The organism is Nonomuraea sp. CA-141351, assembly GCF_050944675.1.
Taxonomy (GTDB): domain Bacteria; phylum Actinomycetota; class Actinomycetes; order Streptosporangiales; family Streptosporangiaceae; genus Nonomuraea.
The window spans coordinates 11019686-11469656 of sequence record NZ_CP191982.1 but is presented as its reverse complement, the minus strand read 5'-3'; the positions used below and the strand labels follow the sequence as shown (position 1 = coordinate 11469656).

The following is a 449971-nucleotide window of genomic DNA, read 5'->3' as shown; positions in this document are numbered from 1 at the left end:
CAGCACGACCCGGTCCAGCTTGGAGTAGTCGTAGCTGAAGTTCGGCGCCGTGCCTGAAACGACGTTGTAAAAGTTCTCGTTCAGCAGGTGAGTGATCGTGACCATTCTCAGCCCGGCATCGCGGAAGTTGTCATACGACTCCGGCAACCAGTTGAGACTGTTGTGCGTCAGATAACCTCCTTCATTGGCGTTGAGGTATTTCGCCGGATCGAAACTGCCGGCGTCGGACCCGTAGTCCGCACGGATGGTGACGGTGGCCGCTTCGGCGGGCGATGAGAGGGCGATGGCGGCGGAGCCGGCCAAGACGACCGAGGCCGCAGCCGCCAAGGTCTTGCGAAGACGGCGTCTCCCGGACGGTGTCCTCTCACGGCGACGGGCTAATGGGGCGAGGGGATTGGTCGTGATCTCATTCATGTGCGCGTGGTATCCGGTTCTTTAGACGCGATGTCCAGGGGTATTAACTGAGCAGGCACCCACGGTCGCCACTCACGAGCTCGGGTATTGCTGCGACGAGCTGGTGCGCGGCCACAGGTGTGAAAACGCTGCTTTGGGCTTACTCACGTTTACTGTAGTGATTCGCGCGGCAGCATCACCCGACAAGCCGCGCGGGACAATGCGAGCAGTGTCGCACCTGTCGAGTTTGGATGCGTCGCTATAGGAGTGTCAACGGTCATATGCCGGACATCATTATGGTGGGAATGACCCACGCCAGGCACTCTTTCGATTCGCCTGGTCAGATGCCCAGTACGCCCATCGAGATTGCCATGAGCCAAACCTTCACCGACGCGGCAACATCAGCAATGTCCGCCAAATGTCCGGTGATTGCCCTTGCCTAAAGTCCGCCAATCGAACAGTATTCGGTGGCGCTTATTCGCGTGCGTTGGAGGGGAACGATCATGCGGGGCGAAACGAGGAATCGGGCAGCCCGTCAGCCGGGCGCTGACCGGCGTCCGATCTCACTTTGTTCCCGGAGGAGCCCGCGATGACCGTTCACGAGGCACGCACGGGCGGCACGATCCGCACGGTCGGCCGGGCGATGGTCGCGCCTTTCCTCATCCTGCTCGTCCCGTACTGGCTCGGCGTTCTCGAGGGTCACCTGGTCATGATGATCGGGCACGTGGCGATGTACGTCCTCATGGCGGCGGCCATGCTGAGGCGGCACGACGAGTACGTCCACCACCACCGCTTCGTCATCCGGTGGAAATGGGTCAGGACGACGGCCGTCGTGCTGGTCGCGCTGCTGATCCCGGGCGGGGTCTCCGCGGTCAGCACGATCGGCAGGTTCGGCGACCAGTACCGGGCGCGCCCGGACGCCGTCACGGTACGGCCCGCGGCGAAGACCCATGACCCGGCCAAGCCCACCGTGGCCTTCCTGACCGGCAGCATGGGCACCAACGCGGCCGACATGCTCGGCCCGTACGAGGTGCTGGCGAGCACCGGCCGATTCAACACCTACGTCGTCTCCCCCGGCTCTCGGCTGATCCCACTGACCGGCGGCCTGGACATCGTGCCCGACCTGACCTTTGACGAGTTGGGGCGGCTGCTGGGCGAGCGGCGCGACACCCTCGACGCCGTGATCATCCCGGCCCTGCAACCCCCCGCCCCCGCCGAGTCCGACTCCATCAGCGCCTGGCTGCGGCAGCAGTCGGCCGCAGGCGCGCTGACCGTCAGCGTCTGCAACGGCGCCCGTACGCTCGCCGGCAGCGGACTGCTGGACGGCCGGACCGCCACCTCCCACTGGATACGGATGTCCGGGCTGCGCACGGACTTCACCAAGGTCAACTGGGAGAGCGGCCTGCGCTACGTCGACGACGGTAACGTGATCACGACGGCGGCCGTGTTGTCCGGCATCGACGGCGCCCTGCGCATCGTCGAACGCCTGACCGACACCGACACCGCCCGCGCGGCAGCCCGCAGCGTGCACTGGCGCCACTACTCCCCCGGCGCCCCCGCGCGGATCCCCACCTCCGGCCCGGAACCGGCGGACGTGGTGGCCGCGCTCAACTCCTCCTACCAGACCCGCCCCTCGACCATCGGTGTACGGCTCACCGACGGCATCGGCGAACTGGAGCTCGCCTCCGTGTTCAACTCGTACACCGAGCAGTCGATGATCGGGCGAACCGTAGCGGTCGGCGATGGCCCGATCCACTCCAAGCACGGCCTGACCTTCGTCCCCCGCTCGACCCTCGCGGCCGCCGCCGACGGCCTCGACCGGCTCCTCGTGCCCGGCCTGGACGCCGCCCGGCGCCAGGTGGCGGGTGCCGGGGGCCTGCGGCCCGAGTACGTCCACACCACCGAGGAGTTCGCGTTCGACCCGGCGATGCGTGACATCGCCCGTACGTACGACGTGCAGACCGCGAGGTTCGCCGCCAAGACGTTGGAGTACCCGGTGATGGACGTCAAGCTCACCGGCAGCGCGTGGCCCTGGACGGAGACCATCGTTCCCGTGCTGCTCGCGCTGCTGGGCGTGGCCGTCGCCATGGCCACCGGCGCGGTGGTCCGCAGGGTGCGGGCCGCCGGCCGGCGCCCGGAGCCCGCGGCGGCCGTGGCGGAGTCCGCCGAGCCGCTGGGAAGTGCCGCTGGGTAGGGCGGCCGGGCGCCTGGGCCGGGTCAGCCTGCCGGCGCCCGCAAGCGAGCCATCCGCCTCATGACGCGCGTACGACGCCACGACGAAGGGAGGTCGCCATGATGAGTATCCGCATGTGTCCGGTGAATGTCCGCCTCGCGACCTGGTCAGATCCGCGCTTGATGGTGGAGCTTAGGCGGGGTGCGCGCTGGAGTGTCGACGCCGAACGCAAACATCGGCGGAGTCCCTGTCAACAACCGCTCCGACTCTTCCAGTACGGTGCGCACCGCTTTCGAAAGGACAATCACGAATGACGACCCTCTTCGCCGGGCCGCGCCGTAAGGCCGTCCTTTGGCTGGCTGTGGCGATGGCAGCCGCACTCTCGGCCGGTGTGTCCGCCGCGCCGACGTACGCCTCCACGGCGGGCACGGAAACCGCGTCGACCGCTGTCCATCGTGTCAAGGTGTACGAGCTCGTCACCAAGGACGGCGGCTTCTTCTACACGGCAAACGAAGCCGAGAAGCAGACCGCGCTCAGTTACGGCTGGCGCATCACGCAAACGCCGATGTACTACATCGCCAACGCGCCTTTTCCCGGTGGCAAGCCGCTGTATCGGCTGCGATGGCTGAAGAAGGCCTCGTACATCGTCTCGACCACCGAAGCCGAGCGCGACCGGCTGGTGGCTTCCGGCCAGTTCCGCTACGACGGCAATCTCGGCTACGCGCCCGCCAACAGGGAAGCCGGAGGTGACGTGCATGTCTGGCGCCTGTCTCAGATGAACAAGTGGCGGCTGGCCATCGAGGCGCACAAGGACAAGATCCTTGCCAACGAGCCCGGCTGGCGATTCGACGGCCCGGCCTTTTACCAGTTCACCAGCCCCAGTTGAGCACGACAGTTCGTGACTAACTGATCTTGACTGTGTAGGAGTCGGTGACTGCGGAAGATCCTGCAGCCCGGCTGGCGGCCTTGATGAACTGTTCGCCCAGGCGAGCACGGGGCTATCTGCTGGGGATGCAACTCTTCCGCAGTGACTGGCTGATGGTTTCAAGGACGAGTTCTGGCTCCATCTTCTGGTCGCGCGCATGACCAAGGCCCTGTAACCGCGATCCGCAGGGAATCGCGATCCGCTGGAGGTGCCGATCCTGCAGACGCACCGGTGGGGGCGGAGGCCGAGGTCGCTCAGTTCCGCCGTAATCTGCCGGGAAACGATCATCGCTAGGCTGGGAAGCGATCTTCAGGTCATTCTCTTCATGCCTGGTCAGATCCACTCGTGAACACCCCACAAGGGGCCGTTCATGAGACGGTCGAACTGAAGTTGACGGGATCCCGTCTGATCATCGCGATCAGGCGGGATCTTGTCGTTCGAGCCCAGCAGTGAGCCGCGTTCTCGCCCCGGTGCCGGCTGTCCGGAGCCGGTCAGGATGACGGCGGCCCGGCCTGCCGATACGTCGGGCTCCTCGCCGCACCTCTACGCCGTCAACCAGTGCACGGGGGACACCTGGCGCAGGTGGACGAGCACGTCGAACGCGGCGGGCAGGGAGGCGACGGCGAGGTGTTCGGCCGCGTCCCTGGAAGGGTCGTAAACGCCGCTGATGACGCGGGCTTTCATCGGCCCGTCCCATCCGCCGTCACGCAGGTCGAGCCAGTGGGCGGGCTGGTCGGTGGCGCCGAGGCGGGCGTCGAGCCAGTCGGAGGCCGGTTCCGGGACGGTGACGGCACCGAGGTCGCCGTGGTGGAAGCCGATCGCCACAGAGACGTAGCGGGTGCCGTAGTGGTCGCGCAGCACACTGCCGAGCGTGGGCTGAGGGCCGCGTTGAGGCGCCAGGCCCAGGGTCGCGGGAGCCGCCGAGGTGTGCGCGATGCCGTCCCAGTAGGCCACACGGCGGCCGCTCCGGTGCTGGTGGTTGACGATCGTGTCGGCCCAGGTCTGGGCTTCGCCGGCATAGTTGCCGCGTCCGGCGACGCTGCGCTGGTGGAAGTCCACGATGAGGCGCATCCGCTCCAGGACGAAGTCGCCGGGCAGTTGCTCGACTATCGCGAGCGCGTTGCGGGCGTGTTCGGCGAAGGGACGGCCCGGGTGCAGGCCTCTGGCCCGCTGCACGTGCTCGTCGATCTCATGGGCGGTGCGGATCGGCTCCAGGTGGACGGCCAGCTCGGCCAGCCGGTGCGGGGCGGCACGGCGAACGTGCTCCATGATGGCGTCGTAGTCGGCGGGCTGTGCTTGGGCGGGCTTGACTCCGAAGATCCGGACCGGGTCGTCCGGGCGGTCCTGGTTGAAGGCACGGATCCACTCCAGCGCCGCGGCCATTTCGGCGGTGCGCCAGGGGCGCCAGGCACCGGCCAGGGCGGATCGCGCCGTGCCCGCGCCCCCGGTGACGTACGCGTCGAGGGTCGTCCCGACGGAGGCGTTGTCTTGTACGGCCAGTGCACGGAAGCCGTGCCTGCGGACGAGGCGGCGGAAGAGCTGGTCTCGCACCTCGAAGGTCTCGTGAGCGAATCTGGTGGACTCGCCGAGTCCGGCGACGATCGCGCCGGTGGCGATCGCGTCGGCCAGGTCGTCGAGCGTGGTCTCTGTCATCAAGGAGGTCATGCCGAAACTCCTTCACGGATCGGTTCGAGCGCCCGCGACCAGGCGACGACGTCGTTCAGCAAGGCGATGAGGGCGGAGTGCTGGTGCGGGCCGGGAGTGAGGTCGCCAGGCTCGGTGGGGGCGGAGAAGGTGAAGTCGTGGTGCAGGGACAGCGCCACCTGGCTGCGAACGGTGGCGACCTTCAGCTCGGCCAGGATCAACCGGAGGTGCTCGACCGCGCGGGTCGCGCCGTGCAGGCCGTAGCCGACGAAGCCGGCCGCCTTGTTGTTCCACTCGGCGTACACGAAGTCCAGGGCGTTCTTCAGCGCACCGGGGATGGAGCGGTTGTACTCCGGGGTGACGAACACGAACCCGTCGTAGCCGGCGATCGCCTCCGCCCAGCGGATGGTGTGCGCCTTGCCGTACAGGCCGGACGCCGGCGGCTGCGGCTCATCCAGCAGCGGCAGGCCGAAGTCGGCGAGGTCGATGATCTCGAAGTCGACCGCCGGCTGCTCCCGCGCGGCGACTTCGGCCACCCACTCGGCGACGGCGCGGCCGCGGCGGCCGGGGCGCGTGCTGCCGACAATGATGCCGATCTTGGTCATTGACGTCTCCTCAACGGAAAGGTGTTGCACCGATCGGTGTAGAGATTACGCAGAACGGCGTAATCAATGCAAGGTTCGGTGTAATCGGCTAGGCTCGGGAAGCGTGACCGAGAGAAAGAAGCCGGTCGGCCAGCCGGACAAGCGCCGGGCGATCATGGCCGGGGCGCTGACCCTGTTCGCCCGCGACGGCTACACGCGCGCCGGGCTGGACGCGATCGCCGTGGAGGCGGGGGTGTCCAACCGCACCATCTACAACCACTTCACCGACAAGGCCGAGTTGTTCCAGGCGGTGATGCAGGAGAGCACGCAGCGGGTCGCAGACACCATGGTCGACATCATCGACCGCCATCTGACCAAGGTGATCGATCTCGAGAGCGATCTGATCGACTTCGGACTGGCCTGGCTCGGCGTGCTGACCTCCGACCTGGCCCCGCACTTCGCGCTCATCCGCCAGATCAACGCCGAGGTTGAGCACATCCCGCCGGACGCGCTCAAGCTCTGGCAGGAGACCGGCCCCGGCCGTACCCGGCGCGAACTGGCCGAACGCCTGCGCCGGATCGCCGAGCGCGGTGACCTCGCGATCGACAACCCCGCTCGCGCGGCCGGGCACCTGATGCTGCTCATCTCCGCGGACAACCTCACCGACCGGGCGGACCTGCACAACGAGAACGCGCTCCGGAAGATGGTCACCGCAGGCGTTTTTACCTTCCTGTACGGCTATGCGGAACGGACCGCGGTTGGCGGGCGCGATGCCGCTGACGGCTCGTGATGCGGTTGCCTATACGGGAAACGATCAGTTCGAATGCGGGAAGGGATCTTTTGGGCCTCAGTTTCGCGAGGTCACACCTTCTCGTGAACACCCCACCAGGGGCCGTTCTTGAAACGGCTGGACTGAAGTTGACGGGATCCCGTCTGATCATCGCGATCAGGCGGGATCTTGTCGTTTCAGGGGTTTCCGAATCTGGTTCGCCCTGGTTTGGGAGCCGCCGAGCAGGTGTCTGGGAAGGCCCGGGTGGTGTCAGGACGCTGGTGGAGGTCGGAGTTCGCGTCGCTGGGCATGGCGATGCCTGCTCCGGGGTGGGTGCTGCGACAAGGTGATCTGACTTGCGCAGTATGGGGCGGGTGGTGGCCTGCTCCGGTCCGCGAGCGGCGTACGGTCGATGTTGCTCTGCTGGGATCTCGAGAATGTCGGCGGATGTGTCGGGCTCGTCTGGGGGCTGGTGGGCGTGGCGCCAGTGGTCGAGGAAGTGGTCGTTGGCGACGGTGACGAGCAGTGCGACCAGGATGGTCTGGGCGACGCGGCCGTGGGCGAGCCGGTCCTTGGAATCGCCGAGGCCGAGGTCGTGGCATTTGAGACGGCCGTTCAGCCCTTCTGCCATGGCCCTGGCTGTGGAGTACGTTCATCGCCACGAGGGGCTGAGGTGGGGCAGGTCCTGGCGGAACTTGTCGGGGTCGTCGCGGTGCAGGGTGATGGTGTGCTGGTGGCAGATCTTCGGCAGTTCGCCGGTCTTGTGGTCGGGTGTCGGGGGCCTAACGCGGGGTTTGGCCGCTGGGTGGGCGGCTCGCTGCCGGGCGTAGGTCAGGTCGACGGCAGTGGGCCGGCCGCCCGCGCTGGTGGAGGCGGTCGAAGCGGGGCCTGTTCGCCGCGTTCCAGCCAGGCCACGGTGGCGCACATGTGCCGTAGCCAGGCCCGGTAGGTCTGTGCCGAGCGCGGCCTGAGATCGGTGCAGCCGGTCAGCACGAACTCGTCGATCGTCTCGTGCCGCAGCCACACCTCCGGATCGTCCGGCAGGCCTCGGCGGTGGCACCAGGCGGCCAACCGGGTGGTGGCGTGCAGCAGCCGCTCAATGTTGTATGGGGAGTGGTCGGCGCTGGTGGCCACCAGCATCCGCACCGTGTCGGCGACCTACACCCACTCGAGCCAAATGACGGCCGCTTCTGCCCGGATGTCAGGGTTTCGAGGGCGGCAGAAGGACGGCTCGGCCATGTCGTCGATGTCATCGCGACGTCCTGCACGAGGTTCGGCCCCTTGCCGGGGTGGGTCGTCCGGCCACAGGCGAGCCGCAAGAGCGGTCTCCGAGAGGGCGACGATGGCCACGTCTGGCCAGGAGCGTCCGGCTAGCAGCTCGGCGATGGGCTGGCGGTTGACGCCGGAGACGGCGGCCGGGCCGCGCAGGCTCAGGCGGCGTTCAGCCAGGGTGGCGGGATGGCCTGGACGACGACAGCGGCGGTTGGCGTGGTGCCAGGCCTGCGGGTCCTCGATCAGGTCTCTGGGAGCGGGCGAGCGCTGGGCGCACATGCTCGGTTATCGCAGCCACTTCTCGACCGAGTCACGGCGGTACTCGACCACGCTCGGCGCGCTACGCGAGGTGCTCCTTTCGTCGCCAGGAAGCGCTCAAGCATGGCGGCGACCGCTGGCAACCTGTGGAACCCTTCCACTCAGGTGATCACCACGTGGCAGCTCGCCGGACAAGGTTACGTCGACGCAGCTGATCGGGGAGGGCGGGGCTGTCCGGCACCATGAAGGTGCGCCTCACTCGTTCAGTGTTCGCCGGTGAGTAGGCGGTGGACCTCGTCGGCCGCGGCGTCGTCGGTAGTCGGTTCTTCGGTGAGCAGGCGGTACCAGACGACCCCGAGGATGACGTCGGCCATGACGCCAGGGTCCAGCCCGGCCGAAAGCGTGCCGTGCTCCTGGGCTCGGGAGAGCAGGTCCAGGCAGGCGTCGCGTCGGTGACTGGTGAAGAAACGCAAGGATGCGGCGGCGACGGGACTGGTCTGGGCGTCGGCCATGAGCAGCCGGAGGGCAGCGGCCACCTCGGGGGCGTTGGCCTGCAGGTAGACGGATCTGATGTATGACCTGAGGTCGGCGGCCGCATTGCTGGTCGCCGGCACCTCGACGACGATGCGGGCGCGTTCGACCAGAGCCTCGGCCAGGACCTCGGACCGGCAGGACCACCAGCGGTAGAGGGTGCGCTTGCTCACCGCGGCTCGGGCGGCCAACTCCTCCATGGTGAATCCACGCGAAGCTGTTTCCTCGGCCAGTTCCAGGGCGCTGCTGAGCACGTCTTGTCGTGCTTCTTCGTTGCGTCGGCGCCCCGCGTGCTGACGTGCGCCTTTGCCCGCCCCAGTCGTCCCGGCCATCGCCGTCTCCGCCTTTCCGATCACTGTTTGCCTCGACTTTGTCGACACGATAAGTTTACATATTGTGGGTCGCGACCAGATCCACCCACGCGCGCAGCGGCCTGGCCAGGTCAGGCAGCGTCGAGGTGACGACAGTCCCCCTGATCGCGCCGCGCGGCCAGACCTGCGACGAAGGGAACAACCCGATGCCGGCAAATAGCCACAACAGAGCGCAGACCGGCCTGGTCATGGTCGATCCGTACAACGACATGCTCAGCGAGGACGGCAAGGTCTGGCCCGCAGTCAAGGACGTGGCCCAGTCGATCGGACTCCACCAGCACCTGCGTGAACTGCTCGTCGGCGCACGGGCGGCCGACGTGCCGGTCTTCATCGCACCGCACCGCCGCTGGCGCCCGGGTGATGCCGACAACTGGCAGCAACTGGCACCACCCTTTCGCAAGCTGTCCGAAGCGCGGCTATTCGCCCTCGACAACTGGGGCGGCCAATGGCATCCGGAGTTCGGGCCTCAGCCCGGCGACATCGTGGCCTATGAGCACTGGGGGATGAGCGGGTTCGCCAACACCAACCTGGATCTACAACTACGGCAGCATGGAGTCGAGCACATCATCCTCGTCGGCATGACCGCCATCGGCTGCGTGGAAGGCACCGGACGGCACGCCGTGGAACTCGGCTACTCGGTGACCCTCGTCAAGGACGCGACCGCCACCTGGAATGAGGAGGCCATGCGCGCCGCGCACGAGATCAACGGCCCGCTTTACGCGACCGCAGTGCTCACCACCGACCAGGCGCTGGACACCTTGAAATGACGGTCCTCGCGACGGGGGCATCGTGAACCCGTCAACCGGACGGCATCACCCTGACCGACCGGTCGCGCACGCCCGACGGCCAGCGCCAGCAATGCGATTGGCACAGTTTTCCTTTCGATGAGGGCGACCGGCAGGACAGGGGAGGTCAAGGCTGCACGGAGCCGGTGTCGGCACCGGTGCGGCGAAGGACGTCGGTGATGTGGGCCAGGTCGCCGGGGATCAGCGAGAGTGAACCGGCCCGGTCCAGCCGTCCACCTGCTCGGGAGTGCGGGCGCCGAGCGATGCGCGCCGGTGATGCCCGGCCAGGCCAGCGCCAGGCAATGGCTACCGGGCTCTTCTGCGATCACAGCGGAGCGCGGGGACACCTCAAGTTGGGCGTGCACCTCCGCCGCCTGCCCGCTGCCGCTCCGCGGTGGGTCGATGGCAGACGGCATGGACGGGCAGGGTGCGGTGTGTACGCCTAAGAGCCGGCGGCGGACGAGGACATCACGCGCCAGGCCTTGTCGTTGTTCATGGTTGTGCTCATGACACGGATCTTCCAGCGCTGGCTGTCACACCCGTCTGCGATGCTCTGGGGATGCTGAGCGTAGAGACACTGCGGCCGCTGGTGCGGGCCGCCTGGGGGGCCGATACCTGCTATCCGAATGCCAGTCAGGAGTGGGGGCCGGGCAACCCCGCCCGAGCCCAGTGCGGGATGACCGCGCTGGTGGTCCAGGACCTACTCGGGGGCGACCTGATCCTCGGAGAGGTCCACGTCGACGGGGTTAAGAACGGCAACCATTACTGGAACCGGCTGCCCGACGGTACCGAGGTCGACCTGACGGCCGATCAGTTCCTTCCTGGCGAGGTCGTCGTCAACGGACAGGTGGTGCACCGGCCGCCCGACGCCCCCCGGCGGTTCCGTGAGCAGTACGAACTGCTGCGCGATCGGGTGCTCGCCGCGCTGGAGACAGCACCATCTCGTAGAACCTAGAGGTACCGTGGTCGGCCGTTGACCGAGCACAGCGGGTCCCAGCCGTGCCATCCGTACCAGTGCCCCGTGATATGCCGGTAAGTGTCATCGGCAGTTTCCTCTGGATCGCCTACGGGAAGTAGGACGAAATTCGTATTGCTGTAGCTGGCCCATTCCTCGGCGATGAGGCAAGCGCTGCCGGGGACGTCTTCAGCGTTCTCCTCCAATGGCGAGTACGGGAATGCATCGCATATTCGGTACAAGCCGAGCCACCGGCAGTGGGCGTCTCGATCTGTCTGGGCGGTCACGGTTCGGGCGTAGGCTTCCATGCTCGGTTTCGAAATCGTGAACCGCGAGCTCTACTCGCACATGTGGTCGTCGGCCTGGCAGGGTGCGCAAACAGGAGCCTATTCAGAGATGTTGATGAGCTCGTCCTGGGTCGCTACCTGATCGGCTGCAGGCGGTTTGATGTCGGTCGCGCTGCCCCACCGCGACAGGCGGACGTCGTCGATGAGTTGTATGGGGTCGAATTCGTCCATCCCCAGGGTGCCGGGTTGCCAGGAGGAGCTGTGGCATCGGCGGACGAGTTGGTCCTGCCCTATCCAGAGCTTCCAGTTGATGCGGGCTTGAGCGTACGCGCCTGTGGCTCTGCGATCTGCGCCGATACGGAGGTCGGGATCCACCTTGGCGACCTCGCCTAGCGTGATGATCCCCTCGTGCAGGGTGGTACGGGTGCCGTCATACACGCCGACCGGGCGCTTGGTCTTGGTGCTGGCGAGCAGGGCTTTGAGCGTTGCGGGGTCGCTCAGCCGCATGTCGCCACAGGTCAGGGCAAGGGACTGCTTGTCCTTGATGACCCCCCAGCTCTTGCCTTCCGGCAGACGCTCGCGCCAGAAGGAGGACTGCTCGTAGTACCGGTCCGGGAAGACAATGAAGCGCTCGGGGTCCTTGCCATCCTTAAGATCGAGGATCTCGCTCGCGATGACCTCACCGCGGGCTAGTTCATGGACCCCCGACCTCCGTAAAGTCAGCGGCTCTCCATCCCAGGACGTGGAGATCGTGACGTTCGAGAACGTCACACCGTTGCCGCTCGCGAGCTGGCGGCGCAGCGCGGCGACGGGGTCGAGGCGAATCTCGGCTGGAGCCGACGGCGGGACGACCACGGCAACGGACGTGATCGTCAGGGCAAGCGCCCAGAGCCTCATGAGGTCGTCTCCTCGGAACGGGGCCAGACGGGTGATCATCGCAGGGGGAGATCTCGTCCCGGTATCGACGTGATTGGCTGAGAGCTCATCGGGGCCCGGTCGGGAGCCACACAGGGTGAACGAGTGTGATCGGGTCTGGACTCAAGGGGTCGGCCTGACCTCACACCTGAACCAACGTGGGGCAGGCGAGGGGTGCCGTCGATGAGCAGGGCGCCGTGGACGCTGCCTTGGACTCCGCGTTGATCACGCTTGTAGTCCAGGGCCAGCTTGAAGCCCAGTTGGCGTGCCGGGTGGGCGAAGCGTTCGGGGATCTGGTCGGTGTAGGCGCGGTCGACGGTCGCGAACCTGGTGGGTAGGCCGACGTTGGTCAGCGAGGTCAGGGTCGTGATGGCGTTGGGGTCGATGCGTTTGTGCGGGGGTCGACCACGCGGCCAAGAGCGAGCTGGGGGAAGGGACCGGTGCGGGTGCGGTTCGGGCGGCGACGGTGAGTGTGGCGCCGTAGCCGAATTCGGGTGGGTCGTCCCCGGCAGAGTAGTGCCAGCCGGCGGTGACCTCGGTGGAGGCAGGCCTTTGCCGGGCCTGGGCGGGCGGGCGAAGGTGGGGATCGCGGTGGTGTCGACGTCGCCCTGGAAGCCGGCGAGGTAGCCGCAGCCTTTGGCCCAGCGGACCAGGGTAGAGGACGAGGGCGGTGACGATCTGCTGGAGCGGTTCGCGTTTGTGCTGGTGCTCGGGGTCATCGTCGTCCCAGGAGTGGGCGAGTTGGTCGGCCTCGGCTTGGGGCAAGCGGGACCGGCGGTCGTGGCGGGCCGGGTCACGAACCGTGGTGAGCCGGTCGAAGGCGCGGTATAAGCGCCGGTTGTCGAACAGGCAGGTATGCACGTCGTGGGCGTGAGGCCGTTCGGGCGTGAGTCCGATGTGCTTGAGGGCGACTGGCGACCGGGGGAGAAGGCCGACAGCCGCCAGGCCTCGGCCAGGGTGGCTTTGCCGGTGTGGTGGATCGAAATCAGCAGGCAGGCCAGAACCGCCCGGATCGGCAGTCCGGACGGCCCTGGCCTGTGACCGAGTTCGGCGTCGATCAACGTCATGATGCCGGAGGCATCCAGCAGCCGGGTGTAGTGGCCTGCGGCGGCATCGGGAACCTGCATGGCCTGCTTGCCGGGAGGTCGAGGTCGGCCACCTGCGTGCGGGTGGTGCGGGGACGCCAGGCGCGTGGCTGCGCCGTACTCACCTGTTCTGGCCGCGCAGTAGGGCGGCAGCGGTCTCCTCGTCCAAGGCGGGGGCGAAATGCTGGTATCGGGCCAACGCCGACACGCTCATCCCAGCCACGGCGGCCACCACGCCGACATCGATCCGTGCTGTCAGCAGTTCCACCAGCCAAGAGACGCACAAGGGATAGTAGATAAGAAGATAGTCTTTTACGAAACCATCTGCTAGTGTCCTAATGCGTCACGGCCTTCACCGCCAGGAGATGTCAATGTCCACGCGCGCCCTCATCGTCGACCCGTCCGCCCCTACCAGCATCGGCTTCGGGGAGATCGCCACCCCCGTCGCCGGGCCTGGACAATTGCTCGTTGAAGTGCGGCATGCCTCGCTCAACTACGCGGACCTCAACAATGCACTCTCCGGACGCGTTCCGGCCGGGGCGCCGCTGGGCCTCGACGCGGCGGGGGTCGTCCTGCAGGGAGCGGCGGACGGCTCCGGCCCCGCTGCCGGAACCCGCGTCGTCCTCTTCGCCTACGGTGCGTTCGCGGAGCGGGTGGCCGTAGATGTGTCGGCGGTAGCCGAAGTTCCGGCCGGTGTAGGACTGGCCGAGGCGGCCGCACTGCCGACGGCGGGCCTGGCCGCGCTCCGCTCGCTGCGGAGCGCCGGGATCGCCCCCGGCAAGCGCGTGCTGGTGACCGGCGCCTCGGGCGGCGTGGGACGATACGCCGTGCGACTCGCCGCCCACGCCGGAGCGCACGTCATCGCCTCTGTCGGCTCCCCCACGCGTGGCGACGGCCTCGTCGGCGTGGGCGCCGATGAAGTGGTCGTCGGCCTGGACGACATCAAAGAGCCCGTCGACATCGTCGTGGAGACGGTCGGCGGACCCCATCTGGTCACCGCCTGGGAGCTCCTTGCTCCCGGCGGCAGCCTCCAGTCCGTCGGGTGGACCTCGGGAGAGCCGGCTGTCTTCCCGCCCTATGCGACCGTCGGCCCGCCCAAGACGCTCACGTCGTATGTCAACGAGTTCGCAGCCGCCAACGACCTGGCCGAACTGGTACGACTCGTCGCTGAAGGCACCCTGGTTCCCGAGATCAGTTGGCGCGGCTCCTGGGAACGCTTCGCCGAGGCAGCCGACGCGCTGCGCGGCCGGCGCGTGGCAGGAAAGGCGGTCTTCGACGTCAAGCCCCACGCGTGAGCACACGTCGACCGCATGGCCCTGCTCGGCAACCGGGGATGATCGGCATTGTCCGCCTCAGCGAACACCGCCAAGCGTTCTCGGACGCGGTCGCTTCCACGCTCGAGAGCCCGCTCGCTCCGCGGTGTCGCGCTCAGCGAGCGGGAAACGATCAGCCGGTACGCGGGAAGCGATCTCCTAGAAGGGGCCTTTCCCGCTGGTCAACGCAGCTCGTGAACACCCCACCAGAAGCCGTTCTTGAGACGGCTGGACTGAAGTTGACGGGATCCCATCTGATAATCGTGATCGGGCGGGATCTTGTCGTTTCATGTTCTGTCGCAGCGAAGACTGAGCATTGTCATCGAAGGTTGATCACGACTACGGTGTCTCACCGAAGGTTGAGTGACTGCTGGGGCTTGATGTCCGTTCTCACTGGTCCTTTCAGCGTCTCACTGTGTTGCGCGCAGGTCTGGCGAATTCTCAGGCGGCGGCCTAGCTGACGGCCTGGTTAGCCTGGTTTGCACCCGTCTGGGCTGATGTGAGCGTCATCGGAGTTGGCGCTTCTCATCAATGTCTGCCGAGGCCGAGGCGATCATGACCGTGCCCGTCGCACGCACATGCCGAGTTCAGGGTGTTTGCGGGAGCGTGGACGCGATTTCGGTCGTGCCGATGAGTTTTGTGCGCATCCGTGGTCGATACGGCTGGACTCACCGACAGCGGTGGCCTGTGCTGGGAACGTCCCAGCGCGGGAGGAAGCATATGGAGGCAGTGATGAGCGTCGACGACTCCAAGCAGGAGCACACCATCCGGACCGGCGAGCAGGGGACGCGGGTGAGCGGTCCCAGGGTGTTGGTGGCGGGGGCGAGCATCGCGGGACCCGCGCTGGCCCACTGGCTGCGCCGGCGGGGGGCCGAGGTGACCGTGGTGGAGCGGGCTCCTGAGCTGCGTCCCGGCGGGCAGGCGGTGGACGCGCGCGGGGTCGCCAAGGAGGTCATCGGGCGCATGGGGCTGGACGCGGCGGTGCGCGCGGCGTGCACCGACACCGCCGGCGCGCACACCGTGGACGCGGACGGGCAAGTGCTGGAGACCTTCCGTGCCGACGACGACGGTGGCGACGGGTTCATCGCGGACATCGAGATCCTGCGCGGGGACCTGTCCCAGGTGCTCTACGACGACACCCGCGACAGCGTCGAGTACGTCTTCGGCGACCGAATCGCGGGGCTCGCCCAGGACGCGGACGGGGTCGACGTGGTCTTCGCGGGCGGCAACCGGCGGCGCTTCGACCTGGTGGTCGGAGCCGACGGGTTGCACTCGGCGCTGCGAGCGATGGTCTTCGGGCCGCATGAGCGGTTCCTCCGCCACCTCGGGCACGTGCTGGCCTTCTACAGTGTGCCCAACGAGTTCGGGCTGGACCGCTGGCTGCTCGAGTACCAGGATCAGGAGTCCGGGCGCTCTGCCCTCCTGCGGCCCATCCAGGACGCCACCCGGGCGATGGCCATGTTCTACTTCGCCGCGGCCGACTTCGACGTCGACTACCGTGACGTCGCGGCCCAGAAGGTCCTGCTGCGTGAGCGGATGGCGGGCCTGGGCTGGTTGACCCCGGAAATCCTCGCGCACCTGGACGACACCCCGGACTTCTACCTCGACCAGGTCGCCCAGGTGGTGATGGACCGCTGGTCGAGTGGACGGGTGGGGCTGCTCGGGGACGCGGCGTTCAGCTCCTCGCCGATGTCGGGGCAGGGCACCGGGCTGGCGCTGGTCGGCGCTTACCTGCTGGCCGGAGAGCTGGCCGCCGCCGGATGGGACCCCGACGCCGGGTTCGCCCGCTACGAGGCGCGGATGCGCTCGTTCGTCGAGGCCAACCAGGAGATCGGCCGGTTGAACGCCGGCAGCCGCGATGTCCCCGGGCCAGACGCCGAGCCGCGCCCCGATTTCGCCAGCGAATGGTTCACCGAACTGGTCGGGCGCGCGATCAACGGCATCGAGCTGCCCGACTACGCGGGGGTGCCGGACTCCGCAGCCCCGGCCGGATCGCCGATCACCTCGTCGGCCAAGCCGTAGGTGTCACATAACGTGTCGAGAGGGACCACGCTTCGGTAGGACACCGCCGGACGACCTCCGCTCATGCCGCGTAGTGCGCGTTGGAGCGCCCGTTCGGCGGCCACGCCACGTTCCGATGAGGCGCTGTTGACTCGGAAAACTGACAAGATCGATGAGATTCCACCGCGCGGGGTCTCAGTGCTTCTGTCACTTGCCTGGTCGGCGCTCACCGGAACTGACAAGACCGCTGGGACATCGACCTGTGACGTCCAAGCCCATTGATCTCCAGCTGGATTGCTCGCCCGTCTTGTCTCAAGGCAGTTTGTCGGTGCGCACCTCGCCGACATGGCTTCCTGACACGATGGATGAGAACGGACGCTTGAGTTCCAGGAGAGATGATGAGGTAACCGGCGGGTGCGTACGGCAACCCTGTGCTCAGCGCCTTCGACCTGGACTTCTTCGATGGCGAGCGGCGGCTGCGGACCCGATTGGGCGACGGTTGGAACGTTCAGTTCCAGCGCGTGCCGCCGGCGCGGGGTTCCGTTGGGCCAAGGGAGGCCGGGGCTTCGCCGGCTGGTACTGGTCAGCAACTACCGGCGACCATGTCGGCTATGAATCATGGCTAGAGCGGGATCGGCTGATCCTGCTGGACCAAGAGTATGGACCTTCCGGGGTGCACGTGGCGAGCGTCACCGTGGACGGCACGGTCGCCCCCGGCACCGACTTCGACCCGGACGACATCGCCGAGCACTACTGGCGGCTCCACACGCAGCCGCGACACCAGTGGGAGCGGGAAGCTCTGCACGCCGGGGCCTCGCGATGACCGGCACCCGGGCCACGGAGGTTCTCACCGGGCTGCTCCACGACTGGCAGCGGGCCTTTGACAGACATCGCCCGGCCGAGATCGCCTCCCTGTTCAGTCAGGATGCGCTCTTCCAGGGCATCAGTCCACGGCTGAGACGCGGTCCGCAGGAGATCTTCGAGTATTACGACAGGGTCACCCGCGGTACGACGGCACAGGTCAAGGTGGTGTCCGCCGCCCAGCTGAGTCAGGCGATCGTGCACGGATTCGCGGAGGTGACCTTCACCGCGCCCACCGGTGACATCCACCTGGTATGCCTGTCCATCGTGACCCAACAGGCAGAGAGCGCCTGGCTCATCCACCAATACCACGCCGCCACACGTCAATGACTGGAGTCATCACCTCCAGTCCATGCTGTCGAAGACGCACGTGAAGGCCTGCAGTCATCGCATGTTTCGCAGACCTACTCGTGAACACCCCGCCAGGTCAAAGGCCGCTTCCTGGTGATGGGAGGCGGCCTTCTGATTATGTTCGCGACAACGGACCGCGTTTGCTCGCCAGTTTCGACCGCGATCTTGGGCCTGGAGTCGGGTCCGTTGATCGTGAGAGCTGACCGCACTCACCGGCCCGAGGTCATTCGCACCGAGGAGGGGCGGGGCGGCGGCGCAGTGTCGGCGGCCATCCGGATCTGGCCGCTGGCGGCAAGGAAGAAGGCGCTATGACCATCACAGAGTGTGACCAGATTCGCTAGCCGACGCGCCGCCACACTGCCCCGATCGCCGAATCCGGCGTCGGTTGAGGCGTAGACCCCTGATGTTGGTCCCGAGCGCGGATCGGCAGTTATGGGCGGCGGGCGGCGCTGACGACCAGCTTTGGGTAGTGCGGGTATACCGCCGGACGGGGATCTCAGTCGATCGGCTCGCGATGCACCCACTCGACGAGATCGTCGGACGCGAGCGCCCGCACGCGCGCGGCGTACCGGGCGAGGTCGGCGTCGTCGAGGAGGTCGCGCCACTGGCCGCTCGTGCCGCGCCTGAAGAACGCGGCGGGATCGATCCAGTGCTCCGGACCGCCGGCGGGGACGGTCGTGTCGGCCCTGCTGCGCATCGACTCGAACGTCGCCGCCTGGACCAGGCGGGGCCATCGGTGCTCGTCGACGTCGATGCCGAGGCGCGCGGCCATCTGCCGCATCTGCCCCTCCAGGTCGGCCTTCAGGTCGTCGTAGTGCAAGTACACGACGTCGAGATCGTCGGCGGCGTCCCGGAACGTCTGCAGGTGCTCAACAGTGCGCCGCAGCGACGACCCGACCTGCGTCGATGGCGTCTCGTCGTCGACCCACTGCCAGAAGCGGTCCCGCTCGCCGTCGGGGCGCGGCCGCGGCGGCCGCAATGGTCCGAGCTCGATCCCGTCGATCGCGGCCGCCCGTTTGCGTTGCCTGAGGAACGCGCCGATGTCGGTGTTGTCGATATGGTGGTCGATCGACAGCCCCACGTCGCGCGGGTCCCGCCCGACGCAGATGTACGTGACCGTCGGATCGTTGGGTATCCCGTCGAGCGGCGTGTGGGTCTTGATGAACCGGCGGTGCGTCTGGGCTTCCAGGTCCGCGAACACGTCTGTGCGGGCGCGAGTCACCATGTCGATCCACGGCGAGAGCGTGTCCAACGGGAGCGGGAGCTCCGGTTCCTGCAGTATGAGCAGGGCGCAGATCATCTGCGTCCACGTCGTCCCGCACTTTGGCGGGGTGCTGATGATGATGTCGCCGGGGCGGAGCTCGAAGCCGTCCCAGCGGTTGCTGTCGTACATACTCGTCTCGTAGCGGCGCACGGCCGTCATCCTTGCAGCGGATCCGATCCCGTGAGGCCCAGATGATTCACCGCACGACATCCTGCCGAGGGCTCAAGACTGAGGTTCCGAAGGGCGTCGCGCACCAGTACGTAGCGCAGCATCCGCCCATAATGTCCGATCTCGAACACTCCGCGAGGCATCATGAAGGCCAGAGGATGAGCGCCGAACGGCGGCTACGCGCGCGTCTACCTTGGATGCCAATCACGCTGGGTAATCGCGTTGCCGCCACCGGGCAGCTCGGTATGGCCGCTCCCGGACAGATCCGGCTGGCCGTCGTGAGCCCAGGTCAGCGGTCCATTGCGGCTGCCGTCGGGGTGCGGTCAGAACTGGCAAACATCAACTTCGCTGAAGCTCGGGGTGCGGTCGCCACTCACGAACAAGTGCGGTCGGTAGCTGCAAGCAAAACCAGCCTTCTGCGTTGCTGGGTGACTACGCCGGATGGGAGCAAGCGATGCGGACCCGACGAGGTGCCCGGATTGTGCTGCTGGATCAGGACGATCGGATTCTGATGATCCAGCACAGGTACGACGGCGCCATCGTCGTCCCTGGGTCTCCGGTCCGGGAGTTGTTCTGGGTGCCCCCAGGCGGAGGATTGAAGGAGGACGAAGACTTCCTTCAGGCCGCTCGTAGGGAGCTGCTGGAGGAGACCGGACTGACGGAGGTCGAGTGGGGGCCGTGCCTGTGGACTCTCGATGCGGACGTCCGGTGGGGCGGCGAACCCGTGCACATGCACGAGCGGTACTTCCTTGCGCGGGCGCGCGGCACACAGACCATCACCCGCGTCTACCTGGAGCCGGGCGAACAGCAGGGAATCATTGACCACCGCTGGTGGTCCTTGGCTGAGCTTGTCGCAGCCGAGACCACTGAGACTCTGCGGCCTGCGGGACTTCCGGAGCTGTTGGCCGATGTGCTGGCCGTAGGGGGACGTCCGTCAGGCGAGCCGCGTGCCCTGCGCATATAGGAGTCCTGTCCTCTGAAGTCACCCAGGATGAAGGCCGCTCCGGATCGTGGAAGCGGCCTTTCTGGTTGCTGCATAACCAACCGAGCGGACTATACGTACCCGAAGACCTGGTCCATCGCTTTGACCGCCCTTCAGGAGTATGGGGCGGTAGACAATCTCCGTCACCGAGGTGTTGCGGTGGCCGACCAGGCGGGAGATGTTCTCCACGGCGAGTACGGCAGGCCGACGTTCTTGGGGGCTTTCATCGTTTCAGCCAGGCCAGCATGGCGCGCATGTGCTGAGACCAGCCTGACCGGCATCGACTGAGGCCCATGTCTATGGATTCGCGATGCACAAGCGCATCACCGAGGTCCGGAACTGCCTTGCTGCGGACTGCGTATCCAGGTGACCTCTGCGGATCTGATGGTCGGCGGCATGACCGAGCGCGATCGTCGCGGTGACCAGCCAACTCGTCTCCAGCTCGGTCGTGAATTCGCCGCTGGCGCGTCCGCGGCGGATCAATGCCTCCAAGCGCTGCCCGATGGGTAGGTGGCGTGCGGCGTCTGCCTCCGAGTCGCTGTCTGAATGCTCGAATGCCGCCTGCTCGGCCAACAGTGTTGTGACTGCGGCGAGGAATCGCTCAAGGGCTTCGGTCGCGCGGCCGGCCTCGAGGTCCGCGGCATCCAGCGTGGCGAACGCCCGGTTGCTGAGCTCGTCGCGGACTGCCACGAGCAGTGCTTCGCGGGTGCCGAAGTGCACGTAAGCGGTCTGCCGCGTCACGCCGGCCGCCGACGCGATGTCGGACATGCTCGCCTCGGGGTGCTCGGCAAGCACCTGAATCGCCGCCGACACCAGAGCGGCACGGTTGCGTGCGACTTCCACCCGCTGACGGCGGCGCCTTATCTCTGACATGGTTGACAAGCTTAATGGACTACTTAAGTATGACAGGAATGTCAGAGATAACAGAACTGGCGGCACGCCGCCTCCTGAAGGACTACACCCACGACATGTCCCTGTCCGACGAGGATCCCGCCCGGATCGTGGGTCGCACCTTCACCGAGGACGCGATCTGGGTGACCGACGGGACAGAACTCTCCCGCGACCAGCTGATCGGACACGCGGCACCGGCCCGCAAGAACGTCATCGCCGTCGAGATGCAGATCGATGACCTCCTCGTCGACGGCCACCGGTTCGCTGCACACTGCCGCCTGATCGCAGACCATCGCAAGCTCGGCCATACGGTGATCGAGTGGATCCTTGTCGGCGAGGTTGCCGACGACGGACGGGTGCGGCGCATTCACCAACTCGGGCGTACAACATGAGGAGCCGATCCGCGCTTCGGGTAGACCGTTTCCCGTCTGTAATCGCGCGTCACAGCCCATAAACCAATCCCTACGGTCTTGACCTGTGGAAACCGCGCAGCGCGGCACTCGCGCCGAGCCCGGCAAGGGCGATGATCGCGATGCTTAGCCACTTCCATCGCAGCCCGGTGGCGGCCCACGCCATGAGGAGGCAGGCCGGCACACCGAGTGCGAACGGATGGTTCAGATGTTCTCTCAAGAGCACCAGGTCGGAGTCGTTGAAGTAGTACACGAGTGCTGCGAGGCCGCCCGCACAGAGCGAGGCGGCCAGCAGCACGAGTGAGCGAGTAGACATCGCGGATCCCATCGGTGAGCGCCGCGGTGCCGTAACCGCGCAGTGCACGAATCTCGACGAATCGCCTCCGGGGTGACGCCGTGCCACTGGAGGCCGCGATCCGCGCCGCTGTTCAGCGGTCATGGGGTTGGTTCGTCTCGGCGCAAGGATGTCTGGTCTCCGCGGGTGACCAGAATTGCACCTTGAACAGGACCAGGCTGACGATGTCCGTGGTGAAATCCTCGTGGCCGAGGAACTTGCGGTGGATCCTGAACCGCCACTCTTGATCTCGGCGGCCGAGTTCGAACTCCTTGCTGTACGTAGTGCTTCCGGACCAGGAACTGATTGCGTAGACCTTCCCGGAGGTCAGCTGGACGGTTCCCGATCGGCTCTCATCCCAGTCGGAGGTGGTCGGCTCGCCGTCCCAGAGCTCGTACTTGATGAGAGCGTGGTCGCAGTGAGTGGGGTCGAGCGCGATGACGTTCGAGTCGCTGTCGGACCAGATCTCGCTGGTGGTGAAGAGCTCGTAGATACGCCACTCCGCAGAGACGTCTTCGACGTCTACGATCCCGTCAAAGTGCCGCCATATCTTTTTCGGGTCGAGAAACGTCTTGATGATCTTTGCCATGGCGCTCCTTGAGAGCAGGGGGTGGACATGCGTGCAGTGATCATGGCTCGCGTGGCTGACAATTCGGGTGGCTGAGAGGAAGCATCGAAGCAGGCGGCTTCCGCCGTAGAGGGTTCCGTTGGGCCGGCCGTGCGAGAGTCTGCGAACCTGCTGGCACGGGAGCGCAGTCGAGATCAACGGACGTCATCCTCACGGCACCGGATGGCATTCGGCGAGCAGGTGCGATACTGCGCTGTCGTCTTCTTCTGCCGAGAAGAGGATGCGGTGAGTGGCACGAGTTGCGGTCGTCCGGGCGCGCGGGAAACCGTCGAATCCTGTGCATGCCGAGACCGACCGCATCGGCTTTATCTGAACGGTGCTGTCCGGACATCGGGCGTCGCGGCCAGCAGGAGCGCCGACAAAGCCGCGAACGTGGCCGCACCGACGAAGACCAAACCCGGTGATGCGTACGCCAGCGACCACCCGAACGCCGTGCCGGCCGCGACCGGCACCACGGTCTCCGCAACGGCGCCGATCCCAGTCAGCGCGCCCTGCACGGTCCCTTGCTCGTCGGCCCGGACGTTGCTGGAGATCCATGACTGCGTGGCCGCACCGCCGACCGAGCCGAGAACGCCGACCGCCTGCAGGACGTAAAGCATCCACGGTACGGACACGAACGCCGTACCTGTCAGCGCCGCGACGCCGAGTAGGCTGCCGGCCACCGCGGCGCGCTTGTCGCCGAGCCGCCGGACGACCGGGCCGACGGCCCGCGCCTGGAAGAGCGCGCCGGCGAGTGCGCCCGCCGCCATCACGACGCCGACGTGCGCAGTGCTCCAGGAGAACCGGTACGTGAGGAAGAACGTCCAGATCGACTGGTGGGTCATGCGGGCGACGTCGGCGCAGAAGCGGGCGTACGCGAGCCGCCCGAGCACCGGCCGGCGCAGGACGACGCCGATGGCGGCGACCGGGTTCGCCATCCGCAGGGTCAGCGGGGTCGTCCGGTCGCCGGGACGCGACTCGGGCAGGACGAACCAGCCGTACGCGACGTTGGCGAAGGACAGCGCGGCCGCGGCGAAGAACGGCAGGCGTACGTCGACGGCGCCGAGCAGGCCGCCGATGGTCGGACCGGCGACGAAGCCGAGACCGAACGCGGAGCCGATCAGCCCGTAGGCGCGAGCCCGCGACTCGGGTTCCGTGACGTCCGCGATGTACGCGTTCACCACGGTGTTCGTCCCCGCGCACGCGCCGGCGAGGGCGTGGAACACCAAGAGGGTCCAAGGGCTGGGCGAAACCGCATGAGCCAGCCAGTCGACACCGAGGCAGGTCAGCGACGCGAGCAGGACGGGCCGTCGGCCGTACCGGTCGGAGAGCCGCCCGAGCAGCGGCGAGACGACGAACTGCAGCAGGCCGTAGATCGAGCCGAGCAGGCCGGACCAGAAGACAGCGGCGGTGGCGTCTTCGGTGACGGCCGTCATCAGGGCCGGCACGATCGGCACGATCAGGCCGAGCCCGAGCATGTCGAGGAAGACAGTGACGAGGAGGAAGGAGAGGGCGGGCGCCCGGCGCATTGCGGCTCCTGAGTCTTGAGAGGGCAGGGCCCCCTCGCGACTCACGGTCCGCCGAAAGCACGGAGGATCAGAATATCTCTGCTGTCAAATCGTTTTTTCACCATCGCACCGCGGGCATGGCCGCCCGGCAACGCATCGATAGTTGTCATGATGCGGCGATCGACGCTCCTGCGCGATCATGCCGATGGCAGCGCTGTCTCAGCAAACCAGTAGCCCGGCGGGGGACTTGATCGTCAGGATCGAGTCCATGCTTTCTGATCTGTGGCCCCTATACGGCCTCACCATCTTCACACCCCGGCTCGAGCTTCGCCTGCCCCGTGAAGAGGAACTGGCGGAGCTTGCTCACCTCGCCGGCAGGGGCGTGCACCGCGCGGACGAGCGTCCGTTCCTGACGCCTTGGACCGACGGCAGCCCCGAGGAGCGGGCCCGGTTCGTGCTGCAGGCGCACTGGGGCCAGCTTGGAGGCTGGAGCGTGGCAGCGTGGCGGCTCGGGCTTGGGGTCTTTCGTCATGGAGACCCGCTTGGCGTGGTCACGCTTCGAGCGCGCGACTTCCCGGTTGTCCGGGAGGTCACGACATCCGCGTGGCTGGGAATCGAACACCAGGGCAAGGGCTACGGAACGGAGGCTCGAGTCGGCTTGCTGACGCTGGCCTTCGATCACCTCGACGCACGTGCCGCACTCACCGAGGTGTTCCAGGACAACCATGCCTCTCAGGGCGTGTCCCGCAAGCTCGGCTATGAGTACGACGGCATCTCAGTTGACGCCCGCGGCGACGAGGCCGTCGTATCCGACCGCCTACGGCTTACCCGGGAGAGGTGGATGCAGGAGAATCGGCCCGCAGTGAGGGTGGACGGGACAGCGGCTTGTCGGCCGCTGTTCGGCCTGCGCCCCACGGATACCGCCGGCCGGTAGTGGGGAGGGCAAGCCTTCCCACTACGCGAGCTGACGAGGTCCATCGCAGGTGCGATCAGGCGACCTTGAGGACGAGCTTGCCCGTGGTCGTGCCGGATTCGATGCGCCGGTGTGCCTCGGCGGCCTGCTCCAGCGTCAGCTCCTCCACGCGCAGCCGCAGGTCGCCTGCCGCCACGGCGGCGACGGCTCGGCGCAGCGCTCGGCCTGCCTCCTCGGGGAAGGCGGCGGAGAAAGCCGCCAGGTTGAACCCCGACACGGTCTTGTTGGAGAGCCACAGGTCGTTGGCCGAGATGCCGGCATCGTCGGCGCCGCTGGCGTTGCCCATGACGATCAGGCGGCCCATCGGGTTGAGGGCATCGAGCCCGGTACGGCGTGCCGTACCGCCCACCATGTCCACCACGATGTCGAAGCCGGAGGGATGCTGATCGCGGAGCACCACCTCCTGGTAGCCGAAGCTCTTGGCGACCTCGATCTTGGCGGTGCTGCCGACCACGCCGACAACGCGGCCCGCGCCGAGCAGCCTGGCGGCCTGGCCGAGTTGGCTGCCCACTCCGCCGGCTGCGGCGTGCGCCAGAACGCTTTCGCCTGGCGCGATGCGGGCCACCCTGTCCAGCACGAGGAAGGCGGTAGTGCTGTTGGACGGGATCGCCGCGGCGACGTTCAGGCCGAGGTCGAAACCGTCGAGCGGGGCGACCAGCTCCGCCGAGGTGGTGACCACCTCGGCGTAGCCGCCGCTGTCGACGATGGTCAGCGCCGCCACGGGCTGGCCGACGCGCAGGCCGGTCACGCCGGGGCCGAGGGCGCGGATGTGGCCGGAGACCTCGATGCCGGGGACGAAGGGGAGCGGCACCGCCGCAAGGCCCTGCCGGTAGAGGATCTCGGCGAAGTTGGCGCCCGCGTAGGCGACGTCGATGGCAACCTGGCCGGGACCGGGCTCGGGAATCTTCACCTCAGCGGCCAGAAGGACGTCCGCACCGCCGAACTCGGGGATCGTGATAGCTCTCATGCCCACGATCGTGCCGCCTGCCAGGGAAGATACCCAGACTCCGGTTATCGTGGGTCTGGCACCACCAGCTTGGCGAGCCTGGTCTCGGTTCCGGTGCCGGGCCGCGGATTGTGCAGCACGAGGTGCAGACCGGGGTGGTCGTTCAGCGGCATCTTCAGGGCTTCGAAGCAGAGGTCGCCGGCGTCCGGGTGGCGGATCGACTTGACCGCGGAGTTGCCGGCGGTGACGTCATGCCGGGCCCAGATCTCGGTGAACTCGGGACTGGCCGCGACGAGTTCGCAAGCGATGCGTTCGAACTCCGGGTCGTCGGGGTACTGCGCGGCGTCCGCGCGGAACCTGCCCGCCACGTCGGCGGCGTGCTGCGCCCAGTCCAGGCTCATGGCTCGGAAGCGTTCGTTGGTGAAGTAGGCGACCAGGCAGTTGTGGTCGGTCCGGCCGTACCCGAAGACCACGCGGGCGGCATCGTTGACGGCCACGAAGTTCCAGTGCCTGTCCATGATGTAGGCCGGCCGGGGCGACCAGGCGTCGATCACACGGCGCAGTTCTTCCGTCACCGATTCGGCCGCCGCCGCGGTGCCTGGCGGGGGGTTCAGGCCGGCCAGCAGGTACAGATGCCGTCGTTCGGCCTCGTCCAGCCGCAGCGCCCTGCTGATCGCGTCGAGCACCTCGGCGGAGACGGTGATGTCGCGGCCCTGCTCAAGCCAGGTGTACCAGGACACTCCGACCCCCGCCAGCACCGCGACCTCCTCACGGCGCAGGCCGGGAGTGCGGCGTCGGCCCGCCTCCGGCATCCCCACGTCGGCTGGAGCCAGCCGGGCGCGTCGCGAGCGCAGGAAGTCACGTAGCTCCGTACGGCGGTGGTCATTTGCCATGAATGTCATGATATGAGCGGATGAAATGGCTCATGCTTGGCAAGTGTGCTCGGGAACGTGTTCGCTCGGGTGACGTTCCGTAGGCCGCCCCGCCCGTGGTCAGCGGACCTTACGGAAGAACGCCCGGACGTCGTCGACCAGCAGGTCGGGGGCCTCCATTGCGGCGAAGTGACCGCCCCGGTCGAACTCCGACCAATGGATCACGTTGTGCTCGCGTTCGGCGACACGCCGGATCCCGCCGTCGCCGGGGAAGACCGCGACCCCATGCGGGACCTCCGAGCGCTCGACCGGCATCCCCCACTGTGCCGAGCCCTCCTTGTAGAGCCGGGCGGACGAGGCGGCGGTGCGGGTCAGCCAGTAGATCGTCACGTCGGTGAGCATCTGGTCAAGGTCGACCGCGTCCTCGGGCAGGTCGTGCGCGGGGTCGGTCCACTCCTTGAACTTCTCCACGATCCAGGCCAGCTGGGCGGCGGGGGAGTCGTGCAGGCCGAAGGCGATGGTCTGCGGTCGGGTGACCTGGATGATCGCGTAGCCGGAGCGGTCCTGGTCGGCATAGATCTGCATGCGCGCCTGCTCGGTCTCGGTGAGGCCCTCCATCTCGGCCGGGTCGAAGGTCGGGAAGCCGAGCGCGCCGTTGACGTGCACGCCGGCCACCCGGTCGGGGGCGACGCGGCCGAGCTCGGGGGAGACGACCGAGCCGCTGTCGCCGCCCTGGGCGCCGTAGCGCTCGTAGCCGAGGCGGCTCATCAGCTCGGCCCATGCGCGGGCGACCCGGCGCAGGTCCCAGCCGGTCTCGCGGGTGGGGCCGGAGAAACCGAAGCCGGGGATGGACGGAGCGACGACGTGGAAGGCGTCGGCGGGGTCGCCGCCGTGGGCGCGAGGGTCGGTGAGCGGGCCGATGACCTTCATGAACTCGACGATCGAGCCGGGCCAGCCGTGGGTGAGGACCAGCGGCAGCGCGTCCGGCTCGGGGGAGCGCACGTGCAGGAAGTGGATGTTCTGGCCGTCGATCTCGGTGGTGAACTGCGGGTACTCGTTGAGCGCCGCCTCGTGCTTTCGCCAGTCGTATCCGCTGCGCCAGTACTCGGCCAGCCGCTGCACGTACGAGACCGGGATGCCGTACGACCAGCCGACGCCGGGCAGCTCGTCGGGCCAGAGGGTGCGCGCCAGCCGGTCGTGCAGGTCGTCGAGCGCGGGCTGCGGGATGTCGATGCGGAACGGGCTGATCTCCGTGGTGAACGTCATGGGAAACACGCTAGGAACCTGCTAGGACAGGATCAGTCCTAGGAATGGGGCAATCTGGAGAACATGTTGGAGACATCGGCCCGGTTGCTCAGACTGCTCTCGCTCCTGCAGACCCACCGGGAGTGGTCGGGCGTGGAACTGGCGGAGCGGCTCGGCGTGACCGCGCGGACCGTCCGCCGTGACGTCGGGCGGCTGCGCGAGCTCGGCTATCCCGTGCACGCCACCGCCGGTGCGCCCGGCTACCGGCTCGGCGCAGGCACGGATCTGCCGCCGCTCCTGTTGGACGACGACGAGGCGGTGGCGGTCGCGGTGGGGCTGCGGACGGCGGCCGGGGGCTCGGTGTCGGGGATCGAGGAGACCTCCGTACGGGCGCTGGCCAAGCTGGAGCGGGTGCTGCCGTCCCGGCTCAGGCATCGTGTGCACGCGCTGCAGTCGATGACCGTGCCGATGGGACGGGCGGGTTCGGCGGTGGACCCGGCGTCCCTGACCGTGATCGCCGCCGCCTGCCGCGACCACGAGACCCTGCGGTTCGGTTACCGGACGCACGACGGGCAGGAGAGCGTCCGCGCCGCCGAGCCGTACCGGCTCATCCATTCGGGGCGGCACTGGTACCTGCTTGGCTGGGACACCGGCCGGGCCGACTGGCGCAGCTACCGGGTCGACCGCCTGAGCCTGCGGACGCCGAACGGACCGCGGTTCGTCCCTCGCGACCCTCCCGACTCCGACCTGGCGGCCTACATGTCCCGGTCGATCTCCATCGCGCCCTATCGATACCAGGGCCGTTTCACGATGCACGCTCCGGCCGAGGTCGTCGCCGAGCACATGCCGCCCACGATGGGGACGATCGAGCCGATCGACGAGCGGTCCTGCACGTTGTCCAGCGGCGCGAACGACCTTGACGAACTCGCCGTCTGGGTCGCGCTGATGGACATCGACTTCGAAGTGCACGAGCCGCCCGAGCTCGTCGACCGCATCCGCGCCCTCTCCACCCGCCTCGCCACCGCTGCCAGATCATCCTGAAGCAGCGTGAAGTGCTCTACGAGCTCGTCCAGGGCCAGCGGGACTGACGTCCCTCTCCAAATCCTTTTGCCGGCGCCACCTGTCCAGCGGGGTGTAGCAACCGTCCGTCGAACCAAGATTAGTTGACACGACATATATGTCGTGTAATCTAATCATCATGACGAACGCGCGGAACGCCGCAAACCCCATCAAGCGTGTCTCAGTGGTCAGCACCGGCTCGGTGTCGATCCACCCCGAACACGTGGCCGCCACTCGCAAGCCGCTGTACTGGTGGCTGTTCACCTCGCGGCGCTGGACGCAGCCGCTACCGATCAACGTGTACGTGATCGAGCACCGCGACGGCCTGGTGCTGTTCGATACCGGGCAGGACCGCGCCTCGGTGACCGACCCCGACTACTTCCCCGGCGGCATCACCGGAGTGATGTATGACCGGCTGTCCCGCTTCGACATCGCCCCGGAGCAGACCCTCACCTCCCAGCTGGCGGCCATCGGCTACGACATCGGCGACGTCCACACCGCGGTCGTCTCCCACCTCCACCAAGATCACATCGGCGGGCTGCGCGAGCTGACCGGCGCGCAGATCGTGGTCAGCCGCCGCGAGTGGCAGAGCCTGGGTCAGGCAGCACCGGAACTACGCGGACTCCTGCGCTCCCACATCGACCTGCCCGGCCTGCGCTGGCGCCACCTCGTCCCCGAGCCCTTGGCCGACCGCACCCTGGCCCCCTTCACCACCGGGCACGACCTGTTCGACGACGGCAGCATGGTGCTGCTGCCCACCCCCGGCCACACCCCCGGGTCGCTGTCGATGCTGGTCCGCGGTTCCGGACGTGCACCGCTGCTCATGGTCGGAGACCTGACCTACGACGTGGGCCTGCTGGAGCGGGGCCACGTGCCCGGCGTCGGCGAAAAGCGTCAACTGTCGGCCACCACCGAGATGATCAACCAGTTCCGCCTGGCCAACCCCGGCCTGACGGTCTTGGCCGCCCATGACCCGAGCGCGGCCCCCGCCCTGGCCGGCGCCACCAGCGGTGACCTGGCCGCCGCTCACGCCCAGCTCTGACCTGGGAGAATGACGTCCATGCGCCCCGCAGAGGAGTTCCGCTACCTCGTCCTGGCCGCCCAGCGCGAAGGCAACCGCCTGCTGGGACAAGCGCTGAAGCCGCTGGGCCTCACCACCTCCCAGGCCGAAGTCATCCGCATCCTGCACGACCGCCAGCCCTTGACTCTGACCGGGCTGGGCGAGCTCCTGGTCTGCGAGAGCGGCACCAGCCCCAGCCGCCTGGTCGACCGCTTGGTCGCCGCAGAGCTGATCCAGCGCACCGCCGCCGAACACGACCGCCGGCACATCGAACTCCGCCTCACCGACAGGGGCGACGACCTGGCCCGGCAGGTCATCCAGATCGAGGAACAGCTCTACCAGTCGATCGACGCTCTGGCCGAAGACACCGGCCTCGACCAGATCAACACCTTCCTGCGCTCCTTCGTCCGCGGCCTTCCCGCAGGTCAAGCACTCGCCCGTCGCATCGCCACCACCCGATAGCCCAGAAGGTCCCCCGCCATGACCCACCAGCGAGCCACCCGCTTCCTCAACGCGCCCCTCGACCGGGTCCGGCACGCGCTGCTCGACCCGCAGGCCCTCCCGGAGTGGAACCCGGCCTTCCGCTCCCTGAACGGACCCGCCCGCGCCGCCACCGGCACCCGCTACCTCATCACCGTCAAGGGAGAGTTGAGCGGAACCTGGGAATACACCCGAATCGACGACCACGACATCGACACGACCTGGCAAGTGCCCGGCTTCCGCGAAACCGGCACCTGGCACCTGCGCCCCCACGACTACGGCACCATCGTCACCCACGAGTTCCGCCACGAAGGCCCGCTGGCCCGCCTGCTGAGCAAGGCCTACCGCGGCGTCGCCGAACTACGCCTGGACCGCCTCACCCAGCGAACGGCAGCCGCCGCCAGCCTCGCCAACGCCGACTCCTGATCCGCTGTCCAAGGAGAGGACAAGAACGTAACCCGGGAATCAGGGCCGCACCAGAACGTCAGGGTTCGACCCCCCGGTGAGCGGGGCGGCCATCCGGTCGATGTCCAGCCCCTTCAACGACATCCGATCATGTAAGCACCTGGCCGGCCCGGCCTTGCCGGCTGAGTTCACGACGCTGTTCCAGGGTGACTCGAAGCGCCTTGATCTCTTCGCGGCCTCGCCGCTGCCTCGCAGTCGACGGGTCCGTTGATCGGCTACGGTGCGACGTACTGGTCGTGCCTGGCGTACACCTCGGTCCATTCCTCGTCGCTGAGCCGGCGGCCGGAAGCGACGATTTCGGCGAGCTCCTGGAAATACGCCTCCCGGGGCGCCCCCGGCGTGAACAGCACCAGCATGGAAGCAGGTGCGTCGGAATTGTTGCTGAAGGCGTGGACCCCGCCTGGCGGCACGTACAGGAAGTCGCCCGGTGTCGCGTCCAGCCATCGCTCGCCGTTGTACAGCGAGACGGTGCCCTCCAGGACGAAGAACGACTCGGAAATGGTCCTGTGAAAGTGGGCGCCGGGGCCGTTCGGGATCGCGGCCATGTCCCAGCGGTAGAGACCGAATTGGCCATCGGTGCTCGCACCGGTCGCCAGATAGCCGACCCGGGATTTGACTCCGATCGTGAGATCCGGCGGTGCGTCGGCCGGCCGGTAGGTCGCGCTGGCGATTCCGTGGTCCTTGAAGTATCGCGGCGGCGGATAGGACATCGTTACTCGCTCCTGGCGGTGGATCGTTCTGAGCGGCATGACCCTACGCGATGAAGCGGCACCGTCGGGAGATCCAATTCCCGCCTGTTTGATTGAGCCAACATCCGGCCCGCCTGACGCTACGGCGAGGGGTACGGCGGCGGTTCCCTGGCGTGTCGGCCCAGGCCAGATCCGTCGCGGTCGGTTCGGCGCCACCAGGCGGCCGTGGCGAGGGTGCCGGCTGCGTCCTGGGCCCGGAGGGTGAGGTCGGCGCGGCGCCTCACATTGCGCAGGGCTGTGTCGTCGTACCGATGAACCGAACGCGAAGGAAGTAAACCGATCATGGAACCCGTGAACGTCGCAGTCATCTACTACAGCGCCACCGGCAACGTGCACGCTCTGGCGCAAGCCGCCGCCGAGGGTGCGGAGAAGGCCGGCGCACACGTACGACTGCGTAAGGTCGCCGAAACGGCCCCACCGGAGGCGATCAGCGCCAATCCGGCCTGGGCCCAACACCTAAAGGACACAGCCGACGTCCCCGAGGCCGGCCACGACGATCTGGCCTGGGCCGACGCGGTGCTGTTCGGCACCCCCACCCGCTTCGGCAGCCCGGCGAACCAGCTCAGGCAGTTCATCGACACCACAGGTCCCCTGTGGTACACAGGCAAGCTCGCGGACAAGGTGTACTCGGCTTTCACCGCCTCCAACACCGCCCACGGCGGACAGGAGTCCACCCTCCTGGCACTGGGGAACACCTTCTACCACTGGGGCGGCATCATCGTGCCCCCCGGCTACACCGACCCCATCCAGTTCGAGTCAGGCAATCCCTATGGCACCTCCCACGTGGCCGGCGATGGCTCTCCCAGCGAGGTGACCTTGCAGGCGGCCCGTCACCAGGCCCGCCGCGTCGTCGACACCGCGGCCTCACTCAAGGCCGGCCGCGCGGCCTGATCCAGCAAGGGACACCGACGGGGCTGGTACGGATATTCCACAGAAAGCACAGGGGCCGTCGCCAGGTGGGCTGGTTGCGGTCGGAATTCTTGAACGGAGGATGCGATGACTTCGAACGATTCCGAGGTTAGGGCGCTCTTGGACAGTCGAGTCGAGGCCTGCCAGGAAAAGGACATTGATCGACTCATGTCGCATTATTCTTCCGACATCGTTTATTACGATGTCGTTCCCCCGCTCCAGTTCGTGGGGGCCGAGGAAGTCCGCGGCAACTTTGTGCGGTGGTTCGATGAATACGATGGCGCCATCGGCCTGGAAACGCACGACCTCACCATTGCGACGCATGCAGATGTCGCGTTCGCGAACATGCTTCATCTGGACAGCGGAACGCGCAAGAACGGGCTCCAGAGTTCGATATGGGTACGATCGACCGTCTGTTGCCGACGGTCAAATGACAAGTGGTTGATCACGCACGAACATATCTCAGTGCCGATCAACCCTCAGAACCTTCAGGCCTGGTTCCCGCCGGAGGTGTGAGCCGGCCTGATCTGATGGGCGATCCTGCCGGCTGGGCCGCTGCCCTGGTGGTGTCCGGCGATGGCAAGAACGCCGGTGACCCTCCGATGATGCGGGTGGCAGGCCGGAACGGGGCGCCGCGATGATCGCGGCGCCCCAGGACACGACCGGCGTCACCGCGACGGACGTACCATCCGGGCGGGCTGGATGGCGGGCTTGACCGAAGCCACCTCCATCGCAGCAGAACGGCCCCATCGTTGATCGGCCTCAACTACTCAGCTTCGGCCATGCCGGGTGAGCAGCGCGCGTCAGCCCGTCGTCCACGGCCGGAGCTTCTCGGGGTTCCGCACTCCCCAGATGCGCTTGATTCGGTCACCTGTGACCTCGAACGCCATCACTCCCACGGTGACGTCGTCCAGCTGAAGCACCAGACCGGGTTGACCGTTGACCGTACGCTCCAGGATCGTCAGATCGGGTGCCATGGCGGCGACATCGACGCAGTAGCGGGCGACCTGCTCGCTGCCTTCGACCGGGAGGAGCGCGGCGCTGACCAGGCCGCCGCCGTCGGCGATCGCCGTGGCGTCGGGGTCGAGGAGGCCGATGAGGGCGTTGATGTCCTTGGCCTCCCATGCCTGCTTGAAGTCCTTGACGATGCCGGCCTGCCGGGCTGCCGGAGTCGCGGGAGCCTGCGACGCGCGGATGCGACGGCGGGCCGAGACGGCCAGCTGGCGGCATGCCGCCGGCGTACGGCCGACGATCTCGGCCACTTCGGCGAAGGGGTAGCGGAAGACGTCGTGCAGGATGAACGCGACGCGCTCGGCCGGGGTCATCGATTCGAGCACGACGAGGAAGGCCATGTTGATCGACTCGTCGAGGGTGACCCGGTCGGCCGGATCGACCACGCCGCCGCCCGGCCGCCCGTTGATCCACTCCGTACGCTCGGGCAGCGGCTCGGGGATCCATTCGCCCACATAGCGTTCCCGCCTCGCGCGTGCCGAGCCGAGCAGATCGAGGCAGACGCGACTGGCGACCTTCGTCAGCCAGCCGCCGGGGGACTCGATGGCCTCCTGCTCACGCCGGGACATGGCATACCAGCGGACGTACGTCTCTTGTACGACATCTTCGGCATCGGCCAGGGAGCCGAGGAGCCGGTACGCCAGATTGATCAGCTGACTGCGCTCGCTCATGATCGCGCTCAGGCCCGGATCGAGCCGGTCGGCTCCTGGCTCGGATGGGGTGGTCATGGCGTCGACTTTCCTTTGTCCCATGTGCTCTCACCAGTACGACGAGACAACACCTCGGAATGTGAGGTTGGCGCCTCACCTCACATTCCAGGGTGCTGTGTCGTCGGACTGCTGAAGTCGAACGCTCCAGCCGCGACCGTCCCGCAGGAAGCGCGTGGAACCGAAGGACTGACCACCTCTTCCCTCTCCAGGAGTGACCAAGCATGTCAACCACGACCAAGCTCAGCGAGCTGACCGGCGATTACGTCCTCGACACCGCCCACACGCGAATCGGCTTCGTCGCCCGGCACACGATGGCCACTAGAGTGCGCGGGCAGTTCGACGAGTTCGAGGGCGGCGCGTACCTGGACGGCGACGACCCGTCGAAGTCCAGCGTCCGGCTCACCATCCAGGCCAAGAGCATCCAGACCCGCAATCCGCAGCGCGACGCCCAGCTGCGCAGCACGTTCTTGAACGTGGACGACCACCCGGACCTCACCTTCACCTCAACCAAGGTGAAACAGACCGGAGAAACCAGCTTCAAGGTCACCGGTGACCTGGCCGTCCGCGGTGTGATCAACTCGGTGACCGTGAACTTCGAGCTGAGCGGCGTCGAGAACGACCCGCAGGGCGAGCTCCGGGTCGGCTTCAAGGGCAGCCTCACGATCAACCGTAACCACTGGGGCGTGAACTGGAACGCCGCGACCACGGCCATGGTCAGCGCGAAGGTGCTGCTGGAGTTCGACGTCGCCGCGATCCGCCAATCCTGACGATCCCGGCCACCGTCCCCCAGGAACTGCGGCAGGCGCTGGGCGAAGGGCAGTGGTGGCACGCGCCGACCGGGTGAGACCCACCGTTCGGGTCAGGAGATCGTTTTGCCTGGACTCGAGGGTCGACGATTCGAGAGGGTAGGAGGCCGACAGTGGAGCTGACCGGCACGTTGGCGGAGGCCGACTGGGAGTCGCATCGCCCCGCGGTCTTCGGGGCGGCCTACCGGATCCTCGGCACCGTGGCCGAGGCCGAGGACGTGACGCAGGAGGTATGGTTGCGTGCCGCCGCCGCCGACCTGTCCGAGGTGCGGGATCTGCGGGCCTGGCTGGTGACCCTGGCCGCCCGTACGTCGTACAACGTGCTGAAGTCGGCGCGCGTCCGGCGCGAGTCCTATGTCGGGCCCTGGCTGCCCGAACCGCTGCTGACCGGGCCCGACGCCGCCGCCCAGGTGCTCATGGACGAGTCGGTGAGCACCGCGATGCTGGTGGTCATGGAGAGCCTCACCCCCGCCGAACGCGTCGCGCTGGTGCTGCACGACGTCTTCGACTTCCCGTTCGGCCGGATCGCCGAGGTGCTCGGCGGCACGCCCGCCGCCAGCCGCAAACTCGCCTCCCGCGCGCGGGCGCGGGTCGCCGCGGTCAAGGAGCGGCCCCGGGCGTCCAGGGCCGAGACCGAACGTGTGCTCAAGGCGTTCAAGGCGGCCGCCGACGCGGGGGACATGGCCGGGCTCGTCGAGTTGCTGGACCCCGAGGCCGTCTACATCGCCGACGGCGGCGGCAAGGTGACCGCCGCGCGCAGGCCGGTCCTGGGTGCGGAGTCGATCGCCCTGCTGACAGTCAGGCAGATCGAGATCAGGCGGCCCGACGCGTTCCAGATCATGGAGGTGAACGGGCACCCGGCCCTGGCGACCTACCGCGGCGGCGAGCTGGTCTGGCTCGACACCGTGGAGATCGCCGACGGGCGGATCACCGCGTTCAGGAGACTGGCCAATCCCGAGAAGTTCGCGCACATCGGTCACATCTGAACCCGCCATGTTGTCTCCCTGCCGAACCTCCGATCCCCCGGGGGTGAGGCTGAGGGAGGGACAAGATGACGGCACACGTTGTGATCATCGGAGGCGGCTTCGCGGGCGTGTGGAGCGCGGCCGGAGCGGCGCTGGCACGCGGAGAGGCGGACCTGCGCATCACGCTCATCGCGCCGGACGAGCACCTGGTGCTGCGGCCGCGCCTGTACGAGCCGGAGCCGGACCTGGCCAAGGTGGAGCTGAGCAGGATCCTCGAGCCGATCGGCGTCGAGCACCTGCGGGCCTCGGTGAGCACGATCGACACCGGCCGCCGCGTGGTGGTGGCCGACGGCCAGGAGATCGGCTATGACCGTCTGGTGCTGGCGGCGGGCAGCAGGCTCGTTCGGCCCCAGGGCCTGCCCGGCGCTGAACGGCTCTTCGACATCGACACCCTGGACGGCGCCCGGCGGCTCACCGGCCATCTGCGCGACCGGGAGGACTACCGCGCCGTGGTCGTCGGCGCCGGGTTCGTCGGCCTGGAGGCCGCGACCGAACTGGCCGCCCGGGGCCGGGTGCTGCTGGTGGACCGGTCGCAGGTGGTCGGAGACCAGCTCGGCCCGGGCCCGCGCGAGGAGATCGAGGCGGCGCTGGACAAGCTGGGCATCGAACGCCGCCTCGGGACGACTGTGAGGGAGGTCGGCGACGGATACGCCGTCCTCTCCGACGGCACCAGGGTCGAGGCGGACGCGGTGGTCTGGTCGGTGGGGATGAGGGCAAGTGAGCTCACCCGGCAGATCTCCGACGGGCTCGACCACCTCGGCCGGGTGCCGGTGGACCAGCGGCTGCGCGCCCTTCCCGAGGTGTTCGTCGCCGGGGACACGGCCGCGGCGGCGTTCGACGCCGAGCACACGGTCATGCAGGCCTGCCAGCACGCCACCCCGCTCGGCAAGGTCGCCGGGTACAACGCGGCGGCCGACCTGCTCGACCTGCCGCTGCGCGACTTCACCCCCGGCCCGTACGTCACCTGCCTGGACCTGGGCGGCGCCGGTGGGGTCTTCACGAGGGGCTGGGACCGCAGGGTGATGGCCTCGGGCGCCGACGGCGCGGACATCAAGAAGCGGATCAACCAGCACATCCACCCGCCGGTCGACGACGCCACGAAGATCCTCGCCGCCGCCGACCGCGTCTACCTCGAGCTCCCCTTCTTCCCTCTCGACGAGGAGAAGGCCGCCGCCGCCACATGAACCCCGCACCCCACCAGAACGCCCGTCACGTGTGGAGATCGACACGGCGACGCTGTACGAGGCGCCTGTCCTCGATGCTGCGGCGGAAGGTGACGAGCGGGCTGCGGCCCGGTTCGTGTGGCAGACCGATAGGGTCAGAGCGCACAAATCGATCATAAGGGTTCAAACGGAACAGTGCTCCATCCCTGATCGGCCGGCTCGCACGACAGGAGAGACGATGATGTACCCCCCGTCCGGCTCCGGGCCGGGGCTCCATCCCCCTCAGCCGCCCTCCGGGCCTTCCCACCCGTATGACGCACCCGGGCAGCCGCAGGCCGGTCCGTACCAGCACCCACAGCCACCGGCAGGGCCGGCGCGGCCTGGACGCAGCGCCTGGCGGGTCGTCTTGGGGCTCGTCATCGCGGGCTTCGGCCTGCTGGCCGTGCTCGGCGGTGGCGCGCTCATCGCGCACGCCTACTCCAACAGCCGGCAGACCATCCACAACTCGGAGTACGCCAAGGAACTGTGGCGCAACGTGCCCGTCGAGAAGCTGTTCCCGCCGCAGCTCGGCCGGGAGCACCCCGACAAGGGATACTCCTCCCCGAACGACGAGCGCGGCTGGACCAGAGCCGCGATCTCTTCCGACACCTCCTGCCGGGCGGCGCTCTCCGGCGAGCTGGCCAGGATCGCCGCCGAGCGGGGCTGCGTCGCGGCCATACGCGCCACGTACGTGGACGACACCGGAGGGACGGCCGCGACCGTGGCCCTGGTTGCCTTCCGCGACCCCAACGCCGGCACCGATCTGGCGGACATCGTGCGTGAGGCGCAGGAGAAGCCGGACCACGCGGTACGTGCTCTCGCCGCGCCGGGCACCCAGTGGAAGGACTCCGCGCGCACCGGGAGCGGCGGCCGGACCGTTGGGGACGCGCCCATGTTCGTGGCGGTCACCACGGGGCCGGCGGACGGCCGCAGGTCCGGACGGCTGCCCGAACCGTGGGGCAGGAGGGCCTTCCAGCAGCAGGAGGACCGTGAGGCGTGGGCGTACACCGCCCAAGGGCTCGCGGAGAGCCTCGCCACCCGGCTGTACGCCGAGAGCCGGAAGGTGGGAGCATGATCCGCAGGCTGACCTGCGCGGCCGTGCTGGTCGCCGGCCTGGTCGCGGCCACTGCCGCGCCGGCGGTGGCCGAGGCGCCGCAGGGCTGGGAACTGCAGGCCATGAAGGTGCCCGCCGCGCAGCGGCTCGGACAGGGCAAGGGGGTCACCGTCGCGGTCCTGGACACAGGGGTCATGAAGAACCATCCGGAATTCCGAGGACGGGTGACCAACGGCCCCGACTTCATCGGCGGGGGCGCCCGGCCGGGGCAGTCGTACTGGGGCGCGCACGGCACCGCCATGGCCTCCAGCGTGCTGCGCGTCGCCCCCCAGGCTCGGGTGCTCTCGGTACGGGTGATCTGGGATCACGAGGACCCGGCACGCAAGCGCGCGGAGGCCGCCGCCAAGTCCGGCCGCGTCGCCGCCGACAAGGAGAGCATCAAAGCAGGCACCGCGCTGGCCAAGGGCATCCGATACGCCGTCGACAAGGGCGCCCGGGTGATCTCCATGTCTCTCGGCACCGACGAGTGGGGTTTCGGCAGCGGCTACGAGGACCTCACGGCCGCGGCCGTCGACTACGCCCTCGGCAAGGGGGCCATCCTGCTGGCCAGCGCAGGCAACGGCGGATCCACCGACCCGCTGGAGGTCGACGCGAACAACGTCGTTTCCTACCCGGCCGCGTACCCGGGAGTGGTCGCCGTGGCGGCGATGGCGCCCAACGGCGTGCGGGCGGAGTTCTCCCAGGTGCACACGTACAACACGATCAGCGCACCCGGCGTGGACATCTACGCCGCCGACAACCGCGGCGGCTACCGGTCGGGGGACGGCACCTCTCCCGCCTGCGCGCTCTCGGCGGGCACGGCGGCACTGATGCTGTCCCGCAACCCCGACCTGACGCCCCGGCAGGTGCGCGACATCCTGGTGCGGACCGCCAGGAAGCCGCCGGCCGGCTACAACGTGTTTCTCGGCTTCGGGCTGATCGACGCGGCGGCGGCGGTGCGGGCGGCGGGCGCGACCAAGGAAGCCGAGATCGCGGCCGCCCCGTACAAGGGGAAGAAGTACCTCGGTGGCGGACCGGTCGCCGCACCGACCACCCACCCGCCGATCGACATGTCCTACGTGGCCGTGGGCGGCACGGCCGCCGGAGTGGGGCTGCTGTTCCTGCTGGGCGCGGTGCTGCTGCTGCGCCGGCCCCGCGCCCGCCCCGCGCCCGGCCGTCCGATGCGCTGACGCCCGCCCCGCCGGGGCGTGTTCGAGCCGCTGGCTTGGATCGGTCTGATCCCGCACGTGCTGGTTGTGCCGGCAGCGGTTCTATGTCCACCGGCTGACCGCCATGCAGGCGGCCAAGCGCCGTGGACCTCAGCCCGCTGGAAGGTGACGAGGTCGTCCCCGAACGGCTGAGGAAGCAGCGCGACGGCTACTCCGTAGCCACTCAGCGCTGGTGGGACACATGGGTCGAATCCGGGCTCGGGGGCGCATAACGAGAGGCGGGCCCCTCGGAAGGGGCCCGCCCAGGAATGCTCAGGTCAGCAGGTCTTCGCCGTCACTGGGCTGCCTTCTTGCGGATCTGCTCTCCGTCGTGCGTGCCGCCACTGCATACGCGACCTTGGGCAGGAGCCTGAGCCTTCGTAACGGTCCCACCGCCCGCCTTGCATTTGTGGCGGGTGACAGCCGGAGCGGCTGAGGTTGTTGCCGACGCGGCGGGAGCGACGGCAATGAAGGCGGCTGCTGCGGCCAGGAGGCCGCCGGTCAGTGCTGCGGTGATGCGCATCGAGATCTCCTGTCGGATTGCAGGGAACTCCCCCCTGACTACGCTCTGTAGCGCTCGACAACGTACCGCAACGTTGCGAGTGCCAAACCTGATTTGACCCGACCGACACGAACGAGGCCGGCGGGGCGGCTACCCGCGGGTGATCATTGGCTCAGGCGCACCTGGATGAGCATGGCCCGCCAGGCGGCCTCGTTCAGGCCGAGGTCTTCACGGGTAGAGGGGGTTGAAGGGTTCGGTTCGTTCCCAGCCTTCGACGATGTCACCGAGCTGTAGCTCTGCGGCGAGAATTCGAAGTTCTGGCACGTTGGCCAGGCTAGAAACGTGGTCACGCGGGTACAACCGCCTTCCCCCGAGGCGAGGAGATTGGTGATGACACCGGGCTGTGGGAACTGTCAGTGCGAGGACGTCCTCTCAACCGCCAAACTGCCGTGGTGGCAGCAGTACGTGACAGGTAAAACGTCCTGAAACGCAAAAAATGCCCCGCCCGGAATTCCAGGCGGGGCTTTCTTGTGGCCGTAGAGGCTCATGTAGGTGGGAACGCGTGGCTGGGGTGCTCGTGCGAGAGGATCAGATTGTGCGAGCGTTGGTTCTGACGGGACCGCCGGCGGTGGGCAAGAGCACGATCGGTCGCCTCGTTGCCCAAGGACGACCATGTGCTGCCCTCATCGACATCGACGATGTTCGGCATCTGGTCGTCAGCGGCCATACCGCGCCATGGAACGGTCTGGAAGGGCTTCGCCAGCAACGACTGGGGGTGCTTAACGGGTGTGCGTTGGCCCGGAACTTCTTGGACGACGACATCGACGTGGTGATCGTGGATGTGCTGACGGACAGCACCGCCGAGCTTTATCGAGCCTCACTGCCTGACATGCTGATTCTGAAGCTCGAGGTGGACTTCCGCGAGGCGGAGAGATGAGCGGGGACCCGGCCTGTGTACCTGACACCAGAGGAGTTCCGCGCGCTGCACGACCAGCAGGACGATTTCACGGGTAGCGACATCCAAGTGGACGTCACACGACTATCTGCTCAGGATGCTGCTGCACAGGTGAAGGACATCTGGTTTTCCTGCTGAGTACGGCGGCCAGGCGACAACCCAACTGGCGGCTTTCGCGCTCGCAAATGCGGTACTCGCCCCGGTCACGGCCGCGGTGTCTGGCGGGCTGCGTGGCATGGCCCCGTTCATCGCCGCCTGCCGCGACCGTCCCGCTGAGGCGCTGCCCATCCTGAAAGACGCGCGCTGGCTGACCATGGGGCTCGGTACGGCCGGCGCGGTCGTCATGCTGGGTGTCCCCCTGATCGCGCGGGTCAGCGGGGTGCCCGATGAGGTGGCGGCCGAGTTCGGGATGTTGCCCTTGCTCCTGGCTCTCCAAGTGCTGCTGTTTTCAGCGGGCAGCGGCGCCAACGGGATGCTGATCGCGCTGGGACGCAGCCGGCTGGTGCTCTGGTCGAGCCTGTCAGGCACAGCCGTGGGGGTCATCTTGCACCTCACGCTGGTGCCCAGGATGGGCATCCAGGGCACCGGTATCGCGCTCCTGGCATCCACCGCCCTGGCTGTCACCGTGTCCAACGTCCTCTTGCTGCGCATACCCGAGTTGACCGGGCAGTCTCTGTGGCCTGGACGTCCTCGGCCGCGTGAGATCGTACGCATGGCCAAGGTAGGCATCCCAATGTCCGCCACGCTGGTCATCAAGTTCGCAGTCCTGGGCGGCGTGACCTACGCCGCCGCGCGGACAGGAGCCCAGGGGGCTGCGGCCCATGCGATCCTCACATCGCTGGAGGGGTTCCTCGGGTTGGTCGCGTTCGCTGTCGCACAGGCCGTGACGCCGGAGATCGCCAGAGCCGCGTCACCTGGCGACGTCCGCCGACTCAACCGAGCGGCCCTGACGATCGCGGCCGGCGGAGTGCTCGCCGGCGGGTTTGTGCTGCTCTTCCTCGGCGAGGTGGTGCTTGGGCTGTTCACCTCGGATTCCACGGTGCTCGCCCTGGCTCTCGTCCTGCTGCCGCTGCTGGTGGCCTGCGCTCTCGCCAACGACTGCGGGATCGTGATGTCCTACAGCCTGACGGGACTCAAGCGCTCGACCTGGACCCTGGGCTCGGCCATCGCGGGAAATGGCATGCTCGTTCTGGTGATGACTCCTGCGGCGGCGGCCTGGGGGCTGGTCGGCCTGTGGATGGCGTTGGTCGCCAGCCGCGTGCTCATCCTTGGAGCGCAGACGGTCGGCTTCATGCGGCACAGCGCACGGGTGGGCTCGGCTCTCGAAGCCCCTCGGGGGTGATGCCCCGCTATGCGTACGCTGACGTATTACATCGCCACGACCCTCGACGGTTTCATCGCCGGGCCCGACGGAGGCGACCCAATGGGCCGGATCTTCACTGTCACGCAGGACTATCTCGATCACGTCATCGCGGACTATCCCGAAACGCTGCCGGAGGGCGCCCGCCCAGGCGGTCGGCGTCACCGCGCAGGGCACGCGCTTCGACACCGTCCTGGAAGGGCGCCGTTCCTATCAGGTAGGCCTGGACCAGGGCGCGAACGCCTACCCGCGCCTGCGGCACCTGGTCTTCTCCCGCACCCTGGGCCAGAGCCCCGGCCCGGCCGTGGAGCTGGTCGCCGGCGACCCGTTGGAGACGGTCAGACAACTCAAGGCCGCAGATGGCAGGGGCATCCCGCTCGTCGGCGGCGCCGAACTGGCAGGCGCCCTCTATCCAGAGACCGGCGAACTGGTGTCGCCGCTGCGGGCCGCGAGCGCCATGCCCGTACCAGAAGTGCCTCAGCCACCCTTGACCAGGAGCCGGAGCGGGCGATAGATCAGCCCGTCGTCGGTCCATCGCAGCGTGGACAGGTCCTCCTGCGCACGCAGGCCGGGCAGCCGCGTCACCAAGGCGCGGAAGGCTTCCTGCAGCTCCATCCTGGCCAGGTTCGCCCCCAGGCAGTAGTGGGGACCGTGGCCGAACGACATGTGCGGTTCGACCTCCGTCCCGGCGAACCTGCGGATGTCGAACCGCCGTGGATCGCCGAACGCCGACGGATCGTGGTTGGCGCCCGTGGGGTTGGGCAGCACGACGGTGCCCGCCGGGATCACGCCGCCGGACAGCTCGATGTCCTCGGTGACCAGCCGGAGCAGGCCGTTCCCCCCGGGACCCTCGCAGCGCAGGATCTCCTCCACCGCCGGTTCCAGCAGCTCGGGTCGCGCCGCCAGCTGCGCGTACTGCTCGGGGTGGCACAGAAGGCGGAACGTGCCACGGATGATGATCGAAGCAGTGGTCTCGTGCCCGGCCATGATCAGCGTGAAGACCATGTGGGTCAGCTCAGCCTCACTCAGCCTGTCTCCCCCGTCCCGCGCCTCGATGAGCAGGTCGATGAGGTCATCGCCCGGCCTGACCCGGTGCTCCGCGATCAGCTCGCCGGCGTACGCCATGAATGCGGCGAATCCCTTGCCCCTGGCCTCGCTGCTCGCCTCGGAAGTGGACAGGAACATCTCCGTCCAGCCGCGAAACTGCTCGAACCGGTCCATCGGGACGCCGAGCATCTCGCAGATCACCCGCGCGGGCAGCGGCAGGGCGAAATCGGCGACCACGTCGAACTCCTCGCCGGCCGCGTCGATCAACTCGTCGGCGATCGCCGCCGCGCGAGGCCGCCAGCGCTCAATGTGCCTGGGGGTGAAGGCGCCCTGCATGATGCGGCGGTAGCGCGTGTGCTCCGGCGGGTCCTGGTTGATCAGCGCCGCGGGGTCATCCTCCAGGGCGGTGCCGCTGACCATCCTGGGCAGGCCGGGTGCCCGCAGGTTGCGGCTGCTGTCCGGCGAGGCGAGAACAGCACGGACGTCTTTGTACCTGACGATCATGGGTACGCGGTCTCCGCTCGGCATCGTGATGGGCTCCATGGGAGCCTCGGCGAGCCTGCGGGCCAGCTCGGGTGAGGAAGTCCCGAACGGACCAGGTGGAAGATCCGGCCAAGGCGGTGTGGTGCTGGACTGTGCTGTCATGGTCGCCTCCTGGCGATGCCGTCCAACAAGCCCTCTGAACCTACGAAACAGCCCGTACTCGGTCAATGTCTCCCCGTGGCCACATCTCAGAGGATTTACCGGGCGGCCCTTCAACGAGCCGTAGCGGGCTTGGCGGACGCGGCGGATTCGGCTGACGATCAGGTTCACCGTTCGGGTGGCCGGAACCGGCGAAGAGCCCGATTATGAATGCTTGTCGGCAAAAATGCGGAGGTACGGTCGTGTCCACGCCGTTGTGGCCGGAAGAACTGGTCAGCACCGGGACTGAACGTGAAGTCCTGGAAGCGTTTCTGGACTGCCAGCGCAGACAGATCAAAGCGAAGGTCGTGGGCGTCCCGGAGGAAGCCGCGCGCCGGCGGATCGTGCCCTCGATGACCACGCTGGCGGGATTGATCAAGCATTTGACCGCGGTCGAAAGGAACTGGTTCCAGCGCCACCTGGCACAGCGCGATCCCGCCGACATCCCCGGCAACTCAAGAGGTGACGACCAAAGCTGGGAGCTGAGGGCTGACGACACCCTCGATCACCTCATCGCCGAGTACGACAAGGTGTGCCAGGAGAGCCGTGACATCGCGGCGGGATTCGCCCTCGACGACACGGTGCCCTCCAAGAGACTCGGCCGGATGTCGCTGAGGTGGATCTACACGCACATGATCGAAGAGACCGCTCAGCATGCCGGGCACGCGGACATTCTCCGCGAACTCATCGACGGCTCCACCGGGCTGTGACTTCTGACGTCCCCAAGTCGGACAGGCCGGTCAGCGACGGCGGGGTGTGTAGGGGGCCAGTGCGGTGATGTCCACGTCTGCGTCGGGCCAGCGGCGGCGTATGGCTTCGGCAAGATGGCGGCACAAGCCGGCCAGCTGAGGCAAGGCCCGATGGGTCTGAGCAGTGTGGGCGGCGGCCTCCAGGATCGCGACGAGCTGGGTTCGGCTGTCGTCGCCGGACGGCCGGGCATCCAGTACGGGCAGGCGCCGCAGGCGGGCCAGCGCGAATGCCACGCACGCCGCCGCCAGGGCCACGCCATAACGTCGCTCGTCCTCGGCCTGCGGCACCCCGGCAGCCAGAGCACGCCGGTAGACCTCGGCCGGCTCCGGGCCTGCCGCCGACCCGCGCCCCCGCGCAGGGGTGCCCACCGACATCCAGGCCGGGCCGGGAACGTTCAGGCAGACGGCATCGTGCAGGGCGTGGGTGAACCCGGCGAACTCGAAGTCGATCAGGCGCGCGTCAGGAGGGCCGCCGGCGTGCACCAGGACGTTGTTGGCCTCCGGATCACCGTTGCTGAGCACCAAGAACGGCCCCGGATCGGCCAGCTCCGCCAGCGCCACGTCCAGCTCACGTTCGGCCGCCCCGCTGACCGGCACCCCCAGCATCGCGGCTTCCCGCAGCCCTTCCTTGCGCAGCCGGGCAGCGTACCGAAGCCGGTCGGCGTCCGGGTCAATAGCCCCGAGACTGCTCCGACGCCGGTAGTACAGCTCCGCCCCGCCGGCGGTGGAGGCGCCGAGCTCGCCCCGTGCGCGAGCGAAAGCGGCCAGCCGTACCATGTGCGCGTCGGCACCGTCACGGCGCAGCAGCCCGTCCAGCGCGGTCCGTGGCGCGAGATCCTCCAGCACGACGCGCCCGGCAGGCAGGTCCTCCGCCAGTACCCGCGGAGCAAGGCTCAGCTCGAGGTCCTCCGACAGGAACCTGAGCGCAGCCACCTCCGTACGCAGCCGCCATGCCTCGGTATGCGTGCCTCGTCCGGAGTGGGGACCCATCCACTTGACGATCACCGTCTCACCGCGGTCAGTCCGGGCACGAGCGACCCTCCACGGTTCCAGCCTCGTCCACTCCACCACGTTGATCACGGCCGCAGCCTATGGGACCCCGCCCATCTCTTGGCCAGGCTCCTGGGGCCGGCCGGTGGCGATGGTCATGTACGACGTGGCCGCGGAAGGCACACCCGGTGATGCCCCGGCTTTATGGCTTCCCTCCCGGGGCGAAAGCCGGTTGTCGCACCATGAAGATGTCGATCGGGTCCTGAGTCTCCACGGTGAACCCGTGGCGTTCGTACAGCCGCCGTGCGGCGCTGCCCTGCAGGACGTTCAGGCGGACAGTCGCGTTTTCGGCGTCGGTTCGCTCCAGCAGAGTTCGCAGCACGGCCGAGCCGAGGCCTTGGCCCTGGAGTTCCGGGGCGAGATAGAAGTGCTCCAACCACCATCCGTCCTCGCCCGGCCGCAACGTCACGCAACCCGCGAAATCGCCGTCGGCCACGATGATCGACGTGTGGTCCGAGGAGAAGGAGTCCCGGAAGCGCTGCCGGACCCGGTGCTCGTCGAATCGACCCAGCCGCTGCAGGTCGGCGCGTAGCACCGTTGCCCGCAACTCCGCGATCGCCTCGACGTCTCCCGGCTCAGCGGAGCGCAGCGCCCACTGCGTCGGGCGGTCGGGGCTGATCGGACGGGGCTGCATGCTCGTGCTCATGCGCTGGAGTATCGCAGGGGTACTTCGCCAGCGAGGTGACTGCCCCCGTAGGAATAGCGCCGCCACATCCGAGGCTGTCATGGGGAGTGAACAGGATTCTTGTGACTGGTGCGACGGGAAACGTCGGCCAGGAGATAGTGGCCCAGCTTGTGTCCGTCGGTCGCCCGGTGCGCGCGCTTGTAAGGGAAGCACGCCGGCTTGCAGCGGGGGTGGAGGTGGCGGAAGGGGACCTGTCCAAGCCGGACACATTGGAGCCAGCGTTGGTGGGCGTCGAGACGGTGTTCCTGGTCTGGCCCTTTCTCACCACTGAAGGCGCCTCCGCCGTACTGGACACGATCCAGGGCCATGCCCGCCGGGTCGTCTACCTCTCGTCGTCGGGAGTGAACGCCGAAGCCGAGCAGCAGAGCGACCCGATCAACCAGCTCCACGCCGACATGGAGAGCCTGATCGAAAAGTCCGGCCTGCAGTGGACCTTCCTGCGGGCGAACACCATCGCCTCCAACACGCGCGGGTGGGCGGCGCAGATCCGCGGCACCGGGGTCGTACGGGGTCCGGACATCGCGGCCACCGCCGTGGTCGACCCGCGCGATGTGGCGGCCGTGGCGGTGCGCGTGCTGGTCGATGACGGACACGCGGGTGCGACGTACGTGCTGACCGGGCCGGAGGTGGTGAGCAGGGCCCAGCAGGTACGGGCGATCGGGGAGGCCGTCGGACGCCCGCTGCGTTTCGAGGAGGTGCCCGTGGAGATCGCACGCGAGCAGATGCTCGCGGACGGAAGGCCGCCGGCGCTGGTGGAAGCCCTGCTGGCCAGCGCAGAGACGCGACCTCACTCCGGATTGATCACCTCCGCGGTGGAGGAGATAACCGGGACGCCGGCGCGTACGTTCCGTCAGTGGGCCGCCGACCACGCCGGCGACTTCCGCTAAGAGGCGCGGGCCAGCAGGTCGTGAAGGAGGGCGACCACCTCGTCCGGTGTGAACTCCATCGCGTTCTCCCCGACCGTCACCTCGAAGCTGCACCGGTCCGGATCGGGGCCGGAGCGGACCCGGCCCCAGAGCTGAACGCCGTGCTCGGCCAGGAGCGCCTCCCCGGCCTGTTCGACGGCGCGCCGCGGGGCGGGCAGGTGGATGTGGAACATCGGGGTCTGCGGTGGGTTCGGGTGGGCGCGGGCGAGGCCGTCGGCGTTGACGGCAGCCGCGATGGCGATCGCGTGGTCCCGGTAGGCGGGCATGCGGGGGAGCAGGGTGTCCAGGCCGGCCAGGGCGGCGAGGGCGAGGGGCCAGGCGTCGGGGATGCCGCCGCCGAGCCGTTGCCGCCACACCCTGGCGGCGGCCACCGTGCCGGCGTCCGCGGCGAGCACGGCGCCCCGCACACCCTGCAGGCTCTTGTAGAGCGACACGTAGACCGAGTCGAACAGGGCGGCGATCTCGGCGAACGGCCGCCGGTAGTAGGTCTGCGCCTCCCAGAGGCGGGCGCCGTCCAGGTGGGTGGCGGCGCCGGTGGCCCGTACGAGTGCGACCTGCTCGCAAAGATCGTCCCACTGCGGGAGCAGGCCGCCGAGGTCGCGCTGCGGCAGCTCCCAGACGGCCGCCGCCAGCGGCTCGCCGACCGAGGCCAGGTCCTGTGCCGTCATCAGCTCGTACGGGTCGCCGACGCGGCGGAACCACAGGCCGTGGACCGCGTTGTAGCCCTGCTCCTCCCACACGTCCAGATGGGAGTGCGGGTGGGCGGCGAACGCGCGGCGTCCGCGGCGGTCGGCGTGGACGCGCAGGGCGACCTGCTGGGCCATCGTCCCCGTCGGGAAGAACAGCGCGCTCTCCTTGCCGAGCAGATCGGCGAGCCGCCGCTCCAGCGTTTCGACCGGGCCCTGCGGTGGAGTGTCGTCGTCCACGAGCGCCAGCATCTGTTCGAGCATCGCGCGCGGCCGGCGCCGGATCGGCGCGTGGAGGAACAGCGACCGCCGTACGGGATGCGACGACATATACGACTCCTTCTCTCCGGACCTCGACGAGCACCTCCGCCTACTCGACTACGTGCTTGTCTGAACCGCCCGCACATACGTGAGCTCGAAGTCGAGGTTCCAGGTCTGGCCGTCCTCCGACATCTCCCACCGCGCGTCCACGGTGTCGCCGTCGGCGCTGAACGTGCCGTGGAAGCGCTGGTTGAAGCCGGGCGCGTGCCGCCAGATCCGCCACTCGCCGCCCTCCAGCGTCATCCGGTAGACCCGGTGCACACCGCGCGCGTCGGCGTACAACATGGTGAGCTCCTCCGTGGCGTCGTCGAGCCCGATCAGGGAGACGGTCGGGAACGGCGCGTTGTCCCGCCACACCTGCGGAGCGGTGGGCGGAGGCGGCTCGGCGTCGGTGAACTGGCGGAGGAACATGCCGTCGTCCTGCCAGGCGAACTCGGCCCACGCGCTGCCGAGGCCGTCCACCTTCGGCTGAACCGTCCACCGGCCGACCAGGAGATCGAGCCGGGCGAGTGCGGGATGCCTGCCGTCCATGTCGAAGTCCCTACTTCTCCGCCGGATCTAGCCCTCATCAGCGCGAGGTCCTATTCTCACGCCTCGTGAAACTTCTCATGACAGCCGCGCTGGCGGCTGCCCTCATGGCGCCTTTAGCCGGTACGGCCACCGCCGAGGCCGCCGCATATCCCGTCAAGCACCCCAAGCTCATCGCCAACTCACTTTATGACGCGGGCCCGCTGCCCACGACGACCTGCACGGAGCCGAAGGTCAAGCGGGGCGACCGCAAGCTGGCCCGCGCCTACGTCGACGCGGTCGTCGCCTGCCTGGAAACCACCTGGGAACAGCACCTCACCGGCGCCGGCCTGACTTACTCCGAGATCAAGGTACGGCACGTCGCCAAGATCCCCAAGACCTGCGGCTTCAAGCCGATGAAAGACGACTCGCAGATGTGGTACTGCGAAAAGAACCGCACGCTGTTCGTCCAGATCGGTAAGAACTGGCTCAACGATCCCGAGGACCTCTGGTTGTTCGAGACGACCGCCTACATGTACGGGTACCACGTTCAGAATCTGACGGGGATCGAGGACGCTTATAACGCCGTGCGGTACAGCGGCAAGGCCGAGTATTGGGAGCAGATGCGCCGCTACCAGCTCCAGAAGGATTGCCTCGCCGCCGCCTTCCTGAAGAGCGTCTGGCCCATGGAGGGGCGGACCACCAAGGACTGGGATTACTACCTGAGCATGATCGTCGGCGACGCCCGCGGTGAGGACCGCGCGTACGGCAAGACGTCCACCAGGCGTGACTGGTCCAAGCGCGGTTTCGCCACCGGCGACCCCGGATCGTGCAACACCTGGACGGCTCCCTCTTCCAAGGTCGCCTAAGACCCACGTCCGCGGCGGTCCGCCTGGCCGCCGCGGACGCCTCGATAAGATCGTTCCATGTATCCCCCCATTGAGCCGTACGACCACGGCATGCTCGACACCGGCGACGGCAATCTCGTCTACTGGGAAGTCTGCGGAAACCCGGAGGGAAAGCCGGCGCTCGTGATCCACGGCGGCCCCGGATCGGGATGCTCGATTTCGATCCGCAAAACGTTCGACCCGGAGCGCTACCGGATCGTCCTGTTCGACCAGCGAAACTGCGGCCGCAGCCTGCCGCACGCGAGCGACCCCGCCACCGACCTGAGCACCAACACCACCCACCACCTGATCGCCGACATGGAGCGGCTGCGCGAGCACCTCGGCATCGACAAGTGGCTGCTGTACGGCGGCTCGTGGGGTTCGACGCTGATGCTGGCCTACGCGGAGGCCCATCCGGAGCGGGTGTCGGAGATGGTCATCGTGGCGGTCACGAGCACGCGCCGCTCCGAGATCGACTGGCTCTACCGCGGCGTCGGCCGGTTCTTCCCGGAGGAGTGGGAGCGGTTCAGGCGGGGCGTGCCCGAGGCCGACCGCGACGGCAACACTTTCGCCCTGCTGGCGGCGTACTCGCGGCTCATGGCCGACCCCGACCCGGAGGTACGCGCGAAGGCCGCCCACGACTGGACAGCTTGGGAAGACGCGGTGATCTCCGCGGAGCCCAACGGAAAGAAGAACGCCTACAGCGACCGCCCGCCCGAGGCTCTGCACGCGCTGGTCCGTATCTGCGCCCACTACTTCTCCAACGCCGCCTGGCTGGAGGAGGGCGTGCTGCTGCGCGAGGCCGGGAGGCTGGCCGGGATCCCCGGCGTGTTGATCCACGGCCGCCTCGACCTGAGCAGCCCGCTTGAGACGGCCTGGGAGCTGGCCAAGGCCTGGCCGGACGCCAAGCTGGTCGTCGTCGACGACTCCGGGCACACCGGGAGCGAGACGCTCAAGAACGAGATCTTCGCGGCTCTCGACGGCTTCGCCGGTCGCTGAGAGGCCAGGACCCGCGGCTCGCGATCGTCTGGGGCGTCAGGACGGCGCCAGTGGTGACCATCGCCTCGCCGTCGGTCGATTCCGTACGGGTGAGCCGCGGGTCCGCAGGGACAGCGCGCCGACAACGGCATGTCCACTTGCTGACCTGCGACAACCGTAGCTCTGGCGCATATCAGCACACCACCGATTTATCGCCCGTGTCAGACAATCTTCACCTCCTGGTACCCCCAAGCTCCGTCTCAAAAGTGTCGCGAAAAGCGTCTCAATATTAGTGCGGCGGCAGGTGCCGGTAGAGCGTGGCGCGTGAGACGCCGAGGAGGCGGGCGATCTCGGCGGCGGTGTGCTCGCCCGAGGCGTGCATGCGCCTGGCCCGCTCGACCGCCTCCGGCATCATCGCCCCCGGCCTGCCGCGGCGGCGGGCCTTCTGGGGCTCCGGACGCTCCTCCAGCAGGCGTTCCACCCCCGCCAGTACGGCGGGCCGCAACATCTCCGCCGGCAGGTCGGCGAACATCACGACGGGGTCGCTGAGCATGCCGAACGCCTGCGCCGCGCGGATGCGGTCCACGTGGTCGGCGAGCGGGCCGGCGATGAGGTGCTGGGCCAGGTAGGCGGCGTCTCGAAAACGCTCGAAGACCGACCCCTCCGAGGCCAGCGCGAGGTCGCGCATCTGCAGCCTCAGCAGGTCGCGGTGCGCCAGCCAGACGTCGAGCAGGCCCTCGATCACCGCCCACCGCTTCTGGCGCTCGTCGCTTCCCGGCGCGCGGTTGGCCGCGTCGATCGCGGACTCCATGTCGGTCAGCAGAGGCTCGGCCAGGGCCGCGACGATCTCGTCCTTGCTGGGGAAGTGGTAGAGGACCGCGGTCTTGGTGAGCCCGAGCCGCTCCGCGATCTCGCGTATCGAGGTGGCGTGATAGCCCTGCGCGGCGAACAGGTCGAGCGCCACCTGGAGGATCCGCGAGCGAGTGTCGTCCGTCACGCCGCCGATTCTAGACCTTGTCTGACCGAGGGTCGGGAGTCTATAGTCTCGTACTGACCGATGGTCAGGAAGGAGAACTGATGGCCGAGATTCTGGTGGTCGGAGCGAGCATCGCCGGGCAGACGCTGGCGTACTGGCTGGCCAGGCATGGGATGCGGCCCACGGTGGTCGAGCGGGCGCCGCGGCTGCGCGTGGGCGGCAACGGGGTGGACCTGCGGGACCAGGCGACCGAGGTGGCCGAGCGGATGGGGATCATGCCGCGGGTCAGGGCCGCGGCGGCGGACGTGCGGGGGATCAAGTTCGTCGACGCGTCGGACCGGGCCGTGGCGCGGATGAACATGAGCCGGAGCGGCGAGATCGAGATCATGCGGGGAGACCTCGTGGCGCTGCTGCACGAGGTGGCCGCGCCGGAGGCGGAGTACGTCTTCGGCGACTCCGTGCGGTCGATGGAGGAGGACGGCGGCGGCGTGACGGTGTCCTTCGAGGGAGGTGCCACCCGGCGGTTCGATCTGGTCATCGGGGCTGACGGGCTGCACTCTTCGGTGCGGCGGCTGGCCTTTGGGCCCGAGGCGGGGTTCCTGCGGCACATGGGGCACTATTTCGCGTTCGCGAACGCGGACGCCGCGCTGGGGGAGGACCGGTGGGTGACGATGTACAACCAGCCGGGCAAGATGGCGGGGCTCTACCGGTCGGGGAAGCACGACCAGGCGAAGGCGTACTTCATCTTCAGGTCGGAGCCGCTGGAGTGCGACCATCGCGACGTCGAGCAGCACAGGGCGCTGTTGAAGGAGGCGTTCGGTCACGAGACGTCGTGGCGGGTGGGCGAGCTGCTCGAAGGGGCGCTCGCCGATCCCGAGCTCTACTTCGACGCGCTGAGCCAGGTGCGGTTGCCGTCCTGGTCGTCCGGGCGGGTGGCGCTCGTGGGGGACGCCGCCTACTGCGCGTCCCCGGCATCGGGGGCCGGGGCGGAGCTGGCCGTCGTGGGGGCGTACCGGCTCGCGGAGGAGCTCGCGAGCGCCTCCGACCACCAGGTCGCCTTCCGCAGGTACGAGGAGGGGCACAGGGAGCTGGTCAGACGCAAGCAGCAGATCGGGCCGAACGTTCGCATGATGGTGCCGAAGAACCGCCTGGGCATGTGGGCGCGAAACACGTTCGCCTCGTCGATGGGGCTCCTCTCCCGGAGCTCATAGGAGGCGGGCGGCGAGGAGGGCTGCGAAAACGAGCAGCGCCAGCCCGCACCCCGCCTCCAGGATCCGTACGGCGAGCGGCGGCAGGGCCCTGCGCAGCAGGGCGATGAGCCCCGCGGAGACGAAGCACCAGGCCAGCGAGGAGGTCATGAAGCCGGTGAAGAAGGTGGCGAGACTCGCCAGGCCGGCGTCCTGGCCCAGCACGGAGCTGACCGCGCCGGCCGCGCCCGACCAGTAGACGACGTTCCACGGGTTGCCGAGCGACATGGCGGCCCCGACGGTCACCCCGCCCCGCCCCGAAACGCCGCCGGGAGCGCCGGGACGCGGGAAGGCGGCGTCGCGCAGCCCCGTCAGCCCGAGCCAGGCGAGCAGGAGGCAGCCGACGACCGTCAGCGGCACGCGCAGGGCCGGAACGGTGAACAGCGCCCCGACCCCGGCCAGCCCGAGCAGCGCCCATACGGCGTCGCCCGCCAGCGAGCCGACCTGCACCGCGAACGCGGGGCCGAACCCGCCCCGCACACCCCGCCGCAACGACTCGCTGAACACCGCACCCGGCGCCGCGTTGAACAGCAACCCCACCCACAGGGCCAGCATGAAGACCTCGGACATGGCGCTCACTCTGGTAGCCGAAGGCCTGCATATCGGCCAAGTTAGGTCATACGTGATGCAACCCAGACAAAATACCGATTGCCCAGGTAGAGCACCAGGGCGGCGGCCACCAGCAGCGCGCTCACCCACAGCGGCGACCGCAACCCGAGCCCCGCTCCGATGGCCACCCCGCCGACCCATGGACCGACCGCCGCCCCCACGTTGAGCGCGGCCGTGGCGAACCCGCCGGCCAGCGTGGGCGCGCCGGTGGCCGCGTAGAGCACCTGCGAGACCAGCGTGGACCCCACGGCGAACGACAGCGTCCCCTGGACGAACACGAGCACGATCGCGGGCACCAGAGCCCCGGCCGTCACCGCGAACACGGCCCAGCCGGCGGCCAGCGCCACCCCGCCGACCGCCAGGAGCCGGACCGGCCGCACGTCGGCGACCCGCCCGCTGATGGTCACGCCCGCGAACGAGCCCAGCCCGAAGAGGGCCAGCATCAACGGCATCCAGGAGGACCCGATCCCCGTCTCGCCGGTGAGCAGCGGCGCGAGGTACGTGAACGTGCAGAACGTGGCGCCGTTCACCAGGCCGCCCAGCACGAGGAGCACCAGCAACCGGGGCCGCCGCAGCGCCCGCAACTCCCCGCGCGCGCTCGTACCCGCGGAATCAGGAGCGCCGGACGGCACGGACCGGAGCACGGCGACGATGGCCGGGACCAGCGCGGCGGCCACCGCCCAGAACGCCGACCGCCACCCCCAAACCTCGCCCAGCAGCGCGCCGCCCGGCACGCCCGCGACGCAGGCGATCGTGACGCCGCCGAGCAGGACGGAGGTGGCGCGCGCCTTGGCGTTCGGCGGCGCGAGCGACATGGCGGTCGCCATGGCCACCGCCAGGAACCCGGCGTTGGCCAGCGCCGCGACGACCCGCGTGCCGAACAGCACGCCGTAGCTGGTGGTGACCGCGCCCACCACGTGCGCGATCAGGAACGTGATCAGGAAGCCCATCAGGGCGAACCGCCGGGACCAGCGCAGGCTCAGCACCGCCATGAGCGGCGCCCCCACCACCATCCCGACGGCGAACGCCGAGGTCAGCAGCCCTGCGGCGGGGATGGACACGTGCAGGTCCCGCGCGATGCCCGGCACGAGCCCGGACAGCATGAACTCGGACGTCCCTTGGGCGAAGACCGCCAGTCCGAGCAGGTAAACAGCGAATGGCATGAAAGAACTCCGCGACCGCATCGAGGATCGACAAGGAAGCGGGCAGGCCGGAAAGAGGTCCTGCCCCGTAGAGGAACCGGCCGCATCACGATGATCCGCGCGGCTCGCGGAGAGCCGGGCGTCAGCGCGAAACAGCCACCGGATGACCGGTGGCTAGCGTCTTGATGCCTCGGGGCTGGACATAGCCGCGAACGTAGCAAGCTCCCGGAAGCGCGGGCAACCGAATTGTCCGCGGCGCGGTGCCGGATCGTGTCGTGTTCCCGTTTGGGGGCCTGTTTGACTATCTTGGACCGATTGTTCCAAGATGGAGTCGTGCCAGATGTGAAACATTTCGATCCCGACGCGGTGCTGGAGCAGGTGGAGCGCCTGTTCTGGCAGCGTGGCGCCGCCACCACGGGCATCGCGGAGGTGATCGCGGCGACCGGCCTCAGCCGCTCCAGCCTGTACGCGACCTACGGTGGTAAGCAGGACCTGTACGTGAAGGCGCTACGCCGCTACGTCGAGCGGCGCTCGCAACCGATGTTCCAGACCCTGGCCGACGACGGGCGCGGGCTGCCCGCCATCGAGGCCTTCTTCGACCGTCTGATCCAGACCAGGTGCGCGGGCGAGCACGCGCGCTGGGGCTGCATGGCGACCAACGCCAACGCCGAAGACGCGGATCCGGACGTACGCCGCCTGCTGGACCAGCACCACGACCGGCTCCGCACGACGATGAGCACGGCACTGGAGGCGGCCGGGGCCCAGGGACAGCTCCGCGACGGCCTCGACCTGGACGCGACCGCGGAGTCCCTCACCCTGCTGGCCTACGGGGTGAACCTCCGCTCGCGCGCCGGCGCGGACCCGGCCGCCCTGCGCAAGGGCGCGTCCGCCGCACTCGACTCTCTCAGAAGGGGAAAACCATGAAGCCGCAGGTAGTGATCTTCGATGTGAACGAGACGCTCACCGACATGGAGCCGATGCGGAGCAGGTTCGAGGAGGTGGGGCTGACAGGCGAGCAGATGGGGACGTGGTTCGCGAGCGTGCTGCGTGACGGGTTCGCGATCACGGCGGCCGGCGGCTTCGCCGAGTTCGCCAAGATCGCCGCCGACGTGCTCAGGGAGATGGGCTCGGGGGACGAGGCGGTGAGCCACGTGCTCAAGGGGTTCACCGAGTTGCGCGTGCATCCCGACGTCCCCGAAGGGATGCGGCTGCTGCGCGAGAGCGGCATCCGGCTGTTCACCATGACCAACGGCGCGGCGGCCATGACCGAGGGGATCCTGCGGCGCGAGGGGCTGCTCGACCTGGTGGAGGCCACGCTGGACGTGAGCGGCCCCCGGGCGTGGAAGCCGGCCAGGGCGGCCTACGATTACGCCGTCGGCCGCGCCGGTGTGCGGCCCGACCAGGCGGTCCTGGTCGCGGTGCACCCGTGGGACATCGACGGCGCCCAGCGCGCCGGCCTGTCGGGGGCGTGGCTGTCGCGGCGTGGCGTGTCGTACCCGAGCGTGATGAGCGCCCCGCACCTGTCCGCCCCTGACCTCGTGTCGCTGGCGAGGCAGTGGGCTTGAGGGCCGGGGTCACGCTGCACGCCCGGCCCACGGAGGCGATCAGGGCGCTGGGCGAGGTCACCCCGGCCGACGGGGAGCGCTCCCGGCTGCACATGCGCGGCGACACCCTGGACTGGCTCGCCTTCAATCTGCTGGCGCTGGGGTGCGAGTTCGAGGTGCACGAGCCGCCCGAGCTCGCCGCGCACCTGCACGCGCTGGCCGCCCGCCTCACCCGCGCAGCAGGAACTCCAGCACCAGAGGGCTCGCGATCTCCCTGAACTCCTCGAAATAGGCGTGCCGCGCCCCCTCGATCATCCGCAGCTCCGCCCCAGGGATGCGCCCGGCAAGGAGCGGCGCGTTGGCCGCCGGGTTGAACACGTCGTCGGTGCCGTGCACGACCAGTGTGGGCGCGGCGATCGAGGGCAGCGCGTCCCAGCTGTCGTGGCCCGCGCTGGCCGCCAGGTGGCGGCGGCGGGCGTGCGCGGGCATGGCCGGGTCGCCGACCGTGTGGTACGGGCCCGGGTGGGTGGCCAGCCAGGCAGGTGTGTACATGAGCTCCAGCAGCGCACGCTCGGCAGCCGCCCGGTCCGGCTGGGCCAGCGACCTGCGTACGTCGTTGTCCCGCTCGATCCCGTGGGTGCCCCCCGGCGAGCTGCAGCCGAGCACCAGCGACCCGACCCGCTCGGCGTGGTCGGCCGCCAGCCACTGGGCCACCCGGCCGCCCATCGACGTCCCGTACACGTGCGCCCGCTCCACGCCCAGCTCGTCGAGCACGGCCAGCACGTCGGTGGCGAAGCCGCGCGTGGTGTACGGCTCGTCGGGCTTGTCGCTGTCGCCCGTGCCGCGGTAGTCGAACGTGATGGTGCGGAAGGTCTCCTCGAAGCCGGCGCGTACGGGATCCCACCAGTGGTGGTTGTTGGCCTGTCCTTGCAGGAGCACGAGGGGCTGCCCGCCGCCGCGGACCTGGTAGGACAGCTTGACGCCGTCCACGGCTGTCGCAAAAGGCATGCTTAGCATCGTAGAGGTGTCCGGTGAACGGGCGTGGCCCCGACGTACCTGGTGAGAGGCACACGAGAGAGGACACGATCACCATGAAGTACATGATCCTTTCGTACGGGTCCCAGCAGGACTACGACGCCATGGCCGGCAAGGACACCGGCCGGTCCGGCTGGTCCGGGGAGGCTGTGGCGGCCATGCACCAGTTCATGGAGGCGTTCAACAAGGAGCTGGAGGAGTCGGGCGAGCTGGTGGAGACTCGCGCGCTCGCCGCTCCCGTGCACACCCGCAGGCTCGGCTCACGCGGCGGCGAGGCGTTCGTGACCGACGGGCCGTACGCCGAGACCCAGGAGGTGCTGGCCGGCTACTGGATCGTGGAATGCGAGAGCTTCGACCGGGCCACCGAGATCGCCGCCCGCCTGGGCCAGTGCCCGAACCCCGGCGATCCCGCCGACACCCTCTATGCCGACGTCCGGCCCGTCATCGAATCCAGTGCGGACCTGGGGTTCTGATCGACGGTGTGGAGAACGAGGACCTGCTGCGCGAGCTGGCGCCGCAGGTCCTCGGCGCGGTTGTACGGCGTTACGGGCATTTCGCCACCGCCGAGGACGCCACCCAGGAAGCGCTGCTGGCGGCCGCGCTGCAGTGGCCGGAGGAGGGCGTACCGGACAATCCGCGGGCCTGGCTGATCACCGTGGCCTCGCGCCGGCTGACCGACCTGCTCCGCAGTGAGCAGGCGCGCCGGCGCCGCGAGGACACCGTGGCGGCCTGGAGGCTGTCGGACGAATGGCTGGCCCCGGCCGCCGACCAGCCGGTCTCCGGTGCGGACGACACGCTCGTCCTGCTGTTCATGTGCTGCCACCCGTCACTGTCGCCGTCCTCGCAGATCGCGCTCACCCTGCGCGCGGTCGGCGGCCTGACCACCGCGGAGATCGCCCGCGCGTTCCTCGTGCCCGAGGGCACCATGACGCGCCGCATCACCCGGGCCAAGCAGCGCGTCAAGGACAGTGGCCTGCCCTTCAGCCTGCCCAGGGCCGAGGAGCGCGCGGAACGTCTGGGCGCGGTGCTGCACGTGCTGTACCTGATCTTCAACGAGGGGTACGCCAGCACGTCGGGGCCCGACCTGCAGCGCGCGGAGCTTGCGGCGGAGGCGATCAGACTGGCCCGCATGGTGCAACGGCTGCTCCCCGGCGATCCCGAGGTGGCGGGGCTGCTCGCGCTCATGCTGCTCACCGACGCGCGGCGACCGGCGCGCACGGGCCCCGACGGCGCGCTGATCCCGATGGCCGAGCAGGACCGCGGCCTGTGGAACGCCCACTCCATCCAGGAGGGCGTCGAACTCGTCACCGACGCGCTCAAGCGGGGCTCACCCGGCCCCTACCAGCTCCAGGCGGCCATCGCGGCGGTGCACGACGAGGCGCCGAGCGCGGAGGAGACCGACTGGCCCCAGATCGTGGCGCTGTACGAGCTGCTGATGCGCATCTCCGGCAACCCCATGGTGGCGCTCAACCACGCCGTCGCCGTGGCCATGGCACGCGGCCCCCTCGCGGGGCTCCACCTGCTCGAACGGCTCCAAGAGCCCCTCATGGGCGACCACCGGCTGCACGCGGTGCGCGGGCACCTGCTGGAGATGGCCGGCGACCACGCGGCCGCCCGCGTCTCCTACGAGGAGGCCGCCAGGCGTACGACCAGCTTCCCGCAGCAGCGCTACCTGCACGGCAAGATCGCGCGGCTCTCAGCCGAACCTGACGTGCCGCAGGCTGATCCCGATCCGCCGCAGCCGATGGCGTAGCGGGCCGTCGGTGTTGGGGGCCAGGGCGAGACCCGCGGCGGCCGCGACCCGGTCGGCCACCTGCGGCACCGTCAGCCGCTCGGTGTCGACGTGCTCGGCGAACTCCGGCCCGCGCAACCTCTCCAGGCATTCGTCCAGCCTGGAGACCGCGAACGCCTCGCGTTTGAGTCCTGGGCTCATCCCGCGCTCCCGCAGCCTGTTGAGCACGGTCTCCCGGCCGGCGAGCAGCGCGAAGTGGCGCACGTCGTGGCCCGCCTCGCGCAGACGGCCCAGGATCTCGTCGTGGTACGCGGGCTCGACCAGCGTCATCGGCGCGAGGACCACGCCGTCGTGCCTGGACAGGACCAGGTCGAGCACCTCGAAGACGCCCTGGCGCCAGGCCGGCATGTGCTGGAAGTCGGAGCGCAGGGCGGGCGGGGTCATCCTGTGCAGGCCGAAGCCGACGTGCTCGGGGTCGCACACGACGCTTCCGCGGAGCCGCCGGTGCAGCTCGTACGCGGTCTGCGTCTTGCCGCCGCCGAAGGGCCCGTTGATCCACACCAGCATGCCCGTCACCCTACTTCCGACTCGACGTACCATTCCTGCCGCCGGTCAGGAACACCTCGTCATCCGGATGCGCGTGGAATGCCAGGACCGTCGCCATGGGCGATCACCCTAGCCCGGAACACCGTCAGGCTCTTCAGTTCTTTCCGTTCGACCTCGTCGAACGTCTCCTCCAACGCGCGCCGGATCCGGGCCAACTCGTCCTCGGACAGGAGCAGGTGGCGGGCGATCAGGGAAGGAGACGCGCCGCCGTGCCAGGCAATGACCACCCGGCCTCCGGGGCGGGTCACGCGGCGCAGCTCCCGCAGGCCGGCGTCCAGGTCGGGCCAGAGCGCCACGTTGTTCACCGCGACCACGCAGTCGAAGCTCTCGCCGGGGAATCCGGTGTCCTCCGCGGTCCCCACCCGCACGTCGGCCTCCTTCGCCCGGCGGGTGGCCTGCGAACGCATCTCGGGTGACGGGTCCACGCCGCACACCCGCGCGGCAGGTGTCCTGCCGAGCAGCCTGAGGAGGCCACCCGGCCCGTACCCGACCTCAAGAACGTGTTCGCCGGGCCTTATGCCGAGGCAGGGCAGGAGCTCGGCCTGGCGGTTGGTCACCAGCATGAAGAGCCCCGCCAGGTGGCCGAGCAGGCCGGTGGGCAGGGCGAAGGGCGAATCGACTGGCCCGCCCCTGGCCCGGGACGTGTTCCCCATGTCTTCCAGATAACCGCCTGGGTGAAGTCAAACGGGGATTGACGGAGTGAGTACTCACTCCGTACTCTCGAAGGCATGACGAACCCGACGAGCCGGCGGCGTGCGCCGGCGATGAGCCCGGAACAGCGCCGCGAGATGATCGTCAGAGCGGCCTTACCGCTGGTGGTGGAGTACGGCACCTCGGTGACCACCGCCCAGGTCGCCCGCGCGGCGGGCATCGGCGAGGGCACGATCTTCCGTGCCTTCGGCGACAAGGACGCACTGCTGGCCGCGTGCATGGCGGAGGCGCTGCGCCCCGACGACACGCTCGCGCATGTGGCGTCGATCTCGCTGGACCAGCCGCTGGAGGAGCGGCTGGTCGAGGCGTCGGAGGCGCTGCGCGGCTACCTGGCCCGGATGGGCGCCGTCGCCGGCGCGCTCGCCGCCTCGGGCGGCCTCCGCCGCGACCCCCGCCTGCTGGGCGGCGCCGGGGAGTCCTCAGAGGAGCGCGGTGCGTCCGGGGGAGAGGGCCGGAGGTTCTCCGGGCGGGAGCAGTCCATGGCGGCGACCCGGGAGGTGCTGGTCGGGCTGTTCGAGCCCGAGCGCGACAGCCTCAGGCTCGACCCCGAGCGCCTGGCCGAGGCGTTCCAGTTCCTGGTCATGGCGGCCGGCCGGGGACCCTCCCCACTGGCCTCGGCCGAGCTGGTGGACCTCTTCCTGCACGGCGCCCTGAGAGCCGGTGAGACCGGGTGACGGACCTCTACGAGGACCCCACGCCCCGCAGTCGCACGGCGCGTCTTCCTCGTGCGTGACGTCGCCGTCGTCGGCCCGGCCGGCATCCCTGCCCGATCTGGGCGGACTGGCTAAATTCGCGTCGCGTCGGGGAATGTTCGGCGGGCCGGTGTGGTTACATAGACCGTGGCCGGTGTGTCCAGTGTCCCCGGGCCTCACCTATTGCCTTCGCGGACTACCGTTCGGCTGGAGCCGCGTTGAGCGTTTCGCCGAGAGGCGACCTGCACACCGGTACTCACGCGTTGAGCGCCCGTCCTCCTCGGAGGGCGGGCGCTCAGTGTTTCGCGTAGTAGGGGTCCGTAATGCCGCCGGGAGAGGCCACCGCCTCCGTGTCCAGTCCGGTCAGCTTGGCGCCCGCCTGATAGGCACTCTCCAGGAACTCCAGCACGCCCGCGACCGGATTCCCCATCGCGCGGACGTCGTCGTACCGCAGGATCGCCAGGTGGCCGCCGTGTGCCGGCAACCACTCGGCCTCGCCGGGCCGCAGCGGCTCGCGCTCCAGGCCCGCGGGCTCCGGCGCGGTGTAGGAGTAGAACGCGGGCCACGGCCGCTCCTTGTCACCGAACCAGAAGCCCGCGCTGATGACCTCCCGGCTGTAGGCCTCCCGGGTCACGGGGTCGGCGTCCGGCGAGACCCGGCCGACACGCCCGGTGAACCGCGTGACCGCGATGTCGAACGTGTGCCAGTAGTGGTTCACCGGCGAGATCTTCCCGGCGAAGCCCGCGGCGAACCGGTCGAGGACCTGCGCCACCTGGGACAGGATCCGCCAGTAGCGGTTGATCAGCACCGGGTCGTACTGGGCGTGCCGGGTGTCCTGGGCGAACGGCGTGTCGTCACTGAGGTCGAACGGCACCGCCCAGATCTCCGGCCGGATCCCCAGCCCCGCCAGCGTCTCGAAGAGCCGCTCGTAGAACGACGCCACCGACCGCCCGATCAGGCTGAACTCGGCGCTGCGCCCATCGAGCACGTCCACCACCAGCCGATGGCGTACGAGGTCGAAGTCGATGCTGAACAGCGGCTGCTCGCTCAGCCCGCCCATCGGCCGCGTGGTGAGCCCGCGCCCGGTCGGATGGAAGGGCACCTGCCACCAGTGGTTGCGCCGGTTGCTCGACGACAGCCGGATCTTCCCCACGATCTGCGCGAACCTGTGGAAGGTCTCCTTGGTCTCGGCCCATTCGGCCAGCGGCATGGCCGGGAACAGTTCCATGCCGCCAATGGTAACTACCGTATGTAATCGAACAGTTCCCAGGGGTCGTGGGCGGAGAAGACCGCGACCCTGTGCTCGTGTGCGAGCGAGCGCAGGCGTTCCTGGCTCGACACCCTGCGCTCCGGATCGACCTGGGCGCTGACCTGCACGACGTCCATCAGCGGGTGCGGCTGGGGCTGCCGTTCCAACTCGCCGTGGTAGAAGTACGCGTCCCCGGCGTGCAGCAGCCAGCGGCCGCCGTCGTTGACCGCCACCCCCGCGTGCCCGCGCGTGTGCCCGTCGAGCGGCACGAGCAGGATGTCCTCGGGCAGCCCCGTCAGCGGTCGTACGCCGTCCACGCCCAGCCACCGTGTGCCCGTGCCCGGATAGGTCACCCATTTCGGCGAGTGCGCCCAGTGGCCGGGGCGGTAGCGGCGGTTCGGGGCCTGGTCGATGGCGTCCTCCAGCTCGGCCTCCATGACGTGCACCTGGGCATCGGGGAAGTCGGGCAGGCCGCCGCTGTGGTCGACGTCCAGGTGGGTCAGCACGATGTGCCGTACGTCGCGCGGGTCGTGCCCGAGCGCGGCGATCTGCCGTACGGCCGTCTCGCCGGGGGAGAGCAGCGGCTGGACGAGCTCCGTCCACTCGTGCTCCAGCATTTCGCGGGGCTTGGCCACGTCGTCGAGGCCCAGCCCGGTCTCGACCAGGACGAGTCCGGAGGAGGGCGTCTCGATCAGCAGCGCGTGGCACACCGCGCGCGCCGCCGGCCGGCCGTCGAGGGACTCGATCTCGCGCATGGACGCGAGGTTCAGATGGTGAATTCGCATGCGACTAGACTGCGACTTGAAGCGCGGTTCAAGTCAAGGAGCCAGGTCGTGGACGACACGTTGATCGACATAGGCGAGGTGGCCAGGGAGAGCGGGCTGGCCGCGTCGGCGCTGCGGTTCTACGAGCGCAAGGGGCTCATCCAGGCAGAGGGGCGCAACGGCCTGCGCCGCGCGTACCGCCCGGAGACGTTGGAGCGCCTGGCGCTGATCGCCTGCGCCCGCGACGCGGGGTTCACGCTGTCGGAGATCGCCGAGTTCCTGCGAGCCAGGCCGTCCGACGCGACACTGCGCGAGCGCATGGCCGCCAAGGAGCGCGAGGTCTCCGAGCGGGTCGCACAGCTCACCCGGCTGCGTGACAGCCTGCGCCACGCGGTGACCTGCGACCACGACCCGCTCATCGAGTGTCCCGAGTTCAAGCAGGCGGTGCGCCAGGTGTCATCCTGAGCTGACGTACTTCCTAGGTCGCAGGGCGTGGGCGCGAAGAGCCGCCAGGGCCGCGAGCTGGCCGGAGCGGTCCATCCGTACGGCCAGATCGTCGCTGAACGCCAGCCCCAGAGCGGTGAGCTGCGAGATCAGGTCAGCCACCGGCGCGGCCACGTCCTCCACGTTCGTGGTCGGATGCCAGCCCTCGCCGCCGACCACCTTCGCCACCTGTGCGCGCAGCTTGGCGGGCGACATCAGCGCGCCGTCGGCGAGCAGCATCAGCGCGGCCTCGCGCGCCGACACCTCGAACTCGTGCTCGCCCCGCGCCAGCAGCAGCCTGGTCACCGCCGACCACATGGCCGAGCGTGACTTGAGCAGCCGCCTGCCGTAGTCGGTGATGGCCAGCCGTGCGCCGTCGCGGCTGATCGCGCCCAGCTCGCGCTCGGCCAGCTCGCGCAGCCTGAGCGCCTCTGGCGAGGGCGCCAGCCGCAGCGGCAGGCTCTCCTCCGAGGCGGCCAGGGAGAGCAGCCGGTGCAGAGCGGGGATGGGCTGCGGGGCCACGGGCGCGTGCAGCCGGACCTCGAACGGCTGGGCCAGCTCCCGCCTGGCCGGGCCGCGCCCCAGCACCCAGCGGTTGAGCCGCTCGCCGTGCACCCGGTTGAGCCAGCTGTCGCCGCCCAGCTCGGCGCGGGGCTCGGTAAGCCAGCGGCGGGTGAGTGCCGTGCGCTCGACGTTCTCGCCGGCGACGATGGCCAGCTCCAGGGCGGCGGAGCAGGCGATGTGCGCGCCCAGCTCCTCGGGGCCCATGATCATGCTCCACTGCAGCTCGGGCACGTCGGGCGGGAGCACGCCCGTGGCGTCCAGCGCCTGCTGGTAGGCGCTGGTGCCCGCGTCCTCGCCCTCGCGGGCGTACCAGAGGAACTCACAGACGTCGAGCTGGGTCACCGTCTCCAGCGGTTCCCCGCCCGTCAGCCACTCGACGGCGGTCCTGGCCTCCTCGGCCAGCTCCGGTTGCGAGCGCTCCAACTCGGCGAGGAGGGCGGTGACATCCGGTGCACTCATGCCCCGAAGTTTGCCGTATCGACCCCTAGCCTGACGATGACCGAATCCGGTGCGTATTGGGTCTTGCAAGGCGACTACCCTAAGAAACCACTAATGTTCGGACGGTAAGCCGGTTATATCCACCGTTTTTCGAACAACATACGCGCCTTCCATTCGGTGTACGGGATCAGGTCTGCGGTCAGGATCGGGTGCAGCCACCAGAAGTTGATCAACGCGAGCAGTGCGAAGGCGCCGACGGCGGCGGCCCCGACGATACGCCGCGTCGGCGTCTCGCCCGTGGCCGTCGGTTTCGACGTCCCTATCAGCAGCCCGGCGCACAACGTGATGGCCAGCACCATGAACGGCACCATCGGAATGGCGTAGAACAGGAACATCGTGCGGTTGTCGGCGATCGCGAAGTAGATCCAGGGGACCAGGCCCATGGCGTACGACAGCAGCACGGCCCCCGCCCGCCAGTCGCGCGAGGAGACGTACCAGCCGATCAGGGTCACCAGCGCGGCCACGGCCCCGAACCAGATCACCGGCGTGCCCACGCCCAGCACCGCCTCGGAGCAGTCCTTGACGCCGCAGGTGCCCTGCCTGCCCTCGTAGTAGAAGGCGACGGGGCGCAGCAGCAGCGGCCACTGCCAGGGCTCGGACATGTACGGGTGGGAGGACTCCAGTCCGCTGTGGAACGTGTAGACCTGCCACTGGTACTTGATCCACGACCGCATCGAGTCGAAGACGAAGAACGCCGGCCCCGACGAGGTCGCCTGGGCCCAGTTGCGCCCGTAGCCCGTCGCGTTGACGAACCAGCCCGTCCAGGTGGCCATGTACGTCACGAACGGCACCACCGCGAACGCCAGGACACCCTGCGGCAGGTCCTTGTTGAACGCGCCCACGTACGGATGCCGCAGTCCCACGGCCCGGCGCGCGCCGAAGTCCCACAGGACGGACATGATCGCGAACGCCACCGCGAACGCCAGCCCCGACCACTTGACCGACATCGAGAAGGCCAGGCAGACCCCGGCCGCGATGCGCCACCACCTGATCCCCAGCGACGGCCCGTGCTGGGATATGGGCGAGGTCTCGTACCAGGTCACGAGCCGCTCCCGGGCCTGGTCGCGATCGACCACCAGGCAGGCGAACGCGGCCAGCACCCAGAACATCAGGAAGATGTCCAGCAGCGCCGTGCGCGACAGCACGTAGTGCAGGCCGTCGAGGGCCAGCAGCAGGCCCGCGAAGCAGCCGAGCAGTGTCGAACGCGTCATCCTGCGGGCCACCCTGGCCAGGATGAGGATCGACAGCGACCCGATCACCGCCGCGGCGAAGCGCCAGCCGAACGGGTTGAGCCCGAACAGCCACTCGCCGATGCTGATCATCCACTTGCCCAGCGGCGGGTGCACGACGTAGGAGGCGCATTTGTCGAGGGTCGCGGAGGTGCACGACTGCCAGATGTCGGTGTTGCCGGCGATGATCGCCTTGTCGGCTTCCTTGATCGTGGTCCGCTCGACGCCCCAGGTGAGCAGCGAGAACGCGTCCTTCATGTAGTACGTCTCGTCGAACACCACGGCCTTGGGATGGCCCAGGTTCATGAAGCGCAGGACGGCGCCGAAGAGGGTGACCAGCAGCGGGCCCACCCAGCCCCAAAGGACGCTGCCGCGCATGGGCGGCACGAGCCGATCGCGCACGGACCGCGCCTGAGGGAGGCTCTCGCCGGCCTCCGAGTTCTCGTAGGCCTGGTACGGGGAATCGGTCACCGCCATTCGGACATCGTACGGGCCCCAACGGGATAGCAAACGCAGAAACACGGTTAATTGGGATGCCCTGCAAGAATGGTCAGGTGACTGTAAACGGCAAGTTGGTGCTGGCAGGAGCCCCTATAGGCCAGGCGGGCGACGTCTCGCCACGGCTGCGGGAGGTGCTCCAGAGCGCCGACGTGGTGGCCGCCGAGGACACCAGGCGTCTGCGCAGGCTCGCGACCGAGCTGGGCGTGGAGATCACCGGCCGGGTGGTGTCCTACTACGACCAGAACGAAGCCGGCAGGGCCCGCGAACTCCTCGAGACGCTCAAAGAGGGCCGCACGGTCGTGGTCATCACGGACGCCGGCATGCCGGGCGTCTCAGACCCCGGCTACCGGCTGACGCGCCTCGCGGTCGACGAGGGCATCACGGTCACCGCGCTGCCGGGGCCCAGCGCGGTCACCACCGCGCTGGCCGTTTCAGGGCTGGCCAGCGACCGGTTCTGCTTCGAGGGCTTCCCGCCGCGCAAGCCGGGCGACCGGGCCCGCCGCCTGTCCGCCCTGGCGGGCGAGGAGCGCACGATGGTCTTCTTCGAGGCGCCCCACCGGCTGGCGACCTCCCTGGAGGCCATGGCCGAGGCGTTCGGCCCCGACCGGCAGGCCGCCGTGTGCCGCGAGCTGAGCAAGACGTACGAGGAAGTTCGGCGGGGCGGGCTCGGAGAGCTGGCCGAGTGGGCCGCCAAGGGCGTCAAGGGCGAGATCACCGTCGTGGTCGCGGGGCACGTGCCGGGCGAGGAGGAGCCGGACCTCGACGAGCTGGTCGCCGAGGTGGACCGCAGGGTCGCCGAGGGTGCGCAGCGCAAGCTCGCCGTCGCCGAGGTGGCCAAGGAGGCGGGGATCCCCAAACGAGAGCTGTACGACCTGGTTCACAGGAGATCTTCTACGCCATAGGGTGCGCATGGTGAGGAGCTGGGGGGTTTCCGCGCAGCGACTGGTCCCGCCGATGCAGGGGACCGCCCTGGTGGGCTGGGCCGGGCCGCTCCTGGTCGCGCTCTTCGGCGGCCTCCTGCGCTTCATCAGGCTCGGCGAGCCCAACGCCGTCGTCTTCGACGAGACGTTCTACGCCAAGGACGCGTACTCGCTGCTCCGGTACGGCGTCGAGCGGACCATGCTCGGCGACGCCAAGGACCCGATCGCCGACCGGCGCCTCATGGCCGGCAACCTCGACATCTTCAAGCACTGCCCGCAGCCGGCCGACTGCGCCTCGTTCGTGGCGCATCCGCCGCTGGGCAAGTGGATGATCGGCGTGGGGGAGTGGCTGTTCGGGATGAACCCGTTCGGCTGGCGCTTCGTCGCGGCCCTGGTCGGCACGCTGTCCATCCTGATCATGGCCAGGGTGGCGCGGAGGATGACGCGCTCGACGCTGCTGGGATGCCTGGGCGGGCTGCTGCTCTCGCTCGACGGGCTTCACCTGGTGCTGTCGCGCACGGCGCTGCTGGACATCTTCCTGATGTTCTGGGTGCTGGCCGGGTTCGCCTGTCTGGTGACCGACCGCGACTGGGCGCGACAGCGGCTGGCCGACTGGTACGAGCGCAGCCCGGTCTCCGAGCTGGGGCCGAGGCTGGGGTTCAGGCCGTGGCGGCTCGCCGCCGGGTTCTGCCTGGGGGCCGCGTGCGCGGTGAAGTGGTCGGGGATCTTCTTCTTGATCGCGTTCGCGATCATGAGCCTCCTGTGGGACATGGGGGCCAGGCGGGCGCTGGGCCTGCGCGGGCCGTACCGGGGGAGCTTCTCGTACGACCTGCCGGGCGCGTTCGCGGCGATGGCGATCGTGCCCGCGGTGACGTTCGTGACGTCGTGGACCGGATGGTTCGCCACCTCGGGCGGCTGGGGGCGCAACTGGGACCAGGCCACCTCGTCCGGGCCGGTGTTCTTCGTGATCGACTCGGTGCGATCGTGGCTGAAGTACCAGATGGACGTGCTCGGCTACCACAGCAACCTGCACGAATACCACCCGTACATGTCCGAGCCGTGGTCGTGGCCGCTGCTGATCCGGCCGGTCTCCTTCTACTACCCGGCGAACGTGCCGCCGTCGGCGTGCGGGGCGAGCGAGTGCTCACAGGCCGTGCACGGCGTCGGCACCCCGGCCCTGTGGTACGCCGCGCTACTGGCGCTGATCGGCCTCGTCGCCTGGTACGTGGCCACGCGCGACTGGCGGGCGGGGGCGACGCTGCTGGGGTTCGCGGCCGGATGGCTGCCGTGGTTCTACTACGCCATCGCCGACAACCGGACGATGTACCTGTTCTACATGATCCCCGTCGTGCCGTTCATGGTGCTGGCGCTCGTGCTGGTGGCGGGGCTGGTGCTGGGCAGGCAGAACGCCCCCGCGGCCCGGCGGGCGGTCGGGGCCGCGGCGGTGGGCGCGTTCGCGCTCATCGTGCTGATCAACTTCTGGTGGCTCTATCCGGTGCTGACCGCCGAGACGATCACACACGGAGAGTGGTGGGCTCGGATGCTGATGAGCTCCTGGGTGACCAGCGCGCCCAAGTGATGCCCCGGCGCAGCGTGATCGCCGCCGCGACGCAGGCCAGGGGGACCGCCGGAAGCACGTACCGGTAGTCGAACTCCGCCGTCGCCGCCGGGGCGAGCAGCAGCCCGACCGAGCCCAGCCACGGCAGCACCACCGGGCCGCCGAACTTGCGCCACCTGACCGCGACGCCGTACAGGCCGATGAGCAGGATCCCGCCGAGCATGATGCCGCGCAGGTAGAACACCTTCTGGTAGCCGCTCATGATGTCGGCCCACGGGTGCACGATCCGCGTCTCCGGCGGGCCCTGCTCGTAGCTGAACGCGTCGGTGTCGGTCCTGCCGCCCTGGTACGACGGCCACTTCGGCAGCCGCTTGGGCTGGCCGTTCTCGTCGATGTCGTAGTACGGCTTGAACTGGTACATGTTGTACGTCGACTCGTCAGGGAACCGCGGCCGCGACCAGTGGAACGAGCGGAAGAAGTCGCGGGTGACCACCTTCAGGTAGTCGCCGGGCTGCGACAGGATCGCCCGCGTGGCGAACGCGCTGGCGGCGTCGTTGGTGATCTCGCTGAACTTCTTGTTGCCGCCCCACCGGTGCAGCACCTCGCCGGTGCCCGTGCCGTCGCCGTTGCCCTGACCCCACAGGTACCACTGGGCGTAGTCCTTGCGCTGGCTGACCGGGTCGTTGATGCACAGCAGCAGGAGTTGGACCTCCTTGTACTTGTCGATGTGCATCTTGTTGCAGTCGGCGAAGATGGCCGTGCGCATGTAAAGGATGAGGCCGTCGCTGTTGGTCATCGCGAACTTCCCGTACGCGGAGGCGAACCAGCCCATGTAGGCGATCACCGGGATCATGGATGCGGTGACGACGGCGGTGATCGGGCGCCAGCCGGTCCGCTTGACCAGCAGGTAGAGCACCACCAGCGCCAGGATCGGCAGGCCGATCGAGCGCGTCAGCCACGTCAGCGCCAGCAGCAGGCCGACCACCACGCCCGCCCGCCACGACAGCCGCCGCTTCCACAGCACCAGCGTGATCACGCCCACCACGAGCAGCGTGAACATGGTGTCGGACATCACCATCTGCTCGAGCTGGATCTGGTACGCGTCGAACAGCACCGGGGCCGCCGCCAGCGTGGCCCCCCACTTCGGCAGCCTGAACTTGATCCGCAGCAGGGCGTAGATCAGGCAGGCCGTGGCCAGGCCCATCAGGTGCTGGGTGAAGATGGCCAGCGCGAAGCTGTGGAACGGCTTGAGCAGCAGCAGCCAGAAGCTGTAGCCGTCGGGCCTGATCGGGTGCGGCCTCGGGTGCAGCGCCACCGAGACGTACTCGTACGAGTCGTTGAACCACATGGCTGGGCCGTAGCCGAGCATGGTGATGAGCCGCAGCACGGCGCCGACGCCGAACGCTGCGGCGAACACTCGATGCCGGCGCAACATGGACAGCGCGCGAGCTGCCCGGCCAGGGGCGGAGTGGTCCACAGGGGTAATCTCCGCGACGCTCACCATGCTGTAAAGAATGCCAGTCGTTTTTGGGTCTTGACCCGAGCAGGTGTGGGCACAGGGCATGATGGTTGACTGGAACAGCCTTAACTGAAGGGTAGACACGTGGAACTGACGGTGGTCATGCCCTGCCTCAACGAGGCGGAGACCGTGGAAGTCTGTGTACGCAAAGCACTGGCGTGCATGGAGGAGCACGGCATCGAGGGCGAGGTCCTGATCGCCGACAACGGCAGCACGGACGGCTCTCAACAGCTTGCCCGCGACGCCGGAGCCCGCGTGGTCCACGTCGACGAGAAGGGCTATGGCAACGCCCTCATGGGCGGGATCAGGGCGGCGCGCGGCCAATACGTCATCATGGGCGACGCCGACGACTCCTATGACTTCACCTCGCTGCTGCCGTTCGTCGAGCAGCTGCGCGACGGTGCCGACCTGGTGATGGGAAACCGCTTCAAGGGCGGCATCGCCCCGGGCGCCATGCCACCGCTCCACCGCTACCTGGGCAACCCGGTGTTGTCGTTCATTGGCCGGCTGTTCTTCCCGTCGGCGATCGGTGACTTCCACTGCGGCCTGCGCGGCTTCCGGCGCGACTCGATCCTGCGGCTGCAGCTGCAGACGGGCGGCATGGAGTTCGCCTCCGAGATGGTGGTGCGCTCCACGCTGTCGGGGCTCGATGTGCGCGAGGTCCCCACGACGCTCTCGCCCGACGGCCGCTCCCGCCCGCCGCACCTGCGCTCGTGGCGCGACGGCTGGCGCCACCTGCGTTTCCTGCTCCTCTACAGCCCGAAGTGGCTGTTCTTCTACCCCGGCGTCCTCATGATGATCCTGGGCCTGGTCGTGGGGACGACGCTGACGTTCGGGCCGTTGGAGATCGGCGAGCTGGCCTTCGACGTCGACACCCTGGTCGGGTCGTCCGCGCTGGTGGTGATCGGCTTCCAGGCGGCGCTGTTCGCGGTGTTCACGAAGGTGTACGCGGCCGAGGAGGGCTTCCTGCCGGAGTCGCCGCGCATCCGCAAGCTGATCGACGTGGTGAGCCTGGAGAAGGGGCTCGTCGTCGGTGGGCTGCTGGCGCTGGCCGGTCTGGTCGGCCTGGTGATGTCGCTGGTGCACTGGCAGGTGCGCAGCTTCGGCGAGCTGGACCCGCGGGAGTCGCTGCGTATCGTGGTGCCCTCCGCCACCGCGCTGATCATGAGCTTCCAGACGATCTTCGCCTCGCTGTTCGTCAGCATCCTGGGCATCCGGCGCACCCGGGAGAGCTCCATCGACGTCGCCGCCAAGGCCGCCGAGGAGGCCGCGGAAGCGGTCTCCCTCGAGAACTCCAAGCGCTGACCTCCCTGCCCCCTACCGTCATCGCGGCGCCCACTGAGTGGGCGCCGTTCGCGTTGCGCCGGTGGCCCGCGAGAGAGGGACGTGTCGTGTGGGGGAAGTGGGTTCGAGGCGGGATGGGAGACCCGTAGGCTTAGGACTATGTCGCAGCACATCTTGACAGCCGTCGCGTGGCCCTACGCTAACGGCCCCCGCCACATCGGCCACGTCTCCGGATTCGGCGTGCCGTCCGACGTCTTCAGCCGCTACCAGCGGATGGCGGGCAACAAGGTGCTGATGGTGTCAGGCACCGACGAGCACGGCACGCCCATCCAGGTGCAGGCCGACAAGGAGGGCGTGAGCGCCAGAGAGCTGGCCGACCGCTACAACCGCGTCATCGCCGAGGACCTGACGGGGCTCGGGCTCTCCTACGACCTGTTCACCAGGACCACGACGAAAAACCACTACGCCATCACCCAGGAGATCTTCAAGGGTCTCTACGACAACGGCTATATCTTCCCCAGGACCACGATGGGGGCGATCTCGCCGTCGACCGGCCGCACGCTGCCCGACCGCTACATCGAGGGCACCTGCCCCATCTGCGGTTACGACGGCGCGCGCGGCGACCAGTGCGACAACTGCGGCAACCAGCTCGACCCGATCCAGCTGATCAACCCCAAGAGCCGCATCAACGGCGAGACCCCCGCGTTCGTCGAGACCGAGCACTTCATGCTCGACCTGCCGGCCTTCGCCGAGGTGCTCGGCTCCTACCTGCAGTCCAAGCAGGGCGAGTGGCGGCCCAACGTGCTGAAGTTCGCGCTCAACCTGCTCGGCGACCTGCAGCCGCGCGCGATCAGCCGCGACCTCGACTGGGGCGTGCCCATCCCGCTCGACGGCTGGCGCGACCAGCCCAACAAGCGGCTGTACGTCTGGTTCGACGCGGTGATCGGATACCTGTCGGCCTCCATCGAGTGGGCCAGGCGTTCGGGCGACCCCGACGCGTGGCGCGAGTGGTGGCAGAACCCTGACGCCCGCGGCTACTACTTCATGGGCAAGGACAACATCGTCTTCCACGCCGAGATCTGGCCGGCGATGCTGTTCGGCTACAGCGGGCAGGGCGCCCGCGACGGCTCGCCCGGTTCGCTCGGGGCGCTGAACGTGCCGTCCGAGGTGGTGTCGAGCGAGTTCCTGACCATGGAGGGCAAGAAGTTCTCCTCGTCGCGGCAAGTAGTTATTTACGTACGGGATTTCCTGGCACGTTACGACGCGGACGCGCTGCGCTACTACATCGCGGTGGCAGGCCCGGAAAACCAGGACACCGACTTCACCTGGCAGGAGTTCGTCAACCGCAATAACGGCGAGTTGGTGGCAGCCTGGGGCAATCTGGTCAATCGCTCGATCTCGATGGCCGCGAAGAACTTCGGGGCCGTGCCCGAGGCGGGCGATCTGACCGACGCCGACCGGGCGCTGCTGGAGCGCTCGCGTAAGGCGTTCGCGCCGGTGGGCGCGGAGCTGAACAGGTCGCGCTTCAAGAACGCGATCACCGAGGCGTTCGACGTGGTCCGCGAGGCCAACAAATACCTGGCCGAGCAGGAGCCGTGGAAGCTCAAGGAGGACCCGGAGCGGCAGAAGTCCATCCTGCACGTCGCGCTCCAGGTCGTCGACGACGCCAAGACGATGCTCACGCCGTTCCTGCCCAGCTCGTCCAACAAGGTCTTCGCCATGCTCGGCGGCGAGGGCGTGTGGTCCGGCATGCCGGAGATGCGCGAGGTCGACGAGGACGGCGGCACCCCCTACCCGGTGATCACCGGCGACTACGACGGGGCGGCCCGCTGGGAGCACCGGCCGATCAAGCCGGGCACGCCGCTCGCGCCGCCCGTGCCGCTGTTCAAGAAGCTCGACCCGAAGGTCGTGGACGAGGAGCTGGCCCGGCTGGGTCAGTGACCGGGTGCGGCGGCTACTTTAGAAGCCGTGACCAAGCTTCCCGCCGCGCCCGAGCCGCTTTCCGCCCCTGTGTTCGACAGCCACTGCCATCTCGACATCATGGTCGGCAACAGGCAGGCGTCGTCCGGTGACCCGGTGGCGCAGGCCGCGCAGGCGGCGGAGGCCAGCGTGCGCGGCATTCTCGAGGACGCCAGGGCGGTCGGCGTGACGCGGCTGGTCACGATCGGCTACGACCTGAAGTCGTCCAGGTGGAACGCGGAAGTGGCGGCCGAGCAGGAAGGCGTGTACGCCGGGGTGGCCATCCACCCCAACGAGGCCCACGAGGCCACCCCGGAGGTCCTGGCCGAGATCGAGAGGCTGGCTCGGCGGCCCGAAGTGCGCGCGGTGGGGGAGACCGGGCTCGACTACTACCGCGACTGGGCGAGCAAGGAAGACCAGCACGCGAGCTTCCGCGCGCACATCGAGATCGCCAAGCGCACCGGCAAGGCCCTGGTCATCCATGACCGCGACGCGCACGACGACGTGCTCAAGGTGCTGAGCGAGGAGGGCGCGCCGGACAGGGTCGTCTTCCACAGCTTCTCGGGCGACGCCGAAATGGCGAAAAAGTGCGTCGAAGCCGGATATTTCATGTCCTTCTCCGGGCCTGTCACGTACAAGAACGCCGCCTACCTCCGAGAGGCCGCCCACACCGCGCCCCAGGAGCTCATGCTGGTCGAGACCGACGCTCCCTATCTGCCGCCGGTCCCGTACCGGGGCAAGCCCAACGCCCCTTACCTCATCCCGCTCACCCTGCGCTGCCTGGCGGAGGTCAAGGGGGTCCAGCCGGACCAGTTGTGTGAGGTGATCAGCGCCAACGGAGTCACAGTCTTCGGCGAGTGGTGACCATCTTTTGGTGAACCCGCGGCTGCGGAGAGTAACGCGCCGCTAACGTTCGGGCGGTCCTGACCGTACCGGAGGTGGTTCGTGCGAGGAAAGAGGCGTGCGCCGCGTCCGCCGATCCCCTGGCGCTCACCGTGGGCGCCTGTCGTGTGCCTGGCGGGCGCCGCGGCGCTGGGGGCAATCGTGGCGGTGTCGTTCGTGGCGAAAGACGTCGTCGTGATCATCGACGGCCATAGCACGAAGGTCCGCGCGTTCGCGGGGACCGTGCAGGAGGTCCTCGCCGAGGCCGGCGTGTCGGTGGGCTACGGCGACGTCGTACACCCGGCCGTGGAGGAGGACATCACCGACGGATCCACCATCGAGGTACGCCACGCGCGCCCGATCACCCTGACCCTGGACGGCCACACCAGCAGGCACATGGTCACCGCCACGAACGTCGGCGACGCCCTGACCGAGCTCGCCCTCACCCCGGCGGCCGGCCGGGCGTCCGCGCCACCGGACGACGCGGTGCCGCTGTCGGGGATGAGGCTCACCTTCTACACCAGGCGCAAGGTGTACGTGGTCGCGGGCACCACCCGGCTCACCTCGCGCACCACTGCCAGGACGGTACGCGAGGTGCTCAGGCAGAATCGCGTCCCGCTGCGCCGCGGCTTGGTGGTGACTCCGCCGCTCGACAGCTTCCCCAAGGACGGGACCGTCATCACGGTCGCGCCGCCGCACACCATCCCGATCCGGCCGGACGTCATGGCGCTCGACTGGCAGGCACTGGCCCAGTGCATGGCCAACGGCGACCCCCAGGCGTACAACCCGGACGGGCCCTACTACGGGATGTACCAGTTCAGCTTGCCTGTGTGGGAGGCGACGGGCGGGATGGGGTTGCCCAGTAGCTGGCCGGTGGAGGAGCAGACGTACCGGGCGCAGGTCCTCTACCAGCAGGTGGGCGACCGGTGGCGGAGCCAGTGGCCGACCTGCGGCGACCGCCTGTCCGGCTGACCCGGCGGGCTCTGGAACCTGGTCCTGGGCCCGCCCGCCCTTTTCTCCCCCGGCCCTGGTTCTGGGTCGCCCGCCTGACCCTTCCCCGCCAGCTCGGTCCTGGGCCGCCCGCTTCCTCTCACCATCCCGGCCCGAACCCTCTCTCTGGGACCTTGCCCCACGTCGGCGGCGGAGCCCACCGCAGTGGGACGACTCCGCCGACCGTGGCCCTCCCTCAGACGGAGGTGCTAGCCGGACACCGACGCGCCGAAGTCGGCGCCCTTGGCGGGCTGGATCGGCTGGAGAGTCTCGGCGTTGCGTCCGGCCACCGAGACCCGCCCGTACGGCTGCGCATCCGGCTGCCCCACGAAGAGCTTGTTGCCGCTGAAGGCCACCGACCAGCCGAACAGCCCATCGCCGGCGGGCAGCCGCCTGTCCTCGGCGGCGTTCTTCCAGGAGATCACCCGGACGCCGCCCCCGTAGGGCGCCCCGATCGCCAGCCTGCCGTCGGCCGAGGCGGCCATCGAGAACCCGAAGGCCTGCTTGCCCTCCTGCGTCACCCTCCTCGTGGGCCTCCGCCCGGGGTCGAGCAGCTGCACGTACCCGGCGCCCGGCGAGCTCAACGCGTACCCGGAGCCCTCGGCGTACGCCACCGCGTAGCCGTACCGGTCGCCGGAGACGTCGGTCGGCGAGTCCAGCTTCAACGTCGTGAGCTTGGGCGCCAGCACGTCCTCGATGAAGACGACCGAGCCCGAGTCGATCTTGCCGGTCTCCACCTGGCGGCCCGCGCCGTCGTCGTTCTCGTACGGGACCCCGACGACCAGCTCGTTCTTCTGCCCGAACGTCATGGACCAGCCGAACTGGTCACCGACCTCGCTGTTGCCCCGCACGTCGTCGGACTCCTGGCTGATCCTGCGTAGCCGGCCCGCGCCCTTGCGTACGTAGACGGCACCCGCGTCCAGGAGCTGGGCCTCGTCCTCGTACGGCGCGCTGACGGCCACCAGGTCGCCGCGCGCGGCCAGCGACCAGCCGAAGTGGGCGAACCGCTGGGGCTGGGACGCGGTCAGGCGCTCCGGCGGTGCGGCGCCGCCGCCGTAGACGACGTACGCGGCGCCGGCGTCCTCGGTGCCGTCCACGTCCGTGTACGGCGCGCCGATCACCAGATCGGCGCAGGCGTCGGCGTTGACCTTGGCCAACCGTACGGACCAGCCGAAGGCGTCGCCTCTGGCCAGGTTCGGGACGGTGACGGGGACGACCTTGTCGCCGGAGAGAACGTTCACCGAGCCCTTCTGGTCGTCGGCGAACGGGTCGCCCACGGCCACGTCGTCCACGCCGTCGCCGTCGAAGTCGGCCGCTCCCGTACAGGCCGCCGCCGTCGTCGTGGACGTCAGGGGCACTCCGGTGGCCAGCACGAGCGCGATGAGCGCTGATCGGATCATCACAGCGCGACCTCGATCTGCTTGCCGTTCTCGAGCATGGTCGCCGTCATCTTCACGGGTTTGCGGTACATGGCCAGGTCGAACACGAACGCGCTGTCCACGCGGCCGCCCGGCAGGATGGCGGGGGGCAGCGTGACAGCGGCCGGGTCGTGCTCGGCGCCCCGGTCGTCGATCATGGTGACGACGGGCTGGATCAGCTGCCTGCGCTCGCCGCCCGGGTTGATCATCGTCCAGCGGATCACGCAGAGCTGGCCCTGGGTCGTGGTCTTGCCCTCGTACTCCTTCAGCCCGCACTCCGGCGCCGACGCGACGATCGCGATGGGGTCGTCGAAGTTGGCGCCCAGCGCGAAGCGGCGGCCCACGTCGTTGGGGCCCGCGGTGGCGGCGGCCTGGGAGGGGGTGCCGGGGGTCGTGGTGGTGGCCGTGTTGCGGCTGGAGGTGACGATCAGGATGGCTGCTGTCACGACGATGGCCAGTACGGCCGCCGCTGCGGCGATGAGCCACCGGGTGCCCTTTGTCCGCGAACCGCTGAGGGTGTCGGGCTCGTCGCCCGGCAGGGCCTCTGTGCGGCCGTCGTCTGGCAGGGCCGCCGTGCGGCCGTCACCTGGCAGGGCCGCTGTACGGCCGTCGCCCGGCTGGGTCGCGGTGCCGGGGAGGCTGCCCTGCCGCAGCTGCGCCTCCTGGCCGCGCGCCCGGGCCTGCTCCTGGCTGGCCAGTTCCTTCTGCCTGGCCAGAGCTTCAGCCTGGGCCTGTTCCCGCTGCCGAGCCTGAGCCTCCCAGCGCGCGAACTCCTCCTTGGCCGCCTCCTCCTCCCTCCGCGCCAACTCCTCGACCGACGCCTGACTCTGCTGAGGGGACGGCTGAGGAGGCGGGGTGCCGGCCGTACCGGCTTGGCTGCCGAACGCGCCCGGCGGACCAGGCACGCCGGGAGCGGCCGGAACGCCGGGACCCGGAACGCTTGGAGCGCTGGAGGCGCCCGGAACAACGGGAGCGCGGCCCGTGGCGTCGCTCGGCGGGGGCGTCGTGAACGTGGCCGTGATGTCCGGCTCCTCCACGACGTTCTGCGGAGGCTGCCAGTCGTTGAGCATCTCCGTTGCGACCAGCGTGGGCGGATCGGCGGCCCGCACCGGGGCACTGCCTCCCACCAGGGCGATCAGCAGATCCTGCGCCGTCGGGCGCAGGGCGGGGTCCATCGAGGTGGCCCGCCGTACCAGCTCGTTGAGGGGCGCGGGCAGCGCGCCCAGTTCGGGCGGGGCGTTCAGCACGCGCGTGGCCAGCGTGATGGGGTCGCCGCGGCCGAACGGGTGCCGTCCGTTGCCCGCGTACGCCACTAAGCAGCCCCAGGCGAAGATGTCGGCCGCCGGAGTGACGACTTCGCCACGTACCTGCTCCGGAGCCCACCACCCGGGGCTGCCTAATAATTCACCGGAAAGCGTGAATCCGGTCTCCCTGTCGAGCGCCCTGGCGATGCCGAAGTCGATCACCCTAGGTCCCGACAACGAGAGGATCACGTTCGCCGGTTTCAGGTCCCTGTGCACCAGCCCGGCCACGTGGATCGCCGCCAGCGCCGCCGCGACCCCCAGCGCGACGCCGTGCAGCGGCCCCGGCTCGAGAGCCCCATATTTCGCGATCTGATCGGAGAGCGGGGTGCCCGCGATGTACTCGGTCACCATGTAGGGGCGCCCGTCCCCGGTGTTGCCGTTGTCCAGCACCTGAGCCGTGCAGAACGACGCCACCCGGCGCGCGTTCTCGACCTCGGCGTGGAATCTGGCCGCGAACCCCTCCTGGTTGGCGAACTCCACCTTGACGACCTTGAGCGCGACGAACCGCCCCGTCGGTGCGCGCGCGAGGAACACCGTCCCCATGCCGCCCTCGCCGAGCCGGCCCAGCAGCCGGTACGGCCCGATTTCCCGCAAGTCCGTCGGGCGAAGCGGCGCGGCGCCCGTTGGCTCCATGAGGGACGTTCCTTTCTGTTCCACGCCATCCTCTCCTTTGGTCTCCCCAAGCGCCATCGATGGTTCTTCGATGCGAGAGACTGATTGGATGATGAGGCTGTTGGGCCCTGCAGAAATACGTATTTTGGCGGACAAGCTAGATCTTCGTCCGACAAAAAAGCTAGGCCAGAACTTCGTGATCGACGCGGGGACCGTCCGGCGCATCGTCCGCGTGGCCGATCTTTCGGAGAACGACGTGGTCATCGAGGTCGGGCCGGGTCTCGGATCGCTCACGCTCGCGCTCCTGCCGGCGGCCGCGCACGTGGTGGCCGTCGAGATCGACCCGGTGCTCGCCCGCCAGCTCCCCATCACCGTCGCCGAGCGCGGGGCGCCCGACAAGCTCACGGTCGTGAACGCGGACGCCATGAAGATCACCCCCGATGACCTGTCCGGCCTCACCCCCACGGCCCTGGTCGCCAACCTCCCTTACAACGTGGCGGTCCCGGTGGTGCTCCACCTCCTGGAGTTCCTGCCGTCCCTGCGCAAGGGCCTGGTCATGGTCCAGTTGGAGGTGGCCGACCGCCTCGCCGCCGGCCCCGGCTCGAAGGTGTACGGGGTGCCGTCGGTCAAGGCCGCCTGGTATGCAGACGTCCGCCGCGCGGGTCCGGTTGGCCGTACCGTCTTCTGGCCCGTCCCCAACGTCGATTCAGGGCTCGTCTCATTGGTACGACGGGAGCCGCCCGCCACGACCGCAACGCGCGAGGAGGTGTTCGCGGTGGTGGACGCCGCCTTCGCCCAGCGAAGGAAGACCCTGCGGGCGGCCCTTTCCTCGTGGGCGGGCAGCGCGCCCCAGGCGGAGGAGGCGCTCCGCGCGGCCGGGGTGGACCCGTCTGCGCGCGGCGAGCAACTGGACATCCACGCCTTCGCCCGCATCGCCGAGTCCCGCCCATAACCGCCCAGGCGGAAGGACCGGCTCGCCCCTGAGCTGAGCCCCTTCGTTGCAGGCTCAGAAGATTTCCACAACCTCGCCCGCCTCTTCTCCTTCCATCCCCAGAACCGCGCTCGGTCTCCAGCCACCCCACCCCGCCGCGTGATCCTGGCCTCCCATCCCCAAAGGAGGCCAACATGATCAAGCTACGGCTGGCCGTCACCGGAGCGCTCTTCACAGCCCTCGCCCTGTCCGCGGACCCGGCTCGAGCCGCATCCCACCCGCCGCGTCCGTGCTCACGAGTGGACCTCTGCATCCGACAACCATGGAGGCCGCTGACGCCCCCGAGGCAGAGCAGGCCCACTCGAGGTGAGATCGCCGCCGCCGCGGCCCTCGCCCAGCAGGGCGTGCCCTTCTCCTGGGGCGGAGGCTCGGCGGGCGGCCCCACTGTCGGCATAGGCAGGGGAGCAAGAACGCGAGGCTTCGACTGCAGCGGCCTGACCCTCTACGCCTGGGCCCGGGCAGGCGTGGCCCTCGGCCACTACACGGGCACCCAGTTCCGCCAGGGCCGCCGCGTTCCGCTCAGCGCCCGCCGCATGGGCGACCTGCTCTTCTTCGGTGGCGGCACAGGCGACCCCACCCATGTGGCCCTGTATCTAGGCGGTGGCCTGATGATCCACGCCCCCAAGACAGGAGACGTGGTGAAGAAGACGGACTTCCTCGGCTCGCCCTACTACCGTGCCATCTTCCGCGGCATGACGCGCCCCGGCTAGACCGCTCACCGCAGGGCGCAAACCTCCACCAACTCCTTGACGAGCCCGGAAAGCGTCGCCCGATCTTCCTCCCTGGAGGGCTCATACTCCATGAGACCGAGCCCCGCGACCTCGAACCGCTCAGCGACGGCGGAAACCAGGGCGAGCAGCTCATCGGGCCCCAGCCCGCCAGGCGTGGGGCACCCCACACTCGCGAAGACCTCCGGATCGAGCACATCGAAGTCGATATGCACATAGACGGCAGCGTCACCACGGACCTCCGCGATCGCCTCGGCAAGCGCCGCACCGGAATCCGCCACGGTCAGCCACCGAACCCCGCGATCCTCGACGAACGCCAGCTCGGCAGGATCGAGATCGCGCACCCCCGCCAGCACGATCCGCCCCGGATCCACATGCTCCCCCGGCACCAGCCCCGCGGGCCCTTCCCCGGTGAGCGCCCGCAGCACCATCCCATGAAAGGCCCCAGAAGGTGAGGAATCAGGCGTGTTCAAGTCCCCGTGCGCATCGAACCACACGACGACCAGCCGATCGCCGTACCTCTTCCTGGCCGCCGCCACCGGCTCCAGCTCGACCCCGCAATCCCCACCGGCGGTCACCACGAGCCCATCGGCAGCCTGGGCGATCGCCTCACGCACCCTGGAGGCAGTGATGACCAGATCATCATCAACGTCCACCCGCACGCGATGGCCGGCGTCCACCATGTCGGCCAGCAACCGAGCCCCTTCGCGCAACCGCTCCGCCGTACGCGCCCCCGACCCCCGCCACTGCGGCACCTCGACAACCGTCACCTCGGACAACGCACCCTCCTTAACGCGACCTATCACTCCAGGATGACGAGCGCGCGGCCACCCCGTCCAACGAGTTCCACCGTGATCACCGCCACGCCGACGCCCATGGGACTGACACCTGCCGGGACGGGGGCCCAGCGGGACGAGCGCCCACCAGGATGGATACCTGCCGGGACGGGCGCCCAGTAGGACGGGGCCCGTCGGAATGGACGCCCACTGGGATGGACGCCTGCTGGGACTGCCATCCTCCGAGACGAGCACCTGCCGGGACGGGCGCCTGCCGTGGCGGAGTCGGACGCGGAGAGCAGCCATACGGCACACGGAGGGCGCCCCGGGACGGACCCGAGCGTCCGTGCCACCTCCGCCCAAAGCGTGAGGGGATATTTGCATCACTACCTGAATCACTCTTGGTTACCTGCGACGTTCGGGGCAAACGCCTCTTAACCTGACTCTGCGTGTTGCCGAGTGGGCCGTTCCGAAGGTCATATTTTCGAGAACCGCATGTCAGGGCCGCGTGCCCCGATAGCATCTAGTGTTCTTGACCCCGGCAAGTGATGAGAATGGCAGAAGATCCATGAGTTCGGTGACCGTACGTGTGCCCGCGAAGGTCAACGTACAGCTTTCTGTCGGCCCGCTCAGGGAAGACGGCTACCACGACCTGGTGAACGTCTTCCATGCAGTATCGATCTTCGATGAGGTGGTGGCGAAGGAGTCCGAGTCGATCACCGTTGTGGTGAACGGCAAGTGGTCCGACCAGGTGCCGACCGACGACAGCAACCTGGCGATCCGGGCCGCCCGGGCGCTCGCCAAACACGCGGGCCGCACCTATGGCGCCGACCTGATCATCCAGAAGGACATCCCCGTGGCGGGCGGCATGGCGGGCGGCAGTGCCGACGCCGCCGGGGCGCTGGTGGCCTGCAACGAGCTGTGGGGGTTGGGGCTGCCGTTCGAGGACCTCATGGAGATCGCGGGCGATCTCGGCAGCGATGTGCCGTTCTCCCTGCTTGGGGGCACGGCGGTGGGCACCGGCCGGGGTGAGCAGCTGAGCGAGTTGCCCACTGGGGGCACGTTCCACTGGGTGTTCGCGCTGGCGGACGGCGGCCTCTCCACGGCCAGCGTGTACGCCGAATGCGACCGCCTCAGAGCGGCCTCAGGCGCTGAGGTTCCCTGGCCCCAGCTGGACGACTCTCTGATGGAGGCGCTGGGCACCGGTGACGCCTACTCCCTTGGCGCCCACCTGAGCAACGACCTCCAGCCCGCCGCGCTCAACCTCAGGCCGGAGCTCGGCCCCACCTTGGAAGCGGGCCGTCAGCACGGGGCCCTGGGAGCGATCGTCTCGGGGTCGGGCCCGACGTGCGCCTTCCTGGCCATCGACGCACTCCACGCCCGCGACCTGGCCCTCAGCCTGACCAGCACGGGAGCCGCCCACACCGCCGTAGCCGCCCACGGCCCGGTCCAGGGCGCCACCCTGGCCTGACCACGCATCCGGGCGCGTGAGCGGCGCCAGGGTTCCCGCCTGCAACCCGGGTACGATCTCCGCCCCTCGCCGGGGCAGCGCCTACCTGACGCCAATGCCGAGCGGTCCCACCTCGTGCGTATGCGAGGTGGCGGTCGGCCTTTGCATATGCCCAGCGGCGTCGCTTAACGCCTGCGCCGGATGGCGTCACTTGTCGTCTGCGTCCGGTGGTGCCGTCCAGCAGCTGCGCCGGGTGGCATCACCTGAGGTCTGCGTCCGGTGGTGCCGTCCAGCACCTGCGCCCGGTGGCATCACCTGACGTCTGTGCGCGGTGGTGCCGTCTAACCGCTGCGCCCGGTGGTGCCCGGCTGACGCTCATGCGGGTGCTGCGCGCCTCCGCGCTGTGGCGTGACGCGCATCGCACATGTCAGGTGGGAGCATCGCACGCCGAGGCCATTCGTTGGCTTCGGGACCATCGGCTCGCCACCACCGGACGGTACACACACGTCCCACCCACAGCCGGGCGTCAAGCTGGGCGGGCGGGAGATGGATGGGGAGCCGATACCCTTGGGAGGTCATGAATCTGGTCAACCTTGAGTCGGTCTCCCACGCCTATGGGCCCAAGCCGCTCCTCGACGACGTTTCCCTCGGCGTCGAGGCAGGCGAGCGCATCGGCGTCGTCGGGCGTAACGGAGGCGGCAAGACGACCCTGCTGTCCGTCATCGCGGGATCGGTGCGGCCGGACAAGGGACGGGTAACGCATACTCGGAGCCTGCGGGTCGGATTCCTGTCGCAGCACGACGCGATGGACCCGAACGCGACCGTGCGGCAGATCGTCCTCGGCGGGCTGGCCGAGCACGAATGGGCGGGGGACCAGCGGGTCCGCGAGATCCTCGTCAACCTGGTCGGCGACCTCGACCTCGACGCCAGGGCCGCCGATCTGTCGGGTGGGGAGCGCAGGCGTACGGCGCTGGCGCAGCTGCTCATCGACGACCACGACCTGATCATGCTCGACGAGCCTACGAACCACCTCGACATCGAGGCCATCGCCTGGCTCGCCGGCCATCTGGCGGGCAGGAAGAGCGCGCTGGTGGTCGTGACGCACGACCGGTGGTTCCTCGACGCAGTGTCCACCCGCACGTGGGAGGTCGTGGACGGACGGGTCGAGCGCTACGAGGGCGGATACGCCGCTTATGTGCTCGCCAAGGCCGAGCGGGCGCGGATCGCGCAGGCCGCAGAAGAGCGCCGCCAGAACCTCATGCGCAAGGAGATCGCCTGGCTGCGGCGCGGCCCGCCGGCCCGTACGTCCAAGCCGAAGTTCCGCATCGAGGCCGCACAGGCCCTGATCGCGAACGAGCCCCCGGCGCGCGAGACTGTCGAGCTGATGCGGTTCGCCGCGGCCCGCCTCGGCAGGACCGTCTACGACCTCGAGGACGTCACCCTGCACGCCGGCGGGCCGGGCAACGGGCCGCTGGTGCTCGGCGACCTCACGTGGCAGTTCGGCCCGGGGGACCGGATCGGGCTGATCGGGGTGAACGGCTCCGGCAAGTCGTCCCTGCTGCGCCTGCTCGCCGGCACGGTGACGCCCGACTCCGGGCGCGTGATCAGGGGCAAGACGGTACGCCTCGCGCACCTGTCCCAGGAGCTCGCCGAGCTCGACCCAACGCGGCGGGTGCTGGAGTCGGTCGAGGAAGTACGCAAGTACCTCCAGCTCGGCAAGAGGGAGTGGACGGCCTCCCAGCTGCTCGAACGCCTCGGGTTCAAGGGCGAGGCGCAGTGGAAGGTCGTCGGCGACCTGTCGGGTGGCGAGCGGCGGCGGCTGCAGCTGCTCAGGCTGCTCATGGACGACCCGAACGTCCTGCTGCTCGACGAGCCCACCAACGACCTCGACATCGAGACGCTCAACGAGCTCGAAGACCTGCTGGACGGCTGGCCGGGCACGCTGATCCTGGTGAGCCACGACCGCTACTTCCTGGAGCGGGTGACCGATCGGTGCGTGGCGCTGCTGGGTGACGGCAAGCTCTCGCTGCTGCCGGGCGGGGTGGACGAATACCTCGAACGACGCGCCGCCGGCACGGCCGTGACCGCCCGCTTGGGCACCCCTGTCGGGGCGACTCCGGCACCGGATCCCGGCAGCACGGTGTCCGGTGGCGGGGACGGCTCCGTGGCCGCGTCCGTCGCGGTCACGTCCGAGCCCGGCCAGCCAGGCGCCGGGTTGTCGGCCAAGGAGGAGCGCGAGCTTCGAAAGGAGCTCAACCGCCTGGAACGCCAGCTCGACAAGCTGAGCGACCAGGAGTCCCGCCTCCACGCGGCCATGGCTGAAGCGGCCAGCGACTACTCCAAGCTCGGCTCCCTCGACGCCCAGCTACGCGAGATCACCGCCCAGAAGGACACGATTGAAGCCGAGTGGCTCGACCTCGCCGACCGCCTGGGCGACTGACCCCCGCCCCACTGGAGATACGGCCGGCGGCTCTACGACGTGGCCCTCACGCGAGGCTCGCGGCCCCGGGAGTGCCCCCACGCGGGGCTGGCGGTCGCTCGGGGATCACGGGCCCGGCGCAGGGCTGGCGAGTCCAGTGTGGGTGTCGCGAGTCCGGGCGCGAGACCGATGTGCGGTGCGGAGATCGGCAAGTCGGGCGCGGGAGCGGCTCACACGCAGGGTTGGGCTGCCGGTGCGGATCGCAGATCGGACGCTGGCTGGTGGTGATGGTGTGGCCCGCGGATCTGGTGCTGGCCGGTGGCGGTGGGTGCGGTCGGCGGATTCGGCGGCGATTGGTGGTGGTGCGGCCCATGGGGCTGGAGCAAGTTGGCGCGCGACGGGGCCCACGTTCAGCGAAGAACGCGGCCCACATTGCGCTCGTAACGGCGAGCAGCCCGTGAGCCTTCACGACCGGCCATGACAGACGGAACGGGCGGCGGCGCGTGCGGTCAGCTTGGCCTGCCGTAACAAATGAAGACTCACGCGCCATGACAGACGGAACGGACGGCGGCGCGTGAAAAGAAGGTGAAAGCTCACGACGCGTCGAAGGGTGCGAGGAGCGTGCGGAGGAGGGAGGAGAGGAGGCGCTGATCGTCGGAGCCCAGGCCGGACAGCAGGTCGCGCTCGCGTCGCAGCAGGTCCGCGAAGGCGGCGTCGACCCGGGCCAGGCCGATGTCCGTCAGGGACACCAGCACGCCGCGGCGGTCCTCCGGGTCCGGGCGGCGCCGCACCAGGCCGGCCTGCGCGAGCCTGTCGATGCGGTTGGTCATGGTCCCGGACGTGACGAGCGTCGCCCGCAGCAGGGCCCCTGGGCTGAGCTCGTACGGCTTGCCGGCCCGCCGCAGCGCCGTCAGCACGTCGAACTCCCACGGCTCCAGGTCGTGTTCGGCGAACGCCGCCCGCCTGGCCCGGTCGAGATGCTTGGCCAATCGTGACACCCTAGAGAGCACGTGGAGCGGCTCGACGTCGAGGTCGGGACGCTCCGTGCGCCAAGCCGCGACGAGGCGGTCGACCTCATCCCTAGCATCCTCCGTCATGACACAAGAGTGTACTGTCTTGACATCGAGATATCTCTCTCGATATCAATTATCTTCATGTCAAGAGATATCTGGGACCCGGTGACCTACGCTGTCTACGCGGACGAGCGGTCGCGGCCGTTCATCGAGCTGCTCTCCAGGGTGGGGGCGGTCGATCCCGATTATGTCGTGGACGCGGGCTGCGGCAGCGGTGAACTCACCGTTGAGCTGGGCCGTCGGTGGCCCCGCGCGACCGTCGAAGGCTTCGACTCCTCCCCTGCGATGATCACCAAGGCCCGGCAGCTGCAATCGAATGTCAGGTTCGCGGTGGCGGACGTGGAAACATGGCGCCCTGACCGGCCGATGGACGTGCTCGTCTCGAACGCCGTCCTGCAGTGGGTGCCGGAGCATCGGGCCGTGCTGGAGCACTGGATCGAGGACCTGGCCCCGGGAGGCTGGCTGGCGTTCCAGGTGCCCGGCAACTTCGACGCACCCAGCCACGTCGCGATCCGCGAACTGTGCGCCTCCCGCGCCTGGTCCGACAAGCTCAGCGACGTCGTCAGGGCCAATCCCGTCGACGATCCCATCGAGTACCTGGACCTGCTCAATCACGGTGGAGCCCAGGTGGACGCGTGGGAGACGACCTACATGCACGTGCTCCAAGGCGAGAACCCGGTGCTCGACTGGGTCTCCGGCACTGCCCTGCGCCCCATGTTCGACCGGCTCGACCCCGACGAGCAGCGCCGGTTCAAGAATGACCTCGCCAAGGCGCTCGCCGAGGCGTATCCGGCCCAGAGCTATGGCACCCCGTTCCCATTTCGGAGGATCTTCGTGGTGGTACAGAAATGAGTGGGGTGCAGATATGAGGGCGGTGCAGAAATGATCAGGCAGATTCATCATGTTCAGCTCGCCGCGCCCAGCGGCAGTGAGCCCGAGTTAAGGCTTTTCTACGAGGGTGTGCTGGGGCTCCGGGAGGTGCCCAAGCCGCCGGAGCTGGCCAAGCGCGGGGGCGTGTGGTTCAGGGGCGAGGGGGTAGAGGTGCACCTCGGCATCGAGGACGACTTCAGGCCCGCGCGCAAGGCCCACCCCGCGTTCCTGGTGGACGACCTCGACGCCTATGCCACCGGCGTGGAAATCGACGACCTGTTCCCCGGGTATCGGCGGATCTATCTGTCGGACCCCGTGGGCAACAGAATTGAGCTCCTGCAAGTCGTGTGATGTTCACCTCATAGTGGCATGATGTTCCGAAATCGGACTCTTGTGAGGTGTAGTGGGCATCGAGATTGAGGACAAGTTCGACGTTCCTCCCGATTACGCTATCCCGGACCTGAGCGGTCTGGCCGACGTCGTAGGCCCGAAGAGCCACCAGCTCGTGGCCCTCTACTACGACACCCCGGACCTCCGGCTGGCCGCTCGAGGCGTCACGCTCAGGCGACGACGGGGCGGCCACGATCCCGGCTGGCACCTCAAGCTGCCCAAGGCCAAGGGTGTGCGCCAGGAGATCACGCACCCGCTCACCCGTAGCACCAGGATCGTGCCTCTCGAGCTGGTCGAACTCGTCCGCGCCTACACCCGGGGCGCCGAGCTCCAGCCCGTCGCCGAGCTGGACACCCGCAGGAGCATCACCGTCCTGCTCGACGGCGACACCAAGCTGGTCGAGATCGCCGACGACCGCGTCAAGGGCACGGTGTTCCAGGATGAGCCCAAGATCGTACGGTGGCGCGAGGTCGAGGCGGAGCTGCTCGCCGAGGATCGCCAGGCATTCCTCGCCAAGGTCGGCAAGCGTCTCAGGAAGGCCGGCGCGACGCCCTCCGAGGCCGCCAGCAAGCTCGCCAAACTGCTCGAACCCGCCCCCCTCCCCAAGGCGCCCACCGAACCGGGCACGGCGGGTGAGGTCGTCGTCGCCTACCTGGCCGGCCAGGTGGCCGCCCTGCTCTCGCAGGATCCACGGGTACGCAGGGCGGAGGAGGACGCCGTGCACCAGATGCGCGTGGCGGCCCGCAGGCTGCGCAGTGCGCTCAAGGCGTTCAAGAGCGTCGTGACCGACACCGGCCCGCTCCAGGACGAGCTGCGCTGGCTCGGCACGGTGCTCGGTGAGGCCCGTGACCTGGAGGTGATCAGGGCCAGGTTCGCCAAGGAGCTGGCGGGCCTGCAGCCCGAGCTGGTCACGGGCCCCATCCAGACCCGGCTCGGCGCGGATCTGCACAAACGCGAGCAAGAGGCGTACACCCGGATCAAGGACACGCTCAGCAGCGACCGCTACTACACCCTGCTCAACGCGCTCGACCAGCTCGTATCGGCCCCGCACCTGGGGAAGGCGGCGGACAAATCGGCCCAGGACAAGCTCGCCGCCATCGCCGCGGCCAACTGGGCCAGGGTGACGAAGGCCTACGACACCGCTCAGGCCATCGAAGACCCGGAACGTCATGAAATAGCCATGCATGACGTGCGCAAAGCCGCTAAACGCGCTCGTTACACTGCGGAAGCGCTCCAGCCCACCCTCGGCGCGAGCATGGCCAAGCTGGCCAAGCGGGCCGAGGACATCCAGGAAATCCTGGGCGCGCACCAGGACGGCGTCGTCGCCCAGGAGACGCTGGCGAAGGAGGCCGAGAGCGCCCGGCAGGCAGGCGAGGACACGTTCACGTACGGACTGCTCATCGGGATCGAGCGGAGCACCGCCGAACGGGCACACGCCGAGTTCCCCAGAGTCTGGGCAGAGACCCTCAAGGCGGTTAAGAAGGTTCTATGAGGAACCTTCCCACCATCCCCTTCGAGCGCGGCAGCCTGCTCGACGTCCCCGAGGCGTACCGGGACCTGCGGGCCGAAGAGGGCATCGCGAAGGTACGTACCCGGATGGGCGACGAGGTCTGGCTGGTCACCGGCTACGAGGACGCGCGCAGCCTGTTCAACGACCCCAGGCTCGGCCGCTCACATCCGGAGCCGGACAAGGCCGCACGGCTGTCGAGTTCGGCGCTGCTCGGCGGCCCCCAGGGCGAAGTGGCCACGGAGAAGGCCGAGCACGACCGCATGCGCAAGCTGTTCATGCCGTCCTTCTCGGCCCGCAGGATGAAGGCGCTCAGGGACCACGTCGGTTCGCTCGTCGATGAGCGGCTCGACCACCTGGCCAAGCTGACGCCTCCGGCGGACCTGCACGCCGAGCTGTCGTTCCCGCTGCCCGTGCTGGTCATCTGCCAGCTCCTCGGCGTGCCGTACGAGGACAGGGAGTACTTCGGCGGCGTGTCGTCCCGCATGGGGGACATGCTGGACATGGAGAAGAGCCAGGGTGCCCGCGAGGAGCTGAGCGCCTACATGGCCGGCCTGATCGAGCGCAAGCGGCGCGAGCCGGGGGAGGACGTGCTGTCGGACCTGGCGAACGAGCTGGACGACGACGGGCGGATCGCCGCGCTGGCCGGCGGGCTGCTGTTCGCCGGGCACGAGACCACGGTCAACCGCATCGACTTCGGCGTGCTGCTCCTCCTTGCCAACCCCGGCCAGCGCGACCTGCTCACAGCCGACCCGGCTCTCGCCCCGGGCGCGGTCGAGGAGATCCTGCGCATGGTGGTGACGAGCCTGCACGGCCTGCCCAGGTACGCCCACGAGGACATCGAGATCGGCGGCCGCACGATCCGTACGGGCGAGGCCGTCGTGATACTCACGGGAGTGGCCAACCGGGACGAGCGGATCTATCCGGATCCGGATGTGTTCGACATCCGCCGTCCGCAAACCAACCCGCATCTGAGCTTCGGGTATGGCCCGCGCTTCTGCATCGGCGCCAGCCTGGCCAGGGTCGAGCTGGAGGCCGTGTTCAGCCGGCTGTTCCAGCGCTTCCCCACCTTGGGGCTGGCTGTGCCCATGGAGGAGCTGCCCCGCAGCGAGGGGAGGATCGCGGACGGCTTCGCCCGGCTTCCGGTCACGTGGTGATCAGGACGCGTAGCGCTCGACGCTGACGACGTGCCCGCCCGCCTTGTGCAGCACGGCGAAGGCGCCCTTACGCAGGTGCACGTCCTTGCCGCTCAACGCCTTGACCAGGTTGGGCAGCACCTTGCGGTGGCTGCACACGGCCGCGGGCACCGCGATGTCCCTGACCAGGGCGGTCGTCTTCTCCGGGTCGTGGCTCTCCTCGCTGAGCAGCGGCTCGAGCTTGGTCTCCGCCCCGGCCCCGGCGCCGTACGGCTCCAGGGTCTGGACGCACCGGGCGCTGGGGGAGCTGATCAGCAGCTCGGGCCGGTAGGCGGGGAGCGCGGCGGCCAGATTAGCCGCCTGGGCCCGGCCGCCGGCGTCGAGCGGGCGCAGCGCGTCGTCGTCCTGCCACTCGCTCCTGGAGCCGGCTGAGGCGTGCCGTACGAGCACGAGGGGCACGGTCTCGAGCGGCGCCGCCGGCAGCGCACGCAGCAGCCCCACGTCCCATTCGTATGTCAGCAGTTGCCTGGCCTCCTCCAGCGGCAGCCAGCGCAGCTCGTCCACCTCGTCGCCGGGGGAGAACCCGTCATCCCCGGCCACCCGCGCCACCCAGTAGTCGACCCGCTTGAGCCGGCCGGTGCTGAGGTAGTGGACCGGCGGCAACGCGCGGCCGAGCAGCACGGTCAGGCCGGTCTCCTCGCGCACCTCGCGCAGGGCGGCGGCGATCTCGTGCTCCCCGGACTTCAGCTTGCCCTTGGGGAAGGTCCAGTCGTCGTACCCCGGCCGGTGAATGACGGCGACTTCCGGGCGACTCTCCTCGCCCCTCCAGACCACGGCTCCGGCGGCGCGGAGCAGGTCAGTCATCAACGGTCCTCCAGCGGCGCGTACCGATGAGGTGGCTCTGAGGATCCTCGCCTGGATGGCGGGCCCATGTGCCATCGGAGTTCAGCCACCACGCGTTCGTGGTCTCGGCCATGGTCAGGTCCATCAGCTCGATGAGATAGGCCTTGTGCTGCGGCGACGTCACCTTGACCAGGGCTTCGACGCGGCGATCGAGGTTCCGGCGCATCAGGTCCGCGCTGCCGATCCACACCTCGGGCCGGCGGCCCAGGCCGAACTCGTACACCCGGGAGTGCTCAAGGAAGCGCCCCAAGACCGACCTTACGCGGATATTTTCGGACAAATCTGGAATTCCTGGGCGGAGGCTGCAGATGCCCCGCACCCACAGGTCCACCGGGACACCAGCCCTGGACGCCCGGTAGAGCGCGTCGATTATCGGCTCGTCCACCAGCGAGTTCGTCTTGATCCTGATCCGCGCGGGCCGCCCCGCCTGCGCGTGGGCGATCTCGCGCTCGATCCTGGCCAGCAGCCCGCTGCGCATGGAGTGGGGCGCGACCAGCAGCCGGCGGTAGGCGGAGTGGTTGGAGTAGCCGGTCAGGTGGATGAACAGGTCCGTCACATCCTCCCCGACCAGCGGGTCCGCCGTGAGCAGGCCGAAGTCCTCGTACTGCCTGGCCGTCTTGGGGTTGTAGTTGCCGGTGCCGATGTGGCAGTAGCGGCGCAGCTCGCCCGAGGCCTCCTGGCGCACCACGAGCGCGAGCTTGCAGTGGGTCTTCAGCCCGACCACGCCGTAGACGACGTGGCAACCGGCCTTCTCCAGCTTGCGGGCCCAGGAGATGTTCGCATGCTCGTCGAAGCGGGCCTTGATCTCCACGACCACCACGACCTGCTTGCCCGCCTCGGCCGCGTCGATCAGCGCGTCCACGATGGGGGACTCGCCGCTGGTGCGGTAGAGGGTCTGCTTGATCGCCAGCACCCTGGGGTCGGCCGCGGCCACCTCGATGAAGCGCTGCACGCTGGTGGCGAACGAGTCGTACGGGTGGTGCAGCAGCACGTCGCGCTCGCGCAGGATCGAGAAGATGTCGTCCTCGGCGTTGATCACCTCGGCGGGCACGAACGGCCGGTAGCTCAGCTCGCCCCGCTCCAGGTCGGCGATCGCGTGCAGGCCCGACAGATCGAGCGGCCCCTGCACGCGGTAGATCTCGTGCGGCGCCAGCTCCAGCTCCTCCACCAGCGGCGCCAGCACCTCCGCAGTGATCGTGTCCTCGACCTCCAGCCGCACGGGCGGACCGAAGCGCCGCTTGAGCAGCTCCTTCTCCAGGGCCTGCATGAGGTTCTCGGTGACGTCCTCGTCCACGTCGAGATCCTCGTTCCTGGTGACGCGGAAGACGTGGTGCTGGAGGATCTCCATGCCCTTGAAGAGCTGTCCCAGATGCGCCGCAATGACATCCTCAAGCGGGACAAATCGGTCTTTGGAGGCAGGTACGAATCGGGGCAGCTGCGACGGGACCTTGACCCTCGCGAAAACCGTGTGATCGGTCGCCGGATTACGCACCAGAACCGCGAGATTCAGGCTGAGTCCCGAAATATAGGGAAAAGGATGTGCGGGGTCCACGGCCAGCGGCGTCAGCACCGGCCTGATCCGCTCCCTGAACAGCTTGCGCAGCTCGGTGCGCTCCTCGCGCCCCAGGTCGTCCCACCTGACGATCTCGATGCCCTCGGCCGCGAGCTGCGGGCAGATGTGCTGGTGGAAGGCCGCGGCGTGCCGCCTGGCCAGATCGTCCGCGATCATGCCGATCCTGGCCAGCTCCTCGCGCGGCTTCAACCCGCTCTTGGTGCGCAGCAGCAGGCCCGTGGCCATGCGCCGTTTCAGGCCGGCCACGCGTACGCGGAAGAACTCGTCGAGATTGCTCGCGAAGATCGCCAGGAAGCGCACCCGCTCCAGAAGCGGGATCGACGGATCCTCGGCCAGCTCGAGCACGCGTTCGTTGAACTGGAGCCAGCTCTCCTCGCGATTGAGAAACCGCTCCTGAGGGAGGGGCAGGTCGTTAGGGGCTTGGAACGGTTCCGCGGACATATGGCCTATATTGCCCTGTTTGATTGAACAGAACGTTAACGCGGCCGCAACGGCTCAACCCGAAAAGTCAGCCACGCTCTACCCAATCGTCACCCAAGCCATCCCCGCTGTTCAAGCCCACCCTCGCGCCGACGTGCGCTGACGTCGCTTGGGAAGGGGGGATCAGAGCGCCGAGCCGGCGTTCGGGCACCGCTCATCCGGGCCGCTGGTACCCGCAGAGCCTTTGCCGGGGACCGTTACTCGGGGTGGTCCACCTGTTCGAGGCGGGCGGCGCGTTCGGCCAGGCGAGCCTCGCGTTGGCGGATCTTCTCCTCGCGCTCGCGAGCCTTCTCCGCCTCCTTCAGCAGCCGCTCCCGCTCCTTGAGCTCACGCACCCGAGCCTTCTCGGCCTCCTTGAGCTCCTTCTGACGCGCCTTCTCGGCCTCCCTGAGCTCCTTCTCGCGCACCCTCTCCAGCTCGCGCAGCTCCTTCTCGCTGGTGCTGCGCGCCTTGGACGCGGCGGCGGACTGCTCGCGGGTCACGGCGGTGATGGACGGGTTGGGGTTGAGCCCGGTCAGGCCGTTCCACGCCAGGTTGACCAGGTGGGCGGCGACCTCCTCGCGCCCGGGCTTGCGTACGTCGAGCCACCACTGCCCCGTCAGCGCCACCATGCCGACCAGCATCTGGGCGTACATCGGCGCGAGCTTGGGGTCGTAGCCGCGCGCCGCGAACTCGTCGGCCAGGACATCCTCGACCTGGCTGGCGATCTCGCTGATCAGGCTCGCGAACGTGCCGGTGCCGGAGGCGGCGTGGGAGTCGCGTACGAGGATGCGGAAGCCCTCGCTGCTCTCCTCGATGTACTGGAGCAGCGCCAGCGCGGCCCGCTCCAGCTTGACCAGAGAATGGGTGGCGGACAGAGCCTCGGTGATCATGCCGAGCAGCTTCTGCATCTCGCGGTCGACCACGACCGCGTAGACGCCTTCCTTGCCGCCGAAATGCTCATATACCACGGGTTTCGACACCTGTGCGGTAGCTGCGATTTCCTCGATAGAGGTCCCGTCGAACCCCTTTTCCGCGAAGAGGGTGCGGCTGATGCGGATCAGCTGCTCTCTGCGCTCGCTACCGGACATACGCCTGCGAGATCGGGGTTCGGTCACGGTCTCCATAATGACTGCCACGGATACGTGGCCGTTCATCGGCTGATCGGCTTCAGGCAATGCGCTTCGCCGCCAGCCGCTCAGGCGTCGGCCAGCGGACGTCGGACACCCAGCCGAGCCTCTCGAAGATCCGGATCAGCCCGGCGCTCAGGTCGATCTGGCCCTTGAGCGCGCCGTGCCGGGCGCAGGTCGGGTCGGAGTGGTGCAGGTTGTGCCACGACTCGCCGAAGGACGGGATGGCCAGCCACCAGACGTTGCGCGACTTGTCGCGTACCTGGAAGTCCTCCTCGCCGAAGACGTGGCAGATCGAGTTGATCGACCAGGTCACGTGGTGGAGCAGCCCGATGCGTACGATCGAGCCCCAGAACAGCGCGGTCACCGCGCCCTGCCAGGACCAGGTGACGAGGCCGCCGATCACGCCGGGAAGCGCGATCGAGGCGATGGCGATCGTGCCGAACCACTTGTGCAGCTTGAGCACGTCCGGGTCCTTGCACAGGTCAGGGGCGTACTTCTCCCTGTTGGTCCGCTCGCTCTCGAACAGCCAGCCCATGTGGGCGTAGAGCAGGCCCTTGGACATGGACTTGAAGCCGGGCCCGAAGCGCCACGGCGAGTGCGGGTCGCCCTCCTTGTCGGAGAACTTGTGGTGCTTGCGGTGCGTGGCCACCCAGTCGAGCACCGACATCTCCAGCGACAGGCTGCCCGCGATGCCCATCGCGATCTTCAGCGGCCGCTTGGCCTTGAACGAGCCGTGGGTGAAGTAGCGGTGCAGCCCGACGGTCACGCCGAGCCCGGAGACCACGTAGAAGACGAAGGAGATGGCGATGTCCGTCCAGCCGAGTCCCCATCCCCACGCGAACGGCACCGCGCCCGCGATCGCGATCAGCGGCAGTCCGACGACGAGGCCGAAGGTGAACAGTTCTGCCCTGGATTTCGGCTCGGGTTCGAATTCAGGCTTAGGGGCTGGGGCTGCGCGCTCGGTGAGAACGGTCATGAACGGCCTCCAACGGCATGAATGAGGATGTATGTCCGGGCTACGCCACCGTAACCTACGCCAGCGTAAGTAAGGAAGCCCTAAGCCGTGAATGGGGGGAAGGTGACTGTCTGGCATGCAAGGTGGGTGGGGTTCGTGTCTTGCGTCGTTTAGGACGGTCTGTTATACGGGTTGACGCGCCGTGCGTCGCCGCTACCAGGAGACTTCGCCCTCGCGCCGGTGTGGGACGCAATTACGGGCGCGCGCCGGGGCGCGGGCTCGGTATCGTAGGGATGTGTCGGACGCCATGTGTCCGATCTATCCCGGATCGTCTAATCGGCAGGACAAGTGGTTTTGGTCCACTTTGTAGGGGTTCGAGTCCTCTTCCGGGAGCTGTGACCTGCTCCCGGCGAGAAAGTTCGGGTGCGGCCAGGTATCCTCACGGTGTCGGGAGGGTAGCGGTGCGGTAGCCGTACCAAATGCCCTGATCCGTCCAGTCACAGGGAGCCTCAGTCCGTGAGTGTGCCGCGCCCGGCAGCCGTCATCGTCCTCGCCGCCGGCGAGGGCACCCGGATGAAGAGCCAGACCCCGAAGGTCCTGCACGAGCTATGCGGCCGTGCGTTGGTCGACCACATGCTCGCAGCCGCCCGCGACCTCGGTCCGGAGCAGCTGATCGTCGTCATCGGCCACGCGCTCGAGCGGGTCGGCGGCCACCTGGCCGCCACCAGCCCCGACGCGCGCGCCGTCGTCCAGCGGGAGCAGCGCGGCACCGGCCACGCGGTCCGCACCGTTCTCGAGGAGGTCGGCACGATCTCCGGCACGGTGCTGGTCACGTACGGGGACGTGCCGCTCCTCCGCACCCAGACCCTCGCCGAGCTGCTCGAACGGCACGAGACCGACGGCAACGCGGTCACCGTGCTGACGGCCCACGTGCCCGATCCGACCGGCTACGGGCGGATCATCCGGGACGAGAGCGGCGCCGTGCTGGAGATCGTCGAGGAGAAGGACGCCAGTCCTGACCAGCGCGCCATCAAGGAGATGAACTCCGGCATCTACGCCTTCGACGGCGACCTGCTCGCCGACGCCGTCAAGCGCGTGTCCACCGACAACGCCCAGGGCGAGGAGTACCTCACCGATGTCCTGGCCATCCTGCGTGGCGACGGCCACCGGGTCGGCGCCTGCGTGGCCGGCGACCACGTCGAGGTCGAGGGCGTCAACGACCGGGTGCAGCTCGCCTTCGCCCGCAAGGTGCTCAATCAGCGCCTGCTCGAAGACCACATGCGCGCCGGGGTGACGATCGTCGACCCCGGCAGCACCTGGATCGACGTCGGCGTGCGGATCGCGCCCGACACCGTGATCCACCCCGGCACCCAGCTCCACGGCGAAACCGTGATCGAGGCCGGTGCCGAGGTCGGCCCCGCCACCACGCTGACCGACACCCGCGTCGGCGAGGGGGCGACAGTGCGCAACGCCGTCTGCGACAACGCCGAGATCGGCCCGGAGGCCAACGTCGGCCCCTACGCGTACCTGCGCCCCGGCACGGTGCTCGGCAGCAAGTCCAAGGCCGGCACGTTCGTCGAGATGAAGAACACCAAGGTCGGCGAGCGCTCCAAAGTGCCGCACCTGTCCTACGCGGGCGACGCCACGATCGGCGACGACGTCAACATCGGCGCGGCCGTGGTGTTCGTCAACTACGACGGGGTCAACAAGCATCGCTCCACGGTGCGTGACGGCGCGTTCGTGGGATGCGACACGATGCTCGTCGCTCCCGTGACCGTCGGAGACGGCGCCTACACGGCCGCCGGGTCCGTCATCGACAGCGATGTGCCCCCTGGCGCCATCGGGGTGGCCCGAGCACGGCAGCGCAACATCGAGAAATGGGTCTTGCGCAGGCGCGCGGGCACGAAGTCGGCCGCGGCCGCCCAGCGGGCGCTGGCCGAGCAAGAGCAGCAGGAGAGTGGGACGTGAGCAGTATCAAGCAACCGGGGGAGAAGAACCTCATGCTCTTCTCCGGCCGGGCCTTTCCTGAGCTGGCCGACGAGGTCGCCCAGCACGTCGGCGTCTCCCTGACCCCCACCAAGCTGATCGACTTCGCCAACGGCGAGATCTACGCCCGTTATCTGGAGTCCGTACGCGGCTGTGACGCCTTCGTCATCCAGAGCCACACCGCCCCCATCAACCAGTGGATCATGGAACAGCTCATCATGGTCGACGCGCTGAAGCGGGCCTCCGCCAAGCGCATCACCGTGGTCATGCCGTTCTTCGGCTACGCCCGTCAGGACAAGAAGGGCCGCGGCCGCGAGCCGATCACCGCCAGGCTGATGGCCGACCTGTTCAAGACCGCCGGCGCCGACCGGCTCATGTCGATCGACCTGCACACCTCGCAGATCCAGGGCTTCTTCGACGGCCCGGTCGACCACCTGTTCGCCATGCCGGTGCTGGAGAGCTACCTCAAGAACAAGCTCGACCTGGAGAACACGACGGTCGTCTCGCCCGACACCGGGCGCGTGCGCCTGTCGGAGCGCTGGGCCGACACGCTGGGCACGCCGCTGGCGTTCATCCACAAGCGCCGCGACCTCGACGTGGCCAACCAGGTGAAGGTCAGCGAGGTCGTCGGAAAGGTCCGCGGCCGCACCTGCGTGCTGATCGACGACATGATCGACACCGCGGGGACCATCTGCAAGGCCGCCGACGCCCTCTACGAGCAGGGCGCCACCAACGTGATCACCGCCGCCACCCACGCGGTCTTCTCCGACCCCGCCGTGGACCGGCTGAAGAACTCCCGGATCTCCGAGGTCATCGTCACCAACACGCTGCCGCTGCCGGAGTCCAGCAGGTTCGACAAGCTGACGGTCCTGTCGATCGCGCCGCTCATCGCCCGCGCGATCACCGAGATCTTCCAGGACGGCTCGGTCACGAGCTTGTTCGAGGGAGACACCTGAAACAAGTAGACTGGCACGGTTGCGCTCGTAACGCCTTCCGCTAGGGCGGGTGAGGGGGAGCGCCGACACACCGATCCTCAAGCATCCCTAGGAGATGTCATGTCTGAAGTACGTATCGCCGCCGAGACGCGCACCGTGTTCGGCAAGGGCGCCGCTCGCAAGATCCGCCGCGCCGACAAGGTGCCCGCCGTTCTCTACGGTCACGGCATCGACCCCAAGCACCTGACCCTGCCCGGCCACGAGGTGCTGCTCGCGCTCCGCACGCCCAACGTGCTGATCCACCTCAAGGGTGACGGCGTCGACGAGCTGGCCCTGCCCAAGGGCGTGCAGCGCGACCCGATCAAGGGCTTCGTCGAGCACGTCGACCTGCTCCTGGTCAAGCGCGGCGAGAAGGTCACGGTCGAGATCCCGGTCACCACGGTCGGCGACGTCCACTCCGACGGCCTGCTCGACCAGCAGCTCATGTCGGTCGCGATCGAGGCCGAGGCCACCCACATCCCGACCGGCGTCGAGGTCGACGTCGAGGGCCTGGAGGTCGGCACCGCCATCACCGCCGGCGACCTCCGGCTCCCGCAGGGCGCCACGCTGGTCGCCGACCTGGACACCGTCATCCTCCAGGTCATCGCCAAGCCGGTCGAGGCGCCGGAGGAGGGCGAGGAGGCTGCCGAGGGCGAGGTCGCCGTGGCCGCCGAGGGCGAGACCGCAGAGGCCCCCGCGGCCGAGTAACGGGTCCGATTCGTGAACGGGGTGGCCGGACTCGAGCCGCCCCGTTCCGCTGTAAGAGGTGCACATGGATCGCTGGCTGATCGCCGGACTGGGCAATCCCGGCCCCGAATACGCGGGCAACAGGCACAACGCGGGCTTCATGGTGCTCGACGAGCTCGCCGCCAGGGCCGGAGGGCGGTTCAAGGCGCACAAGAGCAGGGCCGAGGTGTGCGAGACCAGCGCCGCCATCCTGGCCAAACCCCTCACCTACATGAACCTCTCCGGCGGGCCCGTCAAGGCGCTCTCCGACTTCTACAAGATCGGCCCTGACCGGCTGATCGTCGTCCACGACGAGCTCGACGTCCCGTACGGCGCCCTCAGGGCCAAGCTCGGCGGCGGCGACAACGGCCACAACGGCCTCAAATCGATCACCAAGGTCCTCGGCACCCGCGACTACCTGCGCGTCCGCTTCGGCATCGGGCGGCCCCCCGGGCGCATGGACCCGGCCTCCTTCGTGCTCAGGGACTTCGCCACCATGGAGCGCAAGGACCTGCCCTTCCTCGTGGACCGGGCGGCCGACGTCGTGGAGTCGCTGATGTCCCGCGGCCTGGACGTCACCCAGAACGACTTTCACCGGGCTGATCTGAACATTTCTGGCCCTCCACGCTGATCCCCACATAAGTCCGTTTCCCCGGTTGCCGGCCCGCTCCGCGGCTACGATCCCTGACGTCTGCGGCCGAGAGGAATCACATACCTCTTCGTGGTTGGTATGTTACGCTCGGTGACACGGTTACGGGATTGAGCGCACCCGGCCTGACCGGGGTACGGCTGTGTGGTCTGTTATCGGAACCGCATCAGGCGTGCTTCGCCATGCCGGGGCTGCCGCCAACCAGCCCAGAGCGGGCCGTCGTCGTCCCGCAGTGCGGCCTGTGCCTGTCCGCCAGGCAGGAGCGAGAGCTGCGAGCTTCGGGCCGTCAGGCCCGAGTCGTTGACGAATGGTCACCTGGAGGCACGTGTGCGCGATGAGGGACTCATGACCGTCGTCAGTGCTGGCCACGTGGCCTCCTGGCGGGTCGGCCCGCGCACGCCGTTCTGGGTTCGCAGCTACCGGTTGCGTGCCGTGCTGGCCGACCTCTGCGGTGCGGGGATGGGGGCCGGGATCGCCTTCTACGTGCGGTTCGGCGGGTTCACGCCGTACGTTCTGCCGTATCTCCTGGTCAGCCTGGCCCTGCCGGTGGTGTGGGGGTGCGCGGTGGCGCTCAACCGGGCCTACGAGCCACGCATGCTCGGCGTCGGGTCCGAGGAGTTCCGCAGGGTCGTGCAGGCGGGCGTGGCGCTGACCGCGGGCACCGCCATCGGCTCGTACGTGACCAAGACCGACGTCGCACGCGGCTACGTCGTGCTCGCGCTGCCACTGGTCACGCTGCTCACGCTGGTCCTCAGATATGCCCTGCGCCGCTCCCTGCACCGTCGCAGGGCGGCGGGGGAATGCATGCGCAAGGTCGTCGCGGTCGGCCACGCGGCCTCGATCGAGGAGCTGGTGCGGTTCTTCCGGAGGGAGCGCCACCACGGCATGGACGTCGTGGCCGCCTGCCTGCCCGGCGGCACGCCGGGCGACCGCGTGGGCGAGGTGCCCGTCGCGGGCGACCTCAGCGACGTGCCGATCGTGGTCGAGCAGCTCGCCGCCGACACCGTGGCCGTGCTGGCCTGTCCCGAGATGGACGGCCAGGCGCTGCGGCGGCTGGCCTGGCGGCTGGAGCGCACGCACACCGAGCTGGTGGTCGCGCCCGCGCTGATGGACGTGGCCGGGCCGCGCACCATGATCAGGCCGGTCGCCGGGCTCCCGCTGCTCCACGTGGAGCATCCCGAGCTGGCCGGGGCGAGGCAGCTGGTCAAGAACGTCTTCGACCGGCTGGGCGCGGCCGCGCTCCTGGTGCTGCTCGCGCCCTTGCTGGCGGGGCTGATGGTGGCCGTTCGCGCGACGAGCCCCGGGCCCGCGCTGTTCAGGCAGACCAGGGTGGGCAGGGACGGCAGGCTGTTCACGATCCTGAAGTTCCGCACCATGCGGCGCGGGTCCGAGCGGCAGAAGATCACCCTGGTCAGCGACCGCGAAGGCGTGCTGTTCAAAATCAGGAACGATCCACGGGTCACGCCGCTGGGCACGCTCATGCGGCGCCATTCGCTCGACGAGCTGCCCCAGCTCATCAACGTCGTGCTCGGTCACATGTCGCTCGTCGGCCCCCGCCCCCCGCTGCCCGACGAGGTGGCGCGTTACGGTGATGACGTGCGGAGACGGCTCCTCGTACGGCCCGGGCTTACCGGGCTGTGGCAGGTCAGTGGTAGATCTGACCTATCTTGGGAGGAATCCGTACGTCTCGACCTGCGTTACGTGGAGAACTGGTCCCTCACGCTCGACCTCCAGATCCTGTGGAAAACTTGGTCGGCCGTCGCCCGCGGGCAAGGAGCATATTGATGACGATTCGCGACGACCACGCACTCGCCGCTGATCTGGCGACCGAGGCGGGTGAGCGGTTGCTGCAGGTTCGCGAGCGCATGGGTTTCGCCGACGCGTCCGCGCTACGGGCCGAGGGTGACCGGTCCTCCCACGTCTTCCTCATGGAGTCGCTGGCCAGGCTCCGGCCGAGCGACAGCGTGCTGTCGGAGGAGGCCACGCGCGAGGAGCGGCTCGACCCGCGCAGGCTCAGCGCGTCCCGGGTGTGGATCGTCGATCCCCTCGACGGCACTCGCGAGTTTTCGGAGCGGCGAGCCGGCCCCGGAAGCGGCAGCTTGCGTAACCAAGACGGGGCCGAAGGGAGCGCGACCATAAGCGCAGAGGAGGGCAGGACCGACTGGGCCGTCCACGTGGCGCTGTGGGAGAGCGGCAGGCTGACCGCGGGCGCCGTGGCCCTACCCGCCCAGGGCCGCACGCTGACCACGGCCGACCCGCCCAAGCCGCCCTCCTATGACGGGGGGCGGTTCCGCATCGCGGTGAGCCGTACGCGGCCGCCCGAGTTCGTGCGGAGGCTGGCCTACCTCGTCGGGGCCGACCTGGTTCCCATCGGTTCCGCGGGGGCGAAGATCTCGGCGGTGCTCACCGGCGAGGTCGAGGCGTACGTACACGCCGGGGGTCAGTACGAGTGGGATTCCGCCGCTCCGGTCGCCGTCGCCCTGGCCGCAGGGGTCCACGCGAGCCGAATCGACGGCTCCGAGCTGACCTATAACCAAGCCGACCCGTCACTACCCGATATCCTGGTTTCCCTACCGGAGCTGGCGACATCCCTGCTCGCCGGGATTCGGGACCTGCACCGCTAAACCGCCGGAGGAAGCTCCCATGCTCCAGCGCGACTACACGACGTCGCAGCTCGACGTGCTCGAGGCCGAAGCCATTCACATCATGCGCGAAGTGGCGGCCGAGTTCGAGCGTCCCTGTCTGCTCTTCTCCGGGGGCAAAGACTCGATCGTCATGCTCCGCATCGCGGAGAAGGCGTTCTGGCCCGCGGCCATCCCGTTCCCGCTCATGCACGTCGACACCGGTCACAACTTCGACGAGGTCATCGAGTTCCGCGACCGCCGCTCCGCCGAGCTGGGCGCGCGGCTGATCGTGGCCAGCGTGCAGGACTCCATCGACGCCGGACGCGTGGTCGAGGAGACCGGGCGGCGCGCCTCGCGCAACCGCCTGCAGACCACCACGCTGCTCGACGCGATCGAGGAGCACGAGTTCGACAGCGTGTTCGGCGGCGCACGCCGCGACGAGGAGAAGGCCCGCGCCAAGGAGCGGGTCTTCTCCTTCCGCGACGACTTCGGCCAGTGGGACCCGAAGAACCAGCGCCCCGAGCTGTGGAACCTCTACAACTCGCGCATCCGCAAGGGCGAGCACATCCGCGTCTTCCCGCTTTCCAACTGGACCGAGCTCGACGTCTGGGACTACATCAGGCGCGAGGGCATCGAGATCCCCTCCATCTACTTCGCCCACACCCGCAAGGTGTTCGAGCGCGACGGCATGCTGCTGCCCGACTCCGACGTCGTGAAGCGTGGCGACGACGAGCCGCTGTTCGAGGCCGTGGTGCGCTACCGCACCGTGGGCGACATGACCTGCACGGGCGCCGTGCAGTCCACGGCCGCCACGGTCGAGGAGATCATCGAGGAGATCGCGGCCACCCGGATCACCGAGCGCGGGGCCACCAGGGCCGACGACCGCTCGTCCGAGGCCGCTATGGAGGACAGGAAGCGAGAGGGCTACTTCTAATGGACATTCTTCGCTTTGCCACTGCGGGAAGCGTCGACGACGGCAAGTCCACCCTCATCGGACGGTTGCTCTTCGACTCCAAGGCGATCTTCGAGGACCAGTTGGAGGCGGTCGAACGGACCTCGCGCGACCGGGGCACCGAATACACCGACCTGTCGTTGCTCACCGACGGACTGCGGGCCGAACGGGAGCAGGGCATCACGATCGACGTGGCGTACCGCTACTTCGCCACGCCCAAGCGGAAGTTCATCATCGCCGACACGCCCGGCCACATCCAGTACACCAGGAACATGGTCACCGGCGCCTCCACGGCCGACCTGGCGATCATTCTCATCGACGCGCGCAAGGGCGTGCTGGAGCAGTCGCGGCGGCACGCGTTCCTGACCACGCTGCTGCGGGTGCCGCACCTGGTGCTGGCCGTCAACAAGATGGACCTGGTGGACTACTCGCAGGAGCGGTTCGAGGAGATCAGGGAGGAGTTCACGGCGTTCGCGTCCAAGCTGAACGTCACCGACCTCACCTTCATCCCGATCTCCGCGCTCAACGGCGACAACGTGGTCTCGCGCTCCGAGAACATGCCCTGGTACCTCGGCACGTCGCTCCTGCACCACCTGGAGAACGTCCACATCGCCTCCGACCGCAACCTGGTCGACGTGCGTTTCCCCGTCCAGTACGTGATCCGCCCGCAGCGGGCCACCGAGCAGGCCTTCCACGACTACCGCGGCTACGCCGGCCAGGTGGCCGGTGGCGTGCTGAAGCCCGGCGACGAGGTGGTGCACCTGCCGTCCGGGCTCACGACGCGCATCGCCTCGATCGACACCTTCGACGGGCCGGTCGAGGAGGCGTTCCCACCCATGTCGGTGACGCTGCGCTTCGAGGACGACCTCGACATCTCGCGCGGCGACATGATCGCCCGGCCCAACAACCAACCGCAGGCGGCGCAGGAACTGGAGGCGATGGTCTGCTGGATGGCCGACGGTCTCAAGCTGACGCCGCGTTCCAAGCTGACGATCAAGCACACCACCCGTACGGCTCGCGCCCTGGTGCGTGACCTGCACTACCGGCTCGACGTCAACACCCTGCACAGGGACGAGGAGGCGACGTCGCTCGGCCTCAACGAGATCGGGCGGGTGTCGCTGCGGGTCACGCAGCCGCTGTTCGTGGACGACTACGCACGTAACCGGCTCACCGGCGGCTTCATCCTCGTGGACGAGGCCACGAACGGCACCGTCGGCGCCGGCATGGTCATCGACGCCACGTAGGTAGATCTTTCCGGGGTTCGCCAACCCTTTGATTACGCTCCGCGCTAGGGTCATCGCGTTCTGTGTTCACGACGTGAAGGCTCTCCTCCGTGACCGACCGCGCGACCACCACCCGGGTCATCTACCTCGGAGGCCTCGGACGCAGTGGTACAACACTGCTCGAGAGGCTCCTGGGTGAGCTGCCCGGCGTGGTCGCGCTCGGGGAGGTAGTGCACCTCTGGGAGAGAGGGGTGCTCGCGGAGGAGCTCTGTGGGTGCGGCACCCCGTTTCCCGCCTGCCCCTTCTGGCGGCAGGTGGGGGAGCGCGCTTTCGGCGGATGGACCCCGGCGTTGGTGGGGAGGGTTCTGACGCTGCGGCACCGCGTCGACCGCACCCGCAGGATCGCGCGCATCGAGCACCCCGACCTGGCCGAGTACGTGCAGGCGTACCGGCTCCTGTACGAGGCCACCGGCGCCCGGGTCGTGATCGACTCCAGCAAGCACGCGTCGCTGGCCTGCTGTCTGGTCGCGGGCGGGGTGGACGTACGGATCGTCCACGTGGTCAGGGACCCGCGAGCCGTCGCCCACTCGTGGGCCAGGACCGTGCGTCGCCCCGAGGACGGGCGGCCCATGACCCGATGGGGACCCGCCCGCACGGCGATCCACTGGACGGCCCAGAACGCCGCTCTCGAGCTTCTGCCGAGGCGCGGGGCCCGCGTCACCAGGGTCCGCTACGAGGACCTGCTGGCCGCCCCCGGACCCACGCTCGCCTCCCTGGCACTCGGCCTCGGCCTGACGGAGCCGGACCGGCCGTTCCTCGACGATCGCACGGCCTGGCTCGGCCCCTCCCACACCGCCTCCGGCAACCCGATGCGCTTCCTCGTGGGGCGGGTCGAGCTGCGCAGAGACGACTCGTGGGTGGCGGGGTTGCTCGACGGTGACCGGCGGGTGGTCAACGCGCTCACCTTGCCGCTCAGGGCCCGGTACGGCTACCGGGAGGCACCGTGACCCCTTCAGTGTGCGTCGTGGTCCCGACCAGAGGCGACCGGCCGGCGCAACTGCGCGAGGCGGTGGAGTCGGCGCTCTCCCAGGACTACCCGGGAAGCCTCTCCGTGCTGGTGGTCGCCGACGGCGTCGCCCCGGCGCACGTCGACGTGCCGGCCTCCGTCCATGTCCTGCCGAACACGCGCACGCCCGGCCTCCCCGGTGCCAGGAACACCGGCATCGCGGCCTGCGACACCGACCTCGTCGCCTTCTGCGACGACGACGACCTGTGGCTGCCCGGCAAGCTCGCCGCCCAGGTGCGGGCGCTGCACGACCGGGGCGGCGCGTTCGCGAGCTGCGGCATCGAGGTGGAGTACGTCGGAGAGCAGGGTCGCCGCGTGCCCCGCCTGGCCGGTCGGGACTGGGTGACCGTGGACGACCTGGTCCGCTCGCGCATGGTGATGGTGCACTCGTCGACGTTCCTGTTCGAGCGTGGCGCCCTGTGGGCCGACGAGACCGCCCCCCACGGCCAGAACGAGGACTGGGATCTGGCCCTGCGCGCCGCCAAGCGGCGACCGATCACGTACGTGGACCGTCCGCTCGTCCGGGTGCGCTGGGGCGCGTCCCACTACGTCGCCCGCTGGGCGGACCGCATTGCCGGGCTCGACTGGATGCTCGCCCGGCACCCCGAACTGGCCGTGGATCCGCGCGGCGCGGCGCGGGTCTACGGCCAGCTGGCCTTCGGCCACGCGGCGCTCGGCCACCGCCGCGAGGCGACCCGCTGGGCCTTCCGCGCGCTGGCGACCCGCCCGGGTGAGCCACGCGCCCCGATCGCCCTGGCGGTGGCGGCCGGCCTCATCTCCGCGCCAACGGTCCTTTCCGCCCTTCACCGTAGGGGGCATGGCATTTGACTCCGCCCAGAACCACCACCTCACCTGTTCCACCCCAACGCCTCCCCGAGGACACCGTCCCGCCCATAACGCTTGGGGACGCGCCGCTTGGGGACGCGCCCCGGGCCGAGGCGCCCCGGGGGGAGGCGTCGCCCCCGAGGCCGCGCACGGGCGCACCGCCTTCGGACAGGGCGCACCAGGACTCGGCGCGCGGCGCGCACCACGGCTCGGCATCACACGATCCGGCAGGGCGGTCACCGTCACATGGGGACGCACCAGCCCAGGGCGCGCCGCTCCGGGACGTGCCGCTCAGGGGCGCGCGGCTCCGAGACGGCGCGCCGCAGGGCTCGGCACCACACGATCCGGTAGGACGGTCACCGTCACGTGGGGACGGGCCGCTGTGCGCCTTGCCCAAGGGACATGGCCCGCGCGTCCAGGCGCCCACCGAGGCACAGCCGACCACCCCGGAATCGCACCCGGCCGCAGCCACCACGGAGGTACAGCTGGCTGCGCCCACCACGGAGGCGCGCCCGGACGTGTCCACCGCCGAGGCGCAGGCGGCCAGGTCCGCTACACCGCCCTATGACGATGAGGCGGCACCGTCCGCCGCGCCGCTGCCCCCCGCCGCGCCGCTGCCCCCCGCCGCGCCGCTGCCCCCCGCCGCGCCGCTGCCCCCCGCCGCGCCGCTGCCAGCCGGACGGGCGGCTGCGCCTAGGACGTCGTCGGCTGCTGGTCGGGCGGCTGCGTCTGGGATGTCGTCGGCTGTCGGGCGGGTGGCTGTGCCTACGACGCCGTCCGCCGAGTGGATGGCCGGAGGGACGGCGGCGGGGCGCGGTGGGACGCGCTCGCCGTACCCCACGGCCGCTGCCACCGGTCATCGACGCGGTCCGAGCGCCCACACGCCGCGCACGGACAAGCACCCGAGCCCCCAGGCGCCCACCGCCGGCCAGGGACGCGCGTGGGCGGCGGTCGCCGGTGGGCGGCGGGTGCAGGTGGGTGGGATCGGGGTGGATGCGCTCACCGAGGACGAGGTGGTCCGGCGGGTGGGGGACGAGCTGGAAGCGGGGAGAGGCGGGCGGATCGTCACCCCGAACATCGACATATGCCGGGCAGCCGCCAAAGACCCCGAGCTCAAAGAGCTGGTGTGCAGTGCGGAGCTGGTGGTGACCGACGGGATGCCCCTGGTGTGGGCGGCCAGGTTGCTCGGCACCCCGGTGCCGGAGCGGGTCACGGGCGCGGACCTCATCTGGTCGCTCAGCAAGCTCGCCGCCCGCCGTGGCTGGCCCGTCTACCTGCTCGGCGGCCCTCCAGGCGTGGCACGGAGGGCCGCGGACGAGCTCACGAGCTGCCACCCGCGGCTGAAGGTGTGCGGGGTCCACGCGCCGCCCTACCACTTCGACGTCACTCCCGAGGGCAGTGCGAGGGTCCGGAGGAGGGTGGTCGCCGCGCGGCCGCGGCTGGTGTTCGTCGGGCTGGGCTTCCCCCGCCAGGACCGGCTCATCGCCGACCTGAGGGAGGAACTGCCGGAGGCGTGGTTCCTGGGATGCGGGGCGGCGATCGCGTTCGCCGCCGGCTCGGTCTCCAGGGCGCCGGGATGGATGCGACGGACAGGGCTGGAGTGGGCGTACCGGCTGGGCTGCGAGCCGGGGCGGCTGGCGCGCCGTTACCTGGTGGACGACCTGCCGTTCGCGGCACGGATGATGGCCACCTGTCTGGCCAGTCGTGTCAGGCCGTGAGGGCGCGCACGCGGGCCACGTCGTCGGAGCTGAGGCCCCGGCCGGCGTGGTCCAGCGCCCGGCGGGAGTCCATGGGCCGGAAGGCCGTGCGTGACAGGCCCGACCAGGCGAACCCCGTCCCGGCCCCGGACGCCCCCGTGCAGGCCCGCGTGATTCGGCGCTGCGCGGCAGGCGTCCAGGCCAGGCCCGCGTAGTCGTACAGCCGCTGGAAAACGGTCAGCGGGTCGGCGGCCAGCGACTCGTACGAGGCGATGAGGATGCCGGGGGTGCGGGTCAGGATCGTACGGGTCGCCCGCCACAGCGCGGCCGCCTTCAAGACACGGTCCTGGGAGCCGACGAGGGCGCGCAGCTCGAGCAGCTCCGGGTGGTCCCGGACCAGTAGGGGCTGCTCGAGCAGCTCATGGAAGTAGACCGTCCAGCCGAGCCGCTGCCAGCTCGCCACGAACGACACCGGGTCCCGCACCAGCGCGATCACCCGGCACCCCAGCGAAGAGGCGAACCAGCCGGCGCTCAGCACCGCGAACGGGTCGTCCAGCAGCGCCCGCCGGCCCGTCAGACGGCCGAAGGAGAAGGCGGTGCCGTAGCGGAGCAGCCTCGCCAGGTCGTACGGGGAGCGGTTCGCGCGCAGCTCGGAGAGCCAGCGGTAGCGCAGCGCCACGGTGTCGCGGAAGGCGGGCAGCCAGTCGGCGGCGTTGTCGTCGCAGATGTACTGGAACCTGTGGGTCACGGAGGCCCTGAGCACCCCGGGGCAGCGACCTGGCGGGTGCTGCGGGTTGAGCGGCTCGTTGACGTAGACCAGGTCGCCTCCGGCGGCGAGCATCTTGCCCGTCCAGCTCGTGCCGCTCCTCGGCAGGCCCGTCACCAGCACGGGAGCACGACTACTCACACAGTGTCCCGGGTAAGCGCGCTCATGGCTTCTACTCCGTAGAGGCGGCTCGGTCGCTGGGGAGCCGCCGCCTTCCCTCGTCACTCCGGTCGCTACGCTCCCTGCGTTCCTCAGTCCAGGCGGCGGCGCTCCCTCGCGTGTTCATGGCCTCTACTCCGTAGAGGCGGCTCGGTCGCCGGGGAGCCGCCGCCTTCCCTCGTCACTCCGGTCGCTACGCTCCCTACGTTCCTCAGTCCAGGCGGCGGCGCTCCCTCGCAGGGCCTGGAGGGTGTGGCGGCCGAAGGGGTGGAGGCCGTAGTGGTGGTGGAGCTGCCACAGCGGGAGCAGGTTCTTGACCAGCATCCCGCCCGACCAGCCGAGCACCGCCCCGAACGCCCCGTGGACGGGTATCAGGGCCACGTCAAGCGCCACCGTGCACGTGATCGCCGCCACCAGGTTGAGCAGGCTCGTGCCCGTGTGTCCCGCGGCCGTCAGCACCACGTCCACCATCCCGCAGGCTGTGGCCACCATCATCGTGCCGGCCAGCACCAGCGCCACCGGCTCAGCGGACCCGTACGAGGGCCCGAACAGCCCCAGCAGCCACGGCGCCAGCGCCGCGTACGCCAGCCACACCGGCCACGTCAGCAGCACCAGCCAGGCAGTGGCGGTCTGGTACAGCTGCGCGGCCCGTGCCCGCTCCCCGTTCGCGAGCGCCGTGACCAGGCGAGCCTGTACGGCCTGCGCCAGCCCCTGGTTCGCGAGCTGCCCGACCACCTTGAACCGAGTGGCGGCCGTGTAGACGGCTGCCTGCGCCGGACCTCCGAGCAGCGCGACGATCACGATGTCCAGCCGCTGGAACACCGCCTGGATGGCCCCGGCCACGGACCGGGGAGCCGTGTACCGCCACAGGTCGCGCCCCGTGCCGGGCAGGTACGGCGTCCGCGGCGCGCGCCCACGCAGCCCGGCCCAGGCCAGGACCACGGCCGGCACGTACGGCGCCCCCCAGGCCAGCGGCAACCACGAGGCCGCGTCCGCCGCGCAGACCATGGCCACCAGCACGAGCTGGGAGCAAGGCACCAGCACCCCGTCCACGACGACCGTGGGCCGCATGGCCCCGAACCCCCGGGTGGCGGCCAGCAGCACATCACCCACCACCATGACCGGCAGCAGCGCGGCCACCGGGCCCAGCCGCGGGTACAGGATCATCCCCGCCAGGCAGGAGGCCACCACGCAGGGCACGAGGGCTGCCCGGATATATCCGGAAATGCCGAGGTAGTCGTAGGTCTTCGCCCGCGCGATGAAGTACACGAGCCCGTTCCCCGCATCCAGCTTCGCGATCCCCGCCGCCATGAGCGCCAGTGCGGTCACCGCGAAGAACGCGCCGGCGTCAGTGGGAGCGAACGTCCTGGTCACGAGCATGACGAGCACGAACTGCGCGAAAGCGCCGAAGGCCGCCCCGGAGACCCCCGCGATCCCGCCCCGCCGAAGGCTCGAGGTCATCGCCGCCACGAAGGCTCACCTCCCAGCCACCGCACCAGCCGCGCGTCGTACGGCTCGAAGTGGTCCCGCAGCGCCCGCCCCAGCTCGCGCGGCATCGGCTGCGGCGAGGGACGCCCGTTGTGCCGCTCGAACAGCGGGTAGCCGAGATGCGGCACGCCCAGGAACTCCAGCACCCGGTCGTACACGGTCTCCGGCTCGGCGAAGAAGCGGTGACTGTCGAGCACCAGGATCCGCTCGCGCCCGACCAGCGTCTCCAGCCGCTCGAGCTGGTCGGCGTAGCGCCCGCGGGCCAGGTACGCGTGATGGCGATGGGAGTGGTGCAGGGAGAAGGGCGAGTTACGCAGCAGCTCCTCGGCCCCGGCCAGCCGTGAGGGCTCGAGTTCGACCGCGGACTCGAAGTGCGACTCCGTCTCGAACCCCCTGGCCAGCTCGTGCGCATGGGCCGAGTACGCCCGCTCCACCGGATCCCGTACCAGGACGATCAGCCGCACGCCGGGCAGATCGGTCGTGATCCGCTCCCCGGCCAGCGGGTGGAACAGGTAGTAGGGGGACGACTCGAACGCCAGCGCCCGCGAGCCGTACCGGTGCTCGACCAGCCCCGCGCTCATCCGCAGCGGAAAGTGGCCCTGATACCAGGACATTCCCCGCCAGTAGCCGACGTCGAAATAGTGCACGCCCTTGTGCAGCACCGGCTTGAGCAGCAGCGGATGCTGCGCCAGCGCCCGGTACAGCGAGGTGGTACCGCACCGCTGCGCCCCCGCGATCAGGAACGACGGCAGCACCCGCGCCCCCGACGTGAGCCGTCCGGTGGCGCGCGACAACGACAGCACAGACGCCTTCATGGCCCTCATGTGAGCAGCTCCTCGTGGTCGACGGCCGGGTTGAGCCAGGTCTCCGGCGGTCCGAGCGGCATGTGGCCGTCGGCGGTATGCCTGTCGGCCAGCGCGATGAGGTAACGAACGGCGGTCTGCCTGGCCACCGCCGCCGACAACCCCAGGGGCGCGAGCTCGCGTACGGCCCGTGCCACGCATGCCCGCGCCGCGACCGGCGGAGCCATCGAGCGCAGCGCCCGCTGGAAGAAGTGGTGTACGAGGTCGAAGCCGTAGGGGACGCCGATCTCGTACCGCTCCCAGTCCCACACCAGTAGCCGCCCGTCGGGGGACGGGCACATGTTCCAGGGCGCGAGGTCCCCGTGCCAGGCCGCGCACGGACCCCCGGTGCCCGCGATCTCCTTGACCGCCTCGAGCAGCAGCGGCCGGGGCACCCGGCCGCGCCGCACCCGCAGCGGCGACAGCGCCAGCACCGCCAGCCCGCGCCAGACGCCGTGGTGGAGCACGGCCGGCACGGCGACGGTGGCCAGCGGGAGCCCGGCCAGCCTGCGCAGTGCCGCCGCCTCCGTGGTGATCAGCGAGCTCGCCCGCGCGCTGTCGCCGATCTTCACGAACGCCAGCCGCCGCCCGCCCGAGCAGGCCTCCAGGATGGGCTTCCGGTTGGCCCGCCGCGCCGGACGCACGTGCAGGACGGTCTCGACGGGCCCTCCGAAGACCTCGCTCAGGTACGCGGCGATGGACCCCTCGCCCGGCACCATGACCGAGGACCACGGATGCCACCAGCGGCGCGGCACCAGCCGCCGGGGCACGGCCGCGTGTGGCAGCACGGTGTACGCCCGGGGCGACCCCGGCCCCGGATACAGCAGCCGCACGGTCTCCGCGAGATAGCCGAGCCGGATGGCGGCGTCGTTCACGAGACGTCTCCCAGATGGTTGCGCCACAGCAGGGCGAACGAGATGAGATACAGGCTGAGCGGCGTGACCAGCCCGTCGTAGATGAACATGTAGAGCAGCACCAGCCCCATCACCAGCACCCCGGCCAGCCCGATGGGGCTGCGGTCTCCCCAGTGGCGTCGGATCGCACCCAGGAAGAACGCCACGTAGAGCGCCGCCCCGGTGAACCCCTGCGTGATGATCAGCAGCCAGAGCTGCCCGTCGCTGCCCAGCGGCGGGTGCCCGCAGCCCTCGCACCACTGGGTCCTGCCCGTGGTGATCGTGCGATGGTTGCCCATGGCGTTGCGCGTGTTGCCGTAGCCGATGATCGGCGAGTGCGCGGCGGCCGCGACCGTGGCCGACACGGTGAAGGCCCTGATGTCGTTCGAGTGCGGTTTGTCCAGCCGCTGCGCGAACAGGGACGCGAGCGGGCTCAGCGCGAACACCAGCGCCGCCACCACCGCAGCCCCGCAGAGCAGCACCCTTGCGCGGCCTCCGAGCCTGAGGACCAGGTACGTCAGGGCCAGGCCCAGGCCGATCCAGAGGCCCCGGTTGAGCGAGTACACGATGGGGATCGCGGCCAGGGCGAGCAAGACGACCACGAAGGCCTTCTGCCGCCGCCCGCCGTGCACCCACCAGCCGACCACGAACCACACCAGCAGCACCGACACGTTGCTGCCCCATGCGTTCGCCCACTCGAACGGCGCCTCAGGCCGCGGCGAGGCGAAGCCCAGCACTTTCTGTGTCTGGGCGGCGGTGGGGTGGATGAGGTTCTGTACGAACGAGTTGCCGGCCGCCCAGTCGGGCAGCAGCAGCTCGACCGGCGAGGTGAACGCGAACGAGGGGAAGAACACGCCGAGCAGCCCGCCCGCGACCGTCGTGACGAACAGCACGCCGAGCAGGCGCACCAGGCGCAACTGCGGCAGCTCGCTCTCGGTCAGGTTGCCGAGGTAGAGCACCATGATCAGGATGGCCACGTAGAGCGCCAGCCGCATGACGTAGCCGATCAAGCGCCCCGGCCCGAGGTCGCCGTACGTGTCCGGCGGCATCTCCGTCAGCATCAGCCCGCTCACCAGGTAGCCGGCGAGCAGCAGCAACCACAGCCCGAACCCGCGCGGCACCCTGATCGGCCGGCGCCGCCACAGCACCATCGCCATCGGCACCGCCAGCACGATCACCGACAGCCCGCCGAACCCCAGGGCCCACCACACCGGATAGCCGACGAGCAGTGCCGTGATCGGCCACGAGGGCCCTCTCACGTCGGCTGGCCGGGGCGCCGGGGGTGCATCGCCTGCATGGGCGTGGTCTCGGCCACCTCCAGCTCGCCGGTCGCCACGAGCTTGCCGAGCGGGGTGTGCGTGCGCGGCTCGAGCAGGGGCACGAACGACGGCAGCGCGTCGGTCGCCGTCACCACGCCGATGACCGGCACGTCGTGCCTCGCCAGCTGCCGTACGGCGGCCCCGACCTGGTCGGAGGTGACCCGGCCCAGCCCCACCAGCAGCAGGGCCGCGTCCGCCCTGGCCAGATCGCGTACGTCGGAGCCGTCGAGCACGGTCAGTGGCACGCTGACGGCCACCTGGTCGGCCTGCGTCGATTCGCGCAGGTCGGCGGGGAGCGCCTTGACCAGCAGCCGCTTGCCGGGGCACACGGCGACCACGGCGCAGGCCAGCTCGTGGGCCACACCGGGTTCGCGCGGACTCGACAGGTCGCTCAGCACGGGCAGGCCGGTCAGCCGCTCGACGTCGGCGGCCGTGCGCAGCCGCTTGTCGAGCCGGTCGCGGGCGTAGGCGGCGGCCGAGCCGGCCAGCAGCCCGGCCATGAGCCCGGTGCCCAGGTAGAGCGGCAGGCTGGGGGAGCCGGGCGCGGACGGCGGTGTGGCCTGGCTGATGACCGTGCCGGGAGTCACCGCGACCGTCCTGAGCGCGTCGTACTTCAGCGCGAGCCCGGCGGCCTGCCGGTTGAGCACGCTCTGCCGCTGGGACGCGATCGTGTGCTCGGCACTGCCCTTGGCCAGCCCGCCGAGCTGCTTGATCACCGCGTCGATGGCCGCGTTGACCTGCTTGATCTTGACCAGCACGGCCCGCTGCTGCTCGCTCAGGGCGGCCAGCGCGCTCTCGCGGCGGTTGGTGAGGTACGCCTGGGCGTACGCGCGGGACTGGTCGGCCGCGACCGTGGCGTCGGAGGCGGTCACCGAGATCCACAGCACCGCCGAGTTGGGCGGCACCGAGACCTCGACTGGCTCGGGTGTCTCGACTCCCAGCGTCGTGGCGGCGCGCTCTGCCACGACGGCGGACTGCGCGACCTGCGCCTCGGTGTCGAGGTTGAGCGGCTCGCGCTGGCGGCTGGTCACCTGGTTGGCCGGCTCCTGCGAGCCGACCGGCATGACCAGCACCTGCGTGGTCGCGGTGTAGGAGGGCGGCGTGAGCCGCATGAGCGCGAGGCCGGCCGTGCCGCCGAACACGACGCAGCCCACCAGGAGCAGCCATCGCCTGCGCAGCAGCGAAAGGTGCTCGTCCAGGTCCGTGCCTGAGCTCATTGGGGAGGGTCTCCTGGAATTGCGTCGAGATGTGCGCCCACTATAGGGCGGACGATTATCAGCCAAGCCGAATACCCAAGATTTTCTCGAGTCGGGTACAAGGTAAAGCCGTCTATAAATTGAAATGTCCGGAAAGTGCCTTCGGGCTTTCGCCTGCCGTCAGCTGGAGAGACTCGGCACACTGGCTGAAGTTCCAGGAACGACATGGCAAGGTTCAGGTTTGATAGGCGGGGGTCATTCGCCGAGGGGGTTGAAGGGCTTTGCAGCTACGGGGAATTTCTCATACCACCACGAACACCGCGGTCATTCTGGTCGTTATCGCGGTGCTGGCCGCCTGCTCCACGGCTGAGGGCTCCAACGCACGGGCGCCCGTGGCCGTCAAGGAGGCCTCTGGCACGCCGTCCTCCTGTACGGCGACCTCCAGGCTCATACCCTCATGCGGCGCCTGGTGGGGCGTCGCGCCGGAGGTCTTCACCGGTGAGCAGCTCGAGCACGCCCTGCACGGCGCAGAGGCGCGCATGGGGGCCTCCGCCGACGTGGTGCACGTCTACCACCGGGGCAGCGAGCTGTTCCCCACCAACGCGGAGATCAGGATGGCCCGCGACCCGGCCAGGCCCCGGCTGCTCATGATCAACTGGAAGCCGTCGTTCGACCGTACCTGGGCCGAGATCGCCGACGGGGCGCTCGACGCCAGGATCGACCGGCTGGCCGGATACCTCAGGCGCACCTTTCCCGAGCGGTTCTTCCTCACCCTCCACCACGAGCCGGAGAACGACGTGGACGCCTCGTCGGGCTCGGGCATGCAGGCCACCGACTACGCGGCCATGTTCCGGCACGTGGTGCTCAGGCTGCGGTCCGACGGCGTGAAGAACGCGGTCATGGTCATGACGTACATGGGGGCGCCCAACTGGGCGGCCGAGCCCTGGTTCGAGGACCTCTACCCGGGAGACGACGTGGTCGACTGGGTGGCCATGGACCCGTACGCCGACGGCAAGGTGGACGACTTCGAGGGCCTGGTGAACAAGACCCGCAAGGAATATCCGGACTGGCCGGGGTTCTACCGGTGGATGCAGGCACGCTTCCCCGGCAAGCCGGTCATGGTGGCCGAGTGGGGCGTGTTCGAGCGGGCGGACGACCGGTCGTTCAAGCGTGCGTTCTTCGAGTCGGTGCGGCGGCAGATCAAGCGGTATCCGCAGATCAAGGCGCTGCTGTACTTCGACTCGCCGCACGCGCCGCGCGGCGACACCAGCTTCGACGCCGGCACGGGCGCCGGCCGGGCGTTCAGCGAGCTGGCTCGAGATCCGTACTTCCGCGCGACGCCCGTCCCCCGGCCGTGACTATGGCCTCCACTCCGCGGAGGCGGCTCGGTCGCCGGGGAGCCGCCGCCTTCCCTCGTCACTCCGGTCGCTACGCTCCCTGCGCTCCTCAGTCCGGGCGGTGGCGCTCCCCCGCACGCGCCAGCCTGCGATGGTGACTGCTGTGGCCGCGACGAGGGCCCACACGGTGAACGTGGTGCTCGCGTCGAGCAGCTTGAGGGCGGAGGCGAGCAGCACGATCGCCAGCAGTGCCCTGATCAGGCCGCCGGGGGCGCGAGAGGAGATCCTGGCGCCGAGGTAGACGCCCGGGATCGAGCCGATGAGCAGCGAGAGCGTGAGGTCCAGCTGGAAGTCGCCGAACAGCACGTGCCCGAGCGCGGCGGAGGCGACCAGCGGCACGGCCTGTACGAGGTCGGTGCCGACGAGCTGGTTGGCCTTGAGCGCCGGGTAGAGGGCGAGCAGGGCCACGATGATCAGAGATCCGGATCCGACGGACGAGACGCCCACGACCAATCCGCCCACCGTACCGACCAGTAGGGTCGGAATTGGTCGCACGACGATCTCGTGCGCGTTCGACGCCCCTCCCCGCCCGCCGAGCCAGCTCTTCAGAGCCATGCCCGCCACGGCCAGCAGAAGCGCCACGCCGAGCGCGTACTTCACGGCGTCGGTGACCGCGAACGCGCGGGCCAGGAACACCCCGCAGAAGGCGGCCGGCACCGAGCCCGCGCACAGCCAGCCGACCAGGCGCAGGTTGACCGTGCCCCGGCGCAGGTGCACGAGGCTGCCGACCGGCTTCATCACGGCGGAGGCGACCAGGTCGCTGGAGACGGCGGCCAGCGGCGGGACGTTGAAGAACAGCATCATCATCGGCGTCATGAGCGCGCCGCCGCCCATCCCGGTCAGCCCGACCACGATCGCGACGAGGAAGGACCCGCCGATCAGCGCCCAATCGATCAACGAACCCAGCCTCCAGACCGCAGCGTCCCCAGGACCTGGGAGACGGCCGCGTCGATCGAGATGTGCGTGGTGTCGATCACCAGGTCGGCGTCGTCCGGCTCCTCGTAGGGATCGGAGATGCCGGTGAACTCGGGGATGAGCCCGGCGCGCGCCTTGGCGTACAGGCCCTTGCGGTCGCGCCGCTCGCACTCCTCCAGCGGCGTCGCGACGTGCACGAGCAGGAAGTCCGCCCCGACCGACTCGACCATTTCGCGCACCTCCTCACGCGTGGCCGCGTAGGGGGCGATGGGCGCGCAGATGGCCAGGCCGCCGTGGCGGGCGGCCTCGGCGGCGACGAAGCCGATGCGGCGGATGTTCAGGTCGCGGTCGGCCTTGGAGAACGTCAGGCCCTTGGACAGCAGGTGGCGCACGACGTCGCCGTCGAGGTAGGTCACGGTACGGGTGCCGAGCTCCAGCAGCGTGTCACGCAGGCCGCGGGCGATCGTGGACTTGCCGGAGCCGGACAGGCCGGTGAAGAAGACCACGAGGCCCCGGCGGTGCGGCGGGCCGGGAATGTGCACGGGGTCGGGGCCCGCCAGGTGCTCGGTGGCGCCGTAGGCGGTGGCGACGTGCTCGCGCAGCTCCAGGTCGATCTCGGGCTCCTCACGGGGCGCCAGGGGCACGGAGACGACGATCGTGTCCTCGGGCAGCTTCTCCTTGGCGCGGAGCGCGGCGCGTACGACCGCGGGGCCCGCCTCACCGTACGAGAGGGGGAGCAGCATGATCACCGCGTCGAGCTCCTTCGCGGTGGCGACGATCTCGGAGAGATCGTCGAGGGGACCGCGCATGGTGACGGCGAGCGCGGGACGCCCGCCGAGCTCGGCCTTGACCTCGGCCGGGGTGAGCCGCAGGCGCGCGAACGGGCCGTGCTCGGGCGCGCCGAGGCCCTTGACGGGGCCGGAAGTCAGCCCGTCCGGCTCGTGGGCGGTCACCGTGAGCGTGGCCAGCGGCAGGCCCTCCGGGTCGAGGAGCGTGACCTCGTCACCGGGCGAGACGTCGGCGGGCAGGTGGAGCGTGACGGGCGCGGGCCACGGGGTGCCGTCGGCGAGCGTGCCGCGCTCGTGCACCGCGTGGAGGTCATCGTGGCCGAGGAACCCGGTCAGCGGCTCGAACGCGCCGGACAGCAGCAGCTCGAGGTCGGCCAGCTCGCGCGGGTCGGGGGTCCACTCCACGTCTGCAACATCCCAACTATTCCGATTGAATTGGTAGGAAAGGAGTCTACCGATTGATATGGGTGTGTCGCTAGACCCGTCTTCCGTACGTCGCCGCACTTCGGTGGAGATCCCTTCGGGAGGAGATCAAGGGCCCGCGGTGGCCGAGCTGCGACGAAGCGGTTGCCGCGGGGAACAGGGCTAGAGGAGCCGGGCGAAGTGGTGCTGAGGCTTCCTGATCACCATGGTGATCTCGTCGTGGGTGGCGAGGTAGCGGCCGTTGGTCAGCTTGGCGGCCGCGGCGACCGCGGCGACGGCGATCCCGCGCCTGCGCGCGGGGCCGCTGGTGTTCCGCCCGTCGTCGGTGATCATGAGTCCACGGCTGAGGCAGAACGCGTGCATGCCGTCGCTCGAGGCCAGCGGCTCGTACACGGTCGGGAACGGGCCCGGCGTGCCGGGGGCGACGAGCGCGCGCCACAGCGGGCGGCGCAGCCACGACGGCGTGATCCGGTCGAGCAGGCCGTAGGCGGACCTGCGGTCGCGCATGCGCAGCAGCACCAGGCCCCCCGGGCGCAGCGACTGCAGCAGCCGGTCGAACACGAGCTCCGCGTGCCTGATCCGCTCGAGCAGGAACGACACCTGGATCACGTCGTACGACCTGGGCGCCAGCGGCACGCAGCGCAGGTCGCCCAGCGTCCACGACACCAGGTCGGCACGCTCCGCCAGCACGGCCCTGATCGAAGGGTGGTCCTCGTCGACCCCGGTGGCTCTCGTCTCGATCCGCTCCAGTTCCAGCGGCTCGTCGTGCGCGCACCCGGCGACGAGCACGTCGAGCCGCCTGCCGAGCAGGCCGGCCCAGTGCTCGCGGACCCGCTGACCGAAGAGATCGCCTCTTTGGGCGACCGATCGCACCTCAGACATGTCACCTACAGTAATCAACCAATTCGATTCAGTAGGGCATTTCCCTGCTAGCGTCCTGGGCCGTGAGCGATGTGGTCTATGTGGGGAAAGCCGGTGTCGACGCGGCCGCGGACCGGGGCTGGCTGCTGGGTCATTTCAAACCCCTCGGCGATCCAAGACACAGCGACGATGTGGAGATCAAGTGGGGCGTGCACCCGCCCGGCGACGAGCGGGGGGAGTGGGTCGAGGGGGAGGAGCGCACCGCCCTGCTGGTGCTGATCAGCGGCCGGTTCCGGGTGGAGCTGCCGGGCCGGAGCGTGCTGCTGTCCGAGCCGGGTGACTATGTGGTCTGGGGCAAGGGCGTCGGCCATTCGTGGTACGCGGAGGAGGCCTCGACCGTGCTCACCGTGCGCTGGCCCTCCGTGCCTGGCTATCGGATCGGTTGAGGACGACGGCGAGTACCCTTGGAGAGAACCCCCGCGACCTGACTCGGCCGGGGGTAGTCGTGTTGCCGTCGTGGGGCTGTGGGCGTATCTGATGAGTCTTTCCGGGCTACTTGACCTTGTTCGCGCCGACCCGAAGTTGACCGCCGCTCTCGAAGAGGGCGGCGATGTCGCGCTGATCGCGCCAAGCGCGCTGCGGCCGTTCGGCGTGGCCGCGCTGGCCACGCACGACCAGCGGACCGTGCTCGCGGTCACCGCCACGGGGCGTGAGGCCGAAGATCTCGCCGCGGCCTTGACCAGCCTCGTCGAGCCGAGTTCCGTGGCGGTGTTCCCGGCGTGGGAGACGTTGCCGCACGAGCGGCTCTCGCCGCGCAGCGACACGGTGGGGCAGCGGCTGGCGGTCCTGAGGCGGCTGGCGCACCCGGTCAAGGGCGACACGGCGGCCGGGCCGCTCAGTGTGATCGTGGCGCCGGTCAGGGCGCTGCTGCAGCCGATCGTGAAGGGGCTCGGCGATCTCGAGCCGACCAGGCTGCGGGCGGGCGACGACGCCGACCTCGAGGAGGTCGTCGACCGCCTGGTGACCAACGGCTACCACCGGGTCGACATGGTGGAGAAGCGCGGAGAGGTGGCCGTGCGCGGCGGGCTGCTCGACGTGTTCCCGCCGACCGAGGAGCACCCGCTGCGCCTGGAGTTCTGGGGCGACACGGTCGAGGAGATCCGCTGGTTCAAGGTGGCCGACCAGCGCTCGCTCGAGGCGGCGGAAGGCGGGTTGTTCGCGCCGCCGTGCCGGGAGCTGCTGCTGACCGACGAGGTCAGGATCCGGGCGCGGGAGCTGGCCGAGCAGTACCCGCCGCTGGCCGAGGTGCTCGACCAACTCGCCGAGGGCACGCCGGTCGAGGGCATGGAGGCGTTCGCGCCCGTGCTGGCCGGGGAGATGGACCTGCTGCTCGACCACCTGCCGGTGCGGTCCGCGGTGTTCGTGTGCGATCCCGAGCGGATCAGGGGGCGGGCCGAGGAGCTCGTACGCACCTCGCAGGAGTTCCTGGAGGCCTCCTGGATCAACGCGGCGGCCGGCGGCGAGGCGCCCATCGACCTGGGCGCGGCGGCGTTCCGCACGCTGGAGGAGATCCGCGACCACGCCGACGTGCTGGGCCAGCCGTGGTGGACGATGGCGCCGTTCGGGGGCGGGGTCGAGCTCGACGCTCAGGACTCCGAGGCCTACCGCGGCGACACCGCCAAGGCGCTGGCCGACATCAAGGGCTGGCTGGCCGACGACAAGGCCGTCGTGCTGCTCAGCGAGGGCCACGGGCCCGCGGAGCGCATGGTGGAGCTGCTCAAGGGCGTCGACGTGCCCGCCAGGCTCCAGCAGTACCTGGACAAGGCGCCTGAGCCCAAGGTCGTCCACGTCACGACGGGCCTCATCGAGCACGGCTTCATCACCCCGAGCCTGGCCGTGCTCACCCATCTCGACCTGGTCGGGCAGAAGGCGTCCACCAAGGACATGCGGCGGCTGCCGTCGCGCCGCCGCAACATGGTCGACCCGCTCCAGCTCAAGGTCGGCGACCACGTGGTGCACGAACAGCACGGCGTGGGCCGCTACGTCGAGATGGTCCAGCGCACGGTCCAGGGCGCCACCCGCGAATACCTGGTCATCGAATACGCCAAGGGCGACCGGCTCTACGTGCCGACCGACCAGCTCGACGAGGTCACCCGCTACGTCGGAGGCGAGGCGCCCACGCTCAACCGCATGGGCGGCGCGGACTGGGCCAAGGCCAAGTCCCGGGCGAAGAAGGCGGTCAAGGAGATCGCGGGGGAGCTGATCAGGCTCTACTCCGCCCGCATGGCCTCGCCGGGCCACGCGTTCGGGGACGACACGCCGTGGCAGCGGGAGATGGAGGACGCCTTCCCGTACGCGGAGACCGGCGACCAGCTCGAGGCCATCGACGAGGTCAAGCGCGACATGGAGCGCGGCATCCCGATGGACCGGCTTATCTGCGGCGACGTCGGCTACGGCAAGACCGAGATCGCGGTGCGGGCGGCGTTCAAGGCGGTGCAGGACGGCAAGCAGGTGGCCGTGCTGGTGCCGACGACGCTGCTGGTGCAGCAGCACATGTCGACGTTCACCGAGCGCTTCTCCAGCTTCCCGGTCACGCTCAAGCCCATCTCCCGCTTCCAGACCGACGGCGAGGTCAAGGGCACGCTCGAAGGGCTCAGGTCGGGCGCGGTCGACGTGGTGATCGGCACGCACCGGCTGCTCAGCCCCGAGGTCAGGTTCAAGGACCTCGGGTTGATCATCATCGACGAGGAGCAGCGGTTCGGCGTCGAGCACAAAGAGGCGATGAAGCACCTGCGTACGCAGGTCGACGTCCTGGCCATGTCGGCCACGCCGATCCCGCGCACGCTGGAGATGGGCCTGACCGGCATCCGCGAGATGTCCACGATCCTCACGCCGCCCGAGGAGCGGCATCCGATCCTCACGTTCGTGGGGCCGTACGAGGAGAAGCAGATCGGGGCCGCGATCAGGCGCGAGCTGATGCGCGACGGGCAGATCTTCTTCGTGCACAACCGGGTGGCCTCGATCAACCGCGTGGCCGCGCGGCTGCGCGAGCTGGTGCCCGAGGCGCGCATCGCGGTGGCGCACGGGCAGATGAACGAGCACCAGCTCGAGAAGATCATGGTGGGGTTCTGGGAGCGGGAGTACGACCTGCTGGTCTCCACCACGATCGTCGAGTCCGGGCTCGACGTGCCCAACGCCAACACGCTGATCGTGGACCGGGCCGACAACTACGGACTGTCCCAGCTCCACCAGCTCCGAGGGCGCGTCGGGCGAGGCAGGGAGCGCGGTTACGCGTACTTCCTCTACCCGCCCGAGAAGCCGCTGACCGAGACCGCCCACGAGCGGCTGGCCACGATCTCGCAGCACACCGAGATGGGCGCGGGCATGTACGTCGCGATGAAGGACCTCGAGATCCGCGGCGCGGGGAACGTGCTGGGCGCCGAGCAGTCCGGGTTCATCGCGGGCGTCGGCTTCGACCTGTACGTGCGGCTGATGGCCGAGGCCGTGCAGGAGCAGAAGGCCAAGCTCGACGGCGCCGAGGTGCGCGAGGAGCAGCAGGACGTCAAGGTCGAGCTGCCGATCAACGCCCACATCCCGCACGACTACGTCACGTCCGAGCGGCTGCGGCTGGAGGCGTACAAGCGGATCGCGGCCATCGCCACCCACGCCGACATCGACGAGGTGCGCGAGGAGCTGACCGACCGTTACGGCAAGCCGCCCGCGGAGGTGGACAACCTCCTGGAGGTGGCCAGGTTCCGGATCAAGGCGCGCCAGGCCGGGCTCACGGACGTCACGCTGCAGGCCCAGAACATCAAGTTCGGCCCGGCGAGGCTGAGGGAGTCGCAGCAGGTCCGGCTCGACCGGCTCTACAAGAAGGCGATATACAAGCAGGCGGCCGAGACGCTCCTGGTGCCGGTCCCCAAGACCAAGCCGCTCGGGGGGCAGCCACTACGCGATCTCGACCTGCTCAAATGGTGCGGTGACCTGGTCGAGGCACTGTTCCTCGAGCCAGCGCGGGTAAGCTAGCGGCGGTTTTCGGTCGGAAAGGGACGCACGTGAAGTCGATACGAGTGGCTGTGGCCGCCGCGGCGGTGGGCATCGCCCTGACCGCCTGCTCCTCCCCTGTGCAGGCCGGGGCCGCGGCCGTGGTGGGGAACGAGCGCATCTCGACGAGTCAGCTCACCACGGACGCGGAGGCCTACAAGGCCGCGCTGAAGAGGAACAATCTGGACGAGACGGCGCTCGGCGTGCCGATCACCCAGTACGTGTTGCAGCGGCTCGCCGACATCAGCGCGGCCAAGCAGTTCATGGCCAGCCGCAACGTTCAGGTGACCGACAAGGAGATCGACGCCAAGCTCCAGGATCCCGGCCAGTACCAGAACGCCGAGATCAACCTGCTGGCGCTGGGCGTCGCGCCGACCTACGCCCGCGAGTACGCGCGCACGGCCGTCGGGATGGCCAAGCTGCAGCAGGCGGCCGGTCAGGCCGGCACGGAGCAGCTGCGCAAGGAGTTCTCCGCGATCAAGACGACCTTCAACCCCCGTTTCGGCGTGGTGAACCCGTCGCCGTCGCAGGAGAACCCGTCGCTGTTCATTGACGCGGGCCGGTTCGGCAAGGCCGCCACCCAGCAGGCGCAGCAGCAGCAACAGCAGGGTTGAGTCGTGCCGCTGATCGTCGTCACCACCTCGCCCAGGGTCGCACCGGGCCTGCTGAGCCACCAGGCCTGGCAGGCTCTGCGCTCCGGGCCGGTGCTGACCGGCTCCGCCGCGCACCCGCAGCTCCCCTACCTGGAGGAGGCGGGGGTCTCCGTCGAGGTCGTGGAGCCCGACCCGCAGGGGCTGGCGGTGCGGGCGGTCGGCGAGACCGTCGTCTGGCTCGCGTCGATGTCCGAGAAGGACGCCGAGGACTTCATGCGCGCGGTGGGGCACGCCGCGATCGCGCTCGAGGAGCCGCCGCTGATCGAGGTGGTACCCGGCTCGTACGACCTTCCCGGGGCGCGGGTGCTCGACCTGGTGGCGGTGATGGACCGGCTGCGCACCGAGTGCCCGTGGGACCGTAAGCAGACGCATGAGTCGTTGGTGCCGTACCTGCTCGAAGAGGCCTACGAGGTGCTGGAGACCATCGAGCAGGGCGACTACCCGGCGCTTCGGGAGGAGCTGGGCGATCTGCTGCTGCAGGTGGTCTTCCACGCGCGGGTGGCCGAGGATTTCGACATGGACGACGTGGCGGCCGGGATCGTGGAGAAGCTCATACGCCGCCACCCTCATGTGTTCGGCTCCGTGCGGGCGGAGAGCGCCGACGAGGTCAACGACAACTGGGATGCGATCAAGGCGGCCGAGCGGGCGTCCAAGGGGCGCGAGTCCGTGCTCGACGGCGTGCCCATGGGGCAGCCCGCGCTCTCGCTGGTCGCCCAGCTCCTGCGCCGCGCCTCCCGCGCCGGTGCGCCCGACTCGCTGGCGGCCGCCGTGGGGCAGGGGGTGGCGCGCGAGCTCTTCGACCTGGTCCGCCGCGCCGGCGACGCCGGCCTCGACGCCGAGGCCGAACTCCGGGCCGCCGCCCGCGCATACCGCGACCGCGTCCACGCCTGGGAATCCGCCTGACACGGTTGTCGAGGGCGGTTCTCGAGTGTGGTCGAAAGGTTCACCGGGGCACGTGCCTGACCGTGCGGTGCGGCGTACGGACGTACCGATAGGCTCTGATGGCATATTGCCTTTCCGATTTAGGAGCGCATCCCGTGGCTACCATCGAGGTCGTATACGCCCGCGAGATCCTCGACTCGCGAGGCAACCCCACGGTCGAGGTCGAGGTGGTGCTCGACGACGGCAGCAGCGGCCGCGCGGCCGTGCCGAGCGGGGCGTCCACCGGCCAGTTCGAGGCGGTCGAGCTGCGTGACGGCGGCAAGCGTTACGGCGGCAAGGGCGTGGAGAAGGCCGTCCTCGCCGTGACCGACGAGATCTTCGAGGAGATCAACGGGGTCGAGGCCGAGGACCAGCGCATCATTGACCAGATCATGATCGACCTGGACCGCACGCCCAACAAGGCCAAGCTCGGCGCCAACGCCATCCTGGGCGTCTCGCTGGCCGTCGCGAAGGCCGCCGCCGACAGCGCCGACCTGCCGCTCTTCCGCTACGTCGGCGGCCCCAACGCCCATGTGCTGCCCGTACCGATGATGAACATCCTCAACGGCGGCGCCCACGCCGACACCAATGTCGACATCCAGGAGTTCATGATCGCGCCGATCGGGGCGGAGACGTTCCGCGAGGCCGTGCGCATGGGCACCGAGGTCTACCACGCGCTCAAGAGCGTGCTCAAGGAGAAGGGCTACGCCACCGGCCTGGGCGACGAGGGCGGCTTCGCGCCCAACCTGCCGTCCAACCGCGACGCGCTCGACCTCATCCTGGTCGCCATCGAGCGGGCCGGCTACGTGCCGGGCGACGACATCGCGCTGGCGCTCGACGTGGCCGCCTCCGAGTTCCACCAGGACGGCGTCTACACGATCGACGGCAAGGGCCTGTCGGCGCAGGAGCTGATCGCGTTCTACGAGGACCTGGTCGCCAACTACCCGCTGGTCTCCATCGAGGACCCGCTCGACGAGGAGGACTGGGCGGGCTGGAAGGCCATCACCGAGGCGCTCGGCGACAAGGTCCAGCTCGTCGGCGACGACCTGTTCGTCACCAACCCCGAGCGGCTCGAGCGCGGCATCAAGGAGGGCACCGCCAACGCCCTGCTGGTCAAGGTCAACCAGATCGGCACGCTGTCGGAGACGCTCGACGCCGTGGACCTGGCCCACCGCAACGGCTACAAGTGCATGATGAGCCACCGCTCCGGCGAGACCGAGGACACGACGATCGCCGACCTGGCCGTGGCGGTCAACTGCGGCCAGATCAAGACCGGGGCCCCGGCCCGCTCCGACCGCGTGGCGAAGTACAACCAGCTGCTGCGCATCGAGGAGCTGCTCGACGACGCAGCCCGCTACGCGGGTCGCGCCGCTTTCCCGCGTTTCGGGCGCTAGTTTCGAGTACCGGGCTCGCGGAGTCCTGATCCACCCGCGAGCCCCCGTACTTGAAGGGGGTGTGGAGCAATTGGCGAAGAGGCCGCAGCTGACCGGGCGGGCCGCCATCCTGGCCATTGTGGTGTGCGCGATCGCGATGAGCCTGGCCTACCCCGTGCGCGAGTACATCAGCCTGCGCCGCAGCATCGCCGAGCTCCGGGCGGAGAAGGCCAGGGTCGAGGCGGAGAAGCAGACGCTGCTCGAGCGAGACCGGCAGATCTACGATCCCAACTGGCAGAAGAAGACGGCCAAGGAGCGGCTGTTCTACTGCGGGCCGGGAGAAAAGTGCTTCGTGGTGATGGAGCGCCAGCAGACCAAGGAGCAGGCGGCCGTGCAGCAGCAGCCGGCGGCGCCGCCGTGGTACGAGACGCTCTGGGAGTCGGTGGAGGCCGCCGACAAGGGCACAGGGCGCCGGGCCGTGACGGGGAAGGAAAGTGTTGGACAGTAAGGACGTCGAGACAGTGCGACGGCAGCTCGGGCGGCCGCCCAGGGGGCTGCGCGCGGTGGCGCATCGCTGCCCGTGCGGCAACCCCGACGTGGTGGAGACCGCGCCGCGGCTGCCCGACGGCTCGCCCTTCCCGACTCTCTACTACCTGACCTGTCCCAAGGCGGCCTCGGCCATCGGCACGCTGGAAGGCTCGGGACTGATGCGGGAGATGCAGGCCAGGCTGGCCACCGATCCCGAGCTGGCCGCCGCCTACCGGGCGGCGCACGACGACTACGTCGCCAGGCGCGACGAGGCCGCGCAGGAGCAGGGCCTCGAGCCGCTGCCGCGTGACATGCAGAGCACCGGCGGCATGCCGGAGCGGGTCAAGTGCCTGCACGCGCTCGTCGCGCACGAGCTGGCGGCGCCCGGAGTCAACCCGTTCGGCAGGGAGGCGCTCGACGCGCTCCCCCAGTGGTGGAGTGACGGACCATGCGTGTAGCCGCTGTCGACTGCGGCACCAACTCCGTACGCCTGCTCGTCGCCGACGTGGGCGACGACCTCATCGACGACGTCGAGCGGCGGATGGAGATCGTACGCCTCGGCCAGGGCGTCGACAGGACCGGCAGGCTGGCCCCCGACGCCCTGGAGCGCACGTTCAAGGCCATGCGGGCCTACCGCGAGCTGATCGACCGGCACGGCGCCACCCGGACCCGCGTGGTGGCCACGAGCGCGACCAGGGACGCGGCCAACCGGCAGGAGTTCGTGGACGGGGTCCGCGAGATCTTCGGGGTCGAGCCGGAGGTCGTGTCGGGAGCCGAGGAGGCCGAGCTCTCGTTCGTCGGCGCGACCAAGGGCCTGCTACGGCTGTCGCCGGAGACCGAGATGCCGCAGGGGCCGCTGCCCCCGTACCTGGTGGTGGACATCGGGGGAGGCTCCACCGAGTTCGTGGTCGGCTCCGAGCACGCCGAGGCCGCGCTGTCGGTGGACATCGGCTGCGTACGCCTGACCGAGCGGCACCTGAAGGACGCCGGAGACCCGCCTTCGGCGCCGGCCCTGGAGGCCGTGGTGGCCGACATCGAGGCGGCGCTCGACCGGGTCGAGGCGGAGGTGCCCGTCCACCGGGCCCGCACACTCGTGGGACTGGCCGGCTCAGTGACGACGGTCGCGGGCATCTCGCTCGGCCTGCCCGCCTACGACTCGACCAGAATTCACCACTCAAGGATTTCGGCGGAGCAGGTTCACGAGGTGACGCGGCGGCTGCTCGCGATGACCCATGGTGAGCGCGCCGAGGTGCCGGTGATGCATCCGGGAAGGGTCGATGTGATTGGCGCAGGTGCGCTAATACTTGACCGGATCGTACGACGTTTTGCGTTTTCCCAGGTCGTGGTGAGCGAGCACGACATCCTCGATGGCATTGCGTGGTCAATCGCCCGATAGCTGAAGAAATCCGGACATTTCCGGTACTTAGACTGAGTTGAGCGTGCAATCAGTATTGTGGTTAGGTAAAGAGGCATTACGGGGGCTTTGCCATATTGCTGTGCACGAAAGGTGCCGGCGTGGCGACCGTTCCCGAGCGCGTACCTTCCCTCACGGAATGGAGCACTCTCACATGAAGTCTGTTGGGTTAGCACGTAAGGCGGCGGCATTCGGCGCGTCCGCCGCGGTGCTGGCCGCCCTGGCCGCGGGCCTGGTCGCCAGCCCCGCCCAGGCGGCGACGAAGGCCGCGCCCAAGGTCGCGGTGTCGGCGCCCCGGGCGTCGGACAATGACTACGAGGGATCTTGCCCGGTCAAGGTCGACTTCTCGGCCAAGATCAAGGTTGCGGTCAAGGGCAAGACGGAGCTGGCCTACCGCTGGCTCCACGGTGACGGGTCCAAGAGCAAGGTCAAGGTGATCAAGCTCACGGGCAAGGGCACCAAGTCGGTGACGGTCAGGCAGTCCCTGACCTTCAAGGAGGACGTCAAGGGCTGGGAGGCCGTCCAGGTCCTCGGTCCGAAGAAGGCCACCTCCAAGAAGGGCTACTTCTCCGTCACCTGCCAGGAGCCGAAGGAGGTGCGCTCGCACCTCGACCCGACGGTGACGGCCCGCGCTTGGGCCAGCCCCGACTCGTACGTCGGCTCCTGCACCCCCGGCGACAAGATCGACTTCGTCGGCCTGATCGAGGCCAACACCCCGACGTGGGTCCGTTACCGCTGGGTTCTCAACGGTGACGTGGTCGACTACGGCAAGGTCAAGGTTCGTGACACGCGCAAGGTCGGCTTCGGCATCTCCCCGCGTCACAGCCAGCGCGGCTGGGCGCAGCTGGAGGTCCTGAGCCCCGACGCCACCTCCTCCAACCGGGCCTACTACCGGGTCTGGTGCAAGGACGAGGCTCCGGCCGCCAAGGTCTCCGCCTCCACCACGGTGTCGACGACCGCGGGCAGCTGCACGCTCAACGCTCTGGGCAGCATCACCTCGACCGGTAGCGGCCGGGTCTCCTGGACCTGGTCCGTGAACGGCACGGCGGTCTCCAGCGGCGCCGAGTACTTCGGCTCGGACGGCGGCACGAGGAGCGTTGACTCGCTCTCCAAGGCGCTGACCGGCGACGACGCCAAGGGCGGCACCGTGACGCTGTCGGTCACGGGTCCGGACAACAGTGACACGGTCACCAAGTCCTACGCCCCGTGCGCGGCTCCGGCCGCGGCTCCGGCGACCTCGGCTCCGGCTTCCAGCTGAGCGTGAGTGACTGACTGAGAGCCGGACGGCACCCTCGGGCGCCGTCCGGTTTTCTTGTTGCCGCTATTGTGTTTTGCGCAGTAGTGTTCTTTACGTGGATCACAGCCAGCTTCTCAAGGGCGTGCTCGACCTGGCCGTGCTCGCGGTGCTTCACGAACGCGACGGCTACGGATACGACGTCGTGCGCAGGCTCAGGGAGGCGGGCCTGGAAGAGGTGGGTGACGCCTCGGTCTACGGCACGCTGCGGCGCCTGTTCAAAGCCGGCGCACTCACGTCATACGTGGTGGCCTCCGACGAGGGGCCACACCGCAAGTACTACGGGCTCAACGAGGTCGGCAGGGGCATGTACGCCGAGTCGGCCAAGACCTGGGCCTCTTTCTCGGCCACCATGGCATCCCTGCTCAAGGAGGGACCAGCATGACCCCCGAACAGTACGCGCAGGCCGTACGGGATGCCCTTGCCGACCATCCCGAGCGGGAGGAGCTGCTCGAAGATCTCGACGACCACCTGGCCGAGATCGCGGCGGACTCGGAGCTGCCGCTGGAGGACCGGCTCGGGCCGCCGGAGGTCTACGCGGAGGAGCTGGCGGCCGCGTACGGAGACCGGCCTGAGAGCCGCAGGAGGCGCCGTCCGGACCCTTGGGCGTGGGTGCTGGGCGCGCACACCAGACTGATGGGCCAGGGGCCGTACCGGAGCCTCGCAGGCTTCCTGCCGGAGCTGCGGCCCGGATGGTGGGTGCTGCGCGGCTACCTGCTGGCCATGCTGCTGCTGGCGGCGACCGGCGACGGCGGGCTCGTCCCGCCGAACATCGCGGGCTGGGCCCTGGCCGCGGCGGGCGTGTGGGCCTCGGTCTGGCTCGGCAGGCGGCGCAGGGGACGGTTGGGCACGGGGCTCATGGCGGCGCTCAACCTGGTGGCGGCGTTGACGTTATTCGCTGGGATGGTCTCGGCCGCCTCGTACGGTGAGGACCGGGAGCCCGTCCTCATGGCGGCGCCACCGCAGGGGGTGTGGGTGGCCCCGGCCGCGTCCAGCGACGGTGTCTACAACATCAAGCCGTATGCCAAGGACGGCACCCCGCTGACCGACGTCTACCTCTACGACCAGGACGGCAAGCCGCTGACCACCAACCCCGAGGACTACGGCTACACGGTCGACCGGTCGTGCGGGGAGCCCATACTCAACCGTTACCCGCTGCCGCTGATCCAGCAGTCGGAGGCGGTCGAGCAGGGTCAGGCGACGAAGCGGACCTGCCCGACCCCCACGCCCAGTCCGAGGCAGGGCAAGTGATCGGGCACCATCGGTGTCATGAGCTTCGTACCTCCAGGCACCGGCTGGCCCGACGACCCGGCGACCGCTGACACCCCGGTCGCGCTCGACCCCGCGGACGTGCGCCGCCTCGCCGCCACCAGCGGCACCCTCGCGGAGCTCACGGCCAGGCAGTCCGTCTGCCGTGCCTGCCCCCGCCTGGTGGAATGGCGCGAGCAGGTCGCCGACGTGAAGCGGCGCGCGTTCGCGGACCAGACGTACTGGGGCCGTCCGGTCCCCGGCTGGGGTGACGAGCAGCCGCGGATCCTGATCGTCGGGCTGGCGCCGGCCGCGCACGGGGGCAACAGGACCGGGCGGATCTTCACGGGTGACCGCAGCGGCGACTGGCTGTTCGCCTCGCTGCACCGCAGCGGCCTGGCCGTACAGGAGACCAGTACGCACGCCGGCGACGGGCAGAAGCTCGTCGGCGCGCGGGTCCTGGCGTCGGTGCGCTGCGCGCCGCCCGCGAACAAGCCCACGCCCTCGGAGAAGGCCGCGTGCTTCCCGTGGATGGCCCGCGAGGTGCAGCTCGTCGCGCCGTACGTGCGGGTGGTGGTGGCGCTCGGCGGGTACGCCTGGCAGGCCATGTGGCCCGCGCTCAAGGACGCCGGTTACGAGCTGCCGCGCAGCAGGCCGCCGTTCGGGCACGGCGTCGAGGTCGAGGTCCGGTACGCCGGCGCGCCCGTCACGCTGATGGGCTGCTACCACCCCAGCCAGCAGAACACGTTCACCGGCCGCGTCACCGCTCAGATGCTGGACGACGTCTTCACCAAGGCCAGGTCACTGGCTGTGTGACGCGTTGCACCACCCCTGGATTGGATTGATCGAGTGCGCTTGACGTAAGCTTGTGAATGCTTTCACAAGCACTCCACGAGGGATGGGGCCTCAGGATGAACAAGCACATCTTGGTCGTCGGCGGTGGATACGTCGGCCTGTACACAGCGCTCCGGCTGCAGCGCAAACTCCATCGGGAGCTGCGCAGCGGCGAGGCACGCATCACGATCATCGACCCCCAGTCCTACATGACCTACCAGCCCTTCTTGCCTGAGGCGGCCGCGGGTAACCTCTCGCCCAGGCACGTGGTGGCGCCGCTGCGGCGGATCCTGCCCAGGGCGCAGATTCTCAACGGCACGGTCACCAAGATCAACCACTCCGACCGCACGGTCACTTTCCAGCCGGCACAGGGCGAGCCGCGCCAGCTGGCCTACGACGTGATCGTGATGGCCGCCGGATCGATCTCGCGTACGCTGCCCATTCCCGGCCTCACCGACATCGGGATCGGCTTCAAGAGCGTGGGAGAGGCCATCGCGCTCCGCAACCGTGTGCTGCACCTGCTCGACGTGGCCGAGTCGACCGGCGACCCGGAGGTGCGGCGCAGGGCGCTCACGTTCGTGGTGGTCGGGGCCGGGTTCGCGGGCGTCGAGGCGCTCGCCGAGCTGGAGGACATGGCCAAGGACTCGACGCGCTACTACCGCAACATCAGGCCGTCGGACCTCCGCTGGGTGCTCGTGGAGGCCACCAACCGGGTGCTCCCCGAGGTCGGCCCCGAGATGGGCAAGTGGACGCTGGAGCAGCTGCGCGAGCGCGGCATCGAGGTCAAGCTCGAGACCCGGCTGGAGTCCTGCGTCGGCGGCCACGTGATCCTCTCGGACGGCTCGGCCTTCGACGCGGAGACCCTCGTATGGACCGCGGGCGTCAAGCCCAGCCCCGTCGTGAACGACAGCGACCTGCCGCTAGACGAGCGCGGCCGGATCAAGACCACCGCCATGCTCACGATCGCCGGCACACCGGGCGCCTTCGCGGCCGGAGACGCCGCCGGGGTGCCCGACGTGACGAACCCCGGCCAGTTCTGCGCCCCGAACGCCCAGCACGCCGTCCGGCAGGCCAAGGTGCTGGCCGACAACATCGTCCGCTACCTGCGCGGAGAGCAACTGGTCGAATACCGCCACAAGTATGTCGGATCGGTTGCCGGATTGGGCCTTCATCAAGGCGTCGCCAATGTCTATGGCGTCAAGCTTCGCGGATTCCCTGCATGGTTCATGCACCGCACCTACCATCTGTCGCGGGTGCCGACGCTGAACCGCAAGGTCCGCGTCGTCGTCGATTGGACCCTGGCCCTGTTCTTCAAGCGGGAGACGATCTCGCTGGGTGAGATGGAGCACCCGCGTGAGGACTTCAGGGCCGCGGTCGCGACGACCCGCCGCTAGCCCAGGCAAGGCAGCGCCCCGGCGAGCCTCGCCGGGGCGTTTCGGCACCCCTGGTCGCAAGCGGAAGGGGTACCACGGGTGGGGCTCTCAGCGGTGACCGTGCTCGGCGTCGACCGGCCCGGCGTGATCGCCGCAGTCACCGGTTCGCTCGCCGACTGCGGAGCTAACATCCAGGACTCGACGATGACGTTGCTCGGTGGCCACGTGGCGATGATGCTGCTGGTGTCGGGCGACCTGGACTCCGCCGAGCTGCTGAAATGTCTGTGCGCGCCCGACCTCGTGGTGACCGCTTCCGCCATCGAGGCCCAGCGCCACTTCTGCGAGGAGGGAGGCGGCCTCGGTTACGTGCTGACCGTGCACGGGCCCGACCGGCCCGGCATCATCTCGGCCATCAGCGCGGTGCTGGCCGCGGACGGGGGGAACATCACCGGGATGAGCACCCGGCTCACCGGCCGCCTGTACGTGCTGATCGCCGACGTCGAGGTGCCGAAGGAGGTGGACGTGGCGGCGCTCATGCGCAGACTGGCGGCCGTCGGCACCAGCCTGGACTCGGCGATAACCTTCCGCCCCGTCGAACCGGACCTGCTGTGAGCGAGCACAGCGAGCGAACCACTGGACACAGAGGTTCGCTCACAGGACCGGCGAAGGAGGGCCTGTGAGTGGCCGGGGCGGCGGGCTTCGGGGGGTGGCCCGCGGCCGTCCGGGGACTCCGCGCGAGGTGCTCGGCGCCCCCCACCCCCTCCTGTCCGCCATGGCCGAACCGGTCGATCCGACCGCTCCCGAGATCGTGGCCGCCGCCGCCGACCTCCTCGCCACTCTGCGCCGGGAGACCTCCACGACCGGCCTGGCGGCTCCTCAGATCGGCCTGAGCTGGCGGCTGATCGCCTTTGACGCGCGGCTCCACCCCAGAAGCCGTTCGTGGGCCGGAGAGCTCGTCCTGGCCAATCCACGGCTCGCCAGGGCCTCCCACTGGGACCCCGGGCGCGAGGGGTGCGCGTCCATCACAGGGCTCACGGCAGACGTCCCCCGTGCCACCCGTATCACCGTACGTGGGCATTTGCCAGGCACGGGCGAGCCCGTCACCATCGAAGCGGATGCCCTCGAAGCCCGCTGCATTCAGCACCAACTGGACCATCTGGACGGTCTACTCTTCTTGGACAGAGTGTCTGGAGCGCTATCACTTCACCGCAGACTTCACAGTTGTGACTCTTGATGCGAAGTTGTGCTCCTCGGAAGTATGGTCTGTTTCGTATGATTGCGGCGCCCCCGTAGCCCAATGGCAGAGGCAAACCCCTTAAAAGGGTTGACGTGCGGGTTCGAATCCCGCCGGGGGCACTTGCCGTCTTCATCGCCTTTGGGTCCCTGACCTGGAGGTTTACCGCGATCGCCGGACGACCTTGCTGCGGCCGATATGGAGTTGTTATGGAGCCGCGCTCTCAGCGGCCGCAACGCCCCTGGTAGCAGGGGCTGCCGGCGTCGGCGCGATGCCGGTCGGGCCGCTCGCCGAGGGGGTGAGTAAGCTCATGTGGGCGTCGTTTGCTTTTCACCTCTGACCATATTGACAAGGCGCGGTTTCTCTGCATCTTCCGGCTTCTCCGGGGCGTTTCTTTCCGTGAATGCTCGACTACGTCATTACTGCCGGTCTTTTCGCGCGGACGGACAGTAAAAGGCGCTTGTGGCGGACCCGCCCGCCCTGGGCACGGATGATCTTGGAACGGGCCCGATGACCTTGGGAACTCGGCGACGGGCACGTTCGTTGTCATCGCTGCCGAAGTCCCGTAAGAACATGCCAGTTGACCAAGGTGCCGCTGCGCCCCGTAGGCTCGGCGTCACAGGAGGCAGCGATGGAGAGCAAGAACCCCGTATTCAGCAGGTCGCGGCAGCAGGCCGCGGGCTGGGCTGGCCCGGACCCGTCCCCCAGTCAGTTGCAGAACATGTACGACGCCCCGTCGTACGCCGTCCCCACCCGGCCCGCGTACCGCACCATGACACTCGACGACGTCGTCGTGCGCGGGTTCCTCACCCTCGGGGTGCTCGTCGTGGCCGCGGCCGCCGCGTGGATCCTCAACGTCCCGCCCGGGGTCGCCATCGGCGCCGCCGTGGTCGCGCTGATCCTGGGGCTGATCGCCTCGTTCACGCAGAGCACCAACCCGGCGCTCATCCTGGGGTACGCCGCCTTCGAGGGCGTGTTCCTCGGCAAGATCAGCTCCGTCTTCGAGGGCCTCATCAGCGGCATCGTGCTGCAGGCCGTGCTCGGCACGGCGTTCGCGTTCGGCGCGGTGCTGACGGTCTACTCGTTGCGGGTCATCCGCGTCACGCCCAAGCTCGTGAAGTTCGGCCTGGCCGCGGGCATCGCGGCGCTCGGGCTGCTGCTGGTCAACATGCTCGTCGGCCTGTTCGCCGACGGCGGCCTCGGCCTGCGCACCGACAGCCCGATCGGCTGGGCGTTCAGCATCGTCATGATCCTGATCGGCTGCTTCTTCCTGCTGCTCGACTTCGACTCGATCGAGCAGGGCGTCAGGCAGGGGGCGCCGGAGAAGTTCGCCTGGCAGTGCGCGTTCGGCCTGACGCTGAGCCTGGTCTGGATCTACCTCGAGGTGCTCCGCTTCGTCAGCTATTTCACGAGTAGCGACTGATCGTTAACCTCCGCTTCACCATCGAGGGCCTCGCCATCACGGCGGGGCCCTCGCCGTATGCGACCGAAAATCTACGTGCCGTCACGAAATGATGCCTGGTTAGGGGGTTGCCATTCGGACGTAGGTGTTGCAGTGTCGAGCCAAAGGACTCGTTATCCGCCGGAGGTGCCCATGTCCTTGAACCACTCACCGGAGACGCAGACAAAGCTGATCGCAAGGGTCCCATCCATCACGGGACGCGAACTCCCAGAGTGGTTCCAAGCCATCGACAACGGCCCGGCTTTCTTGAGGTGCGATGAGCGGGCCAACTGGCTTGCCGACGAGCACGGGCTGTCCCACGGCTACGCCGCCGCGATCGTTCACGAACACGAGCGGTACCGCCGTAACCGCATGGGCTTCATCTAAGCCCATCCATCCCCGCGCCCGTGCTCGAAGCGCGGGCGCGCCATCATGGCTGGATGGATCTCGACAAGGCACTCGCCTTCCTCCGCACCAACCACCACGCCATCCTCCTCACCAGGCATCGCGATGGGCGCCCGCAGATGTCTCCGGTGACCGCGGGAGTGGCGGGTGACCAGATCGTCATCAGCACCCGGGAGACGGCCGTCAAGGTGCGCAACGTCCGCCGCGACCCGCACGTCTCGCTCTGCGTCTTCACGAGCGCCTTCTACGGCGACTGGATCCAGGTGGACGGCACGGCCGACGTCCTCTCCCTCCCGGAGGCCATGGAGGGGCTGGTCTCGTACTACCGCGACATTTCGGGCGAGCACCCGGACTGGGACGACTACCGCGCCGCCATGATCCGCGAACGCCGCCTCCTCCTCCGCATCACCCCAACCCACGCCGGCCCCGACTTCCGCGGCTGACCGAACCCACACCGCCGCACGAGCGGCCGTCTTGGCCTCGGCGCGAACGGCGCGTCCGCAGGTCGGTGCCGCACGTCGGCGGGGAAACGCATCCGCGCCACCGCCGGTCCTCGGTACGGGGTCGGCGGGTGCGGCGCGGGTTCATGTGACGGCGCGCCGGGCTTGCGCACGCGCCGACGACGGACGTAGGACGGGCCGCACGTCGGCGGGGAGGCGCGTCCGTCCCGCCGTCCGTCTTCGGCGCCGGGTCCGCGGCCCGGTACGGCGGCTCTGCGGGGCGGGTGCGGGCACACGACGGTGGGCCGGCGCCGGACGCATTGCGACGCCGCACTGCCCAGGGCGCCGGGTCGGTGGGATGTGGTGCGGTGGTGCTCGGCGCAACGCGTACGGCGCCCGGGGTGGGCCACGGTAACCGGGCAATCATGGGCTCGCGTAACGGCGCCCAGCCGGTGAAGGGTCAGAGGGCGTTTCCTGGAGGGCCGCCAGCCGAAGTAAGGCGGGTGGCCCGCCCGGGCGCAGCCGTAACGTATGGAGGTCTTGAAATCAGCTCAGGCGCTCGAGGATCATCGCCATTCCCTGGCCGCCGCCGACGCACATGGTTTCGAGGCCGATGGACTTGTCGTGGTGCTGGAGGCTGTTGATCAGTGTGGAAGTGATGCGCGCCCCCGTCATCCCGAACGGGTGCCCCACCGCGATGGCCCCGCCGTTCACGTTGAGCCGGTCCAGCGGGATCCCCAGATCCCGATAAGACGGGATCACCTGTGCCGCGAAGGCCTCGTTGATCTCCACGAGGTCGATGTCCTCGATCGCCATCCCCGCCCGCGAGAGCGCCTGCTTCGAGGCCTCCACCGGCCCCAGGCCCATGATCTCCGGGGACAGTCCCGTGACGCCGGTCGAGACGATCCGGGCCAGCGGCGTGATCCCCAGCTCGGCGGCCTTCACATCGCTCATCACGATGACGGCCGCCGCCCCGTCGTTCAGCGGACAGCAGTTGCCGGCGGTCACTGTCCCGTCGGGCCGGAAGACCGGCTGGAGGGTGGCGACCTTCTCGTACGTCGTCCCCGCCCGCGGCCCGTCGTCCTTCTCCACCACCGTCCCGTCGGGCAGCGTCACCGGCGTGATGTCCTTCGCCCAGAACCCGTCGGCCAGCGCCTTCTCCGCGAGGTTCTGCGAGCGCACCCCGAACTCGTCCTGGTCCCGCCGCGTGACCCCCTTCAGCTGGGCGAGGTTCTCGGCGGTCTGTCCCATCGCGATGTAGATGTCGGGAACATCGCCATCCTCGCGCGGGTCATGCCAGACCTTCCCGCCCTCGCCGAAGGCCTTGGTACGCGCCACGGCGTCCGTGAAGATCGGGTTCTGCGTGTCGGGCAGCGAGTCGGAGTTCCCCTTGACGAACCGGGACACCGTCTCCACCCCGGCCGACACGAAAACGTCCCCCTCGCCGGCCTTGATCGCGTGGAAGGCCATCCGCGTGGTCTGCAGCGACGAGGAGCAGTAGCGCGTCACGGTCGTGCCGGGCACGTTGTCCAGCCCGAGCATCACCGACACCACCCGGGCCATGTTGAACCCCTGCTCGCCTCCAGGCAGCCCGCACCCCAGCATGATGTCGTCGATGGACGAGGGATCGAGCTGGGGCACCTTGGCCAGCGCCGCCTGGATCATCTGCACGGTCAGGTCGTCGGGACGGATCTCCTTGAGCGAGCCCTTGAAGGCCCGTCCGATCGGGGAACGCGCGGTAGCGACGATGACTGCCTCGGGCATGGCCCCTCCTTTGTCGGTGCTACAGATAGAACTATATTCCGGTCCTATCCGTACATACCCGGAGCGGTCGCGGTTTGGTCGTTGACGGCGTGGATGGCCCCCTTCTCGTCGCGCCACAGCCGCCACCCGTCCTGGCTGCCCGTGAACCAGGGGGGCGGCACGACGGCGCCCTGGACCCGCTTGCCGGTGCCCAGGTCGTACTCGCAGATGGCCGCCGTCGAGTAGAAGCCCGGCGCCTGCCCGCGCAGCGGCAGCGGCTTGGGGTCGGTGACGCAGAAGGACCAGCCGCGCTCCTCCTCGACCGGCACGGACTTGCCGGTGGCCAGGTCGAACGCCGAGCCCTTGGCGTCGTGCTTGAGGAAGCCCAGCTTGTCCATCCGGTCGGGGAAGGCCAGCCACCAGCCGGAGCCGGGGACGTCGGCCGCGGTGATCTGTCCGAGCACCCGGCCGCTCTCCGATTCCAGCCGGGCGAAGCCGCCGTAGGCACCCTGGCGGTCGACGGGGCGCACAACGGGCGCGTAGCCGGGGTTGCCGCTGGGATAGACGCGTACGACCGAGGGACGCATCCAGTTGATCGTCCCGTTGTCGATCTTGACGGAGAAGAGGCCGAAGGTGGAGACCTTCTTGGTCTGCGGGTCCGTGTAGGGGGCGACGTAGCCGACCAGGTTGTCATCCGTCGCGCCGAACGCCCACCCGCCCGACATGTCGATGCCAGGGCCGAGCGCCTGCTCGATCGGCTGCTGCCACTGCAGCTTGCCGGTCTTGAGCTCGTACGACTCGATCACGGGGTTGGCGGCCAGCCTGAGCAGCAGGACCCGGGCCGGATCCGACCACTCCACCTCGGAGATGCCCGGCAGCTTCCACAGGAGCTTCCCCGTGACCGGGTCGAGCACCACCGTGCGGGCCTTGGCCAGGGCGGTGTGCTCGGACAGGCAGATGTACGGACCGCAGCGCTGCGGCCCGAACGTCGAATGCATCGGCCTGGTCCACTTCTGCGCCCCCGAACGGGCGTCGCGGGCGATGAGCGTGGCGTTCCAGCGGCCGCTCTTGGCAGGGTCGAGCGCGACGACCACTCCCTGGCCCTGGGACGTCTCCACGATCGCCGGGGTCGAGACGCCCATGCCGGGCAGGCGGCCGGCCATGGTGGCCGGGTAGGCCCACAGCCGCTTGCCGTCGCGGAGGCCGACGGCGACGGTCTCGAGCGTGCCGTCGGGCTTCATGGAGGTGGTGGCCACCACCCCGCCCGCCACCGCCATCCGGCTGACGACGTTGACCTGGGTGTTCTGCCAGGTCGGGAAGTTCGTGGTGGTGGCCGCGTCGCTGCCGGAGCAGCCGGCCGCGGCGAGGGCTCCTACGAGGGTTCCTGCGAGGGCGATGGACGGTTTCCAGGGGGGACGCTGCACGGGCAATCCACTCCAAAAAGGACGAGGAGTGGCGACTCCAGCGCGCAGAGTGACCGGCACCAGGCGCACCTCGCCCGGCCTGAGCGTCGGGCGTCAGGCCTAAGCCGAGCCTGAGCGTCGGACGTCAGGCGTCGTCGACGGTCTCGCCGAGCCTGGACGTCACACGCCGGGCGTCGTTGAGCGTCACGCCGAATCGCCGGCGGAGCAACGTCGCCCACTTCCCGTGCAGGCCCGTCGCCCTCCCGTCGACCCGGGTCGCGGTGACCTCGGTGCCGGGCTCCTCCGCGGCCGTAGCCGCCGCGAGGTAGATCGGTTGCAGTGCTTCGCCACGTGCGGGCCGCGGCTCAGGCCACAGCCCCAACGCAGCGCACACCGACGGTAGCACTGCGTTAGCGGCCTGCGCGTAACCTCGGGCAGATGGATGGAAACGATCCGGTCCGAACATTTCTGTCGGATTTGTATCGAACTCTGGCCCCAGAACGTCGGCGAACGCCACCGTACGGCCGCCCGCGTCGACCACCGCCACCGTCTGCGCCGCCGCGAGCTGGCGGCTCCAGCGCCGCGTCACCCAGCGCAGCGGCTGCGCGATCGGCCGCACCGTGCCGAGGTCGGGACAGGTGCCCACGACCACCTCGACCCCCGCGTCACGAAGCCGCCGGACGGCCTTGGTCAGATGTCGTACGGCGATCGCGGGCGGCGTCTGCGTGATGATGTCGTTGGCCCCCACGAAGATCACCGCCACGTCGGGCTCCATGGCCAGGGCCTTGTCCACCTGCTCTCCCAGCTCGGATGACGGGGCGCCGGACTTGCCGACGACGAGCAGGTGCACCGGACGCTCGGCGACCGAGGCCAGTCCGTTCGCGAGCAGCACGCCGGGGGTCTCGCTGTGGTCCGCCAGGCCGAGTCCGACGGAGGTGGAGTCGCCGAGCATGGCCATCTTGAGCGGCTCGCCGGGGTAGTCGCCGTACGTGCCGTCGGACGGCGGCCCGTCCAGCCCGTGCGGGCGCCCGATGGCCTTGCGCGCGAGCAACCCTTCGGCGATCAGCAGACCGTATGCCGTGGCACCGAGGGCAGTCAGCCCGCCCCCACCGAGCGCCGCGGCCGCGGCGATTTTGCGTGCCGCGCGCGCCATACCAGCTGGCCAGACCACGTATTGCCCTCCCTGGTCGAACTCGGCGGTAGCGTTTGCTTGAAAACTAGTCGAGGGCCTGCCACCCCCAATGGATCTCGGCCACAGACAAGCTGACCAAGCTTCGGCAAAGAAGGTGAACACCTCGGTGCGCGTTTACGATTCCCTGGTCGATCTGATCGGGAACACTCCGCTCGTCCGGCTGCACAAAGTCAACGCGGGGCTGCCCGCACAGGTGCTGGCCAAGGTCGAGTATCTCAACCCGGGTGGCTCGGTCAAGGACCGCATCGCGGTACGCATGATCGAGGCCGCGGAGGCGTCGGGCCAGTTGCGTCCCGGCGGCGTGATCGTCGAGCCGACCTCCGGCAACACCGGCGTGGGTCTGGCGATCGTGGCCCAGCAGAGGGGGTACCGGTGCCTGTTCGTGGTGCCGGACAAGGTGGCCCAGGACAAGATCGCGGTGCTGAGGGCGTACGGGGCGGAGGTCGTGGTCTGCCCGACCGCCGTCTCGCCCGACCACCCCGACTCGTACTACTCGGTGTCCGACAGGCTGGCCCGCGAGGTGCCGAACGCCTGGAAGCCCGACCAGTACTCCAACGTCAACAACCCCGACTCCCACTACCACTCGACGGGGCCGGAGATCTGGGAGCAGACCGAGGGCCGGATCACCCACTTCGTCGCGGGCATCGGCACCGGCGGCACGATCAGCGGCACCGGCCGCTACCTCAAGGAGATCTCCGGCGGGCGGGTGAAGATCATCGGGGCCGACCCCGAGGGCTCGGTCTACTCGGGCGGCTCCGGCCGGCCGTACCTCGTGGAAGGGGTCGGCGAGGACATCTGGCCGGCCACGTACGACACCAAGATCTGCGACGAGATCATCGCGGTGTCCGACAAGGAGTCGTTCAACATGACCCGCAGGCTGGCCCGCGAGGAGGGGCTGCTGGTCGGCGGGTCGTGCGGGATGGCGGTCGTGGCGGCGCTGCGCGTGGCGGCCACGGCCGCACCCGACGACATGATCGTCGTGCTGCTGCCCGACGGCGGCCGCGGCTACCTGTCGAAGATCTTCAACGACGACTGGATGGCCGACTACGGCTTCCTGACCACGCCCTCCGAGGAAGGGCTGGTCAGCGACGTGCTGGCCCGGAAGGGGCCGGGGCTGCCGGAGTTCGTGCACGCGCATCCGCACGAGTCGGTCGGCACGGCCATCTCCATCATGCGCGAATACTCGGTCTCCCAGCTTCCGGTGATGAAGGAGGAGCCGCCGGTCATGGCGGCCGAGGTGGTCGGCTCCATCGTCGAGCGCGACCTCCTCGAAGCCCTCTATCACGGCAGGCTCTCCTCCGATGACCCGATCGCCGATCACATGTCAGCGCCGCTACCCATGATCGGCAGTGGTGAACCTGTGTCGCGTGCGGTTGAAGCACTGGAGAAGGCCGATGCGGCGGTTGTGCTGGAAGACGGCAAGCCCGCGGGCATGATCACCCGGCAGGACCTGCTCGCCTTCCTGGCGAATCACTAGGGCTTTCTGATCGACTCGATCACGGTGCCGAGGCCCTCGTGGCCGCGGCCCTCGGCGTCGGCGCGCTCGAACAACGCCTTGAGCGCGCCCGGCACCGTGGTCTCCATCGCGGCCTCGGCCAGCGCCTCGACGGCGTGGCCGATGCCGACGGCCTGCATGTGCAGGGAGTTCTGACCGCCCGGGTACTCGCCGGCCTCGAAGCAGTCGGCCAGGATCTTGGCGTACCCCATGGGGCCGTCACCGCCCACCTGGGTGAACAGGTTCTGGGCGAACGGCAGGAACTCCCGCGGCGGCACCTCCGCCGTGCGCAGCAGCGCCATGGCGTGCATGAAGCTGGTCAGGCTCGACCAGAAGATCAGCAGCTGGGCCTGGTAGTACATCATCGCCAGGCCCTGGTCCGGCCCGACGTAGGTGACCTCGCTCAGCGCCTCCAGCGTCCCGGCGTGCCGGTCGAGGGCCTCCTTGGGGCCGCTGTAGAAGGTGTACGCGCCCGGCAGGCCGATCGCCGGCGGCGGGACCATGATGCCCGCCGTGATCAGCGTGCCACCGCGCTCCTCCACCCACCGGGCGGCCCTCCTCAGCGCCTCCGGGGTGTCGGAGCTGAGGTTGACCACCGTCTTCCCCTCCAGCCTGGCGTCGCCGAGGCTGTCGTACATCGCCTGGTAGCTGATCTGGCTGACCACCAGCAGCTCGCCGTCCGCCGCGCTCGCCGCCTGCCTGGCGCCCTTGGCCACCAGCGGCGCTGCCTTGCTCGCCGTACGGTTCCACACCGTCACCTCGTGCCCGGCGGCCAGGAAGGTCTCTGCCATCTTCGACCCCATCGGGCCGAGTCCCACGACTGTCACTTGACTCATGCCCCTCACCCTCGGGCACGCCGCTACGGAAATCCTTCGGCCCCGCTACGGGTTGGTCATGACGTGGTGCGTTTCGGGGTGCTGGGGCCGCTGGAGGTCTGGGCGGAGGACGGGTCGCCGGTCCGGGTGGCCGAGCCCAAGGTGCGCGCGCTCCTGGCCGGCCTGCTGGCGCACGGGGGCGGGCCGGTCTCCGCCGACCGGCTGATCGAGCATCTCTGGGGCGACCGGCCCGGCCGCAACCCGGCCGGCACCCTCCAGGCCCGCGTCTCCCAGCTCCGCCGCTCGCTCGGCGACCCCCGTTCGGTCGTGCACGGTCCCGCCGGGTACCGCCTGGCCTTTGCCGACTCCGACGCCCTGCGCTTCCGGTCCCTCGTGGAGCGGCGATCCCCCGATCTCCGTCTGCGCGCTGCCGAGCTGGACCAGGCTCTCGGGCTGTGGCGCGGGCCCGCGTACGCCGACTTCGCCGACGCCGGCTTCGTGCGCGCCGAGGCGGCGAGCCTGGAGGAGACGCGCCTGGCGGCGCTGGAGGAGCAGGCGGAAGTACGGCTGGAGCTGGGCGAGCCCGTGGACCTGGGCGATCTGGTGGCTCGTCACCCGCTGCGCGAACGGCTGGTCGCCTCGCACATGAAGGCGCTCTATCGGGGCGGGCGGCAGAGCGAGGCCCTGGCCGCCTATGGCGAGTTGCGGCGGCGGCTGGGGGAGGAGCTCGGGCTGGACCCGTCGCCCGCGCTGGCCGAGCTCCACCAGGCCGTCCTCCGTCAGGACCGGAGGCTGCTCACGCCTCTTGGGGACGTTTCCGGGCTTCGTACGAACCTGCCCGCGCCGTTGACCGACCTGATCGGGCGCGACGGTGAACTGGCCGAGGTGCGTGGGCTGCTGTCCACCTCCCGCCTGGTGACGCTCACCGGGCCGGGCGGCGTAGGCAAGACCCGGCTCGCCCTGGCGGCCGCTCCGGGCGCACCGGGCTTCCCCGACGGGGTGTGGCTGGTCGAACTGTCGGGGGCGATCGATGTGGCGGAGGCGGTCGCCGCCGTGCTGGGCGTCCGGGACGACGACGCCGTCGCGCTCGAGCCCAGGCTGGCCGGGGCGCTGGCGGGCAAGCGGATGCTGCTCGTCCTCGACAACTGCGAACACCTGGTGGTTCAGGCGGCCGGGCTGGTCTCCGCCCTGCTCCGGACGGCCCCCGGGCTCCGCGTGCTCGCCACCAGCCAGGAGCCGCTGGGCGTGACGGGCGAGCACGTACGCGTGGTGCCGCCCCTGCCCGAACCCGAGGCCGTACGGCTCTTCACGGCCAGGGCCGACATCCGGCCGAGCGAGACCGTGGCCACCATCTGCAGGCGGCTGGACGGCATCCCGCTGGCGCTGGAGCTGGCAGCCACCCGTGTACGCGCCCTCGGGGTGAAGGAGCTGGCGGACCGGCTGGATGACCGGTTCAGGCTGCTCAGTGCAGGAATGCGGGACGCGCCCGCGAGGCAGCGCACACTCCGGGCGATGATCGACTGGAGCTGGGAGCTGCTCTCCGGTCCCGAGCGCGTCGTGCTGCGGCGGCTGGCCGTACACGCTGACGGGTGCACGCTGGACGCGGCCGAGGAGGTGTGCGCCGAGCCCGGCGTGGACGTTCTCGACACGCTGGCCAGGCTGGTGGACCGGTCGCTGGTCGTGCGTGTGCCCGGGCCGCGTTTCCGGCTGCTGGAGTCCGTGACGGCGTACTGCGTGGAGCGGCTTCGGGAGGCGGGCGAGCACGACGCGATCAGGGAGCGCCACGCCCGCTACTACACCGCGCTGGCGGAACGGGCCGACCTCAGGGGGCCGGGGCAGCGCGAGTGGCTCGCCCGGCTCGACGCCGAGAGCGCCAACCTCCGGCTCGCCCTCGCAGGCCCGGAGCCGCTCCGCCTGGTCGACGCTCTCGCCTGGTACTGGTTCCTGCGCGGACGCCTCCGCGAGGCCCGCCGGTCCCTGGCAGCGGCACTGTCCACCCGCGCCACGCCTGCCGCGGCGGCATCTGCGACGGCACCTTCCGCGACGGCGGCTGAGGCGGCGCGGGTGTCGGTGTGGCTGACTGGTATCGAGATGCGGATCGGTGAGCCGGCCTCGCCGGTGCGTCATGCCGAGCTCGATCCGGCGGGTGCCGCGCTGGCCGACTGGTTCCTGAGCCACGTCCGGTGGGCTTACGGCGACAGGCAGGCGCACGAGGCGGCGGCCGAGCGGGCGCTGGCGGCGTACCAGGAGCTGGGCGATCGGTGGGGTGTGGCGGCGGCGCTCTGCCTGCGCGGCAAGCTCGCCGTCGGCCGCGGCGACCTGGCGGCGATGGAGCGGGACGGGGAGCGAGCCCTGGAGGTCTTCAGGGAGCTGGGCGACGAGTGGGGGCAGATCGAGGCCATGGACGTGCTCGACCGGGCGGCCGAGATCCGCGGGGACTACCCGAAGGCCGCCCGGCTGCGTGAGGAGGCGCTGCGGCTGGCCGAGGAGCTGGGGTTCGAGGTGTCGTTCAAGCTGGCCGCCCTGGGCAGGATAGCGATGTTGTCGGGCGACTACGAGCGGGCCGACGACTACCACGAGCGCGCCAGGAGGGTGGCGGTCGAGCAGTCGTACAAGTCGGCCGAGGAGAACGCCGTACTCGGCCTGGCCATGAGCGCCAGGCGGCAGGGCAGGTACGAGCAGGCGGAGTCGTACCTGCTGTCCCTGCTGGACTGGTTGCGGCGGGTGCGGGGGACGCCGGGGATCGCGTTCATCATGGCGGAGCTGGGCTTCGCCGCCGAGCAGCGCGGTGCCGCGGCGACCGCGCTGGCCAGGCATCGCGAAGGGTACGAGGCCGCGCGGGCGACCGCTGACCCCCGCGCGATCGCGCTGGCACTCGAGGGCCTGGCCGGGGCACTGTCGCTGGAGACGCCCGTCAACGGTGACCCCGGCCCGCGCTCACAAGGTGACGGCGCGGTGGTGGCGGCCAGGCTGATCGGGGCGGCCGCGGCCATCCGGGACGCGGTCGGGGCGCCCCTGCCGCCGGGCGAGCGGCTGGATGTGGAGCGGATCGGCCGGAGATCGCGCGCCGTCCTGGGCGGCGAGGCGTTCGAGCGGGCTCTGGGGGAGGGCTTCGAGCATGCTCTAAGGGAGGGGGAACTCGGCGACCACTTCCCAGGCGCCTTGGGCGGAGGGGCCCGCGTAGAGCCTGCCGCCCAGAGCCTCCACCCGCTCGGCCATCCCGACCAGCCCGAACCCGCCACCGAGGCGCGAGACCCGCGGGTCTGACGCGGCCCCGAAGTTCCGCACCCGCAGCACCACCGTCTGCTCGTGGCGCCGCAGGTCCGATTCGACCCAGGCGGTGTGGGAGGCGTGCTTGCGCACGTTCGTCAGCGCCTCCTGGAGCACCCGGTGCAGGGTGGTCATGACCTCCGGCGGCAGCGTGTGATCGTCCAGCCCCTGCCCGATCTCGAACGCCACCTTCGGCCCGTCGGCGGAGAACCGGTCGGTCAGGATCCGCAGGTCGGCCAGCGTGATGCCGGGCCTGCGGGCCGCGTCGTCCTCGGTACGCAGCACCGTGACCATGCGCCGCATCGAGGTCAGCGCCTCCGAACCGGCCGTGGCGATGGCGTCGAGCGCGGGCGCGACCGCCTCCGGGCTGGTCTCGGCGACCGTTCGCGCGGCCTGTGCCTGGACCACGATGCCCGTGATGTAGTGGGCGACCAGGTCGTGCAGCTCCCTGGCCAGCTCGAGCCGTTCGGCCCGCCGTACCGAATGGACGGCCTCGGTGCGGCGCTCCTGCTGGAAGCGGAGGTAGCCGCCGATCCCCGCAGCCGTCGACCACCCCGCGAACAGCAGGAACGAGAACGCCAGCCCAGCGTTGTGGTATTCGCGGCCGACGGCCTCGGCCATCAGCACGATCAGCCCCACGCATGCGAGCACCGCCGCCCGCCGGACCGGCTCCACGTGCCGCAGCACGCCGATGAGCAGGATGAGCAGCGACCCCGTCTCCGCCATGCCGGGCGCGCCCGCGAGCCCGGTGCTCCCGATCACGATCGACGTGCCGAAAGACAGGGCCAGCATGGCGCTGAACCCTTCGATCCGGTACCTGCGCCGCAGCACCACGGCCGCGATCCCGCACGCGCCGCAGAAGGGCACCAGCCACTGGAAGCTCCCGATGCCGACGGCCAGCACGAGGTCGAGCAGCAGCATCATGGCCAGCCAGCCGATCATCGCGATCTCGCTCAGCCGGCGGATCCAGTACACGATGCGCTTGGTGTCCCCCACGGCCCTGAGCCTAGGCCGGAAGTCGGACATCTCGTATCGACCGTTCGGCCGAGCCGGGTCGCCAGAGACCAATCCTTCAGCGGAGGCGGCGGCCAGGGGGCGTCGCCGATGCTGGATGTGTCGGAAGGGGACAGGAAATGGTTGCCATCGGGTTCGTGCTGCTGGGTGTCGGGCTGCTGGTCGGAGTGCTGCTCGCACTGGCCGACCCAGTGCTGCTCTCCCGCATCAACGGGGAGGCCGTGGAGGGCGGCAGCGGCCGGTTCGTCGAGGCGGATGTCGTACGGCTCGAGCGCCGCCCGGACCGCGACGAGCCGCAGGCGGCCTGACGACCTGGCTCGCGCGGGCATGGTGCGCGAGCCATCGCGGGGCCGTTGGGGGACGGCACCCCGCGCGCGGCCCGCGATCCGGAGGGGACGGATCGCGGGCCGACGTCCGTTAACGTGGCCTGTATGAGCAACGGTTTTGAGACGCTGGCCATCCACGCAGGTCAGGAGCCCGACCCGGTAACGGGTGCGGTCGTGCCGCCGATCTACGCGACGTCCACCTACAAGCAGGACGGTGTCGGGGGCCTGCGTTCCGGATATGAGTACAGCCGCTCGGCCAACCCCACCAGGACGGCGCTCGAAGAGGCGCTGGCGGCGGTGGAGGGCGGCGTGCGCGGGCTGGCGTTCGCCTCGGGGCTGGCCGCCGAGGACACCCTGCTGCGCGCGGTGTGCAAGCCGCAGGACCACGTCATCATCCCGAACGACGCGTACGGCGGGACGTTCCGGCTGTTCGCCAAGGTCCAGGAGCGCTGGGACCTGCACTACGACCCGGTCCCGCTGCACGACCTCGACGCCGTGGCGGCGGCGATGACGCAGAAGACGAAGATCGTGTGGGTCGAGACGCCCACCAACCCGCTGCTCGGCATCGCCGACATCGCCGCGCTGGCACAGCTGGCCCACGACAACGGGGCGCTGCTGGTCGTCGACAACACGTTCGCGTCGCCGTACCTGCAGCAGCCGCTGTCTCTGGGGGCCGACGTCGTCGTCCACTCGACCACCAAGTACGTGGGCGGGCACTCCGACGTGGTCGGCGGGGCGCTGATCACGAACGATCGCGGGCTGGGGGAGGAGCTGGCCTACCACCAGAACGCGATGGGGGCGGTGGCGGGGCCGTTCGACGCGTGGCTGACGCTGCGCGGGCTCAAGACACTCGGCGTACGCATGGACCGCCACTGCGACAACGCCGAGCGCGTCGTCGACCTGCTGCTGGCGCACCCTCGGGTGACCGAGGTGCTCTACCCGGGGCTGGCCGAGCACGCGGGGCACGAGGTGGCGGCCAAGCAGATGAGGCGGTTCGGGGGCATGGTGTCGTTCCGCGTCGCCGGGGGCGAGGCGGAGGCCGTGGAGGTGTGCAACCGGGCGAAGCTCTTCACGCTTGGCGAGTCGCTGGGCGGTGTGGAGTCGCTGATCGAGCATCCGGGCAGGATGACGCACGCCTCGGCGGCCGGGTCGCCGCTGGAGGTGCCCAGCGATCTGGTGCGGCTGTCGGTGGGGATCGAGACCATCGACGACCTGCTCGCGGACCTCACCCAGGCGCTCGCGTAAGCGTTCGAAGGCCCTCAGCCGGTCGGGACCACCATCAGGAACAGGATCACCAGCCAGATCACGGACAAGAGCCCACTGATCGCGGCGATCCGCCCGTTCTGCACCTTCGCGTCGTCCTCGGCGCTCTCGCTCGAGAGCGCCCGGACGGCGGTACGCAGGTCGCGGTCGATGATGACGAGCAGCACCGCGGCCACGATGAACAGCGTCATCGAAGCCGTCATGTACCACCTGCCGAGGAGCCCGTCGCCGATCACCGCGCCGAGCGCCAGCCCGAACACGAACACGCCCAGGGTGCCGAGGCTGTAGATCCTCGTCATGCGCTGGATGTACTGCAGCGTGGGCACGTTCTTGTTGCGGATGACGCGCGGCGCGGCCATCGTCGCGGCGGTGACCGGGCCGATCGTGAAGATCGCGAATCCGATGTGCAGCCAGAGAAGCAGGGACGACATGCCGCTGAGACTAGTCGCCGGTGATCTCGGTGGGGGACTCGACACTCTCTTTGCTCTTCTCGGAGCACCGCATGATCAGCTCTGTGGTCGCGACGGCGACGACCATCAGGACGATCAGCAGAACCGTGGCTATCATGGGCACCCCTCCTTCCCCGTGTCAGACGTAAATATCGTCCGTAATGACTAGACGTCCGTGCAACGGAATAAGTTCGGCGCGGGTAAGGTTGCTCACTGTCTTTTTCTTCTCGCCGTCAGGGCACAAGGGGGTGCCATCCGTGGCCATCAGGCACGTCGCGCCGTACACCGAGGAGTGGCTGCAGCAGCCGGCCAGTTATGTACGGCAGGTCATCGACGTACTCGGACCTGAGGTGGCGGACTGGTGGGAGGGCCCCAGCGACCCGCGCGACGCCACGCTCCGGCTCGCCGACGGGACCGCCCTGGTGTGGGACGAGGAGAGTGGCTGGCGCCTGGGCGCGTTCGTCTCGGGCGGCCGCGGCACCCACACCGAGCTGAACGGCATCCGCTACCTGGGCCACGGCCTCCTCCCCAAACCGGAACGCGTACCCTCGGCCCTCAACGACGCGAGGGCCGGAATCGGCGCCAGCTCGGCCTGGCGCCCCTGCTACCGCTCCCACCGCAACTGCCGCGACGGCTTCGACGTGGCCCTCGACTTCTACACCCGCTTCATCGACGCCTGACCCTCAACCGCACGGGCCTCCACATGGGGGCGCTACGCGCAGAGCCGGCTCCGGGCTCCTCTTACGGGGAGTCAAGCTTCCCCGAGCCCCCTTGCCGGAGGTTTCCCCACCCCGAGCCCCCGGTGGTGGGCCGGCTTCCCCATGGTCGAGGCGATTGACCGGTTGGAGGGTGGGCCGCTGGCAGGAGCAATGATCGAAACCTGTGGATCTGACGGGAAGGGGGGTACCTTCCCGAATCATCTGATCATGGTTTCGAGATAAGGGCGACGAGCCAACGTCGGTCGGGAAGGCACACCCGTGCTCACGTAGTGCCCGAACTGCCTGCCGGCGACAGTACCCTGACGGACTCCTCCTCGTTGATCGACCAGATCCTGCGTGAGGGCGCCGCCTTCTACGACTATCCCGCTATCCCGCGGAGCAGTGGGTGCATCTGCGCACCACCAACCCGGTCGAGTCCACCCGCCCAGGCCCGCTGGCGAACGGTCAACGCGCCACATCTGGTCGCCCTCGTCCGCGCCGGCGCGAGGTTCGAGCGAGGCCAGCTCGTCGAGCGACCCGACGAATCAGGAGGTGATCAGCAAGTCGCCTGACACGCTGATCCGCTGGTCTTGACTATTTCTCCGCTGGGCAGATCGCCCAGGTCGTAGCCAACGCCCGCACCGCGATCGGCGCCGACCTTCACCATCGCCGGCGCCCTCCCTGAAGGCGGAGCACCCCGATCGCCAGTCAGGCGCGAACTGAGCACCTCAGGGGACGCTCCTGGGCCCACGATCGGCAGCCGGCGCCGCAGTGAACCACACCAGCCCCCTTTGTCGTAAGATCAGGCGACTTCGTGAGAGTGGTAGCGCTGTGGACATCCGTGTGCTGGGCCCGCTGGAGGTCGTCGGCGACGACGGGCGGTCGTGTCAGATCGGCTCGCTGAAGATGCGGGCGCTGGTGAGCGCGCTGGTGCTGGCGGAGGGCCGGCCGGTGGCCCCGAGTGCGTTGATCGACCGGTTGTGGGGCGAGGAGCCGCCGGCCGAGGCGATGGCGTCGCTGCACTCGTACGTGTCCAACCTGCGTCGCCTGCTGGAGCCCGGTCGCCGGGCCAGGGCGCAGAGCCGGTTGCTGACGTTCGGGCCGGTGGGTTACACGCTGGCGATCGATCCGGAGCAGGTGGACTCGACGCGGTTCCTGCGCCTGGTCGGGCAGGCCGAGCAGGCGGCCGAGCCCGCCGAGGCGGAGCGGCTGGCGGGCGAGGCGCTGGCGCTGTGGCGCGGCGAGCCGTACCAGGAACTGGACGATCAGGCGTATGTGACCGCCGTCCGGGCGCGGCTCACCGAGGCCCGGGAGCGGGCCCGGGAGCTGCGGGTGAGCGCGGTCATCCGGCAGGACCGCCACGGCGAGTTGCTGGGTGAGCTGGAGGCCCTGACCTGCGAGCACCCCCTGCGCGAACGGCTGTGGGCGCTGCGGGCGCTGGCGCTCTACCGGAGCGGACGCCAGGGTGAGGCCCTGGAGACGCTGCGTACGGCCCGCCGGATCCTGGCCGAGGAGCTCGGCATCGACCCGGGCGAGGAGTTACGCGCGCTGGAACGCGACATCCTCGACCAATCGCCCGCGCTGTTCCCCCACCGGCCGCCACCGCCGCCCGAGCCGCGGGTGGCCGAGCGGGGGATCACCGGCCGGCAGGAGGAGCTGGCCGCGCTGGACGGGCTGCTGGAAGAGGCGGCGGCGGGGCGGACGGGGTTCTCGCTGATCACCGGGGAGCCGGGGATCGGCAAGACGCGGCTGGCCGAGGAGCTGGTGAGCCGGGCCCGTGCCAGAGGTTTCACGGTCGCGGTGGGGCGGTGCGCGGCGACGGAGGGCGCGCCGGCGTTCTGGCCGTGGGTGACGGTGCTGGAGCGGCTGGCCGACACGCTGCCGCCACTGCCCGCCGACGTGCGCGCGAATCTGCCCGGGGTCGGCTCCGCGACCGGGGCCGACCCCGAGGGCGCGAGGTTCCGCACCTACGGGGCGGCGGCACGGGCGCTGACCGCCGGCCAGCGGCCGGTGCTGGTGGTGCTGGACGACCTGCACTGGGCGGACCGGTCCTCGCTGCGGCTGCTGAGCTACCTGGCCGAGTACGTGCTGGACGGCAGGCTGGCCGTGGTGGGCACGGCACGCGACTGGCCGCCGCCGGAGGGCGCGCTGGCCGAGGCGTTCGAGGCGCTGTCGCGCCGGCAGGCGGTGCGGCTGCCGTTGTCCGGCCTTTCGGCGTCCGACCTGGCCGAGCTGACCCCGGTGGGTACGGACGTGTGGGCGCTCAGGGATCGCACGAACGGCAATCCGTTCTTCGTCACGGAGCTGATGCGTTACCTCGAAGCCGGATCGCCGGGCCGCGGCACGCTGCCGCTGGGCGTGCGGGACGTCGTGCTCGGCCGGGTGAACCGGCTGCCCGAGCCGTCCACCGAGTTGTTGCGGGTGGCGGCGGTGGCCGGGCGGGAGTTCGACGTGACGATCGTGGCCGAGGCCGCCGGGCTCGACCTGGACGCGGCGCTGGACCGGCTGGAGCCGGCCATGGCCGGCGCCCTGGTCGCGGAGGGGCGGCCCGGCCGGTTCCGGTTCGTGCACGCGCTGGTGCAGGAGGCGCTCACCGAGGTGGTGCCGGTGCTGCGGCGGGCCCGGCTGCACGCCGCCGTGGCCGCCGCGACCGAGTCACGTGTCGGCGGCTCGGCCTCCGATCGGCTGGCCACCGCCGCCCACCACTGGTTGCAGGCGATTCCGGCGGGCCACACCGCGCGGGCCTGGCGGGCGGCGTGGCGGGCGGCCGAGGAGGCCAAACGGCTGCGCGCGTACGACGTGGCCGTCGAGCTGCTGGAGCGGGCCGACCGGGTGGCCGAGGACGATCCAGGGCTGGGCCCGGCCGAGCGGATGGACCTGCTGTTCGCGCTGGCCGAGGCCAGGTTCGGGACGGGCGACTCGGTGGGCCAGGAGGCCGAGCTGACGCGGATCCGCCGCCTGGCCAAGCAGGAGGGCGACCGGCGGCGCTGGATCGAGGCCGCGACCGGGTACGGCGGCCGCATCCTGCAACCCTGGAAGGTCTACGGCGACTACGACGCCGACCTGCTGGCGGACCTGATGGAGCTGGCCGCCGACGAAGGGCTGGAGCCGTCGGCCCGGGCCCGGGTGCTGGCCTGCCTGGCGCTCCAGGCGTACTACCAGCCAGGGTGCGAGCCCGTGGAGCGGGACCGGTGGAGCGCCGAGGCGGCGCGGCTGGCCCGCCGGGAGAACGACGCGACGCTGCTGGGCCGGGTGCTGTTCGCCCGCTACTACGCGATGCTCGACCCCGACTCGGTGCGTCAGCGGCTGGAGGCAGGGGAGGAGATGGCCCGCGCCGGGCTGGAGGCGGGCGACGACGAGCTGCGCACGATCGGGGTCACCTGCCAGGGCGGCACGCTGCTGGAGCTGTGCCGGGTGCCGGAGGCCCTGGACGCGCTGGCCGAGGCGGAGCGGCTGATCGGACGTACGCACATGCCGTACCTGCGCATCATCCTGGCCTGGCTGCGGCTGGGCCTCCTCGTCAACCGTGGCGACCTGGAGGCGGCCGAGTCGCTGCTCGCGGCCACCGCCGCCGAGCAGCGCGCCACCTCGATGTGGGGTGCGGAGACCACCACGGCCGGCGCCACGTACCAGGTCGCGCTCATGCGCCTGCGCCGCGGGGCGGCGGACGCGGTGCCGCCGCCGCAGGACATCTCGCACGAGCAACTCGACCACTTCAACCGGGACGGGCTCGCCCACTACCTGATGGTCAGCGGCCGGCTGGAGGAGGCGCGGCAGGTGCTCGGGCCGTGGGAGCGGCAACCGCCGATCCCGCGCACGTTCGTCTACCTGTTCTGGCTGGTCGTCCGCTGCGAGATCTGGGCGGGGCTGGGCGACCGGCAGGCCTGCGCCGACCTGTACGAGGAGGCGTCCGCGTACGGCGACCGCATGGGGATCGCCGGGCTGAGCATGCTGATGTGGCCGGTCAGCCGTTCGCTGGCGCAGCTGGCCGGGGCACTGGGCGACGCCGAGGCGGCGCGGCGGCACGCCGAGCACGCCGAAGGCGTGGAGCGGGAGCTGGCTCACCCCCACAGGTAGGCCGCGCGCCGCCGGTAGCGGCCGCCGGCCAGGGTGTTGAGCAGCATCAGCGGCCTGGGCGAGGTCCTGCGCAGGTGGGCCTCGACCTCGGCGGGCAGCTCGGACGTGATCCAGCCGAGCAGCGTGATCAGCTTGCGGAGACCGTACTGCTTCATGATCGCCTTGTGCCCCTCCGCGTCCTCCTCCGGCGTGATGTAGGCCATCATCAGCGGGATCCCGTCGGTCTCCTCGTGCGCCAGGTGCGCGCCGAGGGTGTCGGCCAGCGCGCGCAGGGCGGCCATGAGCCGCTCGCGCCGCTGCTCGGACGGGCCGGCGTCGAACGCCTGGAAGGCCTCCGTGCTCTCGCGGATCCAGTGGTCGCAGGCCTCGTGCTCGGCCTCCAGCGCGTCGATCGTCCCGATCGCCTGCGGTGCCCGCTCCCGCAGCCGCGGCCAGACGGTCTCGTCCTCGGCGGTGTGGTGGTGGTGCAGCACGAACAGCACCCACGCGTGGTGCTCGCGCAGGGCGGTGATGCGCCGGCGGTCGCCGAGGCGGACCCGGCCGATCGCGGTGATCAGGTGGCCGAGGTCGCGGCGGAAGCCGTAGTGCGCCAGGTACATGTTGGTCATGTCGAGCGGCCCCGGCGCGGCGGCGGCCTGGCCGGGCAGCGTGATCTGCGGCAGGTTCGGGTGGGAGGCGGTGCGCATGGTCGGGCTCCTTCCGGTTTGTCACGGTGCCGTCATCGTGGCCTCCCGGTCTTGGGCGGTTCTGGAAGATCGGCTCCAAGAACGGCCCAAGACACCGTCATTAGCGTGCGCGGTCATGACCCTCACGCTCCCCACCACGACGTTCCGGAGCTCCGTGGTGTGCGCCTACACCTCGCTCACCCGCGACGGGCGGCCCATCACCTGGCCCGTCACCCCGTACACCGGGCCCCGCGGCACCATCGACGTCAGCACCGGCCTGACCTATCCCGACAAAGCCGAGCGGGCGCGCCGTGATCCGCGCGTCGCGCTGCTGTTCGAGGGCGATCCGGTGGTGCTGGTGCAGGGCCGCGCCACCGTCCGCGACGCCGACCTGCAGGCCAACACCGACCGGTACGTCCGCGAGTCCCGGGCCAAGATCCCGGACGCCTTCGCTGGACTGCCGTGGTTCCTGGTCAAGCGCTTGACCTGGTACTTCGCCCGGATCTACATCGAGGTGACCCCTGAGCGGATCACCTGGTGGCCGGGCGGCGACCTGACCGGCGACCCGCTGACCTGGACCTGCCCGCCCGGCACCACGGCCCCCGCTTCAGACCCGGCCCCGTCGGGTCCCCGCCTGCCCGGCCGCTCCGCGCCGCCCGCCGACTGGCGCCCGTACGCCCGCCGGGCCCGCGACCTGGGCCGGCCGATCGTGTCGACGGTGGCGGACGGCCGGCCCGTGACCGTGCCCGCGCGTACCTTCTCCCGCACCACGACCGGGTACGAGCTGGATCTGCCCGCCGGTGTGGCCGCCGTGCCCGGGCCGGTCTGCCTGACCTTCCACCGGCACGATCCCGGCATGCGCTGGCAGGAGAACGTCGTGCTGCTCGGCACCGCCACCGCCCACGGCCACGGCCGGCTCGCCGTCGCGATCGACCGCGCGCTGCCCGACTGGAGCCTGCCCGAGGACCGCCGCCTGCGGACCCGTTCCTTTCTCGGCCACGGCAGGCAGCTGAGGCGCCGGCTCCAGGCCGAGGCCGCCCGCCGCGCCCAGCAGGTGCCGAAAGTTCGCCTGCGGGCGGATCATTCATAGCGTGCCCGGCGGACCCATTCCTCCCGCGAGCAGCCGGGGAAGCCGGGACGGTCGGCTAAAACCGGCGTTGCGCCCCCAAAGGACGGAGCCCCTCGCCTGGAGCCCGCCGTCGTGCGCCACGCACCGGCGGGCGAGCTCGGCTGAGGTGTGCTTCACGCATACTGCACGACATGACGACCTGCGGGCGATCACGCGCCGCTGGGAGAGATCGCCGGTGCCCCTCAGGCCGTGGGAGTGGATGGGGCCGAAGCGTGGAGGACCAGCATGATGTGCTGGTCCTCGCCGTGCCGCACCGTGCCGGAGCGCTGGAAGCCGACCTTCTCCAGGAGCCGGACCGAGCCGGTGTTGCCTTCGTACGGGTCGGCGTAGAGGGGACGGGCCTTCTCCTGCTGGAGGAAGAGCGTCAGGCCCTGGGTGCCGATGCCGCGGCCCCAGAACTCGCGGCCGAACACGTAGCCGATGAAGCGTCTGTCCGCTTCCCACCAGGCCACGATGTTTCCGGCCAGATCGCCGCCCACCGTGACCGCCTGCACGAACACGGTGGGGTCGCCGAAGATCTGGGTGGCCCAGTGGTAGAGGAACGCCTCCCGCGGCCGGGGACGGAACTTCGACCTCCGGACCGTCTCCGGGTCGTGCTCCTGCCTCAGGAACACCTCCAGGTCGGCCTCCACCACGTCACGGAGCCGTACGTCGTCGCTCATGCCAAGCAAGCCTGCCAAACGCCGCCGACAATTCAGCGGGCGCGGCGGAGGCGGAGGAAGTCGCTGACCACGTACTCGCCCAGGCGCTCGGCGCTCGGCGAGAAGACGCGGCCCCCGTTCCTGCGGGCCACCTCGTCCACGAACTCCTTCAACCGGTCGTCCGCGGCCAGCATGAAGATGTTGATCGTGGCCCGGCGGCGGGTCATCTTGTCGACCTCGGACAGCGTGAGCTCCAGGGTCTCGTGCGAGGGCGGCCACTCGAACGCCGACCTGCCGTTGCGCATGAGGTGGGCCGTGGGCTCGCCGTCCGTGACCACCAGCACCACCGGCTCGAAGTCGGGGTGGCGGTCGAGGTGGCGGCCGGCGATCAGGAGGGCGTGGTGCAGGTTGGTGCCCTGGACCATGTCCCAGTCGAGGCCGGCCAGCTCGTCCGGCTGCAGAACCCTGGCGTAGTTGGAGAAGCCGATGATCTGGACGGCGTCCTGCGGGAACTTGGACGCCACCAGGGCCTGGAGCGCGAGGGCCGTCTGCTTGGCCGCGGCCCATGTGCCGCGCAGGGCCATCGAGTACGACAGGTCCACCAGGAGGCAGACGGCCGCGGCGGTGCGGCGCTCGGTCTCGGCCACCTCGAAGTCGTCCACGGACAACCGTACGGCCGTCGCCCCCGCGCCGTCCTGTGGAGTGATGCCGCCGCTGCGGACGCCGTTCACCAGCGTGCGGACCACGTCGATGGGCTGCTCGTCGCCGAAGCGCCACGGCCGGGACGAGCCCGTGAGCTCTCCCGCCGAGCCCGCGTCGTGCTGGTCGTGGTCGCCGCGGCGGCCCGCGTCGAGCGAGGAGAACACGCGGCGCAGCGCCGTCTCGCCCAGGCGGCGGACCGCCTTGGGGGTGAGCTCCAGCTTGCCGCGGCGGCGCAGGAGGTAGCCCTGCTCCTCCAGCTCCCGCTCGATGCGCTTGAGCGCCTCCAGATCGTCCACGGCCGAGCGGCCGAGCGCGCGGCGTACGGCGGCCTCGTCGATGTCGTCCAGCCGCGCGCCCGGGTAGTCCTGGCGCAGGGCGGTCTCCAGCTGGGTGAGGTCGGCCAGCTCCTCCAGGGCCGTGACGGCGTCGCCCATGGCCAGGGGCTCTTCGCCGGTGAGGCGCTCCGGGGCGTTCCAGGCCAGGTCGGGGCGGCGGGCGTAGAGGGCCTCGCCGAGGCGGCGCATCTCGTCGGAGAGACCGGCCTGGTCGAGGGTCTGGTTGATCAGGTTGGCGAGCTCCTCGCGCTGGCGCGGGGTCATCGAGGCCAGCATGCGCTGCGTGGCGGCGGCGCGGCGAGCCAGGATGTCGACGAGCTCCTCCAGGTTGCGAGGCTTTTCAGGGAACAAATCGCCATATTTCCCCATAAAGGCGTCAAAATCCGCCTGGGTGTGCTGGCCGCGGGCGTCCTTGTCCAGCATGTCGTTCAGGTCCGACATCATCTGCCGGACGCGTTCCATCGCCTCGGGATCGGGGTTGGCGAGGGCGTCCCGCAGGCCCCTGAACTGGCTGTCCAGGACCTCCCTCCGCAGCAGGTCCCGCAGCTCCTCGAACGTCTGGCGCGCCGCTGACGAGCGCCATTCGTACGTGCTCAGCTCCTGGATCGCGCTGGCCGTGTCATCGGGCAGCGCGTCGAGCCCGGCCTCCCGCAGCCGCGCGTCGTCGGACGGGTCGGGGAACAGCTCGGCCCGCTCCTGCCCGATGGCCTTGTCGAGCAGCGCCCGCGCCTTTTCGAGGGTGCCGTCGAGCCGCCCGCGCTCGCGCAGGTCGCGCCGGCGCCTGCGTACCTCCCTGAGCATGTCGTCGAGGCCGCGGCGGTCCTGCGTGCCGGGGAGCCCGCGCTTGAGCAGGTCGCGCAGGGCGTGGACCGGCGTCGAGCCGGAGAGGATCGCGTCGCCCATCTCGTCGAGGGCCGCCCGCACGTCGTAGGGCGGGGCGAGGGGATCGGGGCCGTCGTGGTACTCGCCATAGCGAAAGGCCATCACGCACCCACGCTAACCCGATCCGCCCGGTTATGCGTCCCCCGCAAGCCTTCTGCACGGGTCCGGCTACGCGTCCCCGAAGACCTCCCACACCTCGTTCACGCCGCCGACTCCGGGCGTGTAGTCGATCGTCACGAGTACGGGGTGCTTCGCCGCCCTGAGCGCTTTGGTCAGGTCAGCCGAGGTGCACGACTTCTTGCCGAGCCCGTGCTCGTCGGCGTTGACCGGCTCGCCCGCCAGCCACCCGTCCCGGCACCGCGCCGTGGTGCGGTGGAAGGACGTGGCGTACGTGTACCCGAGCTTGACCTGTTTTCCGCCGGACGCGAACAGGACGGTGGTGTCGTTGACGCGTTTGATGGTGCCACGGGTGGTACGCGAGCCGGGCCACTCCGTGACCAGGAACTCGTTGATCTTGACAGCGCCGGAGCCCTGGTACTCGACGCGTAGCGGGACGGGACCGCGCCCCAGCGCGGCGTCCAGATCACCGGGTTTACAAGCCGTGCGGCCCAGCCCCTTGGCGTCGAGGGCCACCTGACCCTCGGTCTCCTTCAGGTCGCAGGCCACCGTGACGCGGCCGTAGGACGCGTGGGTGTAGTCCAGCCGCGCTTCCTTGGCTCCCGTCACCGTCTTGAGCCGGTAGCCCAGAAAGCCGTCCTTCCGCACGAAGGTGGCCGACTTGGGCACGATTCGCAGGTGGCCGTTGCCGTCGGACCACGCGTACCCGTACACGACCTTGCCGGCCTGCGCGGAGGCAGGCACGGCGAAGACTCCCATGGCGAGAGCGGCGGCACAGGCAAGCAAACGCATGGGCGGTCTCCTCGTCGGCGAGATCAGCTATCCACTATGACGCGGAAGACCGCCACGATGTTCACGTGCGATAGACGGAGACTCCGTCAAGGTCCTCCTTGGAGAGGCGCCGCATGAGGTAAAGCCCCTCCAACGCGAACTCCAGGGCCGCCGCCGCGTGCCCGGGCGACTCCTCGCCCGCTCCCATGCCGAGACGGGACATGACCTTGGCCAGACCGGGGACGGGACCCATCCGGTGCAGGAGCTCGCCCGCGGGGACCAGCTCGCCCGACTCCACCTGGGTGCCCTCGGAGAACTTGTCGATGATCGTGGACAGGTCCATGCCGCCCAGGCGGGTCCTGAACGTCTCGGCCGTGGCCCTGCGCAACAGGTGGGCGAGGATCTCGGTCTCCCTGCCCTCCTCGCTGACCTCGAACTCCACCTTGCCCCGAAGGCTGTGGACCACGGAGGCCAGGTCGATCACGCGCGTGACGGCCCGCTCCTCGCGCGTGATCGCGGCCCTGCGCACGGCCGAGGCCGCGGCGGTCTCGGCGGCCGCGATCGAGAAGCGCGCCGACACGCCGGAACGGGCGTCGACGGCCGTGGACTCGCGTACCAGCCGGGTGAACCTGGCGATCACCTCGATGAGGTGCTCGGGGACGTCGGCGCCGATGTCCGGCATGGACTCCTGGCGGATGAGCGTGAGCTCGTCCTCCACCGTCAGGGGGTAGTGGGTGCGGATCTCCGCGCCGAAGCGGTCCTTCAGCGGGGTGATGATCCGGCCCCTGTTGGTGTAGTCCTCGGGGTTGGCGCTGGCGATGAGCAGGATGTCGAGCGGGAGGCGCAGGTTGTAGCCGCGCACCTGGATGTCGCGCTCCTCCAGCACGTTGAGCAGCGACACCTGGATCCGCTCGGCCAGGTCGGGCAGCTCGTTGACGGAGAAGACGCCGCGGTTGGTGCGCGGGACCAGGCCGTAGTGGACGGTCTCGGGGTCGCCGAGCGTGCGCCCTTCCGCGATCTTGATCGGGTCGACGTCCCCGATCAGGTCGCCCACGGAGGTGTCGGGCGTGGCGAGCTTCTCACCGTAACGCTCGTCGCGGTGCTTCCACGCGACCGGCAGCTCGTCACCCAGCTCCCGCGCCAGGGCCTGGCAGCGCGTGCAGGCCGGCGCGTACGGATGGTCGTTGATCTCGCAACCTTCGACGACCGGGGTCCATTCGTCCAGCAGGCCCGTGATGGTGCGGATGAGCCGGGTCTTGCCCTGGCCGCGCTCGCCGAGGAGCACCAGGTCGTGCCCGGCGAGCAGCGCGCGCTCCAGATGCGGTAGTACGGAGTCGTCGAAGCCCACGATGCCGGGGAAGCGGGGTTCGCCCGCCCGCAGCTTGGCCAGCAGGTTTTCCCGGACTTCGGCTTTGACGGTGCGATGAACGTGGCCGCTCTCTCGCAACTCGCGGAGAATACGTGGCTGATGCACGGGATCGAGACTACGTCCCCCGCGAGCAATGCGGCAGAGAGTTTCGCATCTGGCGGAGATTTCGGATCTCGCCCATTGAGTGACGGTTCGTGTGCGTGCTTGTCCCTTTAGTGGGGAGAATGCGGCCTAGGGAACTTTGACATGTCGAGGGAGGCGAGACCCATGGCCTTGATGACTAGCCGCTTCGCCGACGGCCTCGCCGTGGGTTCCGACCTGGTGGAGGCCGCGGAGACCGCCGTCGGCCGGGCACTGTCGAGGCTCAGCGGCCGAGCCGACTTGGTCTGCTTCTTCATTTGCGGCGACGATCCGGAGACCGTCGCGCGGGCCGGTGAGGCCGCGATGAAGCTCGCACCTGACGCGCACGTGATCGGATGCAGCGCTACGGGAGTGATCGGCGACGGACAAGGAGTCGAGCTGACGCCTGCCGTGAGCGCGTGGGCGGCGACCTTGGACGGCGCGAGACTGACGACGTTCGCGCTGGAGACGCTGACGGCCGAGGACAGGTTCGTGGTGGTCGGGCTGCCTGAGCGGGGTGGGGACGATCATGTGGCGATCCTGCTGGCCGACCCGTACACCTTCCCGACCGACGCCTTCGTGGAGCGCTCGGTGGATGTGCTCGGCGACCTGCCGCTGATCGGCGGGCTGGCCAACGGGCTGCAGGGCCGGGGCTCCGTACGGCTGTTCGCCGACGGCGAGATCTACACCGAGGGCGCGATCGGCGTCCTGATCAGCGGCCCGGTCAAGATCAGCACCGTGGTGAGCCAGGGCTGCCGCCCGATCGGCCCCAGCATGGTCGTCACCGCGTCGGAGGACAATCTGCTGCTCGAGCTGGCCGGTCAGCCGGCGCTGGCCCGGCTGGAGGACATCGTCAGCGAGCTGGACGAGGACGACCGCGAGCTGGTCGCCTCCGGCCTGCAGATCGGCTTGGCCATGAACGAGTACGCCGAGCGCCACGAGCGCGGCGACTTCCTCATCAGGGGAGTCATCGGCATCGACCCGGAGCGCGAGGCCGTGGCCATCGGCGACATCGTGGAGATCGGCAGGACCGTGCGCTTCCAGGTGCGCGACGCGGCCACCGCCGACGAGGACCTGTACGACCTGCTCGACGCCCATCGGGAGCAGCTCGGCAAGGTGGACGGGGCGCTGCTGTTCTCGTGCAACGGCCGAGGCTCGGCCATGTTCGGCACGGCGGACCACGACCCGATCGCCCTGCGCGACACGCTGGGGCCCATCGGCATGGCCGGCTTCTTCGCCGCCGGCGAGGTCGGCCCGGTCTCGGGCCACAACCATGTGCACGGGTTCACGGCGTCCGTCCTGGTGTTCTCCAGCGCCGGTCCATGAGCTCTTCCGGTACGGCAGGCCGCCCGTGATCCTCGCGATCGACGTCGGCGGTACCAAGATGGCCGCCGGCCTGGTCGCCCGCGACGGCACGGTGACCAGGTCCGTCCGGGTCGCCACGCCGCAGGGCGCGGACGCTTCGACCCTGTGGAAGACGCTCGTGGACCTCGTGGAGCCGCTCTCGGAGGTCGTCGAAGGGGGCGTCGAGGGCGTGGGTGTGGGCTGCGGCGGGCCCATGACCTGGCCTGACGGTGAGGTCTCGCCGCTGAACATCCCCGGCTGGCGCGGCTTCCCGCTGCGCGCCCGGCTGTCCGCCCGCTTCCCCGGCGTGCCGGTACGGCTCCACAACGACGCCGTCTGCCTGGCCGTGGCCGAGCACTGGAAGGGCGCCGGGCGGGGCGCGGCGGACATGCTGGGCATGGTGGTGTCCACCGGTGTGGGCGGCGGCCTGATCCTGAACGGCCGGCTGGTCAACGGCAGGACGGGCAACGCCGGGCACATCGGTCACGTGATCGTCGAACCCGACGGCGGTCCGCTGTGCGGCTGCGGCGGCCACGGCTGCCTGGAGGCCGTCGCCCGCGGCCCCGCCCTGACCGCCTGGGCCCTGGACCAGGGCTGGATCCCCGGCGCCGCCCAGCCCGGGGCCGCCGCGCCGACGACCGTACGGGCTGGGGATGGTAGGCCTGGACTCGTGCGGGCCTGTACCCCAGGCACCGCGTCGGGCGTCCCCGCCGCCGCGTCCGGCGCGGCCGACGGTGCGTCCAGTGGGCCCGACGGCGCGCCTGGTGCGCCCGGCGCCGTGTCCGGTGCGTTTGGCGCCGCGCTCAGTGGGCCCGGCACCGGGTCCAGCGCGGCCGATGGCGCGTCCGGTGCGCCGGGCGCCGCGTCCAGTGGGCCCGGCACCGCGCTCAGTGCGCCCGACGGCGCGTCCAGTGGGCCTGACGGCGCGGTGGTGCGGGTCGGGGGCGCTGGGGAGGCGTACCGGGAGGATCGGGCGGTCACCGCGCGGGCGCTGGCGGCGGACGCGCTGGCCGGGGACCTGGTGGCGCGGCTGGCGATGCGCCGGGCCGGGCGTGCGCTCGGCATCGCCATCGCCTCGGCCACCCACCTGTGCGACCTTGACCTGGTCACCATCGGTGGCGGGTTGTCGCAGGCAGGCGCGCCGCTGTTCGACCCGCTGGAGGAGGCGCTGCGGGAGCACGCCAGGATGCGCTTCGCCCGCCGGGTGGACGTCGTGCCCGCCGCCCTGGGCCAGGAGGCCGGGCTGGTCGGCGCCGCAGCCCTGATCCTGGCGGGCGAGCGCTACTGGAGCTGAAGGCCCGGCGACCCCGTCTGCTCGGGAGGGCCGCCGGGCCTTGCGCGGCCGAGCAACCCCGTAAGGGCCGCTGGACCTTATGCGGCCGGGCGGCCACCGGGAGGGCCGCCGGGCCTATGCGGCCGGGCGGTCACCGTAAGGGGCCGCCGGGCCTGGGCGGGTCGGGTGAGGAGGGCTCCGACCCGGGAGGTGGGTTACTCGGTTCCGGTGTGGAGGCTGGGGCCCTGGTCCGTGCCTTCGGTCTTGGTGTCCAGCCTGGGCCCGCCGTCGTCCGTGAAGCCGGAGCCGGCCTTGCCGTCGCCGGAGCCGGGAGCGGGCATCGAGGTGGCCTCGCAGGGCGCGACCGCCCCCTTGACGATCTGGAGCGAGGTCGCGAACGGCGGCTTGTCGTCGCCGTCCTTGCTCTTCGAGACGGCCAGGACCAGCGTCTCATCCGCCGGCACCTGCCCCTCCTCGATCTTGAAGGTGATCCCGTTGGTCGACTTGCCGACGCTCGCCGAGAACTTCCCCGTGCCGGTCCCGCGCTCGCCACGCGGCTCCTTGCACGTCTGCCCCTCGGGCAGGTAGTCCACGACCGCCTTGACCCCGGCCTTGGCCAGCTCCGCGGCCAGCCCGTCCGGGTCGCTGAACTCGTTGATCTGAACGCTGACCGCCCCGTCGGCGCCCTTGGTGACCGCGTACGCCGGGCTGCTGGTGAGCCCGGTCAGCAGCAGCACCGCGGTGCCGGCGGCCGCGACCCCCGCCACCGCGGCCGACAGCCCCACGAAGCGCCGCCTCGAGCCGCGCTCAACCGGTGTCACAGTCGTCGTCATCCCGTCCTCCGCCTTCCGCGTCGTGATCTCTTCCTTGAGTGCACTGAGAAGGCGCTCTTCGAAGTTGCTCATGCCTGTCCTTCCACGTACACAGCCGATGGCGAAGCGACGTGTTCAAGGGCCCGTCTTGCCCGGTGCAATCTGACTCGTGCGGTCACCTGCCTGATGCCCAGGGCCGTGGCGGCCTCGGTTACGGTGAGCTGGTCGATCGCCACGAGCTCCAGCACCGCGCGCTCGCCTTCCGGCAGGCCGTGCATGGCCCCCAGGGCGGTGCGCATCTGGCGCTCGGCGTCGATCCGCTCCTCCATCCTGACGAGATCGTCATCGTCCATCAGCCGGCGACCGGCGACGCGGTCGGTCGCCCGCGCCTCCCTGGCCGCCTTGCGGTACTGGGCGGACACGACGTTGCGCGCGACGCCGTACAGCCAGGCGATCTCGCTGCCCCGGCCGGGCACGTAGGTATGTGCCGAGTCCAGGACCGCCAGGAAGATGTCCGACGTCAGGTCGGCGGCGAGGTGAGGGTCGCTCACCCGCCGGACGACGAATCTCATGACGGCATCGACGTGGCGGCGATAGAAGGCCTCAAAGGCCGCAGGGTCTTCGTTGAGGCGCACTGGCCTCGCTCCCTTCGTCGTTCGCCTTACATCCGTACTTGGACCGAGCGACGAGAAGCGTTTCCGTGCGGCTCAGGCAGGGCGGGTCGGTTGGAAGAGCCAGGCGTCGAAGAGCGGGTGGAGGTCTTTGCCGGACAGCTGCTCGGCGAGGCGGATGAACTCGTCCGTCGTGACGAGACCGTAGCGGTGGTCGGCGGTCCACGTCTTGAGCAGCTTGAAGAACGTGGCGTCGCCGATGGCCTTGCGCAGGGCCTGCAGCGTCATGGCGCCGCGAACGTAGACCGACGTACCGAACAGGTCGTCGGGCCTGGCGCGCCCCGGCGGGTAGGCCCAGATCGGGTCGCTGGCCGGGCGGGCGTGGAGCTCGTTGAAGATGGCGTCGGCGGTCTTCCCGCCCTTGTGCTCCGACCAGAGCCACTCCGCGTACGTGGCGAAGCCCTCGTTGAGCCAGAGCTCCCTCCAGCGCTTGATGGTCAGGCTGTCGCCGAACCACTGGTGGGCCAGCTCGTGGGCGATGATGTCCTGACCGGGGGAGAAGCCCCCGTAAAGCGGCTTGGTCTGGTTTTCCAGCGCGTAACCGGCGGCGTAGTCGTCGATGATGCCCCCGGTCGAGGAGAACGGGTAGGGCCCGAAGACGGTGGACCAGTAGTCGGTGATCTCGCCGGAGAGCCTGAAGAGCTTGTCGAGCGAGGTCTTGAACTTGGGGTCCACGGCGGCGGTCTCGGGGATGCCGGCGGGCGTGCGGCCCTCGCGCAGGTCGAACTTGCCCATCGTGGCCGTCGCCAGATAGCTCGCCATCGGATGCCGCTCGCGCCACCGGAAGGTGGTCTTGCCCTGGGCGGTCGTGGGCTGCCCGACCTGCTCGCCGTTGGCCAGGGCGGTCACCCCGGCGGGGACGGTGATCGTGAAGTCGTACGTGGCCTTGTCGGACGGGTGGTCGTTGTTGGGGAACCAGGTCTTGGAGCCGTCGGGCTCGGAGGCGACGAACGCGCCGTCGGGGGTCGCGACGAACCCGAACGTGCCCAGGTTGGCGCTGTCCTTGATCGGCTGGGGCTGCCCCGAGTAGACGACCTTGACGGTGAAGCGGGACTTGTTGTCGATCGGCTCAGCAGGCGTCACGGTCAGCTCGTCGCCCTGGCGCCGGAACGCCGCTGCGGAGTTGTCGACGGTGACCTTGCTCACGGTCAGCCCGTGGAGGTCGAGGTCGAAGCTCGACAGATCCTGGGTGGCGGCGGCCTGGATCTTGGTCGTCCCCTGGAGCTGCTTGGTCAGCGGCACGTAGTCGATGGCCAGGTCGTAGTGGGAGACGTCGTAGCCGCCGTTGCCGTCAGTGGGGAAGTCGGGGTCGCCGATGCCGACCGCGCCCGGCCGGGGTCCGGTGAGCGGCGGGTCGTCGAGCCGGTGGTCGGCGAGCGACGGTGGCTTGTCCACGGGCGCGCAGCCCAGCACGCTGATCAGCGCGGCCAGCAGCAGTGCCACCCAGCGCATGTTGGAACCCATCGGCTTACGATCCCCCTTCAAACTGTGACCTGCAGCTTACGCTGGGTTAGGCATTGACGACGACCGTCCTGGCTGCCTTGTCGTGCAGGGCCTGTTTACGGGGGTCGAAGAGGATCCAGCCGAGGTCCAGCAGCAGGCCGACGCAGCAGACCCAGGCGAGCGCGGACTCCACGGCCTGCCTCACCGCGGCCTGCATCACAGTGATCCCGGCGCCGTTGTCCTGCACGACTCGCATGCCGAACAGCCTCTTGCCCAGGGTCTGGCCGTTCCAGAAGGCGTGCAGCAGCCAGAAGTACAGGAAGGCCACGAGCCCGGCCAGGAAGGTGTGCTGCACCGGATAACGGTCCCACGCGCCTCTGCCGGGGTCCCAGACGTACGTCCAGCTCTGCCAGTCGAAGGGGACGGAGATGACGTTGACGATGAACCAGTCGAGGACGCCGGCGAACAGGCGTCGCCAGCGTCCCGCCAGCCCCGGTGGTGATCCCATGATGTCCTGATGACCACCACTAAGTCGGGGCAAACTAAAGGTTGCCCCTCCGTTCCTGCTCGCGCTCGATCGCCTCGAACAGCGCCTTGAAGTTGCCCTTGCCGAACCCGAGCGACCCGTGCCGCTCGATCAGCTCGAAGAACACGGTGGGCCTGTCCTGCACCGGCTTGGTGAAGATCTGCAGCAGGTAGCCGTCCTCGTCGCGGTCCACGAGGATCTTCCGCTTCTTCAGCTCCTCGATCGGCGCCCGCACATTCCCGATGCGCGCCCGCAGCTCGGGGTCGTCGTAGTACGAGTCAGGCGTCTCCAGGAACTGGACGCCGGCCGCCCGCATGCGGTCGACCGTGGTGAGGATGTCGTTGGTGGCCAGCGCGATGTGCTGGACTCCCGGCCCGCCGTAGAACTCCAGGAACTCGTCGATCTGCGACTTCCTGCGGCTGACGGCCGGCTCGTTCAGCGGGAACTTGACCTTGCGGGAGCCGTCCGCCACGACCTTGGACATGAGCGCCGAGTACTCGGTGGCGATGTCGTCGCCGACGAACTCCGCCATGTTCGTGAAGCCCATCACCTTCCGGTAGAACTCCACCCACTCGTTCATCTTGCCCAGCTCGACGTTGCCGACGCAGTGGTCGATCGCCTGGAAGAGCCGCCCGTTCTTCGTCTCGGGGGGCGCGACCAGCGGCTCGGCGGCCACGTATCCGGGCAGGTAGCGCCCGCCGTAGTTGGACCTGTCGACCAGCGTGTGCCGGGTCTCGCCGTAAGTGGCGATGGCTGCGAGCTGCACCTTTCCGTGCTCGTCCTCCATCGTGTACGGCTCCACCAGCCCTCTGGCCCCGTGGGCGACCGCGTACGCGTACCCCGCCTCGACGTCGGGCACCGCGATGGCCAGGTCGATCACCCCGTCACCGTGCTCGGCGACGTGCCTGGCCAGGTCCGTGCCCGGGCGGAGCGGAGCACGGAACTCGAAGGTGGCGCCGCCCGAGACCAGCACGTACGCGACCTCGTCCCGGCTGCCGTTCTCGGGCCCGCGGTAGGCCACCAGCCTCATACCGAACGCGGTTGAGTAGTAGTGGGCCGCCTGCTTGGCGTTGCCCACGGCGAACACGACGGCGTCCATCCCATTGACCGGAAATGCATCATTCATAAGTCCAACTGTCGATTTGCCTGGGCGAGCTGCGCAACAGTTACTTGAATCGGTGGACAACCTGCCTAGCTTCTCCAGGAAATATCGGGTAAATCTGTACAGTATGACGATCGATGACCTTGACGCCCGGCTGATCGCCCTCCTGACGGAGGAGCCCCGCCTGGGCGTGCTCGAATGCTCGCGCCGGCTCGGCGTGGCCCGTGGCACCGTGCAGGCCAGGCTCGACCGGCTGATCGCCAGGGACGTGATCACCGGGTTCGGGCCCGATGTGTCGCCTGAGGCCCTCGGCTACGGCGTCACCGCGTTCGTCAGCATGGAGATCAGACAGGTCGCCGGGCACGATCCGGTGGCCGACCGGCTGGCCGCGATCCCCGAGGTGCTGGAGGTGCACACGATCACCGGCGACAGCGACCTGCTCTGCCGCGTGGTCGCGCGGACGAATGCCGATCTGCAGCGGGTTATTGACCGGATCGTGGATGTTCAGGGCGTGCTCAGGACTAATTCGATCATCGCTCTCGACACACCCGTTCCATACCGAGTTCTGCCGTTGGTCGCCGATGTCCCGCACAGGGGCTAGCGCCGGCCGTACTATCGCTTTGGGACGGGGCACCGATATCGATCGTTTACCCTTGGCATTCGCCCAGCTTGCGGGGTTGTTCTGCGGTTGAGTTGGGCGATGCTTGGCAGGGGGGTCGAGGTGCGGAGTGGTGGTGGTAACGGGATGCGAAAGCGGCGAGTTCTCCGACTTCTACTGATTTCATTCGGCGCAGGAATCCTCGTACTGGTCGGGCTTTTCGCGGTCGCGTGGGCGATGACCCCGATTCCCGATTCCACGCAGAAGCAGGCCACCGCGCAGGGTTCGGTGATCTATTACCGCGACGGCAAGACCGTGCTCGCCCGGCAGGGCATCGACCGCAAGAACGTCGAGCTGGCCAAGGTGCCCCAGCACGTGCGCGACGCGGTCATCGCGGCGGAGAACCGCTCCTTCTACGAGGACGGCGGCGTCTCGGTCAAGGGCACCGCGCGGGCCGTCTGGTCCACCGTCAGCGGGCAGCAGCTCCAGGGCGGCTCGACGATCACCCAGCAGCTCGTGCGCAACTACTACAGCGGCCTCAGCCAGGAACGTTCCGTCACCCGGAAGTTCAAAGAGATCCTCATCGCGATAAAGGTCGACCAGTCCAAGTCGAAGGACTGGGTGCTCGGGCAGTACCTCAACACGATCTACTTCGGCCGCGGCGCCAACGGCGTCCAGTCGGCCGCCCGCGCTTACTTCGGCAAGGACGTCGGCCAGCTCAGCGTGGCCGAGGGCGCGTACCTCGCGGCGGTGATCCAGCAGCCCAGCCGGTTCGCCGACCCCAAGGGCGCCGACCTCCAGGCGGCCGAGCAGCGCTGGCAGTCGGTGATCGACGCGATGGGCCAGACCGGCGCGCTGACGCCCGAGCAGGTCGCCGCCCAGCGCTTCCCCCGGCTCACGGCACCGAAGAAGCCGTTCGAGCTCAAGGGCCAGGCCCAGTACATGCTGGAGCAGGTGACGGCGGAGCTCAACCGGCGCGGCTACACCGACGAGGACATCAACGGCGGCGGCCTGAAGATCGTCACCACGTTCGACAAGAAGCTCATGCAGGCGGCCCAGCGGGCCGTCAAGGACGTGCTGCCGGACGCCACGCCCAAGAAGGTCTTCACGGGGCTCGCGGCCGTCGATCCCGCCACCGGCGAGATCGTCGCGTTCTACGGGGGCCGTCCCACGCAGTCGCAGTACGACAGCGCGTTCTCGGCCAAGGTCCAGGCCGGGTCGACCTTCAAGCCGTACACGCTGGCGGCGGCGCTCGAGAACGGCTTCGACCTGTCCACCAGGGTCAACGGCAACTCGCCGATGCGCGTGGCGTCGGACCCGAAGCCGATCCCCAACGACAGCGACCGCTCGTACGGCGAGATCAACCTGGTGCAGGCCACCCAGAACTCGGTCAACACCGCGTTCGTGGATCTCGGCCAGAAGGTCGGCCTGGACAAGGTCTCCGCCGTCGCCGAGAAGGCGGGCATCCCCAAGGCGCAGATCGAGAAGCAGCAGAACTACGCGTCCTTCCCGCTCGGCGTCTCCTCGGTCAGCGCCGTCCAGAACGCCTCGGGCTTCTCCTCCTTCGCCAACAAGGGCGTGCACATGGAGGCCCACGTGGTGAAGTCGGTCACCGACGCGGACGGCAAGAAGCAGGACATCGAGCCGGTCGCGACGCGGGTGGTCAGCGAACAGGCCGCCGCGGACACGACGTACGCGATGCAGCAGGTCGTCAAGTACGGCACCGGCACCGCCGCCCGCCTCTACGACCGCCCGGTGGCCGGCAAGACGGGCACCACGGACGAGTCGAAGTCGGTCTGGTTCAACGGGTTCACGCCGCAGCTCGCCGTCGCGGTCGACATGTTCAGGGACGACAACGCCACCGTCACGATCCCGGGGTACGGCACGCAGTTCGGCGGTCAGCTGCCGGCGCAGATCTGGCGGGCGTTCATGACCGAGGCCATGGCGGGCAAGCCGGTGGAGGAGTTCCCGGAGCCGTCGGACTACGGCTGGGGGCCCGACTACTCGACGCCCGATCGGTACCAGAACGACCCCCAGCAGGACTACACGCCTCCGTCGAACCCCAACGACTGGAACAGCACCCCTGACCCCAGCTCCACCGAGCCCACGATCACGGACCCGCCGGTGACCGAGCAGCCGAGCAACAACGACGGGCAGAACGGGCAGCAGGACCGGCAGCCCACGATCATGGACCCGCCGGCCACGCAGGCTCCCAGCCAGCCCACGACGGGGCCCGACACAGGTGGCAATCCCAACACGGGCCGCCTGCGAAACGGCTAGCGCGCGGCCGGGCGCTCACTGAGTGAGCCGGCGCTCACCTGCCCAGCTCGGAGCGGAGCTCCTCGACCGTGGTCACGGGCATGCGACAGGTGAATCCCCTGCACACGTAGGCGGCGGGCGCCCCGCCGACGAGCCCGCGTCCCTCCAGCAGCTCAGGGAAGTCGCCGGGGCCGAGGGCGACCACCAGCCCTGGCGCGTCGGCCAGCAGCGCCTGCCTGTGCAGCGCCACCGTACGCGGGTCGTCGGCCGGACCGACCACGGCGACCTCCACGGGTCCGTCCAGCGCCGCCCGCGCCACGGACAGCCCCCACCCGGCGAACCTGGCGTGCCCCGTGGCCAGCACGGACACGGTGCCGAGCGCGGCGTGGGCGACCTCCCTGTGCCGCGTGGAGCCGGTCAGGGCGCCGTAGGAGAGCAGCGCGCCCGCGGCCGCGTACTGGCCCGACGGGGTGGCGTTGTCCGTGGGGTCCTGCGGTCGCTGGAAGAGCCGCTCGGCGTCGTCCGCCGTGTCGTAGAAGCCGCCCGCGCCGTTGGCGAACCTGTCGAGCACGGTGTCCAGCAGGGATCCCGCGAGCCGCAGCCACCTGGTCTCACCGGTCACGCCGTACAAGGAGATCAGGCCCTCGGCCACGTTGGCGTAGTCGTCGAGCACCCCGGCGTTCGTCCCGGCCCTGCCGTCCTTGGACGTACGCAGCAGCCTGCCGTCCACCACATGCGTGCTCGCGAGCAGCTCGGCCGCGGCCGTGGCGGCCTCCACGAGGTCGGGCCGCTCGAACACCGCGCCGGTCTCCGCCAGCGCCGCGATGGCCAGGCCGTTCCACGAGGCCACGACCTTGTCGTCGCGCCCGGGGCGTACCCGCTGGTCCCTGGTGGCGAGCAGCCGCCCCCGGACGCCCGCGTAGCGTACGGCGTCGTCGGGGTCGCGCGGGAGCTGCAGCACGGACGTGCCGTGCTCGAACGTGCCGGTCACCTCGAAGAGCTCCTGCGCCCAGCGCCCGTCGTCCTCGCCGAGCACCTCGCGCAGCTCCTCGGGCGTCCAGACGTAGAACTTGCCCTCCACGCCCTCGCTGTCGGCGTCGAGCGCCGAGGCGAACCCGCCTTCCTTCGTGCGCATCTCGCGCAGCATCCAGTCGGCCGTCTCCAGCGCCACGCGCCGCGCCAGCTCGCCGCCGCCTGCCTTCCACCAGTGCGTGTAGACGCGCAGCAGGAGCGCGTTGTCGTAGAGCATCTTCTCGAAGTGCGGCACGACCCATTCCGCGTCCACGCTGTAGCGCGCGAATCCGCCGCCGAGCTGGTCGTACATGCCGCCGCGGGCCATCGCATCGAGCGTCTTGCCGCTCATCTCGCGCTCACCCGAGCGCAGCAGGAACTCCAGCACCATGGACGGCGGGAACTTCGGCGCCCCGCCGAACCCGCCGTGCGCCGGATCGAACTCCTCACGCAGATTCTGTACGGCCCGCGCCAGCGTCTCCTCGTTGGGGACGGCGCCGCTGGGCAGCGTCGTGCCCGCGTTGAGCGCCTCCACCACCTTGGCGCCCTGCTTCAGCACGATCTCCCGGTCGCCCACCCACACGTTGTGCACCTCGGTGAGCAGGCGCTGGAAGTGGGGGCGCGGGAAGTAGGTGCCGCAGTAGAACGGGTGGCCCTCGGGCGTCGCGAACACTGTCATGGGCCAGCCGCCCTGGCGCGTCATGGCCTGCGTGGCGCCCATGTAGACGGCGTCCACGTCCGGCCGCTCCTCGCGGTCGACCTTGATGTTGACGAAGTGCTCGTTCATGAGACGTGCGGTTGCGGCGTCCTCGAAGCTCTCATGTGCCATGACGTGACACCAGGTGATGTCAAGAAGCGTGTAACCAATGGCATGACGAGTAACCCACTGAGATCAACAGGGGCACGTCACGCCTGGCCGCTTCTTGCATCGCCTCCTCTCCCCATGGCCACCAATCAACCGGGTTGTTGGCGTGCTGGAGGAGGTAGGGAGACGTCTCCTTACCTAGCCTGTTCATACCTCCAGGCTCTCACGTTGCCTTCCCTCAGGACACCCCAGGGGGCCGCGCAAGCGATCTTGTCCGTGACCGTCTGGGAGACGTTGCAGCTTCCTGCAAGTGCATCGAACATATGATCGAAAATCTCCCTCTCGCTGACTCGCTGATCAGGAATAACGTGTAACCTTGGGCCGGTTAATCTCGCCGTGATACTTTGAATGTGCAAGACGGTTATGCAAGACGGTGGACAGGGGCGATCATCCGCAGCTAATTTGATCCTCATGAGCCGCGAAGCGTTACCCTTCCCCATGCTAGGAGTTTGATCATGCCTCCCAGAGGTCCCGCCATTGACCGTGATCGGCTGCTGGAGCTGTTGCAGGCTGGCCTGTCCTACAGCGAGATAGCCGAGCAGCTAGGGGCGTCCTATAGCGGGGTTGCTCACGCCGTGAAGCGCATGGGGCTGAGCCGCAAGCAACTCACCCACAGTGACGCCATCCCTTGGACGGTCAAGGAAGAACACAAGCGGACCGCCCCCCTTCAGTACATGCGAGAGCTGTCGCAGATGGCCAAGGGGAAGATGATCAGTGCGCATCGCCAGGCAACCGCCATCCGTTGGGCTCAAGGGCTAGTTGAGCAAGGCTTGGACGTCTCCTATGACCCTGATGCGCCTCCAAGCGACTTCTGCCCTCAAGGCGGCTTCCATCTCATCCCCGCGGACGAAGGGACGAGCCACGTCGCTGGGCTGCTGGAGGCAGCATCGCAGAAGGTGGCGCAATAGGTCGCGCGCCTAGTTCTCTATAGCTGCGCACGGACAGGCATAGCCAGGGATATCCCTGGCTATCGTCGTTTTAGCGGCATGTAGACCGAATGTAGACGGCGATAACGTTTTGACCAACTAACACCGTTTAGGTTATCCATGTCCCTTCCTGCATGTCTCGGGAGGGGGCACCTACGGCATGGACCTTGAGCGCCACCGTGGAATCCTGGAAACGATCCTTAGCCGCGCCAAAGACGAAGAAGACGTCGTAAAACGCCTAAGCAACTACATGGCGCTACTGCACTACTGCTATGAGGAAGCCGATGAGGTTAGGGGATACTTCACGCTCGTATTGGAGGAGAAGGGGCTAGACACGCTCCAAATCGCGTCGCTCATCAACAAGTCGGGCAAGCGGTACGCCAGCACGCGCCTGACCGCGAAGGCGGAGAAGCGCCTAGCTGAAGTGCAAGCCCGCATCGCGCGCGGAGACCCGCCAGACTCCTACGCTTACGAACTGTTCACTGAGCTTGAGGCGCGCAAGAGCCGGGAAGCCATCAACCCCCTTCTGTCGCCAATCCAAGTCAACCAAGCCAAGCGCACCAGTCGCATGATGAGCGGCGTCCGCTCCCTCTTCAAGGCGGCTAAGGTCATCGGCCTGTCCCTGATCCCGGCCGTCTTCATCCAAAAGCTTTCAGCAGCCGGTTCGGTCGGGGCAACGGGCGGTGCGACGGTCAGCGCTACAGCCGGAGCCGTGACGACAGGGGGAGCCGTAGCCGCCCCTGCCGGAGCGGGCCTAGCAACTGTGATCCCCATCGCGGCAGGGACGGCGCACGCGGCAGCACCTATCGTTGCCCCAATCGCCACGAAGGTGGTTGCAGGATGGGTCAGCGCTGGACTCGTCTTCGGCGCTACAGGTGTCGTCGCCTATGAAGCCACAGCCGGTAAGCCAGTCGTGCCAGTCGCCCAAACGGTTGCCACGACACCAGACCAACCCCACAGTGGCGAACCATCGGGGCATGACCCTGCACGGTCTTGGCTAGATAAGCCGACCGATAGCCCGACGCCCACGGCTGAAGTGACCCCGCAGAGCGCCGAAGGCATCACGCCCTCTCCGCAGCCCAAGATGTCGCAGTCACACCGCCCTTCTGTGACGACAGCGAGCCCCACGCATACGCCACAGAAGCCGTCGCCTATGGCGACGACCACCAGCAGCACGCCCACGCCTGCGGTCACCACAACGGCCCCAGCGCCGCCGCCCGACATTGCTTCTACCCCTACGCCTGAGAGCCCGCTACCATCGCCCACGGCCACGCCACAGCCCACAATCGAGCCGTCAGGGAGCCCGACCCCCGACGCTTCAGAGCATCCGCCGGCAAGTCCCATCAGTAGCCCAGAGCCTTCACCGTCCGTGACGGGCTCGACGCCGACAGCGTCAGTGTCGGAGTCGCCCGCCACTCTGCCGGAAGGCGACGAGAGCGCCGAACAATCGGGCCTGTTGAGCTGGATTGCCGATGTCATCGGCTAATCCGATCAAGATCAATTGCAGGGGTGCAACAGAAAGTGCCACTTACAGCCTTCCCTGACGCTGTGTGACTCCGCTTAGATCGTTCGGGCAAGTTTCTTAAGAAAGCCCTTCAAGGGGGAGCGTTGAAGCTGTACGGACCGGCGAACCCGCTCGCGATCCTCGACATCGCGCGCAGCCAGCACGCCGGGGGCGTGAGCCGGGCCGACATCACCTATCCGGACGGGGTCATGGTCGAGATTCGCTACAGGCTGCCGGTAGAGCCGAGCTACCTCCTGGCGAACGCCAACCTGATGCCCCTGGACGGCCGCCTAATCAACGCCGCCACGGAGGAGGAGGAAGACGGGACGTACGCCTACTTCGCCTTCTGGCGTCCGGCTGGAGGCCGGGACGAGTCTCTGACCTGCCCTGATACTCCCGCCGGGGCCGGTCTGGAATCCGATTTGTGCAAGACGGTAGTTCTCGGATAGTCTGTGCTCTGCACGGCCGGGGAACGCCCCCTCAAGCCGCTAATGCGAGGGTAGGGGGATTAGTACCCGGCCCGTGCTCGGTACGACTTGAGAACTCAACAGTGGAAACGCGCGAAGACCCTCTTACGAAGGGTGGAACGAATGCCCAAGCATCGTTCCGTGTCACAGCTAACCAGCTACGCGACGTGCGGGGAGTCCTACCGGCTGTCAAAGGTCGCGGGGGCACCACAAACCCCCGCAGCCTGGTTCGCGCAAGGTATAGCCGTACACGAAGCGATCGAACGATGGGAACGCACGCACCGCGAGCACAGCCCCGAAACCGCAATAGCATGGTTCGAGGAAGCTTTTGACCGCGAAGCGGCCAAGATGTTCGAGGCAGAGCCGGACATTAACAACTGGCTATGCCCCGGCCGGATCAAACCAGAAACGGACCTCGCCAACCGAATAGACCGGGGGAGAGTCCAAGTGTCCGGCTACATCGAGCAGGCCCTAGCCTCCAAGCTGCAAGTGCTCGAACTGATGCCGGGCGAACCGGCATCAGAGGTTCCCTTCACACTCGACTTGGACGGGTTAACCGTGATCGGGTACATAGACCTGATCATGATCGACCCATGGGGCCGGTTGCTGGTGCGAGACATCAAGACCGGCTCCAAACGACCTCTCAGCCCCATACAGCTAGCCGTCTACCGGCATGCCGTGTTCGACCTCACGGGCGATGTGGTCGAGTGGGGTGACTACTACATGGCGAAGGACAACAAGGCGCTAGACCCCGTTAACCTTCGCCCCTTCACGCGCGGCATGGTGACCAGATGGTTTAAACAGATGGACGCCAGCGAGCGCGCGGGCATATACCTGCCCAACCCTGGGGAGCACTGCAACACCTGCCCAGTACGCCGGTTCTGCTCTGTCATGGGCACGGACCGGCTTTCTTTTCGCCCATAATATGCAAGACGGTAGTGATCAACTAGTAAGGAGAGCCACTTGGCAGAGGACTACCCGCACGCCCTGGACGTCGAAATCTGGGACGGTCAGGGCCGCAAGGTCGGTCTCTACCACCTCCGCGCCCCCAGCGCGGCCGACTTCATCGCCGAAGCGAACGAGGTTGACGGCCAGTTCGCCGACGCCGTCGCCAGCGTGACCCACACCGTCCGTTCCGCGTTCCTACTCAAGGCGGAGCTGGGCGCGACGTACGTCTCTCAGAGCAACGGCACTCCTGCACGTGGAGCTGCCCCCCGGCAGACTCCCCAGCGCCCGCAGAACCGGCCCCAGAGCCGTCAGGCGAGCCCGGCCTATGAGGACGCTCCGGACTGGCCGGACAACCCTCCCGGCGACGACGAGGGCGTGTTCTGCGACCACGGTGAGATGAAGTACGTGCCCGCTGGCGTCGGGCGCAACAACAAGCCGTACAAGGCGTTCTACGCCTGCCCGCTGGACCGCAACGACCCCAACCGGTGCCGGACCCGTCCGGCCTAACTGAAAGGGCGCCCCGCTGTATACGCTCGCCCGAGCGCGGGTTAAGGCGGGGGAGACGGGCTTGCCGATCCCTAGCCCGTTTAAACGGCTAGAAGCCGAAGGCGTCCAGTTCAGGCGCGGCCAACTCGCGTTGGTCGCGGCTGGGCCGGGCGTCGGCAAGTCGGTGTTCGCCCTCACCCTGGCAGCCGCATCACGAGTCCCGACGCTGTACCTGTCAGCAGACAGCGACGCAGCTATCCAGTACGAGCGGGCCGCCGCCATGATGACCGGCCGGACCCGCGACGAGATCGCCGAACTGGTCGAGAGCGGAGACACCCGCTACCTCGACAGCAAGCTAGCCGCCCTACGCAAGCTCAGATGGTGTTTCGAGTCGTCCCCCACGCTGGACGACATCGAAGCTCACGTGAAGTGCTGGGCGGCCGTCTACGGGGCTTACCCGGAGCTGATCGTGGTGGACAACGTCTCCGACGTCACCCCCGACAGCGAAGAGGGCGGAACGCTCGCCCTCGAATCCATCATGGCCTACCTGGCAGACCTGGCCCGCGCTACCGGCGCGGCTGTCATCGCCCTGCATCACCTCACCGCGGAATACGACGACGGCACCGAGCCGCCGCCCCTCAGCGCACTCAAGGGCAAGATCAGCAAAAAACCGGCCCTGGTCCTGAACCTTTTCAGACCCACCGAGGGGCGGCTAGGCGTCGTCATCGCCAAGAACCGCACCGGCCGACCCGACGTCGGCCAGCAGTACCGCGTGACCTTGAACGCGGACCTCTCTCGCATGTCCATCACTGACTAACGGAGATATCCCATGCTTTCCCCCTCCCTCCCCGTTAAGGCTGTCCTGATCGAGCACATCGGCCGGGTCGCGGTTCAGCCGGGGACGTTCGTTCCCATTGACGACATCGTGGTCACCTTCACCCACGCCAAGACCGGCGAGGAGTTCGTTCTCCTCGCCACCCGCATCGTGGGCCTGGTGGTTGAGCCCGACACGGATCAGGCCGCCGAGGACAGGAAGGCCGCCTAATGACCGGCTGCCACGTCCCGATAGGAAGGCTGCCAGAGATCACGTTCATCGCCACCGTGGACGGTGACGGACTCCACTTCGTGGAGGGCAGTCTCGTCTATGACGACCGCCGCCAGGCGTACCACGGCATGGCAGAGGGCACCTGGATCGCCAGTTGCGGATACCGGGAGCTGGAGCCACGCGAGACGTGGGTACCGGCTCACGCCGTCACCCGGTTGATGCGGAAGCTCTAACCAGTGTCGAGCCCCAGCAAGGCCAAAGGCACTCGCTGGGAACGGGAAGTCGCCGACTACCTAGCCCAGGCCATTCCGGGCGTGGACAGGATCGGCTCACGTGACTTCGGGGCCGGGGACCTTTCGGTCCCCTGGCCCATCCCTCACGAGTGCAAGGCCGAACGCAAGATCACGCTCAGCGAGTACGCCAAGCAGCTCAAAGCCATCAAGGCTCGTTTAAACGCTCCGGCCGGCGTCGTGGTCGTGAAGGCTCCCCGCAAGCCGGTCAGCGAAGCGTACGTCGTGATGACCCTGGAAGAGTGGCGGCGCATCCTGCCTATCGTGGGCGACCACCTTCTTAACGAGCTGTTGAACGATGAGCGCCAATGACCCGGTAGAGGCAATCGGCGCGACGATCGGCTTCGTGCTCCTCATCTTCGCCCTGGCCTGGCTCGGCGAATGGCAAGAGCGCCGCGCACGCCGAAAGGTGAAGCGATGCGGGAAACACCGCCGCAAGGCATAGCCGAAGTCCTCGCGCACTACGGAGCCGAATACGTACCCGAAGGGTACAAGTGGGCTCCGATGCGATGCCCTTTTCATGACGACCGCTCCGCCTCCGCGAGCGTATCCACAGAACGCGGAGCGTTTAAATGCCATGCCTGCGAAGCGAAGGGCGACCCGATCGCCCTCATTCGCTGGAAGGAGTCATGCGATTACCCTAGTGCCCTCGAAATCCTCACTGGAATTCTTGGAGACAGCCACCCGGCGGTATCAGCGCGCAATGCGCGGAAGCGCCGCAGAAGAGTATTTGATGAGCCGGGGCCTAGCCCCGGACAGCATTCGATCTTTTCAACTCGGGTACGTCGCAGATTCGATGCCGGGCCATGAGCCCTACGCGGGCCGCCTAGCAATCCCATACCTGTCTCCCGATCGGATAACGCTCCAAATCCGCTTTCGCCGAATAGGCGATGGCGATGGGGCTAAATACCTGTCCGTGCCGGGGGATGCACCCCGGCCTTTCAACACCAGAGCGCTAGAGCTGGACAGCCCCATCATGTGCGTGTGCGAAGGCGAGATCGACGCCATCACCGCCATGCAGGCCGGTCTACCAGCCATAGCGATCCCCGGCGTGTCCGCCTGGCGCAAAGAGTGGGCGCTAGCCCTACACCAGTACGACCACGTTTTCGTACTCGCGGACAACGACGACAAGGGCCAAGGAAAGAAGCTCGGCGAAACCATCGCCAAGCACTCAGACAACGTCCGAATAGTGCCCATGCCCGAAGGGCATGACGTCAACTCATTCGTTCAAGAGCACGGCCCAGACGCCCTACTAGCAAAGGTTGGAATCAATGACGAGTGAAGAACTCGCGAAGGCCGTAGAGACCACCGTTAAGGCGGTACAGAACCGCATCCTCACCGTGGGGAAAGAACAGTACGACCAGGGCGACGAACAACTCTTTGAGCAGATGACCATCAATGAACTGCTCAGCTACGCGATCGAAGAATGTGACGACCAGATCGCATACGCGGTCATGACCCGCATCCGGCTCATCAGGCTTCAGCGCAAGCTCAAGAAGGCGTTCACCGCATGATCCTGCACGAATTCCTGCCGCGCGGTCAAAAGACGCTAATCCAGCTCGTCAGATCCGCCATGGTGGCCCACGCCATGGAACTGGTGCCGCTGGAAGACATGCCCGACGATTACACGGCGATCACGGAAGCCGCGAAGCGCGCCTACCAGAACGGCGACAACATCGTGTTCAACGCGCTGGTGATGGCTGTGCTATTCCAGATCGGGATCGACGTGGAGGCTGGCGATTAAGCGAGTCCTGATTTACCCCGATGCTCAAATCCCGTACCACAACCCCCGCCAGGCCAAAGCGCTGCACGGCTACATCCACGCAACCAAGCCGGACAGCGTTCTGATCATCGGGGATTGGATGGACTTCCCGACGCCGTCACGCTGGAGCAAGGGCACAGCCGAGGAGTTCCGGGGAGACGTCTTCCGAGACGTCGAGATCGGCAAGCGGATGCTCGGGGATCTCCGGCGCGGCTATGACGGGCCGATCGAGTTCGTCCCCGGGAACCACGACACCCGACCGGCCGACTACCTAGCCAAGTACAGCCCAGCCCTGGCCGCGAGCAAGGCGTTCGACATTGACGTCTTGCTGGACTTCAACAGTCACGGCGTCGAGCTGGTGGACGCATTCCACCCCGTCGCCCCCGGCTGGATTGCCACGCACGGGCACAAGGGGTTCAGCTTGTCGGCCATCCCTGGCCGGACGGCGCTCAACGCGGCAAAGACGATCGGCAAGAGCGTCGTCATGGGCCACGTCCACAAGCTGGCGATGTGCCCAGACACGACGGGCTATCAGGGCCGCATATCGACGCTCTGGGGCGTGGAAGTCGGTCACATCATGGACACCCGGCCAGGCAAGGCCCCGGCCTACCTCCCGCGCGGAGCTGCCAACTGGCAAGCGGGCTTTGCGGTCCTGCACATCGACGGCCGCCGGGTCAGGCCCGAGCTGTACCCCATGCAGCCAGACGGAACGTTCATCGCTGACGGAAAGGTTTGGAACTAAGCGGTGCTGACCGCTGAAGTGATCGACACGGCATCGCGGGTCGGGAAGTTCGTCGCCCGCGACTGGCCGATGATCGACGCAGACGACATCGCACAGGAAGTGTTGACCGGCGCGTGCAAGCGGCCGGACCGGTACAACGCCATGGACGAAGCCGCGTTGTTCGCAGTGTTCCGCGCCGACGCTCACGCCTACTGCATGAGGGAACGGGCCGACTACACCACTAGGACCGCCCGCTACCTCTACACACCGGCCGAAGTCCGGTCGCTGCTGGCCGTGCTGTACGAGACCAGCGAAGAAGACTGGTCCAAGCCCCCGGCAAAGGACTCGTACGCCGTGGTGCTCGAAACCGGCTCCATCGTCGTATCGGTCTGGGACCTCAAGGAATGCCTCGCGCAGCTCCCCGCCAACTACCGGGCGATCATCGCCCGCAAGCACGAAGCCGCCGGGCTGACCAAGGAGCAGCGCGAAGCGCTCAAGGCGGCCGGATGGGAGCCGCTGACGGCCGCAGAGCGCAAGACCTACCAGCGGGCCGTAGACCGGCTCACAGAGCGGCTGAACAAGCGGATCAACCGGCCGCGAGGCGTCCACGAGAACGGGCCTGGAGCCCGCCGGGCCATGTCGAACGCGCATGCCTACGCGGCCACGCACGACGACAGAGAGGGAGGACGTTGACGTACAAGCTGCCTGACGAGACGTACCGGGTTTACCCGGAGTCGTGGAACTTCCGGAACGTGTACGACTCGCGTGACTCGGCGCGTAGGGCAGTGTCCTACCGCAAGGGCACATGGGAGCGCGACCGCATCAGGGTCTTCCGGGCCGTCACGGTCTGGGAAGACGTCACCCACGAGTTCGTGACGGGGGGCTGATGGACGAGCCTCCGAAGCCGAAGGAAATCATGCTCGGCTGCCTGGCGCTGGCGCTCGCAAGCGGCATCTTCTGGCTGCTGGTCATCGGCGGCGTCCGGGCACTGTACGAGCTGGCCATCATCATCATCTCGGCGGCTTGACCTGTGACAACCACCCCGGCCGGAAGTGCCGGCCGGGCTGTTTAAACGAAGCCGCGGAAACTTCACGGCTGGGATCTCGCATTCACCAGCCGAACCTTTTCGGATGACCGTTGCGCTACCGTCTTGCATGTCTGTAATGTGCAAGTCGGTAGTAAGCAGGTGGCGGGATGTCTCGCCACCTGCTTCGTCTCTCTACCAGAAGGGCGTTTAAACGCAGCATGAGGGGTTTCATCGGCGTCGTCGCCGACGAGGTGGACGTCCAGCTAGAGCGCACCGACGACGGGTCGCACGTGCTGGTGTTCCGGTTCACCCGCCACAACGGGCCTAGCTACTCGTCCACGAGCGTCAACGCCGCAAGGCTGCCGCAGCTCCCCGAGCTGATGCACAAGCTGGAAGTCATCGAGGCGGGCATTTGAGGAAGGGCAGCCGAAGGATCGCGCTCGGGGCAGTGGGAGCGGTGTCCGCGCTCGTACTCACCGGTTGTGCCGACGATGTCACGGCCGACTGTGTCATAGCCGGGCCGGACGGGACCGGCGCGTACCAGATCGTTGACGATCACTACTGCGACGGCGGATCGCACGCCTCCTACTTCTGGTATTACGGCGGCACGGCCAGTAATGGCCACGTGCGCGGGGGAACCACCGTCAGGCCCCAAAACGTCAACATCACGAGCCGTTCCGGCAAGTACATCACTCGGGGCGGCTTTGGGTTCTCCAAGGGCGGAGGCGGAGGGGGGTGAGGGTGATCGTCACGGGCTCCCGCGACTGGGACAAGCCTGGAACCGTGTGGCTGGCGCTGCAAGCCGCCTACTGGGAAGCGTGGCGACACGGAGAGCGATTAGACGTCGCTCGCGGAGACTGCCCCACGGGGGCCGACGTCCACGCCGGACTGTGGGTTGCGGCAGCCCGGCGGGCCGGGCTGGACGTTGCCGAACACGTCTACCGCGCCGACTGGTCGATCGGGCCAGCAGGCGGCCCGCGACGGAACAAGGCCATGGTCGCGGACGGTGGGGACAAGGTGTTGGCCTTTCACAAGGACAACAGCAAGGGCACTGCGAGCACGATCCGGTTCGCCCACCAGGCGGGCATCCACGTTGACATCTATGCGTAGATCACCACCACCGAGCTTCGCGTAAAGGCGCTGGTCAGAGCCGCAAAACGTCGGAGCAAGACACTAGCTTGATCCTTCTGTATCTACTTGGCCCGACAACGACGATCACCGCGCAAAGGACACGCCCTTGAACCCCGTCAACGTTGACGAGCTTGCAGCCGAGAAGTCCGAAGCGATCTACGAGTCCGCCACGGCCGGACTCTTCAAGGTCCATTACGGATGCGGCTGCACTGGGTACCGGGTTCACCTTGACGGACACCCCAAGCCGAGTGAACTGGCCAAGGTGTACGGCATGATTCCCGACACGCACCACCTGGACGACACCGACCTTGACACGGGCAGTGTGATGCAGCATTTCGAGCACGACGGGCAGAACTGCCCCAACTAGGGCCGAACGGCCTGACGCAAGCACCTGGCGAGGGACGCGGACAGCCGCGAGCCCTTGCTAGGCTGAGACTTCCATCGCGTTCCCTTTCTGGGTTGGCTCACTATTGAGCCCGGTTTTTGCTGACACCAAAACCATCACGCGATGGGGGAAGCCCTCGGCTCCGGCCGGGGGCTTTCTGTTTTCTGGGGTAGGTCGGTGGCGCGTTTCCACTGGTTGAGGCAGGGTGGCCCTGTGGCCGGCGGGCCTGTTTAAACAGGCGCCCGCGGCCCCTGTGGACGTGGAGGCGCGAGTGGAGACCAGGAAGCCCCTAGAGCTGCGTACGGGCGACGTGATCCGGCTCAGCCCTCTACGTCTGGGCGAGCCCGCCGACGCCCTCACAGGGGAAGTGAGCCACGTACAGGAGGCGTCCGTGGCAGGCCCGGCAGTGCTCGTGTGGGTCCAAGAGCTGATGTGGCCGCTCATGATGCCCCCAGAGACAGACGTCGTCCTCTGGCCCGCGGAACCCGCTTAACAGCCCTTAGCATCTATCTCAGCTAAGCCCCTAGGCCGTGTTTGTGCAAGACGGTAATACTTGATAGTCTTAGTCCTGTCAGCAAACCGGGCCAGCGGTAAGCCTGGTCGCAACTCGGCAGGGAGCAACGATGTTCAAATGGAACGACGTCAAAGTGGGCGACTTCGTTAGCTGGGGCGACGAGCAGGAAGACCCTGCCACCGTTAAGGTGGTCGGCGTTGACCGCTACGCAGATAGCGGCGAAGTTCGCCGCATCTCCTATGAGTCCTGGGATCATGGGCGAGACGCAGTGGAAGTGTCCATCTATCTCGGCATGAAGTATCTTACGCGCGGGTGGAGGTATGCCCGACCGGCCGACATCGCCAACTGGGAAGCCCGTAGGGCTGCCTTTGGTCCCGCCTACACCAACAGTTGGGACTAGCTAACCCTTAGGCCCTCGGCTCTGGCCGGGGGCTTTTCTGTGCCCGCCATCCAGGGCAAAGCTGGATCTCCGCTAGAAACCTTCTGGCTAGAAGTTGTGCAAGACGGTAGTGATCCGCTAGGGTTAATCCCGTCAGCAAAAACCAGCCCCTTCTAGCCGAAAGGGAACAGCAATGAACGACCTCTCTAAGACCCGCGAAGCATGGCTTCACAAGGCCGCCGCTATCTTCCGCCCTCGCTTCGAGGGGATCGGTATGCCGCTCCCCGAAAAGCTTCACCTGTCAGTCGGCTTCGGCCCTGATGGGCACGGCGGAGAGAACGCCATGATCCGGGGCGTGTGTATCTCCAAGGCTGGAAGCGAGGACGGCGTTAACCACGTCTACATCTCGCCGGAGCTGGGAGACACGGCCGTGGTCCTGGCGGTTCTCCTGCACGAGCTGATCCACGCGGCCGACGACTGCCAGAGCGGCCACCGTGGAGCCTTCGCCGAAGGCGCTACGCGGCTCGGGCTCATGTCTCCGATGACCACGGCAACGCCCAGTATCGAGCTGGCGGCCGAGCTGATGACCATCGCGGAAACGCTGGGCGACTACCCGCACGGCAAGGTCCTTATCAGCCGGGACCGTCGCCGGAAGCTCGTTGACCCTTCCGGCCAGCCAATGCCGCCCCAGTCAGAGGGGCCGCTTTCCAGCGGGCCTAAGAAGCAGTCCGCTCGACTCCTCAAGGCCGCCTGCAACCAAGCTGATTGCGTGGCGAAGGGCTACACGGTCCGAGTCACCGCTAAGTGGCTGGCGATCGGCGCTCCGATGTGCCCGATGGGTCACCCAATGGAGGCTGAACCGGCCGCCTAGCCGAGAAGCGCCCCCGTTAAGGGGGCGCTCTTCCCTAAGTACCTGTACCATCCCGTCAAGCCCCAGGAAGGACTTCCCCGCATGCCTCGCGAACTCGTTGAAAAGCTCTGGTGTGACTTCTGCTACCAGGACGGCGAAAAGAAGACGGAAGCGACAGAAACGATCAAGATCAATGGAAAGCAAGCCTATGCTTGCGAGCGCGACGCTAAGCCGATCCTGAAGGCCCTAGAGGCGTTCGAGGCGGTTGCCGAGCGCATCCCTACCGAGACGGCTCGTCCGTCCCGTGGTGGTCGCTCTAGGGCCGCGCGTGGCGGTTCCAGCGCCGCCGCCGGAACCGATGCCCCGACGACCACAGAGGTTCGCGCATGGGCGCAAGCTAACAACATCCCTGTGTCGGCTAAGGCGCGCGTCGCTTCCGATGTCTGGGAGAAGTTCTACGACGCTTTCCCGGACCGCCGACCAGCGTCCTAGCACCTAAGCCCCCGGAATGTTCGGGGGCTTTTTGCTATCCAACTTGTGCAAGACGGTAGTGATCGTGTAGCGTTTAACCGTCAGCAAGAACGCACCGGTCAAGCCGGTTGAAAACTCAAAAGGGGAAAGCATGGAAGCGTGCGTCGAGTGCTGCAAGCCGCACACGGAACTTGTGAACTGGCCCAGCCTCCGGGGCAAGGTCTGCCCCGTCTGCGAACCGAAGCTCTACACAGCCCACCTTAAGCCGGAGCCAGAATGCATCCGGTCCTACGACGGCGGAGCCACCTGCGATGGCCCGGTCACCTACCGGCAGAGCTACGCCGGGACCGGCCTCCAGATCGCCGAGTGCGCCAAGCACCAGGTGGAGGCGTGTGAGCGGGAACAAGGGCTGAGGCGGCGCTATCCGGAGCTTGCTCCGGCGGACTTTGATCCGCTGTACGCGGGCGAATCGTGGGATGGCGACTACTAGCTTGAGATGAAGCCCCCGGCTCCGGCCGGGGGCTTTCCTGTTGGGGCCGGTCCAACGCAAAGCGGGAAATTTTGGGGGCGAATATGAGAAGCTGGTCGGGGTGTGGGTCACCCGCGACGATGGGCGGATTGCAGGTCCCCAGTAACTGCCGTTTGCCCTAGTGGGTGTGGGGCAGCGCGTAAGGGGAGCGCGGAGGCTACGACAGCTTCCAAACCCGAAGCTAACGACGCAGTTAGGGAGCCAAATGGCGACTTGCGCGACATATGCCCTGGCCTGAGGTAACTACCCATGGGGGCGGATCTGGGAGCTTGGCTCTTGGATCTGGGCCCCAAAGGTGTGTTGCTTGCCTGTTTGGGCACGGTGCTCGCCGTACTGGGAGCATGTGCAATTTTGCATGTTGCGCGGCGAGGCAACCATCCCGAAGGCGAAGTGCGCATCCTGTGGTTAGGAATCTCAGTCCGATGGAGTCAGGGGACGCGAGACGACACGTCGCAGCCAGAGCTTGAAGCGGCTGACGACACCACGGAGGATCAATCTCCGGCCATAGACCCGGCCGCCCCCGAAGGGGGTGATGCCGGAGCGTAGGAAGGCCCCCTCACGCGAGGGGGCCTCTGCATGTCCGGCCTTGGCCCGCCGGCCAACCCGTTTAAACAGTCAGCGGTACCGCGTGACGGTTGTCCGCTTGCGACGCCGGAGCCAGATGAACGGTAAGGCGAGCCCGCACGTGAAGATGAGCCAGAGGAAGTCACCTAAGGTCCACGCGGGCTTCGTCACTGCCCGGCCAGTCATGGCGACCTGTAACGGCTGCTGCTGCGGCACCATCGGCTGCCCATAGCCCGGAGGCGGGTATGGCTGGCCGTACTGCTGAGCCGGGTACGGCTGCGGCTGGCCGTACTGCTGTGGGTGCTGCTGGTAAGGCCCTTGGGGCTGCTGCGGATGCATGGGGCGGACACTAAGCCCGCGCTGATCTTTTGTGCAAGACGGGAAAAGTGATACGGATGTCGCCCAGGGTGACAGCGTTTAAACGCGGCCATGAGAGCGGTACGGAAATCTTCCCTTGACGCTTCTGTCCCACGGGGCGCAGGCTCACCGAGGCAGGGCAACATCGGGCAACTCCATCAGTAGGGAGAAGCACATGCGGCTAGATTTCGTGGGCGTAGACCCGAACAACGCCACCGACGACTGTCCGTCCGTGTTCGTTGACCAGGAGACAGGCGACTTCTACTTCCAGGGCGACACCGTCACTGACCCTGACGTCCTGGCCTGGATCAACAGCGACAGCCGGATCAAGGACACGGAGTCGGTAGTGCGGCTTCCGGCCGCAATGGCGCAGATCATCATGGAGGCGGCCAGTGGCAGCTACGAGCGCGGCAAGCGGCGATTCGCCGAAGGTCAGCATCCCCGCCCCGATGAAGATATTCGGACCCGACTCGAAAAAGCCGACGTTCGCTGAACTGCTCGCAGACTGCACCAGGTCAGCCGTTCACCTGGAGATCCACGACGAACACATGACCTCCGACCCGGGATATGCCGCGTTCAAAGCCGGGCGCGACTTCATCAACCAGGACCAAGCTCAGGCATGGGTTGATGTCGTGGCGCCTGCCGTTGCGAGGGGCGTAGTCGTCAGACGAGCCCGTATCGTCTCGGAGCCCGTGAGTGACTACACGAGGTACATGCACGCGGTTGCGCCCGCGTACCAGCTCGCGGCTGGCGAGCAACTTCGCTGGCTGCCCCGCCCCCTGGCGTCGACGCTGGCCATCCCGGGCAACCCGTTCTGGGTGTTCGATGATCGCGTAGTGAGGTTCTCTGTGTACGACGGTCGCGGCGAGGTGATCGGCCACCAGTTCAGCGAGGAGCCTGGGGTGGTCGAACTGTGCGCCCGAGCATTCGAGGCGGTATGGAACCTCGCCACACCCCACGACGAGTACCGGGTGTGAGCAGCCAAATGTCGAGCAGCCGCGCTGACTCTGCACACTTGTGTCGTGCCGTCGTCATCCTCGTCTAGCGCCCTAGCAGCCAGACAGGCGCTTGCCGGTCAGCTTCGCGAGATCCGTGAGGAAGCGAAGCTGACCGGTGACGAACTGGCCAAGGCCGCCGGATGGCACGGGAGATCCAAGGTTTCCAAGATTGAGAGCGGAGCGCGCCCAATCTCGGCAGACGACCTGATCGCCTGGTGTCGAGCATGCGGAGTGCCGCCCGAGCGCACGAACGAGCTGCTTGCCAGCCGCCGCGAGGCCGCCGGAATGTGGACCGACTCCCGCAGAATTAACCGCGCCGGTCTGCGCGCCGCCCAAAAAGACGTGCGCCCGATCTATGACCGGAGCGCGGCAACACGGACCTACCAGCCGAGAATGATCCCCGGCCTACTCCAGACAGAGGCATACGCGACTGCGGTTCTCACCGCAGTGCAGCAGCGTCACAACGTTCAAGCTGACGACGTGTCGTCAGCCGTTGCCGAGCGCATGGCGAGGCAAGCGATCCTCCGGCAACCCGGGCGAACGTTCGCGTTCCTTATCGAGGAGGCGGCTCTCCGCTATCAGCTGTACGACTGGGAAATACTCGAGTCTCAGCTTGCGCACCTGGACCAGATCACAAGCCTTCCATCCGTGTCCCTTGGGATCATCCCCTTGGGTGTGCCGAGAGCCCATTCGCCCCATGCCGCGCCCGTCGAGGGTTTCACCATGTTTGATGACGAGCTGGTCAGCGTCGAGCTGGTTAGTGGGCATCTGAAGCTCACCCAAAAGTGGGAGATCGCCCTTTATGCGGAGCGCTTCGCGGCCCTTGCCAACATCGCGGTCTACGGCCATTCCGCGCGCCGACTGATCGCAGCCGCCAGGGCAGCGCGGTAGAAGGGGGCAACAAGTGGCAACATCGTTGCCCCTGGAAAACGGCCACTTCTACCTTCGAAATCATGGAGGTCCCACACACCGCATCCCCCGCTGACCTACTGGGCGAGCCGATACCGGAGGCGCAGGCGGCGGCGCAGAACGCCGCCCTAGATCAGGTCCTTGAGCATCTGAAAGCTGCAGGTGTCCACGCTCAGTTGATCAAGCGGCTTGCGGTTAAGTGCGCGATCGAGCCGGAGCCGTTCGCCGCGACGCTTTGGTATCCGCCACAGCTCAAGATTTACGCGGACGGTGGCGGGCAGGTCGCCACGATCAGCATCGGCCGCCTGTCTGGTAGCTACATGGTCGAACTGTGGGGCACTTGGTCCAGCAGCTTGGAAGTCGTGCCAGCGAGCAAGCCGCGCCGCGTCGGCCTGCTAGTAGCGAGGAACGCGGGAGCCCCCGGCATGCGGGGGAACGCGTCATGAGCCTGGTCACGAAGGTGAGCGAGACCGGTTTCCGCTACCCGTACGTGATCGGCTGGACCGGAGAAGCCCAGCAGCACCGTTTGCAGTGGAAGCAGCGGCAGGATGGCGAGACGCTCGCCTACGTCGATCGCCGCCCGTCCGACTACGCGCTGGGAGTCCTGCGACTGCGGCAAGGCCAGAAGATGACGGGGCGGCCCGACTTCAAGACGGTCAACACCCGTCGCCAATGGCGATGCATGGACAAGCGGCTGTGCCAGGTGTGCGCCAGTTCGGCAGTGGACCGCGAGACGGGCCGTATCTGGTGGCTCCTTTCCTCAAGCGGAGAAGAGGCGGGCGACGGCTTCACCAACGCCCCGCCAACTTGCCGGGACTGCATTCCCGAGGCGATCTCGCAGTGCTCGCATCTGCGGCTCAACGCGGCCGTCTTCACGGTCGGGGCGTACTATCCGTACGCAGTGCGCGGGGATGTGTTCTTGCCCTACCTACCGCCTGTGGTGCCATTCAAGCGCAACGCGCTAGTGCGACTCACCGACTATGAGATCACGCATTGCGTCGCGCGGGAGCTGGTGGTGCGGCTACAAGACGTGCAGCCGGCACACCAGGAGGACGGAATGGCGTGGGCGGCCTGACCTGGAGGTTCCGCGATGATCTATCCAGGCAATGCTATCCAGCGGTTACGCGAAGGCCAGACATGCGAGGCCCCTTCGGCCTATGGTCTCGCTGTGCCGAGGGTGGCACAGAAGACACTCCGGAGGAGCCGTTGTGAAGAAGCTCATCGCTCGCGCGTGGAAGTCGCTAGGGGGCCGCGTGCAGTGGCGGCTGCTGTGGCTGAAGCACGCCACGTTCATGGTCGGCGTCACCGGCGTCATCCGGGACGATGCCGGGCGCGTGCTCCTCCTCAAGCACCGACTGTGGCCAGACGGACGTCAGTGGGGGTTCCCCACCGGCTACGCGAACCGGTCGGAGACCTTCGAGGACACCATCGTGCGTGAGGTCCACGAGGAAACCGGCCTAACCGTCCAGGTTGGCCGACTCGTACGTCTGACGAGCGGCTATCGGCTGCGGGTGGAAGTGGCCTACGAGGCTGTGTTCATCGGCGGCAACCTCAAAATTGATCCTGTAGAGGTCCTGGAGGCGAGATGGTTTTCGCCGGATCAGCTACCAGAGGGAATGCAGGAGTCACACAGAGATCTCCTGGCCTTCTCCTCCCGCGGTTAACGTATCTAGCCCCGAACGAGCGGCTGTGCGGCAGCCAAGAGGAGCGGTCGATCCTGGCCGAACGCCTCACGTATCAGCGGGCAGCAGCCAACCTCACCCAGGAGCACCCGCACCTGTCGGTGTCCCTGCTGTCGTGGGTGCTGGATACACCTGACGACTCCGTGGCTCTGGTCTTCTTCAAGGGCGCTCAGCGATTGAGCGCCCGATACGAGGATCTCGGCCTCTCACACCTGCTGCCGACAGATCGGGTGTGGGTGGGGGTGCGTTCGTCTGAGCCGGGCACGTTGGGCGGTTTCCATCACCCGCGCCAGGGATATCGGCATCAGCAGATGGGAGCCATCGTCACACGCTACGGCTCCTTGGCCGTATCTCCCTCTTCAGCGTCCGAGTTGTCCGCGCTGGATCTCTTCCGGTCATACGCCCATGACTGCCTGCACTACGGCTCCTTCCGGCAGTATTCGCTACGGGACGGCGAGGTCGTCCGCACTCGTTACGGATTCAACCTGCGCGACGCTGACGGACACACCTACTCGGCCCCCGACCCCTCAGGTAGCAAGTCCACCCGCAATCTAGGGATCGTGATGGAGGGCGCGACTGATCGCGAGGCCACAGCCCTAACACGCTGGGTCGCCGATAGCCTTGGGTACGTCGAACCAGCCAGCGGCATCGACCGATTCGCCTTCCTGGACGTCACCGGACGTCTCCACGGCGGCCACCTGGACGAGCTGTCCACCCACGGCAATGCCTACCTGTCGGCTATGGCTTCCTACGCGCGTTCAGTGAATCTCCGCTACGACACGTTCCTCGCCGAGATCGGCCGGGATGAAGCAGCCGATCTCCACAAGACGATCGTTCAGGCCATGATCAGCGGGCACGTCCACCACCTGACGGCCTGGCTGGATGAGCGACATGGACCCGGCACCTTCAGGTCTCTCTTCAGGGCTGCCTCGTATAAGGGTCCTGAGCCCGGCGGCTGAGTTCACTAGTGAAACGCGAAAAGGCCCCCATGGTCCGAAGACCATGGGGGCTTCCTCATGCCCGCAGAAACGATCACAGCCGCTTGCAGGCTACTTCTTCGGCGCTACCACGTTGTGGAGCCACGACAGCACAGCCGCCAGCGCGGCCGTGCCGCCCGCGACGCCGAGCTGCTTCAGGTCGGTCGAACCCGAGTCCACTACAGCCTGACCGGCCGCCACGATGGCGACGGCCGCGACCGACTGAAGGAACGTACGCCAGCCGCGCGTCAGCGCGTCGCGAGTCTTGTCCTGGTTGGCCGACTGGTCGACGTGTACCACGTTTAAACACTCTCTCTTTCTGAGCTGATGGGTTGAGCTGGGGGAATGTCAGGCCTGACGCGGCTGGGGCGCAGCTGGCCGGCGGCACCGTTTAAACGGGGCTGGCGCCTACGTCAGGGGCGCAACGGAGCGAGGCAAGCAACTCCTGCCGCTGGGGCACGGAGCTTGAGCCGGGGTGGCCGGGGCGTCATTATGCGGCGTTGTCAAGGAACGTGATTATTGCCGCGCCTTGAAATAATCCCGCCAGATTTCTCCGCCCTTTCTCCGAGAAATCGTGAGCCTTGACGCCGTGGCTGTACTTGTCTGTGGATGGCAACCCGCTCATCCACAGAATGAGGTTCGGCCGCGACGTTAACCCCGTCCGGCCGGAATCCTGTCGTGGAACTCTTCCGTGGCTTGGGAGCAACCCAAGCCCGCCCCTAGGAGAATGATCATGAGAGACGGCGTTCTGGTTGCCCTGGCCCTGTGCATCGGCGTCATCGGGGGCTTCGTCGCGGGGATAGCCGCCTACGCCATCGGCGCGGGTCTGGTGGCCGCGTTCGCGTGGTTCGGAGGAACCTTCCTCGGCGTCTCCGGTCTCGGAGTGACGATCTTGGCAGTGACCGGTCTCGTTGGCCGTAAGCCATGACCAACAGTCGAGACGTAGGGCCGGGTAGTCATCCGCCGGCCAACCCGTTTAAACGGCTCCGCGGCCTACTTGAAGGTGGCGGCCCACGTGCTCGGCCCCACCTGGCCGTCAACGGCCAGGCCCTCCTGCCGCTGGAAAGCGCGGCATACCGCCTGAGACTGCGGCCCGTAGATGCCGTCAGCCGATAGTCCCCAGTGCTCGGCTCGCATGCGGGCCTGCCACGCCTTCACGTCCGCTCCCCGCATGTACGGGTTGGTGAGCTTCAGCACGCGGCCAGGCCAGCGAGGGCCGTCGCCTGGCTCCGGCTTGCCGGAGACGTCGTAGGCCGGACGGCCGAAGGCGTAGACGTTGCTCGCGTTCTTGGACACCCACTTAACCGCCACGGCGTCCCCCTCGGCGTAGCCGTCGCCCAGGTCTCCGCGCGTGTTGCCGCCTACCGTCTTGAACCGGCTGGCTTCTACCTCGGTGACGATCTCCACGTGAGTGCCGCCGTTGCGGCCGTAGTAGACGATGTCACCGACCTTCGGCGAGTCGTGAAGCCGGTTGCGGCGGTCGAACCACGCCACACCGTAGAGGCACGAAGCCGTCTTCGGAATGATGTCGTCGGCGTCGGCCATCATGGCGCACCACGACACGAAGGTGTGGCACCACGGGTCATCCTGCGCCCACTCAAGGCCAGGCACGGCCGGGGCGTACTTCTGGTGGTTGTTGCCGGTCTCGCGGTAGCCGACTTCCGCGAGAGCGACCTTGATAACACTCTTGGCCGTGGCCAAACAGCAGCCTTTCTCTTAGGCGGGCCAAAACGTCTTGACGGCCGCACCGAGCGCGACCACGAGCGAAGCCGGTAGCGCATAGCGCCACTGCTCCAAGGCGCGAATACGCCGCTCATGGTCGTCGTCCGTCTTCCGGCTTTCCTTAAGCTCTTGCGTTAGGGTGCGCACCTCTGAAACCAGGTCACGCAATTCGTCGTACATGTCCTTCATGGACACCACGACGCCGTTAGGCTCATCGGCCAATTGACTCCTAGGTGACGGTGACGCTTCCGGGGGCGATCAGATAGGAGCCGGAAACGATAATGTTTTCTCCCGATCCCCAGAAGGTGTTGTACGTGTAAAACTCGCCGTTCGGGTTGAGAGCCACGCATCCGGCCTTAGTCAAGGTCGAAGCGTTGTCGCTAAATACGTAGGCGATGAATAGCGGGTACCCGGCATACGGCAGCGCATTGATGGAGGCGAATACAGTTCCAGAGGGGAGCGTGCCGCTGGCGGTGCGGTCCAAGCTGAAGCTGAAGTGCGCAACGCCCGCCCTGGCGTACGCCTGCGCGGTATCTACACGCAAGCCTGACTGCCAGGTGAAGCTAAGCGGGCTAGCGTAGAAGGTGTGGGAATGGACGCGCGGGGCGTAGGACAGGTTCGCATCGGTCTTCTTGACGTATGGCGATAGGTCCTGTGGCGGCCCGAGCTCGAATTCCCGCGCGTTGTCGCGGGCGTAGAACTTCGCGGCAGTCGGGTTGTAGCCGATCTGCCCTTCGGTGAGCTGGCGAGCGCCGGGGCCGCTAACCGCGGGGAGCATCTGCACACCCGATGAAACGAACTCGCGTACATCAGTCAGATCGGCGGGCACAACCGTGTCCGAGTTTGCTCGGACGGTGAAAGTGGCCAGCGGGATTTCGAGAGCGTCCCAAGAGCGATCGATGGGCGGAGCCGTGGCTCCGCCCTGCTTGACCGTCAGGGCGACAGTGTTCGTTTCCCTGTCCAGCTTGAGGACGACCCGGTCAGTGCGCGATGCAGTGGTCTTGTTCTCCTGGAACAGGACCACTGTGTTCGCGTCCAGCTCGTAGTGGAAGCCCGCCACCTTGGCGTTACCCGAGGTCACCAGGAGTTGGAACGGCTGGCCAGTCGTCAGCACCTTGAGCGCCTGATCCCAGGGGCCGCGAGCATCGACGCCGTTGTCTTGCCAGCTTCCCGCCATGCGGGACCACTGCGCTTCGTTCAGGGCCGAAGTGTCGAATGGGTAGGAGTGTTCAGCCAAGCCATTTCCTCATACCTGGCGAACGGTCAAATAGCTGCCGTTCACGATGGTTAGCGTGCTACCGGGGTTTAGATAAGTGATCCCAAGGTTGCCGAGACTCGCTGCACCCAAGTTGGTGAAAGAGCCGTAGACGCGGCAGCTATAGGCCGTGGACGCGGCTGGCGCCCCGAACGGACCAAGTGACGTACCGGATGTGATCGACGCCATGCGTAGGCTATTGGTGTTGGACCCGTTGTTGTACTCGAACCCGATCGTGAGACGCCCCGACGTGCCTAGAGACGGAGTCGTTAGCTGCAACGTGGCCGTTGTGCCCGCTGTCGCCATCCGATAAAAGATGACGCCCTCAAACTGGAAACTGCCCGTACGGTCGATGGGGATAGTGAGAATGGTCTCCGCAGTGCTGGCAGTGCCCGAAGTGATCTGAAGGTCGCCACCGCGCCGCTTGATCGCCTCCAGCTTGGAGCCGCCTACGGGAATCCAAGTCGGTGTGGTCCAAGAGGATTGAACAACAATCTGTCCGAGCTCTTCATCCCACACCAACGTGCCTACAGGGGCACTAGCGGGATATTCGCTGCTGTCCGCAGCGTCGTACGCAACGACTTCGCGGAACTTCGGCATAGGGGCGACTTCAGATGAGGTTGCCCCACGCTGCTTGATCTTCGCGTAGAAACGCCCTTGATCGGCGTTATAAAAGATTGTGCCGTCCGGAAACGTCTCGTTTCCCTTAGCGCTGATCCGGATACGCCTGCTGACGAACTGGCGAAGGTCAACGACCTGGTTGGCGGGAACAGCCGCCGAGTTCGGCGGAACGTTGATGTACGCGAGCGCCATCTCTGGCGTCGGGCCGCTCGTGTCAGGGTCCGGCCGGCTGCCGCCTACCACGCCTTCCTTGAGGGCGATGGCTAGCTTGTTCGTGCCCCGGTCGAGCCGGAGCACGATCGTGTCCGAACGCCACCGCGAAGCGTCGGCGTTCAGGCTGTAGTTCAGCTCTGTCTCGACATCAAGCACGTAATGGAAGCCCCGGAAACTGGCCCTTCCGGGCTTCACCTTGAGCTTGCCGGGCACCTCTTCAGACACGACGCTAAGCGCCGTGCCGGGTGGGGTGTCCGCGACCCCGTCGTCTTGCCACAGGGACGCCATAGCCTCCCAGTCGGGCTCAGTGAGAACCGCTCCCGGTCCACCGTCAAAAGGGAAAGCCCGCTCTGCCAAGTTGGTTACCTTCTCGCTTCAAGCTTCCTGATCGAATTCCAGATGCGGCGAACCTCCCGATACAGGCCAGGGGTGCCAGATGCGCCATCGGTGCCGATGACCGGCTGCACGCGCGGGCCGCCAGTGCCATCGGTAAGGCGAACCTCTCGCAAGACGTCGGTGACGATCTGGCCGTGAACATCCACGGTGACCACGTCGCCCACCTCGTAATGAACGCCGTAGCGAAGGGTGTCCGTGTCGATCGGCGTGACGGACAGCTCCCCGAGCGCCCGAGATTCGGCGAACGCTTCAGCCGCCGCCTGGTCGAGCTGCGCGAGCGCGTCAGGGTCGGCGGGCTGTGTCGTGTCGTCAGGGTTCACCGGCGAGCCATTCGCCCCACGGGCGACCGGCACGTCTCGGCGGTCTACGAACCGCTCCAGCGGTGTCCTGAACCACTCGGAAGGCGCGCTAGACGTGTCGTCGTACTGCTTGAGCCACCTGTTGCGGCCTTCGCCTTGGGCGGCCACTACAAGACGGCTCGCGGCTGGTGCCGTCAGCTTGTAGCTGTAGGCGGCCAGCGTGCCCGCATCTGGGCTGAACACCACTTCGCCGTCATAGTGGACGCGAGGCGTGTACGGCTCGAAGACAAGCCTGTCCGTTGTGCCCTGGCGTAGCCGCCAGCCGATCCCGGCTGACGCGGCGATCTCCTGTAGCGCCACCCCGAGCACATCGAACCGCGTGCCGATGGTCATCGTGCGGCCGAAAGAGTAGGCCGGGGCGTCAAGGTTTGGGATGATCCTGTCCGCGCGGGCCGCTGGCCCCGCGTTGACGTTCACGAGCTGGCGGAGCACACCGGCCGCAGGCCCGGTGTAGGTGTAGCGGTCCGCGGTTTGGTTCTCCACCGTGTTGGCTGGCACCGGGAGCGTGATCCGGGACCACAGCAACGTCTCGTCACTGACTCCCGCGAAGGTCACAAGGCCCCGGCCGGGCTGCTCGGCCGACCAGGTGCGAGTAACGTCTGTGATCGGCCCCGACATGACGGGCCGTGATAGCCCTTCAATCCACACGATGGTCCCGCCGCCGGGTTGCAGAATGGTTGCCTCCGCCGAGTCGGCCGGGACCGTCAACGTCCACGCGCCGATTCCGTTGAATCGGCTGATGACATCCAAGCTGGTGTATTGCTCAATCACGCCCACGCGCGAATAGAAGGCGTCGCGCGCTTCAACGAGAAAGCTAGGCACTGATGAACCTCGGCGCGTAAGTGAGAGACACGGAGGTTTCCGCGCCCACGTTGCTCACGTCAATGAGCACTTCGTTTAAACCGGGTGAGATAGGCCACAGGTGCGGGCTGGGCCCGAGACGCTTCCACAGGTTTTCTCCAGTGACCGGATCGAATACCGCCTTGCGGCGTGGCCGCGTGTCGATCACGAGAGTTTGTGTCTCGGACAGGCCAGCGTTCACGGTGAAGGACTGTTCGGGGCCGGTCGGCACCTTGCGCGTGAATGTCATTCCCGATGCTGGGCCGTGAATTGTCCACAGTGGCCACGTATCCACGTCGCCGGTAATGGTGATCGTGGAGGAGCCGTTCAGGGAGTGCGCCTTGTTCACGAAGGGCCGCCCAAGGAAAGGACTGCCGAAGAAGGGGACGATTTCTAGAGCGCCGGTGGTGAACTTGATGACGTGCGACGTACCCGAATAGAAAAACGGATCGAGTGCGCGAAAGACCAGCCCGAGCTTGAGCCACAGGAGACCGGAGATATCCTGCCCTTCGTCGCCTTCGGCGCCGCTTACATAGTAGGCGTCGATGTAGCGCTGTGAACCGTCGCCTTCCGTCAGAGTGATTCGGCATGGGCCAAGTGTCGGGTTGATCGCAGCGATAAGACCACGCTTGAGGGCTAGCAGCCCCGCCCGGTCCGGGGCTGCTAGGAAAAGCGGGATGAACAGCTCGCGCGAGCTAGCACGGGAATGGCGGGGGTACCCGCCATCCAGCGCGGGCAGCTCGTCATAGAACAGGTTGTAGGGCGGGGCATCGAAACCCTTCATGCCGGGCATGGTGATGATGCCGTTTGCCCCGCTGGTCAGGTTGTAGCTGGACGTGTATGCGCCGCCGCTACCGTCCGCGACGTCTCCAGGGGTGGCCAGCTCAATTGTTGTCTTTGGCCAATCGGCCATTGTCTGTCACCCCTTTCAGGCGTACAGGGCGTCTGCGTACGACAGCGCATTCACGATCTGGCGTTCGCTGGGGATGTTCGGGGCGGCGTTGAGCGTGACGTTGTAGACCCGCTCAGCTGAGGCACCGGCCGTGACGAGGGTGCTACCGGCCGGCTGAGTCCTTGCAGGCAAGAGCCCTGCCGGGCTGCGGCCCCAAGCCGCGGAATCGTTTAAACGATCTGCGTCCAGCGCAAGCGGCAGCTCGGCGACGGGCCAGGCGGACGTCACCTGGTCTGCCAGACCAGAAACCGCATTTCCAACCAGGCGCTTAGTCCCGGTGATGCCATTCGCTAGACCCTGGCCGATGTACCGTCCGATCTCCATGAAAACGCGAGATGGGGAGGCGATGCCGAGGATGTTCTTAACGGTGCGGATCAGGCCGTCTACCATGTTGTTCCACTGAGAAACGACCCAGTTCCAGAGCGAAACGATGCCGTTCCAGAGCCCGTTAACGATCTCGCGACCCGCGTTATATAGCCAGCTTCCCGCATTCGCGAAAATGCGCGTGATCGAATTCGGAATTCCGCTGATCCAGGAAATCGCTTCGTTGAACCGCGCAACGATGGCATCCTTGACGCGGCCGAACCAGTCTCCGAACTTGCCTGGCAGAGATGCGAACCAGTCGAGAATGCGGCCGACGTCGTCAACTCGCCGCTTGATCCAATCAACTACGGCATTCCAGATCCGCTCTGCTGTTTGCTTCACCTGGACCCAACTGGATTCCCAGTCGATACCTAGGAGGTCGAGGGCCGTCTTAAACTGGACCTTGAAGTTTTCCCAGATGGTTGCAAAAATGCTGACTACGGCATCCCAGATTCCACCAAAGAATTCCTTGACGCCATTCCAGGCCCGTTCCCAGTCACCAGTGATCACGCCGAGAACGAATTCGATCAGGCCCGACAGGGCGCGCAGAACGCCATCGACTACCGACAGAATTCCGGTAAAGACATTGCCGACAATGTCGAGCAATGGGCCACCGAAAGTATCCCAGGCAATCGAGATGAACTCAAAAACGCCACCGATGATATCGCCTACACGAGAAACGATCGACTGGAGCTTTGAGCCCCATTCCTCCACCGTGGCCTGATTTTCGGTAAACCACGCTACCAGATCCGTGAAGATCCGCGAGATGATCTCGTAAGCCTGCTGGAAAAGCGGCGCTACCGTATCGTAGATGAAGCGGATGACGCGGCTCAACCAAGTGTCCTCAGAAAGGCTCGCACCCGTCAGCCAATTGACCGCCTGCGAAATCCAGCCGATCAGGGTTGACAGCGCCGGGGCCACGAAATTCGTGATCACGAACGCCAAGCCCTGAGCTAGTAGCGCGATGAGCTGAGCCAAGGGCGGCAGGATCGGAGCAACTGCGACCAGAAGCGCGGCCAGCGCTCCAGCGATGGCCTGAAGGGCTCCGCTGTCGGCAAGGATCTGGACCGCCACGCCGAGCTGCTGAAAGACGGCCACCAGCGCGCCGCCGACCGTGGCCAGGGCTGGCCCGAGCGCAATCAGCGCGGTCGTCAAGATCGGGCCTACGATCTCGGCCAGTCGGCCGATGATCGGCGCGAGTAGGCCGATCCCGCTGGCTAGGGCACTGACTACGGGCAGCAAGGCCGCTCCGATGCGGCCTAGCGCCTGAAAGGTCGAGATCAAGATCTCTTGGCCGCGAGCCGACTCAAGGAAAGCCCGCAGGCCACCCACAAGGTTGCCGATCACGCCCAGGGCGTCATTCCCGGTCTCTCGGATCGCCTTGAAAACAGCGTTAGCGATGCCGCCGATGTCCTTGAGGAGCTGCCAGAGCTGGCCCAGCACGCCGAACCCGTTCTGCAGGGCCTCAAGAGCGCGGCCAGACTCAACGAACCGAGTCGTCAGCTCCGCGAGACGCAACACCGCGTCTCGCACGCCCGGCGCGAAGCCGGACAGGAAGGTGCCGCCTACGGCGGACAGCTTGAGGAAGGCTTCTAGCAGCGGCGTTAGAGCAGGTTCGACAGTGTCGATCGCCCCCGACAAGTCAAGCCAAATCGCCTTCAGCGTCGCTGCCGTGCTGGCCCGCGCAACGAACTCCAGCACGTCATCGGCGAGTCGTCCGATAGACGCGGCTAGCGCGCCTAGGCCCACTTGTAGCGGCCCACCCAAGACCACGGAAAGCCGCTCGAAGTCGCCGACGAAGTCTTGCGTGAAGCGGTCGGTCAGGACCTTCCGCAGCTCTAGGAACGTGGGTGTGACGTGCTGGTCGAACTCCAGGGCCACGGCCTGAGCCGTCGCCCCCATGTCGAGTACGAGCCCCTGAAACTTGAGGCTGCTTTGTGAGAGCGAGGCTCCCAAGGCTTCAGCGAAGCTGCCGACCGCAATCTTGAAGACGGCGAACGCACCAGACGCGCCCGCCACGACGGCAGGTAGCGCAAGCAGCGCTCCCGACGCCGGAGCCAGCGCCGCAGCCAGCGCTAGCGCGCCCTGCACGGCAACCCCGAGACCACCAGCCGCGACGCTTGCCGCGCCGCTCACCGATACCAAGCTGCTAACGAACTTGGCCGCGCCGCCGGAGGCGTTAAGGAACGACTTACCGATGTTCGATAGGGAAGGGGTTAGAGCCGATGTGATGCGCTGTCCGGTCTGGCGCGCCTGGCCGCTCGCGCGGTCCCCGAACGATCGGCCGAACTCGTCACCGGCCGCATGGCCCATGTTGGTGCCGATGTCACGGCCGACGTTGTCAGCTACCGGCCTTAGCCGGGCCTTCAGCTCCTCACGAAGCTTAGGGGCGAAGTCCTTAGCTACCCTCGGATGGATCTCTACATAGGCTTCGCCGACCTTCGTCTGAACCAGGACATCACCCCCCGTTAAGGCTTGCTAGAAGCTGCATGATTTGTTCAGGCGTGGCGAACTCCCGAACCGGCTCCGGCTCGGTTCCGTGGTTAGTGCCAGGGCGCGGAATAGGCTCCGGCTCGGGGTTCTTAGCCCCCTTGGCCTTATGGACTTCCGCGAACAGCCACGTATTGGCCGCGATGCGATCTCCGATGATCGCCAACAGGTGTTCGGCCGTACTCCAGTCGGCCTCATCGCCATGCTCGGCGCGATGCACAGCAGACCCGCGCGGAAGCTGCGAGATAAGGCTGTAGACCTTCCGGAGGCTTAGCCGCCCCCGGTAAAGGTCGCAAAGGTCAACGCCGTAGTAGCGTTGAAGATCCGCCTCAACGGCGGCGGGATGCTCGCTGAGGAGTCTCGCGAGCCAGGCTAGTTTCCCGTGCCCGCAGCAGAGCCGATCAGCTCAACCAGCTCGGCCGCCTGCCGCAGCTTCGGCTTGGTCTCCCGGAACTGCTCGTACTGTTCGTCACCGAGAATCAGCCGCAGCGCGGCCGTCACTCGGCCAGCCTCGATGAAGTCGAGAACATCCGCGTCCCATTCCATCGGCGTCGGCACGGTATACGTGACGCCGTTGTACTCCACCGGGAACGGCTTGCCGTCCGCCTCCGCCCTCTGCGCGGTCTTGCTCAAGTGTCGTGCTCCTCGAAGTGTTTAAACGGATCAGCCGGCGGCTGTGGTCATGTCGCCCGAGACGATCAGGTCGCCGAGCTTGCCGTTGGCGTCGAGCGCCTTGAACGTCATCGACAGGGCGTTAGGGTCCACGCGGGTAAGGGTGAAGCCCTCACGCTCGCTCACCTGAGCACGCGGGATGTAGAGAGCCGCGACGCGGGTAGCGTCGCCCCACATGATGATGAGTGCCTTAGTGATCAGCTCTGGAGTGGACGGCAGCGTCAGCGTGGACGTCACCGGAGTGCCGGTGCCCTTAACCCATGTGCCGCCGAAGAACAGCGCTGTGCTGTCGGGGTCGAACTGCATCAGGCGGAAAGCCACCGTCAGGCCAGCACCGGTAATAACCGTGGTCGCCGGGGCAGCCGACTGCCACACGGGGATGTCGTTCGTGCTGAGCGACGGAACGATTTCGGCGCCCTCCTCCGACACGTAGCCGAGATCGGTAAAACCCGTCACCGCGGTCGTCTCGTCAAACGCGGTCTGCGGAGTAGGCAGAGCAGGCATAGGGGTGTTCGCCGAAGCCATGAGGATGCGCCCGTGAGGCGCGAAGCGAATGTCGTTAGCGTTGGTCTTAGCCAATAGGGCTTAGCTCCGATACAGGTAAATGGCGTGCGAGAAAACAAACCGCTGTTCGCGGCTCACAGGGTCGGAAATGTCGGAAGGGCCTAGCTCCTCCGACACGTCAGCCACGACCACACCGCCGACCGTTCGGCCGGGCATCTCCTCAAGCAGGAACTCGCGGGCCGTTAGCGCGACCTGAAGGGCCGCGCGCTTGTCCGGCCCGTAGGCGTCGAAGTCCAACCGCCACCGGTCGAGCCGGTTGCGGACTTCTCGCGTGCCGCCAATCAGCGTGACAACCAAGCGACGGCTGTTAGTGGCATGACCAACCAGCGAGCCGGAAACCGCGACACCGCTAAGGCGGGGCTTAAGGAAAGTGATCGCGACCTCAACAGGGTCGATCATCACGAAATTCTCTTAGCGTCCAATGCTTTGCCCAGAGGGCGGAAACGGGGCGTGCCGGGATGCTCGTACGGCGGGACCTGCTTGCCGAACAGGGTGGTGTGCGTGCGCGACACAGTGCCGAACTCCACCTTGAGCGCGTCCTTGTCGGCCGACACGTAAGCAACCGGCCCGTCCGGCGTAATCTCCAAGTGCTCCTTGATGGAAGCCGCGTACTCGTGTAGCGGCTCACGCTTGGGCGCGAGCGCATACGCGAGTCGGCCGATCTCCTTAGCGACCGACAGGCACTCCTTAGCGGCCTTCGGCTCGAACCGGAGCCGAGCTATCGCCACACGGTCGAGATCCACCTCAACGTCAGCCATCGACCCGCCTCATCACGAAGGTGATATGGCGGCCGACACCAACAGTCCAATGGCGAGGAGACCCGATCACCTCATAGACCAGACCTCGGAACTGGACGCGGTCAGCCGACGCCACGTCGGCCGAGCCGGGGACGAACACCCGGTATGTGGTAAGAACTGTTTCCCGATCGTGGTCTTCGTCGGCGGTACTGCCGGAGCTGACCCGCTCTGGCTGCACACTCGCGCGATAGCTGCCCGCCACGGAGGCGTTCGCCCAGTCGCGGACGCTGCCGTAGACGTCATCCACGAGAGGGGCGCGAAGCACTGTCAGACGGTCCACGTAGATCGCCACAGAAACCCCTAAGCGGCCTTTGTGGCCACGGAACCGGCCTTGCGGCGGTACTTGTTCAGCGACCGCTTAGCGGCAGCGCTAAGGCCCACAGAGCCGCCCGAATCGGCGTACGTGATCGACACGTCGCCAACGCTTTCCGCCTGCACACCAGGCGTGCCCGACAGCAGCCGGATCACTTCCTGGCACACCACGGACTTAACGTCGGCTGGTACGGCGTCCCCGCCGTGCGTGTACGTCACCTTGACCGTGGACGGCTTCATGTCTAGCCAGCGCAGCCGCCAGCCCCAGCGCCGCCACAGCGCCGACTGCACAAGGGACCAGTCGGTCACCTCGTGGCCGTCGATCTCCACCCGTGTCACCTGGTGGACCGGCTTGCCGGGCAGCTCCAGCGTCAGCTCAGACGGCGACTCCAGGGTGATTACGTCGTTCTCTACCCGGCCGAAGGTGCGGCGCGTGTGCGCTTCCACCAGAGCGGACACGTCGGAGATCAGCGCTTCAACGCGGGCTGTCTCCTCCGGCTCCAGCTCCCGGCCTAGCCTCGCGGTTACGTCCGCGAGAGTTGCCAGCAAACCAACCTCCTTCCTCGTTTAAACGGGTTGGCCGGCAGTCGGACCGGCCCAAGTTGGGACCGGCCCGCGGCTGCGTTTAAACGGGTCAGGCTGTCTGCGCGACGGCTAGATGCTCTGGCCGCATGACCTTCGCGCCGTACACGTGAAGGCCCCTGATCGCGTCCGCGAACCAACGCTCAGGGCGGTACGCCTCCGTCTTCACGATCTGGTCGGCGTAGCTGGTCGCGATCTTGTGACCGGCGATCAGGTGAGTCTTAGCCGGAAGGGTGTTAGCCACCACCACGTCAAAGCCGAGCACGCGACCCACCAGGCCGTTACGAAGCGGCTCGGTGCTGCCGCTCTGGCTCGCGTCGATGAAACGCGGGTCCAGCAGCAGACGGCCGTACAGCTCAGGCGAGACGATCATGTATCGGCCACTCGCCGGAGTGTTGGTCTTGTCCAGCGCGACACGGATGTCAACGAGCTGCCCGTACAGCACGTCCGGCGCAGCGTTCAGGACAAGGTCAACCTTCTTGTACGCCACGGTGGCCGCGAGGATCTTGCCCGCCACGTAGGCGTCGGTCGCCTCCGCAAGCTTGCGAGCCGCGCGGGTCATGCCCTCGGTCATGTACTGGCCACCGATGAGGCTCTGAACCTTAGCGATGTCATCGACCTTGAAGCGGAACGCCTTGGACTGGTCGATCTCGAACGACGTCTCGCCGCCAAGGATGTCCTGCGGATCACCGGTGAAGCCGGTAACCGGGTTGTAGTCCTCAACGGCCGGGTCAAGGACAGTCGGGATGCGGACCTTATCGCCCGCGTCTTGGATCTGACCCTCATAGTCGTGGTTGCAAACCAGACTGGAAGCGACTACGAGTTCGCCTCGCAGGGCATAAAAAATCCCGGCAGACCAAATCTCCGGGATGAAACGCTCTGCGCGCTGAGGCGCAGTAAAGATCGCCAAAGGGCTAATAGCTCCTAACTGATACCTAGCAGATCATTGAGCTGACCCTTACGACGGGCTTCCTCGATCTGCGCATAGTTCATTCGCTTAAGGTCCTCACGAGTGAGCTGCTTCACCTTGGAGCCGGAGCCGTCACCCGAACCGCCGAGCGCGTCCGGGTCGAACTTGGGCGCAGCGTTCGCCTTTGGCAGCGACTTCACGAAAGCCTTGATGGCGTCGCTGTCGGGCTCGCCATCCGAGCCGACGAACTTCGTGAAGTTGATGAACTCGACGTCCGGCAGGGTCACGCCAGCCTTAGCGGATTCGGCGGTAAGCTCCGCGCTAACAAGCCGTGCAGACAGCTTGGTCACGGCCGACCGCTCACCCTCGGCGCGAGCCTCCGCAATGGCCTTCTCGCTGTCGGAAAGGTTTGCCGCCTGTAGCTCCTCAAGCTGCTTAGCAGACGCCTTAGCGTTCGCCTCGTGCTTGCGGCTCATGGTGCGCCACTTAGCAACCTCGTTCTTAAGAGCCTCAATGTCCGGGGCCGATTCGGTCCCCGTCTCGGTCTGCTGCTCCGTCGTGGTCACGTCGCCGTTCTGCTCACTCATGTCTTGCCTCCATGTCGGAAAAGCCCCATGTCGGGGAGGGGTTAGGCCGCAACCAGGTACGGTCCGTATTCGCCGTGATCAAGCACGGCAATCTGTTGGCTCCGGATCGCTTCCGCGTAGGCGTCAGCGACTTGCCGGTTAAGGTCGTCGTCCCAATCGCCGCTGTCGTAGACGGGCTCAACGCCGCATCCGCAGCCGGGATGGATGGGCAACAGGTCGCCCTTGCGGTAGTGGTTCGTGGAAGCCACCACGCACAGCGGACAGTGGTTAGGCCGCTCAGACAGGACCCGCTTGAACCCGATGACTCGCCTGTCGGCGTCGATCACCGCGTCTGCCGCGTTCCGGCTTGCTAGCTGTAGGTCAGCCTCAATCGACTTGCCCAGCCTGTCGGCGGCATCGTCTAGAGCGACCTCGAACGGCTTGCCGTTCTTCAAGTCCGTCCACAGCCACACAAAGGGCCGTGCATAGACGTCTTCGAGGGACACGCCGCCCTCGCGGCCCTCAAGCCCGGAGAGATCCACGTCGGGCGTCGGAACGCCCGTTCGCAGTAGAGACAGCTCCCGCAGCATCGCGACCGTGAGAGCCGCCTCTTGGGCCTGGCCCTCACGCACGAGCGGCACGAGCTGGTCGACGAAACCGGGCATCGAAGCCCGGTCGTAGGCCGTGGGGGAGTGACGCAGGCCCTCCCAGATGAGCCGTGCAGCCTGCACCAGGCCAGCACGCAGAGAGAGCCGAGCGTCTGAGTAATCCCGCCGGAGCTGTGCGAGCGTCGCCATCAGGCGGCCTCCGGCATCTCCTCGCCGGACTCCTCGTCACGGCCGCCGGCCGAACCGTTTAAACGGTCACCCGCGGGCGCCTGCCCGAACACCATCGCCTGAACACGAGCCCGCTCCATCTGCTCAGCCATGAGCTTGTCGAACCGGGCGATCTGGCCAGGGCTATAGCCCGCGTCCTCCTGGAGCTGCCTGTCGGGCACGCCCAAGGACTTGAGCTTGGTAAGAGCGTCGATGTGCTCGGACTCCGACTTGTACTCAGGATCGGCCCAGATGACCTCAGCCCGGTAGGCGTCCTGTCGCGGGTCGCCCAGCACGGCGAAGCACAGCCGCATCACCTCTTCCCAGCTCTCGCCGAAAGAGCGCTGACGCTGCCTGGCCTTGGCCACCAAACCGGCCTCGGCCGACTTGATGGACTCGCCAGAAGGCGGCTGGCCGGAGTTGACCAGGAAGTAATGCAGCGGGATACGGGAGATCGACGCGAGCGCCTGTGTCAGCGCCTCCGCGAGGCGCACATAGTTCGACAGGTCGGCTGCCTGGAACTGGCCGAAGGCCGTTTGCGGGTCCTCGCTGTGGAACATGCGGTCCAGCGCCACCCGGAACGGGGCGATCGGCTGGCCGTTCTCGTCCTCCTCCAACTCCATGCCGGTCACCCACCGCTGCGGGAACGCCGCGTACTCGGAGGCGACCAAGGCGTCAATCATGACCTTGTTGATCGCATCCTGAACGGGGATCACGCGGTCAAGCTCGGAGATCGGCTTGCCCGACAGGCGGGGCCTGTTCAGCAGCGGCACCACAGGAACGACCTTGAAGGCGTTCGGCCCCTCTTCAGGCTGCCGCCACGTCTTATCGCCCTCCTCGCGGATGGCCTTATAGAAGCCGCCGCCGGGCAGCCACAGGCGAGAGTGCAGCGTGCCCCAGTCGTCGCGGTACTCCTGGTAGGCCGCCAGGCGCTTACGCCTGTCGGCCGGGTCCGTCAGCACGAACATCTCGTTGGCGGCCTTGGGCTGAATGACGGGCTTGCCGTCCCCGTCGCCCCACACGAGCACGTGCGACTTGGACGCCACCAGAGCGTCAACGTGGGCGCTGTCGGAGTCGTCGTCCATGTATGACCGCTGCCAGATGTCCCATGCGTCGCGGTCGGCCGCCGGGTCGTCCGTCATCCGGAAGCCCTCGATGCGAAGCCGTTCCGCGACGCTGTCAACGATCAGAGCACAGAAGTTCTCGGCCCACCGGCTTTGGAACAGCCCGCCAAACGCCTCATAGAACTTCTCTTGTGCGAACGCCAATCGGTGCTCACCGTCGTAGTAGGCGTTCCGCTCGCGGTTCTCCGCGATCTGGACATTGAGCTTGCCCTGTAGAAACTCCATCCATTCGGCAGGAGACTTAGGCGGCCTTCCCGCCAGCAATGGAACTCCCTTCAGTAACTCATAGCGCGCCGCCTACGGCGCTTCAGTCGCCCATCCGCGATAGCGTCGGCGCGAGCCTCAACCGCGAGCACTGCCGCCATACAGGCGTCAATGTGTCGCTTGGACTTCTTCGTCTCCTTGCGGATGACGATTCCTGCCCGCACTTCCTTCGTGCGGGCGTTAAGGACATGACGAGTTAGCGTCTTGTCACCGGTATGCCAGAGCTGGCCCGTCTCAACGCCAGTCTTGAACCGTTCGACCGCGTTAGCCATCGGCGTATCGCGATGGGTCCAAAACTCGAACACGGTCTTGTCGCCATGCTCTTGAGCCCATCGACCAACAATGTCTTGCCAATACGCGGGATCGCAGTACGCCCATGCGACCTTGAACGTGTCGAACGCCTTGGACATGGCGGCCGACACCTCAAGCACATCGACTTCCCAGTCTTCGGACGTGTGCGGGTTCTCCCACACCTTGATCGGAAAGACCAGACCATCGGTTAGCCGGCACCCGACAATCGCCGTCGCGTCGTACCTGAGCGAGCCATCAAAGCCGATGGCGATCTGGTCGCCAGGCTGCGGCTCCATATCGACGCGGGCCGCGTTCCAAGCTTCCTTGGCGATGTACGTGTCTTGGGTGGCCGTGGGCTGGTTGAGGAAGTACCGGCGGGCTTCGTGCTCCGGCATCGACTGAAGGTCGATGACCATGCGGTCAAGATCCATCCAGTCAGCCGCCGGGCCGTACACGTACCGCAGCGCCTTCTTAAGCTCCGCCCGGTTCCGGATGGATACCGGCGGCGCTTCACGATGGTCGAACAGCAGATGCGGATTCTCTAGAAGGCCCTCAAGGACCTTCAGGAATTCGCTGTGCGTGTGCTCCGCGATAGATCCTTCGCCTGGGGCATACATCGTGCTGGTTTCGAGCGCCCACGGCTCAGCGAGCTTTCGCTTAAGTAGGTTGCGGCTCACCGTGTTGTGCATCCGGTGAAGCTCGGGCGTGGTGTAAAGGTGAGTCTCGTCAAAGATGGCTAGCGTTTCCTTGCCGCCATCTTTGGAAGCACTGGACGCGGTTGAAGGGACGATCTTCCCGCCATCAGGGAGATTTACTTGCCCGATGTTCACGTCAAGGCCGGGATACTCGTCAATCACCGGGCCTTCGGTGAGCATGTAATAGATGTTGTCGTAAGTGTTTCCCGCCTGCGATTCTTCGGTCGCAAGGCAGCGGATATACGGGTAAGTGATTGGACGGCCTACCGGCTGCCCATTGGCGTCCCAGCCATCGAACCGGACCGGCCCAAGCGCTTCGGCACAGCCGAGCGCGCCCGCCAGCTCGGACTTAGCGCGGCCCTTCGGGCGGCTTAGGAACGCCCGGTTAACCCGGCGGCGTCCCTGGCGGGTTACCTCGTAACAATCGACAATGAAGCGCGCGTACTCGCGGTCAATCTCCATTGGCTGGCCCTGGACGTCGCCAGGGCCATGCACAAGGTACGTCTCAATCCAGTCGATGACCTGATAGCCAAGGGAGTGCTCTGGTGCCGTCCAACGCCCGTCAGGGCCGTACGGCAATCAGTCCTCCAGGTTCTTCCGGCGGGCCGCCAGGTCGCGCACGGGCGCGAGCTTCGGCTTGTCGTCGGCCAGGCCGGGCAGCGTCATACGGAGCCGCTGACGGTCCGCGACCAGCGCACCCATGCGCTCCTCATTCAGGCGGATCTCGCTCAACAGGGCCGCCTTGGGCTCCTGGTGGTACTGCTCCACGAGCGGAGCCAGCATGATCAAGCGCTGCCAGTCGGTAGGCGCGAAAGCCTGAGCCTGAGGGGACGCGGCCCACGTGTCCCACCAGGCCCGCGTCTTAGCCGAGTACGTGGTGTAGCCCGGAAGCTTCGGAGCCTTCACCACGGCGTCGGAGGTGAGTGCGATGGAACCGACAGGGTCGGCATTACGCCGGATGCGCTCCTGCTTCGGTGCTGGGCCTCGACCAGCCACGCTCACACCTCCTTTGCTAGGGAAATCGTTCGATGCGCCAACGTGATCGACAGCGGCGGGTATCTTGAGAGCTAGGGGTGGCAACCACAGGCACGACATGATCAGCCGCACGGCCGGTCAAAGTTCTAGCTGGGGTTTGTCATGCTCGTAATCAATGCCACGTGGCAGCGTGTTGTACTGGCTGCGTTGCTCGTCATGCCGGTCGTTGCCGTCATCGTTCTAATGACTCCGGCCTTCCTCGTGCTGCCCTTCTCGACGCCGGGCAGGGAGTTCATCCTTAAGCTGTTAGACAAGATCACGGCTTGGGCGCGTGTCATCGTGCCAAAGGCCGACGCCAAGTGATCGGCCAAGCCATGGGGGCGTGCTGCCACTACACCACCCCGCCCTCAGGCGGGGCCGGGACTCGAACCCGAACTACCCCCTCGTGCGGCTCCCAGGGATCGAACCTGGAGCTTCCGGTGTGTAAAACCGGCACTCTTCCAATTGAGCTAGAGCCGCATGTGTACCGCCCCCCGGACTCGAACCGGGACTACCACGCTTCTAAGGCGCGTGCCTCTGCCGTTGGGCTAGAGCGGCTTGCAGGCAGGATGCGCCCGCGGGCGCGTTTAAACCCCCCTGCCGGCGGCCACCCGGCAGGGGGGTTCCTGCTTTGCCGGACGCCCAGGAATCGAACCTGGAACCCGTGGCACTTCACGCCACTGCTCTGCCTGTTGAGCTAACGCCCGTCCGAGTTGGACGCCTGGGGCTCGAACCCAGATCGCGCCGATTAAGAGTCGGCCGCTCTCTCCAATTGAGCTAACGTCCAAGGCTTCTGCCTCCGGCGGAGCCTTGTGGCCGGACTGTCCGGCCGCCGGAAAGGCGCTCACGACCGGACTTGAACCGGCGACTCCTGCCGTGACAGGGCAGTGCTCTGACCAACTGAGCTACGCGAGCATGCGCACGACCCCCAGGGCTTGAACCTGGACCAACCGCTTTGGAGACGGTTGCTCTGCCAATTGAGCTAGGGCCATAAGCGGGATGGACGGATTTCAACCGTCACCGCCGCCCCGTTTCGCCCCGGGGACTAGCCGGGGGTACTCGGGGGAAGAGTGCAGACACACCCCATCCCTAGGCTTCCGCCGCCAGCTAGTCAGGCCGGGACGGTCGCTTTGCACCCCACGCCGGAATTGAACCGGCCCCTTCAGGTTGAGAGCCTGATGTCCTCACCACTGGACCAGCGGGGCAAGAGCGCCAACCATGGGTCGGCGCTTGGAATTGCTTACAGAACCTTCGTGATGTTGATGTACGAGCCGGGGAAGAAGTCCACCGACCAGTCAGGGTTCATCGCGTAGTTTCGATACGAGATCGAGAACTGGGCGCTGCCAGACGCCGGTGTCTTGAAGAAGCCGCGCAGGTATACGGCGTTGTCCGCATAATCGCGGGCTGCGATCGGTACGCCACTGAAGTCGCCCGGATAGGTGCGACTCGACACCAGGCCGAGATCGGTGCCCGCGATCGGGCGGTGCTGAACATACATGCCGCCCTCGTTGGCGCCCGGCACGTTCATCTTCAGGCCGATCAATTCAGGATCGTTCTGCGAGTAGAAGTAGATCGCGCCCTCGAACTGGTACCAGAAGTTCAGGTCCAAGCCAGATGTCACAGTCAGTACGTTGTCGGTCCACTCGGTGATAGGACCGGTGATCGACTGAAGGTCCTTGCGGAAAAGCAGCAAAGAGACTTCCCTCTCGTTGTGGTGCCCTGCGCACGGCCCCCAGGAGTCGAACCCAGATCCCCGCGTTCGTAGCGCGGTGCTCTATCCATTGAGCTAGAGCCGCTTGTAACCAAGCTCCTTGCGAAAGACTCGAACTCCCACCTCGCGGTTCAGAGCCGCGTGTCCTACCGTTAGACGAGCAAGGAAAGAGTGCGGAATGGAGGGATCGAACCCCCGTCGCCCGGTCCCAAACCGGCCGTGTTACCACTACACCAATTCCACAATCCCCGGCGCTAAGACGCCGGTTGGAGCCTCCGGCCGGAGTCGAACCGGCAGCCAGCCGCTTACAAGGCGGATGCTCTAAGCCGTTTGAGCTACGGAGGCATAGAGGGCGACCGGTGGGACTCGAACCCACACCATGACAGGCTTCACAAACCGGTGCTCTACCGTTGAGCTACGGTCGCCACTGCACGAGCGGTCAGGCGCTCGCAATGAAGGCGGAGAATGTAGTGCTGCCAGGCGAGCCGCCAAGACTCGCGTTCACATACCGAGCCAGGTGGTTAACCGTAAGGACCTGGCTGTCGCCGGGACGCCATGTGACCATGGCGAACCAGTGCTCTCCGTCGAACGAGCCCTGAAGCTTGACGGCTCGCCCTGTCGGGTCGCCGCTGTACCAGACATGGAGAGTGTGAGTTCCGTAGACGCCCTCAAGGTCCTTGGTCGGGCCAGGCCCGAAGTCGGTAGCGTTGTCGAGTGCGAGGAAGGGGAGAATGCCAGCCTCCAATGCTAGTTCCCTTAGTGGCGGAGGTGGGATTTGAACCCACGATCTCAGGGCCTATGAAACCCGCGAGGACAACCGAACTCCTCTACTCCGCTAAGAAGCGCTTTAGGCGCTAGCGATAGATACAGTGACCGCAGTCCCTTCGGGCTGCGGGTTGCACCACGCACGAACGTAACGCACGTAGTGCGTATCAACAGTTATGAGCCCGATTGAGCTGGTCTGGTGGATGGTGTTCCAAGTCTCGCCATCCAGTGACCCCTGTAGGTATACAAGGAAGTTCGCCGTAGGACCGGACACCGACACTTGAATGGTGTGGCTCTTGTATGCGCCCTCAAGGTCGCGGACTGTTCCGTAACCTCCCCTAGTGGCGTTCAGCGATACGAATGGAAGCAACCCAACCCCTAGCCTGTGCCTTGTGAACGAGCTGGCGTTCCTGGACTCGAACCAGGACCAGCGGAGTAACAGTCCGCCGCTCTGCCACTTGAGCTAAACGCCATCGTGAACGTCAGCCTCACCACGTACAGTTGAGCCATGACCATCAAGGCTTTCGTCGTCGGGCTGTTTAAACACCCCGTGCGCACCCTCCGCGAGCGTGACGCGGAGATGGAAGCCGCCATGGAGTTGGTAGACGCCGAGTTCAACGAAGCCGTGGCTGAGCTGGTGGGTAAGTTCGTGGCCAGGGTCCGCCGGTTGGCCGGCCGGGCTGTTTAAACAGCCCCGCGGTTCAGCCGCCCCAACTTTCGAGCCCCGGTTCCCGCCGGGGCTTTCCTATGCCCACCTGCGGTAACAGCAAGTAGCTGGCGCCCATACGCAGAGTCCCAGACCCGTACAGATTGCGAGGACCAGCCCTCCACAGTTCCTAATTGTTCGCTCTGTGGTGGCTACCCCACCCCGCGAGGAACTGCTGTCCGGTTGGCCGCCATGCTGACCGCTGTACGGCTCTGTGAGCCACACTGACAGGCCCTCTCGTACTCCCTGGACTCTCCCGCTTACGTGAGCAGCTAAGCCGCTTTAGCGAGCCTTAGAGGCTCGCAAGCTCGTTGAACTTCTTCAGCTACCGTCTTGCACATATTGCGTTGATCCACTAGGTTTAAGCATGTCAGCACAAACCGGGTTCTCAAACCGGCGAGTCGCTGGTTTGAAAACTCAATAGTGGAAAGGGACGGTTCAATGGAACCCTCCGAAACGTCGGAGCCACAGGCGACGGTCACTGAGACCATCTACGAGCCTGGCCCCACAGTCACCGCGACTGCGACGGTCACGGCTACTGCGACGGTTACGGCCACGCCGACCGCAACCCCTACGGTTACGGTCACCAGCACGGCCACAGTTACCGCCACCGCTAGCCCGGCTCCGGCACCGACGCCGTCTCCGGCCCCTACGGTAACCGTCACCAAGACGGCCTCCGCTAGCCCGGCACCGACCGTCACTAAGACGGTCACGGAGAAGGCGTCCCCGGCAAGCTCCGCCCCGGCGGTGCCAGTAACGGCACCTACGGCCCCGGCAATCCCGGTCCCAACTCCCAGCATTAGCGCTGGGACGGACGTGAAGATGCCAGAGGTTGCGGCCCCGGCCGCGACCGTCACTAAGACGGTCGGAGTCGGGTCTACCGTCCGGCCGAAACCGGCTCAGGCGAGCTTCCCCGTGCAGATCGTTGGCACGGTCGTTCTGGTGGTCCTGCTGGTCGCTCTCGCGGCTTGGATCGGACGCCGGATCGCTCGGAAGCGCGCTAAGGCGGAAGCGGCCGAATCCGCTAAGCCGGAACTGCCCTTGGCAGAGCCGGTTACGGAGACGGCTAAGCCGGAAGCTCAGGACACGATTCACGCTGACACGGCTACTCGAATCGAGTTCATGAGCTAGCACCACTTCAGCCCCCTAGCTGCCAGCTAGGGGGCTTTCTGCTTTCTGGCGCGAGTTGCTACTACCGTCTTGCACATGCCGTTTAAACGGTGCTACCGTCTTGCACGTCAGCAAAAACCGGTACGACCCGAAAGGGAAGCAGGATGGAACTCAAGCCGACCAAGCCGTCTCACATCGGCTACCAGTTCGCTCGCACTATCCGCCCGGTTCCGGTGGATGTGTTCTCTGTCGGAGTGATGGTGAACGGCGACGACTGGCAGCCGATCTCCGGGGACTGGGAGGACATGTCCGAGGCTATCCTTGCAGGCTTCCTGCACGCGGCAGTCCTTAAGGGCGTTACGCACGTCGTTATCGTCCGCACGGAAGCCGGGGATGTGGTTCCCGAGACCTTCCGAGTAGTCCCGGTGGTTCCCATCGAGGTTGTGTAACCGCCAAACCAAAGCCCCCGCTTCGGCGGGGGCTTTCTGCTTAGAGTCGAAAGCCGCACTACCGTCTTGCACATAGCGTTTAAACCCGCTAACGTTCTTCCTGTCAGCAAAACCGCCCGCTAACGCGGGACTCAGGAAGGAAGTAGCAATGGAGAAGCCTCGCGCTGTAGTTAGCGTAGCGATGGACGGTTACACCGTTGAGGTTGTCTACTCCGACAAGCGTAAGCGGGAGATCACCAACCGCAACACCGTTGAGGAGGCTAACCGCGTCGCTATCGAGCTGGCCATGCAGACCGGTTACGTCTGCGTCACCATCTCTAACGCCTAGCCGTTAGCAAGCCCCCGGCGGCCAGCCGGGGGCTTGCTCCAAAGCGAAGGGAATGCACATGCCTTACGTCTCTTACCGGGTGTCCTGCGCCGACTGCGGCGAAAACCCGATCGCTTGCGGCAGTTGCTGCAACTGCGTCGGTTGCCCCACTAGCGGAGTTCACGCCGTGGACGTGTGGAAGCCCTGCAAAGACGCTGAGGCGGCCCGCAGCCGCCGGAACGGCTACGGGTTCGACGCTCTGGGCGTATACGAACTAGACCCCCTCAGTGACGCTGTGGGCCGCTTGTAGCGGCTCACCACTAGAGCCCCTGGCCTTTCGGCTGGGGGCTCTTTTCTTGAGCAGGCTAACGCCGACTACCGTCTTGCACATAGCGTTTAAGCCGGATAAGGTTCCAGGTGTCAGCAAGAACCATCCCGAAAGGGGAAACGCTATGTGGGACTCTTACATCCCGCCCATCGGTGAGGCGGCAAAGGCTCTGCCGTATGCGGCATCCGCCGGATGCTGGGACTGCAAGTGCGTGATCACGGTTGTGATCCCGCCTAAGGCGGATTCCGCGTCGGGGCGCTGCCCCGGCTGCCGTGCCGAAGTGTACGCCGTTAGGCGGCACTTCTAATAGCTAGCCTCGCAAGGCTCCCAGGTTGAAACTAGGCCCCCTCCCCAGAGGGGGCCTAGTGCTTCATAGGGTTGAGCCGCTAAGGCCGTCTATGGCCGTTCTAGCGCTCTGCCAGCGTCTTGCGCTGGTGGCACTCTGGGCAGATGGCCCGGAGGTTGGCGGGGGAGTGGTCGTCCCCGCGTTGCACGTGGTCAACTTCGGAGGCTATGCCTCCGCACACGTAGCAAATGCGCTTGTCTCTCCGGAGGATAGTCAGCCGGAGGCTAGACCAATTCGACGGCAGTCGAGAGCGCCTGTCAGAGGTGGCCCACGGGCCAGGGTCATCAATGGAGCACTTGCCCCTAGCCTTCACCGGCCGGAGGCATCCGGGCGTGGAACAGACTTGCTTTGCCCTTGGCATGGTTCCTCGCGCGCACGCGCGTATAGCTAGCTTGCTAGCTAGCTTGTGGTTGGTAAGGGGTTGCTCCGCTTGGGCTTCGCAACCCCAGCTAAGCGGGCTTAGCTAGCTGGCTTGTTAGCTAGCTAGCTGCCCCCCTTTATCCCCCCGTTGGGGCACACGCTATGCCGTGTCGCATCCTCGGTTCGCGAACCCCCATGCTGTGTGATGTGCGTCACAGTCCTAGAGTTTGTGCAAGACGGTACTTTTCGCTACCGTCTTGCACATGGCAGAACTTACCGTCACCACGGGGGAGCTGTCCAAGGCGCTCACCAACGCCGAAGGATGGCTACCGGCTCGTTCTCCGGTACCCGTGGCCCTAGTCACGGCCGACAGGAAAGAGCTGGTCATCACCGTGACGGACACCTATTCGGCCGGGCAGGCTACCTGCCCCATAGAGGGCCACCGGGGACAGCCCAGCGAAGCCGTGGAGATCAGCCGGGCGGATCTGCTGGCCTTGGCCAAGAGGGCACGCGCGGACGGCACCAAGAAAGGGCTCAGCCGCATCACGATCGAGACCGGCCGCAGCGCCGGAGTGATCCTGCACGGCATGACCGACGACCCGCACGCCGAGACCGTAACCGTGCTGGACGCGAGCCGGGGCCGCTTCCGTCCCGAGTGGCCGCTACTGGTCGAGCTGTTCGACCTGGCCGAAGAAGAAGCCGTGGACTGGCCCGGCGGCGTGCTGGTGAACACGGGCTATCTCGCCCTGTGGAACAAGGTCAGGCCCGACGCGACAGGCCGGGGCGTTCACCTCCGAAGCATCCCCGACACGCGGGTGATCCTCGGCAAGGTCGGCCCGTACTTCCGTGGCCTGGTGATGGCGATGGACGAAGTCAGGAATGAAGAGGCACTAGGGCAAGGCGGTTTGTGGTGACTGAGTGGACGTTCACGAAGCACGCCCTTGGCAGGGCTCTGGATCGGCTTGTGAAGCCCGAAGAGATCAGGGCTTGCCTGGAGAATCCGACCCTCGTCTACGACCAGGGGGGGCCGTACAAGGGCCGCAGCATCCGGCAGGCCGGGCGCGTAGCCCTGGTGGTGGACCCACAGAGTAAGACCGTCTTGTCCGTCGTGTTTAAACGGCCGGAGGACTGGACGCCGGAAGAGCAGCCGTTCATCACCGGGGCCGCATGACTCCTGAGGAAGGTCTCCCGTCCGTGGGGACGGGAGACCGTGAGCTTGACGAGTGGGTGGCAAAGCAACTGGCCAGGTCTCCCCAGTGGAGCGAAGCGAAGTGGAACAGACTGGGGATGCTTGCGGGAGTCCGGTTCGAGTGAGCCGGGCTCCCGGCCCGTTTTTGGGCTAGTTGTAGTTCTCGTTCCAGATGACTTGTACCGCGTCCCCCTTGCCGTTCTTCTTCCCTCGGCCCACCGGGTGAATGATGATCGCGGTGAACATCTCCGCTATGGTTGCCCGCTTCTGCCGCAGGTCCATACCGTGCTCCCACAGATGATCTATGTCGCCGGACAGCTCCCGCTGCTGCGCCTGGCCCTTCTCCCAGGTTGCCCGTTCGGCCCTGAGCGCCTTCAAGTGGTCTTCAATCTCTGACGACAGCTTGAAGTACCGCTCATCAGCAACCCCGCCTTGCATCCACTGGCTATTGAGCGCGCCCAGCTTGCTGTCTAGGTCCGTGATGACACCTTCCTTCGGGAAGGGGCCAGCGGGGGCCGCCTTGGCGGCCCGCTCCTTCAGCTTTGCTTTCACGAGCGCTGTAATGCGCTTGTCCACCTCCGGCCCTGAGCGGCCGACGCCCGAGCAGCCGCCCTCCGTTTTGGGCGGGCAGACGTACGTGTAACCAGCCTTACCCCGGTTGGTGGGCGTGCCGCGAAGCTTGGCCATGCAGGGCCGCCCCGTCTCCGGCCGGATCTTGCCGCACCGCAGATGGCCCGACAGTAGGTACTTGGTTGCTTTGTCCTCTGGCCCGTCCGGTTTAAACGGCTCCGCCGGCTCTTGCTCGACTGCGAGCGTGGGCAGGACGTCATGACTGGTGCGGCGTACGCGAGGTTTGTACCGTTTCCACACCTGTTCAAGTTCTTCGACGCTACAGATCGTTTTCCAGTCGCCGACCTTGGGCTGTCCGGTCTCTTCGTCCAGGTAGATTTCGCCGTCGATCATGCGCAGTCCCGCGTTGCGCGGAGCTGCCACGATCTGTTTGACGGTCTGGCCGCGCCATGGGCCGCCGTTGCGCGTCGGTAGGCCGGATTCCGCGAAGAGACGGACGATGCTTGCCCAGCTCTTGCCCGCGATACAGGCTTCAATGGCCCTGCGGCGAACAGGGGCTTCGGCTGGGTGCAGGGTCTTGCCGTCAGCCAACCAGCCGAACACCCGGCCGCCGGAGTGGGGTAGGCCGCGCATGGCCCGCCCTTCGTGCCAAAGCCGGGTACGGGCCTTCTTCTTGCGGATTTCGCCCAGACTGACGGCAACGTTCACCAAGCCCTTGATCTCCGCCCCTTCGGCATACAGGTCTTGGTATCCGGCGTAGTCGTAGAACTCTCGGCCGGGGCGTGACCGGAACGCGGCAACGAAGCGTTGCCACTGATCAGGTAGACGGTAGATGCGGTCTTCCTCTGTGCAGATCACCCCATGCACCGGATAACCCTCCGGCGTTGCGCCCCGGAGTAAGTCTTGGATCATGGATTCGTAGTCGGGCCTGTATTCGTTCTTGGCGCTTGATAGGTCGTTGTCGGTATAGCGGCGAACGATCAGGTATTGCGAGCCCATCCGGCGTACTCGCGCCCGCATGCTGCCGTGCTGGGTGCTGACGCCTGTGGTGTTGCCCTTGCCTTGCCTGGTGTCGGAGATCCGGGCGTAGGCGATGAGGCATATAGCTCCGCTGCCTAAGCAGTCGGCGACCGGCGGGAGTCCGGCGGGTATGCCGCGTTCTGCCAGGTCCGCGAGGGTCTCGGCTGGTTGAGGGGACAATGCGAGTTCCTTCCGATCTTCAGGAAGATTACTCGCATCTTTAAATCACCTGGCACCAGTGGCACGCCGAGTAGCCGACGCTGATGAGCAGTGGCACGTCTCGCTGCCTGGCCTCCGCGAACGCCTCCTCGCCCCAGGGGTGCCAGTCCACGGGGTTGTCCGCGTGCTGGAGCAGGTAAGGGCTTGTGGCGTCTTTCAAGCGGTTCATCAGGACCTCCACTGATCAGCCTATTCCGCCCCGGCCCCTACCCCTCGGCCGCCACCTCCCCGCATACCCGGGGGCGCGGCATCGCCCCATGCACGCCCCGATGCCGCATCCCTACCGGGGGGCGGCTGACTGGGGAGGGCGGGACGGCGTAGGTTACGGGGCGTGGATATGGACTTCGTCTGCGCCCACGCAGGACGCCCCGCGAGCGCCCTCACCCGCAGGGACGTGGCACGCGCGCTGCTCGCCGTACCGTCAGGGGTGGCGCTCGTGGCGCTGCCCGACCTGCGGCGCGCGATGATGGCGGCGGGCAACCCGCTCTCCCGCCCGTTCTGGGAGTCGGCCAAGGCCACGCTCAGCTCGATCGAGTCCGGCGTCGCCACGGTCGGCGACGTGCAGCGCTGGGTCGAGTCCACCGGCACGGAGCCGATCCTCATGACACCCAGCTACTTCGTGTGGCCTGAGGAGGACGAGCGCGGCCCCGTGGCGGCGGAGATGTTCGCCCGGCTGGTCGCCCACCTGGAGGAGCGGGTGGAGTCCGGCGAGATCGACCCCGACGCGCTGGCCGCGGGCGACCAGGAGGCCCGCAGGGAGTACGAGGAACTGCAGGAGCGCTGGCTCGGCACGCCGCTGTCCGACGGCAGGGTGCCCGGATTCGCGGTGAGCGACGAGCAGGACGAGGAGCTGTTCGCGGCCTGGGACGAGGAGGAGGCGTTCGCGCTGTCGGAGCTGCGGCGCATCGTCGCGGGCCTGCCCGAGCAGCCCGAGCGCCCCGCCGGCCAGCTGGAGGCGGCCGGCGCGAGCCTACGCGGGCTGCTCGCCCAGCCCGGCTTCCCCGCCAGCGTCCTGCGGGCCTGCGCCGGGTTCGACGACGTCCCGATGCCGGACGACGACGGCGAGCTGTGGCTGGCGGTCGCGGCGGGCATCGCGGGGCCCATCTCGGACCTGTCGGAGAACGGGGACGTGCTGGAGGAGTTCGCCGATCTCGACAGGGATCTCAGCCTGGAGGACGCCGCGCTGGCCAACCTCTGCGCGATCCAGCACGCCGACTGGCTGGCCGGGGTGGCGGCGCTGACCAGGCTCGGCCCCGGCGTGCTCGCCTCGCCCGAGCGGATCGCGCGGCTCATCGCCGAGTCGGAGGACATCGACGTCGACGACCAGAACGTCGACGACCTCGACGCGACCGAGGGGCTGTTCAGGTCGGTGGTGAGCCTGTGGGGCTATCTCGGCATCGTCGACGAGGACGAGGTGCTCACCCCGCTGGGCTGGTGGGGGCTGCCCAAAGCCCTGGAACGCGCCTGGTCACCGGCCGCCGAATGAGGTGTCGACCAGTTCCTGGAACTCGGGGTGGCGTTCGATGTACTTCGCGACGAACGGGCACAGGGGCACGACGCGCAGGCCGGTGTCGGCGCTCGCCTGGAGCGCGTACCCGATCAGCTTGCTCGCCAGCCCCTGCCCCTCGTACGCAGGCAGCACCTCGGTGTGAGTGAAGACGATCTTGGTGGGCAGCAGCCGGTAGTCGGTGAACCCGGCTACTTTGCCGTCCACCAGAACCTCGAACCGGCTCTCCGTCGAGTTGTCGACTACTTCGATCGACATCTACTCGGCCTTCTTGTCGTCCGTGTCGCCCTCGTGCGGCACCCGGATCTTCGACATCTGCTTGTTCATCGATTTGATCAAGAAGTACAGGGCGAACCCGAGGAAAGCCACCACGACGAAGCCGAGCAGGCCCGGACTCACATCACCTGCTGCTAGAACGTTCACAGTTCCAGTCTGCCACCCAGGGAGGGTGCTCCCGTCAGTGGCAGTGGGGGACCGTCAGTGGCAGGCGGGGGAGACGTCCTCGGCGTGGATGCCGGCGAACAGGTCGTCCTCGGGCAGCTCGGTGTCCACCAGCGAGCGCGCCAGGTGGTAGTCCTCGGTCGGCCAGATCTCCTGCTGCAGCTCGCGCGGGCAGACGAACCACCAGCTGTCGGGGTCGATCTGGGTGGCGTGGGCCAGCAGGGCCTGGTCGCGGATCTCGAAGTAGTCGCCGCACGGCACCCGCGTGGTCACCGGCCACTTGGCGGGGCGGTCCTCCCAGCGGGCGATCCAGTCGGCGTACGGGGAGCCCAGGCCGCGCGAGGTCATCGCCTCGTGCAGCGCCTCGAAACGCTCCTTGGTGAATCCCATCTGGTAGTAGAGCTTCAGCGGCTGCCAGGGGTCGCCCGTGCCCGGGTAGCGGTCGGGGTCGCCCGCCGCCTCGAACGCCTCGACCGAGACCTTGTTGGTCATGATGTGGTCGGGGTGCGGGTAGCCGCCGTCGTCGTCGTACGTGATGATCACATGCGGCCTGAACTCGCGCACGGCCGCCACCAGCGGCGCCGAGGCGTCCTCCAGCTTCTGCACGGCGAAGCAGCCCTCGGGCAGCGCCTCGTCCTCGTTCTCCGGCAGGCCGGAGTCGACGAAGCCCATGAAACGCTGCTCCACGCCGAGGATCTCGCGGGCCCGGTCCATCTCGGCCTTGCGGATCGCGGCGATGTTGGCCACGACGTCGGGGCGGTCCATCTTGGGGTTGAGCACGGAGCCCCGTTCCCCACCCGTGAGGGTACAGACCAGCACTTCCACACCTTCGCGCACGTAACGCGCCATCGTGGCGGCGCCCTTGCTCGACTCGTCATCGGGGTGGGCGTGGACGGCCATCAGCCTCAGCGGTGCACTCACGGGCTCGATGTCTCCTCAGTAGGGACCGGTCACTCGCCCAGAGAGGTTAGTTTCTGCTGGGCGGTCGCGAGGGCACACCCCCCGCGGGCGACAATTGTCTCGGATAACGCTCAGGGAGTGCAGGGAGATTCCGCCATGGCGACCAGAGATGTCGAGAACGGGCCAGTTCTCGGCACACCCGACGACTTCCCGGACCGTCCCAAGCGAGGCGGCCGGCTCGTCGTCCACGTCGTGATCGGCGTGCTGGTGGCCATCGTCGCCGGCGGCTGGGGCTATGTCATGTGGTCGATGACGGCAGGCGGTTCAGAGGCGCCGTCGCAGGTGGTGACGTTCACGGTTGAGAGCGCGAATCGCGCGGAGATCACCTTTGAGGTGTACAAGCCAGACGATAGGGTGGCCGTCTGCCGGATCAGGGCGCTGGACGTCTATCACTCGGAAGTGGGCAGCAAGGAAGTAAGAATCCCGGCTGGTGAGGGTAGTAGGCAGATCAAGGAAAGCCTCGACACGAGCGGTCAGGCCACTTCCGTCCACATCCAGTACTGCAATCTCGTATAGTGAGACATTTGGGGAAGCGTGGGAGCGGTTGGCTTGTTAGCCTTTCGAAATTCAATCACACGTAACCTCAAGTGATCTCAGGGCCCCCTAGGCAAGCAAGGAGAACCCGTGGCCGACTCTCGCGATGAGAACGTCACATGGCTGACGCAGGAGGCGTACGACCGTCTGAAGGCGGAGTACGAGTATCTCTCTGGCCCCGGGCGCGTCGACATCGCCAAGAAGATCGAAGCCGCCCGCGAAGAGGGCGACCTGCGTGAGAACGGCGGCTACCACGCCGCCAAGGATGAGCAGGGCAAGATGGAGGCCCGTATCTTCCACCTCCGGCAGATTCTCGACAACGCCCAGGTGGGAGAGGCCCCGAAGGCCGAAGGCGTGGTCGGCCCCGGCATGACCGTGACCATCCGGTTCGTCGGCGACGACGACGAGGTCACCTTCCTGCTCGCCTCCCGCGAGGAGAGCGGAGCACCGATCGACGTCTACTCGCCCAAGTCCCCGCTGGGTGCGGCGATCAACGGCAAGAAGATCGGGGAGAAGGCGACCTACTCCCTCCCCAACGGGCGCCAGAACACCGTCGAGATCCTCGAGGCAGTCCCGTACATCGGCAACTGACCCCCCCGCAAGACGACCGCCGGGCCCACGTTGGCCCGGCGGAGTTTTCGCATGCCTCAGGGATCCGGCAGGATCTCAGCTTTCTGGTCAAGTCTCGTAAGCGGCGCAACACGTACAGGCTGGTGCCGTTCATCGTGGTGGCGCTGGTCGCGGTGCTGACCGCCGATGTGCTGCTGCTCGCGCGGTCAGGGGTTGAGGCGCGGCAGCCCGTACGCGCCCAGGCCACGCCCAAGCAGACGCTGATGGCGCAGCAGCGCCGGCAGCAACAGCAGCCGCCGGCGCAGCAGCAGCCCGCCACGGCGAACCAACCCGTGGCGCCGCTGAAGAAGCTGCACAAGCCCAACTTGTTCGTGCTCACCCGCAAGCCGTTCACCAACGAGCTGTTACAGAAGGTCGCCAAGCTGCGCGGGGTGCGGGCGCTCGAGCTGGCCGACGCGGCGTCGATCACGCTCGACGGCAAGCGGGTGCAGACGCTGGCGGTCAATCCATCCACGTTTCGCTCGTACACACCCAAGGTGACCGCTTCCTCCGACCCGCTGTGGCAGAACGTCGCCGCCGGTGATGTGGCCGTGTCGTTCGTGCTGGGCAACGACGGCGGGCTCGTGCTGCACAGGCGGGTGGCGAGCCCGGCCGGGACGCTCCGGATCGGCGCGTACGCCACCACCGGGTTCGGCGCCGTGGACGCCGTCGTGTCCAAGGACGTGGGGCGTTCGCTGGGGTTGCCGCACGACAACGCGCTCATCGTGAGCGCCCCGGACACCAACTCCGACGCGCTGCGCAAGGCCATACTCAAGGCGCTGCCCAAGGGCACGCAGGTGGCCATGGTCAATCCGGTGCTTCCCCAGCCGCAGACCAGGACGCGGAGCTGGCCCGCGGGGTCGTTCATGAGCGCCGACCAGATCACCGTGGCGCTGAAGGCCGCCGCCTCCAAGCTGGGCAGGCCGTACGTGTGGGGCGCCGAGGGGCCCGACACGTTCGACTGCTCCGGCCTGGTCCAGTGGGCCTTCGCCCAGGCCGGGGTGCGGATGCCCCGGGTGACGCACCAGCAGTGGGTGACCGGGCCCCAGGTTCCGTTGTCGCAGGCCCAGCCGGGGGATCTGCTCTTCTGGCGCTCCGATCCGACTAATCCCGACTACATCTCCCATGTGGCGATTTATTGGGGTAACGGGAAGATGATCCAGGCGCCGCGCACCGGAGACGTCGTCAAGATCTCCCCAGTGCACACCCGCAACCTGGCGGGCGTCGTCCGCGTCAGCCCCGTCGCGGCGTCCAAGGTCCGCTGACCCGCTCCCGCGTCGCGGGGTCTTCGTGCTTCCCGCATTGGGGTCCGCTGCGTTCAGGCCCGCTGGGATCCTCCGCCGGCGCGCGCCAGGCGGTGGCCCCGCCCTGGTGTAGGCGCGCACCCGAAGGTCGCCGAATGCGTCGCGGCATGCATGACAACGCGACCACGCCATCGCGCTGTGCTGCGTCGCGCCGTGCTGCACCGCGCTCCGCCGTGCCGCGTCGCCGTGCCACCGCGTCGCCGTGCCACCGCGTCGCCGTGCCACCGCGTCGCCGTGCCACCGCGTCGCCGTGCCACCGTGCCGACGCGCCGCCATGCCGTGCTGCGTCGCGCCGTGCCGCTCGTCGTGCCCGCATGTGCCGGGCCATGCGCGCCTGACCACCGTGCCACGGTGCCCCGCGCTGCTGCGCCGCTTGTGCCAGACCGTGTGCTGCGCCGTCGGGTCGCCGTGCGACCGCGCCGCCACGTCACGGGACACAATCCACGCCGCGCCCACGACGCACCAAGGCGCCGCGGTGCCCCCTCCGCGCGCCGTGGCGTGCTGGGGCCGTGGCGCGGCGTGGTGGGACGGCATTCGGGGTGCGCCAAGATGGCCGGGGCGAAGGGTGCCGAACCGGTGGTGTGGCGGCTGGAGGCGCGAAAATCGGTACGTGCATTTCGCATGCAACTGTGTAATGTTGATTACATGACAACAGACAACGAGACAGCACAGATCCACGGCTGGTTCACCGGGCGGTTGCCCGAAGAGTGGTTCACCGGCGTGCCGGAGATCGTCAGGGACCGCGAGGAGATCGCGGTGCTGGGCGCGCTGCCCGATCCGCCCGGCGACGTGCCCGAGGCCGAGCGGGCCGCTCTGATCGAGGGGCTGGCCAGGAGGTTCAGGGAAGAGACACGCGAGCGGCGGATCGAGATCGCCAGGGAGGCCGAGCGCAAGTTCCGGCAGAAGGTGTCCTGGGGCGTGGTCTGCGGTGGCGAGACTGTGATGTTCACCACGCTCTCCGTGCCCGTGATGACCAGGTTGCGCCAGACAGAGCGGCAGGTTCTCGACACGCTGGTGGCCGCTGGAGTGGCCAGGAGTCGCAGTGACGCACTGGCCTGGTGTGTCCGATTGGTCGGGAAGCACACCGACACGTGGCTGGCGGATCTGCGGGACGCTCTCCAGCACGTCGACAGGGTTCGCTCGGCGGGGCCGGATGTCAATTCCTGAGACCATCCAGGGGAAACGGCCGCAGAAATGGACTAAACCACTTGGGAAATTGGTTTAGACCAGCCCGATTGGACTGGACCACTGCGTGTTAATTCTCTTTTAAATCCGCTTCGCGTGGGTAGGCTCCAGCAATCGTCAGGGTCTCTGCCTGCGATGACGGCCAAAGCCAACAGGTCTATGCCAATTGGCCTTTATGCCGCTTCGTCGTTAATGATGACTGGGCCCTGAGAGAGTGGAGGAGTCGCAGTCGTGTCTGTTTCCGTGGAAGTGCCCGCACCGACCAGCAATCAGGAATTGGCCGCGTGGGTGAACGAGATCGCCGCCCTGACCCAGCCAGACCGGATCGAGTGGTGCGACGGGTCCGAGGAGGAGTGGACGCGCCTGACCAACCTCCTCGTGGAGCAGGGCACCCTCACACGGCTGGCCGCCCGGCCCAACAGCTTCTACGCCAAGTCAGACCCCAGCGACGTGGCCAGAGTCGAGGACCGTACCTTCATCTGCTCCGAGCGCGAGGAGGACGCGGGGCCCACCAACAACTGGATCGCTCCGGACGAGATGCGCCGGACGTTCGGACGGCTGTTCAAGGGCTGCATGCGCGGCCGCACGATGTACGTCGTGCCGTTCTGCATGGGCCCGCTCGGCGGCGAGATCTCGCAGCTCGGCGTCGAGATCACCGACTCCCCGTACGTCGCCGTCTCCATGCGGATCATGACGAGGATGGGGGACAGGGCGCTCCGCCTCATCGAGCAGCGCGGAGCGGCGCGAAAGGCCGGAGAGAGCGAGGGACGAGCCAACGGAGGCCGCAGCAAGCGCGACCATGAGCATGGCGAGTTCGTCAAGTGCGTGCACTCCGTGGGCGCGCCGCTGGAGCCGCACCAGGAGGACGTGCCCTGGCCGTGCAGCTCGACCAAGTACATCAGCCACTTCCCCGAGACCCGCGAGATCTGGTCGTACGGCTCCGGCTACGGCGGCAACGCCCTGCTCGGCAAGAAGTGCTACGCCCTGCGCATCGCCAGCACCATGGCCCGCGACGAGGGCTGGATGGCCGAGCACATGCTGATTCTCAAGCTCACGCCGCCCTCCGGCGAGACCCGCTACATCGCCGCCGCCTTCCCGAGCGCCTGTGGCAAGACCAACCTCGCCATGCTCCAGCCCACGATCCCCGGCTGGAAGGTCGAGACGATCGGCGACGACATCGCCTGGATGCGCTTCGGTGACGACGGCCGCCTCTACGCGATCAACCCGGAGGCCGGCTTCTTCGGCGTCGCGCCCGGCACCGGTCAGGTGACCAACGCCAACGCGATCAAGACGCTCTGGGGCAACAGCATCTTCACCAACGTCGCCCTCACCGACGACGGCGACGTGTGGTGGGAAGGGCTGACCGAGGAGCCGCCGGCGCACCTGACCGACTGGAAGGGCCGTTCCTGGACGCCCGGCAGCGGCGAGCCTGCCGCCCACCCGAACGCCCGCTTCACCACCCCGGCCTCCCAGTGCCCGACCATCGCACCCGAATGGCAGGACCCGAAGGGCGTGCCCATCTCAGCGATCTTGTTCGGCGGTCGCCGCGCCACTGCCGTACCTCTGGTGACGGAGTCGCTGAGCTGGGAGCACGGCGTCTTCCTCGGAGCCAACGTCGCCTCCGAGAAGACCGCCGCAGCCGAGGGCAAGGTCGGCGAGCTGCGCTACGACCCGTTCGCCATGCTGCCGTTCTGCGGCTACAACATGGGCGACTACTTCGACCACTGGCTGGACATCGGCCGCCGCAAGGGCGCCAAGCTGCCCCGCATCTACTACGTCAACTGGTTCCGCAAGAACGCCGACGGCAAGTTCATCTGGCCGGGCTTCGGCGAGAACAGCCGGGTGCTCAAGTGGATCGTCGACCGGCTCAACGGCGAGGCCAAGGCCGTGCCGACGGCGATCGGCCTGCTGCCCGCCGACCTCGACACCGAGGGCCTGGACCTGTCCGAGGAGGACCTGCACACGCTGCTGTCGGTCGACAAGGACGTGTGGCGCGAGGAGGCGTCGCTGGTCCCGGCCCACTTCGACAAGTTCGGCTCGCATCTGCCGAAGGAGCTGTGGGACGAGTACAACGCTCTGCTCGACCGCCTCGGCTGACCCCCCTTGTGCGGTACGGCGGTGCCGTCTAATTTGACGGACTGCCGTACCGCTAGGAGGGGGCTGTCGTGGACTATGTCCTGCTCTTCGCCGCGTTTGGCGTGGTTTTCCTGGTCAACGCGGCCGAACGGGGCGTCGAGCGCGAGCGCAGACGCGTCAGCGAGGCGGCGCCGAGCGGTGACGGGCACCATCTGTCCCCTTACGAGCTGGCCTACCTTTCCGGCGGGCCGCGGCGGGTCATCAACACGGCGCTGGTCGTCCTCGCGACGGCCGGCGCCATTCGTGTGTCGCGCGGCTCACAGGTGACCCCCGTCCACGGCGCCCAGCCGTCGCCGGTGCCGATCGAGCAGGCCGTGCTCGACACGCTGGCCGCCAGGCCGGGCGGCTGCCGGGCAGGCGAGCTGCGGCGGGAGCTGGAGAGACATCCGGCACTCGCCGGGTTGGTCGGCGGGCTCCAGGCGCGCGGCCTGGTCGTGCCGGAGGACGCGTACGGGGCGGCGTGGCGGCGCAGGAGGCTGCTGAAGGCGGCTGTGGGTGCGGCATGCGCGTTCGCGGTGCTGGTGGTCGCGCTGGCCGCGGCGGGGCTGGCGGGCAAGGAGCAGGTGTTCATCGGCGTGCTGTTCTTCAGCGCGATCGCCGTCATCTCGGGGCTCGCCGCGATCTTCCGGCAGCGGCGCAGGCTGCGGAACGTCGTCACCAGGGCGGGACGCGAGGTCCTGCTGTCGGCTCGCGGCTACCATCCGAGGGGCGCGAATGACCAGAGCTCGCTGGCCATGGCGGTCGGGATCCCCGTCGCGCTGTACGGGCTGCAGGACGCGGGCGACCAGAGCCTCTGCGACGAGCTGTCGGCAGGCGACCCGGGTGGCGACTGCACCGGCTCCTGCGGGAGCTACAGCGGTGGCGGCGACGGCACCACCTTCGGCAGCGACTCCCTCGGCGGCCACGACTTCGGCGGAGGATCGTCCAGCTGCGGGTCGTCGAGCTGCGGCGGGAGCTCGTCGAGCTGCGGTGGCGGGTCCAGCTGCGGCGGCGGATCGAGCTGCGGCAGCAGCAGTTGAAAAAGTCCCGGGAATCTAAATGAGCAGAACGAAACTTTTATCGTTGCTTTACGCGTCTCTTCGGTAACCAGCCTGATCGGCTGGACGGAGGGAGGCCGTAATGGACCTTGTCCTGCTGATTCTCTCGGTGGCCCTGGCGGCGATCGCCGTCACCATCGCCTCCGCGATCAAACGCGAGTACGCCCCCAACCGGGCGGCCGGGGCCGGACCCCGCGCTCGCGACCTCGATCACTACGATCTCGCCTATCTGGCGGGCGGGCCCGAGCAGGTGGTCAACACGGCCATCACGCTCCTGGCCGAAACCGGAGAGCTGCGCGTGTCACGGGGGCCGCGCTTCCACACCGTCTCCGTAAGGTCCGCCACGGACAACCCCATCGAGCGGGAGACTCTGACCGCCGTCGCGGACAACGCCGGCCCGTCGAGGTGGCTGGTCAGCCAGGCGGTGGGCCATAGTCCGGCCATGAAGGAGCTCGAGCACCGTCTCGCCGAGCTGGGCCTGATCCTGTCCGCTGCCCGTCTCGCACGGCTCAAGTGGCTGGCCGTCGGACTGAGGGTGGTGTCGATCCTGGCGGTCGCCGGGGCCGTAGCGGGGGTGGTCATGCTCACCGGAGGCCCGGTGCTGCTCCCGCTGCTCGCCGTGCTCGTCCTGGTGGCAACGGGGATCGGCGCGGCGGTCGTGCTCGCCGGCGACAGAAAGTCCAGGCGGGTCGCGCTCACCGCCGACGGAGTGGAGGAGCGGGACCAGGCCAGGAAGGCGTACCCCGCGGGCTCGGGAAACAGGCCGGTACACATCGCGCTGCACGGTCATTGGGCGCTGCGCGACACGGACCTGAGCAGGGCGCTGGACACCTACGTCCCGCGGGCCGCGCCTCGACGCAGGCGGCGGTCGACGTCCGGCAGCAGCAGTGGCGGTGGCGGCTACTACTACGGTGGTTGCGGCGGAGCGGCCGACAGCGGGTCGGGCTGTGGCAGCGGCTCCTCCGGCTGCGGTGGCGGAAGCGGCTGCGGCGGCGGTGGTTGCGGTGGCGGAGGGAGCTGACATGTCCGAGCCGGAGGCCGGACGGCGGGCCGCCCTCGGGGACGAGCCGGGGGTGGAGCTCGGAGTGGGCATCGGCTGGCGGGCCGAGCTCGACCTGTCGATCGAGCGCATGCCGGGCGTCGACTTCCTCGAGGTGGTCGCCGAGAACATCAAGCCCGCCCACCTGCCCGAGTCGTTACGTCTCCTGCGCGCCAGGGGCCTGCCGGTGATCCCGCACGGGGTCTCGCTGGGGATCGGCGGCGCCGAGCCGCCCTCCCCGGCCAGGCTGGCCCACCTGGCCGCCTGCGCGGAGGCACTGGACTCGCCGCTGGTCAGCGAGCACCTGGCGTTCGTACGGGGCGGCGGGCTGGAGGCCGGCCACCTGCTGCCCGTGCCGCGCACGCGCGAGTCGTTGCGGGTCATCACCGAGAACGTGCGCCAGGCGCAGGACGCGCTGCCGGTGCCGCTGGCCCTGGAGAACGTGGCCGCGATCTTCGGCTGGCCCGACGACGAGCTGACCGAGGCCCAGTTCCTCGCCGAGCTGGTCGAGCGCACCGGGGTCGGGCTGCTGATCGACGTGGCCAACCTCTACACCAACCAGTTCAACCTGGGCCTGTCGGCGGTGGACGCGCTCGACGCGCTGCCGCTCGAGAACCTCGCGTACGTCCATGTGGCCGGCGGGTACGAGCATCACGGCATCTGGCACGACACGCACACCACCTCCGCGCCCCAGGCCGTCCTCGACCTCCTCACCGAGCTGTGCGCCCGGGCCAAGCCGCCGGGCGTGCTGCTGGAGTGGGACGACGACTACCCGAGCGATGCGGCCCTGGAGAGCGAGCTGTCCAGGATCAGGGCCGCGATGTCCCTGGCCCGGGAGTCCGGATGACGGACGAGCCGCAGTGCCTCGCGGAGGCTCAGGGCCGCTCGGCGGAACCGGATGGGAAGGAGCTGGTGGAGGCTCAGCGCCGCCTCGCGGAGGCGCAGGGGCGGGTGGTGGCGGCCCTCGTCGCTGGGGCCGCCGTGCCGAAGGGGTTCGATCCCGAGCGGATGCGGGTGCAGGCGCTGAGCCTGGTCGCCAAGCGGCGCAGCGTCGTGGCCAGGCTCCGTCCCGACGCGGCCGCCGCGGCGGGCCCCGACCTGGTGGCGGAGTTCGCCGCCTACGCCCGGTCCCGGAGCGTGCCGCCGCCGGACTACCGCACCGACGCCGACGACTTCGCCGCCTGGCTGCGCGAACGCGGCCGCCTGCCCGACCCGCCCCGCAAGCCCCGCTGGTGGTCCCGCTTCCTGCCCTGAGCCCCGTTCCCGCACCGCACCGCGACTGACCTGCGCTTCTCCGCCACCCACCGCACTTCGGTGAGGTCCTGTGGGAAGGCGGGGGCGGATCCGGCATAGGCGGTTTAGCCGACATTCGGCCGGAAACCGTGAGGGAATGGGGGGACTGCGTTGCGTCGACGGCTCATATCTGACCGTCACGCCGGTGGCATGCAAGGACAGCGTCGGCACGCCGTACGAGGTCACCCTCGAGCTCCAACGCGACGGCACGCCGTACGGGAGCGTCGGAGAGCGGTGCGGCTGGCTGCTCGCGCGCCTGGCGCGCGGTGTGGACGAGGCCCGCGAGGGCCGGGGACCGGCCAGGCGGTGGGCCGATCCGGACGACAGGTTCCCCGACGAGGAGCCGGACAGCGAACTGTTCTCCTTCCGCTACCGCACGAGAGCGGGCCTGGTGGGCGGCGGCGAGCTGCGCTGCCAGCTCAGGACCATCCCCGTGTGGCAGGCGGCCAAGGGGCAGTGGCGGCTGACCAGGAGGGCGTACGTGGAGGCGTGGGGCTTGACGGGCGTGGGCATGCGTGCGGTGCTGACGTCGGCCGAGTTGGCGACGTTCGTACGAGGCCTCGTGAATGAGGCGGAGGGGTGTCTAGAAGGTAGAGATCTGGCGAGGAATCCCATAGACGGGGCGGGCATGGGCGAATCGCGGTGATAATTGCCTGTTGGGTCAAGCGACCAAAGGCAACCGCTGGGGAGGAACTCCGTGGGCCTGCGCGATCTGGTCTACCGGCTGTATGAGCACCGGCTGGAGTCCAAGCTGTCGAAGGACAGCATCCCCCGGCACGTCGGGGTCATCATTGACGGCAATCGCCGCTGGGCGCGCGCGATGGGCATGCGTGACGTCGCCAGCGGCCACCGCAAGGGTGCCGACAAGATCTCCGAGCTGCTCGGCTGGTGCCGCGAGACCGGCGTCGAGGTCGTCACGGTGTGGATGTTGTCCAACGACAACCTCAACCGGCCGAAGGAGGAGCTGGAGCCGCTGCTGCGCATCATCGAGGACGTGACGCAGGAGCTCGTGGAGGAGGGCTGGCGGATCAGCCCGGTCGGTGCGCTCGATCTGCTGCCCGACCGAACGGCGAATGTCCTAAAAAATGCAAAGGAAGCGTCATCACACCGTCCAGGCCTGATTGTGAACGTTGCAGTTGGGTATGGAGGAAGACGTGAGATTGCCGATGCGGTGCGCTCACTGCTCCAAGAGCATGCGAGCAGAGGGGCGAGCATCGAGGACCTCGTCGAGGTGCTCGATGTGGAGCACATCGCGGAGCATCTCTACACTCGCGGCCAGCCCGACCCGGACCTCCTCATCCGGACCTCGGGAGAGCAGCGTCTGTCCGGCTTCATGCTCTGGCAGAGCGCTCATTCTGAGTTCTACTTCCACGAGGCCTACTGGCCTGACTTCCGCAGGGTCGACTTCCTGCGGGCGCTGCGCGACTACGCTGCGAGACACCGACGTTACGGTTCATAGTGCGACAAGAGGGCATTCAGAACGTAACGTAGAAAATGTCCGACCGCAGGCCGGACATTTCGGAGAGGGCCCGCCTTTGCACCAAGATCTGCCGAGGGGGCCGGGACCCGGCGCCGACGGCAGCTTGCGGTCGGGGAAGCGGGCCCGGTCCGAATCCCGCCTCGTCTGCAGGGCGCCCGCCCCAATGGGCGCCCGGGGGAGAACGTGTGGCAGTGTCCTCGAGCAACCCTACTCACCAGTCGGCCAAGCGGACGTACGTGCTGGACACCTCAGTCCTGCTAGCCGACCCGGCGGCAATGACGCGCTTCGCCGAGCACGACGTTGTCCTTCCGATCGTGGTCATCACCGAGCTGGAGGGGAAGCGGCACCATCCCGAGCTCGGGTACTTCGCGCGGAAGGCTCTGCGCTACCTCGACGACCTGCGGATCCAGTACGGCAGGCTCGACGAGCCGATGCCTACGGAGGACGGCACGATCAGGGTTGAGCTCAATCACAGCGATCCCTCCATCCTGCCTGTGGGGTTCCGCCTGGGAGACAACGACACGCGCATCCTGACCGTGGCCCGCTCGCTGGCCGCCGAGGGCTGCGACGTCGTGCTGGTGTCGAAAGACCTGCCACTGCGGGTCAAGGCGGCCTCGATCGGCCTGGCGGCCGAGGAATACCGCGCCGAGCTCGTTCACGAGTCGGGCTGGACGGGGATGGCCGAGGTCCAGGTGACCACCGAGGGCGTCGAGGCGCTCTTCGAGCAGGGCACCGCCGACCTCGAGGAGACCCGGGACCTGCCGGCGCACACCGGGCTGCGGCTGCTGTCGGCCAGGGGCTCGGCGCTCGGCCGGGTGCAGCCGGACAAGTCGGTACGGCTCGTCCGCGGCGACCGCGAGGTGTTCGGACTGCACGGCCGCTCCGCCGAGCAGCGCATCGCGCTCGACCTGCTGATGGACCCGGAGATCGGCATCGTCTCGCTGGGCGGCCGGGCCGGCACCGGCAAGTCGGCGCTGGCGCTCTGCGCGGGCCTGGAGGCGGTCCTGGAGCGCCGCCAGCACCGCAAGGTGGTCGTCTTCCGCCCGCTCTACGCCGTGGGCGGTCAGGAGCTCGGCTACCTGCCGGGCACCGAGGGCGAGAAGATGGGCCCGTGGGCGCAGGCGGTCTACGACACGCTCGGCGCGATCACCTCGCCCGAGGTGATCGAGGAGGTGCTCGACAGGGGCATGCTTGAGGTGCTCCCGCTGACGCACATCCGCGGCCGGTCGCTGCACGACGCGTTCGTGATCGTGGACGAGGCCCAGTCGCTGGAGCGCGGGGTGCTGCTGACCGTGCTGAGCAGGATCGGCGCCAACTCGAGGGTCGTGCTCACCCACGACATCGCCCAGCGCGACAACCTCAGGGTCGGGCGGCACGACGGCGTGGTGGCGGTGGTGGAGAAGCTCAAGGGCCACCCGCTCTTCGCCCACGTCACGCTGACCCGCTCCGAGCGCTCCCCGATCGCCGCGCTGGTGACGGAGATGCTGGAGGACATCACCCTCTAGAGGCCTCCAGAAGCCTCTAGGGGCTCATTTCAGTTCGCCGCAGGTGTACCGCCCCTCCGACCGGGAGGGGCGGTTCGCGTTCTCGCGGACGATCTTGACCAGCTCGAACGCCGCGTCCTGCTGGGCCGTGCAGACGATCTGCGCCTTGCCGAGCCTGGTCAGCGTGCCCTCGCCCCTGATGTAGACGGTCAGCGTCGAGGTGCGCGGGAGCTGGATCTCGTCCCGCTGCACGGGGTTCAGCGAGTCCTTGATCCCCAGGTACGTGAAGCCGCGCAGCGCGGTGTCCCGCTCGCCGAGAGGCTGCGTGGAGGCCGCGAAGAGCGCGCCGAGCAGGCTGCCGACGGTGTCGTTCTCGACGTCGGCCGGCTCCAGGGCGAGCTTGCCGTCCCTGATCAGGTAGATCGTCTTGGACGGCGGCGGGATCTTGATGGTGGGCACGTTGCCGCGGTCCTGCACGTCCGTGGGCGAGATGCCGCAGGCCGCCAGGGCGAGCAGGGCGAGCAGCGTCAGAGCGCGTTTCATGCGTGCGGGAGCCAGACCGTGAACAGGGTGCCGGGGTTCTGGGGGCGTACGGAGATGGTGCCGCCGTGGAGGTGGACGTTCGCTCTGGCGATCGCGAGGCCGAGGCCGCTGCCCTGGCTGCGGGCCCGGCCCGCGCCCGCCTTGAAGAAGCGGTCGAAGACGTGCGGCAGCGCCTCGTGAGGGATGCCCTTGCCGTGGTCGCGCACCTTCACCTCCAGGCCGTTCTCGGTGCCCCTGGCGCTCACCACGACCGGGGGCTGACCGTGCTTGAGCGCGTTGCCGACAAGGTTGGCCACGATGACGTCGAACCTCCTCGGATCGAGGTTCACGGTCAAGCCCTGGGATGCCTTCACCTGCACCCGGTCGCTCCAGCCGCGTACCTCCAGGCAGTCCATGATCGCATCGGCCACGTTCACGGGCTCGAGGTTGAGCGTGGCCGTGCCCGCGTCGAAGCGGCTGATCTCGATGAGGTGCTCGACCAGCTCGCGCAGGCGCTCGATCTCCCGGAGCACGAGCCGCACGGCCTCCGCGGGCGCATCGGGCAGCCGGTTGGCCTCCTCGGAGAGCATGTCGGCCACGGCCGTCATCGCGGTCAGGGGCGTGCGCAGCTCGTGCGAGACGTCCGCCACGAACCGGCGCGACATGGCCTCCAGAGCGCGCAGCTCCGACACGCTCAGCTCCAGCGCCGCGGCCGCGTCGTTGAACCTGGCGGTCAGCTCGGCCAGCTCGTCCTGCCCGTGGACGGGCAGGCGGGTGTCGAGCCTGCCCTGGCCGAGTGCCTGCGCGGCCGCGCTGAGCCGCCTGACCGGCAACAGCACCTGCCGGGCCGACAACAGGGCCACGACCAGCGCGATCAGCACGATGGCCGCGCCACCCTGGACGAGCGTGGTCCTGAGCGTGCCGAGCTGGCTCTCGTCGTCGTGCATCGGGAAGAAGACGAACGCGCGCAGCCCCGTGGCCTCGGGCACGCCGCCGGTGTCGCGGTAGACCTCGGCGCCGACGATGAGCCAGAGCTGGTCATCGATGATCTTGCGCTGGGTGACGACGCTCTGCTTGGCCCGGCCGTAGAGCTCGTTGGGCACGTCGCTCATGGTCATGGGGCCCTCGGCGGAGACCATGTTGCCGTACTCGACCAGCACACTTCTGCCCGGCCCGCTCAGCGCGGCGGTCACGTGGTCCAAATCGTCGGTCGTCGGCGCGGCCTCGCCCGGCCTGAGTTTGCCGACGGGGAAGGTGATGCCGCTCAGCTCCCTGGTGACCAGGTCGAGCGAGGTGTTCTCGGCCCGGGTCACGAGCGCTGTCTTGGCGAGTTCGAAGCCGATGGTGGCGACCAGCGTCGATGCGGTGACGGCGACGAGCGTGAACGTGATGACGAGGCGGGCGCGCAGCCCGGTGGGCAGCGGGATCACGGAGGGCTGAAACGGTAGCCGAACCCGCGCACCGTGTGGATGAACACGGGCTCGGCCGGCTTCGGCTCGATCTTCGCGCGGATCCGCTGCACGCAGGCGTCCACCAGCCGCGAGTCGGCGATGTGCGTGTGGTCCCACACCGCGCGCAGCAGATAGCGGCGGTTGAGCACCTGGCCGGGGTGCCGTACGAGCTCCAGCACCAGCCGCAGCTCGGTCGGCGTCAGGTGGATCTCCTTGCCGGCCAGCGTGACCTTGAGCGCGCCCCGGTCGATCACGAGATCGCCGAAGGTGATGCGATCGGAGGCGGCGGACTCGGCCCTGCGCAGGATGGCGCGGATGCGCGCGTCCAGGACCCGGGGCTCGACCGGCTTGACCACGTAGTCGTCGGCGCCGGCCTCGAGCCCGACCACCACGTCCAGGTCGTCGCCGCGGGCCGTGAGCAGGATGACGGGCAGCTGGTCGAGCTTGCGCACACGACGGCACACCTCGACCCCGTCGATACCCGGGAGCATCACGTCGAGGATCGCGATCTCCGGGCGGCGGGCCCTGATGTGTTCAAGCGCCTCCTCGCCCGTCGCGTAGGACGTGACGGAGTGCCCCTGCCGGGTCAGCGCGAGCTCGAGAGCGGTACGCACGGAGGGGTCGTCTTCAACAAGGAGAATGCCAGCCACGCGCACATTATTATTCCATGTCCCGAATGCCCGAACTAAGTCACCAAACTGTGACGTAGCGCTGATGGGATCCCGAAGTGGCCGCGGCACCCTTGAAGCGGCTTCCCCTTCGGCTACGGGCGCCCGAAGGGGAGCCCATGGTCGGTGTGACCAAAATCACACCGTTCCGAAACGCCGTGCTTACCGGCGGGTTAACCAACATAGAGCCAAGCGATTACCGCGTTTCGGTTGCGAACCACCCCCCAGGACAGGGCAAGCTCATGGTTCGTGAGCCCCGGTCCGCAGTTGAGTGAGCGCCCCCCGAAGGAAGACCTGCCCTCGGCGCGCCGGCCTGCGCGTTTCACCCCGAAGCGCATCGTCGTCATCGCCGTCTCCCTCGTGGTCGTCGTCGGTGGAGGCGGCTTCGTCGCCTATCGTGCGATCCAGAACGCCAACAGGCCGCCCGCCGAGCCCTTCACGCCGGAGCAGCTCGGCGCGATCGCCGGCGGCAACCTCTACGTGCCCGACCCCCAGAGCGACGCGCTCAAGAACGCGGCCCAGCAGGCATTCAAGGCGGACCAGCTGAAGAAGGACCGCTCCGGTGCGGGCAAGGGCGGCCTCGACTGGGTCGTGCCGAAGAAGGCGCCGGGCGGTGACGGGTTCCCGTCCATGAACTTCCCGCCGGGCAGCGATCCCTCGCCGGGCAGCAACAAGTCCACCGCCAAGACCCTGCTCGCCTCCATGGGCTGGGGTGACCAGTGGGGCTGCCTGGAGCGGCTCTGGACGAAGGAGAGCGGCTGGAACGAGCGGGCGATGAACCGCTACTCCGGCGCGTACGGCATCCCGCAGGCCCTGCCCGGCAGCAAGATGGCCAGCGCGGGCGGCGACTGGCAGACCAATGCCGAGACCCAGATCAAGTGGGGCCTCGGCTATATCAAGGGCCGCTACGGCACGCCTTGCGCTGCTTGGGGGCATTCACAGTCGGTGGGTTGGTATTAGAAGGTCAACTTTCCTTCTCTAATCGGCAAGCCGCCGAGCCGGAAGGGGGTATACCGGCGCACGCTGGCCGCATGGGTGTGAAGGTCAGTGTGATCGTCAATGTCCACAATCCGGGTGGCACCGCCAACGCGTGCATCCGTTCGGCCGTGGAGCAGACCATGCTCCCGGCCGAATATCAAGTGATCTTCGTGGACGACGGCTCCACCGACGGGACCGGGGAGCGGCTCGACACCATCGCCGCGGCCCGCGAGAACGTCCGCGTGCTGCACCTGCCGCATACCGGCTCCCCCATGCGCGGCCGCAACGTGGGCCTCGCGGCCGCCGTCGGCGACTACGTGTTCTTCCTCGACCAGGGTGACCGGCTGGAGAAGGACGCGATCGCCCGCATGTACGAGCGTGCCGTGGAGGCCGACGCCGACGTGCTGATAGGCCGTCTGATCCGCGACTTCGGGCCGCCGATGACGGCCTTCGAGCGCAGCACGCCCCGAGCCGACATCGTGCGCGACCGGCTGCTCGGCCTGCTCGTGCCGCAGCAGCTCTACCGTCGTGCCTTCCTGGAGGAGCACGAGCTGGGCTTCGCCGTGCCCGGCGGCCGGATGGCCGAGCAGGCATTCGTGATGCGGGCCTACCTGCGCGCCAAGGTCATCGCCGTGCTGGCCGAGCACATCTGCTGCCACCTCGGCGAGCGGCGTGGATACGAGGAGGAGCCGCGGGCGATGGTCAAGGAGCTGATCGGGCTCCTCGACGACATCGACACCTACGTCGGCGAGGGCCGCCAGCGCGACCGCATGTACGCCCACTGGTTCCGCTACGCCGTCCTGCGCCCGCTGGTGACCGCCAGATTCGCCGACTCCTCCGTCGATCGCGGCCTGCACTTCCGGGTGGTGCAGGAGCTCGCGACGGAGCGGTTCCCCACACGGCTCGACCGCTACATCCCGGTCCAGCTCCGCCTGGTCGCCGCGTACGCCCGCATGGGACGCCTGGACCAGATCGTGCTCCTGTCGAACTCCTCCAAGAGCGCCGGCCTCCGCGCCGACCTGACCGAGATGCGCTGGGACGCCCATGTGCTGGTGCTCGGACTGACCGTGGAGGTCCTGGCGGGCGACGGCACGCCCGACAGGTACCGTACGCAGGGCGAGCGCGTGCACTGGATACCGCCGCGCGCGATGGAGACCGATTCGCTCGACGACAGCGTCACCGACATCACCGACGCGGTCGAGCGGGCCCGCGTCGAGCTCTACGTGCGCCACTCCGAGACCGGCGCGATCCACTTCCTGCCGATAACGCAGCACGTGGAGCGCGTCGCCGACGGCCGCAACAAGATCAGGGTGCAGATCAGAGGCGAGGGCAGGCTCGACGTGACGAAGGCCGCGCACGGCCAGCCGCTCAAACCCGGCCAGTGGGAGGTGCACGTGCGCATGTTCGGGGGCGCCAACCAGGCCAGGAGCCGGGTCGGCCGCTCCGACGGCCCGCTGAACTGCCTGGGCGTGCTGGCCCAGCGCCCCAGAGTACGGCTGGTGGTGCCGTGCTGGACCGACCACGGCGAGCTGGGCCTGGCCATCGAGCCGCGCTCGTTCCCCGAGTCGATCGCGCTGGTGTCGCCGGGGGTGGAGATCAAGAAGCTCGACGGTCACGTGTACGTCGTGCTGCCGGTCCCGTACGTGCCGCCGAGCGGCGGCCCGCCGCTGGAGCTGGTGCTGCGCAACACCGGGCGGCGCGGCCGCGAGGTGTGCGCCCCGGCACTGGTGGAGGCGGGGGTGCCGGGCAAGATCGCCGGGCAGCTCGTCGCCAAGATGCCGGTCAAGTGGATGATGCCGGCCCCCGACCAGCTCGGTCCCGGCCGGTGGCTGTCGTCGCTGCGCTCGTCGGAGGAGGAGGTTGGACTGAGGTTCGCGCTGGAGATCCACAGGGGGAGGATCTCGGTACGGCCGGCCGCCGCCGTCGATCCGCGACGGCGCTCGCCCATGGGCAGGGACACCCTGCTGCACAGGATCGGCAGGCGGCTGCCCGGCGCGCGTCACCTGGTGCGTCTGGCGCGCGCGGGCAAGCACCGCTATCTCAAGGACTGACCCAGCCCTCCAGCTCCTCGAAGGCGTGCCTGAAGACCGGCAGCATGGGCTTGAGCCGGTCGGGGTAGACGTCCACCAGGCTGTCGAGGTGGTTGCCGCCCTCGACGCGGTAGTAGCGGAACGGCCGGTTAGGGCCGACCATCTTCGCGTAGACGTCGGAGTCGCGGGAGATCGGCAGCAGCGTGTCGAGCGTCCCGTGGATCGTGATCAGCGGCTTGGTGATCCGGCCGGTCAGCGCGATCTTCGCCACCGCCGCGTACGGCCTGCGCTGGTCGTAGTCGTAGTCGGCCGCCGCGCCCTGGTAGGACGGGTCCAGCTCCTTCTGGTAGAGCTGCTGCGTGAGCTCCCAGTAGTACTGCCGGTGGAAGGGCCACAGGAACTCCGAGCCCGCCGCGAACCCGGCCGCCCGCACCCCGGCCTCGTCCGGGTACGCCTTCAGCGCGGGCGGCAGGAAGTTGAGCAGGTTGTCGCCCTTGACCCGCCAGAGCGTGCCCTCCCAGTCGACGCCGCCGTCGTAGAGCCAGCCGCGGTTCTCCAGCTGCCATCTGACCAGGTAGCCGCCGTTCGAGATGCCTGCCACGAACGTCCGCTTCGGCCGCTGGCCGTACCGCTGCCTGACGACGGCCTTGGCTGCCACCGCGAGCTGGGTGACGCGGTCGTTCCACTCGGCGATGGCGTCGCCGGGGCGGCGGCCGTCCTCGTAGAAGTTCACGCCGACGTTGCCCTTGTCGGTGGCGGCGAACGCGTACCCCTTGGCCAGGACCCAGTCGGAGATCGTGTAGTCGTTGGCGTACTGCTCCCTGTTGCCGGGGGTGCCGCTGACGACGAGGCCGCCGTTCCAGTCGTCGGGGAGCCTGATCACGAACTGGGAGTCGTGGTTCCAGCCGTGCGTGGCGTTGGTGGTGGAGGTGTCGGGGAAGTAGCCGTCGATCTGGGTGCCGGGCACGCCCGTCGGGTTGACCGTGGCGGCCGAGTGCAGGCCGGCCCAGTCGGCCGGGTCGGTGTGGCCGGTCTTCACCGTGCCCGCCGTCGTCAGGTCGTCCAGCGTGGCCACCAGAGCCTGCTCCGCGCCCGGGACCGTGAGCTGCGGGGTCGGCGTGAGCAGGCTCGCCACTAAGCTCAGCGCGACGAGCATCACGCCTCCCCGAGGTGGGCGGCCAGCAGACGCTGGAACTCTTCGGGGTGCTCCAGGTGCGGGCTGTGGCCGCAGTCGTCGAGCACGACCTCGCGGTACGGGCCGTAGCGCTCAAGCACGGCCCTGGTCTGGGCCACCATGGGCTGGGCCGGCGTGCCGGGGGAGCCGGGCACCACGCCGAGCGCGCCCAGGTGGGCCAGGTCGAACAGCGACGTGTCCGAGACGATCACGTCGTCGGCGCCCCTGATCCACAGGATGGGCGGCTTGGGGTCGATCTCGTGGAGGTCGTCCAGGCGGAAGTGGGTGGGGGCGATGGCGTTGAGCAGACCGGTCTTGCCGGGGGCCACGCCGGGCCACTCGGGACTGGTGACGGCATCGCCTGGGTAGTTGGCCTCGCCGACGTGGGTGGTGAGCATCGAGCGTACGTAGAAGTCCTCGTCATGGACCTCGGGGTGCTTGACGTACGAGGAGCGGAAGACGCTGCGGGGCGACGTGGGGGACTCGTCCGACATGTCGCCCGCCTTGAGCCGGGCCACGAAGTCCGGGTTGGCTGCTCCGGCTCCCGCTCCCGTGCCGTCGGGGTGCGTGAGGCGGCCCTCCGGGCCCTCCGTGCCGCCGAAGCCGTACGGGGAGATGGGGTTGACCAGGGTGACGCTCCTGACGACGGCCGGGCGGTCGCGCAGGAGCTGCAGGACGATGCCGCCGCCCAGGCTCCAGCCGATCAGGTGCACCCCGTCCAGGTCGAGCGCCTCGACCAGCTCGATCAGGTCGTCGGAGTAGTCGCGCAGGCCCCTTGTGGCATCCACGGGCGCGGGGTCGCTCTCGCCGAACCCGCGCAGGTCCACCGCGAGCGGGCGGTAGCCGCCGGGGACGGCCGCCATGCTGTCGCGCCAGAAGGCGGCGGAGGAGACGTTGCCGTGTACGAACAGCACGGGCTCGCCGGTGTCCCTGCCCTCGACGGTCAGGACGTTCTGGGTGAGCCTCGGCGTGGTGACCTTCATCGCGCGTGGATCCTCTCGGCCAGGTCGCTGCCCTGGGTCTCACGCGCGGCGTATACCGCGGCCAGGGTGAGCAGCGCCGCCACACCAAGGTAGATCGAGATGGGCACGCTGCTCGAGTAGCTCTTCAGCAGCGCGACCGCGATGATCGGGGCCAGCGCGCCGGCCACGATCGCCGAGAGCTGCGCGCCGATGGAGACGCCGGTGTAGCGCATCCTGGTGCCGAAGAGCTCGGAGAAGAAGGCCGCCTGCGGGCCGTACATCATGCCGTGGAAGAGCAGGCCGACGGTGACGGCGAGGGTGATCACCAGGAAGTTGCCCGTGTCCACGAGCGGGAAGAACGCGAAGATCCACACCCCGATCCCGGCGGCGCCCGCCAGGTAGATCGGGCGGCGGCCGATCCGGTCGGACAGCGCGCCCCACATCGGGATCGTGACGAAGTGGATGGCCGAGGCGATCAGCACCGCGCCCAGCACGGTGGAGTTCTCGATCTTGGCTGACTTGGCGTACGTGATGACGAAGACGGTGAGGAGGTAGAACGAGATGTTCTCCGCGAGGCGCGCGCCGATCGCGGTGATCACGTCCTTCCAGTGGTGCCGCAGCACGCCCACGATGGGCGCCGCCTCCTCCGGCGGGGCCTGCTGGAAGACCGGCGACTCGCTGATCGTCAGCCGGATCCAGAGCCCGATCAGCACCAGCACGCCTGACAGCAGGAACGGCACCCGCCAGCCCCACGCCAGGAACGCCTCGTCGGACTGCCAGGCGGCCAGGGCCGTCAGCACGCCCGTGGCCAGCAGGTTGCCGCCCGGGGCGCCGGCCTGCGGCCAGGAGGCCCAGAAGCCGCGGCGGTCGGTCTCTCCGTGCTCGGAGACGATCAGCACCGCGCCACCCCACTCGCCGCCGAGCGCGAAGCCCTGCACGAGCCTCAGCGCGGTCAGCAGCAGCGCCGCGGACGGGCCCAGGGTCTCGTACGTCGGCAGGCAGCCGATCAGGAAGGTCGCGGCGCCCATGGTCAGCAGGCTGACGACCAGCAGCGTCTTGCGGCCGACCCGGTCGCCGAAGTGGCCGAAGACCAGGCCGCCGAGGGGGCGGGCGACGAATCCGACGGCGTAGGTGAGGAACGCCAGCAGCGTGCCGGTGAGCGGGTCGGACTCGGGGAAGAAGAGCTTGTTGAAGACGAGGGCGGCTGCCGAGCCGTACAGGAAGAAGTCGTACCACTCGATGGTGGTGCCGATCAGGCTCGCGGCGACGATCTTCTTGATGGAAGTGGCCATGCCGGTCACGGTATGGAGTGACCGGCGTCACTCATATGGCGCCGGAGCCCACAGTCTATGGGGTGGATGTGTGGCCGAGCCGGTGCAGGCGGAGCGCCAGCTGGATCTCGAGCGCGCGCTCCGGCTCCAGCCAGCCGTCGCCGAGCAGCTTGCCGATCCTGTCGAGCCGTTGCGTGACGGTGTTGACGTGGATGTGCATGGCCTCGGCCGTACGGGAGGGTGAGCCGCCCGAGCCGAAGTAGGCGGCCATCGTGTCGGCGAGCGCGGTGCCCCTGCGGGCGTCGTAGTCGATCACGCCGCCGAGCACCCTGCTGACGAAGCCGCGCACGTCGCGGCCGTCGCCGACGAGCAGCCCCACGAACCCCAGCTCGGCCGCGCTCGCGCCGTCGCCGGTGCGGCCGAGCGCGATCAGCGCCTCAGCGCACCGCCGCGCCTCCTGGTAGGCCCCGGCCACGTCTCCTTCGACGGCGGCCCTCGACGCGCCCGCCGTGGCGGGGCTGTGCAGCGACGTGCTCAGCTCCACGGCCACGTTCTGCGCGATGCGGCCCGCGTTCTCGCCGGGCAGCAGCAGCACGACCTCGTCACCCCGGCCCGCCGCCAGCCCGTGCCGCAGCGCGGCCTGCGACGAGGCCCAGAACGCGGCCCGCTCCCGCTGGCCGCCGTGCTTGGCCACCACCACGACGTGCGGTGCGTGCAGGTCCACACCCAGCCGTCGCGCCCGGTCGGTCAGTCCGGGGGAGTCGGGCCGGGAGATCAGGTCGTCGAGCAGCTCGCCCCTGACCCGGCCCTCGGCCTCCGCCACGCTCCTGCGGAACAGCAGGAGCAGCGCGCACACCAGCGCCGCCCGCTCCAGGATGCGCTCGTCGGCGTCGTCGCTGCGCAGGATCAGCGTGCACAGCGGCTCGGCGCCGACGTCCACGGACGCGATCAGCAGGTCGCCCCTCCGCACGGTACGCCCCAGCGCCCTGGACGCCTGCGCCGCCTCGAACACCCCTGAGTCCAGCTCGCCCACGTCGCCCGTGAGTGGCCGTCCCAGGTCGTCGAGCACGGCCAACGACCCGCCGAGGACGTCGGTCACCACGGCCGCCACGTCCTCGATCCCGCCGCCGCGCAGCACCAGCGAGGTCATCCTGTCGTGGGCCAGCGCGCCCCGCTCCACGGCGTCGCCGTGCTCCCTGGCGATCCTGTGGGCCTGGGAGAGCTCCTCCAGCGCGTTCCTGGTCTCCTGCAGCAGCCTGGCGTTGTCGATCGCGACGGCGGCGTGCGCTGCCAGGCTCGCCAGCAGCGACACCTCCTCCTGGTGGAACGGCCGCGCACTGCGGTTGGCCGCCATCAGCACGCCGATCACCCGCTGGCCCAGCCGCAATGGCACGCCCAGGATCGCGACCAGGCCCTCCTCCTTGACGGCCTCGTCGATGTCGTCCTTGTGCCGGAACCTGGCGTCGGCGAAGTAGTCGGCGGTCGAGTACGGCGTGGCCGTCTGCGCCACCAGCCCGCCCAGCCCCGCCCCCATGGCCAGCCGCAGCGCCCGGAACTTGGCCGAGATCGAGCCGTCGGTGACCCGCATGTACGTGTCGCCCTGCTCGGGGTCGTGCAGCGTCATGTAGGCGACGTCGGTGGCCAGGAGCTGCCTGGCCCGGTGCACGATGGCCTCCAGCACGGCGTCGAGGTCGCGCAGCGCGGCCAGGTCGCCGGCCGTGTCGTACAGCGCCGACAGCTCGGCCTCGCGCCTTGCACGCCTTTTGAGCAGCTCACGCACCTTGAGCGCCTCGACCTTGGCCTGCTCCAGCTCCTCGATCGTGGCCGGGGCCGCCCCGGCCGCCCTGGCCTGGATGATCGGCCCCTCGAACTCGACGGCAGAGGCCTCCCTGGCCAGCAGTTCGAGGAAGTGTTTGGCCACTAGCGCGCCGTCCAGCCGCCGTCCACAGGCAGCGACACGCCGGTGATGAACGACCCGGCGGGGCCACACAGGTAGTTGACCAGCTCGGCCACCTCCTCCGGCTCGATCAGCCGCTTGATCGCGGCGGGCTGCAGCATGATGCTCTCCACGACTTCGTCCGGCTCGATGCCGTGCACTTTAGCCTGGTCGGCGATCTGCGCCTCGACCAGCCCGGTCCGCACATACGCCGGGCAGACGCAGGTCGAGGTGACGCCGTGCGGCGCCCCTTCGAGCGCCACGACCTTGGAGAACCCTTCCAGCGCGTGCTTGGCCGCCGTGTAGGCCGACTTGTACGGCGAGGCACGCAGCCCGTGCACGGAGGAGATGTTCACGAACCGGCCCCAGCCCTTGGCGTACATGCCGGGCAGGACCTTGCGCGCGATCAGGAACGGCGCCTCGACCATCACCTTGAGAATCGCCGAGAAGACCTCGGGCGGGAACTCCTCGATCGGCGCGACGTGCTGGAACCCGGCGTTGTTCACCACGATGTCCACCGGCTCGTCCGGCAGCGACGTCACGAAGCCGGGATCGCTCAGATCGGCGACCACGGCCGCGCCGCCGATCTCGGCGGCGACCTTCTCGGCGGGCTCGGCCCGCATGTCGACGACCAGCACCCTGGCCCCCTCGGCGGCCAGGCGCCGGGCGCAGGCCGCCCCGATGCCGCCTCCCGCCCCCGTCACAAGCGCGGTCCGCCCCGTCAGCTCCTTCGCCATACCCCGAACCCTAGGCGCTCTCCATGCCGCGACGCATGGGTGCGGGCGACATAGATGAGACTCGCCCTATGTGGATCACTGGAATCTGCTATGTTGAGCGCATGATCGCGTATTCGTCCCAGTGGTGGCCCGCCTCCTAGGCGGACCTCCCGGCGTATACGCGCGACGGCCGCCTCGACGAGGCGGCCGTCGGCACGTCGAACGCGCCTCGTCGAGCACAGACGAAAGGGGCGCACACCATGACCACCTGGCCCGCACTGCTCACCACGCTGCTCGACGGCGCGTCGCTCACCTCACGCCAGGCGCAATGGGCCATGGAGCAGATCATCACGGAGACGGCGACGGACGCCCAGATCGCCGCGTTCGCGGTCGCGCTGCGGGCCAAGGGCGAGAGCGTGGCGGAGGTGTCCGGGCTGGCCGACGGCATGTTGTCCAGAGCGGCCGCGATCAGGGTTTCCGGCCACCCCGTCGACCTCGTCGGCACCGGCGGCGACCGGGCCAACACCGTGAACATCTCCACCATGGCCGCCATCGTCGCGGCCGCCGCCGGCGTCAAGGTGGTCAAGCACGGCGGCAGGGCCGCCTCCTCCATGGCGGGCGCGGCAGACGTGCTCGAGGAGCTCGGCGTCGTCATCGACCTGCCGCCCGCCGCGGTGGTCGAGGTGGCGGACGAGGCCGGCATCACGTTCTGCTTCGCGCCCATGTTCAACCCGGCGTTGAAACGCACTTCGGGGCCGCGCCGCGAGCTGGGCGTCCCGACGGTCTTCAACTTCCTCGGCCCGCTCACCAACCCCGCCCTGCCGGCCGCCCAGGCGGTCGGCGTCTTCCATCCCGGGCTGGCGCCGGTCATCGCGGGCGTGCTGGCCGAGCGGGGCTGCTCCTCGCTGGTCTTCAGGGGCGACGACGGGCTCGACGAGCTCACCACCTCGGGCCCTTCCACGGTCTGGGTGGTACGCCGCGGCACCGTGACGCGTACCGTCTTCGACCCGGCCGACCTGTCGATCCCGCGGGCGCGTCCCGACGACCTGCGCGGCGGCGACGCCCGGCACAACGCGGCCGTGGCGCGGGCGGTGCTCGCCGGAGACCAGGGACCGGTGCGCGACGTCGTGCTGCTCAACGCGGCCGCCGCCGTGGTGGCCGGCGACGGCGCGCCGCCCGCGCCCGACCTCACGGCCGCCCTGGGCGCCGCCTACAAGCGAGCCGCGGACGTGGTCGACTCCGGCGCCGCGCTGTCCCTGCTCACCCGCTGGGCCGAAGCCACCCGGGCACGGGCGTCAGCGCCCGATCATTAGGGTCTGGTCATTGACAGCACGTCGAGCGCGGCGTCGAGCTGCTCCTCGGTCAGCGTGCCGTTGGCCACGTGGCCGCGCTCGATGACGACCTCGCGGATCGTCTTGCGCTCGGCCAGGGCCTGCTTGGCGATCTTCGCGGCCTCCTCGTAGCCGACGTACCTGTTCAGCGGGGTGACGATCGACGGCGACGACTCGGCGTACTCGCGCAGGCGCTCGACGTTCGCCGTGATGCCGGAGACGCAGCGGTCGGCGAGCAGCCGCGACACGTTCGCCAGCAGCTTGATCGATTCCAGGATGTTGCGCGCGATGACCGGGAGCTGCACGTTCAGCTCGAAGGTGCCGGACGCGCCGGCGAACGTGATCGCCGCGTCGTTGCCGATCACCTGGGCCGCGACCATGGCCGTGGCCTCGGGGATCACCGGGTTGACCTTGCCGGGCATGATCGACGAGCCGGGCTGCAGGTCGGGCAGGTTGATCTCGCCCAGCCCCGCGCGCGGGCCCGAGCCCATCCAGCGGAGGTCGTTGGCGATCTTGGTGAGCGAGACGGCCACCACCTTGAGCTGTCCCGACAGCTCGACGATCGAGTCCTGCGCGCCCTGGGCCTCGAAGTGGTCGCCGGCCTCGACGAACGCGATGCCGGTCGCCTCGCGGAGCTTGGCGATGGCCTCCTGGGCGAAGCCGGGCGGGGTGTTGATGCCGGTGCCCACGGCGGTGCCGCCCAAGGGCAGCTCAAGCACGTGCTCGAGGGCCGCGGAGACGCGTACGACGCCGTGCTCGATCTGGGTGGCGTACCCGCCGAACTCCTGGCCGAGCGTCACCGGGGTCGCGTCCATCAGATGCGTGCGCCCCGACTTCACCACCCCGTCGAACTCGATCGCCTTCTCCCGCAGCGCCGCCGCCAGGTGCTGGAGCGAGGGCAGCAGGTGGAACGTCACCTCGGTCGCCGCCGCCACGTGGATCGAGGTCGGGAAGACGTCGTTGGACGACTGGGAGGCGTTCACGTGGTCGTTCGGGTGCACGGGACGGCCGAGGCGCTCTTCCGCCAGCGTCGCGATCACCTCGTTGGCGTTCATGTTGGACGAGGTGCCCGAGCCGGTCTGGAAGACGTCAATGGGGAAGTGGGCGTCGTGCTCGTTCTCGGCCACGTCGGCCGCCGCCTGGGCGATGGCCTCGGCCATGTCCTTGTCGATCATGCCCAGCTCGCCGTTCACCTCGGCGGCCACCGCTTTGACCAGGCCGAGCGCGGCGATGTGGGACGGCTCGAGAGGGCGTCCCGAGACCGGGAAGTTCTCCACTGCCCGCTGGGTCTGCGCGCGCCACTTGGCGCCTGAGGGCACGCGTACCTCGCCCATCGAGTCATGTTCGATTCTGAACTCGCTCATGACTTCCAGTCTTACCCACGGCCGCGCGATTCCCGCGTGGTGGGTGGTCAGCTCGAGAACAGGGCCACGATGAGGACGGCGATCACCACGGCCGCGACGGCGGCCACCGTCATGAGCACCAGCATGCCGTTGCGGTTGCCTGTGGGCTTCTGCTCCGGGTTGCCCGCGATCGCGAACAGGTCCGTACCCAGGCCCTTCCCCTGCCGCGGGACCTGCTGCGGGCCTTGCTGGGGCCCCTGCGGCGGCATCACCGGCTGCTGGTGGACGGGCTGGGGCTTGCCCGTCGGTGGATACACCTGCTGGCCCGGCGGCTGCGGGAGCTGGATGCGCTGGGTGGCGACGGCGCCCTCGTCACCCGGCTGCTGCGGCGGCTGCGGCCGATCGGGAGCCGGGGGAAGCGGCCCTTTGGGCCGCGCGATGCTGACCGTCCGCTCCGGGTCGTACCCCGCCCCAGGGGACGAGGTGCCCTGGGCGCCGGCGGCACCGGCCTGTGGCGGGTGAGCGGGCGGGGTGATCCGCGGCACGGTGGGCGCATTGGGGCCACTCGGGCCGTGCGGCCCTGACGCGGGCCCCGGGACCGGCCGCGGCCCCTGTCCGCCGGGCCCCTGTATGCCAGGCGCGCCGGGTACGGGTCCACCCGGGCCCCCGGGCACCGGACCGCCCGGCACGGGGCCGCCGGGTCGCGCAGGAACGGGACGGCCGGGAGCGCCGACCGGTCCACCGGGTCCTCCGGGCATCGGGCCGCCCGGTCCGGCAGGAGGCCGGCCCTGACCCCAGGGTCCTCCGGGACCGCCTTGTCCGGCGGGTGCGGGAGGCTGGGGGACGGGGTTCTTGGGGACGGCGAACGGATCGGGCATAGCGGCCTCCTGCGCCATAAGAGCCTCGGCCGTGAGCACCGGCATCTCGCTCGTGGGGGTGTCGGCGACCATGCGCAGCAGGGTCTCCGCCTTGGCAGCGCCGAGCCGCTGCCGGTAGTCCTTGTTCAGCAGCCCGTTCAGCACCGGCCGCAGCTGCCCTGCCTGCGTCGGCGGGTCGGCGCTCTCGCTGAGCAGCGCCGCCAGCGTCTCCGCGATCGTGGCCCGCTCGTACGCGGGCCGTCCCTCGACGGCGAAGTACAGAGTCGCCCCGAGCGACCAGATGTCGGACTCGGGGCCGGTGTACTCGCCCCTGGCGCGTTCCGGCGCCGTGTAGCCGGGCGAGCCGATCACCATGCCGGTCTTCGTCAGCCGCGAGTCGCCCTCCGCCTTGGCGATGCCGAAGTCGGTCAGCACCACGCGCCCGCTCTCGGTGATGAGCACGTTGCCCGGCTTGACGTCGCGATGGGTGATGCCCTGGGCGTGCGCGGTACGCAGCGCCCCCAGCAGATCCACGCCGATCTCGGCCACCAGCCGCGGCGGCAGCGGCCCCTCCTCCTCGATCACCTGCTCCAGCGAGCGGGCTTCGATGAGCTCCATGATGATCCACGGGCTGTCGTTCTGAATCAGCACGTCGTGGATGGCGGCGACGGACGGGTGGTTGATGCGCGAGGCGATGCGCCCCTCACGGACCATACGTTCGCGCAGCTCGGCCCGTTGCTCCTCGGTGAGGCCGGGGTCCTGGCGGATTTCCTTGACCGCCACCTCGCGCCCGAGCGCGCGGTCGCGTGCGCGCCACACGGTGCCCATGGTCCCCCGGCCGAGCGGGGCTATGAGCTCGTAGCGCTCCGCGAGCAGGCGTGTCTGCTGTTCCGGCATGAGAAGAAGATATCGATTCTCGCTTGGGAAGTGCTTTAACCTCGCTTGCGAAGTTCTCTTGGCCAGAACCGCCGAGGAAGACACAACTTTATCACCGCCGCTTTGAAACGGGCATATGCGGAGGGTGCCGGCCCCGCTTCAACGCGTTTCCTGTGCACCCCCTCGCCGGGTTTGCGTTCTTGCCGCGGCGCCGGGACCGACAGCGCTGTCGCGGTGACGTCCGCCCTGTGCAGCCCGCGATGCGCGGGCCTGCGTGTGAAAGACGGCGTCGTGATGGTGGACGGGCCCATGCGGATGGACTTGCGCGGTGCCAGGGGCTCCTCGGCCGAGCCTCCCGCGGCCACTCTGGCCAGCATGAGCGAGGCCCGCACGGAGTCGAGCCTGGTCTGCGGGTCGATCCTGAGCAGCGCGTCAAGCACCGGGGCCAGCGGCCCCGCCTTGGTCATCGGGATCGGCTCGCCGCTGGTGAGCGCCGCGAGCGCGGCGGCGGCCGTACGGCGACCGTGCAGGCCCCTGCCCTCGACGGCGGTGTAGAGGGTCGCGCCGAGCGACCACAGATCGCCCGCGGGGCTGGCCTTCGAGCCGAGCACCCGCTCTGGAGCGATGTATCCCGCGGACCCCAGGACGATGCCCGCCTGGGTGATGGAAACGTCACCTTCGAGCGCGGCCAGCCCGAAGTCGGTGAGCACCGCGCGGTCCTCGGTCACCAGCACGTTGCTCGGCTTGACGTCGCGGTGCAGGATCCCCTTGGCGTGGACGGCGCGTAGCGCGCCGAGGATCTGCCGGCCGATCTCGGCGGCCCTGCGCGGGTGGAGCGGTCCCTCCTCCTGGATGAGCTGCTCCAGGGACTTGGCCCGGAGCAGCTCCATCACGATCCACGGCCGGTCGTCCTCGGTGACCACGTCGAAGACGGTGATGACCGACGGGTGCGCGACCATCGCGGTCGCCCTGCCCTCGCGCTCGGTCCGCGCGCACAGCTCGGCGCGCAGCTCCTCGTCGAGCACGGTCGGCAGCCGCACCTCCTTGACCGCCACATCACGGTCGAGCAGCTCGTCATGCGCCCGCCAAACGGTGCCCATGCCGCCGCGTCCAACCGGCTCCACAAGCCGGTAGCGCGCGGCGAGTAGGTAACCAGAGGGCGCACGCATGCCTGGCAGCTTACCTATTTGTGTAAACCGACCAGTAGAGGCGCGGCCGATAAATTGTTGCGAACTTAAGTCAACCCGCCTGACTCGTCACGTCAGCAAACCTCGTGGTCACATCGGCCCAGTTCACGAGGCCCCACAGTTTCTCGACGTAGTCCGGGCGCACGTTTCGATACTGAAGGTAGTACGCGTGCTCCCAGGCGTCGAACACCAGCAGCGGAGTGGTGTTCATGCCCACGTTGCCGTGATGGTCGTAGACCTGCTCGACGACGAGCCTGCGGCCCACCGGTTCCCGGGCCAGCACGCCCCAGCCGGAGCCCTGCACCGTCGAGGTGGCGGTGGTGAGCTGCTTCTGGAACGCCTCGAACGTGCCGAAGTGCTCGTCGATGGCGTCCCTGAGCGGCCCGTCCGGGCGGTCGCCGCCGTCCGGCGACAGGTTCTCCCAGAAGATCGAGTGCAGTACGTGCCCGGACAGGTTGAAGGCGAACGTCTTCTCCAGGCCCACCAGATTCGAGAACTCGCCCTTGTCGCGAGCCTCGGCCAGGCGCTCCAGCGTGTCGTTGGCGCCCTTGACGTAGGCCGCATGGTGCTTGGCGTGGTGCAGTTCCAGGATCTCGCCGGTGATGGCCGGCTCGAGCGAGGCGTAGTCGTAGGGCATGTCGGGAAGGGCTTCCCCGCCAAACTTTCCTGGGCACGTTTGCGCAGCTCGCCGGGCAGATGTGTCGTTCAGCACACATGCGCCGCCGATAAATGTGCATGATGCCTGGTAGGGGTCTTTCAGGGGTACGGCAGGCTGACTGTCAGGAACTTCAGGGAGGCTGTCAGCCACTTGTAAGGGTGCCGAAAGGGGGGCGGGGCATGGTACAGCCAAGAGAGAGGGCGTTCTCCCAAAGACCCGGAAACTGTCGGCCTCGAGGGACAGACTGAGGGTGTACGCCGAGGTCCACTGCTAACGCCAGGCTATTGAGGGACGTGATGAAGATGCGCCAGACCCAGGTTCGCAGCCGACCGAAGAAGTCGACCAGAGCCACGCTGGACCTTCGCACGCCTTCGGGGCGCCCGTTGCCCTTTTGAAAGCCAGGAATCAGGAGCGCAATCTGAGAGGTGCGCGATGTGCTGTCACTACCCCGTTTGCCCCAGTGCCGACTCGCCCGACCGTGAGGCGTCGCACGTCATCGCGGCCCACCCCGACCAGGGCTGGAGCCTGCTCTGCAACGGCGTCGTGCTGTTCGACGACACCGGTCTGCTGCTGCCCGACGGCACCGTCGTGGCGCCGCACCGGGCTCCGGTGGCCGCCTGAGCCGCGTGGCCGTCCGCCGCATGAGCCGCCGTAGCCCGCCACCGCCGCCACCGGCACGCGCGTCGGCGGCCCGTCACGGCGGGGCGGTGCGCTCGACTCAGCCGCGGCGCCCGATGCTCAGCACCGGGCCGGTGCGGTCGGTGAAGAAGTCGTCACCCTTGTCGTCCACCACGATGAACGCGGGGAAGTCCACCACCTCGATCTTCCACACCGCCTCCATCCCCAGCTCCGGATACTCCAGCACCTCGACCTTCTTGATGCAGTCCTGCGCCAGCCGCGCCGCGGGGCCGCCGATGGACCCCAGATAGAACCCGCCGTGCTTCTGACAGGCCTCGGTGACCTGCTTGGACCGGTTGCCCTTGGCCAGCATGACCATCGAGCCGCCCGCCGCCTGGAAGCGCCCCACGTACGAGTCCATCCGCCCGGCGGTGGTCGGACCGAACGAGCCGGAGGCGTACCCGGCGGGGGTCTTGGCCGGTCCCGCGTAGTAGACCGCGTGGTCCTTCATGTACTGGGGCATCTCGCCACCGTTGTCCAGCAGCTCGGCGATCTTGGCGTGGGCGATGTCGCGCGCGACCACGAGGGGGCCGGTGAGGGAGAGGCGGGTCTTGACGGGATATCTCGTCAGCTCGGCGAGGATCTCGGACATGGGGCGGTTGAGGTCCACCTGGACGACGTCGTCGGAGAGGTGCTCGTCGGTGGTCTCCGGGAGGAAGCGGGCGGGGTCGGTTTCCAGCTTCTCCAGGAAGACGCCCTCAGGCGTGATCTTGGCCAGCGCCTGGCGGTCGGCCGAGCAGGAGACGGCGATGGCCACCGGGCAGGAAGCCCCGTGCCTGGGCAGGCGGATGACGCGTACGTCGTGGCAGAAGTACTTGCCCCCGAACTGCGCCCCGATCCCCAGCTTCTGCGTCAGCTCGAAGACCTTGGCCTCCATCTCCAGGTCGCGGAACCCGTGCCCCGACGCCGACCCCTCCGTGGGGATCGAGTCGAGGTAGCGGGCGCTGGCGTACTTGGCGGTCTTCAGCGCGAACTCGGCGGAGGTGCCGCCCACGACGACGGCCAGGTGGTACGGCGGGCAGGCCGCGGTGCCCAGCGAGCGGATCTTCTCCTCCAGGAAGGCCATCATGCGCTTCTCGTTGAGCACGGCCTTGGTCTCCTGGTACAGGAACGACTTGTTGGCCGAGCCGCCGCCCTTGGCCATGAACAGCAGTTTGTACTCGTCCGGATGGCCGTGCGGGTCCTCGGCGTACAGCTCGATCTGGGCGGGCAGGTTGCTGCCGGTGTTCTTCTCCTCCCACATGGTCAGCGGGGCCATCTGCGAGTAACGCAGGTTGAGCTTGGTGTACGCGTCGTACACGCCCCGCGCGATGTGCTCGGCGTCGAGCCCGTCGGTCAGCACGTGGCGCCCGCGCTTGCCCATGACGATCGCGGTGCCGGTGTCCTGGCACATGGGCAGCACGCCGCCGGCGGAGATGGAGGCGTTCTTGAGCAGGTCGAGCGCCACGAACCGGTCGTTGCCGCTGGACTCGGGGTCATCGACGATCTTCCTGAGCTGGGCCAGGTGCGAGGCCCGCAGGAAGTGCGAGATGTCATGGATGGCCGTCTCGGTCAGCAGCCGCAGCGCCTCCGGCTCGACCTCGAGGAACGTACGCCCGGCCGCCTCGACCTTCCGCACCCCCTCCGATGTGATCAGCCGATACTCGGTCTCATCGGCTCCCAGCGGCAGCAGGTCGGTGTAGTCGAAGTCGCCCATGTCCATCCTTTCGGTCCCCCAAGAGATTACGCGCCTCCCGGTGCCGGTACTTCAGAGACCGTTCGTGACCGTTCCGCGGTCAGGCCCACGAGGATGCCCGCGATCACGAGCCCCGCGCCCAGCAGGTCGTACGCGGACGGCGTGGCCACCCCCAGCACCGTCCCCGTCACGATGGCGCCCACCGGGATGAGCCCCGCGAACAGCCCGGCCCGGCCGGGGCCCAGCTTGGGCAGCGAGCTGTACCAGAGGAAGAACGCCACCACCGTCACCACGACCGCCAGGTACGCGAACCCGAGCACCTCCGCCGCCGTCGGCGGCCTGAACATCCCGGCCGTCCCCTCGTCCGCCAGCCCGGCCACGGCCAGCAGGGGCACGGCCAGCGCCGTCGAGTAGGCCGACACCCTGATCGCCCCCAGCTTCGGCAGCAGCGGGATGGCCAGCATGGAGAAGCTCACCTCGCCGACGAGTGCGCCCAGCGCCCACAGCAGGCCGGGCAGGTTGCCGCTGCCGAGCCCGGTGGCCAGCGTCGCCCCGGCCACCACCACGCAGGCCCCGGCCAGCAGCCGGGGCGCCGGGCGACCGCCGGCCAGCGCGAGGGCCAGCGGCACGGTGCCGAGCACGGTCCCGACCAGAGTGGGCCCGGCGGCGCGGGTCGACTCGACCACGCAGACGTTGAACATCACCAGACCGAGCATGGTGAGCCCGCCCAGGCAGAGCGCCTCGCGCAGCGTGAGCCGGACGAACCGCAGGCCGAGCGCTCGCGTGATGACAAGCAGGACGATCGAAGCCGCGAGATACCGAACCGCCTGTCCGCCGTACAGGGGATAGCCGTCCACGAGTCCGGACACTCCGGCCAGCGTCCCGACGAGGAACATGGCCGAGGCGGCCCCAACGATGCCGTTTCTCATGCGAAGGATGCTAGGGAGACAATGGTTCCCGCAAACAGTCCAATGCCCCGATAAAAGACAGGACCAATATGGCTGACCTCCATATCCATATAAATCGTGATAGGGGAGGGATTGCCGGGCAGATCGCCTCCGAGCTGCGCGAGTCCATCAGGGGCGGCCGGCTGACTCCGGGCACCCGTCTTCCCGCGACCCGCGACCTCGCCACCGACCTCCAGGTCTCCAGGGGCGTGGTGGTGGAGGCGTACGAGCAGCTCGTCGCCGAGGGCTTCCTGGTCTCCAGGGTGGGCGTCGGCACCCAGGTCACCCCCAAGGCCCCCGCCAGGCCCGCCGCTCGCCAGACGGCGGCGCCCCGCCCCACGCCGGCGCGCCGGAGCGCCCCCGTGTGCGCGCCGTTCTACGGGCATCGCCCCACCTCTCCCGACCTCAGCCACTTCCCCCGCGAGCGCTGGCTCGCCGCCGTCAGGCACGTCCTGACCACCGTCCCCTCGGAAGCCCTCGACTACGGGGACCCCGGCGGGGTGCCCGAACTGCGCGAGGAGCTGGCCGGCTACCTCAGGCGGGTCAGGGCGGCGGACGTGCGCCCGGAGAACCTCATCATCGTGGGCGGCGTGGCCCAGGGCCTGAGCCTGGTCCTGCACGTGCTGAGCCGGCAGCGCCCGCTCCGGCTGGCCGTCGAGGACCCGACGAGCCACCGCCAGGTGCCGCTGCTCAGGCGGGCGGGCGCGCACCTCGTGCCGGTCCCCGTGGACGAGGAGGGACTGGACGTGCGGAGGCTGAGTGGCGACGCCGTCCTGGTCACGCCGGCGCACCAGTACCCGACGGGCGTGGTCCTCTCGCCGCCGCGCCGGGCCGCCCTGATGGAGTGGGCGTACGCGGGAAACCGGGCGATCCTGGAGGACGACTACGACGCCGAGTTCCGCTTCGACCGCGACCCCGTCGGCTGCCTCCAGGGCCTGGCCCCCGACCGGGTGATCCTCTCGGGCAGTGTGAGCAAGGCGATGGCGCCGGGTCTGCGCCTCGGCTGGGTGGCGGCGCCCCCCGACCTGGCCGAGGCGGTACGCCGGGCACGGGGCGAGCTGGATCTGGGCTCGCCGGTCATCGAGCAGTACGCGCTGGCGCACTTCCTGCGCACCGGCGGCTACGACAAGCACCTGCGCAGGATGCGCCGGGAGTACCGCCGTCGCAGGGACGCCCTGGTCAGGGCGCTGGCCGAGGAGCTGCCCGAGATCCGGGTCAAGGGCATCGACGCGGGCCTGCACGTCTACCTGGAGCTGCCGGACGGCTGGGACGAGCTCAGGACCACGCGCGCCGCGCAGGAGCTCGGCCTGTCCACCGAGCCCGTCGCGCCGATGCGCGACTCGCCGGGGCCCGCGGCCGTGGTGGTGGGCTTCGCCCGGCTGCCGGCGCACAAGGCATTTGAGGCCGTACGAGGCTTAAAGGTCAGCATGTCAGGACAAAACGTTGACTGAGGGAGAAGACCTCGCTTAGAAAGAAAGCCTGATCCCGATTGGAGGCGCCATGCGTGTGGGACTGCTGGGTCTGGGCAGGATCGGAGCCTTTCACGCCGCGACCCTGGCCGCGCATCCGCTGGTGGACGAGCTGATCGTGGCCGATCCCGTACGTACCTCCCCGTACGGCGGGCCGGGGGACCCCTTCGAGTCGGACGCCGTGGTCATCGCGACCCCGACCGGCACCCACGCCGAGCTCATCATCAGGGCCTGCGAGCAAGGCATACCCGTCTTCTGCGAGAAGCCGGTCGCGAGCACGGTGGCCGAGACCGTCAAGGTGCTGGAGGCTAGCGCGGGCAACCGGGTGCAGATCGGATTCCAGCGCAGGTTCGACCCCGGGTACGCGGCGGCGGCGCACGCGCTGCGCGGTGGGGAACTGGGGGAGTTGCACCGCGTTCACCTGATCACCGCGGATCCCGCGCCACCGCCCGCCGAGTACATCGCGACCTCAGGCGGCATCTTCCGCGACTGCCACATCCACGACTTCGACATCCTGCGCTGGGTGACGGGCCGCGAGGTGGTCTCGGTGTACGCGATGGGAGCGAACCGCGGGGCGTCGTTCTTCGCCGAGGCGGGTGACGTCGACAACAGCGCCGCGCTGCTCACCCTGGACGACGGCACGCTGGCCACTCTGCAGGGCTCGCGCTACAACGGCGGCGGCTACGACGTCCGCATGGAGCTGGCCGGAACCAGGCGCACCCAGGCCGTCGGTCTCGGCCCGCGCGCCCCCCTCTTCACGACCGAGGACCTGCCGCGTCCTGAGAAGGCCTGGCCGGACTTCGTCACCCGCTTCGAGACCGCCTACCGCAACGAGATCGACGGCTTCCTGACGAGTGACAAGAGCCTCTGCACGATCGAGGACGCACTGGAGGCGCTTTACGTGGCCGAGGCCGCCGACCTGTCACTGCGCGAACGCCGCACCGTCGAGGTGGCGGAGGTACGGCGGTAAAGCCCCCAGGAGCAGCACGGCGACGCACCGCCCGGAGGGAGGGGAGACCTCGACCCGGGCGGTCAGGCGGTGGAGGGGGCGGAGGTTCGGCGATTGGGCTCGAAGCCCGGGGCGAGGACGATGATGACGGAGGCCAGCACCAGGGGCGCGGCGAACGCCAGCCGCATGTCCGCGGCGTCCGCGATGCCGCCCACCAGGGCCGCGCCCACGATGAAGCCGACGTAGTTGAAGAGGTTCACCCGGGCGATGGCCACCCCGGTCCCGGCCGGGTCGAGCTTGCCCGCCGCCGAGAACGACTGCGGTGCCACCACCGACAGTCCGATCCCGGTCAGCCCGAAGGCGACGATGCCGAGCGGCTGGTTGGGGGCGAGAACGACGCCGAGGAAGCCCAGGGTGGCGATCACGCCGCCGATCCTGACGATGGCGGCGGGGCCGTACCGCCGCACCGCCAGGTCGCCGCCGAGCCGGACAGCCAGGGTGGTCGCCTGGTACGCGACGTACGCCAGCGGGATCACCTGCGCACTCGCTTGGAGCACGTTCTTCATGAACACGGTGTTGAAGTTGGAGACCGCGGCGTCGCCGACGTACAGGAAGGCCATGGCCAGGCAGAGCGGGATGATCGGCCGCCACGGGAACTTGCCGGCGGCGGCGCCGGCGGGGGCGTCCTCGACCTTCTCCTCCTCGGGAGTGCACAGGTGGCGCCCGGAAAGGAGTGAGCCCGCCACCGCGAACACCATCGGGATGGACATGATCAACGGAAGCGGGAGATCGGCGGCCGCCGACGCCCATGCCGCCCCGAGCATGCTGAACACGCTCCACACGCTGTGGAACCCGTTCAGCACCTGCACGCCGTACCTGCGCTCGACCGCCACGCCCTGCATGTTCATGCCCGCGTCCACCGCGCCCACCCCCAGCCCGAACAGCAGCAGCACGGGCAGCAGCAGCGGCACGTTCGGCGCGAGGCCGACGAGCACCACCGCGGCCGCGACCACGGGCTGGGCGATGCGGAGGAGCAGCTTGCTGCCGAACCGGGCGGCGAACGTGCCCGCCGCGACGCTGCCGACTCCCGCGAACACGGGCACGATCAGCAGCAGGAGCGTCAGGGTTCCCTCGTCGAGGCCGTGCTTGGCCTGCAGGTTCGCGACCTGGATGAGCAGCGAGGCGAATGACAGGCCCTGTACGGCGTAGACGACGTACGTGGCGCGGCGGGCCTGGCGATCACGCAAGGACGGCACTATGGCCTCCTGATCGGGGGGAAATCAAACGTGAGCCGGGGTCAGGTTAGCGGCCCGCCACTCCGTTCCGCCACCCCGGCAACCGCGGCCTCGCCGAGCTGATCGGGCTCCTCCCCCGGTCGCCTGGCCGCCGCCCACACGCCGAGCGCGAGGAGGGCGGCCACCTCTGTGACGGCCAGACCACGCTCCACGAGCCCGAGCGGCATGACGCGCCACCACGGCATCCCGTCGCGCGCCCCGATCAGCATGACCGCGGCGATGCCCACGACCCACAGCACAGAGCAGATCCCGAGCCCGAACGCCACCAGCGTGACCCTCGACCGCTCCCGGCGCCGCCAGGGCCTGGCGATGATGACGGCGGCCAGCGGCAGGCTGAGGAAGGCGATCAAGCTGCCCATCCGGTGGATGCTCCCGTGCAGGCTGGGCCCCACCGACCAGTCGTTCTTCTCGAACCACGCCGTCATGAACAGCCCGACGCTCCACCCCATGAGCGCGATGGTGCCGAAGATCCCGGCCAGCCTCTTGCGTGCCAGCGACACCCCGATGGCCGCCGACCCGGCCGCGAGCAGGCCCACTGCCAAGCCGAAGATCCACCCGTCGGGGCCGAGGCCGTGCTCGCTGATGGTCCGCTTGAGCGGGTTCGTCTCGTCGATGCCGGCCAGCTCGAGGACCACGATCATCGCTATGCCCGCGCCTGCCGCGCCGAGACCCCATCGCGCCGGTTGATGCACGCACACACCTCCCTTTTCGAGATCAACGGAGAGGAGCGCGCGGAGATTCCTCTCAGGCGAGCGTACGCCGGACGAGGTCGTCGCTGAGGTCGCGCAGCCGCTTCCTCGCCTCCAGGTCGTACGCCTGGGCGTTCGCCCGGCTCTCCCGGTCCTGGTCGAAGTAGCGCCCCGTCACCCCGTCGAGCCCGTCGATCAGCCGGAGCGTGGCCGCCGCGCCCTGGCCGACGCTGCTGATCGGCGGCACCAGCGCCTCGCGCACCATCGAGGTGTTCATGAACGTCGCCGGATGCAGCGCGTTGACCGTCACGCCCTTATCCGACAGCTCCTCCGCCAGGTCGAACGTGAACATGATCTGCGCCAGCTTGCTCTGCGCGTAGGCGCGCATCCGGCCGTACCCCTTGGTCAGCATCGGGTCGTCGAAGTCGATGGCCTGCTGCCCCACGGAGGCCACGTTCACCACGCGTGCGGGCGCCGAGGACACCAGCAGCGGCTCCAGCCGCCGCGTCAGGTGGTATCCGGCCAGGTAGTTGACCGCGAAGCGGAGCTCGATGCCGTCTGCGCTCTCCGCGCGGCCGGAGAACGGCTTGCCGCCCCCGACCCCGGCGTTGTTGACCAGGACATCGAGCCGGTCGAACCGGTCGAGCACCTCCGACGCCATCCGCTCGACCTGCCGCAGCTCGGCCAGGTCGGCCACAATGCCCTCACTCCGGCCACCCGCCCGCTCTCGCACGCGGCGGACCCGCTCGGGGTCGCGGCCGTGCACGATCACGAGGTCGCCCGCCGCCACGAGCCTGTGGGCCAGCTCCCTGCCGAGGCCGTCGGTGGCCCCGGTGATCAGGATCGTCCTCATGCCTTCAGCTTCCCTCCTCCGTCCACGGTCAGCACGGTCCCGGTCACGAACGAGTTGCGCACCACGTACTCGATCGAGGTGGCCACGTCATCGGGCGTGCCGACGCGCCCGACCGGCAGGCTCGCGGCGGTGCCCTCCAGGAACGCGGCCCGCGCCTCTTCCCCCAGCCCCGACCACCAGTCGGTGTCGATCACGCCGGGGGAGACCGCGTTCACCCTGATGGGCGCCAGCTCGACCGCCAGGCTGGGAACCGCGGCCTCGATCGCCCCGTTCACGGCCGCTAGAAGGGACGCGCCGGGGAAGGCCGCGCCGGCCGACGCCGCCGTCACGAAGGTGATCGAGCCCCCGGCGCTCAGCGCGCCCAGCGCGGCCTGCGCGGTCAGGAACTGCGGGACCAGCTTGTTCTGCACCGCGCCGGTCAGCGTCTCGCTGGTCAGCGAGCTCAGCGGCCCCGCGCCGCCACGGCCCGTCACGGTGATGATCACATGATCGACGCCGCCGAGCCTCTCGAACAGCGCCCGCATCGCGCCGGTGTCGCGGGCGTCGAGGACCTCGCCGCTCGCCTGGTCGCCGAGCTGCTTCAACGCCGCCTGCAGTCGCTCTTCCGAGCGGCCCGTGACGAACACCTCCGCGCCACCCGCGGCCAGCCGGGCCGCCGTCGCCAGGCCGATGCCGGACGTGCCGCCGACGATCACTACTCGCATCTCTGGATCCCTTTCAATTCGAGACATCTTGCCTCGAATATAAACGAGGCATGGTGTCTTGTAAAGTGGGCGCCATGGTTGGCAGACCACGCAGCGAAGTGGCCAGGAAAGCGATCCTCCGGGCGGCGCTCGACCTGTGCGCCCGCGACGGATACCAGAACGTCACGATGAAGGGCATCGCCCAGGCGGCCGGCAGCGGCAGGCAGACCGTCTACCGCTGGTGGCAGACCAAGGCGCAGGTCCTGCTCGAGGGCCTGACGGACGTCCTGGCCGAGGAGGTCCCGGCGTTGCCGGACACCGGGGACGCGCGGGCCGATCTCGTGACGTTCCTGGAGCAGACGTTCGCGCTGGCGCAGGGGGTCGCGGGGCAGGTAGTTGTGGGGCTGATGGCCGACGCTCAGGCAGATTCCGGGCTGGCCGCCGAGCTGAGGGCGAAGATCATCGCTCCGCGCCGCGCCGCCCTGCGCTCGGTGCTGGAGCGTGGCGCCGTACCGGATGACGTGGGCCTGGACCTGGCCGTCGATCTCGTGTTCGGCGTGATGTGGTACCGGCTGCTCAATCGCCACGCCGAGGTGAACTCCGAGTTGGCGGAGGAGATTGCCGGACTTCTGGCGCGAATCCGCTGATGCGGGTCCGTTCGGCGCGAGCGATTATCCCGGGCGCCGGTTATCGTCGGATTGTGAACGAACGCGCGGGATCGTGGCTGCCGAAGCTGCAGGAAGTCGGAGAGCGGCTGGCCGAGGAGTTTGTGGCGGCCCGGCGACCGCAGGCGGCGAACGACGTGCCGCCGCCCCACGAGCTCCGTGCGTCCGACGCCGACCGTGAGCGCATCGCCCAGGTGCTCCAGGACGCGCACGCCGACGGCCGGCTCACCCTCGACGAGCTGGAGGAGCGGCTGGGGGTGCTCTACTCCGCGCGCACGCTCGGCCAGCTGGCCGAGCTCACCACCGACCTGCTGCCCGCCGACGAGCAGCCGCTCAACCTGGACGGCCGCCCTGTGTCGGCCATCTTCAAGCAGGAGCAGCGCGGGGGGCGCTGGGTCGTGCCGGCCGAGCTGGACGTGACGGCCATGTTCGGCACCACCAAGCTGGACTTCCGCGACGCGATCCTGCAGAACCGGCAGGTCATCATCAACGCCACCCTCGTTTTCGGCGGGCTGGAGATCCAGGTGCCGGAAGGGCTCGAGGTGATCAGGGTCGCCAAGGGCAAGACGGTCCGCCTGACCAAGCAGCCGACCGACCCCGGCGCACCCGTGGTCGAGGTGCGCACCACGAACTTCGTGGGCGATGTCAAGGTCAAGGAGCCCCCACGCCGCAAGCGCCGCCGCTGACGGCGCCTCGGCCGCGACGGCGCTGGTCGTCGCGCTCAGCCCCATCCGTACGTGGAGGTGGTCGCTGGTTCGCGGTGGGTGCGCTCAGCCCGTGGTGTCGAAGTTGATCGCGCTGTACGCCCGCAGTTTCCAGAGCTGGTGCTCGCTCTCGATCTTGCGGATCGTCCCCGACCGGCCGCGCATCACCAGCGACTCGGTCACCGCCGAGCCCGCGCGGAACCGTACGCCCTGCATGAGCTCGCCGTGCGTGATGCCGGTTGCCGCGAAGAACACGTCGTCGGACCTGACCAGGTCGTTCGTGGTGAGCACCTGGTTGAGGTCGTGCCCGGCGTCCAGGGCCTTGCGGCGCTCGGCGTCGTCGCGCGGCCAGAGCTTGCCCTGGATCACGCCGCCCAGGCACTTGAGGGCGCACGCGGCCACGATGCCCTCCGGCGTGCCGCCGATGCCCAGCATCAGGTCGATGCCGGTGCCCGCACGGGCCGCCATGATCGCGCCGGCCACGTCGCCATCGGTGATGAACTTGATCCGCGCGCCCGTCTCCCTGATCTCCTTGACCAGCCGCTCGTGCCTGGGCCGGTCGAGCACGACCACGGTCACGTCGTAGGGCGAGCAGTGCTTGGCCCTGGCCACCGCGTTGATGTTCGCGGAGACGGGTGCCTCGATGTCGACCACGTCGGCGGCCTCAGGGCCGGTGACCAGCTTCTCCATGTAGAACACGGCCGACGGGTCGTACATCGAGCCGCGCTCGCTCACCGCGATCACCGACACCGCGTCCGGCATGCCCAACGCGGTCAGCCTGGTGCCGTCGATGGGGTCCACGGCCACGTCACAGTCAGGGCCGCTGCCGTCGCCCACCTGCTCGCCGTTGAACAGCATGGGGGCGTGGTCCTTCTCGCCCTCGCCGATGACCACAACGCCGTTCATGGAGACCGTGTTGATCAGCTGTCGCATGGCGTTCACCGCGGCGCCGTCGGCGCCGTTCTTGTCCCCCCGGCCGACCCACCTGGCCGCCGCCATCGCGGCCGCCTCCGTGACCCGGACCAGTTCCAACGCCAGGTTGCGGTCAGGGGCATGCTCACCCGTGGCGAGCGCGGGCGGTACGGATGTCTGATCGGACATGATGAGCAGCCTCCTCGTGGGGAATCTACGTCGATCGTAGTTGCCCCTCTATTCCCGCCCAGAGGCGGATAATCTGCCCAGACTCGGGCGGATTCGTAACGCGGGACGGCCTCGGTAAGCTTCGACTGGATTGCCCTGTCATAACGGGGAACGGATTTTGCGCCATACCGTGTGCACGTGAAGGATCTTGCCTCCACCATGGAGCATGGCGCCCCGCCATGGAGGAGACCTGAATGAGCGATGTGGAGAACATGGCCGTCCAGCCGCGCATATCCGAGCGCGGCGCGGCCACGCGTAGCTCGCTTCTCGCCGCCGCGAGGGAAGTCTTCGCCTCCAAGGGCTTCGCAGAAGCGGGCGTGACCGACGTGGTGGCCAGGGCCGACGCCAGCGTGGGCAGCCTGTACCACCACTTCTCCGGCAAGGCCGATCTCTACCTCACGCTGTTCGAGGAGTTCCAGGGCAGGCAGACGCAGCGGACGAAGCAGGCCGCCCGTGCGGCTCGCGCCGCCGGCGAGACCGACCCGATGCGCGTGTTCATCAGCGCCGCCCGTGCCTATCTCGACGGGTGTCTGGAGGAGCGCGAGCTGGCCGACCTGTTCCTGCGCGGCGACGGGCCGCCCGGCTTCGACGTGGTCATGCGCGACAGGTTGCTTAAGTGGGCGCAGCTCAACGCGGCGCTGTTCGAGGACGAGGGCGCGCTGGTCGTGGTCGTCACGGGTGCCCTGGCCGCGGCTGTGTCCGAGGTGGTGCGTACGGGCGACCGCGCTCTGGCCGAGGAGGTGCTCGCCATCATCGGCCAGATCCGCCCGGCCACTTCGGCGACCGCCCCCACCAGCGGGTAACCTCGCCAAGTGTGCGACGGTTCACCACAGGTTTCTACGGCTACGCGGTAGCGCTGTTCGTCTGCCTCGCGGCGGCCGGACTGTTCCTGCTCGTCACCCCGCAGAGCCGCGAGGAGCACATTCCGCGGCTCGACTACTCGATCACCGTCGCCAACTTCGGCCACTCGGTGCCGTACGGAGTGTGGTCCCCGCGGCAGGACCCGCAGGGCTGGGTACCCAACAGCAACAAGATCGCCAAGGGTGAGAACGGCGCGCAGGTCCTCTACCTCGGCTACGCCACCGCCAAGCGCCAGCATGCGATGTTCGTGCAGAGCAACGAGCAGCCGGCGGCCGGGTTCGCCAGCCGCATGGCCAGCTCCGACAAGGCCGTCGGCACGCAGCAGGTCGGCGGTGTGACGTGGGAGCAGCGCTTCCGCGAGGACAAGAAGCAGCGCTCGCTGGTCCGCGTCCTGCCCGAGGTGACCCTCGTGATCACCGGTACGGCCGACTGGCCGGAGCTGGCCGAGCTGGCATCCGTCCTGCAGCAGCGCCCCAAGGGCTGACCGCTCCGGCCTTCACCTGCGCCTGCCCCGCGGATGTCGGCCGGCGCGTCTAGGGTGGTGCTCGTGGCAGCAGAAGAGAAGGCACCCTCATACGAGCAGGCGCGCGAGGAGCTGACCGACGTGGTGCGGCGGCTGGAGACCGGCGGGCTCACCCTGGAGCAGTCCATCGAGCTGTGGGAGCGCGGCGAGAAGCTGGCGGCGGTCTGCGAGGAATGGCTGCAGGGGGCCAGGGTCAAGCTCGCCGCCGCCATGGCGCGCCGCTCCGAGCCCACAGCGGGTCACGCCGACGACGCGCCGTTCTGAGCGGTCCCGCCCCCTTTTGCTGGGCGACCTGCGCGAGTCCTCTCATGTGCCGAACGTAGACCCCGGATCGCTCAGGTGCCCTCGGATCGGCCGGTGTCCTCCGCGCGCACGGTCAGCCGGTCGTCGCTCAGGCGGATCGTCAGCAGGGAGCCAGGGGAGACGTCCTTGGCCAGGCGCACCACCTCGCCCGAGGGGTGCTGCACGATCGCGTAGCCGCGCTCCAGCGTGGCCGCGGGGGACAGCGCGATCAGGCGGGCACGCAGGTGGGTGAGGTCGTCGGAGGCCCGGTCGAGCGAGCCGGACAGCGAGCGCCTGGCCCGGTCGCGCAGCGACTCGACCTGCTCGGCATGGCGCTCCAGCTCGCGCACCGGGTCGGCCAGCGAGGGCCGCGAGCGCACCGAGGTGAGCCAGGACATCTCCCGGTCGAGCCAGCCGCTCATCACTCTGCGGCCCCGGTCGCGGAGCTGGCGCACCAGTGTGAGCTGCTCGCCGACGTCGGGCACGACCTTCTTGGCGGCGTCTGTGGGAGTGGAGGCGCGCACGTCGGCCACCAGGTCGAGCAGCGGGCTGTCCTGCTCGTGGCCGATGGCGCTCACCACGGGGGTGCGGCAGGCGGCCACCGAGCGTACGAGCGTCTCGTCGGAGAACGGCAGGAGGTCCTCCAGCGAGCCGCCGCCGCGGGCGATGACGATCACGTCGACCGAGGAGTCGGCGTCGAGCTTGCGCAGCGCCTCGGTCACCTCGCCCACCGCGTATGGGCCCTGGACGGCCACCTCCTCGACCTTGAACCGCACGGCGGGCCAGCGCCTGCGGGAGTTTTCCAGCACGTCGCGCTCGGCCGCGGAGTCGCGGCCGCAGATGAGCCCGATCGTGCCTGGCAGGAACGGCAGCCGCCGCTTCCTGTCGGCGTTGAACAGCCCCTCGGTCGCCAGCAGCTGCCTGAGCCGCTCCAGCCTGGCCAGCAGCTCGCCCACGCCGACCGGGCGGATCTCCAGCGCGGTGAAGGCGAACGAGCCTCTGTTGACCCAGAAGTCGGGCTTGACCTGCATCACGACCCTGGCGCCGTCGGCCGGCCGCGGCACGGCGGCTTCGTAGACGCCGCGCGGAGTGGTGACCTTGGCCGACACGTTGGCGACCGGGTCGCGCAGCGTCATGAACACCGTGCCACCACGCGCGCTGAGGTCGGTGATCTGGCCCTCGACCCAGACCGTGCCGAGTCTGCCGATCCAACCGCCCACCATCTGAAGGACCGTGCGGATCGGCAGGGGAGACTCGGGTGAGGTCTTGTCGGTCATGCCCGAAGACTACGGGGTCGGTGTGACTATTCCCCGGCCTGCAGCTTCGCCAGGCGGTTCTCGAACATCTTGATCACCTCGGGCCGATCCTTCGTGGCCTTCTCGAAGGCGAGGAAGTCGCCGATCTGCTCGGCGGTCTTGCCCCGCATCCTGGCGCGCAGGGACGCGACGGTCAGCTCGGAGTAGCCGGGCAGCGGCTCGGCCAGGTCCCCGGGAGCGGGGGTGCCTGCGGAGGCCGGCTCGGCGGCAGCCGCGGGCTCCGGCGCGGCGACGGGCTCCTCGGCGGGCTCCTCGGCGAGCTCCTCGGCCGGCTTCTTGGCCGGCTTCTTGGCCGCGGCGGGCTTCTTGGCGGTCCTGCGGGTGGCCTTCGGCTTGGCCGCGGGGGTCTCCTCCACGACGGCGGGCTCCTCCACGGCGGCGGCCTTCGCCTCGACCTCGGCGGGCTTCTCCGCGACGGCGGGTTTCTCCGCGACTGTGGGTTCGGCGGCGGTCGTGGCGGCGGGGGCGGCCTCGGGCTCGGCGGCGGCCTCCTCCACGACGGTGGCCTTGGGCTCGGCGGCGGCCGCGGGCTCCTCCACGACGGCGGGCTTGGGAGCTGCGGAGGTCTCGGGGTTGGCGGTGGCCGCGGACTCGGACTTGCCGGCCGGGGTGAAGATGACCGGGTCGGGCTTGGTCATGGCGACGCCGTTGGGCTCGGCCGAGCCGGGGCGCGGCGCGAAGATCACCGGCTCCTTGCGGGCGGGCTTGTCCTGCTCGGCTGCCGGAGCGGCGGCCACCTGGTCGGCGGCGGGGGTACGCGACTCGTACGCCTCCTCCTCTTCGCGCTCCTCCTTGTTGCCCAGGCTCTTGATGGAGTTCTTCACCCGGTCCACGACCAGCAGTGCCTGCCCGGCCGCGCTGAGCGTGGTCTGGATGACGAGGAGCGGAAGGTCCTTGGCCTTTTCCTTCAGCTCATCCTTGTTGGTGACGGTCTTTGCGATGTTGCGTATCACGTCGCTGAGGGACATGACGTCTCCCTGGGAGGTCAGTATTGGACGGCTAGTCTGGCAAACCGCGGGCAACCACGCACGCGCGGGCCTGATGGCCGCTCCACGTAGCATAGAAAGTATGGAGCCCCAGACCCCTACTTCCCGCCGAGTACTCGTAGCCAAGCCGCGCGGCTACTGCGCCGGAGTCGATCGAGCCGTGGTAGCGGTCGAGAAGGCACTGGAGCAGTATGGTGCGCCGATCTATGTACGTAAGCAGATCGTCCACAACACCCACGTCGTCAAGACGCTCGAAGCCAGGGGCGCCATCTTCGTCGACGAGACCGATGAGGTGCCAGAGGGCGAGATCGTGGTGTTCTCGGCCCACGGCGTTTCCCCGGCCGTGCACCAGGAGGCCGAGCAGCGCGGGCTGCGCACCATCGACGCCACCTGCCCGCTGGTCACCAAGGTGCACAACGAGGCCAAGCGGTTCGCGAGCCAGGACTACGACATCCTCCTGATCGGGCACGAGGGCCACGAGGAGGTCGAGGGCACCTCGGGAGAGGCCCCTGACCACATCCAGCTCGTGGACGGGCTCGACTCGGTCGACAGGGTGCAGGTGAAGGACCCGAGCAAGCTGGTGTGGCTGTCGCAGACCACGCTGTCGGTCGACGAGACCACCGAGACGGTGTCCCGGCTCAAGGAGCGCTTCCCCACGCTGATCGACCCGCCGAGCGACGACATCTGCTACGCCACGCAAAACCGGCAGGTGGCGGTCAAGGAGATCGCCGCCGAGGCGCAGCTCGTCATCGTGGTCGGCTCGGAAAACTCCTCCAACTCCAAGCGCCTGGTCGAGGTGGCCAAGGACTACGGCGCGGAGGCGTCGTACCTGGTCGACAACGCCGCCTTCATCCGCGACGAGTGGCTCGAAGGCGTCACCACGGTCGGCGTCACCAGCGGCGCGTCCGTCCCGGAAGAGCTGGTCGAGGAGGTGCTGGCGCGGCTGGCCCAGCACGGGTTCGACGACGTGACGGAGGTCGAGTCGGTGCAGGAGAGCATGCGCTTCGCCCTGCCCCACGAGCTGCGCAAGGACCTGCGGGTGTCCTAGTCGTCCCCGCGCGGCGTCCCGTACACCTTGGGCTCGAAGTAGCCCTCCGGCTCCGGCACGAACGTCTGACGCGGGCGCGGCACCTCCGCGCCCGCCTTCAGCTCTTCCCGGAGGTCGCGTACGTTGTCGCGCAGCCCGCGCCTCCAGGCGACCCCCAGCACGACGGCCGAGCCCGCGAACAGCCACGGCGCGCCGCTGGTCAGTGACGTGTAGAGGCCCAGCGCCAGCGACTGCACGATCGACACCGAGCCGAACGCGCGCCCGAGCTCGACGAAGAGCGTGGCGCAGAAGAACACCAGCGGCGGCGTCACCACCAGCGACAGCAGCTCGCGCCGGTTGACCAGGAGCACGCCGAGCAGGCTCGACAGCACGAAGGCCCCGCCCACGATGTACGGGATGTCGAGCAGCGCCGTCAGCACGTAGCCCGCCAAGGTGGAGACCAGGGCGAGCGCGATGGCGCCGCGAGCGGTCAGCCTGACCGCGGAACGCCTCTTCTCACCCAATGCTCCCCACCCCCATTTATTGCGACCCGTTGGCCAACTTACCGTTGGAGTGGGAAAGCAGAGGTGAGGTTTCCAGCAGTTCCGGGGATGCCAGGGGTCTGGGCAGGTCCTCGAGCATCTCGGGCGAGTCGAGATCACGGTCCACGACACCCAGATCGTGCAGTTTGCGCGCGGTGACCAGGACGCGGCTTTCGAGCGATCCGACTGATTTGTTGTACGCCTCCACGGCTCGCGTCAGTGCCCTCCCGAGCGAGTCGACGTTCCTGCCCAGGGAGGACAGCCGCTCGTACAGCTCCTTGCCCAGCTCGAACACCGCCCGCGCGTTCTCGCTCAGCGCGGCCTGCTGCCAGGCGTAGTGCGCGGTGCGCAGCATCGTGATCAACGTCGTCGGCGTGGCGATGTGGACCCGCCGCGTCATGGCGTATTCCAGCAGCCCGGGATCGCGTTCGAGCGCCGGGGCCAGGAACGCCTCGCCGGGGATGAACAGCACCACGAACTCCGGCGACGGGTTGAACCCCTGCCAGTAGGACTTGGCCGCCAGCCGGTCGATGTGCTCGCGCACGTGCCTGGCGTGGGCGTCGAGCCTGACCGAGGCGAGGGACTCGTCGGACGCCTCAGCGGCCTCCAGATAGGCCGCCAGCGAGACTTTGGAGTCGACCACGATGTTCTTGCCCCCGGCGAGCCTGACGACCATGTCGGGGCGCATGGAGCCCTCCGTGACCTGCTCGTCGAAGTCGCAGTGGCGCTGCATGCCGGCGATCTCGGCGACCCTGCGCAACTGGAGCTCGCCCCACCTGCCGCGCGCCTCCGGCCGTTGCAGGGCTCTGACGAGGGCGGTGGTCTGCGAACGCAACTGCTCGTGGCTCTGCCGTACGAACTCCATCTGCTTGGCCAGCTCGGCACGGGCCGCACGCTGGCCGGACTCGGTGTCGCGCAGCTGGGACTCGACCCGCGCCAGCGCGTCCTTCAGCGGCTCCACCAGGTGCTCGACGGCCTGCTTGCGCTGCTCCAGATCGCCCGCGGCCTCGGCTCGGGTGGCCGCCAGCCTGGTCTCGGCCAGCTCGAGGAATCGCACGTTGTTGACGTCGAGTGCGCGCGTGGACAGGGCCTGGAAACGCTCGGCGAGCTGCTCCTCGACGTAGACCAGCTTGTCGGCGGCCGACTTGGCCCGCGCGTCGGCCTCGGCCACCCGCACCGCCGCCCGCGTCCTGGTCACCAGGAACCCGATGAGGAGACCGGCGGCCAGACCTACGAGAAGCGAGACGATGTCCACTCGATCGATGATTGCAGGACTCCGGCGCCCCGTTCCCGCCCGACACGCTCGTTACGCTGAAGCACGTAAACTTGGGCACCGTGAGTCTCTCCATCGGTATCGTCGGTCTGCCCAACGTCGGCAAGTCCACGCTCTTCAACGCGCTGACGAAGTCCGGCAACGCGCTCGCCGCGAACTACCCGTTCGCCACCATCGAGCCGAACGTGGGCATCGTGGGCGTGCCCGACGACCGTCTGCCCAAGCTGGCCGAGATCTTCAACTCGGCCCGCATCCTGCCCGCCAAGGTCGAGTTCCTCGATGTGGCGGGCCTGGTCAAGGGGGCTTCCGAGGGGCAGGGCCGGGGCAACCAGTTCCTCGCCAACATCCGTGAGACCGACGCGATCTGCCAGGTGGTCCGGGTCTTCAGCGACCCCGACGTCACGCACGTCGACGGCGAGATCGCTCCCAAGCGCGACATCGAGACCATCAACACCGAGTTGATCATGGCCGACCTGCAGACGGTCGAGAAGGCCATCCCGCGCCTGCAGAAGGAGGCGCGCAACAACAAGGACAAGAAGGTCGCGCTGGAGGCCGCTGAGGCCGCCCTGAGCGTGCTGGAGACCGGCAAGACCATCTTCGAGAGCGGCCTCGACCGCGAGGAGATCCGCGACCTGCACCTGCTGACGGCCAAGCCGTTCCTGTACGTGTTCAACCTCGACGCCGACGAGCTGACCGACACCGCGCTCAGGGAGCAGCTGTCCACGCTGGTCGCGCCCGCCGAGGCGGTCTTCATGGACGCCAAGATCGAGTCGGAGCTGGTCGAGCTCGACGAGGAGGAGGCGCTGGAGCTGCTCCAGTCCGTCGGCCAGGAGGAGTCGGGGCTGCGGCAACTCGCCAGGATCGGCTTCGACACGCTCGGCCTGCAGACCTACCTGACGGCCGGGCCGAAGGAGAGCAGGGCCTGGACGATTCGCAAGGGCGCCACCGCGCCTGAGGCGGCCGGTGTGATCCACACCGACTTCCAGCGAGGCTTCATCAAGGCCGAGGTCGTCTCCTTCGACGACCTGGTCGAGACGGGCTCCATCGCCAGCGCCCGCGCGGCGGGCAAGGCGCGCGTCGAGGGCAAGGACTACGTCATGCAGGACGGCGACGTGGTGGAGTTCCGCTTCAACGTCTGAGCGCCGCAGCCGGAGTGGGGCTCGCCGTTCCCACATTCCCTCGGGTCCAATCACGTAGCGCTGTCATTCGCTACGCTAAGTTACCGACGGTGGACGGCGGTGAAGCCCCCTCAGGCGTCTGATCCCGGGAGTCGGTATGACGTCTGATGCCGGGAAAACTGATGCGTCAACCACTTTGGGACCCCGCGCGTCGAATCGTCACGGCGTTCACGCTGACTCGGGAGGCCCTCAATGATCCGTCGCATCATCCGGAAACGACGTCCAGCGCCCACGCTCGCGGGCATCAGCCTCGAGGAGGAGCTGGCCCTGATCAGGGTCGAGCTCATGTACGGCCTGCGCGTAAACCGCGAGGCGTACCTCCGCAGGAAGGTCGACGAGCGCAACGAGATGGCGACGCGCATGCGTGAACGTGATGCCGCCGCGATGCTGGCCGACCTGCGCGGCTCCCTGGAGCGGGCGGTGCAGCCGACGGTCGTGGACCTGCACAGCAGGCGGCAGTCGCGGCCCACACAGGACCCGGAGCCCGCCTGACGGGCCGGGGCCGCCTTGCGATCCATACCAAATCCGCAGGTCGCGAGAGTCCATCCCTGTTGGACAGGTATCCGTGACTGTCGCGCTATGCGATTTCAGGCGTCTGGCCTGGTCAAAAGCCGATTCCACTGGGAACTGACAGGAATCGGCAATGACGCCTGCCGTCCGATCCGGTTTGCCGTCAGGTCGGTCATGCCGCAGCATGGGCGTGGCTTTCCTGGAACAATGGCGGAGACCGGATAGGGTGACTACTTCACCGCGGATGATGGGGATCGGCAACGGACGACACCGCGCCAGCCGGGGGGATCGGCGCGAGCGGAGGCGTGATGGCTCGTAGGTCTACCGTCCAGCACGATCCTCGGATCGCTGGCGACCCCGAGCTTTCCGCGCGCCTCGACACAGCTGACTTCGACGCGCCGCCGCCCAGCAGGCCGCGGCGCGGCGGCTGGTCGGGCGGCGGCGGACGGTGGCTGGTATGGGTCGGCCGCATCGTTCTCTGGGCGCTTATTGTGGTTATCGCAGTGAATGGGGTTCGTGCCCCATTTGAGCGATTTACCCAGCAAGAGAGTGCGACGCCTAATGCCGTTACCCCTGCTCATCATGGATTTCCCGCCGACCGGGGCATGGCTTTCGCCGCCCAGTTCGCCGGGGTCTATCTCAATTTCAGCCCGGAAGACGCGGCCAGCAGGTCGCGCAAGCTCGCCGCGTTCCTCGCAGAGGGCATGGACCCGCAAATGGGATGGGACGGCTACGGAAAGCTCGCGGCCGTCGCCATCCAGCCGTACGACATCGAGGCGAGCGACGCCCACAACGCGGTGGTGAGCGTGGCCTTCCAGTCAGGCCCGCGCAGGCTGATGCTGTCCGTCCCGGTCTACTACTCGGGCGCCGACGCCGGCGGCAGGTTCGCGGTCGTCGGCCGCCCCGCGGTCCTGCCCGCTCCCGGCCCGGCCGACGTGCCGCAACTGGCCGCGCCGGAGACCGACGAGGCGACCGCGAGCGAGCTCAAGGAGCAGCTGAAGGGCTTCTTCACCGACTACGCCCTCGGTGACACCGCCGGCCTGCAGCGCTACGTCGCCGCCGGCGAGACCCTGCCGAGCTTCGGCGGCACGTTCACGTTCAAGGAGCTGAAGAAGGTCGTGGTGCCTGTGGGGGGTGCCACACGAGAGATCCAGGCGGTCGTGGTGTGGGTCGTGCCGAGCAGCGAGACGCCCGCCACCCCCGATGCCACCGATCCGGCAGCAGTGGGAGGCACGCTCGAGATGGCCTACCGGCTGACCGTCGAGAAGCAGGGCGACAAGTGGTTCGTCGCCGACATCCGCGGCGCCGGTCGGGTCGTTGGATAGAGGCACGGCCGCGCTGCTGATCGATACCCCCCGGGAGGACAAGAAGTGACCTTGAAGACCGTAGTGCTCGCCTTGATCGAGATGTCGCCGTCGCCGGCGCCGACCGGCCTGGACACCGGAGGGCTCGCCAACATGCTGCGCGGGTTCTTCGCCCCTTTGTTCCTCGTCGTCGTCTCCGTGGTCGCGCTCTTCTTCCTCTTCACCCGTGAGATCACGCGATTCGTGCAGTTCCTCATACTGGCTGTGGCCATCGGTGTGATCTTCTACGTTCCCAACATCATCGAAGTGACGGCCAAGGCGATCGCGGGCGCACTGGGCATCAAGTGAGGGTTGAGACCGCTCCCCGGCGGTCATGAACGAGCGGGTGGAGAGGAGGACCGACGTGGACCTGCCCACGTATACGAACATCTGGCGGATCGAGAAGCGCCTCTACAAGCTGTACGACCTACGGCTGCCGATGCCGCTGCCGATCGTCTGGATCGGCGTGTTCGTCGGCGTGTTCGTCCCGTGGTCGCTCCTGCTGGTCCTTGTGGGCGTGCCGGTGGAGATGCCCTGGCACGTGCTGTTCCTCGTGCCGCCGGGGATCGTGACGTGGTTGTCTACCCGTCCCGTCATCGAGGGCAAGCGGCTCACTGAGCTCCTCGAGTCCCAGCTCCGCTACCTGGGCCAGCCGAAGGCGTGGTACCGCCTCGCGCCCATGTCGGAGCCCGAGACGATCACATTCTCCGCCCGCGTCTGGCGCACCGTGCCCGCCAGGGCCAAGTCGAAGGCGCCCCGCAAGGCCCGCCAGCCGCAGCGGCGGCGCGAGGGCCAGCGCATCGCCGGTCCCCGCCAGGTCCGCCCCGCGGTCGCGGCCGCGGCTGCCGCCGCCTCCCAGGCTCCCGTGGCGGAGCCGACCACCGGCCGCTGGGGCACCCGCCGCGGCACGGCGCCCGCTCTCAAGGCCCGGACACGCCAGGCGGCACCGCCCCCGGCACCGGGGTCCAAGGCGGGTGCGTTGCGGCGCGAGGAGGCCCTTCCAGGCGGCTCTGGACGCCGCGAGGAGACGCCGCTGGTCGCGACCCACGAGGGGGCGGCGACGGAAGCCGCCACGGTGGAGCGCGGCGGCGCGACGGGCGCGGCCGTCCGCGAGCGTGGGGGCGCGACGGAGACCCCCATTCGAGAGCGTGGGGGTGTGGGAGAGGCCGCCCTACGGGAGCGCGGTGGACATGGTGAGTCCGTCACTCGGAAGCGTGGCGGAAGAGGCGGCGCGGCCCCTCAGGAGGGTGGTGGCCCGCGGGATGCCGCCCCCGCTGCCCGAGCCGATGTCGCGGCGCAGGAGCCCGCTGTCGAGGCGCGGGGCCGGGAGGCCGGCGCCAGGGTGCGGGGCGAGGTCACCGGTACGCGGGACGGGGTCGCCGGTGCGCGAGGTGGGGTCGCTGGGGCGCGGGGCCAGGAGGCCGCGGGCCGGGCGGAGGCCGTACAGGGACTCGGACATGGATCGCCCGATGAGGCGGCGACCGCGCGTGAGGCGGCCGTGCCGCTCAACACGGGGGAGAGCCGTACGGGGGAGAGTCGCAATCCCGCCGCCGGCAAGCCCATCGACACCGAGGCGTTGCGGCGGCTGAGGAGGCTCGCGGCGAGCGCCGACGCCCCTCCGGACCAGGCGGGTCCTCCGGAGGGTGAGCGGCGCGAGGACGAGGTCGCGCGGGACCAGCACAGGAAGGGGCAGCCGCCCCGGCTGGGCCCGGCGATGGTGCTACCGGGCACGAAGCGCGTCTGGCCGCCTCTCAACCCCAACGCCAAGCCGCTGCCCCGCCCCGCCACCCCCAAGCACGCTCGAACGGAGGCCGCCCCCGCCGCCCTTGATTCGCCCGACACACAGGACCCGTCCCAGCCGGGCATCGCATCGAGCACGACGGCCGACGCACCGGACACGCGAGGCGACGCGCTCGATGCGCGGGACGACAGGGCCGGCACACGGGGCGACGCGCCCGCCACGCGGGACGATGCGCTCGCTATGCGGGACGACACGGCTGGCGTGCGGGGTGGCACAGCTGGTATGAGGGGCGACGCGCTGGATGTGCGGGACGACGCGCCAGACGCGCCTGGCACCGTGTCGGGCGCTCTGGGTGTGGTCGGTGGCCCGATCGGCGCCGCCAACCCGCAGCAGGATGGCAAGGCCGATGACGCGCGCGGCGGCGTGGATACGCCCGGGTCCGGTGCCGTCGGCGACGAATCGGAGCCGCTGGTAACGCGGCCGGGCGATGCGCCGGAGGACGTGGCGCGGCGGCCGGGCGACGTGCCGGAGAGTGGCGTCCCGCAGGGCATTGCCGCGGTGCCCGATAGTGCCACCCCTCAAGGGATCGCCGAGCCAGCGGGTGATGTGGACGCCGAAGCGGCCGTCGAGCCAGTGGGTGACGCTGACGTGCGGAAGCCCGCCGAGGTGCGGGGTGACGCTGACGTGCGGAAGGCCGCCGAGGTGTCGGGCGATGCCGACGTGCGGAAGCCCGCTGCGGGTGGGGAGCGGCCGGATCGACCCGCGCCGCACGGAGAGCGGGTCGCACCGACGCTCGGCGATGTGCCGGACACGCGGCCCGCGGCGCAGGGGTCGGGTGCGGGCGGGCGTCTCGGCGCCAGGCAGGCCCCCATGGGCGGCCGTGGCGCGCCGAGGACGGTTACGGGCGACAAGCATGTCGCACCAGCACCCGGCACAGGCGCTGACCGGGGCGCGGCGGCGGTTTCCGGTGGCGATGAGCGTGTGTCTGCGCCCGACGCTGACCGGCGTGCGCCGGCGGCCGGTAGCGGCGCCGAGCGGCCTGCGGCGGATAGTGGTGGCGAGCGGCGTGCGGCGGCGGGTGGCGGTGCTGAGCGGCGTGGGCCGGCGGCCGGTAGCGGTGCTGGGCGGCCTGCGGCGGCGGGTGGCGGTGGCGAGCGGCGTGGGCCGGTCGCCGGTAGCGGTGCTGAGCGGGTGGAGCCGGCGGCCAGGTCCGGTAGTGATCGGGGTGTGGCGGCTCGTGACGGCGCCGGTGGGCTTGTCGCACCCGTGCCTGTGCCCCGGCCCGGTGAGGGTCGGGTGCGGCGGGTCGAGTCCGTGGTGGGACGCGACTCCGGCGGGTGGCGGAGGATCGCTCAGGTGGTCGTCGGCGGGGGCGGGGTGCGGACCGACGGGTCCGAGATCGACGAGGCCAGGGCCAGGGGCGTGTTCAGCGGCAGCCGCAGGATCGTGGTCCTGGGCTGCACCGGCGGCGCGGGTCAGAGCACGACGGCGCTCATGCTCGGCCACACCTTCGCCACATACCGCGACGACAGGGTGGTGGCCGTCGACGCCAACACCGGCGGCAGCACCCTGACCAGCAAGATCCAGCCGGAGACGCCCGAAACCCTCACCTCGCTGCTGTCCGGGCTCGACCGCGTCAGCGGGTATCTCACCATGCGTGGGTACACGACGAGGACCGCCTCGGGGCTCGAGGTGATCAGCGCGGACACCGACGCGGGTGCCGAGCAGCGGCTGGCGGACCGGTCGTTCTTCTCCGACCACCGGCTGGGCGAGTCCATGCGCCTGCTCGACCGCCACTACAAGCTCGCCGTCATCGACCCGGCCCCCGCGCTGGCGGCCAGGGTGCTGCCGTACGCGGACCAGCTCGTCCTTGTGGTCCCCGCGAGCGAGGAGGCGTCCGAGGCGGTGGCGATGACGTACGAGTGGCTCGACGGGCACGGCTGCGCGGACCTGCGCAGGCGCGCGGTCATGGTGGTCAACGGGGTGAGCAGGCGTTCGATGGCCGACGTCGAGCAGGCGGAGTCGGTGGCCAGGGGCAGGTGCCGGGCCATCGTCAGGGTTCCCTGGGAGGACGGCCTGGCGCCCGACGGCGCGGAGGTCGTCGACCCCGGGCAGTTGCGCGCGGCCGGTAGGCGGGCCTACCTCGCCCTCGCCGGCGTCGTGGTCGCGGGCTTCGCGGCACAGGCACAGACCGTCCGACCGAGCGAAGAGGAGTTGGCGAGTGACCCCCCGGGCACGAGAATCGGTGAGCGATAAGTGAACAAGCGAGCAGGTCTGGCCCGTTCATGCGCCGAGGGGGCGGCATGAGCAGGGCGTCACGAGCGCACCAGCGCCTCGCGGTCCGCTATTTCGACGACCGCATCCTGCTCACGGACACCAGCGCATGGGCGTACTTCCGCCTCCCGACGGTCAGCTACGAGTTCGTCACCCCGGAGGAGCGCGAGGCGCTGGCCACCAACATCACGATCGCGCTGGCCGCGATCAGGATGCCCGACGCGGAGGTCCACCTGAGGGTCGCGCACCGCACGTACCCCGCGGCGGAGTGGGCCATGGCGCTCAACGCCACGTCCGACGAGGGGTCCGGCTGGCGCGACTACCTGGAGGAGATGTACCGGCACGTCTGGGCGAAGGACTTCTGGTCCAAGGAGGTCTACCTCGGCGTACGGCTCGGCCCACGCGGCAAGCAACTCGGCGACGGCGTGCTCGCCCAGCTCTTCGGCTTCTACCAGAAGACCGAGAAGGCGCTCGGCATGGAGGACGACCACGTGCCCGACAGCGAGATCGGGCGGTGGACCGAGTCCGCCGAACGCCTCGGCAGAGCACTCTCATCCAGCGCCCTCTACGCCAGGCACGCCACCTCTGTCGAGGTGGCGTGGTTGTTCCAGCACGCGGCCGCGGGCGCGCTCGGCGACCCGCCGCCGTCGGCCAGTCCGAAGCGGCGCTGGGGCAGGGGCGAGATCGAGTCGCTGGTCGAGGGGGAGATCCACAACGGCAGGTCGCTGCTGCGCATCGTGCAGCCGCAGGGCGACTCGTACGTGGCCCACATGTCGTTCGCACGCTTCCCCGACCTCATGCCGTTCCCCGACGGCGAGCCGTGGATGCACTTCGCCGACCAGCTCCCGTTCCCTGTGGAGATCTCGTCGCGGATGCGGCTCATTCCGCCGGTCAAGGCGTCCAAGGACGTCGCGCGTAAGCTCGCGCACGCCCGCGACATGGACCACCACATCCGCGAGGCCGGCGCGGAGGCGCCGCTCGCGCTGGCCGAGCAGATCGACGCGGCCCGCCTGCTGGAGCACGGCATCACGAAGGAGCGGCTGCCCTTCGTGTACGGCTGGCACCGCCTGATCGTGTCGGCCCCCACCGAGGACATCTGCGTGCAGCGCGTCGAGGCGGTCGTCGAGCACTACCGCGACATGGGCATCGACGTGGTCAACTCGACGGGCGACCAGTTCTCGCTGTTCAGCGAGTCGCTGCCGGGCGAGAAGGTGCGCGTCAACGCCTATGCCCAGCGGCAGCCGCTCCGTACGATCGCGGGCGGCATGGCCACCGCCACGGTCGACCTGGGCGACCGGCTCGACGACGGCGGCAAGGAGGGCTGGCTCGGCCCGTACATCGGCGAGACCGTCGGCAGGGCCCGCAGCATCGTGCACTTCGATCCGCTGCTCGCCGCCAGCCGCAACCGGCCGACCGCCATCGCGATCACCGGCGAGCCCGGCGGCGGCAAGACCACGCTCGCGCTGCTGATGATCTACCAGATGGCGCTCAGGGGCGTGACGGTCGCGGTGATCGACCCGAAGGGCGACGCGGAGTCGCTGGTGCAGCTGCTGGACAAGCGGGGCCGCAAGGCCCGGATCATCCCGCTGGGGTCGGCGGCGCCGGGGCTGCTCGACCCGTTCTCGTTCGGCGACGACATCGCGGCGAAGAAGACCATGGCCACCGAGACGCTGCGGTTGCTGCTCCCGCGCATGTCGGAGGAGCGCGAGTCGGCGATGATCCAGGCGGTGGCCGCGGTGTCCAACGCGCCCGACCCCTCGCTCGGCAAGGTCGTCGACTACTTGGAGCAGGCCGGCGACCCCGCCTCGAAGAACCTGGGCGCCGTGCTGCGCTCCATGTCGGAGATGCACCTGGCCAGGCTCTGTTTCGACCCCTCCGGCGGCGATCAGATCGACAGCGAGGGGTGGACGACCGTGTTCACGCTGGGCGGTCTCACCCTGCCCGACGTGGCCACGACCAGGGACGACTACTCCTACGAGCAGCGGTTGTCCGTGGCGCTGCTCTACCTGGTCTCGCAGTTCGCGCGCAGGCTGATGAACGGCCTCGACCGGCGCGCCCCCAAGGCGATCTTCCTGGACGAGGCGTGGGCGATCACCTCCACGCCCGAGGGCGCCAAGCTGGTGCCCGAGGTCAGCCGGATGGGCCGCTCCCGCAACACCGCTCTCGTGCTGGTCTCGCAGAACGCGGGAGACCTGCTGAACGAGCAGGTGACCAACTGCCTGTCGTCCGTCTTCGCGTTCAGGTCCACCGAACGGGTGGAGGTGGACCACGTCATGTCCCTGCTCGGGGTGGAGCCGTCGGAGGAGCACAAGGCCGTGCTGCGCTCGCTCGGAAACGGCGAATGCGTATTCCGCGATCTGGATGGCAGGGCGGGGCGAATCGGAGTAGACCTGATCTCCGAGGAACTTCTCCGTTGGCTCGACACGAACCCGACACACGACAAACCCGGCGGCGCCGGGCATGATGATCTTCAAGGGGGCGTGAGCAGAGCGCAGGAGGTACGGTCATGAAGATCCGGCTATCGCGACGACTCGCGCTGGCTCTCGCGCTCATCACAGGCATCCTCGTGGTGCCCATCGTGGTGGGCGGCCTGTCGGTCCCGGCCGCCGCGGCCCCGTGTGACCTGTCGGGCCCGCTCAGCCCCGAGATGGTCGGCGGCGGCCTGGACGGCCTGATCCAGGCGCCCGCCCAGGGTCCGGCGCAGGCGCCGACCACCAACTACTCCCAGTTCGGCATGAGCGGCCAGTTCTGGCACACCCACGACCTGACCTGCTCCGACTACGTCGCCGTGCTCGGCAACATGTGGGCCAACGGCATCTTCACCGCGGCCAAGGCCGTCGACCGGCTGACGATCACCACGTACCAGGCCGCGGCGACCGAGGGACCGCTCCAGGCGATCAAGGACGTCGTCGACGACATCGTCACGAACCTCTCCAAGGCCATGTACTGGCCGTTCCTGCAGCCGGTCGTCATCCTCGGCGCCATCTGGCTGGCCTGGTACGGGCTGATCCGCAAGCGGGCCACCACGACCGCCGAGGGCGTGATCTGGATGGTGCTGGCCGTCACCGTGGCGGTCTGGTTCCTCAGCCGTCCCGGCGACTTCACCGGCCTGGGCAAGGTCGTCACGGACAAGACCGGCGAGGTCGTCAACTCGGCCTTCTCCGGCCTGCCGGGCGCGGGCGGCGCCTCCTGCCTGCCACCGCCCGGCCAGGCCGCGCCGGAGGTCAAGCCCGGCGGGTACGGCCAGACAGGCACGCCGGGCGTCGACCAGAACGCCGACGCGCTGTGGTCCACGCTGGTCTGCAAGCCGTGGCTGGTGGGCCTGTTCGGCACCGCCGACCCGCAGCAGCCCATCGTGCGCGACTGGGGCCGCAAGGTGCTGGAGATGCAGTCGGTCCCGCGGGCCGTGGCGGGCCAGCCGGCTCCCGACGTGGGGGCCCGCCAGTCGGAGTACGCCTCGCTGGCGGAGAAGCTGAAGAACGACCCCGTCTACACGGTCTTCTCGGGCCGCGACTGGTCCAACCGGCTCGGCGTGGCCGTCGGCGCGTTCATCGCCGCCATCGTGGCCGGCCTGCTCATCTTCCTGGTGGCGGTCTCGCTGCTGGTGCTGAAGGTGGGCTTCCTGCTGCTGCTGATACTCGGGCCGGTGTTCCTGCTCATCGGCGTGCATCCGGGCAGCGGCCGGATCGTCGCCATGCGCTGGGTGGAGATGCTCATCGGCACGCTGCTCAGGCAGGCCGTGCTCACGCTGGTGCTCAGCGTCCTCGTGTACGGGTACGCGCTGATCATCTCCACGGCCATGCCATGGGGCATGCAGGTGCTGTTCATGGCCCTGCTGACGATCGCGGTGTTCTTCTACCGCAGGCCGTTCCAGCACCTGTTCGCCTCCATCAGCGGCCACACGGTCGCCACCCGCATGCTCGGCGAGGCCGCGAGCTCGTCCGTGCTGGAGCGCTCGGCAGGCGCGCTGCCGCCGGTCGCCTCGGCCAGGATCGGCCGCTGGGGGCTGCGCAAGGCCGAGCCGCTCATCAGGGCGGCCGGCATGGCCAACCCGGCGGGAGCGGCGGCGACGGCCGCGGCCACCGCGGGGCAGGCCCGCGTACGCGCCGAGGAGGGTGAGGGCGCTGCCACGGGCGCCAGGATCCCGGCCACGGCCGCGCCGCTGGACACCGACCAGCAGGGCGGCAAGGGGGCCGCCAGGGCGCCGCTGGAGCCGCGCAGGGGCACGGCGCCGCCGCTCAACCTGGGCACGCCCACGCGCACGCGCGGTGCCGCGGCGGGTGGCCCGCGGATGGCCGGCACGTCCGGGGCGGCCACGTCCGGCGGCTCGGGCGGGTCCGGTGGCTCGGCGGGCAGTTGGTTCGGCGGAGGGTCCGGTGGTGGCTGGGTGTCCCGGGGCGGCTCGTCCGGCGGGTCACGCGGCTCCCGGTTCAGCGGCACGGGCGGATCCCGGTCGGGCGGCACGCGCTCGCGCGGGTCCGGCGGCGGGCTGTTCGGCGGCTCCGGGTCGGGAGGCTCGGGCGGCGGGTCGTCCGGCGGAGGCTCGAGGTCCGGCGGCGGGCCCCGGCCGAGTGGCGGTTCGAGGGCGTCCGGCGGCTCGCCGGGCCCGCGGATCTTCGGCTCCGACGAGCCGTCGTCCCGCACCTCCGAGGCCCCGCCGCTCTGGCTGCGCAGCAGCCGCAACGGCTCCGGCTCCGGGGGTGACAGCCCCACCGTGCCGTTCTGGCTCAAACCGAGCAAGGACAAGGACTGAACATGGCGGAGCGAGGTGACAGGCGAGGGGTGGCCTTCGCCGCCATCGTCGTGGTCATCGCCGCGGTCGGCATCTACCTGACGATGTGGCCCGACTCGGGGGACGACCCGGCCGAGCCCCACCAGGAGCCGACCCGGGTGGCCGGCGCGCCTCCCGTGTCGAACACGCCGCTGGCGACCGCGAGCGGCGCGCCGTTCGACGTCTACTCGTACCTGCCGATGAAGAAGGAGCAGCTCGCCGCGGCGGCGGACGTGGCCGAACGGTTCACCGCCGCGTACGGCACCTTCAGGTACGACGAGGACCCGGCGGCGTACGCGGCCCGCGTGAAGGCGTTCACGACGCCTGAGTTCGGCAACGAGCTGACCAGGACCGTCACTTCGGCGGGCACGATCGAGCAGAACCGCAACGACCAGATCGTCTCCACGGCCACGGCCAGGCTGAAGGAGATCAGGCAGATCGAGAAGGCCTCCATCGTCTTCGTGGTCACCGCGACCAGGCAGGTCGCCGCGAGGAGCGGCGACAAGCAGCTCTCGGAGGAGTACGCGGTCACGGTGAGCCAGCTAGGGGACGACTGGCGGATCTTCGACATCCGGCCTTCCGCGGAGGGCCAGGAGGGGGACACCTCGGGGTGAAGCTCTCACGGGCCCGGCTCGCCCTGCTGATCGGCGGCGCCGGGCTGCTGCTCCTCGTGGCGGTCATCGTGTCGCCGATGCTGCTGATCTCGATGCCGTCGTTCCTCAGCGACGGCGGCACCTCCTCCGACTGCAACGACAGCAAGCAGGTCGAGGAGGTGTCCGACTCGGGCTCGTCCGACATTCCTCCCAAATACCTGGAGCTGTACAAGGAGTACGGCAAGAAGATCGGCGTCCAGTGGAACATCCTGGCCGCGGTGGGCAAGCGCGAGACCGACCACGGCCGCTCCAACCTGCCCGGCGTCAAGAGCGGCACGAACTACGCGGGCGCGGCCGGGCCGATGCAGTTCCTGATCTCCACGTGGGGCGGCAAGGCCAGGGTCCCGATGTCGTCGAAGTTCACCGGGTACGCCTCCGACGGCGACGGTGACGGCGTGGGCGACATCTACAACCCGGCCGACGCCATCCTGGGCGCGGCCAGGATGCTCAAGCACAACGGGGCGCCCGAGAACGTGCGGCAGGCGCTGTTCGTCTACAACCGGGCCTGGTGGTACGTCGACCAGGTCGTGGAGATCGCCAAGAAGTACGCCAAGTCGGGCGACGTCAAGGTGCCGCCGCAGGCCTCGGACGAGTGCGACGAGCCGCTGGTGGAGGCCGCGCCCAACGACATCGTGGCCAAGATCCTCGAGTTCGCGCTCGCGCAGCGCGGCAAGCCGTACCTCTGGGGCGGGACCGGGCCCGATGCCTTCGACTGCTCGGGCGTGATCTATGCCGCCTACCGGGAGGCGGGGCTGACGATCCCGCGTACGACGTTCCTGCAGTGGCCGTTCGGGATGAAGGTTTTAGACGGCCAGGAGCAGCCGGGCGACCTGGTGTTCTTCAACGCCGGTCCGGGAACGGCCCCCGACCACCCCGGCCATGTGGGGCTGGTCGTGTCGAAGGGCAAGATGCTGGAGGCCAGGTGCCGGCTGTGCGGGCCGATCAAGGTCACGAGCTATCAGGCGCGTGACAACCGCGTGGGCTTCACCCGTCCCCTGCTGAACCCCGACGTGCTCGAGCAGCTCAAGAAGCTGCAGAATTCTTCCTTGTGAACGCATTCGACACGGTCGTGGTGGCCGCGGTGATCGTCGGCCCGGGCGCGCAGGTGCTCGCCGCCCAGCGCGCGGAGCCCGCCGCGCTCGCCGGCGGCTGGGAGTTCCCCGGCGGGAAGGTGGATCCCGGCGAGAGCGAGACGGCGGCGCTGGTCCGGGAGTGCCGCGAGGAGCTCGGCGTGGAGATCGCGGTGGGCGCGCAGGTGGGCGGAGACTGGCCCCTTTCCGACGGGTACGTGCTGCGCGTCTGGCTGTGCTCCCTGGCCTCCGGCGTGCCCGAGGCTCGGGAACATCTGGCGCTGCGGTGGCTGGGGCCCGGCGAGTACTACGCCGTCGAGTGGTTGGGCGCGGATCTGCCTGTCATGAAGACTGTGGAAAATCTCCTGCTTCCGCGGGATTAAATTGTTCCTCTGGGTGACACAATGACTACTACGGGTGACATGTGTCGCAACGGGGGAGTTGGGAGTGATGCGGCGTGGCTGGATCATTGCGGGGGCACTGATCCTGGGGGTGACATCCGTACCCGTGGCGGCGAATCGGCTGTCACCAGTGCTCGAGCACGTGCACGGGCCGGGGAAGTGGATCAGGACGGGGGACGTCCAGCGGTTCGGGGTGCGGGTGAACGGGATGGCCGACGTGACGCACACCGCTCCCGCGAGGGCGAAGGAGATGGTGCTCGTGGCGGCGGCCGGGATGCGCCCCGCCTCGGGAGACGGGCCGGCGCCCGGAGCCCGGCCGGAAGCGCCTGGCCCTGCCCGGAGCCCGGGGCCCGGGGCGAACCGGCACGAGATCGTCAGGGCCCGTGTCAAGGCGGGTGTGCAGAGGCCTGGCATCGGCGCGCAGCGGCGATCCATGCCAGCCCTTCCCATGATCCCCGGGTTGCCCTCGCTCAGTGCGGAGGCGGCGCAGGGGGTGGTGCCGTGGCCGTGGGAGGTGGCCGTGGCGCGGAAGCGGGCCAAGCCTGTCAGGTGGGTGAGTCCGTTGGACGGCGCAGGGGGGCTGCCGTTCGTCGGGGCGGGCATCGGAACGCTGCTGGGCGCTCTGTGGCTGATTGGCACGGTGCAAAGGCGACGAAAACGCAAAACGTAGGTTAATCCCGGCTTTACTGTTACTTTGACCCGACTAGTATTCCCTTGACCAAGGTTCCGGGAATGCGCGGAGGGCACCGGTGGCACGCACGCGAGCGACGGCCGTGTCCGCTATCGTCCTTGCGCTGGGTCTGACCGGCGCAGGCGTGACCCCGTTCATCATGCAGAGCGCGAGCGCCTCCGTGTCGGCGTACCAGCCTGTGGATCCCTGTGACGCCGGCGAGCTGTGTGACACCACGCCGGAGACCACTGTGACGGTTACGGAGACGGCGGGCTCGCCGGAGCCTGAGCAGCCGGAGACGACGATCACCAAGACCGTCACCTCGACTCCGACGAAGGCCAGCAAGACTCCCACGCCGAAGAAGACCACGCAGGCCCCGGCGACCACCGCGCAGAGCACTCCCACGCAGAACCTCCAGCCTCTGCCCACGCAGAGCGTCGAGGTGCCTGAGACGAGCGCCGCGCCGACCACCCCCGAGGCGTCCGTCGACATGCCGTCGATCGCGCCGGTCGAGACGACGGCCACCTCCACCCCGACGCCGAGCGACACGCAGCCCGCCTCCTCCGAGGCGGTTCCGCTGGAGCTGCGTAACGCGGCGCCGGAGTTCGACCAGAAGTCGCTGGCGCAGAAGCTCAGCATCCCGGCGCTGGTGCTGGTCCTGCTGGCGCTCTTCGCCGTCCTGATCTTCGAGGGGCGGCTGCGCAGAATGGCCCACGCGGCGGCCGTACGCAAGGCGGGGCCGCAGGCGGGAGGCCCGGACATGCCTCCGGGCGCTCCGGGCGCCGGCTACCCCGCCGGACCCGGTTACTACGCCACGGCGGGCTTCCCCGCGCCCGGCTACCCGGGTGGCACGGCGTACGCGCCGATCATCAGCTTCGTGCCCGTGCAGACGTATCCGGCTGGGCATGTCCCCGTCTACGAGGAGCCCTCGTACCCGCCGCAGGCCTACACGCAGGAGGCCGCGGCCGAGCCCGTGGTGCTGCACCCGGACGAGTTCGACTCCTACAACCACGAGCCGCCCAAGCCCAAGGAGTTCCGCGACCCGTTCGAGCCCGTGGTCCCGCCGGCGCCGCCGGCGGACATCCCGGCGGGCGGCGCCGGTCTCTACGAGGACGCCGGTCAGGAGCGCCCGCTCGGGCCGGCCTCGGCGGCGGAGTCCGGCGACTCGGAGCCGTGGCAGGGCCAGTCCCTGTTCGAGCCGCCCGCGTCCCGGCAGCAGGAGTACGAGCCGCCGCCCTACCTGGCACCCGACGCGGACGTGACCGCCATCCAGCCGCTGCCACAGGCGCAGCAGGAGCAGGCTCCAGAGGACCAGGTCCAGGAGGGGCGTCCGGAGCCCACCAAGGAGATGCCCGACCCCAAGCGCAGGCGCTGGGGCCGTAAGAAGTAAACGAAGGGGGGCTGGAAATCCAGCCCCCCTCATTCGTGCGTGCCTACTTGGCGCGCTTGAAGATCTTGTTGCCGAGCCACACCAGCGGGTCGTACTTCCGGTCCACGACGCGCTCCTTCATCGGGATCAGCGCGTTGTCCGTGATCTTGATGTGCTCGGGACAGACCTCGGTGCAGCACTTGGTGATGTTGCAGTAGCCGAGCCCGTGCTGGTCCTGCGCCGCCTCCTGCCGGTCCGCCACGTCGTACGGGTGCATGTCCAGCTCGGCGATCCTCATGAGGAACCGGGGGCCGGAGAAGTTGGCCTTGTTCTCCTCGTGGTCGCGGATCACGTGGCAGACGTTGTTGCACATGAAGCACTCGATGCACTTGCGGAACTCCTGGGACCGCTCGACATCGACCTGCTGCATCCGGTACTCGCCGGGCCGGACGCCGGCCGGCGGCGTGAAGGACGGGACTTCCCTGGCCTTCTGGTAGTTGAAGGAGACGTCCGTGACGAGGTCCTTGATGACCGGGAACGTCCGCATCGGCGTGACCGTGATGGTCTCGTCCTCTTCGAAGGTGGACATCCGGGTCATACAGCCCAGCCGCGGCTTGCCGTTGATCTCCATGCTGCACGAGCCGCACTTGCCCGCCTTGCAGTTCCAGCGCACCGCCAGATCGGGCGCCTGGGTGGCCTGCAGCCGGTGGATGATGTCGAGGACGACCTCGCCCTCGTTCACCTCCACGGTGAAGTCCTCGAGCTTGCCCTCACCGCCCTCACCGCGCCAGACCTTGAACTTCGCCTTGTAGCTCATTTCGAAATCCCGTCGAACTCGGCCATCTCTTCCTCGGTGAGGTACTTCTTCAGCTCGTCCCTGTCGAACAGGGTGATCAGGTCGTCGCGCATGGACTGCTGGAGCTTCTCCTCGACCTTGACCGTGGAGCCGTCCTCGGTGGAGCAGACGAGCAGCTTACGGCGCCATTCCGGGTTCATCCCGGGGAAGTCGTCGCGGGTGTGCCCCCCGCGGCTCTCCTCGCGCAGCAGCGCGGCGCGCGCCACGCACTCCGAGACCAGCACCATGTTGCGCAGGTCGATCGCGAGGTGCCAGCCGGGGTTGTAGATGCGGGAGCCGGCCGCTCCGACCACCCGCACGCGCTCCCTGAGCTTCTCCACGACCTGGAGCGCCTCGGAGACCTCCTCGGCCTTGCGGATGATGCCCACCAGGTCGTTCATCGTCCGCTGGAGCTCGTGGTGGACCTCGTACGGGTTCTCGCCGTCGCGCCCCAGCGGCGCCGTCGCCTCCTCGCGGGCCTCCTCCACGAGCTCGGAGGAGATCTTGGGCCTGGCCTCGAGCGAGTCGACGTACGCCGCCGCGCCCGCGCCCGCCCGGCGCCCGAACACCAGCAGGTCGGACAGCGAGTTGCCGCCCAGCCGGTTGGAGCCGTGCATGCCGCCGGACACCTCGCCCGCCGCGAACAGCCCCGGGACGGCGGCGGCGCCGGTGTCGGCGTCCACCTCGACGCCACCCATGATGTAGTGGCAGGTCGGGCCCACCTGCATGGGCTCGGCGGTGATGTCGACGTCGGCCAGCTCCTTGAACTGGTGGTGCATCGACGGCAGGCGCTTCTTGATCTCCTCGGCGGGCAGTCGCGTCGAGACGTCGAGGAAGACGCCGCCCTGCGGTGAGCCGCGACCGGCCTTCACCTCGGCGTTGATCGCGCGGGCCACCTCGTCACGCGGCAGCAGCTCCGGCGGGCGCCGGTTGTTGGCCTGGTCGGTGTACCAGCGGTCGCCCTCTTCTTCCGTGGTGGCGTACTTGTCCTTGAACACGTCCGGGATGTAGTCGAACATGAAGCGCTTGCCCTCGGAGTTGCGCAGCACGCCGCCGTCACCGCGCACGGACTCGGTGACGAGGATGCCGCGCACGGACGGCGGCCAGACCATCCCGGTGGGGTGGAACTGGATGAACTCCATGTTGATCAGGTTGGCGCCGGCGAGCAGGGCCAGGGCGTGGCCGTCGCCGGTGTACTCCCACGAGTTGGACGTGACGACGTACGACTTGCCGATGCCGCCGGTGGCCAGGACCACGGCCGGGGCGTCAAAGAGCACGAAATTTCCGGACTCGCGCCAGTAGCCGAACGCGCCGGAGATCCGGTCGCCGTCCTTGAGCAGCCGCGTGACCGTGCACTCGGCGAAGACCTTGATGTAGGCCTCGTAGTCGCCGTGCTTCTCGTAGTCCTCCTGCTGGAGCGCGACAACGCGCTGCTGCAGCGTGCGGATCAGCTCCAGGCCGGTACGGTCGCCCACGTGTGCGAGCCGCGGGTACTCGTGCCCGCCGAAGTTCCGCTGACTGATCTTGCCGTCCTTGGTGCGGTCGAACAGCGCGCCCCAGGCCTCCAGCTCCCAGACGCGGTCGGGCGCCTCCTTGGCGTGCAGTTCGGCCATCCGCCAGTTGTTGAGGAACTTGCCGCCCCGCATGGTGTCACGGAAGTGCACCATCCAGTTGTCGTCGGGGTTGACGTTGCCCATCGCGGCGGCCGCGCCGCCCTCGGCCATGACCGTGTGGGCCTTGCCGAACAGCGACTTGCACACGATCGCCGTCCGCTTGCCCTGCTGGCGGGCCTCGATCGCGGCCCGCAGGCCGGCGCCGCCCGCGCCGATGACGACGACGTCGTATTCGTGACGCTCTGTGTTAAGCGAGTTTTCCACTGAAGCTGGTCCTTACGCGTACGGGAAGGCGATGATGCCCTTGGCCACCAGGCGGACATACAGGTCGGCGCCCATGACGGAGAACATCGAGGCCCACGCGAGGGGTTGGTGCTTGGCGTTGAGCTTGGAGACGAACGTCCAGGCCCGGTAGCGCAGCGGGTGACGGGAGAAGTGGTTGAGCCTGCCCGCCGTGATGTGCCTGCAGGAGTGGCACGACAGCGTGTAGGCGTTGATCAGGATCGCGTTGACGATCAGAACCCAGGTGCCCAGGCCGATCGGCTTGTGGACGAGCGCCAGGACGGCGTCGTAGGCCAGGATCAGGCCGACCACGATGGCCGCGTAGAAGAAGTACCTGTGGATGTTCTGGAGGATCAGCGGGAAGCGCCGCTCACCGGTGTACTTGCCGTGCGGCTCCTGCACGGCGCACGCCGGCGGTGACAGCCAGAACGAGCGATAGTAGGACTTGCGGTAGTAGTAGCAGGTGAGCCGGAACCCGCCCGGCAGGCCGAGGATCAGCAGTCCCGGCGGCAGGGCGTACCAGTCGCCGAACGGTGCCAAGCCGAACAACCGCGCCCCCTCGGGACACGACGTCGCCAGGCACGGCGAGGCGAACGGTGCTATGTAGGGATCGACGAAATAGCTGTTATCGATGATCGCCCACACGCCATAGACAAGGAACGAGCTGAGCCCGAGGAATGTCAGTAGCGGGACCAGCCACCATCTGTCCGTGCGCAGAGTGCGCACCTTGACTTGCGCTCGCTGCCTTCTGACAGGGGCTTCGGGCGTCGTCTGGGTCATCGCGGACCTCTCCACCTCCCGCGGACCCGTCGCGCATGGGGTCCGTGGTTTCGTTTAGCTGGGCGCGCGGGCGGTAACCGCTCAGGCGCGCGTTGGTGGGGGATACGTTACGACGACAGCATGGGAAATTGTGAGCGGGGTCACTCACAATTTCGATGACTTGCTGTGATTCCTGTCACGTAGCCCGTCAGGAGCGTTGCCCCGGGGCGGGCAACTTAACCACTGTCACGAAAAAATCATCGATTTGCCGGACAACCCGGATAAATTGCTCAAAGTCGACCGGTTTGGACACATACGCATTGGCGTGCAGCCGGTAGCTGTGCAAGATGTCCTCCTCCGCCTCGGAGGTGGTCAGGATCACCACCGGGATCGTCCGCAACGTGGCGTCCGCCTTGACCTCCGCCAGCACCTCCATGCCGCTCATCCTGGGCAGGTTGAGGTCGAGCAGGATGAGGTCGGGGCGTGGCGCGTCCGCGTAGCCGTCCTCGTTGCGCAGGTACGCCATCGCCTGTTCGCCGTCGTTGACCACGTTGAGCCGGTTTCGCACCTTGTTGAAGTCGAAGGCCTCCTTGGTGAGGAGGATGTCGCCCTGGTCGTCCTCCACCAGGAGCACTTCGATCGGGCGCCAGTCATTCATCGTCGTCTCCAGCCGCAGGCAACGTCCAGCGGAAAGTCGCACCCTGGCCCTCGGCACCGCCGTCGAGCCAGACCTGTCCGCCGTGGTACTCGACGATCTTGCGGCACAGCGCCAGCCCGATGCCAGTGCCCGGATAGACGTCGCGCGGGTGGAGCCGCTGGAATATCAGGAAGATGCGGTCAGCGTACTTCGGCTCGACCCCGATGCCGTTGTCCGAGCAGCTGAACTCCCACATGTCGCCGGACCTGCTCACCCCGATGTGGATGCGCGGGGGCTCCTCGGAGCGGAACTTGATGGCGTTCTCGATCAGGTTCTGGAACAGCTGGGCGAGCTGGAGCCGGTTGGCCCTGACCTTGGGCAGCTCGTCCCTGGTGACGGTGGCCTCGGTGTCCTCGATCGTGGCCGACAGGTTCTCCAGCGCCGTGTCGAGGGCCGCGTCCGAGTCGATCGCGGTCTTGTCGCCGGTGACCCGGCCGACTCTGGAGAAGTCGAGCAGGTCGTTGATCAGCAGCTGCATGCGCTTGGCGCCGTCGACGGCGTAGTGGATGTACTGCTTGGCCCGGTCGTCGAGCTGGTCGCCGTAGCGCTGCTCCAGCATCTGCGTGAAGCTGGCGACCTTGCGCAGCGGCTCTTGGAGGTCGTGGCTGGCCACGTAGGCGAACTGCTCCAGCTCCCCGTTGGACCTGCGCAGCTCCTCCGCCTGATCGGCGGCCACCCGCCAGGCCGACACGATGCGGCGGCGCATGGAGTCGACGTGGCTGGACAGCTCGGCCAGCTCGGCCGGCCTGTCGACGTGCAGGGTGTGGTCGAAGTCGCCGGCGGCCACCTTGCGCACCTGCTGGGTGAGCTGGTCGACGGGCTTCAGCACGGCGTACCGGATGATGAACGCCAGCGCCGCGACGAACGCGAGCATCACCGCGAAGAGCACGATCAGCGTCACGTTGAGCTGGTCGAGCTGCGCCTCGACGGCGGGCGCCTTCGCCAGCGCGCGGGCGCGCGAGCTCATCATCATCGCGATCACGATCCCGGCCAGCAGCACGACGCCGGCCACCAGGCCCATGACCAGGAACCAGCGGGCCACGGGCAACCTGCCCAGTCCGGTCGGCTCCTTGGGGGGAGGCAGCGGGTGGATGCTCATTGTCTCCTCCTCCGGACCAGCACCACGGCGAGGTCGTCGCTCAGCGTGCCCACCCTGGTGATGAGCCGGTCGAGGTCGATGGCGCCGTGCTCGCGTACGAGGTCGAGCAGGCCCTCGACGCCGAGCAGTTCGTCGCGTTCGCCCACGGTAGCCTCGATGAGGCCGTCGGTGTAGAGCATCATCGACCACTCTTCGCCCAGAGCCACGTCGATCATCGACCACTCGGCGTCCGCGAAGATCCCGAGCGGCGGGCCGGAGGGCGCGCCCTCCACCACCTGAACGACGCCGTCACGCACGAGCACGGGCGGCGGGTGCCCGACCACGCGCATCCTGGCGTGCCGCAGGTCAGGGGCGATCGTGGCCATGCACAGAGTGGTGAAGATCTCAGGAGCCTTGCGCTCGGCACGCAGCAGGGCGTCGAGCGTGCGCAGCAGCGTGTCGTCCGTCTGGCCGGCGAGCACGAGCGTGCGCCAGGCGATGCGCAGCGCCACGCCGAGCGCGGCCTCGTCGGGGCCGTGCCCGCAGACGTCGCCGACCACCACGTGCACCGAGCCGTCAGGGGTCTGCACTGTGTCGAAGAAGTCGCCGGCCAGCGTCCCGCCGCTGCCGGGCAGGTAGCGGGTGACGTGCTCGATCGCCTGGGTGTGCAGCAGGGCGTCGGGGAGCAGGGCGCTCTCCAGCCTGGAGTTCTCGGCGGCGGTCAGCTCCGCCTGCACGAGCCTGAGCTGCGCCAGGTCGGCGCGCTTGCGCTCCATCGCGTACCTGATCGCCCTGGCCAGCAGCCGCGCGTCGATGTCCCCCTTGACCAGGTAGTCCTGCGCGCCGGCCTGCACGGCGGCGACGCCCACGTGCGCGTCCCTGAGCCCGGTGAGCACCAGCACGGCGGTGTGCGGCGCCAGCGCCAGCACCGCTTCCAGCGCCTCGAGGCCGTGCGCGTCGGGCAGCGAGAGATCGACCAGCACGCACTGGATCTTGGGCGTCAGCTTGGCCTTGGCCTCCTCCAGGCTGCGCGCCCAGAAGATCTTCGGCGGCGCGTCGGCCTGCTTGAGCAGCTCCTCCACGAGGAAGGCGTCGCCGTCATCGTCTTCGATGAGGAGCAGCGTCAGCGTTTCTGAAAGATTTGCCGTCAAAACGCCTCACCAGGGAGTCGGGCTGTCGATGTTCATTCTGCGATGAGCTCCACCCCTTGCGGAAGCGTGCCCTCGTGACCGGCTTCCACGACGAACGACAGCAGGGTCTCCCTGAACGCCTGTGCGGCCCTGGTCGGCTCGACGTCCTTCCGGTGGGCCAGCGCGATCGTACGGCTGAGCCCGGGCGGCGCGAGCGGCGTGCCCGCGAGTCCGGGGCGGCCGTCGAGCACCATCGAGGGCACCACGGCCACGCCCAGCCCCGCCTCCACGAACCTCAGCACGGCGTCCATCTCCCCGCCCTGCACCGCGAACCTGGGCTCGAACCCCGCCTGCCGGCACGCCGCCAGCGTGGCCTCCCGCAGGTCGTAGCCGCGCCTGAACATCACCATCTGGCGCCTGCGCAGTGCTTCGATCTCCATGTACGGGCCCTTCGGCGGCTCGTGGGAGGGGGAGGCCACCACGAGGTTCTCCCGCAGGATCTCCTCGGTCACCAGCGAGGGGTCGTCGCTCTGCAGCGGCATGATGATCAGCGACATGTCGAGCTGCCCCCGGGCCAGCGCCCTGACGAGGTCACGCGAGCCGCCCTCCTCCACCAGCAGCTCGATGCCCGGGTACGCGCGATGGAAGCGGGCCAGCGCGTCGGCCAGCAGCCCGGCGCAGAGCGAGGGCGTGGCCCCGAGCCGCACGCGGCCCCTGCGCAGCCCGGCGAGCTGGGCCACCTCCTGCCTGGCGGTGTCGGCGTCGGCGAGGATCCGGCGGGCGAGCGGCAGCAGGGCCTCCCCGGCCGGGGTCAGCGTGACGTTGCCCCGCGCCCGGGAGAACAGCGGGGCGCCGAGATCGGCCTCCAGGGCCTTGATCTGCTTGCTGAGCGACGGCTGCGCGACCCGCATGCGCTCGGCGGCCTGGGTGAAGTGCCTGGCCTCCGCGACGGCGACGAAGTACGCGAGCTGCTGCAACTGCATGTGATTTTCCTCGCACCGCGGTGGTGTCCTCGGCGTACGGGGACGTACAAACCAAGCATCATAGCCGCAGGCTATCGAAACCAGACCCGTCATGACTTGGACGGATCATTGCTGGATACCTAGCTTTTGAAGATGTGACTGCCACGATAGAGCGCGGCGCAGCCACCGCGCCTGTTCCAGCTCCCAAGAAGGCTCCAACGAGCAGGAGGCCCGCCGGGTTCCTGCGCTCGTCGACCGGCAAGAAAGTCGTCATGGCCGTCACGGGGGCCGTGATGGTGCTGTTCCTCGTCCTCCACATGTTGGGCAACCTCAAGATCTTCCTGGGCAAGGACTCGTTCAACGAGTACGCCCACGCGCTGCGCACGCTCCTGGAGCCGATCGCGCCCTATCGGACGGTGCTGACCCTGCTCGAGGTCGTGCTCGTCGCGTCGGTCGTCCTGCACATGTGGGCCGCGATCTCGCTGTCCCGCCGTGCCCACCACGCCAGGCCGGTCAAGTACGTCGCCAAGAAGTCGCAGGCGAACGGCTACGCCACGCACATCATGCGGTTCGGCGGCATCACGATCCTGCTCTTCGTCATCTGGCACCTCCTCGACCTGACCTTCGGAGTCGTGAACCCCAAGGGGTACGACTCCGCCCCCGCCGACCGGATGATCGCCGGCTTCGACGCGTCCCGGTGGTGGGTGACCCTGATCTACCTGGTGGCCGTCGTCATGGTCGGCCTGCACCTGCGGCACGGCATCTGGAGCGCCTTCCAGACCCTGGGCTGGGCCAACCGCACGCGTAACAAGGCTCTCCGCCTCAGCGCGGGGCTGGTGTCCGCTGTGCTGGTCGTCGGCTTCCTCCTGCCGCCGCTCGCGATCACGTTCGGAGTTGTGAAGTGATGAAGTTTTCGGAAGGCCCGGAGATCCGGGACACCAAGGCTCCTTCCGGGCCCATCGAGGAGCGGTGGGAGAAGCGGAAGTTCAGTGCGAAGCTGGTCAACCCGGCCAACAAGCGCAAGCTCAACGTGATCGTGGTCGGCACCGGGCTGGCGGGCGGCTCGGCCGCGGCGACGCTGGGTGAGCTGGGCTACAACGTCAAGTCGTTCTGCTACCAGGACTCGCCGCGCCGCGCCCACTCCATCGCCGCACAGGGCGGGATCAACGCCGCGAAGAACTACCGCGGCGACGGCGACAGCATTTACCGCCTGTTCTACGACACGGTGAAGGGCGGCGACTTCCGCGCCCGCGAGTCGAACGTCTACCGCCTCGCCCAGGTGTCGGTGAACATCATCGACCAGGCCGTGGCGCAGGGGGTGCCCTTCGCCCGCGAGTACGGAGGCCTGCTCGACACCCGCTCGTTCGGCGGCGCCCAGGTCTCCCGTACGTTCTACGCCCGCGGCCAGACGGGGCAGCAGCTGCTGCTGGGCGCGTACCAGGCGCTCGAGCGGCAGGTCGCGGCCGGGACCGTGACCATGTACACGCGGCACGAGATGCTCGACCTGATCATCTCCGACGGGCGGGCGCGCGGCGTCATCGTGCGTGACATGGTGACCGGCGAGATCGAGCGCCACGTGGCCGACGCCGTGGTGCTGGCCACGGGCGGCTACGGCAACGTGTTCTTCCTGTCCACGAACGCCAAGGGTTGCAACACGACGGCGATCTGGCGGGCGCACGAGCGCGGCGCGTACTTCGCCAACCCCTGCTACACGCAGATCCACCCGACCTGCATCCCCGTCTCCGGCGACTACCAGTCGAAGCTGACGCTGATGTCGGAGTCGCTGCGCAACGACGGCCGCGTGTGGGTGCCGCTGCGCAAGAACGACACGCGGGCCCCCGGGGACATCCCGGAGGACGAGCGCGACTACTACCTGGAGCGGATCTACCCGGCCTTCGGCAACCTGGTCCCCCGGGACATCGCCTCCCGTGCCGCCAAGAACGTCTGCGACGAGGGCCGCGGCGTCGGCCCCGGCGGTCTGGGCGTGTACCTGGACTTCCGCGACGCCATCAACCGTCTCGGGCGCGACGCCGTGGAGAAGAAGTACGGCAACCTGTTCGAGATGTACGAGCGCATCACGGGCGAGAACCCGTACGACGTGCCGATGCGCATCTACCCGGCCGTCCACTACACGATGGGCGGGCTGTGGGTGGACTACGACCTGCAGTCGACGATCCCGGGGCTCTTCGTCATCGGTGAGGCCAACTTCTCCGACCACGGCGCGAACCGCCTCGGCGCCTCGGCCCTGATGCAGGGCCTGGCCGACGGATATTTCGTGCTTCCGACCACCATCGGCGACTACCTGGCCGCCGGGCCGTTCGGTGACGTGGACGAGGAGGCCGTGGCGGAGGCCGAGATCAAGGTCCGCTCGAAGATCGACCGGCTGCTGTCCGTGAACGGCGACCGTACCCCTGACTCCTTCCACCGTGAGCTGGGCAAGCTCATGTGGGACTACTGCGGCATGGAGCGCACGGAGGAGTCGCTGCGCAAGGCGCTGGAGCGCATCCCCGAACTGCGCGAGGAGTTCTGGCGCAACGTCAAGGTGAGCGGGACCGCCGAGGAGCTCAACCAGGTGCTGGAGCGGGCCGGACGTGTCGCCGACTTCTTCGACCTGGCCGAGCTCATGTGCCTGGACGCCCTGGTCCGCACGGAGTCCTGCGGCGGCCACTTCCGCGCCGAGTCCCAGGACGCCGACGGCGAGGCGCTGCGCGACGACGAGAACTTCGCGCACGTGTCGGCCTGGGAGTTCTCCTCGGACGGGCCGGTGCTGCACAAGGAAGAGCTCGAGTACGAGTACGTCAAGATGACCCAGCGGAGCTACAAGTGAACCTGACCCTTAAGGTCTGGCGTCAGAGCGGTCCTGCCGATTCTGGCCGGATGGTGACGTACCGGGTGGAGGACATCTCCCCGGACATGTCCTTCCTGGAGATGCTGGACGTCCTGAACGAGCACCTCATCCTGGAGGGCGACGACCCGATCGCCTTCGACCACGACTGCCGCGAGGGCATCTGCGGCATGTGCGGCATGGTCATCAACGGCGTCGCACACGGGGAGCAGCGCGCCACGACGACGTGCCAGCTCCACATGCGCCACTTCGAGGACGGCGCCGAGATCACCATCGAGCCGTGGCGCGCGGCCCCCTTCCCGGTCGTCAAGGACCTGGTCGTGGACCGCAGCGCCTTCGACAGGATCATCCAGGCGGGCGGCTTCGTCTCGGTCCCGGCCGGCTCGGCCCCTGACGCCCACAGCGTCCCCGTACGCAAGGAGGACGCGGACGCGGCCTTCGACGCGGCCACGTGCATCGGCTGCGGCGCGTGCGTGGCGGCCTGCCCCAACGGCTCGGCCTCCCTCTTCACCGCCGCCAAGATCACCCACCTGAGCCTCCTGCCCCAGGGCCAGCCGGAACGCCTGTCCCGCACCAAGGCCATGGTGGACCAGATGGACACGGAGGGGTTCGGCGGCTGCACGAACACGGGCGAGTGCACGGCGGTGTGCCCGAAGGGCATCCCGCTGGACACGATCGCCCGCATGAACTCCGACTACCTCAAGGCCAACGCCAAGTAGCAGGTGGGTCGAACCCAATCTGGGTGGTGAGCCTGCTGGACCCCGCCCCGAGCAAAAAAGGCTTCGCAAAGAGGCGCTTCGCGCTCGGGGCTCAGGCTGTTCCGCTTTCAGGCGCCTTTCGGCGCACCCGCCTCTCCGGAGCGCGGCGGCTGTCCTCCAGCACGTTCCCCGGCAGGCCTCCATACCCCCTGCCGGAGGTCCGTCCTTCCGGGTGAACGCCGCCATGCCACAGAAGTCGCCTCCATCCCGGGGATGCCTCTTTGCAGGGACGATAGCGCGGCAAGAACTCCATCGCGTATATTCGTTTTCGGATAATCGGATGCGAGGTTGGTATGGCAAAGCGGCGCAAGGTCGGGAATCTGATGGCGCTCGCCGTGCTCGCGGCGCTGACACAACGGCCGATGCATCCCTACGAGATGGCCTCGGTCCTGCGCGCCCACGGCAAGGACCAGGACATGAAGATCAAATGGGGATCGTTCTACTCGGTCGTACAGAGCCTGGCCAGGCATGAGCTGATCGAGGCGGTAGAGAGCACACGGCAGGGCGGTCGGCCGGAGCGGACGATCTACCGGATCACCGCGGCCGGCCGTCAAGAACTGCAGGACTGGGAGCGCGAGTTGATCTCCACGCCGGAGCGGGAGCACTCCAGGTTCAAGGCCGCTCTGTCGGTGCTGGGCGTCCTCACCCCCGAGGAGGTGATCAACCTGCTCCAGCGACGGCTGGAACTGCTGCAGGAGCAGATCGCTGACCAGCGGGAGACGCTTTCAGAGCATCTCCGGAAAGCTCCTCGCCTGTTCCTGATCGAGGACGAGTACGAGCTGGCCCTGCGTGAGAAGGAACTGGCCTGGATCCAGGACCTGCTCGGCGAGCTCACCACCGGTTCGTTCCCCGACCTGGCCGCCTGGCGGACCTACCACGCGGACACCACTCCCTGACACCCCTGGCGGGCTGCGCCAACAGCCCGCCAGGGACCTTCCCACCGAGACCTGCGGCCCCTTCTGCGAGAAGGCTGCAACCCGAAGGATACGCGGGTCTCCCATCCCAAGGAGAACCCCTTGAGTAACAAGATCAACGAATTAACCGTGACCTCCGCCGACGGCACCCCCATCGGCTACTACCAGTTGGGCCGCGGTCCCGGCCTGGTCATCTCCCACGGCGGCATGGGATCGGCCTACAACCACATCCAGCAGGCCCAGGCGCTGGCCGACACCTATACCGTCTACCTGCCCGACCGTCGCGGCCGCGGCATGAGCGGGCCCTACCGCCCTGGCCACGACATCCAGCAGGACGTGACGGACTTGGAGACAGTCATCACCAAGACCGGCGCCCGCTACCTGTTCGGCCTCAGCGTCGGCGGCACCATCGCCCTGCGGGCCGCGCTGGGGCTGCCCGCCATTGACAAGCTCGCCGTCTACGAGCCCGGCGCCTTCACCGCTCCCACTGCCTGGCTGGCCAGGTTCGAGCGCGAACTCGCCGCAGGCAAGACGGCCGACGCCCTGGTCACCGCCCTGAAGGGCGCCCAGATGGGCCCGGCTGCCATCCGAGCGATGCCGCGCTGGCTGCTGGCGTTGGCGAGCGAGCAAGGGATGCGCAGGGAGGAACGCAACGGATCCGGCGGGTACGTGCCGATGCGGGACCTGGCGCCGACCCTGTTACACGACGTCCGGGCACTCATCGCGATGGAGGGACGGCTGGAAGACTTCCGCACCATGCGCGCCGAAGTCCTCCTGCTCGGCGGCTCCAAGAGCGTCCCGTACCAGAAGGCGTCACTGACAGCGCTGGAGCGCGTGCTGCCCCGAGCCAGGCGAGTGGAGTTGGCCGGCCTGGGCCACGGGGCACCCTGGAACGCCGACCGCGGCGGGCGGCCCGAGCGGGTGGCCCAGGAACTGCGGCGTTTCTTCACCGGCTAGAAGTGAGCTCCAGTACCCAGAGGACGACCCCTCTGGGTACTGGAGCAGATCACGGTGTCCAGGCCGGATCCCGGCCGATGACGCCGAGCAGGCGGTCGAACGGCGGGGCGTCGTCCGGCACCGCCACCGGCGGCCCGAAGGCGCCCCGCTGCCTGCCCATCTCCACCATCTGGTCGGTGAAGCGCAGCGCCCGCGAGACGGCCTCAGGGTCCGGCTCGTACTCCTGACCGGTGGCTCTGGCCAGGTCCCAGCCGTGCACGACCATGTCGACGAGGTACATGTGCCCCAGCACGCTCATCGGCAGGCCCATGGCGGGACTGGTCCCCTCCCATGCCTCGGGCCGCGACCAGGCGGCCAGCGTGCGCTCAGCGCGCTCAGGGAAGTCACCCGCGTAAGGTCCCTGCTCGACGCGCGGCCCCTTGTGACCCAGCGACTCGAACATCTCCGCCACCCACTCGAGGTGGTTGATCAGGTCCTCGACGTCGAACTTCGCGCATGGCGTCGACAACCCGAGCTGCTCCTTCCGCACGGCGCGCACCAGTCCCGCGGTCCGTTCGGTGGCGCGCGTCATCAGCGGCATCATGTCTTCCATGTCAGCCATCGTGCCTCGCCCGCCCGAGGCGCGGCTTGTAGAAACGCGACAGCGCGGCTGGGTCAACCCGTACGCAGGGCTCAACGCCTTCGATTTCATCCGGCAGGCGCCATCGCCCGAGATTTCGGCGTATGTGGAGCACTTCTGGGTCGTCACGTGGACCGACCTCTCCGAGCCGTACGAACAGCGCATCGTCTCGCACCCCACCGTGAACATGACGATCACCCAGGACTTCCACCAGATCGCGGGAGTGATCAAGGGCGGGTTCTCCTACACGATGCGGGACAGCGGCCGCGTGCTCGGCACACGCTTCCGCCCCGGCGGCTTCCGGCCCTTCCTCGGCGGTCCGGTGTCCCAGCTGACCGGCCGCTTCGTGGAGATCGGCGAGATGTACGGCGCGGCGGGCACGACCCTGGTCGAGCAGGTCCTGGCCGAGTCCGACGCCCGGGCCGCCATCGCGCTCACCGAGACGTTCCTGCTGAGTCTGGGGCCACATCCTGATCCGCTGGCGGAAGAGGTCGCGGCGCTGGTGGCGATGGTGGAGAACGACGTGTCCGTGACCAGGGTCGACGAGCTGGCCGCCAGATCGGGGCGGTCGGTGCGCTCGCTGCAGCGCCTGTTCCGGGACTATGTCGGCATCGGCCCCAAGTGGGTGATCCGTCGCTTCCGGCTGCACGAGGCCGCGGAGCGGATCTACGAGGGCCTCGACCTGGCCACGCTGGCCGCCGAGCTCGGCTACACCGACCAGGCTCACTTGACCCGCGACTTCACCGCCGCGGTCGGCATGCCACCCGCCGCCTACGCCCGGCTCGGCAGCCAGGCCTGATCCACACGCCCGCTCCTCTAGCGGCGTTCACAATGGTGGGTGCAACTCCCATGGCTGGGACTGTCATTGCCGATCGGATCATCGCGAGCTGTTCGCACGCTCCGGGTTCACCCCCGATTTGGCGGAGGCGGCGCGAGGGCGCGCAGACGTGGAGCTCGTGGACCTGAGCCGCATGTATTCCGGGGAATGATGCGCCACACAAAGGGTGGCCAGGGTCGTTTCATCGTCCGACAGCATGGTCGGCGGCGGCCGGCACCCACTGCAACCGCTGTCCTGCCGTCGCGGGACGAGAAGACCCGGCGTGGCCGGGACCGCAAGCTCATGACGCCCGACCCTCAGACCTCGCATATTCGAGTGAGCCGACGAGGAAGAGGAGAAACCATGTCCGTCCCCACCACCGCCGCCTCCACCGGGCGGGCGCTCAACCCGGCGCTGCTCGCCGGGGTAGGGCTGCTGCTCATCATGGACGTCACCGGCGCGTTCCTGTCGGTGTCCGCCGGGCTGAGTCCGACGTTCCTGGACGCGCTCGGCCCGCATGCGCGGCTGTCCGCGCCCATCCCGATGATGGTCGCGCTGACCGTTCTGGTCGCCGGGGCCACCCGTCGTCGCCGCGGCGTCGCTGTCCCGGCCGCGGTCCTGCTGGGGATCGCCGGGCTGCTGGCCTTCATGTCCGGGTTCTACGACGGCGGCTACGCGGCCGAGCTCACGGCGGGTCAGCGGGCCTACCAGATCGCACTCGTCTCAGCGCACCTGGCGTTGAGCGTACTGGCGGTGCTCCGGCTGACACAGTTGCTCCGCCGCCCCCGGGACAACCGACCGTGAAACCCCCGTTCGATAAACTGGATGCGATTTCCTTCCTGGTCACGCCACACTGATCAAGAACCAGTGAGGAGATTCATCCCATGCCGAACCAGCCCGCACCGAACCTGCTGTCGTGGGCCAGCGAGATCGACGAAGGCGCGATCATGCAGGCCGCTCGCACCGCACGCCTGCCGTTCGTCTCCGGCCACGTCGCTCTCATGCCCGACGCCCACGTCGGCATCGGTGCGACGGTCGGCTCGGTGATCCCCACCGAGAACGCGATCATCCCCGCCGCCGTCGGAGTGGACATCGGGTGCGGCATGGTGGCCACAGAAACGTCGCTCACGGCCGCGGACCTGCCCGACACCCTTGCCGCCCTCATGCCGATGGTGGAGCACCGCATCCCCGCCGGCGTCGGGAAGGGGCACGAGGACCCGGCCGTGGACCGCGCGCTCAGCGATCTCGGGCTCCCGCACACCGACCTCACCCCCAAGCAGGCCAAGAAGGTAGGCGACCAGTTCGGCACCCTCGGGTCCGGCAACCACTTCGTCGAGGTCTGCCTCGACGAGCGGGACCACGTCTGGACGGTGCTGCACTCGGGGTCACGCGGCATCGGCAACCAGCTCGCCCAGATGCACATCACGGGCGCGAAGAAGCTGATGAGGCAGCAGGCCGTCGGCCTGGAGGACCCGGACCTGGCGTACCTCGTGCAGAGCACGCCGGAGTTCACCGCGTACATCGAGGACATGCTGTGGGCCCAGCACTACGCCATGGCCTCGCGCGCCCGGATGGACAGGGTCCTGATCAACGCCCTGTTCCGGGTCGTCGGCAAGGGGCAGCGGGTGCGTACGATCAACTGTTTTGCCGGCGAAACCAGGGTGATGACGAGTGGGGGCGTGCGGCCTATAGCCGAACTGGCCGGTGGCGTCCATGAGTTGCTCAGCACCGATGGCGAATGGGTCAAGGCTCCGGTCCGATCCTTCGGTCGTCAGAAGCTCATGCGCGTACGGCTGTCGCGGAACGGCGTCGAGAAGGTCATCTACGCCACCCCTGAGCACCGGTGGCTCCTCCGGACGCACAGCGGCGGCGGCACGCGGTACTGGGGAAAGCGGCCCGCCGAAGTGACAACGGCCCAGCTGAAGCCAGGCGACCGGCTCGCTTGGACCTTCGCCAAGAGGCCGGACGGCATGGGCGTGGACAAGAGAGGCGCCGCCAGGGGTTTCGTCTTCGGCGACGGTTCGGTGACATCCCCCAACAGGTCCCGTGCGATCTTCTGCGGCGAGAAGGATCTCCACCTGCTGGGTCTTTTCGAGGGCATCGGCAGACCGCTGCGGACGTACAACACCATGAAGGTGATCAGCGGTTTGCCCGTCGATTGGAAGACAAGCACGCCATCCCTCGACAGCCCACCTTCCTACCTGTACGGCTGGGTGGCTGGATACTTCGCCGCCGATGGCGACGTCGGTAAGACTGGCCGACCCACTCTTGCGTCCGCATCCCGCGAGCACCTGGAGCAGGTGCGCGTGATCTGCAACCTGATCGGCGTCGGAACGTACGGGATTCGCGAGCGCAAGCGCGTCGGCTATGGAACCGAGCCGACCTCGCTCTATCTGCTCGGGCTGATGCGCGGGGACCTCGATCCTTCGTTCTTCCTCATTCCGGAACACCGGGAGCGGTTCGAGGCGGGTCGCGGTGCGGTGGAACGGCGGGGCTGGACAGTGTCCGCGGTCGAGGGGACCGACCGGGTCGAGGAGGTGTTTTGCGCCTTGGTGGACGGCAGCCACGCCTTCGCGCTGGAGGACAACATCCTTGTCGGGAATTGCCACCATAATTTTACCCAGCAGGAAAGCCACTACGGGAAGACCCTGTGGATCACCCGCAAGGGCGCCATCAAGGCCGACACCGGTGACGAGGGCGTGATCCCGGGGTCGATGGGCACCCGGTCGTACATCGTGCGCGGTCGCGGTAACCCCGAGTCGTACAACTCCTGCGCGCACGGCGCGGGGCGACGCATGTCGCGTACCAAGGCGAAGAAGGAGCTGTCCGTGGCCTCCCTGACCGAGGCGATGGGCGGCCGCACCTGGAACGCGAACCGGGCCGCCGCGCTGGTGGACGAGCACCCGGAGGCGTACAAGCCCATCGACCAGGTGATGGCGGACCAGAAGGATCTGGTGGAGGTCCAGCACACGCTGCGCCAGATCTTCAACTACAAGGGATAGCTCTGCCGCCGCTCGGGCGGCAGAGCACTCACCTGGCGAGCACCGCCGTACCCGCGCTGAGCATCAGCGTCTTCATGGGGTCCTCGCGAGCTCTTCTTCCGGTACGGCCCGCGCACGGGGGCTGCCCGCCAGCAGCGGGACGGCGGCGAGGATGATCACGGTCACGGCCACGACGAGCCAGAAGATGCCGTGGAATCCGCTTATCACGTCCCCGGCGGTCTGGAGGATGAGCGTGACGACGGCGACGCCGAGCGCCGCGCCGAGTTGGTTGAGCATGTAGAGCACCGAGCTGCCCTGCGCCACCATGGACGGCGGCAGCGCCCGGTAGAGGGAGCCCATCGAGGGGGCGCTGAAGCACCCGCTGCCCAGCCCGATGGTGAACGCCGCCAGCGCCGGCCAGATCACCGGCGTGTCCGCACCCATCTTGGTGAAGGCCAGCGCGCTGAGCCCGGCCACGATCGCGCCGCCGGTGGCCAGCCCGCGGGCGTCGACGCGGTCCGACAGCCGCCCGGCCAGGGGCATGGCGACCGCCCCGCCGAGCCCGATTGGCGCCATCAGTAGCCCGGCGGTGAGCACGCCGTGCCCGTGGGCCTGCTGGTAGTACAGGGGCAGGGCGAAGAGGGCGGCGAAGAGGGCCAGTCCGCCGAGTCCCATGATCGTGACGCTCGCGCTGAAGCTCCGGCTGGCAAACAACCGCAGGTCGATCAGGGGCGGGGTGCGACCATCCGAACGGCCTGCGCGTAGCGCGTGGACGGCGTAGGCGAGCAGCAGCACCGTGCCCAGGCCCAGCGGGAGCAGCGCCTGCCAGGCGGTGAACGTGCCCTGCTCGGCCGTCTGTGACAGAGCCAGGACGACGGCCGCGAACCCCGGCCCGAGCAGTGCCAGCCCGGCCACGTCCAGCCGCATGGAGGATGGCCCTTCGCTGGGGTCGGTGGGGATCGCCCGCAGGGCCAGCAGCAGCGCCACGAGGCCGACAGGCACGCTGAGCAGGAACATCCACCGCCATGAGAGGCCGGCGAGCACGGCGCCGCCCGCGATCGGCCCGAGCACCGGCCCCATGGACAGGACCACGCCCATCAGCCCCATCACCCGCCCGGCCCGGCGCGGCCCGGCGGCGCGGGCCAGCAGGATGAGCACGAGAGGGTCCAGCAGCCCGGCCCCGAACCCCTGCAGCACGCGGAACACGATCAGGGCGCCGACGTTCCAGGCCAGCCCGGCCCCGAGCGCCCCGGCGAGGAACAGCGCCAGCCCCGTCAGCCACAGCCGCTTGCCGCCGAACCGGTCGACGGCCCAGGTGGTGAATGGGATGGTGGCGGTCACCGCCAGCAGGAACCCGGTGGACGTCCAGCCGATCGTGCTGAGGGAGGTGTCGAAGGCCCCGGCCAGGGTGTCGACTGCGACGGCGGCCATCGTGCTGTTGAGGATGCCCAGCAGCCCGCCGAGCAGGATCACGCCGATGATCCCCAGCAGCCGTGGGTCCAGACGATCATCATCATTTGAACTCATTGGTTCAACGTAGTTATCTCATGCGTTCGTATGCAACTCATTCGTCCATGAAGTTGAACCAGAAAGTACAATCTGGAGGTATGGCCACCATCTCGCGGGGACGCATCGACAAGCGGCAGGCGATCCTGGAGGGCGCGTTCACTGTGTTCGCCCGCCTGGGCTACGCGCAGGCCTGCGTGCAGGACATCGCGGACGAGGCGGGTGTGGCCAAGCCGACGGTGTACAACCACATGGCGGACAAGGCGACCCTGTTCAGGAACGCGATCGAGGCCGCCGCGCAGACCGCGTTCCGCGAGCGCCTGGCGGCCCTGGAGCCGCTGGCCGACCCCGGCGACGACCTGCGCGCCACGCTGGAGGGCGTCGCCGACGAGCTGCTCCGGCTGCACACCGACGAGCGCTCCTGCGCGCTGCGGCGCCTGCTCTATTCGGAGATCATCCGGTTCCCTGACGTGCTCGACATCGTCAAGGAGAGCGGTCCCCACCGCCTCAACCAGGCCCTGGCCGACCGGCTGGCCCGGCTCGCACTCGCGGGGCGCCTGCGCGCCGACGACCCTGACGTGGCGGCGGAGCAGTTCATGGCGCTGATCATCGGCCCGCTGGAGGCCCGTTCCCAGATGGGGACCCGTGCGACCCCGGCCGCCGAGCTACGGGACATGGCCCGCGCCGCCGTAGACACTTTCATGAAGGCCTGGGTTACGGACCAATCATGACGACAAGGCCCATTGTCGGCGTTAGGCAAGGGATATAGTCTGCCGCGTGTGGTGGAACGAGACGACTACGCGGCCATCCGCGATCGGATCATCAGGCTCTCCCACACCCATGGCTTGCGCTGCGACTGGGCGGAAACGACGAAACGCCAGCGATTCCTCCTGCTATGGGACGCCGAGGGCCGCGTCGCGGCCCGCGCGATCGTCCCGCTCTACCCCGGGGAGGCCCCGCACCTTGTGGACTCCCTCGAACGGGGGCTCGCGCCCCTGTTCGGCGACGACTGGCTGGAGGATCCATGACCGCGGACCGCGTTGACGTTCACATCACCATGGCAGGCAGCCTCTGGCTGGCCCAGGTGGACGGCGTGGCCGGCGGCATGTCCGCCCGCACGTTGAAGGAGCTGCACGGGGACGTCGCCGAAGGGCTGCCGTTCCTCTTCGCCGACCGCCCGCGGCCGCCCACGCCCGTCTACCATTACGCGCTGCCCGGCCTGTCCGAGCAGGACCTCGACGACTTCGCCGCTCTCCAGCGCCAGGCCGCCGCGATCGCCGAGGACTACACGCGTACGCTCAAGAAGCGGGTCAAGCACATGCACGAGCTCGGACTGTCGGATGGGGACATCGGCGAGCTGCTCGGCCTGACCAAGCAGCGCATCCAGCAGATCCGTACGAACGCGAACGACGAGTCCCGCCAGGTCTCCTAGGGCTTGGCGTCGGTCCAGCGCGCCTCGATCAGCGCGTTGGAGTTCCAGACCATGCCGGGCTCGAAGCCGGCCTGGAAGCCGCCCGGCTTCACCACGACGTTCTCGTTCGCCAGGGCGCGTCCGGTGGCCTCATCGAAGATCAGCCGGTTCTCGGAGACGCCGTTGCCCTGGGTATGCTCCTTGATCGCCACCGCGGTGCCCCGGCGTCCCTCGGCGTCCGTGACGTTCTCGATGACCTTCACGCCGTCGAGCTCGGCCAGCATCCGGAACGCGGCTCCGCGCACCTCGGGCGTCACCGGCATGTCCATGATCAACCCCATGCTGACCCTGAACAGCCAGGCCTCCTCTGACATCGGCACGCTCGAGGACTCGGTGTCATGGCCCTCGTACGACGCCCGCAGCCACCGCTTGAGCTTGCCCGGGTCGCTGGGCAGCCCGAGCAGATCCTTCATGGTGACGTTACGGCCCAGCCAGAACACCTTGTCCCCGTCCACCAGGGGCATGTGACCGGAGCTGACCTTGCCCGGGGAGGTGCTGAGGACGAGGTCGCCCCTGCCTTTCCCGGGGACCGTGACCTTGATCCCGGCGGGCGACCCGGCCCGCTCCCACGCCTGCCGGTCCTGTTCGGTGACCGGACGTGCGCCGAGCGGCTGGGCGCGGCTCCACTGCTTCTGGTCGGCGCCGGTGGCGCGGGGCGTCCAGCCCTCGTTCCGCTCCTGGTCCATGACCAGGTAGCCGCCCTGGGCAGCGGTGAACAGGTTCCGGCTCACCGACACGCTGTGCCAGTACGCGCCGCTGCCGTCCGACTGCCGGTCCGCCTTCGCGGCGGCGGCCAGCAGCACGTCCCGAGCCGACAACGTCACCTTCTGAGCGCTCGGTACGCTCGCGGGGCTGCCGGCGGGCGGCCGCGGCGCCGGCGCCGTGCCGTTCATGGACAGGGCCACGGCCGCCGCCGTCACCGCGGCCGCGGCCCCGGCCAGCCCCCACGCGGGCCGTACGGCCCCGCCCCGGCGCCGTGCCTGCCTGGGTGCCGGCCTGGGGACCGACATGGCACGGGAGAGCTCGGCGGCTCTGGTGCGCGGGTCGATGGGCCGGTCGTCGTCGAGGTGGGCGGGCCTGGCGGCCCTGAGCTCGTCGATGGGGTTCATGACCACTCCTCGCTGAGGTTCCGCACGTGGGGCAGGGCCGGCTCCAGGCCGGGGGCCTCTGTGGCCTTGGCTTCCATGGCCTGCTTGAGCCGTTTGCGCGCTCGGTGCAGCCGTACGCGGAACGCCGCCGACGAGCAGCCGACGACCCGCGCGCCCTCCTTCGGCGACAGCCCGTGCCAGGCGACCAGGACGAGAATCTCCCGATCGTCCTCGGCCAGCGTGGCCAGCGCACGCAGCACGCCCAGCCGCTCGGTCACCTGATCGGCCACGTCACCCTCGGTCCAGGCCCGCAGCTCGGCCGCGACGGCCGCCCGGCGTACCTCGGCGCGTATGTTGTCGCGCAGCACGTTCCTGGCGACCCCCAGCAACCATGGCAGCGCCGGCTCCGGCACGTCGTCCAGCCGCCGCCAGGCGATCGCGAACGTCTCGCTCACCACCTCGTCCGCCACCTGCCGCCCGGCGCGGCTGACCACGTAGGCCCACACGCGTTGCCGGCATTCGTCGTACATGCCGGTGAACCGGTGCGCATCATCCGTCACCGCCCAGCCCCTTCGTTCGGGATGCGTTCTTCTGACACCACGAAGTGGTCCGAACTCTCCCGTTGTTACACCTCGGCCGAAATTTCCATTCCGCCCGTGGGGTCTGGCGAAGAACCGAAACGGCGCCCCCTTCGCAGGAGGCGCCGTTCGTCCTCGGGGACTATCTGACCCAGAGGTAGTACCAGCCGGTGCCGTTCAGCGAGCACTTGTACTCGTTCCAGCCCTCACGCTGGTACTGCTGGCCCATGTCGACGCACTTCGACTTGCTGGTGTACTCGCCGATGTAGGTCCACGAGGCGGCCTGGGCCGGAGCGGCGACGCCGATGGCGGCCAGCGCTGCGATGCCGGCTGCGACAATGCCTGCACGAACGCGCATGCGTGATTTCCCTTCTATGGGGCTCTTTCGAGATCAACGATCATCGTCGGCGCCATAAAAAGGCCATAGTGCGGCTACAGAGCCGGCGCGAGTAGGTTGCGGCCATGGAGATCGGTGAGCTGCTGGGGTCCGGGCGTACCGCGGACGTGTACGCGATCGACGGTGAGCGGGTGTTACGGCGCTACCGGATCGGCATCGACGCACGGCGGGAGGCGGCGGTCATGGCGTACGTGGCCGAGCACGGCTTCCCGGTGCCCGATCTGTATCCCGGCGCGGGGCCGGCCACTGACCTGATGATGGGGCGGTTGACCGGGCCGACGATGTTGCGGGCGCTCGTCGACGGGGGGATCACGCCTGAGGAGGTGGGCGCGGTTCTCGCGCGGCTGCTGCTGCGGTTGCACGAGATCCCGGCGAGGGCGTCAGAGGATCCCGGTGATCGGGTGCTGCATCTCGATCTGCATCCGGACAACGTCATGCTGACGCACCGAGGGCCCGTCGTGATCGACTGGTGCAACAGCCAGGAAGGGCCGCCGGGGGCCGACTGCGCCATGTCGGCGATGATCATCGCGCAGGTGGCGGTGGATGAGGGCGACGAGTTCGCCGGGACGGCAAGGGCGGTCCTCGTCGCGCTGCTCGCCGGGCTCGGTGGTGCCATGGACTTCGGCGAAGGGCTCGAGCAGGCCAGGGTAGGGAGGGGCGCGAATCCGACACTCAGCGAGCGGGAGGTCTCGCTGCTCGACGACGCCGTGAGGCTGATACGCGACCTGAGGGCGCCGGCGGAAGGCTGAGACGGCTACTCGGTCCAGGAGGCCGTGGCGTCGAGGCGTTCGCGCCAGAGCTTCTCGCCCCCGCCGCCGGGCTCCCAGCGGGCGCAGAAGTCGAGCAGAGCACGGCAGCGCGCCACCATGGCCTCCTGGCGTTCGGCCCACTCGGGGACGGTGCCGTCGTAGGCGGCGAAGAAGTGGGGGAGCAGCGGGATGTGCTCCGGGTGGTGGCTACGGATGATCCACTCGCACCACGCCAGGTCTTCGACCGGGCGTCCGGGGTGGGCCCACTCCCAGTCGAGTATCGCGGTCGTCCGGAACGTGGCCGGGTCGAACAGCATGTTCTGCGGGCCGAAGTCGCCGTGCACGATGCCCAGCCGGTGGAGGTCGGACAGGATCCGGCCGCACTCGGTGAGCACCTCCACGGCGCGGCCCTCGTCCAGGAGGTCCTGGCCGTGGACGCCGGAGACGAAGCGGGTGGTCAGGCTTGTCTCGGTGACCTTGTGCACGCGGGGCACCGGGAGGCGACCGCGCAGGCGGCGCAGGTATCTGCTCTCCGTGCCGAGCCTGAACGCCGCCTCCGGGCCCTGGTAGCACTTCACGACCAGGGCGCCGTCGCCGAATGTGCTGTTGGTGTACCCGTGCTTCACAAGGGTCGATTCTGGCGTACCCGCGCCCCTCCCAGACGCCCGGCACGCTATCGAGCGCGACTCCGATACACGATGTAAGGACGGAACAAATAGCCCAACGGGGCGGAAAACGCATGCACCAGGCGGCTGAACGGGAAAAGAACCACCAGGATCATCCCGATGGCCGTGTGCACCTTGTAAAGAACGTTGGCCTGACTCATCGCTACGGAGTCCGGCTGGAGGACGAGGACGCCGCGGAACCAGGGCGCGACCGTGGTCCGGTAGCTCACCTCGCTCGGCACGAACCCCGCGATCGTCGTCGCCACGCCCGCCACGATCGACGCGGCCAGCACCGCGTACATCGTCTTGTCGTTGACCGTGGTCGCCATGAACACCGGGCCGTTGGTGCGGCGGCGGTAGATCAGCAGGGCCAGCCCCACCAGCGTGCCCAGGCCCGCGAGGCCACCCCAGATGAGCGCGTTCAGGTGGTAGGCGTCGTTGGACACGCCGATCGCGTCCGTCCAGCTCGTCGGGATGAGCAGCCCGGCGATGTGGCCGGCGATCACGAAGAGCAGGGCGTAGTGGAACAGCGGGCTGGCCACGCGCAGCAGCGGGCTCTCGTAGAGCTGGGACGAGCGGGTGGTCCAGCCGAACTTGTCGTACCGGTAACGCCAGATCAGCCCGCCCACGAAGATCACCAGGGTGACGTACGGGGCGACGATCCAGAGCATGTTCTCCGCCCACGTCACAGGTAGCCTCCTACGGTCTCGGCCGGCGGCCCGCCCTGCGCCAGGCGCGTGGCCTGGGTCCGTTCCGCCGCGGTGATCGGCGGGAGGGTCGCGCACACCGTGCCGATCACGTACGCGTACGGCGAGTCGCGGTCGGTCAGGGCGGTGAGCAGCAGCTCCAGCCCCGGCCTGTGCTCCTTGAGCAGTGCGGCGCCCGAGGAGTCGACCGCGGCGAACTCCAGCATCACCGGCAGGAAGTCGGGCAGCTCGTCGTCCATCAGCTCCCAGCCGGCCGTGCGGTAGAGCTGTTTCAGCGCGGCCAGTGACAGGCCGCGGCGGCGGGTGTCGCCGTCGGTGTAGTAGGTCAGGTAGAGGCAGCAGCGCCGGTGCAGGTCGAACGTCTCCACGTAGTGCGCGGCCAGCTCGCCGGGGCCGAGCTCGGAGACGAGCGACAGGAAAGTCCCGAAATGCGGCTCGGCGGCCTCCCTGATCAGCGGGAGGCGGCGCCAGAAGCGCTCGTCGGGATAGGCGAGGAGGTGAGCGGCGGCTTGCCAGATGACGGCACTGTTCATGGCCTTCCTCTCTTGGGAGGGAACAGGCCTGCGGGGGCGCCGCGGCCGTCCCAGTTGAGCAGGTTCACCCGGTCGTGGGTGACCTCGTCGCTGGTCTGGCGCTCTTTCAGGCCGTGGAAGCTCTCGATCGAGACCGGGACGGGCCCGCCCGACCCCTCCCCGAACGGGCCCTGCATGCCGGGCCCCTCGTCGTAGTCGAGGCTGCAGCCGCCCTCCTCCACGACTCCCGGCGGGATGTTGCCGTAGGCGGTCGGGATCACGTACCGCTCCTCGTACTTGGCCAGGGCCAGCAGCCGGTACATGCCGCGCACGTCGTGCTCGGACAGGCCCGCGTCCGCCAGGACCGGCGGCTCGCCGAGGTTGACCGCGCGCATGTACGACCGCATCGCGGCCAGGCGGCGCAGCGCGGCGGTCACGGGTGCCGGGTCGCCGGCGGCGAACAGCTCGGCCAGGTAGCCGATCGGGATGCGGAGCGACTCGATGGCGGCGAACAGGTTGCCCGCGTCCTCGCCGTCGTGGCCTCCTCCGGCGAGCGCGTCCACGACGGGGGAGAGCGGGGGGACGTACCAGACCATCGGCAGGGTGCGGTACTCCGGGTGCAGGGGGAGCGCGATCCGGTACTTCTTGATCAGGTCGTGAACCGGGGATCTGCGTGCCGCCTCGACCCAGTCGGCCGGGAGTCCCGCCGTGTCGACCGCCGGGTCGTGCGGGTCGATGAACACGTCCAGCTGGGCCTCGTACAGGTCGCGCTCGTCGGTGACCGAGGCCGCCTGGGTCACGCGGTCGGCGTCGTACAGCAGGATCCCGAGGTAACGCAGGCGCCCGACGCAGGTCTCCGAGCAGACCGTCGGGAGCCCGACCTCCACGCGCGGGTAGCAGAAATGGCACTTCTCCGCTTTGCCGGTCTTGTGGTTGAAGTACATCTTCTTGTACGGGCAGCCCGTCACGCACATGCGCCAGCCCCGGCAGCTGTCCTGGTCCACCAGCACGATGCCGTCCTCGGCCCGCTTGTACAGGGCGCCCGAAGGGCAGGAGGCCACGCACGACGGGTTGAGGCAGTGCTCGCAGATGCGTGGCAGGTAGAACATGAACGTCTGCTCGAAGGCCAGCTTGACCTGATCGGACACCTTGGCCAGCACGGGGTCGGGCGTCGGGTCGCCGCCGAGGTCGTCGTCCCAGTTGGCGCTCCAGCGGATCTTCATCGGCTCGTTGCTGATCAGGGACCTGGGCGGCGCCACGGGGATGTCGCCGGTGAGCGGGGCGCTGGTGAGGTTCTCGTAGTCGTAGGTCCAGGGCTCGTAGTAGTCCTGGAGTGAGGGCATGAGGGGGTTGGCGAAGATGGTGAGCAGCTTGTGCACGCGGCCGCCCGCCCTGAGCTTGAGCTTGCCGTTCTTGTTGAGCACCCAGCCGCCGCGCCAGCGGTCCTGGTCCTCGTAGCGCCTGGGGTAGCCCTGTCCCGGGCGGGTCTCGACGTTGTTGAACCAGACGTACTCGACGCCCGGCCGGTTGGTCCAGGTCTGTTTGCAGGTGACCGAGCAGGTGTGGCAGCCGATGCACTTGTCCAGGTTCATCACCATGGCGATCTGAGCCATGATCCGCATCAGTACGTCACCTCCTGCGATCTGCGGCGGATGGTGGTGATCTCGTCGCGCTGGCTCCCGGTGGGCCCGAGGTAGTTGAAGCCGTACGAGAGCTGGGCGTATCCGCCGATCATGTGGGTGGGCTTGATGAGCACCCTGGTCAGGGCGTTGTGGATGCCGCCTCTCCGGCCGGTCGCCTCGGACTTGGGCACGTCGATCAGCCGGTCCTGCGCGTGGTGCATGTACACCGTGCCGCGCGGCATGCGGTGCGAGACGATGGCCCTGGCCACGACCACGCCGTTGCGGTTGACCGCCTCGATCCAGTCGTTGTCCGCCACGCCCAGCTCGGCCGCGTCCTCCACCGACATCCAGATCGTCGGACCGCCCCTCGACAGGGTCAGCATGAGCAGGTTGTCCTGGTATTCGGAGTGGAGTGACCACTTGCTGTGCGGGGTCAGGTAACGCAGGGTGCCGCTCTCGCCGTGCAGCGCGGCGAGGTCGAGCGGGGGGCGGTAGATCGGCAGCGCCTCGCCGTACTCGTGCATCCAGTCGTGGTCGAGGAAGAAGTGCATGCGCCCGGTGAGCGTGTGCCAGGGTTTGCCGTTCTCCACGTTGATCGTGAAGGGGGAGTAGCGGCGGTCGTGCGACTCCTTGCCCGACCACTCGGGGCTGGCCGCCACGTGGACGGGCCTGGCCTGGGTGTCGGCGAAGTCGATGCGGTGCCGTTCGTTGATCAGGTCCTCGAAGCTGGTGCCCGTACGCTGGGCGAGTTGCCTGAAGCCCTGCGCGGCCAGCCTGCCGTTGCTCGTGCCCGAGAGCGCGAGTATCGCCTCGCACGCCTTGGCGTCGGTGTCGAGCTCGGGCCTGCCCTTGGCCGCGCCCCACGGCACCAGGCCGCAGCGCCGGCCCAGCCAGGCCACCTCCTCCTCGGGCATGAACGTCACGCCCTTGACCGCCAGGCCCAGCTGCTCCGTGAGCGGGCCGAGCGCCGCCAGCTTCTCGGCGACGGCGCCGTAGTCGCGCTCCACCACCTTCAGTTCGGGCTCGCCGGCCACCGCCAGCTCGCCCGGAGTGTCGTGCTGGTACGCCGTCGCGACCACGTCCCTGCGTACGCCGAGATGCTCCTTGGCGAGCCTGCTGAAGGCCTTAGCGATGGCGTGAAAGGCGGAAAAATCGGTCTTCGTCTCCCAGGGCGGGTTGATCGCCGGGTTGAACGCGTGCACGAACGGGTGCATGTCCGTGGTCGACAGGTCGTGCTTCTCGTACCAGGTGGCGGCCGGGAGCACGATGTCGGAGAAGACCGTCGAGGACGTCATCCTGAAGTCGAGCGTGATCAGAAGGTCCAGCTTCCCGCTCGGGGCCCGCTCGTCGGGGTGTTCCAGGTTGGAGGTGGCCCCGAGGAGGTGGTGCAGAAAATACTCGTTGCCCTTGGCGGACGATCCGAAGAGGTTCGAGCGCCACAGGGTGAGCACGCGAGGCCAGTTGCGCGGGTCGTCCGGGTTCTCCACGGCGTGTCTGAGCCGGCCCGAGCGGAGCTCCTCGAGGGTGTAGGCGATGGGGTCCTCGGCGTCGCCGAGGTCCAGGGGGTTCCTGTCGAAGGCCGGGGACATCGGCATCCAGCCGTTCTTGACGGCCTCGGTGACCAGGTCGGCGGTGTGCTTGCCGCGGAACTCGCCGGTGGCGAGCGGCGAGGCCAGCTCGCTCGCGTCGAAGTGGTCGTAACGCCACTGGTCGGTGTGCAGGTACCAGTACGGCGTGCCGGGGACCTGCCGTGGCGGCCGCGACCAGTCCAGGGCGCCCGCCAGCAGCGCCCAGCCGGTCTGGGTGCGGCATTTCTCCTGGCCCACGTAGTGCGCCCAGCCGCCGCCGTTGCGGCCCTGGCAGCCGGTCAGCAGGAGGAGCGACAGGAACGCCCGATAGATCGTGTCGCCGTGGAACCACTGCGTGGTGCCCGCCCCCAGGATGATCATGCATCGGCCCTTGGTCGACTCGGCCGTCCTGGCGAACTCCCTGGCGATCCTCGCCGCCCTTCCCGCGGGCACCCCCGTGATCTTCTCCTGCCAGGCCGGCGTGTACGGCTCGTCGGCGTCGTAGCCGTCCGGCCAGTCGCCGGGGAGTCCGTCCCGCGCCACCCCGTACTGGGCCAGGAGCAGATCGAACACCGTGGTCACGAGGTGGTCGCCGACCCTCGCGACCGGCACGCCCCTGCATACTGAGTGGCCGCCGTCGAAGCGGGGCAGCAGGATCTCGGCCGATTCGCCGCCGTACAGGGTGAGCCTGGGGTCGGTGCCCAGGTCGAGGTTCCAGCGGCCCTTGCCTGACTCGGTCCAGCGGAAGCCGACCGAGCCGTTCGGCACGACCGGCTCACCGGTCTCCGACATGAGCACGGTCTTCCACTCGGCCGCCTCCTCCTCCGAGCCCATGTCCCTGGCCGTGAGGAACCTGCCGGGCACGTACGCGCCCGCGTGCTCCTTGAGCCGGACGAGGAACGGCAGGTCGGTGAAGCGCTTGACGTAGCCGGTGAAGTAGGGCGTCTCGCGCTCGACGAAGAACTCCTTCAGCAGCACGTGGCCCATGGCCATGGCCAGGGCGCCGTCCGTGCCGGGCCGCACGCTGAGGAACTCGTCGGCGAACTTGGCGGCGTCGCTGAAATCCGGGGAGATCACCACGACCTTCTGGCCCCGGTAGCGGGCCTCGGTCATCCAGTGGGCGTCGGGGGTGCGGGTGACGGGGACGTTCGCGCCCCACATCATCAGGTACGCCGCGTCCCACCAGTCGGCCGACTCAGGCACGTCCGTCTGGTCGCCGAAGACCTGGGGCGAGGCCACGGGCAGGTCGGCGTACCAGTCGTAGAAGGAGAGCATGGTGCCGCCGATCAGCGACACGAACCTGGAGCCGATGGCCTGGGAGACCATCGACATGGCGGGGATGGGGGAGAAGCCGGCGATCCGGTCAGGGCCGTACGCCTTGATGGTGTGGACGTGGGCGGCGGCGATCATCTCCAGCGCCTGGTTCCAGGTGATGCGGATGAGGCCGCCGCAGCCTCGGGCGCTCTGATACTTACGCCTTTTTTCTGGATCTATCGTGACTTCTGCCCATGCGGCGACCGGGTCGCCGTTGAGGCGTCCTTTCGCTTCCGCGTACATCTCGACGAGGGCGCGCCTGGCGTACGGGTAGCGGATCCGGGTCGGCGAGTAGGTGTACCAGGAGAAGGCGGCGCCGCGCGGGCAGCCGCGCGGCTCGTACTCGGGGCGGTCGGGGCCGACGCTCGGGTAGTCGGTCTGCTGTGTCTCCCAGGTGATGATGCCGTCCTTGACGTACACCTTCCACGAGCACGAGCCCGTGCAGTTCACGCCGTGCGTCGAGCGGACCACCTTGTCGTGGCTCCACCGGTCGCGGTAGAAGGCGTCGCCTTCCGTGCCGCCCTTCAGGTGGAGGGTGCGCAGGTCGGGGCTGGTGACTGACCTGCGCAGGAATCGGCCGGTCTTCAGCAGGAGGTCCTCCGCGCTCATGCCCCCACTTCATCACAGATGGTGACCCTCTGTTACACAGGGTGTATGCCTGAGCTTCGTAAAGGTCACGTGCCGGAGGCGCCGCCGGCCTGCGCGTCCAGGGGAAAACCGTTTGCCGGGCAGGGCGATGCCTTGTCAACCTGGTCAGGCCATGCGCTCCCTTCCTGAAGCCGATCCCGGCGTGCCCGACATCCGCAGCCCGCTCCGCTACCTGTGGTGGAACGCGCGGCGGCAGGCCGTGCCCCTTCTCGCGGGCATCGGCTTCGCGACGCTGTGGTGGCTGGTGCAGGCGCTGATGCCGGCGGTGCTCGGGAAGGGGATCGAGGCGATCACCGCCAAGGACACCGGGGCGCTGCTGCTCTGGGCGTCGATCCTGTTCGTGCTGGGGCTGCTGCAGGCGTTCACCGGGATCATGCGGCACCGGATGGCCGTCTACAACTGGCTGGCCGCCGCGTACCGCACCGTGCAGCTGACCGCGAGGCAGGCCGCCAGGCTGGGCGCCACGTTGCCGAAGCGGCTCTCGACCGGCGAGGTCGTCAGCGTCGGCAACTCCGACATCGCCCACATCGGCAGCTCCATGGACATCCTGCTGCGCGGCACCGGCTCCGTCGTGGCGATCGTCACCGTCACCGTGATCCTCATCTCGACCTCGCTGCCGCTGGGGCTGCTGGTCCTGTTCGGCGTGCCGCTCATGGCCGTCGCCGTCGGGCCGCTGCTCAGGCCCCTGCACAGGCGGCAGGCCAGGCAGCGCGAGCTGACCGGCGACCTGTCCACCAGGGCCGCCGACATCGTGGCCGGGCTGCGGGTGCTGCGCGGCATCGGAGGAGAGCAGGTCTTCACCGAGCGCTACCGCGAGGAGTCCCAGCGGGTCCGGCGGGCCGGGGTGCGCGTGGCCGGGGTCGAGTCGGTGCTCGAAGGCGCCCAGATCGTGCTGCCCGGCCTGCTCGTCGCGGTCGTCACCGGCATCGGCGCCTCGTTCGCGGTCGCCGGGGAGATCCCCACGGGGCAGCTGGTCGCCTTCTACCTCTACGCCGTGTTCCTGATCGGGCCCATGCGCACGCTCACCGAGACCGCCGACAAGCTCACCAAGGGCCATGTGGCGGCCGGGCGCGTGATCCGGATCCTGTCCATCGAGCCCGAGGTCTCCGGCGGCACCGGGAGCAGCGCGGGCGGCGTGCTGCGCGACTCGTACAGCGGCGTCACCCTCCAGCCCGGCTGCCTCACGGCGGTCGCCGCGAACGCGCCCGAGGACGCCATCGCCATCGCCGACCGGCTCGGCCGCTACGCCGACGGCGACGTCATGTTCGGGGCGACCGACCTGTCCGCGCTGCCCATCGAGGAGGTCCGCTCCCGGATCCTGGTCGCCGACAACGGCGCCCGGCTGTTCACCGGCGGCCTGCGCGACGAGCTGGACGTGCGCGGCGATGCCTCCGATGAGGAGGTGCGCCAGGCCCTGTACACGGCCTGTGCCGAGGACATCGTCGAGGCGCTGCCCGACGGGCTCTCCTCCACGGTGGCCGAGGGCGGCCGGGAGTTCTCGGGCGGGCAGCAGCAGCGGCTGCGCCTGGTCAGGGCGCTGCTGGCCGACCCGGAGGTGCTCATCCTGGTCGAGCCCACCAGCGCCGTCGACGCCCACAGCGAGGCCCGCATCGCCGAACGGCTGGCCAAGGCCAGGGCCGGGAAGACCACGCTGATCTGCACGACCAGCCCGCTGGTGCTCGACCGTACCGACCACGTCGTCTACGTGGAGCACGGCCGGGTGCTCGCGGAGGGCACGCACCGGCAGCTGCTGGACGACTCGCGGGAATACGCCGCGACCGTGACCCGTGGAGAGGACTGAACCCGAGTGATGCCGCATGGCTCGTGAGATCCTGCCGGTCGCCGACCGGAGACAGGTGCGTGCGTACGCCAGGCGGCTGACGCTCCGCTACCCGCGCCAGCTGTCCATCGCGCTCGCCCTGCACGGGCTGGCGGCCGTCGCGGGGCTGGTCGTGCCGTGGCAGCTCGGCGGGCTGGTGGAGGACCTCCAGTACGGCGTCGAGGTCAACGTCGCCGTCGTGGCCGCCGCCATCGGCGGCTTCCTGCTGCTGCAGGGCGCACTCATGCGGTACGCGGTGCTGGCCTCGGCCAAGCTCGGCGAGAAGGTGCTGGCCGAGCTCCGGGAGGAGTTCGTGGACCGGGTGCTCGGACTGCCGCTGTCCACGGTCGAGCGGGCCGGGTCCGGCGACCTGATCACGCGTACCTCCCGTGATGTCGACTCGCTGTCCCGGACCGTACGGAACGCCGTGCCGGAGACGCTGATCGCACTGGTCACCTTCCTGATCACGATCGGCGCGCTGCTGCTGGTCAGCCCCCTGCTCATGCTGCCGATGCTGATCGCCGGGCCGGTGATCTGGATCTCCACCCGCTGGTACCTGAAACGGGCGCGGGACGGCTATCTCCGCGAGAACGCCGCCTATGCCGACATGACCGAAGGGCTTGCCGAAACCGTCGAGGGCGCCCGGGCCGTGGAGGCGCTCCGGCTTCATGAGCGCCGCCGATCGCGTACCGACGGCGACATCAGCCGCTCCTTCGCGGCCGAGCGCTACACGCTCGGGCTCCGCACCACCTGGTATCCCGCGGTCGAGCTGGGATACGTGATCCCGGTGGTGGCCACGGTGCTGGTCGGCGGCCTGTTCTACACCAACGGGTGGGTGGCGCTCTCCCAGGTGGCCACCGCCACGCTCTACGCGCAGCAGCTGATCGACCCGCTGGACAGGTTCCTGATGTGGATCGACGAGCTGCAGGTGGGCGGGGCGTCCATGGCCCGGCTGCTGGGCGTGTCCAACGTGCCCGACGACCGGGTGACCGGCGCCTCGCGCCCTTCAGGGGAGCTGCTGGAGGCGGCCGACGTCCGGTACGCGTACCGCGAGGGCCGCGACGTGCTGCACGGCGTGTCCCTGACCGTCCGCCCCGGGGAACGGCTGGCCATGGTGGGGCCGTCCGGGGCCGGCAAGTCCACGCTGGGGAGGCTGCTGGCGGGCATCCACGGGCCGCGCACCGGATCGGTGACCGTGGGCGGGGTGCCGCTCGTGGACCTGGCGCTGGACGAGCTGCGGGGCCATGTGGCGCTGGTCACGCAGGAGCACCACGTGTTCAAGGGCTCGTTGCGGGACAATCTGCTGATCGCCCGCCCGGGCGCCGATGACGCGGCCGTGCGGAAGGCGCTCGAGGCGGTGGACGCGCTGGACTGGGTGCTCGCCCTGCCCGAGGGGCTGGAGACGGAGGTGGGCTCCGGCGGCCTGGCGGTGTCGCCCGCGCAGGCGCAGCAGCTCGCCCTCGCCCGCCTGGTGCTCGCCGACCCGCACACCCTGGTGCTGGACGAGGCCACCTCGCTCATCGACCCCCGCGCGGCCCGGCACCTGGAGCGGTCACTGGCCGCCGTACTGGATGGACGTACGGTGATCGCGATCGCTCACCGGCTCTACACGGCGCACGACGCCGACCGGGTGGCTGTGGTGGAGGATGGGCGGATCAGCGAGCTGGGGCCGCACGAGGAGCTGGTGGCCAAGGGCGGCTCGTACGCGGCCTTGTGGACCAGCTGGCACGGCACACCCACGACCACCCGCTCCTGAGCCCTACGCCACGGGCACCCAGGCCGGGCCGTCGGCGGTGTCGTCCACGCGGCCGAACACCACATCGGCGAAGTGCACGCCGAAGCCGATCGTGTCCGGCCGCTGCAGCTCCTTGACCAGCCGGTGCCGGTGCACGGCCGACTCCGCCGAGTCCAGGTCCGAGGCGGCGGACCACTCCGGGTGGCGGATCTGGGCCGCGGTGTGCAGGGCGTCGCCGAAAGCGATCAGCCGCCGGTCGCCGGACGTGATCGTGTACGTGGTGTGCCCGGACGTGTGCCCCGGAGCCGGCAGCACGCGGACCCCCGGGAAGATCTCCTCGTCCTCGCGCACAGTGCGCACGCGGGGCGCGAGCGCGGTCAGCATCTCGTCGGTCGTCTCCGGTGCGTTGCGCAGGTGGCGCAGGTTCCATTCGGGCTCGGCCAGGAGGTAGTCAGCTCCGCTGAACGCGGGCCGGTCGCTGCCGGGCGCGGGGTGCCAGGCCCAGCCGATGTGGTCGACATGCAGGTGGGTGAAGGCCACCGCCTCGATGTCCTCGGGGCGCCGGCCCAGCTTGGCGAGGTTGTCGAGCAGCTCGCCGCCACCGAGGGCGCCGATCAGTGGGTTGTCCGGGTCGTCGGGCTGGGACAGCGGTCCCAGCCCGGCATCGATCAGCAGCGCTCTCTCGCCGTGCTCCACCAGCAGCGCGCCGATGGTGGCGACCAAGTTTCCCGTGTCGTCGAGGAAGGCGGCGTTGTCCTTCCAGTCCTGCTCCGTCGTGCTGGGCAGCCATCCGCGCGGCTTCAGTCGTACGACGCCGTCAGGCACATAGGTGAGCTTGAACTCACCCAGCTCCAGCGAACGGACGGGGGACGGCCGGCGCAGACGCTCTTCGTCAGTGCTCATGGCGCCAAAACTTACAACTAGAACTATTCAAGTTGCAAATATGCATGCTTGAGATATCCTTCCTGCCATGACCCGGTCCGAGCCCACCAGCGAGGCACTGGCCGCTGCCGAGCGAAACCTGTGCGGACTCGTCAACGCCCTGGCCAGGCAGATCGAGGGCCACATCAGGGAGCGGTCCGGCGCCCTCAACCTGACCGCCGCCCAAGCGGTGGCGCTACGCGAGCTGACCGGCCCGCTCACCATGCGTGATCTGGCCGACCGGATGGCGTGTGAGCCGTCGAACGCCACGTTCGTCATCGACCGGCTGGAGGAGCAGGGCATCGTCGAAAGGCGCCCGCACCCGAACGACCGCCGTGCCAAGCAACTCGTCCTGACCCCCGAAGGCACCGCACTCCGCGAACGCCTGCTCGCGCTGCTGACCGAGGACTCTCCCTTGGCCCAGCTCACGCCGCAGGATCAGGCCGCACTCAGCGAGCTCCTCCTGCGGGCGTTGCGATAGCCCGCAACTCGCTGGGTCTTGCGGCGGTGGGGCGGCGTTGTCAACATCGGCAACGTGAGCAGATGGCCGTGGGCCGGGGAAGGCAACCTGGCCGTGGAATCGGGCCTGGACGCCGCCCCTCACTTGCCGTCGGTGGAGATCAGGGTGCTGCCGTGTGAGACAAGGCGGGCAGTGCCGGGATCGCCGCCAGCAGCACGGCAGTCAGCGCAGAGATACCGACAAACGCCTTCTGCACTCCGGTGGCGTCAGCGAGCAAGCCGAAGTATGCCGGGCCGACGAGGAAGCCGAGATAGGCGACCGTGGAGATGGCGGACGTGGCTCTTCCCCGTGACTCGTCGGGGACGGATCGAAGCCCGTAGGACAGCAAGGTGGGAAAAAGCGCCGAGGTGCCTACGGCGGCAGCGATGATTCCCACCAGTGCGAGCGGCAGCGTGGGCGCGAACGCCGTTAAGATCCCACCGGTCGTGGCGATCACGCATGCCACGACCAGCGTGGCGATCGGGCGGCGCAACGTGATCGTGGCGGTGGTGAAACGGGCCAGTGCGGCCGTCGTGGCGAACGCCGCCGGCGCGACGGCGGCCAACGCCGGCGAGGCGGTGAACGCGTCTGTCAACAGGACAGCAGCCCAGGTCTGGTAGGCATTCTCCGACGCGAACGCCAACGCGCCGATCGCGCCGACCATGACCAAGGCGATCCACCTCGACCTGGGACCAGCGTGCGTCGGCGCATCCTGGCCCTCAGGTGCGACGGCGTTCTGAGCGGGGACCGAGCGCATCGCGGCGACGACGGCCAGACCGAGAGCCACGACGACTACGGCGCCTGCACCGAAGTTCACCAGCAGGCCGTCCGTCATTCCGGTGAGCGCACCGGCGCCCAGGCTGAAGGCCGCCACCGTGGCGGAGAACGCCGCATGTGAACGGGCCACGACCGGGCGTCCGGTCCGCTTTTCGACAGTCGCCGCCAGCGTGTTGATCGCCACATCAGCCGCTCCCGAACTGGCTCCCACCAACAGGATGCCGACGCACAACGCGGCATAGCTCACCGAGACGACGGAAAGCACGACGCCCATGACGCCCAGCAGTACGAGCAGTACTCCGGCGACCCGCAGCCCAAGCGCGTCGACGACCCGCCCGGTCAGCAGCATGGCGGGCAGAGCCCCGGCGCCCACGAGGAGCAGTGCGATGCCGAACCGTGCATCGCTCACACCGGCTTGGCTTCGCAGCACGGGGAGGGTGGCACCCCACACCCCCCAGAAGGCACCGAATCCGGCGAAACCGAAGAACGGCGCCGCAGAGAGCAACCTGGCGGGGCGAGCGATCGCGGTCGACATATGTGTAACGCTACACAAATAGGATGGCCCTGTGCCGACTAACAGCAGACGCGTGACGCTGAAGGATGTGGCGGCTCGTGCGGGGGTGTCACTCATGACCGCCTCCTACGCCTTCAACCGGCCCGCGCGGGTCGCGGCGGCCACCCGCGATCGCGTGCACCGCGCGGCCGGCGAACTGGGGTATCGTCCCGACGCCGTGGGCCGCGCGCTGAAATCCGGTCGAACGCATCAGCTCGGGGTGGTCTTCAGCGAACACCTGGCCTACGCCTTCGACGATCCTCAAGCGGCACAGTTCCTGGCCGGGGTCGCAGATGTCTGCGTCGAGGAAGATCAAGGTCTCACCTTCATCCCCACGCGGGGTGACGCCGCTGACGCCGGCCGTGTCCTGTCTGCGGCAGTCGACGGCTTCGTGTTGTGGACCACCGCAGAAGACGATCCAGTGCTGGCGGCGGTCGCTGACGACCCCCGCCCCGCCGTCATCCAGGGCGGTCCACAACGCCAGGGCATCGCCTGTGTCACCCAGGACGACTACCAGGCCGCTCACGCAGTCGCCGCCCAGGGACTCCGTGACGGCCGGACGCCCGTAGTGATCTCATTCCCTCTCGATCGCCACCGCGAGTATCTGGTGACGACCGGCGCGGGTCTGCCGCCACGCGCACCGTTCCCCGTCACCGACGCCCGCCTGCGAGGCTACCGCGCCGCCATCGAACAGGCCGGGCTCAGCTGGACGAACACACCGATCGCCGTCGTGGCTCGCAACACCCAACGAGACGGCGCCGCCGCAGCGCGAGACCTCGCCCCCCGCCTCACTCCCCATGCGCTCATCATCGCCATGAGCGACGAACTGGCCCTGGGGGCCCACCAGACCCTCCAGAAAAGTCACCCGGAGGCTGCCTACCTCGGCTGGGACGCATCTCCAACAGGCCAAAGGCTCGGCATCACCTCCGTCACGAACCCGCTACGAGACCAAGGTCGCCGCTGCGCGGATCTGGCGCTCAACCCCGACCAGCCGAACACCCAAGAAGTCCCGTGGACCATCACCTCCGGATCCGCGCCCACAGCCGGCGCCTCGCCCGCCCACGGGCGATGACCCCAAGCAGGTCCGCCACGCCCGCGACCTGCTCACCCGCTCTTCGTGCCGCCCCCGGTGTCCAAGGGCCCGCGCATCCTGGGCCCGGGGGTGCCGTTTCGGTATTCGCGAACACCTCGTCGGCGCCCTCGGCGAGGCGCCCGACAGGACCACAGGTAGTCGGTCGGCCATCCTCGTGCGTCGAGTCGGGTTGGAATCGGGCTGATCCTGCCAGCGGAGCGATCCCTTCAGAGCTCGATGAATCGGGCCCTCGGTACTTGCCGGACCGGCCGCCGTGCGGAGCCGTCAACTGTGATCGGCTGACCCCGGCGGTCCAGCAGTAAACGAATCAACGTTAATGTTGGACGCTCATCGAACATTATGGGAGTGGGATATGCGCGCTCTGCAGATCGACCACTTTGGAGATCTTGACGTGCTGGCCTTGGTCAACGTACCGGAACCGCAGCCGGCCGATGGCGAGGTGCTGGTGCGGGTCATCGCCTCGGCCATCAACCCGGTCGATGACAAGACACGGGAAGGGGCCATCGGCGAGGGCACACCACCGTTGCCGATGACGCTGGGTTGGGAACTGGCGGGGATCGTCGTCAACGCGGGAACGAGCGGGCTGCCCGTCGGCGAGCGGGTGTTCGGCATGTCGCATCAACTGGCGACCGGGCGCGGCTCATGGGCCGACCTCGTCGCCATCCCGGCTGCCTCCATCGCCGTAGCACCCTCCTCAGTCAGCTTGGCAGAGGCGGCGACCCTGCCCCTGCCGGGACTGACCGCGTTGCAGACCCTGGACTGGCTGCATGTCGGCCAGGGAGACAAGCTGCTGGTGGCGGGCGCGGCAGGGGCAGTCGGCGGACTCGCCGTGCAACTCGCGCGTGCGCGTGGAGCGCAGGTGGACGCGCTGGTGTCCAGGCAAGCCCAGATCGAGGTGGTACAAGAACTGGGAGCCGACCACGCCACGACCGACCGGAACACCCTGCGGGCGGGCGGCTACCACGCCGTCTTCGACACCTTCGGTGCCTTTGTCGCCGACGCTGTGGCCGATGGCGGCAGGTACGCCTCGATCGCCACTCAAGCCGGGCCCGTACCCGACCTGTCACATCGTCGCGTGCACACCACGGTCAACCAGGTACGCGAAGACGGCCGCGGACTCGCCGAACTCGCCGCAGCCGTAGACAGCGGGCGACTGAAGATCCGGGTCGACGCGCAGTACCCCGTACACAATGCAAAGGCCGCCCATGAGCACTTCCGGCGGGGAAGATTGACCGGCAAGATCGCGCTCATCTTCTGAAGGGGCAACACCCCGGGAAGTGATCAGCTTCGGGACGGGAAACGTTCTCCACCTGCGTCACGTCGCAGGTGGAGAACTCCATACAGGCCCGGGGTCAGCCCAGCGACCTCTTCAAGAAGTCGACCTGGAGCAGCAGCAGGTTCTCCGCCACGACCTCCTGCGGTGTCATGTGCGTCACCCCGGACAGCGGAAGCACGCTGTGCTGCCGCCCGGACGCCAGCAGCGCGGACGACAGGCGCAGCGTGTGGGCCGCCACCACGTTGTCGTCGGCCAGGCCGTGGATCAGCAGCAGCGGGCGTTCGAGCTTGGCGGCGTCCGCGAACAACGAGGACTTCTCGTACACCTCGGGCTGCTCGTCCGGATGGCCCAGGTATCGCTCGGTGTAGCACGTGTCGTACAGCCGCCAGTCCGTCACCGGCGCCCCCGCCACCGCCGCGTGGAACACGTCGGGCCGCCGCAGCACCGCCAGCGCGGCCAGGAACCCGCCGAACGACCAGCCACGAATGGCCACCCTCGTCAGATCGAGGTCGTCGGGGTACTGCTCGGCCACGCCTTGCAGGGCGTCGATCTGGTCCTCGAGCGCGGGGGTCGCCAGGTCGTTGAGCACGGTCCGCTCGAACTCGGGACCCCGGCCAGGCGTGCCCCGCCCGTCGGCCACGATGACGGCGAACCCCTGCTCGGCGAACCACTGGCTCTCCAGGAACGCGCCGCGCCGGTTGAGCACCCGCTGCGCGTGCGGGCCGCCGTACGGATCCATGAGGACCGGCAGCCTCCGCGAGCCCTGCTCGTGCCACGAGGGCAGCACCACGGCGGTGGCCAGCTCGCGACGACCGGAACGGCCGAGCGAGACCCGCAGGTCGAGGCCCGGTCGCTCGGCGAACGACGGGATCGGCACCGCCATGCCGTCACGCCGTACCACCGTGGTCGACACGCCCTCGGCGTCGAGGCTCTGCTCGGTCAGCACGCCCACGCCGCCCGCCATCCGCCCCGAGAACACCCCGGAACGGGTCGAGACGGGCAGCAGCGAATGCCCGTCCCAGGTCCAGAGGTGGATCTCGGTCGGGTCGCCGCTCGCACTGAACAGCACGCTGTCATGATCGACATCGAGCACCGCCCGCACCTGCAGCGTGGGCGGCGTGACCGCGCGGTCGCCGACGAACAGCCGGTTGCCGCCCCCGGAGCTCGCCACCCACACCAGCGAACCGTCGTCGAGGTGCGCGGGCACGCCGGTGACGATGTCGACCCAGGCGGGATCGGTGTCCTCGCGCACCAGCGTGGACGCGCCGGTCGCCGGATCGACCGTGAACAGCCGCATCGTCCGCTGGTCGCGAGTCAGGGTCACGATCGACAGCGCGTGAGGGTCCCAGGCCGCCGTCGTGAGGTATTCCTCCTCGTACGGAACCGCGACCCGCGACCCGTCGAGCCCCAGCACGAACAGCTCGGTGACGGCGTTGGGCGTGCCGGCGGCCGGATAGCGCTGGTCCGAGGCCGGACGGTCGGGGTTGGCCGGGTCGGCGATGTGCCAGACCTGGACCGGGGCCTCGTCGGCGCGCTCAACCAGCAGCGCGTCGCTCGACGGCGCCCACCAGTAGCCGCGCATCCTGCTCATCTCCTCGGCGGCGATGAACTCGGCCAGCCCGTACGTCACGGTCTCCGACTCCGGCGTGGCCAGCGCGCGGTCCTCGCCCGTGACGAGGTCCTGGACGCGCAGGGCCCCGCCCGTGACGTACGCGACATGTCGCCCGTCAGGCGACAGGCGGGGATCGATGACCGCGCCCGGGGTGTCCTGCCGCCGCACCTGGCCGCTCGCCAGATCGACGACGTAGAGCGCGCCGGACAGCGCGAAGCAGGCCCGCGTCACGTCCTTGTCCGTCGCGTACGCGACCACGCCCCCCGCGGCCTCCCGGCTGCGCTCACGCCTGGCGCGCTCCTCGGGCGGCAGATCCTCCTCGTCGCCGTGGAGCGCCCGCGGGTCCACGACCAGGCGCTCGACGTGGGTGTCGGTGTCGAGCTCCCACAGGCAGGTCACCGGATCGGTGCCCGAATGCGTACGCAGGAAGACCACCCGGCCGCCGTCCGGGGAGATCGTGAAGCCCCTGGGCACTCCCAGGGTGAACCGGCGGGTCCTGGCAGACAGGCGCGGGAAGCTCTCGCTCATGGCCCCAATCCTGCCATTGGGTAGTCACTGCTTTCATGCGGGTGGCAGTCGTCTCGCCGCGCTCCCGCGTCCCTTACGACACTCTCTTCCGCCGCCACCACAGTGCGGCCCTGGGATAGCCGCCGTCCTCCAGGTCGGCCAGCCGCTCGAAGACGTTGTACGAAGCCTGGTGGCCGCAGACCAGCACCGAGACGAGCATCGACAGGAGGTAGAGGGGGAGCATGGGCAGGCCGACACACCAGGCCCACTGGGTGGCGTGGCGGTCCTCGTGGAGGATGAGGCGGTGGTCCAGCGCGTTCCACTTGGTCAGGACGACGTTGCCCACCGTGAACGCCCCTGCGATGGGGAAGCGGTAGCGGTAGCCGAAGGCCAGGATGAGCCCATTGGGGCCAGGTTGCCTGGTCGCGCCGCCGATGAACGAGACCAGCAGGCCGAGCGGAGTGGCGAGATTGATGTAGTTCGCCGCGCGGCGGAACCGGAAGCGCGTCTCCATGCGTCCCACCCTTGACCAATCTTGACAAGTCGGAATAATGGCCCCCGTCCTGAAATCTCCTACAAGAGCAGGATTATGAGATTCTCCATCCTGGGCGCGCTGCTCGGCACCGTCGCACTGGCAGGAGCCGGCGGAGTCGCGATCACCCAGACGTCAGCGTCCGATCCCCTACGATCCACTGACAACCGACTAGGCGCTCTAGGTGCGGAGGTGGCGTTAGCAACCGCCCCCACCACGAGTCCGACCCCAACGGAGAGCCCCACAGCCGGGGATTACACCGCCACGACGAAGGTAGTCAAGAGCCGCGGCGTTTCCTTCTTGAATGTGTCCATCACGGATGCGGAAGCCGCCCTCTTCTCGGTCAAGCAGAAGGTCTGCAAGGGCAGGTCGTGCAAGACGACCAGCGTCAACATCCTGGTCGCCGATGGCTCGGGCGAGTCCGCGAAGAGGCTCGGCTGGGGCACGTACAAGAAGCGTGGCAAACCGGCCGTCAGCGTGACGCCCGTTCCGACGGTCACTGTTACCGAGCCGGGCCCGACCGTCACTGTCACCGAGCCCGGCCCGACCGTCACGGAGACGTTCACCTGTCAGCCGAGTGCTGAGCCGACGGAAACCCTCGCGCCGACGGACGTCCCGACCGAGTCGGTGACGCCGACCGGCACGGATTCCCCGCCGGTTACGACAAGCCCGACGGTGACCGACACCCCGACCCCGACTCCGACTGACACCGCGACTCCGACTGACACCGCGACCGAAACTCCCACCGAAACCCCGACCGAAACCCCGACCGAGACTTCGACCACGGTACCGACCGAGACTTCGACCACGACGCCGACCGACGTCCCCACCGACAGCGCGACGCCGACGGAGAGCTCCCCGGAGATCCCCGTCTGCCCGCCGCCGGCGGAGGAGTCGCCGACGGAGGTCCCCTCGGAGACCCCGACGGACACAGCCGCGCCGACCGACTCCAGCGTCCCGACGGAGAGCCCGTCTGAGACCCCGACCACGACGCCGTCGGAATCGGCCAGCACTCCCGCCCAGTAACGTCACGGGAGCCGACCAATGAGCGGGCCAGGCCAAGCGCCTGGCCCGCCTCATGCCCGGACCGCGGGCATCCGTAAGGCCCCCCGGCCCGACCCGGCGCACATGGGGACCGCGGGCATCCGTACGGCCCCCCGGCCCGACCCGGCGCACACGGGGACCGCGGGCATCCGCACGGTTACGACTCCCCGACTCGACTGACACGCGGACCGCGCGCATCCGCACGGTCATCCGACTCGGTGCGGCTCACATCCAAGTCGCACCCACCCGCACCGCGGCCTAGAGCGTCTTGTACCGCCCGTCGTGGTACAGCAGCGGTGCCTCGTCCGAGGGCGTGTCCAGCGACGTCACACTACCCACCACGATCGAGTGATCCCCGCCGTCGTGCACGGCCGTCGTAGCGCACTCGATCGTGGCGATGGCCTCGTCGAACAATGCCACACCCGATTCGCCCCAATGATGCGACCACCGCGCGAGCTGCCCGTTCAACGGCCTCCCCCGGTGGGCGAAGAAACGCGAGGCGTCCTCCATGGACGCGGGCAGCACGGACACACCCCACACCCCCGCCTCCATCACCGCGTCATGAAAGCGCGCCACCTTCTCGGCGCAGAACAGCACGAGGAGCGGGTCGAGGGAGACAGATGTGAACGAATTCACCGTCATCGCGTGATCGACATCGCCCACCCTGGTCGTGACGATCGCGACTCCGGTGGCGAAGCGGCCGACTACCTTGCGGTACGTTGCCGGGTCCACCGGCCGCTCGATCGAATGCACGACCGCTACTTTATGCCTCTACATAGAGTTCTTCTGAGGGTACCCATGCAAGAGCCACGATCCACCCCTTGATGTGGGCGAAAGCAGATAGGCAGCCACAGCGGCCACCAAACCTCCGTACAGGTACACGTACCCGGGCACGCCATCCGCGATGACCAGGTCGCCCGCGCCCAGCTTCAGCGCGAACGGCATCGTCACCAGCAGCCATCCGAGCGCCGTCACGAAGGCCGCGAGCCTGGACCGCATCAGCCTGCCCGCCCCCAGGCAGACCACCAGCAACGCCAGCACCCATCCGATCGCGGGAACGGGAACGGGCCCGGTCTGCGATGCCGGATCCGAATGCGTGAAACCGCCCACGACTCCCATGACGACGCCGAGCACGAACAGCATGCCGTACGCCGCCCCACCCAGGGCCGACTCGGCCTGGCTGCGATGTTCCATGTCGCACGAGGTTAGTCGATGCCGGCAAATAGATCGTTCTCGCGGTTGTGCGGCTCACCGAGTCCGCCCGCCTCAACGGGCGGACCGGGCACCGGAGGGCCGGGCACGCCGAAGGCCAGCGTGTAGTGCTCGACGCCCAGGACCTCCTGGCCGACGTTGTTGGACAGCGCGAACCACGGATCGTCCACGCTGATCTGCGTGGCGTGCGCCCGCATGGCCTCCAGCTTGTTGCCGATCCACGGGCGGGCGTCGATCTCGGTGGTGATGTCCTCGTCAGCGGTGCCGAACGGCATGTCGTCCACATCCTCGATCAGGAAGTCGACGTCGGCCTCGCGCAGCGCCTCCGACGTGCGCCGCATGCCGGATCGGGAGAGGGCCGTGTGGTAGAACTTGGCGATCTGCCACGGCTCGCCCTCGCCGAAGTCCGGGTTGGCCGCCAGCTCGAACGCTCTGCGCGAAACCCGGTGGGCCTGGATGTGGTCGGGGTGCCCGTAGAAGCCGTTGTCGTCGTACGTGACGAGCACCTGGGGCCGTACCTCTCGGATGACCTTGACCAGTTCCCCTGCCGCCTCGTCGAGGTCGGCGCGCCAGAACGCCTTCGGGTGGTCGTTGGACGCGACCCCCATCATCCCGGAGTCGCGCCAGCGCCCGGGCTCGCCCAGGAAGCGGTGGTCCTCGACGCCGAGCGCCTGGCAGGCGGCGGCGAGCTCGCCGATCCGGTACGGCCCGAGCGCGTCGTCCTGGTCGGCGGCCAGATGGGCGAGATCCTTGGGGATGATCTCGCCTTCCTCGCCGAGCGTGCAGGTCACCAGCGTGACGTGGGCGCCCTCGGCGACGTATTTGGCCATCGTCGCGCCGGTGCCGATCGACTCGTCGTCCGGATGTGCGTGCACGAGGAGAAGGCGTCGATCAGTCACAAGGCAAGAGGGTAACAGTGCGTCCTCCGCTCCCTGGAGGGAGCGGCTTCTCGCCAGGCCGCAGGTCCCTTTCCTGATCTGCGAGGCCAGCACGGCATCCGATTGCTTCATGACCCGTGCGGCCGACCTGACGGCGCCTTCAGCGTGCCCAGGGCGAGCGCGGCGATGGCCAGGCCCGAGACGGCGGCGGCGCACAGGAGGGAGGCGGTGGACGGCGTGAGGACGGTGATGCCCGCCACGGCCAGCGCGGAGACGGCGCCGGCCACGGCCACGTAGAGCCAGGTGGCCAGGCGTATCCAGCGGAGGCGGACGGCCTCCGAGGGCAGGGTGCGGGACAGGAGCCAGGACAGGGCCGGAAGGAGCAGGACGCCGTGCATGAACACGGCGTGGGCGGGCTTCAGCGTGGCGGCCACTGTGTATGCGAGCTGCTGATTGCCCGTCACCACCTCGAGGACCCCGCGGGCGATCATGATGGCGCCGAATGCCATGGCGGCGAGCAGGGTGGCGAAGCCCGCGCGTACGGCCAGGCGCATGCTCGGCGTGACGTCCGGATTGGGGCGGAATGCGGCGATTGTCATGGTGATCGTGATGGCGATGAGGACGCCGCCGCCTACCGCCAGGGTCCTCGCGATGGTGGCGTCGAAGGCGGTCTCCATATTGAAGTGCGACGGGACGCCCCGCCACGCCTGGACGGTGATCAGGGCCACCTCTAACGTGGACGCCGCCGCGAAGGCGCCGAGCAGGAGCGAGCGGGCGCGGAGCCGTACGAACTGGGAGACCCACGTCAGCGTCAGGACGCTCAGCCCGAACGACACACCGAACGTGAACGGCTTGCGCCACGACACCGCGCCCTCCCACGGCCCGCCGTCCACGACGAACACGCCCAGGTGAACGAGGCCCGCGAGCACGAGCAGGACTCCGATGAGGTACCAGAGGCGATTCATGGCGCCATGCTGGCAGGAGGGCGGGGTGCGGTGCGTCGGCTCAGGGTTTGGATCGTCTCTACAACTAGGGTCGTACGGTCGGGGACGTGCGGCGCCGGACCCAGGTCGTACATCCCGGTCTGCGCTCGGACCTGGCGAATGGCGCTGTTCGGGCCCGGCCCGGTCGCGTGTTCCGGGATGGGTTCGGGCCCAGGGTTCGGGCCCGGTCCTCGGTCAGGGGGTGAGCTTGAGGGTGTGGACGGCCGCCTTCTTGATCGACTCGGGTTTCGAGTACATCGGCAGCAGTACGCCCTTCGCCCAGGCCTCCGTCTGGTCCCAGTAGTTGTCGTGGAAGGCATGCCCCGACGCGCCCGTCAGGTTGATCCACTGGGACTTGTCCAGGTCCGACAGATCGACGATCATGCGCATCGACGGTACGGCGGTGATGTCGTACCCCCTCTGAACGTTCCAACCCGTGGCGTTGACGGCGTCCTTGCTCCCCGCCACAGCCAACGGCCCGCGGTTGAGCAGCGCCTCCACCGGCCCTATCCCCGACGTCCCCAGCGAGCCGTTGACCAGCTCCAACTGGTGCAGGTCACCCCAGCGCCAGGACTTGACCTCCGGTCCGAGCCGGTCGGACAGCTCCTGGTACGCCGAGGCCAGCGCCTGGCGGAGGATGTCGTCGCGGGTCTCCTTGCGGTTCTTCGTGGTCACGTCATCCCAGAAGGGGTCGTTCGGAAGGTCGAGCAGGCGCCCGACGACGTCATACCAGCGGTCCCCTCCGGCGGGCCTGGCGCCTTCCGGCAGATCGTCGTTGAACGTCAGCATGAGCACCTGGCGCCACACGGCGTTGAAGTAGGCCGCGGGGGTGGAGTCGAGACCCTGTGTGCGGTCCCACGTCTTCAGCAGCTGCCTGGCCTCGCCGCTCGGCCCCGCCAGGTCCACCCGCATGAGAGCCGGGACCAGCGTCTCCGCGAAGCCGTTGTACGTGTCCTGCTGGATCGCCGACATGGTCGTCGCGTCGATCGGGCCCTTCTTGATCGCTTCCTTGATGCGGTCGCGAATGCGCTGGGAGCGGTAGCCGTGCGCCCAGTCCTTGGTCAGCAGGGGCTTGTAGCGCTTCGGGTCGATGACGGCGTTGTTCGCCGTGACGATGAACCCGTCCGCCGGGTTCTCCACCGAAGGTAACTGGTCGTACGGGATGGGGGCCGTCTTCCAGTCGTACTCGCCCGTCCATCCCGGGACCGGCCAGGTGCCGTCGCCCGCCTCCCGTACGGGGATGCGCCCCGGAGCCTGGTAGCCGATCTGGCCCGTGGTGTCGGCGTAAATCAGGTTCTGGGAGGGCACGTCGAACAGTGCCGCCGCGGCCTTGAACTCCCCCCAGTCACCCGCCTTGTTCAGCGCGAAGACGGCGTCGGCCGTCTTCCCCGGCGCCAGCGCCGTCCACTGCAGCGCCACCGCGTTGGCCTCGCCGCTGGGCTGGGCGTCGTCCATCACCTCGTTGATCAACGGGCCGTGCCGCGTGCTCTTGACGGTGATCGTGACCGGGGCGCCGCCCGCGACCTTGATCTGCTCCTGCCTGGTCTCCAGCTTCACCTGCTGGCCCTTGTACAGGTACGTGTCGCCATGCACCTGCTCCAGGAAGAGGTCCGCCACGTCGGGTCCCAGGTTGGTGAAGCCCCACGCGATCTTGTCCGTGTGCCCGATGACCACGCCGGGAACGCCCGAGAACGTGAACCCGGTCACGTCGTAAGGGCACTCCTCCGTGATCTTCCTGCAGTGCAGCCCCGCCTGATACCAGACGGAGGGCATCTGTGGCGACAGGTGCGGGTCGTTGGCCAGCAGCGGCTTGCCACTCTTGGTGTACTCGCCGGAGACCACCCACGAGTTCGACCCGATGCCCTCGCGGTCCTCGGTGCCCATCGTGCTCGGCACGGCATTCAGGGTCCTGGCGGCCTGGGAGAGCACCCGGGAGGCGCGAATGCGCGGCTCGGCGTGCTGGTCGAAGCGACCCTGGTCGATGGTGCCCTCGGCGACGATCGGGGAGTGGCGGTCGTACGGGTAGCCGGGGTACAGCTGCTCGACCCGTTCCTTGGGCAGCTTGGTCAGCGCCAGCGCGCGGTCGATCTCGTCCTCCATGTTGGAACGCAGGTCCCATGCCATGGCCTTCAACCAGGCCACCGAGTCGGCCGCGGTCCACTTCTCCGGCTGGTAGCCGCCGTTCTGGATCTTCAGGATGGAGTATTCGAGGCTGCGGTCGGACGCGTTCGGGTTGGCGGTTAACCAGGCGTTCACGCCCTTCGCGTACGCGTTCAGGTAGTCCTGGGTCTGCTGGGACAGCTCGGGCAGCTCCTGCTCGGCTACCCTGCGCCAGCCCATGGTCCTGATGGCCTTGTCGTTGTCGACCGTGGCCTTGCCGAAGAGCTCCGAGAGGCGGCCGGAGGTCAGGTGGCGGCGGAAGTCCATCTCGTAGAAGCGGTCCTGGGCGTGGACGAATCCCTGCGCCATGAACAGGTCCGCGGCGGTGTCGGCGTAGATGTGCGGGATTCCTGATTTATCCCGATAAATCTCCACATTTCCTTTTAGGCCCGGCAGCCGTAGCGACCCGTCCACCTGCGGGAACGACTTCCGCACCGTGTAGACGAGCACCCCTGCCAGCACCAGGGCCAGTGCGACAAGGACGGACAACACCCGAGCGAACCACCGCAACGGCCGCGGCATCCACGCATAGGGCCTCACCGACACCTCCATCACTGCCGAACTGGCACTAAGTCTGTCAGCCCGGGATCACTCCTCCGGCCGGGTTTACAACCCTCGGCGGAGGACTTTTCGGACGGCGATTACGGTCGAGAACGGCCACCTCACCCACCGCATCCGTCTTGCCGCGTGGGCGGATTGGGCCGGGCGCGGGCGCGACTTTCGGTCTTGGCGCATGGAGTGTGCTGGGGCGTGTTGAAGGGCCGTCGGCTGGCGCGCCGAGAGTGCCGTCCCGTGCCGTCCCGTCCCGCGCTGCGTCTCACCGACCCGGCGCCGGTGGGCTCGGCGAAAGGACGGACTGGGTGACGTCGTGTGGCGGCGGGGCGCGGGGGTTGTCAGGACCAGGTCTGGCCGTCGGGGGTGTCCGAGACGCGGACCCCCATCTCCGCCAGCAGGTCCCGCAGCCGGTCCGACTCCTCCCAGTCGCCGGCCCCCCGCGCCCGGGCGCGAGACTCCAGCAGTTCCCCGGCACCCGGAGGCAGCACCCGCGCCTTGCCGATCTCCGTGGAAAGGTCCAGCCCCAGCACCTGGTCCACATGCAGGAACGTCTCGAACTTGGCCCCGGGCGCCACCGACGGGTCACGCTCCAGCTCCCGGAGGATCCGCAGTGCGGACGGCGTGTCCAGGTCGTCGTCGAAGGCCGACTCGACCCGCTCCACGTACTCGGAGGCCATCGGCGCGCTGGGCGACTCCGACCATTCGGCGACCCGCGCCCGCCACCTCAGCACCGTCCGGTCCGCGGCCCCCAACGTGTCCCAGGTCAGGTTCAGCTGCTGCCGATACCGATGCTCCAGGAACGCCATCCGCACCGCGAGCGGGTCGAGACCGGCCGAGACCACGTCCGACAGCAGCACCACGTTCCCCGTGGACTTCGCCATCTTGCGCCCGTCGAACAGCAGGTGCTCCCCGTGCACCCAGTTACGCACGACCTCGTGCCCGGCCGCCGAGTTGGACTGGGCCCGCTCGTCCTCATGATGAGGGAAGCGCAGGTCGATCCCGCCGACGTGGACCTCGAAGCGTGAGCCGAGGAAGCGCAGCGACATGGCCGAGCACTCCACGTGCCACCCGGGAAAGCCGCGGCCCCACGGGGAGTCCCACGTCAGCTCGCCGCCGGACGGCTTCCACAGCGCCCAGTCGGCGTGGAAGCGCTTGCGGGGGTCCACGGCGTCGATGCGGTGGGCAGGCTTGAGCGAATCCAGGCGATTTCCAGAAATATCGCCGTAAGTGGGAAATGTTCGTACGTCGAAGAACACCGACCCGTCCGGCACCTCGTACGCGTGCCCCTGCTCGACCAGCTTGGCGATCAGCTCGATCATCAGGTCGACGGTCTCGCTCGCCCGCGGCGTGTGCTCCGGCGGGCGGATGTTGAGCGCCGCGGTGTCGTCCCTGAAGGCGTCCTCGTAGAAGCGGGCCAGCTCACGCACCGACCGCTTCTCGGCCTGCGCCTGCTCCAGGACCTTGTCGGCACCCGAGTCGGTCAGGTGGCCGACGTCGGTGATGTTCTGGCAGGCCAGCACGCGTACCCGCCGCCGTTCGAGGACTCGCCTGATCAGGTCGGACAGCAGGTACGTGCGGAGGTTGCCCACGTGCGCATGGCGGTAGACGGTCGGACCGCACGTGTACATGCGCAACGCCCGCCCCGCGGCGACCTCCTCGACCTGCCTGGCGCGAGTGTCGTAGATCCGGAGCATCCTCCGAGCTTAACCGCCGACGAAGGGCTCAAACCGCCGACGAAGGGCTCAAACCGCCGACGAAGAGCTCAACCGCCGAGGAAGGGCTCAACCACCGACGGAGAGCTCAACTGCCGAGGAAGCCGAGGATGTCCCGGTCGCCGCGCTCGCGCAGCCTGCCGAGCACCTCCTCGCGCGTGGCCGTGTCGGGCATCCCGATCCTGGCCCCGATCAACCGCAGCCCTTCGATCTCCGAGCTGACGGGAGCGGTGTAGCCGATGAGGTAGAGGGCCCGGTTCACCGGCGGCATCCCGACCGGCGCGGCAGGCAGGTAGCGGGTCAGCAGCTCGCCGCCGTCCGACACGGTCAGGAAGACGTGGTCGCCCTCGCTCGCCTTGAAGTCGGCCAGCACGTTGCGGATCGAGCCCATGGTCGGCTGGTTGTGCCAGCTGATCACGACGTCCCCGGACGGGGTCGAGGCGGTGAGCTGCCCGCCCGGCGCCATCCCCAGGTACGCCGCGAAACCGGTGGGCAGCGGCGAACCGGACCCGCGCAGGTGCTCGGCGTTGACGTCCACCCGGTGCCACCAGCGGCCGTCGCGGGAGCGGAAGCTGCGCCGCGTCTCCGACACGTCCTTACGCGGCTGGTACGGCTCCGACTCCCCGCTCGGCGAGGTGCCCGCCACCCTGATCCAGCCCCGTTGCGTGCGCTCGAACCCGGGACCGCCCGAGTAAGCGCGCACCGAACTCTCGCTGACCTCGTACTTCGAGGTCAGGTTTGTCACGATCGTGCTCACCGAGGCCTCGCCCCCGGCGCGCTCGATCTCTCTGGCGATCATCTCCCTGATCCCCAGGTACTCGTCGCCGCCCCACCGCGTCAGGCCGTACTTGTTCCTGTCGACCCGGCGGAAGCGCTCGTCGGCGGTGAGCTGGTTGCGGATGCCGACCAGGCTGTAGTCCTCGCCGATGCGCTCCTGGATCTCCTCGGGCGACAGCGGAGTGCCCGCCACCGCCAGCACCGCCTCGGCCTTCTCGTTGATGCTGCGCGGCCACGGCACCACGTGCTGGCCGAGCACGCGCAGCTGCGGCACGGCCAGGATCCACCGCTCGGCCACGTCCTCGCGCACGCCGAGCTGGGCGACCATGGTCACCGCCTCGCCGATCGGGCGCGGCCCGTCGGCGAACAGCTGCCGCGTCTTCTCCCTCAGCTCGTCCGCGCCGCCCGCCACGAGCCAGCCGTCGGCCTGCTCGTAGCCGGTCAGCAGCGTACGCACGAACCGCCACGCCGGGATCCCCAGCGAGCGCAGCTCGGTGCGATGCCACGGAACGGCGACCTGGAGGTCGTCGGCAGGGACCGCGGACCCCAGCCGGCCGCGCAGCCAGGCGACGTGCGCCACCAGGGCGGCGGCTTCCGGCTTGCCGAGCCAGGCGTCCACATGATCGCGCAGGTCGCGCTCGATCTGCCTGATCCGCTCGCGCGTCACCGAGAAGCGCTGCGCCAGTTCGTCGAGCGTGGCCCGCTGCGCCGCGTAGAGCCGGTCGCGGGCGATGGCCCGCTGCCGGTCGTCCAGCGCCCCGAACAGCTCGTCGATCAGCTCGGGCAGCGGCCTGTCCGGCCTCGACGGCCTGGACGGCGTGGGCACGGCCTCGGACGCGGGCTCGAGCAGCCGCTCGAACACCCCGCTGAACAACTTCTGCACCACGTCCTTGCCGAGCGTCTCCGGCGTCCGCTCGGACTCGGGCGGGTCGGAGAAGCGCAGCAACGGAAGGATGTCGCCGACCATCAGATGACCCCAGCAGGCCACAGCGAGGTCGGCCAGGTGGCCGGCCACGGTCTGCGTCCCGGCGATGGCGCACGCGCGATCGAGGGGGATCGCCTGCCACCAGGCCTCTGGCAGCTGTGGCTCCTCCACGATCGGCGCGATTTGACCAGGGGAGGTCCATCGCAGGGGTGGCGCGAGGTCGCTCAGGCTGAGGTTCATTGAGGTCCAACCGGCAATGGGACGATATATCCGCAGTTCAGACTATGTGATTAGAGTGACAAAAACGGGCTGCCTCTTCCGTAATGGGAGATATAGAGCATCGCACGCGCACGCGTGCAGGCGACGAACAGTATGCTCCGTTCGCGCTGCAGGGCACGAGCCCGAACGTCCAGATCCATGGGGGGCTCTTCCGGCGGCGGCTCGGGCACCACGCCCTCCGCCACGCCGATGAGCGCCACCCGCTCGAACTCCAGTCCCTTGAGCTGCTGGAACGTCGACGCCTGCACGTCCAGGCCGTCCAGCGCCCGCCTGGCCTCGCGGACCAGCCGCGAGGTCCGCGCGCCGACGGCGATCTCGTCCGTGGGCACGCCGTCCGCCAGCCACGCCTCGACCGTGCTGCGCAGCCCGGCCAGCTCCGACTCCGGCGTGTCGTACGCCCTGATGATCGGGCGGTCGCCGTTGCGCGTCGAGCGGAAGCCGTACATATCGGTCATGCCCCTGACCAGGCCGCCGGCCGGGCCGCCGCGCATCCGCACCGCGAAGGACAGCAGCTCCTGAGGCAGCCGGTAGGAGATCCTGAGCGTGTGCTGCACGGCGGGGATGCCCACCGCGCCGAGCGTCACCCGCGTGTCGGTGACCCGCTGGTGCGGGTCGCCGACCATGAACAGGTCATCGGCCGCCCGCGGCACCGCCGCGCGCAGCAGCCGCCACTGAGCCGGGCTGACGTCCTGCGCCTCGTCCACGACGATGTGACGGTACGGCTTGCGCCCGGGATCCACGTCGTCGAGCAGGTCGCCCGTCGCCAGGGAGAGCAGCCTGAGCGCTTCGTCCGTCAGCTGGGCCAGCGTGCGCGCCCCTGGGCCGACCAGCGCCGGGCGGCGGCCCTCCGCGTCGGCCACGATGCGCAGGGCCAGGCGTTCGGTGTTGTCCACTTCGACCCGCTTGCGGACCACCTCGTCCTCGATCAGCAGGTCGAGCTTCGCCGACAGATCCTCGGCCAGCCCCTGCGTGAACGTCACCAGCAGCACAGGGCCGGACCCATGCGCGGCCAGATGGGCGGCCCGCTGCAGGGCGACCACCGTCTTGCCGGTGCCCGCCCCGCCCACGACCAGCACCGGGTACTCGTAGCGGCCTGCCCTGGCCAGCCGGTGCTGCGGCGGCTGCAGGAACGTGCACCAGTCGGGGGCCCCGAGCACCCGGTCCAGCTCCACCTTGTCGGCGACGAACACCGCCCTGTCGGGGCTGCGCCGCAGCGCCGCGTGCAGGTCCTCGGGGTCGATCGGGCCGATCTCCTCGTCGGTCGCGCGCCAGGTGTCCAGCTCGCGCCACGCCTCGGAGAGCGAGCCGCCCCTGGCGAGCACGGCGAGCAGGCTGTGCTGGGTGGGCGGGAGGAGAGGTTCGAGCGCGGCCACGTCGGCCTCGGTCGTGATCAGGCGGAACAGCGGCAGCGCGTGCACGTCCAGGCCGAGTCCCAGCAGGTCGCCGTCGCAGATCGGGTCGAACAGCCCGGCCGACCTGGCCGACCTGCGTAACGCCGGCTCGACACGTTCGAGCGCCTCGGCGTCCCACTCCTCGACGACGCCGATCACCGGGTTGACGCCGTACCTGTGGCGGCGCGCGTACGACCAGGCGTCGGGGTCGGGCAGCACCGTACGCAGCCAGTACACGTCCCGCTGCCGCACCACCACCCCGCGGTGCCCCTCGGCGAGCCGCAGGGTCGCGACCCGCGGGTCCCGGCCGCCCCTGACCCGCTCGGGGTGCGGGGCGCCGGCCACGTTCAGCAGGAACCGGCGCAGCGCGACCACGGCCTCCCTGCGCACCGGCTGGGCCAGTGCGCTGAGCTCCCTGGGAAACTCAGGGCCGATCGCGAGCCGCGGCACCGGCTCAGTCCAGGAGTTCGAGCAGATCGCGGTCCCCGCGTTCGCGGAGCCTGGTGAGGAGGTCGGGCAGTGCGACCGGCCCCGTCATGCCGATCCTTGTGGCGATCACTCTGGCCGCCTGATCTCGGGTGCCTCCCGGGGCCGTGTAGCCCACCAGGCGGAGCGCCTTGGTGATCTTCTCGGCGCCCTGCGCGGCGACCGGGAGGTGCCTGGCCCTGAGCACGCCTTCGTCCGACAGCGTCAGGAACAGGTGTCCGCCCTCACGCGCGCCCACGTCCACCAGGAGGCGTTCGATGGACTCGAGCACCGGCCTGCCGTGCCATGCCATGGTCAGCTCGCCGGCGGCGCTCCGGACCGTTCTGCTCTCGCCGGGCGAGAGGCCCAGATACGACGCGAACCCCGTCGGCAGCGTGCACTCGCCTCCGGCCAGTTGCTCGGCGGTCACGTCGATGCGCAGCCACCAGCGGCCGTCGGGCTGCCTGAAGCAGCGCCTGGTCTGGGAGACGTCCTTCAGCGGCTGGTACGGCTTGTGCTCGCCCGAGCCGCCGTTGGACTCCTCCGGCGGAGGGGCGGGCGGGGTGAACGCCTGGAACTGCGGCGGGCCGGGGGGCGGAGGCATCTGGGCGGAGCCGAACGCCGACTGCGGCTGGAGCTGCGGCTGGGATTGCGGCTGCTGCTGGAGCTGCGGCTCAGGCCGGGCCTCGCGCTGGGGCGAGAGTGTGGCCAGCACGAACTGCCAGGCGGGGACCTCCAGCGCGCGGATCTCCACGTTGTGCCAGTCGGCCGCGCCGATGAGCTGCTCCTTGTGGACGGCCGGGCCCAGGGTCCTGCGCAGCTCGTCCAGATGCGCCCGGTACGGGGCCGCCTCTTCGCTCGCCAGCCAGTGGTCGAGGCGGGTGCGGAACTCGTCCTCGGTCGCGGAGATCTCGGCCGGGGGGACGGCGAAGAGCTTGGCGAGCTGGTCCACGGCGGAGGGTTCGTCGGTGAAGACCCGGTTCTGCGCGACGGCCCAGCTCTTGTCGTCGAGCCCGGCGAACGCGGCCTCGATGAGCTCCGGCAACTCCTGCTCCTGCCCGGCCACCGCGACCGGCTCCTGCTCCGGGGCGGGCTCCTGCGCGGGGGCGGCCTCCTGCGCGGGGGCGGCCTCCTGCGCGGGGGCGGCCTCCTGCGCTGCGGCGGGCTCCTGCTCCGGGGCCGGCGCCTGGACGGGCTCCAGCTCGGGGGCCGGCGCCTCGGAGGGCTCGGGCTCCTCGACCGCGCTCTCGGCCTCCAGGGCCGCGGCCTCCTCGGCCGCCGGTTCGGGAGCGGGCTCCTCGGCCGCGTCGAGCACGGGCTGCGGGTCGGGTTCGGGCGCCTCGTCGGAGACCGGCTCGGCGTCGGCGTCCAGCACCCGCTCGGCAGCCACGGCCTCGCCCTCGTGAAGGGCGGCGTCGTGCGGCTCGGCGGCCACGGGCTCGCCTTCGCCGTTCTCGGCGGGCTCGGGCGCGCCCTCGTGAAGCGCCGCGACCTCCTCATGGGCGGCGTGCTCCGCCTCGGCGGCGTGCTCGGCCTCGGCTGGTCGCTCATCCTCGGCGGCGTGCTCCGAATCGGTGGACTCCACGGCCGCGGCGGCGGGTTCGGCCGCGTCCTCATCGGCGGCCGGCACAGGCCCCGGCTCGTCGATGACCGACCCGGCGGGGGAGAAGTGGGCGGCAGGTTCGGGCTCGTCGATGACCGACCCCGCGGCGGCGAACCGGACCACGGGGTCGGGCTCCTCCACCGGCTCAGGCGAGGGCTCGTCCGCGACCGCCTCAGGGGCCGGCTCGTGGGCCGGCTCGTGGGCCACGGGCAGCGCGGGCTCCGCCTCGGCGGCCTCCCGCTCTTCGGCGGCGTGCGAGGGCTCCACGGCCGCGCGCGACGGCACTTCGGCGGCGTGCGAGGACTCCACGGCCACATGTGACGGCACTTCGGCCACGTGTGCGGGCTCGCCGGCCGCTTCATGCGCGACGGGCGACGGGTGGGCCGCCACCTGCGGGTGTGGGAGACGTACCAGAACCGCCGAGAACAGCGTGTTCAGCACCGGCCGTGCCTGGATGAAGGGCTGGTCCACGAGTTCCCTGCTGGTCAGCGCCAGCAGCCCCGCCCACGATCCGGCCCGGTCGAGGGCGATCGCGACGGCGGGCTCGTCCGCCTCTTCAGGGTCGAGGACGTGCAGCGCCGGCAGGACGTCGCCCACCGCGGCCGCGGGCCAGTGCTCCAGGGCGATCTCCGTCAGCAGCTCGCCCAACGCCTCGGGGCCGATCGCCGTGAGGACGTGCGGCATGGGCAGGCTGCGCCACCACGCGTCCGGCAGATCCGGCTGCCCCGTGAGCAGCATGATCGTCGAAGCGTCGCTCCACCTCAACGGTGGTACGAGGTCGCTCAGGCAGAAGTTCATCCCGTTCCGTTCACCAGCCCCTCACGCCGCCGCAGCGGTGCAGCCGTAATCTCGCCGCCCACGGAACAGACCATAGTCCGGCAAAACAGCCCTACGCATCATGTACAACGCATCAACGCCGAACAGCGGCAAAGCGTAGGCGCACGTAGTCGGCCATCCAGCCAGTCTCTCTGCGGAGCGCGGGCGCGGCCAACTCGTTCACGCGACGGAGCAAGGGCTCCACGATGTCCGGCGGGAGCCCTTCGAGCACCGGCGCGGCGAACATGCGCACCCAGTCGGCGGCCCCGCCGGGGCACTCGTCGAGCGGGGTCGGCCGGTCGAAGTATTCCAGCAACCTGACCACGAACCCCTCCTGCTCGAGGCGGCGGGCGTACTCGGCAGGCGTGGGGAAGTACCACGGCAGGTCGGGTTCGCGCAAGCCGTACTCGCGCCAGGCGGTCAGCATCGCGGCGGTCAGCTCGGCGCAGTTGCCCGCCCCGCCCATCTCGGCGACGAAACGCCCGCCGGGGGTCAGCGCCTCGCGCACGTTGGCGATCACCGTGCCGGGGTCGCGGCTCATCCAGTGCAGCGCGGCGTTGGAGAAGACCGCGTCGTACGGGTCCACCACGGTGAAGTCGTGCCCGTCGCCGACGATGAAGTTGATCCCCGGGTATTGCGCGAGGGCCTTCTCGATCATCGCGGGGGAACCGTCGATGCCCAGTACGTCCGCGCCCCTGAAGGCGAGCTGCGCGGTGAGCACGCCCGTGCCGCACCCGAGGTCGAGCACGCGCTCGCCGGGGCGCGGATCCAGCAGATCGACCAGCGGCGCGCCCTGCGTCGAGACGTAGCCGAAGCTGCTGTCGTAGGCGCGACTGTTCCACCGCTCCAAGCTCGGTGTGTCGTATCGCAAGACGATCAGCTCTCATTCGATCAGACATCGGGCCCCCGTGGCCGTGCTGTCTGTTCACTTTAGAGCCTGAACGTCCCTACGACATATCAAGTCACATCGGACTCATCCGACGCTCTTCGCCCACTCCCGCTTCAGATACTCCTTCGCCGCGTCTGCCTGCGGAATCGTCATGAGCACCGGAGGGCCGGGTGCCTTGGGAAGTTTCGCGGCCTGCTCGGCGTCGAGCGTGCCCTTCATTTGCATCGCCTCGCCACGGGCGGGGCGGGCGAAGCCCTTCTGGAGCAGGTTCTGGCCCTCGTCCGAGAACAGGAACTCCTCCCAGAGCCGGGCCGCGGCCGGGTGCGGGGCCGCCTTGTTGATGGCCTGCATGTGGTAGTCGCCGAGCGGCGCGTCCCGCGGGATCGTCACCTTCCAGGCGTCCGAGTGCGCGGCGCTTCGGGCGGCGTTCAGGTGGTCCCAGGCCACGACCACGTTGGCCTTGGTCAGGTCGGTGAGCCGCCCGGCCTGCTTGAGCTTGGCGAAAAGCGCCACTCCCTGCTCCGGCCGGGGCGCCCCCGACTGCATGGAGGCCGCCATCACGCCGTCGAACGCGCCCTCCGAGCGCAGCGGGTCGCCGTCGAGCGCGACCCGGTACTCGGGCTTGAGCAGGTCGGCGAAGGAGGCGGGAGGCTTGACCGCGCGCGGGTCGTACCCGATGGACATGTAGCCGCCGTAGGCGGCGTACCAGGCGCCGGAGGGATCCTTGACGTCGTCGGGCAGGTCCTGCCAGCCCTGGACCTTGTACGGGGCGAGCCGGTCGGCCCCGGAGACGGCCACGTCCATGGTCAGGTCGAACACGTCGGGCTTGAGCTGCGCGGCGGCGTCCAGCTCGCGCTTGCTGCTGGCCCCCGGCTCCAGCTCGTTGACCTTGATCCCGTACTTGTCGGTGAACGCCTCGATGACCTCGCCGTAGTTGACCCAGTCGCGGGGCAGCCCGATCACGTTGAGCTGGCCTTCGCGCTTGGCGGCGTCGACGAGCCGCTCCATCGTGGTGAAGCCGGCCTTCATCGAGCCTGCCTGGACGTTGATCGGAGGCAGGTTCTTGGGCTGGGCCGAGTTGTGGTCTGTGGACGACGCGCCGCATCCGGCGCTGGCGATGATGGCTGCTGCGGCGGCGGCGCAGGTACGTACAGTCACACTACGAATACTTACTGTTGCATCCGCCCAGGTCGAGGAGGCGCGGCCGGAACGACCTTGGCCGCCACCAGCGTCTCTTCGGGGATCTCCACCAGCGTGCCGTCCTTTTTGCGAACTTTTAGAAGTCCGTCCTCCCACGACACGAGGATGCCCACAGCGTCGCGAAATCCCCCTGGAACGCGCCTACGGGTGGTGATCCGTGCGCCTATATCCTGACTTGTGATCGCGATGACAAGGCGTGCAGCCACGAGTTTGCCACCCTCCGTTTCGGCCAGCTGGCAAGCACGGCAATACTAGGGCGTAGCAAACCGCGGTCAGAGTCATGCCATGGTGCTGGAGAAGAAGGAGCTCGAGGTGACCTACGTCATCGCGCAGCCTTGCGTGGACGTCCTGGACAAGGCGTGCATCGAGGAATGCCCCGTCGATTGCATCTACGAGGGCGAGCGCATGCTTTACATCCACCCCGACGAGTGCGTGGACTGCGGCGCGTGTGAGCCTGTATGCCCCGTCGAGGCGATTTTCTACGAGGACGACCTTCCCGAGCAGTGGAAGGACTTCTACAAGGCGAACGTGGACTTCTTCGAAGACCTCGGCTCGCCGGGTGGCGCTTCGAAGGTCGGGAAGATAGACAAGGACCACCCGGTGGTGGCTGCCCTGCCGCCGCAGGGCGAGGACCACTAGCCGGTCCTGTCTACGCCGTACACGGGGGGCATCCGGGTCGGATGCGCCCCGTTGGCGTGCGCTTTTTGAGTACGGCAACGCACAACCCTGGAGAACCGTGAACAAACTGCCCGACTTCCCCTGGGACCGCCTGGAGCCGTACAAGGAACGCGCGCTCGCACATCCCGACGGCATCGTCGACCTCTCGGTCGGCACCCCGGTCGATCCCGTGCCGCAGATCGTCCAGGACGCCCTCGTGCGGGCGGCCAACAGCCCCGGCTATCCCTTGACCCACGGCACCAAGGCCCTGCGCGAGGCCGCGGCCGGGTGGCTGCGCCGCAGGCACGGCGTCACCGTCGACCAGCAGGACGTGCTCCCGCTGATCGGCTCCAAGGAGTTCGTCGCCTGGCTGCCCACCTACCTGGGCGCCGGGCGGGTCGTCTTCCCCGAGCTGGCCTATCCCACCTACGACGTGGGCGCCCGGCTGGCCGGGGCGGTCGGCACGGCCTCTGACAGCACACTCGCGCTCGGCCCTGAGCGCGTGGACCTCCTGTGGGTCAACTCACCGGGCAACCCCACGGGCCGGGTGCTGCCCGCCGAGCATCTGCGCAAGGTGGTGTCCTGGGCACGCGAGCGCGGCACGGTCGTCGCGTCCGACGAGTGCTACATCGAGCTCGGCTGGGAGGCCGAGCCGGTCTCGATCCTCCATCCCGACGTCTGCGGCGGCTCCCACGAGGGGCTGCTCGCGGTCCACTCGCTCTCCAAGCGCTCCAACCTGGCCGGCTACCGCGCCGGGTTCGTGACGGGTGACCCCGTCCTGGTCAAGCGGCTGCTGGAGACGCGCAAGCACGCCGGCATGCTCATGCCCCAGCCCGTACAGGCCGCCATGACGGCCGCGCTCGGCGACGACGCGCACACCGACCAGCAGCGCGAGCTCTACGCAGCCCGCCGCGCCCTGCTGCGGCCCACGCTCGAGCGGGCGGGGTGGCACATCGACCATTCGACGGCCGGACTGTACTTCTGGGCATCGAACGGGCAGAGCGCTTGGGACCAGGTGGCGAAGCTCTCCGAAATCGGCATTTTGGTCGCGCCGGGAGAGTTCTACGGATCGGCAGGTGAGCGGCACATCCGCATCGCCGTAACGGCGACTGATGAGCGGATCGCTGCGGCGGTGCGCCGCCTCCAGTAGGATCGCCCGTCATAAGCCAGCCGAACGGGCTAGAAACGCATAAATAGATAAGGGCTTTTGCCGAGGCAGACCGCGAGTGGAGCGAGCTGATCGATGAGCATGACCTCCATGGTCGTACTCGGGCTGAGCATCGCCACCGTCCTGCTGCTGCTTGGGGCCTTCCTGGCCACCCTGCGGCAAGACAGGAAGGGCCGCACGAGCGCGCCGCCGGCTGAGGTCGCTCCCGTCGAGACCCCGCTGCCGGCGCCGGTCAGCGCGCCCGGGCATGCCGGCACCGACTACACCGACCCTCGCACGATCCGGGTCGGCGACCGGATCGAGGTGCACGGGTCTCCCGCACGCGTGCTCGGCGCCATGCACGTCTCGTGGCAGGGGCATCAGTGGACCGAATACCTCCTGCGGGACGGCTCGCGCCGCTTTCAGTGGTTGTCCGTGGAGGCGCATGCCGGTGATCCGCCGCACCTGGAGGTGCTGCTCTGGACCGACGTGCCCACGCAGGGCATGGTGCCGGCCAAGAGCATGCTGATCATGGAGGGCGTGGAGTTCTTCCCGATCGAGCGGGGGACGGCGGCCTTCCGCAGCGAGGGCGACACGGGCCACCCTGACCGGGGGCTGCTGGACTTCGCCGACTACCGCGCCTCTGACGGGCGGCTGCTGTCCTTCGAACGCATCCAGGGCCAGTCCTGGACGGCCGGCTACGCCCAGCCTTTGCCGCCCGGCTCCATCACCATCGTCCGGCGCGCGTCTTGATCGTTGAATTCTTTACGGCTGCGCACGGTGAGCACCACCCGCCGACGTGGGTGACCGGCCCTCCAGGGTGACGCTTACCGGCTTCCCCGGCGCACCGCCGTAACGGACGCACCTGGCCATCTGGGTGGTCGAGGCGTGGGCCGCCGGACCGCAAGTGGTGGTGCCCGGTCAGGAGAGCTCCACCCGGGTGGTGGTGGACTTGCCGCCCTGCTGCCAGCCCTCGAGCTGCATGTCGTTCGACCACGTCGCGCCCGCGTACCCCACGTGCCTCAGCGCGTACTTCTCGGCATGGGCAACCGACCAGGCGGCGATCAGCCACCCGCGTTTCTTCGAGGTGATGGCCGTGCTCCCGAGCGCCCTGGCCAGCTGCTTGCGGGCCTCTTCCGTACGGGGCTGCGGCGCCGGGGTCTTCTTGTCCGGCGGATACCAGCAGCGGACGGACTGGGGGACACGCCCGGTGAAGGCGGCGGCGAGGATTTTGGCGTCCCCCTCGTGCTGCGCGTACGCGTAGCCGCCCGCCGAGCGCTGCACCGCCTGGGCCGCCTCGGCCAGCGGCACCTTGCGGTAGTTCTTCACCTTGACCAGCGCGGCGAAGAACTTGTTGGTGGCGTAAACGGGATCCATGAGCTGCTTCTTGGCTCCCCAGCCCTGCGACTCGCGCTGCTGGAACACGCCCACCGAGTCGCGGTCGCCCCAGTCGAGGTTGCGGAGCTTCGACTCCTGCAGCGCCGTGGCGTACGCGATCACCACGGCCCGCTCGGGCAACCGGCGGCGCGCGGCGACGGCCGCGATGGTGGCGGAGATCTGCGCCTGCTCGGGGTCGAGATAGAGCTCGCTGCCAGAGGTGCGCACGGTGCAGTGCGCCTCCTCGGGCGCGGCCAGCGGTGGGGTCTTCTTCAGCAGGTGGTAGAGGCCCACGGATATGGCGACGGCCAGCACGACCATGATGATCGCGATGGTGATGACTCCACGGGAGAAGCGCAGGCGCACCCTGAAGAACCTACCCGGCCGGATAAGCTCCGTGGCCATGAGTGACCTGAGCAGCTCCTCACCGATATCCGCGGTGGTGGACGAGTTGTGGGAGCGCCGCGAGGAGCTGTCGCCGGCCGATGCGGAGGCGCGCCAGCTGATCGTCGGCGCGGTGGACATGCTGGACAGAGGTGAGGCCAGGGCCGCACGCCTGGTGGGCGGCGAGGTGATCGTGGACGAGCGCGCCAAACGGGCCATCCTGCTCAGTTTCAAGGTGCTCGGCATGGCGCGCTCGCAGGTGGGCGACTTCCAGCACCACGACAGGCACCCGCTCAAGAGCTCGCTCGAAGGGGTGCGCGTGGTGCCGGGTGCGATCGCCCGCTGGGGCTCGTACCTGGCGCCCGGCGTGGTGCTGATGCCGTCTTTCACGAACATCGGCGCGTACGTGGACGAAGGGACGATGGTGGACACCTGGGCCACGGTCGGTTCGTGCGCCCAGATCGGGAAAAATGTGCATCTGTCGGGTGGAGCCGGCATCGGTGGCGTGCTTGAGCCGCCGAACGCGGTGCCGGTCGTCATCGAGGACGGCGCGCTGATCGGCAGCCGATCGATGATCGTCGAGGGCGCCCGGGTGGGCGAGGGCGCGGTCGTCGGTGCTGGAACGATCCTGTCCGGATCCATCCCGGTGATCGACGTGCAGACCGGCGAGGAGCTGGCCCGCGGCCAGGTTCCCGCCTGGTGCGTGGCCGTCGGCGGCACCCGGCAGAAGGAGTTCCCCGGCGGCACGTTCGGCCTGCCGTGCGTGCTGGTGCTCAAGCGCCTGGAGCCGGGGCAGCGACACGACAAGGCGGCACTCAACGATGTGCTGCGCGAACACGGAGTGAACACCTGATGCTTGACCTGACGCAGGACGTACGCGCGCTGACCGCCGCGATCGTGGACATCGAGTCGGTGAGCGGCGGCGAGCGGGCCGTGGCCGACGCGGTGGAGCGGGCGCTGTCCGCGCTGCCGTACCTGAAGGTGGACAGGTCGGGCGAGACGGTCGTCGCCCGCACCGAGCTCGGCCGGTCCGAGCGCGTGCTGATCGCCGGGCACCTCGACACCGTTCCCGTCGCGGACAACCTGCCCAGCCGGGTGGAGGGCGACCTGCTGTACGGGTGCGGCACCTCCGACATGAAGGCCGGCGTGGCGGTCGCACTCAAGCTGGCGGCCACCGTGCCCGCGCCCAACAAGGACGTCACGTACGTCTTCTACGACTGCGAGGAGGTCGAGGCCGAGCGCAACGGGCTCACCCGCGTGGCCAGGGACCACCCCGACTGGCTGGCGGCCGACTTCGCGGTGCTGATGGAGCCGACCGACGGCGTGATCGAGGGCGGCTGCCAGGGCACGCTGCGCGCCGAGGTCACGGTGCGGGGCAAGCGGGCACACAGCGCCAGGTCGTGGTTCGGGGTCAACGCCATTCACGGGATCGAGCCGGTGCTGGCCAGGCTGAACGCGTACGAGGCGCGGCTGCCGGTGGTCGACGGGCTCGAATATCACGAAGGGCTGAACGCGGTCGGCGTCCAGGGCGGCGTGGCCGGCAACGTCATCCCGGACCTGTGCGTGGTGACCGTCAACTACCGCTTCGCGCCCGACCTGTCGATCGAGCAGGCGCAGGAGCACGTTCGCGAGGTGTTCGACGGGTTCGAGGTGAGCTTCGTCGACGCCGCGCCCGGGGCCAGGCCTGGTCTGACGCATCCGGTGGCGGCGGCCTTCACCGCGGCCGTCGGCGGCACGCCCCGCGCCAAGCTGGGCTGGACGGACGTCGCCCGCTTCTCCGCGCTCGGGGTGCCCGCCGTGAACTACGGTCCAGGAGACCCGAATCTGGCGCACCAGCAGGGCGAGTACGTGTCGCTGCCGAAGATCGTCGAGAGCGAGCGGGCCCTGCTGGACTGGCTCACAAAATGAAAGTGGCCTTCCTCGCCGGCCATTTGGCGGGGAAGACCACTTTCAGTCCCGAGCAGCACCCTCGGCAGTTAGACGCGGGGGAGTCGAAATCCGGTTCCCTGGTTTTTGCAAGATTTTTTAACGCGTCGGTTCGCCTGGCTGACCAGGGGTTTCGCGCTCGGAGCGCCTATCGCGCGCAAGAGGAACTAGCGTGGCCAGCATGAAACAGTCACGTCCTGAACGCCGTCAGGGCCAGGCGGTCGTCCGAGGCCGCTTCGTCCCCAGCTCCACGCACGACCAGCGCCTGCTCGCCCGCCAGGGGCCGTCCGACTGGGTCCACATGGACCCGTGGCGGGTGCTGCGGATCCAGGCCGAGTTCGTGGAGGGGTTCGGCCAGCTCGCGGAGCTGCCCCAGGCCGTCACGGTCTTCGGCTCCGCCCGCACCCCCGAAGGGACGCCCGAATACAAGACGGGCCGCGCGCTCGGACGGGCGCTGGCCGAGGCGGGCTACGCGGTGATCACGGGCGGCGGCCCGGGCGTCATGGAGTCCGCCAACCGCGGCGCCAGCGAGGTGGACGGCGCGATGTCGGTCGGGCTCGGCATCGAACTGCCGTTCGAGCAGCGCATGAACGACTACGTCGACCTCGGCATCGAGTTCCGCTACTTCTTCGTGCGCAAGACGATGTTCGTCAAGTACTCGTGCGGCTTCATCGCGCTGCCCGGCGGCTTCGGCACGCTCGACGAGCTGTTCGAGGCGCTGACCCTGGTGCAGACCCGCAAGGTCACGTCATTCCCCGTGGTGCTGATGGGCAGCGAGTTCTGGGGCGGGCTGCTCGACTGGATCAAGGGCATGCTGCTCAGCACCGGCAAGATCGCTCCCCAGGACCTCGACCTGATCACCGTCACCGACGACGTGGACGAGGCCGTTCGCATCATCGTGGACGCCGACCTGGCCCGCTCCCGGCAGCTCGAAGAGGAGATCGAGGCCGCCGAGGCCCAATACGCCGAGCCCCAATAGGCTTCCTCGATGTGAACATCTGCGTCTTCTGCGCCTCCAGCCTGAACATCGACGAAAAGTACATCGACCTGGCCGCACACGTGGGTGCCGAGCTCGCCAAGCGGGGCCACACCCTGGTGAGCGGCGGCGCCACGGTGTCCTGCATGGGTGCCGTGACCTCGGCCGTCCGCGCGGCCGGCGGGCGGACGATCGGCGTGATCCCGCAGGTGCTGGTGGACATCGAGGTGGCGGACGAGGAGTCGGACGAGCTGATCGTCACCGCTGACATGCGCGAGCGCAAGGGGGTCATGGACGCCCGCTCGGACGCGTTCCTCGTGCTGCCGGGCGGCATCGGCACCCTGGAGGAGCTCTTCGAGATCTGGACCGCGCGGGTGCTCGGCATCCATGACCGCCCCTTGGTGATCCTCGACCCCTGGGGCCTGTACGAACCGCTCAAGACGCTGATGAGCCACCTGTACGACGAGGGCTTCACGCGGGCCAACGTCTTCGACGCGATCTCCTGGACCACCACCGTGGACGAGGCGTTCGCCCACCTGGAGTCGCGCGGGCAGCCGGTCAGGCCCAGCGTCGCCGAGCTCGGCGAGGCGGCCGGCTGACCGGCGTGCTCGACGCCCGGAGACGTACGGGCTGCGGCAAGTGTGGGACCTCATGCCCCGATCGTGTGAGTACGATGCCAATGTGCTGGTCATACTCGCCATCGCCGCCATCGCCATCCTGGCCTGCGTGGTCCTGGTCTCCGTCGGCAGGGGCGGTGAGCTGACCGAGTTCCCGCCGGATGTGCCGCCGCTCGACCTGCCAGAGCCGGGGCAGCTCACGGCGGTCGACTTCATGGCGCTCCAACTGCCGGTCAACCTGGTCGGCTACCACACGGCCAGCGTCGACGAGACCCTGCGCAGGGCCGCCAACGCCATCAGCGCCCGTGACACGCGGATCGCGGTGCTGGAGCAGCGGGTCTCGGAGCTGCTGTCCAGCCGGCTGCACGCGCGCCAGGAGGTCTACGCCACGCCGGGGGCCGGTCCCCGTACCGAGCACTCGCCCGAGGCTCCGGCCGTCGCCCGCGAGCTGCCGGAGTCGGGCGACCCCATGTCGTCCAGCGGGTCAACGGTCTCCTGGGACGGCACCGCCGACCTGCGGCACCCGCCGGAGGACCCGGAGTGGCGGATCCCGCCGGGCGACGGCGCCACCGCCGCGGAGGAGGGGGCGGACGCGAGCGAGCCCGCGGCGGCCGACGCTGATGAGCCTGTCGCCGCCGAGTCCTCCGACGCCGAGCCCGGCGACCCCCAGGAAGAGCTCAAGCCGGACGAAGGGCCCGATGAGGCTCCCGGCGAGGTGAAGAGCGGCCTCAAGGCGGAAGGCGAGCCCCCGGGCGGCGAGGCGGCCGTGCGCGTGGCACGCGGCGAGGACGGGGACGAGCGCCCGTGACCGAGCTGATCCGATGCACCTGGACGGGCATGGCGGACCCGATGTACATCGCCTACCACGACGAGGAGTGGGGCCGCCCGATCACTGGCGACGACGCGGTCTTCGAGCGCGTGGCGCTCGAGGGATTCCAGTCGGGCCTGTCGTGGCTGACGATCCTGCGCAAGCGAGAGAACTTCCGCGCCGCCTTCGACCGCTTCTCCATCCCCAAGGTGGCCTCCTACACCGAGCAGGACGTGGAGCGCCTGCTCGGCGACGCGGGCATCGTACGCAACCGGGCCAAGATCGAGGCCGCGATCAGCAACGCGAAGGCCGCCATGGACCTGCCGGAGGGCCTTTCGGACCTGGTGTGGCGCTTCGCCGACCCCGGCGCGCCCGTGCCGAGGACGATGGCCGACGTGCCCGCGACCACCCCGGGCTCCAAGGCGCTGGCCAAGGAGCTGAAGAAGCGCGGCTTCAAGTTCGTCGGCCCGACCACGGTCTACGCGTTGATGCAGGCCATCGGCCTGGTCAACGACCATATTGAGGGCTGCGTGGCTCGTTCACGCTGAGCTCGGCCGTGTGGGTCCGCCCGAGTGACCCGCCGAGCTCGACGGTGACGGCGGGCCGCCGCCCCGGCCGCACCGAGACGGTGTCGTCCGCGCTGACGACGCAGCGTGCCGGGCGGTCCAGCGTCAGCGTCACCGCGTCCACGGTCCTGCTCGGGTCGGCGACGGCCAGGAAGACCCGCCCAGCGGCCCGCCGCACGAGCACCGCGCAGGGCGCGTCCACGGTGACGCCCTCGACGGCGCCCGCCGCCCAGAACGTGGCCGCCACCAGCTCCCGCGTCCGCACGGCCTGCACCAGGGGCGTGTTGGCCGCCACCCGCACGGGACGCGACCCGCGGAACCTCCGCGTCCGCTCGCGCGACGCCCCCGGCAGCAACACGTAGGCGTAGGAGGCGTTCTCGGGGTCCACGCCGTGGTCGAACCAGAAGGTCACGTAACGCCGCGTGACGGGGTCGAACGCGCCGCCCGTGTCGTCGCCCTGGTTGATCTCGCACCACCTGCCGGTACGCGTCTCCACGAGGCTCATCGCCCTCTCCATCACGTAGCCGCCGACGCCCGGCAGGTGCGCCCAGCCGTCCCCCAGGTACGGCTCCGCGTCCGTGGCCCGGTTCTCCACCACGGTCTCGACCGCGCGGCCATCGGAGCCGGTGATGCCGCTGCCCAGCGCCACCACGGCCGTGTCCAGGCAGAACCACGACTTGCGCGCCCGCGGGCCGGTCCCGTCGCCGGCCAGCTCCATGGCGGCGACGCCGTACCGGCTGTCGAGCACCGCCCCGCCTGCCCACGCGTTGGCCGGACAGTAGGCGCTGAAGGACAGGTCCTCGCGCTCACGGGCGCCGACCGTGGTGCCCGGCAGCCGGTACGGGTCCACCGTGGGCCAGAAGTCCTCGCCGAACTGGCCCGGGTCGCTCGTGTAGAGGTAGGTCATGCCGTCGCCGGTGTACCAGCCGTGCAGGTTCTCCCCGTTGATCGCCTCGTAGGCGGCGACGCGCCGTGACGAGAGGCTGATCGCGAACGACCAGCCGGGCCGCCGGTGCACCACCCGGTCCATCGACGGGAACACGAAGTGCCCGACGGGTCCCGTCGCCGCCTCGATGGTCTTGTCGTCCAGCACCGCGACCGCCCGCCGCGTCTCCGGGACGTCCGCATGCTCCAGGTACGGGTGGTTCGTGCCGCGCTCGATCCACCCCTTGGCCAGCTCGCGGAACCGGCCCGCGTACGGCTCGGGCGCGCTCCGCGCGAGCAGCAGAACGGCCCCGATCGCGCCATGACCTGCCACGGCGTCGGAGAAGGCCTGCCGCGTGGCCGCCCGCCCCCTCACGGTGTCCATCAGCAGGCCGTCGTGCAAGAAGGGGGCGAAGGAGCCCTCGACCGCGTCCAGCACCACTCGCCGCCCGGGATCGGTCACCTCCCAGGGAGAGCCGTCGAGCAGCGCGAGCGTCTCGGCGACCGCGATGAGCAGCGACAGGCCGTAGGAGCCGGTGTACGCCACGCACTCGTGCTGGATGAACGACCCGTCGCGGTAGAAGCCGTCGCCGGACTCGGCGTAGCCGAACACGCTGCCGCGTCCGCCGTCCCGCACATCCGACAGGCAGTCGCGGGCCAGCGCCAGCTTGTCCGCGCTGCGCCCGGCGATCCCGCGGAAGGCGACGATGGACGCCTTGTCCGCCCGGTTTGCGCCGCTCTCGGACACCTCGGGGTGACGGGTGCGGCGGTCGGCGTCCGGGCAGAACCGGTCGATCGCCCCCAGGTACGCCTCCAGCCTGGCCGCGTCGAGCCGGTCCCCGAGCAGCACGCACGTGCGGCTCAGCTGGGCCGGCGTGCCGATCTCCCAGAACCACCAGTTGCCCGTCTCAGGCAGCCGCTCGTTGTAGTGCCGCTCGTAGAGCACGTCGAGGGCGTCCACCAGCCGCGCCGCGACGGTGTCGTCGCCGTGCTGCGCGGTGCCCGGCGTGGCCCAGGCCGTGGCGATCCGGCGAAGGCGGCCGTAGCTGCCCGTCACGTTGCCCGGACCGCCGTCCAGTGGCAGGTCCGGCCAGAGCAGGCCGTGTCCACCACCGGGCGACATCGAGGCCAGCCGGCCGCCGGCCGCCTCGCTCAGCCTGGCCAGCGGCCCGGCGTAGACCGGGTCGGAAGGGTCGATGTCGCCGCCGGTGAGCAGCCCGAGTGCGGTCGCACGCAGTCCCTCGAACGCGGCGGCCTGGGACAGGGAGCGGCGGGACGCGGCGGCTTCCCCCGCGGCCGGCCGTGGTGCGGACGTCACTCGGCGTGGAACGTGGGTCGTTCCTTGGCGAGGAAGGCGCGGGTGGCGTTCTGGTGGTCCAGGGTGGCGGCGCATTCGTCCTGGAGGTCGGCCTCCATGGCCAGCGAGTCGGACAGCGAGTGCGTCGCGGCGTAGGCCAGCGCCCGCTTGGTGGCGGCGTAGGCCAGGGTGGGACCCTGCGCGAGGCGTACGGCCAGCTCCTGGGCGGTCTTCAGCACGTCGTCGGCGGCGACCACGCGCGTGACCAGGCCCAGCTCCAGCGCGCGGGCCGCGTCGAGCGGCTCGCCGAGCAGCAGCAGTTCGGCCGCGCGCCCCTGGCCCACCAGGCGCCGCAGCGTCCACGAGGCGCCGGAGTCGGGCGCCAGGCCGATGCCGGCGAAGGCCAGCGCGAACTTCGCCTTCTCCGAGGCCACCCGCAGGTCGCAGGCGAAGGCCAGGGACGCGCCCGCCCCGGCCGCGACGCCGTTGACCGCGGCCACCACCGGCTTGGGCATGGTGGTGATCAGCTCGACGATCGGGTTGTAGTGCTCGCGCACAGTGTCGGCCAGGCCGCGGCCCGCCTCCAGGTTGTCCGCGTGCTCGCGCAGGTCCTGGCCCGCGCAGAAGGCCCGCCCCGAGCCGGTGAGCAGGACGGCTCTGACCTCGCGGTCCTGCGCCGCGTCGCGCAGCGCGGTGAGGAGGCGGTCCTTGGTCGCCGCGGTCAGTGAGTTCATCGCTTCTGGACGGTCGAGGGTGATGGTGGCGACGGCGTCGGCCACGTCGTAGCGGATCAAATCAACTCCCTGTCGACGAACGAGGCGGCTGCGGGCAGCAGCCGGGCGGCCTCCTGCTCGAAGTAGGCTCTGGCCTTCTCGCCCGGCCAGCCGGCGGGCAGCAGCCCGGGCGGCAGGCCCGGGTCGCGGAAGAGGAAATTGCGCCAGCCGTGCACGAGCCTGCTCCTGGTGGCGAAGACCTGGTCCGCGGGAGCCCCATCGGGCAGCGTGCTGATCAGCGTGACAGCCTCGGCCAGCCATTGCTCGTACGCCTCGCCGATGGCGTCCAGATCCCATGCGCGGGCCACCAGCCGGCGCGGGTCGCCCTCGAGCGCGGCGTCGAACCGGTCGGCCCGGACGCCCTCGCTTTCCAGCAGGTTGTCCAGCTCGATCGATGATCGTGGACCGATCCACGTCGTCTCCGACAGCGACGCGTAGCCGAGGAACGCCAGGTCCGCCCTGAGCCGCTCTCTGCGCGGCCGCTCCTTGACCGGCTCGAAGACGATCAGATGCCACGAGCCCTGCCAGGTCAACGTTCCGGCTCGGTAAATTCTCAGCGCCGCCTCGTCCAGTCGCCTGACACACTTCGGCGTGAGTCCGTAGCCGGCTCCCTGCGGCAGCCTGATCGGTCTCAGCCACCCCTGGCGCACCATGCGTGAAACGGCGGTGCGAACGGCGGGAGCGGCTATTTCCAGGGGCTTCATGAGCCTGACGAGCGCGGCGACGGACGCCTGTCCACCGCGCGAGCGCAGGTGGTCTCCGTAGAGGTCGAACAGAGCGGCGCGAGCGTGCACGAAGTCCAGTTTGGACGTCAACGCACGCCTCGACAACGCATTCTGGGAGGAGATCGTTACCCATGAGCGCTCTCGATGCGGGAGAATAGGACATCACAGAAGACGTGAATGCGCCGACCACCCCCCATGGGCGGTCGGAAATCGCGGGCCGCGGGAGCCCAAGGCAGGAAGGGATGCACGCATGGCGGCGATGAAGCCGCGGACCGGCGATGGTCCGCTCGAGGTCACCAAGGAAGGGCGCGGCATTGTCATGCGGGTCCCCCTGGAAGGTGGCGGCCGGCTCGTCGTGGAGATTTCCGCCGACGAGGCAAAGGCGCTCGGCGAGGCGTTGAAGAACGTCGTCGGCTGAGAGCTCCCGTTAGACAGATTGATCCACGACCCTGGCGTAATCCGGCGCCAGGGTCGCTGACGTTCGAGGAGATGTCCCGTGCCCATTGAGACCACTGCGTCGGTGGTCGCCGAGGTTCCCGACGGCGCCGAGCTCCTGGCCGTCCCCTACACCTCCGACCTCAGCCCCGAGGTCGAGCTGCACCTGCCGGTTTCCGATCTGCTGGCCCACTACGAGGCCAAGGGCGAGGCGGGGGAGATCATCGAGGTTCCCGTGGCACGGGCAGGCGGCGTGGGACGCGTCCTGCTCTACGGCGTGGGCGACGGCTCGCCGCGTGCCCTGCGCAAGGCCGCTGCGGCGCTGGCCCGCAGGGCCAAGGGCAGGGACACGCTGACCGTGGTGCCGCCCGAGGGCGACGTGGCGGCGTTCGCCGAGGCGGCGTTGCTGGCGGCGTACTCGTTCAAGATCGGTAGTGAGGGCAAGAAGCCGGTGCGGGCGCTGACGTTCGCGGGCGCCGACGCGGCGCAGGTGCGGCGCGCGCAGGTCGTGGCGCAGGCGGTGGCGCTCGCCCGCGACCTGACCAACACACCCTCCTCCGTCAAGGACCCCGCCTGGCTGGCCGAGCGGGCCGCCGAGCGCGGGGTGCCCGTGCGGGTCTGGGACGAGGAGCAGCTCCAGGCCGACGGGTTCGGCGGCATCCTCGCCGTCGGTAAGGGCTCCGCCAGCCCGCCCAGGCTCATCCAGCTCTCCTACACGCCCGCCGAGCCGACCGACCGGCACGTGGTGCTGGTGGGCAAGGGGATCACGTTCGACTCGGGCGGGTTGTCGCTCAAGCCGACCGAGAACATGAAGACCCAGAAGACCGACATGGCGGGCGGCGCGGTCGTGATCGCCGTGCTCGGCGCGCTGGCCGAGCTGGGCGCCCCCGTACGGGTCACCGGGCTGATCGCGTCCGCCGAGAACATGCCTTCCGGCACGTCCCAGCGGCCCAGCGACGTGATCAGACATTACGGCGGGCGCACGGTCGAGGTGCTCAACACCGACGCCGAGGGGCGGCTGGTGCTGGCCGACGCGCTCGCCTACGCCGACGCCGTGCTCGATCCCGACGCGGTGGTGGACATCGCCACGCTCACCGGCGCGATCACGGTGGCGCTCGGCCGCAACGTCGGCGCCGTCTACGCCTCCGACGACGTGCTGGCCAAGCAGCTCCTCGACGCCGCGGAGACCAGCGACGACCGGCTGTGGCGGATGCCGCTGATCGAGGACTACAGGCCCGCGCTGGAGTCGTCGATCGCCGACCTGGCCAACGTGGAGTCGGGGTCGAGGTTCGGGGCCGGGTCGATCACAGCGGCGCTGTTCCTGCGGGAGTTCGCGGGGCGGCGTCCGTGGGCGCACCTGGACATCGCCGGGGTCGGGCGCAGCACGGTGGACGAGGGCACGCTCACCAAGGGTGCCACCGGGTTCGGAGTCCGCCTCCTCCTGGAGTGGCTCGCCGGCGCATAGTCGGCGATCCCCTCCCGGAGTGGCTCGTACGCTCCTAGTCAGCGATCTTGATCGCGGCGAGCAGGCCGTCGCCCAGCGGCATGAGCACCGAGCGGAGGCGGTCGTCCGACTGAACCAGTTTGCCCACCTCGCGCAGCGCCACCGTGTCGGTGTCGCGCTGCGCCGGGTCGGCCACCCGGTTGCGCCACAACATGTTGCCGAAGGCCACGATGCCGCCCACGCGGAGCAGGCGGATCGCCTCTGCCAGGTAGTCGGCGTACTCCTGCCTCGCGCCGTCGGCGAACACCAGGTCGTAGCCGCCGTCCGACAGCCGCGGCAGCACGTCGAGCGCCCGGCCCGAGATGAGCCGCACCCGCCCGCCGGAGAAGCCGGCCTCGGCGAACGCCTGTCTGGCCAGCCGCTGGTGCTCAGGCTCGACGTCGACGCTCGTCAGCGTGCCGTCCGTACGCATGCCGCGTAGCAGCCAAAGGCCCGAGACGCCGCAGCCCGTGCCGATCTCTACGACCGACTTGGCGTTGACCGCGGTGGCGAGGAAGCACAGCGCCGCCCCGCCGCCGGGAAGGATGGGTGTGGCCCCCATCTCCAGCCCGCGTTGCCGCGCCGCATGCAAGACCTCATCTTCCTGATGGAACTGCTCTGCATAGGCCAGAGTGGCCTCCACCGGACTGGTCATCGGCCGCCTCCCCCCACTTTCGTGCGATTGGTCCGCGTGATTGGCACCGATCGCAGCCTAGGGGAGACGCGCCGGGACGGGAACTCAGGAGGCTCCCAAGGCGTTGCAGGTTTAGACGGGCTTTGCCGGTCCGAAGGCAGCAGTGCGCACGAAGGGACGAAACCAGGCACTATGGCGGTAGCGGTGGTCCCAAAGAGAGGAGTTCTGGTGGACGAAAGCGACCACCAGGCAGATACTCCCGTGTCGTCTGACTGGACTCCTCCTACGTGGGAGGAAGTCGTGCGGACACATTCCGCACGCGTGTATCGGCTGGCATACCGGCTGACCGGCAACGTCCATGATGCCGAAGACCTGACCCAGGAGGTCTTCGTCCGGGTCTTCAGATCGTTGTCGAGCTACACCCCGGGCACGTTCGAGGGGTGGCTGCACCGGATCACGACGAACCTGTTCCTCGACATGGCGCGGCGCAAGCAGCGCATCAGGTTCGAGGGGCTCGCCGACGACGCCGCCGAGCGGTTGCGCGGCCGGGAGCCGTCTCCGGCACAGGCGTTCGACGACGCCCATCTGGAGCCCGACATCCAGGCCGCCCTCGACGCGCTCGCTCCGGAGTTCCGGGCCGCGATCGTGCTGTGTGACATCGAGGGCCTGTCTTACGAGGAGATCGCGGCCACGCTCGGCGTCAAGCTGGGTACGGTCCGAAGCCGTATTCACCGTGGCCGGGCGCAGTTGCGGGAAGCACTCGATCATCGAGCCCCCCGTAATTCTGAACTCCCCCCGACCGTGATCCGTGGGGAGGAAGTCTGATGACTCATCTTGGAGAACGCGTTTCGGCGCTCGTGGACGGTGAACTCAACCACACCGAACGCGAACGCGCGCTGGCTCACTTGACCTTCTGTGGTGACTGCAGGCGAGAGGTCGAGTCGATGCGGGCGCTCAAGTCGCGCCTGCGTGCGCTGGAAGGGCCGGCGATGCCGGCCGACCTGACGATGTCCCTGCTCCGGATGGCGGAGCCGGGAGGGCCGCTGCCCCCGAGGGAGCGCCCTTTTCCTTCCCGCACGTTCGGCGGGGTGCCCATTCCTGGCCCGCACACCATCGCTCCGCCGGACAACCGCCCGCGCAGGGACACCACTGGTGGGGCTTCGGGCCCGGGGCGCGGTAGGCGGCGCTCGACCTACGTGGCTGTAGGGGTGGTCTCCGCGGCCGTCGCCCTCGGCACCTTCTTCGCGACCACCGGCGTGGGGCAGAACAACCCGGCGCCCCCGGTGGAGCTGTTCCAGCAGCCGCGGACCCCGCCGGCGAGTGCGCCTTCGACCGCCACTCCTTGACCTGCGGCTATGCCTGGGAGACCAGGACTTGGCGTACTCGGCAGCGCATGGGGCATACGATCTGGTTTCGGGGATTTGTCACAAGCGATTCCTGACAAATGCTTTATAACCCTCGTATGCCGCACGAGCGAGGATTGCGGTGGCCGAGCCAAGGAGTGGTGAGACTTAGATGACCGACGAGACGCGTCCCACCGAAGGTCGCACGACGTCGGACTACCCCGAACCACAGGGGCGGCCGGACTTCCTGCCCGCGGACGACTCGCCCGAAGTGCCGAGCCCGCGGCAGGAGCCGCCCGCCTCGTTCGGCACTTCTTGGGGCGATCCATCGGGACGCCCCACCTCGGGGGTGCCACCGTACGGCGGTTCGCCGCCAAGCGGCGCTTCCTATGGCGGGCCGTCGTTCACCACCCCCCCGTTCAGCGCCTCCAACTCCTACGAGAGCCCCTCGTACGGCAACTCCTACGAGACTTCTTCGTACGGCAGCTCTCATGGGAGCCCCCCGTTCGGCGGTGGCCCGGACAACGGGACGCGCGCCTATGAGGCCCCGCTGTTCGGCGGCCCGCCTCCTTCCGGTCCTCCCGGTCCTCCCGGTCCGTCAGGTGGTGGGACGCCGCTGCCACCGCCGCGCCAGGCGCTTCCCATGGGCACGGGCTGGGCGCCGCCGCCTCCGGGCGCGCAGGGCGTTCCCGGGCCGCGGCGCATGCCGAGCACCGCCTTCCTCGTCTCGACCGCCGTGGCCATCGCGCTGGTGGCCTCGTTGTTCGGCAGCGTCGGCACGTACCTGCTCACCAGGCCGAGCGGCGGCAGCGACCCCTCCTACAGCCTCGGCCCCTTGCCGACCGGCGCGACCAACCGGGAGCCCGGCTCGGTGGCGGGCGTGGCCGCGCGGGTGCTGCCCAGTGTCGTCTCGATCGAGGCCGGCACCACCACCGAGGGCGCGACCGGATCAGGCTTCCTGATCAAGAACGGCTACGTGGTCACCAACAACCACGTCGTCGCCCTGGCCGCCAAGGGCGGCGAGATCCGGATCATGTTCAACAACCGGAAGACCACCTCGGGCCGCATCGTGGGCCGCGACCCCGGCTCCGACCTGGCCGTGGTGAAGCCGGAGGACACGTTCGGGACGCCGGAGATCACCCTCGGCAACTCCGACCAGGTCGTGGTCGGCGACCCGGTGATCGCGATCGGCTCCCCGCTCGGCCTGACGGGCACGGTGACGACCGGCATCGTCAGCTCGCTCAACCGCCCGGTCATCGCGGGCGACGAGACCGGCACCAGCACCGAGGAGCCCGCGTACATCAGCGCCATCCAGACCGACGCCGCCATCAACCCGGGCAACTCGGGCGGGCCACTGGTGAACGGCAAGGGCGAGGTCGTCGGGGTGAACTCGGCCATCGCCACCCTCGGCCGTTCGGAGAGCAGCCAGAGCGGCAGCATCGGCCTGGGCTTCGCGATCCCGGTCAACCAGACGCGGCGCGTGGCAGAGGAACTGATCACGACCGGCAAGGCCAAGCGACCCAAGATCGGCATCGTCCTGGACAAGGACTACAAGGGCCAGGGTGTGAAGATCGCCTCTGGGCCGAGTGGGGGGCGCCAGCCGGTGGACGCCAACGGGCCCGCCGACAAGGCCGGCCTTAAGGCGGGCGACGTGATCCTGGAGATCGACGGCCTGACCCTGCAGGACGGGAACGAACTGATCGCCCTGATCCGCAGCAAGGCACCGGGGTCCAAGGTCACCATCAAATACCAACGCGCCGGCAAAGACCACACGGCCACCCTCACCGTCGTAGCCGAAGACGAGCCCACCCCGACGCCGTCCTGACCCTTTTCTCCGCCCGTGTCCGGTGGCTGATGTCCCGCCGCGACGCGTCCCATCCTTGGGGTCCTTTACGGCTGCGCACGGTGGTTGATGTCTGCTGCGACGTTCGCCCCGTCTTGGGTGCCCGTCCTTAGGGTCCTTTACGGGCGCGATAGTGGTCGGTGTCCTGCTGCGACGCTCCGCCCGTCCTGGGTGCCCGTCCTTGGGGCCCTTTACGGCTGCGCACGGTGGGCACCACCCGCCGACGTGGGTGACCGACCTTCCAGGGTGACGCTTACCAGCTTCCCCGGCGCACCGCCGTAACGGACGAGCTCGGCCGTCTGGGTGGTCGACACGTGAGCCTGGAAGGCCGACACACGAGCCTGGGCAGGTGATACGTGGGCCTGGGCGGGTGACGTGTGGAGCTTGGACCCGTACGCTCCGCCACGACGGACCTGTCCGCCCACCCACAGCGCGACCCATAAGCTCCGCCGCAACGGGGCCCATTCCGACTCATGCGCCCGCTGCAACGCGACGCTCACCGGCCGCGTGCTCGAGGTCGGCAGCACCTCGGCGGTTGGCTGAGTGGTGTCAGTGGGGGATTGGGCTGGTCGGTGGTGGATGGGGGGTGAGGTGGCGGAACGGGGATGGGAGGCGGTGGGAGGGGTGTATGGCGGGGTTGTCGGTGATATGACCGAGGGGGACGACCGACCTACCCATAGAAGCCTTTAGTCTGTGAATAGGCCGGGGATGTCCTCGGAGAGGTTGGACTGCGGTAGGAGCTCACGGTGTTCGGACTCGGGTGGATGGAGGTCGGAGCGCTGATCGTCATCGCGCTGCTCGTCTTCGGTCCCGACAAGCTGCCTCAGGCCGCCTCGCAGGCAGGCAAGACGCTGCGGAATCTGCGCCGGATGGCGAACAACGCTCGTGACGACCTGCGGACCGGTCTGGGCCCGGAGTTCGCCAACTTCGACCCCGCCGACCTCAACCCGCGGAACTTCGTGCGCAAGCACCTCCTCGACGACCTCGAGGACGACTGGAACGACAACAAGCCCCGTGAGCTGGAGCCCGCCACCACGGCTCCGTACGTCTCCCAGCCGGTGGACGAGCTGGGCTACGGGGAATTGCCCCCTTACGACTCAGAAGCGACCTGACGCCCTAAAAGCCGACCACCTAGAGGGCTCGCAGCGGCTCATAGGACCCGCCCGGACCGCACCCCATGCATGCGGGGCTCAAACGGCTCCTGGCCCGCTCCGGACCGCTTCGCCTTCCCCGCTTATAGCCGCCGGACCCCAAACCGCTTATATGGCCCTCTGGGGTCCTCAGAGCCCTTTACAGCGGCCGGTGGCGGATGCCAGGACTCAACCCCGGCCGCGCCACGGCTCCAGGGCCATGCCACGGCCCATGGGCCATCGCCCCGACTCGGCTCCGGCAAGTGGTCATGCCCGACTCGGGGCCGTGCGGTGGTCAGGTGGCCGTGTCTCTGCTTCTTCCCCTCGCGTCCTCTCTGGGGGTCGACCCGGTTCACGTGTCGACCACCCAGACGGCCAAGCTCGTCCGTTACGGCGGTGCGCCGGGGAAGCCGGTAAGCGTCACCCTGGAAGGTCGGTCACCCACGTCGGCGGGTGGTGCCCACCGTGCGCAGCCGTAAAGGACCCTAAGGACGGGCACCCAGGATCGGGCGGAGCGTCGCAGCAGGACACCGACCACTATCGCGCCCGTAAAGGACCCTAAGGACGGGCACCCAAGACGGGGCGAACGTCGCAGCAGACATCGACCACCGTCGCGGCCGTAAAGGAGCCAGAGGATGGGTCAGCGGGGGGAGAGGTTGAGGTGGAGGCCCTTGAGGCTGGTGGAGCGCTTGCTGAGGCCGTCGGCGATCTTTCGGAGTTCGGTGGCGGCCGGGGAGTCGGGCTCGGTCAGGACCAGGGGCTTGCCCTCGTCGCCGCCCTCGCGGAGCCGGAGGTCGATCGGGACCTGGCCCAGCAGCGGGACGCGCGACCCCAGCGTGCGGGTCAGCGCGTCGGCGACCGTCTGGCCGCCGCCCTCGCCGAACACCGCGATGCGCTCGTCGCAGTGGGGGCACGGGAGCCAGGCCATGTTCTCGATGACCCCGGCGATCTGCTGGTGCGTCTGCGCGGCGATCGAGCCCGCCCGCTCGGCCACCTCTGCGGCGGCCATCTGCGGCGTCGTCACGACCAGGATCTCCGCCGTCGGCAGCCGCTGCGCCACCGAGATGGCGATGTCGCCGGTGCCCGGGGGCAGGTCGAGGAGGAGTACGTCGAGGTCACCCCAGTAGACGTCGGCCAGGAACTGGTGGAGCGCCCGGTCGAGCATCGGCCCGCGCCAGACCACCGGCGTGTTGCCCTCCGGCTTGAACATCCCGACCGAGATGACCTTGATGTCGTGGGCCATCGGCGGCATGATCATGTCTTCGACCTTGGTGGGCCGCTCGGCGGCGCCCAGCATGCGCGGGATGCTGTGGCCGTAGATGTCGGCGTCGACGATGCCGACCTTCATGCCGTTGGAGGCCATCACGGCGGCCAGGTTGACCGTCACGGACGACTTGCCGACCCCGCCCTTGCCGCTGGCCACCGCGAACACGCGGGTCAGCGAGCCCGGCTGGTTGAACGGGATCTCCTTCTCCGGCCCGCGGTCGCCCCGCAGCTTGGTCTGGAGGGCCTTGCGCTGCTCGGTGCTCATGACGTCGAGCTCGATCTGGACGCCCGTCACCCCGTCCAGCTTGGCGACGGCGTTCGTGACGTCACGGCGGATCGTGTCCTTCAGGGGACACCCCGCCACGGTGAGGAAGACGCCCACGCGCACCACGCCGTCGGGAGCGATATCGATGCTCTTGACCATGTCGAGGTCCGTGATCGGCCGACGGATCTCGGGGTCGATGACGGTGGCGAGGGCGGCCGTCACCTGTTCCTGGGTTAGTGCCATCGAAGTCTCGGCACGAGGGAGTGCCGTCCCTCCTTAGTCGGTATATGTGTGACAGGCGCAGGACGCCAGTGAGGATGCCCCTCCATGGTATGAACCGGAGGCCTCGCTGAGTTAATCCGTACTGTTAGATGTCTGTGCAACAACGTCTTAAGGTTACTCCGTGACTCTTCTGCGCGACGAGGGCCTGACCGCCGAGGAGCTGGCGATCTGGCGGATGTTGCAGCGCGCCCAGGTGCGCATCACCCGCCACCTGGAGGCGGAGCTGCTCGTCGCCCATGACCTGCCGCTGGCCTCATATGAGGTTCTCATGCAGCTGGCCGAGGCGCCGGAGCGGCGGCTGCGCATGAACGACCTCGCCGACCGCGTCCTGCTCTCCCGCAGCGGCCTGACCAGGCTGATCGACCGGTTGCAGCGCGACGGGCTGGTGTCGCGCGAGGCGTGCGCCGACGACGCCCGCGGGTTGTTCGCCGTGCTGACGGACCACGGTGCGGCGCGACTGGCCGAGGCCACGCCGACCTACCTGCGCGGCGTCAGGACCCACTTCCTCGGCCTGCTGGGCGCCGGGGAGCTCTCCCGCATACGGTCGATGGTCGCCAAGCTCGACATCACCGGTGCTCCCTAGACTCCTCCAGGAGCCGCCGCGCGGCGTCAGCGGCGTTCCTTCAGCTCCTCCAGGAGCCGCCCGAGCTCCGCGCGCAGGTAGTCGCGCGTGGCCACCTCGTTCAGCGCCAGCCGCAGCCCCGCGATCTCCCTCGTCAGGTACTCGATCTCGGCCTGGTTGCGGTCGGCGGCCTCACGGTCCTGCTCGTACTGGATGCGGTCGCGGTCGCTCTGCCTGTTCTGGGCGAGCAGGATCAGCGGCGCGGCGTAGCTGGCCTGCAGCGACAGCATCAGTGTGAGGAAGATGAACGGGTACGGGTCGAACTTGAGGTTCGGCGGCGCGACCACGTTCCAGATCACCCAGAGCCCCACGAACACGGTCATGTAGACGATGAACCGCGCGGTGCCGAGGAAGCGGGCGATCTGCTCCGAAAGGCGGCCGAACGCCTCCGGGTCGTAGTGCGGCCGCAACGTGCGGCGCAGGGCCCGCGGCTGGTCCAGTCGTTCAGTCGTCACGGTCGTCGGCCCTCTCGCGCCAGTCCTCGGGAAGCATGTGGTCGAGCACGTCGTCGACCGTCACCGCGCCGACGAGCCGGCCCAGCTCGTCGACGACGGGGGCGGCGACGAGGTTGTAGTTCGCCAGGTAGTAGGCGACCTCGCGGAGGGAGAAGTCCGGCCTGATCGGGTCGATCGACGGGTCGATCACGCCACCGAGCAGGGTGGACGGCGGCTCGCGCAGCAGCCGCTGGAAATGCGAGACGCCCAGGTACGTGCCCGTGGGCGTCTCCGTGGGCGGCCGGCTCACGTAGACCTGGGCGGCGACGGCCGGCGACAGGTCCTGCTGCCTGATGTGGGCGAGTGCCTCGGCCACCGTGGCGGTGGGCGGCAGGATCACCGGCTCGCTGGTCATCACGCCGCCCGCGCTGGTCTCCGGGTATGTCAGCAGGCGCCGGACCGGGGCCGCCTCGTCCGGCTCCATCAGCGCCAGCAGCCTGGTCGCCTGCTCTTCCGGGAGGTCGTGCAGCAGGTCGGCGGCGTCGTCGGGGCCCATCTCCTCCAGCACGTCCGCCGCTCGCTCGGGCTCCAGCGTGCCCAGGATGCTGATCTGGTCGTCCGGAGGCAGCTCCTCCAGTACGTCGGCCAGCCGGACGTCGTTCAGGGCGCGGGCGATCTCGATGCGCCGCTTGCTGGGCAGGTCGTGCAGCGCGCTGGCCATGTCGGCGGCCCGCAGGGACTCGAACGCGGCGATCAGCCGGGCGGCGCCCTGGTCCTTCTGCAGCTTGTCGAACCCGGACACCTCCTCCCAGTCGACGATCCGGGGCTCGCGCCGCCTGCCCTTGTAGAGGGCGACCTTGGTGATCTCCCAGGTGGACGGCTTGACCTCCTCCATGGCCACGTCGTAGACGGTCATGGGTTCGCCCTCGACCTCGACGGCCAGGTCCAGCATCTCGCCGACCACCAGCGTCTCGGTGGCGCGCTGCTCGAACCTGCGCATGTTGAGCCGCCCGGTGAAGACCACGGCTCCCGCCTCGATGCGGCGTACTCGGGTGATGGGAAGGAACACCTTGCGGCGCGGCTGCACCTCCACCACCAGGCCGTGAACGTTTGGCCGGCGGCCGATGCGCAGACCGACCACGACGTCCCTGACCCGGCCGATCTGGTCTCCCGCAGGGTCGAAGACCGGGGTCCCCGCGAGCCGGGCCACGAAGATCTGCACGTGGTCAGGCTAACAGTGCTCATCCATTGCGCCCCCGACGCCTCACATGTCAGTATCCAACGTGCTTAACGGTGATTACTGGCCAGGTGGTGGGCGATGAGGTATGCGGGGCTCGGGCTCGCGTTCGTGTCCTCGTGGTGTTTCGCGTTCTCGGGGCCGATGGCCAAATACCTCATCACGGCCGGGCTGGCGCCGATCGAGGCCGTATGGACGCGGATGGCGGGCGCGGGGATGCTGCTGGTGGTCGTGCTGGCCGTGGTGAAGCCGCGGGCGCTGCGGATCCCCAGATCGAGGCTGCCGTTCTTCGGGCTGTATGCGGTGATGGCGGTGGCGGGGGTGCAGTCGCTGTATTTCGTGGCGATCACCCGGCTGCCGGTGGGGGTCGCGTTGCTGCTGGAGTTCATGGCGCCGGTGATGGTGGTGGCCTGGGTGCGGTTCGTACGGAAGGTACGGCTCGCGCGGGCCGCCTACATCGGGGCGGTCGTGGCCGTCGTGGGCCTCGCGATCGTCGTCGAGGTCTGGCAGGGAATGCGGCTGGACGCGCTGGGCCTGCTGCTCGGACTGCTGGCCGGAGCCTGCTGCGCCGGATATTTCCTCATGAACGATAGCTTCGGCGACGACGTGGACCCGCTCGGCCTGATCGCCTGGGGGATGGCGGGAGCGGCCGTGGTGCTGATCCCGTTCGCCCGGCCGTGGAACATCCCATGGGACGCCTTCACGGCCACGGTCACACCGGACGGCGGCCGGACGCTGCCGGTGCTGGGGGCGTACCTGTGGATGGTGCTGGTCGCGACCGTGATCGCGTACATCCTTGGTGTGAACGCCGTGCGGCGGCTGTCGGCCGCGGTGGGGGCCACGGTCGCCTCGCTGGAGGTGATCGGCGGCGCGCTGGTGGCCTGGGCCCTGGTCGGCGAGACGCTGGGCGTCTTCCAGATCCTGGGGGGCCTGCTCGTGCTGTCCGGCGCGCTACTCGCCCAGACCGCGACCGCGATCGCCCAGCCGTCACCGGCGGTGGACCCCGAAGCGCAGCCCATCGGCGTCAGCGGCCAGGCCTGAGGCGCGGGACTCAGGCGGTAGAGGCGGGCGGGGTGAGGCGCAGGACGGTGGAGTCGCGGGCCCAGCGCTCGGTCAGGTGCTCGCTGTCGCGGGCGTTGAGCCGCTCCTTGGCCAGCGCCGCCACGGCGTCGGCCGCCGCGCCCTGGTCGACGACCGTGACCGCCGCGTCGAACTCCACCAGCCGGGCGCCGTTGTCCTTGCTGCGCAGCGTGACGTGGACTTGGTCGAGCGCCTCGAGGCCGGGCAACTCCTGCTCCTCGCCCCCCGTCACCAGGTAGATCGCCCCTTCGTGCCAGGCGTGCCAGGCCAGGCGCGGGCGGTCGAGCGTGAGCCAGAGGATGCCGGACTTCTTGGCGCCCTCCTCGATGGCCGCGGCGTTCTCGGTCACATCCTCGACTGTAGCCCTCACCGCCACTCGCCGCACTTCGGCCGAGGTCCCTTAGGGGGAGGGGCGGGGACGGCGCTAGCGTGTGCGCATGCGTTCACGTCGTTCGGTGCTCGCCGTGCCAGGCAGCAATCCGCGGTTCCTCGAGAAGGCCCAGACGCTGCCCGTCGACGAGGTCTTCCTGGACCTGGAGGACTCCGTCGCGCCGCTGGCCAAGGAGGAGGCGCGCAAGAACATCGTGACCGCGCTGCGCGAGGGCGACTGGGCCGGCAGGACACGCGTGGTCAGGGTCAACGATCTCACGACGCAGTGGACGTACCGGGACGTGATCGAGGTCGTCGAGGGGGCCGGGGAGTTCCTCGACTGTGTGATGCTGCCCAAGGTGCAGGACCCCACCGAGGTGGTCTGGCTCGACACGCTGCTCACCCAGATCGAGAAGACCATGGGGTACGAGGTCGGCCGCATCGGCATCGAGGCGCAGATCGAGAACGCCCGCGGCCTGGTGAACGCCGACGCCATCGCGGGCTCGTCAAAGCGCCTGGAGACCCTGGTGTTCGGCCCGGCGGACTTCATGGCGTCGATCAACATGCGCACGCTCGTCGTCGGCGAGCAGCCGCCCGGCTACGTCGAGGGCGACGCCTACCACTACATCCTCATGCGCCTGCTCATGGCGGCCAGGATGCACGACCTGCAGGTCATCGACGGCCCTTACCTGCAGATCAAGGACGTGGAGGGCTTCAAGCGGGCCGCCAGGAGGTCGGCCGCGCTCGGGTTCGACGGCAAGTGGGTGCTCCATCCCTCCCAGGTCGACGCGGCCAACGAGGTGTTCTCGCCGTCGCAGGAGGACTATGACCACGCCGAGCTCATCCTGGAGGCGTACGAGTACTACACCTCGGTCGAGAAGCGCGGCGCGGTCATGCTGGGCGACGAGATGATCGACGAGGCCTCGCGCAAGATGGCGCTCGTCGTGGCGGCCAAGGGCCGGGCCGCCGGGCTGAGGCGTACGAAGAGCTTCACACCTTGAGCCCGATGGCGGTGAAGAACCAGAACGACGACGTCAGCCAGATCCCGATCAGCGCGGTGAACGCCAGCCCGCCGAGCACCGGCAGCGTCCAGCCGGGCGCGTCACGCTTGGGCAGCGCCAGCAGCTTCGCGGTGAACACACCGTAGAAGAAGCAGCCGAGCAACGAGTGCGCGAGCACCCGCGGCACGTCGTACTGCAGGCCCAGGGCGTAGAGGCAGTGGAAGGCGACGGGGATCGTGAGCAGGAACGCCAGCCGCCCCGACCAGCGATGCACCGCAGGCGGGATGGTGATCCCGAGTTTGCCCCACATCGACAGGGCCGAGACGACCTGCACGATCGCCAGGACGAACGCGCCCGTCGTCAGCCACGCCTTCATCGGCAGCGCGGCGGAGAACCCGGCCACGCCCACGGCGAACCCGGTGGGCGTGTGCACCCGCCCGTAGACGCCGAGCGCGAGCGCCGCGAGGCCGCCGGCCAGCAGCGGCACGAGGAGCGGGGTCAGGCTGCGTGATGGCTGGGGTACGGCGGTCATTGCATCTCCTCGATGAAGCCGTCCACGTCTTTCGGGTAGAGCGTGGTGCTGTCGACGGTCACGGGCGCCGTGGGCCGGTCGCCCTGCAACTGGGGGATCGGCACCTGCGTGTCGCCCTCGAACGCGGCGCCGACCTGGGTGAAGCCGCCCTTCGGGCTCTTCAGCACGATCCAGCCGGCCCTGAGTTTGGCGCCCCTGACGATCGCGGTGGCCCGGTACAAACCCGAGGGCTTGACCACGGTGGGCGCGACGAAGCTCCACTTCCTGCCCCCGACCGCGACCCAGCCCTTGGCCCGGCCGCCGCCCAGCGCGGCCGTGACCTTTGCGCTGCCTGACCCGGCCAGCCGCAGGTCGCCGTCCGACTCCGTGCCCTTGAACCAGGCCTCGGCCTTGCCGTCGCAGAAGTAGCCGACGGCCTTGCCGTCTCTGATCGAGATCGCGATGAGGCCGCCGTTGCCCTTGACGTAGCCTCCGTAGTCAGCTTTGGGGATCTTCTTCGGCGCCGTTCGCTCAGGCTCAGGCGCGGGCTCGCCTGAGGATGACGGGGCCGCGGTGGTCTCCTCGGCGGAGGGTGCTTCCGCGGCGGTGTCGGCGGCCTCGTTTCTGGCCGCCGGTGTCGCGATGACGCTGGCGACACCCAGCCCCACGGCGAGCACTGCCCCCGCCGTGAGGGTGATGACAGGTCCCAGCCTTGACATGAACTGCTCCCAGGGTCGAAATGTCGTACGACTCCGAGCATCCGCCTAAATGAGAGGACCGTCTGTGAACTATTGCGCACCGGGTGGACAGAATGGATGGGTGCAGGAGAATCAGCCAGGACATCAGCATCCCTACGGCTACGGCACTCAGCCGCCGGTCTACCCGTACCCGCCGCGGTCCTGGTTCCTGCCGACGCCTCGTGGGGTGCGTTACGACCACCTCGCCAGGACCGCCGCCGCGCAGCCGTGGCGGGCGATCGTCGGCACGCTGATCATCGCTGCGGCATTTCTCGTGCTCAGTGCGCTGGCCATCTGGGCCGGCGTGGTGGCGTCGATGTTCCTGGGCATCCCGGCGCCGCTCGAGGCCGAGGGCCGGCTGTTCGGCGATCCGGTGCTCTCGCTGGTCGTGGTCTTGATGTCGCTCGCGCCCATGCTCTTCCTCGTGCAGGGCACGGCGGCGCTCGTCCAGCGCAGGCGCCCCGGAACGCTCTCGTCCGTGGCCGGGCGGCTGCGCTGGTCCTGGCTGCTGAGCTGCCTCGGGCTGGCCGCCCTGGCGCTCGTGCTCGGGCAGGGCACGCAGGCGCTCGTACTGACGCTGTACGGCGAGGACGCCGATCTGTTCGGCTGGGCCGGGTGGTCCGGGTTCCTGCCCGCGCTCATCGTGATAGTGCTGCTGGTGCCGTTCCAGGCGGCCGCCGAGGAGTACGTCTTCCGCGGCTGGTTCATCCAGGCGATGGGGGCGCATCTGCGAAATCCGGCCTGGTCCATCCTGCTCGGGTCCGCGCTGTTCATGTCGTTGCACGGGTATTCGTGGGCCGGGCTGATCGACGTGTTCGGGTTCGGGGTCGTCATGGGCTGGCTGACGGTGCGGACCGGAGGGCTCGAGGCGGGGATCGCGCTGCACGTGCTGAACAACCTGCTGGCCTTCGGGCTCGCCGCCGCGGCGGGCAACCTGGAGGGCGCGCTGAGCCAGGGGAAGGTGCCGGTGCCCTGGCAGGCATTGTCCGGGACAGTGGTGCAACTCGGGGTGTATGCGTTTGGTGTGTTGTATCTAGCCAAAAAGCGGTCAATTAATAATGTTTCAGGATAAATCGGGCGAGAGGTGCCGGGAATCTCGCTAGAGAGGTCTCGCTATTCCGGCTGAGTCATGCTGGTCTGGTTCCTGTGGAACGGACCAGCGGCCTGATTCCACCCGTACGACGAGTTCGACCAATAGGAGGTACGGCGCGTGGCCTCCGGCCCCAGCGAACCGCCTCGGCGACCGCCGGGTGACGACCCGCGTCCTGAGGACGCGTCCGACCCGCGATCTTCGGAAGAGCCGAGGATCAGCCATTCGCCGCCGGGTCCCACCGACGATCGGGCGCGGGGTTTACCGCTGACCTCGCCCTGGGGCATGCCGCCCTTCGCCGCCCCCGTCCCGGAGGACGAGCCGCAGGAGCCGCCCAAGGGGCGCAGGCCGTACAGCTCGCCGACGGCAGAGCCCGAGGCCGAGCCGCGCCGCCGCCCCCGCCGCATCGTCAACCGTCCCGACAAGCTCGTGGCCGGCGCCCCGGTCCATCCCCCTCAGGAAACGGTCCGCCCCGACGAGCCGCAGGCCGAGGCCGCGCCTTCCCCCGAGCCCGAGGAACGGGAGCCCGCACCCCGGCGGGAGCCCCCGTACCGGCTGGTGTATCCGGTCGAGCAGCAGGAGGCGGCTCCTGAGCAGGACGAGGAGCCGGACGAGCCCGAACAGCGGGACGACGAGGACGGCGAGCCCGAGGTACGGCGGGTCGGGCGGCCGCCCGCCGGCCGTCCCACGCGGCCCGACCTGCTCGTCGCCACCGGCCCGCCGCGCCCCCAAGGCTCGAGCGGCAGGCACCACAGAGGCCCGGCCCCGGCCGCCGTCCGCAGGTCCAGCCCCGTACGCCACCGCAGCAGGGCCGTCCCCGTCGTCCTGTCGCTGGCCGTGGCGGTCCTGGTGGCCGCGGGCGTGGTCGTCTGGCAGTGGAGCGATGACGAGGCCCCCGGCCTGCGGCTGGAGGCGGGCACGGGGCGGTCGGGAGACGAGCTGTTCACCGTCCCCGCGGCCGGTGACGGCGCCAACCAGAAGCTCAACGACATGACCTCCGTCGGCCGCGCGGTGGTGGCGGTCGGCAGCGACACGACGAGCCCCACACCGCGCCCGCTCTTCCTGTTCTCACCGGACGGCGGCAAGAACTGGCAGCTCGGCCAGGTCAACGGCGCCTCCACCCCCACGGTCCAGCGAGTCGTCGGCGGCAACGGGCGCTGGCTGGCCGCCGGTGGAGACGGCGTGTCCGAACGCGGCCTTTGGACCAGCACCGACGGGTTCAGCTGGACGGCCGTGGAGGAGTCCGGGCTGGCCGCGTTCAGGGCCGGTGACCAGATTCACGACATCGCCAGGACGGCGTCCGGGTTCGTGGCGGTGGGACGTACGACGGGAGACGACGGCGGGACGGGCCCGGCGGCGTGGCGCTCCGCCGACGGCCGGGCCTGGGAGCGGATCGAGACCAGAGAGCTTGAGGTACGCGAGATCAAGGCGGTCGTCGCCAAGGGCGACACGGTCGTGGCCATCGGGGCCCCCGCGGTCGGCGAGGGATCGCGGGTGCTCCGTTCGGCCGACGGCGGGCGCGACTGGCAGGCGACCGGCTTCCTGCTCTCAGAGGCCACGCCGCGTACCGGGACGCTGGCCGTGCTGCCCAAGGGGTTCGTGCTGGCGCCGTGGCGGCAGCGCACGATCACGGGTGACGTGCGCGTCTACTGCTCCCCGACCGGGGCACAGTGGTCGCAGTGCGGCTCCATCGGCGGTCTGAGCGGCGAGAGCGCCGGCGTCGAGTCGCTGATCTCCTATCCGACGGGCGTCGCGGCGATCTCGCAGGGCAGCCTCGGCCGGTACTCCGTGCTGACCAGCGCCGACGGACGCCAGTGGGCCAAGCGGGCCGACCTCGGCAACCTGCCGGGCGCGACGCTGCGCGGGTTCACGATCTCCGACGGCGGAACCCTGTTCGCGGGCGGTGACCAGGCGGCCTCCGACGTCGACAACCAGCTCGTGCTCATGACCGCGCCGCCGCGTGGCAACGCCTCGCGGGTGCAGCTGGGCCAGGTCGAGGGCCTGACCAGGATCGCGCGCGAGACCACAGCGCTGGCCGGCTTCGCAGGCAGGTACGTCGCCGTCGGCTCGGCCTCCGGCGACGCGGGCCTGTGGACGATCAGGGACTGGCAGAGCTGGAAGTCCATGAGCCTCGGCGGCCCCGGCCGGCAGATACTCCAGGACGTCGCACACGGCGGCCGCGGCTGGCTCGCCGTCGGCGCCACCGAGACGAACGTGGCCGTCACCGACCCCCTCCTCGTCACCTCCGACGACGGCGAGAGCTGGAGGAAGGTGAACGTCACCGGTGACCTGGCCCGCAACCCGAACGACCCCTACCTGGAGACCCACGTGGTGACGGCGGGCAAGAAGGGGTACGTGCTGGCGGGCGAGTCCAGGGACCAGGCGGGCACGTCCGGCGCCGCCATGTGGTTCACGCCTGACCTGCGCAAGTTCACCAGGTCGAAGAAGCTGCCGCAGGGCGGCTCCGGGGTGCGGATCTACGACGCCGTCGCCGGCGGGGACGGCTACGTGGCGGTGGGCGGCTCGGGCGGCGCCGACCAGGAGAGCAGCGTGGTCTGGTACTCCCCGGACGGCGTGAACTGGAGCTCGCGCAAGCGCGTGACCCCGCCGGACGCCACCTCGGCCGGGCTTCGACGGATCACGACTTATCAGGACAAGCTGGTGGCCATCGGCACGGCCGTGACGGGCGGCTCACGGCGCGCCTTCGCGGCCGTCTCGGACGACGACGGAGCTAGCTGGCAGACGGCCTGGCTGCCCGCTGAGCAGGCGGCGGCGGTGTACGACCTGGCCTCGGCGGAGGAGGGTCTGGTGGCGGTGGGCTGGCACGGCGTTCCCGGCGAGGGCGACAGCGCGGCCTGGACCTCGCAGGACGGCCTGTCGTGGAACCGCATGGCGCTGACGAAGGACCGGCTGGCCGGGCAGGGGGCGCAGTGGCTGTCGGCCGTGGCGGTTTCGGGCTCGGAGGTCGTGGCGCTCGGCCGGTCCACGACGTACAACGCCGATCACCTGATCCTGTGGATCTCCAGCCTCACTTCGAACAGGTAGGGAGGCGCGGTTTCGGCGGGGGCGTTTCAGCGGGGCAGCACGCCCCACGCGGTCAGCGACTCGAGGAGCCCCTCGGAGAGCGGCAGCCGTACCAGCTCGTCCATGTCGCACCAGCGCACGTCGGCGGCGTCGTCCCCGGCCGCCAGCACGCCTCCCGACACGCCGGCCAGGTAGTCGCGGATCACGTACGTGACTCCGCCGGGGCCCGGGCGGTCCACGGTGCCGGCGAGGCGGCCCACCTCCACGTGCAGCCCGGTCTCCTCCAGGACCTCGCGGCGGAGCCCGGCGGCGTCCGTCTCGCCGGGCTCCAACCTGCCGCCGGGGATGGACCACAGCCCCATGCCCGGTGGATGTCCCCGCTTGATCAGGAGGAGCCGGTCAGAAGCGTCGAAAATAATCGCGCCGACACAATTTACGCGCACATGACCAAGATTACGACGGGATAACGAGAAGCGCCCTTGACGGGCCGGTGCCGGAGAAAGCACCGTGGGTAGTTGTGAGAGCGGCTCCAACCTGTCCGCGGTGCTTTGGCCCGCTTCACGGGCCGAGTGCGTGGTCGAGCGCGTTTCGATGTGGCACGCACGGCGATGTCCTGCCGTATCAGCCTCCATGGCCGCCGACCAGTGCGGCGCTGGAGGCCATGCGCAAGAGCGCCGTGGTGCCCGTGTGGCTGCCCTGGCCGTTGCCCGCAGGCTGGCTGGTGACCGGTTTCGGCGAGGTGGGCGACCAGCGCACCGGTGCCCGCGCCAGCGTGGTCGCGCTGACGGGGCCGTCGCTCATGGAAGGTCCCGCCGATCTGCTCGTCATCGCGGAGGAACCGGGCATCGGGCTCGGCGCGGCGTTCGCGGGGCTCGACGGCCCCGACCCGGGTGAGGGCTTCGACTCGGGGCCGCCGAACGCCAAGATCGACGTGCTCGGGCATCCGACCGCGCTCTGGTGCGTGGGCGCCGCGGACGACCGGGCCGTCTACGCGGGCGAGGCGCTGGGCAACTGGTTGTGGGCCATCGCCTGGCCCGCCGATGCCGGCTGCATGATCGCACTCGCCGAGCTGTCGCTGCTCGACGCGCGGGATCACGACCTGGATGTCCCGTTCGGCGCATTCTCGCCGAGACTCGAGGACTGAGCTCGATTCGCGCTCTGAGTCAGACGGACTAAAGTTCGGAAGCGTGACAGCGCGTATCGAGCGAGTGGTGACCGAGGGCGTCGTCGATATCGACGGCACCGAGCACAAGGTCGAGAACAACACCTGGATCATCGGCGACGACGACGAAGTGATCGTCATCGACGCGGCGCGTGACGCCGAGAAGATCCTCGAGCAGGTCGGCGAGCGGGAAGTGCTCGCCGTCATCTGCACGGCAGGGCTGCCCGACCACGTCGGGGCCGCCATCGAGGTGGCCAGCAGAGACGAGGCCATCGTCGCCCTGCATCCCAAGGACAAGCCCCTGTGGCGGGAGACCTGGCGCGAGACCTGGCCCGACATCGACATGGAGGACGACGGCATCTTCGAGGTGGCCGACGTCCAGCTCGATGTCCTGGAGACGCCCGGCATCACGCCCGGCGGCGTCTCGCTCTACTGCGAGGGGCTCGGGGCCGTGTTCACCGGCAAGGCCCTGCAGGCCGACGGCCCCGGCAAACTGGGCGGCGAATACCCCGCCCTGGCCGACCAGCTGACCTCGATCGGCGGGCGGCTGTTCACGCTGCCCGGCGACACGCGGGTGCTGGCCGCCCACGGCGACGAGGTCACGATCGGCGACCTGGAGCCGCACTTCGACGGCTGGGTGTCGGGCTCGCTGACCCGTGACGACCCCGATGTCGATGGCTCGCTCACCGACGGCACCAAGATCTCCGGGATCAAGCTCGACCCGGACGACGACTAGGGTGAGGGAGCGCCGTCGCCTGGACTCCGCAACGGATCCCAGCGACCGAGCCGCCTCCACGGGGTGGAGGCCATGAACGCGGTGCAGGGCCAGCTTCCGCTGGATGGGATGCCGCGGCGGCTCTATTCGTGCACGCCGTCGCGATTGAACGCCTGGCTCGACTGCCGGCGCCGCTACCGGTTCAGCTACCTGGACCGGCCGCAGCCGTCCAAGGGGCCCGCCTGGGCGCACAACAGCGTCGGGGCGAGCGTGCACAACGCGCTGGCGGGGTGGTGGCGGGAGCCGTACGAGCGCAGGACCCCGCTGACGGCCGCCATCCTGCTCACGAACGGATGGATCACGGAGGGCTTCAGGGACGCCGAGCAGTCGGGGCACTGGCTGGGCCGCGCCCGCGACCTCGTCTCCGGATATGTCGCGACATTAGACCCCAGTGACGACCCTGTGGGCGTCGAGCGCACGGTCGCCACCCGCACCAAGGTCATCGCCGTGTCCGGCCGCATCGACCGCCTCGACCGGCGCGGGGACGAGCTGGTCGTGGTCGACTACAAGACCGGCCGCCGCCCGCTCACCCAGGACGACGCCCGCTCGTCGCTCGCCCTGGCCGTGTACGCGGTCGCCGCCTCCACGATGATGCGCACGCCCTGCCTTTCGGTCGAGCTCCACCACCTGCCCACCGGCGAGATCGTGGAGTGGCGGCACACCGAGGAGTCGCTCGCCCGTCATCTGCGGCGCGCGGAGGAGCTCGCGACCGAGGCGTCGGCAGCGGACGAACGCTATCGCGCCGTCATCGGCCCACCCGCCAAGGGCTCCGCAACCTCGCGCTCGGGACGGGGAGCGGCCACGCCGGGGGCCTCTGCCTCGCGCTCAGAGCCGGGCACCTCCGCGCCGGGGGCCTCTGCCTCGCGCTCAGGACCGGGCACCTCCGCGCCGGGGGAGCGGCAGTCCGTCGGGCCGGCGGTGGTGCCGGACGAGATCGACGAGCTGTTCGCGCCCAGTCCTGGGCCGATCTGCTCCTGGTGCGACTTCCGCCGCCACTGCCCCGAGGGCCAGGCCGCCGCCCCTGACCGCCGCCCATGGGACGCTCTCGCCGAGTAACGCCCGGCGGGAGTGCCCGCACACATCGCGGGGCCTGCTCGTCCTCCCCATGGCCGGGCCAGCGATCGTCATGACGCCGATCGCGGTGGCGCCGGTCGGCCGGGCGGGGATGCGGAAGTGCTGGTGGCGAGCGCGACGCTGCTGCCCGGCGGCTCCAGAGTGGGACCCGTCTGGCTGGTGCTGGTGGCCGGGTCGCTCCTGCCGGTCAGGCGGCCAGTGCCGTCGGCCAGCGGCGGGGATCGGTCAGCCCCTTGAGGCCCTTGCTCACGTCGTAACCCGCCGCGCCGAGCCGCTCCCTGGACGCCTGCAGCATCACCCTCGTGGCCGGCATGAACGCGCGGTCGTGCACCGGCTCCGGCAGCGAGTTCAGGCCCAGCCTGAACGCCTTCAGCGCGGCCCTGACGGTCGGGCGAGGCACCTCCGGCAGCGCCGCGTACATCCGCCGGGCCCACTCCGGCAGCGTGTAGTAGCACAGCGCGCCGAACGGGAAATAGGCGGGCTTGCCGGGTGACAGCAGCCTGAGCTCGTGCGGGAGCCTCGGCCACATCAGGAACCGCACGGTCGAGGCCGCCTCCTCCGTCACGCGCAGGCTGGGGCGTACCCGCTTGAAGTAGGCGTCCATCTCCGCGCACGAGCCGGGCACGTCGTCGAGGTGCAGGCCGACGTACGTGGCGCTCTTGCGCTGCTCGTACAGGTAGCGGTCGGCCTGGCGCTCGGTGAGGCCGAGCCCGCCGAGCCTGGCCACCTCCAGGTACGACGACACCTCCGCGCAGTGCACCCACAGCAGCAGCTCGGGGTCGTCCACCCGATGTGTCCTGCCGGTGCCGGGATCCTGGATGCGCAGCGCCTTGTGGATGCCGCGCACCCGCCGGCCGATCTCGTCCGCCTCCGCCGGGCTGCCGAACGTCACCCGTCCCACGAAGTCGGCCGTGCGGCGCAGCCGTCCGAACGGGTCCTCCTGGAAGTTGGAGTTCTGCCAGACGCCGCGCATGGCCAGCGGATGCAGCGCCTGCAGCATGAGACCGCGTACGCCGCCCACCCACATCGAACGGTCGAGATGCACCTGCCATGTCACGCTCTGCGGCGGCTGGACGACGATGTCTTCGATGTTCGCCATAGTAAGTAGAGAATTACATGACATTGGACCTTGTGTCCAAGTAGTGCTTCTCGGCCGCGTTCCAGAACCGCACCAGCGCCGCCGCCGTCGTCTCCGGCGCCTCGACGGCCGGGGAGTGGACGGCGCCGGGCACCACCACGCACTCGGCGCCCAGCCTGGCCGCCATCTCCGACTGCGCCTCGGGCGGCCACCCGTCGTCGTGCTCGCCGTACAGCACGAGCGTGGGCACCTCGATCTCACGCAGCTCGTCGGTGCGGTCGTACATGCTCAGCACCTGCTCGGCCATGCACGCCAGCCCGGTCGGCGAGTTGGTGAGCAGGCGCCTGCGCAGGAACGCCAGGATCTCGTCGGACACGTCGCCTGCCAGCGCCTCGGGCTCGAGCCTGTGGTGCCACACGTGCTCCAGGCCGAACGCCTGCACCTCTTCCATGAGCTTCTTGCCGTTGATCGCCCGCCTGCCCTCGATGGCCGCAGGCCCCGACCCCATCAGCGTGAAGGACGCGAAATGTGTGCGCCCGTCGATCACGGCCTCCCTGGCCACCAGGCCGCCGAACGAGTGGCCCACCAGGTGAACGGGGTCTCCGCCGCCGATGACCTGGGCGAGAGCGTCGACGTCGGCGCCGAGAGCGGGGCAGGTGTAGGCCGCCGGGTCGTCGGGGCCCAGCGTCTCGTACTGGCCGCGCTGGTCGATGGCCACCACCCTGCGCCCCGACTGGGCCAAGGTCATCAGGACCGCGATGAAGTCCTCCTTGCTGCCCGTCAGGCCGGGGACCAGGAGCGCAGGCCAGCGCTCAACCACACCACTGACCGGTCGCGCGTCCAGGGCCGCGAACGTGCCCTGCGGCGTTTCGATCTTCTGTGGTGCGACGCCAGGAGGCAGGTCGAGGAATCGCGGCGTACTCACGTGGGGCAACAATACCCAGAGGTCAGCGCCTCGACACAGTCGAGGGCACTACGTGCGTGAAAGGGCGCGCACCCCGGCGGGGTGCGCGCCCTTTCAGATGATGGTGCTCAGCCGGCGCGGCGGCGGTTGCCGCCTCCGCCCCGGGACTGGCGGCGCTGCTGCTTGCGCTCGGTGGCTGCGGACGGGGCGATGTCGTCGTCGTCCGTGGCCAGGTCGGGAGACTGGAAGATCACCGTGAACGGGTTCGGCGGGACGATCCGCTCCGGCTCCTTGCGCACCGGCGGGGGCGGGGTCGAGAGGAAGGACGGCTCCGGCTCCACGACGGCCGCGGGCTTCGCGACAGGCGTGGGCTCCACGACTGCCGCGGGTTCCACGACGGTCTCGGGCTCGACGGCCTTGGCGGCGGTACGGCGGGAGCGGGTGCGCTTCACCGGCACCTCCTCCTCGGCCTCCGGAGCGTCGTCAGCGATCCGGCGCGACCTGGTGGCCTTGACCGGCGCCTCGGGGGCGTCGGCGAGCGCCTGCTCGATGGCAGAGGAAGCCGCCCCCCTCCGCGTACGCGTCCGCTTCGTCTCGGCGGCCGCCTCGATCTCGTCCGTTGAGAAGATCGCGGGCGTCTCTTCCGCCTTGGCATCCACGAGCTCGACCTCCGGAGTCTCGACGGCTGCGGTCTCCGCCAACTCCCTCCCGCCACGGGTGCGGCGGCGCTGGCGTGGCGTACGGGCGGCAGGGCGCTCCTCACGCTCGTCGCGGCGACGGCCGCCACGACCGCGAACCCTGCCGGTCTCCCCGAGATCCTCGATGCGCTCCGCGGACAGCCCGGCGCGCGAACGCTGCGCGTGGGGCAGGACGCCCTTGGTGCCTTCGGGGATGTTCAGCTCGGAGTAGACGTGGGGTGAGGTGGAGTAGGTCTCCTCGGGCTCGGCGAAGTCGAGCCCGAGCATCTGGTTGATCATCTTCCAGCGGGTCAGCTCCTCCCACTCCACGAACGTGACCGCGATGCCCGTGCGTCCGGCCCGGCCGGTGCGGCCGATGCGGTGCACGTACGTCTTGTCGTCCGTGGGGCAGTCGTAGTTGACCACGTGGGTGACGTCGTCGATGTCGATGCCGCGGGCCGCCACGTCGGTGGCCACCAGCACGTCGATCTTGCCGTTGCGGAACGCGCGCAGCGCCTGCTCGCGCTGGCCCTGGCCGAGGTCGCCGTGCACGGCCGCGACGGCGAAGCCACGGGTGTCGAGCTGCTCCGCGACCATGTCGCAGGCCCGCTTGGTCTCACAGAAGACCATGGTGAGCCCGCGGCCGTCGGCCTGCAGCAGCCGCGCGACGATCTCGATCTTGTCCATCCGGTGCGCGCGCCACACGAGCTGGCGAACCTGCGGCGTGGTCTCGCCCTCGCCGCTTTCGTGCTCGGCGCGTACGTGCGTCGGACGGTTGAGGTATTTCCGCGACAACGCGACGATCTCGCCCGGCATGGTCGCCGAGAACAGCATCGTCTGCCGCTGTGCGGGGATCAGCTTGAAGATCCGCTCGATGTCGGGCAGGAAGCCGAGGTCGAGCATGCGGTCGGCCTCGTCGAGCACGAGACTGGTGACCTGGCTCAGGTCGAGGTGCTTCTGCTTGACCAGGTCGAGCAGGCGGCCGGGGGTGCCGACGATGACGTCGACGCCGGCCTTGAGCGCCTCGATCTGTGGCTCGTACGCGCGCCCGCCGTACACGGTCAGGACCCGGGAGCCGAGCTTGCCCGCGGCGGTGACGAGGTCCTCACTCACCTGCACGGCCAGCTCGCGGGTTGGCACGACAACGAGCCCGCGGGGCTTCTTGCGGTTTTTGCGCGGCTTGCCGATGCTCTGGAGCATGGCGATGCCGAACGCGTAGGTCTTGCCCGTGCCCGTGCGCGCCTGGCCGATCAGGTCCTGGCCGGTCAGGGCGAGCGGGAGAGCCATCTCCTGGATGGGGAACGGTGTGACGATGCCCTCGGTCTCGAGGGCATCGGCGATCTCTGGTGTGACTCCGAGGTCTCGGAAAGTCGTCAGCGTGGCCTGCCTCAGTTCTCAAATGAAGGCGGGCCTGCCGGGACCGACGGGCGGAAACAGCCCCCCGTTACGTGGGTCCTCGCGGTAGAGCCAGCCCTCTCGCGTCATCAGCGACCGCGTCACCCGGAGTGGGGGTATCCGGGGGAATCCCCCGAACTTACACAGTGCGGTCGCACTTTCACAGAGCAGTGTACTCGATACCACAACGCTGGCCGAGCTTCAGTATGTTCCCGCAGATTTCCCGAAGTACGCTGCCTTTCATGAAGGAGTCTCCAGGAGTCGTCGACCTTCTCGGTGTGCTCGCCTATGCGGAGCTCAGCGCGTACGCGCGGATGACGGAGGACGCCGCCACGCTGGCGCCCACTCTAGCCGACCGCGCTGCGCTGAGTGAGCTGGCCGTGACCGAGTACGCCCATTTCCGCCTGCTGCGCGACCGGCTGGCCGAGCTCGGGGCCGATCCCGATGAGGCGATGGCGCCGTTCGTCGACGCGCTGGACGCCTGGCACGCGCAGACCAAGCCGGCCGACTGGCTGCAGGCGCTGGTCAAGACGTATGTGGGGGACGCCATCGCGCTCGACTTCTACCGTGAGGCGGCCAGGCACCTCGATGCCTCGATCGCCGAACTGGTGGACGAGGTGCTGGTGGACGAGGGGCGCTCGCAGTTCGCGGTCGAGCGGGTCAGGGCCGGGATCGAGGCCGCGCCCGTGGAGGCCGGGCGGCTGGCGCTGTGGGCGCGGCGGCTCGTGGGCGAGGCGCTCAGCCAAGGACAGCAGGTGGCCTCGGCCCGGCCCGAGCTGGCGCTGCTGCTGGTGTCGGAGGACGGCGCCGCCGATATTTCCCGACTTTTCGCGACATTGACGGAGGCGCACAACAAGCGCATGGCCGCCATGGGCCTCTGATCGACGCGGCCGCTCGAGGAGACGGGTCTGCCCATCGAGCGGCGCGGGGGCGCGGAACGGTTGTACCGTGCCAGACATGAGGGCCTCGCGCCGCTACGGCAGTTCCTTGACGACAAGATGTACGCCGAACCGCTGGACTTCACGCCCGGTGCTGCGGAGGGAGAGCGCGGCCTGTCCGGCCGCCGTGCCGAGGCGGCACTCCGCTCTCCACCCGCGTCCACCCCGCGCCTGCCTCTTCGGGACTCCCCACTAACCAACCCTCCGGTCCGCAAGGGCGCGCCGTTCAGCGCAGGGCGGCCGCCCTGCGGCCACCCGCTTGTGCGTGGGGCCGCAGAGATTGTTGCCGGCGGGGCCGTCCAGTGACCTACGCCAGGCGATGAGCGGTGCGCGGGTGCCGGCGAGGGCGGGATCGGCGCAGCCCGTCGACAAGCAAGGGGTACGGCGAAGCTTGCCGTACCCCTTGGTCATAAGCCCTTAGAGAGTGCCGCCGAACCCGACGGGCCTGGCGTCGTCCTCACCGATCTCGACGAAGCCGAGCGAGGCCACCGGCACGACGACCCGCCTGCCCTTGACGTCGGTCAGGGCGAGCACGCCACGCTCGACCGACAACGCGTTTCTGATCTCCTCTTCGACCTCCTCGGCCGTGAGGTCGGTCTCGACAATGAGTTCGCGGTGTACGGAGCGTACGCCGATCTTGATTTCCATCGTGGCTCCTTAGTCGACGGGCCAGCTCACTCCCATCGTGGCGGCTCGAAGCCGCGAACGGCGCAAATGATCGCGGCAAGCGAACGGGTTATGCCGTACGCGGAAAACCGCTGATGCCGCGCCAGGCCAGCCGCGCCATGAGCTGCTCCGCCGCGTCCTTCGGAATCGAGCCGTGCGTGGTCACCCAGTAACGGGCGCTCACCTGGGCCATGCCGACCAGGCCCATGCCGAGCAGATGCGCCTCGTCGCTGGTGCACCCGGTGTCCTCCTGGATGACCGCGCTGACCATCTCCGCGCACTCCTGCAGCGAGCGCTCCACGCGCTGCCGCACCGGCGCGACGTTCTGCAGGTCGGACTCGAACACGAGCCGGAACGCCTCGCCCTGCGAGGAGACGAAGTCGAAGAACGCGCTGAACGTGGCCTGCACGCGGAGTTTGTTCTCGTGGGTGGAGGCCAGCGCCTCCCGGCAGCGGTTGACCATGTCGTCGACGTGGAGGTCGAGCAGCGCCAGGTAGAGCTCCAGCTTGCCGGGGAAGTGCTGGTACAGCACGGGCTTGCTGACCCCTGCGCGTTCAGCGATCTCGTCCATGGCGGCCGCGTGATAGCCGTTCTCCACGAACACTTCCTGCGCGGCGCTCAGCAGCTGCCGGCGGCGCGCGAGTCGGGGCAGACGGGTGCCCCGGGGCTTCGCATCCGGGGTTGCGGTCACACGGATCTCCATAGGTCTCTCAGCGGGCTGTGCGGACATCCTACGTGCGGGAAGGCCGCGTGTTCATGGCCTCCCCTTCGCGGAGGCGGGCTCGGTCGCTGGGGAGCCGTCGCCTTCCCTCGTCGCTCTGGTCGCTACGCTCCCTGCGCTCCTCAGTCCAGGCGACGGCGCTACTGCGTCCATGGCCTCCCCTTCGCGGAGGCGGGCTCGGTCGCCGGGGAGCCGCCGCCTTCCCTCGTCGCTCTGGTCGCTGCGCTCCCTGCGCTCCTCAGTCCAGGCGACGGCGCTCCCTCGCGTGTTCATGGCCTCCACTTCGCGGAGGCGGGCTCGGTCGCCGGGGAGCCGTCGCCTTCCCTCGTCGCTCTGGTCGCTGCGCTCCCGCCACTCCTCAGTCCAGGCGACGGCGCTCCCTCGCCGTTTCATGGCCTCACTCCGTGAGGTCGCTCGGTCGCCCAGGTGCCGAGTCGTCGCGGAGCCGTACTCAGCGATATTCGTCGTCGTCGAGGTCCACCACGCGGTGCTGATCGGCCGCGTCGGCGGGATCGACGTCGAGCGGCAGCTCGAAGCGCAGCCTGCCGGCACTCTGGCGTATCTCGTGATGCTGATCGGCTGCGTCGGCCTCGGGCGTCTCGATCGACAGCTCTTCCTCCTCTTCGACGTCGTACGAGAGCTCGTCCCCGCGTATGTCCATCTCCGACATCTTCTGGTCCCCCTTAAGGTGCGGACGGAACCAGCCTACGCCCGGCTGAAAAGGTCGCCGTGCTTCTCCACTCTGGCGAGTACAGCCGGCGCCGTGAACACCAGCTCCTCGGGCCGTTCGCAGCTCTCGACCTCCTTCCACAACAGCGGTGTCGAGACGGTCGGCTGCTCCCTGGCCCGCAGCGAGTACGGCGCCACGGTGGTCTTGGCAGGGTTGTTCTGGCTCCAGTCGATGAAGACCTTCCCAGGTCTGGCCTTCTTCGTCATCACGCTGACCACCTGTTCGGGATGCTCTTTCTCCAGAAGCCGAGCCAGTCTCCTGGCGTAGTCGGAGGGCTCCTCGCGGCAGTCCCAGTCGGCGTACAGCTGCATGCCCTTGCTCCCGCTGGTCTTCGGCCTCGCGGTGAGCCCCTCGCTCTTCAGCACCTCGCGCAGCATGAGCGCGACCTCGCAACACTCGACGATGGTCGCGGGCGCGCCGGGGTCGAGGTCGAACACGAGCGTGTCGGGCGCCAGCGGCTCGCCGTCCTCGTCGACGCGCCACTGGGGCACGTGCAGCTCGAGCGCGGCGAGGTTGGCGTAGTAGACGAGCGTGGGCAGATCGTCGACGACGGCGAAGTCGATGGTCTCGCGGTTCTTGGTGCTGCCGGGGGCGGGCAGGGTGACCCGCCGCACCCAGGAGGGGGTGTGGTCGGGGGCGTTCTTCTCGAAGAAGGACTGGCCGTTGACGCCGTTCGGGTAGCGCTTGACGGTGAGGGGCCTGCCCTGGAGGTGGGGGAGGAGCACGGGGGCGACACGGCTGTAGTAGTCGATGACCTCCGCCTTGGTGAAGCCGTACTCCGGGTAGAGGACCTTGTCCAGGTTGCTCAGCGTCAGCTCGCGCCCGTCGACCTTGACCGGCACCTTCATAGCCTCACCTCCGAGGGGAGCTTGTCGGGCCGCAGTCCGCGCCACACGGGGTGCCGCAGCCGCTGTTCGTCGGTCCACATCGTGTAGGCCACCTCCCCGACCAGTTCCGGCCTAACCCACCGGTTCCGCCACGGAACCTCGTTGCAGAACGGGCTGCGCGGGATCTCCAGAGGCCGCATCCGCTGGTAGAGCTCATCGAGCACGGCGTCGGTGAACCCGGTGCCCACGTGCCCCACGTACGTGAACCCCTGATCGGTGAACACCCCCATCACGAGCGACCCGACCCCACCCGCCCGGCGCCCCTTGCCCGGCTTCCAGCCGCCGATCACGACCTCCCTGGTGATCAGATTCTTGACCTTGATCCACCAGGGGGAGCGCGTGCCCGCGCGATAGGGCGAGTCCAGCCGCTTGGCGACCACACCCTCGAGCCCCTGCTCGTGCGTGGCCGTGAGCAGGTCGGAGTCGCCGGGGAAGTACGGGGGAGCGCCGACGTCCAGCTCGTCGAGCAATGCCCGCCGGTCCCGGTAGGGCAGGTCGAACAGCGGCGTGCCGTCGAGGTAGAGCAGGTCGAACGGCATGTACGTAATGGGGTACAGCTCCAGCATCATCGGCTCGGGATCGGTCAGGTGCATCCTGTGCTGCAACCGCTCGAAGCTGGGCCTGCCGCGCGAGTCCAGCGCGACGACCTCGCCGTCGATGATCGCGTTCTTAACCCCGAACCCCGAGATTTCCGGATACCGCCGTGTGTACTCCACCCCATGTCTACCCGTCACCCTCAGCCCGTCGTCAAGGTGGACGATGGCGCGGATGCCGTCCCATTTGACCTCCAGCCCATACCGCTCGCGGTCGGAGGGTAGTACCCCAGGTACGGCCAGCATCGGTTCGACCGGGTATGGCATTGGTTGCCCCATGACGGGTATGTGCCCCATGGCGGACTCATTGAGAGCTGAGGAGTGACCATGCGCAGCATCTGGAAAGGTGCGATCTCCTTCGGGCTGGTCACGATCCCCGTCAAGCTCTACTCCGCGACCGAGCAGAAGGACGTGACGTTCCACCAGGTGCACCGCGAGGACGGCGGCCGGATTCGCTACAAGCGCGTGTGCACGGTGGACGGCGAAGAGGTGCCGTACTCCGACATCGCCAAGGGATACGAACTGGCGTCGGGCGAGATCGTCGTGCTCACCGACGAGGACTTCGAGGGCCTGCCGCTGAGCACGTCACGCAGGATCGACGTCCTCCAGTTCGCCCCGGCCGACCAGATCGACCCGATCTACTTCGCCAAGTCCTACTACCTGGAGCCGGACGCGCAGGGGGCGAAGCCGTACGTACTGTTGCGCAACGCACTGGAGAGCTCGGGCCAGGTGGCGGTGGTCAAGGTGGCGCTGCGCCAGCGCGAGTCCCTGGCCACACTGCGGGTACGGGACGGCGTCTTCGTGCTGGAGACCATGCTCTGGCCCGACGAGATCCGCAAGCCGGACTTCGCCTTCCTGGATGAGGACATCGAGGTACGCTCCCAGGAGCTCAAGATGGCCGAGTCCCTGATCGCCACGATGGAGTCGGACTTCGACCCGAGCGAGTACCACGACGCCTATCGCGAGGCGTTGCAGCAGGTGATCGAGGCGAAGGTGGCAGGCAAGGAAGTCCTTCCTCCCAGGGAGGAAGAGGAGGCCCGCCCGGCGGTGGACCTCATGGCCGCGCTGAGGGCCAGCGTGGAGGCCGCGAAGCGGGAGCGGGAAGCCGGCGAGCCCGCCAAGGCCAAGAAGGCGGCGGGCAAGTCCAAGGACGAAGAGAAGGCCCCCGCGAAGCGCAAGGCCCGCAAGTCCGCCTAAGGCCACCTGCGCCCCCTACGGGCCTGGTTGAGGCCTGGACGGCGGGCAGTCGCCCGCCGCGCCCACCCGCCGCGCGTGGCCCGCCCGGACATCCCTCGATCGCTCCGCCCCGCCATGAGCGGAACACCCATAAGGCGCGTCACGCGCGACGAGGATTCGGTCTGCGCCGTGTGCGGGCGCTTTTCCGCCCGATGAGGGCTCTGTATGAGGTATCTCCCTATGCGCGCCGGTGGTGAGTGCTCAACGCCCAGCCGTCCGCGCCGGCTCTCGCTGAACACTGTCCCTGCTGCAATGCCGCATGAAGTGCGGCGTGCCAATCGGGTACGGCCGCACCACGGCGATCGGCCAAATAGGACATATCGGGATAATTCATAACATGTCACGAGATAAATCTTTAATACGAGCAATAACATGGCTATTGCATAGCAAAATGGGGTGATTCCCGTTTGTACCCCCTCTGTCCCGGTAATGACCTTTACCGGATGACTCTTCAGCAGGCGTCCAAAGGCGTTTTCCGAGTAATCGGGAAACGTCGAGAACGGGGCAACAGATCCTTTAGGGGGAAACCGAAATGCCCAAGCTCAAGACTGTTATGGCGGGCCTCGCCATCGGTACGGCCATGTCCGGTGGCGTGCTCGCGCTGAGCGCGACGACGACCTCGGCCAGCGCCGGCACCGCCGAGGTGACCACCGGCACGTCCGTCCTCACCGGGGGCGGCTGCGGCTGGCGTCGCTGCGGCGGCTGGGGCTGGGGTGGCCGCGGCTGGGGCCGCCGCAACAACCGGACCGACGTCTTCGTCAACAACAACAACATCAACTTCAACCGCGACCACAACACCCACAGGGAGCGGAGGTTCGACCACCACGTGAACAAGTTCTTCCACGACGACGACGACGATGACGACGACTGAGTCGCGGTGACGTGACCGTGTGCTGACAGAGCAGGGATGGGTGCCCTTCCTCATGACCGGTCGTTGTTCGCTCGAAGTGGATTCGGCCGGTGAATGCCCGGCTCTCGGGAGTGGCCCGCGTTTCCTGCGCGGCTGGGCCTGAGATTCGCTCTCCTCGTCTCCACGGAAATTCTGGTGAGGGCTCCACTGGCATCGGCCAGGGGGCCCTCACTCTGCCGTGTCCGGCGAGGTGTTTGCTCGGGCGCCTTTATTGGTGCCGGACGTCGAATGGGGGTGCCTCCGCCGGAAAGCCCGCCTGGGCTCGGCGAGAGGCGGCGGTTATATGCCATGGCCTGTTACTGCTGGGCCATGTGAATGTCTGGTGTCGGGCAAGACTGGACAATGTCGGTTTGCTGACTATTCGGCCGGAAATATGCAGGATACGGATGATTCGCTTAGCGAGCATCCGAGGGCGTTTCCCGATATTCCGGTCGTACTGGATTTGGGGAGCGCCGAGAACGGGGCAATCGATCCTTTAGGGGGGAACCGCAATGCCCAAAACGTTCAAGAATGTTATGGCAGGCCTCGCCATCAGCACGGCACTGGCCGGCGGCGTGGTCGCCGTGGGCGCCACGACGGCCGCGGCCAGCGCCGGCACCGCCACCCAGATCAGCGCCGGTACGTCCGTCCTCACCGGACTGACCGGCTGCCGCCGCTGGCGTCGCTGCGGCGGCTGGGGCGGACGCGGCTGGGGCTGGCGCCGTAACCGTCCCCAGACGATCCGGATCCTCATCCACAACAACAACCAGAACTTCAACGAGAGCCGGAACCGGTTCGATGACCGCCGGTTCGATGACCGCCGGTTCCGGTTCCATGGCTTTGACGACGATGACTTCTAGAGTCGACGTCTCGGTCTGAGCCGGCGGCGCATTTCCCTGCGCCGCTGAGGAGTTCGCCAAGGCGATGAACTCCGGTCGCACGAACGAGTGCCCGTATTCGCAAGGATGTCGTCCTCCGGGCGGAGGACGACATCCATCGGCGAGTACGGGCACTCATCTTTTTGCCCAGCACCCTGGCGCCACGCCTTTCACGGTGTGCCGCCCATGTGGGGACCTGATCGGGTGCCGTCGACCCGTCCCACGCACCCTGATAGTTCAGGTCGATCCGGCCTGCCCGGCCTGGGCGGATCGCATCGTTCCACCCCGTCGGCCTGTGGTCTATCGCGTTGACCCGTGCCGCTCGCCGTCGCTGCGCTCGATGCCCTCCGAGCCCGGGCACATGGGCGGTCGCCCAGCGCCGCCTCAGGCCATCGCGCTGGGAGAGAGAAGGGGCTTTGACGGAGGTGTGCGTCCGGGCGATTAGCCGCGATCGTCGCGTGCTCGCCGACGAGGTCGTCCAGGCCCGTGCACTCCACCGGCGGCGTGGGAGCCGCTGATGCCGGTCGACGCCTCGCGCGTCGCGGCCGGGCGGTGGGAGCCGGCTTCCGGCCACATCGATCACCAGGCCCGGCGCGCCGTCGCGTGCGAGCCTCCGGGCTGATCGCCGCTCGGGGTTGGGCCGGGGTACGTGGGGATGCGGCCGCTTCGGCCTCGGACCGGCGGCGCGGCATGGCCGGTGCGATGGGGAGACGCGGCACGGCCGGCGTGACGGGGGATGAAAGGCGGGGGACAAAAGCCGAGTGCCCGTAATCGCGAGCGGATGTTGATCCGTGCGAATACGGGCACTCGTGTGACCGGAGTCCACCTCGTCGGTGAGCTGCCGGGTGGTGCGGAAAGCGCGCCACAGGCTCAGGCTACGACGTCAGCCCTCAGAGGAGGCCGCCACCGCCGCCGCCACCGCCGCCACCGCCGCCGCCGCCGCCACCGCCGCCACCGCCGCCACCGCCGCCGCCACCGCCGCCGTCGCCGCCGTCGTTATCGTGGTCCTCGTCGTCGAACTTGAACTTTTCGAATTCCTTGTCGAAGTCGTGGAACCTCTGACGCAGGTCGTCGCGGGTGAAGTTCCAGTTTCTGTTGAAGACGTGGACATCCACGCGGTCGTTGCGGTGGTGCCTGCGCCACCAGCCGCCCCCGCCGCAGCGACCCCAGCCGCAACCATGTCCCCCGATGAGGACTGGCGCGCCGGTGCTGACCTGGGCGGTACCGGCGCTGGCCGCGGACGTCGCCGCGCCGGCGGCGAGCGCGCCGCCGGTCAGCGCCGTACCGATGGCGAGGCCCGCCATAACACTTTTGAGCTTGGGCATTGCGTTTTCCTCCTAAAGGATCGATTGCCCCGTTTTCGACATTTCCCGAAAACGGCGTAGCCGGGATGTCGGGAAATGACTCGGAATGGCCGCTGAGTAAAAACCTTCCGTGTTCTGTATATTTCCGGCCGGATAGCCGACAAACCGGAATTATTCAGACTTTCCCGACGGTAGATGTTTCTATGGTCCAGGAAAGGCGGGCCATTCATGGCCGCCATCCCCCCGGCGCGCGGAATAACGAGAAAGGGAACGAGGTTCGCAGTGAGGGCTCCCCGGCCGATGCCGGCGGAGCCCCCACCAGGAATTGTCGAGGAGACGAGGAGGATGCATCTCAGGCCGAACCGCGCAGGAAACGCGGACCGCTCCCGAGAGCCCGTGATTCACCGGCCGAATCCATTTTCTGGAAACAATGACCAACTATGAAGACGGGCACTCATCCCTGTGTCGTCGGCACCCGATCAGTCGTGGTTGTGGTCCTCGTGGTTCTTCTTCTTGAACTCGCGGTGGTCCTTCTCCCGCTCGTCGCGCCTGTCCCTCCTACGGTGGGTGTTCAGGTTGATGTTGTCGTTGTGGACGGTGACGCAGACGTGGCGACGGTTGGACCTCCAGCCGCCCCCGCCCCGACGGCAACCACGGTTGCCGACGCCGTCGGTGCCGTTGTTGAAGCCGCCGTTGGCGAAGAGGAACGGGAAGAACTCCTCGAAGCCTCGGTCGTCATCGTCATCGTCATCGTCGTCGTTGGTGAAGAAGATGGCGTCGTCGTCATCGTCGTCGTCGCCGGTGAGGAAGTTCCCGCCGGTGAACTGGGTGGTGGCGTCTGCGTAGGTGGCGCCCAGGCCGACCACGCCGCCGGTCAGCACCGTGCTGACGGCGAGACCCGCCATAACACTCTTGAGGTTGGGCATTGCGTTTTCCCCCTAAAGGATCTGTTGCCCCGTTCTCGACGTTTTCGGATTCCCTGAAAACAGGTCCCTGGACGGCTGCTGAAGAGTCATCCGCTGAAAGTCATTTCCGAGGCGGTGGGCAGGCAAACAGGAATCACCCTATTTTGCTATGCATTAACACTCTTCTTGCTCGCATTAGACATCTATCCAATGAAATGGCACGATATGTCCGATTTTTCCGCGATGGAAAACGGTCGTAAGTGGCATTGGTCGTCGTGCCGGCCGGACTCCCTATTGGCCGTGCCGGTGTCGCGAGCCGTGATGTCCTCGCTTGCGATGCCGCTCCGAGGTGCGAAGAGTCGCGAACATATTTATTGCCGTGATGCCGGCGCGCGCCGGCGGCGTTTGCATTTCGCCATGGTTGTGAGGGCAGGCATGCTGACGCTCACCGGTGTTGCCGGCTGGATGCGTTATTGCGCCACGGCGGCCATCATTGTCCGGGACGTCGTTCTGTTGTCCCAGAGGATGTCTTCCGCTTGCAGGCGGTGCTCAATGCCCGCGTCTCGACTCGCTCCGCCTTAACGGTGAGTGTCCATGCTGTCACGCTGAGTACCGCTTGGTTGTCATGTTTTCCGGCCTTGACTGCCACAAACGGGGGGCTACAGCTTTTACCTCACTCTTAGTCTGGCATGAGATCCATTAGACATTTTTGAAACTAAATAGGCTGATATGTCCGCATTGATCAGAGCGGGTCCCGTGCGGTGACATCCCTGTCGCGGTCAGAGCGCACACGAAAGGCCGCGAACCCACACGAAGGGTCCGCGGCCGCACTGGTCCGGCTAGCCTCTGCCGCGCTGGTCAACGATCCGCTCGCCGGGCCGGGCTCGGATGTTGGGCCCGGTCCTGACGTGCCGCACCCCGTACTTGCAACGGGGATGGTTGAGGACCGCGGCGTCACTCGCCGCGACCAGCCCTCCTCCTGCGATGGCCGCGGCTGCCAGGGCCGCGGTGATACGGCTGAAGTGAAGAGCATGACGTCCCCCTGTCCGCACTCGGGGGCGTATGCGCCAGATGTCTGCTCTGTAGGGAATTCAGACCCCGCCCAGACCCGATGGTTATCGTTGAGGGAACGAGAAGAGACGTTCGCGAAACGACAAGGGGGACGCATGATGGCGGAGCCGATCCCGCACTGGCCGGGACGCATGATCGGCTCGGTGCACGTCCGATCGACGGGCGAGGGCACGGGCGAGCAGGCCGTCTTCGTGCACGGCCTGGCCGGGTCGGCCACCAACTGGACCGATCTCATGGGCGAGCTCAAAGACACCGTCACCGGCCACGCCCTCGACCTCCCAGGGGCGGGGTTCTCGCCCGCCCCGTCCGACGGCGACTACACCGTCGCCGGCCACGCCAGAGCCGTGACCGAGCTGATGGAGCACACCGGCCCGGCCCACCTGTTCGGCAACTCGCTCGGCGGCGCGATCGCCGTCAGGGTCGCCGCCGGCCGTCCCGACCTGGTCCGCTCACTCACGCTGGTCTCCCCGGCCCTGCCCGACCTGCTCCCCAGGTACGGCCCCGTCCGCATCGCCGCCGCCGCGATCCCCGTGCTCGGCGAATGGGTGGCGAGCCGACTCTCCCTGGTCCCCGCAGAGCAGCGCATCAACGCCTCCATGGCCATGGTCTGGGCCAACGCCAACAGCGTCCATCCCCTCCGCCTGCGCGACGCGATCGACGAGCTCCGCAGACGTGACGACCTTCCACACGCCGGTGAGGCCATGATCGGCTCGGCCAGGGGCATCGTGGCCGAGTACTTCCGCCGCGGCGAGGGCAACCTGTGGCGCCAGGCGGCCAAGGTCAAGGCCCCGACCCTGATCGTGCACGGCAGGCACGACCGTCTCGTCCGGCCCGCCATGGCCGCGAAGGCGTACCGTACGTTCCCGCAGGTCAGGCTCGTGCTGCTGCCGACGGCGGGCCACGTGGCGATGATGGAGATGCCGCAGGTCGTGGCGGCGGAAGCACGCCGTCTGATCGGTGAGACTCGATTGGGGAATGCCCCACTCGCCAGCTAGGTTTCAAGGTGAGATAGGACCCCCTGGAACGGGAGCGTAGAAAGTGTCGTTGCCACCGCTGGTCGAGCCGGCCGCAGAGCTGACCGTCGACGAAGTGCGCCGCTACTCGCGCCACCTGATCATCCCCGATGTGGGCATGGCGGGGCAGAAGCGGCTGAAGAACGCCAAGGTGCTGTGTGTCGGCGCCGGGGGCCTGGGCTCGCCCGCGCTGATGTACCTCGCGGCGGCGGGCGTCGGCACCCTCGGCATCATCGACTTCGACGTGGTCGATGAGTCCAACCTGCAGCGCCAGATCATCCACGGCCAGTCCGACGTGGGCAGGCTGAAGGCCGAGAGCGCCGCGGCGTCAGTCCGCGAGATCAACCCGCTGGTCGATGTCGTCATCCACAACACGGCGTTGACCACGGAAAACGTCATGGAGATCTTCTCCGGCTACGACCTCATCGTCGACGGCACCGACAACTTCGCCACGCGCTACATGGTGAACGACGCGGCGGTGCTGCTGGGCAAGCCGTACGTCTGGGGCTCGATCTACCGCTTCGACGGTCAGGCCAGCGTGTTCTGGGCCGAGCACGGGCCCTGCTACCGCTGCCTCTACCCGGAGCCCCCGCCCCCCGGCATGGTGCCGTCGTGCGCCGAGGGCGGCGTGCTGGGCGTGCTGTGCGCGTCGATCGGCTCCATCCAGGTCAACGAGGCCATCAAGCTGCTGACGGGCATCGGCGACCCGCTGGTCGGGCGGCTGATGATCTACGACGCCCTTGAGATGAAGTACCGCGACGTCAAGGTCCGCAAGGACCCTGAGTGCGTCCTGTGCGGCAAGAACCCGACGGTCACCCAGCTGCTCGACGACTACGAGGCGTTCTGCGGCGCGATCTCCGACGAGGCCGCCGAGGCCGCCACCGGCTCCACGATCACCGCGCTGGAGCTCAAGGGCATGCAGGACCGCGGCGAGAGCATCTTCCTCGTCGACGTCCGCGAGCCGAACGAGTACGAGATCGTCTCCATCCCCGGCGCCACGCTGATCCCCAAGGGCGAGTTCCTCAACGGCTCGGCCCTGGAGAAGCTGCCGCAGGACAAGCGCATCGTGCTCCACTGCAAGTCCGGCGCGCGCTCGGCCGAGGCGCTCGCCGTGGTCAAGAACGCCGGGTTCTCCGACGCCGTCCACGTGGGTGGCGGCGTGCTGAGCTGGATCAAGACGGTAGACCCGAGCCTGCCCGCCTACTAAGGGGTTTCTGGGGATGTTCCCCGGACGTCCCTATTAAGGTCGATGGGGTGAACTCCGCTCGGCCCTGGCCCATTCTCGTGGTGGCCTCCGCGCTGACCCTGGTCTGCGCGGTGGCCGCCGGGGTGGCGGGCAGTGCGGCCGGCGCGGAGCTCACCCGCGGCCCCACCGCGGCGGAGCTGCAGGCGGCGGCCAGGCACGAGGTCGCCGAGCGCTGGCGCACCTGGCCCAGCGGACGTATCTTCCCCGCCACATTGACGTACTCCGCCGAGCAGGGCGGGCAGGAACGTGCCAGCAGGATCGGCATCTCGCCCCAGACCTCCTGCGACTCCGTCGACTCCAAGGCGGTCAGAACGCTGCGCAAGGCCGGCTGCAGGGGCGTGCTCCGGGCCACCTACATCGACGCGCTGCGCGGCGTGCTCGTCACGATCGGCGTGGTGGCCCTGCGCGACGAGCCGGGCGCCGTACGCGCCAAGACCGCCTTCTCCGACAGTGGCAAACCCGTGCCGGGCCTGTATCCGCTGGCCTTCAGCGGCACTGTGGCCGACCGGTTCACCCCTGACGTGCGGCAGACCGGTTCGGTACGGCAGGCCGGGCCGTACCTGGTGCTGACCACGGCGGGCCAGGTGGACGGCCGGCCCGCGAACGCGGCGGACGAACAGCGGCCCGCCATCTTCGCCTTCGCCACCGAGATCGCCGAGCACGTGCTGACCGACCTCAGCACGCCCAGGATGCCCGACTGCACGGCCAAGGAGTGGCAGTGCTGAGCCTGGGCAGTAGGCGGATCATGCTGAGGCAGGGCGCGGCGGTCGCGGCGGCCGCAATGGTGCTGTTCACGGCCGCGCCCGCGTGGGCGGACGACGTGCGCGGCGGTCAGCAGCCGGTCATCAAGACGCTGGAGCTGACCCAGGCCTGGCGCACCAGCAAAGGCCGCGGGGTGACGGTGGCGGTGCTCGACTCCGGCGTCGATCCACGCCATCGCGACCTGGTGCGCTCGGTGCGGGTGGGCAAGGATTTCACCGCGGGCGCGAACCCGCCCGGGATCGCCCCGCTCCGCCTGCACGGCACGTACATGGCCTCTCTGATCGCCGGGCACGGCCACGGACCCGGAGGAAAACTGGGGATCATCGGCGTAGCGCCCGAAGCGGACGTACTGTCAGTAAGGGTCATCCTCGAGGACGAGGAGCCGGGTTTCCGGGAATTCAACTCGGAGGAGCGCTTCGAGAACGTGGTGGCCCGGGGCATTCGCTACGCCGTGGACGAGGGGGCAGACGTGATCAACATGTCGATCTCCAAGGAGCTGGCGACCAGGGAGGAGCGGGCGGCCATCCGCTACGCCATCTCCAAGGGCGTCGTGCTCGTGGCCGCCGCCGGCAACGACGGCGACAGGAAGGTCGACGCGGACTACGCCCCCTACTCCTATCCGGCCGCCTTTCCCGGGGTCGTCTCCGTTGGGGCGACGGACCGGCGGCTGCGGCGGGCCACGTTCTCCAACTGGAACTCCTCCGTGCTGGTGGCCGCGCCGGGCGTGGACATCATGGGCGCGGGCCCAGGCGACGAGTACTGGGTCGGGCGGGGCACCTCGCAGGCAACCGCGCTGGTCTCCGGAGTGGCCGCCCTCATAAAGTCCAAATATCCGGACATGTCGCCGCCGCTGGTCGCCCGCGCCCTGACCGCCAGCGCCACCGACCGGCCGCCGGGAGGATACGACATCGCCACCGGCTTCGGCATCGTGAACGCGGCCAGGGCCCTGTTGGAGGCCGGCAAGCTGGCCGGCTACACCGAGACCGCCGCGGGCGCCCAGGCGCAGGACCCCACCAGGCCGCTGGCGGGCGGGCAATCGGGCGCCATCAAGGTCATCGACAGGGACGAGAAGCGCGTCACGGTCCACGCGGCCATCGCCGCCGCAGCGGCCGTCGGCGCGCTCGCGTCCCTGAGTGTCATATTCATCCTGGTCAGGCGCGTCCGCCGGGCACACAGCTCACAAGGTGCATGATCCGCCTACTAAGGGGGACGAAATAGACAGGCGAGGGAGCGCGTCTCCCCGGCGATCGAGCCGCTTCCATGAAGTGGAGGCCGTCAACACGGATGAAGTCGGGAACGAGGCGGTGTGAGGGCTCGTAGGTCGACGTCAGGGCTACCGCGCGCCGGGGGAGACGCCACGCAGGGACAGAGGAACCCGCTCGGCGCCACCACCGGCCGGCGCTCGCGCGTCCGTGCTTGGCCGGCGGCGAACTCCCGTGCGCGCGCGGCCGTCAGGCAGCGCGTGGAGCTGGAAGGGCTCCAGCAGGGCGTGCGCTACAGGCGCATGTTCGTGACGCTGCTCAGCGTCATCGTGGTCGTGTCGTCCGTGGTCGTGCTGCTCGGCACGGTCGGCCTGTTCGCCGAGACGCGGTCGCGCCCGCTGACCCCCGATGAGCAGAACCAGTACCAGCAGGAGGAGATCGCCAGACGCTGGCAGGCCTGGCCGGCGACGGGGGTCTTCCCCGAAGAGGTGAAGTACCTCGGGCTCGACCGGGCCCAGCAGTACGCCAGGCGCGTGGGCATCGCCCCTGAGACCGAGTGCGGCAAGGGCGTGGACGCCTCCGTCGCCGGGGTGCTGCAGAGCCACGGCTGCGTCACGATGCTGCGGGCGACGTACATCGACCAGACGGCCTCGTTCGTGATCACGGTCGGGGTGGCCGTGCTGAAGGACGAGGCGGCCAGGGTCTCGGCCACCGAGGAGCTCACCCAGGACGACCGCGTGGGCGTGCTGCCCGTCGCCTTCCCCGGCACGGTCACCGAGCGCTTCGGCCCCGACCAGCGCCAGCGCACCGGCTGGGTGGGCGCGGGGCCGTACATCGTGTTCTCGACGGCGGGCTACGCCGACGGGCGGACCAGGGCCGCGATCCCGCCCGAGGAGATCCTGCACAGCGAGCTGTGGCCGGCCGCCAAGTCCGTCGGAAACCAGATCGCCTACTTCCTCGCGGACCCCCCCAAGGTGCCGCCCTGCACCCAGGGGAACGTGTGCTAGCCGGCGTGCGCGCGCTCACCGCCGCGCTGCTCGTGCTGTCAGGGCCTGGTGCCGAACCCGTGAGGGATCAGCAGCAGTGGGTGCTCGACGCGCTCAACGTCGAACAGGCCTGGTCCGTCACCAAAGGCGAGGGCGTCACGGTCGCCGTCGTGGACAGCGGCGTGGACAGCCACATCAAGGAGCTGAAGGGCCGCGTGAGCGCCGGCCCCGACATGACCTCGGGCGCGGTGAGCCGCCAGATGCCGCCGGGCAGGCACGGCACCGCCATGGCCGGTCTGATCGCTGCCTCGGGTGAGGACGACGGGCTGGTCGGCATCGCGCCCAAGGCGCACATCCTGTCGCTGCCCATGGTCACCGACGATGACCCCGAGCTGGGCGTCCCGCCGGTGCAGGACGACGAGCAGATCTCGGAGAGTCCGCTCGCCCGGGCGCTGCGGTACGCGGCCAACCACGGAGCCAAGGTCGTCAGCATGTCCATCGGCTCCTACGGCCCGCTCAGGTCCGAGCGCGAGGCCGTCTCGTACGCGCTCGGCAAGGGCGTCGTCCTGGTCGCCGCCGTGGGCAACGACGGCCTGACCAGCTACGCCAAGCAGAACGGCACCTCCTACTGGAGCTTCCCGGCCGGCTACCCGGGGGTCATCGGCGTGGCGGCCACCGACAAGCAGGGCAAGCGGGCCACGTTCAGCAGCGACAACCTCTCCGTGCTGGTCGCGGCGCCCGGCGTGGGCGTGCCCGTGGTCAAGCGCAAGAGTGGCTACGAGCTGTCGGAGGGCACCAGCTCGGCCGCCGCGCTGGTGGCGGGCGTGGCCGCGCTCATCAAGTCGCGCTATCCGGACCTGCCGCCAGAGCAGGTCGCCCAGGCCCTGGCGTCGAGCGCGCGGGGCAGGCCGGCCGCGGGCTACGACGACCAGACGGGGTACGGGGTGGTCGACGCGGCCGCCGCGCTCAACGCCGCCGAGCGGCTGACCGGCGAGCAACCCAGCGTCGCGGCAGGCAAGGAGCACTTCGGGCAGGGCGAGGACTCGCCCGTGCCGGCACGGCCGGGGCCCGACCCGCTCCGGCTGTGGTTGTACGGGGGAGGGGTGCTGGTCGCGCTGGTCATGTTCTGCGGCGCGATCATCGTGCTCAATCAGCGCAAGGAGTGAACCTTTACGATCCGCGCGAACAGTAAAGTTCCGCTATGGTCCCGCGTCATGGGATACGAGCTGCGGGTGGTGCGCGAGTCGCCACTCGCCTTCGCGGAGCTCGCGAAGGCCATCGCACCGGCCGGTTTCGAGCTGCGCGGATCTGACGAGATCGTGGCCGCACACAGGGGCGGCACGCACCCGGTGGCGCGCTGGCAGGGCCAGCTGATCGGGGAGCCCGGCTCCGACTGGCACGTCGCACAACTCCTCAGGCTGTCGGTCGCGCTCGGCGCCCGGCTGCTGGGCGAGGACGGCGAGGTCTACGCGCTGCGCGACGGCGTCATCGAGGTCCTGACGGGCGGCAGCGCGATGGAGATAGGCAAGTTCGACGAGATCATCGACGCGGGACCCGCGGCATGGAGCCCCTGAACCCCTTCGCCGAGCGGGTGCTCGACCTCGTCGAGCGCATCCCGCCCGGCAAGGTCATGGCGTACGGCGACATCGCCGAATACCTCGGCGAGGGCGGACCCCGGCAGGTCGGCAAGGTGATGTCCACATGGGGCGGCGGTGTGCCGTGGTGGCGCGTCGTGCACGCCGACGGCAGCGGCGCGGCCCCTGACCACCTGCAACGCTGCCTGGCCCACTGGCGCGAGGAGGGCACCCCCTTGCGGGGCGAGCGGGTGGACATGCGCAGGGGGCGGTGGGACGGGCGTTCAGCGGATTTTCAGTAAGGGGCGTGACCTGCTGTTTCGCCGAACGTGCGATTCCGTGACATGTGACTCCGATTAACATAGGCAGAACACTGATGGCGGCCCGAAAGGCGGTGCCTCCCTATGGCCACCGGCGTCACAGCCCAAAGCCATGGCGGCGACTCGCTCGCCGACCGCCTGAAGGCTGTCCAGGATCTCTGCGATCGTGGAGAGCCTCTCGAAGCGGTCATGCGAGCGGTCGGTCCCGGCGGTCGCGATGCCGCGTTCGACACCGAGGTGCTGAGCGGCCCGCTCGGGACGCGCATGGACCTGGCGGTCAAGCGCGGTGCCGCGCGTCGGCGAGAGATGCTCGACCTCGTGCGGCCCTACCTGGCGGCCGTCGACGCGCGCGTCAAGCGCGACCTGCCGGTCTCGCGGCGTGTCATCGTCCACCTGATCGAGCACCGGCCCGACCAGGAGCTCGTCGAGGGCGAGACGCTCGTCAAGGTCGTGACCGCGGCGGCCGAGCCGTCCAAGCGCATACGCAAGGGCCTGCGCTGGTACGCCGACCTGCCTTTCCGCGACGAGCTCCCGCCCGACCTCTACCACTTGCGGCGCGCCGACCTGGTGCCGGTGACCCACATCGACGACATCGTCTGGGTCGACGGCAAGCTGCGCGTGACCGGTTTCGCGTATTTGGCGGGGCTCTCCGTCCGTAGCCGCAGGTTCAACTGGGCGACCGTGGTGCTGCGCGGGCCACGCTGGCTGCCGCCCATCCGCATGCGCACGCGCCGCGTGCTCGCGCCCGAGGCCACGCATGGCGCGCGCGAGCCCGGCTGCAACTACGACTGGTCCGGGTTCAGCGCCGAGCTGAGCCCGTGGCCGCTGCGCTGGCGCGGTGCCGTGCGCGGCGTGGTGTCCGCCGTGCGCCGGCGGATGCGCCACCGGCCCTCCGTGCCCGACACCACGACGTGGCGGGCCGAGATCGTGTTCTGGAGCCGGGGCGCGCGGGCCACGGGCCTGCTGCGCGGCTCCTCCGTCGGCCGGCCGGAGCGTCCCGCCGGGCGCCGGCTGAAGCCGGGCTGGTGGATCAGGCCGGTGTGGACGTCCGACCGGGCGCTGCAGATCGTGCTCCAGCCCAACAGGGCCGAGCTGACGGGCGCGTCCGTCGAGGGCGAGCGCCTCGAGCTGAAGATCTTCCTGCCCGGGCGCACGGTGACCAAGGGCCACGCCCGGCTCGGCGGCCACCGCATCGCCGCCGACTTCACGCCGGCGGGCGACGGCACGCAGGTCGTGGTGGGTCTCGCCGTGCCCGCGCTGCTGCAGGAGAAGGACGGGCGGCGGCTCTGGGTCGAGCCCAAGGGCGACCCGGCGGCGTCCGTCATGCTCGCCGACCTGGTGGAGACCCGCACGGCGGTGGGCGACCGCGAGATCACCGTGCTCGGTGACCGCCGCGACCGCGTGATCGTCTCGGCTCACCGCATCCGCCCGGTGATCACCTCCGCGATCTGGGAGGGCTCCTCGCTCGTCCTGCGCGGCCGCTATCCCGACGCTCCCGGGCCCCGCACGCTGACGCTGCGGCACCGGTCCGGGCTGTCCTATTGGCTGCCTATGGAGCGCTCCGGCGAGGAGTTCTCCGTACGCGTCGAGCCGTCGGCCATGGACCGTTTCGGCGAGTCCGTGCCGCTGGCCTCCGGCACCTGGAACATGTCGATCCGCCACCCGTCGGGCGAGATCGTGCCGTTGCGCATGGACCACGCGGCCCTGCTGGGGCTCGACGAGGATCCGCGCACGTTCGACGGGCGCACATACCGGATGATCTCCACCCGCTTCGACGTGCCGGTCGTGACGGTCGAGGAGGCCAGGCCCGCGGACGAGCGCGGCGTGGCGGGCACCCACGTGCTGCGCCGCGTCTTCTACCCGGCCCAGCGCACGGAGCCGCTGACGGACGCGACCGTCTACGTCGTCAACGACGGGCGGCTCTACGCCGACAGCGTCCGCGCGATCTACGAGGAGCGGCTGCGGCGGGGCGACGACCGCGAGCACATCTGGGTCGTCAAGGACGGCGCCTTCGTGCCGCCCGGCGGCGCGACCGTCATCCGGGCGGGCAGTCGCGAGCACCACGCCGCGCTCGCCAGGTCCCGCCACATCGTGACCAACTCGTTCCTGCCGGCCTGGTTCCGCGCCCGCGAGGACCAGGTGGTGGTGCAGACGTGGCACGGCACGCCGGCCAAGCACATCGGCAACGACCAGTCCCACATGGCCCGCGACCCGAAGCCGCCGATCTGGCACCGGCAGGCGGCGGAGGTGCGCGGCTGGGACCTGCTGCTCTCGCAGTCGCCGTGGGCGACGCCGGTGCTGCGCAAGGCCTTCGGCTACAAGGGCGAGATCCTGGAGAGCGGGCTGCCGCGTAACGACGTGCTCCACTCTCCCGACCGGGAGGCGCTGGCGGCCGCCGTGCGGGAGCGGCTGGGGCTCGTCGAGGGCAAGCGGGTGATCCTGTACGCGCCTACGTGGCGGGATTACGACCGCAAGAACGCCATGGTCAAGCTCGACCTGGCCAAGGCGCGCGAGGCGCTGGGGGCCGATCACGAGATCCTGGTGCGGGCGCATCCGATGCAGGCGATGCCCGCCGTTCCTGACATCGCCCACGACGTCACCACTTATCCCGACATCGCGGACTTGTTGCTGGTGGCTGATGTGCTGGTGACGGACTACTCGTCGGTGATGTTCGACTTCGTGTGCACGGGACGGCCGATCGTGTTCTACGGGTACGACCTGGCGAAGTACTCGACGAAGCGGGGGCTTTACCTGGACCTGGCCGAGCAGGCGCCGGGGCCGGTGCTGTCGACGTCGGCTGAGGTGATCGACGCCCTGCGGTCCATCGACTCCGTCGCCGCCGCCCACTCCGACCGATACGAGTCCTTCCGCGCCACCTTCGCCCCCCGCGACGACGGCAAGGCGACCGCGCGAGTCGTCGACCACCTGTTTTCTTGATCATTAGTTACGGCTCCGCACGGTGGGCCGCACGCGCCGACGTTCCTTGCCGTCTGTCATGGCCGGTCGTGAAGGCTCACGGGCTGCTCGCCGTGACGAGCGTCTCCTTGGCCGGCTCCGTGGTTAACGGCGTGCCACTCTCCGTGCGCGCCTGATCCGCACCCAGGGCGCGCGCCGTTCGTGTGGCATCAGAACAGGTCGGGGAGGTCCGGTAGGAGGAAGCGGCGGTCCGGGTCGTAGTCCGTCTCGAAGGGGAGGTCCTCGGCGCGGCGGAGGCCGGTGTGAGGGAGGTTCTCCACCAGGAGGTAGAGGAGCGACGTCATGGTGGTGCCGCAGACGATCTCGCCGGTGTCGATGAGCTTGCGCAGGCCCGAGATCGACACCCACTCCACCCGCTCCGCCTCCCATGGGTCCGAGGGCGGGCCGATGTGGGTGGCAGAGTCGGCGCGGTAGATGTGGTGGAGGTTGTCGGAGAAGCCGTTCGTCGGCTGGATGGACAGCAGCGGCCGCAACGGGCCGGGGCGCCAGCCGGTCTCCTCCTCGACCTCGCGTGCCGCCGCGTCCAGGGGCATCTCGCCCTCGTCCACCCGGCCGAGCGGGATCTCCCAGCCCCAGCTGTCGGTGATGAAGCGGTGCCGCCAGATCAGCAGCACCTGGTCCTGGTCGTCGGTGACGACCGCCCCGGCGCCGGGCGCTGTGCGTACGAGCCGATGATCGAGACGGCGTCCGTCGGGCAGCTCCACATCCGCCACCCGGATGTCCAGCCACTGGTCGGCGTACAGCGACTTCTCGGAGTGGACCTGCCACCGCATGCGATCGACCTCCGCGCCAAGGGCGAGATGTTGACCTTACGTTACAAGGATCAACGCTCCGTGTGCGAGGAATCGGCGGCGGTCACTTCCGCAGGTCGACGTCCAGCGACAGCGGTGAGAGACGCACGTCGTAGGTGCGGAAGCGGGTCTCCGAGACGAGCCGCTCGAACTCGCTCTTGGTGTACGCCCGCCGCGGCAGGAAAGACCGCAACACGTACCGCGTGAAGGTCTTGGCGAGCCCGCTGAGCCCCATCCGGTCCACGTCCTCGTCCACGGCCTCCTTCGACACGTCGCGGCGCAGGTCGTTGATGAGGGCGCGGCCGCCGGGCCGCAGCACTCGGTGCATCTCCTGAAGGGCCCCGACGGGATCGGAGAAGTTCTTGAACGCCGCGCAGCAGATGACGAAGTCGAAGCTCTCGTCGTCGAACGGCATCGCCGAGGCGTTCCCGAGCCTGAAGTCGACCTCGACCCCGGCCTCGGCCGCCTTCGAGCGGGCGATCTCCACGAACGTCTCGCTGATGTCGAGTCCGGTGACCGCGTAGTCGCCGGTCCTGGCCAGGGCGATCGACAGGTAGCCGGGCCCGGGGGCCACCTCTAAGATCTCGCTCCCTGGTGCGGTGCGCTCGCGCACCTTGACGACCTGCTCGTCGAACCTGCCGGGCGACTTGCCGGTGCTGGTGGCGTACCAGCGGGCGATTGCGCCCTCCATGCCCACACCTTTGTATCCCTTGGTCATAAAAACACGATATGTCGCGTCCAAGCGCTGTCAAGACATATCTCGAGACGCCTACGGCGAACAGGGAGCGGCGTGTCGGACAGGGAAGGGGCGATTCGCCCCGATACGGTAGGCGGATCGCGTGGGGAGACCGGGCAAGTCGGCACGATCTACCCCTGTGGTCTGGTGGAATCTAGTGCTGTGAGTGGTCAGACCTGGCGGTTGGTGCGGCGTGGCAGCGTTGGCCCAGTTGTGCCTCCTGTGCTCGACGAGCACCAGCGTGCCGTGGTCGCCCATGAGAGCGGCCCTCTGCTCGTTCTCGCAGGTCCGGGCACCGGCAAGACCACCACGATCGTCGAGAGCGTGGTCGACAGGATCGACCGGCGCGGCCTCGACCCCGAGCGCGTGCTCATCCTCACCTTCAGCCGCAAGGCCGCCGAGGAGCTGCGCCAGCGCGTCACCGCCCGCCTGCGCCGCACCACCCGCACCCCTCTGGCGCTCACCTTCCACTCCTACGCGTACACGCTGCTGCGCCGCGAGTCCGTGCTCGAGGGCAAGGCCCCGCCGCGTCTGCTGACCGGTCCCGGGCAGCTCCTGGAGATCCGCCGGCTGCTCCACGGCGAGTTGGAGAGCGGCGCGCTCGACTGGCCGGTGTCGCTGCGCGAGCCGCTCAAGACCCGCGGGTTCTCCGAGGAGCTGCGCGACTTCCTCTCCAGGGCCAACGAACGCGGGCTCGACGGCGAGCGGCTGGTCGCGCTCGGCAGGCTGCACGGGAGGAGCGACTGGGCGGCGGCGGGCAGGTTCGCCGAGCGCTACCAGGACAGGTTCGACCTCGACCCGGAGGAGACCTACGACTACGCCGAGCTGATCGGGGCCGCCTCCGCGCTGCTCGCCAGGCCGGAGGTGCGCGAGCGGGAGCGGGCGGCGCACGACGTGGTGTTCGTCGACGAGTACCAGGACACCGACCCGGCGCAGGAGCTGCTGCTGGCCCAGCTCGCGGGCGACGGCCGCGACCTGGTCGCGGTGGGCGACCCCGACCAGTCGATCTACGGGTTCAGGGGCGCCGACGTGCAGGGCATCATGAAGTTCCCCGAGCGCTTCAAGACCCGCGACGGCCGCGAGGCGCCGGTGCTGGCGCTGCGAGTGTGCCGCAGGAGCGGGGCCGACCTGCTCGAGGCCTCCCGGCGGGTCGCGGCCCGCCTGCCCGTCGCCCCGATGCCCGACCACGCGTACGGGCACGAGCACGACCATCGCGACCTCGCGCCGCTGCCGGAGGCGGAGCCCGGCGATGCGCGGGTGCTCCTGGCCGACAGCACCAGCCAGGAGGCGGCGATCGTGGCCGACACGCTGCGCCGCGCGCACCTGATCGACGGGGTGCCGTGGCACCGGATGGCCGTGCTGGTGCGCTCGGCCAAGCGCCAGGTGCCGCTGCTGCGGCGGGCCCTGGTCAACGCCGGCGTGCCGACGATGATCGCGGGCGACGAGGTGCCGATCGCGCAGGAGCCCGGCGTGCGGCCGCTGCTCACCATGCTGCGGGTGGCCCTGGATCCCGCCCAGCTCGACGAGGGCGTGGCCGAGGAGCTGCTGACAGGGCCGCTCGGCGGCACGGACATGATCGGCGTACGCCGCCTCCGCCGCGCACTCAAGATCGCGGAGAACGAGGCGGAGGGCACGCGATCCTCGGGGGAGCTGCTGGTCGCCGCGGTCCAGGACGTACGCGAGCTGACCCGCGTGGAGCCCCACATCGCCCTCCCCGCCGCACGTGTGGCCAAGCTGCTGGCCGCGGCCCAGGAGGCCGCACAGCAGGAGGGCACCGCCGAAGACCTCCTGTGGACCGTGTGGCACGCCAGCGGCCTGGCCGGGCGCTGGAGCGATCTGAGCCTGCAGGGCGGCCCCAGGGGGGCGCAGGCCGACCGCGACCTCGACGCCGTGGTGGCCCTGTTCGACCACGCGGCCAGGTTCGTGGACCGGATGCCCAAGGCGGGCCCCGAGGTGTTCATCGACGACCTGGCGGCCCAGGAGATCCCCGGCGACACGCTGGCCGACCGGGCCCCCGACGGCGACGCCGTGCGCGTGCTGACCGCCCACCGCTCCAAGGGCCTCGAGTGGGACGTCGTGGTCGTCGCGGGCGTGCAGGAGGGCGTCTGGCCCGACCTGCGTCTGCGCGGGTCGCTGCTCGGTGTGGAGGACCTCGTCGAGGTGGTCGAGGGCACTCGGCCGAACGCCGCCTCGCTGACCTCCAAGCTGCTGGCCGAGGAGCGCAGGCTGTTCTACGTGGCCGTCACCAGGGCCAGGCGCAGGCTCGTGGTGACCGCGGTGGGTGGCGAGGACACCGACGAGCGGCCGTCCAGGTTCCTGTCGGAGCTGATGCCGGGTGCCGTGGAGTCGGCCACGGTCGACGACCGGGCCCGCTGGCTGAACATGTCCGCGCTGGTGGCCGACCTCCGCAGCGCGGTGACCGATCCCACTAAGCCCCGAAAAATCCGGCAAAATGCCGCCAAGCAGCTCGCCCGTCTCGCTGCCGCGGGCGTCCAGGGCGCCCACCCCAACGACTGGTACGCCCTCACGCCCATCTCCGACGACCGCCCCCTGAGCTGGCCCGACGACATCGTCAGCATCTCCCCCTCGGCGGTCGAGAGCTTCACCAAGTGCGGCCTGCGCTGGCTCCTGGAGACGGCCGTCGGCGCCGCGGGCACCAGCACCGCCCAGGGCCTGGGCAACATCATCCACGCCCTGGCCGTCCTGGCCTCCACCGACCTGCCCAGCGAGGACCTCCTGGGCGACCGCCTCGACCAGATCTGGAACGACCTCGACTTCGGCGGCGTCTGGTACAACCGCAAGCAGCGCCAGGTCGCCGAGCAGATGATCGGCAAGTTCCTGCGCTGGCACAAGGAGAACCCTCGCGAGCTGGTGGCTCTGGAGGAGGCGTTCACCGCGATGGTGTCGGAGGGCGTCCAGATCAAGGGCCGCGTCGACCGGGTCGAGCGCGACTCCGACAACCGCGCCGTGATCATCGACCTCAAGACCGGTGGCTCCAAGCCCAAGGCGGGCGACCTCGACCGCCATCCCCAGCTCGGCGTCTATCAGCTCGCCGCGCTGCTCGGCGCGTTCGCGCGGCACGGCATGACCGAGCCGGGCGGCGCCGCGCTGGTCCAGGTCGGCAAGGCGGCGGGGAAGAACGAGGCACTGGAGCAGAAACAGCCCCCGCTGTCCGAGGACAAGGACCCCGGCTGGGCCACGGACCTGGTCGACACGGTGGCGATCGGCATGTCGGGCCCGTTCTTCCAGGCCAAGGTCAACGACGGCTGCCGCACGTGCGCGGCCAGGGCCAGCTGCCCGGTCAACGACAACGGGGGCCAGGTGTGCTGACCCCCGCCGAACTCGCCGGCAAGCTCGGCATCCTGCCGCCCACTCGCGAGCAGGCCACGGTCATCGAGTCCCCGCTGGAGCCGATGGTCGTCATGGCCGGCGCGGGCTCGGGCAAGAGCGAGACCATGGCCGGGCGGGTGGTCTGGCTGGTCGCCAACGGCCTGGTCAAGCCGGAGAACGTCCTGGGCCTGACCTTCACCCGCAAGGCCGCCGCCGAGCTGGCCACCAGGGTCAGGGAGCGGCTGAACGGCCTGGCCGAGGCCGGCCTGGTGGAGCCGGGCGCGCTCGACAACGAGCCGACCGTGTCCACCTACCACGCCTACGCCGCGCGCCTGGTCACCGACCACGCGCTGCGCGAAGGTCTCGAGCCGACCATGCGCCTGGTCACGCCGGCCGTGTCGTGGCAGCTCGCCTCGCGCGTGGTGGCGATGTACGACGGGCCGATGGACCGGATCGAGCTGGGCCCGCCGTCGGTGACGGCCGCGCTGCTGGAGCTCGCCGGCGAGCTGTCGGAGCACCTGCGCTCGTCCGGCGACGTGCGCCGGGTGGGGGAGTGGCTCCAGGACAGGTACGACGCGCTCCCCGGCAGGACGACCGTGGCCCAGCGCAAGCCGCTCAGCGTCCAGGCCGCGCGGGAGCAGTTGCTGCCGCTGGTGGAGGCGTACGAACGGCTCAAACGCGGCCGGGAGGTCATCGACTACGGCGACCAGATGTCGCTGGCCGCCAGGATCGCCGCCAACCACAAGGAGGTCGGCGAGATCGAGCGCGACCGCTACTCGGTGGTCCTGCTCGACGAGTACCAGGACACCAGCCACGCCCAGCTCGTCCTGCTCCGATCCCTGTACGGCGGCGGCCACCCGGTCACCGCCGTGGGCGACCCCTGCCAGTCGATCTACGGCTGGCGCGGCGCCTCCGCGGGCAACCTGCGCCGCTTCCCGCGTGACTTCCGCACCAGCGCCGGCGACCCCGCCGAGATCCGCCAGCTCAGCGTCAGCTTCCGCAACGGCGACCGCGTGCTCGACGTCGCCGCCCGCGTCCAGCTGCCGCTGCGCATGGACGCCCGCGAGGTCCCCGTCCTGGTCCCCGGCCCCAACCGGGTCGATCGGGGCCGCGTCACCTGCGCCTTCCACGAGACCGCCGAGGACGAGGCCAAGTGGATCGCCGACGGCATCGCCAAGATCCTCGGACAGGAGGTCGCCCCCGACGGCCTGCCCTGGGGCGAGAAGGAGCGCAAGAAGACGCTCGCCGTACAGCCCCAGGACGTCGCGATCCTGGCACGCAAGCGGTCGCAGTTCCCCGCGCTGCGCAGGGCGCTCGAGGAGCGCGACATCCCGGTCGAGGTGGTCGGCCTCGGCGGCCTGCTGACCGTGCCCGAGGTGACCGACATCGTGGCCACCCTGCGCGTTCTGTACGACGCGACGGCCGGCGACGCGCTGGCCAGGCTCATGGCCGGGCCACGCTGGCGCATCGGCCCGGCCGACCTGCGGGTGCTGGGGGAGCACGCCAGGCAGCTGGCCCGCGAGCTGAGCGACAGCGGTCGCGAGGAGGACCCGCTCGACCAGGTGGTCGCCGACCTGGCCGAGGAGCGCGGCAGCCTGGTGGACGCGCTGGACGAGCTGCCCGACAGGGAGGAGTGGCTGGAGCCGCTCTCGCCGCTGGCCCGCACCAGGCTCGTCGCGCTCGCCCACGAGCTGCGCCGGCTCAGGGCGCACACCGCGCAGCCACTCCCCGACCTGATCAGCGAGGTGGAGCGCACGCTCGGCCTGGACGTCGAGGTGGCCGCGCGTAGCGGCACGGCGAGCGCGTTCGCGGCACGGGCCGATCTCGACGCGTTCCTGGACGCGGCCTCCAGGTTCGCGGGCGACGCCGAGGACCCGACGCTCGGGGCGTTCCTGGCCTACCTGCAGGCGGCGGAGAGCGAGGAGTTCGGGCTCGAGGCCGGGCGGGTCGGCGACAGCAACAGCGTCAAGCTCATGACCGTGCACGCCTCCAAGGGCCTGGAGTGGCCGATCGTGGTCGTGCCGGGCCTGTCGCAGCTCGTCAGCTCGAAGGGGACGATCGCGACGGGCAGCATCTTCCCCGCCACACCGGTCATGAACAGCCGTTGGACGGAAAACCCGCGCAAGCTCCCCTATGCCCTGCGCGGCGACGCCGCCGACCTGCCCAGACTGACCGGGCTCAGCAAGGAGGAGCTGGGCGCGTTCGACGAGCTCTGCCGCGAGCGCGACCTGATGGAGGAGCGCAGGCTGGCGTACGTGGCCGTCACCCGCGCCCACTACCACCTGATCGCCTCCGGCTACCGCTGGGGCAGCGCCACCAAGCCCCTGGAGCCGTCCGACTTCCTCCTGGAGATCCGCGACACCGCGGACCGCGTCTCGTTCTGGGCCGGCGCACTGGCGGAAGGCGCCACGAACCCGCTGCTCGCCGAGCCCGCCGAGGCCACCTGGCCGGTCACGCCCGAGGGGCTGCGCTACGAGTCCGTGCTGGACGGCGCCAGACTCGTCGAGGACGCCCTGGCGGGCACGCTCGCGGAGGGGGAGGAGGACGAGCCGCTGCGGACGTTCGAGGAGGAGCGCCTGCGGGCCTGGGAGCGCGACACCGACCTGCTGCTGCGCGAGCGTGAGCTGTATCACCGCCGCCCCGCCACGACGGTCGAGCTGCCCACGAAGCTGACCGTGTCCTCGCTGGTCACGCTGGCCGGCGACCCGCGCGAGCTGGCCCGCAGGATCCGCCGCCCCGTGCCGACCAAGCCCGCGCCCCTGGCGCGCCGGGGCACGTCGTTCCACAAGTGGCTGGAGACGCGGTGGGACCAGCAGCGGCTGATCGACGACCTCGAGCTGTACGACGAGGAGCTCGAAGAGGCCGATGTGCTCCTGGCCGAGCTGCAGGAGCGGTTCGAGGAGAGCGAGTGGGCCGATCGGCGACCGGTCGATCTTGAGGTGCCGTTCGAGACCATGATCGCCGACCGGCTGGTGCGCGGGCGGATGGACGCGGTCTTCGAGCTGCCCGACGGCGGCTACGAGGTCGTCGACTGGAAGACCGGTCAGCCGCCCAAGGGGAAGGCCGCCAGGGTGGCGTCGGTGCAGCTCGCCGCGTACCGGCTGGCCTGGTCGCACCTGGCGGGCGTGCCGCTGGAGAAGGTGCGGGCGGCCTTCCACTACGTACGCGCCAACCACACCGTGCGGCCTGTCAACCTGCTCGACGCCGACGGCCTGGTCGCGCTCATCGAGGGGGTCAGGCTCTTAGATAGTGGAACGCCGGCTTCGGATGCATGAGGAAGTCGTGGTGCGAGATGTTCCAGGCGTACGCGCCGGCCATCTCGAACACCACCGTGTCTCCGATGTAGGCCGAGGTCACGATTTTTCGGGAAAAAAGGTCTTTCGGGGTGCACAGCTGGCCGACGAAGGTGATCGGCTCGTCCGCCACGCCCTGCCCCTTGCCCGTCGGCAGGATCGTGAACGGCTGGTCGTGGCCCTTGGTCGCCGGAGTGCGGAGATGGTGGGTGCCGCCCAGCAGGATCGTGTACGCCTCGCCGCGCACCCGCTTCACGTCCACGACCCTGGTCACGTAGTAGCCGCAGTAGACGGTCAGCGCCCTGCCCGGTTCGATCCGCAGCGTCCGCCCCCGGCCGAGCGCCGCCAGCTCACGGCCGTAGCCCACCCAGTCGAAGCGCGACTCGGGCGAGGCGTAAGAGACCGCCATGCCACCGCCCAGGTTGACCTCCTCGTACCCGTTGTCCAGCAGGGCCCCGGCCAGGGTGAGGAGCTGGGGCGCGTCCAGGCCGCTGGCCAGGTGGGTGTGCAGGCCGCGCAGCCGTACCCGCTCGGTGAACAGCGGCAGGCACTCGGCCACGCCCTGATCGTCCATGCCGAACGGCCCGCCCATCGTGAGCGCGGCGCCCTCGACAGGGAGGTCCGGGTTGAGCCTGAGCAGCACGTCGGCCTCCAGGCCGGTGTCGAGGAGGCGGCGCAGCTCGTTCGGGGACTCGACGTGGATGCGGTGATGCGGCAGGCGCAGCTCGGCGTCGGTCTTGCCGGGGCCGCCGAGCGCGACCCTTCTGTCCGGGAACAGGGCCCTGACATGCGCGTGCTCGCCGGCCGACGACACCTCGAACCCGTCCACGTGATCCGCCAGCACCCGCAGCAGCTCGGCGTCCGGGTTGGCCTTGACGGCGTAGTACAGCTCGATGTCCCCCAGCGCCCGCCGTACGGACGCGGCATGCCCGTCCAGCGCGGGCAGGTCGTAGAGGTAGGCGGGAGCCCCCGGCAGGCTCAGGGCGGCGTCCCGGACGCGGTCGCTGATCATGCGAGCGGGTTCGCGATCGGGACGTAAGCGGCGGCGCGGTCGGCGGCCCTGGCCCAGCGGACGCCCAGGTTCGCCTTGGCGGGCAACGGCGCCCCGGCCAGCAGGTCCGACAGAGGCAGCGGCCGGCCGAGGTCATCGGCCTGGTGAACGAGCAGGTCGCGGGCGATCCGCCACAGCTCCCGCAGCAGTCCGTCGTCCTGCCCCGCCAGCGCGGCGGCGATCTCGGTCAGGTGGTTGACGAGCAGACAGTAGACCACCCGGGCCCAGCCCCGCTCCGCGTCGTAGGTGAGCGCCCGGGCCACCTCGGGGTCCACGTCGTCCAGGCCGTGGCGGCCCGCGACCAGCTTGGCGCCCTCCAGGTCGCGGAAGACGGCCTGTGCGGGCAGGCCGTCCGTGTCCAGGCCGACCAGGACGTTCTGGAGGTGGGGCTCGAGTACGACGCCGTGCGTGAAGTACAGCTCCAGGACGGGCAGCGCCACCGCCGTCACGTACGCGTGCCACCAGGCGTGCGGGTCCTTCGCCGATGCGTCCAGGGCGAGCGCGGCGGCCAGCATGGGAGTCACGCCAGGGTCGCAGGCGGCCCAGGGGCTCTGCCTGACGATCACGCCCAGGCCCTCGTGGAGTCTGGCGCCGAGGGCGGCCGAGCGGTAGCCGGGCTCGGGGAGCCAGCGGGTGGCGGGGTGCTTGACGGATATTTCCTCAAAAATCGGTGTCAGCCGGGAGGTGAGCTCCACGGCCCCGGCCAACTCGTACCAGGCGTTCTTGCGCACACAGTTCGTGATCCGCACGTTCAGGGAGAACTTCAGGCAGACCTCCGCCTCAGGGGCGTACACGGTTCGGACGGACGAGGTTGGCATGACCGCCGGTCCCGCCCCCAGGTCGACCAGCTCGGGCCCGAACGCCGGCCGCAGCAGCTCGAGCTGCCACGGATGCGCCGGGAGCAGCCGGTATCCATCGGGTGTCTCGCCCATCGCGTCCAGCACCGACACGTCGCCGCCCTCCGCGAGCACGTCCTCCCGCACGCCGAGCAGCCTGAGGGGGAACTGGGCGTGCGCCTCGGGCGCGTACCGCAGCCAGCCGTCGCCGCCGCGCGCCTTGGGGCTGGGATGGAACGGATGCCCGTACACCAGCGCCTGCTCCGAGGCCAGCCACGGGTCGGCGGGCGGCACGGCCTCCTCCCGGGCCCGCAGGATCGCCGCCACGGCCTCCCGGCTGGCCATCACCTGCTCGCCGAACTCGCCGTTCTCCCCCTGGAGATCGGACTCGGCCAGGCGTACCAGCTCATCGGTGGTCAACCGCTGCCAGGCGCCGCCTTCCAGGCGCTCAGGAGGGCCGTCGAAGCGCAGCGCCGCGCCTCCGTACGTACGGGCCCGCAGCAGCGTGCCGGCCACCCGCAGCAGCAGGTACGGCGGGGCGGGCCACACCAGGCCACGTGGCCCGGCCACCTCCCGCACGCAGCAGCGCAGCAGGGCCGCCAGCGTCGCCTCCTCGGCACGGGCGGAGGGCGCGTCGATGGCCAGAGCGTGCATTCAAGCTCTCCTCAGGTAGTTGGGCCCGCTGGTGCCGTAGAACTTGTTGATGTCGCGCGCGCCGGAACGTTCCTTCGCCACGAGCGTCCCAGCGGTGATCATGGATTTGCCGGTGAGCCTGGCGGCGTCCAGGGTCCTGGCGCGCAGGATCCTGGCCATGGGATCGCCGCCGTACTCGTCGAGCGCCTCGGCCAGCGTGTCGCGCAGCAGCGCGGCCGCGCGGTCGTGGGGCATCGCCGCGAACGCCACCGCCGCGGCGGCGAGATGCAGCGTGATGGTCACGAACACGTCGGCCAGCGCGTGCGGGTCGTCGTTCAGCATCCGCTCGTCGGCGAACTCCGGCACCGCGACCCCGGCGTCGCGCAACCTCGCGGGTGACGCCAGCAGCCCGTCGTTGTCCTTGACCAGCAGCCGCATCCGGTCGCCCTGGAAGACCAGGGCGAGGTTCTGCTGATGGGCTTCGAGCGCGACGCCGTACCGCACGAAGAGCCGTACGTTCCACCGCAGCAGCACCCGCAGGTAGGCGGGGACGACGTCGCCCAACTCGGCCGGCACCCCGGGCACGGCCAGCGCGGCCACCGGCACGATCTTCCCTTCGGGCAGCCGCCTGACCATCCAGGCGAGGTACTCGTGGCCGGCGTGCGCGTAGGTCTGCTCGTCGGCCAGCAGGACGTCCGGATCGGCCAGCTCCCGCAGCAGCAGCTCGGCCTTCGCCCCGTCGCCGAGCGTGCCTGGCTTGATCGAGCGCCGGTTCCGCAGGCCCAGGGTGCTGATCGGAAGGGGGAGCTTGAGATGGGTGCGGGGGTCGAGCTCGACGGTCCGCATCGACAGGGTGGGCCGCACGGTCACCCGGGCCTCGTCGAGGACCCGTACCCCGTCGATCTTCCGCACCTCACCGACGGTCAGCGGATGCACCGGGAAGAGCACCTCGTCGCCCTCCCAGGGGACCACGTCGGCGGGAAGGCGCGCGGCGGCGCCGGGCACCACGGCCCAGCGCAGCTCGAAGGAGGGCGCGAACTCCGGCGCGTAGGCCAGCAGCTCGGCCTCGGACAGCCCCGCACGAGCCCGGGAGGTCGGATAGACGGGATGATCCACGAACGCGGCGAGCGCCTCATAAGAGGGCTTCCGCGCGAGGACCTCCGCGGCGTGCGCGTCATGCAGCTCCAAGGCGCCCAGCGCCGCCAGGCACTCCTCGAAGAAGGCGGCCACCCCCTCCGAGTCCGCCGGGTCCGCGACCTCCGCCAACGTCTCCAGCACCTGCTCCAGCCCCAGCCGCTCACCCTCGGCGACCACGAAGTCCTGGAACAGCACCCCGGGGGCCAGCCGCACCCACCGCCCGTCCGCCAGCAGCAGCCCCGCGCCGTCCTTGGTCCGGCTGATCCGGGAGGACAGCCCGCCGTAGTCCTCGCGCAGCAGCGCGTTCAGCACCCGGGCGGCCAGGTAGGCCTCCCGACCGCTCATTCGATCACCCACGGCCGCGCGACCCGGTAAGCCTCGATCGCCGGGTCCACCACTTCCCGGGAAGGCCCGACGGCCCGAATGACCCCGAGATAGTCCCGGTTCGTGTGCGTGAGGGAGACGACGTCCCCGACCCGTCGCAGAGGCCGGTGCCACAGCCGGACGTCCCCCTCGGCCAGGGCCTCGGCCCCGGGGGCGTCCTTGACGGTCCCTGACCGGTCCGCGACCAGGCTCACCGCACTCCCGTGTGAGGAGGTCTCCGGAATATCAGGTACGGGTTCGCCAAGGTGCACCCGAAGGATCCACTCGAACAGCGGCACGCCGAGCACATCTCCGAGCAGGAAGTCGCAATGGTCCCCGATCACCCGGTAGTTCACCTCGACGATCCGAGGCCCGCGCGGGGTGACCACGTACTCGGTGTGACAGGCCCCGAACCCGGCGCCGAGCGCCCGCAGCGCCCCGAGCACGTGCTCGTGCGACCGGTCCCGCGGCGCCCAGTCGAGCCGCTCCTCGATGAAGTACGGCAGCGCCCCCAGCGTCGTCTCGAACCCCCCGAGCACTCGCAGCTCGGAGGAGTCGCCCAGCGTCTCCAGCGTCCGCAGCGGCCCTTCGAGGTACTCCTCGACGACCAGCGCCTCCCCGGGCCGCCGCTTCCTGACCTCGGCCACCGCCCCGGCCAGATCGCGTTCGACCAGCATGACATCCTCGCTGGCCACGCCCTCGCGCGGCTTCAGCACGACCGGATAAGGCGGGTCATCGGGCACGGGGTCGCCGGGGGCGAGCCGCGCCGACCAGACCTGCTCGATCCCGGCCCCGAGGAGCCTGCGACGCGTCAGGAACTTGTTCTTGGCGGCCACGCACGCCCGCCAGTCCTTGCCGGGCAGCCCGAAATAGGCGGCGGCCAGCGCGGTCTCCGCCTGCAGGTGGTCGGAATTGGTGAAGATCGCGTCCGGCCTGCCGAGGTGCTCGACGGCGTCGATCACGGCCCGCGGGTCGCGTACGTCGCACGCCACCGCGTGCGGATGGTGCTCCGGCCGATCCGTCAGGATCGTCACCTCACAACCCAGCGCATGAGCCGCGGGCAGGAAGCCATCCGTCACGGAATCTGTTGGTTTGAGCGCGGTCAGATAAAGCCGCAACGCGAAGGCACCCCCGGATAATCAGGTAAGGCTAACCTAACTCCCCGATCCTAGCCTTTGAAAGATCACCCCGGTGCCCGGATACCTTAATCGGCGGCTAACCGGGAGGTCATAGGATGACAGGGGATTTTGGGAGGGGGCGGCCTGTGGAGACGACCGCGGAAGAGCAACTCATCGGACCCCTGCTTCTGGCGCGCGGCACGATCGACAGATCGTCGGCGCTGCGTGCTGACGAGCGATGGCTCGAGCGGGCGTGGACCGATCCGTCGACCAGGGTGCTGGTGATCGACAACGGTCACACGCTGGTGCGGCGGACGGGCGATGAGGTGCATGCGGTGCTGTTCACGTCCGGGGACGCGCCGCCTGGGCCGCGCTACCTGCTCGGGCTGGAGGACGGAGTCGCGTACTTCGCGGTGGCCGCGCCGCTGCCCGGCATTCCCAAGGGCGACGTCAACGGCCGCGTGACGGTCCCCATGAGCCTGGGGGACACGCCGGAGGGCGAGCCGGTGGCGGCCGGGCTGCGCCAGGTGGGCGGCCTGCTCGGCGACCGCGACGCGGGCCTGCTGGTCTACGCGGTGGCGCTGGAGGCCTGGCACACGACCCACGAATACTGTCCGCGCTGTGGCACCCGTACCAACGTGCAGGCCGGGGGCCACATCCGGGTCTGCCCGCAGGACGCCAGCCAGCACTTTCCCCGCGTCGACCCGGCCGTGATCATGCTGGTACGCGACGAGAACGATCGCTGCCTGCTCGCCCGCGGCCCTCAGTGGCCGGAGGGGCGGCTGTCGATCCTGGCGGGGTTCGTGGAGCCGGGGGAGTCGCTGGAGCACGCCGTCGCGCGCGAGGTGGCCGAAGAGGTGGGCGTCACCGTCGTCAACCCGCGCTATCTCGGCAGCCAGCCCTGGCCGTTCCCCCGCAGCCTCATGCTCGGCTTCTTCGCCGAGGCCACGTCGATCGACCTCACGCCCGACGCGGAGGAGATCGCCGAGGCCCGCTGGTACTCCCGCGAGGAGCTGGAGCAGGCGCTGGAGTCCGGCGAGCTGCGCCTGCCGCCGCCGGTGTCGATAGCCCGCCGCCTGATCGAGACCTGGTACGGCGGCGAGCTGACCGGCGACTGGTGATCAGGCGGCTTCGAGCAGGGCCTTGACCTCCAGAGCGGAGGGGTTCGTCCGGACGACGCGGCCATTGGGGGTGTCGATCACCACGGTCGGCACCGTCTGGTTGCCGTTGTTGACGCTCATCACGAACTCGGCTGCCGACGGGTCGCGCTCGATGTCGACCTCTTCGAAGCTGATGCCCTCGCGGGCGAGCTGGGACTTGAGTCGCTTGCAGGGGCCGCACCAGGTGGTGCTGTAGACCGTGAGCGCCATGTTGGGAGATCCCTCCAAGGTCAGGAATTCAGGCGCTCGGTGCAACAACGCCGCGTGCCGGGTTAATCCCCGGCGGCGTTCACCCGCCGAGGCGTTCGGCGATCCACTCCTGCACGCGCTCGGCCACGCCCGGCTCGCGGTAGAGGGGGTTGCTGTGATTGATGCCAGGCTGAGTGATGACCGTCACAGGCACGCCCACCTGGCCCAGCATCGTCTTGAGCAGCTGGCTCTGCACCGGCGGCACGAACTCGCTCTGAGAATGCACGGTCAGCATCGGCGCGTCCTTGCGGCTGGCGTGCCAGGCCACCTCCATGCTGGCCCAGACCCGCGAGCACTTGCCCTTGGGCTCGCAGCCTCCGGCCAGGCGGATGGCGGCCGTGCGGAGCTTGCGCTTGTTGGGGTCGCTGGACTTCTCGCCGTCGGAGTAGGCGCGCAGGGGCGAGATGATCGGCGACAGGCCCACGACGCCCTTGAGCCCGTGGATGCCGTCGCCGTACGTGCCCACCGCCGCCGCGATGTGGCCTCCCGCGGAGAAGCCGACCACCACGTAGTTACCCGGATCGAACGCCCACCGGTCGGCGTGCTTGCGGGCCAGCGCTATCGCGGCCAGCGCGTCCGTGCGCTGCGCGGGCCAGGCCGCGTCGCCGGAGAGCCGGTAGTTGAGGTTGAAGACCGTGTAGCCCTGCTCGGCGTACTGCCGGACGATCTCCTTCATGTACCGCTTGTCGCCGCCCGACCACCAGCCGCCGTGGATCAGGAAGACGCCCGGGCGCTGCTGGCCGTCCGGGGTCCACCAGACGTCCATGCTCTGACGTACGTGTGAGCCGTACGAGACGGTCTCATTGGCGAAGCCGCCGAGGCCCTCCTGGTCAATGACGGATGAGGGGGCAGGCGTCGGCTCCTTGTTCGCACTGGCGGCGACGGGTGAGAGCACGACAGCGGCGAGCGCGAGCACGCTCGCGGAAACCGCAGTTCGCACGGCTTTCCTTTCCCCCATACAGATGGTCGGCCCCATTGTGGGGGAAGAGACCAGTTCTTTGCACCGGGACCACGATGAACATACGTCGGCCCGCATGTTGCCAGAATAAAGAGTCTTTCCGCTACACCTGGGAGTATGTACGGGTGAACAACATGGATGACGTCCTGGCCGGTCTCGATCCCGAGCAGCGTGCGGTGGCCGAGGCGGTGCGCGGGCCGGTGTGTGTGCTGGCCGGCGCGGGCACGGGCAAGACCAGGGCGATCACCCATCGCATCGCGCACGCGGTCCGCAGCGGGGTGGTCGACGCGCAGAGCGTGCTCGCGGTGACGTTCACCACTCGCGCGGCAGGGGAGCTGCGCCAGCGCCTGCGCACGCTGGGGGCGCCCGGCGTGCAGGCTCGCACGTTCCACGCGGCCGCCCTGCGGCAGCTCACGTACTTCTGGCCGAGGGTCATCGGCGGTGCGGCGCCCTCGGTGATCGAGTCCAAGCTCCCGGTGCTGGTGGAGGCCTGCCGCCAGATTCGGAAAAATCCGGATCGGTCCGAGTTGCGGGACATCGCGGCCGAGGTCGAGTGGGCCAAGGTCACCCAGATCGGCCCAGAGGATTACGCGGCCGCCGCCGCTAAATACCACCGCACGCCGCCGGTCCCTCCGGAGGAGGTGGCCAGGCTCTATGAGGCGTACGAGCAGATCAGGCGCGAGCGTCACCTGGTCGACTTCGAGACCATCCTGGAACTGACCGCGGCCGTGATGACCGAGCACCAGGAGGTCGCGGGGCAGATCCGCCAGCAGTACCGCTATTTCGTCGTGGACGAGTACCAAGACGTCAACCCGCTGCAGAAGCTCCTGCTCGACACCTGGCTCGGGGGTCGCGACGACATCTGCGTGGTCGGCGACCCCAACCAGACGATCTACTCCTTCACCGGCGCCACCCCGCGCTACCTGACGGGCTTCGCCGTGGAGCACCCGAACGCCGCCGTCATCAAGCTGGTCCGCGACTACCGTTCGACCCCGCAGGTGGTGGACCTCGCCAACCGGATGATCGTCAAGTCGCCGCACCGGCTCGACCTGGTGGCACAGCGCCCCGACGGCCCCAAGCCGTTGTTCGCCGACTACGACGACGAGCCCGCCGAGGCCGCGGGGGCGGCCCGCGCGATCAGGAAGCTCCTGGACCAGGGCGTGCCCTCGCGGGAGATCGCGATCCTGTTCCGCATCAACTCGCAGTCGGAGGCGTACGAGGAGGCGCTGTCCAAGGCCGAGATCCCGTACGTGCTGCGTGGCGCCGAGCGCTTCTTCGACCGTCCCGAGGTACGCCAGGCAGTCGTGCTCCTGCGCGGCGCCGCCCGCTCCTCGGCCGGGGAGCCGCTGGCCTCGGAGGTCCACCACATCCTCAGCGGCCTGGGCCTGACGCCCTCCCCTCCGGGCGGCGGCAAGGCCAGGGAGCGCTGGGAGTCCTTGAAGGCCCTGGCGGACCTGGCGGAGGACATGGCCGCCGACGGCGCCGACCTGCCTGCCTATGTGGCCGAGCTCGAACGCCGAGCCACCGAGCAGCACGCCCCGCCCGTGGAGGGCGTTACCCTGGCCTCTCTTCACGCGGCCAAGGGCCTGGAATGGGACGCCGTCTTCCTGGTCGGCCTGACGGACGGCATGCTTCCCATCATCTACGCCGAGACCCCGGAGCAGATCGAGGAAGAACGCCGCCTCCTCTATGTCGGCATCACCCGCGCCAGGGAGCACCTGTCCCTCTCCTGGGCCGGCGCCCGCGCCCCGGGCGCCCGCAAGACCCGCCGCCCCTCCCGCTTCCTCGACGGCCTCACCGGCCGAACCTCGTCCCCGCCCCGCCTCTCGCCATCGCCCCGCGAACGCCGCCCGGTGGCGGCCCCGGTGAGCTGCCGGGTGTGCGCCAAGACCTTGGCGTCCGCCACGGAGCAGAAGCTGGGCCGCTGCTCGACGTGCCCGGCGGACTACGACGAGGCCCTCCTGGAGCGCCTCAAGGCCTGGCGCACGGCCACGGCCAAGGAGTCCAAGGTCCCGCCGTACGTCATCTTCACGGACGTGACCCTCCAGGCCATCGCGGAACGGGCGCCGGCGTCTGAGCAGGAGTTGCTGTCGATAGCGGGCGTCGGCAAGGTCAAACTCGACCGCTACGGAGAGGCCGTCCTGTCCCTCTGCCGCACCGACTGATCCCACCGACCCCCACCCCCGCCCCGCTCCCACCGACCCCCACTCCCACTGTCCCCGCCCCGCTTCCGCCGTCCCCGCCCACTGGCACCCGTCGGAAGGGCCGCCACTCAGCCCGACGCCGCCTTCGTAGGCGGCCGTCTCCCGCCCCGCCCCACTCCCACCGACCTCGCACACTGGCTCCCGTTGGGACGGCCGCCACTCCGCGACACCGCCTCCGTAGGCGGCCGCCTACCATCCCGCCCTGGGCCGCCCCGATGGTCAGCAACCGCCACCGGGCCCCGGCGCGTTCCACACCTCGCGGTCCCGTCGCCCGCCCTTCGACAGCAGCCCGCGCCGCTCGACCCGCGCCGTCCGCCCGCGCCCAGGACCATCCGCGCCCTCGACCATTCGCGGAAAGGCGCAGCCCTCAGCCCCGAGAAACCATCCCAGAGTCACTCCACAAGGGGCCACAAGCCCGTAACGGGAGGGAAACCAGCACCAGGGATCATCGGACAACGCCGGGCCCACCTTTGGCCATATGCGGGCGACACGTCAGACTTGACCCAAAACCGGAAAACACAAGGGGGGACGGACACCGTGAATGAGGCGCTGAAGGAGCTCCTGGACCTGCTCGACCTGGAGCAGATCGAGCTCGACATCTTCCGGGGACGAAGCCCGGAGGAGCGCATCCAGCGCGTCTTCGGTGGTCAGGTGGCGGCCCAGGCCCTCGTGGCGGCCGGCCGTACGGTCCCCAAGGACCGTAACGTGCACTCCCTCCACGCGTACTTCATCCGCCCGGGCGACCCCACCGTCCCGATCGTCTACAACGTGGAGCGCCTGCGCGACGGCCGTTCGTTCACCACCCGCAGGATCGTCGCCATCCAGCACGGCAAGGCGATCTTCACGATGTCGGCGTCGTTCCACATCGCGGAGGAGGGTGTGACGCATCAGGCGTCCGTGATGCCGCAGGTGCCCGATCCCGAGACGCTGCCTACGTTCCAGGACAGGATGTTCGAGCTGGTCGGCGACAACCCCGACCTCCGGGACTGGCTGTCGCGCCCCCGCCCGGTGGACGCCAGGTACGTCTCGCCGCTCACTTGGGAGGCGTTCAAGAACCCCGAGCTGCGCAGCGCCCGGAACAACGTGTGGTTCCGCTACCACGCGGACCTGCCCGACGACCCGCTCCTGCACGTGGTGCTGGCCGCGTACGCCTCCGACTTCACGCTGGTCGACACGGTCTTGCTGGCCCACGGCATGGCCTGGGGCGCGTCGAACGTCATGGGCGCGTCGCTGGACCACGCCATGTGGTTCCACCGCCCATTCCGGGCCGACGACTGGTTGCTCTATGCTCAGGAGTCCCCCTGGTCGGGGGGAGCTCGGGGACTTGCTCGCGGTGAGATGTTCACTGCGTCTGGTGAGCTCGTGGTCTCGGTCGTTCAAGAGGCCATGATCCGCCTGACAAAGTAGTACGAACTCGCCACCTGCGATGGCCGTCAAGACGTGGCCACTGTTACAAAATCGCAGGTAGAAAATATGTTGCCGGTTCCTGGGTTCCCGGTTTAGGGTCATGGTCAAGCGAGTCGGAGCACCACTGTTCCGACGATCTCGAGAGTGGAGGTGAGTCACCGTGATGAGCATCAAGATGTCGGCCACGCAGTGGCTCGCTTCCGCATGCCGTGACTCGGTGAGACTCGTCGATGGTCCCGCCAAGCCGCGACTGGAGAGGTCTGCCCGTAGCCAGGCGGCTGCCTACAACGCGCGCGCCCACTTCGGCGCCGCTGCGCAAGCCAGCCCTGCCTACCTCGCACGTATCGAACTGCCGGCCAACCAGCTCACCAAGGGTGGACTGTGCGGTCCGCAACCCTGGAGGGATGTACCGGTCATAACCTGACCGGCACATAGCCCACCAGGCCGCGGATCCACAGACCGGATCCGCGGCCTTACTTATTTGTCCGTGATCCTCGACCACCTATGAGGTGCCCGACCAAGATCAAAAAGATCGATCAAAAGGAGAAGCAGATGGGGGCGAAGACGATCATGGACCTGATCGACGAAGCCAAGATCCCCTGCCGTACCGACCCTGACCTGTGGTTCGCCGAGTCGCCGGAGGACGTGGAGTTCGCGAAGGCACTCTGCGGCGGCTGCCCGATCCAGAAGGCCTGCCTGGCCCGCGCGCTCGAGCGCGAGGAGCCGTGGGGCGTCTGGGGCGGCGAACTGATCCTCAGGGGAACGATCGTTCCCCGCAAGCGTCCGCGCGGGCGTCCTCGCAAGCACCCGGTCGCTGCCTGAACACCGCACCTACCACCAGAAAGCGAACAGACCAATGAGCACTCAGATCACGAGGAGCCGAGCAGTGCCGGATCTCATCCATGACCTGGTAAATGACCGAATACAAACGCTCCACCGTGAGGCGGAGCACCAACGCCTCCTTCTGCGCGTGAGCCGCGTGCAGCGGGCGCGGCGCGAGGTCAAGCGGGCGAACGATCGCCTCCGCGAGGCCCTGAGCCGCCACATCTGATCCGGGAGATCCTGCCGCCGGCGCAGGATCTCCCAGATCCCTCGAGAGAGCCGGGCGCTCCCAGCGCCCGGCTCTTCCCCGTTCAGAGCCTGTTCTCTGTACGCCCGCACCTCCGCCTCGGCCCGTACGCGGCCACTTCGGTGAGGCGTTGCGTCTCTTGAGAGGTACGGCCGCCGTGCGCTCGCGTTTGTCCGTGGTCGCTTCGGGCGTGAGAGGTCGGGTCGCCATGCGCCCGCGTTTGTCCGCGGTCACTTCGAGCGGGTTGCGCCTCTTGAGAGATCGGGCCGCCGTGCGCTCGCGCTCGTGCGCGGCCACCTCGAACCGCAACGTCGCGCTTATTGACGGGTCGGCCGTCGCGCGTTCGTTTCCTGCCTCTTCGGCTCGTACGCGGTTACTTTACGCTGCGGCGTTGCGCTTCTTGAGGGAGTGGCTGTCGCGTCCGCGCTTCCAGTGCTCGGCTTGCACGCCTGAGCCTCACAACGTGGGTCCGATTTCACGGCGTGCGTCCGGCCTGATGGTTCGGGGCCCGGCCCTGCGGCGTAGGCCCCATCCTGACCGACTGCGAGCCCACCGGCGCCTGTTCAGCACCCTGGAGGGGGATGTGCTGACCATCGGCGCCGGTGGGATCACCGTGCACGAGCGCAGGTGCGTGCACGGGCATGGTGGCCCTGAACCGGTCGCGCGGCGTCACCTCGGACCGGGCCATGGGGCATTGCGGCCTAGAACCGGCCACGCGGCTTCAGCAGCTCGGATCGGCTACGGGCATCACAGCTCCGAAACCAGCCACGAGTATCACCGCCTTGGATCGGCCACGGGAATCACACCCCGGACCGGCGCGTCACGGCCTAAACCGGCTACGGGCATTGCGAAGTCGAACCGGGCGAGAGCCCATGCGTGCGGAGCCAGTGCCCGCGACCCCAGCGCCCGCGCGACGGCGGGAGTGGTGGCGCGTGGGCCTACGCTCGCCGGTGCGGCGGCGGTGGGCAGGCGCGCGGGTCGACGCATTCCGATCCCCTCGATACGGTAACGACTTGCACTCGTATCATTACACAGAGCAGTTGGAAATCAATACGGCGCCAGTAAAATCCGCGTGTCCGTCAATGAGCCACCGTGTGCCGGCCAACGGCAGGGTGATCCACGGACGGGCTAACCGATGGCCAGGGCCTCGTCGTTGGGGTCGTCGGAGAAACCCGGGACCCAGCGGATCACCTCGTCGCGGAAGCGAGCCGTGGTACCCAGCTGACACAGGACGCCGATCCCGGCGGCATGGACCCGGTGTATGAGCACGTACGAAGGCGGGAGGTTGAGCTGGCGGACCACGTTCGTGGGGCGGAGGTCCGTGACGCTCGCCGCCTGAGCCTGCAGCCACTCCCGGCTGAACGTGAACTCCTCCACCGCCGTCGGCTCCACGTACGGCGCCAGAAAGGCCCGCAACGCGTCAGGATCGATCTCTATGTCGTCGCGGATGAAGCCTTCCCGGCGCAGGCCCGCCATGACGGTCTCCATGTCGCCGTGGTTGAAGATGCGCGTCAGCTGGCCGAACATCTTGGGGTAGCCGTCAGGCAGGCGGTTGACCGCGCCGAAGTCAAGAGCGCCGAGCCTGCCGTCGGGCAGCATGCGGAAGTTGCCGGGGTGCGGGTCGGCGTGCAGCATGCCGACCCGTGCGGGGGAGCAGAACAGGAAACGTACGAAGAGTAATCCCGCGCGGTCGCGCTGCTCTTTGGTGCCGTCGGCGATGACGCGGGACAGTGGAGTGCCGTCCATCCATTCGCTGACCAGCACCATCTCGTTGGCCGCGACCACGTCGGGGACGTAGAAGTCGGGATCGTCGTCGAACTCGAGGGCGAACGCGTGCTGAGCCTCCGCCTCGCGCAGGTAGTCGAGCTCCTCGGCGATCCTTTCGCGTAGCTCGGCCAGCACGGCCTTCACGTCGAGACCGGGCAGCATCACGCCGAACAGCTTGCCCAGCCGCGCCAGTTGCGTGAAGTCGCCGAGCAGTGCCTTGCCCGCACCCGGATACTGGATCTTTACGGCCACCTCCCGGCCGTCATGCCACACGGCCTTGTGCACCTGGCCGATGGACGCGGCGGCCGTCGGCTGGTCGTCGAACGACAGGAAGTTTTCCCGCCAGTCGTCGCCGAGCTGCTCGGTGAGCACCTTGTGCACGGTGGACACGGGCAGCGGGGGAGCGGCATCCTGCAGCTTGGTCAGCGTGGCGCGATAGGGGCCGACGATCTCCTGCGGCAGCGCGGCCTCGAAGATGGACAGGGCCTGCCCGAGCTTCATCGCGCCGCCCTTGAGCTCGCCGAGCACCTTGAAGATCTGCTCGGCCGTACGCTGCTGGAGCTCCTGCGCCACGAGCTCGGCGGACTTGCCGCCGAGCCGCTTGCCCAGCCCGAGGGCTGCGCGGCCGGCGAATCCGAGTGGAAGGGTAGCCAGCTTGGCGGAGCGCGTGACAGCACGACGCGGAAGATCGCTCACACTGATGCGCGGAACCTCGGCGAGGTACCGCTTCCCCCCTTCATGGTCATCCTCTGAGCACGTCAGTCGCGGTTAGGAGACATGACCATTCTTAGCGAATAAGGATTGTTTCGCATACAACGACAGTGCGGGTGCGCCTTCCAAGACCGCCTCTTCCAGCGCCAATCAGGCGTAACGTCCATTGTGCCGTTGGTCACAACCGGCTCCTTGCCATCGAGGTGAGCAAGCGCATGACCGGTCGCCACGGCTGCGACCACCGCCGCCAGTGTGGAGTCACAGGCGATCTCGCCCGGCGGATAGCCACCCAGCCTGGCGGTCACGATCGGCCATCCAGGGTCACGATCCCGCCGCGTCAGATCCAGGCAGTGCAGGCACGCCGTCTTCCCCGGCGTGACCAGCGGCCCAACGATCCCATGCCCCTCGAAGGCCGACGCCAGAAGATGCGGGATGCCGAGTGAGGTCAGTTCGTTGACCAGCACCCCATCGAGGGGCGCGACGGGCGCGAGTATGACGAGATCGGGCCGATCCGACTTGTCCCCGAGGTACGGCCCTCCGGCCAACGCATTGACGGACGGCCTCACTGCCGTCCCGCCCGTGGCCTCCGGACCATCCGACCGCTTGTCGGACCCGCGCACCCGCTTCAACGGCCCGGTGGGGGTGCGGCATGCCTCCTCCGCACCCGTGGCGGTCGGCCCGTTCTCCGGAGAGGACTGCACTCTGCCTGCAGTGCGCGGCCCGTTCTCCGCGGGGGACCGCGGGTTGCCGACGGGGGATGAGACGGCCTCCCCCGAGGACCGCATCCTGCCCTCGGAGGACGGCAGTGTACGTGCGGTGGACGGCACGGCCTTTGTGGGGAAGGAGGCAGTGCCTGCGGCGGACGGCACGGTACCTCCGGTGGAGGGCACGGTGCCCCTAGTGGATCGCGAGGACGCCGCCTGTGCTGCGCTGCTGGAGTGCATGGCCTGTGTGGGGCCGCTGGAGTGCGCGACCTGGGGTGGGTTGCTGGAGAGCGAGGCTTGGGCCGGGTTACCGGAGCGCGGTGCTGGTGCCGGGTTGCCAGAGCGTGCTGGGCGGCCGGAACGCGTGGTTTGGGGGGCGTTGGTGACGCGTGCGTTTTGGGGCGATCGGGCGGGCGGCGAAGCCGGTGGAGGTGTGGTGCCGCGGGCCTCGACGGCATGTGACGCGTCCGTGGACGCGTCAGCTGTGTGGCCACCAGACGTGAGCCGCCTCACGACGGCCACTGCGCCGGCCTCGCGAGGGAGACCGACCTCCGCCCACGTCAGCCCACCCGGTGTGATGTCGCACGGCCGGGCGGTGCCTGGGTCGAACACCCGGATATTGCCGACTCCGGCGGCGGCCAGGAGGGCGACCACTTGCGCGCCTACCCGGCCTGCCCCATAGACGCGCACCCGCTGCTCCCTGCGGCGCCCGAAGAGGGCGATCGCGCCGTCCGGAGCGGTGGAGGCGAGGTCGAGGGCGTCGAGGTCCGGTCTCAGGCGGTCTCGCTCGGCCAGGGAGAGATCGGCGAGCGGCGCGGGGCTTGTGGCCGCGTCGTGGAGGGCGCCTTGTACGGCGAGTTGCTCCAGCAAAGTTTGGGCGCGGATCTCGTCCAAGCCCGCGGCGGCCGCTTCCGCCAGGACGCACTCCAGGTCGCGAGTGCCGTCAAGGCTCTCAACCCACCGGCGGACGGCCGAGGTCAGGCCGCTCAACATGACGGCCCGGAGGGGGTGCACGCCGTATTGGAGGGTGTGCTCGTCGCGGATGATGCGCCGGAGGGCGGGCTTCACACGTGGCCTCATGGCGGGAAGGTTTCCATGCCTGAGCAAGATCCCGAGCCGGTTCGGCGGTGGCTGTGGATAACTAAGGCGCCTGAGGAGGCCTGTGGACAGCAGATGGTCGGGACAAGCAGGTCAGAGGGTTGATGAGCGGGCATATCCGCGGTTGAGTGGGCGAGCTCGCTCAGCGTCGGTCAGGGGGGCCGGGGAGGGCGGGCATGGCAGCCCGGCGCCCGCTTCTCGGGAGAGCCGGCCCAGGAGATGCCGCTCAGGCGGCCGCATCCCACGGAAGCGCAACCAGCAGATAAAGATCTGGTAAATCAATCTTTCCCGGAAAATGACCCAATGTCGGAAGTGGGCGCGATCACTGCGAAGATCGCCTAGAACGTGCCAACCCCCACAAGGCCCGCCAAAGTACCTCTGAACCAAGACCACGAACGCCTGGAAGCCGCGCTGAAGTGGGAATCCTCAGGACGCCCATGACCACGGCCACCAGCAGGATGATCCAGGTCAGGTGGCGCATCGGGAAACGGCGCCTGCCCAAATTCACCGGCTCTTAATCATCTGACCAGCAGAAACAACGTCCACCCTCTGTGGAATTTCGCCAGGGTCGGCTAACGTGCATATGTGCCCCCCGAGACAGTCGAGGTTCGTCGCAGTTCTCGTCGCCGGCGTACGGTCTCCGCCTACCGCGACGGCGACAAGACGATCGTGCTCCTGCCCGCCTGGCTGAGTGGCGAAGACGCAGATGAATGGGTGAGCCGGATGCTGGATCGGCTGGCCGCGAAGGAACGCCGGCGAAGGCCCACCGACGAGGCGCTGCTCGAACGGGCCAAGGAGCTGTCGGCGAGATATCTCGACGGCATGCCGGAGCCGGTGAGCGTGCGCTGGGTCGACAACCAGCAGCACCGCTGGGGCTCGTGCACCCCGGAGAACGGCACGATCAGGATCTCGACCAGGCTCAAGGGCCTGCCCGAATGGGTCATCAACTACGTGATCATCCATGAGCTGGTGCATCTGCTGGTGCCCAGTCACGGGGCCAAGTTCTGGGCGCTGGTAGAACAGTATCCCAAGGCAGAACGCGCGCGCGGGTTTCTGGAGGGATTCTCGGCCGCGGCCCACACGGCACCGGAGGAGTGTTGACGCGCATCGCCGCGGTCCTGGTACGACAGCGCATGGCACAGGCGGCGCCTCCCGGCGTGGACGCCGGCGAATTCCTCGAAGCGGTGGCGGAGGACACCTACGAGATGGTCGCGGGACTCGAGCTCGTCACCCCGGTCCTGATCACCAGCGTTCCCGAGCTGGAGGAGATCGTCTGGCCCGGCACCGAAGTGATCATGATAAAAGACGACGAACCACTGAAACTCATCCTTCAACGCCTCAACGCCGACCAGGCGGTCGTGATCGGCGCCGACGCCCCCGACCTGCCGCCCCTCCTCGTCGGCAAGCTGTTCAGGGAACTGGGCAGGGCCGAGATCACGATCTGCCCGGCGGAGAACGGCGGCGCCGTGGCCATGGCCTGCGCGCTCCCCGCCCCCGCATGGGCCGACCCCGACCTCGACGACGCGGACATCGTGGCCACCCTGCGTGCTCAGGCCCCCGGCCCCCGCAAGGTCGCCACCACCCCGGGCTGGCACCGCCTGCGCACACGCGAAGACGTCGAACGCCTCGACCCCGGCCTCGAAGGCTGGGACAACACGAGGGCGCTGGTCAGGGCACGGTGAGCTCGGCCAGAACGGCGCGATGGTCGGTCCTCGGCACGTCGCGCACGCTGACCTCCTTCACTCCCACCCGCTCATCCACCAGCACATGGTCGATCGTGATGATCGGCGGCACCCGCTTGTTCGCCGGCCACGTCGGTATCAGTCCGGCTCCCACCGTGTCGGCCGCGTCCTTGTAGCCGCGGGCCAGCAGCCCCCGTAGGGCGGCGTGGTCGAGCGAGGCGTTGAAGTCACCCGCGATGATCCGGATCTGGTCCGGTGAGGCGGACGGAAAGGCGGCGAGAGCCTCGTTCCACTCGATGACCTGGGGCCCCAGCGGCGGAAAGGGATGCGCGTCGATGAACTCGATCGGCTTCCCGCCCGGCAGCGAGACCAGCGCGGCGGGCATCTGGTGCCCGACCGGCGGCATCAGGCCCGGCAGCGCCTCCAGCGGGTGCTTGGAGTAGAGCCCGCTCCCCCCGGCGCTCCACTCGGGGAGCAGCACCCGGTGCGGCATCACTTCCTCGAGGCCGGCCGCGTCCAGGTCGGAGACCGCCCCGGGCGTCAGCTCCTGCGTGCTCAGCACGTCGGGGTTGAACTCGCGTACCAGCTTCATGATCGTCACCGCGTCGGCCCTGCCGAACAGCATGTTGATCGTCATGACCCGGAAGGGCCTGCCCGCCGTGGCCTCGGCCGTGCCCAGCGCCCTGGGCAGCACGCTGAAGCCGAGCGCGGCCGTGGCCAGCAGCGCGACGGCGGTCGCGGCGCGCTTGCGCCCGACCGCGGCGATCAGGAGGGGGACCAGTGAACCCGCCGCGGCGTACGGGGTGGCGGTCATGATCTGCGTGGGCAGCGAACCCCGCTCCAGCCCCGCCACCCTGGCCACGGCCCAGGCGGCGAACGGAGTCACGGCCAGCCAGGTCAACGCCGTCCCAGGGAACTTCCTGCGCCTGCGCCCAGGTGTCACGATCGTGCCGCCGACGGCAGAAGTCTCCACGCAACCCCCTCCTGGAACGACGCAAAGGACTCTAACCGAGCGCGCGTGAACCCGAGCTAAGCGCGGCCTGTCCGCGTGCGGCCAATCGCCGCGTCGCCTCGTCGGAGAGCTCGGGAATGCCGTCGACGGGGAACCAGCGCAGGTCCAGCGACTCCTCGCTGATCACCGCCTCGGCGCCGGGAGGGGCCACGGCCGCGTATTCGACGTCGAGATGCCAGCTGTGCGGCGGATGGCACCACACGACGTGCTTGTCCACCGCGAGCGGCCCAGGCAGCAGCTCGAGCCCGGAAATTCCCGACTCCTCCCATGCCTCCCGCAGGGCAACCTCCGCCAGCGACATGTCGGAAATCTCGCAGTGGCCACCCATGGGCAGCCACATCTTGGCCTTCGGATGCAGCGTGAGCAGCACCTGCGAGCCGTCGTGCGACAGGACCGCCGTCGTGGCCGTCAGATGCCCCGGTACGCACTCACGCAGCATCGCGTCGTCGTACGAGCGCAAATGCTCCAGGAACTCCACGCGCAACGCCTCTTCCTCGGGCGTGGGCGCGTTCCACGCGGACAGCACCGCCACCGCGTCGCCGTGCAGGCTCAACTCTGGTCGCCCTCGTCGTCCGGCTTCCTCTCCAGCTCGGAGATGTCCCAGGCCGCCTCGCCACGTACGAACGCGTCGGGATCGTCGAGATCGTCGGCCGTCGGCATGAGATCGGGGTGGCCCCACAGCGCGTCGCGCCCGTCGAGCCCGCGCGCGCTCTCCAGGGCACGCCACAGCGCCGCCGCCTCGCGCAGCCTCCGGGGCCGCAGCTCCAAGCCCACCAGTGTGCCGAACGTCAGCTCGGCGGGCCCGCCGGTCGCGCGCCGCCGGCGTACGGTCTCCGCCAGCGCCACGGCGGAGGGCAGCTTGCCCTCGGCCGCCCGGTCGACCACGGTGGCCACCCACCCCTCGACCAGGGCGAGCATCGTCTCCAGCCGTGCCAGCGCGGCCTTCTGCCGCTCGGTCTCCTCGGGCTTGAGCAGGTTGCCCCCGCTCAGCGCCTCCTGGATCGCCTCGGGGTTGTTGATGTCGAGACCGCGGATCTGCTCTTCGAGCGCTGAGGTGTCGACCGTTATGCCCTTGGCGTATTCCTCGACCGCGCCCAGCAGGTGGGAGCGCAGCCACGGGACGTGCTGGAACAGCCGGTGGTGTGCGGCCTCGCGCAGCGCCAGATAGAGCCTGATCTCGTCGGACGGGATCTCCAGGCCCTCGCTGAAGGAGGCGATGCCCCCCGGCAGCAGCGCGGCCGTGTCGGACAGCGGCAGGCCGATGTCGGTGGTGCCGACCACCTCGCGGGCCAGCGAGCCGAGCGCCTGCCCGATCTGCTGGCCGACCATCATGCCGCCCATCTGTTTGAGCATGCCGAGCAGCGGCCCGGCCATCTGCTGGGCCTCTGGAGGCAGTCCGGAGCCGCCGAGCGCGCCGCCCATGGTCTCGACCATGCGCTCCGCGATCGGCTCGCAGAGCTTGCGCCAGATCGGGACGGTGTTCTCGATCCACTCGGACCGGCTCCAGGCCTGCGGGTTCGACACGCCGCTCGGCAGCGTCGTCGATTCGTTGAGCCAGAGGTCGGCGAGGCTCAGCGCCTCGACGATCTGGCGGCGTTCGCCCTCCATGACGCTCGGGTCGCCCTGGGCGACCACGGCGTGGCGGGCGATGTTCTTGGCCATGTCCCAGTTGACAGGGCCTGAACCCTGCGGCGCCGACAGCATGTCGGCGAACTGGCGCATCGCCTGAGCCATCTGCTCAGGGTTGCCGAACATGGCGAACGGGTTCTCGTTAGGGTCGTTTTCGCGACCTGGCAGGTCAGTCACCGCTCTACCTCGTGCAGGATGGAGGAGTCCACATCCGCCACGTTAGTCGTCCTACGGCGGATCAGTGCAAAGTGAGGACCTGGTGCCTACCTCGAAACGCCCGCGTGAACCCGTAGTAGCCGTCACGGGAGCGGCTTCCGGCCTAGGCCGCGAGCTGCTCGCGAGGCTCGTATCCGCCGCGGATTTCCGCAGAGTGGTGGCCATCGACGAGGAGCGCGGCGACATTCGGGAAGCCACGTGGAGAGTGATCGACGTACGGGATCCGCTCTTGGCGAACCGGATCTCCGACATCGACGTCCTGGTCCATCTGGCCGGTGACTACGCCGTCGACTCCGACCCAGGTGAGCGGCGCGCGTACAACCTCCGAGCCGCCCAGACGGTGCTGACGGCCTCCGCGGCGGCACGCGTGCGCCGTGTGGTGCTGGTCACGAGCGCGATGGTGTACGGCGCCGCGCCCGACAACGAGGTGCCCCTGCCCGAGGACGCCCCGGTGGCGGCCGAGCCCGACACCGGCCTCGTGGGCGACTTCCTGGAGATCGAGTCCCTGGTACGCAGGTCGCTGCGCAGCCACCCCGGCCTGGAGATCACGGTGCTGCGCCCGGCCGCCGTCGTCGGCCCAGGAGTCGACACGGTCATCACCCGTCACTTCGAGTCGCCGAGGCTCCTGACCGTCAAGGGCTGCAGCCCGCACTGGCAGTTCTGCCACATCGACGACCTGGTCTCGGCGCTGGAGCTGGCCGCGCGCGGCGGGGTCACCGGTGTGGTGGCCGTCGGCTCCGACGGGTGTCTGGAGCAGGACCAGGTGGAGGAGCTGTCCGGCATCCGCAGCCTCGAGCTGCCCGCGGGGCTGACCTTCGGCACGGCCCAGCGGCTCCACCGGCTCGGCATCACCCCGGCACCCGCGACGGACCTGCACTACGTCGTCTATCCGTGGGTCGTCGACTGCGCGGCACTGCGCGAGGCGGGCTGGAAGCCGTCGTGGACCAACGAGGCCGCGTTCGCGCAGCTCCTGGAGCTGCGCGAGAACAGAACGACCGTGGTCGGCCGGCGACTGCCCGTCAAGGAGGCCACGCTCACCGCCGCGGGCGCCACCGTCGCCGTCATCGGCACAGCCGCGATCGTCCGGCAGGTACGTAAAAAGCGGCGCCAATGAGAAATCCGCTAAGTGGACTGCCGCTACGGACCGGCCCTGACACGGCCGTCGGGCGGCAGCCCACCGAGCAGGTTTCTCATTGGGTAGGCTCCCTTTCCGTGGACGTCATCCGGTTGCTCGGCATTCGTGACACGCCCCTCTCCGTCGACGAGGTGCTGGCCGCGGTGGGAGACCACGCCGCCGGCGGCACCACCCTCTTCGTGGGCACCGTCCGGGAGCAGGACCACGGAAAGCCGGTGACCAGACTTTCCTACTCGGCGCATCCCTCGGCGGAGGCCGAGCTGCGGCAGGTGGCGGAGAAGATCGCCGCCGACTTCCCGGTGACGGCGCTGGCCGCCGTTCACCGCGTGGGCGACCTGGAGCTGGGTGAGGCGGCCGTCATCGTCGCGGTGGCCGCGCCCCACAGGGACGAGGCGTTCAGGGCCTCGCGCCGGCTGATCGACGACCTGAAGTCGCAGGTCCCGATCTGGAAACATCAGGCATTCGCCGACGGCGAGACCGAATGGGTCGGCGCCGCCGAATAAGCTCATCGACATGTCACGACGCGCCCTGACCCTGCTGCTCGCGGGTTTCCTCGTGCTCGCGCTCGGCGTGGTGGGCGCGTTCAGGCCCGTCCCGTACGTCGTCCTGAGCCCCGGCCCGACCGAGAACACGATCGGCGAGGTCGACAAGAAGCCCGTTATCTCGATCAAGGGGCGGCCGACCTATCCCACCAGCGGCGCGCTCAGCCTTGTCACGGTGGCCTACCAGGGTGGCCCGGCCGCCCAGATCGACCTGCTGACGGCGTTGCGCGGCTGGATCGACCCGACCGTCGCGGTGGTCCCGCAGGAGACCATCTTCGCGCCCAACCGCGACCCCAAGGAGGTCGAGCAGGAGAACACGGTCGAGATGACCAACTCGCAAGACTCCGCCACCGCCGCCGCGCTCAACGAGCTCAAGATCTCCTACAGCACGGTTGTGACGGTCGTGTCCACCGAGAAGGGCAAGCCCGCCGAGGGCAAGCTCGCGAAGGACGACGAGATCAACGCCGTCGACGGCAAACCGGCGAAGAACGTCGACGTCGTAGGCGAGGCGGTCAAGGCGCACAAGCCCGGCGAGAACGTGGTCTTCAACGTCACCAGGGGCGGCAAAAAGCTCGACGTCACCGTGCCGACGGTGGCGGGCCCCAAGGGGCAGACCCTCGTGGGCGTGCTCATGCAGGCGAAGTACAAGTTCCCGTTCGACGTCGACATCAACGTCGGAGACGTCGGCGGGCCGAGCGCGGGGCTGATGTTCTCGCTCGGCATCTTCGACAAGCTCACGCCCGGTGAGCTCACCGGCGGCAGGCTGATCGCGGGCACCGGCACGATGGAGCCGTCCGGCCAGGTCGGCGCGATCGGCGGCATCGCGCAGAAGATGGTCGGCGCCAAGAACTCCGGCGCGACCGTCTTCCTCACCCCCGCCGACAACTGCGCCGAGGCCATGAAAGCGGTGCCCGACGGGCTCCGGCTGGTCAGGGCCGACACGATGCACGACGCGGTGCAGGCGCTCGACGCGCTGCGGACAGGTAAAGGAAACGTGCCCGCATGTGAGGCCGGATGAAACTTCTGGCGCCTGCCATCCGTTAGCCGTACCGCTGGCACCGCGGTGTAGGTTGCCAGACACGGACCGTTTTTTCATCACGACGAGGGGTTGGCCTTGAGCTTCCGGACCCCAGGAGCCGGCCGGGCGATGCGCTTGCCCCGCCGACCTCGACTGCTTCTGCCTGTCGCGATCGCTCTTGTGGCGATCGTGGCGTTGTTTTTCCTATTTTCTGGGATTTATACCGACTATCTGTGGTTTGACGCCACGAACTACACGTCGGTCTTCAGCGGTGTGCTGCTGACCCAGATCGTGCTGTTCCTGGTCGGGGCGGTGCTGATGGTCGGCATCGCGGGCGGCAACATGTTGCTGGCCTTCCGGATGCGCCCGATGTTCGGGCCGGCGATGTTCGGTGGTGGCAGCGGCGCCGACCGCTACCGCATGGCGCTCGACCCCCACCGCAAGCTGATCTTCATTGTCGGCATGGGCCTGCTCGCTCTCTTCTCCGGCTCCTCGTTCGCCGGGCAGTGGGAGACGTGGCTCGAGTTCGTCAACGGGGTGCCGTTCGGCAAGCAGGACAAGCTGTTCGGACTGGACATCTCGTTCTACATGTTCGACTACCCGTTCATCCGGATGGTGCTGAACTTCCTGTTCACCGCCGTGATCATCTCGATCGTGCTGGCGGCGATCACCCACTACCTGTACGGCGGGTTCCGGCTGCAGTCGCCCGGCGTGCACGCCTCCAGGGCGGCGCGCATCCACCTGTCGGTGCTGCTCGGCATCTTCCTGCTGCTCAAGGCCGTCGCCTACTGGTTCGACCGCTTCGGCCTGGTCTTCTCCGACCGCGGCTTCGTCAACGGTGCCTCCTACACCGACGTCAACGCCGTCCTGCCGGCCAAGACCATCCTCGCGATCATCGCGCTGATCTGCGCCGCCCTGTTCTTCGCCGGCGTCGTGCGCCCCGGCGGCATGCTCCCCGGCGTCTCGGCCGGCCTGCTCGTGCTCTCGGCCATCCTGATCGGCGGCGTCTACCCGGCGCTGGTCGAGCAGTTCCAGGTCAAGCCCAACCAGCAGGGCAAGGAGGCCGCCTACATCCAGCGCAACATCGAGGCCACACGGGAGGCGTACAACGTCGACAAGACCGAGGTGGAAAACTACAACGCCGAGTCCGACCCCGCCAAGGTCCAGAAGGACGGAGACACCTCGGTCTCCGGGGTGCGGCTGCTCGACCCGGCGCTGGTGTCGTCGACGTACGAGCAGACGCAGCGCATCCGCGGCTTCTACAGCTTCGGCGACACGCTCGACGTCGACCGCTATCCCGACAGCACCGGCAAGCTGATCGACCACGTCGTCGGCGTCCGCGAGCTGACCGGCCCGCCCGAGGGCCAGAACAACTGGATCAACCGGGCCCTCGTCTACACCCATGGCTACGGCCTCGTCGCCGCGCCGGGCAACCATGTCGACAGCAGCGGCCAGCCCGCGTACGACGCCAAGGACATGCCGGTCACCGGCCCGCTGGCGACCTCCACCAAGCTGCGCGAGCCGCGCGTCTACTACGGCGAGGCCCCGTCCTCGGACGAGTACGTCATCGCGGGTGGCAACCCCAAGAACCCGCAGGAGCTCGACTACCCGAAGACGGGCGGCACGGGCCAGGAGAACACCACCTACACCGGAGGCGGGGTCCGCGTCGGGTCGTTCGTCAACAGGCTCGTCTACGCCGCCAAGTACGGCGAGGCGAACATCCTCCTGTCGGGCGACATCAACGACAGCTCCAAGATCCTTTACGTCCGCAACCCGCGCGACAGGGTGCAGAAGGTGGCGCCCTTCCTCACGCTGGACGGCAACCCCTATCCGGCGATCGTCGACGGGCGCATCACCTGGATCATCGACGGCTACACCACGTCCAACGACTACCCGTACTCGCAGAGCGAGAGCTTCGGCGACATGACGCGCGACACGTCCACCGACCGCCGCGTGATCGCCCAGCAGCCGACGGACAAGATCAACTACATCCGTAACTCCGTCAAGGCCACGGTCGACGCCTACGACGGCACGGTCAAGCTCTACGGCTGGGACACCAACGACCCGATGCTGAAGACCTGGAGCAAGGCGTTCCCCGGCGTCATCCGCCCGGCCTCGGAGATGAGCCCCGACCTGCGCAACCACATCCGCTACCCGGAAGACCTGTTCAAGGTGCAGCGCTACACGCTGTCGCGCTACCACATCACCGACCCGGCCGCGTTCTACAGCGGCCAGGACTTCTGGAACGTCCCCGGTGACCCGACGCAGGGCGACAAGAACATCAAGCAGCCTCCCTACTACCTGACCACCACGATGCCGGGCGGCACGCCGACGTTCTCCCTGACGACCACGTTCGTGCCGCGCCAGGGAGGCGCCAACCTGTCGGCGTTCATGGCGGTCGACTCGTCGGGCGGCTCGGGGTACGGCCGGCTACGCATCCTGCGTATGCCGTCCAACACACCCATCCCGGGTCCGGGGCAGATCCAGAACGCCTTCCAGAGCCGCCTCGCCGGTCAGCTCAACGTGATGGGCGTGGGCAGCTCGTCGCTGCGTTACGGAAACCTGCTGACGTTGCCGTACGCGGGCGGTCTGGTCTACATCGAGCCGGTGTACGTGCAGGTTGCCGCAGGCGGTGGCCAGGAGCCGTACCCGATCCTGCAGCGGGTCCTGGTGTCCTACGGCAGCAAGATCGGCGTCGGGCAAACCCTGGACCAGGCGCTCCAGGAGGTCTTCGGCGGCCAGCAACAGCAGCAGAACCCCACCGAGCAACAGCAGCAGACCGTCCCCAGCCAGACCAACACGGCGATCAACACGGCGATCGGTAACGCCAAGAAGGCGTACGAGGACGCGCAGAAGGCCCTGCAGTCCAGCCCGCCTGACTGGGATGCCTACGGTGACGCTCAGAAGCGGCTGGAGGAGGCGCTGAAGGCGCTGGAGGGGGCGAACCAGGCCAAGCCCTCGGCGACCCCCTCTGCCACGCCCTCCGTCTCGCCCTCCGCCTCACCGTCGGCCACGCCCTCCGCCCCGGCCTCGCCGGTGCCATCGCCGACGGGATCGCAAGCGGGAGGCACGTCCTAGCCCATTCAGTTTGCGCCCACCCCTCGCAGCCGACTAGTCTTTAGAACGCAAGGCGACGCGGGGTGGAGCAGTTCGGTAGCTCGCTGGGCTCATAACCCAGAGGTCGCAGGTTCAAATCCTGCCCCCGCTACCAATCCCAGAAGCCCGGGCTCCGGAAACGGAACCCGGGCTTCTGCGCGTCTCGGTCTTTGGGGTGGAGAGGGAGCGGGCTTCCGTTGCCAGGGGCGGCCGTGTGTCCTTCCCTCTTTCGCATAAGGGTCGTCACCAGTGACCGCGGTCACATTGGGGCCGTTGGAAAGGCAGGATGTCCCAAGCACTGATGGGAGCCTGTATAGTTATTGATGACACACCGACGCGGGGTGGAGCAGTTCGGTAGCTCGCTGGGCTCATAACCCAGAGGTCGCAGGTTCAAATCCTGTCCCCGCTACTCGTCCAGAGTCCCTGGTCACCGGATTATCCGGAGGCCGGGGACTTTGTCGTTTCCGCAGCTCTTGCCCGTCCTCCGCAAGGGTGATTACATCATTACATGACTGACGAAGCAGTGCCCACGCTGTACGAATGGGCAGGCGGCAGCGAGGCGTTCGAACGGCTGACCGAGGCTTTCTACCGGACCGTCGTCAAGGACGAGCTGATCGGCCCGCTGTTCGCCCACATGGACCCGGACCATCCGAAACATGTGGCGATCTGGCTCAGCGAGGTGTTCGGCGGGCCAGATCGATACACCAAGGAGCGTGGTGGTTATCCGAACATGCTCCGCCACCACCTCGGCAAGGCCATCAGCGAGCCGCAGCGCCGCAGGTGGGTGAGCCTGCTCATGGACGCGGCGGACGAGGTGGGGCTGCCCGACGACCCCGAGTTCAGGGCCGCGTTCGCGAGTTACATCGAATGGGGCACCAGGTTGGCCAGGCACAACTCCCAGCCGGACGCCAAGCCTCCGCTCGAGGCGCCCGTGCCGCACTGGGGCTGGGGGGTCGCGCCGCCCTACCAGCCTTAACCTGGAGGAATGGAAGCCACGTCCCGCGGGATGCTGCGCGTGTACCTGGGCGCGGCGCCCGGGGTGGGCAAGACGTACGCCATGCTGAGCGAGGCGCACCGCGCCCGCGAACGTGGCAAGGATGTGGTCGTGGGCTTCGTCGAGACCCACGGCCGCGCCAAGACCGCCCGTCTGCTCGAAGGGCTGGAGATCCTGCCGCGACGGACGATGTCCTATCGGGGCGCGACATTCACTGAGCTCGACGTCGATGCCGTCATCGCCCGCGCTCCCACCGTGGCGCTGATCGACGAGCTCGCCCACACGAACGTTCCCGGCTCCCGCAACGCCAAGCGCTGGCAGGACATCGACGAGGTTCTCCACGCCGGGATCGACGTGGTCTCGACCGTCAACATCCAGCACCTCGAATCGCTGAACGACGTGGTCGACCAGATCACCGGCGTGCCGCAGCGGGAGACCGTACCGGATGAGGTGGTGCGGCGCGCTGACCAGATCGAGCTCGTCGACATGGCGCCGGAGGCGCTGCGGCGCAGGATGGCCCACGGCAACGTCTACCCGCTCGAACGGGTCGACGCCGCGATGGCCAACTACTTCCGCGTCGGCAACCTGACCGCCTTGCGGGAGCTCGCCCTGATCTGGGTGGCAGACAAGGTGGACGATCAACTCGACCGTTACCGTGCGGACCATGGCATAGCGGGCACCTGGGAGGCCCGCGAGCGCGTGGTGGTCGCGCTGACCGGAGGCCCGGAAGGCGACACGCTCATACGGCGGGCGGCCCGCATCGCGGCCAGGAGCAAGGGCGCAGACCTGCTGGCCGTGCACGTCACCAGCGCCGACGGCCTCACCTCCGGCGGCGACCCCGCGAACCTGATCCGCCAGCGCACCCTCGTCGAGGACCTCGGCGGCTCCTATCACCAGGTGGTGGGCGACGACATCCCGCGCGCGCTGCTCGAGTTCGCCGGTGGCGTGAACGCGACCCAGCTCGTGCTGGGGGCGTCGAGGCGGGGGCGCTTCGCGCAGATCCTCTCGCGTGGTGTGGGCGTGACCACGACGGCGCTGTCGGGGTCGATCGACGTTCACATGGTCACGCACGAGGCCATCAGGAAGGGGCTCGAGCGGGCGCGGTCGAGCGCCGCGCTGACCCGCGGGCGACGGCTGTCCGGCTGGGGGCTGTCGCTGCTCGGCATGCCGCTGCTCACCGCCGCGCTCCGGCCGCTGGACCTGTCGCTGCCCAGCGACATCCTGCTCTTCCTGCTGCTGGTCGTAGGGGTCGCCCTGGTGGGCGGCATGTGGCCGGCCCTCACGGCGGCGGTGCTCGGATTCGGGCTGCTCAACTGGTTCTTCACGCCTCCGCTGCACACGTTGACGATCGCCGCGCCGGAGAACGTGCTCGCGCTGGCCATCTTCGTGCTGGTGGCGGCCATGGTCAGCGCGGTCGTCGACCTGGCGGCCAGGCGCAGCAGGGATGCGGCGCGCTCGCAGGCCGACGCCGAGGTGCTGTCCACGCTGGCGGGGCACGTGCTGCGGGGCGAGGCGGCGCTGCCGTCGCTGCTGGCCCGGATGCGGGAGACGTTCGGACTGATCTCGGTGACCCTGCTCGAACGCTCAGACGGTTGGAAGATCGTCGCCACCTCGGGTGGAGCGCCGTGCACAAGCCCGGGGACGGCCGACACCGACGTAGTGATCGACGACCGGCTCGTGCTCGCCGCCCACGGCCGGCTGTTGGACGCGAGCGATCGGCGAGTGCTGGAGGCGTTCGCCGCGGAGGCGGCCGTCGCGCTGCGCGAGCAGCGGCTGCGGGAGGCGGCTGAGCAGGCCGAGCCGCTGGCCGAGGCCGACAGGATGCGCACGGCCCTGCTCGCCGCGGTCAGCCACGACCTGCGTACTCCGCTCGCCTCGGCCAAGGCAGCGGTCGAGAGTCTGCGCAGCACCGATGTCACCTGGTCGGACGAGGATCGGTCCGAACTGCTGGCCACCGCCGACGAGTCGCTGATCAAGCTGGACCGGCTCGTCTCGAACCTCCTCGACATGAGCCGCCTCCAGGCGGGCGTGCTCGGCGTGCATCTGGAGCCCGTGGCGATCGAGGACGTCCTGCCGCGCGCCATCGACGACCTAGGCCCCCTACGCGAGCGGGTTCAGAGCGATCTCCCGCCCATGGTGCCGGAGATCATGGCAGACCACGCCCTGTTGGAGCGGGTGCTCGTCAACCTGATGGCGAACGCGATCCGCTACAGCCCCGACGACGAGCTCGTCCTCGTCAACGCGAGCTGGCACGGCGAGAACGTGGAGATCCGCATCATCGACCGCGGTCCCGGCATCCCGCCCGAGGCGCATGAAAAGGTGTTCATGCCATTCCAGCGGCTCGGGGACCGCGACACCCACACGGGCGTGGGGCTCGGCCTGGCGCTCTCGCGCGGCCTCACCGAGGCGATGGGCGGCGCGCTCGTGCTGGAGGACACGCCTGGAGGGGGCCTGACCATGACCATCTCGCTGCGGAGGCACGCATGACCCGCGTGCTGGTGGTGGACGACGAGCCGCAGATCCTGCGTGCTCTGCGCGTCAACCTGGCCGCCAGGCAGTACGAGGTGGCGGTCGCGCCCGACGGCGGCACAGCGCTGCGTCAGGCCGCCGACTGGCATCCCGACCTGATCATCCTCGACCTCGGCCTGCCCGACCTCGACGGCGTCGAGGTCATCCAGGGCCTGCGCGGCTGGACCTCGGTCCCGATCATCGTCCTCTCGGGCCGTTCGGACAGCATCGACAAAGTGGACGCGCTCGACGCGGGCGCCGACGACTACGTGACGAAGCCGTTCAGCATCGACGAGCTGCTCGCACGCGTCCGCGCGGTGACCCGCCGCACGGGCCAGCCGGATGAGGAGGCTGCCACGGTGCGGCTGGGCGATCACGTGATCGACCTCTCCAACAAGACGATCTCCGGTGGGGTACGGCTGACGCCCACGGAGTGGCACTTCCTGGAGATCCTGCTGCGTAACCCGGGCAAGCTGATCAGCCAGCGCCAGCTCCTGCGGGAAGTCTGGGGAGGTTCGTACGAGAAGGAGACGCACTACCTACGCCAGTACATGGCCCAGCTCCGGCGAAAGCTCGAACGGGACCCCTCCAACCCCGTCCATCTGCTGACCGAGCCCGGGATGGGTTACCGGTTCCAGCCTTCTTCGTCGTAGGTTCTGATCATCGAGAACGCTTTGTGCGCGGCCCAGCCGAGGAGCACGAGCCCGAAGACCACCTGCACGATCCGCATCGGCAGGGAAGAGCCTGGATCGGCGTAAAGAACGACGCCAACCCACATCAGGCCGAATATCGCGACCAGTGCGACTGCCGCCCAGTTCAACCTCCGCTGCCACATACGCGAAGTCTTACAGCCGGGCGGCCAAGGTGGGGTATGCCCCGAGTCGTCATCGGGTCAGTGGCCTAGTAGTACTTTGTTAGTTCGGGATCTTGTGTGAGATGATTTTTGTGTGACTCCGGCTGAGCTGGCTGAGGTTCGAGGCCGTCTTGAGGACTTCGCGGGTGAGGTGTTCACTTCCTTCGCGCGTCGGGAACAGCGGTCCAACGGCGGGCTGTACCTGCGTGGGCTGATGCTGGATGGGCGGCGCAAATCGATGGTTCCGATGGCTGAGCGGTTGGGGGTGGATCACCAGCGGCTGCAGCAGTTCATCACCTCCTCGACCTGGGACTATGCGGCGGTGCGCAGGCGTCTGGCACAGCGCGCGGTCAGCGTGGTGGCGCCGCAGGCGTGGGTGCTGGACGACACTGGCCACCTCAAGGACGGCGATGCCTCGCCGGGGGTGGCCCGGCAGTACACCGGCACCGCGGGAAAGGTGACCAACTGCCAGATCGCGGTCAGCGTGCACGCGGTTACCGATACGTGCTCGGCGGCGCTGAACTGGCGGTTGTTCCTACCTGAGCGATGGGACGACGCGCTGGCCGAGGATGCAGCCCAGGCCGCGGCGATCGCCGGGCGGCGGCGGCGCTGCGGCATCCCTGACGATCAGCGGCACCGTCCCAAGTGGCAGCAGGCGCTGGACATGCTCGATGAGCTGGCCGCCTGGGGGCAGGTGCCGCCGCTGGTGGTGGCCGATGCCGGATACGGCGATGTGACCGCGCTCCGGCTCGGCCTGACCGGGCGCGACCTGCCGTACGTGGTCGCCCTCAAGGGCACCACCAGCGCGTATCCCGCCGATGTCGTCCCCGAGACGGTGCCCTACTCCGGTAACGGCCGCCGTCCGGTGGCCAAATACCGCAGCGCGCCCTCCAGCCTGCGCGAGCTGGCCCTGGCCGCCGGACGCAGCAGTCTGCGCCGGGTGAGCTGGCGGCAGGGCACCAAGAAGAGCAAGGGCAACCCGACCGCTACGATGCGCTCACGCTTCCTCGTGCTGCGGGTGCGGCCCGCCAACAGCGGCATCGCCCGAGACAGTGACGGGCATCTGCCCGAATGCTGGCTTCTGGCCGAATGGCCACCTGGTGAGCCCGAGCCCACCGATTACTGGCTGTCCACCCTTCCGCCAGACATCCGGCTGCGGGAACTGGTGCGCCTGGCGAAGATCCGCTGGCGGATCGAGCACGACTACCGCGAGCTCAAGACCGGCCTGGGCCTGACCCACTTCGAGGGCCGCTCCTTCACCGGCTGGCACCGGCACGTCACCCTGGCTTCGGCCGCCCATCTGTTCCTCACCGAACTCCGGCTGTCCATCCCAAAAGCAACTGGGGCGGCCTGACCTTCTACAAGATCTTGCACATGCTCCAGGTGCTGTTAGCCACCTGGGCCGGCCGATGCCCCACCTGTCATCAACGACCACCATGACGAACTAACAAAGTACTACTAGTGCGGGAGTGCTCTCCTCATACCGACGCAGCGGCGCAGGCGCATACGGCGCGGGCGCTGTGGGACGGCGTCCTCCAGACACTCGAGCAGCGCCGCCGCCGTGCGGGCGTCTGACAGGATGCGCTGCACGGCCTCGCCGTCCTCCGGCAGCTGGCCGCGCTCGGCCAGCTCGTGCTTGAGGAACGCCAAGGGGTCTGGCGCCCCCACGGTGTCCGCCGCCACTGTCGCCCGCGCGGCCGTGAGGAGGCGCAGGTAGTGGGTGCGGAGCATGGCTTCGCGCAGGCGGGCGTGCTCGAGGTCGTCGATCAGGGTCCTGGCGATTCTCAGCAGGTCTCCGGCATGGGTCGCCTCGTCGGCGAGGAAGGCGCGGATGTCGTCGAACTCCGAGCGGGTCATAGCGGACACCTCCGAGAGCGCAGTCTGCTCGTAGCTACTTCGTACCGGGTCGCGATTGCGGATGACTTGCTGACGGCTTGACGCCGGGGTGCCGACCAGGAGGTTCTTGTGAAGGTTTGAGCGTTGCGTGGAGAGGGAAGGACCTCAGGATTACGCAAGAGGCAGAAGTGGGCGCGACGGCCTGCTAGAGTTGCTTCTCGCAGGGCGGCCAAGGGGTTCCAGGAACCTCCGGAGATGCCCAGCGAATCCCACTACCTTCAGGTTCGTCCGGCGGTGTTCGTACCACTTCGGATGGGCTGGTAAGTTAGAGGGGTTGTCCCGGAAACGGGGCGCGGCTTAATTTCTGCAGATCGAGCGAGTCGGGTCAATTTGACAGGGACTTGAACGGCTGAAAGAATTAGGACACAACGAAATGAACGCCTCCGAGCGGAAAGCCTGAATGGTTTCGAGTGAGGGGTACGCGTCCGTTTCTTGAGAACTCAACAGTGTGTTAAAAGCCAGTGCATGAGATTTACATGCATGACCCCGTCTTTTTGACGGATAGCTCGGATTGATTTCCGGACAAGACATTGTTTGGAGAGTTTGATCCTGGCTCAGGACGAACGCTGGCGGCGTGCTTAACACATGCAAGTCGAGCGGAAAGGCCCTTCGGGGTACTCGAGCGGCGAACGGGTGAGTAACACGTGAGCAACCTGCCCCTGACTCTGGGATAAGCCCGGGAAACTGGGTCTAATACCGGATATGACGCGCTTTCGCATGGGATGCGTGTGGAAAGATTTTTCGGTTGGGGATGGGCTCGCGGCCTATCAGCTTGTTGGTGGGGTAGTGGCCTACCAAGGCGACGACGGGTAGCCGGCCTGAGAGGGCGACCGGCCACACTGGGACTGAGACACGGCCCAGACTCCTACGGGAGGCAGCAGTGGGGAATATTGCGCAATGGGCGGAAGCCTGACGCAGCGACGCCGCGTGGGGGATGACGGCCTTCGGGTTGTAAACCTCTTTCAGCAGGGACGAAGTTGACGTGTACCTGCAGAAGAAGCGCCGGCTAACTACGTGCCAGCAGCCGCGGTAATACGTAGGGCGCAAGCGTTGTCCGGAATTATTGGGCGTAAAGAGCTCGTAGGTGGCTGGTCGCGTCTGCCGTGAAAGCCCGCAGCTTAACTGCGGGTCTGCGGTGGATACGGGCCGGCTAGAGGTAGGTAGGGGCAAGTGGAATTCCTGGTGTAGCGGTGAAATGCGCAGATATCAGGAGGAACACCGGTGGCGAAGGCGGCTTGCTGGGCCTTACCTGACGCTGAGGAGCGAAAGCGTGGGGAGCGAACAGGATTAGATACCCTGGTAGTCCACGCTGTAAACGTTGGGCGCTAGGTGTGGGGGTCTTCCACGATCTCCGTGCCGGAGCTAACGCATTAAGCGCCCCGCCTGGGGAGTACGGCCGCAAGGCTAAAACTCAAAGGAATTGACGGGGGCCCGCACAAGCGGCGGAGCATGTTGCTTAATTCGACGCAACGCGAAGAACCTTACCAAGGTTTGACATCACCCGGACACCTGCAGAGATGTGGGCTTCTTCGGACTGGGTGACAGGTGGTGCATGGCTGTCGTCAGCTCGTGTCGTGAGATGTTGGGTTAAGTCCCGCAACGAGCGCAACCCTTGCTCCATGTTGCCAGCACGCCTTTCGGGGTGGTGGGGACTCATGGGGGACTGCCGGGGTCAACTCGGAGGAAGGTGGGGATGACGTCAAGTCATCATGCCCCTTATGTCTTGGGCTGCAAACATGCTACAATGGCCGGTACAGAGGGTTGCGATGCCGTGAGGTGGAGCGAATCCCTAAAAGCCGGTCTCAGTTCGGATTGGGGTCTGCAACTCGACCCCATGAAGTCGGAGTCGCTAGTAATCGCAGATCAGCAATGCTGCGGTGAATACGTTCCCGGGCCTTGTACACACCGCCCGTCACGTCACGAAAGTCGGCAACACCCGAAGCCCGTGGCCCAACCACTTGTGGGGGGAGCGGTCGAAGGTGGGGCTGGCGATTGGGACGAAGTCGTAACAAGGTAGCCGTACCGGAAGGTGCGGCTGGATCACCTCCTTTCTAAGGAGCTACTTTCACCTTTCACCGGCGCGTGTTCGGTGGGGTGACAGCTCACTAGTGGAGCACTGGCTACTCAACCAGGCTGTGATCGTCTGGCTGTAAGTACCGTCGCTGGTGACAGCGGAGTGGGAACGCGGCTGTGGGGGTTCGGACTGGTTGGACACACTGTTGGGTCCTGAAGGAACGGGCATGCGTGTCTGGTTCTTCGGAGACAGGGCCAGCGGACGCTTCACATGTGGTGGGGCGCGAGCTGGTTTGCTGTTTGTTGTTTGAGATTTGCATAGTGGACGCGAGCATCTTTGTGGCCAAGTTTTTTAGGGCACACGGTGGATGCCTTGGCATCAGGAGCCGATGAAGGACGTGGGAGGCTGCGTTAAGCCTCGGGGAGTCGCCAACCAGACGTTGATCCGGGGATGTCCGAATGGGGAAACCTAGCACCAGTCATGTGGTGTTGCCTCCGCCTGAATGTATAGGGCGGTTGGTGGTAACGCGGGGAAGTGAAACATCTCAGTACCCGTAGGAAGAGAAAACAATATGTGATTCCGTGAGTAGTGGTGAGCGAAAGCGGATGAGGCTAAACCGGGCGTGTGTGATAGCCGGCAGGCGTTGCATGTCCGGGGTCGTGGGACCTTCTAGCAGTCTCTGCCGGGGTTGCGAACAGTGATAAATCGGTGGGGTAGTTGAAAGCTCTGGGAAGGGCTGCCGTAGACCGTGAGAGCCGGGTAGGCGAAACCTTGTCGACTGTTTGAGGGGATCCCAAGTAGCACGGGGCTCGAGAAATCCTGTGTGAATCTGCCAGGACCACCTGGTAAGCCTAAATACTCCCTGGTGACCGATAGTGCACGAGTACCGTGAGGGAAAGGTGAAAAGTGCCCCGGTGAGGGGTCGTGAAATAGTACCTGAAACCGTGTGCCTACAAGCCGTAGGAGCTTAGTCGTTCTTCGGAGCGGCTGTGATGTGACTGCGTGCCTTTTGAAGAATGAGCCTGCGAGTTATGGTGTGTGGCGAGGTTAACCTGTGTGGGGGAGCCGTAGCGAAAGCGAGTCTGAATAGGGCGTTTGAGTCGCATGCTGTAGACCCGAAGCGGAGTGATCTACGCATGGGCAGGTTGAAGCTCAGGTAAGACTGGGTGGAGGACCGAACCCACCAGGGTTGAAAACCTGGGGGATGATCTGTGTGTAGGGGTGAAAGGCCAATCAAACTCCGTGATAGCTGGTTCTCCCCGAAATGCATTTAGGTGCAGCGTTGCGTGTTTCTTGCCGGAGGTAGAGCACTGGATGGCTAATGGGCCCGACAAGGTTACTGACGTCAGCCAAACTCCGAATGCCGGTAAGTGAGAGCGTGGCAGTGAGACTGCGGGCGATAAGGTTCGTAGTCGAGAGGGAAACAGCCCAGATCACCGACTAAGGCCCCTAAGCGTGTGCTAAGTGGGAAAGGATGTGGAGTCGCAGAGACAACCAGGAGGTTGGCTTAGAAGCAGCCACCCTTGAAAGAGTGCGTAATAGCTCACTGGTCAAGTGATTCTGCGCCGACAATGTAGCGGGGCTCAAGTACACCGCCGAAGTCGTGGCATTGACAGCTTTCGGGTTGTTGATGGGTAGGGGAGCGTCGTGCAGCCGGTGAAGCAGCAGAGTGATCTAGTTGTGGAGGCTGTGCGAGTGAGAATGCAGGCATGAGTAGCGAATCGAGGGTGAGAAACCCTCGCGCCGGATGACCAAGGGTTCCTGGGGCAGGTTAATCCGCCCAGGGTAAGTCGGGACCTAAGGCGAGGCCGACAGGCGTAGTCGATGGACAACGGGTTGATATTCCCGTACCCGCTTCAATGCGCCCATATCGAACCCCTTGATACTAAGAGTCCTTAACTCGCTCGGGCCTTCGGGCTTGGGGTCAGGGTGAACGCTCGGCCTGATTGGGTAGTAGGTAAGCGATGGGGTGACGCAGGAAGGTAGTCCAGCCCAGGCGATGGTTGTCCTGGGGTAAGCATGTAGGGAGCGAGGTAGGTAAATCCGCCTCGTATTGATCCTGAGATGTGATGCCGAGCCGATTGTGGTGAAGTGGATGATCCTATGCTGCCGAGAAAAGCCTCTAGTGAGTGTTGTGGCGGCCCGTACCCTAAACCGACTCAGGTGGTCAGGTAGAGAATACCGAGGCGATCGGGTGAACTGTGGTTAAGGAACTCGGCAAATTGCCCCCGTAACTTCGGGAGAAGGGGGACCTCTGCTGGTGATGAGTTTTGCACTCGGAGCTGGTGGGGGTCGCAGTGGCCAGGGGGAAGCGACTGTTTACTAAAAACACAGGTCCGTGCGAAGTCGTAAGACGATGTATACGGACTGACGCCTGCCCGGTGCCGGAACGTTAAGGGGACCGCTTAGTGTGAGTAATCATGCGAAGGTGAGAACTTAAGCGCCGGTAAACGGCGGTGGTAACTATAACCATCCTAAGGTAGCGAAATTCCTTGTCGGGTAAGTTCCGACCTGCACGAATGGCGTAACGACTTCCCCGCTGTCTCAACCGCAGACCCGGTGAAATTGCAGTACGAGTAAAGATGCTCGTTTCGCGCAGCAGGACGGAAAGACCCCGGGACCTTCACTACAGCTTGACATTGGTGTTTGGAACGGCTTGTGTAGGATAGGTGGGAGACTGGGAAGCTCGGACGCTAGTTCGGGTGGAGTCATTGGTGAAATACCACTCTGGTCGTTTTGGATGTCTAACTCTGGTCCGTGATCCGGATCGGGGACAGTGTCTGGTGGGTAGTTTAACTGGGGCGGTTGCCTCCTAAAGGGTAACGGAGGCGCCCAAAGGTTCCCTCAGCCTGGTTGGCAATCAGGTGTTGAGTGTAAGTGCACAAGGGAGCTTGACTGTGAGACTGACGGGTCGAGCAGGAGCGAAAGCTGGGACTAGTGATCCGGCATCGGCGTGTGGAAGCGGTGTCGCTCAACGGCTAAAAGGTACCCCGGGGATAACAGGCTGATCTTCCCCAAGAGTCCATATCGACGGGATGGTTTGGCACCTCGATGTCGGCTCGTCGCATCCTGGGGCTGGAGTAGGTCCCAAGGGTTGGGCTGTTCGCCCATTAAAGCGGTACGCGAGCTGGGTTTAGAACGTCGCGAGACAGTTCGGTCCCTATCCGCTGCGCGCGCAGGAGACTTGAAAGGGGCTGTCCCTAGTACGAGAGGACCGGGACGGACGAACCTCTGGTGTGCCAGTTGTACCGCCAGGTGCACGGCTGGTTGGCTACGTTCGGGAGGGATAACCGCTGAAAGCATCTAAGCGGGAAGCTTGCCTTGAGATGAGGTCTCCCACCTGTGAGGGGTAAGGCTCCCGGTAGACGACCGGGTTGATAGGCCGGAAGTGGAAGCGCGGTAACGTGTGGAGCTGACCGGTACTAATAGGCCGAGGACTTGACCACAAAGCATTTTTGCTCGCGTCCACTAGGCAATTCTGAGACAGCAAACAGCTGTTTCGCAGGGTTGCGGCGGTTATGGCGGGAAGGAAACACCCGGTTACATTCCGAACCCGGAAGTTAAGCTTCCCAGCGCCGATGGTACTGCACTCGGGAGGGTGTGGGAGAGTAGGTCACCGCCGCACAAATATGTGCGAGAGGGCTCGACGCCATGCGCGTCGGGCCCTTTTTGCGTTGGCGGTCAGCTGCCCTTCGTGTTG

General features: G+C 68.8%; 431 protein-coding genes, 18 tRNA genes, 3 rRNA genes and 4 pseudogenes (2 of these 456 cut by a window edge). 249 read left to right on the top strand and 207 right to left on the bottom strand.

From position 1 onward, the window contains the following. Positions 1-414 carry the start of a GH39 family glycosyl hydrolase gene (locus ACQPWU_RS54000; protein ID WP_433434851.1) on the bottom strand. 2049 nt of this gene lie to the left of the window's left edge, so the window shows 414 of its 2463 coding nt (coding positions 1-414); the start codon lies at positions 412-414; the stop codon falls past the left edge of the window. Positions 415-982: 568 nt separating this feature from the next. Here ACQPWU_RS54000 and ACQPWU_RS53995 point away from each other — a divergent pair. Beyond that, positions 983-2587 (top strand): DJ-1/PfpI family protein, encoded by a 1605-nt coding sequence (locus ACQPWU_RS53995; protein ID WP_433434849.1) that lies wholly within the window; start codon positions 983-985, stop codon positions 2585-2587. Positions 2588-2876: 289 nt separating this feature from the next. Continuing rightward, positions 2877-3452 carry a hypothetical protein gene (locus tag ACQPWU_RS53990; RefSeq protein WP_433434847.1) on the top strand — a complete coding sequence of 192 codons (576 nt, stop codon included), beginning with the start codon at positions 2877-2879 and terminating at the stop codon, positions 3450-3452. A 582-nt stretch (positions 3453-4034) separates the two neighbouring features. Here the strand turns inward: ACQPWU_RS53990 and ACQPWU_RS53985 are convergent. Together ACQPWU_RS53985 and ACQPWU_RS53980 are read right to left on the bottom strand one after the other, a co-directional pair. Further along, positions 4035-5156 (bottom strand): erythromycin esterase family protein, encoded by a 1122-nt coding sequence (locus tag ACQPWU_RS53985; protein WP_433434845.1) that lies wholly within the window; start codon positions 5154-5156, stop codon positions 4035-4037. Beyond that, the gene (locus ACQPWU_RS53980; RefSeq protein ID WP_433434843.1) at positions 5153-5740 is read right to left on the bottom strand and encodes an NADPH-dependent FMN reductase; all 588 of its coding nucleotides are present in this window, start codon (positions 5738-5740) and stop codon (positions 5153-5155) included. The genes ACQPWU_RS53985 and ACQPWU_RS53980 overlap by 4 nt, the downstream gene beginning before the upstream one ends. A gap of 103 nt (positions 5741-5843) precedes the next feature. Between ACQPWU_RS53980 and ACQPWU_RS53975 the strand changes: the two genes are divergently transcribed. After that, positions 5844-6509: a TetR/AcrR family transcriptional regulator gene (locus tag ACQPWU_RS53975; RefSeq protein WP_433434841.1), complete on the top strand. Its 666-nt coding sequence runs from the start codon at positions 5844-5846 to the stop codon at positions 6507-6509. A gap of 810 nt (positions 6510-7319) precedes the next feature. Here ACQPWU_RS53975 and ACQPWU_RS53970 read toward each other — a convergent pair. Then, a complete protein-coding gene (locus ACQPWU_RS53970; protein ID WP_433445597.1) occupies positions 7320-7628 on the bottom strand; it encodes a hypothetical protein in 309 nt (102 codons plus the stop codon). Here ACQPWU_RS53970 and ACQPWU_RS53965 point away from each other — a divergent pair. Continuing rightward, entirely contained in the window at positions 7588-8187 is a 600-nt protein-coding gene (locus ACQPWU_RS53965) for a replication initiator (protein ID WP_433434839.1), read from the top strand. The genes ACQPWU_RS53970 and ACQPWU_RS53965 overlap by 41 nt on opposite strands. 94 nt (positions 8188-8281) lie before the next feature. Here the strand turns inward: ACQPWU_RS53965 and ACQPWU_RS53960 are convergent, their stop codons facing one another. Then, a complete protein-coding gene (locus ACQPWU_RS53960) occupies positions 8282-8803 on the bottom strand; it encodes a TetR/AcrR family transcriptional regulator C-terminal ligand-binding domain-containing protein (protein ID WP_433434837.1) in 522 nt (173 codons plus the stop codon). A 140-nt stretch (positions 8804-8943) separates the two neighbouring features. On the opposite strand from ACQPWU_RS53960, the gene ACQPWU_RS53955 reads away from it, so the two are divergent. Beyond that, positions 8944-9687 (top strand): cysteine hydrolase family protein, encoded by a 744-nt coding sequence (locus ACQPWU_RS53955; protein WP_433434835.1) that lies wholly within the window; start codon positions 8944-8946, stop codon positions 9685-9687. 577 nt (positions 9688-10264) lie between these two features. Continuing rightward, the gene (locus ACQPWU_RS53950) at positions 10265-10660 is read left to right on the top strand and encodes a YunG family protein (protein ID WP_433434833.1); all 396 of its coding nucleotides are present in this window, start codon (positions 10265-10267) and stop codon (positions 10658-10660) included. Between the two features lie 386 nt (positions 10661-11046). Here the strand turns inward: ACQPWU_RS53950 and ACQPWU_RS53945 are convergent, their stop codons facing one another. Next, positions 11047-11844 carry a hypothetical protein gene (locus ACQPWU_RS53945; RefSeq protein ID WP_433434832.1) on the bottom strand — a complete coding sequence of 266 codons (798 nt, stop codon included), beginning with the start codon at positions 11842-11844 and terminating at the stop codon, positions 11047-11049. Between the two features lie 654 nt (positions 11845-12498). Between ACQPWU_RS53945 and ACQPWU_RS53940 the strand changes: the two genes are divergently transcribed. After that, entirely contained in the window at positions 12499-12693 is a 195-nt protein-coding gene (locus tag ACQPWU_RS53940) for a hypothetical protein (RefSeq protein WP_433434830.1), read from the top strand. A 375-nt stretch (positions 12694-13068) separates the two neighbouring features. Here the strand turns inward: ACQPWU_RS53940 and ACQPWU_RS53935 are convergent, their stop codons facing one another. Then, positions 13069-13215: a hypothetical protein gene (locus ACQPWU_RS53935; RefSeq protein WP_433434828.1), complete on the bottom strand. Its 147-nt coding sequence runs from the start codon at positions 13213-13215 to the stop codon at positions 13069-13071. 103 nt (positions 13216-13318) lie between these two features. On the opposite strand from ACQPWU_RS53935, the gene ACQPWU_RS53930 reads away from it, so the two are divergent. The 4 genes from ACQPWU_RS53930 to ACQPWU_RS53915 all read left to right on the top strand — a co-directional run bounded on the left by ACQPWU_RS53930 (position 13319) and on the right by ACQPWU_RS53915 (position 17452). Then, positions 13319-14242 carry a zinc-binding dehydrogenase gene (locus ACQPWU_RS53930; RefSeq protein WP_433434827.1) on the top strand — a complete coding sequence of 308 codons (924 nt, stop codon included), beginning with the start codon at positions 13319-13321 and terminating at the stop codon, positions 14240-14242. Between the two features lie 750 nt (positions 14243-14992). Beyond that, a complete protein-coding gene (locus ACQPWU_RS53925) occupies positions 14993-16282 on the top strand; it encodes an FAD-dependent monooxygenase (RefSeq protein WP_433434826.1) in 1290 nt (429 codons plus the stop codon). 652 nt (positions 16283-16934) lie between these two features. After that, positions 16935-17084, top strand: coding sequence for a hypothetical protein (locus tag ACQPWU_RS53920; RefSeq protein WP_433434824.1), 150 nt, complete (start codon positions 16935-16937; stop codon positions 17082-17084). Beyond that, on the top strand, positions 17081-17452 hold the full coding sequence (locus ACQPWU_RS53915) for a YybH family protein (protein ID WP_433434822.1): 372 nt from the start codon (positions 17081-17083) through the stop codon (positions 17450-17452). The genes ACQPWU_RS53920 and ACQPWU_RS53915 overlap by 4 nt, the downstream gene beginning before the upstream one ends. A 517-nt stretch (positions 17453-17969) precedes the next feature. On the opposite strand, the gene ACQPWU_RS53910 is transcribed toward ACQPWU_RS53915, so the two are convergent. After that, positions 17970-18887 (bottom strand): sulfotransferase domain-containing protein, encoded by a 918-nt coding sequence (locus tag ACQPWU_RS53910; protein WP_433434820.1) that lies wholly within the window; start codon positions 18885-18887, stop codon positions 17970-17972. Positions 18888-19359: 472 nt separating this feature from the next. On the opposite strand from ACQPWU_RS53910, the gene ACQPWU_RS53905 reads away from it, so the two are divergent. Next, positions 19360-19869 carry an NUDIX hydrolase gene (locus ACQPWU_RS53905; protein ID WP_433434818.1) on the top strand — a complete coding sequence of 170 codons (510 nt, stop codon included), beginning with the start codon at positions 19360-19362 and terminating at the stop codon, positions 19867-19869. A 315-nt stretch (positions 19870-20184) separates the two neighbouring features. On the opposite strand, the gene ACQPWU_RS53900 is transcribed toward ACQPWU_RS53905, so the two are convergent. Further along, positions 20185-20730, bottom strand: a complete 546-nt coding sequence (locus ACQPWU_RS53900; protein ID WP_433434816.1) for a TetR/AcrR family transcriptional regulator — start codon at positions 20728-20730, stop codon at positions 20185-20187. Positions 20731-20855: 125 nt separating this feature from the next. Between ACQPWU_RS53900 and ACQPWU_RS53895 the strand changes: the two genes are divergently transcribed. Beyond that, positions 20856-21170, top strand: a complete 315-nt coding sequence (locus ACQPWU_RS53895; protein WP_433434814.1) for a hypothetical protein — start codon at positions 20856-20858, stop codon at positions 21168-21170. A gap of 70 nt (positions 21171-21240) precedes the next feature. Here the strand turns inward: ACQPWU_RS53895 and ACQPWU_RS53890 are convergent, their stop codons facing one another. The 3 genes from ACQPWU_RS53890 to ACQPWU_RS53880 all read right to left on the bottom strand — a co-directional run bounded on the left by ACQPWU_RS53890 (position 21241) and on the right by ACQPWU_RS53880 (position 23658). After that, complete coding sequence (locus ACQPWU_RS53890; RefSeq protein WP_433434812.1) at positions 21241-21504, bottom strand: hypothetical protein; 264 nt, start codon at positions 21502-21504, stop codon at positions 21241-21243. 112 nt (positions 21505-21616) lie between these two features. Continuing rightward, positions 21617-22111, bottom strand: a complete 495-nt coding sequence (locus ACQPWU_RS53885; RefSeq protein ID WP_433434810.1) for a hypothetical protein — start codon at positions 22109-22111, stop codon at positions 21617-21619. A 344-nt stretch (positions 22112-22455) separates the two neighbouring features. Further along, positions 22456-23658, bottom strand: a complete 1203-nt coding sequence (locus ACQPWU_RS53880) for an MFS transporter (RefSeq protein WP_433434808.1) — start codon at positions 23656-23658, stop codon at positions 22456-22458. Positions 23659-23905: 247 nt separating this feature from the next. On the opposite strand from ACQPWU_RS53880, the gene ACQPWU_RS53875 reads away from it, so the two are divergent. Continuing rightward, positions 23906-24571 (top strand): GNAT family N-acetyltransferase, encoded by a 666-nt coding sequence (locus ACQPWU_RS53875; protein ID WP_433434806.1) that lies wholly within the window; start codon positions 23906-23908, stop codon positions 24569-24571. Positions 24572-24626: 55 nt separating this feature from the next. On the opposite strand, the gene ACQPWU_RS53870 is transcribed toward ACQPWU_RS53875, so the two are convergent. The 3 genes from ACQPWU_RS53870 to ACQPWU_RS53860 all read right to left on the bottom strand — a co-directional run bounded on the left by ACQPWU_RS53870 (position 24627) and on the right by ACQPWU_RS53860 (position 27694). Beyond that, positions 24627-25577: a quinone oxidoreductase family protein gene (locus tag ACQPWU_RS53870; protein WP_433434804.1), complete on the bottom strand. Its 951-nt coding sequence runs from the start codon at positions 25575-25577 to the stop codon at positions 24627-24629. Positions 25578-25621: 44 nt separating this feature from the next. Next, positions 25622-26449, bottom strand: coding sequence for a helix-turn-helix transcriptional regulator (locus ACQPWU_RS53865; protein ID WP_433434802.1), 828 nt, complete (start codon positions 26447-26449; stop codon positions 25622-25624). A gap of 99 nt (positions 26450-26548) precedes the next feature. Next, positions 26549-27694: an epoxide hydrolase family protein gene (locus ACQPWU_RS53860; RefSeq protein ID WP_433434800.1), complete on the bottom strand. Its 1146-nt coding sequence runs from the start codon at positions 27692-27694 to the stop codon at positions 26549-26551. Between the two features lie 63 nt (positions 27695-27757). Here ACQPWU_RS53860 and ACQPWU_RS53855 point away from each other — a divergent pair, with 63 nt between their 5' ends. The 4 genes from ACQPWU_RS53855 to ACQPWU_RS53840 all read left to right on the top strand — a co-directional run bounded on the left by ACQPWU_RS53855 (position 27758) and on the right by ACQPWU_RS53840 (position 30698). Continuing rightward, positions 27758-28714 carry a helix-turn-helix transcriptional regulator gene (locus tag ACQPWU_RS53855; protein WP_433434798.1) on the top strand — a complete coding sequence of 319 codons (957 nt, stop codon included), beginning with the start codon at positions 27758-27760 and terminating at the stop codon, positions 28712-28714. 157 nt (positions 28715-28871) lie between these two features. Beyond that, positions 28872-29774, top strand: coding sequence for an N-acyl homoserine lactonase family protein (locus ACQPWU_RS53850; RefSeq protein ID WP_433434796.1), 903 nt, complete (start codon positions 28872-28874; stop codon positions 29772-29774). Between the two features lie 18 nt (positions 29775-29792). Beyond that, complete coding sequence (locus ACQPWU_RS53845) at positions 29793-30254, top strand: MarR family winged helix-turn-helix transcriptional regulator (protein WP_433434794.1); 462 nt, start codon at positions 29793-29795, stop codon at positions 30252-30254. Between the two features lie 18 nt (positions 30255-30272). Next, positions 30273-30698, top strand: a complete 426-nt coding sequence (locus ACQPWU_RS53840) for an SRPBCC family protein (RefSeq protein ID WP_433434792.1) — start codon at positions 30273-30275, stop codon at positions 30696-30698. 254 nt (positions 30699-30952) lie between these two features. Here the strand turns inward: ACQPWU_RS53840 and ACQPWU_RS53835 are convergent, their stop codons facing one another. Then, complete coding sequence (locus tag ACQPWU_RS53835) at positions 30953-31447, bottom strand: cupin domain-containing protein (protein ID WP_433434790.1); 495 nt, start codon at positions 31445-31447, stop codon at positions 30953-30955. 321 nt (positions 31448-31768) lie between these two features. Between ACQPWU_RS53835 and wrbA the strand changes: the two genes are divergently transcribed. After that, positions 31769-32377 (top strand): NAD(P)H:quinone oxidoreductase, encoded by a 609-nt coding sequence (wrbA, locus tag ACQPWU_RS53830; protein WP_433434788.1) that lies wholly within the window; start codon positions 31769-31771, stop codon positions 32375-32377. Positions 32378-32482: 105 nt separating this feature from the next. After that, positions 32483-32911, top strand: a complete 429-nt coding sequence (locus ACQPWU_RS53825; protein WP_433434786.1) for a YybH family protein — start codon at positions 32483-32485, stop codon at positions 32909-32911. A gap of 287 nt (positions 32912-33198) precedes the next feature. On the opposite strand, the gene sigJ (ACQPWU_RS53820) is transcribed toward ACQPWU_RS53825, so the two are convergent. Continuing rightward, complete coding sequence (gene sigJ / locus ACQPWU_RS53820; RefSeq protein ID WP_433434784.1) at positions 33199-34134, bottom strand: RNA polymerase sigma factor SigJ; 936 nt, start codon at positions 34132-34134, stop codon at positions 33199-33201. A 203-nt stretch (positions 34135-34337) separates the two neighbouring features. On the opposite strand from sigJ (ACQPWU_RS53820), the gene ACQPWU_RS53815 reads away from it, so the two are divergent. The 5 genes from ACQPWU_RS53815 to ACQPWU_RS53795 all read left to right on the top strand — a co-directional run bounded on the left by ACQPWU_RS53815 (position 34338) and on the right by ACQPWU_RS53795 (position 39432). Further along, positions 34338-34883 carry a YceI family protein gene (locus ACQPWU_RS53815; RefSeq protein ID WP_433434782.1) on the top strand — a complete coding sequence of 182 codons (546 nt, stop codon included), beginning with the start codon at positions 34338-34340 and terminating at the stop codon, positions 34881-34883. A 152-nt stretch (positions 34884-35035) separates the two neighbouring features. Then, positions 35036-35908 carry an RNA polymerase sigma factor SigJ gene (gene sigJ, locus ACQPWU_RS53810; protein ID WP_433434781.1) on the top strand — a complete coding sequence of 291 codons (873 nt, stop codon included), beginning with the start codon at positions 35036-35038 and terminating at the stop codon, positions 35906-35908. Positions 35909-35973: 65 nt separating this feature from the next. Next, on the top strand, positions 35974-37131 hold the full coding sequence (locus ACQPWU_RS53805) for an NAD(P)/FAD-dependent oxidoreductase (RefSeq protein WP_433434779.1): 1158 nt from the start codon (positions 35974-35976) through the stop codon (positions 37129-37131). 217 nt (positions 37132-37348) lie between these two features. Then, a complete protein-coding gene (locus ACQPWU_RS53800; protein WP_433434778.1) occupies positions 37349-38224 on the top strand; it encodes a hypothetical protein in 876 nt (291 codons plus the stop codon). Then, positions 38221-39432 (top strand): S8 family peptidase, encoded by a 1212-nt coding sequence (locus tag ACQPWU_RS53795; RefSeq protein WP_433434777.1) that lies wholly within the window; start codon positions 38221-38223, stop codon positions 39430-39432. Before ACQPWU_RS53800 ends, ACQPWU_RS53795 begins: the two co-directional genes overlap by 4 nt. Before the next feature lie 313 nt (positions 39433-39745). On the opposite strand, the gene ACQPWU_RS53790 is transcribed toward ACQPWU_RS53795, so the two are convergent. Next, positions 39746-39973, bottom strand: coding sequence for a hypothetical protein (locus ACQPWU_RS53790; RefSeq protein WP_433434775.1), 228 nt, complete (start codon positions 39971-39973; stop codon positions 39746-39748). Positions 39974-40514: 541 nt separating this feature from the next. Between ACQPWU_RS53790 and ACQPWU_RS53785 the strand changes: the two genes are divergently transcribed. Further along, on the top strand, positions 40515-40889 hold the full coding sequence (locus tag ACQPWU_RS53785) for a hypothetical protein (RefSeq protein ID WP_433434773.1): 375 nt from the start codon (positions 40515-40517) through the stop codon (positions 40887-40889). Between the two features lie 253 nt (positions 40890-41142). Next, positions 41143-42249 (top strand): MATE family efflux transporter, encoded by a 1107-nt coding sequence (locus ACQPWU_RS53780; RefSeq protein WP_433434771.1) that lies wholly within the window; start codon positions 41143-41145, stop codon positions 42247-42249. A 495-nt stretch (positions 42250-42744) separates the two neighbouring features. Here ACQPWU_RS53780 and ACQPWU_RS53775 read toward each other — a convergent pair whose 3' ends face one another. Further along, positions 42745-43959, bottom strand: a complete 1215-nt coding sequence (locus ACQPWU_RS53775) for a cytochrome P450 (RefSeq protein ID WP_433434769.1) — start codon at positions 43957-43959, stop codon at positions 42745-42747. 239 nt (positions 43960-44198) lie between these two features. Between ACQPWU_RS53775 and ACQPWU_RS53770 the strand changes: the two genes are divergently transcribed. Then, on the top strand, positions 44199-44705 hold the full coding sequence (locus ACQPWU_RS53770; RefSeq protein WP_433434768.1) for a DinB family protein: 507 nt from the start codon (positions 44199-44201) through the stop codon (positions 44703-44705). 30 nt (positions 44706-44735) lie between these two features. On the opposite strand, the gene ACQPWU_RS53765 is transcribed toward ACQPWU_RS53770, so the two are convergent. Continuing rightward, on the bottom strand, positions 44736-45824 hold the full coding sequence (locus ACQPWU_RS53765) for a hypothetical protein (protein WP_433434766.1): 1089 nt from the start codon (positions 45822-45824) through the stop codon (positions 44736-44738). Positions 45825-45936: 112 nt separating this feature from the next. Continuing rightward, positions 45937-46440, bottom strand: coding sequence for an N-acetyltransferase family protein (locus ACQPWU_RS53760; RefSeq protein WP_433434764.1), 504 nt, complete (start codon positions 46438-46440; stop codon positions 45937-45939). Between the two features lie 86 nt (positions 46441-46526). Between ACQPWU_RS53760 and ACQPWU_RS53755 the strand changes: the two genes are divergently transcribed. Beyond that, complete coding sequence (locus ACQPWU_RS53755; RefSeq protein WP_433434762.1) at positions 46527-47366, top strand: NAD(P)H-binding protein; 840 nt, start codon at positions 46527-46529, stop codon at positions 47364-47366. On the opposite strand, the gene ACQPWU_RS53750 is transcribed toward ACQPWU_RS53755, so the two are convergent. Continuing rightward, a complete protein-coding gene (locus ACQPWU_RS53750; protein WP_433434760.1) occupies positions 47363-48421 on the bottom strand; it encodes a threonine aldolase family protein in 1059 nt (352 codons plus the stop codon). The genes ACQPWU_RS53755 and ACQPWU_RS53750 overlap by 4 nt on opposite strands. A 48-nt stretch (positions 48422-48469) precedes the next feature. After that, positions 48470-48943, bottom strand: coding sequence for a hypothetical protein (locus ACQPWU_RS53745; RefSeq protein WP_433434758.1), 474 nt, complete (start codon positions 48941-48943; stop codon positions 48470-48472). 65 nt (positions 48944-49008) lie between these two features. Here ACQPWU_RS53745 and ACQPWU_RS53740 point away from each other — a divergent pair, with 65 nt between their 5' ends. Both ACQPWU_RS53740 and pip read left to right on the top strand, forming a co-directional pair. Continuing rightward, entirely contained in the window at positions 49009-49788 is a 780-nt protein-coding gene (locus ACQPWU_RS53740; RefSeq protein ID WP_433434756.1) for a neutral zinc metallopeptidase, read from the top strand. A 57-nt stretch (positions 49789-49845) separates the two neighbouring features. Then, positions 49846-50805: a prolyl aminopeptidase gene (pip, locus tag ACQPWU_RS53735; RefSeq protein ID WP_433434754.1), complete on the top strand. Its 960-nt coding sequence runs from the start codon at positions 49846-49848 to the stop codon at positions 50803-50805. Between the two features lie 268 nt (positions 50806-51073). Here the strand turns inward: pip and ACQPWU_RS53730 are convergent, their stop codons facing one another. Beyond that, positions 51074-51781 carry a TetR family transcriptional regulator gene (locus tag ACQPWU_RS53730; RefSeq protein WP_433434752.1) on the bottom strand — a complete coding sequence of 236 codons (708 nt, stop codon included), beginning with the start codon at positions 51779-51781 and terminating at the stop codon, positions 51074-51076. An 80-nt stretch (positions 51782-51861) separates the two neighbouring features. Between ACQPWU_RS53730 and ACQPWU_RS53725 the strand changes: the two genes are divergently transcribed. Further along, positions 51862-52971: an FAD-dependent monooxygenase gene (locus ACQPWU_RS53725; protein ID WP_433434750.1), complete on the top strand. Its 1110-nt coding sequence runs from the start codon at positions 51862-51864 to the stop codon at positions 52969-52971. Here ACQPWU_RS53725 and ACQPWU_RS53720 read toward each other — a convergent pair. Both ACQPWU_RS53720 and ACQPWU_RS53715 read right to left on the bottom strand, forming a co-directional pair. Then, a complete protein-coding gene (locus ACQPWU_RS53720) occupies positions 52966-53577 on the bottom strand; it encodes a LysE family transporter (protein WP_433434748.1) in 612 nt (203 codons plus the stop codon). The genes ACQPWU_RS53725 and ACQPWU_RS53720 overlap by 6 nt on opposite strands. A gap of 41 nt (positions 53578-53618) precedes the next feature. Further along, a complete protein-coding gene (locus tag ACQPWU_RS53715) occupies positions 53619-54779 on the bottom strand; it encodes a Cmx/CmrA family chloramphenicol efflux MFS transporter (protein ID WP_433434746.1) in 1161 nt (386 codons plus the stop codon). 312 nt (positions 54780-55091) lie between these two features. On the opposite strand from ACQPWU_RS53715, the gene ACQPWU_RS53710 reads away from it, so the two are divergent. Genes ACQPWU_RS53710 through ACQPWU_RS53700 form a run of 3 tightly spaced genes read left to right on the top strand, consistent with a single transcriptional unit; the run spans position 55092 to position 56580 of the window. Then, positions 55092-55682, top strand: coding sequence for a TetR/AcrR family transcriptional regulator (locus tag ACQPWU_RS53710; RefSeq protein WP_433434744.1), 591 nt, complete (start codon positions 55092-55094; stop codon positions 55680-55682). Further along, on the top strand, positions 55679-56323 hold the full coding sequence (locus tag ACQPWU_RS53705; protein WP_433434742.1) for a haloacid dehalogenase type II: 645 nt from the start codon (positions 55679-55681) through the stop codon (positions 56321-56323). Before ACQPWU_RS53710 ends, ACQPWU_RS53705 begins: the two co-directional genes overlap by 4 nt. Continuing rightward, positions 56320-56580 (top strand): WYL domain-containing protein, encoded by a 261-nt coding sequence (locus ACQPWU_RS53700; protein ID WP_433434740.1) that lies wholly within the window; start codon positions 56320-56322, stop codon positions 56578-56580. Before ACQPWU_RS53705 ends, ACQPWU_RS53700 begins: the two co-directional genes overlap by 4 nt. Here the strand turns inward: ACQPWU_RS53700 and ACQPWU_RS53695 are convergent. Next, positions 56531-57310, bottom strand: a complete 780-nt coding sequence (locus ACQPWU_RS53695) for an alpha/beta fold hydrolase (RefSeq protein ID WP_433434738.1) — start codon at positions 57308-57310, stop codon at positions 56531-56533. The two genes, ACQPWU_RS53700 and ACQPWU_RS53695, sit on opposite strands and share 50 nt — an antisense overlap. 83 nt (positions 57311-57393) lie before the next feature. Between ACQPWU_RS53695 and ACQPWU_RS53690 the strand changes: the two genes are divergently transcribed. Both ACQPWU_RS53690 and ACQPWU_RS53685 read left to right on the top strand, forming a co-directional pair. Continuing rightward, positions 57394-57810, top strand: a complete 417-nt coding sequence (locus ACQPWU_RS53690; protein WP_433434736.1) for a YciI family protein — start codon at positions 57394-57396, stop codon at positions 57808-57810. Between the two features lie 8 nt (positions 57811-57818). After that, the gene (locus ACQPWU_RS53685; protein ID WP_433434734.1) at positions 57819-59090 is read left to right on the top strand and encodes an RNA polymerase sigma factor; all 1272 of its coding nucleotides are present in this window, start codon (positions 57819-57821) and stop codon (positions 59088-59090) included. On the opposite strand, the gene ACQPWU_RS53680 is transcribed toward ACQPWU_RS53685, so the two are convergent. Together ACQPWU_RS53680 and ACQPWU_RS53675 are read right to left on the bottom strand one after the other, a co-directional pair. Next, the gene (locus tag ACQPWU_RS53680; RefSeq protein WP_433434733.1) at positions 59034-59636 is read right to left on the bottom strand and encodes an AAA family ATPase; all 603 of its coding nucleotides are present in this window, start codon (positions 59634-59636) and stop codon (positions 59034-59036) included. The genes ACQPWU_RS53685 and ACQPWU_RS53680 overlap by 57 nt on opposite strands. 59 nt (positions 59637-59695) lie before the next feature. After that, entirely contained in the window at positions 59696-60328 is a 633-nt protein-coding gene (locus tag ACQPWU_RS53675) for a class I SAM-dependent methyltransferase (protein WP_433434731.1), read from the bottom strand. Between the two features lie 75 nt (positions 60329-60403). Here ACQPWU_RS53675 and ACQPWU_RS53670 point away from each other — a divergent pair, with 75 nt between their 5' ends. After that, a complete protein-coding gene (locus ACQPWU_RS53670) occupies positions 60404-61060 on the top strand; it encodes a TetR/AcrR family transcriptional regulator (RefSeq protein ID WP_433434729.1) in 657 nt (218 codons plus the stop codon). Between the two features lie 313 nt (positions 61061-61373). On the opposite strand, the gene ACQPWU_RS53665 is transcribed toward ACQPWU_RS53670, so the two are convergent. Both ACQPWU_RS53665 and ACQPWU_RS53660 read right to left on the bottom strand, forming a co-directional pair. After that, positions 61374-62306: a DUF5996 family protein gene (locus ACQPWU_RS53665; RefSeq protein WP_433434727.1), complete on the bottom strand. Its 933-nt coding sequence runs from the start codon at positions 62304-62306 to the stop codon at positions 61374-61376. Positions 62307-62320: 14 nt separating this feature from the next. Further along, the gene (locus ACQPWU_RS53660) at positions 62321-63112 is read right to left on the bottom strand and encodes an MBL fold metallo-hydrolase (protein ID WP_433434725.1); all 792 of its coding nucleotides are present in this window, start codon (positions 63110-63112) and stop codon (positions 62321-62323) included. 48 nt (positions 63113-63160) lie between these two features. On the opposite strand from ACQPWU_RS53660, the gene ACQPWU_RS53655 reads away from it, so the two are divergent. Continuing rightward, positions 63161-63556, top strand: a complete 396-nt coding sequence (locus ACQPWU_RS53655) for a MerR family transcriptional regulator (RefSeq protein WP_360697790.1) — start codon at positions 63161-63163, stop codon at positions 63554-63556. On the opposite strand, the gene ACQPWU_RS53650 is transcribed toward ACQPWU_RS53655, so the two are convergent. Together ACQPWU_RS53650 and ACQPWU_RS53645 are read right to left on the bottom strand one after the other, a co-directional pair. Continuing rightward, positions 63548-64597 (bottom strand): hypothetical protein, encoded by a 1050-nt coding sequence (locus tag ACQPWU_RS53650; RefSeq protein WP_433434723.1) that lies wholly within the window; start codon positions 64595-64597, stop codon positions 63548-63550. The genes ACQPWU_RS53655 and ACQPWU_RS53650 overlap by 9 nt on opposite strands. A 113-nt stretch (positions 64598-64710) precedes the next feature. After that, positions 64711-66342: a dolichyl-phosphate-mannose--protein mannosyltransferase gene (locus tag ACQPWU_RS53645; protein ID WP_433434721.1), complete on the bottom strand. Its 1632-nt coding sequence runs from the start codon at positions 66340-66342 to the stop codon at positions 64711-64713. Between the two features lie 56 nt (positions 66343-66398). Between ACQPWU_RS53645 and rsmI the strand changes: the two genes are divergently transcribed. Together rsmI and ACQPWU_RS53635 are read left to right on the top strand one after the other, a co-directional pair. Beyond that, positions 66399-67268, top strand: coding sequence for a 16S rRNA (cytidine(1402)-2'-O)-methyltransferase (gene rsmI / locus ACQPWU_RS53640; RefSeq protein WP_433434719.1), 870 nt, complete (start codon positions 66399-66401; stop codon positions 67266-67268). A gap of 7 nt (positions 67269-67275) precedes the next feature. Beyond that, the gene (locus ACQPWU_RS53635) at positions 67276-68865 is read left to right on the top strand and encodes a dolichyl-phosphate-mannose--protein mannosyltransferase (protein WP_433434718.1); all 1590 of its coding nucleotides are present in this window, start codon (positions 67276-67278) and stop codon (positions 68863-68865) included. On the opposite strand, the gene ACQPWU_RS53630 is transcribed toward ACQPWU_RS53635, so the two are convergent. Continuing rightward, positions 68801-70348: a hypothetical protein gene (locus tag ACQPWU_RS53630; protein WP_433434716.1), complete on the bottom strand. Its 1548-nt coding sequence runs from the start codon at positions 70346-70348 to the stop codon at positions 68801-68803. The two genes, ACQPWU_RS53635 and ACQPWU_RS53630, sit on opposite strands and share 65 nt — an antisense overlap. 99 nt (positions 70349-70447) lie before the next feature. On the opposite strand from ACQPWU_RS53630, the gene ACQPWU_RS53625 reads away from it, so the two are divergent. From ACQPWU_RS53625 to ACQPWU_RS53610, 4 genes are all read left to right on the top strand, one after another. Then, entirely contained in the window at positions 70448-71668 is a 1221-nt protein-coding gene (locus ACQPWU_RS53625; RefSeq protein WP_433434715.1) for a glycosyltransferase family 2 protein, read from the top strand. A 138-nt stretch (positions 71669-71806) separates the two neighbouring features. Beyond that, positions 71807-73588, top strand: a complete 1782-nt coding sequence (gene metG, locus ACQPWU_RS53620) for a methionine--tRNA ligase (protein ID WP_433434713.1) — start codon at positions 71807-71809, stop codon at positions 73586-73588. Positions 73589-73615: 27 nt separating this feature from the next. Further along, positions 73616-74470, top strand: a complete 855-nt coding sequence (locus ACQPWU_RS53615) for a TatD family hydrolase (RefSeq protein WP_433434712.1) — start codon at positions 73616-73618, stop codon at positions 74468-74470. Positions 74471-74551: 81 nt separating this feature from the next. Then, complete coding sequence (locus ACQPWU_RS53610; RefSeq protein WP_433434710.1) at positions 74552-75460, top strand: ubiquitin-like domain-containing protein; 909 nt, start codon at positions 74552-74554, stop codon at positions 75458-75460. A gap of 227 nt (positions 75461-75687) precedes the next feature. Here the strand turns inward: ACQPWU_RS53610 and ACQPWU_RS53605 are convergent, their stop codons facing one another. Both ACQPWU_RS53605 and ACQPWU_RS53600 read right to left on the bottom strand, forming a co-directional pair. Further along, positions 75688-76878, bottom strand: coding sequence for a hypothetical protein (locus ACQPWU_RS53605; protein ID WP_433434708.1), 1191 nt, complete (start codon positions 76876-76878; stop codon positions 75688-75690). Continuing rightward, positions 76878-78833, bottom strand: a complete 1956-nt coding sequence (locus ACQPWU_RS53600; protein ID WP_433434707.1) for a serine/threonine-protein kinase — start codon at positions 78831-78833, stop codon at positions 76878-76880. The genes ACQPWU_RS53605 and ACQPWU_RS53600 overlap by 1 nt, the downstream gene beginning before the upstream one ends. Positions 78834-78924: 91 nt before the next feature. Between ACQPWU_RS53600 and rsmA the strand changes: the two genes are divergently transcribed. Then, on the top strand, positions 78925-79764 hold the full coding sequence (gene rsmA, locus ACQPWU_RS53595; protein WP_433445529.1) for a 16S rRNA (adenine(1518)-N(6)/adenine(1519)-N(6))-dimethyltransferase RsmA: 840 nt from the start codon (positions 78925-78927) through the stop codon (positions 79762-79764). Between the two features lie 173 nt (positions 79765-79937). Further along, positions 79938-80513, top strand: a complete 576-nt coding sequence (locus ACQPWU_RS53590; RefSeq protein ID WP_433434705.1) for an NlpC/P60 family protein — start codon at positions 79938-79940, stop codon at positions 80511-80513. Positions 80514-80518: 5 nt separating this feature from the next. Here the strand turns inward: ACQPWU_RS53590 and ACQPWU_RS53585 are convergent, their stop codons facing one another. Continuing rightward, entirely contained in the window at positions 80519-81226 is a 708-nt protein-coding gene (locus tag ACQPWU_RS53585; protein ID WP_433434703.1) for an arginase family protein, read from the bottom strand. Positions 81227-81875: 649 nt separating this feature from the next. Between ACQPWU_RS53585 and ACQPWU_RS53580 the strand changes: the two genes are divergently transcribed. Together ACQPWU_RS53580 and ACQPWU_RS53575 are read left to right on the top strand one after the other, a co-directional pair. Further along, a complete protein-coding gene (locus tag ACQPWU_RS53580) occupies positions 81876-82778 on the top strand; it encodes a 4-(cytidine 5'-diphospho)-2-C-methyl-D-erythritol kinase (protein WP_360689436.1) in 903 nt (300 codons plus the stop codon). 556 nt (positions 82779-83334) lie between these two features. After that, the gene (locus ACQPWU_RS53575; RefSeq protein ID WP_433434702.1) at positions 83335-85197 is read left to right on the top strand and encodes an ABC-F family ATP-binding cassette domain-containing protein; all 1863 of its coding nucleotides are present in this window, start codon (positions 83335-83337) and stop codon (positions 85195-85197) included. A gap of 572 nt (positions 85198-85769) precedes the next feature. Here the strand turns inward: ACQPWU_RS53575 and ACQPWU_RS53570 are convergent. Continuing rightward, a complete protein-coding gene (locus ACQPWU_RS53570) occupies positions 85770-86273 on the bottom strand; it encodes a MarR family winged helix-turn-helix transcriptional regulator (RefSeq protein ID WP_433434700.1) in 504 nt (167 codons plus the stop codon). Between the two features lie 57 nt (positions 86274-86330). On the opposite strand from ACQPWU_RS53570, the gene ACQPWU_RS53565 reads away from it, so the two are divergent. Genes ACQPWU_RS53565 through ACQPWU_RS53550 form a run of 4 tightly spaced genes read left to right on the top strand, consistent with a single transcriptional unit; the run spans position 86331 to position 90173 of the window. Continuing rightward, positions 86331-87101 (top strand): trans-aconitate 2-methyltransferase, encoded by a 771-nt coding sequence (locus tag ACQPWU_RS53565; RefSeq protein WP_433434698.1) that lies wholly within the window; start codon positions 86331-86333, stop codon positions 87099-87101. A gap of 30 nt (positions 87102-87131) precedes the next feature. After that, positions 87132-87470 (top strand): glyoxalase, encoded by a 339-nt coding sequence (locus ACQPWU_RS53560; protein WP_433434696.1) that lies wholly within the window; start codon positions 87132-87134, stop codon positions 87468-87470. A gap of 52 nt (positions 87471-87522) precedes the next feature. Further along, a complete protein-coding gene (locus tag ACQPWU_RS53555) occupies positions 87523-89001 on the top strand; it encodes a CHAD domain-containing protein (RefSeq protein WP_433434694.1) in 1479 nt (492 codons plus the stop codon). Continuing rightward, positions 88998-90173 (top strand): cytochrome P450, encoded by a 1176-nt coding sequence (locus ACQPWU_RS53550; RefSeq protein WP_433434692.1) that lies wholly within the window; start codon positions 88998-89000, stop codon positions 90171-90173. Before ACQPWU_RS53555 ends, ACQPWU_RS53550 begins: the two co-directional genes overlap by 4 nt. Here the strand turns inward: ACQPWU_RS53550 and ACQPWU_RS53545 are convergent, their stop codons facing one another. The 4 genes from ACQPWU_RS53545 to ACQPWU_RS53530 form a co-directional block, all read right to left on the bottom strand. After that, on the bottom strand, positions 90174-91016 hold the full coding sequence (locus ACQPWU_RS53545) for an NUDIX hydrolase (RefSeq protein WP_433434690.1): 843 nt from the start codon (positions 91014-91016) through the stop codon (positions 90174-90176). Next, on the bottom strand, positions 91009-93069 hold the full coding sequence (locus ACQPWU_RS53540) for an RNA degradosome polyphosphate kinase (RefSeq protein ID WP_433434688.1): 2061 nt from the start codon (positions 93067-93069) through the stop codon (positions 91009-91011). The genes ACQPWU_RS53545 and ACQPWU_RS53540 overlap by 8 nt, the downstream gene beginning before the upstream one ends. Positions 93070-93305: 236 nt before the next feature. Beyond that, on the bottom strand, positions 93306-94178 hold the full coding sequence (locus tag ACQPWU_RS53535) for a TetR family transcriptional regulator (protein WP_433445527.1): 873 nt from the start codon (positions 94176-94178) through the stop codon (positions 93306-93308). A 79-nt stretch (positions 94179-94257) separates the two neighbouring features. After that, positions 94258-95196, bottom strand: a complete 939-nt coding sequence (locus ACQPWU_RS53530; protein WP_433434686.1) for an acyl-CoA desaturase — start codon at positions 95194-95196, stop codon at positions 94258-94260. Between the two features lie 300 nt (positions 95197-95496). Between ACQPWU_RS53530 and ACQPWU_RS53525 the strand changes: the two genes are divergently transcribed. From ACQPWU_RS53525 to ACQPWU_RS53470, 12 genes are all read left to right on the top strand, one after another. Then, positions 95497-95568, top strand: a tRNA-Gln gene (locus tag ACQPWU_RS53525). Positions 95569-95691: 123 nt separating this feature from the next. Beyond that, positions 95692-97143: a bifunctional UDP-N-acetylglucosamine diphosphorylase/glucosamine-1-phosphate N-acetyltransferase GlmU gene (glmU, locus tag ACQPWU_RS53520; protein ID WP_433434684.1), complete on the top strand. Its 1452-nt coding sequence runs from the start codon at positions 95692-95694 to the stop codon at positions 97141-97143. Further along, positions 97140-98117, top strand: a complete 978-nt coding sequence (locus ACQPWU_RS53515; protein ID WP_433434682.1) for a ribose-phosphate diphosphokinase — start codon at positions 97140-97142, stop codon at positions 98115-98117. Before glmU ends, ACQPWU_RS53515 begins: the two co-directional genes overlap by 4 nt. A 99-nt stretch (positions 98118-98216) precedes the next feature. Continuing rightward, positions 98217-98843, top strand: a complete 627-nt coding sequence (locus tag ACQPWU_RS53510; RefSeq protein WP_433434680.1) for a 50S ribosomal protein L25/general stress protein Ctc — start codon at positions 98217-98219, stop codon at positions 98841-98843. 64 nt (positions 98844-98907) lie between these two features. Then, positions 98908-99492, top strand: coding sequence for an aminoacyl-tRNA hydrolase (gene pth / locus ACQPWU_RS53505; RefSeq protein WP_433434678.1), 585 nt, complete (start codon positions 98908-98910; stop codon positions 99490-99492). Positions 99493-99855: 363 nt separating this feature from the next. Then, positions 99856-101295 carry a sugar transferase gene (locus ACQPWU_RS53500; protein WP_433434676.1) on the top strand — a complete coding sequence of 480 codons (1440 nt, stop codon included), beginning with the start codon at positions 99856-99858 and terminating at the stop codon, positions 101293-101295. Further along, complete coding sequence (locus ACQPWU_RS53495) at positions 101295-102134, top strand: 3'(2'),5'-bisphosphate nucleotidase CysQ (protein WP_433434674.1); 840 nt, start codon at positions 101295-101297, stop codon at positions 102132-102134. The genes ACQPWU_RS53500 and ACQPWU_RS53495 overlap by 1 nt, the downstream gene beginning before the upstream one ends. A gap of 19 nt (positions 102135-102153) precedes the next feature. Beyond that, entirely contained in the window at positions 102154-103068 is a 915-nt protein-coding gene (cysD, locus tag ACQPWU_RS53490) for a sulfate adenylyltransferase subunit CysD (RefSeq protein WP_433434672.1), read from the top strand. Then, entirely contained in the window at positions 103068-104330 is a 1263-nt protein-coding gene (gene cysN / locus ACQPWU_RS53485) for a sulfate adenylyltransferase subunit CysN (protein ID WP_360689471.1), read from the top strand. Before cysD ends, cysN begins: the two co-directional genes overlap by 1 nt. An 89-nt stretch (positions 104331-104419) precedes the next feature. Next, positions 104420-105316, top strand: coding sequence for a sulfotransferase (locus ACQPWU_RS53480; protein WP_433434670.1), 897 nt, complete (start codon positions 104420-104422; stop codon positions 105314-105316). After that, positions 105313-106203 carry a glycosyltransferase family 2 protein gene (locus ACQPWU_RS53475; RefSeq protein ID WP_433434668.1) on the top strand — a complete coding sequence of 297 codons (891 nt, stop codon included), beginning with the start codon at positions 105313-105315 and terminating at the stop codon, positions 106201-106203. The genes ACQPWU_RS53480 and ACQPWU_RS53475 overlap by 4 nt, the downstream gene beginning before the upstream one ends. 752 nt (positions 106204-106955) lie before the next feature. Continuing rightward, positions 106956-107918, top strand: coding sequence for a WecB/TagA/CpsF family glycosyltransferase (locus ACQPWU_RS53470; protein WP_433434666.1), 963 nt, complete (start codon positions 106956-106958; stop codon positions 107916-107918). Here ACQPWU_RS53470 and ACQPWU_RS53465 read toward each other — a convergent pair. The 6 genes from ACQPWU_RS53465 to ACQPWU_RS53440 all read right to left on the bottom strand — a co-directional run bounded on the left by ACQPWU_RS53465 (position 107908) and on the right by ACQPWU_RS53440 (position 114581). Next, positions 107908-108804, bottom strand: a complete 897-nt coding sequence (locus ACQPWU_RS53465) for a sulfotransferase (RefSeq protein WP_433434664.1) — start codon at positions 108802-108804, stop codon at positions 107908-107910. The genes ACQPWU_RS53470 and ACQPWU_RS53465 overlap by 11 nt on opposite strands. A 150-nt stretch (positions 108805-108954) precedes the next feature. After that, a complete protein-coding gene (locus tag ACQPWU_RS53460) occupies positions 108955-110283 on the bottom strand; it encodes a lipopolysaccharide biosynthesis protein (RefSeq protein ID WP_433434662.1) in 1329 nt (442 codons plus the stop codon). Continuing rightward, positions 110280-111134 (bottom strand): sulfotransferase domain-containing protein, encoded by an 855-nt coding sequence (locus ACQPWU_RS53455; protein ID WP_433434660.1) that lies wholly within the window; start codon positions 111132-111134, stop codon positions 110280-110282. Before ACQPWU_RS53455 ends, ACQPWU_RS53460 begins: the two co-directional genes overlap by 4 nt. Further along, on the bottom strand, positions 111131-112027 hold the full coding sequence (locus tag ACQPWU_RS53450) for a hypothetical protein (RefSeq protein ID WP_433434659.1): 897 nt from the start codon (positions 112025-112027) through the stop codon (positions 111131-111133). The genes ACQPWU_RS53455 and ACQPWU_RS53450 overlap by 4 nt, the downstream gene beginning before the upstream one ends. Beyond that, entirely contained in the window at positions 112024-113304 is a 1281-nt protein-coding gene (locus tag ACQPWU_RS53445) for a hypothetical protein (protein WP_433434657.1), read from the bottom strand. Before ACQPWU_RS53445 ends, ACQPWU_RS53450 begins: the two co-directional genes overlap by 4 nt. Continuing rightward, complete coding sequence (locus ACQPWU_RS53440; RefSeq protein ID WP_433434655.1) at positions 113301-114581, bottom strand: Wzz/FepE/Etk N-terminal domain-containing protein; 1281 nt, start codon at positions 114579-114581, stop codon at positions 113301-113303. The genes ACQPWU_RS53445 and ACQPWU_RS53440 overlap by 4 nt, the downstream gene beginning before the upstream one ends. A gap of 260 nt (positions 114582-114841) precedes the next feature. On the opposite strand from ACQPWU_RS53440, the gene ACQPWU_RS53435 reads away from it, so the two are divergent. Next, a complete protein-coding gene (locus ACQPWU_RS53435) occupies positions 114842-115918 on the top strand; it encodes a glycoside hydrolase family 26 protein (RefSeq protein ID WP_433434653.1) in 1077 nt (358 codons plus the stop codon). Here the strand turns inward: ACQPWU_RS53435 and ACQPWU_RS53430 are convergent, their stop codons facing one another. The 3 genes from ACQPWU_RS53430 to ACQPWU_RS53420 all read right to left on the bottom strand — a co-directional run bounded on the left by ACQPWU_RS53430 (position 115919) and on the right by ACQPWU_RS53420 (position 118965). After that, positions 115919-116854 (bottom strand): sulfite exporter TauE/SafE family protein, encoded by a 936-nt coding sequence (locus tag ACQPWU_RS53430; protein WP_433434651.1) that lies wholly within the window; start codon positions 116852-116854, stop codon positions 115919-115921. Further along, positions 116851-118065: an adenylyl-sulfate kinase gene (gene cysC, locus ACQPWU_RS53425; protein ID WP_433434650.1), complete on the bottom strand. Its 1215-nt coding sequence runs from the start codon at positions 118063-118065 to the stop codon at positions 116851-116853. The genes ACQPWU_RS53430 and cysC overlap by 4 nt, the downstream gene beginning before the upstream one ends. A 180-nt stretch (positions 118066-118245) precedes the next feature. Next, a complete protein-coding gene (locus ACQPWU_RS53420; protein ID WP_433434648.1) occupies positions 118246-118965 on the bottom strand; it encodes a class I SAM-dependent methyltransferase in 720 nt (239 codons plus the stop codon). 62 nt (positions 118966-119027) lie between these two features. Between ACQPWU_RS53420 and ACQPWU_RS53415 the strand changes: the two genes are divergently transcribed. The 19 genes from ACQPWU_RS53415 (at position 119028) to ACQPWU_RS53325 (ending at position 136149) form a co-directional block, all read left to right on the top strand. Beyond that, positions 119028-119390 (top strand): signal peptidase I, encoded by a 363-nt coding sequence (locus ACQPWU_RS53415; RefSeq protein ID WP_433434646.1) that lies wholly within the window; start codon positions 119028-119030, stop codon positions 119388-119390. Between the two features lie 91 nt (positions 119391-119481). Continuing rightward, entirely contained in the window at positions 119482-122970 is a 3489-nt protein-coding gene (gene mfd / locus ACQPWU_RS53410; RefSeq protein ID WP_433434644.1) for a transcription-repair coupling factor, read from the top strand. Positions 122971-122999: 29 nt separating this feature from the next. Beyond that, positions 123000-123602, top strand: a complete 603-nt coding sequence (locus ACQPWU_RS53405; RefSeq protein ID WP_433434643.1) for a SurA N-terminal domain-containing protein — start codon at positions 123000-123002, stop codon at positions 123600-123602. A gap of 3 nt (positions 123603-123605) precedes the next feature. Then, positions 123606-124544 (top strand): MazG family protein, encoded by a 939-nt coding sequence (locus ACQPWU_RS53400; RefSeq protein WP_433434641.1) that lies wholly within the window; start codon positions 123606-123608, stop codon positions 124542-124544. A gap of 134 nt (positions 124545-124678) precedes the next feature. Then, positions 124679-125956 (top strand): phosphopyruvate hydratase, encoded by a 1278-nt coding sequence (gene eno, locus ACQPWU_RS53395; protein WP_433434639.1) that lies wholly within the window; start codon positions 124679-124681, stop codon positions 125954-125956. Between the two features lie 61 nt (positions 125957-126017). Continuing rightward, a complete protein-coding gene (locus tag ACQPWU_RS53390; protein ID WP_433434637.1) occupies positions 126018-126443 on the top strand; it encodes a septum formation initiator family protein in 426 nt (141 codons plus the stop codon). After that, positions 126433-126921 (top strand): DUF501 domain-containing protein, encoded by a 489-nt coding sequence (locus ACQPWU_RS53385; protein ID WP_360683661.1) that lies wholly within the window; start codon positions 126433-126435, stop codon positions 126919-126921. Before ACQPWU_RS53390 ends, ACQPWU_RS53385 begins: the two co-directional genes overlap by 11 nt. Then, positions 126912-127859, top strand: a complete 948-nt coding sequence (locus ACQPWU_RS53380) for an exopolyphosphatase (RefSeq protein ID WP_433434635.1) — start codon at positions 126912-126914, stop codon at positions 127857-127859. Before ACQPWU_RS53385 ends, ACQPWU_RS53380 begins: the two co-directional genes overlap by 10 nt. A gap of 172 nt (positions 127860-128031) precedes the next feature. Further along, on the top strand, positions 128032-129135 hold the full coding sequence (locus ACQPWU_RS53375; RefSeq protein ID WP_433434634.1) for a hypothetical protein: 1104 nt from the start codon (positions 128032-128034) through the stop codon (positions 129133-129135). 94 nt (positions 129136-129229) lie between these two features. Next, the gene (locus ACQPWU_RS53370) at positions 129230-129556 is read left to right on the top strand and encodes a PadR family transcriptional regulator (protein ID WP_360683625.1); all 327 of its coding nucleotides are present in this window, start codon (positions 129230-129232) and stop codon (positions 129554-129556) included. Then, complete coding sequence (locus ACQPWU_RS53365) at positions 129553-130422, top strand: hypothetical protein (protein WP_433434632.1); 870 nt, start codon at positions 129553-129555, stop codon at positions 130420-130422. The genes ACQPWU_RS53370 and ACQPWU_RS53365 overlap by 4 nt, the downstream gene beginning before the upstream one ends. 18 nt (positions 130423-130440) lie before the next feature. Beyond that, positions 130441-131235 (top strand): uracil-DNA glycosylase, encoded by a 795-nt coding sequence (locus tag ACQPWU_RS53360; RefSeq protein WP_360683619.1) that lies wholly within the window; start codon positions 130441-130443, stop codon positions 131233-131235. Between the two features lie 95 nt (positions 131236-131330). After that, positions 131331-132647, top strand: coding sequence for an NAD(P)/FAD-dependent oxidoreductase (locus ACQPWU_RS53355; RefSeq protein WP_433434629.1), 1317 nt, complete (start codon positions 131331-131333; stop codon positions 132645-132647). A 78-nt stretch (positions 132648-132725) separates the two neighbouring features. Next, on the top strand, positions 132726-133238 hold the full coding sequence (locus ACQPWU_RS53350; RefSeq protein WP_433434627.1) for a glycine cleavage system protein R: 513 nt from the start codon (positions 132726-132728) through the stop codon (positions 133236-133238). 64 nt (positions 133239-133302) lie between these two features. Next, complete coding sequence (locus tag ACQPWU_RS53345) at positions 133303-133860, top strand: peptide deformylase (RefSeq protein WP_433434625.1); 558 nt, start codon at positions 133303-133305, stop codon at positions 133858-133860. 49 nt (positions 133861-133909) lie between these two features. Beyond that, positions 133910-133982: transfer RNA gene (locus ACQPWU_RS53340), tRNA-Leu, on the top strand. 509 nt (positions 133983-134491) lie between these two features. Further along, positions 134492-135283: a Bax inhibitor-1/YccA family protein gene (locus ACQPWU_RS53335; RefSeq protein ID WP_433434624.1), complete on the top strand. Its 792-nt coding sequence runs from the start codon at positions 134492-134494 to the stop codon at positions 135281-135283. A gap of 171 nt (positions 135284-135454) precedes the next feature. Continuing rightward, positions 135455-135688 carry a DUF4287 domain-containing protein gene (locus ACQPWU_RS53330; protein ID WP_433434622.1) on the top strand — a complete coding sequence of 78 codons (234 nt, stop codon included), beginning with the start codon at positions 135455-135457 and terminating at the stop codon, positions 135686-135688. A 53-nt stretch (positions 135689-135741) separates the two neighbouring features. Further along, positions 135742-136149 carry a PPOX class F420-dependent oxidoreductase gene (locus ACQPWU_RS53325; RefSeq protein WP_360683603.1) on the top strand — a complete coding sequence of 136 codons (408 nt, stop codon included), beginning with the start codon at positions 135742-135744 and terminating at the stop codon, positions 136147-136149. Positions 136150-136692: 543 nt separating this feature from the next. Here ACQPWU_RS53325 and ACQPWU_RS53320 read toward each other — a convergent pair. The 3 genes from ACQPWU_RS53320 to ACQPWU_RS53310 all read right to left on the bottom strand — a co-directional run bounded on the left by ACQPWU_RS53320 (position 136693) and on the right by ACQPWU_RS53310 (position 140463). Next, positions 136693-137910 (bottom strand): acetyl-CoA C-acetyltransferase, encoded by a 1218-nt coding sequence (locus tag ACQPWU_RS53320; protein ID WP_433434620.1) that lies wholly within the window; start codon positions 137908-137910, stop codon positions 136693-136695. A 44-nt stretch (positions 137911-137954) separates the two neighbouring features. Further along, positions 137955-139313 carry a PQQ-binding-like beta-propeller repeat protein gene (locus ACQPWU_RS53315; protein WP_433434619.1) on the bottom strand — a complete coding sequence of 453 codons (1359 nt, stop codon included), beginning with the start codon at positions 139311-139313 and terminating at the stop codon, positions 137955-137957. 124 nt (positions 139314-139437) lie between these two features. After that, positions 139438-140463 (bottom strand): SGNH/GDSL hydrolase family protein, encoded by a 1026-nt coding sequence (locus ACQPWU_RS53310; protein ID WP_433434617.1) that lies wholly within the window; start codon positions 140461-140463, stop codon positions 139438-139440. 127 nt (positions 140464-140590) lie between these two features. On the opposite strand from ACQPWU_RS53310, the gene ACQPWU_RS53305 reads away from it, so the two are divergent. After that, entirely contained in the window at positions 140591-141961 is a 1371-nt protein-coding gene (locus ACQPWU_RS53305) for a cystathionine beta-synthase (protein ID WP_433434615.1), read from the top strand. On the opposite strand, the gene ACQPWU_RS53300 is transcribed toward ACQPWU_RS53305, so the two are convergent. Further along, a complete protein-coding gene (locus tag ACQPWU_RS53300; protein ID WP_433434614.1) occupies positions 141958-142815 on the bottom strand; it encodes an NAD(P)-dependent oxidoreductase in 858 nt (285 codons plus the stop codon). The two genes, ACQPWU_RS53305 and ACQPWU_RS53300, sit on opposite strands and share 4 nt — an antisense overlap. A gap of 63 nt (positions 142816-142878) precedes the next feature. Here ACQPWU_RS53300 and ACQPWU_RS53295 point away from each other — a divergent pair, with 63 nt between their 5' ends. Further along, positions 142879-146061, top strand: a complete 3183-nt coding sequence (locus ACQPWU_RS53295) for a BTAD domain-containing putative transcriptional regulator (RefSeq protein ID WP_433434612.1) — start codon at positions 142879-142881, stop codon at positions 146059-146061. On the opposite strand, the pseudogene ACQPWU_RS53290 reads toward ACQPWU_RS53295, so the two are convergent. Further along, positions 145984-146685, bottom strand: a pseudogene (locus ACQPWU_RS53290) (sensor histidine kinase); the annotation flags it as partial. The gene ACQPWU_RS53295 and the pseudogene ACQPWU_RS53290 sit on opposite strands and share 78 nt — an antisense overlap. Positions 146686-147197: 512 nt before the next feature. On the opposite strand from ACQPWU_RS53290, the gene ACQPWU_RS53285 reads away from it, so the two are divergent. Together ACQPWU_RS53285 and ACQPWU_RS53280 are read left to right on the top strand one after the other, a co-directional pair. Further along, entirely contained in the window at positions 147198-147386 is a 189-nt protein-coding gene (locus tag ACQPWU_RS53285) for a hypothetical protein (protein WP_433434610.1), read from the top strand. A gap of 123 nt (positions 147387-147509) precedes the next feature. After that, positions 147510-148649 carry a cystathionine gamma-synthase gene (locus tag ACQPWU_RS53280; RefSeq protein ID WP_433434608.1) on the top strand — a complete coding sequence of 380 codons (1140 nt, stop codon included), beginning with the start codon at positions 147510-147512 and terminating at the stop codon, positions 148647-148649. Between the two features lie 14 nt (positions 148650-148663). On the opposite strand, the gene ACQPWU_RS53275 is transcribed toward ACQPWU_RS53280, so the two are convergent. Then, complete coding sequence (locus ACQPWU_RS53275) at positions 148664-149098, bottom strand: hypothetical protein (RefSeq protein WP_360683577.1); 435 nt, start codon at positions 149096-149098, stop codon at positions 148664-148666. Between the two features lie 10 nt (positions 149099-149108). Further along, positions 149109-149234 (bottom strand): hypothetical protein, encoded by a 126-nt coding sequence (locus ACQPWU_RS53270; protein ID WP_360683574.1) that lies wholly within the window; start codon positions 149232-149234, stop codon positions 149109-149111. Positions 149235-149373: 139 nt separating this feature from the next. On the opposite strand from ACQPWU_RS53270, the gene ACQPWU_RS53265 reads away from it, so the two are divergent. The 3 genes and pseudogenes from ACQPWU_RS53265 (at position 149374) to ACQPWU_RS53255 (ending at position 153891) form a co-directional block, all read left to right on the top strand. Next, complete coding sequence (locus tag ACQPWU_RS53265) at positions 149374-149796, top strand: DUF6292 family protein (RefSeq protein WP_433434605.1); 423 nt, start codon at positions 149374-149376, stop codon at positions 149794-149796. 388 nt (positions 149797-150184) lie between these two features. Beyond that, a pseudogene (locus ACQPWU_RS53260) lies at positions 150185-150386 on the top strand (IS256 family transposase); the annotation flags it as partial. Positions 150387-150645: 259 nt separating this feature from the next. Beyond that, positions 150646-153891, top strand: a complete 3246-nt coding sequence (locus ACQPWU_RS53255; protein ID WP_433434604.1) for a BTAD domain-containing putative transcriptional regulator — start codon at positions 150646-150648, stop codon at positions 153889-153891. Here ACQPWU_RS53255 and ACQPWU_RS53250 read toward each other — a convergent pair. Then, positions 153876-154577, bottom strand: coding sequence for a hemerythrin domain-containing protein (locus ACQPWU_RS53250; protein ID WP_433434602.1), 702 nt, complete (start codon positions 154575-154577; stop codon positions 153876-153878). The two genes, ACQPWU_RS53255 and ACQPWU_RS53250, sit on opposite strands and share 16 nt — an antisense overlap. 115 nt (positions 154578-154692) lie before the next feature. Between ACQPWU_RS53250 and ACQPWU_RS53245 the strand changes: the two genes are divergently transcribed. After that, positions 154693-155646 carry a hypothetical protein gene (locus tag ACQPWU_RS53245; RefSeq protein ID WP_433434600.1) on the top strand — a complete coding sequence of 318 codons (954 nt, stop codon included), beginning with the start codon at positions 154693-154695 and terminating at the stop codon, positions 155644-155646. A gap of 221 nt (positions 155647-155867) precedes the next feature. Here ACQPWU_RS53245 and ACQPWU_RS53240 read toward each other — a convergent pair whose 3' ends face one another. From ACQPWU_RS53240 to ACQPWU_RS53225, 4 genes are all read right to left on the bottom strand, one after another. After that, positions 155868-156347: a GNAT family N-acetyltransferase gene (locus ACQPWU_RS53240; RefSeq protein WP_433434598.1), complete on the bottom strand. Its 480-nt coding sequence runs from the start codon at positions 156345-156347 to the stop codon at positions 155868-155870. Positions 156348-156379: 32 nt separating this feature from the next. Continuing rightward, positions 156380-158347 carry a vWA domain-containing protein gene (locus ACQPWU_RS53235; RefSeq protein WP_433445526.1) on the bottom strand — a complete coding sequence of 656 codons (1968 nt, stop codon included), beginning with the start codon at positions 158345-158347 and terminating at the stop codon, positions 156380-156382. Positions 158348-158413: 66 nt separating this feature from the next. After that, the gene (locus ACQPWU_RS53230; protein ID WP_433434596.1) at positions 158414-159154 is read right to left on the bottom strand and encodes a hypothetical protein; all 741 of its coding nucleotides are present in this window, start codon (positions 159152-159154) and stop codon (positions 158414-158416) included. A 61-nt stretch (positions 159155-159215) separates the two neighbouring features. Beyond that, complete coding sequence (locus ACQPWU_RS53225) at positions 159216-160607, bottom strand: sigma 54-interacting transcriptional regulator (protein WP_433434594.1); 1392 nt, start codon at positions 160605-160607, stop codon at positions 159216-159218. A 171-nt stretch (positions 160608-160778) separates the two neighbouring features. Here ACQPWU_RS53225 and ACQPWU_RS53220 point away from each other — a divergent pair, with 171 nt between their 5' ends. Then, positions 160779-161948 (top strand): FIST signal transduction protein, encoded by a 1170-nt coding sequence (locus tag ACQPWU_RS53220; protein ID WP_433445525.1) that lies wholly within the window; start codon positions 160779-160781, stop codon positions 161946-161948. Between the two features lie 25 nt (positions 161949-161973). Next, on the top strand, positions 161974-163260 hold the full coding sequence (locus ACQPWU_RS53215) for an ROK family protein (RefSeq protein ID WP_433434593.1): 1287 nt from the start codon (positions 161974-161976) through the stop codon (positions 163258-163260). A 194-nt stretch (positions 163261-163454) separates the two neighbouring features. Here the strand turns inward: ACQPWU_RS53215 and ACQPWU_RS53210 are convergent, their stop codons facing one another. From ACQPWU_RS53210 to hppD, 5 genes are all read right to left on the bottom strand, one after another. Then, positions 163455-164144: a hypothetical protein gene (locus ACQPWU_RS53210; protein ID WP_433434591.1), complete on the bottom strand. Its 690-nt coding sequence runs from the start codon at positions 164142-164144 to the stop codon at positions 163455-163457. Continuing rightward, complete coding sequence (locus tag ACQPWU_RS53205) at positions 164141-164686, bottom strand: RNA polymerase sigma factor (protein WP_433434589.1); 546 nt, start codon at positions 164684-164686, stop codon at positions 164141-164143. The genes ACQPWU_RS53210 and ACQPWU_RS53205 overlap by 4 nt, the downstream gene beginning before the upstream one ends. A gap of 72 nt (positions 164687-164758) precedes the next feature. Next, the gene (locus ACQPWU_RS53200) at positions 164759-166186 is read right to left on the bottom strand and encodes a M1 family metallopeptidase (protein WP_433434587.1); all 1428 of its coding nucleotides are present in this window, start codon (positions 166184-166186) and stop codon (positions 164759-164761) included. A gap of 46 nt (positions 166187-166232) precedes the next feature. Then, a complete protein-coding gene (locus tag ACQPWU_RS53195; RefSeq protein WP_433434585.1) occupies positions 166233-166673 on the bottom strand; it encodes an RDD family protein in 441 nt (146 codons plus the stop codon). A 34-nt stretch (positions 166674-166707) separates the two neighbouring features. Continuing rightward, the gene (gene hppD / locus ACQPWU_RS53190; RefSeq protein ID WP_433434583.1) at positions 166708-167817 is read right to left on the bottom strand and encodes a 4-hydroxyphenylpyruvate dioxygenase; all 1110 of its coding nucleotides are present in this window, start codon (positions 167815-167817) and stop codon (positions 166708-166710) included. A 103-nt stretch (positions 167818-167920) separates the two neighbouring features. Here hppD and ACQPWU_RS53185 point away from each other — a divergent pair, with 103 nt between their 5' ends. Both ACQPWU_RS53185 and ACQPWU_RS53180 read left to right on the top strand, forming a co-directional pair. Next, on the top strand, positions 167921-168394 hold the full coding sequence (locus ACQPWU_RS53185; RefSeq protein ID WP_433434581.1) for an Lrp/AsnC family transcriptional regulator: 474 nt from the start codon (positions 167921-167923) through the stop codon (positions 168392-168394). A 234-nt stretch (positions 168395-168628) separates the two neighbouring features. Further along, positions 168629-170671: a transglycosylase domain-containing protein gene (locus tag ACQPWU_RS53180; protein WP_433434579.1), complete on the top strand. Its 2043-nt coding sequence runs from the start codon at positions 168629-168631 to the stop codon at positions 170669-170671. Between the two features lie 34 nt (positions 170672-170705). Here the strand turns inward: ACQPWU_RS53180 and ACQPWU_RS53175 are convergent. Then, a pseudogene (locus ACQPWU_RS53175) lies at positions 170706-172677 on the bottom strand (thioredoxin domain-containing protein). A 304-nt stretch (positions 172678-172981) separates the two neighbouring features. Here ACQPWU_RS53175 and ACQPWU_RS53170 point away from each other — a divergent pair. The 33 genes from ACQPWU_RS53170 to ACQPWU_RS53010 all read left to right on the top strand — a co-directional run bounded on the left by ACQPWU_RS53170 (position 172982) and on the right by ACQPWU_RS53010 (position 191430). After that, positions 172982-173434: a GcrA family cell cycle regulator gene (locus tag ACQPWU_RS53170; protein WP_433434577.1), complete on the top strand. Its 453-nt coding sequence runs from the start codon at positions 172982-172984 to the stop codon at positions 173432-173434. A 178-nt stretch (positions 173435-173612) separates the two neighbouring features. Further along, positions 173613-174938 (top strand): hypothetical protein, encoded by a 1326-nt coding sequence (locus ACQPWU_RS53165; protein WP_433434575.1) that lies wholly within the window; start codon positions 173613-173615, stop codon positions 174936-174938. Positions 174939-175060: 122 nt separating this feature from the next. Further along, positions 175061-175405 (top strand): hypothetical protein, encoded by a 345-nt coding sequence (locus tag ACQPWU_RS53160; protein ID WP_433434573.1) that lies wholly within the window; start codon positions 175061-175063, stop codon positions 175403-175405. Positions 175406-175546: 141 nt separating this feature from the next. Next, positions 175547-176347 (top strand): PD-(D/E)XK nuclease family protein, encoded by an 801-nt coding sequence (locus tag ACQPWU_RS53155; protein ID WP_433434571.1) that lies wholly within the window; start codon positions 175547-175549, stop codon positions 176345-176347. Positions 176348-176386: 39 nt separating this feature from the next. Then, complete coding sequence (locus ACQPWU_RS53150; RefSeq protein ID WP_433434570.1) at positions 176387-176878, top strand: hypothetical protein; 492 nt, start codon at positions 176387-176389, stop codon at positions 176876-176878. Between the two features lie 61 nt (positions 176879-176939). Next, entirely contained in the window at positions 176940-177674 is a 735-nt protein-coding gene (locus ACQPWU_RS53145; RefSeq protein WP_433434568.1) for a DnaB-like helicase C-terminal domain-containing protein, read from the top strand. 12 nt (positions 177675-177686) lie between these two features. Beyond that, positions 177687-177902: a hypothetical protein gene (locus ACQPWU_RS53140; protein WP_433434566.1), complete on the top strand. Its 216-nt coding sequence runs from the start codon at positions 177687-177689 to the stop codon at positions 177900-177902. Continuing rightward, the gene (locus ACQPWU_RS53135) at positions 177902-178135 is read left to right on the top strand and encodes a hypothetical protein (RefSeq protein ID WP_433434564.1); all 234 of its coding nucleotides are present in this window, start codon (positions 177902-177904) and stop codon (positions 178133-178135) included. Before ACQPWU_RS53140 ends, ACQPWU_RS53135 begins: the two co-directional genes overlap by 1 nt. Before the next feature lie 3 nt (positions 178136-178138). After that, positions 178139-178504, top strand: coding sequence for a hypothetical protein (locus tag ACQPWU_RS53130; protein WP_433434562.1), 366 nt, complete (start codon positions 178139-178141; stop codon positions 178502-178504). After that, positions 178491-178637, top strand: coding sequence for a hypothetical protein (locus ACQPWU_RS53125; RefSeq protein WP_433445596.1), 147 nt, complete (start codon positions 178491-178493; stop codon positions 178635-178637). The genes ACQPWU_RS53130 and ACQPWU_RS53125 overlap by 14 nt, the downstream gene beginning before the upstream one ends. Next, entirely contained in the window at positions 178574-179002 is a 429-nt protein-coding gene (locus tag ACQPWU_RS53120) for a CHC2 zinc finger domain-containing protein (RefSeq protein WP_433434560.1), read from the top strand. The genes ACQPWU_RS53125 and ACQPWU_RS53120 overlap by 64 nt, the downstream gene beginning before the upstream one ends. A 172-nt stretch (positions 179003-179174) precedes the next feature. After that, positions 179175-179474, top strand: coding sequence for a toprim domain-containing protein (locus ACQPWU_RS53115; RefSeq protein ID WP_433434559.1), 300 nt, complete (start codon positions 179175-179177; stop codon positions 179472-179474). Next, positions 179464-179706, top strand: a complete 243-nt coding sequence (locus ACQPWU_RS53110; RefSeq protein WP_433434557.1) for a hypothetical protein — start codon at positions 179464-179466, stop codon at positions 179704-179706. Before ACQPWU_RS53115 ends, ACQPWU_RS53110 begins: the two co-directional genes overlap by 11 nt. Beyond that, positions 179703-179936 carry a hypothetical protein gene (locus ACQPWU_RS53105; RefSeq protein WP_433434555.1) on the top strand — a complete coding sequence of 78 codons (234 nt, stop codon included), beginning with the start codon at positions 179703-179705 and terminating at the stop codon, positions 179934-179936. The genes ACQPWU_RS53110 and ACQPWU_RS53105 overlap by 4 nt, the downstream gene beginning before the upstream one ends. Continuing rightward, positions 179893-180696 carry a metallophosphoesterase gene (locus tag ACQPWU_RS53100; protein WP_433445524.1) on the top strand — a complete coding sequence of 268 codons (804 nt, stop codon included), beginning with the start codon at positions 179893-179895 and terminating at the stop codon, positions 180694-180696. The genes ACQPWU_RS53105 and ACQPWU_RS53100 overlap by 44 nt, the downstream gene beginning before the upstream one ends. A 3-nt stretch (positions 180697-180699) precedes the next feature. After that, a complete protein-coding gene (locus ACQPWU_RS53095) occupies positions 180700-181368 on the top strand; it encodes a hypothetical protein (protein WP_433434553.1) in 669 nt (222 codons plus the stop codon). Further along, positions 181365-181562: a hypothetical protein gene (locus tag ACQPWU_RS53090; protein ID WP_433434551.1), complete on the top strand. Its 198-nt coding sequence runs from the start codon at positions 181365-181367 to the stop codon at positions 181560-181562. The genes ACQPWU_RS53095 and ACQPWU_RS53090 overlap by 4 nt, the downstream gene beginning before the upstream one ends. Then, positions 181562-181702 carry a hypothetical protein gene (locus ACQPWU_RS53085; RefSeq protein ID WP_433434549.1) on the top strand — a complete coding sequence of 47 codons (141 nt, stop codon included), beginning with the start codon at positions 181562-181564 and terminating at the stop codon, positions 181700-181702. The genes ACQPWU_RS53090 and ACQPWU_RS53085 overlap by 1 nt, the downstream gene beginning before the upstream one ends. A gap of 218 nt (positions 181703-181920) precedes the next feature. Next, a complete protein-coding gene (locus tag ACQPWU_RS53080; protein WP_433434547.1) occupies positions 181921-182118 on the top strand; it encodes a hypothetical protein in 198 nt (65 codons plus the stop codon). Positions 182119-182159: 41 nt separating this feature from the next. Next, the gene (locus tag ACQPWU_RS53075; protein ID WP_433434545.1) at positions 182160-182441 is read left to right on the top strand and encodes a hypothetical protein; all 282 of its coding nucleotides are present in this window, start codon (positions 182160-182162) and stop codon (positions 182439-182441) included. Further along, positions 182438-182812: a hypothetical protein gene (locus ACQPWU_RS53070; protein ID WP_433434543.1), complete on the top strand. Its 375-nt coding sequence runs from the start codon at positions 182438-182440 to the stop codon at positions 182810-182812. The genes ACQPWU_RS53075 and ACQPWU_RS53070 overlap by 4 nt, the downstream gene beginning before the upstream one ends. Positions 182813-182939: 127 nt before the next feature. After that, positions 182940-183200 carry a hypothetical protein gene (locus tag ACQPWU_RS53065; RefSeq protein WP_433434542.1) on the top strand — a complete coding sequence of 87 codons (261 nt, stop codon included), beginning with the start codon at positions 182940-182942 and terminating at the stop codon, positions 183198-183200. Positions 183201-183841: 641 nt separating this feature from the next. Next, positions 183842-184132, top strand: a complete 291-nt coding sequence (locus tag ACQPWU_RS53060; RefSeq protein WP_433434540.1) for a hypothetical protein — start codon at positions 183842-183844, stop codon at positions 184130-184132. 172 nt (positions 184133-184304) lie between these two features. Further along, positions 184305-184982, top strand: coding sequence for a hypothetical protein (locus ACQPWU_RS53055; protein WP_433434538.1), 678 nt, complete (start codon positions 184305-184307; stop codon positions 184980-184982). Between the two features lie 81 nt (positions 184983-185063). Further along, entirely contained in the window at positions 185064-185453 is a 390-nt protein-coding gene (locus tag ACQPWU_RS53050; RefSeq protein ID WP_433434536.1) for an Lsr2 family DNA-binding protein, read from the top strand. A gap of 130 nt (positions 185454-185583) precedes the next feature. After that, on the top strand, positions 185584-185922 hold the full coding sequence (locus tag ACQPWU_RS53045) for a hypothetical protein (protein ID WP_433434534.1): 339 nt from the start codon (positions 185584-185586) through the stop codon (positions 185920-185922). A gap of 1135 nt (positions 185923-187057) precedes the next feature. Further along, the gene (locus ACQPWU_RS53040) at positions 187058-187375 is read left to right on the top strand and encodes a hypothetical protein (protein WP_433434532.1); all 318 of its coding nucleotides are present in this window, start codon (positions 187058-187060) and stop codon (positions 187373-187375) included. Further along, positions 187332-187859, top strand: coding sequence for a DUF6879 family protein (locus ACQPWU_RS53035; protein WP_433434531.1), 528 nt, complete (start codon positions 187332-187334; stop codon positions 187857-187859). Before ACQPWU_RS53040 ends, ACQPWU_RS53035 begins: the two co-directional genes overlap by 44 nt. A gap of 45 nt (positions 187860-187904) precedes the next feature. Continuing rightward, a complete protein-coding gene (locus ACQPWU_RS53030) occupies positions 187905-188771 on the top strand; it encodes a helix-turn-helix domain-containing protein (protein WP_433434529.1) in 867 nt (288 codons plus the stop codon). 62 nt (positions 188772-188833) lie between these two features. Further along, entirely contained in the window at positions 188834-189235 is a 402-nt protein-coding gene (locus ACQPWU_RS53025; RefSeq protein ID WP_433434528.1) for a hypothetical protein, read from the top strand. After that, positions 189232-189864: a hypothetical protein gene (locus ACQPWU_RS53020; RefSeq protein ID WP_433434526.1), complete on the top strand. Its 633-nt coding sequence runs from the start codon at positions 189232-189234 to the stop codon at positions 189862-189864. Before ACQPWU_RS53025 ends, ACQPWU_RS53020 begins: the two co-directional genes overlap by 4 nt. Positions 189865-189997: 133 nt before the next feature. Continuing rightward, positions 189998-190453, top strand: coding sequence for an NUDIX domain-containing protein (locus ACQPWU_RS53015; RefSeq protein WP_433434524.1), 456 nt, complete (start codon positions 189998-190000; stop codon positions 190451-190453). A 161-nt stretch (positions 190454-190614) separates the two neighbouring features. Continuing rightward, positions 190615-191430: a hypothetical protein gene (locus tag ACQPWU_RS53010; RefSeq protein WP_433434523.1), complete on the top strand. Its 816-nt coding sequence runs from the start codon at positions 190615-190617 to the stop codon at positions 191428-191430. Positions 191431-191520: 90 nt separating this feature from the next. On the opposite strand, the gene ACQPWU_RS53005 is transcribed toward ACQPWU_RS53010, so the two are convergent. Then, positions 191521-191748, bottom strand: a complete 228-nt coding sequence (locus ACQPWU_RS53005; protein ID WP_433434521.1) for a hypothetical protein — start codon at positions 191746-191748, stop codon at positions 191521-191523. Positions 191749-192181: 433 nt separating this feature from the next. Here ACQPWU_RS53005 and ACQPWU_RS53000 point away from each other — a divergent pair, with 433 nt between their 5' ends. Next, a complete protein-coding gene (locus ACQPWU_RS53000) occupies positions 192182-192376 on the top strand; it encodes a hypothetical protein (protein ID WP_433434519.1) in 195 nt (64 codons plus the stop codon). Positions 192377-192441: 65 nt separating this feature from the next. Here ACQPWU_RS53000 and ACQPWU_RS52995 read toward each other — a convergent pair whose 3' ends face one another. The 20 genes from ACQPWU_RS52995 to ACQPWU_RS52900 form a co-directional block, all read right to left on the bottom strand. Beyond that, positions 192442-193149: a peptidoglycan-binding protein gene (locus ACQPWU_RS52995; protein WP_433434517.1), complete on the bottom strand. Its 708-nt coding sequence runs from the start codon at positions 193147-193149 to the stop codon at positions 192442-192444. A 15-nt stretch (positions 193150-193164) separates the two neighbouring features. After that, complete coding sequence (locus tag ACQPWU_RS52990; RefSeq protein WP_433434516.1) at positions 193165-193392, bottom strand: hypothetical protein; 228 nt, start codon at positions 193390-193392, stop codon at positions 193165-193167. A 7-nt stretch (positions 193393-193399) separates the two neighbouring features. Next, on the bottom strand, positions 193400-194407 hold the full coding sequence (locus ACQPWU_RS52985; protein ID WP_433434514.1) for a hypothetical protein: 1008 nt from the start codon (positions 194405-194407) through the stop codon (positions 193400-193402). Between the two features lie 9 nt (positions 194408-194416). Further along, complete coding sequence (locus ACQPWU_RS52980) at positions 194417-195484, bottom strand: hypothetical protein (protein WP_433434513.1); 1068 nt, start codon at positions 195482-195484, stop codon at positions 194417-194419. Between the two features lie 137 nt (positions 195485-195621). Continuing rightward, the gene (locus tag ACQPWU_RS52975) at positions 195622-196836 is read right to left on the bottom strand and encodes a siphovirus ReqiPepy6 Gp37-like family protein (RefSeq protein ID WP_433434511.1); all 1215 of its coding nucleotides are present in this window, start codon (positions 196834-196836) and stop codon (positions 195622-195624) included. Then, on the bottom strand, positions 196829-197767 hold the full coding sequence (locus ACQPWU_RS52970) for a hypothetical protein (protein WP_433434509.1): 939 nt from the start codon (positions 197765-197767) through the stop codon (positions 196829-196831). The genes ACQPWU_RS52975 and ACQPWU_RS52970 overlap by 8 nt, the downstream gene beginning before the upstream one ends. A 15-nt stretch (positions 197768-197782) precedes the next feature. Then, positions 197783-200482: a phage tail protein gene (locus ACQPWU_RS52965; protein WP_433434507.1), complete on the bottom strand. Its 2700-nt coding sequence runs from the start codon at positions 200480-200482 to the stop codon at positions 197783-197785. 145 nt (positions 200483-200627) lie between these two features. Then, on the bottom strand, positions 200628-200879 hold the full coding sequence (locus ACQPWU_RS52960; protein WP_433434505.1) for a hypothetical protein: 252 nt from the start codon (positions 200877-200879) through the stop codon (positions 200628-200630). A gap of 152 nt (positions 200880-201031) precedes the next feature. Next, positions 201032-201292: a hypothetical protein gene (locus ACQPWU_RS52955; RefSeq protein ID WP_433434503.1), complete on the bottom strand. Its 261-nt coding sequence runs from the start codon at positions 201290-201292 to the stop codon at positions 201032-201034. A gap of 30 nt (positions 201293-201322) precedes the next feature. Continuing rightward, positions 201323-201910 (bottom strand): hypothetical protein, encoded by a 588-nt coding sequence (locus ACQPWU_RS52950; RefSeq protein ID WP_433434502.1) that lies wholly within the window; start codon positions 201908-201910, stop codon positions 201323-201325. Positions 201911-201916: 6 nt separating this feature from the next. Continuing rightward, a complete protein-coding gene (locus ACQPWU_RS52945) occupies positions 201917-202294 on the bottom strand; it encodes a hypothetical protein (protein ID WP_433434500.1) in 378 nt (125 codons plus the stop codon). Beyond that, positions 202294-202653, bottom strand: a complete 360-nt coding sequence (locus ACQPWU_RS52940; protein ID WP_433434498.1) for a hypothetical protein — start codon at positions 202651-202653, stop codon at positions 202294-202296. The genes ACQPWU_RS52945 and ACQPWU_RS52940 overlap by 1 nt, the downstream gene beginning before the upstream one ends. Next, positions 202646-202984, bottom strand: a complete 339-nt coding sequence (locus ACQPWU_RS52935; protein WP_433434496.1) for a phage head completion protein — start codon at positions 202982-202984, stop codon at positions 202646-202648. The genes ACQPWU_RS52940 and ACQPWU_RS52935 overlap by 8 nt, the downstream gene beginning before the upstream one ends. Positions 202985-202992: 8 nt before the next feature. Then, the gene (locus ACQPWU_RS52930; RefSeq protein WP_433434494.1) at positions 202993-203553 is read right to left on the bottom strand and encodes a hypothetical protein; all 561 of its coding nucleotides are present in this window, start codon (positions 203551-203553) and stop codon (positions 202993-202995) included. A gap of 85 nt (positions 203554-203638) precedes the next feature. Then, on the bottom strand, positions 203639-204496 hold the full coding sequence (locus tag ACQPWU_RS52925) for a N4-gp56 family major capsid protein (RefSeq protein WP_433434492.1): 858 nt from the start codon (positions 204494-204496) through the stop codon (positions 203639-203641). A 14-nt stretch (positions 204497-204510) separates the two neighbouring features. Beyond that, positions 204511-205083, bottom strand: a complete 573-nt coding sequence (locus ACQPWU_RS52920; RefSeq protein WP_433434490.1) for a hypothetical protein — start codon at positions 205081-205083, stop codon at positions 204511-204513. Positions 205084-205124: 41 nt separating this feature from the next. After that, on the bottom strand, positions 205125-205859 hold the full coding sequence (locus tag ACQPWU_RS52915) for a hypothetical protein (protein ID WP_433434488.1): 735 nt from the start codon (positions 205857-205859) through the stop codon (positions 205125-205127). Continuing rightward, positions 205859-207226, bottom strand: coding sequence for a phage portal protein (locus ACQPWU_RS52910; RefSeq protein WP_433434486.1), 1368 nt, complete (start codon positions 207224-207226; stop codon positions 205859-205861). The genes ACQPWU_RS52915 and ACQPWU_RS52910 overlap by 1 nt, the downstream gene beginning before the upstream one ends. A gap of 50 nt (positions 207227-207276) precedes the next feature. Further along, the gene (locus tag ACQPWU_RS52905; RefSeq protein ID WP_433434484.1) at positions 207277-208713 is read right to left on the bottom strand and encodes a terminase TerL endonuclease subunit; all 1437 of its coding nucleotides are present in this window, start codon (positions 208711-208713) and stop codon (positions 207277-207279) included. A 117-nt stretch (positions 208714-208830) separates the two neighbouring features. Next, complete coding sequence (locus tag ACQPWU_RS52900; RefSeq protein WP_433434482.1) at positions 208831-209247, bottom strand: hypothetical protein; 417 nt, start codon at positions 209245-209247, stop codon at positions 208831-208833. 141 nt (positions 209248-209388) lie between these two features. Here ACQPWU_RS52900 and ACQPWU_RS52895 point away from each other — a divergent pair, with 141 nt between their 5' ends. Further along, positions 209389-209589: a hypothetical protein gene (locus tag ACQPWU_RS52895; protein ID WP_433434481.1), complete on the top strand. Its 201-nt coding sequence runs from the start codon at positions 209389-209391 to the stop codon at positions 209587-209589. Between the two features lie 83 nt (positions 209590-209672). Here the strand turns inward: ACQPWU_RS52895 and ACQPWU_RS52890 are convergent. From ACQPWU_RS52890 to ACQPWU_RS52820, 15 genes are all read right to left on the bottom strand, one after another. Beyond that, a tRNA-Val gene (locus ACQPWU_RS52890) sits at positions 209673-209745 on the bottom strand. Between the two features lie 5 nt (positions 209746-209750). Next, positions 209751-209823 (bottom strand) — tRNA-Leu (locus ACQPWU_RS52885). 76 nt (positions 209824-209899) lie between these two features. Next, positions 209900-209972 (bottom strand) — tRNA-Phe (locus tag ACQPWU_RS52880). A gap of 6 nt (positions 209973-209978) precedes the next feature. Beyond that, a tRNA-Lys gene (locus tag ACQPWU_RS52875) sits at positions 209979-210052 on the bottom strand. Between the two features lie 54 nt (positions 210053-210106). Beyond that, positions 210107-210180, bottom strand: a tRNA-Asp gene (locus tag ACQPWU_RS52870). 5 nt (positions 210181-210185) lie between these two features. After that, positions 210186-210257: transfer RNA gene (locus ACQPWU_RS52865), tRNA-Trp, on the bottom strand. 141 nt (positions 210258-210398) lie between these two features. Further along, positions 210399-210470: transfer RNA gene (locus ACQPWU_RS52860), tRNA-Glu, on the bottom strand. 35 nt (positions 210471-210505) lie between these two features. Next, positions 210506-210958: a hypothetical protein gene (locus ACQPWU_RS52855; RefSeq protein ID WP_433434479.1), complete on the bottom strand. Its 453-nt coding sequence runs from the start codon at positions 210956-210958 to the stop codon at positions 210506-210508. Between the two features lie 31 nt (positions 210959-210989). Next, positions 210990-211061 (bottom strand) — tRNA-Arg (locus ACQPWU_RS52850). 11 nt (positions 211062-211072) lie between these two features. Next, positions 211073-211143, bottom strand: a tRNA-Gln gene (locus ACQPWU_RS52845). Positions 211144-211148: 5 nt separating this feature from the next. Beyond that, a tRNA-Pro gene (locus ACQPWU_RS52840) sits at positions 211149-211219 on the bottom strand. A gap of 24 nt (positions 211220-211243) precedes the next feature. Continuing rightward, a tRNA-Thr gene (locus ACQPWU_RS52835) sits at positions 211244-211321 on the bottom strand. Positions 211322-211327: 6 nt separating this feature from the next. Then, positions 211328-211401, bottom strand: a tRNA-His gene (locus ACQPWU_RS52830). 335 nt (positions 211402-211736) lie between these two features. Next, positions 211737-211813, bottom strand: a tRNA-Met gene (locus ACQPWU_RS52825). A gap of 329 nt (positions 211814-212142) precedes the next feature. Then, positions 212143-212214 (bottom strand) — tRNA-Asn (locus tag ACQPWU_RS52820). Between the two features lie 35 nt (positions 212215-212249). Here ACQPWU_RS52820 and ACQPWU_RS52815 point away from each other — a divergent pair. The 3 genes from ACQPWU_RS52815 (at position 212250) to ACQPWU_RS52805 (ending at position 214334) form a co-directional block, all read left to right on the top strand. Then, positions 212250-212429, top strand: coding sequence for a hypothetical protein (locus ACQPWU_RS52815; protein ID WP_433434477.1), 180 nt, complete (start codon positions 212250-212252; stop codon positions 212427-212429). A gap of 1292 nt (positions 212430-213721) precedes the next feature. After that, on the top strand, positions 213722-214006 hold the full coding sequence (locus ACQPWU_RS52810) for a hypothetical protein (RefSeq protein ID WP_433434475.1): 285 nt from the start codon (positions 213722-213724) through the stop codon (positions 214004-214006). A 148-nt stretch (positions 214007-214154) separates the two neighbouring features. Beyond that, the gene (locus ACQPWU_RS52805) at positions 214155-214334 is read left to right on the top strand and encodes a hypothetical protein (protein WP_433434473.1); all 180 of its coding nucleotides are present in this window, start codon (positions 214155-214157) and stop codon (positions 214332-214334) included. A 714-nt stretch (positions 214335-215048) separates the two neighbouring features. Here the strand turns inward: ACQPWU_RS52805 and ACQPWU_RS52800 are convergent. Beyond that, positions 215049-215348 carry an HNH endonuclease gene (locus ACQPWU_RS52800; RefSeq protein WP_433434472.1) on the bottom strand — a complete coding sequence of 100 codons (300 nt, stop codon included), beginning with the start codon at positions 215346-215348 and terminating at the stop codon, positions 215049-215051. A gap of 262 nt (positions 215349-215610) precedes the next feature. Here ACQPWU_RS52800 and ACQPWU_RS52795 point away from each other — a divergent pair, with 262 nt between their 5' ends. Beyond that, positions 215611-216261, top strand: coding sequence for a hypothetical protein (locus ACQPWU_RS52795; protein WP_433434470.1), 651 nt, complete (start codon positions 215611-215613; stop codon positions 216259-216261). Then, positions 216258-216518, top strand: a complete 261-nt coding sequence (locus tag ACQPWU_RS52790; protein WP_433434468.1) for a DUF4258 domain-containing protein — start codon at positions 216258-216260, stop codon at positions 216516-216518. Before ACQPWU_RS52795 ends, ACQPWU_RS52790 begins: the two co-directional genes overlap by 4 nt. Before the next feature lie 168 nt (positions 216519-216686). On the opposite strand, the gene ACQPWU_RS52785 is transcribed toward ACQPWU_RS52790, so the two are convergent. Continuing rightward, positions 216687-218306, bottom strand: a complete 1620-nt coding sequence (locus ACQPWU_RS52785) for a recombinase family protein (protein ID WP_433434467.1) — start codon at positions 218304-218306, stop codon at positions 216687-216689. 43 nt (positions 218307-218349) lie between these two features. Continuing rightward, positions 218350-218517 (bottom strand): annotated as a pseudogene (locus tag ACQPWU_RS52780) (DUF255 domain-containing protein); the annotation flags it as partial. Positions 218518-218682: 165 nt separating this feature from the next. On the opposite strand from ACQPWU_RS52780, the gene ACQPWU_RS52775 reads away from it, so the two are divergent. Further along, the gene (locus ACQPWU_RS52775) at positions 218683-219831 is read left to right on the top strand and encodes a hypothetical protein (protein WP_433445522.1); all 1149 of its coding nucleotides are present in this window, start codon (positions 218683-218685) and stop codon (positions 219829-219831) included. Here the strand turns inward: ACQPWU_RS52775 and ACQPWU_RS52770 are convergent. From ACQPWU_RS52770 to mca, 3 genes are read right to left on the bottom strand one after another with little or no spacing between them, the layout of a single operon-like run. Further along, positions 219814-220110, bottom strand: a complete 297-nt coding sequence (locus tag ACQPWU_RS52770) for a GNAT family N-acetyltransferase (RefSeq protein WP_433434465.1) — start codon at positions 220108-220110, stop codon at positions 219814-219816. The two genes, ACQPWU_RS52775 and ACQPWU_RS52770, sit on opposite strands and share 18 nt — an antisense overlap. Further along, positions 220111-220275: a hypothetical protein gene (locus ACQPWU_RS52765; RefSeq protein ID WP_360683520.1), complete on the bottom strand. Its 165-nt coding sequence runs from the start codon at positions 220273-220275 to the stop codon at positions 220111-220113. Positions 220276-220329: 54 nt separating this feature from the next. After that, positions 220330-221214 (bottom strand): mycothiol conjugate amidase Mca, encoded by an 885-nt coding sequence (gene mca, locus ACQPWU_RS52760; protein WP_433434463.1) that lies wholly within the window; start codon positions 221212-221214, stop codon positions 220330-220332. 135 nt (positions 221215-221349) lie between these two features. Between mca and ACQPWU_RS52755 the strand changes: the two genes are divergently transcribed. From ACQPWU_RS52755 to ACQPWU_RS52700, 12 genes are all read left to right on the top strand, one after another. Further along, positions 221350-221769 carry a DUF4307 domain-containing protein gene (locus ACQPWU_RS52755; RefSeq protein WP_433434461.1) on the top strand — a complete coding sequence of 140 codons (420 nt, stop codon included), beginning with the start codon at positions 221350-221352 and terminating at the stop codon, positions 221767-221769. A gap of 108 nt (positions 221770-221877) precedes the next feature. Then, the gene (greA, locus tag ACQPWU_RS52750) at positions 221878-222378 is read left to right on the top strand and encodes a transcription elongation factor GreA (protein WP_043628806.1); all 501 of its coding nucleotides are present in this window, start codon (positions 221878-221880) and stop codon (positions 222376-222378) included. A 122-nt stretch (positions 222379-222500) separates the two neighbouring features. After that, complete coding sequence (locus ACQPWU_RS52745; RefSeq protein ID WP_433434459.1) at positions 222501-223661, top strand: C40 family peptidase; 1161 nt, start codon at positions 222501-222503, stop codon at positions 223659-223661. A 684-nt stretch (positions 223662-224345) separates the two neighbouring features. Further along, complete coding sequence (locus ACQPWU_RS52740) at positions 224346-224867, top strand: hypothetical protein (RefSeq protein ID WP_433434457.1); 522 nt, start codon at positions 224346-224348, stop codon at positions 224865-224867. Positions 224868-225116: 249 nt separating this feature from the next. Further along, positions 225117-226982 (top strand): phosphoenolpyruvate carboxykinase (GTP), encoded by a 1866-nt coding sequence (locus ACQPWU_RS52735; protein WP_433434456.1) that lies wholly within the window; start codon positions 225117-225119, stop codon positions 226980-226982. Between the two features lie 68 nt (positions 226983-227050). Continuing rightward, positions 227051-228040: a TIGR04222 domain-containing membrane protein gene (locus ACQPWU_RS52730; protein WP_433434454.1), complete on the top strand. Its 990-nt coding sequence runs from the start codon at positions 227051-227053 to the stop codon at positions 228038-228040. A gap of 100 nt (positions 228041-228140) precedes the next feature. Further along, positions 228141-229079, top strand: coding sequence for a TIGR04222 domain-containing membrane protein (locus ACQPWU_RS52725; protein WP_433434452.1), 939 nt, complete (start codon positions 228141-228143; stop codon positions 229077-229079). Position 229080: 1 nt separating this feature from the next. Beyond that, positions 229081-229944, top strand: coding sequence for a DUF692 domain-containing protein (locus ACQPWU_RS52720; RefSeq protein ID WP_433434450.1), 864 nt, complete (start codon positions 229081-229083; stop codon positions 229942-229944). Then, entirely contained in the window at positions 229941-230351 is a 411-nt protein-coding gene (locus ACQPWU_RS52715) for a hypothetical protein (protein WP_433434448.1), read from the top strand. Before ACQPWU_RS52720 ends, ACQPWU_RS52715 begins: the two co-directional genes overlap by 4 nt. Positions 230352-230487: 136 nt before the next feature. Further along, positions 230488-231036, top strand: coding sequence for a hypothetical protein (locus ACQPWU_RS52710; protein ID WP_433434446.1), 549 nt, complete (start codon positions 230488-230490; stop codon positions 231034-231036). Between the two features lie 51 nt (positions 231037-231087). Beyond that, positions 231088-231849: an isoprenyl transferase gene (locus ACQPWU_RS52705; protein WP_349448432.1), complete on the top strand. Its 762-nt coding sequence runs from the start codon at positions 231088-231090 to the stop codon at positions 231847-231849. Between the two features lie 257 nt (positions 231850-232106). Next, on the top strand, positions 232107-233375 hold the full coding sequence (locus ACQPWU_RS52700; protein ID WP_433445521.1) for a PhoH family protein: 1269 nt from the start codon (positions 232107-232109) through the stop codon (positions 233373-233375). A 24-nt stretch (positions 233376-233399) separates the two neighbouring features. Here the strand turns inward: ACQPWU_RS52700 and ACQPWU_RS52695 are convergent, their stop codons facing one another. From ACQPWU_RS52695 to ACQPWU_RS52685, 3 genes are read right to left on the bottom strand one after another with little or no spacing between them, the layout of a single operon-like run. After that, positions 233400-233897 carry a hypothetical protein gene (locus ACQPWU_RS52695; RefSeq protein WP_433434444.1) on the bottom strand — a complete coding sequence of 166 codons (498 nt, stop codon included), beginning with the start codon at positions 233895-233897 and terminating at the stop codon, positions 233400-233402. Beyond that, entirely contained in the window at positions 233894-235306 is a 1413-nt protein-coding gene (locus ACQPWU_RS52690) for an ATP-binding protein (RefSeq protein WP_433434442.1), read from the bottom strand. The genes ACQPWU_RS52695 and ACQPWU_RS52690 overlap by 4 nt, the downstream gene beginning before the upstream one ends. Beyond that, positions 235303-235977 carry a response regulator gene (locus tag ACQPWU_RS52685; protein WP_433434440.1) on the bottom strand — a complete coding sequence of 225 codons (675 nt, stop codon included), beginning with the start codon at positions 235975-235977 and terminating at the stop codon, positions 235303-235305. The genes ACQPWU_RS52690 and ACQPWU_RS52685 overlap by 4 nt, the downstream gene beginning before the upstream one ends. Positions 235978-236262: 285 nt before the next feature. Between ACQPWU_RS52685 and ACQPWU_RS52680 the strand changes: the two genes are divergently transcribed. Continuing rightward, positions 236263-236955, top strand: a complete 693-nt coding sequence (locus ACQPWU_RS52680) for a lytic transglycosylase domain-containing protein (RefSeq protein WP_433434438.1) — start codon at positions 236263-236265, stop codon at positions 236953-236955. A gap of 71 nt (positions 236956-237026) precedes the next feature. Next, positions 237027-239024: a glycosyltransferase family 2 protein gene (locus ACQPWU_RS52675; protein ID WP_433434436.1), complete on the top strand. Its 1998-nt coding sequence runs from the start codon at positions 237027-237029 to the stop codon at positions 239022-239024. On the opposite strand, the gene ACQPWU_RS52670 is transcribed toward ACQPWU_RS52675, so the two are convergent. The 5 genes from ACQPWU_RS52670 to ACQPWU_RS52650 are packed head-to-tail and all read right to left on the bottom strand — an operon-like array spanning position 239014 to position 245083. Then, on the bottom strand, positions 239014-240159 hold the full coding sequence (locus ACQPWU_RS52670) for an alpha/beta hydrolase family protein (protein ID WP_433434434.1): 1146 nt from the start codon (positions 240157-240159) through the stop codon (positions 239014-239016). The genes ACQPWU_RS52675 and ACQPWU_RS52670 overlap by 11 nt on opposite strands. Further along, the gene (locus ACQPWU_RS52665) at positions 240159-241160 is read right to left on the bottom strand and encodes an alpha/beta fold hydrolase (protein ID WP_433434432.1); all 1002 of its coding nucleotides are present in this window, start codon (positions 241158-241160) and stop codon (positions 240159-240161) included. Before ACQPWU_RS52665 ends, ACQPWU_RS52670 begins: the two co-directional genes overlap by 1 nt. Then, positions 241157-242431, bottom strand: a complete 1275-nt coding sequence (locus ACQPWU_RS52660; protein WP_433434430.1) for an MFS transporter — start codon at positions 242429-242431, stop codon at positions 241157-241159. The genes ACQPWU_RS52665 and ACQPWU_RS52660 overlap by 4 nt, the downstream gene beginning before the upstream one ends. 55 nt (positions 242432-242486) lie before the next feature. Then, the gene (locus ACQPWU_RS52655; protein ID WP_433434428.1) at positions 242487-244331 is read right to left on the bottom strand and encodes a helix-turn-helix domain-containing protein; all 1845 of its coding nucleotides are present in this window, start codon (positions 244329-244331) and stop codon (positions 242487-242489) included. Beyond that, complete coding sequence (locus ACQPWU_RS52650; RefSeq protein WP_433434426.1) at positions 244331-245083, bottom strand: 3-hydroxybutyrate dehydrogenase; 753 nt, start codon at positions 245081-245083, stop codon at positions 244331-244333. The genes ACQPWU_RS52655 and ACQPWU_RS52650 overlap by 1 nt, the downstream gene beginning before the upstream one ends. 239 nt (positions 245084-245322) lie before the next feature. Between ACQPWU_RS52650 and trpD the strand changes: the two genes are divergently transcribed. Continuing rightward, positions 245323-246375: an anthranilate phosphoribosyltransferase gene (gene trpD, locus ACQPWU_RS52645; protein ID WP_433434424.1), complete on the top strand. Its 1053-nt coding sequence runs from the start codon at positions 245323-245325 to the stop codon at positions 246373-246375. On the opposite strand, the gene ACQPWU_RS52640 is transcribed toward trpD, so the two are convergent. The 4 genes from ACQPWU_RS52640 to ACQPWU_RS52625 all read right to left on the bottom strand — a co-directional run bounded on the left by ACQPWU_RS52640 (position 246372) and on the right by ACQPWU_RS52625 (position 251293). Next, positions 246372-247757: a class II fumarate hydratase gene (locus tag ACQPWU_RS52640; protein ID WP_433434422.1), complete on the bottom strand. Its 1386-nt coding sequence runs from the start codon at positions 247755-247757 to the stop codon at positions 246372-246374. The two genes, trpD and ACQPWU_RS52640, sit on opposite strands and share 4 nt — an antisense overlap. Positions 247758-247804: 47 nt before the next feature. After that, complete coding sequence (locus ACQPWU_RS52635; protein WP_433434420.1) at positions 247805-249490, bottom strand: serine/threonine-protein kinase; 1686 nt, start codon at positions 249488-249490, stop codon at positions 247805-247807. A gap of 35 nt (positions 249491-249525) precedes the next feature. Then, the gene (locus ACQPWU_RS52630) at positions 249526-250638 is read right to left on the bottom strand and encodes a serine/threonine-protein kinase (RefSeq protein WP_433434418.1); all 1113 of its coding nucleotides are present in this window, start codon (positions 250636-250638) and stop codon (positions 249526-249528) included. 70 nt (positions 250639-250708) lie between these two features. After that, positions 250709-251293: a superoxide dismutase gene (locus ACQPWU_RS52625; protein ID WP_433434416.1), complete on the bottom strand. Its 585-nt coding sequence runs from the start codon at positions 251291-251293 to the stop codon at positions 250709-250711. 453 nt (positions 251294-251746) lie between these two features. Here ACQPWU_RS52625 and ACQPWU_RS52620 point away from each other — a divergent pair, with 453 nt between their 5' ends. Further along, entirely contained in the window at positions 251747-251935 is a 189-nt protein-coding gene (locus ACQPWU_RS52620) for a DUF5999 family protein (protein WP_360683446.1), read from the top strand. A 97-nt stretch (positions 251936-252032) separates the two neighbouring features. On the opposite strand, the gene ACQPWU_RS52615 is transcribed toward ACQPWU_RS52620, so the two are convergent. After that, positions 252033-253688, bottom strand: a complete 1656-nt coding sequence (locus ACQPWU_RS52615) for a fumarate hydratase (RefSeq protein ID WP_433434414.1) — start codon at positions 253686-253688, stop codon at positions 252033-252035. Positions 253689-253714: 26 nt separating this feature from the next. Next, positions 253715-254596, bottom strand: coding sequence for a DMT family transporter (locus tag ACQPWU_RS52610; protein ID WP_433434412.1), 882 nt, complete (start codon positions 254594-254596; stop codon positions 253715-253717). A gap of 68 nt (positions 254597-254664) precedes the next feature. Here ACQPWU_RS52610 and ACQPWU_RS52605 point away from each other — a divergent pair, with 68 nt between their 5' ends. Together ACQPWU_RS52605 and ACQPWU_RS52600 are read left to right on the top strand one after the other, a co-directional pair. Further along, positions 254665-256065, top strand: a complete 1401-nt coding sequence (locus ACQPWU_RS52605; RefSeq protein ID WP_433434410.1) for a PLP-dependent aminotransferase family protein — start codon at positions 254665-254667, stop codon at positions 256063-256065. A 49-nt stretch (positions 256066-256114) separates the two neighbouring features. Next, positions 256115-257053, top strand: coding sequence for a Gfo/Idh/MocA family protein (locus tag ACQPWU_RS52600; protein WP_433434408.1), 939 nt, complete (start codon positions 256115-256117; stop codon positions 257051-257053). 62 nt (positions 257054-257115) lie between these two features. Here the strand turns inward: ACQPWU_RS52600 and ACQPWU_RS52595 are convergent, their stop codons facing one another. The 4 genes from ACQPWU_RS52595 to ACQPWU_RS52580 are packed head-to-tail and all read right to left on the bottom strand — an operon-like array spanning position 257116 to position 260573. Next, a complete protein-coding gene (locus ACQPWU_RS52595) occupies positions 257116-258288 on the bottom strand; it encodes an MFS transporter (protein ID WP_433434406.1) in 1173 nt (390 codons plus the stop codon). Positions 258289-258329: 41 nt separating this feature from the next. Further along, positions 258330-259019, bottom strand: coding sequence for a DUF998 domain-containing protein (locus ACQPWU_RS52590; RefSeq protein ID WP_433434405.1), 690 nt, complete (start codon positions 259017-259019; stop codon positions 258330-258332). A gap of 52 nt (positions 259020-259071) precedes the next feature. Then, positions 259072-259869 (bottom strand): SDR family NAD(P)-dependent oxidoreductase, encoded by a 798-nt coding sequence (locus tag ACQPWU_RS52585; protein ID WP_433434403.1) that lies wholly within the window; start codon positions 259867-259869, stop codon positions 259072-259074. Further along, positions 259866-260573, bottom strand: coding sequence for an SDR family oxidoreductase (locus ACQPWU_RS52580; protein WP_433434401.1), 708 nt, complete (start codon positions 260571-260573; stop codon positions 259866-259868). Before ACQPWU_RS52580 ends, ACQPWU_RS52585 begins: the two co-directional genes overlap by 4 nt. 74 nt (positions 260574-260647) lie before the next feature. Between ACQPWU_RS52580 and ACQPWU_RS52575 the strand changes: the two genes are divergently transcribed. Both ACQPWU_RS52575 and ACQPWU_RS52570 read left to right on the top strand, forming a co-directional pair. Beyond that, positions 260648-261199, top strand: coding sequence for a TetR/AcrR family transcriptional regulator (locus tag ACQPWU_RS52575; protein WP_433434399.1), 552 nt, complete (start codon positions 260648-260650; stop codon positions 261197-261199). 53 nt (positions 261200-261252) lie between these two features. Continuing rightward, positions 261253-261903 carry a DUF1707 SHOCT-like domain-containing protein gene (locus ACQPWU_RS52570; protein WP_433434397.1) on the top strand — a complete coding sequence of 217 codons (651 nt, stop codon included), beginning with the start codon at positions 261253-261255 and terminating at the stop codon, positions 261901-261903. Positions 261904-261987: 84 nt separating this feature from the next. Here ACQPWU_RS52570 and glpX read toward each other — a convergent pair whose 3' ends face one another. Then, positions 261988-263022 (bottom strand): class II fructose-bisphosphatase, encoded by a 1035-nt coding sequence (gene glpX, locus ACQPWU_RS52565; RefSeq protein WP_433434395.1) that lies wholly within the window; start codon positions 263020-263022, stop codon positions 261988-261990. Between the two features lie 233 nt (positions 263023-263255). On the opposite strand from glpX, the gene ACQPWU_RS52560 reads away from it, so the two are divergent. From ACQPWU_RS52560 to ACQPWU_RS52550, 3 genes are read left to right on the top strand one after another with little or no spacing between them, the layout of a single operon-like run. Continuing rightward, positions 263256-263864: a TetR/AcrR family transcriptional regulator gene (locus ACQPWU_RS52560; RefSeq protein ID WP_433434394.1), complete on the top strand. Its 609-nt coding sequence runs from the start codon at positions 263256-263258 to the stop codon at positions 263862-263864. 11 nt (positions 263865-263875) lie between these two features. Beyond that, entirely contained in the window at positions 263876-264406 is a 531-nt protein-coding gene (locus tag ACQPWU_RS52555; RefSeq protein ID WP_433434392.1) for a DUF4245 domain-containing protein, read from the top strand. 33 nt (positions 264407-264439) lie between these two features. Next, entirely contained in the window at positions 264440-264709 is a 270-nt protein-coding gene (locus ACQPWU_RS52550) for an exodeoxyribonuclease VII small subunit (RefSeq protein ID WP_360683405.1), read from the top strand. 71 nt (positions 264710-264780) lie between these two features. Here ACQPWU_RS52550 and xseA read toward each other — a convergent pair whose 3' ends face one another. Further along, complete coding sequence (xseA, locus tag ACQPWU_RS52545; RefSeq protein WP_433434390.1) at positions 264781-266004, bottom strand: exodeoxyribonuclease VII large subunit; 1224 nt, start codon at positions 266002-266004, stop codon at positions 264781-264783. A gap of 26 nt (positions 266005-266030) precedes the next feature. Next, complete coding sequence (locus ACQPWU_RS52540) at positions 266031-267011, bottom strand: hypothetical protein (RefSeq protein WP_433434389.1); 981 nt, start codon at positions 267009-267011, stop codon at positions 266031-266033. A gap of 100 nt (positions 267012-267111) precedes the next feature. Between ACQPWU_RS52540 and ACQPWU_RS52535 the strand changes: the two genes are divergently transcribed. Continuing rightward, positions 267112-268077, top strand: coding sequence for a 4-hydroxy-3-methylbut-2-enyl diphosphate reductase (locus tag ACQPWU_RS52535; RefSeq protein ID WP_433434387.1), 966 nt, complete (start codon positions 267112-267114; stop codon positions 268075-268077). On the opposite strand, the gene ACQPWU_RS52530 is transcribed toward ACQPWU_RS52535, so the two are convergent. Then, on the bottom strand, positions 268074-268580 hold the full coding sequence (locus tag ACQPWU_RS52530) for a DUF6542 domain-containing protein (protein ID WP_433434385.1): 507 nt from the start codon (positions 268578-268580) through the stop codon (positions 268074-268076). The two genes, ACQPWU_RS52535 and ACQPWU_RS52530, sit on opposite strands and share 4 nt — an antisense overlap. 16 nt (positions 268581-268596) lie before the next feature. Next, positions 268597-269853, bottom strand: a complete 1257-nt coding sequence (gene rmuC, locus ACQPWU_RS52525) for a DNA recombination protein RmuC (protein WP_433434383.1) — start codon at positions 269851-269853, stop codon at positions 268597-268599. 80 nt (positions 269854-269933) lie between these two features. Here rmuC and ychF point away from each other — a divergent pair, with 80 nt between their 5' ends. From ychF to ACQPWU_RS52465, 12 genes are all read left to right on the top strand, one after another. Then, positions 269934-271010, top strand: coding sequence for a redox-regulated ATPase YchF (gene ychF, locus ACQPWU_RS52520; RefSeq protein ID WP_433434381.1), 1077 nt, complete (start codon positions 269934-269936; stop codon positions 271008-271010). Positions 271011-271241: 231 nt separating this feature from the next. Next, positions 271242-271541: a hypothetical protein gene (locus ACQPWU_RS52515; RefSeq protein WP_433434379.1), complete on the top strand. Its 300-nt coding sequence runs from the start codon at positions 271242-271244 to the stop codon at positions 271539-271541. 623 nt (positions 271542-272164) lie between these two features. Further along, positions 272165-272884, top strand: a complete 720-nt coding sequence (locus ACQPWU_RS52510) for a conjugal transfer protein (protein WP_433434377.1) — start codon at positions 272165-272167, stop codon at positions 272882-272884. A gap of 81 nt (positions 272885-272965) precedes the next feature. Continuing rightward, on the top strand, positions 272966-273211 hold the full coding sequence (locus tag ACQPWU_RS52505) for a hypothetical protein (protein ID WP_433445520.1): 246 nt from the start codon (positions 272966-272968) through the stop codon (positions 273209-273211). Positions 273212-273266: 55 nt separating this feature from the next. Continuing rightward, entirely contained in the window at positions 273267-276899 is a 3633-nt protein-coding gene (locus ACQPWU_RS52500) for a TcpE family conjugal transfer membrane protein (RefSeq protein ID WP_433434375.1), read from the top strand. Between the two features lie 47 nt (positions 276900-276946). Then, positions 276947-279427 (top strand): ATP-binding protein, encoded by a 2481-nt coding sequence (locus tag ACQPWU_RS52495; RefSeq protein ID WP_433434373.1) that lies wholly within the window; start codon positions 276947-276949, stop codon positions 279425-279427. Continuing rightward, positions 279424-281670 (top strand): type IV secretion system protein, encoded by a 2247-nt coding sequence (locus ACQPWU_RS52490; RefSeq protein WP_433434371.1) that lies wholly within the window; start codon positions 279424-279426, stop codon positions 281668-281670. Before ACQPWU_RS52495 ends, ACQPWU_RS52490 begins: the two co-directional genes overlap by 4 nt. 2 nt (positions 281671-281672) lie before the next feature. Then, on the top strand, positions 281673-282302 hold the full coding sequence (locus tag ACQPWU_RS52485) for a hypothetical protein (RefSeq protein ID WP_433434369.1): 630 nt from the start codon (positions 281673-281675) through the stop codon (positions 282300-282302). Continuing rightward, positions 282299-283393 (top strand): NlpC/P60 family protein, encoded by a 1095-nt coding sequence (locus tag ACQPWU_RS52480; RefSeq protein WP_433434367.1) that lies wholly within the window; start codon positions 282299-282301, stop codon positions 283391-283393. The genes ACQPWU_RS52485 and ACQPWU_RS52480 overlap by 4 nt, the downstream gene beginning before the upstream one ends. Next, positions 283390-283794: a (deoxy)nucleoside triphosphate pyrophosphohydrolase gene (locus tag ACQPWU_RS52475; RefSeq protein WP_433434365.1), complete on the top strand. Its 405-nt coding sequence runs from the start codon at positions 283390-283392 to the stop codon at positions 283792-283794. Before ACQPWU_RS52480 ends, ACQPWU_RS52475 begins: the two co-directional genes overlap by 4 nt. A 67-nt stretch (positions 283795-283861) precedes the next feature. Next, positions 283862-284482, top strand: coding sequence for a hypothetical protein (locus tag ACQPWU_RS52470; RefSeq protein ID WP_433434363.1), 621 nt, complete (start codon positions 283862-283864; stop codon positions 284480-284482). A gap of 79 nt (positions 284483-284561) precedes the next feature. After that, complete coding sequence (locus ACQPWU_RS52465; RefSeq protein ID WP_433434361.1) at positions 284562-285872, top strand: hypothetical protein; 1311 nt, start codon at positions 284562-284564, stop codon at positions 285870-285872. Between the two features lie 43 nt (positions 285873-285915). Here ACQPWU_RS52465 and ACQPWU_RS52460 read toward each other — a convergent pair whose 3' ends face one another. The 7 genes from ACQPWU_RS52460 to ACQPWU_RS52430 form a co-directional block, all read right to left on the bottom strand. Beyond that, positions 285916-286668, bottom strand: coding sequence for a succinate dehydrogenase/fumarate reductase iron-sulfur subunit (locus tag ACQPWU_RS52460; protein WP_185068527.1), 753 nt, complete (start codon positions 286666-286668; stop codon positions 285916-285918). Continuing rightward, positions 286665-288563 (bottom strand): fumarate reductase/succinate dehydrogenase flavoprotein subunit, encoded by a 1899-nt coding sequence (locus ACQPWU_RS52455; protein ID WP_360697691.1) that lies wholly within the window; start codon positions 288561-288563, stop codon positions 286665-286667. Before ACQPWU_RS52455 ends, ACQPWU_RS52460 begins: the two co-directional genes overlap by 4 nt. Positions 288564-288575: 12 nt before the next feature. Next, positions 288576-289361: a hypothetical protein gene (locus ACQPWU_RS52450; protein WP_433434359.1), complete on the bottom strand. Its 786-nt coding sequence runs from the start codon at positions 289359-289361 to the stop codon at positions 288576-288578. Positions 289362-289548: 187 nt separating this feature from the next. After that, positions 289549-289998: a response regulator gene (locus ACQPWU_RS52445; RefSeq protein WP_433434357.1), complete on the bottom strand. Its 450-nt coding sequence runs from the start codon at positions 289996-289998 to the stop codon at positions 289549-289551. Beyond that, positions 289991-291136, bottom strand: a complete 1146-nt coding sequence (locus ACQPWU_RS52440; protein ID WP_433434355.1) for a sensor histidine kinase — start codon at positions 291134-291136, stop codon at positions 289991-289993. Before ACQPWU_RS52440 ends, ACQPWU_RS52445 begins: the two co-directional genes overlap by 8 nt. After that, complete coding sequence (locus tag ACQPWU_RS52435; protein ID WP_433434353.1) at positions 291133-292266, bottom strand: PP2C family protein-serine/threonine phosphatase; 1134 nt, start codon at positions 292264-292266, stop codon at positions 291133-291135. Before ACQPWU_RS52435 ends, ACQPWU_RS52440 begins: the two co-directional genes overlap by 4 nt. A gap of 32 nt (positions 292267-292298) precedes the next feature. After that, the gene (locus ACQPWU_RS52430) at positions 292299-293228 is read right to left on the bottom strand and encodes a LysR family transcriptional regulator (RefSeq protein ID WP_433434351.1); all 930 of its coding nucleotides are present in this window, start codon (positions 293226-293228) and stop codon (positions 292299-292301) included. A gap of 134 nt (positions 293229-293362) precedes the next feature. On the opposite strand from ACQPWU_RS52430, the gene ACQPWU_RS52425 reads away from it, so the two are divergent. The 5 genes from ACQPWU_RS52425 (at position 293363) to ACQPWU_RS52405 (ending at position 298681) form a co-directional block, all read left to right on the top strand. Then, positions 293363-294112, top strand: coding sequence for a succinate dehydrogenase cytochrome b subunit (locus ACQPWU_RS52425; RefSeq protein WP_433434350.1), 750 nt, complete (start codon positions 293363-293365; stop codon positions 294110-294112). Then, positions 294112-296034, top strand: a complete 1923-nt coding sequence (locus ACQPWU_RS52420) for a fumarate reductase/succinate dehydrogenase flavoprotein subunit (RefSeq protein WP_433434348.1) — start codon at positions 294112-294114, stop codon at positions 296032-296034. Before ACQPWU_RS52425 ends, ACQPWU_RS52420 begins: the two co-directional genes overlap by 1 nt. Then, a complete protein-coding gene (locus ACQPWU_RS52415) occupies positions 296031-296771 on the top strand; it encodes a succinate dehydrogenase/fumarate reductase iron-sulfur subunit (protein WP_433434346.1) in 741 nt (246 codons plus the stop codon). The genes ACQPWU_RS52420 and ACQPWU_RS52415 overlap by 4 nt, the downstream gene beginning before the upstream one ends. Positions 296772-297103: 332 nt before the next feature. Next, positions 297104-297706: a PadR family transcriptional regulator gene (locus ACQPWU_RS52410; protein ID WP_433434344.1), complete on the top strand. Its 603-nt coding sequence runs from the start codon at positions 297104-297106 to the stop codon at positions 297704-297706. Between the two features lie 120 nt (positions 297707-297826). Beyond that, positions 297827-298681 (top strand): alpha/beta fold hydrolase, encoded by an 855-nt coding sequence (locus ACQPWU_RS52405; protein ID WP_433434342.1) that lies wholly within the window; start codon positions 297827-297829, stop codon positions 298679-298681. Between the two features lie 49 nt (positions 298682-298730). On the opposite strand, the gene ACQPWU_RS52400 is transcribed toward ACQPWU_RS52405, so the two are convergent. Next, positions 298731-299273, bottom strand: a complete 543-nt coding sequence (locus ACQPWU_RS52400; RefSeq protein WP_433434341.1) for a TIGR03086 family metal-binding protein — start codon at positions 299271-299273, stop codon at positions 298731-298733. On the opposite strand from ACQPWU_RS52400, the gene ACQPWU_RS52395 reads away from it, so the two are divergent. The 3 genes from ACQPWU_RS52395 (at position 299272) to ACQPWU_RS52385 (ending at position 303119) form a co-directional block, all read left to right on the top strand. After that, positions 299272-300099: an AraC family transcriptional regulator gene (locus ACQPWU_RS52395; protein ID WP_433434339.1), complete on the top strand. Its 828-nt coding sequence runs from the start codon at positions 299272-299274 to the stop codon at positions 300097-300099. The two genes, ACQPWU_RS52400 and ACQPWU_RS52395, sit on opposite strands and share 2 nt — an antisense overlap. 381 nt (positions 300100-300480) lie before the next feature. After that, on the top strand, positions 300481-300921 hold the full coding sequence (locus ACQPWU_RS52390; protein WP_433434337.1) for a hypothetical protein: 441 nt from the start codon (positions 300481-300483) through the stop codon (positions 300919-300921). 80 nt (positions 300922-301001) lie between these two features. Beyond that, positions 301002-303119 carry an RtcB family protein gene (locus ACQPWU_RS52385; protein ID WP_433434335.1) on the top strand — a complete coding sequence of 706 codons (2118 nt, stop codon included), beginning with the start codon at positions 301002-301004 and terminating at the stop codon, positions 303117-303119. A gap of 72 nt (positions 303120-303191) precedes the next feature. Here the strand turns inward: ACQPWU_RS52385 and ACQPWU_RS52380 are convergent, their stop codons facing one another. Beyond that, the gene (locus tag ACQPWU_RS52380; RefSeq protein WP_433434333.1) at positions 303192-304625 is read right to left on the bottom strand and encodes a DHA2 family efflux MFS transporter permease subunit; all 1434 of its coding nucleotides are present in this window, start codon (positions 304623-304625) and stop codon (positions 303192-303194) included. Positions 304626-304705: 80 nt separating this feature from the next. Between ACQPWU_RS52380 and ACQPWU_RS52375 the strand changes: the two genes are divergently transcribed. From ACQPWU_RS52375 to ACQPWU_RS52365, 3 genes are read left to right on the top strand one after another with little or no spacing between them, the layout of a single operon-like run. Beyond that, positions 304706-305335, top strand: coding sequence for a TetR/AcrR family transcriptional regulator (locus tag ACQPWU_RS52375; protein ID WP_433434331.1), 630 nt, complete (start codon positions 304706-304708; stop codon positions 305333-305335). A 48-nt stretch (positions 305336-305383) separates the two neighbouring features. Continuing rightward, positions 305384-305632 carry a hypothetical protein gene (locus tag ACQPWU_RS52370; protein ID WP_433434329.1) on the top strand — a complete coding sequence of 83 codons (249 nt, stop codon included), beginning with the start codon at positions 305384-305386 and terminating at the stop codon, positions 305630-305632. After that, positions 305629-306036, top strand: coding sequence for a hypothetical protein (locus ACQPWU_RS52365; protein WP_433434327.1), 408 nt, complete (start codon positions 305629-305631; stop codon positions 306034-306036). The genes ACQPWU_RS52370 and ACQPWU_RS52365 overlap by 4 nt, the downstream gene beginning before the upstream one ends. Here ACQPWU_RS52365 and ACQPWU_RS52360 read toward each other — a convergent pair. From ACQPWU_RS52360 to ACQPWU_RS52350, 3 genes are all read right to left on the bottom strand, one after another. Then, entirely contained in the window at positions 306033-307184 is a 1152-nt protein-coding gene (locus ACQPWU_RS52360) for a CU044_5270 family protein (protein WP_433434325.1), read from the bottom strand. The two genes, ACQPWU_RS52365 and ACQPWU_RS52360, sit on opposite strands and share 4 nt — an antisense overlap. Next, a complete protein-coding gene (locus tag ACQPWU_RS52355) occupies positions 307181-307723 on the bottom strand; it encodes an RNA polymerase sigma factor (RefSeq protein ID WP_433434323.1) in 543 nt (180 codons plus the stop codon). Before ACQPWU_RS52355 ends, ACQPWU_RS52360 begins: the two co-directional genes overlap by 4 nt. Positions 307724-307883: 160 nt before the next feature. Beyond that, positions 307884-308099 carry a hypothetical protein gene (locus ACQPWU_RS52350; protein ID WP_433434321.1) on the bottom strand — a complete coding sequence of 72 codons (216 nt, stop codon included), beginning with the start codon at positions 308097-308099 and terminating at the stop codon, positions 307884-307886. A 104-nt stretch (positions 308100-308203) separates the two neighbouring features. On the opposite strand from ACQPWU_RS52350, the gene ACQPWU_RS52345 reads away from it, so the two are divergent. Continuing rightward, a complete protein-coding gene (locus ACQPWU_RS52345; RefSeq protein WP_433434319.1) occupies positions 308204-308887 on the top strand; it encodes a phosphotransferase in 684 nt (227 codons plus the stop codon). A gap of 5 nt (positions 308888-308892) precedes the next feature. On the opposite strand, the gene ACQPWU_RS52340 is transcribed toward ACQPWU_RS52345, so the two are convergent. From ACQPWU_RS52340 to ACQPWU_RS52320, 5 genes are read right to left on the bottom strand one after another with little or no spacing between them, the layout of a single operon-like run. Further along, positions 308893-309513 carry a phosphotransferase gene (locus ACQPWU_RS52340; RefSeq protein ID WP_433434317.1) on the bottom strand — a complete coding sequence of 207 codons (621 nt, stop codon included), beginning with the start codon at positions 309511-309513 and terminating at the stop codon, positions 308893-308895. 47 nt (positions 309514-309560) lie between these two features. Further along, positions 309561-310241, bottom strand: coding sequence for a respiratory nitrate reductase subunit gamma (narI, locus tag ACQPWU_RS52335; RefSeq protein WP_433434315.1), 681 nt, complete (start codon positions 310239-310241; stop codon positions 309561-309563). Next, a complete protein-coding gene (narJ, locus tag ACQPWU_RS52330) occupies positions 310238-310792 on the bottom strand; it encodes a nitrate reductase molybdenum cofactor assembly chaperone (protein WP_433434314.1) in 555 nt (184 codons plus the stop codon). Before narJ ends, narI begins: the two co-directional genes overlap by 4 nt. Continuing rightward, positions 310789-312393: a nitrate reductase subunit beta gene (narH, locus tag ACQPWU_RS52325; protein WP_433434312.1), complete on the bottom strand. Its 1605-nt coding sequence runs from the start codon at positions 312391-312393 to the stop codon at positions 310789-310791. The genes narJ and narH overlap by 4 nt, the downstream gene beginning before the upstream one ends. Next, positions 312393-315884: a nitrate reductase subunit alpha gene (locus ACQPWU_RS52320; RefSeq protein ID WP_433434310.1), complete on the bottom strand. Its 3492-nt coding sequence runs from the start codon at positions 315882-315884 to the stop codon at positions 312393-312395. Before ACQPWU_RS52320 ends, narH begins: the two co-directional genes overlap by 1 nt. Before the next feature lie 151 nt (positions 315885-316035). Between ACQPWU_RS52320 and ACQPWU_RS52315 the strand changes: the two genes are divergently transcribed. Next, on the top strand, positions 316036-317724 hold the full coding sequence (locus tag ACQPWU_RS52315) for an ABC transporter ATP-binding protein (protein WP_433434308.1): 1689 nt from the start codon (positions 316036-316038) through the stop codon (positions 317722-317724). Positions 317725-317740: 16 nt separating this feature from the next. Beyond that, positions 317741-319498, top strand: a complete 1758-nt coding sequence (locus tag ACQPWU_RS52310) for an ABC transporter ATP-binding protein (RefSeq protein ID WP_433434306.1) — start codon at positions 317741-317743, stop codon at positions 319496-319498. Between the two features lie 3 nt (positions 319499-319501). On the opposite strand, the gene ACQPWU_RS52305 is transcribed toward ACQPWU_RS52310, so the two are convergent. Beyond that, complete coding sequence (locus ACQPWU_RS52305) at positions 319502-320380, bottom strand: MBL fold metallo-hydrolase (RefSeq protein ID WP_433434304.1); 879 nt, start codon at positions 320378-320380, stop codon at positions 319502-319504. A gap of 67 nt (positions 320381-320447) precedes the next feature. Here ACQPWU_RS52305 and ACQPWU_RS52300 point away from each other — a divergent pair, with 67 nt between their 5' ends. Further along, positions 320448-320879 carry a MarR family winged helix-turn-helix transcriptional regulator gene (locus ACQPWU_RS52300; RefSeq protein ID WP_433434302.1) on the top strand — a complete coding sequence of 144 codons (432 nt, stop codon included), beginning with the start codon at positions 320448-320450 and terminating at the stop codon, positions 320877-320879. 139 nt (positions 320880-321018) lie between these two features. Here the strand turns inward: ACQPWU_RS52300 and ACQPWU_RS52295 are convergent, their stop codons facing one another. Then, complete coding sequence (locus ACQPWU_RS52295; RefSeq protein ID WP_433434300.1) at positions 321019-322209, bottom strand: MFS transporter; 1191 nt, start codon at positions 322207-322209, stop codon at positions 321019-321021. A gap of 31 nt (positions 322210-322240) precedes the next feature. Here ACQPWU_RS52295 and ACQPWU_RS52290 point away from each other — a divergent pair, with 31 nt between their 5' ends. Both ACQPWU_RS52290 and ACQPWU_RS52285 read left to right on the top strand, forming a co-directional pair. Then, a complete protein-coding gene (locus tag ACQPWU_RS52290; protein ID WP_433434298.1) occupies positions 322241-323299 on the top strand; it encodes a LacI family DNA-binding transcriptional regulator in 1059 nt (352 codons plus the stop codon). A gap of 373 nt (positions 323300-323672) precedes the next feature. Next, complete coding sequence (locus tag ACQPWU_RS52285) at positions 323673-324578, top strand: NADP-dependent oxidoreductase (RefSeq protein WP_433434296.1); 906 nt, start codon at positions 323673-323675, stop codon at positions 324576-324578. A gap of 94 nt (positions 324579-324672) precedes the next feature. On the opposite strand, the gene ACQPWU_RS52280 is transcribed toward ACQPWU_RS52285, so the two are convergent. The 16 genes from ACQPWU_RS52280 to ACQPWU_RS52205 form a co-directional block, all read right to left on the bottom strand. After that, a complete protein-coding gene (locus ACQPWU_RS52280; protein WP_433434294.1) occupies positions 324673-326736 on the bottom strand; it encodes a prolyl oligopeptidase family serine peptidase in 2064 nt (687 codons plus the stop codon). A 73-nt stretch (positions 326737-326809) separates the two neighbouring features. After that, positions 326810-327229: a hypothetical protein gene (locus ACQPWU_RS52275; RefSeq protein ID WP_433434292.1), complete on the bottom strand. Its 420-nt coding sequence runs from the start codon at positions 327227-327229 to the stop codon at positions 326810-326812. A gap of 272 nt (positions 327230-327501) precedes the next feature. Beyond that, positions 327502-327801: a hypothetical protein gene (locus tag ACQPWU_RS52270; RefSeq protein WP_360689961.1), complete on the bottom strand. Its 300-nt coding sequence runs from the start codon at positions 327799-327801 to the stop codon at positions 327502-327504. A 15-nt stretch (positions 327802-327816) separates the two neighbouring features. After that, the gene (locus tag ACQPWU_RS52265) at positions 327817-328260 is read right to left on the bottom strand and encodes a hypothetical protein (protein WP_433434290.1); all 444 of its coding nucleotides are present in this window, start codon (positions 328258-328260) and stop codon (positions 327817-327819) included. A 289-nt stretch (positions 328261-328549) separates the two neighbouring features. Further along, positions 328550-329044: a flavin reductase family protein gene (locus ACQPWU_RS52260; RefSeq protein WP_433434288.1), complete on the bottom strand. Its 495-nt coding sequence runs from the start codon at positions 329042-329044 to the stop codon at positions 328550-328552. Between the two features lie 18 nt (positions 329045-329062). After that, complete coding sequence (locus tag ACQPWU_RS52255) at positions 329063-329485, bottom strand: DUF6113 family protein (protein WP_433434286.1); 423 nt, start codon at positions 329483-329485, stop codon at positions 329063-329065. A gap of 11 nt (positions 329486-329496) precedes the next feature. Next, positions 329497-330402 (bottom strand): N-acetyl-1-D-myo-inositol-2-amino-2-deoxy-alpha-D-glucopyranoside deacetylase, encoded by a 906-nt coding sequence (gene mshB, locus ACQPWU_RS52250; RefSeq protein WP_433434284.1) that lies wholly within the window; start codon positions 330400-330402, stop codon positions 329497-329499. A gap of 107 nt (positions 330403-330509) precedes the next feature. Further along, on the bottom strand, positions 330510-331346 hold the full coding sequence (locus tag ACQPWU_RS52245; RefSeq protein WP_433434283.1) for a hypothetical protein: 837 nt from the start codon (positions 331344-331346) through the stop codon (positions 330510-330512). Positions 331347-331559: 213 nt separating this feature from the next. Continuing rightward, positions 331560-334046, bottom strand: coding sequence for a penicillin acylase family protein (locus ACQPWU_RS52240; RefSeq protein WP_433445519.1), 2487 nt, complete (start codon positions 334044-334046; stop codon positions 331560-331562). Positions 334047-334417: 371 nt separating this feature from the next. Further along, entirely contained in the window at positions 334418-335773 is a 1356-nt protein-coding gene (gene cysS, locus ACQPWU_RS52235; RefSeq protein ID WP_433434281.1) for a cysteine--tRNA ligase, read from the bottom strand. 106 nt (positions 335774-335879) lie between these two features. Beyond that, positions 335880-337664 carry a sigma factor-like helix-turn-helix DNA-binding protein gene (locus ACQPWU_RS52230; RefSeq protein WP_433434279.1) on the bottom strand — a complete coding sequence of 595 codons (1785 nt, stop codon included), beginning with the start codon at positions 337662-337664 and terminating at the stop codon, positions 335880-335882. 119 nt (positions 337665-337783) lie between these two features. Continuing rightward, positions 337784-339613: a UvrD-helicase domain-containing protein gene (locus tag ACQPWU_RS52225; RefSeq protein WP_433434277.1), complete on the bottom strand. Its 1830-nt coding sequence runs from the start codon at positions 339611-339613 to the stop codon at positions 337784-337786. Positions 339614-339617: 4 nt separating this feature from the next. Then, on the bottom strand, positions 339618-342029 hold the full coding sequence (locus ACQPWU_RS52220; protein ID WP_433434275.1) for a hypothetical protein: 2412 nt from the start codon (positions 342027-342029) through the stop codon (positions 339618-339620). Positions 342030-342141: 112 nt separating this feature from the next. Further along, positions 342142-342918, bottom strand: coding sequence for a class I SAM-dependent methyltransferase (locus ACQPWU_RS52215; protein WP_360690386.1), 777 nt, complete (start codon positions 342916-342918; stop codon positions 342142-342144). Between the two features lie 102 nt (positions 342919-343020). Next, positions 343021-344094 carry an ABC transporter substrate-binding protein gene (locus tag ACQPWU_RS52210; protein WP_433434273.1) on the bottom strand — a complete coding sequence of 358 codons (1074 nt, stop codon included), beginning with the start codon at positions 344092-344094 and terminating at the stop codon, positions 343021-343023. An 11-nt stretch (positions 344095-344105) separates the two neighbouring features. Then, entirely contained in the window at positions 344106-344342 is a 237-nt protein-coding gene (locus ACQPWU_RS52205; protein WP_433434271.1) for a hypothetical protein, read from the bottom strand. A gap of 106 nt (positions 344343-344448) precedes the next feature. Here ACQPWU_RS52205 and fdxA point away from each other — a divergent pair, with 106 nt between their 5' ends. From fdxA to ACQPWU_RS52190, 3 genes are all read left to right on the top strand, one after another. Beyond that, complete coding sequence (gene fdxA, locus ACQPWU_RS52200; RefSeq protein WP_080047500.1) at positions 344449-344775, top strand: ferredoxin; 327 nt, start codon at positions 344449-344451, stop codon at positions 344773-344775. A 97-nt stretch (positions 344776-344872) separates the two neighbouring features. Further along, on the top strand, positions 344873-345943 hold the full coding sequence (dapC, locus tag ACQPWU_RS52195; protein WP_433434269.1) for a succinyldiaminopimelate transaminase: 1071 nt from the start codon (positions 344873-344875) through the stop codon (positions 345941-345943). Positions 345944-346036: 93 nt separating this feature from the next. Further along, positions 346037-346693, top strand: coding sequence for a DUF4178 domain-containing protein (locus tag ACQPWU_RS52190; protein WP_433434267.1), 657 nt, complete (start codon positions 346037-346039; stop codon positions 346691-346693). 168 nt (positions 346694-346861) lie between these two features. On the opposite strand, the gene ACQPWU_RS52185 is transcribed toward ACQPWU_RS52190, so the two are convergent. Next, positions 346862-347722: a hypothetical protein gene (locus tag ACQPWU_RS52185; RefSeq protein ID WP_433434266.1), complete on the bottom strand. Its 861-nt coding sequence runs from the start codon at positions 347720-347722 to the stop codon at positions 346862-346864. On the opposite strand from ACQPWU_RS52185, the gene ACQPWU_RS52180 reads away from it, so the two are divergent. The 6 genes from ACQPWU_RS52180 (at position 347721) to ACQPWU_RS52155 (ending at position 352576) form a co-directional block, all read left to right on the top strand. Next, positions 347721-348554 (top strand): 2,3,4,5-tetrahydropyridine-2,6-dicarboxylate N-succinyltransferase, encoded by an 834-nt coding sequence (locus ACQPWU_RS52180; RefSeq protein WP_433434264.1) that lies wholly within the window; start codon positions 347721-347723, stop codon positions 348552-348554. The two genes, ACQPWU_RS52185 and ACQPWU_RS52180, sit on opposite strands and share 2 nt — an antisense overlap. Further along, positions 348554-349609 (top strand): succinyl-diaminopimelate desuccinylase, encoded by a 1056-nt coding sequence (gene dapE / locus ACQPWU_RS52175; protein WP_433434262.1) that lies wholly within the window; start codon positions 348554-348556, stop codon positions 349607-349609. Before ACQPWU_RS52180 ends, dapE begins: the two co-directional genes overlap by 1 nt. A gap of 199 nt (positions 349610-349808) precedes the next feature. Next, complete coding sequence (locus tag ACQPWU_RS52170; protein WP_433434261.1) at positions 349809-350606, top strand: TIGR00730 family Rossman fold protein; 798 nt, start codon at positions 349809-349811, stop codon at positions 350604-350606. Positions 350607-350617: 11 nt separating this feature from the next. Beyond that, on the top strand, positions 350618-351202 hold the full coding sequence (locus tag ACQPWU_RS52165) for a TIGR00730 family Rossman fold protein (protein ID WP_433434260.1): 585 nt from the start codon (positions 350618-350620) through the stop codon (positions 351200-351202). A gap of 82 nt (positions 351203-351284) precedes the next feature. Further along, a complete protein-coding gene (locus tag ACQPWU_RS52160) occupies positions 351285-352028 on the top strand; it encodes a hypothetical protein (protein WP_433434258.1) in 744 nt (247 codons plus the stop codon). Next, positions 352025-352576: a DNA-3-methyladenine glycosylase I gene (locus ACQPWU_RS52155; RefSeq protein WP_433434256.1), complete on the top strand. Its 552-nt coding sequence runs from the start codon at positions 352025-352027 to the stop codon at positions 352574-352576. Before ACQPWU_RS52160 ends, ACQPWU_RS52155 begins: the two co-directional genes overlap by 4 nt. On the opposite strand, the gene ACQPWU_RS52150 is transcribed toward ACQPWU_RS52155, so the two are convergent. Genes ACQPWU_RS52150 through ACQPWU_RS52140 form a run of 3 tightly spaced genes read right to left on the bottom strand, consistent with a single transcriptional unit; the run spans position 352536 to position 356382 of the window. Next, positions 352536-354836 (bottom strand): polysaccharide lyase 8 family protein, encoded by a 2301-nt coding sequence (locus tag ACQPWU_RS52150; protein WP_433434254.1) that lies wholly within the window; start codon positions 354834-354836, stop codon positions 352536-352538. The genes ACQPWU_RS52155 and ACQPWU_RS52150 overlap by 41 nt on opposite strands. After that, positions 354833-355609: an enoyl-CoA hydratase/isomerase family protein gene (locus ACQPWU_RS52145; protein ID WP_433434252.1), complete on the bottom strand. Its 777-nt coding sequence runs from the start codon at positions 355607-355609 to the stop codon at positions 354833-354835. Before ACQPWU_RS52145 ends, ACQPWU_RS52150 begins: the two co-directional genes overlap by 4 nt. Next, positions 355606-356382 (bottom strand): PaaX family transcriptional regulator, encoded by a 777-nt coding sequence (locus ACQPWU_RS52140; RefSeq protein WP_433434249.1) that lies wholly within the window; start codon positions 356380-356382, stop codon positions 355606-355608. Before ACQPWU_RS52140 ends, ACQPWU_RS52145 begins: the two co-directional genes overlap by 4 nt. A 181-nt stretch (positions 356383-356563) precedes the next feature. Here ACQPWU_RS52140 and ACQPWU_RS52135 point away from each other — a divergent pair, with 181 nt between their 5' ends. Both ACQPWU_RS52135 and ACQPWU_RS52130 read left to right on the top strand, forming a co-directional pair. Beyond that, positions 356564-356731, top strand: a complete 168-nt coding sequence (locus ACQPWU_RS52135) for a DUF3117 domain-containing protein (RefSeq protein ID WP_020545024.1) — start codon at positions 356564-356566, stop codon at positions 356729-356731. A gap of 78 nt (positions 356732-356809) precedes the next feature. Then, a complete protein-coding gene (locus ACQPWU_RS52130) occupies positions 356810-358213 on the top strand; it encodes a leucyl aminopeptidase (RefSeq protein WP_433434246.1) in 1404 nt (467 codons plus the stop codon). 34 nt (positions 358214-358247) lie between these two features. On the opposite strand, the gene ACQPWU_RS52125 is transcribed toward ACQPWU_RS52130, so the two are convergent. Continuing rightward, on the bottom strand, positions 358248-358886 hold the full coding sequence (locus tag ACQPWU_RS52125; protein ID WP_360690356.1) for an O-methyltransferase: 639 nt from the start codon (positions 358884-358886) through the stop codon (positions 358248-358250). Between the two features lie 171 nt (positions 358887-359057). On the opposite strand from ACQPWU_RS52125, the gene sigE reads away from it, so the two are divergent. The 4 genes from sigE (at position 359058) to ACQPWU_RS52105 (ending at position 363163) form a co-directional block, all read left to right on the top strand. Beyond that, on the top strand, positions 359058-359690 hold the full coding sequence (sigE, locus tag ACQPWU_RS52120) for an RNA polymerase sigma factor SigE (protein ID WP_433434243.1): 633 nt from the start codon (positions 359058-359060) through the stop codon (positions 359688-359690). After that, a complete protein-coding gene (locus ACQPWU_RS52115) occupies positions 359690-360211 on the top strand; it encodes an anti-sigma factor family protein (RefSeq protein WP_433434240.1) in 522 nt (173 codons plus the stop codon). Before sigE ends, ACQPWU_RS52115 begins: the two co-directional genes overlap by 1 nt. Before the next feature lie 169 nt (positions 360212-360380). Further along, positions 360381-362033, top strand: coding sequence for a trypsin-like peptidase domain-containing protein (locus ACQPWU_RS52110; RefSeq protein WP_433434237.1), 1653 nt, complete (start codon positions 360381-360383; stop codon positions 362031-362033). 764 nt (positions 362034-362797) lie between these two features. Continuing rightward, a complete protein-coding gene (locus tag ACQPWU_RS52105) occupies positions 362798-363163 on the top strand; it encodes a sec-independent translocase (protein ID WP_433434235.1) in 366 nt (121 codons plus the stop codon). Between the two features lie 658 nt (positions 363164-363821). Here the strand turns inward: ACQPWU_RS52105 and ACQPWU_RS52100 are convergent. Next, the gene (locus tag ACQPWU_RS52100; protein WP_433434232.1) at positions 363822-364955 is read right to left on the bottom strand and encodes an Mrp/NBP35 family ATP-binding protein; all 1134 of its coding nucleotides are present in this window, start codon (positions 364953-364955) and stop codon (positions 363822-363824) included. A 160-nt stretch (positions 364956-365115) separates the two neighbouring features. Between ACQPWU_RS52100 and ACQPWU_RS52095 the strand changes: the two genes are divergently transcribed. Further along, positions 365116-365577, top strand: a complete 462-nt coding sequence (locus ACQPWU_RS52095) for a MarR family winged helix-turn-helix transcriptional regulator (protein ID WP_433434230.1) — start codon at positions 365116-365118, stop codon at positions 365575-365577. 26 nt (positions 365578-365603) lie between these two features. Here the strand turns inward: ACQPWU_RS52095 and ACQPWU_RS52090 are convergent, their stop codons facing one another. Then, positions 365604-366071 (bottom strand): DUF1003 domain-containing protein, encoded by a 468-nt coding sequence (locus tag ACQPWU_RS52090; RefSeq protein WP_433434227.1) that lies wholly within the window; start codon positions 366069-366071, stop codon positions 365604-365606. Next, positions 366061-367272 carry a magnesium transporter MgtE N-terminal domain-containing protein gene (locus ACQPWU_RS52085; protein ID WP_433434224.1) on the bottom strand — a complete coding sequence of 404 codons (1212 nt, stop codon included), beginning with the start codon at positions 367270-367272 and terminating at the stop codon, positions 366061-366063. The genes ACQPWU_RS52090 and ACQPWU_RS52085 overlap by 11 nt, the downstream gene beginning before the upstream one ends. 96 nt (positions 367273-367368) lie before the next feature. Between ACQPWU_RS52085 and ACQPWU_RS52080 the strand changes: the two genes are divergently transcribed. Next, entirely contained in the window at positions 367369-368328 is a 960-nt protein-coding gene (locus ACQPWU_RS52080) for an EamA family transporter (RefSeq protein ID WP_433434221.1), read from the top strand. A gap of 10 nt (positions 368329-368338) precedes the next feature. On the opposite strand, the gene ACQPWU_RS52075 is transcribed toward ACQPWU_RS52080, so the two are convergent. Beyond that, a complete protein-coding gene (locus tag ACQPWU_RS52075; protein WP_433434218.1) occupies positions 368339-368716 on the bottom strand; it encodes a hypothetical protein in 378 nt (125 codons plus the stop codon). 88 nt (positions 368717-368804) lie between these two features. Here ACQPWU_RS52075 and ACQPWU_RS52070 point away from each other — a divergent pair, with 88 nt between their 5' ends. Next, the gene (locus ACQPWU_RS52070; protein WP_360690334.1) at positions 368805-369737 is read left to right on the top strand and encodes an HpcH/HpaI aldolase/citrate lyase family protein; all 933 of its coding nucleotides are present in this window, start codon (positions 368805-368807) and stop codon (positions 369735-369737) included. Here ACQPWU_RS52070 and ACQPWU_RS52065 read toward each other — a convergent pair. Beyond that, positions 369727-370269 carry a DUF6529 family protein gene (locus ACQPWU_RS52065; RefSeq protein WP_433434215.1) on the bottom strand — a complete coding sequence of 181 codons (543 nt, stop codon included), beginning with the start codon at positions 370267-370269 and terminating at the stop codon, positions 369727-369729. The two genes, ACQPWU_RS52070 and ACQPWU_RS52065, sit on opposite strands and share 11 nt — an antisense overlap. Beyond that, positions 370266-370967, bottom strand: a complete 702-nt coding sequence (locus tag ACQPWU_RS52060) for a hypothetical protein (protein ID WP_433434212.1) — start codon at positions 370965-370967, stop codon at positions 370266-370268. The genes ACQPWU_RS52065 and ACQPWU_RS52060 overlap by 4 nt, the downstream gene beginning before the upstream one ends. Positions 370968-371067: 100 nt before the next feature. Here ACQPWU_RS52060 and ACQPWU_RS52055 point away from each other — a divergent pair, with 100 nt between their 5' ends. Then, complete coding sequence (locus ACQPWU_RS52055) at positions 371068-372057, top strand: lysostaphin resistance A-like protein (protein WP_433434209.1); 990 nt, start codon at positions 371068-371070, stop codon at positions 372055-372057. A gap of 303 nt (positions 372058-372360) precedes the next feature. After that, complete coding sequence (locus tag ACQPWU_RS52050) at positions 372361-375120, top strand: WD40/YVTN/BNR-like repeat-containing protein (RefSeq protein WP_433434206.1); 2760 nt, start codon at positions 372361-372363, stop codon at positions 375118-375120. A 26-nt stretch (positions 375121-375146) separates the two neighbouring features. Here ACQPWU_RS52050 and ACQPWU_RS52045 read toward each other — a convergent pair whose 3' ends face one another. Beyond that, positions 375147-375542 carry an NUDIX hydrolase gene (locus ACQPWU_RS52045; RefSeq protein ID WP_433434204.1) on the bottom strand — a complete coding sequence of 132 codons (396 nt, stop codon included), beginning with the start codon at positions 375540-375542 and terminating at the stop codon, positions 375147-375149. 47 nt (positions 375543-375589) lie between these two features. On the opposite strand from ACQPWU_RS52045, the gene ACQPWU_RS52040 reads away from it, so the two are divergent. The 3 genes from ACQPWU_RS52040 (at position 375590) to ACQPWU_RS52030 (ending at position 378092) form a co-directional block, all read left to right on the top strand. Further along, entirely contained in the window at positions 375590-376243 is a 654-nt protein-coding gene (locus ACQPWU_RS52040; RefSeq protein WP_433434201.1) for a DUF6758 family protein, read from the top strand. A gap of 43 nt (positions 376244-376286) precedes the next feature. Further along, entirely contained in the window at positions 376287-376997 is a 711-nt protein-coding gene (locus ACQPWU_RS52035; protein WP_433434199.1) for an MBL fold metallo-hydrolase, read from the top strand. A gap of 72 nt (positions 376998-377069) precedes the next feature. After that, a complete protein-coding gene (locus ACQPWU_RS52030) occupies positions 377070-378092 on the top strand; it encodes a RecB family exonuclease (protein ID WP_433434196.1) in 1023 nt (340 codons plus the stop codon). Between the two features lie 205 nt (positions 378093-378297). On the opposite strand, the gene ACQPWU_RS52025 is transcribed toward ACQPWU_RS52030, so the two are convergent. The 3 genes from ACQPWU_RS52025 to ACQPWU_RS52015 form a co-directional block, all read right to left on the bottom strand. Continuing rightward, positions 378298-379209: an oxygenase MpaB family protein gene (locus tag ACQPWU_RS52025; protein WP_433434193.1), complete on the bottom strand. Its 912-nt coding sequence runs from the start codon at positions 379207-379209 to the stop codon at positions 378298-378300. A gap of 13 nt (positions 379210-379222) precedes the next feature. Continuing rightward, positions 379223-380113 (bottom strand): alpha/beta fold hydrolase, encoded by an 891-nt coding sequence (locus tag ACQPWU_RS52020; RefSeq protein ID WP_433434190.1) that lies wholly within the window; start codon positions 380111-380113, stop codon positions 379223-379225. 107 nt (positions 380114-380220) lie between these two features. Further along, positions 380221-382056 carry a DEAD/DEAH box helicase gene (locus ACQPWU_RS52015; RefSeq protein ID WP_433434187.1) on the bottom strand — a complete coding sequence of 612 codons (1836 nt, stop codon included), beginning with the start codon at positions 382054-382056 and terminating at the stop codon, positions 380221-380223. Positions 382057-382406: 350 nt separating this feature from the next. Here ACQPWU_RS52015 and ACQPWU_RS52010 point away from each other — a divergent pair, with 350 nt between their 5' ends. Next, the gene (locus ACQPWU_RS52010; RefSeq protein WP_433434184.1) at positions 382407-383045 is read left to right on the top strand and encodes a ferritin-like fold-containing protein; all 639 of its coding nucleotides are present in this window, start codon (positions 382407-382409) and stop codon (positions 383043-383045) included. 474 nt (positions 383046-383519) lie between these two features. Here ACQPWU_RS52010 and ACQPWU_RS52005 read toward each other — a convergent pair whose 3' ends face one another. The 5 genes from ACQPWU_RS52005 to ligD (ACQPWU_RS51985) all read right to left on the bottom strand — a co-directional run bounded on the left by ACQPWU_RS52005 (position 383520) and on the right by ligD (ACQPWU_RS51985) (position 386966). Next, the gene (locus tag ACQPWU_RS52005) at positions 383520-383750 is read right to left on the bottom strand and encodes a DUF3107 domain-containing protein (protein ID WP_433434181.1); all 231 of its coding nucleotides are present in this window, start codon (positions 383748-383750) and stop codon (positions 383520-383522) included. Between the two features lie 88 nt (positions 383751-383838). Further along, entirely contained in the window at positions 383839-384459 is a 621-nt protein-coding gene (locus ACQPWU_RS52000) for a TetR/AcrR family transcriptional regulator (RefSeq protein ID WP_360704978.1), read from the bottom strand. A 481-nt stretch (positions 384460-384940) separates the two neighbouring features. Beyond that, positions 384941-385150, bottom strand: a complete 210-nt coding sequence (locus ACQPWU_RS51995; RefSeq protein ID WP_360704975.1) for a hypothetical protein — start codon at positions 385148-385150, stop codon at positions 384941-384943. A gap of 44 nt (positions 385151-385194) precedes the next feature. Further along, on the bottom strand, positions 385195-386067 hold the full coding sequence (ligD, locus tag ACQPWU_RS51990; RefSeq protein ID WP_433434177.1) for a non-homologous end-joining DNA ligase: 873 nt from the start codon (positions 386065-386067) through the stop codon (positions 385195-385197). After that, positions 386064-386966 carry a non-homologous end-joining DNA ligase gene (gene ligD / locus ACQPWU_RS51985; RefSeq protein ID WP_433434174.1) on the bottom strand — a complete coding sequence of 301 codons (903 nt, stop codon included), beginning with the start codon at positions 386964-386966 and terminating at the stop codon, positions 386064-386066. The genes ligD (ACQPWU_RS51990) and ligD (ACQPWU_RS51985) overlap by 4 nt, the downstream gene beginning before the upstream one ends. 60 nt (positions 386967-387026) lie before the next feature. On the opposite strand from ligD (ACQPWU_RS51985), the gene ACQPWU_RS51980 reads away from it, so the two are divergent. The 3 genes from ACQPWU_RS51980 to ACQPWU_RS51970 all read left to right on the top strand — a co-directional run bounded on the left by ACQPWU_RS51980 (position 387027) and on the right by ACQPWU_RS51970 (position 389684). Beyond that, positions 387027-387896, top strand: coding sequence for a Ku protein (locus ACQPWU_RS51980; protein ID WP_433434171.1), 870 nt, complete (start codon positions 387027-387029; stop codon positions 387894-387896). Positions 387897-388467: 571 nt separating this feature from the next. Next, positions 388468-388806: a hypothetical protein gene (locus ACQPWU_RS51975; RefSeq protein ID WP_433434169.1), complete on the top strand. Its 339-nt coding sequence runs from the start codon at positions 388468-388470 to the stop codon at positions 388804-388806. A 554-nt stretch (positions 388807-389360) separates the two neighbouring features. Continuing rightward, positions 389361-389684 carry a hypothetical protein gene (locus ACQPWU_RS51970; protein WP_360704961.1) on the top strand — a complete coding sequence of 108 codons (324 nt, stop codon included), beginning with the start codon at positions 389361-389363 and terminating at the stop codon, positions 389682-389684. Positions 389685-390592: 908 nt separating this feature from the next. On the opposite strand, the gene ACQPWU_RS51965 is transcribed toward ACQPWU_RS51970, so the two are convergent. After that, positions 390593-391027, bottom strand: coding sequence for a hypothetical protein (locus ACQPWU_RS51965; RefSeq protein ID WP_433434166.1), 435 nt, complete (start codon positions 391025-391027; stop codon positions 390593-390595). Positions 391028-391485: 458 nt separating this feature from the next. After that, a complete protein-coding gene (locus tag ACQPWU_RS51960; RefSeq protein WP_433434164.1) occupies positions 391486-391932 on the bottom strand; it encodes a hypothetical protein in 447 nt (148 codons plus the stop codon). 1145 nt (positions 391933-393077) lie between these two features. On the opposite strand from ACQPWU_RS51960, the gene ACQPWU_RS51955 reads away from it, so the two are divergent. The 9 genes from ACQPWU_RS51955 (at position 393078) to ACQPWU_RS51915 (ending at position 403022) form a co-directional block, all read left to right on the top strand. Next, positions 393078-393977, top strand: a complete 900-nt coding sequence (locus ACQPWU_RS51955) for an alpha/beta fold hydrolase (protein ID WP_433434161.1) — start codon at positions 393078-393080, stop codon at positions 393975-393977. A 43-nt stretch (positions 393978-394020) separates the two neighbouring features. Next, on the top strand, positions 394021-395202 hold the full coding sequence (gene moeZ, locus ACQPWU_RS51950; RefSeq protein ID WP_360710588.1) for an adenylyltransferase/sulfurtransferase MoeZ: 1182 nt from the start codon (positions 394021-394023) through the stop codon (positions 395200-395202). Positions 395203-395249: 47 nt separating this feature from the next. Continuing rightward, positions 395250-395966, top strand: a complete 717-nt coding sequence (locus tag ACQPWU_RS51945; protein ID WP_433434159.1) for a hypothetical protein — start codon at positions 395250-395252, stop codon at positions 395964-395966. After that, complete coding sequence (locus tag ACQPWU_RS51940) at positions 395960-397195, top strand: S8 family serine peptidase (protein ID WP_433434156.1); 1236 nt, start codon at positions 395960-395962, stop codon at positions 397193-397195. The genes ACQPWU_RS51945 and ACQPWU_RS51940 overlap by 7 nt, the downstream gene beginning before the upstream one ends. Positions 397196-397309: 114 nt before the next feature. Next, the gene (locus ACQPWU_RS51935) at positions 397310-398212 is read left to right on the top strand and encodes a hypothetical protein (protein WP_433434153.1); all 903 of its coding nucleotides are present in this window, start codon (positions 397310-397312) and stop codon (positions 398210-398212) included. A 5-nt stretch (positions 398213-398217) separates the two neighbouring features. Beyond that, a complete protein-coding gene (locus ACQPWU_RS51930; RefSeq protein WP_433434151.1) occupies positions 398218-399357 on the top strand; it encodes a S8 family serine peptidase in 1140 nt (379 codons plus the stop codon). 48 nt (positions 399358-399405) lie between these two features. Next, positions 399406-399765: a hypothetical protein gene (locus tag ACQPWU_RS51925; protein WP_433434148.1), complete on the top strand. Its 360-nt coding sequence runs from the start codon at positions 399406-399408 to the stop codon at positions 399763-399765. Beyond that, entirely contained in the window at positions 399753-400067 is a 315-nt protein-coding gene (locus tag ACQPWU_RS51920; protein ID WP_360705056.1) for an MGMT family protein, read from the top strand. The genes ACQPWU_RS51925 and ACQPWU_RS51920 overlap by 13 nt, the downstream gene beginning before the upstream one ends. A 207-nt stretch (positions 400068-400274) precedes the next feature. Then, positions 400275-403022, top strand: a complete 2748-nt coding sequence (locus ACQPWU_RS51915) for a CDP-glycerol glycerophosphotransferase family protein (protein ID WP_433434145.1) — start codon at positions 400275-400277, stop codon at positions 403020-403022. 188 nt (positions 403023-403210) lie between these two features. Here ACQPWU_RS51915 and ACQPWU_RS51910 read toward each other — a convergent pair whose 3' ends face one another. Both ACQPWU_RS51910 and ACQPWU_RS51905 read right to left on the bottom strand, forming a co-directional pair. After that, entirely contained in the window at positions 403211-403834 is a 624-nt protein-coding gene (locus ACQPWU_RS51910; protein ID WP_433434142.1) for an NUDIX hydrolase, read from the bottom strand. Positions 403835-403916: 82 nt separating this feature from the next. Continuing rightward, complete coding sequence (locus tag ACQPWU_RS51905; RefSeq protein ID WP_433434139.1) at positions 403917-404543, bottom strand: class I SAM-dependent methyltransferase; 627 nt, start codon at positions 404541-404543, stop codon at positions 403917-403919. Between the two features lie 267 nt (positions 404544-404810). Here ACQPWU_RS51905 and ACQPWU_RS51900 point away from each other — a divergent pair, with 267 nt between their 5' ends. Both ACQPWU_RS51900 and ACQPWU_RS51895 read left to right on the top strand, forming a co-directional pair. Next, complete coding sequence (locus tag ACQPWU_RS51900) at positions 404811-407918, top strand: ATP-dependent helicase (protein WP_433445518.1); 3108 nt, start codon at positions 404811-404813, stop codon at positions 407916-407918. Further along, on the top strand, positions 407912-411193 hold the full coding sequence (locus ACQPWU_RS51895; RefSeq protein ID WP_433434136.1) for an ATP-dependent helicase: 3282 nt from the start codon (positions 407912-407914) through the stop codon (positions 411191-411193). The genes ACQPWU_RS51900 and ACQPWU_RS51895 overlap by 7 nt, the downstream gene beginning before the upstream one ends. Here the strand turns inward: ACQPWU_RS51895 and ACQPWU_RS51890 are convergent. From ACQPWU_RS51890 to ACQPWU_RS51875, 4 genes are read right to left on the bottom strand one after another with little or no spacing between them, the layout of a single operon-like run. Next, positions 411153-412223 (bottom strand): type III PLP-dependent enzyme, encoded by a 1071-nt coding sequence (locus ACQPWU_RS51890; protein ID WP_433434133.1) that lies wholly within the window; start codon positions 412221-412223, stop codon positions 411153-411155. The genes ACQPWU_RS51895 and ACQPWU_RS51890 overlap by 41 nt on opposite strands. Continuing rightward, complete coding sequence (locus ACQPWU_RS51885; protein ID WP_433434130.1) at positions 412220-413752, bottom strand: IucA/IucC family protein; 1533 nt, start codon at positions 413750-413752, stop codon at positions 412220-412222. The genes ACQPWU_RS51890 and ACQPWU_RS51885 overlap by 4 nt, the downstream gene beginning before the upstream one ends. Further along, positions 413753-415213 carry an IucA/IucC family protein gene (locus tag ACQPWU_RS51880; RefSeq protein WP_433434127.1) on the bottom strand — a complete coding sequence of 487 codons (1461 nt, stop codon included), beginning with the start codon at positions 415211-415213 and terminating at the stop codon, positions 413753-413755. Further along, entirely contained in the window at positions 415210-416265 is a 1056-nt protein-coding gene (locus ACQPWU_RS51875; RefSeq protein ID WP_433434124.1) for a siderophore biosynthesis protein, read from the bottom strand. The genes ACQPWU_RS51880 and ACQPWU_RS51875 overlap by 4 nt, the downstream gene beginning before the upstream one ends. 230 nt (positions 416266-416495) lie before the next feature. Between ACQPWU_RS51875 and nudC the strand changes: the two genes are divergently transcribed. Next, positions 416496-417470 (top strand): NAD(+) diphosphatase, encoded by a 975-nt coding sequence (gene nudC / locus ACQPWU_RS51870; protein WP_433434121.1) that lies wholly within the window; start codon positions 416496-416498, stop codon positions 417468-417470. Here the strand turns inward: nudC and ACQPWU_RS51865 are convergent, their stop codons facing one another. Together ACQPWU_RS51865 and ACQPWU_RS51860 are read right to left on the bottom strand one after the other, a co-directional pair. Further along, positions 417471-417719, bottom strand: coding sequence for a mycoredoxin (locus tag ACQPWU_RS51865; protein ID WP_360689874.1), 249 nt, complete (start codon positions 417717-417719; stop codon positions 417471-417473). Positions 417720-417798: 79 nt separating this feature from the next. Beyond that, positions 417799-418698, bottom strand: coding sequence for an alpha/beta hydrolase (locus tag ACQPWU_RS51860; protein WP_433434118.1), 900 nt, complete (start codon positions 418696-418698; stop codon positions 417799-417801). A gap of 152 nt (positions 418699-418850) precedes the next feature. Between ACQPWU_RS51860 and ACQPWU_RS51855 the strand changes: the two genes are divergently transcribed. The 4 genes from ACQPWU_RS51855 to ACQPWU_RS51840 all read left to right on the top strand — a co-directional run bounded on the left by ACQPWU_RS51855 (position 418851) and on the right by ACQPWU_RS51840 (position 423149). Next, complete coding sequence (locus ACQPWU_RS51855) at positions 418851-420881, top strand: ATP-dependent DNA helicase UvrD2 (RefSeq protein ID WP_433445516.1); 2031 nt, start codon at positions 418851-418853, stop codon at positions 420879-420881. A 576-nt stretch (positions 420882-421457) separates the two neighbouring features. Next, the gene (gene tesB / locus ACQPWU_RS51850) at positions 421458-422327 is read left to right on the top strand and encodes an acyl-CoA thioesterase II (RefSeq protein ID WP_360689870.1); all 870 of its coding nucleotides are present in this window, start codon (positions 421458-421460) and stop codon (positions 422325-422327) included. 160 nt (positions 422328-422487) lie between these two features. Beyond that, positions 422488-422751, top strand: coding sequence for a hypothetical protein (locus ACQPWU_RS51845; protein ID WP_433434116.1), 264 nt, complete (start codon positions 422488-422490; stop codon positions 422749-422751). Positions 422752-422879: 128 nt separating this feature from the next. Beyond that, on the top strand, positions 422880-423149 hold the full coding sequence (locus tag ACQPWU_RS51840; RefSeq protein WP_080045300.1) for a WhiB family transcriptional regulator: 270 nt from the start codon (positions 422880-422882) through the stop codon (positions 423147-423149). 1375 nt (positions 423150-424524) lie between these two features. On the opposite strand, the gene ACQPWU_RS51835 is transcribed toward ACQPWU_RS51840, so the two are convergent. After that, positions 424525-425859 carry an ABC1 kinase family protein gene (locus ACQPWU_RS51835; protein ID WP_433434113.1) on the bottom strand — a complete coding sequence of 445 codons (1335 nt, stop codon included), beginning with the start codon at positions 425857-425859 and terminating at the stop codon, positions 424525-424527. 62 nt (positions 425860-425921) lie between these two features. Then, complete coding sequence (locus ACQPWU_RS51830; RefSeq protein WP_433434110.1) at positions 425922-426338, bottom strand: hypothetical protein; 417 nt, start codon at positions 426336-426338, stop codon at positions 425922-425924. Between the two features lie 1923 nt (positions 426339-428261). Here ACQPWU_RS51830 and ACQPWU_RS51825 point away from each other — a divergent pair. Together ACQPWU_RS51825 and ACQPWU_RS51820 are read left to right on the top strand one after the other, a co-directional pair. Beyond that, entirely contained in the window at positions 428262-428777 is a 516-nt protein-coding gene (locus tag ACQPWU_RS51825; RefSeq protein ID WP_433434107.1) for a M48 metallopeptidase family protein, read from the top strand. Further along, the gene (locus tag ACQPWU_RS51820; RefSeq protein ID WP_433434104.1) at positions 428774-429358 is read left to right on the top strand and encodes a DUF2064 domain-containing protein; all 585 of its coding nucleotides are present in this window, start codon (positions 428774-428776) and stop codon (positions 429356-429358) included. Before ACQPWU_RS51825 ends, ACQPWU_RS51820 begins: the two co-directional genes overlap by 4 nt. Here ACQPWU_RS51820 and ACQPWU_RS51815 read toward each other — a convergent pair. Genes ACQPWU_RS51815 through ACQPWU_RS51805 form a run of 3 tightly spaced genes read right to left on the bottom strand, consistent with a single transcriptional unit; the run spans position 429345 to position 432125 of the window. Beyond that, complete coding sequence (locus ACQPWU_RS51815; protein ID WP_433434102.1) at positions 429345-430331, bottom strand: endonuclease/exonuclease/phosphatase family protein; 987 nt, start codon at positions 430329-430331, stop codon at positions 429345-429347. The genes ACQPWU_RS51820 and ACQPWU_RS51815 overlap by 14 nt on opposite strands. Positions 430332-430362: 31 nt before the next feature. Continuing rightward, positions 430363-430923, bottom strand: a complete 561-nt coding sequence (locus ACQPWU_RS51810) for an NUDIX hydrolase (protein ID WP_433434100.1) — start codon at positions 430921-430923, stop codon at positions 430363-430365. Then, positions 430920-432125, bottom strand: a complete 1206-nt coding sequence (locus tag ACQPWU_RS51805) for a zinc-dependent metalloprotease (protein WP_360689890.1) — start codon at positions 432123-432125, stop codon at positions 430920-430922. The genes ACQPWU_RS51810 and ACQPWU_RS51805 overlap by 4 nt, the downstream gene beginning before the upstream one ends. A gap of 130 nt (positions 432126-432255) precedes the next feature. Between ACQPWU_RS51805 and ACQPWU_RS51800 the strand changes: the two genes are divergently transcribed. The 9 genes from ACQPWU_RS51800 to ACQPWU_RS51760 all read left to right on the top strand — a co-directional run bounded on the left by ACQPWU_RS51800 (position 432256) and on the right by ACQPWU_RS51760 (position 442161). Continuing rightward, positions 432256-433329, top strand: a complete 1074-nt coding sequence (locus tag ACQPWU_RS51800) for an NAD-dependent epimerase/dehydratase family protein (RefSeq protein ID WP_433445515.1) — start codon at positions 432256-432258, stop codon at positions 433327-433329. 98 nt (positions 433330-433427) lie between these two features. Then, on the top strand, positions 433428-433853 hold the full coding sequence (locus tag ACQPWU_RS51795; protein WP_360689852.1) for a molybdenum cofactor biosynthesis protein MoaE: 426 nt from the start codon (positions 433428-433430) through the stop codon (positions 433851-433853). Positions 433854-433863: 10 nt separating this feature from the next. After that, entirely contained in the window at positions 433864-434910 is a 1047-nt protein-coding gene (locus tag ACQPWU_RS51790; protein WP_433434098.1) for a YlbL family protein, read from the top strand. Between the two features lie 129 nt (positions 434911-435039). After that, entirely contained in the window at positions 435040-437988 is a 2949-nt protein-coding gene (locus ACQPWU_RS51785) for a UPF0182 family membrane protein (RefSeq protein WP_433434096.1), read from the top strand. Positions 437989-438044: 56 nt separating this feature from the next. Beyond that, positions 438045-438121 (top strand) — tRNA-Met (locus tag ACQPWU_RS51780). A gap of 220 nt (positions 438122-438341) precedes the next feature. Continuing rightward, a tRNA-Met gene (locus ACQPWU_RS51775) sits at positions 438342-438415 on the top strand. A 99-nt stretch (positions 438416-438514) separates the two neighbouring features. After that, complete coding sequence (locus tag ACQPWU_RS51770) at positions 438515-438982, top strand: group II truncated hemoglobin (RefSeq protein WP_433434093.1); 468 nt, start codon at positions 438515-438517, stop codon at positions 438980-438982. A gap of 9 nt (positions 438983-438991) precedes the next feature. Then, positions 438992-441487, top strand: a complete 2496-nt coding sequence (locus ACQPWU_RS51765; RefSeq protein ID WP_433434091.1) for a DUF4118 domain-containing protein — start codon at positions 438992-438994, stop codon at positions 441485-441487. Further along, positions 441484-442161: a response regulator gene (locus ACQPWU_RS51760; RefSeq protein WP_433434089.1), complete on the top strand. Its 678-nt coding sequence runs from the start codon at positions 441484-441486 to the stop codon at positions 442159-442161. Before ACQPWU_RS51765 ends, ACQPWU_RS51760 begins: the two co-directional genes overlap by 4 nt. On the opposite strand, the gene ACQPWU_RS51755 is transcribed toward ACQPWU_RS51760, so the two are convergent. Beyond that, entirely contained in the window at positions 442134-442343 is a 210-nt protein-coding gene (locus ACQPWU_RS51755; RefSeq protein WP_433434087.1) for a hypothetical protein, read from the bottom strand. The two genes, ACQPWU_RS51760 and ACQPWU_RS51755, sit on opposite strands and share 28 nt — an antisense overlap. A gap of 112 nt (positions 442344-442455) precedes the next feature. On the opposite strand from ACQPWU_RS51755, the gene ACQPWU_RS51750 reads away from it, so the two are divergent. Beyond that, on the top strand, positions 442456-443715 hold the full coding sequence (locus ACQPWU_RS51750; RefSeq protein ID WP_433432965.1) for an IS701 family transposase: 1260 nt from the start codon (positions 442456-442458) through the stop codon (positions 443713-443715). A gap of 104 nt (positions 443716-443819) precedes the next feature. On the opposite strand, the gene ACQPWU_RS51745 is transcribed toward ACQPWU_RS51750, so the two are convergent. Further along, the gene (locus tag ACQPWU_RS51745) at positions 443820-444218 is read right to left on the bottom strand and encodes a hypothetical protein (protein ID WP_433434086.1); all 399 of its coding nucleotides are present in this window, start codon (positions 444216-444218) and stop codon (positions 443820-443822) included. 570 nt (positions 444219-444788) lie between these two features. On the opposite strand from ACQPWU_RS51745, the gene ACQPWU_RS51740 reads away from it, so the two are divergent. The 3 genes from ACQPWU_RS51740 to rrf all read left to right on the top strand — a co-directional run bounded on the left by ACQPWU_RS51740 (position 444789) and on the right by rrf (position 449896). Further along, a 16S ribosomal RNA gene (locus ACQPWU_RS51740) occupies positions 444789-446308 on the top strand. 303 nt (positions 446309-446611) lie between these two features. Beyond that, a 23S ribosomal RNA gene (locus ACQPWU_RS51735) occupies positions 446612-449717 on the top strand. A 62-nt stretch (positions 449718-449779) separates the two neighbouring features. Next, positions 449780-449896 (top strand): 5S ribosomal RNA (gene rrf, locus ACQPWU_RS51730). The 16S, 23S and 5S rRNA genes sit together here, the layout of an rRNA operon. A gap of 56 nt (positions 449897-449952) precedes the next feature. Here the strand turns inward: rrf and ACQPWU_RS51725 are convergent. Further along, positions 449953-449971, bottom strand: the final stretch of a protein-coding gene (locus ACQPWU_RS51725) for a PQQ-binding-like beta-propeller repeat protein (protein WP_433434083.1). It continues 1280 nt past the right edge of the window; 19 of the gene's 1299 nt are visible here — the last part of the coding sequence; the start codon falls outside the window, past its right edge — the gene reads right to left on this strand; its stop codon occupies positions 449953-449955.

Coding starts and splice junctions, on each gene's coding strand:
- ACQPWU_RS53155 (WP_433434571.1), top strand. CDS start 175,547: ATGCCCAAGCATCGTTCCGTGTCACAGCTAACCAGCTACGCGACGTGC.
- ACQPWU_RS53235 (WP_433445526.1), bottom strand. CDS start 158,347: ATGGCCTTTCGCTATGGCGAGTACCACGACGGCCCCGATCCCCTCGCC.
- ACQPWU_RS53760 (WP_433434764.1), bottom strand. CDS start 46,440: ATGAGCACGAGCATGCAGCCCCGTCCGATCAGCCCCGACCGCCCGACG.
- ACQPWU_RS52800 (WP_433434472.1), bottom strand. CDS start 215,348: ATGCCAAGGGCAAAGCAAGTCTGTTCCACGCCCGGATGCCTCCGGCCG.
- ACQPWU_RS52720 (WP_433434450.1), top strand. CDS start 229,081: ATGTCCGAGCCGGAGGCCGGACGGCGGGCCGCCCTCGGGGACGAGCCG.
- ACQPWU_RS53725 (WP_433434750.1), top strand. CDS start 51,862: ATGGCCGAGATTCTGGTGGTCGGAGCGAGCATCGCCGGGCAGACGCTG.
- ACQPWU_RS53950 (WP_433434833.1), top strand. CDS start 10,265: ATGCTGAGCGTAGAGACACTGCGGCCGCTGGTGCGGGCCGCCTGGGGG.
- ACQPWU_RS52650 (WP_433434426.1), bottom strand. CDS start 245,083: ATGGCGAAGGAGCTGACGGGGCGGACCGCGCTTGTGACGGGGGCGGGA.
- ACQPWU_RS52560 (WP_433434394.1), top strand. CDS start 263,256: ATGAGCGATGTGGAGAACATGGCCGTCCAGCCGCGCATATCCGAGCGC.
- ACQPWU_RS52170 (WP_433434261.1), top strand. CDS start 349,809: ATGAAACAGTCACGTCCTGAACGCCGTCAGGGCCAGGCGGTCGTCCGA.
- ACQPWU_RS52755 (WP_433434461.1), top strand. CDS start 221,350: ATGGCGACCAGAGATGTCGAGAACGGGCCAGTTCTCGGCACACCCGAC.
- ACQPWU_RS51765 (WP_433434091.1), top strand. CDS start 438,992: ATGGAAGCCACGTCCCGCGGGATGCTGCGCGTGTACCTGGGCGCGGCG.
- cysS (WP_433434281.1), bottom strand. CDS start 335,773: ATGCTCCGGATCTACGACACTCGCGCCAGGCAGGTCGAGGAGGTCGCC.
- ACQPWU_RS52450 (WP_433434359.1), bottom strand. CDS start 289,361: ATGACCCAGACGACGCCCGAAGCCCCTGTCAGAAGGCAGCGAGCGCAA.
- ACQPWU_RS52585 (WP_433434403.1), bottom strand. CDS start 259,869: ATGAGGACGATCCTGATCACCGGGGCCACCGACGGCCTCGGCAGGGAG.
- ACQPWU_RS52310 (WP_433434306.1), top strand. CDS start 317,741: ATGGCTCGTGAGATCCTGCCGGTCGCCGACCGGAGACAGGTGCGTGCG.
- ACQPWU_RS53870 (WP_433434804.1), bottom strand. CDS start 25,577: ATGAGAGCTATCACGATCCCCGAGTTCGGCGGTGCGGACGTCCTTCTG.
- ACQPWU_RS53895 (WP_433434814.1), top strand. CDS start 20,856: ATGTCCCTGTCCGACGAGGATCCCGCCCGGATCGTGGGTCGCACCTTC.
- ACQPWU_RS53060 (WP_433434540.1), top strand. CDS start 183,842: ATGTTCAAATGGAACGACGTCAAAGTGGGCGACTTCGTTAGCTGGGGC.
- ACQPWU_RS53845 (WP_433434794.1), top strand. CDS start 29,793: ATGCGCCCCGCAGAGGAGTTCCGCTACCTCGTCCTGGCCGCCCAGCGC.
- ACQPWU_RS52905 (WP_433434484.1), bottom strand. CDS start 208,713: ATGGAGATTGACCGCGAGTACGCGCGCTTCATTGTCGATTGTTACGAG.
- ACQPWU_RS52135 (WP_020545024.1), top strand. CDS start 356,564: ATGGCGGCGATGAAGCCGCGGACCGGCGATGGTCCGCTCGAGGTCACC.
- ACQPWU_RS51840 (WP_080045300.1), top strand. CDS start 422,880: ATGGGGGCGAAGACGATCATGGACCTGATCGACGAAGCCAAGATCCCC.
- ACQPWU_RS52320 (WP_433434310.1), bottom strand. CDS start 315,884: ATGAGCGCGGAGGACCTCCTGCTGAAGACCGGCCGATTCCTGCGCAGG.
- ACQPWU_RS53635 (WP_433434718.1), top strand. CDS start 67,276: ATGGTGAGGAGCTGGGGGGTTTCCGCGCAGCGACTGGTCCCGCCGATG.
- ACQPWU_RS53320 (WP_433434620.1), bottom strand. CDS start 137,910: ATGCCCGAGGCAGTCATCGTCGCTACCGCGCGTTCCCCGATCGGACGG.
- ACQPWU_RS53965 (WP_433434839.1), top strand. CDS start 7,588: ATGTTGTATGGGGAGTGGTCGGCGCTGGTGGCCACCAGCATCCGCACC.
- ACQPWU_RS53885 (WP_433434810.1), bottom strand. CDS start 22,111: ATGGCAAAGATCATCAAGACGTTTCTCGACCCGAAAAAGATATGGCGG.
- ACQPWU_RS51790 (WP_433434098.1), top strand. CDS start 433,864: ATGTCACGACGCGCCCTGACCCTGCTGCTCGCGGGTTTCCTCGTGCTC.
- ACQPWU_RS52550 (WP_360683405.1), top strand. CDS start 264,440: ATGTCGGCCGGCGCGTCTAGGGTGGTGCTCGTGGCAGCAGAAGAGAAG.
- ACQPWU_RS52740 (WP_433434457.1), top strand. CDS start 224,346: ATGACAACAGACAACGAGACAGCACAGATCCACGGCTGGTTCACCGGG.
- ACQPWU_RS52375 (WP_433434331.1), top strand. CDS start 304,706: ATGGCCACCATCTCGCGGGGACGCATCGACAAGCGGCAGGCGATCCTG.
- ACQPWU_RS52815 (WP_433434477.1), top strand. CDS start 212,250: ATGACCATCAAGGCTTTCGTCGTCGGGCTGTTTAAACACCCCGTGCGC.
- ACQPWU_RS52360 (WP_433434325.1), bottom strand. CDS start 307,184: ATGAACCCCATCGACGAGCTCAGGGCCGCCAGGCCCGCCCACCTCGAC.
- ACQPWU_RS52190 (WP_433434267.1), top strand. CDS start 346,037: ATGAGCATGACCTCCATGGTCGTACTCGGGCTGAGCATCGCCACCGTC.
- ACQPWU_RS53455 (WP_433434660.1), bottom strand. CDS start 111,134: ATGAGGGCCATGAAGGCGTCTGTGCTGTCGTTGTCGCGCGCCACCGGA.
- ACQPWU_RS53550 (WP_433434692.1), top strand. CDS start 88,998: ATGAGGAACCTTCCCACCATCCCCTTCGAGCGCGGCAGCCTGCTCGAC.
- ACQPWU_RS53825 (WP_433434786.1), top strand. CDS start 32,483: ATGACTTCGAACGATTCCGAGGTTAGGGCGCTCTTGGACAGTCGAGTC.
- ACQPWU_RS53285 (WP_433434610.1), top strand. CDS start 147,198: ATGGTTGCCATCGGGTTCGTGCTGCTGGGTGTCGGGCTGCTGGTCGGA.
- ACQPWU_RS52965 (WP_433434507.1), bottom strand. CDS start 200,482: ATGGGCCATGCGGCCGGTGACGAGTTCGGCCGATCGTTCGGGGACCGC.
- ACQPWU_RS52535 (WP_433434387.1), top strand. CDS start 267,112: ATGGAGCCCCAGACCCCTACTTCCCGCCGAGTACTCGTAGCCAAGCCG.
- ACQPWU_RS53335 (WP_433434624.1), top strand. CDS start 134,492: ATGGAGAGCAAGAACCCCGTATTCAGCAGGTCGCGGCAGCAGGCCGCG.
- ACQPWU_RS53135 (WP_433434564.1), top strand. CDS start 177,902: ATGACCGGCTGCCACGTCCCGATAGGAAGGCTGCCAGAGATCACGTTC.
- ACQPWU_RS52025 (WP_433434193.1), bottom strand. CDS start 379,209: ATGGCGAACATCGAAGACATCGTCGTCCAGCCGCCGCAGAGCGTGACA.
- ACQPWU_RS52505 (WP_433445520.1), top strand. CDS start 272,966: ATGTCGCCGTCGCCGGCGCCGACCGGCCTGGACACCGGAGGGCTCGCC.
- ACQPWU_RS53570 (WP_433434700.1), bottom strand. CDS start 86,273: ATGACGGAGGATGCTAGGGATGAGGTCGACCGCCTCGTCGCGGCTTGG.
- ACQPWU_RS51925 (WP_433434148.1), top strand. CDS start 399,406: ATGGGATACGAGCTGCGGGTGGTGCGCGAGTCGCCACTCGCCTTCGCG.
- ACQPWU_RS53575 (WP_433434702.1), top strand. CDS start 83,335: ATGAATCTGGTCAACCTTGAGTCGGTCTCCCACGCCTATGGGCCCAAG.
- ACQPWU_RS52365 (WP_433434327.1), top strand. CDS start 305,629: ATGACCGCGGACCGCGTTGACGTTCACATCACCATGGCAGGCAGCCTC.
- ACQPWU_RS53360 (WP_360683619.1), top strand. CDS start 130,441: ATGAGCTTCGTACCTCCAGGCACCGGCTGGCCCGACGACCCGGCGACC.
- ACQPWU_RS52275 (WP_433434292.1), bottom strand. CDS start 327,229: ATGGAGACGCGCTTCCGGTTCCGCCGCGCGGCGAACTACATCAATCTC.
- ACQPWU_RS53275 (WP_360683577.1), bottom strand. CDS start 149,098: ATGTCGTCCCTGCTTCTCTGGCTGCACATCGGATTCGCGATCTTCACG.
- ACQPWU_RS52380 (WP_433434333.1), bottom strand. CDS start 304,625: ATGAGTTCAAATGATGATGATCGTCTGGACCCACGGCTGCTGGGGATC.
- ACQPWU_RS53715 (WP_433434746.1), bottom strand. CDS start 54,779: ATGCCATTCGCTGTTTACCTGCTCGGACTGGCGGTCTTCGCCCAAGGG.
- ACQPWU_RS52910 (WP_433434486.1), bottom strand. CDS start 207,226: ATGGAGTTTCTACAGGGCAAGCTCAATGTCCAGATCGCGGAGAACCGC.
- ACQPWU_RS52770 (WP_433434465.1), bottom strand. CDS start 220,110: ATGTCGATCGAAGTAGTCGACAACTCGACGGAGAGCCGGTTCGAGGTT.
- ACQPWU_RS51785 (WP_433434096.1), top strand. CDS start 435,040: ATGCGCTTGCCCCGCCGACCTCGACTGCTTCTGCCTGTCGCGATCGCT.
- ACQPWU_RS53050 (WP_433434536.1), top strand. CDS start 185,064: ATGCCTCGCGAACTCGTTGAAAAGCTCTGGTGTGACTTCTGCTACCAG.
- ACQPWU_RS52300 (WP_433434302.1), top strand. CDS start 320,448: ATGACCCGGTCCGAGCCCACCAGCGAGGCACTGGCCGCTGCCGAGCGA.
- ACQPWU_RS51955 (WP_433434161.1), top strand. CDS start 393,078: ATGATGGCGGAGCCGATCCCGCACTGGCCGGGACGCATGATCGGCTCG.
- narJ (WP_433434314.1), bottom strand. CDS start 310,792: ATGAACAGTGCCGTCATCTGGCAAGCCGCCGCTCACCTCCTCGCCTAT.
- ACQPWU_RS52255 (WP_433434286.1), bottom strand. CDS start 329,485: ATGGAACATCGCAGCCAGGCCGAGTCGGCCCTGGGTGGGGCGGCGTAC.
- ACQPWU_RS51995 (WP_360704975.1), bottom strand. CDS start 385,150: ATGGACATACGCGGGGACGAGCTCTCGTACGACGTCGAAGAGGAGGAA.
- ACQPWU_RS53815 (WP_433434782.1), top strand. CDS start 34,338: ATGTCAACCACGACCAAGCTCAGCGAGCTGACCGGCGATTACGTCCTC.
- sigJ (WP_433434784.1), bottom strand. CDS start 34,134: ATGACCACCCCATCCGAGCCAGGAGCCGACCGGCTCGATCCGGGCCTG.
- ACQPWU_RS52695 (WP_433434444.1), bottom strand. CDS start 233,897: ATGAAACGCGCTCTGACGCTGCTCGCCCTGCTCGCCCTGGCGGCCTGC.
- ACQPWU_RS53195 (WP_433434585.1), bottom strand. CDS start 166,673: ATGGGATCACCACCGGGGCTGGCGGGACGCTGGCGACGCCTGTTCGCC.
- ACQPWU_RS52460 (WP_185068527.1), bottom strand. CDS start 286,668: ATGAGCTACAAGGCGAAGTTCAAGGTCTGGCGCGGTGAGGGCGGTGAG.
- metG (WP_433434713.1), top strand. CDS start 71,807: ATGTCGCAGCACATCTTGACAGCCGTCGCGTGGCCCTACGCTAACGGC.
- cysD (WP_433434672.1), top strand. CDS start 102,154: ATGCTCCAGCGCGACTACACGACGTCGCAGCTCGACGTGCTCGAGGCC.
- glpX (WP_433434395.1), bottom strand. CDS start 263,022: ATGTCCGATCAGACATCCGTACCGCCCGCGCTCGCCACGGGTGAGCAT.
- ACQPWU_RS53055 (WP_433434538.1), top strand. CDS start 184,305: ATGAACGACCTCTCTAAGACCCGCGAAGCATGGCTTCACAAGGCCGCC.
- ACQPWU_RS53140 (WP_433434566.1), top strand. CDS start 177,687: ATGCTTTCCCCCTCCCTCCCCGTTAAGGCTGTCCTGATCGAGCACATC.
- ACQPWU_RS53745 (WP_433434758.1), bottom strand. CDS start 48,943: ATGGACGGCAGGCATCCCGCACTCGCCCGGCTCGATCTCCTGGTCGGC.
- ACQPWU_RS52050 (WP_433434206.1), top strand. CDS start 372,361: ATGCCGCCCTTCGCCGCCCCCGTCCCGGAGGACGAGCCGCAGGAGCCG.
- ACQPWU_RS52395 (WP_433434339.1), top strand. CDS start 299,272: ATGTCAGCCATCGTGCCTCGCCCGCCCGAGGCGCGGCTTGTAGAAACG.
- narH (WP_433434312.1), bottom strand. CDS start 312,393: ATGCGGATCATGGCTCAGATCGCCATGGTGATGAACCTGGACAAGTGC.
- ligD (WP_433434174.1), bottom strand. CDS start 386,966: ATGCCATACCCGGTCGAACCGATGCTGGCCGTACCTGGGGTACTACCC.
- ACQPWU_RS53780 (WP_433434771.1), top strand. CDS start 41,143: ATGGCCCCGTTCATCGCCGCCTGCCGCGACCGTCCCGCTGAGGCGCTG.
- ACQPWU_RS53220 (WP_433445525.1), top strand. CDS start 160,779: ATGACTAGCCGCTTCGCCGACGGCCTCGCCGTGGGTTCCGACCTGGTG.
- ACQPWU_RS51805 (WP_360689890.1), bottom strand. CDS start 432,125: ATGTTCGGCAACCCTGAGCAGATGGCTCAGGCGATGCGCCAGTTCGCC.
- ACQPWU_RS52400 (WP_433434341.1), bottom strand. CDS start 299,273: ATGGAAGACATGATGCCGCTGATGACGCGCGCCACCGAACGGACCGCG.
- ACQPWU_RS52420 (WP_433434348.1), top strand. CDS start 294,112: ATGAAGTTTTCGGAAGGCCCGGAGATCCGGGACACCAAGGCTCCTTCC.
- ACQPWU_RS53530 (WP_433434686.1), bottom strand. CDS start 95,196: ATGACCGTTCTCACCGAGCGCGCAGCCCCAGCCCCTAAGCCTGAATTC.
- ACQPWU_RS52485 (WP_433434369.1), top strand. CDS start 281,673: ATGGCGGAGCGAGGTGACAGGCGAGGGGTGGCCTTCGCCGCCATCGTC.
- ACQPWU_RS53705 (WP_433434742.1), top strand. CDS start 55,679: ATGAAGCCGCAGGTAGTGATCTTCGATGTGAACGAGACGCTCACCGAC.
- ACQPWU_RS53365 (WP_433434632.1), top strand. CDS start 129,553: ATGACCCCCGAACAGTACGCGCAGGCCGTACGGGATGCCCTTGCCGAC.
- ACQPWU_RS52630 (WP_433434418.1), bottom strand. CDS start 250,638: ATGCGTGCGCCCTCTGGTTACCTACTCGCCGCGCGCTACCGGCTTGTG.
- ACQPWU_RS52510 (WP_433434377.1), top strand. CDS start 272,165: ATGGCTTTCGCCGCCCAGTTCGCCGGGGTCTATCTCAATTTCAGCCCG.
- ACQPWU_RS53180 (WP_433434579.1), top strand. CDS start 168,629: ATGACCCCGATTCCCGATTCCACGCAGAAGCAGGCCACCGCGCAGGGT.
- ACQPWU_RS53540 (WP_433434688.1), bottom strand. CDS start 93,069: ATGTCCGCGGAACCGTTCCAAGCCCCTAACGACCTGCCCCTCCCTCAG.
- ACQPWU_RS52635 (WP_433434420.1), bottom strand. CDS start 249,490: ATGCCGGAACAGCAGACACGCCTGCTCGCGGAGCGCTACGAGCTCATA.
- ACQPWU_RS52795 (WP_433434470.1), top strand. CDS start 215,611: ATGGCAGAACTTACCGTCACCACGGGGGAGCTGTCCAAGGCGCTCACC.
- ACQPWU_RS53250 (WP_433434602.1), bottom strand. CDS start 154,577: ATGCGCACCGCCTCCCACCCGAACCTGCCGCAGATCACGCTGCCCGGC.
- ACQPWU_RS52245 (WP_433434283.1), bottom strand. CDS start 331,346: ATGAATCGCCTCTGGTACCTCATCGGAGTCCTGCTCGTGCTCGCGGGC.
- ACQPWU_RS51760 (WP_433434089.1), top strand. CDS start 441,484: ATGACCCGCGTGCTGGTGGTGGACGACGAGCCGCAGATCCTGCGTGCT.
- ACQPWU_RS52715 (WP_433434448.1), top strand. CDS start 229,941: ATGACGGACGAGCCGCAGTGCCTCGCGGAGGCTCAGGGCCGCTCGGCG.
- ACQPWU_RS52710 (WP_433434446.1), top strand. CDS start 230,488: ATGGGGGGACTGCGTTGCGTCGACGGCTCATATCTGACCGTCACGCCG.
- ACQPWU_RS52065 (WP_433434215.1), bottom strand. CDS start 370,269: ATGACCGCCGTACCCCAGCCATCACGCAGCCTGACCCCGCTCCTCGTG.
- ACQPWU_RS53590 (WP_433434705.1), top strand. CDS start 79,938: ATGATCAAGCTACGGCTGGCCGTCACCGGAGCGCTCTTCACAGCCCTC.
- ACQPWU_RS53080 (WP_433434547.1), top strand. CDS start 181,921: ATGAGGGGTTTCATCGGCGTCGTCGCCGACGAGGTGGACGTCCAGCTA.
- ACQPWU_RS53600 (WP_433434707.1), bottom strand. CDS start 78,833: ATGGAGCCAACGGGCGCCGCGCCGCTTCGCCCGACGGACTTGCGGGAA.
- ACQPWU_RS53865 (WP_433434802.1), bottom strand. CDS start 26,449: ATGGCAAATGACCACCGCCGTACGGAGCTACGTGACTTCCTGCGCTCG.
- ACQPWU_RS53775 (WP_433434769.1), bottom strand. CDS start 43,959: ATGACAGCACAGTCCAGCACCACACCGCCTTGGCCGGATCTTCCACCT.
- ACQPWU_RS53495 (WP_433434674.1), top strand. CDS start 101,295: ATGACGATTCGCGACGACCACGCACTCGCCGCTGATCTGGCGACCGAG.
- ACQPWU_RS53880 (WP_433434808.1), bottom strand. CDS start 23,658: ATGCGCCGGGCGCCCGCCCTCTCCTTCCTCCTCGTCACTGTCTTCCTC.
- ACQPWU_RS53720 (WP_433434748.1), bottom strand. CDS start 53,577: ATGTCCGAGGTCTTCATGCTGGCCCTGTGGGTGGGGTTGCTGTTCAAC.
- ACQPWU_RS52305 (WP_433434304.1), bottom strand. CDS start 320,380: ATGAGCACTGACGAAGAGCGTCTGCGCCGGCCGTCCCCCGTCCGTTCG.
- ACQPWU_RS53500 (WP_433434676.1), top strand. CDS start 99,856: ATGACCGTCGTCAGTGCTGGCCACGTGGCCTCCTGGCGGGTCGGCCCG.
- cysN (WP_360689471.1), top strand. CDS start 103,068: ATGGACATTCTTCGCTTTGCCACTGCGGGAAGCGTCGACGACGGCAAG.
- ACQPWU_RS52810 (WP_433434475.1), top strand. CDS start 213,722: ATGGAACTCAAGCCGACCAAGCCGTCTCACATCGGCTACCAGTTCGCT.
- ACQPWU_RS53420 (WP_433434648.1), bottom strand. CDS start 118,965: ATGTCTGAGGTGCGATCGGTCGCCCAAAGAGGCGATCTCTTCGGTCAG.
- ACQPWU_RS51865 (WP_360689874.1), bottom strand. CDS start 417,719: ATGGCGCTCACGGTCTACAGCACCACCTGGTGCGGCCCCTGCAAGCGA.
- ACQPWU_RS53990 (WP_433434847.1), top strand. CDS start 2,877: ATGACGACCCTCTTCGCCGGGCCGCGCCGTAAGGCCGTCCTTTGGCTG.
- ligD (WP_433434177.1), bottom strand. CDS start 386,067: ATGAAGGTGCCGGTCAAGGTCGACGGGCGCGAGCTGACGCTGAGCAAC.
- ACQPWU_RS51920 (WP_360705056.1), top strand. CDS start 399,753: ATGGAGCCCCTGAACCCCTTCGCCGAGCGGGTGCTCGACCTCGTCGAG.
- ACQPWU_RS53535 (WP_433445527.1), bottom strand. CDS start 94,178: ATGTCCGGTAGCGAGCGCAGAGAGCAGCTGATCCGCATCAGCCGCACC.
- ACQPWU_RS51755 (WP_433434087.1), bottom strand. CDS start 442,343: ATGTGGCAGCGGAGGTTGAACTGGGCGGCAGTCGCACTGGTCGCGATA.
- ACQPWU_RS52445 (WP_433434357.1), bottom strand. CDS start 289,998: ATGAATGACTGGCGCCCGATCGAAGTGCTCCTGGTGGAGGACGACCAG.
- xseA (WP_433434390.1), bottom strand. CDS start 266,004: ATGACCGACAAGACCTCACCCGAGTCTCCCCTGCCGATCCGCACGGTC.
- ACQPWU_RS52920 (WP_433434490.1), bottom strand. CDS start 205,083: ATGAGTGAGCAGAACGGCGACGTGACCACGACGGAGCAGCAGACCGAG.
- ACQPWU_RS53110 (WP_433434557.1), top strand. CDS start 179,464: ATGACGAGTGAAGAACTCGCGAAGGCCGTAGAGACCACCGTTAAGGCG.
- ACQPWU_RS52490 (WP_433434371.1), top strand. CDS start 279,424: ATGAAGATCCGGCTATCGCGACGACTCGCGCTGGCTCTCGCGCTCATC.
- ACQPWU_RS52970 (WP_433434509.1), bottom strand. CDS start 197,767: ATGGCCGATTGGCCAAAGACAACAATTGAGCTGGCCACCCCTGGAGAC.
- ACQPWU_RS51905 (WP_433434139.1), bottom strand. CDS start 404,543: ATGGAGGGCGCAATCGCCCGCTGGTACGCCACCAGCACCGGCAAGTCG.
- ACQPWU_RS52625 (WP_433434416.1), bottom strand. CDS start 251,293: ATGCCCTACGACTACGCCTCGCTCGAGCCGGCCATCACCGGCGAGATC.
- ACQPWU_RS53750 (WP_433434760.1), bottom strand. CDS start 48,421: ATGTCGTCGCATCCCGTACGGCGGTCGCTGTTCCTCCACGCGCCGATC.
- ACQPWU_RS52220 (WP_433434275.1), bottom strand. CDS start 342,029: ATGAACTTCTGCCTGAGCGACCTCGTACCACCGTTGAGGTGGAGCGAC.
- ACQPWU_RS53850 (WP_433434796.1), top strand. CDS start 28,872: ATGACGAACGCGCGGAACGCCGCAAACCCCATCAAGCGTGTCTCAGTG.
- ACQPWU_RS53945 (WP_433434832.1), bottom strand. CDS start 11,844: ATGAGGCTCTGGGCGCTTGCCCTGACGATCACGTCCGTTGCCGTGGTC.
- ACQPWU_RS52115 (WP_433434240.1), top strand. CDS start 359,690: ATGACTCATCTTGGAGAACGCGTTTCGGCGCTCGTGGACGGTGAACTC.
- ACQPWU_RS53795 (WP_433434777.1), top strand. CDS start 38,221: ATGATCCGCAGGCTGACCTGCGCGGCCGTGCTGGTCGCCGGCCTGGTC.
- ACQPWU_RS52660 (WP_433434430.1), bottom strand. CDS start 242,431: ATGGCCACTTCCATCAAGAAGATCGTCGCCGCGAGCCTGATCGGCACC.
- ACQPWU_RS53355 (WP_433434629.1), top strand. CDS start 131,331: ATGAACAAGCACATCTTGGTCGTCGGCGGTGGATACGTCGGCCTGTAC.
- ACQPWU_RS53790 (WP_433434775.1), bottom strand. CDS start 39,973: ATGCGCATCACCGCAGCACTGACCGGCGGCCTCCTGGCCGCAGCAGCC.
- ACQPWU_RS53670 (WP_433434729.1), top strand. CDS start 60,404: ATGACGAACCCGACGAGCCGGCGGCGTGCGCCGGCGATGAGCCCGGAA.
- ACQPWU_RS52515 (WP_433434379.1), top strand. CDS start 271,242: ATGATCCGTCGCATCATCCGGAAACGACGTCCAGCGCCCACGCTCGCG.
- ACQPWU_RS52110 (WP_433434237.1), top strand. CDS start 360,381: ATGACCGACGAGACGCGTCCCACCGAAGGTCGCACGACGTCGGACTAC.
- ACQPWU_RS52540 (WP_433434389.1), bottom strand. CDS start 267,011: ATGTCCCTCAGCGACGTGATACGCAACATCGCAAAGACCGTCACCAAC.
- ACQPWU_RS53630 (WP_433434716.1), bottom strand. CDS start 70,348: ATGGTGAGCGTCGCGGAGATTACCCCTGTGGACCACTCCGCCCCTGGC.
- ACQPWU_RS53970 (WP_433445597.1), bottom strand. CDS start 7,628: ATGCTGGTGGCCACCAGCGCCGACCACTCCCCATACAACATTGAGCGG.
- ACQPWU_RS53240 (WP_433434598.1), bottom strand. CDS start 156,347: ATGAGCGACGACGTACGGCTCCGTGACGTGGTGGAGGCCGACCTGGAG.
- ACQPWU_RS52350 (WP_433434321.1), bottom strand. CDS start 308,099: ATGCGCGTTCGTGCAGGCATTGTCGCAGCCGGCATCGCAGCGCTGGCC.
- ACQPWU_RS53045 (WP_433434534.1), top strand. CDS start 185,584: ATGGAAGCGTGCGTCGAGTGCTGCAAGCCGCACACGGAACTTGTGAAC.
- ACQPWU_RS52005 (WP_433434181.1), bottom strand. CDS start 383,750: ATGGAAATCAAGATCGGCGTACGCTCCGTACACCGCGAACTCATTGTC.
- ACQPWU_RS52605 (WP_433434410.1), top strand. CDS start 254,665: ATGGCTGACCTCCATATCCATATAAATCGTGATAGGGGAGGGATTGCC.
- ACQPWU_RS53000 (WP_433434519.1), top strand. CDS start 192,182: ATGAGAGACGGCGTTCTGGTTGCCCTGGCCCTGTGCATCGGCGTCATC.
- ACQPWU_RS53375 (WP_433434634.1), top strand. CDS start 128,032: ATGAAGTCTGTTGGGTTAGCACGTAAGGCGGCGGCATTCGGCGCGTCC.
- ACQPWU_RS53580 (WP_360689436.1), top strand. CDS start 81,876: ATGAGTTCGGTGACCGTACGTGTGCCCGCGAAGGTCAACGTACAGCTT.
- ACQPWU_RS53245 (WP_433434600.1), top strand. CDS start 154,693: ATGACCCTCACGCTCCCCACCACGACGTTCCGGAGCTCCGTGGTGTGC.
- ACQPWU_RS53650 (WP_433434723.1), bottom strand. CDS start 64,597: ATGAGTGCACCGGATGTCACCGCCCTCCTCGCCGAGTTGGAGCGCTCG.
- ACQPWU_RS53440 (WP_433434655.1), bottom strand. CDS start 114,581: ATGAGCTCAGGCACGGACCTGGACGAGCACCTTTCGCTGCTGCGCAGG.
- ACQPWU_RS51970 (WP_360704961.1), top strand. CDS start 389,361: ATGGCAGGCCTCGCCATCAGCACGGCACTGGCCGGCGGCGTGGTCGCC.
- trpD (WP_433434424.1), top strand. CDS start 245,323: ATGACCACCTGGCCCGCACTGCTCACCACGCTGCTCGACGGCGCGTCG.
- ACQPWU_RS53280 (WP_433434608.1), top strand. CDS start 147,510: ATGAGCAACGGTTTTGAGACGCTGGCCATCCACGCAGGTCAGGAGCCC.
- rsmA (WP_433445529.1), top strand. CDS start 78,925: ATGAGGCTGTTGGGCCCTGCAGAAATACGTATTTTGGCGGACAAGCTA.
- ACQPWU_RS51745 (WP_433434086.1), bottom strand. CDS start 444,218: ATGACCCGCTCGGAGTTCGACGACATCCGCGCCTTCCTCGCCGACGAG.
- ACQPWU_RS52440 (WP_433434355.1), bottom strand. CDS start 291,136: ATGAGCATCCACCCGCTGCCTCCCCCCAAGGAGCCGACCGGACTGGGC.
- ACQPWU_RS52125 (WP_360690356.1), bottom strand. CDS start 358,886: ATGACCAGTCCGGTGGAGGCCACTCTGGCCTATGCAGAGCAGTTCCAT.
- ACQPWU_RS53165 (WP_433434575.1), top strand. CDS start 173,613: ATGGACCTTGAGCGCCACCGTGGAATCCTGGAAACGATCCTTAGCCGC.
- ACQPWU_RS52430 (WP_433434351.1), bottom strand. CDS start 293,228: ATGCAGTTGCAGCAGCTCGCGTACTTCGTCGCCGTCGCGGAGGCCAGG.
- ACQPWU_RS51915 (WP_433434145.1), top strand. CDS start 400,275: ATGCGAGCGGTCGGTCCCGGCGGTCGCGATGCCGCGTTCGACACCGAG.
- ACQPWU_RS52390 (WP_433434337.1), top strand. CDS start 300,481: ATGTCCGTCCCCACCACCGCCGCCTCCACCGGGCGGGCGCTCAACCCG.
- ACQPWU_RS53460 (WP_433434662.1), bottom strand. CDS start 110,283: ATGACCTCGAGCCTTCGGCGGGGCGGGATCGCGGGGGTCTCCGGGGCG.
- ACQPWU_RS51975 (WP_433434169.1), top strand. CDS start 388,468: ATGCCCAAGCTCAAGACTGTTATGGCGGGCCTCGCCATCGGTACGGCC.
- ACQPWU_RS52945 (WP_433434500.1), bottom strand. CDS start 202,294: ATGATCGACCCTGTTGAGGTCGCGATCACTTTCCTTAAGCCCCGCCTT.
- ACQPWU_RS53995 (WP_433434849.1), top strand. CDS start 983: ATGACCGTTCACGAGGCACGCACGGGCGGCACGATCCGCACGGTCGGC.
- ACQPWU_RS51910 (WP_433434142.1), bottom strand. CDS start 403,834: ATGCGGTGGCAGGTCCACTCCGAGAAGTCGCTGTACGCCGACCAGTGG.
- ACQPWU_RS53125 (WP_433445596.1), top strand. CDS start 178,491: ATGAGCGCCAATGACCCGGTAGAGGCAATCGGCGCGACGATCGGCTTC.
- ACQPWU_RS53040 (WP_433434532.1), top strand. CDS start 187,058: ATGCGGCTAGATTTCGTGGGCGTAGACCCGAACAACGCCACCGACGAC.
- ACQPWU_RS52805 (WP_433434473.1), top strand. CDS start 214,155: ATGGAGAAGCCTCGCGCTGTAGTTAGCGTAGCGATGGACGGTTACACC.
- mfd (WP_433434644.1), top strand. CDS start 119,482: ATGAGTCTTTCCGGGCTACTTGACCTTGTTCGCGCCGACCCGAAGTTG.
- ACQPWU_RS52495 (WP_433434373.1), top strand. CDS start 276,947: ATGAGCAGGGCGTCACGAGCGCACCAGCGCCTCGCGGTCCGCTATTTC.
- ACQPWU_RS53690 (WP_433434736.1), top strand. CDS start 57,394: ATGAAGTACATGATCCTTTCGTACGGGTCCCAGCAGGACTACGACGCC.
- ACQPWU_RS53645 (WP_433434721.1), bottom strand. CDS start 66,342: ATGGCGGTGACCGATTCCCCGTACCAGGCCTACGAGAACTCGGAGGCC.
- rsmI (WP_433434719.1), top strand. CDS start 66,399: ATGCCCTGCAAGAATGGTCAGGTGACTGTAAACGGCAAGTTGGTGCTG.
- ACQPWU_RS53565 (WP_433434698.1), top strand. CDS start 86,331: ATGTCAAGAGATATCTGGGACCCGGTGACCTACGCTGTCTACGCGGAC.
- ACQPWU_RS53270 (WP_360683574.1), bottom strand. CDS start 149,234: ATGATAGCCACGGTTCTGCTGATCGTCCTGATGGTCGTCGCCGTCGCG.
- ACQPWU_RS53695 (WP_433434738.1), bottom strand. CDS start 57,310: ATGCCTTTTGCGACAGCCGTGGACGGCGTCAAGCTGTCCTACCAGGTC.
- ACQPWU_RS53905 (WP_433434818.1), top strand. CDS start 19,360: ATGCGGACCCGACGAGGTGCCCGGATTGTGCTGCTGGATCAGGACGAT.
- ACQPWU_RS51880 (WP_433434127.1), bottom strand. CDS start 415,213: ATGAGCGGTCGGGAGGCCTACCTGGCCGCCCGGGTGCTGAACGCGCTG.
- ACQPWU_RS52295 (WP_433434300.1), bottom strand. CDS start 322,209: ATGTCGACCGCGATCGCTCGCCCCGCCAGGTTGCTCTCTGCGGCGCCG.
- ACQPWU_RS53980 (WP_433434843.1), bottom strand. CDS start 5,740: ATGACCAAGATCGGCATCATTGTCGGCAGCACGCGCCCCGGCCGCCGC.
- ACQPWU_RS52010 (WP_433434184.1), top strand. CDS start 382,407: ATGAAGGAGTCTCCAGGAGTCGTCGACCTTCTCGGTGTGCTCGCCTAT.
- ACQPWU_RS53855 (WP_433434798.1), top strand. CDS start 27,758: ATGTTGGAGACATCGGCCCGGTTGCTCAGACTGCTCTCGCTCCTGCAG.
- ACQPWU_RS52675 (WP_433434436.1), top strand. CDS start 237,027: ATGGGTGTGAAGGTCAGTGTGATCGTCAATGTCCACAATCCGGGTGGC.
- ACQPWU_RS52725 (WP_433434452.1), top strand. CDS start 228,141: ATGGACCTTGTCCTGCTGATTCTCTCGGTGGCCCTGGCGGCGATCGCC.
- ACQPWU_RS53035 (WP_433434531.1), top strand. CDS start 187,332: ATGAAGATATTCGGACCCGACTCGAAAAAGCCGACGTTCGCTGAACTG.
- ACQPWU_RS52015 (WP_433434187.1), bottom strand. CDS start 382,056: ATGGCTCTCCCGCTCGCCCTGACCGGCCAGGACCTGATCGGCCAGGCG.
- ACQPWU_RS53025 (WP_433434528.1), top strand. CDS start 188,834: ATGGAGGTCCCACACACCGCATCCCCCGCTGACCTACTGGGCGAGCCG.
- ACQPWU_RS52180 (WP_433434264.1), top strand. CDS start 347,721: ATGAGTGACCTGAGCAGCTCCTCACCGATATCCGCGGTGGTGGACGAG.
- ACQPWU_RS52665 (WP_433434432.1), bottom strand. CDS start 241,160: ATGAAGGTCACCACGCCGAGGCTCACCCAGAACGTCCTGACCGTCGAG.
- ACQPWU_RS52615 (WP_433434414.1), bottom strand. CDS start 253,688: ATGGGCGACTTCGACTACACCGACCTGCTGCCGCTGGGAGCCGATGAG.
- ACQPWU_RS51855 (WP_433445516.1), top strand. CDS start 418,851: ATGGATGACGTCCTGGCCGGTCTCGATCCCGAGCAGCGTGCGGTGGCC.
- ACQPWU_RS52240 (WP_433445519.1), bottom strand. CDS start 334,046: ATGCCGCGGCCGTTGCGGTGGTTCGCTCGGGTGTTGTCCGTCCTTGTC.
- dapE (WP_433434262.1), top strand. CDS start 348,554: ATGCTTGACCTGACGCAGGACGTACGCGCGCTGACCGCCGCGATCGTG.
- ACQPWU_RS53380 (WP_433434635.1), top strand. CDS start 126,912: ATGCGTGTAGCCGCTGTCGACTGCGGCACCAACTCCGTACGCCTGCTC.
- ACQPWU_RS52610 (WP_433434412.1), bottom strand. CDS start 254,596: ATGAGAAACGGCATCGTTGGGGCCGCCTCGGCCATGTTCCTCGTCGGG.
- ACQPWU_RS53230 (WP_433434596.1), bottom strand. CDS start 159,154: ATGCGTTTGCTTGCCTGTGCCGCCGCTCTCGCCATGGGAGTCTTCGCC.
- ACQPWU_RS52580 (WP_433434401.1), bottom strand. CDS start 260,573: ATGCGAGTAGTGATCGTCGGCGGCACGTCCGGCATCGGCCTGGCGACG.
- sigE (WP_433434243.1), top strand. CDS start 359,058: ATGGCGGTAGCGGTGGTCCCAAAGAGAGGAGTTCTGGTGGACGAAAGC.
- ACQPWU_RS51980 (WP_433434171.1), top strand. CDS start 387,027: ATGCGCAGCATCTGGAAAGGTGCGATCTCCTTCGGGCTGGTCACGATC.
- ACQPWU_RS52600 (WP_433434408.1), top strand. CDS start 256,115: ATGCGTGTGGGACTGCTGGGTCTGGGCAGGATCGGAGCCTTTCACGCC.
- ACQPWU_RS53675 (WP_433434731.1), bottom strand. CDS start 60,328: ATGGGGAACACGTCCCGGGCCAGGGGCGGGCCAGTCGATTCGCCCTTC.
- ACQPWU_RS53085 (WP_433434549.1), top strand. CDS start 181,562: ATGGACGAGCCTCCGAAGCCGAAGGAAATCATGCTCGGCTGCCTGGCG.
- ACQPWU_RS53325 (WP_360683603.1), top strand. CDS start 135,742: ATGGATCTCGACAAGGCACTCGCCTTCCTCCGCACCAACCACCACGCC.
- ACQPWU_RS52940 (WP_433434498.1), bottom strand. CDS start 202,653: ATGGCTGACGTTGAGGTGGATCTCGACCGTGTGGCGATAGCTCGGCTC.
- ACQPWU_RS52410 (WP_433434344.1), top strand. CDS start 297,104: ATGGCAAAGCGGCGCAAGGTCGGGAATCTGATGGCGCTCGCCGTGCTC.
- ACQPWU_RS52030 (WP_433434196.1), top strand. CDS start 377,070: ATGAACGCGGTGCAGGGCCAGCTTCCGCTGGATGGGATGCCGCGGCGG.
- ACQPWU_RS52060 (WP_433434212.1), bottom strand. CDS start 370,967: ATGTCAAGGCTGGGACCTGTCATCACCCTCACGGCGGGGGCAGTGCTC.
- ACQPWU_RS51885 (WP_433434130.1), bottom strand. CDS start 413,752: ATGCACGCTCTGGCCATCGACGCGCCCTCCGCCCGTGCCGAGGAGGCG.
- ACQPWU_RS51960 (WP_433434164.1), bottom strand. CDS start 391,932: ATGCCCAACCTCAAGAGTGTTATGGCGGGTCTCGCCGTCAGCACGGTG.
- ACQPWU_RS53200 (WP_433434587.1), bottom strand. CDS start 166,186: ATGGGTTCCAACATGCGCTGGGTGGCACTGCTGCTGGCCGCGCTGATC.
- ACQPWU_RS51770 (WP_433434093.1), top strand. CDS start 438,515: ATGACTGACGAAGCAGTGCCCACGCTGTACGAATGGGCAGGCGGCAGC.
- ACQPWU_RS52670 (WP_433434434.1), bottom strand. CDS start 240,159: ATGCTCGTCGCGCTGAGCTTAGTGGCGAGCCTGCTCACGCCGACCCCG.
- ACQPWU_RS53185 (WP_433434581.1), top strand. CDS start 167,921: ATGACGATCGATGACCTTGACGCCCGGCTGATCGCCCTCCTGACGGAG.
- ACQPWU_RS53170 (WP_433434577.1), top strand. CDS start 172,982: ATGCCTCCCAGAGGTCCCGCCATTGACCGTGATCGGCTGCTGGAGCTG.
- ACQPWU_RS53840 (WP_433434792.1), top strand. CDS start 30,273: ATGACCCACCAGCGAGCCACCCGCTTCCTCAACGCGCCCCTCGACCGG.
- ACQPWU_RS52620 (WP_360683446.1), top strand. CDS start 251,747: ATGTGCTGTCACTACCCCGTTTGCCCCAGTGCCGACTCGCCCGACCGT.
- ACQPWU_RS52775 (WP_433445522.1), top strand. CDS start 218,683: ATGGACTTCGTCTGCGCCCACGCAGGACGCCCCGCGAGCGCCCTCACC.
- ACQPWU_RS52185 (WP_433434266.1), bottom strand. CDS start 347,722: ATGGCCACGGAGCTTATCCGGCCGGGTAGGTTCTTCAGGGTGCGCCTG.
- ACQPWU_RS52470 (WP_433434363.1), top strand. CDS start 283,862: ATGCGGCGTGGCTGGATCATTGCGGGGGCACTGATCCTGGGGGTGACA.
- ACQPWU_RS52280 (WP_433434294.1), bottom strand. CDS start 326,736: ATGAGCGAGAGCTTCCCGCGCCTGTCTGCCAGGACCCGCCGGTTCACC.
- ACQPWU_RS53860 (WP_433434800.1), bottom strand. CDS start 27,694: ATGACGTTCACCACGGAGATCAGCCCGTTCCGCATCGACATCCCGCAG.
- ACQPWU_RS53300 (WP_433434614.1), bottom strand. CDS start 142,815: ATGAGTCAAGTGACAGTCGTGGGACTCGGCCCGATGGGGTCGAAGATG.
- ACQPWU_RS53890 (WP_433434812.1), bottom strand. CDS start 21,504: ATGTCTACTCGCTCACTCGTGCTGCTGGCCGCCTCGCTCTGTGCGGGC.
- ACQPWU_RS53680 (WP_433434733.1), bottom strand. CDS start 59,636: ATGCTGGTGTGGATCAACGGGCCCTTCGGCGGCGGCAAGACGCAGACC.
- ACQPWU_RS52385 (WP_433434335.1), top strand. CDS start 301,002: ATGCCGAACCAGCCCGCACCGAACCTGCTGTCGTGGGCCAGCGAGATC.
- ACQPWU_RS52070 (WP_360690334.1), top strand. CDS start 368,805: ATGCGTTCACGTCGTTCGGTGCTCGCCGTGCCAGGCAGCAATCCGCGG.
- ACQPWU_RS52345 (WP_433434319.1), top strand. CDS start 308,204: ATGGAGATCGGTGAGCTGCTGGGGTCCGGGCGTACCGCGGACGTGTAC.
- ACQPWU_RS52915 (WP_433434488.1), bottom strand. CDS start 205,859: ATGGCGACGCTCGCACAGCTCCGGCGGGATTACTCAGACGCTCGGCTC.
- ACQPWU_RS53835 (WP_433434790.1), bottom strand. CDS start 31,447: ATGTCCTATCCGCCGCCGCGATACTTCAAGGACCACGGAATCGCCAGC.
- ACQPWU_RS52575 (WP_433434399.1), top strand. CDS start 260,648: ATGGTTGGCAGACCACGCAGCGAAGTGGCCAGGAAAGCGATCCTCCGG.
- ACQPWU_RS51890 (WP_433434133.1), bottom strand. CDS start 412,223: ATGATCAGCGACCGCGTCCGGGACGCCGCCCTGAGCCTGCCGGGGGCT.
- wrbA (WP_433434788.1), top strand. CDS start 31,769: ATGGAACCCGTGAACGTCGCAGTCATCTACTACAGCGCCACCGGCAAC.
- ACQPWU_RS53805 (WP_433434779.1), top strand. CDS start 35,974: ATGACGGCACACGTTGTGATCATCGGAGGCGGCTTCGCGGGCGTGTGG.
- ACQPWU_RS52315 (WP_433434308.1), top strand. CDS start 316,036: ATGCGCTCCCTTCCTGAAGCCGATCCCGGCGTGCCCGACATCCGCAGC.
- ACQPWU_RS53800 (WP_433434778.1), top strand. CDS start 37,349: ATGATGTACCCCCCGTCCGGCTCCGGGCCGGGGCTCCATCCCCCTCAG.
- ACQPWU_RS53020 (WP_433434526.1), top strand. CDS start 189,232: ATGAGCCTGGTCACGAAGGTGAGCGAGACCGGTTTCCGCTACCCGTAC.
- ACQPWU_RS53875 (WP_433434806.1), top strand. CDS start 23,906: ATGCTTTCTGATCTGTGGCCCCTATACGGCCTCACCATCTTCACACCC.
- ACQPWU_RS53330 (WP_433434622.1), top strand. CDS start 135,455: ATGTCCTTGAACCACTCACCGGAGACGCAGACAAAGCTGATCGCAAGG.
- ACQPWU_RS51965 (WP_433434166.1), bottom strand. CDS start 391,027: ATGCCCAAGCTCAAAAGTGTTATGGCGGGCCTCGCCATCGGTACGGCG.
- ACQPWU_RS53930 (WP_433434827.1), top strand. CDS start 13,319: ATGTCCACGCGCGCCCTCATCGTCGACCCGTCCGCCCCTACCAGCATC.
- pip (WP_433434754.1), top strand. CDS start 49,846: ATGTATCCCCCCATTGAGCCGTACGACCACGGCATGCTCGACACCGGC.
- ACQPWU_RS53120 (WP_433434560.1), top strand. CDS start 178,574: ATGGCAAGAGCGCCGCGCACGCCGAAAGGTGAAGCGATGCGGGAAACA.
- ACQPWU_RS52285 (WP_433434296.1), top strand. CDS start 323,673: ATGCGCGCTCTGCAGATCGACCACTTTGGAGATCTTGACGTGCTGGCC.
- ACQPWU_RS53985 (WP_433434845.1), bottom strand. CDS start 5,156: ATGACCTCCTTGATGACAGAGACCACGCTCGACGACCTGGCCGACGCG.
- ACQPWU_RS52080 (WP_433434221.1), top strand. CDS start 367,369: ATGAGGTATGCGGGGCTCGGGCTCGCGTTCGTGTCCTCGTGGTGTTTC.
- pth (WP_433434678.1), top strand. CDS start 98,908: ATGGATCGCTGGCTGATCGCCGGACTGGGCAATCCCGGCCCCGAATAC.
- ACQPWU_RS53545 (WP_433434690.1), bottom strand. CDS start 91,016: ATGACTGACCTGCTCCGCGCCGCCGGAGCCGTGGTCTGGAGGGGCGAG.
- ACQPWU_RS53915 (WP_433434822.1), top strand. CDS start 17,081: ATGACCGGCACCCGGGCCACGGAGGTTCTCACCGGGCTGCTCCACGAC.
- ACQPWU_RS53105 (WP_433434555.1), top strand. CDS start 179,703: ATGATCCTGCACGAATTCCTGCCGCGCGGTCAAAAGACGCTAATCCAG.
- ACQPWU_RS52895 (WP_433434481.1), top strand. CDS start 209,389: ATGCTCGTAATCAATGCCACGTGGCAGCGTGTTGTACTGGCTGCGTTG.
- ACQPWU_RS53605 (WP_433434708.1), bottom strand. CDS start 76,878: ATGATCCGATCAGCGCTCATCGCGCTCGTGCTGGCCACCGGAGTGCCC.
- ACQPWU_RS53560 (WP_433434696.1), top strand. CDS start 87,132: ATGATCAGGCAGATTCATCATGTTCAGCTCGCCGCGCCCAGCGGCAGT.
- hppD (WP_433434583.1), bottom strand. CDS start 167,817: ATGAATGATGCATTTCCGGTCAATGGGATGGACGCCGTCGTGTTCGCC.
- ACQPWU_RS53210 (WP_433434591.1), bottom strand. CDS start 164,144: ATGAGCAACTTCGAAGAGCGCCTTCTCAGTGCACTCAAGGAAGAGATC.
- ACQPWU_RS53925 (WP_433434826.1), top strand. CDS start 14,993: ATGAGCGTCGACGACTCCAAGCAGGAGCACACCATCCGGACCGGCGAG.
- ACQPWU_RS53510 (WP_433434680.1), top strand. CDS start 98,217: ATGTCTGAAGTACGTATCGCCGCCGAGACGCGCACCGTGTTCGGCAAG.
- ACQPWU_RS52100 (WP_433434232.1), bottom strand. CDS start 364,955: ATGGCACTAACCCAGGAACAGGTGACGGCCGCCCTCGCCACCGTCATC.
- ACQPWU_RS53660 (WP_433434725.1), bottom strand. CDS start 63,112: ATGCGAATTCACCATCTGAACCTCGCGTCCATGCGCGAGATCGAGTCC.
- ACQPWU_RS53665 (WP_433434727.1), bottom strand. CDS start 62,306: ATGGAACTGTTCCCGGCCATGCCGCTGGCCGAATGGGCCGAGACCAAG.
- ACQPWU_RS52640 (WP_433434422.1), bottom strand. CDS start 247,757: ATGAGCGAGTTCAGAATCGAACATGACTCGATGGGCGAGGTACGCGTG.